364 protein-coding genes, 5 tRNA genes, 2 other RNA genes and 3 pseudogenes (1 of these 374 only partly in view) are annotated in these 461373 nt (G+C 65.2%); 216 read left to right on the plus strand and 158 right to left on the minus strand.

Annotation, left to right across the window (positions count from 1 at the left end):
• The first annotated feature begins 310 nt into the window (after positions 1–310).
• Positions 311–676 (plus strand): hypothetical protein, encoded by a 366-nt coding sequence (locus tag HD883_RS24540; RefSeq protein ID WP_179590754.1) that lies wholly within the window; start codon positions 311–313, stop codon positions 674–676.
• Positions 677–783: 107 nt separating this feature from the next.
• Here HD883_RS24540 and HD883_RS24545 read toward each other — a convergent pair whose 3' ends face one another.
• Positions 784–1869 (minus strand): YeiH family protein, encoded by a 1086-nt coding sequence (locus HD883_RS24545; RefSeq protein WP_179590752.1) that lies wholly within the window; start codon positions 1867–1869, stop codon positions 784–786.
• Positions 1870–2011: 142 nt separating this feature from the next.
• Between HD883_RS24545 and HD883_RS24550 the strand changes: the two genes are divergently transcribed.
• The 10 genes from HD883_RS24550 to HD883_RS24595 all read left to right on the plus strand — a co-directional run bounded on the left by HD883_RS24550 (position 2012) and on the right by HD883_RS24595 (position 12003).
• Positions 2012–3025 carry a LysR substrate-binding domain-containing protein gene (locus HD883_RS24550; RefSeq protein ID WP_179590750.1) on the plus strand — a complete coding sequence of 338 codons (1014 nt, stop codon included), beginning with the start codon at positions 2012–2014 and terminating at the stop codon, positions 3023–3025.
• Between the two features lie 219 nt (positions 3026–3244).
• Positions 3245–4093 carry an enoyl-CoA hydratase/isomerase family protein gene (locus tag HD883_RS24555; protein ID WP_179590748.1) on the plus strand — a complete coding sequence of 283 codons (849 nt, stop codon included), beginning with the start codon at positions 3245–3247 and terminating at the stop codon, positions 4091–4093.
• Positions 4090–5721: an AMP-binding protein gene (locus tag HD883_RS24560; protein WP_179590746.1), complete on the plus strand. Its 1632-nt coding sequence runs from the start codon at positions 4090–4092 to the stop codon at positions 5719–5721. Before HD883_RS24555 ends, HD883_RS24560 begins: the two co-directional genes overlap by 4 nt.
• The gene (locus HD883_RS24565; protein WP_179590744.1) at positions 5718–6662 is read left to right on the plus strand and encodes a hydroxymethylglutaryl-CoA lyase; all 945 of its coding nucleotides are present in this window, start codon (positions 5718–5720) and stop codon (positions 6660–6662) included. The genes HD883_RS24560 and HD883_RS24565 overlap by 4 nt, the downstream gene beginning before the upstream one ends.
• A gap of 32 nt (positions 6663–6694) precedes the next feature.
• Positions 6695–7180, plus strand: coding sequence for a PaaI family thioesterase (locus HD883_RS24570; RefSeq protein WP_179590742.1), 486 nt, complete (start codon positions 6695–6697; stop codon positions 7178–7180).
• A gap of 36 nt (positions 7181–7216) precedes the next feature.
• Entirely contained in the window at positions 7217–7714 is a 498-nt protein-coding gene (locus HD883_RS24575; protein ID WP_179590740.1) for a MarR family winged helix-turn-helix transcriptional regulator, read from the plus strand.
• 198 nt (positions 7715–7912) lie between these two features.
• A complete protein-coding gene (locus HD883_RS24580) occupies positions 7913–8647 on the plus strand; it encodes an enoyl-CoA hydratase/isomerase family protein (protein WP_179590738.1) in 735 nt (244 codons plus the stop codon).
• Positions 8647–9843, plus strand: coding sequence for a CaiB/BaiF CoA transferase family protein (locus tag HD883_RS24585; RefSeq protein ID WP_179590736.1), 1197 nt, complete (start codon positions 8647–8649; stop codon positions 9841–9843). Before HD883_RS24580 ends, HD883_RS24585 begins: the two co-directional genes overlap by 1 nt.
• A 43-nt stretch (positions 9844–9886) precedes the next feature.
• Positions 9887–10864, plus strand: a complete 978-nt coding sequence (locus tag HD883_RS24590) for a Bug family tripartite tricarboxylate transporter substrate binding protein (protein WP_179590734.1) — start codon at positions 9887–9889, stop codon at positions 10862–10864.
• Between the two features lie 2 nt (positions 10865–10866).
• Entirely contained in the window at positions 10867–12003 is a 1137-nt protein-coding gene (locus tag HD883_RS24595; RefSeq protein WP_179590732.1) for a mandelate racemase/muconate lactonizing enzyme family protein, read from the plus strand.
• A 176-nt stretch (positions 12004–12179) separates the two neighbouring features.
• On the opposite strand, the gene HD883_RS24600 is transcribed toward HD883_RS24595, so the two are convergent.
• The 4 genes from HD883_RS24600 to HD883_RS24615 all read right to left on the minus strand — a co-directional run bounded on the left by HD883_RS24600 (position 12180) and on the right by HD883_RS24615 (position 15421).
• Entirely contained in the window at positions 12180–13136 is a 957-nt protein-coding gene (locus HD883_RS24600) for an NAD(P)H-dependent flavin oxidoreductase (protein ID WP_179590730.1), read from the minus strand.
• 51 nt (positions 13137–13187) lie between these two features.
• Complete coding sequence (locus HD883_RS24605; protein WP_179590723.1) at positions 13188–13913, minus strand: enoyl-CoA hydratase/isomerase family protein; 726 nt, start codon at positions 13911–13913, stop codon at positions 13188–13190.
• A gap of 90 nt (positions 13914–14003) precedes the next feature.
• The gene (locus HD883_RS24610) at positions 14004–14891 is read right to left on the minus strand and encodes an alpha/beta hydrolase (RefSeq protein WP_179590721.1); all 888 of its coding nucleotides are present in this window, start codon (positions 14889–14891) and stop codon (positions 14004–14006) included.
• 104 nt (positions 14892–14995) lie between these two features.
• Positions 14996–15421, minus strand: a complete 426-nt coding sequence (locus HD883_RS24615) for a YchJ family protein (RefSeq protein WP_179590719.1) — start codon at positions 15419–15421, stop codon at positions 14996–14998.
• Positions 15422–15436: 15 nt separating this feature from the next.
• Between HD883_RS24615 and yaaA the strand changes: the two genes are divergently transcribed.
• The gene (yaaA, locus tag HD883_RS24620) at positions 15437–16216 is read left to right on the plus strand and encodes a peroxide stress protein YaaA (protein ID WP_179590717.1); all 780 of its coding nucleotides are present in this window, start codon (positions 15437–15439) and stop codon (positions 16214–16216) included.
• 37 nt (positions 16217–16253) lie between these two features.
• Here the strand turns inward: yaaA and HD883_RS24625 are convergent, their stop codons facing one another.
• Positions 16254–18797 (minus strand): heavy metal translocating P-type ATPase, encoded by a 2544-nt coding sequence (locus tag HD883_RS24625; protein ID WP_257022679.1) that lies wholly within the window; start codon positions 18795–18797, stop codon positions 16254–16256.
• A gap of 137 nt (positions 18798–18934) precedes the next feature.
• On the opposite strand from HD883_RS24625, the gene cadR reads away from it, so the two are divergent.
• Positions 18935–19390: a Cd(II)/Pb(II)-responsive transcriptional regulator gene (gene cadR / locus HD883_RS24630; protein ID WP_179590715.1), complete on the plus strand. Its 456-nt coding sequence runs from the start codon at positions 18935–18937 to the stop codon at positions 19388–19390.
• 19 nt (positions 19391–19409) lie between these two features.
• Here the strand turns inward: cadR and HD883_RS24635 are convergent, their stop codons facing one another.
• From HD883_RS24635 to HD883_RS24650, 4 genes are all read right to left on the minus strand, one after another.
• Entirely contained in the window at positions 19410–21626 is a 2217-nt protein-coding gene (locus HD883_RS24635; RefSeq protein ID WP_179590713.1) for an FUSC family protein, read from the minus strand.
• A 34-nt stretch (positions 21627–21660) separates the two neighbouring features.
• Positions 21661–23154, minus strand: coding sequence for a virulence factor family protein (locus HD883_RS24640; RefSeq protein ID WP_179590711.1), 1494 nt, complete (start codon positions 23152–23154; stop codon positions 21661–21663).
• Positions 23151–25763 (minus strand): bifunctional lysylphosphatidylglycerol flippase/synthetase MprF, encoded by a 2613-nt coding sequence (gene mprF / locus HD883_RS24645; RefSeq protein WP_179590708.1) that lies wholly within the window; start codon positions 25761–25763, stop codon positions 23151–23153. Before mprF ends, HD883_RS24640 begins: the two co-directional genes overlap by 4 nt.
• 144 nt (positions 25764–25907) lie before the next feature.
• On the minus strand, positions 25908–27515 hold the full coding sequence (locus tag HD883_RS24650; protein WP_179590706.1) for a glucan biosynthesis protein: 1608 nt from the start codon (positions 27513–27515) through the stop codon (positions 25908–25910).
• A gap of 327 nt (positions 27516–27842) precedes the next feature.
• On the opposite strand from HD883_RS24650, the gene HD883_RS24655 reads away from it, so the two are divergent.
• Positions 27843–28823 carry a magnesium and cobalt transport protein CorA gene (locus HD883_RS24655; protein WP_257022680.1) on the plus strand — a complete coding sequence of 327 codons (981 nt, stop codon included), beginning with the start codon at positions 27843–27845 and terminating at the stop codon, positions 28821–28823.
• A gap of 14 nt (positions 28824–28837) precedes the next feature.
• Here the strand turns inward: HD883_RS24655 and HD883_RS24660 are convergent, their stop codons facing one another.
• Both HD883_RS24660 and HD883_RS24665 read right to left on the minus strand, forming a co-directional pair.
• Positions 28838–30019: an MFS transporter gene (locus HD883_RS24660; protein ID WP_179590705.1), complete on the minus strand. Its 1182-nt coding sequence runs from the start codon at positions 30017–30019 to the stop codon at positions 28838–28840.
• A gap of 155 nt (positions 30020–30174) precedes the next feature.
• Positions 30175–30250, minus strand: a tRNA-Ala gene (locus HD883_RS24665).
• Between the two features lie 223 nt (positions 30251–30473).
• Here HD883_RS24665 and HD883_RS24670 point away from each other — a divergent pair.
• A complete protein-coding gene (locus HD883_RS24670) occupies positions 30474–31250 on the plus strand; it encodes a ferredoxin--NADP reductase (protein WP_179590703.1) in 777 nt (258 codons plus the stop codon).
• 118 nt (positions 31251–31368) lie between these two features.
• Here HD883_RS24670 and HD883_RS24675 read toward each other — a convergent pair whose 3' ends face one another.
• Entirely contained in the window at positions 31369–31833 is a 465-nt protein-coding gene (locus tag HD883_RS24675; RefSeq protein ID WP_373563474.1) for an AtaL-like protein, read from the minus strand.
• A gap of 223 nt (positions 31834–32056) precedes the next feature.
• On the opposite strand from HD883_RS24675, the gene HD883_RS28055 reads away from it, so the two are divergent.
• The 4 genes from HD883_RS28055 (at position 32057) to HD883_RS24695 (ending at position 35593) form a co-directional block, all read left to right on the plus strand.
• A complete protein-coding gene (locus HD883_RS28055; RefSeq protein WP_179590699.1) occupies positions 32057–33190 on the plus strand; it encodes a glycosyltransferase family 4 protein in 1134 nt (377 codons plus the stop codon).
• Positions 33191–33313: 123 nt separating this feature from the next.
• Positions 33314–33889, plus strand: coding sequence for a DUF6932 family protein (locus HD883_RS24685; RefSeq protein WP_179590697.1), 576 nt, complete (start codon positions 33314–33316; stop codon positions 33887–33889).
• The gene (locus tag HD883_RS24690; protein WP_179590695.1) at positions 33886–34779 is read left to right on the plus strand and encodes a hypothetical protein; all 894 of its coding nucleotides are present in this window, start codon (positions 33886–33888) and stop codon (positions 34777–34779) included. The genes HD883_RS24685 and HD883_RS24690 overlap by 4 nt, the downstream gene beginning before the upstream one ends.
• 70 nt (positions 34780–34849) lie before the next feature.
• Positions 34850–35593 carry a polysaccharide deacetylase family protein gene (locus tag HD883_RS24695; RefSeq protein WP_179590693.1) on the plus strand — a complete coding sequence of 248 codons (744 nt, stop codon included), beginning with the start codon at positions 34850–34852 and terminating at the stop codon, positions 35591–35593.
• A gap of 2 nt (positions 35594–35595) precedes the next feature.
• Here HD883_RS24695 and HD883_RS24700 read toward each other — a convergent pair whose 3' ends face one another.
• The 3 genes from HD883_RS24700 to HD883_RS24710 all read right to left on the minus strand — a co-directional run bounded on the left by HD883_RS24700 (position 35596) and on the right by HD883_RS24710 (position 38477).
• Positions 35596–36579: a Bug family tripartite tricarboxylate transporter substrate binding protein gene (locus tag HD883_RS24700; protein ID WP_179590691.1), complete on the minus strand. Its 984-nt coding sequence runs from the start codon at positions 36577–36579 to the stop codon at positions 35596–35598.
• 78 nt (positions 36580–36657) lie between these two features.
• Positions 36658–37116: an AtuA-related protein gene (locus HD883_RS24705; protein ID WP_257022681.1), complete on the minus strand. Its 459-nt coding sequence runs from the start codon at positions 37114–37116 to the stop codon at positions 36658–36660.
• On the minus strand, positions 37113–38477 hold the full coding sequence (locus HD883_RS24710; protein ID WP_179590689.1) for an acyclic terpene utilization AtuA family protein: 1365 nt from the start codon (positions 38475–38477) through the stop codon (positions 37113–37115). Before HD883_RS24710 ends, HD883_RS24705 begins: the two co-directional genes overlap by 4 nt.
• A 203-nt stretch (positions 38478–38680) precedes the next feature.
• Between HD883_RS24710 and HD883_RS24715 the strand changes: the two genes are divergently transcribed.
• Positions 38681–39673, plus strand: a complete 993-nt coding sequence (locus HD883_RS24715) for a LysR family transcriptional regulator (protein ID WP_179590687.1) — start codon at positions 38681–38683, stop codon at positions 39671–39673.
• Between the two features lie 164 nt (positions 39674–39837).
• Here the strand turns inward: HD883_RS24715 and HD883_RS24720 are convergent, their stop codons facing one another.
• Positions 39838–41808 carry an APC family permease gene (locus tag HD883_RS24720; protein WP_179590685.1) on the minus strand — a complete coding sequence of 657 codons (1971 nt, stop codon included), beginning with the start codon at positions 41806–41808 and terminating at the stop codon, positions 39838–39840.
• A 200-nt stretch (positions 41809–42008) separates the two neighbouring features.
• On the opposite strand from HD883_RS24720, the gene HD883_RS24725 reads away from it, so the two are divergent.
• The 11 genes from HD883_RS24725 to edd all read left to right on the plus strand — a co-directional run bounded on the left by HD883_RS24725 (position 42009) and on the right by edd (position 54372).
• On the plus strand, positions 42009–42398 hold the full coding sequence (locus HD883_RS24725) for a Rid family detoxifying hydrolase (protein WP_179590683.1): 390 nt from the start codon (positions 42009–42011) through the stop codon (positions 42396–42398).
• Complete coding sequence (recG, locus tag HD883_RS24730; protein ID WP_257022682.1) at positions 42399–44477, plus strand: ATP-dependent DNA helicase RecG; 2079 nt, start codon at positions 42399–42401, stop codon at positions 44475–44477.
• Positions 44478–44492: 15 nt separating this feature from the next.
• Positions 44493–45437: a LysR substrate-binding domain-containing protein gene (locus tag HD883_RS24735; protein WP_179590681.1), complete on the plus strand. Its 945-nt coding sequence runs from the start codon at positions 44493–44495 to the stop codon at positions 45435–45437.
• 140 nt (positions 45438–45577) lie between these two features.
• Positions 45578–46069 carry a Dps family protein gene (locus HD883_RS24740; protein ID WP_179590679.1) on the plus strand — a complete coding sequence of 164 codons (492 nt, stop codon included), beginning with the start codon at positions 45578–45580 and terminating at the stop codon, positions 46067–46069.
• Between the two features lie 222 nt (positions 46070–46291).
• Complete coding sequence (locus HD883_RS24745) at positions 46292–47941, plus strand: AMP-binding protein (RefSeq protein ID WP_179590677.1); 1650 nt, start codon at positions 46292–46294, stop codon at positions 47939–47941.
• 119 nt (positions 47942–48060) lie between these two features.
• Positions 48061–48948 (plus strand): 4-hydroxybenzoate octaprenyltransferase, encoded by an 888-nt coding sequence (gene ubiA / locus HD883_RS24750; protein ID WP_179590675.1) that lies wholly within the window; start codon positions 48061–48063, stop codon positions 48946–48948.
• Between the two features lie 106 nt (positions 48949–49054).
• Positions 49055–49750, plus strand: a complete 696-nt coding sequence (locus HD883_RS24755) for a YggS family pyridoxal phosphate-dependent enzyme (protein ID WP_179590673.1) — start codon at positions 49055–49057, stop codon at positions 49748–49750.
• Positions 49751–49835: 85 nt separating this feature from the next.
• On the plus strand, positions 49836–50654 hold the full coding sequence (gene proC / locus HD883_RS24760; protein ID WP_179590671.1) for a pyrroline-5-carboxylate reductase: 819 nt from the start codon (positions 49836–49838) through the stop codon (positions 50652–50654).
• On the plus strand, positions 50638–51939 hold the full coding sequence (locus HD883_RS24765; RefSeq protein ID WP_179590669.1) for an MFS transporter: 1302 nt from the start codon (positions 50638–50640) through the stop codon (positions 51937–51939). The genes proC and HD883_RS24765 overlap by 17 nt, the downstream gene beginning before the upstream one ends.
• Positions 51939–52472, plus strand: a complete 534-nt coding sequence (locus HD883_RS24770) for a queuosine precursor transporter (RefSeq protein WP_179590667.1) — start codon at positions 51939–51941, stop codon at positions 52470–52472. Before HD883_RS24765 ends, HD883_RS24770 begins: the two co-directional genes overlap by 1 nt.
• A 40-nt stretch (positions 52473–52512) precedes the next feature.
• Positions 52513–54372 (plus strand): phosphogluconate dehydratase, encoded by a 1860-nt coding sequence (gene edd / locus HD883_RS24775; RefSeq protein WP_179590665.1) that lies wholly within the window; start codon positions 52513–52515, stop codon positions 54370–54372.
• A 160-nt stretch (positions 54373–54532) separates the two neighbouring features.
• Here edd and HD883_RS24780 read toward each other — a convergent pair whose 3' ends face one another.
• Both HD883_RS24780 and HD883_RS24785 read right to left on the minus strand, forming a co-directional pair.
• Entirely contained in the window at positions 54533–55822 is a 1290-nt protein-coding gene (locus HD883_RS24780) for an NCS2 family permease (RefSeq protein WP_179590663.1), read from the minus strand.
• Positions 55823–56230: 408 nt separating this feature from the next.
• On the minus strand, positions 56231–56578 hold the full coding sequence (locus tag HD883_RS24785) for a BON domain-containing protein (RefSeq protein ID WP_179590661.1): 348 nt from the start codon (positions 56576–56578) through the stop codon (positions 56231–56233).
• A 138-nt stretch (positions 56579–56716) separates the two neighbouring features.
• Between HD883_RS24785 and HD883_RS24790 the strand changes: the two genes are divergently transcribed.
• On the plus strand, positions 56717–57574 hold the full coding sequence (locus tag HD883_RS24790; RefSeq protein WP_179590659.1) for a 23S rRNA (adenine(2030)-N(6))-methyltransferase RlmJ: 858 nt from the start codon (positions 56717–56719) through the stop codon (positions 57572–57574).
• A gap of 80 nt (positions 57575–57654) precedes the next feature.
• Here HD883_RS24790 and HD883_RS24795 read toward each other — a convergent pair whose 3' ends face one another.
• Positions 57655–58656: a Bug family tripartite tricarboxylate transporter substrate binding protein gene (locus tag HD883_RS24795; RefSeq protein WP_179590657.1), complete on the minus strand. Its 1002-nt coding sequence runs from the start codon at positions 58654–58656 to the stop codon at positions 57655–57657.
• A 102-nt stretch (positions 58657–58758) separates the two neighbouring features.
• Complete coding sequence (locus HD883_RS24800) at positions 58759–59208, minus strand: carboxymuconolactone decarboxylase family protein (protein ID WP_179590655.1); 450 nt, start codon at positions 59206–59208, stop codon at positions 58759–58761.
• Positions 59209–59330: 122 nt separating this feature from the next.
• Here HD883_RS24800 and HD883_RS24805 point away from each other — a divergent pair, with 122 nt between their 5' ends.
• Entirely contained in the window at positions 59331–59999 is a 669-nt protein-coding gene (locus HD883_RS24805; protein ID WP_179590653.1) for a GntR family transcriptional regulator, read from the plus strand.
• A 31-nt stretch (positions 60000–60030) separates the two neighbouring features.
• Here HD883_RS24805 and HD883_RS24810 read toward each other — a convergent pair whose 3' ends face one another.
• The 11 genes from HD883_RS24810 to HD883_RS24860 all read right to left on the minus strand — a co-directional run bounded on the left by HD883_RS24810 (position 60031) and on the right by HD883_RS24860 (position 70360).
• Positions 60031–61959 carry a hybrid sensor histidine kinase/response regulator gene (locus tag HD883_RS24810; RefSeq protein WP_179590651.1) on the minus strand — a complete coding sequence of 643 codons (1929 nt, stop codon included), beginning with the start codon at positions 61957–61959 and terminating at the stop codon, positions 60031–60033.
• Entirely contained in the window at positions 61956–63743 is a 1788-nt protein-coding gene (locus HD883_RS24815; protein WP_179590649.1) for an ATP-binding response regulator, read from the minus strand. Before HD883_RS24815 ends, HD883_RS24810 begins: the two co-directional genes overlap by 4 nt.
• 23 nt (positions 63744–63766) lie before the next feature.
• Positions 63767–64771 (minus strand): ATP-binding protein, encoded by a 1005-nt coding sequence (locus tag HD883_RS24820; protein WP_179590647.1) that lies wholly within the window; start codon positions 64769–64771, stop codon positions 63767–63769.
• Between the two features lie 13 nt (positions 64772–64784).
• On the minus strand, positions 64785–65198 hold the full coding sequence (locus HD883_RS24825; protein WP_179590645.1) for an anti-sigma regulatory factor: 414 nt from the start codon (positions 65196–65198) through the stop codon (positions 64785–64787).
• Positions 65198–65566 (minus strand): STAS domain-containing protein, encoded by a 369-nt coding sequence (locus tag HD883_RS24830; protein ID WP_179590643.1) that lies wholly within the window; start codon positions 65564–65566, stop codon positions 65198–65200. Before HD883_RS24830 ends, HD883_RS24825 begins: the two co-directional genes overlap by 1 nt.
• Before the next feature lie 3 nt (positions 65567–65569).
• Positions 65570–66424 (minus strand): STAS domain-containing protein, encoded by an 855-nt coding sequence (locus HD883_RS24835; protein ID WP_179590641.1) that lies wholly within the window; start codon positions 66422–66424, stop codon positions 65570–65572.
• A 163-nt stretch (positions 66425–66587) separates the two neighbouring features.
• Positions 66588–67265 (minus strand): glycosyltransferase, encoded by a 678-nt coding sequence (locus HD883_RS24840; protein WP_179590639.1) that lies wholly within the window; start codon positions 67263–67265, stop codon positions 66588–66590.
• Positions 67262–67861, minus strand: coding sequence for a class I SAM-dependent methyltransferase (locus HD883_RS24845; protein WP_179590637.1), 600 nt, complete (start codon positions 67859–67861; stop codon positions 67262–67264). The genes HD883_RS24840 and HD883_RS24845 overlap by 4 nt, the downstream gene beginning before the upstream one ends.
• A gap of 10 nt (positions 67862–67871) precedes the next feature.
• Complete coding sequence (locus HD883_RS24850; RefSeq protein ID WP_179590635.1) at positions 67872–68633, minus strand: PIG-L deacetylase family protein; 762 nt, start codon at positions 68631–68633, stop codon at positions 67872–67874.
• The gene (locus tag HD883_RS24855; protein WP_373563475.1) at positions 68621–69661 is read right to left on the minus strand and encodes an acyl-CoA dehydrogenase family protein; all 1041 of its coding nucleotides are present in this window, start codon (positions 69659–69661) and stop codon (positions 68621–68623) included. The genes HD883_RS24850 and HD883_RS24855 overlap by 13 nt, the downstream gene beginning before the upstream one ends.
• A 519-nt stretch (positions 69662–70180) precedes the next feature.
• Positions 70181–70360 (minus strand): CsbD family protein, encoded by a 180-nt coding sequence (locus HD883_RS24860; protein WP_179590633.1) that lies wholly within the window; start codon positions 70358–70360, stop codon positions 70181–70183.
• Between the two features lie 232 nt (positions 70361–70592).
• Between HD883_RS24860 and HD883_RS24865 the strand changes: the two genes are divergently transcribed.
• On the plus strand, positions 70593–72620 hold the full coding sequence (locus HD883_RS24865; protein WP_373563476.1) for a putative bifunctional diguanylate cyclase/phosphodiesterase: 2028 nt from the start codon (positions 70593–70595) through the stop codon (positions 72618–72620).
• A 182-nt stretch (positions 72621–72802) separates the two neighbouring features.
• Positions 72803–73822: a GTP cyclohydrolase FolE2 gene (gene folE2, locus HD883_RS24870; protein ID WP_179590629.1), complete on the plus strand. Its 1020-nt coding sequence runs from the start codon at positions 72803–72805 to the stop codon at positions 73820–73822.
• A gap of 88 nt (positions 73823–73910) precedes the next feature.
• Here folE2 and HD883_RS24875 read toward each other — a convergent pair whose 3' ends face one another.
• Both HD883_RS24875 and HD883_RS24880 read right to left on the minus strand, forming a co-directional pair.
• Positions 73911–74942 (minus strand): Lnb N-terminal periplasmic domain-containing protein, encoded by a 1032-nt coding sequence (locus tag HD883_RS24875; protein WP_179590627.1) that lies wholly within the window; start codon positions 74940–74942, stop codon positions 73911–73913.
• Positions 74943–75086: 144 nt separating this feature from the next.
• The gene (locus HD883_RS24880) at positions 75087–76052 is read right to left on the minus strand and encodes a TraB/GumN family protein (RefSeq protein ID WP_179590625.1); all 966 of its coding nucleotides are present in this window, start codon (positions 76050–76052) and stop codon (positions 75087–75089) included.
• A gap of 261 nt (positions 76053–76313) precedes the next feature.
• Here HD883_RS24880 and HD883_RS24885 point away from each other — a divergent pair, with 261 nt between their 5' ends.
• The 7 genes from HD883_RS24885 (at position 76314) to HD883_RS24915 (ending at position 85925) form a co-directional block, all read left to right on the plus strand.
• On the plus strand, positions 76314–77204 hold the full coding sequence (locus tag HD883_RS24885) for a LysR family transcriptional regulator (protein WP_179590623.1): 891 nt from the start codon (positions 76314–76316) through the stop codon (positions 77202–77204).
• Positions 77205–77495: 291 nt separating this feature from the next.
• Positions 77496–78650, plus strand: a complete 1155-nt coding sequence (locus HD883_RS24890) for a mandelate racemase/muconate lactonizing enzyme family protein (protein WP_179590622.1) — start codon at positions 77496–77498, stop codon at positions 78648–78650.
• A gap of 242 nt (positions 78651–78892) precedes the next feature.
• A complete protein-coding gene (locus HD883_RS24895; protein ID WP_179590620.1) occupies positions 78893–79921 on the plus strand; it encodes a tripartite tricarboxylate transporter substrate-binding protein in 1029 nt (342 codons plus the stop codon).
• A 328-nt stretch (positions 79922–80249) separates the two neighbouring features.
• Positions 80250–80519 (plus strand): alpha-hydroxy-acid oxidizing protein, encoded by a 270-nt coding sequence (locus tag HD883_RS28060; protein WP_218863688.1) that lies wholly within the window; start codon positions 80250–80252, stop codon positions 80517–80519.
• A gap of 720 nt (positions 80520–81239) precedes the next feature.
• Positions 81240–81992 (plus strand): hypothetical protein, encoded by a 753-nt coding sequence (locus HD883_RS24905; protein WP_179590618.1) that lies wholly within the window; start codon positions 81240–81242, stop codon positions 81990–81992.
• Between the two features lie 70 nt (positions 81993–82062).
• On the plus strand, positions 82063–82815 hold the full coding sequence (locus tag HD883_RS24910) for an N-acyl amino acid synthase FeeM domain-containing protein (protein WP_179590616.1): 753 nt from the start codon (positions 82063–82065) through the stop codon (positions 82813–82815).
• 161 nt (positions 82816–82976) lie between these two features.
• Positions 82977–85925, plus strand: coding sequence for a putative bifunctional diguanylate cyclase/phosphodiesterase (locus HD883_RS24915; RefSeq protein ID WP_179590614.1), 2949 nt, complete (start codon positions 82977–82979; stop codon positions 85923–85925).
• A 273-nt stretch (positions 85926–86198) separates the two neighbouring features.
• On the opposite strand, the gene ssrA is transcribed toward HD883_RS24915, so the two are convergent.
• The 5 genes from ssrA to HD883_RS24940 all read right to left on the minus strand — a co-directional run bounded on the left by ssrA (position 86199) and on the right by HD883_RS24940 (position 90276).
• Positions 86199–86619, minus strand: a transfer-messenger RNA (tmRNA) gene (ssrA, locus tag HD883_RS24920).
• A gap of 27 nt (positions 86620–86646) precedes the next feature.
• The gene (locus tag HD883_RS24925) at positions 86647–87312 is read right to left on the minus strand and encodes an HAD-IA family hydrolase (RefSeq protein WP_179590612.1); all 666 of its coding nucleotides are present in this window, start codon (positions 87310–87312) and stop codon (positions 86647–86649) included.
• Positions 87309–88040: a bifunctional 2-polyprenyl-6-hydroxyphenol methylase/3-demethylubiquinol 3-O-methyltransferase UbiG gene (ubiG, locus tag HD883_RS24930; RefSeq protein ID WP_179590610.1), complete on the minus strand. Its 732-nt coding sequence runs from the start codon at positions 88038–88040 to the stop codon at positions 87309–87311. Before ubiG ends, HD883_RS24925 begins: the two co-directional genes overlap by 4 nt.
• Before the next feature lie 132 nt (positions 88041–88172).
• Positions 88173–88820 carry an outer membrane protein OmpA gene (ompA, locus tag HD883_RS24935; RefSeq protein WP_179590608.1) on the minus strand — a complete coding sequence of 216 codons (648 nt, stop codon included), beginning with the start codon at positions 88818–88820 and terminating at the stop codon, positions 88173–88175.
• Between the two features lie 97 nt (positions 88821–88917).
• Positions 88918–90276, minus strand: a complete 1359-nt coding sequence (locus HD883_RS24940) for a TRZ/ATZ family hydrolase (RefSeq protein ID WP_179590606.1) — start codon at positions 90274–90276, stop codon at positions 88918–88920.
• 128 nt (positions 90277–90404) lie between these two features.
• Between HD883_RS24940 and gyrA the strand changes: the two genes are divergently transcribed.
• The 5 genes from gyrA (at position 90405) to aroA (ending at position 97970) form a co-directional block, all read left to right on the plus strand.
• A complete protein-coding gene (gene gyrA / locus HD883_RS24945) occupies positions 90405–93125 on the plus strand; it encodes a DNA gyrase subunit A (protein WP_179590604.1) in 2721 nt (906 codons plus the stop codon).
• A 57-nt stretch (positions 93126–93182) separates the two neighbouring features.
• The gene (gene serC, locus HD883_RS24950) at positions 93183–94313 is read left to right on the plus strand and encodes a 3-phosphoserine/phosphohydroxythreonine transaminase (RefSeq protein WP_179590602.1); all 1131 of its coding nucleotides are present in this window, start codon (positions 93183–93185) and stop codon (positions 94311–94313) included.
• Positions 94306–95388, plus strand: coding sequence for a prephenate dehydratase (pheA, locus tag HD883_RS24955; protein ID WP_179590600.1), 1083 nt, complete (start codon positions 94306–94308; stop codon positions 95386–95388). The genes serC and pheA overlap by 8 nt, the downstream gene beginning before the upstream one ends.
• Positions 95389–95611: 223 nt before the next feature.
• On the plus strand, positions 95612–96598 hold the full coding sequence (locus HD883_RS24960) for a prephenate dehydrogenase (RefSeq protein WP_179590598.1): 987 nt from the start codon (positions 95612–95614) through the stop codon (positions 96596–96598).
• A 43-nt stretch (positions 96599–96641) separates the two neighbouring features.
• A complete protein-coding gene (gene aroA, locus HD883_RS24965) occupies positions 96642–97970 on the plus strand; it encodes a 3-phosphoshikimate 1-carboxyvinyltransferase (protein ID WP_179590596.1) in 1329 nt (442 codons plus the stop codon).
• On the opposite strand, the gene HD883_RS24970 is transcribed toward aroA, so the two are convergent.
• On the minus strand, positions 97946–98218 hold the full coding sequence (locus HD883_RS24970) for a DUF2061 domain-containing protein (RefSeq protein WP_179590594.1): 273 nt from the start codon (positions 98216–98218) through the stop codon (positions 97946–97948). The two genes, aroA and HD883_RS24970, sit on opposite strands and share 25 nt — an antisense overlap.
• Positions 98219–98324: 106 nt before the next feature.
• On the opposite strand from HD883_RS24970, the gene cmk reads away from it, so the two are divergent.
• The 3 genes from cmk (at position 98325) to HD883_RS24985 (ending at position 101334) form a co-directional block, all read left to right on the plus strand.
• The gene (cmk, locus tag HD883_RS24975; protein ID WP_179590592.1) at positions 98325–98999 is read left to right on the plus strand and encodes a (d)CMP kinase; all 675 of its coding nucleotides are present in this window, start codon (positions 98325–98327) and stop codon (positions 98997–98999) included.
• A 275-nt stretch (positions 99000–99274) separates the two neighbouring features.
• Positions 99275–100984 (plus strand): 30S ribosomal protein S1, encoded by a 1710-nt coding sequence (gene rpsA / locus HD883_RS24980; RefSeq protein WP_179590590.1) that lies wholly within the window; start codon positions 99275–99277, stop codon positions 100982–100984.
• A 47-nt stretch (positions 100985–101031) separates the two neighbouring features.
• Entirely contained in the window at positions 101032–101334 is a 303-nt protein-coding gene (locus tag HD883_RS24985; protein WP_179590588.1) for an integration host factor subunit beta, read from the plus strand.
• Between the two features lie 102 nt (positions 101335–101436).
• Here the strand turns inward: HD883_RS24985 and HD883_RS24990 are convergent, their stop codons facing one another.
• The 3 genes from HD883_RS24990 to HD883_RS25000 form a co-directional block, all read right to left on the minus strand.
• A complete protein-coding gene (locus tag HD883_RS24990) occupies positions 101437–102273 on the minus strand; it encodes an alpha/beta fold hydrolase (RefSeq protein WP_179590586.1) in 837 nt (278 codons plus the stop codon).
• A gap of 132 nt (positions 102274–102405) precedes the next feature.
• Entirely contained in the window at positions 102406–103053 is a 648-nt protein-coding gene (locus HD883_RS24995; protein WP_179590584.1) for an NADPH-dependent F420 reductase, read from the minus strand.
• A gap of 48 nt (positions 103054–103101) precedes the next feature.
• Positions 103102–103860, minus strand: coding sequence for an SDR family NAD(P)-dependent oxidoreductase (locus tag HD883_RS25000; protein ID WP_179590582.1), 759 nt, complete (start codon positions 103858–103860; stop codon positions 103102–103104).
• A 112-nt stretch (positions 103861–103972) separates the two neighbouring features.
• On the opposite strand from HD883_RS25000, the gene HD883_RS25005 reads away from it, so the two are divergent.
• From HD883_RS25005 to cysM, 7 genes are all read left to right on the plus strand, one after another.
• Positions 103973–104929, plus strand: a complete 957-nt coding sequence (locus HD883_RS25005) for a LysR family transcriptional regulator (RefSeq protein ID WP_179590580.1) — start codon at positions 103973–103975, stop codon at positions 104927–104929.
• A 58-nt stretch (positions 104930–104987) separates the two neighbouring features.
• Positions 104988–105314, plus strand: a complete 327-nt coding sequence (locus tag HD883_RS25010) for a LapA family protein (RefSeq protein ID WP_179590578.1) — start codon at positions 104988–104990, stop codon at positions 105312–105314.
• Between the two features lie 9 nt (positions 105315–105323).
• Positions 105324–106565 (plus strand): lipopolysaccharide assembly protein LapB, encoded by a 1242-nt coding sequence (gene lapB, locus HD883_RS25015; RefSeq protein WP_179590576.1) that lies wholly within the window; start codon positions 105324–105326, stop codon positions 106563–106565.
• Positions 106558–107529, plus strand: coding sequence for a D-glycero-beta-D-manno-heptose-7-phosphate kinase (rfaE1, locus tag HD883_RS25020; protein ID WP_179590574.1), 972 nt, complete (start codon positions 106558–106560; stop codon positions 107527–107529). Before lapB ends, rfaE1 begins: the two co-directional genes overlap by 8 nt.
• A 97-nt stretch (positions 107530–107626) precedes the next feature.
• Complete coding sequence (rfaD, locus tag HD883_RS25025) at positions 107627–108616, plus strand: ADP-glyceromanno-heptose 6-epimerase (protein ID WP_179590572.1); 990 nt, start codon at positions 107627–107629, stop codon at positions 108614–108616.
• Between the two features lie 159 nt (positions 108617–108775).
• Positions 108776–109384 (plus strand): ComEA family DNA-binding protein, encoded by a 609-nt coding sequence (locus tag HD883_RS25030; protein ID WP_179590570.1) that lies wholly within the window; start codon positions 108776–108778, stop codon positions 109382–109384.
• Positions 109385–109413: 29 nt separating this feature from the next.
• Positions 109414–110319 carry a cysteine synthase CysM gene (gene cysM / locus HD883_RS25035; RefSeq protein ID WP_179590568.1) on the plus strand — a complete coding sequence of 302 codons (906 nt, stop codon included), beginning with the start codon at positions 109414–109416 and terminating at the stop codon, positions 110317–110319.
• A gap of 70 nt (positions 110320–110389) precedes the next feature.
• Here cysM and mltB read toward each other — a convergent pair whose 3' ends face one another.
• Positions 110390–111787: a lytic murein transglycosylase B gene (gene mltB, locus HD883_RS25040; RefSeq protein ID WP_373563477.1), complete on the minus strand. Its 1398-nt coding sequence runs from the start codon at positions 111785–111787 to the stop codon at positions 110390–110392.
• Between the two features lie 87 nt (positions 111788–111874).
• Here mltB and HD883_RS25045 point away from each other — a divergent pair, with 87 nt between their 5' ends.
• The 6 genes from HD883_RS25045 (at position 111875) to HD883_RS25070 (ending at position 118911) form a co-directional block, all read left to right on the plus strand.
• On the plus strand, positions 111875–112798 hold the full coding sequence (locus tag HD883_RS25045) for a histone deacetylase family protein (RefSeq protein ID WP_179590566.1): 924 nt from the start codon (positions 111875–111877) through the stop codon (positions 112796–112798).
• 164 nt (positions 112799–112962) lie between these two features.
• The gene (locus HD883_RS25050) at positions 112963–113712 is read left to right on the plus strand and encodes an electron transfer flavoprotein subunit beta/FixA family protein (protein ID WP_179590564.1); all 750 of its coding nucleotides are present in this window, start codon (positions 112963–112965) and stop codon (positions 113710–113712) included.
• A 5-nt stretch (positions 113713–113717) separates the two neighbouring features.
• On the plus strand, positions 113718–114653 hold the full coding sequence (locus HD883_RS25055) for an electron transfer flavoprotein subunit alpha/FixB family protein (protein WP_179590562.1): 936 nt from the start codon (positions 113718–113720) through the stop codon (positions 114651–114653).
• Positions 114654–114779: 126 nt separating this feature from the next.
• On the plus strand, positions 114780–116606 hold the full coding sequence (locus HD883_RS25060) for an acyl-CoA dehydrogenase (RefSeq protein ID WP_179590560.1): 1827 nt from the start codon (positions 114780–114782) through the stop codon (positions 116604–116606).
• A 2-nt stretch (positions 116607–116608) separates the two neighbouring features.
• Positions 116609–117001: an arsenate reductase (glutaredoxin) gene (arsC, locus tag HD883_RS25065; protein WP_179590558.1), complete on the plus strand. Its 393-nt coding sequence runs from the start codon at positions 116609–116611 to the stop codon at positions 116999–117001.
• Positions 117002–117084: 83 nt separating this feature from the next.
• The gene (locus tag HD883_RS25070; RefSeq protein WP_257022687.1) at positions 117085–118911 is read left to right on the plus strand and encodes an alkaline phosphatase D family protein; all 1827 of its coding nucleotides are present in this window, start codon (positions 117085–117087) and stop codon (positions 118909–118911) included.
• Positions 118912–118924: 13 nt separating this feature from the next.
• Here the strand turns inward: HD883_RS25070 and cysW (HD883_RS25075) are convergent, their stop codons facing one another.
• Genes cysW (HD883_RS25075) through HD883_RS25090 form a run of 4 tightly spaced genes read right to left on the minus strand, consistent with a single transcriptional unit; the run spans position 118925 to position 122319 of the window.
• Positions 118925–119770: a sulfate ABC transporter permease subunit CysW gene (gene cysW, locus HD883_RS25075; protein WP_179590554.1), complete on the minus strand. Its 846-nt coding sequence runs from the start codon at positions 119768–119770 to the stop codon at positions 118925–118927.
• 2 nt (positions 119771–119772) lie between these two features.
• On the minus strand, positions 119773–120618 hold the full coding sequence (gene cysT / locus HD883_RS25080; RefSeq protein WP_179590552.1) for a sulfate ABC transporter permease subunit CysT: 846 nt from the start codon (positions 120616–120618) through the stop codon (positions 119773–119775).
• Positions 120619–120657: 39 nt separating this feature from the next.
• On the minus strand, positions 120658–121665 hold the full coding sequence (gene cysP / locus HD883_RS25085; RefSeq protein WP_179590550.1) for a thiosulfate ABC transporter substrate-binding protein CysP: 1008 nt from the start codon (positions 121663–121665) through the stop codon (positions 120658–120660).
• Between the two features lie 45 nt (positions 121666–121710).
• Positions 121711–122319, minus strand: coding sequence for an RBBP9/YdeN family alpha/beta hydrolase (locus tag HD883_RS25090; protein ID WP_179590548.1), 609 nt, complete (start codon positions 122317–122319; stop codon positions 121711–121713).
• A gap of 243 nt (positions 122320–122562) precedes the next feature.
• Here HD883_RS25090 and HD883_RS25095 point away from each other — a divergent pair, with 243 nt between their 5' ends.
• Both HD883_RS25095 and HD883_RS25100 read left to right on the plus strand, forming a co-directional pair.
• Positions 122563–123204: a peroxiredoxin gene (locus HD883_RS25095; protein ID WP_179590546.1), complete on the plus strand. Its 642-nt coding sequence runs from the start codon at positions 122563–122565 to the stop codon at positions 123202–123204.
• Between the two features lie 97 nt (positions 123205–123301).
• Positions 123302–123706 (plus strand): DoxX family protein, encoded by a 405-nt coding sequence (locus HD883_RS25100; protein ID WP_179590544.1) that lies wholly within the window; start codon positions 123302–123304, stop codon positions 123704–123706.
• 132 nt (positions 123707–123838) lie between these two features.
• Here HD883_RS25100 and HD883_RS25105 read toward each other — a convergent pair whose 3' ends face one another.
• Positions 123839–124834 carry a CysB family HTH-type transcriptional regulator gene (locus HD883_RS25105; protein WP_179590542.1) on the minus strand — a complete coding sequence of 332 codons (996 nt, stop codon included), beginning with the start codon at positions 124832–124834 and terminating at the stop codon, positions 123839–123841.
• A gap of 238 nt (positions 124835–125072) precedes the next feature.
• Between HD883_RS25105 and HD883_RS25110 the strand changes: the two genes are divergently transcribed.
• From HD883_RS25110 to HD883_RS25145, 8 genes are all read left to right on the plus strand, one after another.
• Positions 125073–126095, plus strand: a complete 1023-nt coding sequence (locus HD883_RS25110) for a sulfate ABC transporter substrate-binding protein (protein ID WP_179590540.1) — start codon at positions 125073–125075, stop codon at positions 126093–126095.
• A 76-nt stretch (positions 126096–126171) separates the two neighbouring features.
• On the plus strand, positions 126172–127065 hold the full coding sequence (gene cysT, locus HD883_RS25115; protein ID WP_179590538.1) for a sulfate ABC transporter permease subunit CysT: 894 nt from the start codon (positions 126172–126174) through the stop codon (positions 127063–127065).
• Positions 127065–127994, plus strand: a complete 930-nt coding sequence (gene cysW, locus HD883_RS25120) for a sulfate ABC transporter permease subunit CysW (RefSeq protein WP_179590535.1) — start codon at positions 127065–127067, stop codon at positions 127992–127994. Before cysT (HD883_RS25115) ends, cysW (HD883_RS25120) begins: the two co-directional genes overlap by 1 nt.
• Positions 127995–128012: 18 nt before the next feature.
• Positions 128013–129071: a sulfate/molybdate ABC transporter ATP-binding protein gene (locus HD883_RS25125; RefSeq protein WP_179590533.1), complete on the plus strand. Its 1059-nt coding sequence runs from the start codon at positions 128013–128015 to the stop codon at positions 129069–129071.
• Entirely contained in the window at positions 129068–129859 is a 792-nt protein-coding gene (locus HD883_RS25130; protein WP_179617616.1) for a phosphoadenylyl-sulfate reductase, read from the plus strand. Before HD883_RS25125 ends, HD883_RS25130 begins: the two co-directional genes overlap by 4 nt.
• A 3-nt stretch (positions 129860–129862) precedes the next feature.
• Entirely contained in the window at positions 129863–130777 is a 915-nt protein-coding gene (gene cysD / locus HD883_RS25135) for a sulfate adenylyltransferase subunit CysD (protein ID WP_179617617.1), read from the plus strand.
• Entirely contained in the window at positions 130777–132093 is a 1317-nt protein-coding gene (locus HD883_RS25140; protein ID WP_179590531.1) for a sulfate adenylyltransferase subunit 1, read from the plus strand. Before cysD ends, HD883_RS25140 begins: the two co-directional genes overlap by 1 nt.
• A gap of 112 nt (positions 132094–132205) precedes the next feature.
• Complete coding sequence (locus HD883_RS25145; protein ID WP_179590529.1) at positions 132206–132544, plus strand: hypothetical protein; 339 nt, start codon at positions 132206–132208, stop codon at positions 132542–132544.
• Here the strand turns inward: HD883_RS25145 and HD883_RS25150 are convergent.
• From HD883_RS25150 to HD883_RS25160, 3 genes are read right to left on the minus strand one after another with little or no spacing between them, the layout of a single operon-like run.
• Positions 132513–132935, minus strand: coding sequence for a YbaN family protein (locus HD883_RS25150; protein WP_179590527.1), 423 nt, complete (start codon positions 132933–132935; stop codon positions 132513–132515). The genes HD883_RS25145 and HD883_RS25150 overlap by 32 nt on opposite strands.
• A 30-nt stretch (positions 132936–132965) precedes the next feature.
• Complete coding sequence (locus tag HD883_RS25155) at positions 132966–135245, minus strand: ATP-dependent helicase (protein WP_179590525.1); 2280 nt, start codon at positions 135243–135245, stop codon at positions 132966–132968.
• A 51-nt stretch (positions 135246–135296) separates the two neighbouring features.
• Complete coding sequence (locus HD883_RS25160) at positions 135297–135767, minus strand: Lrp/AsnC family transcriptional regulator (RefSeq protein WP_179590523.1); 471 nt, start codon at positions 135765–135767, stop codon at positions 135297–135299.
• Positions 135768–135962: 195 nt separating this feature from the next.
• Here HD883_RS25160 and HD883_RS25165 point away from each other — a divergent pair, with 195 nt between their 5' ends.
• The 4 genes from HD883_RS25165 to HD883_RS25180 all read left to right on the plus strand — a co-directional run bounded on the left by HD883_RS25165 (position 135963) and on the right by HD883_RS25180 (position 140973).
• On the plus strand, positions 135963–136946 hold the full coding sequence (locus tag HD883_RS25165; RefSeq protein WP_179590521.1) for a tripartite tricarboxylate transporter substrate-binding protein: 984 nt from the start codon (positions 135963–135965) through the stop codon (positions 136944–136946).
• Between the two features lie 8 nt (positions 136947–136954).
• Positions 136955–137845 (plus strand): alpha/beta hydrolase, encoded by an 891-nt coding sequence (locus HD883_RS25170; protein WP_179590519.1) that lies wholly within the window; start codon positions 136955–136957, stop codon positions 137843–137845.
• Between the two features lie 75 nt (positions 137846–137920).
• On the plus strand, positions 137921–139300 hold the full coding sequence (locus HD883_RS25175; RefSeq protein WP_179590517.1) for an FAD-binding oxidoreductase: 1380 nt from the start codon (positions 137921–137923) through the stop codon (positions 139298–139300).
• 245 nt (positions 139301–139545) lie between these two features.
• Complete coding sequence (locus tag HD883_RS25180) at positions 139546–140973, plus strand: PA0069 family radical SAM protein (protein WP_373563488.1); 1428 nt, start codon at positions 139546–139548, stop codon at positions 140971–140973.
• A 236-nt stretch (positions 140974–141209) separates the two neighbouring features.
• Here HD883_RS25180 and HD883_RS25185 read toward each other — a convergent pair whose 3' ends face one another.
• Positions 141210–141827, minus strand: a complete 618-nt coding sequence (locus HD883_RS25185) for a hypothetical protein (RefSeq protein WP_218863666.1) — start codon at positions 141825–141827, stop codon at positions 141210–141212.
• Between the two features lie 116 nt (positions 141828–141943).
• On the opposite strand from HD883_RS25185, the gene rpsP reads away from it, so the two are divergent.
• The 7 genes from rpsP to HD883_RS25220 all read left to right on the plus strand — a co-directional run bounded on the left by rpsP (position 141944) and on the right by HD883_RS25220 (position 147788).
• A complete protein-coding gene (gene rpsP / locus HD883_RS25190) occupies positions 141944–142204 on the plus strand; it encodes a 30S ribosomal protein S16 (protein ID WP_179590513.1) in 261 nt (86 codons plus the stop codon).
• 160 nt (positions 142205–142364) lie between these two features.
• Positions 142365–143015: a ribosome maturation factor RimM gene (rimM, locus tag HD883_RS25195; RefSeq protein WP_179590511.1), complete on the plus strand. Its 651-nt coding sequence runs from the start codon at positions 142365–142367 to the stop codon at positions 143013–143015.
• An 85-nt stretch (positions 143016–143100) separates the two neighbouring features.
• Positions 143101–143862, plus strand: a complete 762-nt coding sequence (trmD, locus tag HD883_RS25200; RefSeq protein ID WP_179590809.1) for a tRNA (guanosine(37)-N1)-methyltransferase TrmD — start codon at positions 143101–143103, stop codon at positions 143860–143862.
• A 145-nt stretch (positions 143863–144007) separates the two neighbouring features.
• Positions 144008–144424 (plus strand): 50S ribosomal protein L19, encoded by a 417-nt coding sequence (rplS, locus tag HD883_RS25205; RefSeq protein ID WP_179590509.1) that lies wholly within the window; start codon positions 144008–144010, stop codon positions 144422–144424.
• A 442-nt stretch (positions 144425–144866) separates the two neighbouring features.
• Positions 144867–145541: a CoA pyrophosphatase gene (locus HD883_RS25210; protein ID WP_373563489.1), complete on the plus strand. Its 675-nt coding sequence runs from the start codon at positions 144867–144869 to the stop codon at positions 145539–145541.
• Positions 145542–145620: 79 nt separating this feature from the next.
• A complete protein-coding gene (locus HD883_RS25215; RefSeq protein ID WP_179590505.1) occupies positions 145621–146796 on the plus strand; it encodes a CobD/CbiB family protein in 1176 nt (391 codons plus the stop codon).
• A 425-nt stretch (positions 146797–147221) separates the two neighbouring features.
• Complete coding sequence (locus tag HD883_RS25220) at positions 147222–147788, plus strand: ferritin-like domain-containing protein (protein ID WP_179590806.1); 567 nt, start codon at positions 147222–147224, stop codon at positions 147786–147788.
• A 44-nt stretch (positions 147789–147832) separates the two neighbouring features.
• Here HD883_RS25220 and HD883_RS25225 read toward each other — a convergent pair whose 3' ends face one another.
• The 3 genes from HD883_RS25225 to HD883_RS25235 form a co-directional block, all read right to left on the minus strand.
• On the minus strand, positions 147833–148717 hold the full coding sequence (locus HD883_RS25225; protein ID WP_179590503.1) for an EAL domain-containing protein: 885 nt from the start codon (positions 148715–148717) through the stop codon (positions 147833–147835).
• A 117-nt stretch (positions 148718–148834) separates the two neighbouring features.
• Positions 148835–149782, minus strand: coding sequence for a ribosome small subunit-dependent GTPase A (gene rsgA, locus HD883_RS25230; RefSeq protein ID WP_373563478.1), 948 nt, complete (start codon positions 149780–149782; stop codon positions 148835–148837).
• Between the two features lie 61 nt (positions 149783–149843).
• Positions 149844–151139, minus strand: a complete 1296-nt coding sequence (locus HD883_RS25235; RefSeq protein WP_179590499.1) for a M48 family metallopeptidase — start codon at positions 151137–151139, stop codon at positions 149844–149846.
• A gap of 169 nt (positions 151140–151308) precedes the next feature.
• Here HD883_RS25235 and orn point away from each other — a divergent pair, with 169 nt between their 5' ends.
• Together orn and HD883_RS25245 are read left to right on the plus strand one after the other, a co-directional pair.
• A complete protein-coding gene (orn, locus tag HD883_RS25240; RefSeq protein WP_179590497.1) occupies positions 151309–151854 on the plus strand; it encodes an oligoribonuclease in 546 nt (181 codons plus the stop codon).
• 6 nt (positions 151855–151860) lie between these two features.
• Positions 151861–152748 carry an AEC family transporter gene (locus HD883_RS25245; RefSeq protein ID WP_373563479.1) on the plus strand — a complete coding sequence of 296 codons (888 nt, stop codon included), beginning with the start codon at positions 151861–151863 and terminating at the stop codon, positions 152746–152748.
• A gap of 10 nt (positions 152749–152758) precedes the next feature.
• Here HD883_RS25245 and HD883_RS25250 read toward each other — a convergent pair whose 3' ends face one another.
• From HD883_RS25250 to HD883_RS25285, 8 genes are all read right to left on the minus strand, one after another.
• Positions 152759–154306: an MATE family efflux transporter gene (locus tag HD883_RS25250; protein WP_179590494.1), complete on the minus strand. Its 1548-nt coding sequence runs from the start codon at positions 154304–154306 to the stop codon at positions 152759–152761.
• Positions 154303–156147 (minus strand): ArnT family glycosyltransferase, encoded by a 1845-nt coding sequence (locus tag HD883_RS25255; protein WP_179590492.1) that lies wholly within the window; start codon positions 156145–156147, stop codon positions 154303–154305. The genes HD883_RS25250 and HD883_RS25255 overlap by 4 nt, the downstream gene beginning before the upstream one ends.
• Before the next feature lie 261 nt (positions 156148–156408).
• Complete coding sequence (locus tag HD883_RS25260; RefSeq protein ID WP_179590490.1) at positions 156409–156702, minus strand: type B 50S ribosomal protein L31; 294 nt, start codon at positions 156700–156702, stop codon at positions 156409–156411.
• 265 nt (positions 156703–156967) lie between these two features.
• A complete protein-coding gene (locus HD883_RS25265) occupies positions 156968–157828 on the minus strand; it encodes a FecR family protein (protein ID WP_179590488.1) in 861 nt (286 codons plus the stop codon).
• Positions 157829–157966: 138 nt separating this feature from the next.
• Positions 157967–158938: a Bug family tripartite tricarboxylate transporter substrate binding protein gene (locus tag HD883_RS25270; RefSeq protein ID WP_179590486.1), complete on the minus strand. Its 972-nt coding sequence runs from the start codon at positions 158936–158938 to the stop codon at positions 157967–157969.
• A 70-nt stretch (positions 158939–159008) separates the two neighbouring features.
• Positions 159009–159875: an amidohydrolase family protein gene (locus HD883_RS25275; protein ID WP_179590484.1), complete on the minus strand. Its 867-nt coding sequence runs from the start codon at positions 159873–159875 to the stop codon at positions 159009–159011.
• A 9-nt stretch (positions 159876–159884) separates the two neighbouring features.
• A complete protein-coding gene (dmpH, locus tag HD883_RS25280) occupies positions 159885–160676 on the minus strand; it encodes a 2-oxo-3-hexenedioate decarboxylase (RefSeq protein WP_179590482.1) in 792 nt (263 codons plus the stop codon).
• An 8-nt stretch (positions 160677–160684) separates the two neighbouring features.
• On the minus strand, positions 160685–161143 hold the full coding sequence (locus HD883_RS25285) for a carboxymuconolactone decarboxylase family protein (RefSeq protein ID WP_179590480.1): 459 nt from the start codon (positions 161141–161143) through the stop codon (positions 160685–160687).
• A 428-nt stretch (positions 161144–161571) separates the two neighbouring features.
• Here HD883_RS25285 and HD883_RS25290 point away from each other — a divergent pair, with 428 nt between their 5' ends.
• Positions 161572–162252, plus strand: a complete 681-nt coding sequence (locus HD883_RS25290; protein ID WP_179590478.1) for a GntR family transcriptional regulator — start codon at positions 161572–161574, stop codon at positions 162250–162252.
• 23 nt (positions 162253–162275) lie between these two features.
• Here HD883_RS25290 and garD read toward each other — a convergent pair whose 3' ends face one another.
• The 3 genes from garD to HD883_RS25305 form a co-directional block, all read right to left on the minus strand.
• Complete coding sequence (gene garD, locus HD883_RS25295; RefSeq protein ID WP_373563480.1) at positions 162276–163907, minus strand: galactarate dehydratase; 1632 nt, start codon at positions 163905–163907, stop codon at positions 162276–162278.
• Between the two features lie 169 nt (positions 163908–164076).
• Positions 164077–165237: an L-talarate/galactarate dehydratase gene (locus tag HD883_RS25300; protein WP_179590476.1), complete on the minus strand. Its 1161-nt coding sequence runs from the start codon at positions 165235–165237 to the stop codon at positions 164077–164079.
• A 124-nt stretch (positions 165238–165361) separates the two neighbouring features.
• Positions 165362–166357, minus strand: coding sequence for a Bug family tripartite tricarboxylate transporter substrate binding protein (locus HD883_RS25305; RefSeq protein ID WP_179590474.1), 996 nt, complete (start codon positions 166355–166357; stop codon positions 165362–165364).
• A 282-nt stretch (positions 166358–166639) separates the two neighbouring features.
• On the opposite strand from HD883_RS25305, the gene HD883_RS25310 reads away from it, so the two are divergent.
• Positions 166640–167632: a LacI family DNA-binding transcriptional regulator gene (locus HD883_RS25310; RefSeq protein ID WP_179590472.1), complete on the plus strand. Its 993-nt coding sequence runs from the start codon at positions 166640–166642 to the stop codon at positions 167630–167632.
• Positions 167633–167707: 75 nt separating this feature from the next.
• Here HD883_RS25310 and rho read toward each other — a convergent pair whose 3' ends face one another.
• Both rho and trxA read right to left on the minus strand, forming a co-directional pair.
• A complete protein-coding gene (gene rho, locus HD883_RS25315; protein WP_179590470.1) occupies positions 167708–168970 on the minus strand; it encodes a transcription termination factor Rho in 1263 nt (420 codons plus the stop codon).
• A 263-nt stretch (positions 168971–169233) separates the two neighbouring features.
• The gene (trxA, locus tag HD883_RS25320) at positions 169234–169560 is read right to left on the minus strand and encodes a thioredoxin TrxA (protein ID WP_179590468.1); all 327 of its coding nucleotides are present in this window, start codon (positions 169558–169560) and stop codon (positions 169234–169236) included.
• Positions 169561–169998: 438 nt separating this feature from the next.
• On the opposite strand from trxA, the gene ffs reads away from it, so the two are divergent.
• The 5 genes from ffs to HD883_RS25345 all read left to right on the plus strand — a co-directional run bounded on the left by ffs (position 169999) and on the right by HD883_RS25345 (position 174625).
• Positions 169999–170096, plus strand: an RNA gene (gene ffs / locus HD883_RS25325) — signal recognition particle sRNA small type.
• 353 nt (positions 170097–170449) lie between these two features.
• Entirely contained in the window at positions 170450–173218 is a 2769-nt protein-coding gene (gene dnaX, locus HD883_RS25330; RefSeq protein ID WP_179590466.1) for a DNA polymerase III subunit gamma/tau, read from the plus strand.
• On the plus strand, positions 173215–173541 hold the full coding sequence (locus tag HD883_RS25335; protein ID WP_179590464.1) for a YbaB/EbfC family nucleoid-associated protein: 327 nt from the start codon (positions 173215–173217) through the stop codon (positions 173539–173541). The genes dnaX and HD883_RS25335 overlap by 4 nt, the downstream gene beginning before the upstream one ends.
• Positions 173542–173557: 16 nt before the next feature.
• The gene (recR, locus tag HD883_RS25340) at positions 173558–174169 is read left to right on the plus strand and encodes a recombination mediator RecR (protein ID WP_179590463.1); all 612 of its coding nucleotides are present in this window, start codon (positions 173558–173560) and stop codon (positions 174167–174169) included.
• A gap of 78 nt (positions 174170–174247) precedes the next feature.
• Complete coding sequence (locus tag HD883_RS25345) at positions 174248–174625, plus strand: MAPEG family protein (RefSeq protein ID WP_179590461.1); 378 nt, start codon at positions 174248–174250, stop codon at positions 174623–174625.
• A 163-nt stretch (positions 174626–174788) separates the two neighbouring features.
• Here the strand turns inward: HD883_RS25345 and tal are convergent, their stop codons facing one another.
• Positions 174789–175745 carry a transaldolase gene (gene tal / locus HD883_RS25350; protein ID WP_179590458.1) on the minus strand — a complete coding sequence of 319 codons (957 nt, stop codon included), beginning with the start codon at positions 175743–175745 and terminating at the stop codon, positions 174789–174791.
• A gap of 162 nt (positions 175746–175907) precedes the next feature.
• Between tal and carA the strand changes: the two genes are divergently transcribed.
• From carA to HD883_RS25400, 10 genes are all read left to right on the plus strand, one after another.
• A complete protein-coding gene (gene carA / locus HD883_RS25355; protein ID WP_179590455.1) occupies positions 175908–177059 on the plus strand; it encodes a glutamine-hydrolyzing carbamoyl-phosphate synthase small subunit in 1152 nt (383 codons plus the stop codon).
• Positions 177060–177067: 8 nt separating this feature from the next.
• Positions 177068–180310 carry a carbamoyl-phosphate synthase large subunit gene (gene carB, locus HD883_RS25360; RefSeq protein WP_179590448.1) on the plus strand — a complete coding sequence of 1081 codons (3243 nt, stop codon included), beginning with the start codon at positions 177068–177070 and terminating at the stop codon, positions 180308–180310.
• 758 nt (positions 180311–181068) lie between these two features.
• Entirely contained in the window at positions 181069–181779 is a 711-nt protein-coding gene (locus HD883_RS25365) for a SapC family protein (protein ID WP_179590439.1), read from the plus strand.
• A 104-nt stretch (positions 181780–181883) separates the two neighbouring features.
• Complete coding sequence (locus tag HD883_RS25370; RefSeq protein ID WP_179590437.1) at positions 181884–183422, plus strand: TolC family protein; 1539 nt, start codon at positions 181884–181886, stop codon at positions 183420–183422.
• A 1-nt stretch (position 183423) separates the two neighbouring features.
• Positions 183424–184269, plus strand: a complete 846-nt coding sequence (locus HD883_RS25375; protein ID WP_179590435.1) for an efflux RND transporter periplasmic adaptor subunit — start codon at positions 183424–183426, stop codon at positions 184267–184269.
• Positions 184266–186308, plus strand: coding sequence for an efflux RND transporter periplasmic adaptor subunit (locus tag HD883_RS25380; RefSeq protein ID WP_179590433.1), 2043 nt, complete (start codon positions 184266–184268; stop codon positions 186306–186308). The genes HD883_RS25375 and HD883_RS25380 overlap by 4 nt, the downstream gene beginning before the upstream one ends.
• Positions 186309–186317: 9 nt before the next feature.
• On the plus strand, positions 186318–188471 hold the full coding sequence (locus HD883_RS25385) for a biotin/lipoyl-binding protein (RefSeq protein ID WP_179590431.1): 2154 nt from the start codon (positions 186318–186320) through the stop codon (positions 188469–188471).
• Positions 188468–190492 (plus strand): hypothetical protein, encoded by a 2025-nt coding sequence (locus HD883_RS25390; RefSeq protein WP_179590429.1) that lies wholly within the window; start codon positions 188468–188470, stop codon positions 190490–190492. The genes HD883_RS25385 and HD883_RS25390 overlap by 4 nt, the downstream gene beginning before the upstream one ends.
• Positions 190473–192068, plus strand: a complete 1596-nt coding sequence (locus HD883_RS25395; protein ID WP_179590427.1) for an Lcl C-terminal domain-containing protein — start codon at positions 190473–190475, stop codon at positions 192066–192068. The genes HD883_RS25390 and HD883_RS25395 overlap by 20 nt, the downstream gene beginning before the upstream one ends.
• A 169-nt stretch (positions 192069–192237) precedes the next feature.
• Positions 192238–250470, plus strand: coding sequence for an LEPR-XLL domain-containing protein (locus HD883_RS25400; RefSeq protein ID WP_179590425.1), 58233 nt, complete (start codon positions 192238–192240; stop codon positions 250468–250470).
• Between the two features lie 160 nt (positions 250471–250630).
• Here HD883_RS25400 and HD883_RS25405 read toward each other — a convergent pair whose 3' ends face one another.
• Together HD883_RS25405 and HD883_RS25410 are read right to left on the minus strand one after the other, a co-directional pair.
• Positions 250631–251422 carry a competence protein CoiA gene (locus HD883_RS25405; RefSeq protein WP_179590416.1) on the minus strand — a complete coding sequence of 264 codons (792 nt, stop codon included), beginning with the start codon at positions 251420–251422 and terminating at the stop codon, positions 250631–250633.
• A gap of 201 nt (positions 251423–251623) precedes the next feature.
• On the minus strand, positions 251624–252616 hold the full coding sequence (locus HD883_RS25410; protein WP_179590414.1) for an alpha/beta hydrolase: 993 nt from the start codon (positions 252614–252616) through the stop codon (positions 251624–251626).
• Positions 252617–252961: 345 nt separating this feature from the next.
• On the opposite strand from HD883_RS25410, the gene greA reads away from it, so the two are divergent.
• Positions 252962–253438 (plus strand): transcription elongation factor GreA, encoded by a 477-nt coding sequence (gene greA, locus HD883_RS25415; RefSeq protein WP_179590413.1) that lies wholly within the window; start codon positions 252962–252964, stop codon positions 253436–253438.
• A 252-nt stretch (positions 253439–253690) separates the two neighbouring features.
• On the opposite strand, the gene HD883_RS25420 is transcribed toward greA, so the two are convergent.
• Positions 253691–254398: a YhbY family RNA-binding protein gene (locus tag HD883_RS25420; RefSeq protein ID WP_179590411.1), complete on the minus strand. Its 708-nt coding sequence runs from the start codon at positions 254396–254398 to the stop codon at positions 253691–253693.
• Positions 254399–254534: 136 nt separating this feature from the next.
• Between HD883_RS25420 and HD883_RS25425 the strand changes: the two genes are divergently transcribed.
• The 6 genes from HD883_RS25425 (at position 254535) to HD883_RS25450 (ending at position 261148) form a co-directional block, all read left to right on the plus strand.
• A complete protein-coding gene (locus HD883_RS25425; RefSeq protein ID WP_179590409.1) occupies positions 254535–255191 on the plus strand; it encodes an RlmE family RNA methyltransferase in 657 nt (218 codons plus the stop codon).
• Positions 255192–255267: 76 nt separating this feature from the next.
• Positions 255268–257148, plus strand: coding sequence for an ATP-dependent zinc metalloprotease FtsH (gene ftsH, locus HD883_RS25430; RefSeq protein WP_179590407.1), 1881 nt, complete (start codon positions 255268–255270; stop codon positions 257146–257148).
• A 192-nt stretch (positions 257149–257340) separates the two neighbouring features.
• Entirely contained in the window at positions 257341–258198 is an 858-nt protein-coding gene (gene folP / locus HD883_RS25435) for a dihydropteroate synthase (protein ID WP_179590405.1), read from the plus strand.
• Between the two features lie 61 nt (positions 258199–258259).
• The gene (gene glmM / locus HD883_RS25440; protein WP_179590403.1) at positions 258260–259600 is read left to right on the plus strand and encodes a phosphoglucosamine mutase; all 1341 of its coding nucleotides are present in this window, start codon (positions 258260–258262) and stop codon (positions 259598–259600) included.
• 128 nt (positions 259601–259728) lie between these two features.
• A complete protein-coding gene (locus HD883_RS25445; protein WP_179590401.1) occupies positions 259729–260181 on the plus strand; it encodes a SixA phosphatase family protein in 453 nt (150 codons plus the stop codon).
• Positions 260182–260302: 121 nt separating this feature from the next.
• Positions 260303–261148, plus strand: coding sequence for a GNAT family N-acetyltransferase (locus HD883_RS25450; RefSeq protein WP_179590399.1), 846 nt, complete (start codon positions 260303–260305; stop codon positions 261146–261148).
• A 131-nt stretch (positions 261149–261279) separates the two neighbouring features.
• Here HD883_RS25450 and ppx read toward each other — a convergent pair whose 3' ends face one another.
• A complete protein-coding gene (ppx, locus tag HD883_RS25455) occupies positions 261280–262770 on the minus strand; it encodes an exopolyphosphatase (protein ID WP_179590397.1) in 1491 nt (496 codons plus the stop codon).
• Between the two features lie 169 nt (positions 262771–262939).
• Here ppx and ppk1 point away from each other — a divergent pair, with 169 nt between their 5' ends.
• The 8 genes from ppk1 to HD883_RS25495 all read left to right on the plus strand — a co-directional run bounded on the left by ppk1 (position 262940) and on the right by HD883_RS25495 (position 273013).
• A complete protein-coding gene (gene ppk1 / locus HD883_RS25460; RefSeq protein ID WP_179590395.1) occupies positions 262940–265033 on the plus strand; it encodes a polyphosphate kinase 1 in 2094 nt (697 codons plus the stop codon).
• Between the two features lie 109 nt (positions 265034–265142).
• Complete coding sequence (gene pstS / locus HD883_RS25465; protein WP_179590393.1) at positions 265143–266183, plus strand: phosphate ABC transporter substrate-binding protein PstS; 1041 nt, start codon at positions 265143–265145, stop codon at positions 266181–266183.
• Positions 266184–266347: 164 nt separating this feature from the next.
• The gene (gene pstC / locus HD883_RS25470; RefSeq protein WP_179590391.1) at positions 266348–267367 is read left to right on the plus strand and encodes a phosphate ABC transporter permease subunit PstC; all 1020 of its coding nucleotides are present in this window, start codon (positions 266348–266350) and stop codon (positions 267365–267367) included.
• A 6-nt stretch (positions 267368–267373) separates the two neighbouring features.
• Entirely contained in the window at positions 267374–268237 is an 864-nt protein-coding gene (gene pstA / locus HD883_RS25475; protein ID WP_179590389.1) for a phosphate ABC transporter permease PstA, read from the plus strand.
• 61 nt (positions 268238–268298) lie between these two features.
• Positions 268299–269069 carry a phosphate ABC transporter ATP-binding protein PstB gene (gene pstB, locus HD883_RS25480; RefSeq protein ID WP_257022689.1) on the plus strand — a complete coding sequence of 257 codons (771 nt, stop codon included), beginning with the start codon at positions 268299–268301 and terminating at the stop codon, positions 269067–269069.
• Between the two features lie 159 nt (positions 269070–269228).
• Positions 269229–269305: transfer RNA gene (locus tag HD883_RS25485), tRNA-Pro, on the plus strand.
• 312 nt (positions 269306–269617) lie between these two features.
• Positions 269618–271840 (plus strand): hypothetical protein, encoded by a 2223-nt coding sequence (locus HD883_RS25490; protein ID WP_179590386.1) that lies wholly within the window; start codon positions 269618–269620, stop codon positions 271838–271840.
• A 72-nt stretch (positions 271841–271912) separates the two neighbouring features.
• Complete coding sequence (locus tag HD883_RS25495) at positions 271913–273013, plus strand: acyltransferase family protein (protein ID WP_257022690.1); 1101 nt, start codon at positions 271913–271915, stop codon at positions 273011–273013.
• A gap of 64 nt (positions 273014–273077) precedes the next feature.
• On the opposite strand, the gene HD883_RS25500 is transcribed toward HD883_RS25495, so the two are convergent.
• A complete protein-coding gene (locus tag HD883_RS25500; RefSeq protein WP_179590385.1) occupies positions 273078–274226 on the minus strand; it encodes a hypothetical protein in 1149 nt (382 codons plus the stop codon).
• A gap of 178 nt (positions 274227–274404) precedes the next feature.
• Here HD883_RS25500 and HD883_RS25505 point away from each other — a divergent pair, with 178 nt between their 5' ends.
• From HD883_RS25505 to HD883_RS25555, 11 genes are all read left to right on the plus strand, one after another.
• The gene (locus tag HD883_RS25505) at positions 274405–275382 is read left to right on the plus strand and encodes a LysR family transcriptional regulator (RefSeq protein ID WP_179590384.1); all 978 of its coding nucleotides are present in this window, start codon (positions 274405–274407) and stop codon (positions 275380–275382) included.
• Positions 275383–275528: 146 nt separating this feature from the next.
• On the plus strand, positions 275529–276500 hold the full coding sequence (locus HD883_RS25510; protein ID WP_179590382.1) for an ABC transporter substrate-binding protein: 972 nt from the start codon (positions 275529–275531) through the stop codon (positions 276498–276500).
• Positions 276501–276513: 13 nt separating this feature from the next.
• A complete protein-coding gene (locus HD883_RS25515; RefSeq protein WP_179590380.1) occupies positions 276514–277536 on the plus strand; it encodes an aromatic ring-hydroxylating dioxygenase subunit alpha in 1023 nt (340 codons plus the stop codon).
• Positions 277533–278471, plus strand: a complete 939-nt coding sequence (locus HD883_RS25520; RefSeq protein ID WP_179590378.1) for an ABC transporter permease — start codon at positions 277533–277535, stop codon at positions 278469–278471. Before HD883_RS25515 ends, HD883_RS25520 begins: the two co-directional genes overlap by 4 nt.
• 2 nt (positions 278472–278473) lie before the next feature.
• A complete protein-coding gene (locus HD883_RS25525; protein WP_179590376.1) occupies positions 278474–279292 on the plus strand; it encodes a creatininase family protein in 819 nt (272 codons plus the stop codon).
• A complete protein-coding gene (locus tag HD883_RS25530; protein WP_179590373.1) occupies positions 279289–280170 on the plus strand; it encodes an ABC transporter ATP-binding protein in 882 nt (293 codons plus the stop codon). Before HD883_RS25525 ends, HD883_RS25530 begins: the two co-directional genes overlap by 4 nt.
• A complete protein-coding gene (locus tag HD883_RS25535) occupies positions 280163–280933 on the plus strand; it encodes a cysteine hydrolase family protein (protein ID WP_179590368.1) in 771 nt (256 codons plus the stop codon). The genes HD883_RS25530 and HD883_RS25535 overlap by 8 nt, the downstream gene beginning before the upstream one ends.
• Positions 280930–281361 carry a cupin domain-containing protein gene (locus tag HD883_RS25540; RefSeq protein WP_179590364.1) on the plus strand — a complete coding sequence of 144 codons (432 nt, stop codon included), beginning with the start codon at positions 280930–280932 and terminating at the stop codon, positions 281359–281361. Before HD883_RS25535 ends, HD883_RS25540 begins: the two co-directional genes overlap by 4 nt.
• A 118-nt stretch (positions 281362–281479) precedes the next feature.
• A complete protein-coding gene (locus HD883_RS25545; protein WP_179590359.1) occupies positions 281480–282553 on the plus strand; it encodes a DNA topoisomerase IB in 1074 nt (357 codons plus the stop codon).
• A gap of 79 nt (positions 282554–282632) precedes the next feature.
• Complete coding sequence (locus tag HD883_RS25550; RefSeq protein ID WP_179590354.1) at positions 282633–283208, plus strand: type 1 glutamine amidotransferase domain-containing protein; 576 nt, start codon at positions 282633–282635, stop codon at positions 283206–283208.
• A gap of 48 nt (positions 283209–283256) precedes the next feature.
• A tRNA-Arg gene (locus HD883_RS25555) sits at positions 283257–283333 on the plus strand.
• A gap of 5 nt (positions 283334–283338) precedes the next feature.
• On the opposite strand, the gene HD883_RS25560 is transcribed toward HD883_RS25555, so the two are convergent.
• Positions 283339–284613 carry an extracellular catalytic domain type 1 short-chain-length polyhydroxyalkanoate depolymerase gene (locus tag HD883_RS25560; protein WP_179590350.1) on the minus strand — a complete coding sequence of 425 codons (1275 nt, stop codon included), beginning with the start codon at positions 284611–284613 and terminating at the stop codon, positions 283339–283341.
• Between the two features lie 293 nt (positions 284614–284906).
• Between HD883_RS25560 and HD883_RS25565 the strand changes: the two genes are divergently transcribed.
• The gene (locus tag HD883_RS25565; protein WP_179590348.1) at positions 284907–285173 is read left to right on the plus strand and encodes a hypothetical protein; all 267 of its coding nucleotides are present in this window, start codon (positions 284907–284909) and stop codon (positions 285171–285173) included.
• A 111-nt stretch (positions 285174–285284) separates the two neighbouring features.
• Here the strand turns inward: HD883_RS25565 and HD883_RS25570 are convergent, their stop codons facing one another.
• Complete coding sequence (locus HD883_RS25570) at positions 285285–285569, minus strand: hypothetical protein (RefSeq protein WP_179590346.1); 285 nt, start codon at positions 285567–285569, stop codon at positions 285285–285287.
• A 544-nt stretch (positions 285570–286113) separates the two neighbouring features.
• On the opposite strand from HD883_RS25570, the gene HD883_RS25575 reads away from it, so the two are divergent.
• The 3 genes from HD883_RS25575 (at position 286114) to HD883_RS28065 (ending at position 287574) form a co-directional block, all read left to right on the plus strand.
• Positions 286114–286317 carry a cold-shock protein gene (locus HD883_RS25575; RefSeq protein ID WP_179590344.1) on the plus strand — a complete coding sequence of 68 codons (204 nt, stop codon included), beginning with the start codon at positions 286114–286116 and terminating at the stop codon, positions 286315–286317.
• Between the two features lie 349 nt (positions 286318–286666).
• Positions 286667–286742 (plus strand) — tRNA-His (locus HD883_RS25580).
• A 112-nt stretch (positions 286743–286854) separates the two neighbouring features.
• Complete coding sequence (locus tag HD883_RS28065) at positions 286855–287574, plus strand: response regulator (RefSeq protein ID WP_179590342.1); 720 nt, start codon at positions 286855–286857, stop codon at positions 287572–287574.
• 44 nt (positions 287575–287618) lie between these two features.
• Here the strand turns inward: HD883_RS28065 and HD883_RS25590 are convergent, their stop codons facing one another.
• Positions 287619–288029, minus strand: a complete 411-nt coding sequence (locus tag HD883_RS25590; protein ID WP_257022691.1) for a hypothetical protein — start codon at positions 288027–288029, stop codon at positions 287619–287621.
• A gap of 109 nt (positions 288030–288138) precedes the next feature.
• Between HD883_RS25590 and HD883_RS25595 the strand changes: the two genes are divergently transcribed.
• The 3 genes from HD883_RS25595 to HD883_RS25605 all read left to right on the plus strand — a co-directional run bounded on the left by HD883_RS25595 (position 288139) and on the right by HD883_RS25605 (position 290671).
• Positions 288139–289134, plus strand: a complete 996-nt coding sequence (locus tag HD883_RS25595) for a GGDEF domain-containing protein (RefSeq protein ID WP_179590340.1) — start codon at positions 288139–288141, stop codon at positions 289132–289134.
• 209 nt (positions 289135–289343) lie between these two features.
• Complete coding sequence (locus HD883_RS25600) at positions 289344–289898, plus strand: PIN domain-containing protein (RefSeq protein ID WP_179590796.1); 555 nt, start codon at positions 289344–289346, stop codon at positions 289896–289898.
• On the plus strand, positions 289895–290671 hold the full coding sequence (locus tag HD883_RS25605; RefSeq protein WP_179590338.1) for a ZIP family metal transporter: 777 nt from the start codon (positions 289895–289897) through the stop codon (positions 290669–290671). The genes HD883_RS25600 and HD883_RS25605 overlap by 4 nt, the downstream gene beginning before the upstream one ends.
• Before the next feature lie 148 nt (positions 290672–290819).
• Here HD883_RS25605 and HD883_RS25610 read toward each other — a convergent pair whose 3' ends face one another.
• The 5 genes from HD883_RS25610 to HD883_RS25630 all read right to left on the minus strand — a co-directional run bounded on the left by HD883_RS25610 (position 290820) and on the right by HD883_RS25630 (position 296371).
• Entirely contained in the window at positions 290820–292493 is a 1674-nt protein-coding gene (locus HD883_RS25610; protein ID WP_179590335.1) for a Na/Pi cotransporter family protein, read from the minus strand.
• Positions 292494–292569: 76 nt separating this feature from the next.
• Complete coding sequence (locus HD883_RS25615) at positions 292570–293352, minus strand: 3-hydroxybutyrate dehydrogenase (RefSeq protein ID WP_179590333.1); 783 nt, start codon at positions 293350–293352, stop codon at positions 292570–292572.
• A 51-nt stretch (positions 293353–293403) separates the two neighbouring features.
• Positions 293404–294405 carry an LLM class flavin-dependent oxidoreductase gene (locus HD883_RS25620; RefSeq protein ID WP_179590331.1) on the minus strand — a complete coding sequence of 334 codons (1002 nt, stop codon included), beginning with the start codon at positions 294403–294405 and terminating at the stop codon, positions 293404–293406.
• Positions 294406–294477: 72 nt separating this feature from the next.
• Positions 294478–295464: a sulfurtransferase gene (locus HD883_RS25625; protein WP_179590329.1), complete on the minus strand. Its 987-nt coding sequence runs from the start codon at positions 295462–295464 to the stop codon at positions 294478–294480.
• 67 nt (positions 295465–295531) lie between these two features.
• Positions 295532–296371 carry a DMT family transporter gene (locus HD883_RS25630; protein ID WP_257022692.1) on the minus strand — a complete coding sequence of 280 codons (840 nt, stop codon included), beginning with the start codon at positions 296369–296371 and terminating at the stop codon, positions 295532–295534.
• 220 nt (positions 296372–296591) lie between these two features.
• On the opposite strand from HD883_RS25630, the gene htpX reads away from it, so the two are divergent.
• The 3 genes from htpX to HD883_RS25645 all read left to right on the plus strand — a co-directional run bounded on the left by htpX (position 296592) and on the right by HD883_RS25645 (position 299686).
• Positions 296592–297476, plus strand: coding sequence for a protease HtpX (gene htpX / locus HD883_RS25635; protein ID WP_179590325.1), 885 nt, complete (start codon positions 296592–296594; stop codon positions 297474–297476).
• A 166-nt stretch (positions 297477–297642) separates the two neighbouring features.
• Positions 297643–298914 (plus strand): class I SAM-dependent methyltransferase, encoded by a 1272-nt coding sequence (locus HD883_RS25640; protein WP_179590323.1) that lies wholly within the window; start codon positions 297643–297645, stop codon positions 298912–298914.
• Positions 298915–298924: 10 nt separating this feature from the next.
• Entirely contained in the window at positions 298925–299686 is a 762-nt protein-coding gene (locus tag HD883_RS25645; RefSeq protein WP_179590321.1) for a dienelactone hydrolase family protein, read from the plus strand.
• Positions 299687–299806: 120 nt separating this feature from the next.
• Here the strand turns inward: HD883_RS25645 and HD883_RS25650 are convergent, their stop codons facing one another.
• From HD883_RS25650 to HD883_RS25660, 3 genes are all read right to left on the minus strand, one after another.
• Positions 299807–300121, minus strand: coding sequence for a BON domain-containing protein (locus HD883_RS25650; RefSeq protein ID WP_179590319.1), 315 nt, complete (start codon positions 300119–300121; stop codon positions 299807–299809).
• Positions 300122–300143: 22 nt separating this feature from the next.
• On the minus strand, positions 300144–300305 hold the full coding sequence (locus HD883_RS25655) for a DUF1328 domain-containing protein (RefSeq protein WP_179590317.1): 162 nt from the start codon (positions 300303–300305) through the stop codon (positions 300144–300146).
• A 387-nt stretch (positions 300306–300692) separates the two neighbouring features.
• A complete protein-coding gene (locus tag HD883_RS25660; protein WP_179590315.1) occupies positions 300693–301871 on the minus strand; it encodes an aromatic ring-hydroxylating oxygenase subunit alpha in 1179 nt (392 codons plus the stop codon).
• 356 nt (positions 301872–302227) lie between these two features.
• Between HD883_RS25660 and HD883_RS25665 the strand changes: the two genes are divergently transcribed.
• The 3 genes from HD883_RS25665 to dxs are packed head-to-tail and all read left to right on the plus strand — an operon-like array spanning position 302228 to position 305336.
• Positions 302228–302515: an exodeoxyribonuclease VII small subunit gene (locus HD883_RS25665; protein ID WP_373563490.1), complete on the plus strand. Its 288-nt coding sequence runs from the start codon at positions 302228–302230 to the stop codon at positions 302513–302515.
• A 5-nt stretch (positions 302516–302520) separates the two neighbouring features.
• Positions 302521–303414: a polyprenyl synthetase family protein gene (locus HD883_RS25670; RefSeq protein WP_179590313.1), complete on the plus strand. Its 894-nt coding sequence runs from the start codon at positions 302521–302523 to the stop codon at positions 303412–303414.
• Between the two features lie 17 nt (positions 303415–303431).
• Positions 303432–305336 carry a 1-deoxy-D-xylulose-5-phosphate synthase gene (gene dxs, locus HD883_RS25675; RefSeq protein WP_179590311.1) on the plus strand — a complete coding sequence of 635 codons (1905 nt, stop codon included), beginning with the start codon at positions 303432–303434 and terminating at the stop codon, positions 305334–305336.
• Between the two features lie 77 nt (positions 305337–305413).
• Here dxs and HD883_RS25680 read toward each other — a convergent pair whose 3' ends face one another.
• On the minus strand, positions 305414–305899 hold the full coding sequence (locus tag HD883_RS25680) for a YajQ family cyclic di-GMP-binding protein (protein WP_179590309.1): 486 nt from the start codon (positions 305897–305899) through the stop codon (positions 305414–305416).
• 119 nt (positions 305900–306018) lie between these two features.
• Here HD883_RS25680 and murB point away from each other — a divergent pair, with 119 nt between their 5' ends.
• On the plus strand, positions 306019–307056 hold the full coding sequence (murB, locus tag HD883_RS25685) for a UDP-N-acetylmuramate dehydrogenase (RefSeq protein WP_373563481.1): 1038 nt from the start codon (positions 306019–306021) through the stop codon (positions 307054–307056).
• On the opposite strand, the gene HD883_RS25690 is transcribed toward murB, so the two are convergent.
• Positions 307053–307961, minus strand: a complete 909-nt coding sequence (locus HD883_RS25690) for a LysR family transcriptional regulator (protein ID WP_179590307.1) — start codon at positions 307959–307961, stop codon at positions 307053–307055. The genes murB and HD883_RS25690 overlap by 4 nt on opposite strands.
• Positions 307962–308105: 144 nt before the next feature.
• On the opposite strand from HD883_RS25690, the gene HD883_RS25695 reads away from it, so the two are divergent.
• Genes HD883_RS25695 through HD883_RS25725 form a run of 7 tightly spaced genes read left to right on the plus strand, consistent with a single transcriptional unit; the run spans position 308106 to position 316262 of the window.
• Complete coding sequence (locus HD883_RS25695) at positions 308106–309089, plus strand: tripartite tricarboxylate transporter substrate binding protein (protein ID WP_179590305.1); 984 nt, start codon at positions 308106–308108, stop codon at positions 309087–309089.
• 43 nt (positions 309090–309132) lie between these two features.
• Positions 309133–311319: an acetate--CoA ligase family protein gene (locus HD883_RS25700; RefSeq protein ID WP_179590303.1), complete on the plus strand. Its 2187-nt coding sequence runs from the start codon at positions 309133–309135 to the stop codon at positions 311317–311319.
• Entirely contained in the window at positions 311316–312215 is a 900-nt protein-coding gene (locus tag HD883_RS25705) for a MaoC/PaaZ C-terminal domain-containing protein (RefSeq protein ID WP_179590301.1), read from the plus strand. The genes HD883_RS25700 and HD883_RS25705 overlap by 4 nt, the downstream gene beginning before the upstream one ends.
• Positions 312216–312248: 33 nt before the next feature.
• Positions 312249–312998 carry a 3-oxoacyl-ACP reductase FabG gene (gene fabG, locus HD883_RS25710; RefSeq protein WP_179590299.1) on the plus strand — a complete coding sequence of 250 codons (750 nt, stop codon included), beginning with the start codon at positions 312249–312251 and terminating at the stop codon, positions 312996–312998.
• Complete coding sequence (locus HD883_RS25715) at positions 312991–313815, plus strand: enoyl-CoA hydratase/isomerase family protein (protein ID WP_179590297.1); 825 nt, start codon at positions 312991–312993, stop codon at positions 313813–313815. Before fabG ends, HD883_RS25715 begins: the two co-directional genes overlap by 8 nt.
• Positions 313816–313818: 3 nt before the next feature.
• Complete coding sequence (locus HD883_RS25720; RefSeq protein WP_179590295.1) at positions 313819–315015, plus strand: acetyl-CoA C-acetyltransferase; 1197 nt, start codon at positions 313819–313821, stop codon at positions 315013–315015.
• Entirely contained in the window at positions 315012–316262 is a 1251-nt protein-coding gene (locus HD883_RS25725) for a CoA transferase (RefSeq protein ID WP_179590293.1), read from the plus strand. Before HD883_RS25720 ends, HD883_RS25725 begins: the two co-directional genes overlap by 4 nt.
• A gap of 27 nt (positions 316263–316289) precedes the next feature.
• Here HD883_RS25725 and phnX read toward each other — a convergent pair whose 3' ends face one another.
• The 5 genes from phnX to phnD form a co-directional block, all read right to left on the minus strand.
• On the minus strand, positions 316290–317147 hold the full coding sequence (phnX, locus tag HD883_RS25730; RefSeq protein WP_179590291.1) for a phosphonoacetaldehyde hydrolase: 858 nt from the start codon (positions 317145–317147) through the stop codon (positions 316290–316292).
• A gap of 10 nt (positions 317148–317157) precedes the next feature.
• Complete coding sequence (psrA, locus tag HD883_RS25735; protein ID WP_179590289.1) at positions 317158–318243, minus strand: iron-containing alcohol dehydrogenase PsrA; 1086 nt, start codon at positions 318241–318243, stop codon at positions 317158–317160.
• An 84-nt stretch (positions 318244–318327) separates the two neighbouring features.
• Positions 318328–319155: a phosphonate ABC transporter, permease protein PhnE gene (gene phnE / locus HD883_RS25740; protein ID WP_179590287.1), complete on the minus strand. Its 828-nt coding sequence runs from the start codon at positions 319153–319155 to the stop codon at positions 318328–318330.
• Entirely contained in the window at positions 319152–319952 is an 801-nt protein-coding gene (phnC, locus tag HD883_RS25745; protein WP_179590285.1) for a phosphonate ABC transporter ATP-binding protein, read from the minus strand. The genes phnE and phnC overlap by 4 nt, the downstream gene beginning before the upstream one ends.
• Positions 319949–320827, minus strand: coding sequence for a phosphonate ABC transporter substrate-binding protein (gene phnD / locus HD883_RS25750; RefSeq protein ID WP_179590283.1), 879 nt, complete (start codon positions 320825–320827; stop codon positions 319949–319951). Before phnD ends, phnC begins: the two co-directional genes overlap by 4 nt.
• Positions 320828–320938: 111 nt before the next feature.
• On the opposite strand from phnD, the gene HD883_RS25755 reads away from it, so the two are divergent.
• Complete coding sequence (locus HD883_RS25755) at positions 320939–321817, plus strand: LysR substrate-binding domain-containing protein (RefSeq protein ID WP_179590281.1); 879 nt, start codon at positions 320939–320941, stop codon at positions 321815–321817.
• Positions 321818–321839: 22 nt separating this feature from the next.
• On the opposite strand, the gene HD883_RS25760 is transcribed toward HD883_RS25755, so the two are convergent.
• From HD883_RS25760 to argF, 3 genes are all read right to left on the minus strand, one after another.
• Complete coding sequence (locus HD883_RS25760; protein WP_179590279.1) at positions 321840–322574, minus strand: glutamine amidotransferase; 735 nt, start codon at positions 322572–322574, stop codon at positions 321840–321842.
• 269 nt (positions 322575–322843) lie between these two features.
• A complete protein-coding gene (locus HD883_RS25765; RefSeq protein ID WP_179590277.1) occupies positions 322844–324070 on the minus strand; it encodes an argininosuccinate synthase in 1227 nt (408 codons plus the stop codon).
• Positions 324071–324326: 256 nt separating this feature from the next.
• On the minus strand, positions 324327–325346 hold the full coding sequence (argF, locus tag HD883_RS25770) for an ornithine carbamoyltransferase (RefSeq protein ID WP_179590275.1): 1020 nt from the start codon (positions 325344–325346) through the stop codon (positions 324327–324329).
• A gap of 268 nt (positions 325347–325614) precedes the next feature.
• Between argF and HD883_RS25775 the strand changes: the two genes are divergently transcribed.
• Complete coding sequence (locus HD883_RS25775) at positions 325615–325923, plus strand: DUF3579 domain-containing protein (protein ID WP_179590273.1); 309 nt, start codon at positions 325615–325617, stop codon at positions 325921–325923.
• Positions 325924–326176: 253 nt separating this feature from the next.
• Here the strand turns inward: HD883_RS25775 and rpsT are convergent, their stop codons facing one another.
• On the minus strand, positions 326177–326440 hold the full coding sequence (gene rpsT, locus HD883_RS25780) for a 30S ribosomal protein S20 (protein ID WP_179590271.1): 264 nt from the start codon (positions 326438–326440) through the stop codon (positions 326177–326179).
• 235 nt (positions 326441–326675) lie between these two features.
• Here rpsT and murJ point away from each other — a divergent pair, with 235 nt between their 5' ends.
• Positions 326676–328241, plus strand: a complete 1566-nt coding sequence (gene murJ, locus HD883_RS25785) for a murein biosynthesis integral membrane protein MurJ (RefSeq protein ID WP_179590269.1) — start codon at positions 326676–326678, stop codon at positions 328239–328241.
• Positions 328242–328396: 155 nt separating this feature from the next.
• On the opposite strand, the gene HD883_RS25790 is transcribed toward murJ, so the two are convergent.
• The 7 genes from HD883_RS25790 to HD883_RS25820 all read right to left on the minus strand — a co-directional run bounded on the left by HD883_RS25790 (position 328397) and on the right by HD883_RS25820 (position 334823).
• On the minus strand, positions 328397–330469 hold the full coding sequence (locus HD883_RS25790; protein WP_179590267.1) for a sodium-translocating pyrophosphatase: 2073 nt from the start codon (positions 330467–330469) through the stop codon (positions 328397–328399).
• Positions 330470–330637: 168 nt separating this feature from the next.
• The gene (gene adk / locus HD883_RS25795) at positions 330638–331291 is read right to left on the minus strand and encodes an adenylate kinase (protein ID WP_179590265.1); all 654 of its coding nucleotides are present in this window, start codon (positions 331289–331291) and stop codon (positions 330638–330640) included.
• Between the two features lie 321 nt (positions 331292–331612).
• Entirely contained in the window at positions 331613–332383 is a 771-nt protein-coding gene (gene kdsB / locus HD883_RS25800; protein WP_179590263.1) for a 3-deoxy-manno-octulosonate cytidylyltransferase, read from the minus strand.
• Between the two features lie 47 nt (positions 332384–332430).
• Complete coding sequence (locus tag HD883_RS25805; RefSeq protein ID WP_179590261.1) at positions 332431–332619, minus strand: Trm112 family protein; 189 nt, start codon at positions 332617–332619, stop codon at positions 332431–332433.
• On the minus strand, positions 332600–333694 hold the full coding sequence (gene lpxK, locus HD883_RS25810; protein WP_179590790.1) for a tetraacyldisaccharide 4'-kinase: 1095 nt from the start codon (positions 333692–333694) through the stop codon (positions 332600–332602). Before lpxK ends, HD883_RS25805 begins: the two co-directional genes overlap by 20 nt.
• A 67-nt stretch (positions 333695–333761) precedes the next feature.
• The gene (locus tag HD883_RS25815; protein WP_179590259.1) at positions 333762–334187 is read right to left on the minus strand and encodes an ExbD/TolR family protein; all 426 of its coding nucleotides are present in this window, start codon (positions 334185–334187) and stop codon (positions 333762–333764) included.
• Positions 334188–334223: 36 nt separating this feature from the next.
• Positions 334224–334823: a MotA/TolQ/ExbB proton channel family protein gene (locus HD883_RS25820; RefSeq protein WP_179590257.1), complete on the minus strand. Its 600-nt coding sequence runs from the start codon at positions 334821–334823 to the stop codon at positions 334224–334226.
• Positions 334824–335119: 296 nt separating this feature from the next.
• On the opposite strand from HD883_RS25820, the gene xseA reads away from it, so the two are divergent.
• The 9 genes from xseA (at position 335120) to pcaF (ending at position 350553) form a co-directional block, all read left to right on the plus strand.
• Positions 335120–336487 carry an exodeoxyribonuclease VII large subunit gene (xseA, locus tag HD883_RS25825; protein WP_179590255.1) on the plus strand — a complete coding sequence of 456 codons (1368 nt, stop codon included), beginning with the start codon at positions 335120–335122 and terminating at the stop codon, positions 336485–336487.
• 123 nt (positions 336488–336610) lie between these two features.
• A complete protein-coding gene (gene sodB, locus HD883_RS25830) occupies positions 336611–337189 on the plus strand; it encodes a superoxide dismutase [Fe] (RefSeq protein ID WP_179590253.1) in 579 nt (192 codons plus the stop codon).
• Positions 337190–337356: 167 nt separating this feature from the next.
• On the plus strand, positions 337357–338739 hold the full coding sequence (locus HD883_RS25835) for a chloride channel protein (protein WP_373563482.1): 1383 nt from the start codon (positions 337357–337359) through the stop codon (positions 338737–338739).
• A 96-nt stretch (positions 338740–338835) separates the two neighbouring features.
• Positions 338836–344013 (plus strand): alpha-2-macroglobulin family protein, encoded by a 5178-nt coding sequence (locus HD883_RS25840; RefSeq protein WP_179590251.1) that lies wholly within the window; start codon positions 338836–338838, stop codon positions 344011–344013.
• 170 nt (positions 344014–344183) lie between these two features.
• Positions 344184–346706, plus strand: coding sequence for a penicillin-binding protein 1C (locus HD883_RS25845; RefSeq protein ID WP_373563491.1), 2523 nt, complete (start codon positions 344184–344186; stop codon positions 346704–346706).
• A gap of 166 nt (positions 346707–346872) precedes the next feature.
• Positions 346873–347562, plus strand: a complete 690-nt coding sequence (locus tag HD883_RS25850) for a 3-oxoacid CoA-transferase subunit A (protein ID WP_179590247.1) — start codon at positions 346873–346875, stop codon at positions 347560–347562.
• A gap of 10 nt (positions 347563–347572) precedes the next feature.
• Positions 347573–348211: a 3-oxoacid CoA-transferase subunit B gene (locus HD883_RS25855; protein ID WP_179590245.1), complete on the plus strand. Its 639-nt coding sequence runs from the start codon at positions 347573–347575 to the stop codon at positions 348209–348211.
• Between the two features lie 2 nt (positions 348212–348213).
• A complete protein-coding gene (locus HD883_RS25860) occupies positions 348214–349278 on the plus strand; it encodes a maleylacetate reductase (protein ID WP_179590243.1) in 1065 nt (354 codons plus the stop codon).
• Positions 349279–349347: 69 nt separating this feature from the next.
• Entirely contained in the window at positions 349348–350553 is a 1206-nt protein-coding gene (gene pcaF / locus HD883_RS25865) for a 3-oxoadipyl-CoA thiolase (RefSeq protein ID WP_179590241.1), read from the plus strand.
• A gap of 146 nt (positions 350554–350699) precedes the next feature.
• On the opposite strand, the gene HD883_RS27875 is transcribed toward pcaF, so the two are convergent.
• Positions 350700–351728 carry a LysR family transcriptional regulator gene (locus HD883_RS27875; protein WP_257022693.1) on the minus strand — a complete coding sequence of 343 codons (1029 nt, stop codon included), beginning with the start codon at positions 351726–351728 and terminating at the stop codon, positions 350700–350702.
• Between the two features lie 105 nt (positions 351729–351833).
• On the opposite strand from HD883_RS27875, the gene HD883_RS25875 reads away from it, so the two are divergent.
• Positions 351834–352433: a malonic semialdehyde reductase gene (locus HD883_RS25875; protein ID WP_179590239.1), complete on the plus strand. Its 600-nt coding sequence runs from the start codon at positions 351834–351836 to the stop codon at positions 352431–352433.
• 244 nt (positions 352434–352677) lie between these two features.
• Here HD883_RS25875 and HD883_RS25880 read toward each other — a convergent pair whose 3' ends face one another.
• The 4 genes from HD883_RS25880 to HD883_RS25895 all read right to left on the minus strand — a co-directional run bounded on the left by HD883_RS25880 (position 352678) and on the right by HD883_RS25895 (position 356239).
• Positions 352678–353691 carry a Bug family tripartite tricarboxylate transporter substrate binding protein gene (locus HD883_RS25880; protein WP_179590237.1) on the minus strand — a complete coding sequence of 338 codons (1014 nt, stop codon included), beginning with the start codon at positions 353689–353691 and terminating at the stop codon, positions 352678–352680.
• Between the two features lie 421 nt (positions 353692–354112).
• Positions 354113–354709 (minus strand): nuclear transport factor 2 family protein, encoded by a 597-nt coding sequence (locus tag HD883_RS25885; RefSeq protein WP_179590235.1) that lies wholly within the window; start codon positions 354707–354709, stop codon positions 354113–354115.
• 53 nt (positions 354710–354762) lie between these two features.
• On the minus strand, positions 354763–355626 hold the full coding sequence (locus tag HD883_RS25890) for an intradiol ring-cleavage dioxygenase (protein ID WP_179590233.1): 864 nt from the start codon (positions 355624–355626) through the stop codon (positions 354763–354765).
• Between the two features lie 115 nt (positions 355627–355741).
• Entirely contained in the window at positions 355742–356239 is a 498-nt protein-coding gene (locus HD883_RS25895) for a DUF192 domain-containing protein (RefSeq protein ID WP_373563483.1), read from the minus strand.
• A gap of 507 nt (positions 356240–356746) precedes the next feature.
• Here HD883_RS25895 and clpS point away from each other — a divergent pair.
• The 8 genes from clpS (at position 356747) to HD883_RS25935 (ending at position 369517) form a co-directional block, all read left to right on the plus strand.
• Positions 356747–357067, plus strand: coding sequence for an ATP-dependent Clp protease adapter ClpS (gene clpS / locus HD883_RS25900; RefSeq protein ID WP_179590230.1), 321 nt, complete (start codon positions 356747–356749; stop codon positions 357065–357067).
• Positions 357064–359358, plus strand: a complete 2295-nt coding sequence (gene clpA / locus HD883_RS25905; protein ID WP_179590228.1) for an ATP-dependent Clp protease ATP-binding subunit ClpA — start codon at positions 357064–357066, stop codon at positions 359356–359358. Before clpS ends, clpA begins: the two co-directional genes overlap by 4 nt.
• 477 nt (positions 359359–359835) lie before the next feature.
• Positions 359836–361290 (plus strand): DEAD/DEAH box helicase, encoded by a 1455-nt coding sequence (locus HD883_RS25910; RefSeq protein ID WP_179590226.1) that lies wholly within the window; start codon positions 359836–359838, stop codon positions 361288–361290.
• Between the two features lie 172 nt (positions 361291–361462).
• Positions 361463–362143, plus strand: coding sequence for a response regulator transcription factor (locus HD883_RS25915; RefSeq protein ID WP_179590224.1), 681 nt, complete (start codon positions 361463–361465; stop codon positions 362141–362143).
• Positions 362140–363555 (plus strand): sensor histidine kinase, encoded by a 1416-nt coding sequence (locus tag HD883_RS25920; RefSeq protein ID WP_373563484.1) that lies wholly within the window; start codon positions 362140–362142, stop codon positions 363553–363555. The genes HD883_RS25915 and HD883_RS25920 overlap by 4 nt, the downstream gene beginning before the upstream one ends.
• A 123-nt stretch (positions 363556–363678) precedes the next feature.
• On the plus strand, positions 363679–364809 hold the full coding sequence (locus tag HD883_RS25925; protein WP_179590222.1) for an efflux RND transporter periplasmic adaptor subunit: 1131 nt from the start codon (positions 363679–363681) through the stop codon (positions 364807–364809).
• Positions 364810–364821: 12 nt separating this feature from the next.
• Positions 364822–367947, plus strand: coding sequence for an efflux RND transporter permease subunit (locus HD883_RS25930; RefSeq protein ID WP_179590220.1), 3126 nt, complete (start codon positions 364822–364824; stop codon positions 367945–367947).
• Positions 367940–369517, plus strand: coding sequence for a TolC family protein (locus HD883_RS25935; protein ID WP_179590218.1), 1578 nt, complete (start codon positions 367940–367942; stop codon positions 369515–369517). Before HD883_RS25930 ends, HD883_RS25935 begins: the two co-directional genes overlap by 8 nt.
• Positions 369518–369674: 157 nt before the next feature.
• Here the strand turns inward: HD883_RS25935 and HD883_RS25940 are convergent, their stop codons facing one another.
• From HD883_RS25940 to HD883_RS25975, 8 genes are all read right to left on the minus strand, one after another.
• Complete coding sequence (locus HD883_RS25940; RefSeq protein WP_179590216.1) at positions 369675–371255, minus strand: aldehyde dehydrogenase (NADP(+)); 1581 nt, start codon at positions 371253–371255, stop codon at positions 369675–369677.
• Between the two features lie 45 nt (positions 371256–371300).
• Complete coding sequence (locus HD883_RS25945; RefSeq protein ID WP_179590214.1) at positions 371301–372239, minus strand: 2-hydroxyacid dehydrogenase; 939 nt, start codon at positions 372237–372239, stop codon at positions 371301–371303.
• A gap of 114 nt (positions 372240–372353) precedes the next feature.
• Positions 372354–372803 (minus strand): dUTP diphosphatase, encoded by a 450-nt coding sequence (gene dut / locus HD883_RS25950; RefSeq protein WP_179590212.1) that lies wholly within the window; start codon positions 372801–372803, stop codon positions 372354–372356.
• 84 nt (positions 372804–372887) lie between these two features.
• A complete protein-coding gene (locus tag HD883_RS25955) occupies positions 372888–373475 on the minus strand; it encodes a hypothetical protein (protein WP_179590210.1) in 588 nt (195 codons plus the stop codon).
• A 17-nt stretch (positions 373476–373492) separates the two neighbouring features.
• Positions 373493–374770 (minus strand): bifunctional phosphopantothenoylcysteine decarboxylase/phosphopantothenate--cysteine ligase CoaBC, encoded by a 1278-nt coding sequence (gene coaBC / locus HD883_RS25960; protein ID WP_179590208.1) that lies wholly within the window; start codon positions 374768–374770, stop codon positions 373493–373495.
• 9 nt (positions 374771–374779) lie between these two features.
• Positions 374780–375343, minus strand: a complete 564-nt coding sequence (gene lspA, locus HD883_RS25965; protein ID WP_179590206.1) for a signal peptidase II — start codon at positions 375341–375343, stop codon at positions 374780–374782.
• Complete coding sequence (gene ileS / locus HD883_RS25970; RefSeq protein ID WP_179590204.1) at positions 375343–378255, minus strand: isoleucine--tRNA ligase; 2913 nt, start codon at positions 378253–378255, stop codon at positions 375343–375345. Before ileS ends, lspA begins: the two co-directional genes overlap by 1 nt.
• 97 nt (positions 378256–378352) lie before the next feature.
• Positions 378353–379342 carry a bifunctional riboflavin kinase/FAD synthetase gene (locus HD883_RS25975; protein ID WP_179590785.1) on the minus strand — a complete coding sequence of 330 codons (990 nt, stop codon included), beginning with the start codon at positions 379340–379342 and terminating at the stop codon, positions 378353–378355.
• A gap of 240 nt (positions 379343–379582) precedes the next feature.
• Between HD883_RS25975 and purN the strand changes: the two are divergent.
• From purN to HD883_RS26000, 5 genes and pseudogenes are all read left to right on the plus strand, one after another.
• Positions 379583–380233: pseudogene (gene purN / locus HD883_RS25980) on the plus strand (phosphoribosylglycinamide formyltransferase); the annotation flags it as partial.
• A 623-nt stretch (positions 380234–380856) separates the two neighbouring features.
• Positions 380857–382266 (plus strand): RsmB/NOP family class I SAM-dependent RNA methyltransferase, encoded by a 1410-nt coding sequence (locus HD883_RS25985; RefSeq protein ID WP_257022724.1) that lies wholly within the window; start codon positions 380857–380859, stop codon positions 382264–382266.
• 393 nt (positions 382267–382659) lie between these two features.
• Positions 382660–383862 (plus strand): DesA family fatty acid desaturase, encoded by a 1203-nt coding sequence (locus HD883_RS25990; protein ID WP_179590200.1) that lies wholly within the window; start codon positions 382660–382662, stop codon positions 383860–383862.
• Positions 383863–384156: 294 nt separating this feature from the next.
• Positions 384157–384393, plus strand: coding sequence for a hypothetical protein (locus tag HD883_RS25995; protein WP_179590198.1), 237 nt, complete (start codon positions 384157–384159; stop codon positions 384391–384393).
• 149 nt (positions 384394–384542) lie between these two features.
• Positions 384543–384851: a hypothetical protein gene (locus HD883_RS26000; protein WP_179590196.1), complete on the plus strand. Its 309-nt coding sequence runs from the start codon at positions 384543–384545 to the stop codon at positions 384849–384851.
• A 220-nt stretch (positions 384852–385071) separates the two neighbouring features.
• Here HD883_RS26000 and rpmG read toward each other — a convergent pair whose 3' ends face one another.
• From rpmG to radC, 3 genes are all read right to left on the minus strand, one after another.
• On the minus strand, positions 385072–385239 hold the full coding sequence (gene rpmG, locus HD883_RS26005; RefSeq protein ID WP_179590194.1) for a 50S ribosomal protein L33: 168 nt from the start codon (positions 385237–385239) through the stop codon (positions 385072–385074).
• Between the two features lie 38 nt (positions 385240–385277).
• Positions 385278–385514, minus strand: coding sequence for a 50S ribosomal protein L28 (rpmB, locus tag HD883_RS26010; protein WP_179590781.1), 237 nt, complete (start codon positions 385512–385514; stop codon positions 385278–385280).
• 238 nt (positions 385515–385752) lie between these two features.
• Complete coding sequence (gene radC / locus HD883_RS26015; protein ID WP_179590192.1) at positions 385753–386442, minus strand: RadC family protein; 690 nt, start codon at positions 386440–386442, stop codon at positions 385753–385755.
• Positions 386443–386600: 158 nt separating this feature from the next.
• Between radC and HD883_RS26020 the strand changes: the two genes are divergently transcribed.
• The 3 genes from HD883_RS26020 (at position 386601) to HD883_RS26030 (ending at position 388335) form a co-directional block, all read left to right on the plus strand.
• Complete coding sequence (locus HD883_RS26020) at positions 386601–387074, plus strand: FKBP-type peptidyl-prolyl cis-trans isomerase (protein WP_179590190.1); 474 nt, start codon at positions 386601–386603, stop codon at positions 387072–387074.
• Positions 387075–388097: a 4-hydroxy-3-methylbut-2-enyl diphosphate reductase gene (gene ispH / locus HD883_RS26025; RefSeq protein WP_179590188.1), complete on the plus strand. Its 1023-nt coding sequence runs from the start codon at positions 387075–387077 to the stop codon at positions 388095–388097.
• Between the two features lie 162 nt (positions 388098–388259).
• Positions 388260–388335: transfer RNA gene (locus tag HD883_RS26030), tRNA-Thr, on the plus strand.
• A gap of 165 nt (positions 388336–388500) precedes the next feature.
• Here HD883_RS26030 and HD883_RS26035 read toward each other — a convergent pair.
• From HD883_RS26035 to HD883_RS26045, 3 genes are all read right to left on the minus strand, one after another.
• Positions 388501–389067 carry a DUF2585 family protein gene (locus HD883_RS26035; protein WP_179590186.1) on the minus strand — a complete coding sequence of 189 codons (567 nt, stop codon included), beginning with the start codon at positions 389065–389067 and terminating at the stop codon, positions 388501–388503.
• Between the two features lie 65 nt (positions 389068–389132).
• Entirely contained in the window at positions 389133–389300 is a 168-nt protein-coding gene (locus tag HD883_RS26040; protein ID WP_179590184.1) for a hypothetical protein, read from the minus strand.
• Positions 389301–389501: 201 nt separating this feature from the next.
• Positions 389502–389990 (minus strand): Lrp/AsnC family transcriptional regulator, encoded by a 489-nt coding sequence (locus HD883_RS26045; protein ID WP_179590182.1) that lies wholly within the window; start codon positions 389988–389990, stop codon positions 389502–389504.
• A gap of 159 nt (positions 389991–390149) precedes the next feature.
• On the opposite strand from HD883_RS26045, the gene kynA reads away from it, so the two are divergent.
• From kynA to HD883_RS26085, 8 genes are all read left to right on the plus strand, one after another.
• Positions 390150–391004: a tryptophan 2,3-dioxygenase gene (gene kynA / locus HD883_RS26050; protein ID WP_179590180.1), complete on the plus strand. Its 855-nt coding sequence runs from the start codon at positions 390150–390152 to the stop codon at positions 391002–391004.
• 90 nt (positions 391005–391094) lie between these two features.
• On the plus strand, positions 391095–392300 hold the full coding sequence (locus HD883_RS26055; RefSeq protein ID WP_179590178.1) for an amino acid aminotransferase: 1206 nt from the start codon (positions 391095–391097) through the stop codon (positions 392298–392300).
• 362 nt (positions 392301–392662) lie between these two features.
• On the plus strand, positions 392663–393844 hold the full coding sequence (locus HD883_RS26060; protein ID WP_179590176.1) for an MFS transporter: 1182 nt from the start codon (positions 392663–392665) through the stop codon (positions 393842–393844).
• 562 nt (positions 393845–394406) lie between these two features.
• On the plus strand, positions 394407–395216 hold the full coding sequence (locus tag HD883_RS26065; protein WP_179590174.1) for a GGDEF domain-containing protein: 810 nt from the start codon (positions 394407–394409) through the stop codon (positions 395214–395216).
• An 87-nt stretch (positions 395217–395303) separates the two neighbouring features.
• A complete protein-coding gene (locus HD883_RS26070; RefSeq protein ID WP_179590172.1) occupies positions 395304–396293 on the plus strand; it encodes a dioxygenase family protein in 990 nt (329 codons plus the stop codon).
• 87 nt (positions 396294–396380) lie between these two features.
• Positions 396381–396602 carry a hypothetical protein gene (locus HD883_RS26075; RefSeq protein WP_179590170.1) on the plus strand — a complete coding sequence of 74 codons (222 nt, stop codon included), beginning with the start codon at positions 396381–396383 and terminating at the stop codon, positions 396600–396602.
• Entirely contained in the window at positions 396599–396877 is a 279-nt protein-coding gene (locus tag HD883_RS26080) for a hypothetical protein (protein WP_179590168.1), read from the plus strand. The genes HD883_RS26075 and HD883_RS26080 overlap by 4 nt, the downstream gene beginning before the upstream one ends.
• A 90-nt stretch (positions 396878–396967) precedes the next feature.
• Positions 396968–397417, plus strand: a complete 450-nt coding sequence (locus HD883_RS26085) for a hypothetical protein (protein ID WP_179590166.1) — start codon at positions 396968–396970, stop codon at positions 397415–397417.
• Positions 397418–397495: 78 nt separating this feature from the next.
• Here the strand turns inward: HD883_RS26085 and HD883_RS26090 are convergent, their stop codons facing one another.
• Positions 397496–398419, minus strand: a complete 924-nt coding sequence (locus HD883_RS26090; RefSeq protein ID WP_179590164.1) for a glutaminase — start codon at positions 398417–398419, stop codon at positions 397496–397498.
• 130 nt (positions 398420–398549) lie between these two features.
• Here HD883_RS26090 and HD883_RS26095 point away from each other — a divergent pair, with 130 nt between their 5' ends.
• Complete coding sequence (locus HD883_RS26095) at positions 398550–398741, plus strand: hypothetical protein (RefSeq protein ID WP_179590162.1); 192 nt, start codon at positions 398550–398552, stop codon at positions 398739–398741.
• A 66-nt stretch (positions 398742–398807) separates the two neighbouring features.
• Here the strand turns inward: HD883_RS26095 and HD883_RS26100 are convergent, their stop codons facing one another.
• Genes HD883_RS26100 through HD883_RS26110 form a run of 3 tightly spaced genes read right to left on the minus strand, consistent with a single transcriptional unit; the run spans position 398808 to position 402504 of the window.
• A complete protein-coding gene (locus HD883_RS26100) occupies positions 398808–401042 on the minus strand; it encodes a xanthine dehydrogenase family protein molybdopterin-binding subunit (RefSeq protein WP_179590160.1) in 2235 nt (744 codons plus the stop codon).
• Positions 401043–401064: 22 nt separating this feature from the next.
• The gene (locus tag HD883_RS26105; protein WP_179590158.1) at positions 401065–402036 is read right to left on the minus strand and encodes an FAD binding domain-containing protein; all 972 of its coding nucleotides are present in this window, start codon (positions 402034–402036) and stop codon (positions 401065–401067) included.
• A gap of 9 nt (positions 402037–402045) precedes the next feature.
• A complete protein-coding gene (locus tag HD883_RS26110) occupies positions 402046–402504 on the minus strand; it encodes a (2Fe-2S)-binding protein (protein WP_373563492.1) in 459 nt (152 codons plus the stop codon).
• Positions 402505–402806: 302 nt separating this feature from the next.
• On the opposite strand from HD883_RS26110, the gene HD883_RS26115 reads away from it, so the two are divergent.
• The 3 genes from HD883_RS26115 to HD883_RS26125 all read left to right on the plus strand — a co-directional run bounded on the left by HD883_RS26115 (position 402807) and on the right by HD883_RS26125 (position 406509).
• A complete protein-coding gene (locus HD883_RS26115; protein ID WP_179590154.1) occupies positions 402807–403379 on the plus strand; it encodes a UbiX family flavin prenyltransferase in 573 nt (190 codons plus the stop codon).
• Positions 403380–403462: 83 nt separating this feature from the next.
• On the plus strand, positions 403463–405763 hold the full coding sequence (locus HD883_RS26120) for an ATP-dependent DNA helicase (protein WP_179590152.1): 2301 nt from the start codon (positions 403463–403465) through the stop codon (positions 405761–405763).
• Positions 405754–406509 carry an SDR family oxidoreductase gene (locus tag HD883_RS26125; protein WP_179590150.1) on the plus strand — a complete coding sequence of 252 codons (756 nt, stop codon included), beginning with the start codon at positions 405754–405756 and terminating at the stop codon, positions 406507–406509. The genes HD883_RS26120 and HD883_RS26125 overlap by 10 nt, the downstream gene beginning before the upstream one ends.
• Positions 406510–406532: 23 nt before the next feature.
• On the opposite strand, the gene HD883_RS26130 is transcribed toward HD883_RS26125, so the two are convergent.
• Entirely contained in the window at positions 406533–407438 is a 906-nt protein-coding gene (locus HD883_RS26130; RefSeq protein WP_179590148.1) for a LysR substrate-binding domain-containing protein, read from the minus strand.
• Between the two features lie 218 nt (positions 407439–407656).
• Here HD883_RS26130 and HD883_RS26135 point away from each other — a divergent pair, with 218 nt between their 5' ends.
• The 3 genes from HD883_RS26135 to HD883_RS26145 all read left to right on the plus strand — a co-directional run bounded on the left by HD883_RS26135 (position 407657) and on the right by HD883_RS26145 (position 412033).
• The gene (locus tag HD883_RS26135) at positions 407657–408868 is read left to right on the plus strand and encodes an MFS transporter (protein WP_179590146.1); all 1212 of its coding nucleotides are present in this window, start codon (positions 407657–407659) and stop codon (positions 408866–408868) included.
• A 191-nt stretch (positions 408869–409059) separates the two neighbouring features.
• The gene (locus tag HD883_RS26140) at positions 409060–411420 is read left to right on the plus strand and encodes a hypothetical protein (protein ID WP_257022694.1); all 2361 of its coding nucleotides are present in this window, start codon (positions 409060–409062) and stop codon (positions 411418–411420) included.
• 94 nt (positions 411421–411514) lie between these two features.
• Positions 411515–412033 (plus strand): hypothetical protein, encoded by a 519-nt coding sequence (locus HD883_RS26145; RefSeq protein WP_179590144.1) that lies wholly within the window; start codon positions 411515–411517, stop codon positions 412031–412033.
• A 25-nt stretch (positions 412034–412058) separates the two neighbouring features.
• On the opposite strand, the gene HD883_RS26150 is transcribed toward HD883_RS26145, so the two are convergent.
• From HD883_RS26150 to HD883_RS26160, 3 genes are all read right to left on the minus strand, one after another.
• The gene (locus HD883_RS26150) at positions 412059–414116 is read right to left on the minus strand and encodes an ATP-binding protein (RefSeq protein ID WP_179590142.1); all 2058 of its coding nucleotides are present in this window, start codon (positions 414114–414116) and stop codon (positions 412059–412061) included.
• Positions 414116–415645: an ATPase domain-containing protein gene (locus HD883_RS26155; RefSeq protein WP_179590140.1), complete on the minus strand. Its 1530-nt coding sequence runs from the start codon at positions 415643–415645 to the stop codon at positions 414116–414118. The genes HD883_RS26150 and HD883_RS26155 overlap by 1 nt, the downstream gene beginning before the upstream one ends.
• A gap of 192 nt (positions 415646–415837) precedes the next feature.
• Positions 415838–416749, minus strand: a complete 912-nt coding sequence (locus HD883_RS26160; protein ID WP_179590138.1) for a LysR family transcriptional regulator — start codon at positions 416747–416749, stop codon at positions 415838–415840.
• A gap of 176 nt (positions 416750–416925) precedes the next feature.
• Here HD883_RS26160 and HD883_RS26165 point away from each other — a divergent pair, with 176 nt between their 5' ends.
• A complete protein-coding gene (locus HD883_RS26165; RefSeq protein ID WP_179590136.1) occupies positions 416926–418092 on the plus strand; it encodes a mandelate racemase/muconate lactonizing enzyme family protein in 1167 nt (388 codons plus the stop codon).
• Positions 418093–418245: 153 nt separating this feature from the next.
• On the opposite strand, the gene HD883_RS26170 is transcribed toward HD883_RS26165, so the two are convergent.
• Complete coding sequence (locus tag HD883_RS26170) at positions 418246–419136, minus strand: dienelactone hydrolase family protein (protein WP_179590134.1); 891 nt, start codon at positions 419134–419136, stop codon at positions 418246–418248.
• 194 nt (positions 419137–419330) lie between these two features.
• Complete coding sequence (locus HD883_RS26175; RefSeq protein WP_179590132.1) at positions 419331–420203, minus strand: hypothetical protein; 873 nt, start codon at positions 420201–420203, stop codon at positions 419331–419333.
• Positions 420204–420289: 86 nt separating this feature from the next.
• Here HD883_RS26175 and HD883_RS26180 point away from each other — a divergent pair, with 86 nt between their 5' ends.
• Positions 420290–420874, plus strand: coding sequence for a CopD family protein (locus HD883_RS26180; RefSeq protein ID WP_373563485.1), 585 nt, complete (start codon positions 420290–420292; stop codon positions 420872–420874).
• Between the two features lie 149 nt (positions 420875–421023).
• Here the strand turns inward: HD883_RS26180 and HD883_RS26185 are convergent, their stop codons facing one another.
• Complete coding sequence (locus HD883_RS26185; protein WP_179590130.1) at positions 421024–421299, minus strand: metal/formaldehyde-sensitive transcriptional repressor; 276 nt, start codon at positions 421297–421299, stop codon at positions 421024–421026.
• Positions 421300–421607: 308 nt separating this feature from the next.
• On the opposite strand from HD883_RS26185, the gene dmeF reads away from it, so the two are divergent.
• Positions 421608–422561: a CDF family Co(II)/Ni(II) efflux transporter DmeF gene (gene dmeF, locus HD883_RS26190; protein ID WP_373563493.1), complete on the plus strand. Its 954-nt coding sequence runs from the start codon at positions 421608–421610 to the stop codon at positions 422559–422561.
• Positions 422562–422600: 39 nt separating this feature from the next.
• Here the strand turns inward: dmeF and HD883_RS26195 are convergent, their stop codons facing one another.
• A complete protein-coding gene (locus HD883_RS26195; RefSeq protein WP_179590121.1) occupies positions 422601–423719 on the minus strand; it encodes a tetratricopeptide repeat protein in 1119 nt (372 codons plus the stop codon).
• Between the two features lie 152 nt (positions 423720–423871).
• Here HD883_RS26195 and HD883_RS26200 point away from each other — a divergent pair, with 152 nt between their 5' ends.
• From HD883_RS26200 to HD883_RS26215, 4 genes are all read left to right on the plus strand, one after another.
• The gene (locus HD883_RS26200; protein ID WP_179590119.1) at positions 423872–424621 is read left to right on the plus strand and encodes a class I SAM-dependent methyltransferase; all 750 of its coding nucleotides are present in this window, start codon (positions 423872–423874) and stop codon (positions 424619–424621) included.
• A 30-nt stretch (positions 424622–424651) separates the two neighbouring features.
• Positions 424652–424984 carry a hypothetical protein gene (locus tag HD883_RS26205; RefSeq protein ID WP_179590117.1) on the plus strand — a complete coding sequence of 111 codons (333 nt, stop codon included), beginning with the start codon at positions 424652–424654 and terminating at the stop codon, positions 424982–424984.
• Between the two features lie 69 nt (positions 424985–425053).
• Complete coding sequence (locus tag HD883_RS26210; protein ID WP_179590115.1) at positions 425054–425659, plus strand: TetR/AcrR family transcriptional regulator; 606 nt, start codon at positions 425054–425056, stop codon at positions 425657–425659.
• A gap of 126 nt (positions 425660–425785) precedes the next feature.
• Positions 425786–426802: an LLM class flavin-dependent oxidoreductase gene (locus HD883_RS26215; RefSeq protein WP_179590113.1), complete on the plus strand. Its 1017-nt coding sequence runs from the start codon at positions 425786–425788 to the stop codon at positions 426800–426802.
• 6 nt (positions 426803–426808) lie between these two features.
• On the opposite strand, the gene HD883_RS26220 is transcribed toward HD883_RS26215, so the two are convergent.
• Positions 426809–427771 (minus strand): LysR family transcriptional regulator, encoded by a 963-nt coding sequence (locus HD883_RS26220; RefSeq protein WP_179590111.1) that lies wholly within the window; start codon positions 427769–427771, stop codon positions 426809–426811.
• 142 nt (positions 427772–427913) lie between these two features.
• Between HD883_RS26220 and HD883_RS26225 the strand changes: the two genes are divergently transcribed.
• The 9 genes and pseudogenes from HD883_RS26225 to HD883_RS26260 all read left to right on the plus strand — a co-directional run.
• Positions 427914–428795, plus strand: coding sequence for an amidohydrolase family protein (locus HD883_RS26225; RefSeq protein WP_179590109.1), 882 nt, complete (start codon positions 427914–427916; stop codon positions 428793–428795).
• Complete coding sequence (locus HD883_RS26230) at positions 428792–429730, plus strand: phosphate ABC transporter substrate-binding protein (RefSeq protein WP_218863658.1); 939 nt, start codon at positions 428792–428794, stop codon at positions 429728–429730. Before HD883_RS26225 ends, HD883_RS26230 begins: the two co-directional genes overlap by 4 nt.
• A 45-nt stretch (positions 429731–429775) precedes the next feature.
• The gene (locus HD883_RS26235) at positions 429776–430738 is read left to right on the plus strand and encodes a tripartite tricarboxylate transporter substrate binding protein (protein ID WP_179590107.1); all 963 of its coding nucleotides are present in this window, start codon (positions 429776–429778) and stop codon (positions 430736–430738) included.
• A 313-nt stretch (positions 430739–431051) separates the two neighbouring features.
• Positions 431052–431840, plus strand: a complete 789-nt coding sequence (locus HD883_RS26240; protein ID WP_179590105.1) for an energy transducer TonB — start codon at positions 431052–431054, stop codon at positions 431838–431840.
• The gene (locus HD883_RS26245; RefSeq protein WP_179590103.1) at positions 431743–432582 is read left to right on the plus strand and encodes a MotA/TolQ/ExbB proton channel family protein; all 840 of its coding nucleotides are present in this window, start codon (positions 431743–431745) and stop codon (positions 432580–432582) included. Before HD883_RS26240 ends, HD883_RS26245 begins: the two co-directional genes overlap by 98 nt.
• Positions 432583–432595: 13 nt before the next feature.
• On the plus strand, positions 432596–433027 hold the full coding sequence (locus HD883_RS26250; protein ID WP_179590101.1) for an ExbD/TolR family protein: 432 nt from the start codon (positions 432596–432598) through the stop codon (positions 433025–433027).
• A 236-nt stretch (positions 433028–433263) separates the two neighbouring features.
• Complete coding sequence (locus tag HD883_RS26255) at positions 433264–433941, plus strand: response regulator (protein WP_179590100.1); 678 nt, start codon at positions 433264–433266, stop codon at positions 433939–433941.
• A 94-nt stretch (positions 433942–434035) separates the two neighbouring features.
• A pseudogene (locus tag HD883_RS27880) lies at positions 434036–434485 on the plus strand (sensor histidine kinase N-terminal domain-containing protein); the annotation flags it as partial.
• Positions 434486–434488: 3 nt separating this feature from the next.
• Positions 434489–435439: pseudogene (locus tag HD883_RS26260) on the plus strand (sensor histidine kinase); the annotation flags it as partial.
• 194 nt (positions 435440–435633) lie between these two features.
• Here the strand turns inward: HD883_RS26260 and fliR are convergent.
• The 13 genes from fliR to fliF form a co-directional block, all read right to left on the minus strand.
• A complete protein-coding gene (gene fliR, locus HD883_RS26265) occupies positions 435634–436407 on the minus strand; it encodes a flagellar biosynthetic protein FliR (protein WP_179590098.1) in 774 nt (257 codons plus the stop codon).
• An 11-nt stretch (positions 436408–436418) separates the two neighbouring features.
• Entirely contained in the window at positions 436419–436691 is a 273-nt protein-coding gene (gene fliQ, locus HD883_RS26270; RefSeq protein WP_179590096.1) for a flagellar biosynthesis protein FliQ, read from the minus strand.
• 33 nt (positions 436692–436724) lie between these two features.
• The gene (gene fliP, locus HD883_RS26275) at positions 436725–437510 is read right to left on the minus strand and encodes a flagellar type III secretion system pore protein FliP (RefSeq protein ID WP_179590094.1); all 786 of its coding nucleotides are present in this window, start codon (positions 437508–437510) and stop codon (positions 436725–436727) included.
• On the minus strand, positions 437507–437869 hold the full coding sequence (fliO, locus tag HD883_RS26280) for a flagellar biosynthetic protein FliO (RefSeq protein WP_179590092.1): 363 nt from the start codon (positions 437867–437869) through the stop codon (positions 437507–437509). Before fliO ends, fliP begins: the two co-directional genes overlap by 4 nt.
• A gap of 2 nt (positions 437870–437871) precedes the next feature.
• Positions 437872–438309, minus strand: a complete 438-nt coding sequence (gene fliN, locus HD883_RS26285; RefSeq protein ID WP_179590090.1) for a flagellar motor switch protein FliN — start codon at positions 438307–438309, stop codon at positions 437872–437874.
• Positions 438299–439306: a flagellar motor switch protein FliM gene (gene fliM / locus HD883_RS26290; protein ID WP_179590087.1), complete on the minus strand. Its 1008-nt coding sequence runs from the start codon at positions 439304–439306 to the stop codon at positions 438299–438301. The genes fliN and fliM overlap by 11 nt, the downstream gene beginning before the upstream one ends.
• A gap of 63 nt (positions 439307–439369) precedes the next feature.
• Positions 439370–439888: a flagellar basal body-associated FliL family protein gene (locus tag HD883_RS26295; RefSeq protein WP_179590085.1), complete on the minus strand. Its 519-nt coding sequence runs from the start codon at positions 439886–439888 to the stop codon at positions 439370–439372.
• Between the two features lie 125 nt (positions 439889–440013).
• Entirely contained in the window at positions 440014–441462 is a 1449-nt protein-coding gene (locus HD883_RS26300; protein ID WP_179590083.1) for a flagellar hook-length control protein FliK, read from the minus strand.
• On the minus strand, positions 441459–441914 hold the full coding sequence (gene fliJ, locus HD883_RS26305) for a flagellar export protein FliJ (RefSeq protein WP_179590081.1): 456 nt from the start codon (positions 441912–441914) through the stop codon (positions 441459–441461). Before fliJ ends, HD883_RS26300 begins: the two co-directional genes overlap by 4 nt.
• A gap of 28 nt (positions 441915–441942) precedes the next feature.
• Positions 441943–443367 carry a flagellar protein export ATPase FliI gene (gene fliI, locus HD883_RS26310; RefSeq protein WP_179590079.1) on the minus strand — a complete coding sequence of 475 codons (1425 nt, stop codon included), beginning with the start codon at positions 443365–443367 and terminating at the stop codon, positions 441943–441945.
• Complete coding sequence (locus HD883_RS26315) at positions 443360–444160, minus strand: flagellar assembly protein FliH (protein WP_179590077.1); 801 nt, start codon at positions 444158–444160, stop codon at positions 443360–443362. The genes fliI and HD883_RS26315 overlap by 8 nt, the downstream gene beginning before the upstream one ends.
• The gene (gene fliG, locus HD883_RS26320; RefSeq protein ID WP_179590075.1) at positions 444153–445166 is read right to left on the minus strand and encodes a flagellar motor switch protein FliG; all 1014 of its coding nucleotides are present in this window, start codon (positions 445164–445166) and stop codon (positions 444153–444155) included. Before fliG ends, HD883_RS26315 begins: the two co-directional genes overlap by 8 nt.
• Positions 445167–445299: 133 nt before the next feature.
• Entirely contained in the window at positions 445300–446967 is a 1668-nt protein-coding gene (gene fliF, locus HD883_RS26325) for a flagellar basal-body MS-ring/collar protein FliF (protein ID WP_179590074.1), read from the minus strand.
• A 222-nt stretch (positions 446968–447189) separates the two neighbouring features.
• Between fliF and fliE the strand changes: the two genes are divergently transcribed.
• Positions 447190–447546, plus strand: coding sequence for a flagellar hook-basal body complex protein FliE (gene fliE, locus HD883_RS26330; protein WP_257022695.1), 357 nt, complete (start codon positions 447190–447192; stop codon positions 447544–447546).
• A gap of 81 nt (positions 447547–447627) precedes the next feature.
• Positions 447628–448290 carry a glutathione S-transferase family protein gene (locus HD883_RS26335; protein WP_179590072.1) on the plus strand — a complete coding sequence of 221 codons (663 nt, stop codon included), beginning with the start codon at positions 447628–447630 and terminating at the stop codon, positions 448288–448290.
• Here the strand turns inward: HD883_RS26335 and HD883_RS26340 are convergent, their stop codons facing one another.
• The 9 genes from HD883_RS26340 to HD883_RS26380 form a co-directional block, all read right to left on the minus strand.
• Positions 448291–448776 carry an EscU/YscU/HrcU family type III secretion system export apparatus switch protein gene (locus tag HD883_RS26340; RefSeq protein WP_179590070.1) on the minus strand — a complete coding sequence of 162 codons (486 nt, stop codon included), beginning with the start codon at positions 448774–448776 and terminating at the stop codon, positions 448291–448293.
• Entirely contained in the window at positions 448773–450050 is a 1278-nt protein-coding gene (fliK, locus tag HD883_RS26345) for a flagellar hook-length control protein FliK (protein ID WP_179590068.1), read from the minus strand. Before fliK ends, HD883_RS26340 begins: the two co-directional genes overlap by 4 nt.
• Before the next feature lie 56 nt (positions 450051–450106).
• Positions 450107–450364 (minus strand): flagellar protein FliT, encoded by a 258-nt coding sequence (locus HD883_RS26350; RefSeq protein ID WP_179590066.1) that lies wholly within the window; start codon positions 450362–450364, stop codon positions 450107–450109.
• A gap of 346 nt (positions 450365–450710) precedes the next feature.
• The gene (gene fliS / locus HD883_RS26355; RefSeq protein ID WP_179590064.1) at positions 450711–451118 is read right to left on the minus strand and encodes a flagellar export chaperone FliS; all 408 of its coding nucleotides are present in this window, start codon (positions 451116–451118) and stop codon (positions 450711–450713) included.
• Positions 451119–451264: 146 nt separating this feature from the next.
• Positions 451265–452740: a flagellar filament capping protein FliD gene (fliD, locus tag HD883_RS26360; protein ID WP_179590062.1), complete on the minus strand. Its 1476-nt coding sequence runs from the start codon at positions 452738–452740 to the stop codon at positions 451265–451267.
• A gap of 37 nt (positions 452741–452777) precedes the next feature.
• Positions 452778–453140: a flagellar protein FlaG gene (locus HD883_RS27885; protein ID WP_179590060.1), complete on the minus strand. Its 363-nt coding sequence runs from the start codon at positions 453138–453140 to the stop codon at positions 452778–452780.
• Positions 453141–453390: 250 nt separating this feature from the next.
• On the minus strand, positions 453391–455016 hold the full coding sequence (locus HD883_RS26370; protein ID WP_179590770.1) for a flagellin N-terminal helical domain-containing protein: 1626 nt from the start codon (positions 455014–455016) through the stop codon (positions 453391–453393).
• Between the two features lie 363 nt (positions 455017–455379).
• Positions 455380–456930: a flagellin N-terminal helical domain-containing protein gene (locus HD883_RS26375; protein WP_179590058.1), complete on the minus strand. Its 1551-nt coding sequence runs from the start codon at positions 456928–456930 to the stop codon at positions 455380–455382.
• A gap of 343 nt (positions 456931–457273) precedes the next feature.
• Complete coding sequence (locus tag HD883_RS26380) at positions 457274–458371, minus strand: sensor histidine kinase (protein ID WP_179590056.1); 1098 nt, start codon at positions 458369–458371, stop codon at positions 457274–457276.
• Positions 458372–458724: 353 nt separating this feature from the next.
• On the opposite strand from HD883_RS26380, the gene flhD reads away from it, so the two are divergent.
• The 4 genes from flhD to motB form a co-directional block, all read left to right on the plus strand.
• Entirely contained in the window at positions 458725–459033 is a 309-nt protein-coding gene (flhD, locus tag HD883_RS26385; protein WP_179590768.1) for a flagellar transcriptional regulator FlhD, read from the plus strand.
• A 64-nt stretch (positions 459034–459097) separates the two neighbouring features.
• Positions 459098–459655 (plus strand): flagellar transcriptional regulator FlhC, encoded by a 558-nt coding sequence (gene flhC, locus HD883_RS26390; protein WP_179590054.1) that lies wholly within the window; start codon positions 459098–459100, stop codon positions 459653–459655.
• Between the two features lie 115 nt (positions 459656–459770).
• Positions 459771–460631, plus strand: coding sequence for a flagellar motor stator protein MotA (gene motA, locus HD883_RS26395; protein WP_179590052.1), 861 nt, complete (start codon positions 459771–459773; stop codon positions 460629–460631).
• A 30-nt stretch (positions 460632–460661) separates the two neighbouring features.
• Positions 460662–461373 carry the 5' portion of a flagellar motor protein MotB gene (gene motB / locus HD883_RS26400; RefSeq protein WP_179590050.1) on the plus strand. The gene runs 203 nt beyond the window's last position, so 712 of the gene's 915 nt are visible here — the first part of the coding sequence; its start codon is at positions 460662–460664; its stop codon lies off the right edge, out of view.

Genomic DNA, 461373 nt, shown 5'->3' on the forward strand with positions numbered 1-461373 from the left:
TGATAGTGGACGGACGTCTGTGAAAGTAGGTCATTGTCAGGCTAGTTATACCCAGAACCCCTCGTAGCGAACGCTGCGGGGGGTTTTGCTTTTGGCGAATGTCTTCGGGAGCACGTCTTTCGGTGCACATTCTCCGGTGCACCTTCTCTGGTGACCGCGCTCGTCGCACCTTCTTCGCTGATAGAACGCTGACATCGCCGGTCAGCGTCCATTGTCAGTGCGTTGATATTCTGCGTCTCATCCGATCCCCCATTGCTGTGCTTGGCAAGCCGCCCGATCCGGCGTCTTCGTTGCACACCAGGAGCTGTCCATGAGAACCCAGATCCACACTTCGCCATCTACCCGTCTGTTCAACCCCTGCGCGATTGACGCCGCCGCGACGCTTGCCCGGCACGCCGAACGCCGCCTGGTTGCGGCTCGCCGTATCGGGGACGCACCTGATGTGCTGGCCGCGATTGAAGCCGCCTTTGGGCGCGTGGTCACCCAGCGCGAAGCCTGGTTGGGAGAGGATGCGTATGCCGCAACGCTGTCGGCGTTCAAGCGGGACTTTGGCATGTCCGTCTTGGATTCGTGGGACACGTTGTGCCACTGGCCGCTGAGCCGCGCGACGCAAGTGCTGCATTACCTGAACGGGCGGTATGCCGAAGCCTTGGGTCGTACGCCTGACGCTTGCTGACACGGTGCGAGGGAGCAGACTCCTTCAGCCGTCCGGCCGCTCCTGCCCGGACTCAATAAAAAAACGCCGCGATATCCATCGCGGCGTTTTGTCCTTACAGCGTGTACTTAGCGAATCGGGACACCCGTCAGCTGCATCACACCCAGGTTGATCAGCAAGCCGCCAACCAGCAGGAATACAAAGAGGGTAGCGGCAAGCACCAGCGGCTTGGCGCCGGCCTGACGGATCGCGCCGATGTGCGTGCGCATGCCGAGTGCGGCCATGGCGGTGGCGAGCAGAAGGATGTCCAGCTTGAGCAGGACGCTGACGACTTCGCGGGGAATGATCTGCAGCGAGTTGATGCCGCTTGCGACGATGAACCACACCGCGAACCACGGGATGCACAGCTTGCTGCGTTGCTGACCCGACCCGCCGGCCAGGCCGGACTCTGCACGCTGCGGATCGTTGCGCTTGAAGCCGGACAGCAGAAGAAGAAACGGCGCCAGCATCATCACGCGGATCATCTTTTCGATGACTGCCATATTGGCGGCTTCCTGGCCGACGGCGTTGCCTGCGGCGACGACCTGCGCAACTTCATGAATGGTCGACCCGGCAAAGATGCCGAAGGCTTCCTGGTTCATGCCCAGCAAGGGGTACAGGAAGGGGTAGAGGAACATGGATAGCGTGCCGAACACCACCACCGTGGCGATGGCGACGGACACCTTGTTGGCCTGCCCCTTGACGACCGGCTCGCAGGCCATGACCGCGGCTGCGCCGCAGATTGCGCTGCCGGCGCCGATCAACATGGACGTTTCGCGATCCAGCTTGAAGACCCGGGTGCCGAGCTGCACGGCCAGGGTGAAGGTAAGGCCGACGATCAATGCGGCGATGAGGATGCCGGCCAATCCGACCTGGGCGATCTGCTGAAAGCTGATCTGGAATCCGTACAGGATGATCCCGGCGCGCAGCAGGGTGGACTTGGCAAAGTCGACGCCGGGGTTGGCCTGGACGGCGATGCGCGGGTAAACGGTGTTGCCCAACACGATGCCGATGACGATGGCCAGCGTGAGCGCGCTCAATCCGAGGCCGGCCACGGAAGGCAGCGTCGACAGTCCCAATGCGATCGCACCGACCACGCCGGCCAGCAGGATGCCAGGCACGCGGCCCTTGAACAGGGGCGGGCGAAGGACAAGACTGTCGGGCGTGGCGGACATGGTCGACTTCCTTAGACATAAACGTTATGACGTTATGACTGATACTAGGGGTCGAGCAGGGCATGAGTACAGTTCATTTAAATTAACTTTGTATGAGCTGCGGTTATATTCTTGGCCTCTTCCCTTCAAAAAGTCGCTCGCCATGCAACTCAATCTGCATCTGCTGCGCATTTTCCATCGCGTCGCCCTGCGTCAAAGCTTTTCGCGCGCGTCCGAGGATCTCTTCATCAGCCAGCCTGCGGTATCCAAGGCCGTGCGCGAACTCGAGCATCTGCTTGAACTGCCGCTGATCGAACGGGGCGCCGGCGGGCCGCGGGGCAGCAAGGGGGTGCGGCTCACGGAAAGCGGGGCCGCGCTGTTCGACCATGCGCGCGGCATTTTCGCGCTGGAGCGGGCGGCCGTGGAAGACATTGATCTGCGTATCAAGCTGCGGCGGGGTACCTTGACGCTCGGTGCGAGCACGACTATTGCAAGCTACTGGCTGCCGCCCACACTTGGTCGCTTTGCGGAGTCCTATCCGCTGGCGTCGCCGCGCGTGGTGGTCGGCAACACGCATGAAGTGGTCGAGCAGTTGCTGGACTGCCGCGTCGATCTGGCGCTGGTGGAAGGGCATGTCGATGACCCGCGTATCGATGTGGCGCACTGGCGCGATGACGAGATGGTGATCGTGGTGCCGATGGACTTTGCGGCTCGGTGCGACCTTCCCGCCGAGGAGGGCGCGCACGGCGACACTGGCCGTAGGAAGAACGCGCACGGCGACACTGGCCCTAGGGATGCCAGCGCGACCGCGGACCTGAGCTCTGCCGAACCCTTCGCCGCCCCGATCGAACCCTTGCGCCATGCACGGTGGATTGTCCGCGAAGAAGGATCGGGAACGGGGGAGGCGAGCGCGGCGCAGCTTGCGGCGCTTGACATCGTGCCGCAGGAACGTCTGGAGGTGGGCAGCAACGAGGCGATCGCCCGGATGGTGGCGGCAGGGATGGGCGTTGCCATATTGCCGCGCGTGGCGATCGAAGATCTGGTGGCCCTGAAGCGTCTGGCCATCCTGTCGGTCACGCCGGGCAGGCCCTTGCTGCGGCCCCTGTATCGGCTGACGCTGCGCGACCGGCCGAAGAGTCCGGTGGCCGCAAGCTTCGAGGCCTTGCTCGACGCGTAGCCGTGCGGCCCGGCAATCGGCGTCCATGACCCGCCATCGCCCGTGACGTTCAGCAGACCACCGCGCCACCCCCCCCCCGCGCCAACGCGTTGCGCCACCGCCTTGCGCCACCCCCTTGCGCCACCTGCGCGCCCCGAAGCGTTCCGCCCATATAGTTGTGATCGTCAACAAAGTAGTGTATAAAATCAACTATAAGCAAGCACCCGGAGGCAGTGCCACATGGCATACGATTTCACCACGATCACGCTAGACGTCAGCAACCATGTCGCGACGTTGACGCTGAACCGGCCCGAGAGCCGCAACGCCCTGAATTCCCGCATGTGCGTGGAACTGGTGCAGGCGGCGGAGCGGCTGGCTGCCGATCCGGATGCGCATGTGGTCCTGATCCGCGGGGCGGGCCCGGTGTTCTGCGCGGGGGCCGATCTGAAAGAACGCAAGGACATGTCCACCGAAGAAATCACGGCGCGGCGCGTGCGGGGCTTTACTGCCTACGCCGCGATCGAACGTTTGCCCCAGCCGGTGATTGCGGTGGTGCATGGCGCGGCCTTCGGCTCGGGGTGCGAAATCGCCGGGGCCAGTGACTTCATCCTGGCATCGACCGAAGCGCGCTTCAAATATCCGGAAGTGGGCTGGGGAACGATAGGCGCGACGCAGCGCCTGCCGCGCATCGTGGGTGTCCGCATGGCCAAGGAATTGCTGTTTACCGGCCGCGTCGTGGACGCGCAGGAAGCGTTGACGCTGGGCATGGTCAACCATGTGTACAGCGTGGAAGAACTGCCTGTACGCGCGGCCGAGATGGCGGCGCAGATCGCGGCGGCCGCGCCCCTGACGGTACGGCTGACCAAACGCTGTGTGGACCAGGGCGTGGAGACCACCCGCGAAGGCGCCATGGCGGTCGAGATGCTGGCGATCGAAGAAAACCTGCGCCATACCGACTGGAAGAAAGCGATTTCATCGTTCGGCAGCAGCGGCGCAAACACGAGCCGCGACGCAGCCACAAGCCCTGCGGCAAATCCAGGCAGCGACGGGGCCAGGTCCACCGATCGCCCTGCCGGAGCGCAATCATGATCGGCGCGCCCGTCACGTTGTACCAGGCGCTGCGCACCACGGAAAAGGCCTATGGCGCCCATGAAGCTTTTGTCTGCCAGGACGAGCGGCTGACGTGGTCGCAGACCCTGGCCGGCACGCGGCGCATTGCTGCCGCCTTGCATGCGCGCGGGATCCGCAAGGGTGACCACGTCGGCATCATGATGGGCAACGGCGCGACGTGGTTGCAGGTGTTCTTTGCCTGCGCGGCCATTGGCGCGGTGACGGTGCCGGTCAACACCCGGTTCAAGACGGACGAGCTGGCGTTCTGCCTCAAGCAGGCCGATGTGAAGCTGCTGGTGTTTGTCGACAGTTTCCTGGGCATCGACTTCGTGGATCTGCTCAAGGCCGTGGAGCCTGCGTTTGACGCGCAGCTGCCGGGCCAGGCCTTGCCCGAGCTGACCCAGGCCGTCATGGCGGGGGACGGCAGGGCGCCGGCCGCGGCACAGCGCTATGCGGACTTCCTGGCTGCCGGTGACGCGGCGCAAGTGGATGTGGATGCCTTGGCCGAGCACGTGACGCCCGACGACATTCTGCTGATGCAGTTCACGTCGGGTACGACGTCGTTCCCCAAGGGCGTGATGCTGACGCACGCAAATATGGTGACGAACGCGTGGGCGGCCGGGCAGCGGATCGGGGTGCGCGCGGATGACCGCTACTTCAGCATCCGGCCATTCTTCCACGTGTCGGGCACGACGCTGTCGGTGCTGGTGAGCCTGGTATATGGCTGCTGCCTGCTGACCCTGCCCAAGTTCGATGTGGCCGAGACGCTGCGTATCCTGGATGAGGAACGCTGCACCCTGACGTCGGGCAACGACACGATCTTTCTGATGATGATGGGGCACCCCGACTTCGACCGGAACAAGCTGCATCTGCGCGGCGGCTGGGCGGCAGCCGGGCCGGAAGTCATGCAGCAGATCCAGGATGTGATGGGCGTGCCGAACGTGTGCAATGCCTATGGGCAATCCGAGGCGTCGCCGAACGTGGTGCTGTCGGATCGCAACGATGCGTTCGAGCTGCGGGCCGCGGGCTGGGGTTTGCCGCACAAGGGCACGCAGGTGCGGATTGCCGACGCCGAGACGGGTGTCGAGCCCCCGCGCGGTGAGCGGGGCGAGATCCAGGTGAAGGGCTGGCATGTGATGCGCGGCTATTACAAGATGCCTGACGCTACCGCCAAGGCCTTCACGCCCGATGGCTGGCTGAAGACCGGGGACCTGGGCGAGATGTCGGAAGACGGCCGCATCCGGATGGTGGGCCGCCTGAAGGACATGTACCGGGTGGGCGGCGAGAACGTGGCGCCTGCCGAAGTGGAAGAGACGTTGCATGCCCATCCGGCCGTGCAGCAGGCCCAGGTGATCGGCGTTCCCGATGCGCGGCTGGGTGAAGTCACGGCGGCGTTTGTGCTGCTCAAGGCGGGCAAGACAGCCAGCTCGCAGGAACTGATCGATTGGTGCAAGGGGCGCTGCGCGAACTTCAAGGTGCCGCGCTACCTGGAAGTGGTCGACACCTTCGAGAACATCGGCATGACGGGCAGTTCCAAGGTGCAGAAGAACAAGCTGCGAGACCATGCGATCGTGTTGTTCGGCTTGGGATCCGGAGGGAAACCATGACAGACGTCACCCTGTGCGAGTGCTTTGCCCGCGATGGGCTGCAGCACGAAGTCGATTTCATTTCGACCGAAACCAAAGTGGCCTTGGTCAAACAGTTTGCCGACATCGGCTTCAAACGGGTCGAGGCCACGTCGTATTCGAATCCCAAGGTGGTGCCGCAGTTTGCCGATGCCAGCGAACTGCTCAAGGCCTTGCCCCGCCGTGACGGCGTCTTCTACAAGGCCACCTGCGCGAATGTGCGGGCGGTCGAGCGCGCCGTGGCTGATCTGAACGCGGGCTTTGGCGCCAATGAAATCAGCTTGCTGGTGTCGGCCACGGAAAGCCACTCCATGAAGAATCTGCGGCGCAGCCGGGATGACCAGTGGCACAACGTGGCGGACATGGTGCAGGCAGCCAACGGCCAGTTCCGGATGATAGGCACCGTGTCGGTGGCCATGGGTTGCCCGTTCGAGGGCGAGGTGGATCCGGCGGGCGTGATCGAAGACGTGCGCCGGTTTGCCGCGCTGGGCGTGTTGCACGTGGCGATCGGCGACACGACGGGCATGGCCACGCCCCGGTCGGTCAAGGCGCTGTTCAGCCAGCTGCATGCGGACGTGCCCGAGGTGCATACGGTGGCGCATTTCCACGATACCCGTGGCACGGCGCTGGTGAACTACGTGGCTGCGCTGGATGCGGGTTGCCGCTATTTCGACTGTGCGTTTGGCGGCGTGGGCGGGCATCCGGCCAAGGTCAAATATGGCGGGGGACACACCGGCAACGTGTCGACCGAAGACCTGGTCAGCCTGTTTGAATCGATGGGCGTGTCGACCGGCATCGATCTGGAAGGACTGCTGGAAGCGTCCGCGCAATGCGAAGCGGCGCTTGGCCGCAGCCTGCACAGCCGGGTCGCAATGAGCGGGCTGCATCCACTGCTGCGGTCAGGCGAGACGTCCGCGGCATGAAGGACGGACCCGACACCCAGGAGGCACCCGACATGAAGGACGCACCCGGCATGAAAGACGAACCCGACACGCCGTCCCTGGCGTCCTTGTCGGAAGGCTACGTGCCCAAGACGGTCGCGACCGGCCCGTTGGCCGGATCGCCCATTGCGCGCTTTTCCGCCTGGCTGGGGATCGAGGTGCTGGAGGCCGATGCCGGGCGGTCCGTGCTGCACCTGCCGCTCAAGCCTGAGCTGGCCAATCGACGCAACACCATTCACGGCGGGGCCATTGCCACCCTGGTCGATTCGGCCATGGCGCTGGCCACCCGGTCCGCGGAAGCGGGCCTGGAGACGCGTGGCACGGTCGACCTGAACATTCATTTTGTCTCACCCGGGCAGGGCAGCCTGACCGCGACCGCGCAGGTCACGCATGCCGGCGGATCGATCGCATTCTGTCAATGCGAAGTCAGGGATACAACGCAAAAGCTGGTCGCAACGGCAATGAGCAGCTTCAAACTGCGACGCGCGAAGGCACTCTAAGGTAAATTGCAGGGGTTCCCTTAAAGAGATAGAAGAATGACCCGTCCTGTTCCCGCGAATCTGAAGGAGCTGTTCTCCTACCGCCTGAACCGTCTGGCCCATGTGTCGAGCCGCATGGCGGCCCGTGCCAATGAAAGCCAGTACGATCTCGGTTCCCGGGACTGGCGCATCATTGGCCTGCTCGGCGCCTTTGCTCCGATGTCGCTCAATGCCCTGGCGCACGAGGCCAACATCGACAAGAGCCAGGCCAGCCGCAGTGTGGGCGAACTGATCGACCGTGGCTATATCAAGCGCGGCGCCGATGAGTCCGATGGACGCGGCGTGCGTCTCGACCTGACCACCCAAGGCCGTGCGCTGTACCGCAAGGTGTTCCCGAAAGCGGTGGACCGCAACGAACGGATCCTTGAAATCCTGAGCCCGGAAGAGCGCGACGTGCTGGAACGCGCGATCGACAAACTGACCGACCACACGCTGGGCCTGCTCGACGAACTCAAGAACAAGCCTGCCCGCAGCAAGACCGCCGTCAAACGCTGAACTTCCTGCAGTCTTCAGCGCACTGGCCAGCGCAGAAAAAAAGCCCCGCACGGGACACCGTGGCGGGGCTTTTTCATGGCTGGCGACCGGGGGCCTTCCGGGCAGATAGTTGATAAAGTCAATTAAATGGTATATAAAATCAACTAGTTGTCGACCCTGCAGGAATCACTTTATCCACCCCGGGTCGCGAGGACCGATATGAATGAACTGCTGGTAGAAGACCGCGGCGCTGTCCGTATCCTGACGATGAATCGTCCGGAAAAACACAACGCGCTGAACACCGCGTTGACGCAATCGCTGGTTGACGCGCTGCGTGACGCCGACACCGCCACTGACGTGCATGCCGTGGTGCTGACCGGTGCCGGCAAGTCTTTTTGCGCGGGCGCCGATACCACCGAGTTCAGCGCCCTGGTGCCCGAAGCGCCGCATGCCGTGGGCGAGCGCGCGCAGCTGACCGCCAACCTGCATCTGGCGTTTTCCAGAATGGCCAAGCCGGTGATTGCCGCGGTGCGGGGCAATGCCCTGGGCGGTGGCGCCGGGCTGGCGATTGCCTGCGACATGGCGGTGATGTCGGCAACGGTGCGCTTTGGCTATCCGGAGCTCAAGCACGGCATCGTGGCGGCAGTGGTCATGTCGAACCTGGTCCGGCAGATGGGCCGCAAGCATGCGTTCGAATTGCTGGCCATGGCCGAGCCCATCGACGGCGCGCGCGCGCTGGCCCTGGGGATCGCCAACCGGGTGGAACCCGATGACAAGGTGGTGGACGCCGCCGTGGAGATGGCCACCCGCGTGGCCAGCTGGAGTCCGATTGCCGTGGCGACGACCAAACGCCTGTTCCATCGGGTGGCCGACCTGACGCTGGCCGAAGGCCTGGATGCCGGCCGCGATACGAACATCCTGATGCGTGGGTTTCGCGCCAAGGCGGCGCAATAATGCGGCCGCTCGATGGCGTGACCATCCTGGACTTGTCGCGGGTGCTGGCCTGCCCGTTTGCGTCGATGATCCTGGCCGAACTCGGCGCCACGGTCATCAAGGTGGAACAGCCGGGTGATGGCGATGAAACCCGCAGCTTCGAACCCAAGGTGCAAGGCGAGGGCGGCAGCGAGTCGGCCTATTACATGGCCTTCAATCGCAGCAAGCAGTCCGTGACCGTGAACCTGCGTTCGCCGGAAGGGCAGGACGTGATCCGGCAACTGGCGTCCACCGCCGACGTGGTGCTGGAGAACTTTCCGGTCGGCACGCTCAAGCGTTACGGGCTGGATTACGACCGGCTGCGCGCCTTCAATGACTCGCTGATCTACGTGTCGTGCACGGGCTTCGGCATGACCGGGCCGTATGCCCCGCGCAAGGGGTACGACACCGTCTTTCAAGCCATGGGCGGCATCATGAGCCTGACAGGCGAGAAGGGGGGCGGGCCCGTCAAGCCGGGACTGCCCGTGGCGGACCTGACGTCGGGGCTGTGGGTGGCGATCGGCATTCTGTCGTCGCTGGTGGGGCGGGGCACGCATGGGCAGGGATGCCATATCGATTTTTCGATGATGGACGGGCAGGTCGGCCTGCTGTCGCTCGCGGCGGCGCGGTTCTTTGCGCTGGGCGAAGTGCCGGCGCGGATGGGCACGGAGCATCCCGGGCGCGTGCCATCGGCCGCGTTCCGGTGCCGCGATGACAAATGGGTGCAGGTGACCGGCAGCGATCAGCATTGGAAGCCGCTGTGCGACTTGCTGGGCCTGACCGAGTGGGCCGACGATCCGGAACTGGGCAGGAACCGCGCGCGGGTGGATCGCCGCCTTGAGGTGATGGCGGGCTTGCAGGAAGCGATCGGCAAGATCGACCGCGACGCCTTCTGCCGCCTGTGCGACGACGCCAAGGTGCCGGCGGGGCCGATCCTGAGCGTGGACGAAGTGCTGACCAATGAGCACGTGCTGGCGCGCGAGATGGTGGCGAGCTTTGCGCATCCCACCATCGGCACGTTCAACGCGGTGCCGGTGCCGTTCAAGTTCACCGGCTACGACAACCCCAGCCTGGCGCGCCCGCCGCTGCTGGGCGAACACACCGAACAGATTCTGATGCAACAGCTGGGCATGAGCCGCGAGGCCGTGCAGGCGCTGCGGGACAAGAACGCGATCTGAACCCCCGGACGCGCCAAAAAAGACATCCACCAAGGAGAGAGACATGCATCACACGACATTACGGGCACTGAGCGTTGTTGCAGGACTGATCGCCAGCCTGGCAGCCAACGGCGTTTCGGCGCAGGCCTTTCCGACCAAGCCCATCGTGCTGGTCAATCCCTATGCTGCCGGCGGCCCGGCCGACCTGATCGCCCGCGCGCTGGCCAAGGATCTGGCGACCGAGCTTGGGCAGAGCGTCGTGGTCGAGAACAAACCCGGCGCCGGGGCATCGATCGGCGCTGGCTTCGTGGCCCGGGCTGAACCCGATGGCTACACCTTGCTGCTGGGCACCGCGGCCGCGCACGTCGTGACGCCGCTGATCCAGAAGGTGCCGTATGACGGCATCCAGGACTTTGCATTCGTGGCGCTGGCGCCGACGCAGCCAAACCTGCTGGTAGTCCATCCTGACGTCAAGGCCACCAACGTGAAGGAATTGATTGCGCTGGCCAAGGCCAGTCCGGGCAAGCTCAACTATGGGTCGTCGGGCGCCGGCACGTCGCCACACCTGGGGGGCGAGATGCTCAAGCTGACCGCCAAGATCGACTTGGTCCACATCCCTTATGGCGGCGCCGCGCCCGCACTGACCGATCTGGTGGCCGGCCGCCTGCAGGCTGCCGTGATGAACCTGTCGGGCGAGTTGCCCTACGTGAAGGCAGGCAAGCTGCGCGCGCTGGCCTATGCGTCGACCAAACGATCGCCGCTGTTGCCTGACGTGCCGACGTTTGCCGAGGTGGGGCTGGGCGGCGCCGAGTCGTCGTCCTGGTACACCGTGGCGGCGCCCAAGGGCACGCCTGCGCCTGTCGTTGATAAAATCAACAAGGCAATCGCCACCGTGTATCAGCACGCCGAGTTTCGCAAGCTGATGGACGCGCAGGGCGCCGAAGTGACGGCCATGTCGCCCGAAGAGACGACGCGTTTCGTGAAAGACGATGCCAAGCGCACGGTGGACCTGATCAAGAGCGCCAATCTGAAATTGGAGTGATCATGGGCGAAATGGATGCACAAGAGGGCGGGCCGGTCGGCCACTGCATGATCGATCGGGTCGAGATCACGCCGTGCCGCCAGCGGCAGGACGACCCGACCTGGCGATTCGCGCGTGGCACGATCACGCATGTGGATGGCTGGATCGTTGCGCTGACCTCGCGCGCGGGTGACGTGGGCTACGGGCACGTGCTGGGCACGCCCATCCACGCGCCCGATGTGGCGCGTATCGAACCGGTGCTGCACGCGCTGGCGGGCGTGGTGCAGGGCAAGAATGCCTTCGAGATCGAGACGCTGCATGCCCTGCTTGCGCCCGTGGCCGAAGACGAGGCCTGCGCCTTGTCGGGCTTCGTCAACGCGCTGTATGACCTGGTCGCCCGCACCCTGCGCATTCCGCTGCATACCCTGCTGGGCGGCAAGGTGCGCGACCGGATCGAGGCGTCGCGCCTGATTCCGCTCAAGTCGCCCGCCGCCATGGCCGACCATTGCGCGCGCCTGGTAAATGAAGGCTACCGCTGCCTGAAGATCAAGCTGAGCGGCGAGTCCGGTCTGGATGTGTCACGCGTGTCCACCGTGCGCACGCGAGTGGGCAAGGCGATCACGCTGACCGTCGATGCCAACCAGGCCTACGATGCCGACGGTGCGATCGACGTCTGCCGCGCGCTGCAACCGTATGGCATCGCGATGATGGAGCAGCCTGTTCCGGCAGATGACGTGGACGGGTTGATACGGGTGCGTGCAAGTGGCTTGCTGCCGATCGAAGCGGACGAATCCATCAAGACATTGCGTGGCCTGGTGACGCTGATCGGCCTGGGCGCCGCGGATTCGTACAACCTGAAGCTGCATTACCTGGGCGGCATCCGCAACACGCTGATCGCCGTACGGATCTGCGAGGCAGCGGGGGTGGGTTACCGCTTTGGTGCGATCTTCGGGCCGCGGCTGTTGGCGGCGCAAGGCGTGGCCGTGGCGGCGGTGGCCGGGAACATCCATGCCGGTGCGGAGCTGTCGGAATTCGAGCATCTGCTGGACGATCCCTTCAGCGGGCTGACGACCGAGAACGGGGTGTTGACGGTGCCGGATGGGGTCGGGTCGGGGGTGACGCTGGGCGAGTCGGGCGGGGCGGCTGAGGCTGGCGGGTGACCTGCTGTGACCGGGCACGGAAAAGGCTCGGGTCAGGCTCGGACCAGGCTCGGACCAGGCTCGGACCAGGCTCGGGTCAGGCTCAGATCAGGCTTAGATCAGGCTTAGATCAGGCTTAGATCAGGCCGATCGCGCCGCCTGATGCATGCCCTGCGCCGCGTTCCCCTGCGCCGCGTTCAATTGATCGCGTCGCGCAACTCGGCAATGGCCGCTTCAGTCTCGCGCATGAGCCGCGCCACCAGTTGCCCGGCCGGCTCCAGGGTATCGATCAATCCGGCGCTTTGGCCCGCTTCGATCTTGCCCTGGTCGACGTTGCCATCCAGGGCGGCCAGCTTGAGCGAGCTGCCCGCGAACAAGGCATCCAGTGCCTCGTTGTCCGCGCCGGCAGTTTCGGCCGCGGCGTAGGCGGCCGAAAACGCATTCTTGACCATACGGATCGGTGAACGGCCCTTGCCCACCACGGCCGTGTCATTCACGCGCGCCTGCAGTACGGCGTCTTTATAGGCCTGATGCAGACCGGATTCGGGTGTCAGCAGAAAACGCGTGCCCAGCAAGGCTGCACTGGCGCCCAGCGCCAGCATCGACGCAATGCCTGCGCCGTCTGCAATGCCGCCGCCGCCAATCACCGGGATCGACACGGCCTTGACCGTGGAACGCACCAGCACCACCGTGCCGACTTCTTCCGGACCCGGATGGCCGCCCGCTTCATAGCCCACGGCGATGACGGCATCGACACCGGCCTCTTCCGCTTTTTTGGCATGCAGGGGATTGGCCGTGACCTGGATCCACGTCACGCCTGCGGCCTTGAACCGCGCGATGTGGGCCTTTGGTCCGCCCTGCGACGCGATGATGATAGGGACGCGTTCTTCAAGCACGATGTCCAGGAATTCGGCGGCCCGCTTGTTGTACAGCGGGACATTGACGGCGAACGGATGCGCCGTGCCTTCGCGCACGTCACGAATGGCGGCGCGCAGCGCGTCGGGATACATCGGCCCGGCCGCAATCACGCCCAGCCCGCCCGCCTGCGATACGGCCAGGGCCAGCGCTGCATTGGACGAGGCCCAGCTCATGCCACCCTGGATGATGGGATGTTCGATATCAAGCAGGCGGGTGATGCGGGTGGTCAGGGTCATCGTGGTTCCAGGAAAGGCGGCGTCCGGGGGGCGTGATCGTGTTCAGGGCGGTTAGTGCCCGGGGGCCTGCTGGCGCAACGCGGTATTGACGTCGCGATTGGCGATGACCGCGTCGGCCTGCGTCATGTCGAAGGCGGCGTAGAACAGCCGTTTGGAGGCCTGCATGGCCGCGGGCGGGAAGGCTGCGAGTTTGGCGGCCAAAGCAAAAGCGGCGGGCAACAGGTCCTCAGCCGGCACCAGCTGGTTGACGAGGTTCAGGGCCAGCGCGCGGTCGGCACCGATCGGCTCGCCCGTGCCGATCAATTCGAAAGCGATCTTGGGACCGACCTGCCGGATCAGATTGGGAATGAGCAGCGCGGCCGTGATGCCATGTTTGACCTCGGGATAACCGAAGCGCGCGGCCGGCGATGCGACCACCATGTCGCAGCCCAGGGCCAGGCCCGCGCCGCCCCCGATCGCGCCGCCATTGACGGCAGCAATGACCGGTGTGGTCATGCGTTGAGGGGCAAGCAGCAGGTCGACCAGCAAGGCATTGCGTTCCGCCAGGACGGCAGCGGGATCAGCTGCGCTGCGGGATTCTTCAAGGTCGGCGCCGGCGCAGAAGGCGGAGCCGTTGCCGGTAATGACGACGCAGCGGATGGCATCGTCGTTGTCCGCTGCCGACAGTTCGTCGATCAGTGCCCGGATCAGGCCATTCGTCAACGCATTGCGCTTGGCATGCCGGTCCAGCGTAAGGAGTCGGGTCTGGTCCTGCGTGCTGACGAGAAGGTCGGCCATGGTGATCCTGAAGGTGCACTGATAGTTGACAATGATAACTAGATAGTTAACTTTGTCAACTTGTTGGGCGGGGTGGTGCAGGGCCTTGTGTCAGTCCTGCAGCAAGTCCAACGCGGCGTTCAGCAACGCGGATCCGGGCTCGGCAAAGCCATCGCAGGCCGTCATGTGATTGAGGCCGGGCAGGGGTAAGTCGCGCATCAGATTGTCGGGCCAGCGTTCGCCGATCAGTGCGGTCTGGCGTTTGAACTCGCCGCTTTCGTCACCCCCGACTGCGGTGATCAGGCGCGCGTGCGACCCGGGTGACATCCAGGCGGGCGACAGCTTTTCCACACGTTCCGGCGTCAGTGCAAGGGACGCCAGGAATGGCGCTTTCGACACCGGGTCCAGGTCATACAAACCGCTGATGGCGAGACCGCCGTGGATCAGATCGCGGGGCAGGTCTTCGCCCCATTGTGGCCAGCGCGCGGCGATCATCATGGCGGTCAGGTGGCCTCCGGCCGAATGACCGCTGGTGACGATGCGATCGCGATCGATGCGCAGATCGTCTGCGTGCCGATAGAGCCATGCGTGCGCTGCCAGCATCTGCCGGACGATGCCTTCGATCGGATTGGCGGGCGCCAGCGCGTAGTCCACCACGGCCACCGAGACGCCTTGCTTGACCAGTTCGGGTGCGACCCACGAAAAGTCGGACTTGTTCAGGGCGCGCCAGTAGCCGCCATGCATGAAGACGAACAGCGGCGCGTCGGCCGATTCGGCGGGAAAGAAGTCCAGGGTCTCGCCAGGCTGGTTGCCATAGGCCAGCGTGCGCATGCGCGGCTGGCGGTGGCGCGCTTCCACGCTGGCCTGCGCCCAGTGTGCCTGGATGGCGTGGAATTCGGGCACGCGCAGGCTGGTGTTGTAGTGCGCTTCGAAATACTCGGGCGTGCCGGGCTTGGGGGTGGCCGCAGCAGCAGTAGAGGAACGTCGGGTGGTAGCCATGGATCCGTCGATGAAAAACGCCGGCAGCACTGCACCGGCAACAGGTCAGCCGATCAGGATACCGCAGCCCGCCAAGGAACCCGCCGCCCGCTGCCGGCGCCCGGCTAGCGCGCTGCCCGCCTGGCTTCCTTTGGAAAGGCGCCGTCAACGTACTGCCAGATGCCGGCTTCGCGCGTGAAGCGGCTGACTTCGTGCATGCGCTGCGCCCGGCCCGCGAACTTGCTGCGCGCAACGAACTCGACCGTGGCCTGGTCGTCGCCCGCGTCCGCATGACCGCGCAATTCGAGACCCAGCCATTGCATGCCAGGGGGATTGGGGTCGAGCGTGATGGGGCGCGTGCTGGGATGCCAGGTATCCAGCAGGTAATCGAGGTCGTCCAGCACGAAGGCGCTATACCGCGAGCGCATCAACGAGGGCGCATCGGGCGCCTTGAGGCGGTCCGGTCCGGTGTGCCAGCGGCCGCAGCACGCCACGTAGGGCAGGCGGACGCCACAGGGGCACATTTGGTCTACAGTATCGCCTCGCTTCATTTGTCGGTACCCACCATGCTGTTTTTGCTTTCGCCCGCCAAGAAACTCGACTTCGAATCGCCGGCCCACGTGGCCAAGCATACGCAACCCTTGTTCCTGGATCAGGCCACGGCCCTGATCGAGGTGCTGCGGCGCAAGTCGCCGCGCGAGATCGCGAAGCTGATGGACCTGAGCGAGAACCTGTCCACCCTCAACTCCGAGCGCTACCACGACTGGACTCCCGAGTTTACGACCGAAAACGCGAAGCAGGCGGTGCTGGCCTTCAATGGCGACGTGTACGAGGGCCTGGATGCGCCGCACCTGTCGGCCAAGCAGCTGGACTGGGCGCAGCAGCATCTGGTGATCCTGAGCGGCCTGTACGGCGCGCTGCGGCCGCTGGACCTGATGCAACCGTACCGGCTGGAGATGGGCACGAAGCTGGAAACCCGAACGGGCAAGAACCTGTACCAGTTCTGGGGCGGCGAGATCGCCGGCTATCTGAACAAGCGGCTGAAGGGCAAGGACGAGCGCGTCATCATCAACCTGGCGTCGGAAGAGTATTTCAAGTCGGTGGATCGCGAGGTGCTGGACGCGCGCGTGGTGCAGTGCGTGTTCGAAGACAAGAAGGGTGACGGCTACAAAGTGATCAGCTTCTACGCCAAACGCGCGCGGGGGCTGATGGTGCGGTATGCCATCGAGCATCAGGCGGCCACGCCCAAGGACCTGCTGGGCTTTGACAAGGCGGGCTACACGTACGCCAAGGCGGCGTCGACGGCGGACCGGCTGGTGTTCCGCCGGGATGTGGCGGCGGACTGAGTGAAGGTGGCCACTGCTGCATGGCAGTGGCCGGTTGTTACGCGGTGGCCGGCTTGCCCACGGGCGGGGTGATCTTCCTGGCCTCACGCGGGGCGCGCAGCAGCCGCAGCCCGTTGAATACCACTAGCAAGCTGCCGCCTGCGTCGGCAAACACGGCCATCCACAGCGTGGCGTGGCCCGTGAACGTCAAGCCGAAGAACACGATCTTAAGCAGCAGCGCGAAGGCAATGTTCTGCATCAGGACCGCCGCCGTCCGCCGCGACAGGCGGATGAATTCCGGGATCTTGCGCAGGTCATCCTGCATCAGCGCGACGTCGGCGGTTTCGATCGCCGTGTCGGTGCCGGCCGCGCCCATCGCAAAGCCGATGTCGGCCCGGGCCAGTGCGGGCGCATCGTTCACGCCGTCGCCGACCATGCCAATGCGGCCAGTGTCCGCCAATTCATTGACGATGCGCAGCTTGTCTTCGGGCAACAGGTTGCCGCGCGCATCGGCAATCCCCAGCGACGTGCCGACCGCGGCCACGGTGGCGGCGTTGTCGCCCGACAGCATGACGGTGCGCACCCCCAGCGCGTTCAATTCGGCAATGGCCTGCCGGCTGGTATCGCGGACCGTGTCGGCCACCGCGAGCAGCGCCAGCGCCTGCCCTTTCCTGGCCAGCACCACGGCTGTCTTGCCCTGGCGTTCCAGGGCGTCCATGGCGCTGGCCACGGCAGGCGTGTCGGCGCCGATTTCCTGCATCAGGCGCGGATTGCCCACGTAGTACATGACGCTATCGATCGCGCCCTGTACGCCCCGGCCGGGCAGGGACTGGAAGTCCGCGACGTCGGCCAGGTCAGCCGCTGCGACGCCGGTGGCAATGGCAACAGCCACCGGGTGCGGGGACAGCACGTCGATGCTGGCGGCCAGGCGGTGGGCGTCGTCGCGAGACAGCACCGTAGTCGAGTCAGGCGCAGAGCTTGGGATCATGTCCGACCCTGCGGCAGGCATCACGCCTGAACTGGATTCCGCCCCCAGCACCACAATATCCGTCAACGTCGGCTTGCCTTCGGTCAGCGTGCCGGTCTTGTCGAGCGCCAGCGCCGTCAGGCGGCGGCCTTGCTCCAGATACAGCCCGCCCTTGACCAGGATGCCGCGCCGCGCCGCGGCCGTCAGCCCACTGACGATCGTGACCGGCGTGGAGATGACCAGCGCGCACGGGCACGCGATCACCAGCAGCACCAGCGCGCGATAGATCCACGGCTGCCACGGCGCGCCAAACGCAAGCGGCGCGACCACGGCGACGGCGATGGCCGCCAGGAACACGATGGGCGTGTAGACGCGTGCAAAGCGGTCGATGAAGCGCTGCGTGGGCGCGCGTTGAGCCTGCGCGTCCTGCACGGAACGGGCGATGCGGTCCAGCATCGTGTCGCCCTTGCGGGTGGTGACTTCAATTTCCAGCACGCCGTCCTGGTTGATGGTGCCGGCAAAGACGCGGTCACCCGCCTGTTTGTCGACCGGCATGCTTTCGCCGGTGATGGGCGCCTGATCGATGCTCGACACCCCGCGCAGCACGACGCCATCCAGCACGACGCGTTCCCCCGGCCGCACGCGCACGACCTGGCCGATGGCCAGTGTGTCGACGGACTGTTCCTGCCATGCGCCGTCGGGTTGCCGTACCAGCGCGCGATCGGGCGCGAGCGCGGTCAGGCTGCGGATCGCGTTGCGGGCGCGTTCCAGGCTCAGCGCCTCGATCATCTCGGCAATGCCGAACAGCCAGATCACCACGGCGGCTTCCGGCCACTGGCCGATCAGCACCGCGCCGATCACGGCGACCGTCATCAGCAGATTGATGTTCAGCGTCAGGTTCTTGAGCGCGATCCACCCCTTGCGCAGGGTGGGCAGGCCGCCAATCAGGATGGCCGCCAGCGCCAGCACGGCGATGGGCCAGGACGTTTCGTCGCCGGTGCTGTAGGCGACCACTTCCGAGCCGATCGCCAGCACGCCGGCAACGCCCATGCGCCATGCCATCGCGCGCGACACGGCAGGGGCGGGGGGCGTGGGCGCGGCGCCTTCCTGGCCCGGTGCGTTCAGCAGCACGGGCTTCATGTCCAGCCCGCGGATCGTCGCCATGAGCGGTTCCGGATCGGGCAGGTCATGATGGACGCGCAGCGTGCGCTCGATCAGATTGAACGCGAGCTGATGCACGCCGGGCAGCGGCTCCAGCGCCTTGCGCAGCAGCCGTTCTTCGGTCGGGCAGTCCATCTGGTCGATGCGGAACAGCGAGAATGGCGTGCCGTCGGGCGCGGGCTGGGCGGCGGCGGACGCCGCCAGGGTCGCGGGGTCGGCGGCGCAGCAGGCGTCTTCGGTATGGGCGTGGCTGTGCGCAGCGGCGTGTGCGTGGTCGTGGTCATCGTGCCCGGCATGGTCGTGCTCTGCCTGCAAAGAGGTCGCGGCCGCCGGTGTGCAGCAGCTGGTGGCCGCAGCTGGCGCGCAGCAGCCGCCTTCCGCGGGCATTGCGGGCGGTTTCCGGGACACGGCGCGTGCGTTCAAGTCATCGGCGGGAGCGGGGGCGCTGCCGCAGCAGCCCTTCGAGTCGGACATGGGTCCTCCAATCATCAGCCCCTATTGAAAACCCTATAGCAAGTACAGAGTCAAGTTTTCTGCCGATAGTGCGCTATGCTTCTGTAACAACGAGTCGGGAGCAACCAGCTCCCCAAAGAATCGGTTCGAGGTGCGACATGAAAATCGGCGAACTGGCCGCACGTACCAACACACCGGTGGAGACCATTCGCTACTACGAGCGTGAGGCGCTGTTGCCGCCTCCCGCACGCACGGCGGGTAACTATCGGATTTACGGTGAAAGCCACGTGGAACGTCTGCAGATGATCCGGCACTGCCGGTCGCTGGACATGACGTTGGGCGAAATCCGCCGATTGCTGGAATTCCGCGATGCGCCGAATGCCAGCTGTGGCGAGATCAATGCGCTGCTGGACGAGCACATCGGCCACGTGGCGACGCGGATCACCGAACTGCGCGCGCTGCAGAAGCAGCTGAAAAGCCTGCGGGAACAGTGCCTGCAAGCCAAGGCCGCGAAGGACTGTGGGATCTTGCAGACCCTGTCCGAGGCGGTCGACCCGCCGCCGCGACACGACACGACGCACAAACACGGACTGCTCGGGCCGACCCACGGTTGATGCGGGTGCAAGTTCCGCCTCAGGCGGGCAGCCTCGCGAACGCCGCGCTGCGGCGGATCGACAGGCTCGTCTTGACCATCTGTTTCAGCTGGAACACCAGCTGACGCAGCGTGTTGACGGTGTCGCCGTCAACCGACCCGGCGGTTTCCGCTTCCGACACGGCGCCATCCAGTTCGCGGGCCAGTTCACGCAAGACTTCCGTGTCGTCCCGCGTGTCGGGCGTGCCCTTGACCGCGTCATCCAGAATACCTTCGATACGGCGCGTCACGCCCGCCAGCGGCGCCGGCATGGCGGGCAGGGTGGCCAGCAGCGGGGCAGCTGCGCCGATCTGCGCGGCCAGTTCGTGGTTCTGGATCACCAGGTTGTTCAGTTCGGCCACGGAACGTTGCTTGGAGCGCGGCTCCAGCATCATCCGGTAGAACGAATTGGCAAAGTTGCCGAACGCAATGTGGACGTTCTTGCGGGCCAGCCGGTACTCGAAGTCGTCGGCGGGCTGGGCAATGCCGGTGGCAACCAGTTGCTGGCTGGCCGACAGATAGTTGCGGTTGGCCGCGATCGCCCGCTGCACGGTCGGCTTGATCAGCCGGTATTCCCAATACGGCAGGAAGTAGCTGCAGCCCAACGCGATGATCGACCCCACCAGCGTGTCGAGCGCCCGTTCACCAATGACCGACAAGGACCCTGGCGCAATGAAGTGGAAGGCCAGCAGCACGAAGGTGGTGTTGAAGGTGGCGCTGGCCAGGTAGTAGAGCTGCACCAGGCTGTTGCCCATCACGGCCGCCAGCATCATGGCGGCGAACAGGATGAAGGTGTTGTCGACGAACGAAAGCAGCGCCAGCACCAGCCCGCAGCCGATCAGCGTGCCGGTCAGCCGGTGGATATTGCGCTGCTTGGACAGCGAAAAGCCCGGTTTCATGATGACGACGATGGTCAGCACGATCCAGTAGCTGTGCATGATGTGGTGCGGGATCAGCCACTCGCTCGACAAGGTCATGCCGATCGCCACCGCCAGCGTCACCCGCAGCGCATGGCGAAAGTTCGGTGACGACAGTTTGAGGTTGCTGGTGATGCGCGCGGGGCTGAAGTCCTGTTTGGACAGGAAGCGGCGCAGCGACGCATCCATTTTGAGCGATGATGCTTCGCCGTCGCTGGCGGGATCGGTGTCGCGATGCAGGCGGTCCAGGATCTTGGCCGCGTTGCGGGCGCGGCGGAAGGTCCAGATCAGCGCGGTGTAGGCCTCGGGTTCCAGTTTGGGAAAGTCGGCTTTTTTCAGTTGGTCGATCTCGTATTCGATCGCGCGCAGTTCGGCCTTGACGTTGATGTGGCGGTGCGTGATCTGGTCTTGCGTGATGGCCAGGCCAACCGCTTCGGTATCCAGCGCCAGCTTGTGCAGCAGGTCGTGGAAGAACACCAGCAGGTCGGACCCCGCAAACACGCGGCGCAGCAGCTCGTAGTCGGTATGCACGGCCACCACGGTTTCATGCAGGTCGACGATGTCGATGAACATCTTGAACATGCGGCCACGGCGCGCGTCCATGCCCTCGCTGGCGGCGCGGGGCAGCTCGCGCAGCACCACGTCGCGGGCGGCTTCCTGTTGCTCGGCCACCGCGGCCTGACGCACGATCAGCTGCTGATAGTTGTCGTCCAGCTTGGTGTCCGGATCGTAGAAACGCGCCTTGACCTCCAGGTATTCGGCCGACGCAAAGATGCACGCCGCGATCGCCTGCTGTTCCTGGCGATACCACTGCAGACGCGTCACGACCAGGCTGAAACCCGTGTACCAGAGTCCGCCCGCGATCGTGACCAAGGTATGCAGCAGCGCCTGCGCCGGCGTGAAGGTGCTGTGCATGGTCAGCGTCATCAGCAGCATGCAGGCAAAGCCGATCAGCCCGCCCTTGCGGCCGAATACGCTGAGCAGCGACAGGAAAAAGCACAGCCCGATGACCGTGAACCACAGGCCCCAGGCATAGGGCGTGGCCAACGCGGTAATACCGGCCGTCGCGGCCCCCAGCACCGCGCACCCCAGCATCTCGTTCTTGCGATGCCGCACCGGCCCCGGCTGGTCGACGATGGACACGCACATCGCCCCGAACGTGGCAGCCAGCCCGAGCACCGGCAGGTCGAACAACCCCAGCAACACCATCGCCGGCACCAGCGCCCCAAGCGCCTGCCGCACGCCACCGTAGAAGTAGTGGCTGTACACGAATTTCTTTATGTTCTTAGTGGAGTAATCCACAGATAGGTCCCCCCGGTCAGGCTGACGCTGCGGGCTACTTCTTTGTTATGGCTGGCGGCGCGCCGCCAAGGATGATGCGGGCGAGTTTGTCGTAATCGCCGTCGAAATGGTGGCCGCCGGGCAAGCTGACGACCTTGATCTTTGCCGGATCGACCGTCGGGCAGCCGGAGTCCTTGGCTTCATCCAGCCCATAGATGCACGTCGTGGTGCCTGCCGCCAGCTTTTCGGTTTCGGGCGCGATGGGCAGGCCGCTGGACGGGGCGGAGATCCAGTTGGTCACCTGGAATTCAAAGGCCGCTTTCTTGCCCAGCCCCATCAGCACCGTCTGCGGAATGTGCTTGCGGGTGGCGACGGGCATGCGGTTCATGACGAAGGGCAGCACGTCGGCGCCTTGCGAATAGCCCACCAGGATCACCTTGCTCTTGTTCCACCGCGTCAGGTAGAAGCGGATCAGGCGGTCCATGTCGGCGGTGACGGACGCCGGGGTGCGTTTGCTCCAGAAGTAGCGCAGCGAATCCAGGCCCACGGTCGGCACGTTCATCTTGAGCAGGGACGCGGCCACATCGCGGTCCAGGCCGGCCCAGCCGCCGTCGCCGCTCAGCAGGATCACGAAGGTGTCGCCGGGCGCCTTGCTCGGGATTTCGACCACGGGCAGGTCGGCAATCGTGGCGGGTGGCACGGGGGGTGCGGCGGGGCGCTCGGCATTGAGCTTGTTGAAGGCGGTGGTGTAAGTGCCAACCCAAGGGGCGGCCGCATCGTCGCGGCGGGCGGGCAGGGTGACGGCCTGCACTTCGACGCCCGGGACGGCGGCGGTGAAGGCTTGCGCGGCGCCCGGGGCGCAGGCGGCATACGCCGCGGCAGATGCGCTTGACGTCGGCGCTGCCGTCCCTGCCGCTGGCACTGGCGCAACCGCCGCCGTGCTTGCAACCGGCTTGGCGTCCTGCAGCGCAATCCACGGGTGGTCCAGCTTCTTGGCCGGCAGCAGCTTGGCGCCCGCAGCCGACGTGGCCTTCTCGAAATGCACGCCTTCGCCGTTGCACAGAGGCTTCTGCATCGGCAGCACGGGGCAGAAGTCGACGGTCAGCATGCCACCGAAGCGAGTCACTGGCGCCTGGGCGTACATCGCGTAGGCCATCGATGCGCCCGCGCCTTGTCCCACCAGGATCGGCGGAAAGTACGTGGGCAGATGTTCGAACGCCTGGATGAAGCGGCTCAGGTTTTCCATATCGCCGTCGGGCATGACGCATTTGCCCTTGTCCGCTTCCAGGTTGGCCAGCAACTTGGCGGTGTCGATCCCGGCGACCATCGTGCCCTGTCGGACCAGGGCTTCGGCCTGGACCTTGGCGGCGGCATCCCAGCCCGCCGCGCCCGACAGCAGCAGCGCAAAGCCCTTGACCGGGCCCGCGGGCTTGTAGACCGGCAGGTCATTGAACCGGCCATGCGAGATCGTTTCCGGGGACGCCGCCTGGGCGCCCGATCCGGCCAGCAGCAGGGCGGCGCCCAGCGCGGCAAGCACGCGGTGTTTCATTTGGCGATGACTCCCTTGAGTCCGCCGCCGATCAGGGCGGCCGTGTCAGTAAGCGCAAACAGCGGGTTGATGCCGCCCTGGGCGACCAGGTAGCGGGCTTCCCAGACCGGATCGAACTTGTCCTTGAAGCTGCGCAGGCCGCGAAAGTTGTAGAACCGCTCGCCGTACTGGAACATGAGGCGGCCAAACCGGTGCCAGCGCGGCGCAAGCTGGTGGTCCACCATGCCGGACATGGGCGCCATGCCCAGGCTGAACCGCTGGTATCCCAGCGACTGGAAGTGCAGCATCAGCTTGGCAAACAGGAAGTCCATGGTGCCGGCGGGCGAATCGGGCCGCTGGCGCATCAGGTCGACACTGACTTCCACACGCAGCACTTCGGGGGACATCAGCGTGGCGAAGGCCACGATGCGGCCCTTGGCCCGCACCACCGCAACCGGCTGGCGCTGTACGTAGTCATCATCGAATGCGCCCAGCGAAAAGCCTTTTTCCTGCGCGTTGTGCTGGGCCAGCCACAGGTCCGAGATCTCGCGGATCTCGTCCAGGATGGTGTGCACGTCGGGCGGCGACACGATCTCGAAGCTGGAGCCTTCGCGTTCGGCGCGGCTCACGCCATGACGCACGTTGGCGCGGCGCGATCCCTGCAGGCTGAAGTCGTGCAACGTGACGTACGCTTCTTCCCCCAGCTTGAAGGCGCGCAGGCCGGCATCCAGGTACAGCGGCAGCGTTTGCGGACGGGCCTTGTAGAAGGCCGCGCGTCCACCGTTGCCATGCGCCATCTCGATGAAGCGCCAGACCAGTTCCGGCCATTCCTTGGCAACCCCCACCGGATCGCCCAGCGCGATCCACGAGCGGCCCTGCTTGCCGTACATGATGAAGGACTTGCCCGACGGCGAGAACAACAGGCTTTTGTCGCCCATCAGCGCCAGGCAGGCATCGGCGGCGGCCTGGGCGCGCACCACGGTGTCGGCCTTGGCAAGATCGTCGGTGCTGGGCGGCGCCGAGGTGCCGGCGGGTTGGCGGAACAGCTGCCACAGTCCGAACACCAGCGCGATGATCGCCACCGCCATCATCGCCCGCATGGACCGCGACGCGCTGCTGTCCATGGCGAATTCCCACCACATGCGGTCGGCGTAATCGACGTCGCGATAGGCAAAGAACAGGATCCACGTCAACGCGGCCAGCACGCAGGCCACGGCAATCAGCCAGCCTTTTTCAAAGGTCTGCGTGAACAGGGATGACCGGCGGTAGAACTGCTTTCGCGACGTGATCAGCAGCAGCGCCAGCAGGCCCATCACCGCCAGTTCCGACACCGCAATGCCCTTGGGCAGAGCCAGCACACCAGCCACGATGGCTGCGCCCAGGGCCGCCCACCAGGCCGCGTCCAGCCGGTGCAGCAGCCCGCGCGACACGAACAGCAGCACCAGGCCCATCACGCTGCCGATCAGGTGGGCGGCTTCGACCACGAACAGCGGCACGTTCAATTCCAGCAATTCGGCGACGGCGTCGCTGGTGGTGGGCGTGACCCCCGATACCAGCAGCATGATCCCGGCGATACATGCCAGGCCCGCCAGCAATCCGGGCGTCAGTTTCATGGCGGCCCGGCCTACCTTGGCCACCGCCGTGCTGCGCAGCTCGAACGTGGCCAGCAGGATGGCGGCGACGATCAGCGGCAGGATGAAATAGATGCCGCGATACAGGATCAGCGCGCCGGCGATCTGTTCAGTGGGTGCGCGGCCGCCGCAGGCCAGCAGGATCACGGCTTCAAAGACGCCCAGTCCGCCCGGCACATGGCTGATCACGCCCAGCGCCATGGCCACGGCGTAGAACGCGACGAAGGTGGGCAGGTCGACCACGTTGTCGGGCAGCAGGAACCAGAGCGCGGCCGCGGCGGCGCTCAGGTCGGCGGCCGAGATCACCAGCTGGCGGATGGCCAGGCCGGCATTGGGCAGGGGCACCTTCCAGCGCCCCGCGATCGGCAGGGTCGTAAAACGCGCGCACAGCAGCACGAAGCCGGCAATGCCTACCAGCACGAGACCTGACAGTCCTTGCAGCGCCCAGGCAGGCATCTTGAGCAGGTCGGCCACCTGCGGCGCGCCCCACAACAGGCCGGCGGCGCCAAAGGCCGTCATGCCCAGGCCGAAGGCGCCGGCATTGAACGCGATCGCCTGCGCCACCTTGCTGGCTTCGACCCCCGCCGCGGCGTACAGCCGCATCCGTACGGTGCCGCCCGTCAGCACGCCAAGGCCGACGGTATTGCCAAGGGCATAGGCGACAAAGGAGGTGAGCAGGATTGTCGGCCGGGGTACTTTGGCGCCGACGTACGCCAGACTGGAAAAGTCGTAGCCGGTCAGGATCAGGTAGCTGAGCGCGGTGGCCAGCACCGCGAAGATCATGTCCAGATGGGGCGTGGCCGCCGCGGCCGCAATCACGTCCAGGTAGTGGACCTGGCTGAGCAGCACTTGCAGGGCGTCGATCAGCAGGACGGCCAGCACCAGCACGATGGCGGGTACGACCCAGGGGCGCAGGGTGGCCCACCGGGAGCGGCGCGCCGGTTCGGGCGCCTCGGCGGGCGCCGCCGTAGGAGGAGCGAGCGAGGGTGAAGGCTTCATGTCGCTAGATCTTAGTCCAATGCCAAATTCGTCCAGGCCCGCGTTCTGTGCGCGTGTCCTTTCCGGGAGTGACCGTTGTCTTCCTCACACGAAGGCGGCGCGAGTTTAGCATCGGCGCCCAGCGAAACGCCGCTTTCCGCCCTGCTAGCGGGTCAGGTTCGGTGTCGGGTGGTATTGGTACAACCAACTCTCGGACAGGACCGTGCCGGCATGCTTGAGCGCCAGGCGCAATTCCACCGGGTCGGCGCCGTCCACGGTCAGGTCGAACTGCGCGCGCCAGTGGCCCGCCACGCCATTCGGCACGGGCTCGGCAAAGATATACGAGAACGATCCGCGCGACGTCCACAGGTCCAGTTCCGGCTTTTCGCCGAACGGCATGCTGGCCAGCCCGCCGCCCAGGAATTCGACCATGAACTTGCGCACGCCCTGCGGCCGCGCGTTGCCCGGTTGGCCGCCGTTGCCCAGCCGCGTGGCCACGCAGCGCGCCAGGGCAGGCGGGAAGGGTTCGTTCGCCGACCAGTACAGCTTGTAGCCCAGGCGATAGCTGGACCCCTTGGTGGCCGGCGCCTTGGGCACCCACATGGCGACGATGTTGTCGTGGATTTCGTCGTCGGTCGGGATCTCGATCAGCTGGATCGCGCCTTCGCCCCAGTCATTGGTGGGCTCGACCCACAATGACGGCCGGCGGTCGTAATAGACGCCATCCAGGTAATGGTCGAAGTTACGGTCGCGCTGCAGGAGGCCGAAGCCACGCGGATTCGCGTCGCTGAACGACGACGCCATGGTGCGCGGCGGGTTGTTCAGCGGACGCCACAGGTATTCGCCCTTGCGGTTCCACATGGCCAGGCCGTCGGAGTCATGCACTTCGGGGCGCCAGTCCACCGCCGTTGTCTTTTGCGCTTCGGAATACCAGTACATCGATGTCAGGGGCGCGATGCCGAACCGGGCGATGTCCTTGCGCACGAACAGCGCGGCGTCGATCGTCATCGTCACATCGGCCTTGCGCGTCATGTCGAAACGGAAAGCGCCCGAAATGCTGGGGCCGTCCATCAGGGCGTAGACCGTGACGGTATCCGCCCCGTCTTTGGGAGTCTCGAACCAGAACTGGGTGAAGTTCGGGAATTCTTCGGGGTGCTCGGGTTCGGCCACGTCGATCGCCACGCCACGGGCCGACAGACCGTATTGATAAAGCTCGCCGATCGCGCGGAAGTAGGAGGCGCCCAGGAAGGCGACCCAATCGTTCTTTTTCCAGTCCAGCTTGCCCTGGTCGGCCGTGCGGCTTTCCTGGAAACGGAAGCCCGCAAAGCCGCTGCCCGCGGGCAATTGATGCGCGGGATTGTCGGCCGGCATGTTGAAGTAGTCGTCCTGGTACACGATCTCGCGCGCCGTCAGGCCGTTCCGGTCGCGGGTCAGCACGTGCATCTGTACCGGCGACAGGAAATACCGACCCAGGTGGAAAAAGGTGACCGGGAACTGGCCGGGGCCGTCGGCGAACACGGCGTATTCAGGCTTGAACTGGATCTGGCCGTGCGCTGCGTAGTCGATCTTGTCCAGAATGTCCTGGGGCGGGCGCTTGGGCGGCTGGTAGGCCTTGCCGGCCATGTCCTTGGCGCGCGCCACCAGGGCATCGAAGGAAAACGGCGTGCGTTTGCCAAAACTGATCTGGGCGGCGGAAGCCGTTGGCAGGTAGCCCATGGCGGCCAGAGTGGCGGTACTGGCCGCGGTGGCGAGAAACGTACGGCGATCGATCATGTGCTGCGCAGGTCCTTGTTCTAGTTGGGGTTTTCTTTGAAGGGCATGTTAGCTGCCCGGTCTGGCCAGACCCGGGGCAGGGTGGATCAACTCATCCATGTGCCCATTGTTTGGGCAGCGCGCGCAAGCTTTTGTTCCGCAACGGCTTTTTGACTTTCCACAGGCACTGTCCCCACGGTTGTCCACACGACGCTGGGACAACTTGCGATGGCTCATCCTTTGCAACGCTTTGCAAACTCCGTGCGCAAGTGTGTAGCGGCGGGGCAGCCGCGCCAGGCGGCGTATGATGCGGCCACCCGCGGCCCTCTGCCCGGTCAGGAAAGCTCCATGCAACAGACATCGATGGTCATCAATTCGGTCGCCTACCGCGACGGCGGCAAGGTCGGCGACGTGCCGATGGCCGATATCAGCGAGGTGCTGAAAGAGCCCGGCACGTTTGTGTGGCTAGGGCTATACGAGCCCGACGACACCCTGCTGCGCGACGTGCAGTCAGAGTTCGGCCTGCACGAACTGGCGGTGGAAGATGCTCTGCACGCGCACCAGCGGCCCAAGATCGAAACCTATGGCGACACGGTGTTCGTGGTGCTGAACACGGCGCAACTGGTGGACGAACACATTGTTTTCGGCGAGACGCACTTGTTTGTCGGCAGCAACTTCATTGTGTCCGTTCGCCACGGCGCGTCGACAACCTATGCCTCGTTGCGGGAAAAATGCGAACGGACGCCGCAGCAGTTGGGGCGCGGACCCGGCTACGTGCTGTATGCGGTACTCGATTTTGTCGTCGACCATTACCAGCCGATCGCCAACCAGCTTGAAGACGTCTTCCAGGAGCTGGAAAAGGAGATCTTCAACGACCGCTTCGACCGCGCCGCGATTGGCCGCCTGTACCAACTGAAAAGCCAGTTGCTGCGCCTGCGGTCTGCGGTCCTGCCGGTGCAGGAAATCTGCTCGCAGCTGATCCGCTTTCATGACAACCTGGTGCCGAAAGATCTGCGGGCGTACTTTCGCGACGTGGAAGACCACGTGAACCGGATCGTGGCCCTGCTCGACGCCATCAGCGAAATGTTGACGACGGCGATCCAGGTCAACCTGGCGATCGTGACGGTAGGCCAGGGCGAGGTGGTCAAACGCCTGGCGGGATGGGGCGCTATCCTGGCCATTCCGACCGTGGTCTTCAGCCTGTACGGCATGAACTTCGAGTTCATGCCCGAGCTGAAGTGGCATTACGCCTATCCGACCGTGGTCGCGACGACGGTGGCCGGATGCTGTGTGCTGTACCGGCGGCTGCGGCGGGCCGAATGGATCTGATGCAGGCCTGACGCCTAGCGCGCCGGCGTGGGCGCCACCTGCAACTGGCGGTTGCGCAGCAGGGTATAGATCCCGCCTGCCATCACGACGGCGCTGAAGATGCCCACCGCGGCGAACAGTCCGAAGGCATCGGCCAGCACACCCACCGCCAGGGCAGGCAAGGCATTGCCGCCCACATACCCCGCCACATAGAACCACGACACCACCGTGACCCGCGACGCGGACGGCGCAATGTAGTTGGTCAGGCCCGCCGCGCCCACGAACGCCGCGCCATACCCCAGGCCCGCGAACGCCGTGGCGATCAGAAAGCCCACCGGGCTGTGCGCCCACGCGGACAGGAAGAAGCCCACCTGCGCCAGTGCAACCACCAGCACCCCCCATGTGATCGAGGTCTGGAATCGCACGGTCCGGAAGGCGAGCTGGCTGACGCTGCCCATGGCCTGGAACAGGAACACCAGCAAGCCAGTCAGCGCAGGGTTCAGGATGCCGACCAGGTGCGTCGCGATCGTCGAACTGGCTGCCATGAAGACGGACCCGACCGACCACGACATCATCAGCGCCGCCATCGCGATCAGGAACGGAAACCCCAACGACGCGAACAGCGTGCGCGCCGATATGGGCGGCGCGCCGGTGCGCTGGCTGGGCGGCACAAAGGGCCGGTGCACCCAGGGCGATGCCAGGATGCCAACAAACGCACACACCGCGGTCACCAGGATCGCCAGGAAGGGCAGCACCGTTGGCCACAGATTCCACTGCAACGCCAGCCCACTCAGCACCGGCCCCAAGGCGCCCCCCGCCGTGAACGCCATCGTGCCGATCACCGCCGCCCGCTGCTGGTCGTCGCGCGGGTCCAGCTCTACCAGGGCCGCATTGGCCGCGCCCACCATCGCGCCCGTGCCGGCGCCCGCGAACAGGCGCCCGACCAGCAACCAGGCCGGCGTCGTGGCAAACGCAAAGATCACCGACCCAAGGCCGATCACGCCCAGCCCCGACAGCACGATGACGCGCCGGTCACGAATGCGGTCCGCGATCCGGCCCAGCAGCGTCAATGACATCAGCACGCCGATGGCGTAGGTGGCGAACACCGCCGACACGAAGCTGGAGCTCAGGTGCCAGATTTCCTGGTAGTGCGGATAGAGCGGCGACGGCACGCTGCTGCCGAGCAGTGCCGAGGCGATGGCCAGCGCGACGAACACGCGAGTGCGAACGGTGGAGGGGAGCGGAGCGGAAGGCGTGGCGGATCGGGGGGCGGAAGGCGGGGTAGACACGACGGCAAGACCTTGCGTGCGGGGACGTCAAAAGCAAAACAGCGCACCCACATGACGTGTAGTGCGCTGCAGAAAGAAAGTCGTGGTGGAGAGGAGGAGGATCGAACTCCCGACCTCGTCATTGCGAACGACGCGCTCTCCCAGCTGAGCTACCCCCCCACGTGCAGAAACTATATCAGTGAGTGTGCGGACTCGCAATGCAGCAGGCCCTTTCATGACTTGCGGCAATGAGGTCAGAACCTGCGCTTATGACGCGTGGCGGGATGGCGTCGGAAAGTGCACGGATATGGTCTAAATCCCCGTAGATCGAGGGGAGAACGCCTGGAAATGGCCGGGGGTTTGGTAAACTCATCTCAATTACCTCGACGGAATGTGACTGGCCATGGCCGCTTTCAATACCGAGCGCGTTACCAGCGTTCACCACTGGAACGATACGCTTTTCAGTTTCAAGACCACGCGCGATCCTGCCCTGCGCTTTCACAACGGGCACTTCGTGATGATCGGGCTGGAAGTCAACGGCAAGCCGCTCATGCGCGCCTACAGTATCGCCAGCGCCAATTACGAAGAACACCTCGAGTTCCTGAGCATCAAGGTCCAGGACGGCCCGCTCACGTCGCGGCTGCAGCATTTGAAAGAAGGCGATCCGATCCTGGTCAGCCGCAAGCCGGTCGGTACCCTGGTGGTGGATGACCTGCTGCCAGGCAAGAACCTGTACCTGTTCGCCACGGGCACGGGCCTGGCGCCCTTCATGAGCATCATCAAGGACCCGGATGTGTACGAGCGCTTCGAAAAGGTCGTACTTGTGCACGGCGTGCGTTTCGTCAGCGAACTGGCCTACGCCAACTACATTGGCGAAGAACTGCCCAACAACGAATACTTTGGCGAGATGGTCCGCGACAAGCTGATCTACTATCCGACGGTCACACGCGAGCCGTTCCGCAACATGGGCCGGATCACCGACATCATCGACAACGGCAAGCTGGCGTCGGGCGTCGGCCTGCCGCCGCTGGACCCGGCGCACGACCGCGCCATGCTGTGCGGCAGCCCGCACATGCTGACCGACATCAGCGCCATGCTGGACCAGCGTGGCTTCAAGGTGTCGCCGCACACCGGCGAGCCGGGCGACTACGTGGTCGAACGCGCGTTTGCCGAAAAGTGATCGGCAGGCAGGCGCGGCCGATCCAGCGTCTGCCAGCCCGTCATGACAAAAGGCGCCCTTGGGCGCCTTTGTTGTTTGTGCAGCAGCGGTGTGGTGCAGCGATGTGGTGCCGCAGCGACTAGTGGGCTTTACGGATGGCGGCGATCTCGCGAATGCGCTTCACCGTATCCAGATCCGCCGCCACGTAAGCCTGCTTGCGGATTTCGACGGTGGTTTCATCCATGTCGTCGCTGTCGTCCGCCAGGTCCAGCTCGTAGGTAAAGCGCAGGAAAATGGCGCCTTCTTCGGGCTCTTCCACCGTGACGGTGGCTTCGCTGCGGGGCCACCGGTCGGTTGCCGGCGCAAGCACACGGACTTCATGCATCGGCGTCAAGGTCACGCGGTCGTGAACCTGGAACGGGCCGAAGTCCAACACCCGCGTCAATAAAGTTTGCCCACTTTGCTCTTCCTGTGTTTCGATGACGCAGCTTTCTAATCCCATGATGAATTCGGTTGGATGATGGGCGCGCAGCACCAGCCCATGCCAGATGTCCATGCGGGTAAGCGGTTGGATCAGTGGAACCCGCGGGTCGTTGATCTGCACAAGGTGTTCGAAAGTCAGCATAGTGTCGGTCTAGAAATCGGGAGTGGTCATGCTGCGGGTCCTGGGTCAGGGCGCCGCCAATATTGCCCGCCGAGTGCGGCGGGCGGGAAGGCGGTCAGCCAGCGCAGCGTTGGAACCGCCCCGCGGGGTCGTCGTGCCGGGTACAGGCGGCGACCGGAACGCGGGCAAGCAAGTGCGGTAGATATTCACGAATCATCATAACGTGCCTACAAAGCTCAGAATTGCGATTGTCACGCGCCGTTTCGGCGCGCGTTTCGGTGGCGCCGAAGCCTACGCTGAAAACCTGACCCGAGTACTGATCCAGACCCACGACGTTCGCGTCATCTGCCAGGAGTTCGACAGCCCTGTGCAGGCACCGTTCACCCGCGTTCCCTGCAACTCGCTGCTGCCGCGCTGGCTCAACCAGCTGTGGTTCAACCTGTGCTGCCACCTGCTGGTGCGCCAGGGCTATGACATCGTCCATTCCCACGAAAACAGCTGGGTCGGCAACGTGCAGGTCGTGCATGTGATGCCGGTGCGCTACAGCCTGTTCATGCACAACCGGTCGCTGGTCAAGCGGATCGGCGCGCTGCTCAGCCCCCGTCTGATCAGCTACCTGCTGCTGGAACGCCTGCGCTTTCGCGTGCAACCCAATCGCGTGCTGGTGGCGCCGGCGCACCAGACCATCGACCAGTTGCAGGCCGCCTACAAACGCCTGCCGCCCATGGTCACCATCCACCCCGGCGTGACCCTGCCTGATGACGTGCAGACGCGCAACGACGCACTGGAAAGCCTGGGCCTGGATCCGTCCGCCATCTACTGCCTGCTGGTCGCGAACGACCCGCTGCGCAAGGGCTTCATGACGATCCTGTCGGCCCTGGAATCGCTGGATGCGCAGTACCACCTGATCGTGCTGGGCGGTCCGGCCGACGGCCAGGACAAGCTGCGCGAAGTGATCCCGCCCGCCTTGGCCCATCGCGTTCACGCGTTTGCAGCGCGACCCGACGTGTGCCGCTTCTATTCCTGCAGCGACGTGTACGTGCACCCCACGCTGCAGGATTCGTTCGGCATGGCGCCGCTGGAAGCCATGTCGTTCGGCCTGCCGGTGATCCTGAGCTCCAAGGAATACTGCGGCTTTACCGCCTGCGTGGAAGCGGAACATGACGCCCTGGTGGTGGCCGATCCGCGCGATGCCTGCGAACTGGCCGCCGCCATCCAGCGCATCACGCAAGACGCGGTGCTGCGCGGCAAGCTGCGCACCAATGGCCTGGCCCTGGCCGCGCGCTTCGACTGGCGGCAGGTGGAGCAGGCGTTCGTGAAGACGTATGCCAAGGTGCTGGACAAGTCGCCGGCGTGATGGGAGTTGGGCGGCTGCGCGAGTCGCTCGGCTGATCGCGGTAGAAGCACTGATAGTCCTACCGCGACTGGGATAGCCTTTGCCTTGTTCGTAAAATTTGCTTCTAGATCGTTAGGAGCGTGCATGATCCCCGCTTGGAATACTGAAGGCGTCCTTCCGCCTGTTCGCCCTGGTGTAGCGGGCCACCATCCCGATCGCTCTCCCTACAAAGCTTCGTTGGATGCATTCGTCGACGCCATGGGCACGAGCGAAACTCGCTTGCATATCATCAAGGGCTTGCTGGCGTTTCGGCGCGCCATTCATGAAACGGGAATTCAAACGGGATTTCAATGGCTTGACGGCAGCTTTACCGAAAACGTCGAGACGCTTGAAAGTCGCGACCCGCGTGATGTCGACGTCGTGACTTTCTTTCACGTTCCGGAAGGCGAGACGCAGGCTTCGCTCGTTGCAAAGTGCCCTCGGCTTTTCGACCACGCTTACGTGAAGCACACTTACAAGGTGGATTCCTACTGGGACGTTTTGGGACTGCCAATCCGGGAGCAGTCCGTTCGGCAGATATGTTATTGGTACAGCATGTGGTCACATAGAAGGACAGGCACCTGGAAAGGCTTTGTACAAGTCGATCTAGACGCCAGCCAGGACCCGTTCGCCACGCAACAGTTGATTCAGGCCCAAGCGAATTTCGGAGTCACGCCATGATTCAACGTATCGATATGCTGAAGTCCGAGATCAACGAGTTGCAGCAGATGTTGAACGACCTGGATGACAGCGCTGTCATCCAGCGGCTGTCATTGCAAGGACGGCTGAATGCGGCACAAGGGGAACTTGAGCGAGTCGAGGCCACTCCCGAGCCGCTGCGCGCGCGCCTGACCTTTCGTGGCCGTCCCGTGTTCGGCAGCCACGGCATTGCTGCCGATTTTGGCGGCAAAGCGTCCAACGCGTTTGCCGACGCCTTCGCGGCGGTGGTTGCCGGGCTCAACGAAAACCTGCAGTTCATGGGGCCCATCCCCGACCGGGTCAAGAATCAGCTACTCATTACGGGTACCGCCCAGGGGTCATTTGGCTTTGTGTTCGAATTGCCGCCTGCGGCGGGCTTGTTTCCTGAACACGAAAGAACCGGCGACGCTTTGGCGACGATCCAGTCCTTGTTCGAGGCTTCCGCTCAAGGAAGCGACGACGAGGTGGCAGAACTCGTCGAGGCGATTCATCCGCGCGCCGTGAAGAAGGTGTTCGAATTCTTGTGTCTGCTCTCGCAATACCACGCCTTGTGCGGATTGGAGTTCAAAGACAAGACGTTCCGGTTTGAGGGCACAGAACAGCTCGAGCGCTCCGCCGGGCGGCTTGCCGAAGGCAACATCCAAGAGAAAAAGGAAACACACCGCGGCATGTTTCTTGGCGTGCTGCCGAACAGTCGGTCGTTCGAGTTTCAGACCGCCAATGGGGTCATCAAGGGCAAGATCGGCACAGCAATTGAAGATCCCGACATCATCAACCGCGAATGGCTCAGGCAGGAATCGTGCATCACACTCGGTGTGATTCAAGTCGGGCAGGGGCGCCCGCGGTACACATTGATAGGACTGCCTGAATGACAAGGCCGGATTGCCGTATTTGCAACGCGGTCAACCGACAAGGCGGCGCTGCCTGATATACAGTGGATTCATGACGACGACCCGCAACTCTCGCCCCATTCCTATCCTGATGTACCACCAGTGCGCGACGCCGCCGGCGAAGGGCACGCCGTTTCGCAGCCTGACGGTGGACCCGGCCGTGTTCGCGCGGCATATGCGCTGGTTGAAGGCGATGGGGTATCGAGGCTTGTCGATGCGCGATCTGCAGCCTTACCTGCGTGGCGAAAAGCAGGGCAAGGTATTCGGACTGACGTTCGATGATGGCTTCGTGAACGTGGCCGAGAACGCGGTGCCGATCATGGCGGACCTGGGGTTTACGGCAACGAATTACTTCGTGGCGGCCCAGGTGGGCGGCACGAATGCGTGGGATGCCGAGAAGGGCGTGCCGACGGCGCAACTGATGGACGGGGCGCAGATTCGCGCGTGGGCCAAGGCGGGGCACGAAGTGGGTTCGCACACGATCGCGCATGCCAACCTGAAGGAATGTTCGGCAGACCAGGCGCGGGAGCAGATTGGCGGGTCGCGCAAGATGCTGCAGGACGTGAGCGGCGAATCGGTCGACGCCTTCTGTTATCCCTATGGCTACTACCTGCCCGAGCAGTGCGCGCTGGTGGCCGAGAGTGGCTACACCAACGCAACCACGACGCGGCGCGGGCGGGTGCAGCCGGGCCAGGACATGATGGAGCTGTCCCGGGTGCACGTGCTGCGGTCCACCCACTTTGCGTCGATGATGATCAAGCTGTTCACGCCGCGCGAGGAACTGCGCGGGCGATAGTTTTATTCCGGTTCGATGCCGGCGGCCTTGATGATCTTGCCCCACTTCTGCGATTCGGCTTTCTGGAAGCTGGCCAGTTCGCCGGGGGTGGAGGTGTAGGGCTCGGTGCCGGTCGACTCGTAGAACGTCTTGGCGGCGGTCGAGGTGGATGCCTTGATCAGCAGTTCATTGAGCCGCGTCACGACCGCGCTGGGCGTGCCGGCAGGCACGTAGGCCGCGAACCAATACCCCATTTCATACCCTGGCACGCCCGCTTCGGCGATGGTCGGGACGTCGGGCGCCAGGGGCGAGCGCTTCAGGCTGGTCACGCCCAGGGCGCGCAGCTTGCCGCTCTTGACCTGGGGCAGGCCGGTGGCGGTGTCGGTGATCATCATGCTGATCTGGCCGCCCAGCAGGTCGGTGACGGCCAGCGGGTTGCTTTTGTAGGGCACGTGCAGGATCTTGGCGCCGGTCATTTGCTGGAGCAGTTCGCCGGCAATACGGCTGGACGAGCTGCCGCTGCCGAAGCTCAGCTTGCTGGGTTCTTTCTTGGCCAGGGCAAGCAGTTCCTGCACGCTCTTGACCGGCAGGTTGGGGTTCACGACCATGATCTGGCCACCCTTGCCCAAGGCCGTGACCGGGGCAAAGTCCTTGACCGGATCGTAGGGCAGCGACTTGTACAGGTGTTCGTTGGCGGCGTGCGTCGTGTTGGTGGTGATCAGCACCGTGTAGCCGTCGGCCTGCGCGCGGGCGGCCGATTGCGCGCCGATGATGGCGCTGGCGCCCGGCTTGTTTTCGATGACGACGGTCTGGCCGCTGGCTTCGGTCATGCCCTGGCCGATGGCGCGGGCGATCTGGTCCGTGGCGCTGCCGGCCGCGAACGGCACGACGAAGGTCACGGGGCGGGCCGGATAGGTTTGCGCCGATGCCGTGAGTGGCGCGGCGGCCAGCGGCAGGGTGGCGGCGATGAGGCCGGCGAGCACAAGGCGGCGGGGTTGCGAGGTCATGGTGATGGGTCTCCGAAATTCTTGTTGTGGGTTAAGCAGAAATGCGGTCAGCAGGAAGGCGCTGAGTCAGGCGCCGTGTCAGTCAACGGTCTGTTCGATGATGCCGTCGCCATTGGCGTCGAAGCCGGGTGGCGGCGCTACGGGCATGTCCAGCAGCCAGAACGACAGGCCCTTGCCGTGCGCGTCCAGGTTGAGCGATCCGTTCACGCCGCCGTCCAGAACCTCATCCAGCACGAAGTTCATGGCGCACAGGGTGGGCAGCAGATAACGCTCGACGTGGGCCGGTTGGCGGTAGCCGAACCATCGGGCCACCGCGTCGGCAGTGATGTGCTCGACCAGGTGGTCGTAGTACGCCGGGTCGTGGGCGATCAGGCTCAGGTTGGACCGGTTGCCCTTGTCGCCTGCGCGGCTGTGCGCGAGCCGATAGAGGGGCACGGCGAGCGATGTCGACGCAACGCTGTTGGTTGCCGATGTCAACGTTGCAGCAGTCAACGATGCCGAACTCGTTGCGGCGGAAGTCGTGGTGGGCGATGTCATGCCGTGCTCCCCGGGGTCAGCATGTTCCAGCCGCTGCGGACCGCTTCACGCGGAACGAAGCAGGAAATGAGGTTGAGCCGCGGCTTGAGCGTAGTGCGCACGCCGCCGCCGCCGGCCGGGCCATTGGTATACAGCGCGGTGACTTCGCGCACGATGCGCTGGGCCTGGCGTTTGTCGTGCTGCGAGCAGGCAACACGCAGCCGCACGTCGCGGGCGCTGCCGTGGGGGGCGCCGCGCAGCATGTCGCCGCGGTCGTCACCGAGGATGCTGACGGCCCCGATCAGGTCGATGCGCACGGGCAGGTCGGGCCCCAGGCGTTGGATGATGACGTCGGCGGCAAGACGCGCACGCGCTTCGGCGCGCGGGCCGGCATAGGAAATTTCGGCTTCGGCCAGCCAGCCGCCGCGATAGCAGACGTTGACCTTGAGGCGGTCGGGACGGGCATGGCCGGTCACGCCGCCGAGCGCGACACGATCGTTGCCAAGATCCACGACCCGCGCCTGGCTGATGTCGGCCACGACGTCGGGCGTGAGGTAGCGCGCCGGGTCATGCACTTCATACAGCAGCTGTTCCTTGACCGTGCGGGGATCGACGCAGCCGCCGGTAAAGTCGGCTTTGCCAATCACGCAACTGCCGTCGGCATTGATCTCGGCGATCGGAAAGCCGACCGCGTGCAGGTCGGGCACGTCCTTGAAACCGGGATCGGCAAAGTAGCCGCCCGTGACCTGGGTGCCGCATTCGAGCAGATGGCCTGCCATCGTGGCGCGGCCCAGGCGTTCCCAGTCGTCCGCGGCCCAGCCGAAGTGGGCCATGGCCGGGCCGACCGCCAGGGACGGGTCCGCCACTCGGCCTGCAACAACGATCTGCGCGCCGCCGCGCAAGGCGTCGGCGATGGCTTCGGCGCCCAGGTAGGCGTTGGCGCTGACCACATCAAGGTCATCAAATTGGGGGCCGATGCATTCGCGCAGCAGGTCGCGATAGGCGGGCCCGGACAGGTCGTCGCCATGCACGATGGCGATGCGCGCATCGGGGATGCCTTGCGCGCTGGCCAGGTCGTGCAGGCGCTGCGCAGCGCCGGGCGGGTTGGCCGCGCCGAAGTTGCCGATGATGGCGATGTCGTGGCGCAGGCAGCGTTCGATGACCGGACCGACAAGGTCGTCCAGCTGCGGATCGAAACCGCCTTGCGGATGGTGTTCGCGTTCGAGTTGCGCCAGCGCCAGGGTGCGCTCGGCAAGCGTCTCGTACATCAACGCTGCCGGACCGCCGCGGGCGATCAGGGTGTCTACCACCGGGCCCGCCGCGTCCGTCCTGTCTCCAGAGAAACCCGAGGCCGACCCGATCAGAAAGGGAGCTGTTGGCATGGGATTGTCTTTTGTGCTTTTATGAAAGCCCACTATAGGGGCGGAAAAATCATCCGTAAAATAGAAAAAAAAGATCGATTGATCCAAAAAACGGATGAGTTGATAACGGATATCGAGGGGGAGCAACAGATGGTGGGCAAGACCGGGTTGAGGAAAGACGGGGTGAAGGCGAGTGGCGCCAAGGAACCCGGGGGGAGCACGCCATGAACCTGGCCAATATGTCGACGCGGCAATTGCGCGCGTTCATTGCATTGGTTGAGGAACGCAACTTTACGCGCGCGGCCGACAAGACTTTTCTGTCGCAGCCCGCGTTCAGCGCCCTGATCCGGTCGATCGAAACGGTGGCGGGTGTGCGGCTGTTTGACCGGTCCACGCGGCATGTGGAACTGACGCCCGAAGGCGTGCTGTTCGAAGGGTCGGCGCGGCGTCTGCTGGGTGACTTCGAGCTGGCGATGGAAGAGCTGAGCGACCACGTGGCCAAACGCAAGGGCAGGGCGTCGGTGGCGGCCCTGCCGTCGTTGGCATCGGGCTGGTTGCCGGGTGTGCTGGGGGAATTTCGCGCCGAGTTTCCGGGCGTGGCGCTGGAACTGCACGACGCCTTGCTCGAGCCCTGCCTGAGTCTGGTGCGCCTGGGCCGGGTGGACTTTGCCCTGGCCGCGAACGGCGCCGACATGAGCGATTTCACGACCGAGTTGCTGTGCGTGGACAGCTTCTATCTGGTCTGCCGCAAGGACCATCCGCTGGCGCAACTGGCGACGGTGCGGCTGCGCGACGTGGCCGATTACCCGTTCATTCAGTTGGCGCGGTCAAGCAGCGTGCGGCAGCATCTGGACGCGGCCTTGCACCCGGTGCAGATGCAGACGGCGTTCGAGGTCGAGCACCTGGCGACGGTGACGGGACTGGTGGTGGCGGGGCTGGGCGTGAGCCTGGTGCCCGAGATGACGCTGTCGCAGTTTTCGCATCCGGACGTGGCGGTGATTCCGCTGTCGGTGCGCGGGCCGACCCGGTCCCTGTATCTGGTGCGCCGGCGAGACCGGTCCATGTCGGCGGCGGCCGAGGCGCTGTACACGCTGATCAAGGCGCGGCGGCCGTCGTTCCCGGCGGGGAAGGGCAGTGGGAGGGCTGGCGCGAAGCCGGCGAAGACGGGTGGCAAGGCGGCGAAGAAGCCCATCGCAACGAAGGCAACTGCTGCCTGACCGGACAACCGGACAACCGGACAACCGGACAACCGGACGATCGGACAACCAAACATCCGCACAACCGATCAATCGATCAACCAGACGATCGGACAACCGATCAACCAGATAACCGATCAACCGATCAACCGATCAACCGAACATTCGGTTTACCCATCAACCCATCAATCGATCAGCATCGGCAGCACCATCATCTGCTGCCCATTGATATGCATGCGCCGCTGCAGCGCGTTCACAGCCTGGTTATGCAGCAGGCGCGTGAACAGGTTGTCGCGCTTGAACACCAGCTTGCTCGCAAAGAACAGCGTGTTGGGATAGGTTTCCAGCGTTTCATTGCACAGCTTTTCCAGCGTCTGGACCGCATCGGTCCCATACCCCAGCCGGCTGGTGGCGGCCATGCCGTAGCTGTTGCAGAAGCGTTCGAAAAACTTCAATGACGTGTTCGCCTGCATCCGCAGGGTTTCCAGCGCTTCCGGCCCGCCATACACCCGCGCGTCCACCGTGCGGGCGTTGATGAACACAAAGTTTTTGAAGTGGTCCGGGAACATGCGCTGCACCCACAGCAGCGCATGCAGGCCACCGCCGCGGCTGGACCCCACCAGGAAGGCCGCGGTAGGTGCCTGCGGGTCGAGCGCGGGCGGATTGCATTCGGAACCGAACGATTGATTGGCAAAGATCTCGTCGACCAGGGCGATACGGCGGCGGGTGTCGCGGTAGTGGGCGCGGATGCCGAAGCAGGCCAGGATCAGCGCCGACGTGATCAGCAAGGTGGCCCAGCCCCCTTCGTAGAACTTTTCGACCACGGTCACCACCAGGATCGCGCTGGTGATGGCCAGGGCGATCAGGGACAGGGCCAGCCGGCGTTTCCAGTGGCGGCGGTGCGCCGGGTTGCGACGGTTCACGATCCAGTAGCGCGACAGGCCGGCCAGCGACAGCGTGAAGGTCAGGAACACATTGATCGAATAAAGCACCACCAGTAGCGAGACCTTGCCGCCGGTCAGGATCAGGATGGCGAGGGCCGCGATGCCCATCAGCAGAATGCCGTTTTCCGTCACCAGCCGGTTCGACAGATAGCGGAAACGATGCGGCACCCACGAGTCGGCCGCCATGTTGGACAGCACCGACGGCCCGCCCAGAAAGCCGGTGTTGGCCGCGACGAACAGCAGGCCGGCTTCAAATATCAGCACCAGGGTCAGGGCGATCACCAGGCCGCTGCCGGTCAGGCCCATCTCGCCCAGGATGTCCTGGAAGACGACGGCGTTCAGCGTCTGCCCTTCGACCGGCGCGGCGGCCCACAGCAGGTACAGCAGGATGATGCCGCCCGCGGTGAACGCGAGGCTGATGGCCATGAGCATCATCGTCATCTTGCCGGTGCGGACGACGGGTTCGGCCAGGCGGTCCACGTTGTTGGAGACGGCTTCGATCCCGGTGTAGGTGCCGCCGCCCAGCGAATACGCTTTCATGAACACGGCCAGCACGAACAGCCAGCCGGCTTCCTGGGTGAAGCTGTCCAGCTCGGCAAAGGTATCGGGTATCAGGGCGGGCAGGCCCTCGGCATGCGCAAAGATGCCCCAGCCGATCAGGATGACGTGGGTGATCACGAAGCCGATAAAGATCGGCAGCAGAAAACGGATGCTTTCCTTGGCGCCGCGCAGATTGAGCCATAACAGCAGCAGCACCATGGCGCAGGCGGTCCAGTTCTTGAACGGCTGCCAGGTGGCGGGCAGCAAGGAGAACAGGGCGTCGGTGCCGCTGGCGACCGAGATGGCAATGGTCAGGATGTAGTCGACGATCAGCGCCGACCCGGACACCAGCCCGGCCGTCGGCCCGAGCAGCGCGGTCGATACCCGGTAGCCGCCTCCGCCGGTGGGGAAGAGTTCGATCACCTGGTTGTAGGCCAGCGCCACGACGAACACGGTGATGGCGGTGGCCACGGCAAGAAATAGCGCCAGGTGCGTATGGGCGCCCAGCGCGCGGAAGGCTTCTTCGGGACCATAGGCCGACGAAGACAGGCCGTCGGCGCCCAGGCCGACCCAGGCCAGGAAGGCCGCCAGCGCGATCGAATGGCGCGTGTCGGCCGACAAAGGGTCGCGGGCCTTGCCCAGCAGGCGTTCCCGCCACGACGTTGCTTTCATACCGGTCGTTCCAAAATTGCGGCAAGTGACGACGACTTGCCGGCGTCCTTTTAGGGCCGCTTGCGAATGTTAACGGGGATATTGTTACCTGGTCGTTCAAACGGGTGCTATTGGACTTGGATTTCTGATAGCTTTGTACATGGCGCGCTGAATTCGTTGGATCATCGCTGGCCCCCCTCACGCTTTACAGGACTTCCCCCATGACGAAAGAGATTCTGCACACCGACCAGGCACCCGCCGCCGTCGGTCCGTATTCGCAAGCCGTCGCCGTGCCGGCCGGCGGCAAGGTGGTGTATCTGTCGGGTCAGATCGGCCTGGAGCCATCCACCGGCGTCATGGTCAACGACACCTTCGAAGCGGAAGTGCGCCGCGCCTTCGCCAACATGACGGCAGTGGTGACCGCGGCCGGCGGCACCTTGGCGCAAGTCGTGAAGCTGACGCTGTTCCTGACCGACCTGTCCAAATTCGGCCAGGTCAACGACATCATGGCCGAACTGATTCCCCAGCCATTCCCGGCGCGCTCGACCGTGGGCGTGAAGGAATTGCCCAAGGGCGCGACCTTCGAAGTCGAAGCGATCCTGGTGATCTGATTGCCTGTTGCCGCGTCGCCTGCCAAGGCTTCCGCCAGGGACCTGTCCGCCCAGCAACGCAAGATGGCGAAGCTGGGCCTGCATGGTCCTGAAGATCTGATTCTTCATCTGCCGATCCGGTATGAAGACGAGACGGCCATTACGCCGATCGCTCGCCTGATCCCCGGCATGTGGGCTCAGGTCGAAGGCGAAGTCACGAGTTGCGAAGTGACCTACCGGCCGCGCAAGCAGCTGAAGGCGTCGATTCGCGATGAGTCGGGTGAACTCGGCCTGCGTTACCTGAATTTCTATCCCAGCCAGCAGAAACAGCTGGCGGTGGGCCGGCGCATTCGCGCGCGGGGCGAGGCGCGCGGCGGCTTCTTCGGCATGGAGATGGTGCACCCGCGCACGACGGTGGCGACCGATGTGTCCCGCCTGCCGACCTCGTTGACGCCGGTGTATCCGACCACCGAAGGCCTGCCCCAGGGCGTGCTGCGCAAGGCGATTGCCGAAGCGCTGCAAGACGCCGATCTGTCGGATACGCTGCCGGAATCCTTGCGCCAGCAATACGACCTGATGGGGTTTGCGCAGGCGGTACGTCTGCTGCATTACCCGCCGGCCGACGTGGATCCGGAAGGCCTGACGGCGCGGGCCCATCCCGCCTGGCTGCGCGTCAAGTTTGATGAACTGCTGGCCCAGCAGCTGTCCCTGGCCAAGGCGCGCGCCGCGCGGCTCGACAAACGCGCCGTACGCCTGCCCTTGCGCAAGGGGGACGACACGGTGGTGTCCCGGCTGCTGGCCACGCTGCCGTTCGGCCTGACCGGCGCACAGCAACGCGTGCTGAAGGAAATCGCGGCGGACCTGGCCAAGCCCAACCCCATGCACCGCCTGCTGCAAGGCGACGTGGGCAGCGGCAAGACCGTGGTGGCGGCACTGGCCGCCGCGCAGGCCATCGACAATGGCTACCAGGCGGCCCTGATGGCGCCTACCGAAATCCTGGCCGAGCAGCATTACCGCAAGCTGGTCGACTGGTTCGCGCCGCTGGGTATCAAGGTGATGTGGCTGACCGGCAGCCTGAGCGCCAAGGTGCGGCGCGAGGCCGTGGCCGCGATCGAAAGTGGCGAGGCGCATCTTGCCGTGGGCACGCAGGCCTTGATCCAGGATCAGGTCACGTTTTCGAAACTGGGCCTGGCGATCGTGGACGAGCAGCACCGCTTTGGCGTGGGCCAGCGGCTGGCCTTGCGCGGCAAGGGCGGCGGCAAGGACGGCGCGGATCTCTACCCGCATCAGTTGATGATGACGGCGACGCCGATTCCGCGCACGCTGGCCATGACGTTCTTTGCCGACCTGGACGTGTCGGTCATTGACGAGCTGCCGCCGGGGCGCACCCCCGTCGTGACCAAACTGCTGTCGGACGCGCGGCGGGATGAAGTGGTGGCGCGCATCCACGAAGCGGCGCGGATCGGCCGGCAGGTGTACTGGGTCTGTCCGCTGGTCGAAGAAAGCGAGACCCTGGAATTGCAGACCGCCGTCGACACGCATCTGGCCTTGACGCAGGCCCTGCCAGGGTTGAACGTGGGACTGGTGCATGGCCGCCTGCCCACGGCCGAGAAGGCCGCCGTGATGCAGGCCTTCAAGGCGGGCGAGATCCACTTGCTGGTCGCCACCACGGTGATCGAAGTGGGCGTGGACGTGCCCAATGCATCGCTGATGGTAATCGAGCACGCGGAGCGGTTTGGCCTGGCCCAGCTGCATCAGTTGCGCGGCCGGGTCGGGCGGGGCGCGGCCGAGTCGGTGTGCGTGCTGCTGTTCCAGACGCCGCTGTCGATGATCGCCAAGGCCCGCCTGCGCACCATGCACGAGACCACCGACGGGTTCGAAATCGCGCGGCGCGATCTGGAGCTGCGCGGTCCGGGCGAGTTTTTGGGCGTGCGCCAGTCGGGTCTGGCATTGATGCGGTTTGCCGACCTGGAAACCGATATCGAGATCGCCGAACAGGCGCACGAGGCCGCAGCCCTGCTGCAGGCCAGCCAGCCGGACGTCGTGGCGCGCCACCTGGCGCGCTGGATGCGCGGCCGCGAAGATTTTCTCAAGGCATAAGCCGGAGGCAAGGCAATGACGCTGACCGAGTTGAAGTACATCGTGGCCGTGGCGCGAGAACGCCATTTCGGCCGCGCGGCCGAGGCCTGTTTCGTCAGCCAGCCGACGCTGTCGGTGGCGATCCGCAAGCTCGAAGATGAGCTGGGCGTGACGATTTTCGAGCGGGGCGGATCCGAAGTCGGTGTGACGCCGATCGGGCAGCGGGTGGTCGCGCAGGCGCAAAAAGTGCTGGAAGAAGGCGCAAACCTGAAAGAGATCGCCAAGCAGGGGCATGACCCGCTGTCGGGCGCGTTGCGGGTGGGGGTGATCTACACCATCAGCCCGTATCTGCTGCCCCAGCTGATCCCGCGACTGATCGCTCGCACGCCGCAAATGCCGCTGCTGCTGCAGGAATACTTTACGGTCCGGCTGCTGGAATTGCTGCGGCAGGGCGAGATCGATTGCGCCATCATGGCCCTGCCGTTGCCCGATGCGGGCCTGGTCATCCAGCCGCTGTATGACGAGCCTTTCGTGGTCGCGGTGCCAAAGAACCATCCGTGGGCCAGCCGCAAAAGCGTGGCGTCGGAAGAGCTGAAAAACGAGACGATGCTGCTGCTGGGGAGCGGGCATTGTTTTCGCGACCAGGTGCTGGAAGTCTGCCCCGAGCTGGCGCGGTTTTCGGCATCGAACGATGGCATCCAGCGGACATTTGAAGGATCGTCGTTGGAGACGATCCGGCATATGGTGGCGTCGGGGATCGGCATTACCGTGGTGCCGAAAACGTCGGTGCCGGCCCATCCCGATGAGCGCGAAATGCTGGCCTACATTCCGTTCGAGGACCCGGCGCCCGATCGGCGGGTGGTGCTGGCATGGCGCAAGAGCTTTCCGCGCACCCAGGCCATCGAGGCCCTGGTGGCGGCTGTCCAGGACTGTGACCTGAACGGCGTGACAATGATTTCCGAGGCGGCGCAAGAAGTCTGAGCGTTGTCTTGTAATGCGGCGAATGATCGCCATCTGGTAATTTGTTCATAGGTCTCGAACAACAACGAGGGGAGTAAACGATGGTCAAGAAAGTCAGCACGAAAGTCCCGGAACCCGTGAAGGTTTCCGCCGGCAAGAACATGAGCCAAACCGCCGTGGTCGCACCGCGCATCGATATCGGCATTTCGGATGCCGACCGCACCGCCGTCGCGGGCGGGCTGTCGAAGCTCCTGGCCGACACCTACACGCTGTATCAGATGACCCATAACTTCCACTGGAACGTGACGGGTCCGATGTTCAACACGCTGCACACGATGTTCATGACGCAGTACACCGAACTGTGGAATTCGATCGACGACGTGGCCGAACGTATCCGCGCCCTCGGTCACTTTGCGCCGGGTACCTACCGCGACTTCAACCAGCTCTCGTCGATCGAAGAGCCGGTGAATGTGCCGGAAGCGCTCGATATGGTCCGCCTGCTGGTGGCCGGTCACGAAGCCGTGGCACGCACCGCTCGCGAAACCTTCGCGATGGCCGATGCCGCCAATGACCAGCCGACGGCCGACCTGATGACCCAGCGCCTGGACATCCACGAAAAGACCGCCTGGATGCTGCGCAGCATCCTGCAGTAATCGACAGGAATGTCGCGGGACCTGCGTTCGGGTCCCGACACGAACCGTGGCAAGGTGCCGCGGTTTTTTTTCGCCCGCGAAACGGCCTGCCATCCCCTCCAAAAAATTAGTTGAAACCTAAAGGTTTTCGGCTACAGTTATCGGCAGAGACCCCGCGCACAGACGCGGACCCGGATTCCCCGCGCGCAGACGCGGGACCACAAACCGCCGTTGGAGGCCAGCATGGAGCGTTCGGCGCACATCGATAGCTTTTCGCGGGATCATTTGCCCGACCCCGGGCTGTGGCCCGACTTTTTGCTCGACAGCCCTGACGTGGCCTACCCGGCCCGTATCAACTGCGCGGCCGAGCTGGTCGACGGCGCGGTGGCGCGCGGGCAGGGTGACCGCCCGGCATTGCACTGGCTGGGCGATAGTGGTCGGGCGTCCATGACGTACCGCGACCTGCAGCGCGCCGTGAACCGTGTGGCGCACGTGCTGACCGGCGACATGGGCCTGGTGCCCGGCAACCGGCTGCTGCTGCGCGGCCCCAACAATGCGGGCATGGCCATCGCATGGCTGGCAGCGGTCAAGGCGGGCCTGGTGGTCGTGCCGACCATGCCGCTACTGCGCGCCACCGAACTCAAGCAGATCATCGACAAGGCCGACGTGACGGCCGCGCTGTGCGATGTCAGGCTCAAGGACGAGCTGGTGGCCTGCACGGACGACGGACATACCCACTTTTGCGGATCGCTGAAACGCGTCGTGCTGTTCAATGCGACTGGCTCCAACGATGCCAGCGCGCAGGAACTGGAAGCGCTGGCCGCCGGCAAGTCCGATCAGTTCGATGCGTGCGATACCGCGGTGGACGACGTGTGCCTGATCGCGTTCACCAGCGGCACGACCGGGTCGCCCAAGGGGTGCATGCACTTCCATCGCGACGTGCTGGCCATGTGCGACCTGTTTCCCCGCCATCTGCTGAAGGCCACGCAGGACGACGTGTTTTGCGGCACGCCGCCGCTGGCGTTTACGTTCGGCCTGGGCGGCATGCTGTGCTTTCCGCTGCGGGTGGGCGCGTCCGTGGTGCTGGCCGAGCGCCTGACGCCCGACAGCCTGCTGCAGACCATCCAGGATTTCCGCGCGACCGTCGTGTTCACCGCGCCGACCTTCTACCGGCAGATGGCGGCGCTGGCCAGCGGCTTTGATCTGTCGTCCTTGCGCGCCAGCGTGTCGGCGGGCGAAGCCTTGCCCGATGCGACGCGGCAGGTATGGAAGCAGGCGACCGGGCTGGAAATGACGGATGGCATCGGCAGTACCGAGATGATCCACATCTTCATTTCAAGCACGGGCAGCGACGTTCGCAAGGGCGCCATCGGCAAGCCCGTGCCGGGGTACGAGGCGTGCATTGTGGACGAGCAGATGCGGCCGGTGCCACCGGGTACGCCGGGGCGGCTGGCGGTGCGCGGGCCGACGGGATGCAAGTACCTGGCCGATGCGCGCCAGGCCACGGCGGTGCAGAACGGCTGGAACCTGACGGGCGACAGCTTCCTGATGGATGCCGACGGCTACCTGTTCTACCAGGCGCGCGCCGACGACATGATCATTTCGGCCGGCTACAACATTGCCGGGCCGGAAGTGGAAAGCGCCTTGCTGCTGCATGAGGCCGTGGCCGAGTGCGGCGTGGTCGGCGCGCCGGATGCGGAGCGGGGGCAGGTGGTCAAGGCCTTCGTGGTGCTGAAGCCGGGCTTTGCGGCGGATGACGGCATGGTCAAGACCCTGCAGGATTATGTGAAGGCGACGATCGCGCCATACAAATATCCGCGCACCATCCAGTTCGTGGACGGACTGCCGCGTACCGAAACCGGCAAGCTGAAGCGGTACGCCTTGCGGGCATAGGACCGCGGTCCGTGGCCGGGGCTCGACGCCCCGGGCCGAGGGCGGGGCGTAAGCTCGCGATCCTTGGTCGAGGCGTGCCAGTCTGGCCCTCCGCCCCCCGGGCTTGTTACGATGGCGGGATGACTACCGCCTCCCTTTCCCTGGCCCAGCGCGTCGGCCTGTACGCGCGGCTTGTGCGCATCGACAAGCCCATCGGCATCCTGCTGCTGCTGTGGCCCACGCTGTGGGCGCTCTGGATTGCCAGCGATGGCGCGCCGACGCCGTATCTGGTGTTTGCCTTCGTGCTCGGGACCGCGCTGATGCGGTCGGCCGGCTGCGCCATCAACGATTATTTTGACCGGGACGTCGACCTGCACGTCGCGCGCACCAAGGATCGGGTGCTGACGTCCGGGCTGATCTCGCCCAAGGAAGCCTTGCTGGTCGCGGCGGGCCTGGCGCTGGTGTCCTTGCTGCTGGTGCTGCCCATGAACCACCTGGTGTGGGCGCTGGCCGTCGTGGCGGCCTTCCTGGCCGTCAGCTATCCCAAGTTCAAGCGCTTTTTTGCGATTCCCCAGGCCTATCTGGGGATCGCATTCGGCTTTGGCATTCCGATGGCGTTCGCGGCCGTGCTGGGCACCGTGCCGGCGATTGGCTGGCTGATGCTGCTGGCCAATATCGTCTGGGCCATTGCCTACGATACCGAATACGCGATGGTGGACCGGCCCGATGACCTGAAGCTGGGCCTGCACACCTCGGCCATCACCTTTGGCCGCCATGACGTGCTGATGGTCGGCATCTGCTACGTCGTCACGTTGGCCATGCTGGGGGCGATAGGGTTCATGCTGGGCTACGGCTGGGCGTTTTACCTGGGCCTGGTGGCCGCGGCGGCGATTGCCGTGCGGCATCTGGTCTGGATCCGGCATCGCGAGCCGGGCCCCTGCTTTCGCGCGTTCCTGAACAACACGTGGTTCGGCTTTGCCGTGTTTGCCGGCATTGTTGTGCAGACTTCGGTGCTGTCCCGCGCCTGATCGGGACTGTTCGCCGGCGGCCTGATCGGGCTGTCCGCCGGCGGCCTGCATTCAAGGCCGGGCGGTTTCCCGCACGCTTATAATCGATCCTTTTGCGCCCACCGCCATGTCGCCGATTGCCGACCATCTCCAGGCCGTGAGGCAGCGTATTGATCGTGCCGCGCAGGCCTGCGGGCGCGAACCGGCGGCCATCACGCTGATGGCCGTGTCCAAGACCTTTGATGCCGACGCGGTCCAGGCCGCCATCGATGCCGGCCACACCGTGTTCGGCGAAAGCTACGTGCAGGAAGCGATCGCCAAGATCGCCCTGCTGCGGGTTGCGCCTGGGCAACTGGCCTGGCATTTCATCGGCCCCCTCCAAAGCAACAAGGCGCGCCAGGTGGCCGAACACATGGACTGGGTGCATAGCATCGACCGCCTGAAGATCGCGCAGCGCCTGTCCGATCTGCGGCCCGACAGCCTGGGTCCCTTGCAGGTCTGCCTGCAGGTCAACATCGACAATGAACCCACCAAAAGCGGCGTGGCCCCGGCAGACGTGCTGACCCTGGCGCAGGCGGTGCACGGGCTGCCCCGGCTGCAGCTGCGTGGCCTGATGGCGATCCCGGCGCCGTCCGACGACCCGGCCGTGCAGCGCGCCGCGTTCGCCCGGCTGGCCGCGCTGCAACAGCAATTGCAGGACGCGGGCCTGCCGGTCGACACGCTGTCGATGGGCATGTCGGACGACCTGGAGGCCGCCGTGGCCGAAGGCGCCACCATCGTGCGGGTCGGCACGGCGATCTTCGGCACCCGGGCCTATGCCTGACCGGCCGCCTTCGGCGTCCTCGTATTCCTTCTTGCCGACGGGTGTCCCGCCTGTCGCCTTCGACTCTTTCTGACGGTTCCTGCTCATGCGCTCTGAAGACCTTTCCATTGCATTCATCGGCGGCGGCAATATGGCGTCCGCCCTGGTCAGCGGCCTGGCGGGCAAGCTGTGCCCGATCGGCAATATCCACGTGGTCGAGGTCAATGACGACCTGCGGGAAGCCTGGCGCGCCCGCGGCGCATCGGTCTCGGCCGAGCCCGACGAAGCCCTGGCCAATTGCCAGGTGTGGGTCTACGCCGTCAAGCCGCAGGTGATGAAGGCCGTGGCGATCGCCACCGAACCTTTCCTGCGCGACAGCCTGGTGATCAGCATTGCCGCCGGCATTCGCGCGGCCGACCTGGCCCGCTGGCTGTCGGCGACGCGACTGGTGCGCTGCATGCCCAATACGCCGTCATTGATCGGCGCCGGGATTTCCGGCCTGGCCGCGCTGCCCGGCACGCCGGATGCCGACCGCGAGCTTGCAGGACAGATTCTTGCGTCGGTGGGCGAAGTGGTGTGGGTCCAGGAAGAGTCGCAGCTCGATGGTGTCACGGCGCTGTCCGGCAGCGGCCCGGCCTATGTGTTCCTGATGATCGAAGCGCTGATCGAAGGTGGCCTGGCCGTGGGGCTGGATGCGGCGCAGTCCCGCGCGCTGGCGCTGGCGACGATGTCGGGCGCGACCCGCCTGGCGGCCGAGTCGAACGAGCTGCCGTCGCTGCTGCGCGAACGCGTGACGTCCAAGGGCGGCACCACCGCGGCCGCGCTGGCGGTCATGGAACAGGATGGCTTCAAGGCCACGGTCGTGCGCGCCATGCAGGCGGCGGCGGACCGGGCACACGAGATGGGCGATGAATTCGGCAACTGAACCTCCTGCATCGGATCGTCCGGCCACTGCCGCGGCAGCCACCCCGGCAGCCGTGGCGACCGACCCGGCAGCGGCCGACCTGCCGTCGTCGGTCGCGCGCCACCGGCCCTTTGTGCTGTTCTGGTTTGGCCGCGTGCTGTCGACGCTGTCGTTCCAGATGCTGTCGGTGGCGGTGGGCTGGCAGGTCTATAACCTGACCGGCCGCGCGCTGGACCTGGGCCTGGTCGGGCTCGCGCAGTTCTTGCCGATGGTGGTGCTGACCTTCGTGGTCGGGCATGTGGCCGATCGGTATGACCGGCGGACCATTGCCAGCATCTGCATGGCCGTGGAGGCGCTGGCGGCCGGAGTGCTGGCCTTTGGCACCTATGAAGGCTGGCTGACGCGCGACGCGATCCTGGTGATCGTGGCGATCGGCGGCGCGGCGCGGGCGTTCGAATCGCCCACCATGGCGGCGTTGGTGCAGGGGGTCGTGCCGCGTGCCATGCTGCCGCAGGCGGCGGCCTGGTCGACATCGGCCACGCAGACCGCGCAGATCCTGGGCCCAGCCTTGGGCGGGCTGCTGTTCGGCTTCGGGTCCACCGTGGCCTACGTGGTGGCCTGTGTGTTCTTTGCCCTGGGCGCCTTGGTGGTGTCGTTGATCCGGATCGAACGGGCGATTCCTTCCAAGGAACCGGTCACGTTCAAGTCCGTGTTTTCGGGTATCAGCTTCATTCGCAGCCGGCCAGTCATTCTGGGCACGCTGTCGCTGGACCTGTTTGCCGTGCTGCTGGGTGGCGCGACGGCGCTGCTGCCCATCTACGCCAAGGACATCCTGCATGCCGGGCCATGGGGGCTGGGCCTGCTGCGGACGTCGCCCGCCCTGGGCGCCCTGGCCATGTCGGTGTTTCTGGCGCACTACCCGATCAAGAAGAACGTGGGGCCGATGCTGTTTGCGTCGCTGGGCGTGTTCGGTCTCGCCACGATCCTGTTCGGGCTGTCGACCAACATTCTGCTGTCGATGTTGGCCCTGGTGCTGCTCGGTGCAGCCGACGTGGTCAGCGTGGTGATCCGCTTCACGCTGGTTCAGCTGCAAACGCCCAACGAGATGCTGGGCCGGGTCAGCGCGGTCAATTCGCTGTTCGTGGGTACGTCCAACCAGCTGGGCGAATTCGAGTCGGGGGTGACGGCGGCCCTGTTTGGCGTCGTGCCGGCCGTGCTGATCGGCGGCGTGGGCACCATTGCCATTGCCGGCCTGTGGATGTTCCTGTTTCCGGCGCTGCGGCGCCTTCGGACGCTGGAGGGGTGATGACCTTCGAGCCCATGTCGCGGTGGCAATATGTGCGCGCCATCCTCGCCATGGGCGCGATCGTGCTCAGCTCCAACCTGCTTGTCCAGTTTCCGATCAATGACTGGCTGACCTGGGGCGCTTTCACCTACCCGGTGGCCTATCTGGCCATTGATCTGGTCAACCGCCGGCATGGCCCGCGGCGGGCGCGGCGGGTGGCCTGGGTGGGCTTTGCGGTGGCCGTCGTGGCCTCGTTGATCCTGGCGCCGCCGCGTATCGCGATTGCGTCCGGCACCGCCTATATCGCGTCGCAATTGCTGGACATCCAGGTGTTCGACCGCCTGCGCCAGGGGAACTGGTGGCGTGCGCCGCTGGTCTCCACCCTCTTGTCCGCCACGCTCGACACCGCGCTGTTCTGGAGCATTGCGTTTTCAGGGCAGGGCCTGCCGTGGACCTCGTGGGCGGCCGGCGACCTGGCGGTCAAGCTGGCGATCGGCATGACCATGCTGCTGCCGTTCCGAATTCTGATCCGGCGTACCCCCTCCGGTCGCTGACATTACATGCGCCGCCTGGCGGCGCTGGAGGAAAAACCGAATGGCCCATCACCCCGTCCTTGACGCCGTTACCGAGCGCATCATCAAGCGCAGCGGCACCCGCCGGGACGACTGGCTGGCCGAGACGCGCGCGCGCGCCGGTGCGCGAGTCGCCCGCAGCCAGATCTCGTGTACCAATCTTGCCCACGGTTTTGCGGCCATGCCGCACGACGCCAAGTTCCGCATCCGCGAACAGCAGCGGCCCAACCTGGCCATTGTGTCCGCCTACAACGACATGCTGTCGGCGCACCAGCCGCTGGAAGCCTACCCGGCCTGGATCAAGGAAGCCGCGCTCCAGGCCGGCGCCACCGCGCAATTCGCGGGCGGCGTGCCGGCCATGTGCGATGGGGTCACCCAGGGCCAGGAAGGCATGGAGCTGTCCTTGTTCTCGCGCGACGTGATCGCCATGTCGACCGCGATCGCGCTGTCCCACCAGATGTTCGACGCCGGCCTGTACCTGGGCGTGTGCGACAAGATCGTGCCGGGGCTGGTCATGGGCGCCTTGTCGTTCGGCCATCTGCCCGCCATTTTCGTGCCGGCCGGACCGATGACGACCGGCTTGAGCAACGACGAAAAAGCCCGCACGCGGCAGCTCTACACCGAAGGCAAGGTCAGCCGGGAAACGCTGCTGGAAGCCGAAGCGCAGTCCTACCATGGACCCGGCACCTGTACCTTCTATGGCACGGCCAACTCCAACCAGATGCTGATGGAGTTCATGGGCCTGCACCTGCCGGGCAGTGCCTTCGTCAACCCCGGCACGCCGCTGCGCGAAGCCCTGACGCGCGGCGCGGCGCAGCGGGCGGTGCAGCTGTGCCACGGGTCGGACGCCTATACGCCGATCTGCGACGTGCTGGACGTGCGGGCGTTCGTGAACGGCATCGTCGGCCTGATGGCGACGGGCGGGTCGACCAACCACACGCTGCACCTGGTGGCCATGGCGCGCGCCGCCCGCATCGTGCTCAATTGGGATGACTTTTCGCATCTGTCGGACGTGGTGCCGCTGCTGGCGCGGGTGTATCCGAACGGCAAGGCCGACGTGAACGAATTCCATGCAGCGGGCGGGCTGGGCTATGTGATGGCGCAGCTGCTGGACGCCGGACTGCTGCACGACGACGTGACCACCGTGGCGGGCCGCGGCCTGTCGGCCTACACGCAGGAACCCTGGCTGGACGACGGCCGGCTGGCATGGCGCGCGGGCACTTCTGAGCCGCTGAACCGCGACATCGTCCGGCCGTTTGCCGAGCCGTTCTCGTTGGACGGCGGGCTCAAGCTGCTGAAGGGCAATGTGGGCCGCGCGGTGATCAAGGTATCGGCCGTCAAGCCGCCGCATCGTATCGTTGAAGCGCCGGCCATCGTGTTCCAGGAACAGGACGACGTGCTGGCCGCCTTTGACCGGGGCGAACTGGAACGTGACTTTGTGGCGGTGGTGACGTGGCAAGGTCCGGCGGCCAATGGCATGCCCGAACTGCACAAATTGACGCCGACCCTGAGCATCCTGCAGGAACGCGGTTTCAAGGTGGCCCTGGTGACGGACGGGCGCATGTCGGGCGCGTCGGGCAAGGTGCCCGCCGCCATCCACGTCACGCCCGAGGCCTTGTCGGGCGGGGCGATCGGACGGATCCAGACGGGCGACCTGGTGCGCCTGGATGCGGAAGCGGGCACGCTGGACGTGCTGGGTCCGGTGGACTGGCTGCACCGCGCGCCGTTCGAGCATGACCTGTCGGCGCACGTGAATGGCATCGGCCGGGATCTGTTCGGCAATCTGCGCAAGACGGTGAGCGCGGCCGAACGAGGCGCGTGCACGCTGTTCGAGACGGACGAGGCGGTCAATCCGGAAGGAACGGCGGAAGCAGACGACTGAGGTGGAAGACCGAGTGGACGACTAAAGTGGACCACTGAGGTGGACGTCTGAGGTGGACCACTGAGGAGCAGCCTGCTGGAATGAACAACGGCGCATCAGATCGATGCGCCGTTGTTTTATGGCCGGGTGGCGGCGTGTTGGACGCCGCCGTCCTGTCAGGTCATTCGCTGAAGAATGCGAAGCGAATCAGGAACAGGATGGCCACGACCCAGGTTGCCGGGTGGATCTGGCGGATGCGGCCGGTAAAGGCCTTGAGCACCACATAGCTGATGAAGCCGAAGGCCAGGCCGGTGGCGATCGAATACGTGAAGGGCATGGCCAGGGTCGTCAGTGCGGCCGGCACGGCCTCGGTCACGTCTTCCCAGTCCACATCGATCAGTTCGCGCATCATCAGGCCGGCCACGTACAGCAGCGCAGGCGCGGTAGCGTAGGCGGGGATCGACCCGGCCAGCGGCGCGATGAACAGCGCGGCCAGGAACAGGATGCCGACCACCAGCGCGGTCAGGCCCGTGCGGCCACCGGCCTGCACGCCCGATGCGCTTTCCACAAAGGCCGTGGTGCTGCTGGTGCCCAGCAAGGAACCGGCGGTAATCGCGGTGCTGTCGGCAAACAGGGCGCGGCCCAGGCGGTTCTTGGGGCCATCAAGCAGACCGGCGCGTTTGGCCACGCCCATCAGCGTGCCCGTGGCGTCGAACACTTCGACCAGCACGAACACCAGGATCACCTGCAGGAAACCGGCGTGCAGGGCACCCAGGATGTCCAGCTGCAGGAAGGTGGGCGCCAGGCTGGGCGGCGTCGACAGAATGCCCTTGAAGGTGTTGATGCCCAGCAGCATGCTGGCCACGGTGACGACCAGGATGCCGATCAGGATGGCGCCGCGAACCTTGAGCGCATCCAGCACGGCGATCACGAAGAACCCCAGCACGGCCAGCAGGGCTTGCGGCGAATGCAGGTCGCCCAGGCCGATCATGGTGGCCGGATTCTTGACGATGATGCCCGAGCTGCTCAGGGCGATGATGGCCAGGAAGAGGCCGATACCGGCTGCGATCGCGCTGCGCAAGGAGGGCGCGATGCCCGCAATGAGCCAGCTGCGTATCCCCGTGACCGTGAGCAGCAGGAAGATGCAGCCCGAAATGAACACGGCGCCCAGCGCCTGCTGCCAAGTGTAGCCCAGCGCCGCGACCACCGTGAAGGCAAAGAAGGCGTTCAGGCCCATGCCCGGCGCCATGCCGATCGGGTAGTTGGCCACCAGCGCCATGACGATCGACCCGATGGCCGCGGCCAGGCAGGTCGCGACAAAGATCGCGTCGCGGTCCATGCCCGTGGTGGACAGGATCTGCGGGTTGACGAAGATGATGTACGACATCGTGAGGAAGGTCGTGATCCCCGCGATGACTTCCGTTTTGACGGAGGTGCCGTGCTCACTTAACTTGAATAAGCGCTCGAACATGGTGGGTGTCCTGGTCGGTGATGGATGGGCCCCCCCTGGGCGCTGCGCGCCTCCCCCAGGGGCGACACCTGCGGACTGGCGAAGCCAGATCCGCGGTGTCCTGGCTGGTGGGTTCCTTAATGATAGGTGTGCGAGCGCGAACTGAAAACAAAAGCGCCCCGGGATGGCGGGGCGCTGTGGTGTGTATGTGCTGTGTTCGTCGTAACTGTGGCGCACAAACGCGTTGCGTGCTAATGCCCAACAATCGCGCAAAGCGGCCTTCCCGCACCGCCACGGCCCGATCCAGGACACCGCGGATCTGGCTCCGCCAGTCCGCTGGAGTCGCCCCTGGCGGAGGCGCGCAGCGCCTAGGGGGGGACCAATTCCCGGTGTCGCCCCTGGGGGAGGCGCGAAGCGCCCAGGGGGGGACTACTTCCGCAGCTGGAGGTTGTTCTTGACGTCAACCACGCCCTTGATGCCTCGGACCGTCCGAAGCGCCGAATCGATTTGCTCGGTGCTCTGGGCGGCGCCGGTCAGGTTCACCACACCGTCCAACGTCTTCACGCTGATCGACAGCGACTTGGTCAGTTGTTCGCGGAGCAGGGCGCCCTTCACCTGCGTCGTGATCAGGCTGTCATCCACCACGTCACCCAAAGTGCGGCGATTGTCATTCCCCATGGGCGCAGGCGTTTGCGCCTGGGCTTGCGTCAGGGTCAGCGGGGAAAAGACGGCGGCGGTGCTCACCAGGGCGGCAAGGATCAGAGAGTGACGTTTCATTCGGGGGCTCCATGTCAGGGTGCAGGGGCGGCCGATGCCGGGCCCTGCTCAGACCGCCAAGGTAGTGCGGCGGCAGGGTCTCGTCAAAGCCCTGCGTGTAACCCCTAGTACACTGCAAGGTCATCGAACCGGGTCCTTATGTTCAGCTACCGTCACGCCTTTCACGCCGGCAACCACGCCGACGTCCTCAAACATGCCATCGTGGTCTACCTGCTGCGCCATCTTGCGCAAAAGGACGCGCCCTATTGGGTGATCGACACGCACGCCGGGGCCGGCGCCTACGCGTTGGAAGACGAGTGGGCGGAAAAGAATGCCGAGTATGAAACCGGCATCGCCAAGATCTGGGAACGTGAAGACCTGCCCGAGATGATCGCGGATTACCTGGAACAGGTGGACGCTTTCAACGAAGACGGCACGCTGCGCTACTACCCGGGATCGCCCTTCATCGCCGCGCAGTTGCTGCGCGATCGAGACCGCCTGCGGCTGTTCGAACTGCACCCGACCGAGATCGATGTGCTGCGCAAGAACGTGCAGTCGCAGGGCAGGGACATTGCCCGCCGCACCATGATCTATGCGGCCGATGGCTTCGAAGGCATCAAGGCGCTGCTGCCGCCGCCGACCCGCCGCGGGCTGGTGCTGCTCGATCCGTCGTACGAGGACAAGCGTGATTACGCGCGCGTGGTCCAGAGCGTGAAGGATGGCCTGGAGCGTTTCGCCACGGGCTGCTACGCCGTCTGGTATCCGCAGGTGGCGCGCAACGAGGCCATCCAGCTGCCCGAGCGTCTGGCCAAGCTGCCGGTGAAAAGCTGGGTGCATGCCGCGCTGACGGTGCAGTCGCCGTCGGGGGACGGGCTGGGGCTCAATGGCAGCGGCATGTTCATCCTGAACCCGCCTTGGACGCTGGCCGCCGCCTTGAAGGACACCTTGCCCTGGCTGACCGAGGCGCTGGGACAGGACGACGGGGCCAAGTACACGCTGGAATTCAAGGAAGGCTGAACGCAAAAGAAGCGGGCAGACACGGAAGCCGCCCGCCGCCCGCCGCGCTCCGTGTTGCCTCGCGGCGCTTCAGGCCACTTTCAATCCGCCCGGATGTTCCCCTTCTTCACGATCCCGCCCCACAGCGCGATTTCACTTCGCACGTAATCGCCAAATGCCGGGCTGTCCATGAAGTTGACCTGCACGCCGGTGTTGGTCATCACCTCCATCACGGCCGGATCGGCCAGCGCCTTGCGATTGGCGGCGGTCAGCGCGGCCACCACGGCGGGGGGCGTGGCGGCGGGCACGAACATGCCGGCCCACGTCGCACACACCACGCTGGGGTAGCCCAGCTCGGCAAAGGTCGGCACATCGGGCAGGGCCGGATGCCGCTGCGCCGCCGCGACGGCCAGCGCCCGGGTCTTGCCGGCCTTCAGGTTGGGCAGGGACACCGTGACGGTGTCGAACATCATGGCGATATTCCCGCCCAGCAGATCCACCGCCGCTGGCGCGCCGCCCTTGTAGGGCACATGGGTCATGTCCACGTTGGCCGCCTGCTTGAACAATTCGCCTGCCAGGTGCAGCGACGTGCCGTTGCCGGCGGACCCGAAGGTCAGCTTGCCGGGCTCGCGCTGCGCCTGGGCGATCAGGTCGGGCACGCTGCGGACGTCGCTGCTGGCGCGCACCACCAGCACATTGGGCACCGACCCCCAATGCGCGACCGGCGTGAAGTCGCGCACGGCATCGAAGGGCAGGCGGGGGAACAGCGCCGGGTTCACGCCATGCGTGGCCGACGTCCCGACCAGCACGGCGTAGCCGGTCGGCGCGGCCTTGGCGATCTGTTCCGCACCGATATTGCCGCCGGCGCCCGGCTTGTTTTCCACCACCACCTGCTGGCCCAGTTCGCGGCTGAGCGACGCGCCCATGGCCCGCGCCATCTGGTCGATCGCGCCGCCTGCGGCAAAGGGCACGACCATCTGGATCGGCCGGACAGGAAAGGTTTGGGGAGCGGTGGCCTGGGCACGCGCGGGGGCGGGCGCCAGCAGGACCGTCAAGGCGGCTGTCAGTGCGATACCCGCAACGGTCGCTGTGTTCGTAGTCATGTTTGTCTCCTGATGATCGGAGCAGCCGTGACGTGCTGATGCACGTCCGCCCCGGGGTACCGCTGGCCCGTGATCGGGCTCTGTGGCGGTTGGGGGACGGCGTTATGCCGGATCGGCCTGCTTGCTTTCGTGCTCGGCGATCGTCGCCAGCAGTTCCGCGCCGCGGTTGGCCGCCGACAGGCCGCGGAACAGGAAGCACAGGCTGACCACGGCCTGCATTTCTTCCCAGCTTGCGCCGGCGCGGCGTGCCGCAATGCCGTGCAGCACGACGGCGTCATTCATGTCCATCAGCAGCATGCCGAACAGCATCAGCTGCGCCGTCTTCACGTCGAAGCACTTGGGGTACATGGCCTGCTCGCGCATCTGTTCCTGCAGGTCCAGCAGCTTGGGGTCCAGGGCGCCAGTCACGGCCAGGCGGGCCTCGATGCGGGGCGGAATGAAGCCGATCAGGTCCTTGTAGATGTCGCCGCGGGCGTCTTGCGAGGCAACGGTATCGGCATAGGCGCCAATGCGCGATTCCACCAACTGGCGATCGATTCGTTTGGGCAGCATGACAGTCTCCATAGGGGTTCGATGAGGGGTATCCGCAACGTTCTGCCGCCCATGGTCACGGAAATCGATTTTCACGTCAATATCGATTTTACCCGCGCCTGTTTACGATATCATCGCAAGCCATGAGCGCCTCTCTCACCTCCCGACTGACCCAAACGCTGCGCGACGAGCTGCTGAACGGCGCGTTCAAGCCCGGCCAACCGCTGCGGCTGAACCAGTTGTGCGAGCAATTCGACGTCAGTCTCAGCCCCTTGCGTGAAGCCATGTCACGGCTGGCGGCCGAAGGGCTGGTGATCGCGCAGGATCAGCGCGGCTATCAGGTGGCGCCGGTGTCGCTCAAGAATCATGAAGAGATCACCGCGTTGCGGGTGATGCTCGAACCCTGTGCCCTGCGTGCCGCGATGGCGCAGGGGGGCGAGGAATGGGAAGTGGACCTGGTGGCGGCGCACCACCGCCTGCAGATGATCGAAAAGCGCACAGCCGTGGCGGGCGAAGCGCCGGCCGACTGGGAACAGCGGCACCGCGAATTCCACCTGACGCTGATCGGCGCCGGACAGATGCCGGTGCTGACGCAGTTCTGCGAAAAGCTGCTGGACTTTTCCGACCGCTACCGCCGCATCTTCTTGCGCACGCGTCCGCTGGACCGGAACATTCCCGATGAACACGACGCGATCCTGAAGGCGGCGCTGGCACGGGACGCCGAGACGGCCTGCGCGCTGCTGACGCAGCACATCGAACGCACGGCCGCCAACATCTCGAAAATGTTGAAGACGGATCTGCCGTCAGCCTGAACGCAAAGGCGGGCAGGCGGCCCCAGCCTGCCTAGACCGCCTGCTCCGGCAGGTTGTCGATCACCGCTTCCAGGCTGGCCAGGTCAACGGGCTTGACCAGATGGAAGTCGATTCCCGCCGACCGCGACTTGAGCTTGTCGGCCGCCTGGCCATAGCCCGACAACGCCACCAGCACCGCCCGCGAGGTGGCGGGTGACGCGCGCAGTTCCCGCGCCAGCTGATAGCCATCCAGCAGCGGCAGGCCGATGTCCAGAATGATCACGTCGGGCTGCAGTTGCCGCGCGGCTTCCAGGCCGCTGACGCCATCGAGCGCGACGTTCACGATGTGCCCGCGTTCGCCCAGCAGCAAGGCCATGCCTTCGGCCGCATCGGCGTTGTCTTCCACGACCAGAATGCGCCGCGACGTGGACTGCCCCGCGATGGCCGCGGGGTCGGTCGATGCGCGCGGGCCGGGGGCGCCCAGCGGCAGGTCCAGCGTGAACACCGACCCCTTGCCGGCGCCGCCGCTTTCAGCCGTGATGCGGCCATCGTGCATGTGCGCCAGCGTCTGCGCCAGCGACAGGCCCAGTCCCAGGCCGCCTTGCGAGCGGTCCAGCGACGGGTCGGCCTGCATGAACAGATCGAACACATGGGGCAGGGTATCGGCCGCGATGCCGATGCCGTTGTCCCGCACGCTCAGGTGCAGGCGGTTGCCCTGCTGTTCGGCGGTCAGCGTGATTTCGCCGCCCATGGGCGTGTATTTGGCGGCGTTGTTCAAGAGGTTGCCCAGCACTTGCGCCAGGCGGACGGGGTCGGCCGACAGCCACAGTTCGTGCATGGGCATGACGGCGTTGAACACGTGATTGCGCTGGTCCATCAGCGGCCGCACGGCCTCCGACGCGGCGCGCACCACGGTCGATAGCGCCACCGGTTCGCGCACCAGCGAAATCTTGCCGTGCGTGATGCGTGACACGTCGAGCAGTTCGTCCACCAGCCGGCTCAGGTGATCCACCTGGCGCGAAATGATCTCGCGCGCCTTCAGCTGGACGCCCGTGGCGCTGGGCTCGATCAGGCGCATCAGTTCGACGGCATTGCGAATGGGGGCCAGCGGATTGCGCAGTTCGTGCGCCAGCATCGCCAGGAATTCGTCTTTGCGGCGGTCCGCGTCGACCAGCGCCTGCGCGGCGGTCTTGCGGTCCGTGATGTCGTGGGCGACCCCGGTCAGCCGCGTGATGGCGCCGTCGGCGCCGCGTATCGGAAAGCCCCGGTCGTGGATCCACGCAATGCGGCCGTCGGCATGTTGCAGACGGTATTCCTCGTCATAGCTGCCGGTGCTGCGCGCCACATGCAACGACGACTTCACGCGTTCGCGATCGTCCGGATGGACCGGCGCCCACCACAGGTCGGGGTTCGCCAGCACGGCCGCATCGCTCACGCCCCATACGCTGCCGATCGCCTTGCTCACATACACATGCTCGCCCAGCGCCGGTTCGTACACCCAGAACACGTCGCCGATTGCCTCGGCCATCTGCCGGAACCGTTCTTCACTTTCGCGCAGGGCGGATTCGGCCGTGCGGTGCGCGTCTTCGGCTGCCTTGAGGCGGAGCAGGGCGCGCACGTTGGCGATCAATTCTTCGGGTTCGATCGGCTCGATCAGATAGCTGTCGGCGCCGCCATCGAACGCCTTGACGCGATCGCGGCTCTGCACCGCCGACGCCGACGTCTGCAGCACGATGATGGACCCGGTGATGGGGTCGTCCTTGATCCGCCGGCACACTTCCATGCCGTTGATGTCGGGCAGCATGACGTCGAGCAGCATCAGGCTAGGCTGCTCGCGCGCGGCGGCGTCCAGCGCTTCCTGCCCGGTCGCCGCCTCAATCACGCGGTAGCCGGCCAGCTTGAGCAGGCGCGACTTGGCGTAGCGGCCGCCTTCGTTGTCGTCGACGTTCAGGATCAGATCGTTGCGAGGCGGCGTCGTCATGCCACAGAATCTCCGGAAGCGGATGAAGGCGACACCGAACCGGGCGTATCAAGCCGCGCCAGCAACGCCAGCACATCATGCCGTTCCGCCGGTTTGGCCAGATAGGCGTCGGCGCCCAGGGCCAGGCCCTTGCTCTTGTCCAGGTTGTCGGTCGCGATGATCAACAGGGGATCGGTATCGCCATGCTTGATCTCGGTCAGCAGGCGCCAGGCCTCTTCCTCGGGCGGTACGATTTCCAGCAGCACGGCGGCCACGGGAATCATGGCCAGCATCTTGCGGGCATCATGCACGGTCGCCACCGACACGGGCTGGTAGCGGGTGCCGCGCACGTAATCCTCATACAACAGGCGCGTGGCCGGATCGTCTTCGACGATCAGCACGGTAGGGCGATCGGGGTCGAGCGCCAGCGCGCGGTCGGTGGACGAAATTTCGTGCAGCGGATCTTCTTCGGCATACCGCAGCGGCAGCGTGGCAATGAACACCGAACCCACGCCCGGCGCGCTTTCGGCTTTCAGATCCCCGCCCATCAGCTCGGCCAGCTTGCGGCACAGCGGCAGGCCCAGGCCCGTGCCTTTCACGCCGCGCTGCAGGCGGTTTTCGATCTGCGTGAATTCTTCGAAGATCAGCGGCAGGTGTTCGGTGGCAATGCCCAGTCCGGTATCGCGCACGCGAAATTCCATCGATCGGCCGTCGGCCGTCACTTGCGCCGATACCTCGACTTCGCCGCGTTCGGTAAATTTGAGCGCGTTCGAAATCAGGTTGCGCAGGATCTGCGCGATCTTGCCTTCGTCGCTGAACATGGTCGGCAGGGCGTCATCGTGCACGAACAGCAGATCGACCTTGCTCGAGAGCAGGGGCCGCATCATGCCGCGCAGCGCGCTGAACACATTGGCCACGTCCACCGGCGCGGCGCGCACGTCGGTCTTGCCGGCTTCGATCTTGGCCAGGTCGAGCAGGTCGTTCACCAGTTCCGACAGGTCTTCGGCACCGCGCAGGATCAGGCTCACCTGCTTTTCCTGCTCGGGCTGCAGATCGCCATCCACCCGCGCCAGCAGCAGGCGCGACAGCGCCCGGATCGAGCTGAGCGGCGTGCGGAATTCATGGCTCATGTTGGACAGGAAGCGCGACTTCATGTGGTCGGCGCGGCGCAGGTCTTCGGCCTTTTCATCCAGCTCGGCATACAGCGCGACCACGCCGCGGTTCGTGTCTTCGAGCTCGGCGGTCAGCTGGATCAGTTCTTCCTGACGCGCGCGCACGTCTTCCAGCGCCTGCAGCAGTTCCTGGTTGTGGCGTTGCACTTCGTCAAAGCTGGTCGCCAGCGGCCCCTTGGCCAGTTGCGCGCCCAGGTCGCCGATCTGCGGGCCTGACAGGGCCGGCATGCCGGGGGGCAGCAGCTTCTTCAAGGTAATGAGGGTGCCGCGTTCCCCGGTGTCGACCGAACTCTGGTCCATCAGGCGCATCGCGCCGGTCAGGCCCACGCCCATGCCGGTGCTGGACACATAGCGGCCGTTCAAGACCTGCTGCAGCTGGCCGATGCCCGGGCCGTTGTCCGAGATCTTCACGATCAATACCTGCGGCGGCGTTTCGCCTTCCAGCAGATAGTCGATGCGCCCGCCGCCCGCATAGCTGAAGGCGTTGCGCGCGACTTCCGAAATGGCGGTCGCCAGCCGTGTCTGGTCCTGCACGCTGAAGCCCAGCAACTCGGCGATCTGCCGGGTGCGCTGGCGCGCCAGCACCACGTCCTGCTCCAGGGAAATGCTCAGGCTCAATATCCGATGACTCATGTCCGTCCCACCCCGATCCGTACTCAGTTGCGCCGCGCGACGAGGACGGTAACGTCGTCGCGCTTGCGCCAATGGGCCTTGCACACCGTGGCGGCGATCACCGCCGGATGACGTGCATCGAGTCCCGGGAAGTCGTTGAGGTTCCATTGCGTCGACAGGCCATCGCTGTGCATCAGCAGCCAGCTGTCATGCGGCCAGTCCACGTCCATGGATCCCACCTTGCGCATGTTGTGGCCAACGATGCCATTGTGCGTGACCAGCTGCTTGCGCGCGCCATGGCCGCCAATGAAGGCGGCCACGTTGCCCACGCCGGCAAACTGCGCCTGGCCGGTCGACAGGTTCAACGACAGCACCGACACCGCGGCGCCGCGGGTGGCGCGCAAGGCGCCGTGCGCTTCGTGGATCAGGTCGGCGGCCGGCCAGTTTTCGCGTTTGGGCAGGACCTCGGTCGCCGCCATCGATGCACGATAGGCTTCCAGTCCGTGGCCCAGGCCATCGGCCACCATGATCGCGCAGCGTTCACCGTGTTGCTCGACCCGCCAGTCATCGCCGGACAGGGTCTCGCCAGGCAAGGGCAGGCAGACGGCGCCAATGTCCAGCAACTGGTCGGGCACCACGCGGCCGGGCCACAGGGCCATCCAGAAAATCGACCCGTTGGCGCTGTCGCTGAACCAGTCGAACTGGTCCGACAGCCGCGCCAGCGCGCCCAGTCCGGTGCCCGCCGTGCCGGCCGTTGAATGTCCGTCGGCAAAGCTCAGCGCCGCATCGGGCAGGCCGGGGCCGTTGTCCAGCGCGATCACTTCAATGCCGTCGCCCGCCTCGTCGGAATGGGGATGGGCCAGCGGGCGGATCAGCAGCACGCCGCTGCCGGCATGCTTCAGGATATTGGTGGCAGCTTCGGTGACCACGATCGCCACGCGGCCGCGGTCAGTCTCGTTCAGGCCAATGCTGCGGGCGATCTCGGTGGCCTGGCGGCGCGCGTCGGCCACCTGGCTCACGTCATCGATCGGAAGGGCGATCTGTCGCATTACGCGTTCGCCATCACATGCGTTTCCACTTGATGACCGACACCCGCGTGCCCCGGCCCACTTCGGAATCGATCGAAAATTCGTCGCAGAGCCGCTTGGAGCCGCCCAGGCCCATGCCCAGTCCGCCGCCACTCGTAAAGCCGTCTTTCAAGGCCAGGTCCAGGTCGGGAATGCCGGGCCCATGATCGATGAACGACAGCTGGATGCCGCGGCGTCCAGGCTGTTCGGGCAACGACACATGGGCTTCGCCGCCCCCGCCATACTTGAGCGTGTTGCGCGCCAGTTCGCTGGCGGCGGTCACGACCTTGGTCTGGTCAGCCAATCCGAACCCGAGCGCCACGACCCGCTCGCGCACGTATTTGCGCATGCGGACCACGTCCTCGTCCGTCTGCAAGGGCAGCACGGCAAGCACCTCGGTGTCGTTCATCATTCGATCAGACGATCGAAGTCGCGCGTGAGCAGCGCCATGCCTCGTTCCACATTGAGGGCGGTCTTGACGCCATCGAGCGTCAGGCCCAGTTCAACCAAGGTGATCGCCACCGCCGGCCGCATGCCGACCAGCACGGTATCGGCATCCAGCACCCGGGCCATGGCCGCAGTGTTGCTGATCATGCGGCCAATGAAGGAATCAACGACATCCAGCGCCGAAATGTCGATCAGCACGCCTGATGCGCGGTCCCGGACGATCCGGTTCGTCAGGTCGTCCTGCAGGGTCATGGCAAGCCGGTCGTGCATATCCACCTGGATGGTCACGAGCAGAAACTTGCCCATTTTCAGAATGGGGATGCGTTCCATGGATCAGCGCGCCGTGTTGGGGAGGTTGGTCGCGCCGGTGCGCTTCAGGGCAATCACGAAGGCGTCGGCCAGCGTGGCCTTGGTCGTCACGTCGGTCAGATCCACGCCCAGATGCACGATGGTCTGCGCGATCTGCGGACGGATGCCGCTGATGATGCAGTCCGCGCCCATCAGGCGGGCGGCGGCCACGGTCTTGAGCAGGTGCTGCGCGACCAGGGTGTCCACCGTCGGCACGCCGGTAATGTCGATGATGGCGATCGATGCGCCCGTCTCGACGATCTTTTCCAGCAGGCTTTCCATCACGACCTGCGTGCGGCCGCTATCGAGCGTGCCGATCAGGGGCAGGGCCAGGATGTTGTCCCACAGCTGGACCACGGGGGTCGACAGTTCCATCAGTTCCTGCTGCTGGCGCACGATCACTTCTTCGCGGCTCTTCTGGAACACTTCGGTGGTGTACAGGCCGAGCTGGTCGAGCATGGTGTCGATGGCGCGGTTCTGGTCGGCCAGCACGTCGGGCGTGGCGCTCAGCGCCTGGCTGAACACGGCAAAGATCGGATTCTTCAACGAGAAGATGAACATGGCGGTTTCAGACGGGCTGAAGCCGCTGCGCGCACGCGTGTTCGAAATTTCGGTCAGCAGGCCCCGCACTTCATCCCAGTCCCGGCCGGAAATATCGGCGGCGGTGCTGCGGCCCAGGGCAGCGATCAACGCGCCCAGGAACTGCCGGCACTGATCGCGCAATTGCGGTTCGGCCTGGCGTTTCTGACGCGCAGATTGCAGCAGACTGGCCACCCAGTTATCGAGAAGCTCGTTGTAATGGACTTCGAGAAGCTTGGCGGAGGCGTCTTGCAGGGGCATGGGGGTCCTTGTTGCTGCGTCAATGAGAGAGTAGGTTCGGGATTCTACGTAACAAACGTCATCCGGGGAGCGAATGTAGTAAGCATTTGCGCACGGCCAACAGGAAGCGGCGGTGTGGCAACCGCGGCTTCCTGTTCTCCCTTCTGTCGATGCGCCGTTTCTGTTAGCCCACGGCCTCCGGTTTCCACGCTGGCGCTGCCAGCGATCGCAGGTAGTCGCCAAATCCGCCGGCCGCGCGCGGATCGGTGCGGGCGCTGGTGGCCACGCGGGGCAAGGCGCTCCATGCGATGCGTGCGCCGGTGGACTCCAGCGCTTCGACCAGGGCAACGTCTTCACTGACGGCCAACGCGCTGAACCCGCCGGCGCGCAGGTAGGCTTGCGTCGATACGCCAAAGTTGGCGCCGTGGATGTGCCGATGATCGTCGCGATCCTGGTACAGGCGTTCATAACGTTCGCGCACGGCGGCGGTGTGCGCGGACCAGTCGTCCACGCTGACCACGCCGCAGACGGCGTCCGCACCCAGCCCGACCTGCGCGGCCAGCCAGTCGCGGGCGACCATCGTGTCGGCATCGGTAAACGCCAGCCAGCGCGCGCCACTGGCAATCAGCTGGGACGCGCCGGTGGCGCGGGCCAGACCCACGTTGCGGGCCTGCACCCGCAAGATGCCCACGCCATGGGCCAGCGCCACGTTTTCGGAATCGTCGGTGCAGCTATCGAGCACCACGACGACATAAACGGATTCGCCGCGCAGGTCCGGGTGCGCGGCGGCGCAGGCCACCGCCGCCAGGCAGGCCGCCAGGTTCTCGCCCTCGTTATGGGCCGGTATCACCACACCTATCATGTCAGTCCCTCCGCGCGGCCGACGGACTGCCCTTGGCGGGTCCAGACATCCAGCACAAAATCGTCTTCCTGGTGATGCACGATGCGCGGCAGGCCGGTTTCGGCCGCCAGGATCTCGTGCACCGCATCGCCGCCATACGCGCACCCGTCGATCAGCGGGCGCCAGTGGCAGGCCAGCAGCGTCCCGGTATCGGTCAACGAGCCCAGGCAGGCACGCGCCAGCGTGGCCAGATCGGCGGGGGGCAGGTAGTAGCCCAGCTCGCTGATCACGATCAGGTCGAACTGTTCGGCGGGCCAGTCGGCCGGCATGGTCATGGTTTCGACGCGGGCATGCGGCACGTCCCTGAGCCGTTGCCGGGCCAGGCGCACGGCCGGCGCGCTGGCGTCGCAGGCCAGCAGGCGATGGCATCGTGGCGCCAGGTCGGCTGCCAGTTCACCGTTCGCGCAGCCCGGCTCGAAGATGCTGTCGTAGAAGCTCGCGGGCAGGCAGGCGAGCGTGAGGGCGCGTTTGCGCTGTTCATACCAGCGCGTGCGGAATCCCCAGGGGTCGTCCGAAGCGGCGAACAGGCTGTCGAAATACGGCGGCGAAAGAGGCATGACGCTCCGGTCAGACAAAAACGAATTCGTGGTCACGCATCAGGCGCGCCAGCGCCCACGGTGGCAGGATGGCATGACCCGGCAACGTGGGATCGGCTTCGACCTGCGTGCGGTGCGCGGCAATCGCGCGGCGCTTGGCGGCGCGTAGCGCCGGGTCCAGGCGCACCCGGGCCAGACGGTGCCACGGCACGCGCGGGTCATCCGGTTCCGCCCAATGCCACATCCAGACCGGCAATTCCACCAATGGCAGACCGGCCTCGGCGCAGCAGGCGGCGGCCGCGCGCCCGGTGGCTTCATGGTCGGGGTGGCCGTCCAGGCGCCAGGTGGCGAACACCACGTCGCCCGGTTGCAGCATCGGTTTCAGTGCGCAGTGCAGCGCGGCCTCGGTGCCGGTCACGCCGCCATCGGGCAACTGCAGGCCGATCACCGGCACTGTCGCCAGACCCATTTCGTGCAGCGCGGCCAGGCGTTCGGCGCGCCGCGCGGCTTCCAGCGTGACGGGGGTCCAGCGGCGGGATCCGGTGTGGCTTCCGCCGCCATCGGTCACCGCCACGACCACCACGTCGCGGCCGGCATCGGTCCATTGGCGCATCAGCCCGCCGCAAGCCAGCAATTCATCGTCGGGGTGGGGCGCGATCACCACCGCGCGGCCGCGTTTCGGGACCAGGTCCGCCGCGTCAAGCACGGGCGGGCTGTGCAGCCCGGCCCAGGCATCCCAGACCGCTTCGGGCGTGCCTTCAGCGCGGATTTCGCGGTCGCCTACAAGTCCCATGTGGCCTCCGACGCATCAAGCCGCGTGCGTGCCAGGGCCGCCAGATCCTGCTCGGCGTGGCTTTGGCGAATGAACACGGGAAGGTCTGCCGCCATGCGGGCATATCGGGGATCACGGCAATACGGCGTGGCGCCCAGCGCGCGGCCGGCGTGATCAAGCACCCGGGTGGCGGCCGCTTCGGCGCTGGCCCGCACCCGCAGGGCGATGGCCATGGCGTCCTGCGTCGGGTGCGCGTCGATCCAGATGGCGGCTTCGCGCAGCAGCGCGGCGGTCTGGCCCAGGGCGACGTCTATCGCCCCCAGGTGAGCCAGGCGGAACGACAGCGCGGGGGAAACGGCTGCCGTGGGGCGGCCATCCTGACGACGAACCGCATCGGCGCACGCCTGGCGCACCGCATCGGCAATGGCGCACGCGCCGCCGTACCAGCACGCGGCAATGCCGGCGCCGCCCTGCCAGAAGCCGGGCCGGCCGACATATTGGCCAGGTTGGCCGACCCACTGCGCGCGGGCCTGTGCAAACTCTACGTCGACACTTCGGGTGGCTTCCATGCCGATGGCATGCCAGCCGCGGTCGGTCACCGTCACCCCGGGTTGATCCATGGCCACGGCCACCAGCACCGGTTCGCCATCGGCATTCCAGGCGCTGACGACCGCATGCGTCACGGCCGCCGCCCCCGAACACCAGGCCTTGGTGCCAGTCAGCAGCACGCTGCCGTCAGTGCCCGTTCGCGCTTCCACGCGTGCCGTGGGCGGCTCCGATGCCCAGGTGGCCCACAAGCTGCCCGGGGGCGGCGTCGGGCTGTCCAGGCTCGGGTCGTTCAGAGGGTCGTTCAGTTCGGCCAGGATCGCGATGGCGTCGGTATGGCCTTCCACCAGTTTGATGGCCGCCAGATCGACCTCGGCCACGGCAGCAAACACTCTCCACCGTGCCAGCGTATTGCCGTGTCCGGGCAATGCCAGCGTGTTCAAGCCTGCCGACACCAGGTCACGCAGCAAGTCGCCCGGGTCGATCGCGGATGCCGACGTCACCGATTCCAGAACGGTGTGCAGCCTGGTTTCAGCCTGACTCGGCGCCTGACCTGGACTCGTGGCCTCGTGATGACGCTCGGCTTGCGGTTCCTCGCCGATAGCCGAACCCCTGCCGCCAGCGGGCTGGAGCAGGGGAGCAGACGACGCATCGGATCGGACAGAACGCAGCAAGATCGGCCTTCAGACGTGAAAATGTCGGGGAGAACTTCGGGGGAAGCTTCAGCGGAAAACCCGGCCGACAGACGCACGACGCCGTGGGATCGCGTCATAGCGCGATCCCGGCACCGGCAATGCCGACTGGCTTCAGCTGTAAACGCCAACCCTGACGGGTCAGCGGGAATGAGGCGTGGACCCAAGGGTCCACGAAGTGACGCGTCCGGTGCGGCAGGCCATCCCGTCGTCTAGATCGGGGTCATCGCGCGGGCTTGAGTGCCGCCGCGCCGGACTTGGGCTTGCTCCGTGCCGGTTGCGCATTGCCGACTGGCGGCAACCGCAAACCGTGGGCAAGCGGTACTGCCTTTAGATCTTGCTGTCTTTGACGGCTTCTTTCACGTCGCCAACATTCTTCTGAACCTTGCCTTCGGCTTGGTTGGCCAGGCCCTTGGCCTGCGTGCTTGGGCTGTCAGTGGCTTTGCCCACGGCTTCCTGCACCTTGCCGCCGATTTCCTTGGCCGTACCCTTGATTTGGTCTTTGTTCATGGCTTTTCCTTTATCGCGGGAGAGTCCGCACAGACTCAACAGCAAGCGGCGTTCCCGGCTCTTCCCTATCGCGCCAAAAACAACGCCAAAGCGCGCGGCAGCGCCGATTGCCGCTATAGTGCTGCCAGCCGCCGAACCGGCGCGGCACCCGCGGAAACGCCCCCCAACGACAACGATGCTCGAATCTACCTATAGCTACCCGCTCGTGCTGTTGTCGTTTCTGATAGCGACCGTGGCAGCTTTTACCTCCCTGGACCTGACCGGACGCATCGCCAGCCTTCCGCGCGCGTCCAACCGGACATTCTGGCTGGCCGGGGGCGCGGTGGCGCTGGGCCTGGGCATCTGGTCGATGCACTTCATCGGCATGCTGGCGTTTTCGCTGCCGATCCCGCTGGGCTACGACCTGGGCACCACCCTGTACAGCCTCGCCGTCGTCATCGGCGTGTCCTATCTCGCCTTGCACCAGGTCACCCAGCGCACGTTGACCCGTCCCCGGCTAGCCGCGGGCGCGGTCGTGGTCGGCTTGGGCATCTCGGGCATGCACTATATGGGCATGGCGGCGATGCAGATGTCGCCCGGCATCGATTACAGCCTGCCGCGCGTGCTGCTGTCGGTCGTGGTCGCGATCGTCGCGTCGTTCGTGGCGCTGCGCCTGGCCTTTGCCCTGCGCGCCGCCGACCCCCGCCGGCGCCTGCGCCAGCGTCTGGCCGCCGCCATGGTCATGGGCGCGGCGATCTGCAGCATGCACTACACCGGCATGTGGGCCGCCGAATTTCCGATCGGCGTGGTCTGCCTGGCCGCGGGCCAGATCGACATCCACTGGCTGGCCGCCACCATTCTTGCCGGCACCCTGGGCGTGCTGGGCGTCGCGCTGGTGTTGTCCGTGCTCGATTCCCGCCTGCAGGACCGCACCCTGCGCTTCAACGACACCCTGCGCAGCGCCAATGAAATGCTGCTGTATCAGGCCACGCACGACGAACTGACCGGCCTGCCCAATCGCGGCTTCCTGGCGGAACGGCTGGAACAGGCCATCCTGTTCGCCCGCAGCAACGACAAGCGGTTTGCGGTGTATTTCATCGACATCGATGGCTTCAAGGCCATCAACGATTCGCTTGGCCACAACGTGGGCGACGCGGTGCTGCGCGAACTGGCGGCCCGCCTGCGCCTCAAGCTGCGCCGCGAAGACGTGGTGGCGCGATTTGGCGGCGACGAATTCGTGGTCGTCGTGGAAAACCTGTCCACCGCCGCCATCGCCGGCGACCTGGCCGAAAAGCTGCTGGACTGCTTTCAGGAAGAATTCGACCTGATCGACACCCACATGACCGTGTCGCCTAGCATCGGCATCAGCGTGTTTCCGGAAGACGGCCAGACCAGCGACGTGCTGCTCAAGAACGCCGACGCCGCCATGTACGAAGTCAAGAACGCCGGCCGCAACGGCTACCGTTTCTTTGAAGCGGCCATGAACACCAGCACGCAGCGCGCCATGAACCTGCAGCGCAGCCTGCGGGGCGCCGTGGCCGGCAACCAGCTGCATATCCATTACCAGCCCAAATTCGACTGTGCGAGCGGCAAGCTGCTGGGCGCCGAAGCGCTGCTGCGCTGGACGCATCCGGAACTCGGCCCGATCGAACCCAGCGAATTCATTCCGATTGCCGAACGCTCAGGCAACATCACGCGCATCGGCCAATGGGTGATCAAGGCGGTCTGCCAGCAGATCCAGTTGTGGGACAGCGCCGGCCTGGCGCCGGTCAAGATCGCCATCAACCTGTCGCCGATCCAGCTGCGCTCGTCCACCCTGATCCGCGACGTGATCGACCTGACCCGCGAATACGGTGTGACGCCATCCCGCCTCATGTTCGAGATCACCGAATCGGTGGCCATGCAGAATGCCGAAGAAACCATGAAGGCCGTGCAGCGGCTGCAATTGGCTGGCTTTGAAATGGCGATCGACGATTTCGGTACCGGCTATTCCAGCCTGAGCTACCTGCAGCAGTTTGCCGTCCGCCAATTGAAGGTGGATCGCCTGTTCGTCAATGAACTGGATGTGAAGGGCTCCAAGAGCCGATCCATCGTGTCGGCCATCATTGGTCTGGCGCATGCGCTGGACATGGAAGTGGTGGCGGAAGGCGTGGAGACGGCCAGCCAGCTGGCGCTGTTGGCAGAGATGAAGTGCGACCAGGCGCAGGGTTTTCTGCTGGCGCGGCCCTTGGGCGTGGGGGACTTTTCGCGCCTGATGGGGATGGAGCCGGCGTTGGCGTGAGCGGTGGGCTTCGGGGCCAGGTATTGGAGCGAGGATGCGGGCGGCGGCCCGCATTTTTTATGGGCGGTGGGCGCGCGGAAGGTGCCGACGTGGCGCTCGTCGTTACCGGTATAATGCAACTCTATTGCATTAGCGCGCGTGCCGGTGAAGGCTGTTGGCCGCGCGATCCCAGGAAGCCAGCCATGCCCGACTCCGCCGTTAGCGGCCCGATTCCCGATCTGCGGTCCCGTTCCGCCATCCCTGGCACGAATTCTGATCCGCTGCCCGATACCTATTCCGATCCGCTCCCCGACGTCGCCCGTAACGATTTCCCGACACGGCTGACCCCGCTTTCCTGGGTCGGCATGGAAGGCATCGCGGTTCCCCTTCGTCTCGACGATCCGGCCTTTCCGGGAGCATTACTCGGCCACGTCGACGCCGCCGTGGATCTGCCCGACCCCCGCGTCAAGGGCATCCACATGTCGCGCCTGCATCGGCTGGTCACCGCCGCGTGCGAAGCGGGCGCGCTCACGTCCACCGTGCTGACGACGCTGCTGGCCGACATGGTCGACAGTCACCAGGATTGCGGGTCGACCGCGGCGCGCGTCACGTTCCGGTGCCGGGTGCTGCGCGCCCGGCCTGCGCTGGTCACCCCTGGCCTGAGCGGCTGGCAGGACTACCCCGTCACCCTGATCGCCGAACGTCAGGACGGCGTCACCACGCTCAGCCTGCGGACAGAAGTCGTGTATTCGTCCACCTGCCCGTGCTCGGCCGCCCTCGCGCGCCAGGCGGTGCGCGACGCGTTCGTGCAGCATTTCGACGGCGCTTCCCTGACGCTGGACACCGCCGCGGATTGGCTGTCCGCCAACGCCACGCTCGCCACGCCGCACAGCCAGCGCAGTGTGGCCGACGTGACGGTGGAGCGGCGCTGCGACGGGGCAGGGCAGTCAGGCCAGACCGGCCTGGCAATCAACGACTGGCTGGACCGCATCGAAGCCGCACTGGGCACCCCCGTGCAAACGGCCGTCAAACGCGCCGACGAACAAGCCTTTGCGCGCCTGAACGGCAGTCACCTGATGTACGTGGAAGATGCGGCCCGGGCAGTCGAAGCCGCCTGCCGGGACTATCCCGATGTGGTCAGCGCCCACGTGTCGGTGCGCCACCTGGAAAGCCTGCATCCGCACGATGCGGTGGCCACGGCAAGCTACCGCGCCGCGGCCTGATGACGTAGACGGCGGCATCCACTGCGTAGCTCGGCGCGGTCCATCAAGGCGCCCGGGGTGCACCAGTCCGGGCGCGCTATTCCCAGCCTCAGTTCCGAGGCTCCACCGCCGGATCCGCCCCCGGGATCCCCCTGCGGATCGCGATCGAAAAATCCGGATCCGCATCGGCCGCGCGCGCCCGGTCGGTAATGCGTCCGCGCTCCCGCAGCGTCTCCAGCGGATAGCCCTGCGTCAGGGCTCCCGCGTCATACACATAGCCATCCAGCATGCTGGACAGCAGCAGCCGGTAATCCATGGGCAAGCCGCCCACGATGCGCGCCATCATGTGATAGACGATGGTCGTGCAGTTGGCCGTGACCGTGTGATAGAAACGCGGCGTGTGCACCAGGGAATTGGCCTCGGCCACGTAAGCCAGGAACAGCGACCGCATCGTGTCCTTGGACACCTGCACCCGGAACAGGTGATCGTCTTCCTGCCTGACGTTGGTGCGCACCCGGATGATGTCGCGTTCATCCGCGGCCACCACGCTCATCTCGAACTCTTTGAAAAAGCCGCCGATGGCCGAAAAGCTTTCGTTCTTTTCCTTGCGGATCTCGACCGAGAACGTCAGGTAGCGGCCATCATCGAACCCGAATGACACCAGCGTGTGCGCAATGCCCGGCAAGCCCCACGACGACAGGATCATGTCCACCGACGCCAGCCGGTCCAGGTCGTAGTCGCGCCGTTCCCAGCGGGGGGTGTAATCGGTCTCGGTGCGCCAGTCGAAGTTGCGCACGTTCTGCAAGGTGACCAGGTTGCCGTTGATAGTGCCCGACGTCATGGACGCCACGTCGTCCGCCCATTGCCGATTGTTCGATGGCGTCAGGGTGTTCCACCAGATCGACAGCAGCACGAAAGCGACGGCGTAGGCGGCAAACCCCAGCCAGCTGCGTTCGCGCCACGCCAGCCCCAGCGCGGTCAACGCGATCAGCACCCAGGCAGCCACCAGCGCCGCCTTGACCGCGGGCGGGAAGGGCACCTGATACCAGAGCGCCATCGCGCCCCAGGCGGCCGACAGAAAGGTCGTGACTGACGCAAGCGCCAGCAGGCAGGTGGTCAGGAAAGTGCGGAGTCGGGACATGGGGAGCAATGAAGGGCGGCGTCGTCAGCAGTATAGGAGGCGGGGGCGGAATGCGGTCAGACCCCCGGGCAGTGCGACGTGGCGGATAGCTGGCTGCGCGATGACAGTCAGTCCCCGCATTCAGGCTCAGGCCGGTCTGCAGACTTATCGCACCGGCCGCAGCGGCACCCGCTCCACCAGGAAACCTTGTGCAGCCAGCAGCCGCAGCAGGCTGGCATCGCCCGTCATGTGCAAGGCGCCCACGGCGGCGAATACGCTGCGCCCCTTGCCGTGCAGGCCGGCAATGCCCTGGGCAAGCGCCGGGTTCCTGTCATCCAGCACGCGACGCATCATCGCGCGTTCCTCGGGCGTGTTCAGGCAGTCACACCACTGGGCGTAGCTGGCAAGGCCGGCCTGGTCGCCGCGGTCCCAGGCCGCGATCAGCCGTTCCAGCGTCGCGGTGTCTTTCCCTTCTTCCAGGCCATCCAGCGTCGCGGTCACTTCCTGCAGGTCGATGGTGCCGGGGTCACCGAACAAGGCGCGGATCTGCAGTTCCGGCGTTTCCAGCGACACCACCGGCGTGCCCGCCGTCCGCGCCAGCCGAGCCAACGTCAGGTCCACCCCATATTCCGCAAACAGACCCGCGCGCCGTGCCACCGTCAGTTGCGCGATCGTCGTCACCGCAAGCGGGTGCAGCGCCTGGATCAGCGCCGCGGGCAGGCAGCTGTCCTCCAACTGACGCGCGAGCCGGTTCGTCACGGCCGTCGGCAACGCGACACCTTTCGGCGCGGCCATCAGGGCGGCAACCCGCGCCTGCAGGTCGGGCGCCAGCGGGTCCATTTCCAGGGCAAGCACGGTGCTGCCCTTCAGGGCTTGCGCCACGATCGGCCCCGGCGTGGCCCACGCGGGCCGGCCGGCATGCACGGTGCCATACAGCCACGACGTGCTGCCATCGCGCGTCAGCTTCCACAACAGCCCACGATCCTTGCCGTCGGACCGCGCCGCCGCGGCAGTCACCTCGGCCGCCGTCAGCGGCGGAGGCGGGCACGGCGCCGCCATGGCCGACGTCGCGACAGCAAGGGCCAGCGTGGCCGCCAGGGCAAGGCACGCCGCCGGGCTGGCGCGGGACACGGCGTTGCTTAGGGCACCACGCAGCGCACCACGCACTGCACTGCGGATCACGGAACCAACGCTGGGGATGACGGGTTGCGGCACGAAAGATTTCCGACGGAATGAAGGCGTTGCCAGTCTACCCACCCGAACGTTCCGGGCAAACCCCGACCACCCCGACCACCCCCATCACCGTCTTTGCCGGACCCGCAAGAGCCCTCGCCCTGCTGCGCGCCGCGCTCCCCTGCTACAGTCGGAACAGACGCTTTTGCGGTGGACGCCATGACCGATTCGATCGACCTGACAACCTTGCGTGTGATCGCGGCCGCGGCCGACCTTGGCTCCATCAGCGCGGCCAGTGACCGCCTGAACCTGGCCGTGGCTGCGGCCAGCGTGCGTATCTCGGCGCTGGAAGACCACCTGGGCTTCCGGGTGTTCGAACGATCCTCGCGCGGCGTCCAACTGACCCCGGGCGGCCACTTGCTGGTGCAGCGCAGCCGGGAACTGCTGGCCGACGCCGACCGGCTGGCGCTCGACCTGCGCGACTACAGCCAGGGCTTTCAGGGCTACGTGCGCATCCTGGCCAACTCGTCGGCCATTCTTGAAGCCCTGCCGGGCAAGCTCGAACACGTCATGCGCAGCCATCCGCTGATCCGGGTCGATGTCGAAGAGCGCAGCAGCCCCGACATCCCCATGGCGGTGCTGGACGGCCGTGCCGACCTGGGGATTGTCGACATCGGCAACCCGCCGCAGGGGCTGGTGCTGCAAGACCTGTTCACCGACACGCTGGTGCTGGTCGTGCCGTCCGCGCACCCTCTGGCCGACCGCGATCGTATTGCCCTGATCGACGCCATGGACCAGGACTTCATTGCGCTGACCGATGGCACGGCCTTGTCGAACCGGGTCATGCTGGCCGCCCGGCAGGCCGGCCGCACCGTCCGCATCCGCATGCAGATGCGCGGCTTCGATGCCGTCTGCCGCATGGTGGCGGCCGGGCTGGGGGTGGGCGTGCTGCCGCTGGAGGCCGTCGGGCCGCAACTGGCCTGTCTGCCCATTACCGCCGTGCCGCTGTCCGACCCCTGGGCCATCCGCACGCATCGGCTGATCACCCGCAGCGCGCCGCCGCCGTCACCCGCGGCCCGGACCGTCATCACGACGCTGATGGCGGACTGACCACACGGCGGACCACCCACCCCTCTGCGGGCCTCCGACCCACCTGCGTGACAGCAATCCACCCCGCGGCCTACCGACCCACCCGCGGGTCTTCAACCGCTCTCCGCGCTACCAACCCATCCGCGCCCGCTTCACCTGCTTCACCTGCTTTCAAAGCAGACACGCTCCCGCCAACCCGCCACGCTTTCGCCGTTCGCGAAAGCCGCATTCTTCCCACGTGCTTGCCGCCCCGGCGCGCGGCTTCCTACACTGTTTCGATCGATGCCCGTCAGAGGCACCCCTGGAGACAGCATGAAGATTTCCCGCGTCAGCGCCACGCCGTTGAACCTGCCCGTATCGGTCACGATATCCGGCCGCACCAAGACCACGTCCCTGTCCGTCTGCCTGGTCGACATCGAGACTGACACGGGCCTGATCGGCACCGGCATGACCGCCATCACCGAAGAAGAAGTGATCGGTTCCATCGTCAACGACATTGCCGCCCATGCCCTGATCGGGGCCGACCCGCTGCGCCACGAGCGGCTATGGGAACGCCTGTACTGGCTGCTGACGCCGCGCGGCCAGTCCGGCTATGCCAGCCACGCCATCGCCGCCATCGACCTGGCCTTGTGGGACCTGAAAGGCAAGGCCCTGGGCCAACCCTGCTGGCGGCTGATGGGCGGCGCCCGTGCCGAGGTGCCGGTGTACGCCACCTTCGGCTTCGCCTTCTTTGATCGCGACGAACTGGCCGCGGCGGCGCGCAGCTGGGTGGACCGTGGCTTCACGCGGCTGAAGATGACGGTGGGTCATCATGGCCTGCAACGCCGCGACGAACCGCGCCCCCTAGACACCCTGATCACCGAAGACGTCGCCCGCATTCGCGCCGTGCGGGAAGCGGTGGGGCCTGATGTGCAACTCTATATCGACGCCAACTGCAGCCTGGACTACTTCCATGCGCATGCGCTGGCCAAGCGTGTCGAACCGTACGGCATCACTTTCTTTGAAGAACCCGTCTCGCAAAACGACATCCCGAACCTGGTGAAGCTGCGCCAGGCCACGTCGATTCCGCTGGCCGGCGGGCAGAACGAAGGGCTGGCCAGCCGCTTCCGCGACCTGCTGGTGGCGCAGGCCGTGGACGTCGTGCAGCCCAACGCCTGCATCAGTGGCGGCTATACGCAGTGCCTGCGCATCGCGGGCATGGCCGCCGCGTTCAACACGCGCTTTGCGAATGGCGGCGCCTGGCCGCATCACAACATGCACCTGCATGCGGGGCTGGCGAATGGGTCGCTGGTCGAATACCACTCGGTTGCGGTGGAATGCTGCAAACAGGTGTTCGATGATCTGCCCGAGCCCACGGCCGGCATGCTGACCTTGCCCGAGACCCCCGGGCTGGGCTTCACCCCGAACCGCGACCGGGTGAAGGAACTGGCGCGCCGTCCGGGCTCGCGCGGCGTGGGCAAGGCCTGATCGCCAGGACGGCCGGAATGCGTTCGCCCATGCCGGCCGTCCATGCTGGTCCGCCCATGCCGGCCGCCCATGCTGGCCCACCCATGCCGGCCAACCCATGCCGGCCCACCCACGCCGGCCAACCCACGCCGGCCAACCCACGCCGGCCCGCCCATGCCGGCAACGTACCCGCATGACATGTCATGTCATGACAAGAACAACACAACAAGAACAACACAACAAGACCAGGACAGGAGACACCCATGACCCTCAAGACGCGTCCCGCTCGCCGGGGCTTTCTTGCGCTCGCCGCCTGCTGCGCCGCGCTGGCTGCCACCGCGGCTGTCGCGCAGCCCCAAGCCGCCTCCGCCCCGGCCGGCAAATCGTCCGGCGCCGCGACGAGCTATCCCGAGCGCCCCATCCGCCTGTTGGTCGGCTATTCGGCAGGTGGCGGCCTGGACGCCATGGCCCGCCTGCTCGCGCCGCGCCTGTCGACGCAGCTTGGCCAGCAGGTCGTCGTTGAAAACCGCGCCGGCGCCGCCGGGGTGATTGCCGGCGATGCGACCGCCCGCGCCGCGCCCGACGGCTACACCATCATGCTCGGCGACAGCTCCCTGCTCATCGCGCAGTACCTGCAGCCGCACCTGACCTTCGACCCGGTCAAAAGCTTTACGCCGATCGCATCGGTGTTCACGTTGCCGCTGGTCATCGTCACGGGCAACCGCTTCCCGGCCAGGACGCCCGCCGAATTCGTGAGCGCGCTCAAAGCGGCGCCGGGCAAGTATTCGTTCGCCACGTCGGGGGTGGGCACCGTGCACCACCTGGCCTTTGAAATGCTCAAGGGCCAGACCGACACCGAGGTCACGCACATTCCGTATCGCGGCGCGGCCCAGATCGTGCCCGATGTCATCAGCGGCCAGGTGCCGATCGGCGTGGTCAGCGTGGCTGCTGCCATCAGCCAGGCCAAGGCAGGAAGCCTGCGCGCGGTGGCCATCATGAGTCCGGTCGCCATCGCGGGCGCCGACATCGCGCCGTTGGCCGATGCGCTGCCGGGCTTTGATGCCGCCCCGCGGCTGTTCCTGATCGCCCCCGCCGGCACGCCCGCCACGATCGTGGATCGCCTGAGCGAAGCCACCGGCACCGTCATGGCCGCGCCAGAGCTGGCCCAGGCTGCCGCGGTGCAAGGCGCCGTGCCGGCCTACCTGCCGGCGTCCGCCATGGTGAACGAGATCCCGCGCGAATCGGCCATGTGGGGCAAGGTCATCCGCGACCGCAAGATCTCGGCGGAGTAGGGCGCAGCATGCCTGTCATGACAAGTGTCCGGAGATGACGCCGCGGCAACCCATAACCTTTCGTTCTGGATCGCACTCTGCATGATGCATGGCTGCGCATTTATCAATTGATCAATGCGGCGCGGCCGCAACGTTGCGCCGGCAGGGGGCACCCGCCGCGCCGCAACGTCGGCACCATCATGGTCCACGCAAAAAGGATCGAGACCCTGTACACGCTGGCGGCCTGGACCGCCGAACCCTGCGACCCGCCGCGCCCCCTCCCGACTCCGCCTGACCCGGACTCAGGACGACGTCACGTGGAGCCGCAGCAAGCGGGCGGCAGCCGATCCTGAAAGCCATCGAGCCCATCAAGGACGCCCGGCTTGCGCCCGATCGGGGTGCAGACGCGCTGATCCTGTCGGATCACGGCGGCCGCCGGCGCCATAGCGCAGCGTCATCCATCGATGCATTGCCTGCGCTTATCGACGCTGCAGGTTCCTACATCAAAGCGGCCATGGACGCTGGCAGTCGCTCTGGCAAGGACGTACTAAACGCGGTGCAATCGGATGCGAAAGACGCCTACACACGTAAGAGCATGCTTTACGGCGTAGGGCGATAAGACAACGCGACCTGGTCCATCCACGGCACCTCTCCCAGCGCGAATCCGACCTGACCGCGGCCCGTTGCGGCTGCATCGGTATCACGCAAGCAGACCGTTCCATCGCCAGGCCGGTCCATCAGTATGAGGAGATCAACTGATGTTCTGACCCTGTCTGCATCCTTCATCTCATGACCCTATGCAGCGGTTTGCATGGGTCTGTCACTCGCGCTTTTTTGTAGGCGCAAACACCACAAACGTCTGGTCAAAACGCGACATGCGTGGTCGTCCAGTTGGATGATCGCCCGTATGGACGTCGCATCCATCCCCCGCCTCATCCCACGTACTCCCTCTCTCCTCCTCGTCATGCGAGTGCCTGCGCGTTGCATCGATCCGACGCATCACGCGTCATGGGATCACGCGCGTGTCGTCATCGTTGCTCGTCGCCCGGGAAGCACGTGATGCCGTCATCTGCGGGCAGCGATGCCTTGTGCGCGATGCACTTTCACGAAGCATGAAGACGCATCAAGTCGAAGGCCGCATGGAAGCCATGCGAAGGATTACACCCAGCCGCTCGTTTGTGTGAGTGCACTGAACTTCCATAACCGCGAGTGATGCATTGCGCGTCGCGACACTTTGCGCAGGAAAGGGACGGTGAATCTTCTACGTACTTATGCGACTCTGCCGTATCCGTTGCCAAACACGACGACGGCATCCCATCTCATCTCTGGAGTTCACACCATGAACCGCACACTCACCCTCTCGACGACCGCCCGCAACGACAGCGACGCCTTCCTGCCGCAGACTGAAGAACGACTCCCATTCACTATTCGTGTCGTCAAGGACGAAGGCGCTCTGGCCAAGGCCGTCCGCATCCGCCAGGCCGCCTATGGCCGTTACGTGCCCGAGCTTGCCAAGACCCTGGGCGCCCCCGAAAGCTATGACGCCGAACCGGGAGCAGTGGTCCTGCTGGCCGAATCCAAGATGGACGGCGAAGCCATTGGCACGATGCGTATCCAGACCAATGCCGTGAGCCGTCTTGGCGTTGAACGTTCGGTGCTGTTGCCTGACTGGTTGCAGCAGCAACGATTGTCAGAAGCAACGCGCCTTGGCGTGTCAGAAGGACGTGTCGGCCACGTTGCGAAGATCGCCTTGTTCAAGGCCTATTACCAGTACTGCCTCGAGACCGGCGTCGAGTGGATGATCACCGCCGCACGCTCGCCGCTGGACCGCCAGTACGAAGCACTGATGTTCCAGGACGTGTTCCCGGGCCAGGGCTTCATCCCCATGCTCCACATCGGCAACATCCCCCATCGCGTGATGGCCTTCGACGTCGCATCGGCACGCAAGCGTTGGGAGCAGGGCGGTCATCGCCTGTTCGATTTCATGGTCCGCACGCACCACCCCGACATCGACATCCGCGATCACGGCGGCCGCCTTGCCGACGACCAGGTCACGACGCGCGAAGCCCGTCCGGTGCACATCGCCGCGTGATCGCCGCAAGTCTCGCAACATCCCTTTCGCAATCCATTACCTCCATCACTTCATTCCAAGGAATTCCATCATGACGACCACTTTCATCGCCGCTACCACTGCCCGCAACGACGCCGCTGCTTTCCTGCCGCAGACTGAAGAACGACTCCCGTTCACTATTCGTGTGGTCAAGGACGAAGGCGCTTTGGCCAAGGCCGTCCGCATCCGCCAGGCCGCTTATGGCCGTCACGTGCCCGAGCTCGCCAAGACCCTGGGCGAACCGGAATCCTATGATCGCGAACCTGGCGCGGTCGTGCTGCTGGCCGAATCCAAGCTCGATGGCGAGGCCGTCGGCACCATGCGCATCCAGACCAACCTGCGCGCCCGCCTGGGTGTCGAACGTTCGGTGCTGCTGCCTGATTGGTTGCAACAGCAACGACTTGCCGAAGCCACGCGCCTGGGTGTCTCCGAACGCAAGATTGGCCACGTCGCCAAGATCGCCCTGTTCAAGGCCTACTACCAGTATTGCGTCGAGACCAATGTGGATTGGATGATCACGGCCGCCCGTTCGCCATTGGATCGCGGCTATGAAGCGCTTATGTTCCAGGACGTGTTCCCGGGCCAGGGCTTCATCCCCATGCTGCACATTGGCAACATTGCGCACCGTGTCATGGCGTTCGACGTTGCCGCCGCGCGCACCCGTTGGGAACAGAGCGGTCACCGTCTGTTCGACTACATGATCCGCACGCACCACCCCGACATCGACATCCGCGGCTACGAGTTCGACCGCGCCGATCAGGAAGTGGTGGCATTGGATGAGCGTGCTGTGCATATCGCGGCGTAATCGCCGCGTTTCTTACCACGCCTTCCGATCAAGTTGTAACCATCGACCCGTGTGGAACACGGGCCGATGGCTTTTGTCGCCCTCCACCTTCTGCCCGTCGTATCATGCGTTGGCACTAACACGTAGACCTAGCGTCGGGTCAACCCATGGGGGCGAGTGGTATGGAATGGATCAGGCAGGCTTGCCGGAGCGTCGACAAGTTGTTTCGCAACTTCTCGTACTATCTGCTGCCCGTTGCGATTGCCCTGTTCTCGGTCTATTTCCTGGTTTTCCTGCCCAGCATTTACGACACCCGTGGCGAGACATCGCTGCCTTTCCGGGTGGTCGAAGCCACGTCCGGCGACTACACCCCCGCCAGCGCGCGCGCCGCGTTGCAAGGTCAGGCCGATGTGCTGACCGCCACCACCCAGCTTTCCGAGCATCCGTTCTGGCTCGCCGTGCGGCTGCCGCAGGCCTCCCGAACCAAAGACACCTTCCTGGACTTTCCGTCGCGCCATACGCAGGCGCTGTCCTGCTGGAATGCCGACACCCTGGCGCCGCTTGGCCAGACCGACCGCCAGTCCGTCAGCGGCGCGATCCAGCCCGTCCGGGCCGGCTACGCCTTTTCGATCGACCGCATTCCCGACGTACGCGAGATGCTGTGCCGCGTCGTCAGTTCCGGCCCGGCGCGCCTGTCATTCTCGATCTGGCCGCGCGACCAGTTGGCCAATTCGTCGCGCGCCTTTGCGCATGGCATCGGCCTGCTCGAAGGCGGTCTGCTGACGCTGGCCATCTTCACGATCGTCACTGCGCTGATCAACCGCGAGTCCCGCTATGTGCTGTTCGCCGTCTGGCTGATCGGCAATCTGCGGCTGGGCGCGCTGTCCATGGGGTGGGACACGCAGTGGCTGAGCCGCGTCATCGACAACGACTGGATGCCCGTCATCCGGATGCTGACGATGGCGTTCTATTACGTCGTCACCTATACGCTTTTCACGCAGTTCTTCGAACGCGAATTGCGGGTGATCGGCTACCGCTGGCTGATGCGCGCTGTCCAGATGCTGGGCATCGTGCTGCTCGTGCTGGCTGTGACCTTGCCTTATTCGATGTTCCTGCCGGCCCTGTGGGCGGTGACCGGTTTCGGCGCGGCGTCACTTGTATTCTTCCTGGCCCGCATCCTGGTCATTACCCGGTCCCGGATCGCCTGGTGGTATAGCGCCACCCTGGTCTTCACGCTGTTCGCGACCTTTTCGGAAGTCATCGCCGCCGCGTTCGATTTCAAGGCGCTGCTCGAGTCCTTCAATAGCGTCACCGCCGCCCTGGGCGCCAGCCTGATGGCGGGCTTCGCGTTCGCGGAACAGATGCGCGAAGAAAAACACGAGCGGATGCAGGCCCAGGCCGAGCTGGACCGCACCTACCAGGTCACGCCGGTCGGCCTGTTCACGCTGGACCCCGACGGGTCCTTCGTCCGGGTCAACCCGGCGCTGCGGCAACAATTGGGACTGGAACAGGATTCGCTGCCCGCCAAGCCGTGGGCGGACTACTTTGCCCCCGGGGCGTGGGACGCCCTGCAGGGCCTGGCCGCCCACCCCAAGGGAGGCGAACTGGAAGTCTCCGGCGTGGCCGCCACCGGAGCCGACGACACGGGAGCCGACCCCCGCTGGTACCTGGTGCGCGCGGCGCATGCCGGCGACCGCATCGAAGGGTCGCTGCAGGACATTACCGAGCGCGTGAAGTACACCGAACGCCTGCAATTTCTCGCCAACAACGATTCACTGACCGGCGTGCTCAACCGCCGGGGTGTCGAAGAGATCCTGAACAGCGCGATCATCAATTTTTCTGACGATCATGCGCTGTCGATCGCCTACCTGGACCTGGACCGGTTCAAGCTGATCAACGATCTGTACGGCCACCAGGCGGGCGATGAAGTCCTCAAGCAGGTCTGCGCCCGCGTCGACAACGTGCTGGAAGCCGGCCACTTCCTGGGGCGTGTTGGCGGTGATGAATTCATCGTGATCTTCCATGACACCGACACCGCGCGCGCCCACGAACTGTGCCTGCGCGTCGTCAAAGACATTTCCACGCGGCCCTACCAGCTGCGCAACCGCGCCTTCCAGGTCAAGATTTCCATCGGCCTGGTCGAAGCCACCGCCGGCATGGACGCCAAGGACCTGATCTCGGCCGCCGACCGCGCCTGCCGCGAAGCCAAACGCGGCGCGCACGGCCACGTCGTCGTCTACAAGAAGTACGCCCGCGAATTCCTGGACCGCGCCGAAGAACTGCGCCTGATCGAAGAACTGGGCAGCACCTTTTCGCCGGTCGGCTTCTTTCTGGAAATGCAGCCGATCATGGCGCTCAAGGATCCGGGCAACTCGCTGAACTTCGAAGTGCTGCTGCGCATGCTGGATTCCCACGGCGAGCGCCTGCCGCCGACCAAGATCGTAGCGGCTGCCGAGGCCAACGGCAACATTGCGGAACTGGACAAGTGGGTGCTCAGCACGACGCTGCAGTGGCTGCGCACCAACGTGACGCGGCTGCTGCGGACCAAGTTCGTGTGCGTGAACGTCAGCGGCGCGTCGCTCAATGACGAGGCCTTCATTGAAGACGTCTTTGCCCTGCTCGAGCGCTACCAGGACGTCGCGCCCATGCTCTGCATCGAAATCACCGAAAGCGTCGCGCTGCACGACCTGGAAAATTCCCGCCGCTTTATCGAGCGTCTGCGGCAGTGGGGCGTGCGGATTGCGCTGGACGACTTCGGCGCCGGCTACACGTCCTTCTCGTACCTGAAGGACCTGTCGGCCGACGCCCTGAAGATCGACGGGTCGTTCGTGCGCGGCATGCACCGCCACCCGGCCAACCTGGCCATCGTGGAGGCGATTGTCGAACTCGCCCACAACCTGGGCATGCGCAGCATCGCCGAATGGGCCGAAGACTTCGAGACGGTCGAAGCCCTGGCCGAAATGGGGGTCGACTACGTGCAGGGCTTTATCGTTGCCGAACCCCAGTCACCCGCCGCCTTGCTCGACGCCGAATCCTGCCTGAGCTTCGTCACGGACTACCGCCTGTTGCGGTTCTTCCAGGAACGGGAGCGGGGAGGGGAGATGACCACCAGCATGAGCGACTACCACTGAAGCGACTGCCCCGGGGCATCATCGCCCAGCGGCAGCGATCTCGGAGACGGGCCATCAACCGACCCATTTCTCCACTTCGATCGCCGGCACGCGCGAGAATTCGGACACGTTGTTCGTCACCAGTACCATGCCTTCGCTGCGGGCTGGCTGCCGCGTTCGCTCATGAAATCGTCGCTGACCATGGGCCCGCCCTGGAAAAAACTGTCCCAGGCCAAGCCGCCCCAGCATCGCGCAGGCAAAAAAAATCCCAGCGCGAGGCTGGGATTCGGAGACTGGTGGAGCCGGGGGGAATTGAACCCCCGTCCGCAAGCCCTCAACAGGCAGTTCTACATGTGTAGTCGATTAATTTTTGTTTAACCTCACACTTAGCCAACCGACAGGCCGGAGTGAGGCGATTCACGTAGTTTAAATCTGGACCGTGTGACCCCAGTACAGACCGATTCCTTGTGAATGTCACTGCTGCGGTTCAAAGATGACCCTTCAGGGGTTAGCCGTCCAAATCATCCTTTAGGAAAGTTTTACCCTCCCTCCGCCTGACCCAAGGACAGATCAGTGCAGCGGCTCACCGCTTAAGCGGCGAGAGCGAAACGCTCGTCGTTGGCGTTTATTTGCGTTCCAGTGGTTTTACGAAGCGTACTGGTGCTCGACATGCCCTACTCTGCGTCGCGACCCACGTCGAATCCGGATCGGCCCCAGGAGTCTTATATTGTACGCGATCCCGTCATTTCAAGTGCAGGCGGTCGATCGCGGGCAACAAATCTTCGGGAGTGTGGGCGATTTCGTCCGCTCCCCATGCCGCCACGGGGTCGCTATCGCCGTTGTAGCCGTAGCCGACCGCAATGGTCTTCGTGCCGGCCGCCTTGCCCGCCACGATGTCGCGCAGGTCATCGCCCACGTAGATGCAGTCTTCCGGCGCATGACCGGCTTCCCGTGCAGCGTGCAGCAGCGGTTCGGGATGCGGCTTGAAGTACGCCGTGGTGTCGCCGCACACGGTAATGACACTGGCCTCGTGCAGGTCCAGGTGCTTGACCAGCGGCAACGCCAGCCGGGTCACCTTGTTGGTGACGATGCCCCACGGCGTGCCGCGGCGGTGCAGCTCGGCCAGCAGCGCTTCAACGCCCGGAAACAGCACGGTGTGCACGGCAATGTTTCGTTCGTAGTCCGCAAGAAATGCCTGTTTGGCCGCTTCGTAATCCGGGTCCTCGGGCTTGAGGCCTAGCGCCACACCCAGCAGACCCCGCGCCCCGTGCGACGCCATGTGGCGCAGGTCGGTCAGCGGCAGGGGAGGGAGTCCCTTGGCGGTGCGCTGCGCATTGGCCGCCGCGGCCAGATCCGGCGCGGTGTCGGCCAGCGTGCCGTCAAAATCGAACAGGATCAGCGGCTTCATGTGCGCACCATCGCGACCATGTAGTTCACGCTGGTGTCGGACGTCAGGGAATAACGTTTGCCGATCGGCTGGTACTGCAGGCCGCGGATCTCGGTCGCTTCCAGGCCAGCGCGGCGCGCATCACCAATCAGTTCGCTGGGGCGGATGAAGCTTTCGTAGCTGTGCGTGCCCTGCGGCACCAGGCGCAGCAGGTATTCGGCGCCCAGGATCATGTAGCCGAAGGCCTTCAGATTCCGGTTGATGGTCGAAAACATGACGTGGCCGCCCGGTTTCACCAGCGCGGCGCACGCGCGGATGATCGAACCGGGGTCCGGCACGTGTTCGAGCATTTCCATGCACGTGACGACGTCGTACTGGCCGGGTTCGTCGGCCGCGATCTGTTCGGCCGAGATATTGCGGTATTCGACCTTGATACCGGTTTCCAGGCTATGCAGTCGCGCGACTTTCAGTGATTTTTCCGCCAGGTCGATTCCAGTCACGATGGCGCCGCGTGCCGCCATGCTTTCGGCGAGAATCCCGCCGCCGCATCCGACATCCAGCACCTTTTTATTGCCCAGACCGCGTGCATTCTGGCTGATCCAGTCCAGGCGCAGCGGGTTAATGGCGTGCAGCGGCTTGAATTCACTTTCCGGGTCCCACCAGCGCGAGGCCAGCGCGCTGAACTTTGCCAGTTCGGCGGCATCCGCATTCACGTGCGGGGTATTGGGGGCAGAAACGGTGGCATTCATTTAATCCACTCCAAAATAAAAAACCCCGCAGTCAAAGATCTGCGGGGTTTTAATTCTAACGGCACCAAACAGGCTGCCGTCAGGATTCAGTCAAACAGCAACCGAATTTACCAGCGTTAGCTAGCGTAGGCCTTAACGGTTACGCGTACCAACCACTTCAACTTCAACGCGACGGTTCTTGGCGCGACCGGCGGCAGTCTTGTTGTCAGCGATAGGCTGCTTTTCGCCCTTGCCTTCCGTGTAAACACGGTTGGCTTCGATGCCCTTGCTGACCAGGTAGGCCTTGACAGCTTCGGCACGACGGACGGACAGGCGCTGGTTGTACGCATCGGTACCGACAGAGTCAGTGTGACCCACGGCGATGACGACTTCCAGGTTGATGTTGCGAACTTGTGCGACCAGTTCGTCAAGCTTGGCGCGAGCTTCTGGCTTCACGACAGACTTGTCGAAGTCGAACAGGGCGTCGGACGAGTAGGTAACCTTCTCGCTGACAGGCACCGGTGCCGGCACGACGGCTGGCGGTGGTGCAGGACGAGGTTGCTGAACAGGAACCACAGCTGGAGCTGGCGGCTTCAGCGCGCCATCGCAGGATGGGTCAGCAGTCGCAGGGGTCCAGAACCCGTTGCGCCAGCAGAGGCCATCATTGCTCTTCAGAAGCGGGCCACCAGCGGTTTGCCAGTTATCGTTTGTTGTCGTGGTCTGAGCTGTGGCCACGCCTGAGGCCGTTACGGCAGCGAAGGCGAGCGCCAGAGAGATTCCAACTTTGGAGCGTTTGTTCATGTTTCTCCTCTTAGCTTGAAATAAAACTCGCAGCGAACCCCCGCCGCAACATGAATTACGAGGTAAGTATAGCATTCGGACTGTTTTCTCATAGATGTCACTCCTTGGACACGTAAGGTTTTGTGCCAGAAAGGACACCCACTGCGAGCGTGTGCCACTGCGGGATTCTGGACAATATCCTTTCGAGTTCCATCCGTGCCGATATCTTGGTGAGTTGTAGTTTTTTAGCAACTGACTCGCCAGCGACCCAAACCTGGTCCACGTCCTCCCGTCCGGCCGTGTAAACGACGTGCGATGCGGGGTCGAAAACCGGCAGCTGATGCGCCGCGTCCAGCCGTATCGCCACCATGTCTGCCTGCTTGCCGGCCACCAGAGACCCGATCCGGTCCTGCCAGCCCAAGGCGCACGCCCCCCCAAGGGTCGCCGCATGAAGCGCCTGATGCGCCGACAAAGCCGCCGCGTCGCCGCTCGCGCCTTTGGCCAGAAGCGCCGCCAGACGGAGTTCGGACAGCATGTCGAGGCGGTTATTGCTGGCCGCGCCATCGGTCCCGACGCCAAAGTTCAATCCATCTCGTAACAATTGCGCTACCGGTGCAATGCCGCTGGCGAGCTTCAGATTGGACGCCGGGCAATGCGCCAGGTGTGCACCCCGCGCAACAAGCATGGCAATGTCACTGGCATCCAGATGCACCCCGTGAACGGCAATCAGACGCGGCGACAGCAAACCGAGCCGCGCGAGCCGGGCGGTTGGCCGCAGGCCGGTCTGGGCCAGGGCGTCGCTGACTTCCTGCGCGGTTTCCTGCAGATGGATGGCGATCGGCACGTCCAGTTCTTCGGCCAGCATGTCGATCCGGCGCAAGGTGTCGTCGCCCACCGTATAAGGCGCATGCGGCGCAAACATGAAGCCGAGCGACGCTTCGCCCCGAAAGTCGGACTGCGCGGCCAGGCCTTGCTGGATATAGGCGTCGGCGTTCGCGGCATAGGGCGTCGGAAAGTCGATGACCGTCATGCCCACCACGCAGCGCAGGCCGATCGCCAGTGCCGCGCGGGCGACGGCGTCCGGGTGGAAGTACATGTCGGCGCAACAGGTCGTGCCGCCCGCCAGCATCTCGGCAAAGGCCAGCACGCTGCCGTCATGAACGAAATCGGGCGACACCAGCCGGCTTTCCAGGGGCCAGATGCGGTCGTTCAGCCAGGTCATCAGGGGGAGGTCGTCGCCCGCGCCGCGCAACAGGCTCATGGCGGCATGGGTGTGCAGGTTGACGAACCCCGGCAGCAGGACCCGGCCCGGCAGATGCCTGATATCGGCATCCGGATGGCGCTGGCGCAGGTCGTCGTGGGGGGCGATGGCCAGGATGCGGCCGTCCCGGATCGCGATGCCATGGCCTGCCAGCACCGTGCCGGCGGGTTCGACAGGAATGATCCAGTCTGGGAGGAGGAGGGTGGTCAGGGCCATGGCACACACCGCAGGGAAGGATGGCGGCTATTACATCATGGGCGCGGCGGGTGGCCGGATGGTAAACTCCAAAGCTTCGCCCTGCCAGTTGCCCGGGGGCGCGATAACTCACTTTATGCAGCTTGCCCATGGATTCCTTCGCCAAGGAAACAATACCGATCTCTCTTGAAGAAGAGATGCGTCGCAGTTATCTCGATTACGCCATGAGCGTGATCGTCGGGCGCGCGCTGCCCGATGTGCGCGATGGCCTGAAACCGGTGCACCGCCGGGTCCTGTTCGCCATGCACGAGCTGAACAACGACTGGAACCGCGCCTATAAGAAGTCGGCGCGTATCGTCGGGGATGTGATCGGTAAGTACCACCCTCACGGCGATCAGTCCGTGTACGACACCATCGTTCGCATGGCGCAGCCGTTTTCGCTGCGCTACATGCTGGTGGACGGCCAGGGCAACTTCGGTTCGGTCGACGGCGACAGCGCCGCGGCCATGCGATACACCGAAATCCGCCTGTCCAAGATCGCGCACGAACTGCTGGCCGACATCGACCAGGAAACCGTCGATTTCGGGCCGAACTACGACGGCAGCGAAAAAGAACCGCTGCTGCTGCCTTCGCGCCTGCCCAACCTGCTGGTCAACGGCAGCTCGGGGATCGCGGTTGGCATGGCCACCAACATTCCGCCGCACAACCTGTCGGAAGTGGTCGACGGCTGCCTGTTCTGCCTGCGCAATCCGGAATGCACGGTAGACGAACTGATCGAAGTGATTCCTGCGCCCGACTTCCCGACCGGGGCGACCATCTACGGCATGTCCGGCGTGCGCGAAGGCTATCGCACCGGCCGTGGCCGTGTGGTCATGCGCGCCAAGACCCACTTCGAAGACGTGGATCGTGCCGGCGGACGCCAGGCCATCATCGTCGACGAAATTCCGTACCAGGTGAACAAGCGCACGCTGCTCGAGCGGATCGCCGAGCTCGTCACCGAAAAGAAGGTCGAAGGCATTTCCGACATCCGCGACGAGTCCGACAAGGACGGCATGCGGGTCGTGATCGAGCTCAAGCGCGGTGAAGTGCCCGAAGTCGTCTTGAACAACCTATACAAGAACACGCAGCTGCAGGACACGTTCGGCATGAACCTGGTGTCGCTGGTCGACGGCCAGCCGCGCCTGCTGAACCTGAAGCAGATGATCGAATACTTCCTGGCGCACCGCCGGGAAGTGGTCACGCGCCGCACCGTGTTCCAGCTGCGCAAGGCCCGCGAACGCGGCCACGTGCTGGAAGGCCTGGCGGTGGCGCTGGCGAACATCGACGATTTCATCGCGATCATCAAGGCGGCGCCGACGCCGCCGGTGGCCCGTCAGGACCTGATGGCCCGGTCGTGGGATTCGTCGCTGGTCCGGGACATGCTGGCCCGCGCCGAAAATGAAACCGACGGCGGCCTGCAGGCCTATCGTCCGGAAAGCCTGCCCGCCGGCTTTGGCATGCAGGAAGACGGCCTGTACCGTCTGAGCGATACGCAGGCTCAGGAAATCCTGAACATGCGTCTGCAGCGCCTGACCGGCCTGGAGCAGGACAAGATCGTTGCCGAGTACAAGGAAGTGATGGCCACCATCGCCGACCTGCTCGACATCCTGGCCAAGCCGCCGCGCGTCACGGCCATCATCACCGACGAACTGTCGGCGATCAAGGCCGAGTTCGGCACCGACGCCAAGGACAGCCGCCGCTCGCACATCGAACTGAACGCGTCCCAGCTCGACACCGAAGACCTGATCACGCCGACCGACATGGTCGTGACCCTGTCGCACACCGGCTATATCAAGAGCCAGCCGCTGTCCGAATACCGTGCGCAGAAGCGCGGCGGGCGCGGCAAGTCGGCCACCGCGATGAAGGAAGACGACTGGATCGACCAGCTGTTCATCGCGAACACGCACGATTACATCCTGTGCTTCAGCGACCGCGGCCGTGTGTATTGGCTCAAGGTCTGGGAAGTGCCGCAGGGCACGCGCACGTCGCGTGGCAAGCCGATCGTGAACATGTTCCCGCTGTCCGATGGCGAGAAGGTCACGGTGGTGCTGCCGATCAAGGCGTTCGACGAAGACCACTTCGTGTTCATGGCCACGGCCAAGGGCACGGTCAAGAAGACGCCGCTGTCCGACTTCTCGAATCCGCGCAAGGCCGGGATCATCGCCGTCGATCTGGACGAGGGTGACTACCTGATCGGCGCGTCGGTCACCGACGGCAAGCACGACGTCATGTTGTTCTCGGACGCCGGCAAGGCCGTCCGTTTCGACGAAAACGACGTGCGCCCGATGGGTCGTACCGCGCGCGGTGTGCGCGGCATGATGCTGGACGAAGCGCACAACGTGATCGCACTGTTGGTGGCCGAAAACGAAACGCAAAGCGTGCTGACCGCGACCGAAAACGGTTACGGCAAACGCACGCCGATCGCCGAATACACGCGTCATGGCCGTGGCACGAAGGGCATGATCGCGATCCAGACGTCCGAGCGTAACGGCAAGGTCGTGGGCGCGGTGCTGGTGACGCCAACCGACGAGATCATGCTGATCACGACGGGTGGTGTGCTGGTCCGCACCCGGGTCAGCGAGATTCGCGAGATGGGCCGCGCCACGCAAGGCGTGACCCTGATCAACGTCGACGAAGGCACGCATCTGTCGGGCGTGCAGCGTGTGGTCGAAACCGACCACGAAGAAGCCGAAGCGATCATTGCAGGCGAAGGCGCGCTCTCAGGCGAACTGTCGCCAGGCGAGTTGTCGGCCGGTAACGACGGTGCGGCGGGGGATGTGTCCGATGACGCGTCCGACGCCGATGCCGACGACACCGCACCCGACGCCTGACGTGACCCCTTAACCTCGACCGACCCGCCCGCCGATCAACAGCCAGTGCAGACCGCGATGAAACGTCCTTATAACTTCTCTGCCGGTCCGGCCGCATTGCCGGAAACCGTGTTGCAGCGCGCCGCTGCCGAAATGCTCGATTGGCAGGGCAGCGGCATGTCGGTGATGGAAATGAGTCATCGCGGCAAGCACTTCAGCCAGATCTGCGACGAGGCCGAAGCCGACCTGCGGGAACTGCTGGCGATTCCCGACGACTACGCGGCGCTGTTCATGCAGGGCGGCGGGCTGGCCGAAAACGCGATCGTTCCGATGAACCTGATCGGACTGCGCGAAGCGCAGGCAGCCGACTTCGTGCTGAGCGGGTCGTGGGCGGTCAAGTCGTACAAGGAAGCGCGCCGCTACGGCAACGTGGCGGTGGCGGCCACGGCCGAACAGGCGACCGAGATCAACGGCGTGCAGCAGGCGCCGTGGACGTACATGCCCGATCCGTCCACCTGGAAGGTGCGGCCGGAATCGAGCTATCTGCATATCTGCAGCAATGAAACGATCGGTGGCGTCGAATTTCCGGACTGGCCTGACCTGGCCAGCCTGGGCGCCCCCGATACGGTACTGAGCATCGACGCGTCGTCGCACATCCTGTCGCGACCCATGGACGTGACCCGTGCAGGCGTCGTGTTCGCCGGCGCGCAAAAGAATATCGGCCCGGCCGGCCTGACGATCGTCATCGTCCGGAAAGACCTGCTGGGCAAGGCGCTGCCGATCTGCCCGTCCGCGTTCGACTACGCCATCGTGGCCGAGAACGACTCGCGCTACAACACGCCGCCGACCTACGCGATCTATATCGCCGGGCTAGTCTTCAAGTGGTTGAAAGAGCAGGGCGGCCTGGCCGGGATGGAAGCGCTCAATACCGCCAAGGCCCGCGCGCTGTATGACTACATCGACTCGTCGTCTTTCTATCGCAACCCGGTGGAACCGTCGGTGCGTTCACGCATGAACGTGCCGTTCATCCTGCACGACGACGCACTGAATGCGGCGTTCCTGAAGGAAGCGGACGCGGCCGGACTGCTGCAGCTGAAGGGTCATAAAAGCGTGGGCGGCATGCGTGCGTCGATCTACAACGCCATGCCGATGGAAGGGATCCAGGCCCTGATCGCGTTCATGAAGTCGTTCGAGCAAAGCCATGGATGACGTGCTTGCGCAGAAGCTCGCGCCGTTGCGCGCGCGTATCGACGCGATCGACGCCGAAGTCTTTGCGCTGCTGACCGAGCGCGCCCGGACCGCGCTGGCCGTGGGCGAGGTCAAGCAGCACGTCAGCGGGCCCGTTTTGCGGCCGGAACGTGAAGCCCAGGTGATCCGCCGGCTGCAGGACATGAACACCGGACCCTTGCCGGGAACGGCGATCGCCGCGATCTGGGGCGAGATCATGTCGGCCTGCCGCGCACTGGAAGAGCCGGCCAAGGTGGCCTTTCTGGGCCCGCAAGGCACCTACACCGAAGTGGCCGCGCTGGCGCATTTTGGCCATGCGGTCGACACCGTGCCGTGCATCAATTTCGACGAAGTGTTCCGCGCGGTCGAAGCGGGGCGTGCCGACTTTGGCATGGTCGCACTTGAAAATTCCAACGAGGGCGCGGTCAATCGCGTGCTCGACCTGCTGCTGACCACGTCGGCCAAGGTGTTGGGCGAACGGTCGGTGCCGGTCCATCATTGCCTGATGACCCGCAGCGGCACGCTGGACGGCGTGGTGCGGGTTCGCGCCCATCCGCAGGCCCTGGCGCAGTGCCAGTCCTGGCTGTCGGAACACCGTCCGGACCTGATCCGCGAGTCGGCGTCCAGCAATGCCGAAGCCGCCCGCATGGCGGCGGAAGATCCCACGGTAGCCGCCATTGCCAGCGAGCAGGCGGCCGGTCTGTGGGACCTGCGCATCGTCGCACCGCATATCCAGGACGACCCGCACAACCGCACCCGTTTCCTGGCGATCGGCCACATCGAACCGGCGCCGTCAGGCAAGGACAAGACCAGCCTGATCCTGGCCGTGCCGAACGAAGCGGGCGCCGTCTACGAAATGCTGAAGCCGCTGGCCGACAACGGCGTGTCCATGACGCGTTTCGAGTCGCGCCCGGCCCGTACGGGCCAGTGGGAGTACTACTTCTACGTCGACATCGAAGGCCATCAGCAGGACGCCAAGGTGGCGACGGCATTGGCGGTACTCAAGTCGCGCGCGGCCTTTTTCAAGGTGCTGGGCTCGTATCCGGTGGCGCCCTGATCGCAGCGGCGGGCGGCCAATTCAGTCCTGATCCGCCTGGGCTGCTTCGGATGGGGGCCTTGATGTCGAGATCTGTTGCGCCCAGCACCGCGTTCCGGCATGCCTTGTTTGCCCCCGGTCATTGCTCTCCGGGTTTCGGCTCCGTCATCTTCGAGTCCTCTGTCGTTGAGCCCTCTGTCTTTAAGTTCTCCGTCTTTGGCCCCCATTTCTTTCCTGTAGCTGCATGACCCTTCCTACTCCTTCGACCGCGCCCGGCGCGCCGCTTGTTCCCGTGCTGGTCGTGGTGGGTGTCGGCCTGATCGGCGGGTCGTTCGCGGCCGCGTTGCGGCAGGTGGGCCAGGTCGGCAAGGTCATTGGCGTGGGCCGCCAGGTGGCGAGCCTGGAGCGCGCACGGGACCTGGGCCTGATCGACGACTTCCTGCCGCTTGAACACGCCGTTGCCCATGCCGATCTGGTACTGCTGTCGGTGCCGGTGGGTGCGACCGAAGCGACCCTGGCCGCGCTGCTGCCGCATCTGCCTGAACACGCGGTCGTGACCGATGTCGGCAGCACCAAACGGGACGTGATCGCCGCTGCGCGAGCCGCGATGGGCGATCGCATCAACCAGTTCGTACCGGGCCATCCGATTGCCGGCAGTGAACAGAGCGGCCCCGATGCGGCGCAGGCCGGCCTGTACCAGGGTCGCGACGTCATCCTGACGCCGCTGCTGCAGAACACCCGCGCCGACGTCGAATTCGTGCAACTGGCCTGGGAGCTATGCGGCGCCGACGTCCGGCTGATGACGCCCGAGTTGCATGACCGGGCGCTGGCCTCGGTCAGTCATGTGCCCCATCTGCTGGCCTTTGCCTACATGGGGCAGGTGATCGGCGCGCCCGACACGGCATTGCGGCTGGATCTGGCCGGCAGCGGTTTCCGGGATTTCACGCGCATCGCGGGCGGATCGCCCGACATGTGGCGCGATATCTTCCTGGCCAATTCCGACGTGCTGCTGGACGAGGTCGCGCAGGTGCGCGGTATGCTCGATATGTTCGAACGGGCGATCCGCCATGGCGACACCGAACAACTGACGATGCTGCTGCAGGCGATTTCATCGGTCCGCCGCAACTGGGGCGAGGCGCATGCCGCCGACGCTTCGGCGGTCGATGCGCCCTCCGCGGGCGGCGTGCAGTCTGCCGGCGATGCGCCGCCTGCATCGTCGCCCGAAGTCTGACCTGCCCGATTCTTGAGCCTGACCTTTTTTCCTGAGCCCCGCCATGTCCGACGCGCCGCATCTGTCCCATCTTGATCTGTCGCCGGTGCGCACCGCCCGGGGCACCGTGGCGTTGCCGGGCTCGAAAAGCATTTCCAATCGCGTGCTGCTGCTCGCGGCGCTGGCTGAAGGCACGACCCGGGTCACCGGGCTGCTGGATTCCGACGACACGCGCGTCATGCTGGCGGCTTTGCGGGCGCTGGGCGTACCGGTGGCCCAGGGCAGCGATAGCAGCGAAGTGTCCGTGACCGGGGCCGCGCGCTTTCCAGGCTCGCACGCCACGCTGTTCATGGGCAATGCCGGCACGGCCATTCGCCCGCTGACGGCGGCGCTGGCCATGATGGGCGGGCATTATCTGTTGAGCGGCGTGCCGCGCATGCATGAGCGGCCGATCGGTGACCTGGTCGACGCCTTGCGCATGCTGGGCGCGCGGGTCGCGTACCAGGGCAAGGAAGGCTACCCGCCGCTGTCGATCGGCGTGGGCGACCTGACGCTGAAGGGCCCGGTGCGTGTGAACGGATCGGTGTCCAGCCAGTTCCTGACCGCATTGCTGCTGGCGGCGCCCCTGGCCACGGCCGCGACGGGCCGCGACTTCGTCATCGAGGTGGACGGCGAACTGATCTCCAAGCCCTATGTCGAGATCACGCTGAACCTGATGGCGCGGTTCGGCGTCACCGCCCATCGAGATGGCTGGACGCGCTTTACCGTGCCAGCAAGCGCTCGCTATACATCGCCCGGACAGATCCTGGTGGAAGGCGATGCGTCGTCGGCATCGTATTTCCTGGCCCTGGGCGCCATTGGCGGTGGCCCCGTCCGCGTGACGGGCGTGGGTGAGGGCAGCATCCAGGGCGATGTGGCCTTTGCCAACACGCTGGCCGCCATGGGCGCGACGGTCCACACCGGGCCGGACTGGATCGAGACGACCGGCGTGCGGGTGGCGCAAGGCGAACGTTTGCGTGCCTTCGATAGCGACTTCAACCTGATTCCCGACGCGGCCATGACGGCGGCGGTCCTGGCGCTGTACGCCGACGGCCCGTGCACGCTGCGCAATATCGCCAGCTGGCGCGTGAAGGAAACCGATCGCATCCACGCCATGGAAACCGAGTTGCGCAAGCTGGGCGCAACCGTGACGGCCACGCACGACAGCCTGACCGTCACGCCGCCGGCGCACTGGACGCCTGCCGAGATCGGGACCTGGGACGACCACCGCATGGCCATGTGCTTTTCGTTGGCCGCGTTTGGCGGGCAGCCGGTCCGCATCCTGGACCCGAATTGCGTGAGCAAGACCTTCCCGACCTATTTCGACGTTTACGCCGGGCTGGTCGCGGGTTGACCGGCAGATTGACCCGCCAGCTGTCCGGCAGCTTGACCGTATCCGCCCGCTGCGCGACCCTGGTCGCGAAGCGCCTTGGCGCGCTGCCGTTTTTCCCAGGCGCGGTCAAAAAAGTAGTGCACCACGGTGTTGACGATGGGTTCAATGAAGGTGACGGCACCGCTCATCGCGACACTGCCGGTGATCAGGTAAGTCACGCTGAACGCGGTGACGACGTGCACGCCGCCGAAGGCAAGGGTCTTGGCCATGGAAACTCCGTAAGCGTTAATGCCAATTGAGAATTGATCTCATTATTGGGTTTCGGGCGCCGGGCTTCAAGACAATAGATTTCATCGCATTGATAGGAAAAGACAAATGAGTGGCGCGCACGTGCAGGTAATCGCTATCGATGGGCCGACTGCCTCGGGCAAGGGCACCATTGCCCACCGGGTCGCGCAGCAGCTTGGCTGGCATGTGCTGGACAGCGGCGCCTTGTACCGGCTGACGGCGCTGGCGTGCATGCAGCGCAATATCCCGCTTGATGCCGTGGATCAGGTCGCCGACATCGCGAGCCAGCTGGATGTGCGGTTCCATGAACTGGGGGTCTATCTGGACGGCCAGGACGTGGGCGAGGCCATCCGCCAGGAAGCGGTCGGCAACGGCGCGTCGCAGGTCGCGGCCCTGGGGCCGGTGCGGGCGGCGCTGCTGGAGCGGCAGCGCGCATTTCGTCAACCGCAGGGGCTGGTGGCGGATGGCCGGGACATGGGCACGGTGGTGTTCCCCGATGCCATCCTGAAGGTGTTCCTGGTGGCCAGCGCCCAGGCGCGGGCCGAACGGCGGTATAACCAGTTGATCGAAAAGGGTTTTTCGGCTAATCTCTTAACCCTTTTGCATGATTTGGAAGCGCGCGATGCGCGCGACATGCAGCGGGTCAATGCCCCGCTTTTTCCGGCGGACGACGCCCTGGTGCTCGATTCGTCCGATCTGTCGATCGACCAGACAGTCGCTCAGGTCATGGCCTGGTATAAGGGAAAACTACCCAGAGGGTAGGAGGGAAACTACCCAAAGGGTAGTAAGGAAACTCCTTTAACGGAGTTGAAGGGAAACTCCTTCAAGGGAGTTGAGGTCAGACTCCCCCGTCCGTGAGCCGGGACACCGGCCACGATGCTCCACAGACTTTTTCGCAGGACAGCGCACAGGCTTTGGTTCGAGTGCGCTGATTGGCCCTCAGCAATGAGGTTGTTTGACTCCACCGATTGGTACGGTTCCAGGACGAATCCTCGTCTGCCCCCAATGAAGGTGTGTAACCCCGGTACAACACAACAATGTCTTCGGTTTCCGAAATTCCAGCAGGCGAAGAAAGTTTCGCCGCACTGTTTGAAGAAAGCATCAAGAAACAAGAGATGAAGTCTGGCGAGGTCATCACTGCTGAAGTGGTGCGCATCGACCATAACTTCGTGGTGGTCAACGCTGGCCTGAAGTCCGAGGCTCTGATCCCGCTCGAAGAATTCCTGAACGACAAGGGCGAACTCGAAGTGTCGGAAGGCGACTTCGTCTCCGTCGCGATCGACGCGCTGGAAAACGGCTACGGCGACACGGTTCTGTCGCGTGACCGCGCCAAGCGCCTGGCTGCCTGGCTGCAACTCGAGCAGGCGCTCGAGTCGGGCGACCTGGTCACCGGCACCATCACTGGCAAGGTCAAGGGCGGCCTGACCGTCATGACCAACGCAATCCGCGCCTTCCTGCCGGGTTCGCTGGTCGACCTGCGTCCTGTCAAGGACACCACGCCGTACGAAGGCAAGACCCTCGAATTCCGCGTCATCAAGCTCGATCGCAAGCGCAACAACGTCGTGCTGTCGCGCCGTGCCGTGCTCGAAGCCAACATGGGCGAAGAGCGTCAGAAGCTGCTCGAGACGCTGCACGAAGGTGCGATCGTCAACGGCGTGGTCAAGAACATCACCGACTACGGCGCATTCGTGGACCTGGGCGGTATCGACGGCCTGCTGCACATCACCGATCTGGCATGGCGTCGTGTGCGTCACCCGTCGGAAGTGCTGACCGTTGGCCAGGAAATCCAGGCCAAGGTCCTCAAGTTCGACCAGGAAAAGAACCGCGTCTCGCTGGGCGTCAAGCAGCTGGGCGAAGATCCCTGGGTGGGCCTCGCACGTCGCTACCCGCAAGGCACGCGTCTGTTCGGTAAGGTCACGAACCTCACGGACTACGGCGCATTCGTCGAAGTCGAAGCCGGCATCGAAGGCCTGGTCCACGTGTCCGAAATGGACTGGACCAACAAGAACGTCGATCCCAAGAAGGTTGTCACCCTGGGCGACGAAGTCGAAGTCATGGTTCTGGAAATCGACGAAGACCGCCGCCGTATCTCGCTGGGCATGAAGCAGTGCCGCGCGAATCCGTGGGAAGAATTCTCGATCAACCACAAGCGTGGCGACAAGGTCCGCGGCGCCATCAAGTCGATTACCGACTTCGGCGTGTTCGTCGGTCTGCCTGGCGGCATCGACGGCCTGGTGCACCTGTCCGACCTGTCCTGGAGCGAAACCGGCGAAGAAGCCGTGCGCAACTTCAAGAAGGGCGACGAAGTCGAAGCCGTGGTTCTGGGCATCGACACCGACAAGGAACGCATCTCGCTGGGCATCAAGCAGCTGGAAGGCGATCCGTTCACCAACTTCGTTGGCACGTACGACAAGGGCGCCGTGGTTCCTGGCACCGTCAAGTCCGTCGAACCCAAGGGTGCTGTCGTGACCCTGTCGGTGGACGTCGAAGGCTACCTGCGCGCTTCCGAGATGTCGTCGGGCCGCGTGGAAGATGCATCGACCATCGTCAAGGTGGGCGACAACATCGACGCCATGATCCTGAACATCGACCGCAAGACGCGTTCGATCCAGCTCTCGATCAAGGCGAAGGACAGCGCAGAGACGGCTGACGCCATCCAGCGCATGTCGGATGCCAGCGCATCGTCGGGCACGACCAACCTGGGCGCACTGCTCAAGGCCAAGCTCAACGAACGCGAAAACGGTTGATGGCCTCCTGACAGACGATGCTTTCGGCTCGCCCAGGCATGGACTCCATGACGAAATCCGAGTTGATCGCGCGTTTGGCGGCCCGCTATCCCCAGCTGGTCGCCAAGGATGCCGATTACGCGGTGAAAACGATCCTCGACGCGATGGCCCAGTCGTTATCTGAAGGCCACCGTATCGAGATTCGGGGCTTCGGCAGCTTTTCGCTGTCGAAGCGTCCACCGCGTATAGGCCGTAATCCGAAGTCTGGCGAGCGGGTGCTGGTGCCTGAAAAACGGGTGCCGCACTTCAAGGCCGGCAAGGAATTGCGGGAACGTGTCGACGTTGCCGCCGCTGAACCGCCTCCCGTGTAAACGGCAGGCGCGCCAGCAAAAGAAAACCCCGACAGCTGCAAGGCTGCCGGGGTTTTTTATTGCCTGGGCCCGGCGTGACGCCGGATCAGCGGGCGCTGGCGATCAGCCCTTGATGAACGCGAGCAGATCCGCGTTCAGCACGTCGGCGTTGACGGTCAGCATGCCATGCGGGTATCCCGGATAGGTCTTGAGGGTGGCATTGGGCAACAGCTTGACGCCCTTGATTGCGGCATCGGCAATCGGCACGATCTTGTCGTCTTCGCCATGCATCCACAAGGTCGGCACCGTGATTGCCTTCAGGTCCTCGGTCTGGTCGGTTTCCGAAAACGCCTTGATGCCTTCGTAGTGGGCCTTGGCGCTGCCCATCATGCCCTGGCGCCACCAGTTCTGGATCACGCCGGGGTACACCTTGGCGCCGTCACGATTGAAGCCGTAGAACGGGCCGGTCGGCAGGTCGGTAAAGAACTGCGCACGGTTGGCGGCCAGTGCTGCGCGCAGGCCGTCGAACACCTCCATCGGCAGGCCTTCGGGATTGGCGTCGGTCTTGAGCATCAGTGGCGGCACGGCCGACACCAGAATGGCCTTGGCCACGCGTCCGGCAGGCTGCCCGTGCTTGGCCACATAGCGGGCGACTTCACCGCCGCCGGTCGAGTGGCCGATGTGAATGGCGTTCTTCAGGTCCAGCGCTTCGACCACGGCAAAGGCATCGGCGGCATAGTGATCCATGTCATGGCCTTCCGATACCTGGTCCGACCGGCCATGGCCACGGCGGTCATGCGCCACGACGCGGTAGCCGTGCTGCACGAAGAACAGCATCTGCGTGTCCCAATCGTCGGACGACAGCGGCCACCCGTGATGGAACATGATGGGCTGGGCGGTCTTGGGGCCCCAGTCCTTGTAGAAGATGTTGACGTTATCAGAGGTGGTGATGAAGGGCATGGCGAAGCTCCGGTAGGGACGGTGACGTGCGACACAGGGTGGCGCAACGGACAAGGGCTTGCGGTGAAGATGAGGTTGCGCAAGGCACGAGGGCTTGCGCAACGGACAGGCGCTTGCAACGGTGACAGGGTGTCAGCCGAATTTGACAAGATTGAGAGCAGGCAGCGGGCCGCCCGGAAATTGGGCGAGGCGGGCCCCGATCGCGAGGGCACCCAGGTCGATGCCGAAGAAGCCCAGACGGTCGATCAAAGCAGCCACGTCGGCCTTTGCCTGTGCGTCATCCCCGGAATAGAACAGTACGCGTCGTCCGCCTTCACGTCGAGGGTCATCAGCCACCTGGGCGGCCAGCAGATGGTTGAAGGCTTTGACCAGGCGCGCGCCGGGCACCAGGTCGGCGACCACCTCGGACGACAGGCGGCCCTGCAGATCGGCGGGCTTGAACAGAGGCGCTTCGATCGGATTGTTGGCATCGACCACGATGCGTTGGCCAAAATCCGGCAGGCCGGCCAGGGCGGCGGGCAGTTTCGACCAGTTAACGGCAACGAACACGATGTCCTTGGCGGCGGCGTCTTCGCGGGTGCCGGCGTGGATCGTCGGCCCGATGGCCGCGACGGTGTCGGCCAGGCTGTCGGGCCCGCGGCTGTTGGACAGGGTGGCGGTCAGGCCGGCATGGGCAAGCGCGGACGCAATCGCGCGGCCGATATTGCCGGCGCCGATGATGCCGATGCTGGGATCGCGCCCGGGGACGGCGGAAGCGGGGGTATGGGTAGAGGTGGTCATGGTGAAAGGTCCTTGTGTCGTGGAATCAGGGAATGAATGGGGGTGGGATCAGGCGAGCTGGCCGCCGTCGACATTGAGCGTGGCGCCGGTGATATACGCCGCATCGGGGCCGGCCAGGAAGGCCACGGCTGCGGCGATCTCTTCCGGGCGGCCGTAGCGGCCAAGCGGGGTCAGCGCCTTCAGCGTCTGGGCGAAAGGGCCGTCTTGCGGGTTCATGTCGGTGTCGATGGCGCCGGGTTGGACGACGTTGACGGTGATGTTCCGGGCGCCCAGGTCACGCGACCAGCCCCGGGTGTAGGCGGCGACCGCAGCCTTGCTGGCGATGTAATCGGCGGCGCCGGCAAAGGGCACGTGCACAGCGCCGGTGGTGCCAATGGACACGATGCGGCCGCCATCGGACATGAGCGGAACCGCGGCACGCACGGCGGCGGCCACTCCTTTGACGTTGACGTCGAACTGCCGGTCGAACGCCGCCAGGTCGGCCTGGGCGTCATCGACGGTGCCGGTCACGAACACACCGGCCGAGTTCACCAGGATGTCGAGGCGTCCCAGCCGGGCGTGGGCTTCCTTCACCAGCGCCGCGACCTGTTCGGTGCTGGCCTGATCGGCACGAATGGCCACGGCACGCCGGCCGCTGGCTTCGATTTCCTTGACGAGGGCCCGCGCCCGGTCTTCGGACGCGGCATAACTGAACGCGACATCCGCGCCGTCGCGGGCCAGGCGGCGGACGATTGCAGCGCCGATGCCCCGGGCGCCGCCAGTCACGAGGGCGACTTTGCCGGAAAGAGGAAGGTGGTGGGTAGTCATGATGGGGTGCTCCGTGTGGAAGATCGATGGAGTGATTCTGATGGCGGCACTCCCTTCTGATAAGCCGTGAATCGCTGGATTGATCTTCAACGTTTGCTTTAAGATCGCAAGGATGGAAACCTTGGCCAACCTTGAATCATTCGTGCGCAGCGCCGAAGCGGGCAGCTTTTCGGAAGCGGCCAGGCGCCTGTCCCTGACGCCTGCTGCCGTCAGCCGCAACGTCGCCATGCTGGAGCGCAATCTGGGTGTCCGGCTGTTCCACCGGTCCACGCGCAGCCTTACGCTGACGGAAGCGGGCGAGGCCTTTCGCCTGGGCGTCGCCGATCACCTGACCGGCCTGCAGGCCGCCATCGCCGCGGCGGCCACCGATGGTGGCGAACCCGCGGGCGTCCTCAAGGTCAGCCTGCCGCCACTGCTGGGCACGACCCACATCCTGCCGCTGTTGCCCGGCTTTCTGGCCCGCTACCCCCGCATCCGCCCCGACTGGCATTTTGAAACGCGCCCGGTGGACCTGATTGCCGAGGGCTACGACGCGGCCATTGGCGGCGGGTTCGACCTGACGCCCGGGATCATTGCCCGCACGCTGGCCCCCGCGCACATCGTTGCCGTCGCATCGCCGGCTTATCTGGCAGGGCGACCGTTGCCCGCCGATCCCGGCGGCCTGGCCAGCCTGGACGGGATCGTGATGCGTGCGCGGCGCACGGGCCGGGTCCGCCAGTGGACGATGCGCGATGTGGCGGGCAATGAGATGGCCGCGCCGCTGCGCGACACCCTGGTCCTGAACGAGCCCGCAGCCATGCGGGACGCGGCGGTGCTGGGCCTGGGCGTGGCCATGCTCGCCGTGCCCGATGTGCTGCCCGAACTGGAAGCGGGCCGCCTGGTCCGGCTCCTGCCGCGCTGGTATGCCGATGCGGGCGCGATCTCGCTGTACTACGCGTCACGGGCGCTGCTGCCGGCCAAGACCCGTGTGTTCATCGAATGGGTGATGGAGGCGTTTGCGGCCCAACATCTGGCCGAACGCCTGGCCGGCAGCCTGGGCGAGTCCTCGCGCAAGGCGTCGCCGCGGTAACCGGCGCAACGCTGCCCGGCTTACAATCGCTCCCTACTTCTTTCCTGGAGCATCGACAATGCGATATCTCGTCTGGGCGTTGCGCTTGCTGATCTTTGTCGTGGTGCTGCTCTTTGCGTTGAAAAACACGGATCGCGTCACGGTGTATTTCTTTGCCGATCGCCTGATCAGCGAGGTGCCGCTCATCGTCGTGATGCTGGGTTGCTTCGTTGCTGGAACCGTTTTCGGACTGCTGTTGACCGTGCCGGCCGTCTTGCGCCGCCGCCGCGAAATGGCCACGCTGCGCCGCGAGCTGGAACGCACGCGCGCGCTGGTGCCCGCGACCGCCATGCAGCCGGAAGGCCCGCCGTCGCCGGACGTCTACATTCCCCTGTCTCCGTTGTAAGGCGCGCCTGTGGATTTCGAACCCTGGTGGTTGATTGCCGTTCCCTTGCTATTCGGACTGGGCTGGATCGCGGCGCGGGTTGACGTGCGGCAGATGCTGTCCGAAAACCGCAATCTGCCCGACTCCTACTTTCGCGGGCTGAACTTCCTGCTGAACGAGCAGCACGACCGGGCCATCGACGCCTTCGTCGAAGTGGCCAAGCTCGATCCCGAAACGACCGACCTGCACTTTGCGCTGGGCAGCCTGTTCCGGCGCCGGGGCGAGATCGAGCGGGCGATCCGTGTGCATCAGAGCCTGCTGCAGCGGCCCGACCTGCCGGTCAGCCAGCGTGAGCAGGCCATGAACGAACTGGCGCAGGACTACTTGCGCGCCGGCATGCTGGACCGGGCTGAAGCCGCCTTCGATCAGCTGAAGCCGACCCGGTTTGCGCCTGATGCCTTGCGGGCCCTGATCCGCATTCACGAGACCGAGCGCGACTGGCCGGCCGCGATCCAGGCCGTGCATGCGCTGCAGGGCCTGGTCGACGAACCCGTGCCACAGGCCGTGCATTTCCATTGCGAAGAGGCGGCCGCCGCACTGGCCTTGCCGGTGCCCGATATCGACGCCGCCACCCACGCGCTGGACGCCGCTACGCACGCGTCGGAACTGGCGCAGCGCAGCGCCGAAGCGCCCCCGCACGTACGGATTGCCATCATGCGGGCCGACCTGGCCTTGCGGGAAGGGGACCTGCGCGCGCAGCGCCTGCAGCTCAAGTCCATTCTGGCGTCCCATCCGGATTATGTCGGCCTGATCGCCGAGGCCTTCCTGACCAACTACCGCGCCACGCAGCGCGAAAACGACGGGCTGGAACAGCTGGAAGCGCACTACGCGCGGCATCCGTCGCTCGACCTGTTCAACACGATTTTCCTGGCACGCGGCCGCCTGCACGGCGCGGCCGACGCGTGGGCCTTTGCGCGCGCCGCCCTGCAGCGCAATCCGTCGCTGCTGGGCCTGGACCGCATGCTGGAAGCGCAACTGGCGCGCGGCGCCGAAACGCCGCCGGCGATCGACACCGTGGCCGGCGCGTGCACGGCGCTATCGGTGGAAGACGTCGCGCTCATGCGCAGTCTGATCCACAAGCACACGCAGCGGCTGGACCGGTACGCCTGCCGCGCCTGCGGCTTCAAGGCAAAGCGTTTTCATTGGCAATGCCCGGGCTGCAATGCCTGGGAGACCTACTCGCCCAAACGTTTGGAAGAACTGGATGTCTGACACCAAGGCCGCGCCTGGCCAGCCCTTTCCTTCGGACGCCGTGCGCCAGTCGGCGCGGGTCCTTGTCATTGGCGACGTGATGCTGGACCGCTACTGGTTCGGCGAAGTCGACCGGATTTCGCCGGAAGCCCCGGTGCCCGTGGTGCGGGTGTCGCGCAGCGAAGATCGCCTGGGCGGCGCGGCCAACGTGGCCCGCAACGTGGCGGTGCTGGGTGCGCGGGTGACGCTGGTCGGGATCGTCGGCAATGACGATTCGGGCGTGGCCATATCCCGCCTGTGCGCCGAAGCAGGCGTGACGGCCGAACTGGTCACCGATGCCACCATTCCCACCACCATGAAAATGCGCGTGCTGGGCCGCCAGCAGCAGTTGCTGCGGGTGGACTTCGAGCAGAGTCCCGGCCCCGACACCCTGGTGGCTTTGGCCGAACGGGTGGCCAGCCTGATGAGCGACCACGATGTCGTGGTGCTGTCGGACTATGCCAAGGGCGTGCTGGAACATGTCGAGCCGCTGATCGCCCTGGCGCGGCGGCATGACTGCATCATCCTGGTCGACCCCAAGGGCGACGACTACAGCCGGTATCGCGGTGCGACCCTGGTCACGCCCAACCAGTCCGAAATGCGCGATGCCGTGGGCCGCTGGCGCGACGACGACGAACTGGCCGAACGCGCCCAGCGCCTGCGCGAAGCGCTGGACCTGAAGGCGCTGCTGGTGACCCGGTCGGAACTGGGCATGACTTTGTACACGGCAGAGGGCCGCGACCACGTCGGCGCCCAGGCGCGCGAAGTGTTCGACGTGTCGGGCGCGGGCGATACCGTCATCGCCACGCTGGCCGTCATGCAGGCGGCCGGGCTGGATCTGCACGACGCCATGCGCTGGGCGAACCTTGCCGGCGGTATTGTGGTCGGAAAGCTGGGGACGTCCATCGTCACGCCGGCCGAACTGAGCGCGGCGCAAGCGGGCTGACGCCGCCACGGGGGCCACCGGCCCCGTCTCATTACAACCGGTGGACCGCGCGCGTGAGTGGGCCGCGCGTCGTTCGCCACAGCACAGGAACCACATCATGATCATCGTCACCGGCGCCGCAGGATTCATTGGCAGCAACATCGTCCAGGGCCTGAACGCCCAGGGCCATCGCGACATCCTGGCGGTGGACGATCTGCTTGAAGGCGACAAGTTCGTCAACCTGGTCGACGGCCAGATCGCCGACTACATGGACAAGAACGAATTCCGCAAGCGCGTCATGGACCGCAGCCTGCCCCCCATCGATGCGATCCTTCACCAGGGCGCGTGCTCGGACACCACCGAACGCAACGGCGCCTACATGATGGACAACAATTACCGGGTCACGCACGAGCTGTTCGACTACTCGCAGCAGCAGCGCATTCCGCTCATCTACGCGTCGTCGGCCGCGGTCTATGGCGCCGGCCCGGATTACGTGGAAGACCTGAAGTACGAAAAGCCGCTGAACGTGTATGGCTATTCCAAATTCCTGTTCGACCAGGTGCTGCGTCGGTACCTGGGCAAGTTGACGGCGCCGGTAATCGGCCTGCGCTACTTCAACGTGTACGGCCCGCGTGAACAGCACAAGGGGCGCATGGCCTCGGTGGCGTTCCACAACATGAATCAGTTCCTGTCCGAAGGGCATGTGCGGCTGTTCGGCGGCTGGGATGGCTATCCGGATGGCGGCCAGCAACGCGATTTCATTTCGGTGCATGACGCCGTTGCCGTGAACCTGCACTTTCTGGAAAACCACGATCAGCCGGGCGTCTACAACTGCGGCACTGGCCGCGCCCAGCCCTTCAATGATGTGGCGATGGCCGTGGTGAACACGCTGCGGGAAGAGCAGGGCGAAGCGGCCTTGCCGCTCGAGGAACTGGTGGCCAAGGGACTGATCCGGTACATCCCGTTCCCCGATGACCTGAAGGGCCGTTATCAGAGCTACACCCAGGCCGACACGACGCAGCTGCGCGAAGCCGGCTACACCGCGCCGATGCGGGATGTGCAGACGGGCGTGTCGGAGTACGTGCGGGCGCTGCGCGCGGGGAAGTGATCGGCGGCGTGCTACCTACGTAGCGTTGCGCTTGGACATTGCGTTGCGCCGCTGCGCCGTTTGACGGCCGATCGGCGCACGATGGCTCCATCACCTGCCGTTGCGCAGCCGTGCCAGTCGGCCGGGACGCAAGGGCGGGATCGTGTCTGGAGCCGCCTCATGAATCCCTTCCTTGAATCTGCCTGCGCCGGGCCGTCGGCTGATCAGTCCGCCGCGACGCCGACAACGCGTGCGGGCACGGTCGACTACGCCGTGCGTGAGTCGGCATCCCCTGAAACGTCATCGCCAGAGCCGGCGCCGGCGCAGGCCATTGCGCCGCGGCGCACACGCGCCGTCCTGCGCCGAACGCGTCACTTCGTGTTCCTTGCCGCGCTGACCGCGGGCGGACTGTCGCTGGGATCGCCTGGCGCCGCCTACGGCCTGGACGTCAATACCGCCACCGAAACGCAGCCGGAAGGCATCCGCGGCATCGGGCCCAAGACGGCGTCGCTCATCGTCAAGGAACGCCAGCAGCGCGGACAGTTCTTGTCGTTCGAAGACTTTACGCGCCGGGTCCGCGGCATCGGTCCCAAACGGGCCGAGCGGCTGGCGGCGCAGGGGCTGACGGTGGGCGCCGCGGCGCGGGTGATGCCAACCGTGTCTGCCGCCGGCACGCGTCCGCGCAGCGTGGCGGCCAGCCACCCTCGCGCCATGGCGCCAGATCCTTCCAGGATGCCGCCCGCGCTCATCGTGAATACGCCTGATGCCAGTAAGGGCAAGGGCCCGTAAACGGCCCCGCGCGGAGTTATCATCGACCTATGAAATCCTATCCCACCATTGAAGACACCATCGGCAAGACGCCGTTGGTTCGCCTGCAGCGGATTCCCGGTGCGGGCAACGCGGCGCGCGGCAACATCATTCTTGGCAAGCTCGAGGGCAACAACCCCGCCGGCTCCGTGAAGGATCGTCCGGCGCTTTCCATGATCAAACGCGCGGAAGAGCGCGGCGAGATCAAGCCAGGCGACACGCTTATCGAGGCGACCAGCGGCAACACCGGCATTGCGCTGGCGCTGGTGGCGGCGATCCGCGGGTACAAGATGGTGTTGATCATGCCGGACAATCTGTCGATCGAACGCCGCGCGGCCATGACGGCCTACGGCGCCGAGCTGATCCTGACCCCGGCGGCCAGCGGCGGCATGGAATACGCGCGTGACCTGGCCCTGTCGATGCAGACGGAAGGCAAGGGCAAGGTGCTGGACCAGTTCGCCAATCCCGACAATCCGCTGGCTCACGTCGAGACGACCGGCCCGGAAATCTGGGACGACACCGACGGCGCCGTGACGCATTTCGTCAGCGCGATGGGTACGACCGGCACGATCATGGGCGTGTCCACCTATCTGAAATCGCGCAATCCCGAGATCCAGATCGTGGGCGCGCAGCCCACCGAAGGCTCGTCGATTCCTGGCATCCGCAAGTGGCCGGAAGCGTACCTGCCGTCGATCTACGACGGCAGCCGTGTCGACCGCGTCGAATACGTCACGCAGGCCGACGCCGAACAGATGGCGCGCCGCCTGGCCTCCGAAGAAGGCATCTTTGCCGGCATTTCTGCAGCAGGTGCCTTGGTCACGGCGCTGCGTGTGGCCGAAGAAGTCAGCAACGCAACCATCGTGTTCATCGTCTGTGATCGCGGTGACCGCTACCTGTCGACTGGCGTCTTCAACTAGTCGTCGGGGTCAGGAAGGCATCGTTAACGGACCGCCTGGCGTACGAGTACGGCGGCGGTCCCGGACGAGCTTACGGCTTCTTCTTTTCCAGTTCGGCCGCCAGATCCGCCACCGACGTGGCGTAGAAATAGCTGCGGTTGTACTGGGTGATAGCAAAGAAGTTGGGCGCGGCCACGCGGTATTCAGTGGTGTCGGTCGGGCCGTCGTACAGGTCGATCACGCCCATCTTCCAGTCCGTCCAGGCGCCGCTCCAGGTGCCGTCGGTATTGATGATGCGGGCGCCAGCGGCGTTGAGTTGTGGCCAGGTCAGCGTGGGGACCAGGCCGCCGTCCACGAGCGGTTTCGGGTCGGCTGGCAGGCGCACCGGCAAAAACACGGGCTGCCCCGGCTTCCAGCCGTGTTCGATCAGGAAGTTGGCCACCGATGCGATTGCGTCGTCGGGGCTGGCCAGCAGGTTGATCTTGCCGTCGCCGTCGCCATCGACCGCAAAGCGGCGCTGGCTGCCCGGCATGAATTGCGGCAGGCCGATCGCGCCGGCATAGGATCCTTGCAACGACAGCGGATCCAGGCCCGATTCCTTGCATAGCACCAGGAACTGCGCGAGCTGTTCCCGGAAGAAGGGGCTGCGGTCGGTGGGGGCTTGCGGCGGGTAGTCGAAGGCGAGGGTCGACAAGGCATCCAGCACGCGGAAGTTGCCGGTGACGCGTCCGTAGAAGGTTTCAACGCCAATGATGGACACGATGATAGAGGCCGGCACGCCGTATTTGGCTTCGGTGCGCGCCAGCATCGGACCATGCTTGGCCCAGAAGTCGACGCCTTCCTTGATGCGGCGCGGCTCGACGAAGCGGGTGCGATAGCGCGGCCAGCTGCGTACCGACGGCGTGGCGGCGGGCAGCACGAGCTTGGCCACGGTGGCCGAAAAGCGGGCCTGCTTCAGGATCGCGGCTACGTCGGCCGGATCCAGCCCGCGCTGCGCCATGTCGGCGGCGAACGCGGCCTTGGCATTGCCTTCGTTGGGCGATGGCGCAACCTCGACGGCTGGCGCCGGGGGGGTAGACGCCGACGGGGCCGACGGGGCCGACGGGGCCGATGAGGCGGATGGCGTGACTGCGACCGGCAGCGAGGTCGCGCCGCCCGACGTTGCCGTGCCCGCAGTGCCGACACCGTCAGCGGAACCATAAGCCGTCGAACCCGCCGCAGTGCCGCCCGAGGCAGTGCTGCCTGCTGCAGTGCCGCCCGAAATCGCCGCACCGTTGCCAGCCGTGCCGGGCCCCGGCGATCCCGTCGCCGTGCCCGGCGCGCCGCCCGCGGCGACTACCGTGCCCCCGCCCGCAGGCGTCGACATCATGTCGCCCGCGGCCGGCTCGGTGGACGCGCAGCCCGCCAGCACGCCGGCGGTCAGGCAAAGGACCCAGGCGGTTCGGGACGGGAGAAGGGCAGGGCGGTAGAGTCGATCGGAGAAAGGCACGCGTAATTACCCGGTTGGCTGAAGCAAGGAAAACGAGGATGCTGCACGGTGTCAGCCACGGTTGCAAGTCGGAGACCCTTTTCACGCATGGCCACGCTGTTTTTTACCCACCCCGAATGCCGCTTGCACGAAATGGGCGAATGGCACCCCGAAACGCCGCTACGCCTGGACGCCATCACGGATCAGCTGCTTGCGTCCGGCGTGCTGCCCTATCTGGACGAACGCGAAGCACCCGCCGCGCCCCAAGAGGCGTTGTTGCGTGTGCACACACCTGCTTACCTGGCCGAACTCGCCCGCCGCTCGCCGGCCGAAGGCTATGCCGAGATCGATCCCGATACCTCATTGAACCCGCACACCCACGCCGCGGCGCTGCATGCGGCCGGCGCGGGCATTGCCGCGGTCGATGCGGTCATGGCGGGCGAATCGGATACTGCCTTCTGCTCGGTGCGTCCGCCGGGGCACCATGCGTGTCCGGACCGGGCCATGGGCTTTTGTTTCCTGAGCAATATCGCCGTGGCCGCCCGCCATGCGCTGGACCATCATGGTCTGGAGCGGGTGGCCGTGATCGACTTTGACGTGCACCACGGCAACGGGACCGAGGCCGCGCTGAGCAACGATCCGCGCATCCTGATGTGTGGCTTCTTCCAGCATCCCTTCTATCCGCATAGCGGGGCCGACCATCCGGCGCCGAACATGCTGAACCAGCCCGTCCCGGCCTACACGACCGGCGGGGCGATCCGCGACCTGGTGGAAACCGTCTGGCTGCCGCGCCTGCATGCCTTCAAGCCGCAACTGATCCTGATTTCCGCCGGGTTCGATGCGCACCGCGAAGACGATCTGGGCCAGATGGGCCTGGTGGAAGCGGACTTTGCGTGGATGACGACGCAGATGGTGGCCGTGGCGCAGGCGCACGCCCAGGGCCGCGTCGTCAGCAGCCTGGAAGGCGGCTACAACCTGTCGGCGCTAGGCCGCAGTGTGACCGCGCACATCAAGGCGCTGGCGGGCATCTGATCCGTTCGGCGGACCCGCGCGGCCAGGATGCCGACCCTTCTGCCGGGCCGTATCCCCCCTTCAGGATCGTCCTGGCAAATGGCGGCATAATAAAGGGCTGATAAAGATTCCTTTGGTAATCCCCCGGGCAGTTGCAGCCGGGGCCCAACTCGAGAGGCCGCTTCATGAAGGTGCTGGTGCCAGTCAAGCGTGTGGTTGACTACAACGTCAAGGTACGCGTCAAGTCCGATCAATCGGGCGTGGACATCGCGAACGTCAAGATGTCGATGAACCCGTTCGACGAGATCGCCGTCGAAGAGGCCACGCGCCTCAAGGAAAAAGGCGTGGCGACCGAAGTCGTGGCCGTGTCTTGCGGCGTGACGCAAAGCCAGGAAACGCTGCGGACGGCGATGGCCATCGGCGCCGACCGCGCGATCCTGGTCGAATCCACCGTCGAACTGCAGCCGCTGGCCGTGGCCAAGCTGCTCAAGGCGCTGGTCGACAAGGAACAGCCGCAGCTGGTGATCCTGGGCAAGCAGGCGATCGACGACGATTCGAACCAGACCGGCCAGATGCTGGCCGCGCTGCTGGGCTGGCCGCAAGCCACGTTCGCCAGCAAGGTCGAAGTCGCCGACGGCAAGGCCACGGTCACCCGCGAAGTCGACGGCGGCCTGGAAACCTTGTCATTGACGCTGCCGGCCGTGGTCACGACCGACCTGCGCCTGAATGAGCCGCGTTATGTCACGCTGCCCAACATCATGAAGGCCAAGAAGAAGCCGCTGGAAACCGTCAAGCCGGAAGACCTGGGCGTGGACGTGGCGCCGCGCCTGAAGACACTCAAGGTGTCCGAGCCGCCTGCGCGCCAGGCCGGTGTCAAGGTGGCCGACGTCGCGACGTTGGTCGACAAGCTCAAGAACGAAGCCAAGGTGGTATGACAATCATGACAACGCTCGTCATTGCAGAACACGATAACGCCAGCCTCAAGCCCGCCACGCTGAACGCCGTCACGGCCGCCGCGAAGATTGGCGGCGACATCCATGTGCTGATTGCCGGTTCCGGCGCGCAAGCCGCGGCCGACGCCGCTGCGCAAGTGGCCGGTGTGACCAAGGTCCTGCTGGCTGACGCCCCCGCGTTTGCCGAAGGCCTGGCCGAAAACGTGGCCGAGCAGGTGCTGGCCGTGGCCGGTGGCAACCAGTACAGCCACCTGCTGTTCACCGCCACGGCCTACGGCAAGAACATTGCCCCGCGCGTGGCGGCCAAGCTGGATGTGGCCCAGGTGTCCGACATCATTGCCGTCGAATCGCCTGATACCTTCCAGCGACCGATCTACGCCGGCAACGCGATCGCCACGGTGCAGTCGGCCGACCCGGTCAAGGTCATTACCGTCCGGACCACCGCGTTCGACGGCGCTGCCGCCACGGGCGGGTCGGGCACGGTCGAAACCCTGTCGGCCGTGGGCGATGCCGGCAAGGCCGCCTTTGTCGGCCGCGAAGTCGCAAAAAGCGATCGTCCGGAACTGACCGCCGCCAAGGCCGTGGTCTCGGGTGGCCGCGGCATGGGCAACGCCGACAACTTCAAGCTGCTCGAGCCGCTGGCCGACAAGCTGGGCGCCGCCATGGGCGCATCGCGCGCCGCGGTGGACGCAGGCTACGCGCCGAACGACTGGCAGGTCGGCCAGACCGGCAAGATCGTTGCGCCGCAGCTGTATGTTGCCATCGGCATTTCGGGCGCCATCCAGCACCTGGCCGGCATGAAGGATTCCAAGGTGATCGTGGCGATCAACAAGGATGCCGAAGCGCCGATCTTTGGCGTGGCCGACTACGGTCTGGTGGCTGACCTGTTCACGGCGGTGCCGGAACTGGTCCAGGCGCTGTAATCGTCGCAGGGCAATCCGGGCAACCGGACTGCCAGCACCCCGCAGTCCCCGCCGCCGGCCCCCTTCATGGGCCGGCGTGTTTGTTTTCAGCGCGCTGTTTCACCCCCTGCCGGGCGGAGGATACCCATGGCTTTTGTCGCACCCCTACGAGACATCCGCTTTGTTCTCAATGAGCTTGCGGGGCTGGACAAGGTACGGCAGCTGCCCGGCGGCGACGATATCGCGCCCGAGATCGTCGATGCCGTCCTTGAAGAAAACGCGCGGCTGCTGCAGGACGCGGTCGCGCCGCTGAATCATGCCGCCGACCGCCAGCCCGCCACGCTGGCCGATGGCGTGGTCACCACATCCCCCGGTTTCAAGGCCGCCTTTCGCGAGTTCGTGACCGGCGGCTGGCAGGGGCTGTCCCATCCCACGGAATTCGGCGGGCAGGGCCTGCCCAAGCTGCTGGCGACCCCCTGCGTCGAAAACCTGAACGCGGCCAGCCTGTCGTTCGGCCTGTGCCCGCTGCTGACCGATGGCGCGATCGAAGTGCTGCTGACGGCGGGTACGCCCGCACAGCGCGCCCTGTACGTGCCCAAGCTGGTGGACGGCACGTGGACCGGCACCATGAACCTGACGGAGCCGCAGGCCGGATCCGATCTGTCGCAGGTGCGCACGCGGGCCGTGCCCCAGGGCGACGGCACCTATCGCCTGTTCGGGCAAAAAATCTACATCACGTATGGCGAGCATGACCTGGCCGAGAACATCGTGCACATGGTCCTGGCGCGCCTGCCGGACGCGCCGGAAGGCGTAAAGGGCATCTCGCTGTTCATGGTGCCCAAGTTCCTGGTCAATGACGACGGTTCGCTGGGCGCGCGCAACGACGTGTGGTGCGCATCGCTCGAACACAAGCTGGGCATCAAGGCCAGCCCGACGGCCGTGCTGCTGTACGGTGACAACCAGGGCGACGTGGGCGCCGGCGCCCTTGGCACCCTGATCGGGACGGAACATCGCGGCCTGGAAACCATGTTCATCATGATGAACGCGGCGCGATTTGCGGTAGGCGTGCAGGGCGTGGCGATTGCCGAGCGCGCCATGCAGCAGGCCGTGGCCTACGCACGCGACCGGGTGCAAAGCCGCGCAGTGGAAGGGTCCGCCGGCCCGGTCGCGATCGTGCATCACCCCGACGTGCGCCGCAACCTGATGACGATGCGGGCGCTGACGCAGGCGTCGCGCGCCGTGGCCTATGTGGCCGCGGGCGCATTCGATTTTGCGCATCGTCATCCGGATGCCGACGTGCGCCAGAAGAACCAGGCCTTTCACGAGTACATGGTGCCGATCGTGAAGGGCTTTGCCACCGAGATGGCCAACGAGGTCACGTCGGTGGGCGTGCAGGTGCACGGCGGCATGGGTTTCATCGAAGAGACGGGCGCCGCGCAGCACTATCGAGACGCCCGCATCCTGGCGATCTATGAAGGCACCACCGCCATCCAGGCCAATGACCTGGTCGGCCGCAAGACGGCGCGCGACCAGGGCGCGGTGGCCCGCGGGGTGATCGCCGCCATGCGCGAGACCCATGACGCCTTGCTGTCGACGCCGGCCACCTCGGTCGCCGGCGCCGGCCTGGCCGACCTGAGCGATATCGCCCACTTCCTTGCCACCGGCATTGCCGATCTGGAAGCCTGCGTGGACTACGTGGTCGCGCAGACCAAGGCGCAGCCGCGCGAAGTGCATGCCGGCAGCGTGCCCTACCTGATGCTGTCCGGCTATGTGCATGGCGGCTGGCAGATGGCGCGTGCCGCCGCGGTCTGCCGCGACCGCATGGCCGCCGGGGATCTGGAACCCTTCCTTACCGGCAAGCTGGCGACGGCCCGCTTCTATTGCTCTAACATCCTGCCTCGCGCCAGTGCTCTTCGCACGGCGATTCTTGACGGCAGCGCCGATGTGCTCGCCCTCGACCCGGACCAATTCTGATCATGCAACCCACCATCTATCACAACCCGGCTTGCGGCACGTCGCGGGCCACGCTCGCGCTGCTGGAATCGTTGGGCTACGAGCCGACTGTTATCGAGTACCTGAAGACGCCGCCGTCGCGCGACACCCTGGCCGGGCTGGCTCGACAGGCCGGTGTGGACGTCCGTGACCTGGTCCGCCAGAAAGAGTCGTTGTATGTCGAAATGGGCCTGAATGATCCGGCGGTGACCGACGAACAGTTGCTGGATGCCATGGTGGACAATCCCATCCTGATCAATCGCCCGATCGTATCGACCAAGCTGGGCGTGCGCCTGTGCCGCCCGTCCGAACTCGTGCGCGAGATCCTGCCCCCGCCGGAAGAGACGCCCGTCAACACGATCCACACGGAAGGCTGACCGCCCGCCTTCGCACCGCCCGCCTTCATCCTGCTGTCACGCAGCGCGCCCACACTCCCGAGACTTCATTTTCGGGAATGGCCATGGCCGACTCCACTGCTTTGTCACGCCGTCGTTTCTTCCGGCGTGTGGCCGCTGGCACCGCCTCGGTGTCGGCCACGCTCGGTCTGGCTGCCTGTGGGGGCGGCGACGACGCCGATCCCGCCGTCGGCTTCACGCATGGGGTGGCCAGCGGCGACCCGCTGTCCAGCCGCCTGGTGATCTGGACCCGCGCCGTGCCCGAAGGCAATGGCGACGGCGACGTGACGGTCGACTGGCAGGTTGCGACCGATGACGCCTTTGCCACTGTCGTCAAGTCCGGATCGGCCACCACCAACGCATCGCGTGACTTTACCGTCAAGGTCGATGTGGATGGCCTGTCGCCTGCCACCGTCTACCGCTACCGCTTCCGCAAGGGCAACCGTACGTCGCCAACCGGCAAGGGCAAGACGCTGCCCGTAGGCAAGGTCGATGCCGTCCGCCTGGCCGTGCTGTCGTGTTCCAACTACCCGGCCGGTTACTTCCATGTGTATGCCGAAGTCGCCAAACGCACGGACCTGGACGCGGCCATCCACCTGGGCGACTACATCTACGAATACGCCAGCACGGGTTATGCTTCGGAAAAGGCCGCCGCCCTGGGCCGCGTATCGGACCCGGCCAACGAGATCGTGGCGCTGGCCGACTACCGCCGTCGCTATGCGCAATACCGCAGCGATCCGGACCTGCAGAAAGCCCATGCCGCCATGGCCTTCATCACCGTGTGGGATGATCACGAAATCGCCAACGACACGTGGACCGACGGCGCCGAAAACCACCAGCCTGCCACGGAAGGCGACTTCGCACTGCGCAAGGCTGCGGCCATGCGGGCGTACCACGAGTGGCTGCCCACCCGCGAACAAAGCCCGCTCAACAAGATCTACCGCAGCTTCGACTTTGGCGAGCTGTTGTCCTTGCACATGCTGGACACCCGCGTGATCGCCCGGAACAAGCAGCTCGACTACAGCACCTACTTTCCGGCCTTGCTGGGCAATCCCGATCCCGTGGCGGGCGTGCAGGCTTTTCTGGCGCAGTTTGCCGGTGATGTGTCCAAGTCCGATCGCCAGTTGCTGGGCACGGAGCAGACCACGTGGCTGCAGCAGCGCATGGCGGCGTCCAAAGCCACCTGGCAGGTGCTCGGCCAGCAGGTGCTGATGGGCGCGGTGCAGATTCCGTTGCCGGTGTTGCTGGGGCTGCTGCAAGGCGCCGGGCAACTCGGCAACGTGCAGATCCCGGCTGCCATCAAGCTGGACCCCGCCGCCTATCTGACCCTGCTGGGCCGGCAGGCCGCCGGCGATCCGACCCTGACCGCCGCGCAAAAGGCCTTGCTGTCTTTGCCGTCGATTCCGTACAACCTGGATTCGTGGGACGGCTACTGGGCCGCGCGCGAAACGGTGTACGAGATCGCGCGTGCGCTGGACAAGAACCTGGTGGTGCTGGCGGGCGACACGCACAACGCGTGGTCCAGCGACTTGCGCGTGGGCGCGGGCAGCTTTGCCGGAACGGCGGTGGGGGTGGAGTTTGCCACGTCATCTGTCACGTCGCCGGGCTTCGAGGAATACCTGGGCGCCGGCTTTCCGGCTGACCAGCTGGCCTTTGCGTTGACGTCGTTGGCCAACCTGAACACCCTGGGCGCAGGCGCCCGGCTGGCCGGGTCGCTCAAGTACGCCGAAACCGCGAAGCGCGGCTATCTGGTCATGACAGTAACCGCCACCGAAGCGCGATCCGACTGGTACGTGGTGGACACGGTGCAGGTCAAGACCTACCAGGCGTCCTTGAACAAAAGCCTGCGCGCCTTGCCCGGAGCGGCGAACCGCAAGCTGGTCGCGGTCTAGCGCATACCGCGGTTCAATGCCGCACACCCAACCGTGCGGCGGGACCTTGCTCCCGCCGGCTTTGCGACCACTCCATGACCGTCTTCAGCACCAGGGTCAGCAGCGCCATGCACGCCAGCAACCCTGCCGCCGTAAACGCACCCACCGTCTTGTAGTCATCGTTCAGTTGTTCCACCAGCAGCGGCAGATTCACCGTCTGCCCGCGGATCGCACCGGACACCACCGACACCGCGCCAAATTCCCCCACCGCGCGCGCGTTGGTGATCACGACGCCATACAGCAGCGCCCATTTGATATTGGGCAGCGTCACGCGGCGGAAGATCTGCCAGCCGCCCGCACCCAAGGTCAGCGCGGCCTGTTCTTCGTCGCTGCCTTGCGCCTGCATCAGCGGGATCAGGATGCGGGCAACGAATGGCGAGGTCACAAAGATCGTGACCATCACGATGCCGGGCCACGCAAACATGAGCTGGATATCGTGCGCCGAGAACCACGCGCCCAATGCGCTTTCACTGCCATAGATCACCAGATAGCACAGGCCGGCGACCACGGGCGACGTGGCATACGGAATGTCGATTAGCGTGACCAGCAGCTTGCGTCCCCGAAATTCATAGTGCGTCACGCACCAGGCCAGCAGGATGCCGAACACCAGATTGACCGGAACGGTAATGGCCGCGGTGAACAGGGTGAGCTGGATGGCGTGAACCATGTCGGGGTCCGCCAGGTTCGTCGCCACCGCCGCCCACCCGGCGCTGAACGCCTTGGCAAAGATGATGACGAGCGGAAGGATCAGCAGCACCACGACGCAGACCAGGCCTGCCGCCACCAATGACCATTGTTGCCAACCACGAGGTTTCTGCATGGCTAGCCCCTGCGTTGCCAGGAAAGGAAACGGCCTTGCAGCAGCTGCAGCGTGAACAGCAGCACCAGCGAGGCCAAGAGCACCACCGACGCGATCGCAGCTGCCGACGGGTAATTGAATTCGGCCAGCCGCACGAAGATCATGAGTGACGTGACTTCGGTTTCGAACGGCATGTTGCCCGCGATCAGGATCACCGCGCCGAATTCACCCAGGCTGCGGATGAAGGCTTGCGACGCACCCGTCACCAGGGCCGGCACCAGCGACGGCAGAATCACGCGCCAGAAGGTCTGCGCGCGGGTCGCCCCCAGCGTATGCGCGGCCTCTTCGTATTCGGGGCCGACGTCCTGCAGCACGGGCTGCACGGCGCGCACCACGAAGGGCAGGCTGGTAAAGATCATGGCGATCACGATGCCCGGAAAGGCATACGCGATCTTGATGTCGAACATCGCAAAGTATTGGCCGATCCACCCATTGGCGGCGAACAGCGCGGCCATGGTCAGGCCGGCCACGGCGGTCGGCAACGCGAAGGGCAGGTCGACCAATGTATCGACCAGCTTGCGTCCCGGAAAGTCATAGCGGGTGATGATCCAGGCCAGCAGCAGCCCGACCCCGGTCACGACGATCGTCGAGTACATAGCGGCCAACGCGGTCACCTTGTAGCTGGCGACCACGCGGGGGTCGGATATCGCGCCCCAGAATTCCTGCCACGACATGCCGCTGGTATAGATGAACAGCGCCGACAGCGGCAGCAAAATGACCAGGCTCAAAAACAACACGCTCAGACCGAAGCTGAGCGTGAATCCCGGCAGCGTGGGATGCCGGGTAAAAAACAGGGTTGATCGGGGCACCAGGTGTCCTATTACTCGTCGGGCGTCGAAGTCCCGAGGTTATCGTCCCTGAGCGAGCAACTGGTCGAGAATGCCGTTCGAACCGAAGTGGGTCTTGGTGATGTTGTCCCACGAACCGAACAGCTCTTCTGCGCGAAGCAGCTTGACGGCGGGGAACTGGCTTGCCGTCGCCTTCACGACCTCAGGGTTGTGGACACGATAATAAAACGTCGTGAGCTGCGTTTGGGCTTCCTTGGTGTAAAGATAGTTCAGGTAGGCCGTTGCTTCCTTGCGGGTGCCCTTGGCGTCGACCACCTTGTCGACCACGGCCACCGGGAATTCGGCCAGGATGCTGACCGGCGGCACGACCACTTCGTAGCCCGCGCTCTTGAACTCGTTCTTGATGTTGTTCACTTCCGATTCGAAGCTCAACAGCACGTCTCCTTGCGCGCGTTCGGCAAAGCTGACCGTGGCGCCGCGGCCACCGGTATCGAACACGGCCACGTTCTTGAGCAGCTTGCCCACGAAGGCCTTGGTCTTGGCGTCGTCACCCTTGGTCTGCTGGTTGGCGTAGAGCCAGGCCGCCAGATAGGTGTAGCGCGCGTTGCCCGACGTTTTGGGATTCGGGAAGACCAGCTTCACGTCGTCGCGCACCAGGTCGTCCCACGACTTGATGTTCTTGGGATTGCCCTTGCGCACCAAAAACGCGATGGTGCTGTAGAAGGGCGAGCTGTTGTTGGCGAACTTCTTTTGCCAATCCTTGGCCAGCAGATTGCGGTCGGCCAAAAAGTCGACATCGGTCACCTGGTTGAAGGTGACCACGTCGGCCTTCAGACCCTGGACGATGGCCTGCGCCTGACGCGACGAGCCGCCATGCGACTGATTGATGACCAGGGTCTCGCCCGACTCGGCCTTGTAGGCCGCGATGAACTTGGGATTGACGGCTTCGAACAATTCGCGCGCCACATCATAGGAACTGTTGAGCAGGGTTTTGTCCTGGGCATGCGCCGCGCCGCCGGCAAAGGCGGCCACGGTAACGGCGCTCAACGCGATGAATTTCTTGAACATGAACTCGGGTTCCTTGATGGACTGCGAAAAAAATGAAGAGAGAGATCAGTGCGAGCCCAGCGGCGGCACATGGCCGGCCAGCGGGGGCGTGCGACAGACCGCCACGGGCACGCGCCAGCGCGCGCGCCGGCGCAAGGCTGCCAGCAATTTCAGGCCTTGGGGCCAGTCGCCATAGCCTGACGCCACGTTGATGTGCCCGGCGTCTTCCAGCACTTCAAGCCGGCTGCCCCACGCATCGGCAAAGCGGCGCGCGCGGTCCAGCGAGCAATACGGGTCGTTGGTGCTGGCCACCACTACGCTTGGGTAGGGCAGGGTGTGCAGGGGCACCGGGCGGAAGCTGTGCAGCGTGTCGGGCGCATTGGGTCGTTCCACGTCGGCTGGGGCCACCAGCAGCGCACCCGCCACCTTGTCGCGGATGCCCAGCGGCAGATGCGCCACCGTCATGCAGCCCAGGCTGTGGGCAATCAGCAGCGGCGGGCGGTTCGACGCTTCGATCGCCGCCGACAGTTCCGCCACCCAGTCGGCCAGCCGCGGCGTTTCCCAGTCGGCCTGTACCACGCGGCTGGCGCGCGGCAAGCAGGCTTCCCAGGCGCTTTGCCAGTGCTCGGGGCCGGAATTGCGCCAGCCAGGGACGATCAGGGGTTGTAGACGCATGGGGTGCATCATCCCTGCAGTCTTCATTACTTGGAACGAAGATTTAATGTTTTGTTAATTACTATAAGTTCTATAGGGCGATGCCCCTTGCAGGCCGCCAAATCGCACCGGCCGGCCTTTGCCTGGCATATCGATATGTGCAAGTATTGGTTCGCCGGCGCGCGTCCAGCCTCCAGAATGGTCGGCTGCGACTGCCCCGCTGCAACGGCATTACCGATACAAAACCATTACGTGGAGAACACCATGTCGACATTACGCCTAGGCGACACCGCCCCCGACTTCGAGCAGGACTCATCCAAGGGCCGCATCAAGTTCCATGAGTACCTTGGCGACAGCTGGGGTGTGCTGTTTTCGCACCCGGCCGACTTCACCCCCGTCTGCACGACTGAACTGGGCTACACGTCCAAGCTGGCGCAGGAATTTGCCAAGCGCAATGTGAAGGTGCTGGCCCTGTCCGTGGACGAAGCCGCGTCGCACCAGAAGTGGATCGGCGACATCAACGAAACCCAGAACACCACCGTGGACTTCCCGATCCTGGCCGACGCCGATCGCAAGGTCGCCACGCTGTACGACATGATCCATCCGAACGCCAGCGCCACCGCCACGGTACGCTCGGTCTTCGTGATCGACCCGGCCAAGAAGGTCCGCCTGACCATCACCTACCCGGCCAGCACCGGCCGCAACTTTGACGAAATCCTGCGGGTGATCGATTCGCTGCAGCTGACCGATCAGTACAGCGTGGCCACACCGGTCAACTGGAAAGATGGCGAAGACGTGATCATCCTGCCCTCGATCCAGGACCCGGAAGTCATCAAGTCCAAGTTCCCCAAGGGCCATACGGTCGTCAAGCCTTACCTGCGCACGACGCCGCAACCCAACAAGTAAGGCCCCAACCGGGTCCATGGCAGAGCAACTCTCGACGGCTGGGCATTGTCCTGATAGGGTCACGGTCTCGTCCAACTCGATCACTAGGGATCTGCTGATGAACAACACCGACGACCTCGGCAAACTGATTTTGCGCCTGACGCTGGGCATCCTGATTCTGCTGCACGGAATCAACAAGGTATTCAACGGCGTCGGTGGCGCCGAGGGCATGCTGGCGTCACATGGCCTGCCGGCCTTCGTGGCGTACGGCGCGTATGTGGGCGAGGTGCTTGCGCCGATCCTGCTGATCCTGGGCATCTACGCCCGTGTTGGGGGCGTGCTGGTCGTCATCAACATGTTGTTCGCACTTTTCCTGGCGCACATGGGCCAGTTCGGCACGATCACCAAGACCGGCGGCTGGGCCCTGGAACTGCAGGCCTTCTTCCTGTTCACGGGTCTGGCCATCGCCTTCCTGGGTGCAGGCCGCTACAGCATCGGTGGCAAGACGGGCAAGTTCAACTAAGGCCGCATCGAAGCGGCAGGGTTGAAGTCATGGATGGACGGCCTGGCCGTCTGCCCGGGTAAAACAAAAGCCGGCGTTCGCAAGAACGCCGGCTTTGTCATTGGCGCCGCCTGATGGAGTCGATGGGCCCGCTCACGCCTGGGCAGACGCGGCGATCGATCGGAGCGGGCCGGCCGGGGTAAAGGTGGCGTCGTGGGATTCGAGCGGGTCGCCGCCGCCGGTCCCGAGCAGCGACTGCCGGCTCAGGTGGGGCGCGAACATCTCGATGAACGACAGCGCAAAGTTGCGCAGGTAGGCACCCTTGCGAATCGCAACCCGGGTCATGTTGGACGCGAACAAGTGTTCGGCCGACACCGCCACCAGCTTGCGGTCTTCTTCCGGATCGTAGGCCACCGATGCAATGATCCCGACGCCCAGGCCCGCGGCCACGTAGGTCTTGATCACGTCGGCGTCCATCGCGGTCAGCACGATGTCAGGCGTCAGGTCGGCGTGCGCAAAGGCCTCGTCAATACGCGACCGGCCGGTCAGGCCAGTGTCATAGGTAATGACGGGATGGTCGGTCAACTCATCCAGGGTCAGGCGCGCGACACTTGCCAGCGGATGGCCATGGGGCACGACCACGACGTGGCTCCAGCGGTAGCCTGCGAACGAGCGCAGCCGGGTGTCGTTGGCCAGGCTTTCGGTGGCGATGCCGATGTCGGCCTCGCCCGCGGCGACCCATTCGGCAATGTGCGTGGGCGATCCTTGCTGCAGGTTGAGCCGCACGTGTGGAAAGCGCTGCCGGAATGCCTGCACCACGACCGGCAAGGCATAACGTGCCTGGGTGTGGGTTGTCGCCAGCGTGAGCCGGCCCAGGTCGCGTGACGAGAATTCCTGTGCGGCGCGCTTCAGGTTTTCCTGTTCGATCAGCAGCCTTTCGATGATCTTGATCACTTCCTTGCCGGGTTCCGTCAGGCCGGTCAGGCGTTTGCCGGCACGGTCGAACAGGGTAATGCCCAGTTCATCTTCCAGTTCCCGTATCTGCCGGCTGACACCGGGCTGGGACGTGAACAAGGTATTGGCCACCTCGGTCAGATTGAAGTCACGGCGCAAGGCCTCCCGTACCGAACGCAGTTGCTGGAAATTCACGCTGATGCTCCTTGGGCGGGACGCAATCTCCCGTAAACCGCACATGGTGCCGTTTACGTAAGCCATATCCAACGACCGTCTTTGCATGACCTCATCTGCTCAGCGCATAAAGACACGAATGTTCTAACGTACCCCTTCCATATGGCTTTATGGAATAAACAATAAGCAAAGAGTTCGTTCCCTTGTTGCGCCGCGTCATGGATTATGGCGGCTCGACAATGAAGCAGGGGAAGCGGGCATGACACGTTGGAAGACTCTGGGTGTGGCGGTGGCCTTGGCATCGATGATCGCCGCGGCGCCTGCCGTGCATGCGCAGACCAAGCAGACCTTGCTGAACGTGTCGTACGACCCGACTCGCGAGCTGTACAAGGACATCGACAAGGCGTTTGCCGCCAAGTACCTGAAGGAAGCCAACGTTGCCGTGACCGTGCGCCAGTCGCATGGCGGCTCGGGCACCCAGGCGCGTTCGGTCATCGACGGCCTGGATGCCGACGTGGTCACGCTGGCGCTGGCCTATGACATTGACGCCATTGCCGAAAACGCCAAGGCCTTGCCTGCCGACTGGCAAAAACGCCTGCCGCAGAACAGCTCGCCTTACACGTCCACCATCGTCTTCCTGGTGCGCAAGGGCAATCCCAAAGGCATCAAGGATTGGGGCGACCTGATCAAGCCGGGCGTGTCGGTCATTACGCCCAACCCCAAGACCTCGGGCGGCGCCCGCTGGAACTACCTGGCCGCCTGGGCCTATGCCTTGGCGCAGCCGGGCGGCAACGAAGCCAGTGCGCGTGCCTATATCGGTGAATTGTTCAAACACGTGCCCGTTCTGGATAGCGGCGCCCGCGGCGCCACGACCTCGTTCGTGGAACGCGGTCTGGGCGACGTGCTGCTGGCGTGGGAAAACGAAGCGTTGCTGTCCCTGAAAGACCTCGGTCCGGACAAGTTCGAAATCGTGGCGCCCTCGCTCAGCATCCTGACCGAACCGCCGGTGGCCGTTGTCGACAGGAACGTCGACAAGAAGGGCACTCGCGCCACGGCCGAGGCGTATCTCAAGTTCCTCTACACGCCGGAAGCCCAGGAAATCATCGCCAAGAACTATTACCGCCCGCGGGATCCGGCAGTGGCCGCCAAGTACGCGTCCGCCTATCCCAAGGTCAAGCTCATCACCATCGACGATGTCTTCGGTGGATGGCAGAAGGCGCAAAAGACCCACTTCGCCGACGGCGGGACGTTCGATCAGCTTTATCAACCAGGCAAAAAATGATTCTTGGCGTAGCTTCAAGCTGCGGTAAACGGAGCGCGCCACGGGCGCGCCGTTTGCGTTCCGGACGGGGTGCTGCATGAGCGCCCACGCACCGGCATCGCTGCCGCCCGTTGTGTCCCGACCGTCCCGGCCTCTTCGCGCACGGCGCGTTGGCGTGCTACCGGGCTTCGGCCTGAGCATGGGCTTTACCGTGCTCTATACCAGTCTGATCGTGCTGATACCGCTGTCCGCGCTGTTCTTCAAAAGTGCGACGGTGGACTGGGCCACGTTCTGGGCCACCGTCACGGCGCCGCGCGTGGTCGCGTCCTATCAGCTGACCTTCGGGGCCGCCTTCATTGCGGCCCTGGTGAATCTGGTGTTCGGGTCCATCGTGGCGTGGTGCCTGGTGCGCTACACCTTTCCCGGCAAGAAGATCGTCGACGCCCTGGTCGACCTGCCGTTTGCGCTGCCCACCGCGGTGGCAGGCATTGCACTGACCGCGCTGTACGCACAGAACGGCTGGCTGGGTCGCTATCTGGAACCGCTGGGCATCAAGGTCGCGTACTCGCCGCTGGGTGTGGTGGTGGCGCTGATCTTCATCGGCCTGCCGTTCGTGGTGCGTACCGTGCAACCCGTGCTGGAAGACGCCGAACGCGAACTGGAAGAAGCTGCGGCCAGCCTGGGGGCCGGGCGGGTGCAGACCTTTGTGCGCGTGTTGCTGCCCACCTTGCTGCCAGCCCTGCTGACCGGATTCGCGCTGTCGTTTGCCCGCGCGGTGGGGGAATACGGGTCCGTGGTCTTCATTTCTGGAAACATGCCCATGGTGTCCGAAATCACGCCGCTGCTGATCATCAGCAAGCTTGAACAATACGACTACGCTGGCGCGGCGGCGATCGCCACCGTCATGCTGGTGTTCTCGTTCGTGCTGCTGCTCGCCATCAATGCCTTGCAATGGTGGCAAGCCAGGCGCGGCGTCGGGAGGGCGATCTGATGTCCGCCTCCCGTCCCGATCATCTGACCGAACCGGTCGCCGTACGCGTCCTGCTGCTGGGCATCGCCTTTGCGTTTCTTGCGTTGTTCCTGGTGCTGCCGCTGGTGGCCGTGTTTGTCGAGGCCTTCAAGAAGGGCTGGGTGCTGTATCTGGAAGCCCTGGTGGAACCCGATGCCTGGTCGGCCATCAAATTGACCTTGCTGGTCGCGCTGATCGCGGTGCCGCTCAACGTGCTGCTGGGTATCTCGGCCGCGTGGTCGATTACCAAGTTCCAGTTCCGCGGCAAGCAGGCGCTGATCACCCTGATCGACCTGCCGTTCTCGGTGTCGCCGGTGGTGGCGGGCCTGGTCTATGTGCTGCTGTTCGGCAGCCGGGGCTGGTTCGGGGAATGGCTGCAGGCGCATGACCTGAAGATCGTCTACGCGGTGCCGGGGGTGGTGCTGGCCACCACCTTTGTCACCTTCCCGTTCGTGGCGCGTGAACTGATCCCGCTGATGCAGGCGCAGGGCAGCGAAGAAGAGCAGGCCGCGCTGACCCTGGGCGCGTCGGGCTGGCAGATCTTTCGCCGTGTCACGCTGCCCAACATCAAGTGGGGCCTGCTGTACGGCGTGATCCTGTGCAACGCGCGCGCCATGGGAGAATTCGGGGCGGTGTCGGTCGTCTCCGGACGGATCCGGGGCGAGACCAACACCATCCCGTTGCACGTCGAAATTCTGTACAACGAATATGCCTACCAGGCGTCGTTTGCGGTGGCCTCCATGCTGGCGGTGCTGGCGCTGGTGACCCTGGTGTTGAAATCATTGGTCGAGTGGCGATCGTCGCGGCAGGGCGCCGAAGCCGGCCTGCCCGCCGAGTACCCCGGTCCGGCCGCAAGCGCGGCGCCGGGGCCGGGCCAACCCCCGGTTCGACCACAGACCCTTGCCGCATGATCGGCACAAGGATTCCCCATGAGTATTGAAGTCCGCAATCTGTCCAAGGCCTTCGGGTCCTTCAAGGCGCTCGACAACATTTCGCTGCATATCGAATCGGGCGAACTGGTTGCGCTGCTGGGCCCGTCGGGCTGTGGCAAGACCACGCTGCTGCGCATCATCGCGGGACTGGAAACGGCTGACCAGGGCAGCGTGCTGTTTTCGGGCGAAGACGCGACCGACGTGCACGTGCGTGAACGCCAGGTCGGCTTCGTGTTCCAGCACTACGCGTTGTTCCGGCACATGACCGTGTTCGAGAACGTGGCGTTCGGCTTGCGCGTCAAACCCCGCAGCATTCGCCCGAGCGATGCCGAGATTCGCGAGAAGGTCCACCGCCTGCTGAACCTGGTGCAGCTGGATTGGCTGTCGGACCGCTACCCGTCGCAACTGTCGGGCGGACAGCGTCAACGTATCGCGCTGGCGCGGGCGCTGGCCGTGGAACCGCGCGTGCTGCTGCTGGACGAGCCCTTCGGCGCCCTGGATGCCAAGGTCCGCAAGGAACTGCGCCGCTGGCTGCGCCGCCTGCATGATGAACTGCATGTGGCCAGCGTGTTCGTGACGCACGACCAGGAAGAAGCCCTGGAAGTGGCCGACCGCGTGGTGCTGATGAACCAGGGCAGGATCGAACAGGTGGGCACGCCGCGCGAAGTGTGGGAACGCCCCGCAACGCCATTCGTGTACGGCTTCCTGGGGGACGTGAACCAGTTCCAGGGCCGGGCGCACGGCGGCGTGGTCGATGTGGAAGGCTATGCGCTGCAGACGCCTGAACACGCATCGGCGCAAGACGCCAAGGCGACCGCCTATGTGCGCCCGCACGAGTTCGACGTGCGACGCGGCGCGGCCGGCGATGAAGGCATCGTCACCACGTTTTCGCGTGCGTACCTGTCGGGCCCCAGCGCCTATCTGGAACTGGTGCGCGAAGGGCGCGAGAACCCGATCGAAGTGGAGATTCCGGTCTCCGAATTCCAGCAACTCAATCCGCAGAACGGCGAAACGCTGGTCATCCGGCCGCGCAACGCCCAGGTATTCTTGACATGAGCACGACATTGCATGAAAGCGCGGCGGCAACGCCACCCACGGCCGCGCCGCGTTCACCCGCCGCGGCGGATGCGCGTTACGACACCCTGGTGGCCACGCTGCGCGACATCGCCGCCGAGCACCCCGACGTCGTCCTGGCGTCGTCGCTCGCCGCCGAAGACATGGTGCTGACGCACGCCATCTTCGCAAACGATATTCCGATCGAAATCTTTACGCTGGATACCGGCAGGCTCAATCCCGAAACACTGGGCATGATCGACACGATCACCGCGCACTATGGCAAGGCGATCCGCGTGGTCCGCCCCGATCCCGCCGCGGTGGAGCAGTACGTGACCGAGCACGGCCCCAACGCCTTCTACGAAAGCGTGCCGCTGCGCAAGGCCTGCTGCGAAATCCGCAAGGTGGTCCCGCTGCGCGGCGCACTGGCCGGCCACAGCGCGTGGATCACCGGGCAGCGGCGCGAGCAGGCCGTAACGCGCGGCGAGTTGCCCGACCGCGAACACGACCCGGTGTTCGGTCTGGAAAAGTACAACCCCCTGGTGCTGTGGACGCAAGACGATGTGTGGCAGACGCTGCGCCGGCTTGGCGTTCCGACCAACCCCCTGCATGACCGGGGCTATCCGTCCATCGGGTGCGAACCCTGTACCCGCGCCATCCGCCCCGGCGAAGACCTGCGTGCCGGCCGCTGGTGGTGGGAGTCGTCCGACTCCAAGGAATGCGGGCTGCATGCGGGCAATGTGTCCGCCACTCCCGTCTCTGTTGTTGAATTTTCGAAGCGTTCAGGCTGAATCATGTCCACTACTCTGACCCCCACGCGCAGCCATCTCGACTGGCTGGAAGCGCAGGCCATCTTCATCATGCGTGAAGTCGCGGCCGAATGCGCCAAACCCGTGCTGCTGTTTTCGGGCGGCAAGGATTCCTGCGTGCTGCTGCGGCTGGCTGAAAAAGCCTTCCGCCCGGGTGCGTTTCCGTTCCCGATGATGCACATCGATACCGGCCACAACTTCGAAGAAGTGATCACCTTTCGCGACGCCCGCGCCGCCGAACTGAACGAGACCCTGATTGTGCGCAGCGTGGAAGATTCCATGAAGCGCGGGTCGGTCGTGCTGCGCAAGGAAACCGATTCGCGCAATGCCGCGCAGGCCGTCACGCTGCTCGAAGCCATCGAAGAATTTGGCTTTGACGCATGCATCGGCGGCGCGCGCCGCGATGAAGAAAAGGCGCGCGCCAAGGAACGCATCTTTTCGTTCCGCGACGAGTTCGGCCAATGGAATCCGAAGGCCCAGCGCCCCGAGCTCTGGAACCTGTACAACACGCGCGTCCACAAGGGCGAGAACATGCGCGTGTTCCCGATCTCGAACTGGACCGAGCTGGACGTGTGGCAATACATCGCCCGCGAAAACCTGGCGCTGCCATCGATCTATTACGCGCATCAACGCGACGTGATCCGCCGCAAGGGCCTGCTGGTGCCGGTCACGCCGATCACTCCGCCCGCCGATGGCGAAACGATCGAGAACGTGACGGTGCGCTTCCGCACGGTGGGCGACATTTCGTGCACCTGCCCGGTGGCGTCCGACGCCGCCGACCCGTACGCGATCATTGCTGAAACCGCCGTGACCGACATTACCGAACGCGGCGCGACCCGCATGGACGACCAGACCTCCGAGGCCTCGATGGAGCGCCGCAAAAAAGAAGGCTATTTCTGATGAACGCGATGACTGATCCCGCATTCTTTTCCACCGAAGATACCGGCGTGCTGCGCCTGATCACGGCGGGTTCCGTGGACGATGGCAAGTCGACCCTGATCGGCCGCCTGCTGTATGACAGCAAGGGCATCTTTGCCGACCAGCTCGACGCGATTTCGCGCGCCAAGTACAAGCGCACCGTGGGTGACACGATTGACCTGTCCCTGCTGACCGACGGCCTGGAAGCCGAGCGCGAGCAGGGCATCACCATCGATGTCGCCTACCGCTATTTCTCGACACCCAAACGCAAGTTCATCATTGCCGACGCGCCGGGGCACGAGCAGTACACCCGCAACATGGTGACCGGCGCATCGACGTCCGATGTGGCCATCATCCTGATCGATGCGACCCGTGTGGTCGACGGCCAGTTGCTGGCGCAAACGCGCCGCCACAGCATGCTGGTCAAGCTGCTTGGCCTGCAGCATGTCGTTGTCGCCGTCAACAAGATGGACCTGGTGGGCTGGGACGCCGCCGTGTTCGACCGCATCCGCGAAGCGTATTCGGTATTGGCGGCCCAGCTGGGCATCGCGCATTTTCATGTGCTGCCGCTGTCGGCGCTGACCGGCGACAACGTCGTGACCCGTTCGCCCAACACGCCGTGGTTCGATGGCGAGCCGTTGCTGGCGCTGCTCGAATCGCTGGAAGTGCGCGAAGGCACCGATCACCACGCGCTGCGTTTCCCCATCCAGATGGTGGCGCGGCACGGGGGCGACCGGGCCGATGATTTTCGCGGGTATATGGGGCAGGTAGCCAGCGGCACCTTGCGCCGCGGCGATCGTATCGTCGTGCAGCCGGCCGGCACCGAAGCGACCGTCAAGGACCTTGTGACCTTCGATGGTTCGGTGGATGTGGCCATTGCCGGTGATGCCGTGACCGTGGTGTTGAACGAAGATGTGGATGCGTCACGGGGCGACGTGCTGTCCCATGTCGAGACCGCCGGCACGGTCACGCGTCAGTTCGATGCCGAGATCTGCTGGCTCGATACCCAGGCGCTGAACCCGGCGCGCAAGTATTTGCTCAAGCAGGGCACGCGGCTGACGTCGGCCAAGATCAAGTCCGTGGTCTCGCGCCGTGACATTCACGAACTGCTCGACGTGCAGGATGGCAATGTGCAGCTGGCGATGAATGACATTGGCCGCGTCGTGATCGCCACGCGCGATCCGTTGGTGGTGGATCTGTACGACGAGATCGCCACGACGGGGGCCTTCATCCTGATCGATGAAGCGACCCACCAGACGGCCGCGGCGGGCATGGTGCGCAAGGCTGTTGCCGACTGAGGCAGGCTGAGCCCCGTCCAGGGCTGCATGGTAAAAAAAGGGCTGGCGTGCACGACCTGATCGACAGGTTGTGTGCGCCGGCCCTTTTTCCTTGTCTGTGGAGCGTTCTATCGTGGCTTTGCCCGTGGGAGAAATCCTGAGTCTTGCCAATGTGCTCGTCGATGTGTCGGGCCGGTTGATGAAGAGCTACAAGAACCGCAAGCGTATCGCCGCGCCCGACCCCAACGCCGATCCGAAGGACCAGGTCCACAGCCTGGTCGAGCAACTGCATCAGCTCGAAGCCGTGCAGGAAAAGCAGGCCGAGCTGATCCTTCAATTGACCGAACAGATGCAGAGCGTTACCCAGGCGCTGGCCGTGCAGGATCAGCGCACGCGGCGTGCGAACTGGGCGCTTGCGGCCGCACTGATCGCGTTGGGCGTCAGCGTGGTGGTGGGGTGGGTGACGAGGTAGCGGGGGCGACGCCGCCTGGCGGCTCGGGCCGCAACCACAGCCACGTGGCCACGATGACCATCACGGCCGACCCCAGCGCAGCATATTCCCAATGATTGGCCGTCACGAACAGCAGCACGGCGCATAGCGTCATCATGATGGTCGCGCTCCACTTTGCGCGGCGGCTGACCGAACGGTGGGCGCGCCAATCCCGGATCATCGGCCCGAACAGGCGATGCCCTTCCAGCCACGCGGCCAGGCGAGGCGACCCGCGCGATGCCAGAGCCGCCGCCATCAGAATGAATACCGTCGTCGGCAGGCCCGGCACGAAAATGCCGATCACGCCCAGGGCCAGGCAAAGCAGCGCACCCACCAGCAACAGGAAACGCACGACGGCATTCGGATGCGTCATCTGGGCCACCGTACGTGCGCAGCGTCAGGCTCAGGCATCGCGCCCGGTCTCCGGCCGCAGCCATTTCTGGAAGAGCCGCGTCGGCATGGCGGGCGTGATCCACCATTTGCGCTGGATGTTGTCCCACTGCGCACCCAGCTGTTTGGCGGCGTCTTTTTCGTCATAAGGCACGTCCAGGTAGACGCGCCCGGCCAGTTGCGGTGACACCGTGGGCGCGCGGGGCGCGGCCTGCACGGGCACGGCATGGGTGGGCAAGGTATGGGCGGTTAAGGCATGGGCCGGCGCCGCTCTGGCTGCGCGCACGGCCGCGGCGGGCCGCGCCGCCAGGCGCATTGCCTGGACATACGGATGTCCTTCGCCCGCGGGCGTGAACAGCGTCAGCGTATCGCTGGCCCGGGTGATCGCCACATAGAACAGCCGCCGTTCTTCGCCAGGTTCAGCGCGCGCATCGGGAAATTCGCCACGCGCCAGCCAGGGCAGCAGCACATGCTTCCATTCCTTGCCCTTGGCGTCGCGCACGGTCGACAGGGTCAGCCGCTGCGCATGCTTCTTCAATGCCCCGGATCGAGCCTGGGCTTTGTCCAATGCCGCCAGGAACTGGCCGGCATCCAGCCCGGTGCGCGCCGCGTAGGCAATGAAGCCGGCGATCGACCGGCTGACGGCGTCGGCCTGGTGCTGATGCACGAACAGGCGGCGGGTGGTGTCCGCAATGTTCAGGTGGGTGGCGGCATGCTGCAGCAGACGGCCCGCATTCCACTGGTTGCGTTCCGCAATCAGTGCATCACATACCGCGGCGAACCGTTCGCGCCATCGCCGCGTGACGGGATCGGGCGCACGTTCGCCCTCGTCGCTGCGGGTCAGCTGGCCGCGATGAAAGTCGCGCAAGGTATCGGGCTGGCGGGCGATGGTGCGCTCGGCGTCGGTCCACTCGGCTTCCGAATAGCGCAGCCCGGCAAACATGCCCAGCGCCCGCAACACGCCCCGCACTTCGGCCGGCGTGGTCACCGGCGCGATGGTTCCCTGCACGATGTGCAGGATGCCGCGCAGCATCAGCACTTCGACCCGGTGAAAGTAGCTGGAAAAGCATTCGGTCTGATACGGCACGCCGTGCTCGATCAACGTGTTTTCCAGTTCGATGCTTTGGTGATGGTCGCGCAGCAGCACCGCGCAATCATTCCAGCGGGCATCGGCCGACGCCTGGTTCAACTGCATCAGCGCGTCCAGCACCTTCAGGGCGCAATCGCCGGTGCCCGGGCGGGCGCCGTTGCCCGTGCCGCTGCTGTTGCCATCGCCGCCGCTGCCGTTGTCACCGCCTTGCGACGCATATGTCGTCACCTGGACGTCAGTGTCCGTGGTGCGCGATGACGTAAAGGGCTGGCCGGTCAGCGCCGCTGCGCCCGCGCTCAGCGTCGCGCCGCAGCGGAATGACGCCGTCAGCGGCAGCCGCTCGGTACCCGGGAAACGCGCCAAAAATGCCTCGCCCATATAGCGGGGATCGGCGCCGTTCCAGGTATGAATGACCTGTTCGCGGTCGCCCGCGGCAATGATGCGAGTACCCGGGGTCGTCAGGTGGGCCAGCAGGTCGACATGGCCCGCGTTGGCGTCATGCCATTCGTCGGCCACGATCAGCGCGTGGCGTGGCAGCTCGGGCCCGCCGGTTTCCACCGACAGAATGCCCAGCGCGTCGTACACCAGGTCCTGTTCACTCTGGAAGGCATAGCTGCCATAGTCCAGGCAGCGCATGCGTTCGTATTGCCGGCAGATCGCGACCAGGCCGCGCGGCAGGTCCAGGCTTTCGGCAAGCTCGTCGTCGGGTTCGTCATCGAAGCGGCGCATGGCCAGCGTGCCCTTCAGGCGCGACATCTGATTGAGTAGGATCTCGGCGTGCAGATTGCTCAGGTCGTAGCTGTAATCGGGGTCGGCATCCTGTGCTTCGGACGCCAGTTCGATCGCCTCGAACAGATAGGGGCGGACGGCTTCGGCCGATTCCAGATAGACCGCGGCGCCGTCGATCACGCCCGATTCCTGCCAATGATCCAGCAGGCTCTTGGCGTACGCGGGGTAGGTGGCCACCTGAACGTGCCGCGATGCGCTGGCCTGGGCGAGCCGCTGGCGGAACACCTGCTCGGCCGCGGGCGTGAACACCAGCACCAGAATGTCGCGCGCCGGCATGCCCTGGCGTTCACGGTGGGCCACGCAGTGGGCAAGGGTGGTGGTCTTGCCCGACCCCGCCACGGCGCCGATCAGCAGGGCGCGTCCGGGGTGGCCGATGATCTGGCGTTGTTCGGGTGTCAGCAAAAGAGAAGCCATGGGCAGAAGTGTAATTCAGCCCCGCCGCGGGCGGCCCGGTGGCGCGGCTGCCTAGTCCGGCATCGGCAGGTCGTTGAAGTGCTTGAATTCCTGTAGCGAAAACGACGTCTGGACCTGCTTGACGCTGGGCAGTCCGTGCAGTTTCTGCTGGAGCAATTCAGAATAGGCATCCAGGTCTTTGGCCACGACCATCAGCAGGAAATCGGACGGGCCCGATACCCCATGAAACATCACGACTTCCGGGATTGCCTGCACGGCCTCCACGAATTGGGCCGAACAGGCATCGTTCTGGAAGTCAATGCTGATGCTGACGAAGGCCACGACGCCATAGCCGAGGGCCCGGCGATTGAGCCGCGCGTGGTAACCGGCGATCAGGCCGGACGTTTCCATCTGGCGGATGCGCCGCCAGCACGGCGACTGCGAGAGGCCGGTCATCTGCGCCAGTTCGCCCGAGGTCAGCCGCGCATTCTGCTGCAGGGCCACCAGCAATTGGCGGTCGACGTCGTCGGTGGGTACTCGCATAGTCATCTCCGTGCTTGCGCGCCGTTTGAATAGATTATTCAACGAAGTGTAGCTTGCGGGTGTATTAGCGCAAAATAAGTGGATTCATTGAATAGTACGGATGGGTCATGCTACGATCCAGCGACGCCCGGCCAGGCCGTTTGCCTGCCGCTTTCTCCTGGCGCCGCCCCCCTTTCCAGGAACGACGAGGTCACCATGAAGTTGAAGAATGCTGTCAAGACATTGACCTGTGGCGCCGCGGCGCTGGCGCTGCTGACAGCGGCGTCCGCCGCCTTTGCGCAGTCGGCGCCCATCCGGATCCTCGTCGGCTTTCCTCCAGGGGGCAGCACCGACGTGATCGCGCGTCATCTGGCCGTCGGCCTGCAGCATGAATTGAATCGCACCGTCGTCGTCGAAAACCGGGCCGGCGCAGGTGGCCAGATCGCGGCGCAGGCGCTGAAGGGCTCGCGGCCCGACGGCCTCACGCTGTTCCTGTCGAACAGCCACACCGTGTCGATGATCCCGCTGACCCTGATCAATCCCGGCTTCGAGATCAAGGATTTCACGCCCGTCGGCCTGGTTGCCGTCAACCCCGATGTCTTCGCCATCAACCCCGCCGTGGTGGGTGCGCCCACCGCCGGTCTGCGTGACTTCGCGAACTGGGCCAAGGCCAATCCGGGCAAGGGCAACGTGGGTGTGCCGGCGCCGGCCAGCGCGCCCGACTTTGCGGTTGGCGTCATTTCCAATGCGCTGGGTACCGACCTGAAGTCGGTGCCGTATCGCGGCGACGGCCCGGTCGCGCAAGACCTGGTTGCCGGCCAGATCGCCGCCGGTATCGGCTCGGTTGGCGCCATGCTGCAATTTGCCAAGGCCGGCAAGGTGCACATCGCCGCCGTGAACGGCACGCAGCGCCTGGCCTTGCTGCCGGACGTACCGACCTACGCCGAGCAGGGCGTGACGGGCTATGAAGAAGTCATCTTCACCGCCATGTTCGCGCCGGCGGGCACCCCGACCGACCTGGTCCAGACCTATAGCGCCGCCATCAGCAAGATCGTGAAGTCGCCCGACTTCATCGAAAAGCTGAGCGCGCTGGGCATCTCGGCCCAGAGCAGCACGCCGGCCGAACTGGGTGACCGCGTCGCCAAGACCAACCGTGCGTGGACCACCATGGTCAAGAACGCCGGCTACAAGCCGATGTGATTGGCCGGATGACTGTTCAGTTCACGGACGCCGATCGCGAACGCGAGTACTCACCCAGTTCGTGCATCGGCGGCAATTACGCACCTTTCCTGCAGGCGTACGCCGACCTGAGCGCCCACGCGCTCGACCGGCATGCGGTGCGGCGCGATCTGTCCTATGGCGTCGAACCGCGCCAGAAGCTGGACCTGTTCCTGCCCGCGCCCGATGACGGCGCGGTGGCCGTGGCGGGCACGCCCCGTCCGGCCTTGCTGGTGTTCATCCATGGCGGCTACTGGCAGGAACTGTCGAAAGACCAGTCCCTGTTCGCCGCGCCGGGTGCGCTGGCGGAAGGCGCGGCGTTTGCCGCGGTGGACTACACGCTGGCGCCCCATGCCACCGTGCACGACATGGCCCTGGAATGCCGCACGGCCCTGCGCTGGCTGCACGCGCACGCCGACGAATTCGGCTATGACCCGTCCCGCATTGTCGTGTCGGGCAGTTCGGCGGGCGCGCATCTGGCGGCCATGGCCGGCCTGCGGTCCTGGGCCGATGACGCCGATCTGCCTGCAGGCCTGCCTGCGGCGTCGGTGCTGGTGTCGGGCGTCTACGATCTGTTGCCGTTGATCGGCACGTCGATCAACGACGCGCTGTCGCTCACGTCGGCCGACGTGACGGCGATCAGCCCCCTGCGTATGTCCGCCCTGGGCGCGCCGCCATCGGTCGTGTGCTGGGGCGAGATCGAAACCGGCGAATTCAAGCGCCAAAGCCAGGCGTATGCTGACGTGCTGGCGGCCGCGGGCGCACTGACCGACCGCTTCGAGATTCCTGCGCGCAATCATTTCGATGTCATCATCGACCTGACCACGCCCGGCACCCTGCTTGGGGATGCCTGCCTTGCCTGGCTGCGCGCGCCGCGCTGACGGCGCCGCGCCCACGCGGGCACTGCCCAGCGCCGTCCCCTGGCGGCGCTTTCCTTTTTGCCTGACGGATTTGCCATGAAAGAACAGTTGATACAAGACCTGCGCGCCCTGTTGGGCGACGAGGCCGTGCTGACCGGAGACGCGGTGACAGGCCGCAGCGCAGGCGCCTTTCGGCCCGATTCGCTGTCCGCCTACGCGCTGGTGCGCCCCCGGACCACCGCCGACGTCGCCGAAGTCATGAAGCGATGTGCGGCCATGGGCCAGCCGGTCGTGACGCACGGTGGCCTGACCGGACTCGTGCGCGGCGCCGATGCGTCGCCTGACGAGCTGATCCTGTCCATGGAACGCATGACGCGGATCGAAGGCATTGACGTGGCCGGCCGCACCATGACGGTCGAAGCCGGCGTGACGCTGCAGCAGATCCAGGAAGCCGCCGCCGCCGTGGACCTGTACTACGGAGTGGACTACGGCGCGCGCGGCACGGCCACCATTGGCGGCGGCATTGCCACCAACGCCGGCGGCAACCGGGTGATCCGGTTTGGCATGACGCGCGCGTCGGTGCTGGGCCTGGAAGCCGTGCTGGCTGACGGCCGCGTGATCTCGTCCATGAACACCATGATGAAGAACAATTCGGGCTACGACCTGAAGCAGTTGTTCATAGGCAGCGAAGGCACGCTGGGCGTCGTGACGCGTGCGGTGATCCGTCTGCACGAAATGCCCGCCAGCCAGTGCACGGCGCTGGTCGCGGCCACCGATTTCGACGCCGTGGTGCGCTTGCTCAAGCACATGGACCGCAAGCTGGGCGGGCAACTGGCCGCCTTCGAATTGATGTGGCAGGCCTATTTCGACCTGGTGTCCACCCCGCCGGCGCAGGGCCGTTCGCCCTTTGCCGAACGCTATCCGTTCTACGTGCTGCTTGAATCGCTGGGCGCCGACCAGGAAGCCGACAGCGTGCGGTTCATGCAGGCGCTGGAAGAGGCCATGGCCGACGAGCTGATCGTGGATGCCACGGTGGCCCAGTCGCTGGACCAGCGCGATGCGCTCTGGCGCATGCGCGACAGCGTCGAAGAAATGTTCAAGTTCGGGAAGTCCTTCAACTACGACGTGTCCTTGCCCGTGTCCGAAATGCGGGCCTACGCCGACGGCGTGTCGGCCGCCGCCAAGGCCAACTGGCCGCAAGGCCGCTGCTGGATCTTCGGCCACATGGGCGACGGCAATCTGCATGTGTCGTTTTCGGTGGGCGACGGGTCGGACGAGACCAAGCACCGTATCGACGAGATCGTGTACGGCCCGCTGGCCGCGTTCCGCGGCGCCGTGTCGGCCGAACACGGGATCGGCCTGGACAAGCGGGCCTGGCTGGGCGTGTCGCGGACCGAAGAAGAATTGGCGCTGATGCGGCAATTGAAGGATTTCCTGGATCCGCAGGGGCTGCTGAATCCGGGCAAGGTGGTGTAAGAGGCGGGGGCTGAGGAAAGGCGCTGAGGAAAGGCTCTGAGTAAAGGCGCCGAGGAAAGGGCTGAGGAAAGGCGCTGAGGGCAGGCCTTGGTGCGGAGGCTCAGTTGTGGAAGCTGGATGTTTTCGCCCAATGCTGACTTGCCACGGATACTGTATGGATATACAGTTATTCCATGGACCACGCGCACCTTTCTTCTTCCGACCCCTTTCCGCCCGATGTCGAGGCGGAACCTGCCTGGCAGCCGCTGCGGCCGCTTCCTTTCAAGGGGCGGGGCGCGGTCAGGAACGTCGCCCACCGCTTCGAAAACGACGCCCGGCAGGCGGCCGACGACGGCTGGAACGGCGGGTGGGCCGGGCCGGATGGTGAAAACACGGGGCGGGCCGACGGGGCAGGGGAAGCCCGGGCCGGGAATGCTCGGGCCGGGAACGCTGAGTCCAGGAACGCTGAGACTGGGCACGCTGAGGCTGGGAATGCTGAGGCCGGGAAGGCCCAGGTTGGGAACGCCCAGGCTGGGAACGCTCAAGTCGGCAATGGTCAGGCCGGGAATGCTTACGCCAGGAAGGGTTACGCCAGGAATGCTCAGGTAGAGGCCGCTCCGCCCGCCGACCCGCCGTGCGACGAGGCATTGCCGCCGCTGCGCACCACCGTCACGGTAGAACGTGCCCGGCAGATCCTGTCGCGCAACGAATCGCCCGACATACCTTTCGACCGCGCCATCAATCCTTACCGGGGATGTGAACACGGCTGCGTCTACTGCTTTGCGCGGCCCACGCACGCCTACCTTGGCTGGTCGCCGGGACTGGATTTCGAGACCCGGCTCATTGCCAAGGAAAACGCGGTCGACGCGCTGCGGCGCGAACTGTCACGGCCGGGTTATCAGGTGGAGCCCATCAATATTGGCGCGGCCACTGACGCCTACCAGCCGATCGAAAAGCAGTGGAAGCTGACGCGCGGCCTGCTCGAACTGCTGCTGGAAACGCGGCACCCCGTAACGATCGTGACCAAGGGCGCCCTGTTGACGCGGGACGTCGACCTGTTGGCTAAGCTGGCTGAACGCAACTTGGTGGCGGTGTACGTCTCCGTGCCCACGCTGGACCCGGACGTGGCCCGCAAGCTGGAACCGCGCGCGGCTGCGCCGCACCGGCGGATTGAAGCCGTTCGAACCTTGAGCTCGGTAGGCGTACCGGTTGGCGTGTCGCTGGCGCCCGTGATTCCCTTCATTACCGACGACCAGATGGAACACGTGCTGGCCGCCGCACAGGATGCCGGCGCGCGCACGGCGTTCTATACGATGCTGCGGCTGCCGTGGGAGGTCAAAACCATCTTCAGCGACTGGCTGGACGCGCACTTTCCTGATCGGGCGGCCCGGGTGCTGCACCGGATCGAAGATCTGCGCGGCGGCAAGCAGAATGACCCGCGCTTTGGCACCCGCATGCGGGGTGAGGGGATCTGGGCGGAACTGTATGCCCAGCGTTTCGCCGCCGGGTTGCGCAAGGCTGGCATGGTGCGCGAACGGGTGGAACTGGACCGGACGGCGTTCGTTGCACCTGCCCGGCCAGCCAGTGGGCGTGGGGCGCGCGCGTCAGGTGCGTCACGTCCATCGGGTGCAACGAGTGGGGCAGGGCAGGCAGGCGTGGCAAGTCCGGCCCCGCAATTGTCTCTGTTCGCCTGAAGCAGGAGGGCGGTGGGTGGCGCCCCATGGTGCGCACTGGGCGAAAGCGCTTCGCCGAACGGGCGTCCGTGCATTGAACTCCGCGCGATGCCAACCTTGCCTGATGCGATTGCGCACCCGGCGCTTCGGGCTTGGTGCGCCGGCGTCCTTGGCTTGACGCCCCCGGTACCAGCGCCCCTGGGACCAGCGCCCCTGGAACCAGCGGCCCTGGAACCAGCGCTTTGGAACCCGCGCCCCTAGAACCAGCGGCCTTCGAACACCGCCTGGAAGAACAGCGCCAGGCCGGTCACCAGGATGCTGCTGCCAACGGCCAGGGTGGCGATGGCAACCAGCACCGGGAGCCAGCCGGTGCGGCTGCGGCGTGGGTGTCCGGCGTTATAGCGCGCGTCGAATTTTTCGTCGGGCGTCAGGCACAGCACCAGGGCGTGGATAAAGCCGCCCACGACCGGAATCAGGAACAGGAAGAACGCGGGCGAGAAATACCAGGGATCGGCCCGCAGCGCCGTGCCCACGGTCAGGAGCGAGAACGCCAGGACCAGCCAGGCACGCGGCAGGCCCAGGTACCACAGCTGGGCGCCAGTGCAGCCGAGCACGGCCGCCAACAGGCCTGCCACGGCCTTGTGGCGAAAGTGGCGGGCCGGCTGCACGGAAGCGTCGCCCGGGTTGGCAGGTACAGGATTGGCGCCCGGGTTGCCCGGTGCAGTGGCGGCGCCCGGGCTGTCCGGTGCAGTGGCGGCACCCGGGTTGCCCGGTGCTGCGGCAGCGCGCGCGTCGGCATGTGTAACGGTGGCTCCTGCGTTGCCCGCTGCCGTCGAATTTGGGGTAATTCCGGTCGAAATGTGGTGGGAATCCATCGATGAACACCTTGATTTACAAGGACTTTACCTGATGGCGGCTTGCAGGTGGGGTCAGAGCACGCTATACTTTTTGGCTGTTTGCAAGTCAACCCTCTTTTTTAGGATTACCTACCATGGTGGTGATTCGTATGTCGCGCGGCGGTTCCAAGAAGCGCCCATTTTACAATCTGGTCGCTACGGATTCGCGCAACCGCCGTGACGGCCGTTTCATCGAACGCGTGGGTTTCTACAACCCGGTCGCTTCGGAAGGCGAAGAAAGCCTGCGTATCGCACTGGACCGCGTCGAATACTGGAAGCAGAACGGCGCCCAGCTGTCGCCAGTCGTTGCTCGTCTGGTCAAGGGTTACGGCGAGAAGGTTGCTCCGGCAGCCTGAGCTTGACTCTGTGTGTGAACGCCATTGACCGGCTGATTGCTTCAGCTGGTTGATTATCCGGGCCGGTTGATCGTCGCCGACAGCGTGTGTCTCCGCTGCGCCGCGTCACCGGCCCGGGTCTGTGTTTGATCTGTGATCCATTCCCCGCTCAAGGTTCGCCATGTCCGATGATCGCGACGCCGGCGCACCGACGCCAGACGCCACCGCACCCACCGACCTGATCGAGGTCGGCCATATTGTGGAAGCGCTGGGGGTGCGAGGTGGGCTGAAGGTCCAACCGTACTCGTCGCAACCCGACACCCTGCTTGCTGCAAAGGTGTGGTGGCTGCGCAAGACGCCGAAGGGCGCTCAGCCGGTGGCTGGAGCGCAGGTTCTGAAAGTTTCGGTACTGAACGCGAAGCGGCATGGTGCAACCGTGTCGGCAACGTGGGCAGGTGTGAATGATCGCGATCAGGCGCAAGCCTGGCGCGGCTGGTCGGTCCTGGTGCCGCGCAGCCAGTTTCCGGCGCCTGCCGAGGGCGAGTTCTACTGGGTCGATCTGATCGGCTGTCAGTTGCTCGGTCTGGGCGAAGACGACCCGAAAACCGGCGAAGCGCCCAAGATCGTGCTGGGCAATGTGGTGGACGTGACCGATAACGGCGCGCATTCGATCCTCCGGGTCGAGCGGGTGTCGCCCGATGACGCCACGCAACCGCTGCTCGATGCGAAAGGCAAGGTCCAGGAAATCCTGGTGCCGTTCGTCGATGCGTTCATCCGCAACGTCGATCTGTCCGGCCGCGTGATCGACAGCGACTGGCCGGCAGATTTCTGACGTGAACGAGGGTGTGACCCGCGACGTGAATGCCGGTGTCGCCGCCAGCGGAACGCCAGACGTCGCGCAGCCATCGTCTGCCGGTTTGCGGTTTGATGTCGTCACGCTGTTCGGCCCGATGTTTTCCGCGGTGACCGAGCAGGGCGTGACAGGAAGGGCGCACACGCAGGACCGGTGGCGCCTCACGACGTGGAATCCCCGTGATTTCACGACCGACGTGCATCGCACTGTCGACGATCGCCCTTACGGTGGCGGTCCGGGCATGGTGATGCGGGTCGACCCGCTCGAAAAGGCGGTGGCGGCGATCCAGGCGGATCGCGCTTCCGCAGCACCCGTGATCCTGATGTCGCCGCAAGGCCGGCGTTTCGATCAGGCCCGTGCCCAGGCACTGGCCGACAGTCCAGGCGCAATCCTGGTGTGCGGGCGGTACGAAGGCATCGACCAGCGATTCATCGACCGGTGGGTGACCGAAGAAATCTCGCTGGGCGACTTCGTGTTGTCGGGCGGGGAAATCGCCGCATTGGCGGTCGTGGATGCCACCGTGCGCTTGTTGCCGGGTGTGCTGAACGACGGCGAATCGGCAGTACAGGATTCGTTCAACGAACACCTGTCCGGCCTGCTGGATTGTCCGCATTACACCCGGCCGGAAGTGTTCGATGGTGTGCCGGTACCCGACGTGCTGATGTCGGGTCACCACGCCAATATCGTCGTCTGGCGACGGCGCCAGTCGCTGGAAGCCACGGCGCGCAAGCGGCCCGATCTGATCGTGGCGGCGCGCGAGCGGGGCTGGTTGAGCCGCGACGATGAAAAATTTCTGTCCAGCCTGGTACGGCGGGGCGGGAAATAAGATGGCTGGTGTCCGCTACGGTGGACAGCAGCCGGACGCAGATCTGCCGGGCATGGGCCTGGCGGGGTTTAACCCCATCCTCTGGAAGCGGTGGCATCGCCATAACACTTGGCCGCTTTGAATGATGGTTGACGGAGTAGTAAAGATGAATCTGATCCAGATCCTGGAACAAGAAGAAGTCGCCCGCTTGATGGAAAACAAGACCATCCCCGCATTCGCTCCTGGCGATACGGTTGTGGTCAACGTCAATGTGGTTGAAGGTACGCGCAAGCGCGTTCAGGCATACGAAGGCGTGGTTATCGCCCGTCGTAACCGTGGCCTGAATTCGTCGTTCATCGTTCGCAAGATTTCGTCTGGCGAAGGTGTCGAGCGTACGTTCCAGTTGTACGCACCTACCATTGCCTCGATCGAAGTCAAGCGTCGTGGCGATGTGCGTCGTGCCAAGCTGTACTACCTGCGCTTCCGCTCGGGCAAGTCGGCACGGATCAAGGAAAAGCTGGTTCGCAACAGCTCGGCGGCGCAAGCTGCTGCAGCTGCAGCAGCCAAGGCGTCGGCGCAGTAAGCGCAACGTCCTCCTTGGACGCAGTGGTGATAAAAACGGCCTCCGGTTTCGGAGGCCGTTTTTTTGTCCCCTCCTTGGCGCTTCGCGCCTCCCCCAGAGGCGGCACTGGCGGACTGGCGGAGCCAGATCCGCGGTGCCCTGGATTTTGGCCCCCCCTTGGCGCTCTGCGCCTCCCCCAGGGGCGGCACTGGCGGACTGGCGGAGCCAGATCCGCTGTGCCCTGATTTTGGGCCTCCGTTGAATCTGCTAGTCTCACCAATCCTGTCATATCTGCTTACTTGCGGCGCCGTGTTGCAGTCGTTTTGCGATAAGACTGCCGTATCCTTCTGACATGTCCCGTTCCGACGCTTCCGACTCCTCCCTGTTCCCGCCGCCAGGCGGTGATGCCGGCACGGCGCCGGCTGCTGATCGCACGGTGACCTTGCCGGCCCGGCGCAAGCCGTTGGGCCCCGGCTTCGATCCTGCTTCCCAGCCTTGGGAGGCGAACCCCACCGGTTTGCATGCCGTGCCGCCCGATCGTCTGACGGCGAGGGCCTTGCGCGCCCGTTTCGCGCGGCCGCCTGCGTGGACGCCCGAGTCTGCCGAGACGTGGTCTACCCGTTTTCCGGGGCCGGAGACCGGCCTCAGGCTGGCGTCGGTGCTGGTGCCCTTGGTAATGCGTGCATCGGGTTTGCAGGTCATGCTGACCCAGCGCACGGCGCATCTGCACGACCATGCGGGGCAGGTGAGCTTTCCGGGGGGCCGGGTCGAAAAGACGGATGCGTCGGTGATCGCGGCCGCGCTGCGCGAGGCGCAGGAAGAAACTGGCTTGCCGCCCGAGAAGGTGGAGGTGATCGGCCAGTTGCCCGATTACGTGACCAGCACCGGCTACAACATCGTGCCGCTGGTGGGACTGGTGCAACCGGATTTCGACCCGGTGCCCAACCCGTTCGAGGTGGCCGAGGTGTTCGAGGTGCCGCTGACTTTCCTGATGGACCCGGCCAATCACCGGGTGCACCGCGTGGCCTTGCCGCACAACGGCAGCCATACGTACTTTTCCATGCCCTATGGGAAGTACTTTGTGTGGGGCGCGACGGCGGGCATGCTGCACAATCTCTATCGTTTCCTCGACGCCTGATCTCTGTGCGCAACGTGGCTGGCGTGATGTGCGCGCAGGCCATCTCCCCGATCGACCCGATGCCCGCTAGAATCCGCCTATGAGCTTCTTTGCCCTTTTACTCGCCTTTCTCGCCGAGCAGATCCGCCCCTTGCCGCGTCACAACGCCGTGCACGAGGCCGCTCGAAGTCTGATCCGCTGGGCCGGCCACGCCCTGGATGCCGGCAGCGCCAGTTACGCCGCGTTTGCGTGGGCGCTGGCGGTCGTAGTGCCGACGCTATTCGTGTTGGCCCTGGGCTCGCTGATGTGGGCCATCCACCCGATCTTCTCGCTGTTGTTCCACGTGCTGGTGCTGTGGTTCACGCTGGGCTTCCGGCAGTTCAGCCATTACTTTACCGAGCTGCAGCTGGCGCTGGCGCGGGGCGACCTGCCGCTGGCCCGGCGGCACCTGCATGACTGGATGCGCAGCACCGACGAAACCTGGACCAGCGATACGCTGACGCTGCCCGAGATCTGCCGCACGGCGATCGAAGAAGGCGTGGTGGCCTCGCACCGCAATGTCTATGGCGTGCTGTTCTGGTACGCGGTGCTGCCCGGGCCGGCAGGCGCCGCGTTGTACCGCCTGGCAGGGATGGCCCGGCATGAATGGGCTGCTCGGCCCGACGCCTTTGGCAACATCGCGCGCCGCGCCTTTGCCGTGCTCGACTGGATTCCCGCGCGCATGACTGCGATCGGCTTTGCCATCGTGGGCAACTTTGAAGAGGCGCTGTATGGCTGGCGTCAGCGCGCGGCCCTGTGGCCCGATCCGCAGCGCGGCATCGTGGTGGAAAGCGCGGCAGGCGCGCTTGGCGTGCGGCTGACGCCTTTGCCACCCAAGCCGCTGCTGCTGACGGCGACGGCGGCGACAGCCGCAGCGGCTGCGAGGGTTCTAACGGCACCCTTTGGCGCGTCGGCGCCGGGTTCGCTGCCCCCGGGCTCGTTCCCTTCGGCCGAGGTGGCACCAGGCGATGTCCCCCCAGTCGGTGTCCCCCCAGGCAGTGTCCCCCCAGGTAGTGTCCCCCCAGGCACGGTGCCGCCGCTGGAGGGCGTCACGCCGGAAATGGCGTCCGCCGCTGCGGCCAGCGACGCCGGCGCCGCGAATGAGCCTCCCGACGATGCGGAGCGCCGCCTGCCCGATCCGCCGGCACTGCATGCCGCAGTGGGATTGCTCTGGCGGTCGGTGGTGTTGTGGATGTTCCTGCTCTTGCTGCTCTCGCTGGCAGGCTGGGCGACGTGAATGACTGCCTCGCGAAAGCTCGAATAATCCGGCACGCATGCATGAACATCCCGCTCGTCGGCGGGTAAATGAGAGTCAGCCTTGATCGTTTCGGCCCGTTACGCAACGGAGTGCGCAGCAGGTCTCCATATGTAATCGCAGGCGGCCCAGTGCCGCCTTCGTAGTTTTTACCGAGCCAGGTCCGCGACACGGTAGAGCAGGGTATCCATCCGTAACTGGCGGCGATAACTTGCCAGCAAGGGAACGCGGCGACCAGACGGCAGGGACATCCCCCACCGTGTAAGGCCTTGCATGGTCCCCCGCCTGAATGCGTGTGATTTGCAAGACGGGCCGGGCGAGTCGGAAGAGTTCGTTACATCGCTCCTTGAGACGCAGGACTATCCTTGATCGGGTCAATTCCTCATCCCTTGGAGCACCTCATGGATATGCCAGTCAAGAACGACGCGACCCAACAGAACGGCTCGCAGGACAAGTTTCAGTTCGACCTCGAAGCGGTCCGTGCAAAGGCACGTCAGAACCTCGAGTCCGGCGCAGTGACGCAGGCCTATGCCGGCAACCGCGAAGAAATCATCAAGATGCTGAACGAAGCACTCGCGACCGAGCTGGTCTGTGTGCTGCGCTACAAGCGCCACTATTTCATGGCCAAGGGTATCCATTCGGAAGCCGTTGCCGCTGAATTTGCCGAGCACGCTGGCCAGGAGCAGGAACACGCTGATTCGATCGCCGAGCGTATCGTCCAGCTGGGCGGCGAGCCCGACTTCAACCCTGCCACGCTGCTGGATCGCAGCCATGCGCAATATGTTCCAGGCAAGTCGCTGCAGGACATGATTCGTGAAGATCTGGTGGCCGAACGTATCGCCATCGACAGCTACAAGGCCATGGTCGACTACATCGGCGCAGATGACCCGACCACCCGCCGTATGCTGGAACAGATCCTGGCCGTGGAAGAAGAGCACGCCGACGACATGTCGGACCTGCTGGAACTGAACTAAGGCAGTACGAGGGGCTACCCGCTTGGCGGGTCGTGCCCCAAGGATCAGGCTCTGACAGCCGCGTCCGCCAGCATGGCGGCCGGCAGATCAAAGAAGTAGCCCTGGCCGAAGGCTGCGCCAAGGGCTGCCAGGGTCTGCGCGATCCGTGGATTGTCGATGCGGGTAAAGACAAGCTGGGTCGCACCGTGCTCTGCGGCACGAAGCAGTTCGGGCACTTGCTGTTCGGGCTGGTTCAACGTGCGCACGTCGACCTTCATCACGTCAGGACCGAAAGCCTTGATACGCGCCATGGCAAGGGCTGCGCCCGACGCCTGTAGCGCGATCCCGAAACCGTAGCGGCGGTAGCTGCCGATCAGCTGTGCGGCCAGATCGGCATCGTAGGTTGCCGTCTCCGGAAGCTGCAGGACGATGCCGTGCGTGTCAGCGGCGGAATTCTCCGGTGACTTCCCCCGCGACACCCCCCGTGCTACCCCCAGCGGCACGCCCATCGCGTCCAGCATGTCACGGAAGGTATGGCCGTGGTCCTGAGCGATCGCCGCCAGCAGGCGTCCGTGCACGCGTAGGTGCAGCGGGACATTACTGCCCCCCTGCGACACATAATTGACGGTATGCACCACACGGCACAGGCGGTCCAGCCAGACCACCGTGGCGTCTTCGGCTGCGCGCGAAAACAATCCCCATGGGCTGATGGTGTCGCCGGCTTGTCCGCTGGAACGGGCATAGGCGTCGTAGGCGACAACGGTGGGTGCGGCATGCGGGTCGGCGGCGATTGGCGCGCCCAGGCGCACGATCCGCTGAAAGCCGCTGGCCAGATCGAATTCGTAGAAACGGCCCACGACCGTGCCGTCTGCCGTCACCCGCAGCGCCTTGCGCAGATCCGGGTACTCGCGCAGGGCGTTGATCAGGGTAGAGGGAGAAGGTCGTGTCATCGATCGGGTCCGCGCGCCAGGGTGGCCAGTAGTGAAGGGCGACAGGCTACGCGAAGCGGGCCGTGCAGCGAACGATCGATTTGGTCGAAGGTTATAACCGCCAGGCCCGTCGATCAATCAATACCGGACAGCGCTTTCGTTTTCCGCCAGCACACGCATGTACAGCGCGTGGCGGTATTCGCTGATCTCGCCGCGCTTCAGCGCGTCCAGCACGCCGCAGCCCGGTTCGTGCCGGTGCGTGCAGTTATAGAAGCGGCACTGCTCGGTAAATGGCTTGAATTCCGGAAACCCGTTGACGATGTCTTCGGGCGTCAGGTGCTGCAGTCCAAAGGCCTGGAAGCCCGGGGAATCGATCAGGTCGCCGCCAGGAGCCAGGGCATCGGGCAGGTGGTAGAGCCGTGTGCTGGTCGTGGTGTGCCGGCCGGCGCCCAGGGCGATCGAATGTTCCTGCGTTGGCGCGGCGGCTTCGGGAATCAGGGCATTGAGCAGCGTGGATTTGCCCATGCCGCTTTGCCCCAGCAACAGCGTGGTGACGCCGGCCAGCCGCGGCGCCAGGGTGGCCCGGGTGGCGTCGATATCGTGCGCGCTCAATTCGATCACCGGCACGCCCAGGGCAGCAATGCGGGCGAGCCGCTGGCGGGCGGCCGGCAGCCGGGTCACCTTGTCGACCTTGTTCAGGATCACGCAGGGCGAAATGTTGGCGCTCCACGCGCCGACCAGGGCGCGGCCGACCAGGTCGTCCGCAAAGTCGGGTTCGGTGGCCACCACGATCAGCAATTGATCGACGTTGGCGGCGAATTGCTTGGTGCGGAAGTCGTCGGACCGGTACAGCAGATTGCGGCGCGGCACGATCGTGTTGATCGCGCCTTCGGCCTTGCCTTCGATGGCAATGTCGACCACGTCGCCCACGGCGGCCGCGCCGCGCTTGCCGCGCGGGTAGCACTGCCGGCGGGACCCGTCCGGGAATTCCACCGTGTAATGCCGGCCGAAGGCTTCGACCACGCGGCCGCGGACAATGGTGGCGTCGGTAGGCTTGGCCGGGGCGGCGGCTTTGGGTCGGCTCACCGGACGGGGCTCGTGGCGCAGCGTGCGCGCGCTACGGAAAGTGCGGTCAAAGGCAAACCTGTCATGCGGACTCCGGGGTGGGGATGGCGCCATGCGCCGAAGGCGAGGTCGCCCCTTGATCGATCAGCCGCCGGATCCGCACGCTGGCGGGCGGGTGGCTGTCGTAGAACGCCGAGTGCACCGGATCCGGCGTCAGGGTCGCGGCGTTGTCGTCATACAGCTTGACCAGCGCCGACACCAGATCGTCGGCGTTGGCGTGTTCGGTGGCGTAGCGGTCGGCTTCGAATTCGTGCTTGCGCGAATACCAGCTGCCCAGCGGCGTGAACGGAAAGCTGAATACCGGCGCTACCAGAAAGAACAGGATCAGCGCCAGCGCGCTGTTGCTGCCGGTCAGGGAAGGCTCGACGCCCAGGCCGGTATAGAACCAGACCTTGCCCGAGAGCCAGCCCAGCAGCGCAAAGCCGGCCAGGGTCAGCGCAAAACTGAAGATCAGCCGCTTGAGGATGTGCCGATGCGTGAAGTGGCCCAGTTCGTGCGCCAGCACGGCTTCGATTTCCTGGGGCAGCAGGCGCGCGAGCAGGGTGTCGAAGAACACGATGCGTTTGCCTTTGCCAAAGCCCGTGAAATAGGCGTTGCCGTGCGCCGACCGCTTGGACCCGTCCATGACGAACAGGCCATTGAGCGAGAAGCCGCAACGCGTGGCCAGCCGGTCGATCCGGTCTACCAGAGTCTCGTCGGCCAGCGGCGTGAACGAGTTGAACAGGGGCGCGATCACGGTCGGGAACAACAGCAACAGGGTGACGTTGAACACCATCCACACGCCCCAGGCCCACAACCACCAGAGCGGCCCGGCGCTGTCCATCAACCACAGGATGGCGGCCACGAGCGGCAGGCCCAGCACCACCGACAGCACCAGCCCCTTGACGGCATCGGCCACGAACAGCCGCCACGTCATGCGATTGAACCCGAAGCGCGCTTCGATGCGGAACTGACGCCACAGCGTGAACGGCAGGCCCAGCACGCCCAGCACCCCAGTCACCAGCGCGATCAGCACCAATTGGCGGGCAAAGTCGCCATCGACCAGGCGTGAAGCCAGCACGTCGAGCGCCTGCAGGCCGCCCAGCAGGGTCAGCGCGAGCAGCAGCACGGCATCGAACACGATCGCGAACATGTCGAACCGCACGCGCGCCACCGTGTAGTCGGCGGCGCGGGTGTGGCTGTGCAGACCGATGCGGCCGGCAAATTCGGCGGGCACGTCGCCGCGGTGGCGCACCACATGACGGGTCTGCCGCGTGGACAGCCACAGCCTCAGCGCAACGCCCAGCAGGAGCAGGAAGACGAACAGCAGGGTGAACACAGGCTTTGCTCGATCAAAAGTTGGGCACGCACGGCCAGGCAGGGGCGCGGACAGACTGTATGTCGGGGCACAGGGCGCGAAAAGCCAGGGGCATCGCGCATTTGCTGCAGGCGTTGGCGGCGGCGTGTGAGAAAATCGCGGATAACCTATCGCCCGGAGTACCGATTATATGGCCTTGAACGAAAACCACCTGGTCTGGCTGGACATGGAAATGACCGGCCTGGACCCGGCAAAAGAACGCATCATCGAGGTGGCCGTGGTCGTGACCGACGCGCAGCTCGAGGTCGTGGCCGAAGGTCCGGTGCTGGCCATCCATCAATCCGACGAACTGCTCGATGCGATGGACGCCTGGAACAAGGGCACGCACGGCCGCAGCGGCCTGATCGAACGCGTCAAGGCGTCGACCGTGACCGAAGCCGATGCCGAAACGCAGCTGCTCGATTTCCTGTCGCAGTACGTGCCGCCGGGCAAGTCGCCGCTGTGCGGCAACACGATCAGCCAGGACCGCCGCTTCATGTTCAGCTACATGCCGCGCTTCGAGGCCTTTTTCCACTATCGCAACCTGGACGTCAGCACCCTGAAAGAGCTGTGCCGCCGCTGGAAGCCCGAGATCTACAAGGGGTTCCAGAAAAAGAGCAAGCACGAAGCCTTGGCCGACATCTACGAGTCGATCGACGAGCTGAAGTACTACCGCGAGCACTTCCTGAAGGCCTGACGCCGGGTGGATCTTTTTCTGCGGATCGCCGGCATCATCACGCCGGTGTTCCTGATCGTGCTGGCGGGATGGTGGTACGGACGCGCGCGGCATCCGGACATGGCGACCTTCAACCGGATCTGCCTGGAAGTGCTGACACCGGCGCTGGTGTTTTCGGCGCTGGCGGCCAAGGACTTCGACATTCGCGGGCAATGGCCGCTCATGCTTGCCGCGGTGGGAATGGTGGCCGGCTCGGGGCTGCTGTCGTGGCCGTTTGCGCGGGTCATGGGCGTCAAGCCGCGCGCGTTGCTGCCGCCCATGATGTTCATCAATTCCGGGAACATGGGGCTGCCGCTGGCCTTGCTGGCGCTCGGGCCGACGGGCATGGCGCCCGCCGTGGCCTTCTTCATTGTCACCAATACGCTGCACTTCTCGCTGGGGGTCAAGATCCTGAGCCGGGAAGCGTCCGTGCGGGTGCTGTTACTGTCGCCGTTGATGATCGCCACCGCGCTGGGGCTGGTGTTTGCGTTCCTGTGCATCCCGGTGTCGCCCTGGGTGATGACGGGCCTCAAGATGCTCGGCGACGCGACGATTCCGATGCTGCTGTTTTCGCTGGGCGTGCGGCTGACGCACATGTCGATGCGCGGCTGGCGGATCGGCATGGCCAGCGCGGTGCTGCGGCCGGTGGTCGGCATCGCGCTGGCGTTTCCGCTGATGTGGCTGCTGCCGCTGGACAGCGTGCAGCGCACCTTGCTGTTCCTGTACGCTGCGCTGCCGCCGGCGGTGATCAACTATCTGTTCGCGGAGCAGTACAACGCCGAGCCGGACAAGGTGGCGTCCATGGTCATGATCGGCAATGCGATGGCCGTGGTGTTCGTGCCGATCGGACTGTGGCTGGGGCTGCGGGCGGGGTAGGGAAGGACGGCTACGCCGCCGTCTGCACCGCCAGCTTGCGCACGATGCGCTGGTACCAGACCTGCAACAGCGAACCCGAAATCAGCATGCTGAACGCCGCCATCAGCCACATGCTGCCGGCACCGGGCGTGGCGCCCGGCATGAAGCGGTCGACAATGCCTGCCAGCGATCCGGCGCCCGGACCGAACGCCAGATACCAGCCGCCGGTCAGGCCGATGCCCCACAGCGCGCCCGCCTGGATGCACATCGGGATCACGGCGACCTTGTAGGCGCGCAGCAGGTAGGCGGTCATGCATTGCAGCGCGTCGGCCAGGTGGAACAGCGTCAACAGGTTCAGCAGCCCCAACGCCACCATGGCCACCTTCGGGTCGTTGGTATAAGCGCCGACAATCGCCTGCCGGCCAACCAGCATCACCAATACCGTCAACACCGCGCCGGTCATGGCGAGCCGCAGGCCGGTCGCGCCGATGCGCCGCGCGCGCGGGTAGTCACCGGCGCCGATCGCCTGCGCGGTCAGGGCGCCCGTGGCCACGCCCAGCGCCATCGGCATCATGAAGCAGACTGCGGCCAGGTTGGACATGATCTGGTGCCCGCCGGTCGCGAACACACCTTCGCGCGCCACCAGCAGCGCCATGAACGTAAACGACGTGACTTCGATCAGGTAGGACGCGCCCATCGGCACGCCCAGGTGCAGCAGTTCACCTAGCGCCTTCCAGTCGGGGCGGCCAATACGCATGGAAAAGCGGCGATAGAACGGGTCGCGCACCAGGATCACGGCGCTGATGCCCAGGCTGATCCAGTACACCAGGGCCGTCGACAGGCCCGCGCCGACCGCGCCCATGTCCGGCGCGCCCAGGTTGCCGTAAATGAAGATCCAGTTGAAGATGAATTTCAGGCCCACGCCCAGCAGGTTGATCATCATCACGACCTTCGGGCGCGACACAGCCGTGTTCAGGGCGTAGACGGTCCGGAATACCAGGCCCGCCGGCAGCGCGATGGCCAGCATCATCAGGTAGCCGCTGACCTGGTCCCGGACTTCGGGCGACACGTCGCCCGACATGGACAGCCAGACGTCGGGGAACATCATGGCCGTGGCGCCCAGCGCGGACAGCCCCAGCGCCAGCCACACGCCCTGGCCCCAGGTGTGGCCGATCCGGTCGAGGCGGCCAGCGCCGAAATGCTGCGCGATGATGGGGATCAGCGCGTGCAGCACGCCCATCAGGCCGACGAATACAGTGATGTAGATGGAGACGGCCAGCGCCATGGCGGCCAGGGCGGTGGGCGAGGCGTGCCCCGTCATGGCTGTGTCCAGCACGCCGAACGCCATGCCGGCCCACTGGCCGACCAGCACCGGCCAGCCTTGTTGCAGTATCAGGCGGGCGGTGCGGCGGAAGGTGGCCGGGCCGGTCACGCCGGGTGCCTTGGGGGCGGTCGGGGATGGCGCAGGGGCGGCCGCCGATGCGGCAGCGGCGTCGGCCGGTGCGCCGGCAGGGGCTTCGCCGAACGGGGTGCGGCCGTGCGCGCCGGACCCGGATGGCGGCGTGGTCGAGGCGTTCATTTGCGTCCGCCGGTGCCCGGCGCCGTTCTCAACAACATGAAGTACTCACGTTCGTTGGCGCTCCGTCGTGAGTCGGACGCGCGGCCGCCTTCCCAGATCACTTGGGCGCCGGCGTAATCGCCCTGGCCCACGGCGTGCCACAAGGTGCTGGCGTTGCCCTGCAGCAGCACCAGGGGGCAGTCCGCCGACCGTTCGAACACCAGGCCGTCGAACACCGCAAAAGACGCGCGCTGCGGCAAGCCCAGGCCCGCGCTGCGCACACATTCGCCGCCGCGTACGGCGGTGCCGCGCGTGGCAGCTGGACGCGATGCGCCCGCGCCTGCCTTGTTGGTTGGCACTTCGGCCAGGGCCGCGGCCAGGCTGCCCGACACTTCGCGGTAGCTCTTGCTGTAGTTGATCGACGGCAGCCACAGCGTCATTAGCAGCAGCCAGTTCACCACCACGCCGCCCGCGGCTAGCACCGTGCCGCGCCACAGGCCGGTGGGCCGCTCGCGCAGGCGCCACACCACCAGGGCGATCCACGCCAGGGTGCTCACGACGGCGATCGCCAGGGCAAGCAGCGACAGTTCCGCTTCGTACCCGGGGGTCTGGCGCGCGATGTTGCGGGCGATCTTGGGCGGCACGCCGGTCATGATGGCGATCCAGCCTAGCCAGATCACCGCCAGCGCGAACGAAAACACCATCACCGCGAACCAGTCCAGCGCGTTGATCAGGCCGCGCCGCAGGGTGGGCAGGGCCAGGGCCGCCAATACGGCGCTTGGAATCACAAAGGCCAGGAATTCGGCGTCCAGCGGCGTGCGCGTGACCAGCAGCATCAGCGCGGCGCCGATCAGCATTGCCAACGGGATCTGGATATGCGGCGCGCCCACAAAACCGCGCCAGCGCCAGATCGTCAGCAGTACCAGGGGCCACGTCGGCCACAGGAACCACAACAGATTGCGGAACGCCGCGCTGGCGCCGGGGCCGGTCAGGACGCCCAGCACGCTGGCGTTCCAGCTCCACCAGCCGCGCATCCAGTAGGGATTGAGTTCGGATGCCGGGATCCACCACGCCAGGGAAATCGCCAGGGCGATCGGCAGGCTGAGCAGGGCCATCCACTTGACCGCTGGCCGCAGGGCCGCGCAGCGCCAGCCGGCCAGCAGCACGCCAATCACCAGCGGCGCTAGCGCCGGAAAACCGCGCGACAGGAAGGCGCCGCCCAGCGCGATGCCCAGCGTGACCGCGCCCCATCGGGGGTGGTCCAGCATGCGGGTCAGCGAATAGAAGGCGAAAGCGCCAAAAGCCAGCGCCGCCGGTTCGGCCGACGTTTCATGGCTGCGCCACAGCACGCCCAGCGTCCCCACCAGCAGCAACAGCGACGCATCGGCCAGCATGCGGCCGTAATCCCGCGCGCCGGGCTGGCCGCCAAAGGGCAGGGCCAGCGGCTGCGCTTCGGCCCGGCGAGCGAGCAGGTAGGCGCCATACCAGAGGCTGGACGAGGTGATGCCGAACCAGATCAGATTGGGAATGCGGCTGGCGACGATCGCGCCTGCCAGCGGCTGCAGCAGCATCATGGACAGCGCGCCCAGCCAGGTGGGCAACGGCCCTTCCTGGGTGACGGCAATGCCGGCCACTTCCGGGGTGAGCCACTGGCGCCAGTCGCCATTCACGGCGGACCACATTTGCGCGTAGCCGATGACGTCTTCGGACTTCCAGGGCTCGCGGGTGATCAGGCCGGCCAGGATGTAGATCAGGCACAGACCCAGCAAGCCCCAACGCGGCAGCTTGGTCGTCGCCGTGGCGGTGAGCCGGGCGGGATTGGGCTGGTGAGGATCGGCGTAGCGCGCTGGGGAAGTGGACATAAAACCTGACCGATAAAGCATGTCGACGTGCGACGCACGCCGATTGTCCGGTCAACGCGCGCGGTCTTGCTCAGGTGCGCGATGACGGGTGGCGGGGAAACCCGCCGGTTGGGGGCAGAACGACAGCAGGGTACGGATATAGCGGGGGTACAGCGGGGTACAGCGATTCAAGGGCCGGGCGGAGCAAAAAAGGCAGCCGCGAGGCTGCCTTTTTCATGGAAACGCAGCACGGGGCCGCTGTTTCGTCGCCGTCCTGCAGCCTTACTCGGCAGCAGGCTTGGTTTCGGCAACCACTGCTGCCGGCTTGACGGCCGACGTGGTTGCGAAACGTGCGCGGAACTTTTCAACGCGGCCCGTTTCAACGATACGCGTTTGCGCGCCGGTGTAGAACGGATGCGATTCGGAGGTCACGTCGCACTTGAAGAGCGGGTAGGTCTTGCCTTCGAATTCGATCGACTCACGCGAGTTCAGGGTCGAACGGGTAATGAACTTGGCACCGGTTTGCAGGTCCTGGAACAGGACTTCGCGGTATTCGGGGTGAACGCCTGCTTTCATGGCATTTTCCTTGGGTTGTGCGGGTCGCCAGCCGGAAGGAGGTTGCCGCGGACCGCCTGCAAGATGACTTGCAAGGATTCACTTGGGTTGGCCGCAGACCGAATCGCTGGCGATCCGTGCAGTGCCCACCCGGCAAACGTTCCAACAACGTGCCCAGTTTCGATAAGTAAGCCTTAGATTATCGCGGGAAAACGCGGCGGCTGCAACTGCGCGGGGCGAAATGTTGTAGCACAGGGAAGTGAGCCTGTCGATGCAGGTCCACGGCTCAGCGCCCGACGATCTCGATCACGTCGCCTTGCTGCTGCAGCCGTACCGGCAGCATCCCGGGCAGCGCGTCCGCAAATTCCCGGAATTGCCTGACCCCGTACGTGCCGTCCACCGTCAGCGCGCCCACTGCCGGCTGGCGCACGACCAGCCCGGTGCGCCCGTAGCGCTCGAACTCGGCTACCGCCCGTGCCAGCGGCGTGTTCTTCAACACGATCCGGCCCTGGCGCCATGCCGTGATCTCGCTGTCGGACAATTCCACGATCGTTCCCAGCCGGCCTTTGTCATCGGCGGTCAGCCGCTGGCCGGCGCCCAGTTCGCGCGGCGCGTAGTCCTGGCCGGCGTCCTGGGAACTGGACGCCATCATTTCCGGCGACGCCGTGCTCGTGACCTTGACCGTGCCCGCTTCGACCGAAATGACGGTCCGGCCCGCCTCGATGCCGGTCTTGGCCTGGCCGACCGAGTACACCGCCCCGGTGCCTTCGACCTGCGCGGCGCCGGCCAGGACGTAAAAAGGCTGTTCGCGATTGGGCTTGATGTCGAACGACGCGCGGCCTTCTTCCACCAGCATGACGCGCCGGTTGCTGTAGAGGCGCGCGTTCACACTGGTGGCCGTGTCCAGTTGCAGCACGGTTTTGTCGGCGTCGGAATCGGCGTCGGGGAGGGTGATCGTGACGGTCTGGCCGCGGTCGGCAACGTAGTTCTGTGTGTAGCCCGGCGAGCTGCGCCAGGTCTGCCACCCTATCCAGCCGCCGCCCAGCATGCCGGCCACGACGGCAACCGCCGCCGCGCCGATGGCCACGCGGGCCAGGGGGGAATTGGGACGATCGCTGTCGTCGCGGGAAGGGTCGGGTACTGTCATGAGGCAATCTGCAATGGGTGAAGCAAGCCCACCATCGTAGCGGAATCGGCCGGCCGGCCGCTTCGACGCCCGAACCCGGCCAGGAAGCCGCCTCGCATGGGCCCCCGGATGCTGGCCGCACCCGCCCCCCCCCCCCAATCAGTCCAGCTTGATGCCCGACGCCTTGACGATCTCGCCCCACTTGGCCGTTTCGGCATCGCGGAACGTGGCGAATTCGGCTGCCGTGCCGCCCAGCGGTTCGCCGCCCGACGCCGCCAGTTCTTCCCGGAAGGCCGGGTTCGCCAGCACGTCGTTCAGCGTTTTATTCAGCTTGGCGGACACGTCTGCCGGCAAGCCCGGCGGCGCCACCAGGCCGAACCATGCCGTCGACGAAAAGCCGGGCACCGTTTCGGCAATGGCCGGAATGTCATTCAGCCCCTTGACCCGCCTGGGCGACGCCACGCCCAGCGCGCGCATGCGGTCCGACTTGACGTAAGGCAACGTGCTGGGAGAGTTGTCGAACATGACCAGGATCGTGCCGCCCATCAGGTCGGTCGCGGCTGGCGCGCTGCCGCGATACGGGATGTGCATCAGGTTGACGCCCGCCTTGGTCTTGAGCAGTTCCATCGTCAGGTGGCTGGTGGTGCCGTTGCCCTGCGAGCCGTACGACACCTTGCCCGGATTGGCCTTGGTATAGGCGATCAGTTCGGTCACGGTCTTGAAGGGGGCCGACGGATTGGCCACCAGCATGATCGGCACCGCGCACACCAGCGCGATCGGCGTAAAGCCGGTCACGGGGTTGTAGCCCGGGTCCTTGTACAGATGCTGGTTGATGCTGAGCGGGCCGGCGGTCGACAGCAGCAGGGTGTAGCCATCCGGCTGCGCGCGCGACACCGCCTGGGCCCCGATGTTGCCGCCCGCGCCCGGGCGGTTTTCGACCACGATGGTCTGCTTCAGCTCGGTGCCCATCCGCGCAGCCAGCTGGCGTGCGATCAGGTCGGTGGTGCCGCCTGCGGGGAACGGGACGACCATCGTCACGGGCTTGTCGGGGAAGGCGGCGTGGGCGGTATTCAGCATGCCGGCAAGCGCCAGTCCGGCGGCAAGGGCGCCAAGGCGGTGGGTAAGGGTCAAGGGAGTCTCCTGGTGATGTTTTTTGTCGTTATGTGATGCCGGGCAGCGAACGGGGCCGCCCGTCGCGGCGCTAGAAATCGAACCCGTACAGCCTCGACGGGTTCGCGACCAGCATGCGGTGCTGCATGGCCGGATCGGGCGCCCACAGCGGGATCAGGTCCACGATGTCGCCATCGTTCGGCATCGGTCCGACGTGAATCGGATGTGGCCAGTTGGTGCCCCAGATCATCCGGTCGGGCCGCGCGGCCATCACCGCGTGGATCAGGGGCAGCATGTCGCGGTGCGGGTAAGGCTCGCTGGACAGGCGGTACAGGCTGGCCAGCTTGACCCAGCAGCGGCCGGTGGCAAGCAGGTCCAGCACCGTCTTGAAGGCCGGCGAATCCACGCCTTCATCAGCCCGGATGCGAGCCAGGTGGTCCAGCACGTAATCGCAGGGCAGGGCGCGCAGGCGGTCGGCCACGTCCACCAGTTCGGACGACGCATGAAAATGCAGCAGCAGATGCCAGCCCAGTTGCTTGGCCTCGTCGGCCAGGGCTTCCAGTGCATCGAAGCCGACGCCGCCCGAGACCACGGTCGACATGCGGTAACCGCGTACGCCGCGGTCATGCAAGGCCTGGCGTTCCGCCAGCGGCATGCCGGGCGGTGTGACAAGAATGGCGCGGATCCGGCCGCCCAGCCGGTCCAGCGCATCCAGCGTGGCGGCGTTATCGGTGCCGTGCGCGCCGCCATGCACGATCACGCCGCGATCGATGCCCAGGGTGTCCAGCAATTCCACATACTGTTCCAGCGTGCAGTCTTCGGGCGTGTAGCTGCGTTCGGGCGAAAACGGAAAGCGCGCCGCCGGCCCGAACACGTGGGCATGCGTGTCCACCGCGTTGCGTGGCATCACGTAGGCGGGCTTGCGGGTGGCCCGGTCAGGTCCCTGGCAGGGTTTCATCGTGTGCCCTCAGTCGGTAAAGCGCATGGTGACCGCGCCCAGCTCGCTGTAGCGCGCCTCGATATGGTCGCCGGGCGCCACCGCAATCGCTTCGGTGATCGCGCCGGCCAGGATGAAGGTGCCGGCCTTGAGCGGAATGCCCCGCACGCCCAGCAGGTTGGCGAGCATGGCGACGCTTTCGGCGGAATTGCCCAGCACGGCATCGCCGGTGCCCGACGCCACGACTTCGCCGTTCTTGACGATCTCGACCGTGACGGCCGCCAGGTCCAGGCCTTCGACCGGTCGGGTTGTCGTCCCGGCCACGAAACGCGCCGCGGACGTGTTGTCGGCCACGACGCTTTTCAGGTCGAAGCGGAAGTTTTCATACCGCGAGTCGATGATTTCCACCGCGGGCAATACGTGGTCGGTCGCGGCCAGCACGTCTTCCATGCGCACGCCCGGGCCGATCAGGTCCTGTTTGAGCACGAAGGCGATTTCGGCTTCGACCTTGGGGTGGATCAGGCGCGCGCACGACATGTCGCCGCCCTCCTGCACCCGGCCGTAGTCCGTCAGGAAGCCGTAGACGGGATCTTCGACACCCATCTGCTTCATCTTGGCGTACGACGTCAGGCCCATCTTCAGGCCGGCGATGGTGACGCCGGCAGCTTCCTTGCGCGCACGCAGGGCGTCCTGGACGGCGTAGGCGTCGTGCCAGTCCATTTCCGGGTAGTCGTCGGTGATCTTGGCGATCGGGGCCGCGTTCAATTCGGCGGTGTCGAGCCGCAGGGCGAGTTCGTCGACGATGTCGTTTTCAAGGGCCATGGCGATGCTCAGTTCGGGGTAGGCGTGGCGGCGGCCGCGCGTTCGCGGTCGATGATCTTGGCAATGAATTCGGCGCCCCGGTTGGCGGCTGACACCCCACGGAACACGTAGGCCAGATTCACGACGGACTGCAGTTCGGCCCAGGTCGCGCCGGCCTTGCGCGCGGCCACGCCATGCATGAAGGCGGCGTCGCTCAGTTCAACCACCAACATGCCGAACAGCATCAGCTGGGTCTGCTTGGGGTCGAAGGCGGAGTTTTCGATGGCATGCGCACGCACCTTTTCCTGCATGTCCAGGATGGTGGGGTCGAGCGCGCCAGTCAGGTGCAGGCGCGCTTCCACGCGCGGGGGCAGGAAGCCGATCATGTCCCGATAGCCCGCGGCGCGGTCCTCGAGGGTGGCGACGGTGTCGGCGTAAGGACCGACGGCATCGATGATGGGGGTGGGGTCAAGGCGGGCAGCGGCCATGGGAAGCTCCGGAAGGCGGCGCGCGGGGCGCGGCGCGGAAAATGTAGGTGGGTCAGCGGGGGGCTGTCGGCGGCGCAGATCGGCCGGGCGGGCGAGCCGGGCGCTTCGGCCGGGTCAGTCCGCCAGTTCGATCAGCCAGTTCAGTCAGCCGGGTCGATCAGCCAGTTCAGTCAGCCGGTTCGATCAGCCAGTTCGATCAGCCAGTTCGATCAGCCAGTTCGATCAGCCAGTTCGGTCAGCCGGTTCGATCCGCCGGGTCGGTCAGTTCTCCCGCTTTCGATTGTATCGATGGAATCAGTTTAATCGATTCTTTTTGATTTCATCGAATAATTCGGCCGGATTGCGGGGAAACGCTAGAATGCGGGGACAGTCAGCCGCCCGCTTGGCATCGCCGACTGTCTGATGCCTGATACGTACCGCCTGATTCCATGACCGCTTCTTTACCCACATCGCCCGCCACGCTCAGCACCACGCTGGCCGAGGCCCTGCGCGCGTCGATCCTTGACGGCGTGCTACTGCCCGACACCAAGTTGCGCCTGGACGACCTGCGCGAGCAATACGCCGTCAGCCTCAGCCCCCTGCGGGAAGCGCTGGCGCGGCTGGGCGCGGAAGGGCTGGTGGTGCCGACCGACAAGAAGGGCTACCGGGTCGCGCCGGTGTCGGCCGCCGACCTGGAAGAAGTGACCGCCTTGCGCGTGAATCTGGAAGTGTGGGCACTGGGCGAATCGATCCGCAAAGGGGATGACCGCTGGGAAGATGCGCTGGTCGCCACCCACCATCGGCTGACGCGCCTGGAAGGCGGCGACCGCACGGGGGACCGTCTGATCGCCTGGGAAAAGGCGCATCGCGCCTATCACATCACCCTGTTTTCGGCCTGCGGGATGCCCGTGCTGCTGCGGTTCTGCAATACGCTGCACGACCTCAGCGATCGCTACCGTCGTCTGTTCCTGGCCCGCAAGGCGCCGGACCGCGACGTGCCCGGCGAGCATGCCGCGATCTACCAGGCCGCGCTGGCCCGCGACGCCGCGGGCGCGACCGACATCTTGCGGCAGCATCTGCAGCGGACCGGAACCAATCTGCTGCGCGAATTGACCGGGCGCGAAGGCTAGGGCAGGGCGCGTTGCCGACCGGATCAGGTCACCGGGGCCGGGTTGAACAGCACCAGTGCGTTATGCAATTTCCAGTGTTCCGCCCAGGTCTTCTTGCGGCCGCTGGCCACGTCCAGCATCAACTGGAACATTTCCCATCCCACGTCGGCGATCGTCTTCTCACCCGTCGCGATCGTCCCGGCATTGATGTCCATCAGGTCATGCCAGCGCTTGGCCAGGTCGGCCCGCGTCGCCACCTTGATCACCGGTACCTGCGCCAGGCCATAGGGCGTGCCGCGGCCGGTGGTGAACACATGCAGGTTCATGCCGGCGGCCAGCTGCAGCGTGCCGCAGATGAAATCGCTGGCGGGCGTGGCGGCGTAGATCAGGCCCTTCTGCTTCAGCTTTTCTCCCGGCCCGATCACGCCCGATATGGGGGAGGTCCCGCTCTTGACGATGGACCCCATCGCCTTTTCCACGATGTTCGACAGGCCGCCTTTCTTGTTGCCCGGCGTCGTGTTGGCGCTGCGGTCCACGCGGCCCTGGCTCAGGTACGCGTCGTACCAGGCCATCTCGCGGATCATGGCGTCGGCCACTTCGGGCGTGCTGGCGCGGGCCGTCAGCTGGTCGATGCCGTCGCGCACTTCCGTCACTTCCGAAAACATGACGGTGGCGCCCGCGCGCACCAGCAGGTCGGTGCAATAGCCGACAGCCGGATTGGCCGTCACACCCGAAAACGCGTCGCTGCCGCCGCACTGCACGCCCACCACCAGTTCGCTGGCCGGCACGGTGACGCGGCGGCGTGCGTTCAGGCGGGTCAGGTGCACCTCGGCCTGCCGCAAGATCGAATCGACCATCGACATGAAGCCCACATGCGCGTCGTCCTGCAGACAGACCACGTCCAGCGGCGCGTCGGCGGCGTGCGGGTTCGCCTCGTCGCCCGCCTGGCCGCCAGTCCCCTTCAGCCGCGATTGCTCCACCACCGTGATCGACCCCGGGGGCAGCAGGCGTTCGGGCTGCAGCTTTTCACAGCCCAGGCTCACCACCATCACTTCGCCGCCAAAGTTCGGATTCAGGCTGATGTTGCGCAGCGTGCGGATCGGGATGATGGCGTCGGGCGCATCGATCGCCACGCCGCAGCCATAACCATGTTCCAGCGCGACCACATCGTCGACATTGGGAAAGCGCGGCAGCAGCTCGGCCTTGATGCGCTGGACCGCAAAATCGGTCACGCCGGCCACGCACTGCACCGTCTGCGTGATCGCCAGAATGTTGCGCGTGCCGACCGAGCCGTCCGCATTGCGATAGCCTTCGAACGTATAGCCTTCCAGTGGCGGCGCGGGGTCGGGCTTGACCGTGGCGATCGGCAGGCCGGTCAGCTCGCGCGCGGCCGGCATCGCCAGCAGGCGTTCGTGCACCCACATGCCGGCTTTCAGGTCCTTGAGCGCGTAGCCGATCACCACGTTATACCGGCGCACCTCGCCGCCTTCCGGGATGTCGACCAGCGCAACCTTGTGCGCCTGCGGCACCTTGTCGACCAGCGTCAGTCCTGACGGAAACACGGTGCCGGGCGGCAAGCCGCCATCATTCACCACGATCGCCACGTTGTCGCGCGGGTCCATGGTGATGCACAAAGGCACGGTGCCCAGGGTCGCTTGGGTGGAAAGATCAGCCATGATGGGGTGTCCGAAAGCGTGAATCAGATAAGGAAGACTGCGGCGAAGATGGGCGTGCAGACAGGGGCAGGGACTGCGTGGGCCGGGCGTCTCGGGTCCAAGGCACCGGGCAACGTGGCCCGGGCAAGGACCCCTTGGCCCGCTGGTCGGATGCGTGGGTCGACCGAAGTCACGGCCGCGTCCCGGTCTCTGCCACTTCGCGGGTCCACTGCCGCGCCTGCTCGCTCAGGCTCAAGCCCAGGCCAGGCCGGGTCGGCACCATCATGCGGCCACCCTGGATCTCCAGCCGTTCATTGAACAGCGGTTCCAGCCAGTCGAAATGTTCCACCCAGGGTTCGGTCGGGTACACCGCGCCCAGGTGCACGTGCAGTTCCATCGCAAAGTGCGGGCCCAGGCTCAGGCCCGCCTGTTCGGCCTGCGCCGCCACCTTCAGGAAGGGGGTGATGCCACCCACGCGTGGCGCGTCGGGCATCAGGTAATCAGCGGCGCGATGGCGGATCAGTTCGCCATGCTCGGCGGCGCTCGTCAGCATTTCGCCGGTGGCGATCGGCGTGTCGAATGCGGCTGCCAGCGCCGCATGGCCTTCAAAGTCATACGCATCCAGCGGCTCTTCGATCCAGATCAGATTGAACTGTTCAAAGATGCGGCACATGCGCTGGGCGGTTGGGCGATCCCACTGCTGGTTGGCGTCGACCATCAGCGGCACGTGGTCACCCAGATGCTTGCGCACCGTCTCGACCCGCTTGATATCGGCCGCCAGATCCGGCTGCCCGACCTTGAGCTTGATGCCGCCAATGCCCCGTTCGATCGATGCCTGCGCGTTCACCACCAGCTGGTCGATCGGCGTGTGAAGAAAGCCGCCTGACGTGTTGTAGCACTGCACCGAATTGCGCTGCGACCCCAGCAGTTTTGACAGGGGCAACCCGGCCCGCCGCGCCTTCAGGTCATACAGGGCCACGTCGAATGCACCAATGGCCTGCACGCCCATGCCGCTGCGGCCCACCGACGCGCCTGCCCAGCACAGCTTGGTCCAGAGCCGGGCGATGTCGCTCGGGTCTTCGCCAATCAGGGCCGGCGCGATTTCCTTGGCATGCGCGAACTGCCCCGGGCCGCCCGCCCGCTTGGCGTAGCTCAAGCCCAGGCCACGATGGCCGTCCCGCGTTTCGATCTCGGCAAACAGCATCGCGATCTCGGTCATCGGCTTCTGGCGGCCAGTCAGCACCTTGGCGTCGCTGATCGGGTTGGCCAGCGGCAGATAACACGACGACACCCGCACCCAGGCAATGCGGTCGTCGTAGGCGGGGGAGTCCGAAGTCAGGGGCGAAGTCATGCGGGGTCTTCCGGGAAGCAAGGTGGGCAACGACAGACAGGGCGCGTCGTGGAACGTCGCGTGGCGAACCGTCGCCGACAGCGTGCACGGGTCACGACGCCGACATTCCTTGTACGCATGGGCATCATTCGATCGAGATCTTTCCGGTCTCGATCACCTGCTTCCACCGCGTGTATTCCTTGCGCTGGAACTCGGCAAACTGCGCCGGCGTGTTGGTGACCATCTCGAAGCCGATCGACGTGAACTGCTCCTTCACCTTCGGATCATTCAGCGCTTCGACGAATGCGGCGTGCGCCTTGTCCCGCACGGCGGGCGACAGGCCCTTGGGCGCGACGATGGCTTGCCACGACGTCACGTCCACGTTCTGGATGCCGGCTTCTGACAGGGTCGGCACGTCAGGCAACACCGCCGAACGCGTCGGACTGGCAATTGCCAGGGCCCGCATCTTGCCGCCCTTGATGTAGCCGACGACCGAATTGATGTTCTGGAACGAGGCATCCACCTGGCTGCCCATCAAGGCCAGGTGAGCCGGCGCGCCGCCCTTGTAGGGAATGTGCGAGCCCGACGTGCCGGTCTGTTGCCAGAACAGTTCGGTGGTCAGGTGATCGCTGGTGCCATTGCCGGCCGACGCAAACGTCATCTTGCCGGGATTGGCCTTTTCGAACGCGATGATGTCCGCCACGCTCTTGTGCGGTGAATTGGTCGGCACCACCAGAATGTTCGGCGACTGCACCGCCACCGTGATCAGGTCGAAATCCTTCATCGGGTCGTACTGCATGCCCTTGATCAGGTGCGGCGTGATCACCAGCGGCCCCAGCGACGTCACCAGGAAGGTATGACCATCCGGCGCCGCGCGCTTGACGATGGCCGCGCCAATGGTGCCCGTGGCGCCCGCCTTGTTGTCCACCACGAAGGTCTGCTTGAACTTTTCCGTCAGGATCGGGCTGATCGCGCGCGCCACCTGGTCGGTCGATCCGCCCGGTGGGAAGGGCACGACCAGCGTGATCGGGGTGTCGGGCCAGGTGCTGGCCTGAGTTGCGGCGTTGGTCTGCGCATGGACCGGTGCTTGGGCGGTCAAGGCAGTCAGGCCGATGGCCAGGGCGCTCATCAGAAATTTCATAACGTGTCTCCGGGTGACGCTGCGGGCGTCGTTGACTTGGTCTTGTAGGTGGGGCAACCGCGGGCAAAGCTTGCGATATGACAACGTTGTCATTTGCGCGAATGATATCGTTGTCATTTTGTTGGGTCAAGGAATGGCGACTAGGGGTTTTCGGCAGTCGAAGGCCCAGAAATCCAGTTCTGGTATGGTTCGCGGTTGCTTGCCGTCTTGTCGTCTTGCCGTCTTGCTGGCCAGGCTTGATCTTGAACGCGTTGACTCCGTCCCTTGATACCCGCAACCCTCGTGACCCCACCCAAAGCCGCCACCCTGCATGATGTTGCCCGCGAGGCCGGGGTATCGTTGATCACCGCGTCGCGCGCGCTCAGCAATCCCGGCGTTGTCTCGGCCAAGACCATCGCCAAGGTCCAGGCGGCAGTGGACGCCACCGGCTACATTCCCAATTTGCTCGCCGGCGGCCTCAAGTCCAAACGCAGCCTGATGGTCGCGGGCGTCGTGCCCGCCCTGGCCGTCTCGCAATTCCTGCCCACCGTGCAATCGCTGACGAACGAACTGAGCGCCGCCGGCTACCAGTTGCTGCTGGGGCAGACCAACTACGACCCGGATGTCGAAGCGTCGGTCCTGAACACCATGATCGGCCGCCAGCCCGACGGCATTGTCATCACCGGCCTGGTCCAGTCCGAAGCGGCTCGCGACAAATTGCGCCGGTCCCGCATCCCCGTGGTCGAAACCTGGGACCTGTCCGATCAACCCATCGACAAGCTGGTGGGCTTTTCGCACCAGAAGGTGGGCAACGCGCTGGGCGAATATTTCCTGAAGAAAGGCTGGACCCACATCGGTATCGCCAGCGGCAGCGACCACCGCGCCCGCATGCGCCGCGACGGCTTCATCGCCGCGCTGGGCCGCGAGGTGCCCACCGCCTTTGTCTCGCCGCCCAGCAACCTGGAACGCGGCCGCCGCGCCCTGGCCGACCTGCTCGCGCTCGAACCCCGCCTTGACGCTGTCTGCTGCAGCTCCGACCAGCTCGCCCACGGCGTCATGGTCGAAGCCCAGGCCCGCGGCCTGCGCATCCCGCAAGACCTGGCCATCTGCGGCTTCGGCAATGCCGACTTCAGCGCCCACATGGTCCCATCGATCACCACCGTCCACGTCGACGGCCCCGACATCGGCCGCCTCGCCGCCCGCCTCATCATCGACCAATGCCGCGGCGCCCCGATCGCCGAGTCGATCATCGATGTGGGGTTCAGGATCGTTGAGCGGGAATCGACGGCGGGGTAGGGGGGCGGGGCAAAAATCAATCGTGCGAACGCCCAAAAAAAAGCGCCCCGTAGGGCGCTTTTTTCATTCCGGCAATTACTTGCCTTGCTTCATCAGATCGAAGAACTCGGAGTTGTTCTTGGTCGAGCGCATCTTGTCGAGGATGAATTCCATCGACTGCACTTCGTCCATGTCGAAGATGAACTTGCGCAGGACCCAGACCTTGGCCAGGACGTCCGGCTTGATCAGCAGTTCTTCGCGGCGGGTGCCCGACTTGTTCAGGTTCATGGCCGGGTAGACGCGCTTTTCGGCCAGGCGGCGTTCAAGGTGGACTTCGGAGTTGCCCGTACCCTTGAATTCTTCGTAGATCACGTCGTCCATGCGGCTGCCGGTTTCGATCAGCGCGGTGCCGATGATGGTCAGCGAACCGCCTTCTTCGATGTTGCGCGCGGCGCCGAAGAAGCGCTTGGGGCGCTGCAGGGCGTTGGCGTCGACACCGCCGGTCAGGACCTTGCCCGACGCGGGCACGACCGTGTTGTAGGCGCGGGCCAGGCGGGTGATCGAGTCCAGCAGGATCACGACGTCTTTCTTGAGTTCGACCAGGCGCTTGGCCTTTTCGATGACCATTTCGGCGACCTGCACGTGACGCGTGGCGGGTTCGTCGAACGTCGAGGCGACCACTTCGCCGCGCACCGAGCGCTGCATTTCGGTCACTTCTTCAGGACGCTCGTCGATCATCAGCACGATCATGGTGATGTCGGGGTGGTTGGACGTGATGGCGTGCGCGATGTGCTGCATCATCACCGTCTTGCCGGACTTGGGACTTGCCACCAGCAGGCCGCGCTGGCCTTTGCCGATTGGCGAGAAGATGTCCATGATCCGGCCGGTCAGGTTTTCTTCGCTCTTGATGTCGCGTTCCAGGCGCAGCGGCTTGTTCGGGTGCAGCGGCGTCAGGTTTTCGAACATGATGCGGTGCTTCATGCTCTCGGGGGCCTGGCCGTTCACCTTGTCGACCTTGACCAGGGCAAAGTAGCGCTCGCCATCCTTGGGCGTGCGGACTTCGCCTTCGATCGAGTCGCCAGTGTGCAGGTTGAAGCGGCGGATCTGCGACGGCGAGATATAGATGTCGTCGGTACTGGCAAGGTAGGAAGTGTCGGGCGACCGCAGGAAGCCGAAGCCGTCGGGCAGCACTTCGAGTACGCCGTCGCCGAAAATCGGCTCACCTTGCTTCGCCCGGCGCTTCATGATGGCGAACATCAGTTCTTGCTTGCGCAGACGGCTCGCGTTCTCGATTTCGAGTGTGGCGGCCAGTTCAAGCAGCTGCGAAACGTGCTGCGCCTTGAGTTCGTTGAGATGCATCTCGGGTAAAGCTCCGGGAGGAGTTCTGGTAATGGTTCGCCCTGGGAGGGCATAGCGCGTCGCCTGCGCCACGGTGACCGGATCGGCGTGTCGCCGTTCCCCGGCAGCCCGTGGGCGGGTGCGGATGTTTTCTTGGACTGGGTAGTCTGCCGGGAGTGATCCCCCGGCGGGAGGCTCCGGGCGCAATAGCCGCGGAGCTTCCTGGGGTCGTACTAAGGTGCCGCAATGTGCCGCGCCCGGGTAGGGCGCTCAAGTCCGTCGCGTCAGATGGCGCTGTCGATGAAGGCCGTCAGTTGGGACTTGGAAAGGGCGCCGACCTTGGTCGCAACGACCTGGCCGTCCTTGAACAGCATCAGCGTCGGAATACCGCGGATGCCGTACTTGGCGGCCGTGGCATTGTTGTCGTCGACGTTCAGCTTGGCAATGGTGATCTTGCCCTGATAGGTGCCCGCGGCTTCTTCAAGAATCGGGGCAATCATCTTGCAGGGACCACACCATTCAGCCCAGTAGTCTACAAGGACCGGACCCGATGCCTGGATTACGTCGGCATCGAAGCTGGAGTCGCTCACGTGCTTGATCGCGTCGCTCATGGTTTTCCTTCTGGGGGTGTGCGTGATGCGCCGGGGGTGGTTGCTGTCACGCGGTAAGAATGGATGGAGAGGGTTGCTTGGGTCGTGAACTCAGGTTGCCGCCGCTTCTACCTCGGCGCTAGCTGCCTGAACTCGGGTTCCAGGTCATTGCGGGTGCGAACGAGCGCGGGCCTGACGGGATAACCCCGGGAGCACGCGGTGACTGCAGGTGCAAGACTGGGGAAGGGGCAGGTGGGCGCCGGAATCGGTCGCGGCGAAGACCCCGAGATGCCTTAATGGTAACCGTAAAAAAGCGGATTTTCAAAGCGACGGCGGCAACGCCCGACAAATTGTCGTCTTTGGCAGGCAAGGGTGGGGAAAATGCGCGGGGGTGGCGTTGGGAATCCGCCACGGGGCAGGGCAAAAATGCCGGTTCGCCGACCTGCTACAATTGACCCCGGCGGGCCCCTTCGCATGGCGGAGCGGTGAACCTGGTCAGGTCGGGAACGAAGCAGCCACAGCTGTATCCCGTCAGTGCCGAAGTCAGGCTCGCCACCCCATTCCACGGATCGCTGCGGTATCGCAGCGGTCCGTTTTCATTTGCGCAGCAGTTCGTTCCCGTCCCGCAGCAGTTCGTTCCCGTCCCGCAGCAGTTCGTTCCCTTTGCGCAGCAGTTCGTTCCCTTTGCGCAGCAGTTCGTTCCCTTTGCGCAGCAGTTCGTTACTTTGCGCCGCGATCTTTTCGTAGTTGCGGGCGGGACGGCATTCCGCAAGGGGCGGGCGACGCTTGGTTTTTGCCGTTTCCGCCTCATCTTGAGGGTAGGGTCCAGCCTGGCTGCGCCGTCGCGCACGCTGGCCTCCTGCTCCCGCTCACTCCCCATCACTTCTTTCCCCGCGGCTACAATCCCTGCATGACTTATCTGGTGCTGGCTCGCAAATGGCGGCCGCGTTCGTTTGAAACGCTGGTCGGACAAGAACACGTAGTACGTGCGCTTTCGCACGCGCTCACCACGCAGCGGCTGCATCACGCCTGGCTGTTCACCGGGACGCGGGGTGTGGGCAAGACGACGCTGTCGCGGATCCTGGCCAAGTCGCTCAATTGCGAGACGGGCATCACCCCGACGCCGTGTGGTGTCTGCCGGGCCTGCACCGAGATCGATGCGGGGCGATTCGTCGATTACCTTGAGCTCGACGCGGCGTCCAACCGCGGCGTTGACGAAATGACTCAGTTGCTGGAACAGGCGGTGTATTCGCCGACCTCGGGCCGCTTCAAGGTCTACATGATCGACGAAGTCCACATGCTGACCGGGCACGCGTTTAACGCCATGCTCAAGACGCTGGAAGAGCCGCCGCCGCACGTCAAATTCATTCTGGCCACCACGGATCCGCAAAAGATTCCCGTGACCGTGCTGAGCCGTTGCCTGCAGTTCAATCTGAAGCAGATGCCGCCGGAATCCATCGTCGGCCATCTGGATCATGTGTTGCAGGCTGAGCAGATGCCGTTTGAAACCGGCGCGCTGCGGCTGATCGGCCAGGCGGCGCGCGGGTCGATGCGCGATGCGCTGTCGCTGACGGACCAGGCGATTGCCTATAGCGCGGGCAATTTGTCGGAAGAGGCCGTGCGCGGCATGCTGGGCACGATCGATCAGCGGCACCTGGTGCGCCTGCTGGACGCCGTGGCGTCGGCTGACGGCCCCGGCGTGGTGGCGGTGGCCGACGAATTGTCGCTGCGCAGCCTGTCGTACGCAGGTGCGCTGGCCGACCTGGCCGTGCTGCTGTCGCGCGTGGCGCTGGCGCAGCGGGTGTCGGGCACGGTGCCCGACGAGGATCCGCTGGCGGCGGATATTGCGCGTCTGGCGACGAGCTTGTCGCCCGATCACGTACAGCTGTTCTATTCCGTGGCGGTGCATAGCCGGGCCGAGTTGCCGCTGGCGCCGGATGAATACGCGGGCTTCGTGATGGCGTGCCTGCGGATGCTGGCGTTTACGGCCGAGCCGGGGGATACCCCGCCGCCCATGGCCACGCCATCCAAGCCGGCTGCGACGCGAGCAGCGCCGCTGCGCTCGCCGTCGCCGGTGGCGGCGACGAGTGCGCCGGTGACGCCGCGGAGTGGGGCGGGGGTGGCGGCACCCGTGGTGGGTTCGGCTGCTACGGTTGCGCCAGCCGGTGAAGCACCTGCGGATAGCGCTTCTGCGGTGCCCGCGGCGACCGCTTCGGCACCCGCTGCCGCCCCTGCCAAGCTTTCGCCCAGCGCGATGGCGCTGCAGGCGGCCAACGCGGCGTTGCAGCGGTCCGCCGGGCCGGGCGGCGCGCGCGGTGCGTCGTCGCGGGCGACCGCTGCGGCGGCCAAGCCGGCTGCACCGGCTGTCGCGCCGATGGCTGCCGCTACGCCGTCAGCTGCTTCAAGGCCGGCTGAACCCACTGCTGCTGCGCCTGCCTCTGTGGCACCTGCCGCGACGGCGGGGGAGTCCGCGCCGGTTGCGAAGGATCCAGGCGCTGCGCCGGCTGCAGCGTCGCCTGCCGCTGCCGTAGAGCCTGCCGCTGCCGCGGAGCCTGTCGCTGCCGCAGAGCCTGCCGCTGCCGCAGAGCCTGCCGCTGCCGCAGAGCCTGTCGCTACACCACAAGCTGCCGCACCAATCAAAGCGGCGATGCCTGCCGCATCGCTGGAAGCGGCTACACCAGTCGAATCGGCCGAAGCATCTACACCCGTTGAATGGATCAAGTCGGCAGCGCCAGTCGCGCCGAGCAATGCCGCAGCGCCGGTCGCGGCCGCCGCACCAACCGCACCAACCGCACCAACCGCGCCCGCTGAAGCCGTCAAGCCGGCCGCCCCGATGTCTGACATGGACGCCTTCGAAGCCTATGCCTCGCAGGGTCCCGACGACGATTTCGATGGGTATTCCGGCGCGCCGCCAGAGGACGCCTACGACGATTACCCGACGACGGGCAAGACCACGGCGACTCGGCCGGCGGGCGGCCGAGGCGCCCCAGCGCGTGGCGCGGCGCCCGCAGCGCCGTCCGCGCCCGGTCGGACGGCAACGGCAGGGCGATCGCCCGCCGCGCGTAGCGCATCTCCTTTGGCTGCCCCAGTGCGCGAGGCCACACCGTTGCCGCGTGCCGCCACGGCGTTGAACGACGCCGGCAGCGCAAGGCAGGCGGCCGACCGCAACATGCCAGCCGCGGCGACGCGAGCCGATGCTGCTCAAGCTGACGTCCATCGTCCCGGCGCCGAGGCACCCGGCGCCGATCCATCGAACGCCCCCGCCGGCGCCATCACCCTGACCGAATCCTGGGCCACGCTCGCTGCCCGCCTGCCGCTGCGCGGGCTGGCGGCGCAGCTGGCGCAGCAGAGCGAATGGGTCGGCGTGGACGGAGCGACCATCGTGCTGCGCGTCGCCACGCGGACGCTGTCGGAAGGCGCGGGCGTCGAACGCCTGCGGGTTGTGCTCGAGGCGCATTTCGGCACGGCCGTCAGGCTGCGCTTCGAGATCGGCAAAACCGGCGACAATACGGCCTATGCCGCCGCGGTGTCCGAGCGTCAGGCACGGCAGGAAGCGGCGGAACAGACCATTATGGCGGACCCCTTCGTACGGGATCTGCTCGACCAATTCGGTGGAAAAATCGTCCCGGACTCGATCCGTCCGGTGACCCCCGACACTCAACAAGGAACTCCATCATGATGAAAGGACAACTCGCCGGCCTGATGCGTCAAGCGCAGCAGATGCAGGAGAACATGAAGAAGGCCCAGGAAGCACTGGCCGACATCCAGGTCGAAGGCGCCGCGGGCGGTGGCCTGGTCAAGGTCGTCGTGACCTGCCGCAATGACGTCAAGCGCGTCAGCATCGACCCGAGCCTGCTGTCGGAAGACAAGGAAATGCTGGAAGACCTGATCGCCGCCGCGTTCAACGATGCGCTGCGCAAGGCCGAGGCCACCAGCCAGGAAAAGATGGCGTCGGTCACGCAGGGCATGCCGCTGCCACCGGGCATGAAGCTGCCATTCTGATTCCCGGACGCCATTGATGGCTACTGACAGAACCTCGGGCCCGGCGCCGCTGGCCATGCTGGTGGATGCGCTCAAGCGTCTGCCGGGCGTGGGCGTGAAGTCGGCCCAGCGCATGGCCTACCACCTGCTGCAGCACGACCCGCACGGGGCGCGCCAGCTGGGCCAGGCGTTGACCGACGCGGTGCAGCGCCTGCGTCACTGCGCGCGCTGCAATACGTTTACCGAGTCGGAAATCTGCGAGACCTGTCAGAGCCCACGCCGCGACCCGGCGCTGCTGTGCATTGTCGAAACGCCGGCGGACCAGAACATGATCGAAGCCAGCCACAGTTATCAGGGGCTGTACTTCGTGTTGATGGGGCGGCTGTCGCCGCTGGAAGGTATCGGACCGCGGGAAATCAGCTTTGACCGGCTGCTTGAACGCGCCGCCGACGGCATCGTGAAAGAGGTCATCCTGGCCACCAATTTCACAACCGAAGGCGAAACGACGGCGCATTACCTGGCCGAACTGCTGCGGGCGCGCGGCCTGACCGTCACGCGCCTGGCGCGGGGCGTGCCGGCCGGCAGCGAACTCGAATACGTGGACGCGGGCACGATCGCGTGGGCCCTGATGGACCGGCGCGCGTCCTGACCGCAGGCCGGTCATCCCGTTCCCCGCTCCCCGTTCCCCGTTCCCTTTACCCTAGGCCTCCGGCCAAGGAAGACTGCAATGACGACGGTGCTGTGGCTGGTCCTGATCGCGGCGATGCTGCCGGTGCTGTGCGCCGGCATCGCCAAGTACGGCAGCAAGGAATTCGACAATCACAATCCGCGCGAGTGGATGGGGAAGCTGGAAGGCTGGCGCGCTCGCGCCAATGCCGCGCAGTCCAACACGTTCGAAGCCCTGCCGTTCTTTTTCATCGCGGTGGCGCTGGCCGTGTACACCAATGCGCCGCTCGACAAGCTGCACATGTTGATGATCGCGTGGCTGCTGGCGCGGCTGGCGTACGTCTGGTTTTACATTCGCGACAAGTCGACGCTGCGGTCCGCCGTGTGGGCGCTGTCGTTGGGTATCAGCATCGCGATCCTGTTCTCGGGCCGGATCTGACCTCACGCTTCTGACAGGGCGGGCCACGATCCAACTGTCGCCAACAAAGCTTGAACCCCCGCGCAATAAAAAAAGGCCGGAAGACGTTTCACCACGTCATCCGGCCTTTTCTACAAGCGGCGGGCAGCAAGCGCCGCCCGCCGCCCGCTCAAGAACGACAGCGTCACGCCGTGGCCGCAGCTCCCAGCAACACATCCAGCTTGCGTGCATCGGCTGCAAACGCGCGGATGCCTTCCGACAGCTTTTCAGTCGCCATCGCGTCTTCATTCAGCAGCGTGCGGAAGGTGATCTCGTCCGCCGTGATGCGTTCCGGCTTGGCCTGGGCGGCGCGTTCCGGCGTCAGGCGCAGCGGCACGTCGCCGTCGGCCTGTTCCAGTTCGGCCAGCAGTTCCGGGCTGATGGTCAGCAGGTCGGATCCGGCCAGCGCCGTGATCTGGCCCACATTACGGAAACTCGCGCCCATGATTTCGGTCGAAATGCCGTAGGTCTTGTAGTACTCATAGATCCGGCTGACCGACTTGACGCCCGGATCGTCGACACCGGCATTGGCCGCCTCGTCCCAGTCCTTGCCGGCGCTTTTCTTGTACCAGTCGTAGATCCGGCCCACGAAAGGCGAGATCAGCTGCGCGCCCGCATCGGCGCACGCCACGGCCTGCACCAGCGAAAACAGCAGCGTCATGTTGCAGCGGATGCCTTCGGCCTGGAGCACGCGGGCGGCCTGGATGCCTTCCCAGGTGGACGCGATCTTGATCAGCACGCGTTCGCGTGGAATGCCGGCGGCTTCGTACCAGGAAATGATGGTGCGGCCGCGCTCGACGGTGCCGCGGGTATCAAACGACAGGCGGGCGTCGACTTCGGTCGATACGCGGCCCGGAACGATCTTCAGGATTTCGGTGCCGAACGACACCAGCAGGCGGTCCATGACGTGCGTCAGCGATTCATTGCGATAGTCGCGCACGGCACGGTCGAGCAGGGGGCGATAGGCCTCTTTCTGCACGGCCTTAAGGATCAGCGACGGGTTGGTCGTGGCGTCGGTCGGACGGAAGGCGCGCATGGCCTCGAAGTCACCCGTGTCGGCGACGACGACGGTGTGTTGGCGCAGGGATTCAAGCTGATTCAACGCATTTGCTCCATTTTACGAGTGTCCGATGGGGTATACTTGTAAGGTTTAACGTAATCATTTCACGCCTCCCCCCCTAGCGCGCACCGATACGCTGCAGATCAACTTGGCCCCTCCTGGTGGAGGACCCCATGGGGGAGGATTCGACTCGGAGATCTTCTCTTGTTGCCGTCTCTCTTTCCCGAGACTACCCCCGCAATTCTGGCGCTTGCCGATGGCACGATATTTCGTGGCATCTCGATTGGCGCGCCTGGACATACCGTGGGCGAAGTCGTCTTCAATACTGCGATTACCGGCTACCAGGAGATTGTTACCGATCCAAGCTACAGCCGGCAGATCGTGACGCTCACCTATCCCCACATCGGCAATACCGGCGTGACGTCGGAAGACGATGAAGCCAGCAGAATACATGCGGCTGGACTGGTGGTGCGCGACTATTCATTGATGGTTTCGAATTTCCGTTCGGAACGCTCGCTGGGCGATTACCTGAAGGACCAGAACGTGGTCGGCATCGCCGGGATCGACACCCGCAAGCTGACCCGCATCCTGCGCGAGAAGGGCGCCCAGTCCGGCTGCATTCTGGTTGGCGACGACGCCGACGAAGCGCTGCGACTGGCCCGCGAATTCCCCGGGATGGCAGGCATGGACCTGGCCAAGGTCGTGACGGTCAAGGACAGCTACACCTGGTCCGACAGCGTCTGGAAGCTGGGCGAAGGCCACGGCACGCCTGAGCCGGGCAAGTTCCACGTGGTCGCGATGGACTTTGGCGTCAAGCGCAACATTCTGCGCCTGCTGGTGGAACATGGCTGCCGCGTGACGGTGGTGCCGGCGCAGACGTCCGCCGCCGACGTGCTGGCGCTGAACCCCGATGGCCTGTTCCTTGCGAACGGCCCCGGCGATCCGGAACCCTGCGACTACGCCGTGGCGGTCACCAAGGAATTCCTGGAACGCCAGAAGCCCGTGTTCGGCATCTGCCTGGGTCATCAGATCCTGGGCCTGGCCGTGGGCGCCAACACGCTCAAGATGAAGTTCGGCCACCACGGTGCAAACCATCCGGTGCACGACGTCATTTCGGGCCGCGTCTTCATTACCAGCCAGAACCACGGGTTCGCGGTCGATCCGGCCACCTTGCCGCCCAACGTCCGTGTCACGCATGTGTCGCTCTTTGACGGGTCGCTGCAGGGGTTCGAGCTGACCGACCGGCCGGCGTTCTGCTTCCAGGGTCACCCGGAAGCCAGCCCCGGACCGCATGACATCGTCATGCTGTTCGAGCGCTTCGCCCAAATGATGCAACACAGCAAGCAACAAGGTTAAGGCGAGTTATGCCCAAGCGGACAGACATAAAAAGTATTCTCATCATCGGCGCCGGCCCGATCGTCATCGGTCAGGCCTGCGAATTCGATTACTCCGGTGCTCAGGCCTGCAAGGCGCTGAAGGCCGAGGGCTACAAGGTCATCCTGGTCAACAGCAATCCGGCCACGATCATGACGGACCCGGAAACGGCCGACGTCACCTATATCGAGCCGATCACCTGGCAAGTCGTTGAAAAGATCATCGAGAAGGAACGCCCTGACGCGGTCCTGCCCACGATGGGCGGCCAGACCGCGCTCAACTGCGCACTGGATCTCGACAAGCATGGCGTGCTGGCCAAGTACAAAGTCGAACTGATCGGCGCCAACGCGCACGCGATCGAAAAGGCCGAAGACCGCCAGAAGTTCAAGGAAGCGATGAACAGCATCGGCCTGGAATCGGCACGCTCGGGCGTGGCGCATTCCATGGAAGAAGCCTGGTCCATGCAGCGCAAGATTGCCGTCGAAGGCAACACGCTGGGCTTTCCGGTCGTGATCCGCCCCAGCTTCACGCTGGGCGGCACGGGCGGCGGCATTGCCTACAACGCCGAAGAATTCGAGCGCATCTGCCGCGGCGGCCTGGAAGCGTCCCCGACCAGCGAACTGCTGATCGAAGAGTCGCTGCTGGGCTGGAAGGAATTCGAGATGGAAGTCGTGCGCGACAGCGCCGACAACTGCATCATCGTCTGCTCGATCGAAAACCTGGATCCCATGGGGATCCACACGGGCGACTCGATCACGGTGGCGCCGGCGCAGACCCTGACCGACAAAGAATATCAACTGATGCGCAACGCCTCGATCGCGGTGCTGCGCGAGATCGGCGTCGATACCGGCGGGTCCAACGTGCAGTTCGCGGTCAACCCGGCCAACGGCCGCATGATCGTGATCGAGATGAACCCGCGCGTGTCGCGGTCGTCGGCACTGGCGTCCAAGGCCACCGGCTTCCCGATCGCCAAGATTGCGGCCAAGCTGGCCGTGGGCTACACGCTTGACGAACTGCGCAACGAGATCACCGGCGGCGCGACCCCGGCCTCGTTCGAACCGACCATCGATTACGTCGTCACCAAGGTGCCGCGTTTTGCGTTCGAAAAATTCCCGCAAAGCGATTCGCACCTGACCACGCAAATGAAGTCGGTGGGGGAAGTGATGGCCATCGGCCGGACCTTCCAGGAATCGTTCCAGAAGGCCATGCGCGGCCTGGAAGTGGGCGTGGACGGCCTGAACCAGAAGACGACCGACCGCGAGCGGATCGAAGTCGAACTGGGCGAGCCGGGTCCGGAACGCATCTGGTTCGTGGGCGACGCATTCGCCCAGGGCTTCTCGCTGGAAGAAGTGCAGACCCTGACGCACATCGACAACTGGTTCCTGTCGCAGATCAAGGAAATCGTCGACATCGAGCTCGCGCTCGAAAAGAAGACGCTGGCCGATCTGGACCGCAACACCATCTGGCAATTGAAGCGCAAGGGTTTCTCGGACCGCCGCCTGGCCTATCTGCTGGACACCACCGAAACCGAAGTGCGCAAGCTGCGTCACCAGTACGACGTGCGCCCGGTGTACAAGCGCGTCGACACCTGCGCCGCCGAATTCGCCACCAACACCGCCTACATGTATTCGACCTACGAGGAAGAGTGCGAGGCGAACCCGACCGACAAGAAGAAGATCATCGTGCTGGGTGGCGGTCCGAACCGGATCGGCCAGGGCATCGAGTTCGACTACTGCTGCGTCCATGCGGCGATGGCCCTGCGCGATGCGGGCTATGAAACCATCATGGTCAACTGCAATCCGGAAACCGTGTCGACCGACTACGACACGTCGGACCGTCTGTATTTCGAGCCGCTGACCCTGGAAGACGTGCTGGAAATCGTCGACAAGGAAAAGCCGGTCGGCATGATCGTCCAGTACGGCGGCCAGACGCCGCTCAAGCTGGCCAAGGCGCTGGAAGCCAACGGCGTGCCGATCATCGGCACCAGCCCGGAATCGATCGACATTGCCGAAGACCGCGAACGTTTCCAGAAGCTGCTGAACAAGCTGGCTCTGCTGCAACCGCCAAACCGTACCGCCCGCACCGAATCCGAAGCCCTGGCGCATGCCCAGGACATCGGCTATCCGCTGGTGGTGCGCCCGAGCTACGTGCTGGGTGGCCGCGCGATGGAAATCGTGCACGAGCAGAAGGACCTGGAGCGCTACATGCGCGAAGCGGTCAAGGTGAGCAATGACTCGCCCGTGCTGCTCGATCGCTTCCTGAACGACGCGATCGAAGTGGACGTGGACTGCCTGTCGGATGGCAAGCGTGTCTTTATCGGCGGCGTGATGCAGCACATCGAACAGGCAGGCGTCCACTCGGGCGACTCGGCTTGCTCGCTGCCGCCGTACTCGCTGTCGAACGAACTGATCGAAGAGATCAAGCGCCAGACCGCGGTCATGGCCCGCGCGCTGAACGTGATCGGCCTGATGAACGTGCAGTTCGCGGTCCAGGGCGGCACTGTCTACGTGCTGGAAGTGAACCCGCGCGCGTCGCGTACGGTGCCTTTCGTGTCCAAGGCGACGTCGTTGCAACTGGCCAAGATCGGTGCGCTGGCCATGGCCGGCCAGAGCCTGGACGAGCAGGGCATCGGCGCAGAAGTGGTGCCGCCGTACTTCTCGGTCAAGGAAGCCGTGTTCCCGTTCGTGAAATTCCCGGGCGTCGACACCATTCTGGGCCCCGAGATGAAGTCGACCGGCGAAGTCATGGGCGTGGGCACCACCTTTGGTGAAGCCTTCGTCAAGTCGCAACTGGCCGCCAGCGTGCGCCTGCCCGAAAGCGGCACGGCGTTCATCAGCGTCAAGAACGAAGACAAGGTCAAGGCCGTGCACGTGGCGCAGGGCCTGCACAAGCTGGGCTTCTCGTTGGTGGCCACGCGCGGTACGGCAGCAGCCATTGAAGCGGCTGGCGTGCCGGTACGCATCGTCAACAAGGTGACCGAAGGTCGCCCGAACATCGTCGACATGGTCAAGAATGGGGATATCTCGCTGGTGATCAACACCGTCGAAGAACGCCGCAATGCCATCGCCGATTCGCGGGCGATCCGCGTGGCGGCGCTGGCTTCGCGCGTGACCTACTACACCACGATCGCGGGCGCCTGGGCGGCTGTTGAAGGGATGCAGTACATGCGTGAAGGCGGTGGCTTGCAGGTGTACTCGCTGCAGGAGCTGCACGCCGGACTCGACATCAAGTAATTGTCGGTCAAGCGCCAGGACAAAGGCCCCGCAAGGGGCTTTTGTCATTTTTGGGGTCGTCATGGCCCCTGCAGTTGAAAACAAGGCACCTTCGGGTGCCTTTTTTCGTGGTCGAGCCGGATTTACAAACTCACCTTTTAGTAATACTCGGATACATGTGTGACTACTGCGACCGTATACGGTGCGATACGTAAGGGAACGCTACCTGTACTATCGGCGAGGAGATGGCTACCGGATTAATCCCTACAATTTTCCAGATGAGCATAAGTGCCTGTTTCCATTGGAAAAAGTAGTGAAGGGGCAGAGGTGCGGTGCAGATGGACCAAACCGCCCTGCGGGTCCTTCGTAGTCAAAAAGACCAGAAACATGCAGCTGCCAGTTGTGAGACTTGATCAAAAATTGGAAGTGCCTTGTAGTCACTTTTTGAATGCAACCTAATCAAAAGGTTGAGTCTTGATTTCTGAACAACATCGGCGAAAAACGGCGCTGCGAAAAGGATTGCCCGAAGGGTGGACGGGCAGTCAGAATGGCTCCGCTCATAAGTACTACATCCAAGTATCTAGATACAAAGAAGTAGTGCTTTGACGCAGTCCAGACCTTCTCTGTCATACCTGTTACGAAACGTAGCGATTGTGCGCAAGATGCGGAAGGCTGCAGGTCTGCAATACCGAATGAGCTTCCCGGATCGCGCCGATGCGCAATCCCCAAGATGACCTTGGCCGGTGTGGCGCGGGTCATTTCTTACCCTGGAGATTTACGTGTTCGAAAAAGTCGTACCCGTCAACAAAGAGCGTCACGCCACCAAGCGCATCAAGGAAATCACCGGATTTTCTTTCGCATCGCGCTTCCACATCGCCTACGTCACGATGCACGAGTTCGCCCGCGCCGCGGCGATCTACCCGATCGTGTTCCTGGAAGACAAGGAAAAGGACGAATTCCGTCCGGTCGCTCTGCTGGGCCTCGACGCTGGCAGCAACCTGTTCGTCGGTGAAGACGGCAAGTGGGATGCGTCCTACGTGCCCGCGATCATTCGCCGCTACCCGTTCGCCCTGGCCGGTACCTCGACCGAAGGCCAGTTCACGATCTGCATCGACGAAGCCAGCGAACTCGTGAGCGACACCGAAGGCAGCCCGCTGTTTGAAAACGGCGAGCCGACCCAGGTCATCGAAAACGTGAAGCGCTACCTGTCGGAACTGCAGCAGATGGACGTGCTGACGCGCGACTTCGCCAAGTTCCTGGCCGAAAACAACATGCTGACCCCGTTGAACATGCGCGTCCGTGAAAGCGACCGCGTCAAGAACATCGCCGGCTGCTACGTGATCAACGAAGAACGCCTGAACAACCTGTCGGACGAGCGCTTCCTGGAAATCCGTGCCAAGCGTTTCCTGCCCGCCATCTACGCCCAGCTGATTTCGCTGGCGCAGATCGAGCGTCTGGTCGCCCTGAACGACAAGCGCGCCGCCAAGTAATCCGGGCATCGCGTTACGAGGGCATTTGACTGGGTGGTTGAGGAGTTCGGCGCGTGGCAGTTTCGTGGAGGAAGAGGGTGATGCTTCTGGCAGCACTCGGAGTCATGGCACTGCCCCCCGCGTCGCGGGCCGCACCCACCCAGGCGAACACGATGTTCGCCAATGCGCCTGTGCCCGGCGCCGCGACGGCGGCGGGCCCGGCACTGGGCGATACCGTTCTGGATCCCCGCCGTTTCATGCAGCTGGTGGTGGCTCGCAATGCCGAGATCGCCTACGCCCAGTTGCAAGCCGACATCGCAGCCCGCGGGCTGGATGCCGAATCCACCGTCTATCAGATCACGTCGTACGGTGGCATCCGCCACGAACAACGCGTCAGGCAGCGGACCGTCGAAGAGCAGCTTTCGACCCTGCTGGCCCGGGTGTCCGTCCTGGACGAAAACGTCAACACGCTGGAAAGCGGCGTGAAATGGCGAACCCCGAGTGGCGCCGACATGAGTCTGTCGGTGCGTCACGTTGACCGGCGCAACAACCTGATTGCGCAAACCAACAACCGCACGCTGGAAAGCAATGCGTCGATGGTCATGACCATCCGCCAGCCGCTGCTCAAGGGCGCGGGACGTGATGCGGTCGAGACCGACCTGCGTATTGCCGAACTTGAATTCGACATCGGCCGCTGGCAGTACCGCCAGCAGCTGACGAAGATGGGCGGCGACGCGCTGGGCGCGTATTGGCAGCTGCAGCGCGCCTACATGGCGCATCCGCTGCGCCTGAAATTGCTCGACAACGCGCGCGATGGGCTGCGCGACGTGCGCGAGCGCGAAGCGTCGGGCCGCCTGGCGCCGACCGCCGAATCCGATGCGATGGTGATCGTGTCGGCCCGCGAAAGCGATGTGTTCAAGAGTTTGCAGACCATTGCCGAGGCTGAAGCCCGGGTGCGTGTGCTGCTCGATCTGCCCCCCACCGATGGCAAGTGGGCGCTGTACGACGACTGGTCGTCGGTGCGCGGCATCGATACCCGCAGCAGCGCCGACGTCCGCCTGGTGCAGGCGCTGGATGTGTGGCCCGCCTATCGCGTGGCGCGGCTGCGCGTGGAGCAGGGCGAGTACCGCATGCGCTTTGCCAAGAATCAGAAACTGCCGCAGCTGGATGTGCAGGCCAGCTATGGCACCAACGGCCTGGCCTATGGCCAGCGCGATGCGATCGACATTGCGCGGCGCGATCGGTATCCGGACTGGTATGTGGGCATCGGCTTTGAAGTGCCGATCGGATCGATCACGCGCGCCAGTGCCCAGTACGAAGGCCAGGCGCTCAAGCTGCGCCAGGCCGAACTGGAATCGCAGAACGTGCGCAACGCGCTCATGAATGACTTGTTCAGCCGCGCCGAGGCCTACCGGCTGACCGTGCAGGACGTGGAGCAGCTGAACGCGGATCTGACGTCGCGCACCGACTTGCTGACCGCCGATCGCAACGCCTTTCGCGACAACCTGGCGCCCCGTGCACGGCTGCTGCGGCGCGAAGCCGACGTGCTGGAAAGCCGCCTGCGCCTGCTGGAAGGCGAAGCGCGCCTGCACACCGCCCGCACGCTGCTGGCCATCTCGGAAGGCTCGCTGCTGAGCGATTATGGAATTGAGGTGTTCCCCTGATATGACGTCGTCTTCTTTCTTTTTGCGGCGCCATGCGGCGGCAGCGTTGTGCGCTGCCGCCGTACTGCTGTTGTCGCCGGCCGTGCACGCGCAGGAATACACGGGCCTGGTGCACGCGCGCCATGACCTGATCCTGAGCGTGAGTGCGCCGGGCGTGGTGGCGCGGGTGCCGGCCGTGGTGGGACAGCAGGTCGAGGCGCGCGCGCCGCTGCTGATCCTGGACGACCGCATCCAGGTGACCGAAGTGCAGCGCCGCAAGGTCCTGCTCGACGACATGTCCGAAGTGCGGTCGCTGGACGAACGTGTCCGCATCCTGGCGCCGCTGTACGAAGACACCCGCAAGCTGCTGAATGCACGCGGCGCGGTCAGCCGTGACGAAGTGGCGCGGCTCGAACTGGAACTGCTGACGGCGCGGGCGCGCCAGTCGCAACTGCTGGCCCAGAAGCAGCGCGAACGCGTCGAGCTGACCGCCGCCGAACAGGAGCGCGACACGCGCCGCCTGGTGGCGCCGGTGGCCGGGGTGGTCACGCGGGTCGATACCGATATCGGTGAATGGGCCCGGCCGGGCGACGCGCTGATCCAGATCGTTGACGCATCGGTGTGCTTCCTGCGCCTGAACGTGCCGGTGGCGGCCGTGACCGGGCTGAAGGTGGGCGCCGACGTGCCGGTGCGTTTCGAAGCGACCGCCAACGTTGCGCCCATCACGGGCAAGGTGACCTACCTGGCGCCGGTGATCGATGCGGCCAGCGGCCTGGTCGAAGTGCGCATCAGCTTTCCGAATCCCAAGAACATGGTGCCGCCGGGCATCAAGGGCATTGCCCAACTGGCAGGCAAGGCGGCCAGATGAACGCGCCTGGCGCCTCGCCGCAATTCGCGCCCGACGCGGTGTCGGTGATCAAGGCCCTGCAGGCCTTGCGCCAGGGCTCGCCCACACAGCCCGGCTATTGGGAGCAGGTGGCGAGCAGCCTGCGGTTCCTGTGCCGCGCAACGTCGGTGTGGGTCGTGCGGCAGGCCGGCACCGATGGCGCCGTGGGCCGGCTGCATGGCGACTGGCTGCTGATCGGGCAGTCGTCGGACAGCACGTCCGCCGAATTCGACGTGCGCTGGCTGGAAGAGTTGACGACGCTGGTGCCGCGGGCCGAGGGCAAGGGATTTGCTGTCGGGCCAGGCACGACGGCGGCGGGCCTGTCGGTGTATCGGGTCGTGGTCCGGCTGGAACACACGGCCGCGTCGTATGCCTTGCTGGACATTCCCCAGCGGGAACGCGCGAACCTGAATGAACTGGTGCTGCGCGCGCAGCTGGTGGCGGACCTGCCGGGCGATCTGTCGCCGGTGCCGCCGCGGCCGGGGGTTACGCCCGCGCCCGCGCCGGCGTCCTACGCGCCCGTGCCGGCGCCTGTGGCTGCTGCGGCGGGGCAGGGCGGTGGCGCGGTTCCCCCGCAGGTCCCCGCGATCGTGGGCGGCGCGGCCGACGGCGCGATGCCGCCCTCGGCGGCTGCTGCGCTGCCCGGCACCCAGACCATTCACGTCCCCCTGGCCGACTTGCTTGACCTGGCCTCGCAGGCCATGCGCCAGCAGCATTCGGGCGGCGCGCAGCTGACGATCGTCAACGGCCTGGCCGCGTTCACCGGCGCGGCGCAGGTGGCATTCGGCTGGTCCGATCACGGCTATGTGCGTGCATCGACCATCAGCCACCTGGACCGCTTCGAGCACCACAGCGAACTGGTCGAGTACACCGAATCGGCCCTGGACGAGAGCCTGGAATACGAATTCGCGCTGCGCAGTCCGGCCTTGCCGGGCGAGCCGGTGTTTGCCGCGCAGGACCGCCTGCGCGACGAGCAGGGCTTTCGCCACGTGTGCGCGATGTCGCTGCGCCGTGGCCTGGAACCCGCGCCGGGCGCCGTGCTGATCGCGCACGCCGACGATCGCACGGTGGACGACGCCACGCTCGCCAACATCCGCATGATGTTCGACCTGACCGTGCCCTGGCTGCTGGACCTGCGCGATCGGGAAAAGTGGTGGGGCAAACGCCTGCGCGACTGGACCGCCGTGCGCCTGGGTGCATTGGTGGGGCCGCAGCATGTGTGGCTCAAGGCGCTGGGCGTGGCCTTCGGCTTGTTTGCGCTGTATGCCACCTTTGCGACGTGGGACTACCGGGTCAATGGCGGCGGCCAGCTCACCACGGACAGCACCCGCCTGATCAGCGCGAGCTTTGAAGGCCGCGTCGACACGGCCAACGTCACGTCGGGCGACCTGGTGCGCGAAGGTGACGTCTTGAGCATGCTCGACACGCGCGAGCTGCGGCAGCAGGAATCGGATGCGCGCGCGGAAATCCGCCGCTACGCCGCCGAAGCCGACAAGGCCCGCGCCAGTGCCGCCTGGGCCGAAGTCGAAATCGCCACGGCGCGCCAGCAGCAAGCCGATGCGCGCCTGGCGCGGGTGCTGGACATGATCGAGCAGTCGACCAGCCGCGCGCCCTTCGATGGCGTGGTGGTCGAAGGCGAGCGCAAGGACCTGCTTGGCGCGCCAGTCCGCAAGGGCGACAAGATGTTCAAGCTGGCGCGCATCGAAGGCCTGTATGTGGTCGTGACCGTGCCCGAACGCGACATGCCGTTGATCACGCCGGCTGCCACCGGCGAACTGGTGCTGGTCAGCCGGCCCGACGTCAAGATTCCGCTGCGCGTGATCGCCGTGATTCCGGTCGCGCAGACCAAGGGGCAGGACGGCAACCAGTTCATGGTCCGCGCCGAAGTGCAGCAGGCGCCGGAAGCATGGTGGCGGCCGGGCATGAGCGGCGCGGTGCGCATCGATGCAGGCGAAAAAAACGTGGCCTGGATCCTGACGCACCGCCTGGTCGACAAGCTGCGCCTGATGTTGTGGTGGTAGGAGAGATCGATGCCGGGCGCAACCTTCAGTGACGCGTGGTACCGGATTGCCGACGCGCGCGTGGCGCTGCTGCCGGCGGTCAAGGTGCAATCGCATCGCTATCGCGGCCGGCTCTGGTTCGTGCTTGAAGACCCGTATTCGCAGAAGTTCTTCCGCATCACGCCCGAGGCCTATGACTTCGTGCGCGCGCTGGATGGCGAACGCACCATCGACGAGGTCTGGCGCGACTATGCCGAGACCCGCGGCGCGGCCGCCCCGGGGCAGGACGAAGTGGTGCGGCTGCTGTCGCAACTGCACATGTCCAACATGCTGTTCTTTCGCGGCAAGGCGCACAGCGACGCGATCTTCGAGCGCACGCGCGCCCAGAAGCAGCGCGAACTGTACGGCAAGCTGCTGTCCTTCCTGTATGTGCGGGTACGGCTGTTCGATCCCAACAAGCTGCTGGACCGCATCCGTCCCTTGATCCTGTGGTGCACGGGCCGCACCGCGCTGGTGGTGTGGCTGGCGGTGATCGTGGCCGGCGGCATCAACGTCATCCAGCATGCGGACGAATTGCACCAGCACACCCAGGGGCTGCTGGCGCTGGACAACCTGGGCTGGCTGTACGTGGCCATGACGCTGCTCAAGGTCTTCCACGAAACCGCGCATGCCTTTGTCTGCAAACGGTATGGCGGACAGGTCCATACCTTTGGCGTGATGTTCCTGATCTTCACGCCCTTGCCCTATGTGGACGCGACGTCCGCCTGGGGGTTCGCCAGCAAGTGGCGGCGCGCCTATGTGGGCCTGGCTGGCGTGGTGACGGAACTGTTCTTTGCGGCGATCGGCGCCATCGTCTGGGCGCACACGTCCGACGGTGTGATCAACAGCCTGGCCTTCAATGTGATGTTCATCGGGTCGGTATCCGCGCTGCTGTTCAACGGCAATCCGCTGCTGCGGTTCGATGCGTATTACGTGCTGGCCGACCTGATCGAAATCCCGAACCTGTACCAGAAGGGGCAGGCGCAGGTGGTGCATCTGTGCGACCGCTACCTGCTTGGCAACAAGGCCAATGTGTCGCCCGCGACGGATCACACCGAACGCGTGTGGTTCACGTCATACGGCTGGGGCAGCCTGGTGTACCGGCTGATCCTGAGCGTGACGATCCTGATGACGGTGCTCGATCACTGGTTCGCGATCGGCATGGCCCTGATGGTGACGACGCTGATCACGCTGATCGTGATGCCGGGCCGCAAGCTGGTCACCTATCTGATGAGTCCGGCGCTGGCGAACCGCCGGTCGCGGGCGGTGGGCGCCCTGGCGGCGCTGGTGTTTGCGGTCTACGCCTTCGTGGTGTGGGTGCCGCTGCCGCATGCGGTGCGGCTGCCCGGCGTGCTGGAAGCACGGCAACGCGCGGTCATGTATGTGGAGACGGCCGGCGCATTGACCCAATTGCGGGTGCAGCATGGCCAGACCTTGCGCAAGGGCGATGTGATCGCGGTGCTGCGCAACGACGATCTGGAACTGAACCTGGCGCTGACCCGGCTGCAGATCACCGAATACGACACGCTGCTGCGGCAGGCGCTGCAGAAAACGCCGGCCGATGTCGCGCCGCTGGAGCGCCGCGCACAGGCCCTGGCGGAACGCCTGGCCGAGTTCGAAGCCATGAAGTCGCGGCTGGTGGTGCGCGCGCCGCAGAACGGCGAGTGGGTCGCGCCGGTGCTGCATGAACGCATGCACAGCTGGATCGAACGCGGCCAGCCGCTGGGCGAAGTGGTGGACCTGTCCAGCTTCCGTTTTTCCGCCGTGCTGGCGCAGGATGAAGCCGCGGAACTGTTTCCCGCGGCGGACGGCAGTGGCGAATTGCGCCTGGTGGGGCAGGCCAGCGAAAGCATTCCCATCGCCCGCTTCGACCTGATCCCCTACCAGCGCGACCGGCTGGCGTCCCCGGCGCTGGGCTTTCTGGGCGGCGGCGACGTGGCCGTCCGGCCGGACGACACCAGCGGCACGCTGGCCACCGAATCCTTTTTTGAAGTGCGCGCCGGCGTGCCCACGCCGTCGCTGGCGGCCATCACGGCCTATCAGGGCATGTCGGGCGTGCTGCGCCTGACGCTGGACGATCAGCCCCTGTACGAGCGCGCGCGCAAGTCCTTCCTGCAACTGCTGCAACGCAGGTACGCCCTATGATTTTTCCCAATCCCGATGCCGGCGCACGCAGCCAGGGGCCGGTCGAAGTCAAGACGCCCTGGGGCTCGCGCAATGCCTTGCGTGGCTGGTGGCGCGTGCTGTCCCTGCCGCGCCGCCGCAAGCTCAATCGCGACCTGGCTTTCGTGCAGGCGTCCCAGGCGCGTCTGGCCGCGCTGCCCGACGCGCAGATCGACGCCTTGCTGATCGAGACCCGGCGCGCCGTGCGCACGGCGGTGGCGCGCAGCGGGCAGCGGGGCGCCGTGGGCTTTCGTCCGCAAGCCCTGGCGCTGCTGGCCGAAGTCGCCTGGCGGCAACTGACCTTGCGGCCCGAAGCCAATCAATTGCTGGCCGCGCTGGCGATGGCCGACGGGCAGGTGGTGGAACTGGGCGCCTGCGGTGGCAAGACCCTGGCGATTGCGCTGGCCGCGGTGCTGGGCGCCTGGTCGGGCCGCGTCTGCCACGTGCTGACCGCCAGCGAATTGCTGGCCGCGCGGGACGTGGCCGACATGACGCCCCTGTTTGCCCGCTGCGGCCTGGGGGTATCGGCGTTGACGTCGATGACGCCGGCCGACGCGGTGGGAGCGGCCTATCAGGCCGACGTGCTGTACACCACGTCGCGCCGGGTGCTGCTCGACAGCGTGCGCGAACGCAAGCAGGCGGGCGCCCCCGGGCCGGCCCGGCGGGGCGGCGCCGTGGCGATGGATCACGAGGGCCTGCAGATGGCGCTGGTCGATGACGCCGACCGGGTGCTGATCGACGAAGCCAGCACGCCCTTCATGGTGTCCGAGCCGGGCGACAACCCCGTCCTGCTGAACGCGGTGTCGCTGGCGCGGGTGCTGTCCGACCGCTTCGAGTCCGGCACCCATTACCGCTTCGAAACGCAGCGGCGCCTGCGCTTCACGCGGGCCGGCCACGCGCTGCTCGAAGCCGTGGCGCAGGAACTGCCCGCCTTGTGGCGCGCGCCGCGCCGCCGCGACGAACTGATGATGCAGGCCCTGCTGGTGCGCGACCGCCTGGTGCGCGGCCAGCATTATCTGGTGCAGAAGGATCCGCAAGGGCAGGGCGCGCGCATCGCGTTCGGCGAGACGTCCGTGACCGACCTGCTGCCCGAACGCACCATGCATGTCGGCCTGATGCAGGCCATCGAAGCACGCGAAGGCCTGCCGCTGACGCATCCGCCGCGGACGTCGGATCGCCTCAGCTACCAGGCGTTCTTTGGCCGCTACCACCGGCTGGCCGGCGCGGCGTCCAGCCTGCGCGGGCTGGAAGATGAAATGTGGCGCATCTACGGCCTGGTGACGCAGCGCCTGCGCGACCCGATCGACACGCGCGCCGCGGTCCAGCACCGGGTCGTCAGCGATCCGTCCATGCGGGTCGACATGGCGGTCGACGCCGTGGTGGCCTGGGTGTCGTCGGACCACGCGGTGCTGATCGGCCTGCAGAAGGTCGAGTCCTTCCGTCCCATCATCGAGGCGCTGCAACGCCGCGGCATCCAGCCCCGGGTGTTGGGCGCGGCGCCGCCGGTCGCGGCCGACTGGGTGATCTCGCCCTGCGAAGTGCTGATTGCCCCCGAACCCCTGCTGTCGGGCGCCGATGTCCGCCTGAACCGGCCGCGTACGCCGCTGGCCCTGATGCTGCCCGAACAGCTCGAGTCGGCGCGTGCCGAGCGGGCCTTCTGGGCGCGCGGCGCGCGGCTGGGCTCCACCCGCGTCGGCCTGCGCCTGATCGATCTTGGCCATCGGGACGTGCCCGGATGGCTGCGCCGGGCCCACACGCTGATGGGGCGGCAGGCGCAGGTCGCGCCGCTGGCCAAATCGTCGCTCGGCATGCGATTGCTGCTACGCCGGGCCGTTTTCCAGGCGCGCCGCCGTGCCGCCAAGGGCGCGCGCACGCAGCGCCACCAACTCTTTCTTCACGAACAACAACTGCGGATGCAATTGGCGTTTGCGGCGGCCCGACCGGCCGCGCCCACCCCCGCTTCTCCCCCTACAGGTGATCCCCATGCGACTTTCAAGCCCTGACCTGACGATGCTGTCGCCTTCCCGCGCGCGTGCCGCGCGGGTCCTGCCCGCGAGCCTGCTTGCCCTGGCGACGCTGGGCACCCTAGCCGCGTGCGGCGGCGGGGGCGGCGAGTCGGAACCCGCGCCACCGGTCGTTACCGTGTCGTCGGCGCCCGTGCTGGAAGCCGATGGCCGCATCGTGTTCTCGGTCCGCCTGAACGAGCCGTCGCCCAAGGGCGTGACCCTGACCTACGCAACGGCCGACCTGGCCACGACGCTGGCGGCCAAGGCGATTGCCGGCTATGCGCGCGGCGGCGCGGCGTGCGGCGCCGGCATCGACTACGTGACCAGCACCGGAGCGGTGGGCTTTGCGCCGGGCGCATCGACCGGATCGATCACGATCACCACCTGCAATGACTCCGCCTTCCAGGCCAACAAACGCTTCAACCTGACCGTGAGCGGCGGCGCGGCGCCCGTGGTGGCGGTGGCGACGCTCGTGAACGACGATACCGGCGGCCTGAACGACACCGGCATCACCGCGTGCGTGGATGCCGCGGGCGCTGCCACCGCGTGCCCCGCGGCCGGACTGCTCGGACAGGATGCGCAGACAGGCCGCGACGCCATCGCCGTCACGAACGCCGCCGCCGATGGCCTGGCGGGTTTTTCGTACGCCAAGATTGGCGCGGCGGGCGAGCCGCTGGCCGCCACGGCCACGGCCTGGTCCTGCGTGCGTGACGCCGTCACCGGCATGCTGTGGCAGGTGGAACAGTCGGCGCCGGTTGCCATTCCCTTCTCCGGCGTGCAGGCGCGGGTCGACGCGGCCAACGCGGCGCGTCTGTGCGGCGTGGCCACCTGGCGCGTGCCGGACGTGGCGGAATTGTCGTCGCTGGTGAACAGCGGCAAGACGACCGGCGTGGCCATCGATTCGAGCTGGTTCGCGGATACCGCGGCCTTCGGCAACCAGGCCGCCTCGCTGTACTGGAGCGCGACCACCTTCCCGAGCGATGCCCAGACGGCATGGGTCGTGGACTTTTCGATCGGTACGATCGGTGTCAAGAACAAAGCCGCGGGCAGCGGCAACAACCTGGCGCTGCGCCTGGTCAGTGGTGCGGCCACAACGGCCTCGTCGGCCACGCCCTGCACCCCGGGCAGTGCCACCAACGCCGCGACGGACAGGTTTACCGACAACGGCGATGGCACGATTACCGACAAGACGACGCAGCTGATGTGGATGCAATGCAGCCTGGGCCAGTCCGGCGCAGCCTGCGCGACCGGGGCGTCGACTGCGGTTTCCTGGGCATCTGCCCTGGGAACGGCTGCAACCGTCAATGCCAACCCCTCGGGCCTGGGTAAGGGCTATTCCGACTGGCGCCTGCCGAACCGCAATGAACTGGGGTCGATCGTCGATCGCGCCTGCAGTGCGCCGGCCATCAACCGTGCCTATTTTCCAGGCACTGGCAACGCCAGCTACTGGTCCAGCTCGCCGTCCCAAATCCTCACCAAAGCCGCGTGGCAGCTGAATTTTGTCGACGGCGATGCGGCGCCGGGAGATACTTCGGGGTCGAGATTAGTACGTATGGTTAGGGCCGGTAATTAATCCCTACGCCCTAGGCTTTCGGATTTGAAGATAGCGCCCCTCACCGGGCGCTATTTCGCGTTCAGCGGTAATCGCCCGGCAGTGCTGCCGGCGCGTGCAAAGACACAGAAAAATCATTTCGCGCCAACGACCTGATCGGGTCTGGCGCTACCCAAAAGGTTGCAAGACGATGAGAGCGCAGAACAAAAAGGTTGCCAATCTGGTTCGCGACGCATGGCGTGTGGAGGCTCTCGAGCCCCGTGTGCTGCTGTCGGCGGATCCGGTGGTCGGCGCCGTTGTGCAGGCTGTCGTCGTCGACGATCGGGATCATGACCAGCAGATCCATGCTGCGTATGACTTCGATCATCCGGGCACGCCCGAACCTTTGCTGACGCGGGCCGAGGCGCACTACGCGCTGGTCGAGCAGCCAAAGCTGATGGCGCCCATTACCTTTTCGGTCGACCACAACGTCTTCGACCTGGGCGTGATCGCGCGCCAGGGCTACTTCGACAGCACGCTGACGGTGGCGGCCAATGACGAACTGAAGGGCAGCGGCACGTTGAACGTGTCCTTGCTCAACACCGGCCTGGTCAGCCCGGGGTACTCGCCCGGCGTCCAGAACGTCCAGAGCTATCTCCAGGCGTCCGGCGCGACGCTGGAAATCGAGCTGGGCGGCAAGACCGCCGGCACGGGCACCGGCCACTACGACCAGATCAACGTCACGGACACGGCCACGCTGGACGGCCTGCTGTCGGTCAAGCTGATCGACGGCTTCAAGCCGGTCGATGGCGAGGTCTTCACGTTCATGACGTTCGGCGCGATCAGCGGCAGCTTTGCCGGTGGCAGCGGACTGCTGGCCGCCGATGAAGGCCTGTACTTCGAACTGAAGCAGAGCGACAACGCGCTGCAACTGATTGCCCATCATCTGGAAGACACCACCGCGTTCATGGTGGACACCCTGGGCACTTCGCTGCCTGGCGGCCTGGACGACCGGATCGGCGAGTGGCTGAACTACGACTATTTCAAGAACAACCAGACGATCTCGTTCACCGGCGGCGTGGAGCTCGGCAACGGGCTGAGCCTGAACGGCGATTTTTCGCTGGGCTACACGGCCGACGTTGCGCTGGATCACGATGGCGTGACGGGCTTCTATGACGTCTGGCGCCTGGGCCTGATGGATGGCAACGGCTACCTCGGCCTGAACGCCAGCGACCTCAGCGCCCCGGGCTTGAAGTTCAGCGACGCCGACATCGGCGCGCTGTTCATCAGCGCCACCGACGGCAGCGACCTGGGCTGGGTGCTGGCCACCGGCCAGGCCAGCGGCTTCTCGTTGAACGGCATGCCGGGCATGACGCTCAGCGCCCAGCAGTTCACGCTGGACTTTGCCGTGGGCATGGGCCATGGCGCCAATGGCAGCACGAATGACGGCGGGCTGGACCTGTCGGCGCATCCGCTGTCCGTGACCAATTCCAGTGGCGCGACGCTGTTCACGTTTGACGATGCCGCGTCCACGACCGATCACGTCGCCCTGAGCGGCTCGGCCACCCTGGTGGTGATGGACAACATCACGATCACGGGTGACATCGGCATCTCGGCTTCGAGCACGCTGCTGTACGCCGCGGGCCAGCACGTCAGCGCCAACCTCGACGCCGGTGGCATGTCGGTCGGTATCGGCGACGGCTCCTTCGGCCTGGTGGTCGGCTCGACCGGCCTGATTACCCTGGAAGCCCAGGGCTCGGCCTATCTGACGGGTGGCGACTTTGCCAACGTGACGGCGCAATCCGCGCTGCTCAAGTTCAACCAGTCCACCACCGTGTACACGGGCACCGTGCTGGCCTTCGGCAGCTTCGACTACACGTTCGGCGACATGCCGGCGTCGTCGTCCGCCACGGTCAACATCACCGGCCTGAACGCCACCGTTGCGAACAACTTCGTGGTCAGCGGCAACTTTGCGTTCGGGCGTGACGCCACGACCGGCGCCATGGAAGTCATCGCGTCCAACGCCTATGTGGCGCTGCGCTCGGGCAGCTTCGACGTGGGCGTCAGCAACGCGTCGGTTGGCCTGGTGGTGCAGAACACCGGGATCCATGCCGGCACCCTTCTGGAAGCCAGCGGCGGCATCAACGTCAGCCTGGGCGGCCAGGTCGAACTGGCCGGCACCGTGGCCAGCGTGCGCTGGAACAGCACGGCGGACGATGCCAGCGGCCAGACCGTGGACGTGGCGGGCGCGATCCACACCTTTGGCAATGGCCTGACGGCCGGCCTGCAGGAAGTCGGCGTGACCGGCGGCCTGCTGGAAGTCGCAGGCTTCTTCAGCGCGACCGGCGACTTCGCCCTGCACAAAAGTGCGGGGTCCGTCTTTTTGGCCGACAACCTGGCCACTCCCACCGATGAATCGGCCAATGCCATTTCGGTGGACCTGCTGACCCTGGGCGCACGCAATATCGACGCCACGGCGGGCATGGCCGGCACGGCGCTCGGCCTGCAATTGACCGGTGTCGAATTCGCGCTGGCGCTCATGAGCGCGCGCAACGACGCCACCCGCAGCTGGACCAGCCTGCAAGCCAACGCCGGCACCGTCAACCTGAGCGGCGTGGACAACGTCACCGCCACCGGCACCCAGCTGGGCGTCACCATCAACCGCGCCAACAAGGCGGGTGACACGGTCGTCGACCTGGCGCGCGCGCCGGTCCAGGTGGCCACGGGCGCCTTGACGCACGTTGACCTGGACATGGCAGGCAGCGCGGGCGAACTGGTGCATGCCGAAGGCACGCTGAACCTGGACCTGTTCGGCTTCGTGCAGGCCACCGGATCGTTCGCCATCGACAAACGCACCGATACCGTGACCTTGGCCGGCAGCGCCGAGGTCGTGACGGTGGATGCGCTGACCTTCGGCGTCACCCAGGCATCGGCTTTCGCGGGCATCAACGGCGGCAAGACCGGCGCCGTCGGTGTCACGCTGACGGGCGTCGATCTGGGTCTGGCGATCCTGGCCGACCAGGCCGACGCCAGCCGCACCTGGACCAGCCTTCAAGCCAAGGCGCAAGGCGTGACCTTCGCCGGCATCACCGGCATCACCCTGGCCGCCAGCGGTCTCGATGTCGCGATCAACCAGGCCGGCAAGACCGGCGATGCGGTCGTCGACTACCTGGCGCACGGCCTGTCGATCGATACCGGCCCCGGCGCCGTCACCTTCGACATGGCCGGTTCGAAAGGCGCGCTGCTGCAAGCCAGCGGCGCCCTGGAAGTCGATGTGTTTGGCTTCTTCCATGTCGATGGCGCCTTCGCCATCCAGAAAAGTTCGCAAGTCGTCACGCTGGCCGACGCCAGCAACGTCACGGTCGACCTGCTGACCCTCGGCGCCAGCAACGTCAACGCCTTTGCCGGCATGAACGGCGGCACCACCAGCGCCGTCGGCCTGAGCCTGACCGGCGTCGAGTTCGGCCTGGCCCTGGCCAGCCAGCAGATGGCCACCGGCAGCACCACCCCGGCCCGCACCTGGACCACCCTGCAAGCCTCCGCCCAGGGCGCCACGTTTGCCGGCATCACCGACCTGACCCTGAGCGCCGGCGCGCTGAACGTCGCAATCAACCTGGCCTCCGCCGCCAACGACGACGTCATCGACTATTCGCAGGGCAAGACCGCGCTGTCGGTCGTGACCGGCACGGGCTCGACGCTGGACCTGTCGCTGGACGGCGGCAAGGGTGAACTGATCCAGGCCAGCGGCAATCTGCAGCTGGACGTGTTTGGCTTCTTCAAGGTCGATGGCGCGTTCGCCATTGAAAAGAGCAGCAAGACGGTCACGCTGTCGGACAACACGACCGTTGACGTCAACCTGCTTGCCATTGGTGCGAGCAACGTCTCGGCCTTTGCTGGTTTGAACGGCGGCACAAGCAGCGCCATGGGCCTGAACCTGACGGGTGTCGAGTTCGGTCTGGCGTTGATGAGCCAGAAGATGGCGGTAGGTTCGACGACGCCTGCGCGTACGTGGACGTCGCTGCAAGCGGCAGCGACCGGTGTGACGGCGGTGGGTTTGAGTGACCTGAGTCTGTCGGCCGATACGCTGACGGTGTCGGTGAACCAGGCGAGTGCGGCGAATGATGCCGTGGTGGATTACGCGGCGGGCAAGACGTCGCTGGCGATCGCGACCGGTCCTGCCGTGACCGACACCTTGGCGCTGTCGATGGAAGGCGTGAAGGGTGAGTTGATTCAAGCTGCAGGCAATCTGCACCTGGATGTGTTTGGATTCTTCAAGGTCGATGGCGGGTTTGCCATCGAGAAGAGCAGCAAGACGGTCACGTTGAGCGACAACACGACCGTTGACGTCAACCTGTTGACCATTGGTGCGAGCAACGTCTCCGCTTTCGCCGGCCTGAACGGTGGTACGACCAGCGCCTTGGGCGTGAACCTGACGGGTGTTGAATTCGGCTTGGCTCTGATGAGCCAGAAGATGGCCACTGGCTCGACGACGCCTGCGCGTACGTGGACCTCGCTCCAGGCGCATGCAGACAGCGCAGCGTTTATTGGTGTTGATGATCTGACGATCTCCGCCGACTCGCTGGATGTCACGATTAACCAGGCTTCGAAGTTGAACGACGCCGTTGTCGACTATTCGGTTGGCAAGACCGACCTGACTGTCACGACCGGCCCGTTGAATACCCTTGCATTGTCGATGGAAGGCAGCAAGGGCGAGTTGATTCAAGCTGCAGGCAATCTGCACCTGGATGTGTTTGGATTCTTCAAGGTCGATGGCGGTTTCGCCATCGAGAAGAGCAGCAAGACGGTCACGTTGAGCGACAACAGCTCCGTTGAAGTCAACCTGCTCACCATTGGTGCCAGCAACGTCTCCGCCTTTGCCGGACTGAACGGCGGCACCAGCGACGCAATGGGTTTGAACCTGACCGGCGTCGAATTCGGCCTGGCCCTGATGAGCCAGAAAATGGCCGTCGGCAGCACGACGCCCGCACGCACGTGGACCTCGCTGCAAGCGGCAGCGGCCGGTGTTACCGCGGTGGGCACGGGCGATCTGAACCTGTCGGCCGACACGCTGACCGTGTCGGTCAACCAGGCCGGTACCTTGAATGATGCGGTGGTGGATTACGCCGCGGGCAAGACCGAACTGGTGATCGCCACCGGTCCGGCCGTGACGGACACCCTGGCGTTGTCGATGGAAGGCAACAAGGGCGAGTTGATTCAAGCTGCAGGCAACCTGCACCTGGATGTGTTTGGTTTCTTCAAGGTCGATGGTGGATTTGCCATCGAGAAGAGCAGCAAGACGGTCACGTTGAGCGACAACAGCTCCGTTGAAGTCAACCTGCTGACCATCGGCGCGAGCAACGTCTCGGCCTTTGCGGGTCTGAACGGCGGCACCACCAGCGCCTTGGGCGTGAACCTGACTGGCGTTGAATTCGGCCTGGCTTTGATGAGCCAGAAGATGGCCACCGGCTCGACGACACCTGCTCGTACCTGGACCTCGCTGCAAGCGCATGCAGACAGCGCGGCGTTTATTGGTGTTGATGATCTGACGATCTCCGCTGATTCGCTCGACGTCACGATCAACCAGGCTTCGAAAGTCAACGACGCCGTTGTCGACTACTCGGTCGGCAAGACCACGCTGGCCATCGCAACCGGTCCGGCCCAGACCGACACCCTCGCGCTTTCGATGGAAGGCGCAAAGGGTGAGTTGATTCAAGCTGCAGGCAACCTGCACCTGGATGTATTTGGATTCTTTAAAGTCGATGGCGGGTTTGCCATCGAGAAGAGCACGAAGACTGTCGCGTTGAGCGACAACAGCTCCGTCGAAGTCAACCTGCTCACGATTGGTGCAAGCAACGTCTCGGCCTTCGCTGGTCTGAACGGCGGCACCACCAGCGCCCTGGGCGTGAACCTGACTGGCGTTGAATTCGGCCTGGCTCTGATGAGCCAAAAGATGGCCGCCGGCAGCACCACGCCTGCTCGAACCTGGACCTCGCTGCAAGCGCATGCAGACAGCGCAGCGTTTATTGGTGTTGATGATCTGACGATCTCCGCTGATTCGCTCGACGTCACGATCAACCAGGCTTCGAAGTTGAACGACGCGGTCGTTGATTATTCAGTCGGCAAGACCACGCTGGCCATCGCAACCGGTCCGGCCCAGACCGACACCCTCGCGCTTTCGATGGAAGGCGCAAAGGGTGAGTTGATTCAAGCTGCAGGCAACCTGCACCTGGATGTATTTGGATTCTTTAAAGTCGATGGCGGGTTTGCCATCGAGAAGAGCACGAAGACTGTCACTTTGAGCGATGCCAGCTCCGTTGAAGTCAACCTGCTCACCATCGGCGCCAGCAATGTCAGCGCCTTCGCCGGCCTGAACGGCGGCACTCCCAGCGCCTTGGGCGTGAACCTGACCGGCGTTGAATTTGGCCTGGCTCTGATGAGCCAGAAGATGGCCACCGGCTCGACGACACCTGCCCGCAATTGGACCTCGCTGCAAGCGCATGCAGACAGCGCAAGCTTCATCGGCGTCGATGATCTGACGATCTCCGCTGACTCGCTTGACGTCACGATCAACCAAGCCAGCAAACTGAACGACGCGGTCGTTGATTATTCAGTCGGCAAGACCACGCTGGCTATCGCAACAGGTCCGGCCCAGACCGACACCCTCGCACTGTCGATGGAAGGCGCAAAGGGCGAACTGATCCAAGCCGCAGGCAACCTGCACCTCGACGTGTTTGGTTTCTTCAAGGTCGATGGCGGCTTCGCCATCGAGAAGAGCAGCAAGACGGTCACGTTGAGCGACAACAGCTCCGTTGAAGTCAATCTGCTGACCATCGGCGCGAGCAACGTCTCGGCCTTTGCTGGCCTTAACGGCGGCACGACCAACGCTCTTGGCGTGAACCTGACCGGTGTGGAATTTGGCCTGGCTCTGATGAGCCAGAAGATGGCCACCGGCTCGACGACGCCCGCCCGCACTTGGACTTCGCTGCAAGCCCACGCAGACAGCGCAAGCTTTATCGGCGTTGATGATCTGACGATCTCCGCCGACTCGCTTGACGTCACGATCAACCAAGCCAGCAAACTGAACGACGCGGTCGTTGATTATTCAGTCGGCAAGACCACCCTGTCTATCGCAACAGGTCCGGCCCAGACCGACACCCTCGCTCTGTCGATGGACGGCGCAAAGGGTGAACTGATCCAAGCCGCAGGCAACCTGCACCTCGACGTATTTGGATTCTTCAAAGTCGATGGCGGGTTTGCCATTGAGAAGAGCAGCAAGACTGTCACGTTGAGCGACAACAGCTCCGTTGAAGTCAACCTGCTCACGATTGGTGCAAGCAATGTCTCGGCCTTTGCTGGCCTGAACGGCGGCACGACCAGCGCCTTGGGCGTGAACCTGACTGGCGTTGAATTCGGCTTGGCTCTGATGAGCCAAAAGATGGCCACTGGCAGCACGACTCCCGCCCGCACCTGGACATCACTGCAAGCCCACGCAGACAGCGCAGCGTTTATCGGCGTTGATGATCTGACGATCTCCGCTGATTCGCTCGACGTCACGATTAACCAGGCCAGCAAACTGAACGACGCTGTCGTCGACTATTCCGTCGGCAAGACCGACCTCGTCGTCACGACCGGTCCGTCCAACACCCTGGCCCTGTCCATGAACGGCGCAAAGGGCGAACTGATCCAGGCCGCCGGCAACCTGCACCTCGACGTGTTTGGTTTCTTCAAAGTCGATGGCGGTTTCGCCATCGAGAAGAGCAGCAAGACGGTCACGCTGTCGGACAGCACCACCGTCGACGTCAACCTGCTCACCATCGGCGCAAGCAACGTCTCGGCCTTTGCCGGCCTGAACGGCGGCACGACCGACGCGATCGGCCTGAACCTGACGGGCGTCGAATTCGGCCTGGCCTTGATGAGCCAGAAAATGGCCGTCGGCAGCACCACCCCCGCACGTACCTGGACCACCCTCGAAGCCTCCGCCGCGGGCGTGACGGCCGTGGGTACGGGCGACCTGAGCCTGTCGGCCGACACGCTGACCGTCTCGGTCAACCAGGCCAGCAAGCTGAATGACGCCGTGGTCGACTATGCGGCAGGCAAGACCCAACTGGTCATCGCGACCGGTCCTGCCGTTACCGATACGCTGGCGCTCAGCATCGACGGCATCAAGGGTGAATTGATCCAGGCGTCGGGCAACCTGCACCTGGACGTCTTCGGCTTCTTCAAGGTCGATGGCGGCTTCGCCATCGAGAAGAGCAGCAAGACCGTCACGCTGTCGGACAGCACCACCGTCGACGTCAACCTGCTGACCATCGGCGCGAGCAACGTCAGCGCCTTCGCCGGCCTGAACGGCGGCACCACCAGCGCCCTGGGCGTGAATCTGACCGGTGTGGAGTTCGGCCTGGCGATGATGAGCCAGAAGATGGCCACCGGCAGCACCACACCTGCCCGCACCTGGACATCACTGCAAGCCCACGCAGACAGCGCAAGCTTCATCGGCGTCGATGATCTGACAATCGCCGCCGACTCGCTCGACGTGTCGATCAACCAGGCCAGCAAACTGAACGACGCTGTCGTCGACTATTCCGTCGGCAAGACCGACCTGGTCGTCACGACCGGTCCGTCCAACACCCTGGCCCTGTCCATGAACGGCGCCAAGGGCGAACTGATCCAGGCCGCAGGCAACCTGCACCTGGACGTCTTCGGCTTCTTTAAGGTCGATGGCGGCTTCGCGATCGAGAAGAGCAGCAAGACGGTCACCCTGTCGGACAGCACCACCGTCGACGTCAACCTGCTCACCATCGGCGCGAGCAACGTCAGCGCCTTTGCCGGCCTGAACGCCGGCAAGACTGACGCCATGGGTCTGCAACTGACCGGCGTGGAATTCGGCCTGGCCATGATGAGCCAGAAGATGGCCACGGGCAGCACGACGCCCGCGCGCAGCTGGACGTCGCTGCAGGCGGCGGCAAGCAGCGTCACCGTGGTGGGCCTGGGTGAACTGGAACTGACCGCCGATACCCTGACGGTGTCGGTCAACCAGGCAAGCACGCTGAACGATGCCGTGGTCGATTATTCGGCCGGCAAGACCAACCTGGTCGTGACGACCGGAACGGCAGACACGCTGGCTATGACCCTGGACGGCGCCAAGGGCGAGATGATCCAGGCGGCCGGCCACCTGACGATGGACGTCTACGGCTTCTTCCAGGTCGACGGCAACTTCGCGATCGAAAAGAGCAGCTCGGCAGTCACGCTGGCCGACAAGACGGTTGTCGACGTCAACATGTTGACGATTGGCGCCAATGACGTGTCGGCCTTCGCCGGCCTCAATGGCGGCACGGCCGGCGCGATCGGCCTGCAACTGACCGACGTGGATTTCGGTCTGGCCCTGATGACCCAGAAGTCGGCCACCGCAACGCCCACGGGCCGCAGCTGGACCACGCTGCAGGCCACTGCAGGCGATGTGCGTTTCGTCGGCCTGGGCAGTGACCTGACCGTCAGCGCCGACACCTTGTCGGTGGTGGTGAACCAGGCAGGCAAGATTGGCGACACGGTCGTCGATTACTCGGCAGGCGCCACGTCTCTGAACGTCGTGACCGGCCCGACCTCGGAAATCGCGCTGGCCGCCAACGGCGCTAAGGGCGAACTGATCCAGGCCACCGGCAACCTGGACCTGGACGTGTATGGCTTCTTCCAGGTGGCGGGTGAATTCGCCATCGAATCCAGCACCAGGACAGTCACGCTGTCGGACAAGAGCACGGTCAACGTCGACCTGCTGACGATCGGCGCGAGCCACGTGGACGCCTTTGCCGGCCTGAACGGCGGCACCGCCAACCGCATGGGCGTGGCACTGGGCGACGTCGAATTCGGCCTGGCGCTGATGAGCGAGCAGCTTCCGCTGAACAGCCCGGCCGCCGCGCGCAACTGGACCAGCCTGCAAGCCACGGCCGGCAGCGCCGCGATCGTGGGAGCCGGTGACCTGGTCATGCGCGCGTCCGACATCTCGGTGTCGATCAACCAGACCAGCGTGCTCAATGGCGCGGTGGTCGATTACGCCGCGGGCGCGACCGACCTGGAAATCGCGACCGGCATTACCGACACCCTCCAGCTGGACATGCTGGGCACGTCGGGCAAGCAGCTGCAGGCCGCCGCCCATGTGGTGGTCGATCTGTACGGTTTTGTGAGCGTGGAAGGCGACTTCGCCATCCAGACACGCACCGCCAATGTGACCCTGGCCGATCTGGCCTCGACCCCCAACGTGAACGAGGCCGCCAACCCGGTGGCCGTGGACCTGCTGACGCTGGGCGCCAGCAACGTGCATGCCTTCGCCGGCCTGAACGGCGGCACGGCTGACGCCCTTGGCCTGGAATTGAGTGGCGCCAATTTTGCGATCGCCCTGATGACGAGCCAGGCTGACGCGACGCAGAAGTGGACGTCGGTCAAGGCCGATGCCGCGGGCGTCGAATTCGTCGGGATCAGCGCCATCACGATGGCTGCGACCGATATCGATGTCGTGATGAACCGCGCCGGCGTGGCCGGTCAGCCGGTCGTCGACTTTGCCGCTTCCAACCTCGAAGTCACCGTCGGCACGAACGGCGAAAAGGTGATCTTCGATATCGACGGCGCGCGTGGCCAGACCACCGCCGTCAAGATCGGGCGCGCGACGCTCGCCATTTCCGATTACGTATACGTCAGCGGCGGCTTCTACTTCGAACAGACCGCCAATGTCCTGGTCGATGTCGTGACCGGCCTGTCCAGCAACGACGCCTTGCTGCCGGCTTCGGTGCGCACGGGCCTGGCGCGCGTGGACGGAGTCAGCGCCGACAACAGCCGCATTGACGACCTGGCCGTCTCGGCCCTGGTGCTGAGCGCCACCGACGTGGAAATCTTTGCCGGGCTGGGCCCGTACTTTGTCGATGCCAACGGCAACGGCATCCGCGACGTGGGCGAAGTCAAGAACGCCGATGCGTTCGGTGTGCTGCTCGAAGACATCGACCTGGGTCTGGTCATGTTCGATTCGACGCTGGCCGCCGATCCGCTGTCCATCATCCCGAAATTCTTCGCCTTGCAGGTCAAGTGGGCGCACCCCGTCGACATCGACCTTGGCGGCATCTTCAAATTCGACGTCAATGGCCTGACCATCGACGTCAACCAGGGCAGCAGCTGGGGCGGCCTGGCCGCCAACGGTTCGCCCTTTGTCGACTTTGCCAGCAGCTTCGCGGGCGGCTATGCGGTTCCGACTGGCAACGGCGGCAGCATCCTGCTGGACTACGACCGCTCCAAGATCGCGGTCAGCCTGGAACATGCGCTGCTTAACGTGGGCGACTTCTTCCAGATCGAAGGCAGCTTTGCCTTCGAACGCAGCACGATGCAGGTCGATGTGGACACGGGCCTGGGCAGCACCCTGCCGCTGGGCGCCGCCGCACTGGCGACTGACCTGGCCCGCTTCAAGACGCTCGGCATCCTGAGCAACGACAACGCGCACTTCAATGACCTGAAGGTCGACACGCTCACCATCGGCGCCAGCAACGTCACGATCACGGTGGGCGATCCGTCGTCGCCGCTGTTCGCGATCCGCGATATCGACGTCGCGTTTGCCACGATGCGCGCCAGCAAGACCATCGACACCAACGGCGTCATTCCGTTGATGTACGCGATGAAGGCCTACTGGCCCGCGCCGCTGGACCTGGACTGGGGCTTCATGAAGCTCCAGGTGCAGGACCTGGAACTGCAACTGAACAAGGGCTCGCAATGGCGTGGCCTGACCGTGGCCCCGACCGTCGACTTCGTGTCGAGCTTCGGCGCCGACGGCCTGCAGGTGGCCACGGGCGGCACGCCGATTTCGCTCAACTACGAGCATTCCACGTTTGGCGTGGAAGTTGGCCGCGCGCTGATCAGCATCGGCGACTTCTTCTATGTCGAAGGCGGTTTCTCGATCGCCAAGGGCACCAGTGTCGCGGTCGACATCAAGACCGGTTTTGGCAATACGGACCTGGCTGCCGTCAGTGCACTGAGCAAGTTCAACAAACTGCCAGGCACCTACGCCACGATCAACGACTATTCGATGAGCATGATCACGCTCGGCCTGTCCGACGTGAAGCTGTTCGTGGGCGCAGGCCCGTATTTCGTTGACGCCAACAACGATGGCGTGATCGACGCCGAACGCAACCCCGACGCCGTCGGCCTGGTGGTCGAAAACCTCGACCTGGGTCTGGCGATGTTTACCGATCCGACCAACAAGATCGGCCGCATGTGGGCCCTGTCGGCCACCGCTGACCAGATCGCCTTTACCGGCCTGGACTTCCTGACGCTGGAGGCACTGGGCGCCAAGGTGCAAGCCAACCAGGGCACGGTCTGGGCCGGCACCACGGTCCGTCCGTATGTGGACTTCGTCTCCACCTTCGGCGCCGGCGGCCTGTCGGTCGCCACCGGCAATGATCCGGTCACGCTGGCGTACACCGCCAGCTACATCGGTGTGGACGTGGCTCGCGCCACGATTTCCATCGAAAAGTTTGTCCACATCCAGGGCGCCTTCAGCTTCGAGAAGGGCCGCCGCGAAAAATTCGATATCGACACCGGCCTGTCGATCGGCAACCTGGAAATGGCGCCGACGCTGGCGCAGCTGGCCGCCACGGGCAAGCTGTCGTCGGACGGCACGCGGATGGATGACGTCGAACTCGAGCTGATGACCATCGGCATGAACGATGTCGACGTGTTCGTCGGCTACGGCACGCCTGACTTCAATTCCAGCACCCCGATCCGCGACCAGGACGGCGTGTTCGGCCTGGCGATCAGCGACATCGACCTGGCCCTGGCGATCATGACGCCGACCGGCTCGCTCGCCAAGGTGCTGCCCAAGTTCATGGCCATGAAGGGATCGGCTTCCGAATTCCTGGTGGCCGGCGGCGCCGACATCTTCGAACTGTCCAGCGGCACCATCGACGTGCAGATGAACTGGAGCGCCGGCTGGAAGGGCGCGCCGACCCTGCATGCATCGGTCGACTTCGCGACCAGCATGCCGGGTGGCCTGCAGATCACCACCGGTGGCACGACCACGGCGCTCGACTTCGGTCCGGGCGCGTTCGTGCAGGCCGAAGTGCATGACGTGCTGCTGTCGGTGTCGGAGTTCGTCCACTTTTCGGGCGACTTCGCCTTCCGCATGGGCACCGAGACCAACCTGACGGTCAAGGGTCCGCTGGGCACCAGCTTTACCGGCGTGCGCGCCAACGCCATCGAGTTCGGCGCCAACAACGTGCAGGCCTTCGTGGGCATCAACGGTCCGTACCGCGAAGATACCAACGGCGACGGCGCGATCGACGCGCTCGACCCGATCAATGATGAAGCCATGGGGCTGGTGATTGACGACTTCGATCTCGGGATGACCATCCTGACGACGCAGTTCGACGCCCTCCATCCGCTGATCCCGGCCAACACCAAGTTCGTCGGCCTGAAGGGCCATGGCGAGCAGGTCGGCTTCGTGGGGTTCGGCACCGATTTCATCCAGTTCTCGCTGCAGGACGTCAACGTCGGCATCAACTCCAGCAGCCGCGCCGGCCTGATCGCCGACTTCACCAATGGCGGCACCACCGCCGGCTACACCATCGCCACGGGCGGCGACCCGATCGTTCTGGGCTTCGACAACGCGGTCATGGAAGCGTCGGTGGCCAAGGCGACCGCATCGGTGGCCGGCATCCTGTCGCTGCAGGGCGGCTTTACCTTCCAGAAACGCACGATCGACAACGTGACGTTCGAACTGCCGGGCGCGTCGATCAAGACGTCGGCCGAGGCGCTGATCGTGGCGGGCAAGGACATCTACGCCTTTGCCGGCATCAACGGCCCGTACCGCGAAGACACCAACGGCGACGGCAAGATCGATCTGAACGACACCGCCAACGATGACGCCATCGGCCTGGCGATCGACGACCTTGACTTCGCCCTGGCCATGATGGCCCCGTCGGTGGCCCCGGGCACCACCTTGCCCGGCAAATTCTTCGGCCTGACCGCCTCGGCGGCAATGGCCGGCCTGGTCGGCACCGACCCGTTCCTGACGCTCAATGCCACCGACCTGAAGTTCGACTTCAACGGCGCGATCCTCGGCAATCTGCCGATCCCGGGCGCCTATGTCGACTTCAGCAAGATGGACGGCGGCGGTCTGGACATCCCGATTGGCAGCGCGGGCGATGCCATGCGCATCGACTTCGATTCGAATTCGCTGCGTATCGGCATGGATGCGCACCTGGGCATCTTCGACCTGATCGAGATCGATGCCGCCTTCGATTTCTCGTTCGAACTGCCCGCCGTGGGCGGCCTGTTCCCGTCGATCAGCCTGTCGGGCATCGGCGACATGCTGCCGACGCTGTCCCCCGACTTCTCGTTCCTGAAGGGCGCGCTCGACTTCGTCAAGAACCTGGACCTGTCGATCGGCTTCGATCCCAACCTGGGCCTGACCCTGTTCGGATCGCTGGACCTGCCTGACCTCTCGCTCAATCTGGGCGATTTCGTGCATCTGCGCGGCGACTTCCAGCTGAACATCGGCGAAAGCTTTACCGGGTCGATGTACACCGGCCTGCCAAAAGAAATTTCGCTGCTGACGTCGCTGCTGGGCGACCAGACGTCGACCATCCTGGACATGCTGACCAAGGTCGGCGGCCTGTCGTCCGATTACTCGCATCTGAGCGGCGTCAGCTTCAAGGGCCTGAGCTTCGGCGCCAAGGATGTGTACGCCTTCGTGGGCGTGGGCACGCCCGACTACGAACCGATTACCGGCCAGCCCGGCAAACTCAATATCGTCAATGCCGACGAGCTGTTCGGCTTTGGCGTGGAAGGGGTCGATGTCGGCCTGTCGATGTTCAAGGCGCAACTGCCGGACTTCTTCAAGGCCAAGGACTTCTTCTCGTTCTACGCGCATGCCGATGCGGTCCGCACCTACGGCATGGGCGACGTGCTCAAGATCCAGGCCACCGATGTCACCATCGAGCTGAACAGCGGCGGTGAACTGTTCGGCGGCCTGATGCGGTCGACGGCCGACTTCTCGGAAAGCTTCAAGGCCGACCCGGCCACCGGCCGTCCGGCCGGCTTCGAGGTCAAGACAGGCGGGACGCCGGTCTACCTCGACATGAAAGGCACCAACCTGATGGGCGTGGATATCGGCCATGCCGAAATCCAGGTCTCGGAATTCCTGTACCTGAGCGGCTCGCTGGCCTTCCGCAAGGGCGACCGCGTCAATGTCGACGTGAACCTGGGCGGCCTGCAGACGCTGTTCGACCAGACCGCGGGCGTGGGCTCGCGCCTGAACCTTGAAGTCGAAATGCTGACGCTGGGCGGCGCGAACCTGACCGGCTTTGCCGGCGTGGGCGGCCCGTACCGCTACGGCGCCGATGCCAACGGCGACGGCCTGGGCGACCTGATCAACGAAGGCGCGATCGGCCTGGTGATCGACGACGTGGACTTCGGCATGGCGATCGCCACGCCGGGCCTGCTGGCGATCCCGCAACTGGCGTCGGTGGCGCCCAAGTTCCTGGCGGTCAAGGCCCATGTGGGCACGGCGGGCCTGGTGGGTGTGGACGAGTCCGTCATGGCGGTCGAAGCCCACAACATCGACGTCAACATCAATACCTTCTACCTGCCGTCGGGCGGCGCGCTGAATGCGGCCCTGCAGCTGTTCGGCCCGCCGTCCATCGACTGGGCAAGCAGCTTTCCGACCTCGCCGGAAGACATCAACAACAACAAGGTGCTGGATGCGGGCGAAGACCGCGACCTGAACGGCGTCCTGGCCACCAAGGGTTACGCGCTTCCGGCCGGCGGCAACAATGCCGTCATCATCGATTTCGCCGAAGAGATCGTGCAGGCCAAGGTGGGCTATGCCGAAATCAACATCGGCGGCTTCGTGCAGCTGTCCGCCTCGATGGCCTTCACCAAGAAGGGCGCCGAACAGGTCACGCTGAGCAACGGCCAGCAGACGACGGTCACCTCGCTTGCGGTCGGCATCAACGACGCCTACGGCTTCATCGGCGTGGGTGGCTACTGGCGCGATTCCAACGGCGACAACCGCATCGACGAAAAGGACACGCCTGACACCAGCGCGGTCGGCCTGGCGGTCGAGAACCTGGACCTGGGCCTGGTGCTTGCCAAGGAACTCGTCATCGGCACGACCGGCGTCGACATCGGCGTGTATGTCGCCGGCATGGCCAGCATCGACAGCATCGGCCTGGTTGGCGTCGACGGCGCTGAAGTCAATGCGCAGAATCTGAAGATCGAAATCAACACCGGTGCACGCGTCACGCTGCACGCGGGCCAGACCACGCACGACGCCGACACCGGCGCCGTCTCGATCGCCAGCGGCGTGAATGTCACGTTCGCCCTGACCACGATCGATTTCAGCCAGTCCACCCACACCAACGCCGCGGGCGCGACGGTGGGGGGCTACGCCATCGAAACCGGCAATGCCGCCGAACCCGTGGTGCTGACCTACAACGAACAATTGCTGCGCGTGTTCGGCGAAGCCCAGGTCAAGCTGTTCGGCCTGGTATCGATGACCGGCGTGCTGGACTTCCGCGTCAGCGAAAGCGAAGGCCTGACCGCCTTTGCCGACGTGACCGTCAAGATCGGCCCGGACGCATTGAACCTGAGCCGTCACGCGACCGGCCTGCTGGTCATCCGCGGCGGCGCGGATCCCGGCGTCGCCATGCGCCTGGCCATGGACGCGAACCTGTCCATCGGCAGCGTCGTCCGCCTGGAAGCGGACCTCGACCTGAGCCTGAATACCTTCGGCAAGGACATCGTCTACACGGTGCCCGAGCAATTCCTGGACAAGGTTGACTTCACCCAGTTCACGATCGGCGCCGCGCCTCCGGGCAAGCCCGGCTGGGTCGGCCCGTATGCGGCTGTGGTCGGCAACGGCAACCTGTCCTTGCTTGACGGCGCCCTGAACCTGAAGGGTGACTTCAGCATCATCGTGTCCGAATCGAACGGTGTCGTGCGCGCCGAGCTCGGCGCGACCGCCGTCCTCGACCTGCCGCTGTTCGAGCCCCTGTCGGTCACCGGCACCCTGGGCATCGTGGCCGATGGCAGCTCGAGCGGCGTCTATGGCGCCTTCGAGGTGGGCGGTTCGGGTACGCAATCGACCATCATCGATGGCGGCGCCTTCAGCGTCGCCGGCAGCTTTCTGCTGCAACTGAACACCACGTCGGCCAAGCAGGAAGTGCGCACGCTGGCGCTGAATGCAGCGGGGCAGCCGGTGGGCACCGTGCAGCTCGACCCGCAGATGTTGCGCATGTCGGGCAACGCGACCATTGCGGTCGGCCCGGTGGAAATGAAGGGCGCGGTCGACCTGCTGATCAACAAGGAAGGCGTGCAGGCCGCGATGGACCTGTCGCTGGAACTGGGCGGCTTCGGTGAAGTCCAGGTCGGCGGCGCCGCGGCGTTCCTGATGAGCGAAAGCGAAGGCCCGATCTTCGCGCTGCGCGTGGCGACCCACGTCGGCCTGAGCGCCGGCGTGCTGGGTATCGGCGCGGACGCGGTCATCGAGATCAACACCGGATCGAGCGACTACACGACCCTGCACGGCGACGTGATCAAGGGCAACACGATGTTCAACATGCAGCTGGATGGCACCATCCAGCTTCTGTCGTTCAAGGTCGACTTCGATGGCGGCATCAGCGTCGTCAACGATGTCTTCAAGCTCGAATTCAACGGACACCTGAACTTCTTCAATGCGCTGACGGTGGACGTCGGCGGATACGCGGATTCGGAAGGCAACTTCGAAATCCGCGGCAAGGCCGAGATCGACATCCATCTCGGACCGCTGCACCTGAACGCGGGCATGTCGCTCACGCTCAGCAGCCAGCCGCGTTTTGCCGCGGCGGCGTGGGGTTCGCTCGACTTCGAAATCGACCTCGGTCTGTTCTCCATCGACTTCACCCTGGCCGGCTTCCGCGCCGAAATCGACATCAACGCCGGCAGCGCCTACATGGCCGCGCGCGTGACCGTCATGGGCATTACGGTGGGCGGCAGCTTCAAGTGGTCGTGGGCCGATCCTCCACAGATCGCCTACCAGGTGGGCGACACGCTCTACCTGAACATGGGCGACAACGCGGGCCGCTATGGCGACTCGGTCTACAACGACATCGTTCATGAGTCCTACTCCATCGAACAGGAGAAGGACAGCAACGTCGTCAGCGTCAGCTCGCTGGGCGAGAACGCCACATTCACGGGCGTGAAGCACATCGTCGGCCGCGGCGGCTCGGGCAACGATTCGGTCTATGTCGGCCGCTACGTGACCGCGCAACTGGACCTGGAAGGCGGCGACGGCAACGACAGCTTTGTCATCCTCGGCGGCGGCGCAGGCAGCGTCATTCGCGGTGGCGCCGGCAAGGACGAGTTCCTGAGCGGCGACACCAGTGGCATCCGCTTTGAAGGTGGCGCGGGCGACGACCGCTTTGCGGGCGGCGATGGCGCCGACATCATCGACATGGGCGAGGGCGTCAACACCATCAAGAGCGGCGGCGGCAACGACGTCATCTATGTGGGCGCGGGCAACAACACGATCGAATCGGGCAACGGCGACGACCTGATCTACGTGTCGGGTGCCGGCACCCTGAACCTGAAGGGCGGCTTCGGCAACGACCGCCTGGTGCTGGCCGCATTCGCCAGCACGTCGCCGCTCCTGATGGGCGACCACCAGCTGCGCACGACGGTCAATGGCGCCGAACGCATCATCAACTTCGATGACACGCTGGACCGCCTGGAAGTCACCGATACGTCGGCGACCCGCACCATTCTCAAGATGGGTTCCGGCGCCAGCTGGGGCCTGACCGATTTCAGCCTGTACAGCAGCGGCATCGTCGACGTCACGCAGGCCACGCTGATCAACGCGCCGGGCGCGCTCCTGAGCATCAACGCGGCGGGGATCGACGGCACGCTGACGACCAACGTGGCCCAGCTGAACGTGGTCAACCGCGGTACGGCAGGCAGTGCGTACAGCAATATCGTGGTCCGTGAAACCGACAGCCTGGCCATCGTCACCGACGGCTACGCAGCCGGCGGGCTGACCACGCCGAACGGACTGATCGATGTCCAGCTGGCCACGCGCGAGGCCATCCTCTCGCTGGACCAGGGCGCGATCACGACCGGTACGGGCGGCGGCAACATCACGATCGTCGCCGACGACGTGGACTTCCGGTCGGGCTACGACCAGGTCAGCGGCACGGGTCAACTGACCCTGCGCGCCTGGTCGGCCGACCAGAGCTACCGCGTCGGCGCGGCGGCCCAGGGTCTGTATGGCGGCGATTACTCGCCAGGCCTGGACTCCGGCTATTTCGAATTCAGCATGAGCGACCTGTCGGCGCTCAAGGACGGCTTTGCCGCCATCCGCCTGGGTCACATCGCGGCGGGCGTGCAGATGTACGTCGGCGATGTCGAAGACGCCCGCGTGGGCGAGTTCAACTACTCGGCCTTGCTGCGCGACAACGCAACGCTGCTGTCCGATCGCATCAACATCGTGGGCGATGTGCAGTCCACCGAGGTCCTGACCTTCCAGGGCCGCCTGATGGAAATCCAGCGCCAGAACGTGCGCACGCCCATGGGCGCGCCCGACTCCGGCATCCATGCGCGTCAGACCGTCCTGCGCCTGACCGAACAGCTGGTCGTGACCGGCTGGCTGCGCGGCGATGACCTGGTCGACGTGACGGTCATCGGCACCACGGGCGCCGACGCCATCGTCGGCTACGGCGCCGATGCGAACAGCATTACCGGCGACAAGGGCGCCGCGATTGAAACCCTGAAGGCCGGCGGCAAGGTCATGATGACCGGTTCCAAGTCCGTCATCCTGGCCGCCGGGGTCTATGCCGAAGGCGCCGACGCGCAGATCGCCATTGGCGCGGGCACGTCGTTCAAGCTGCTGGAAGGCGGCATGGTGTCGGCCGAGGGCGACCGGTCGCTGATCACCCTGGCATCCAACGGCTCGCTGGGCCTGCTGTCGGGCAGCGCGGTGCTGTCGGGCGCGAAGTTCGTGACCGGCCAGCAGACGCCGGTCCTGACCGGCATGGGCGCAGGCGTGGTGATCCAGACCACGGGCGAACTGATGCTGGCGGGCTCGTTGACCGCCGCCGGTTCCATGCGTATCGACGCGGGCGCCGTCAGCGATCCGCATGCCGACTACTTCGACAACCTGCCGGGCAAGCAGCTGGCCGTCACGACGCAAGGCGCCAGCTTCGCGTCCATCATTTCCGCACTGAACCAGAGCCAGATCCACGTCGATCTGCGCGCGCTGTTCGGCGCCGACAACACGCCGCTGGCCGATCTGGCCTCCGTCACGTCGCTGGCCAACTACACGCCGTTCGAATCGCTGACCGATGCCGCCAAGGACATCCTGGTCGCGTCGCTGGGCTACACAACCCATGCCGACGGCGGGTATTACAACGCCGTCACGCACACCTTCGGCACCACGCTGACCGAAGGCGAACTGGTGGCGTATCGCAACGCCGATATCGTCTGGGGCGCCGCGGGCACGCCTGCCGCCAACGCCACGTTCGAACAACTGAGCAAGGCGCAGCAACAGGCCGTGGCCAGTTCGCTGGGCTACACGATGTTCGACGGCCTGGTGTTCACGCACACGACCGCCGCCGGCACCATGACGGTGGCGACCGCATTCACCCAAGGTCCGTCCTACGACTACGACAACGCTCGCATCGATTGGGCAGGCGCGGGCGTCACGACGCCGGCCGCCGGCACGGCGTTCGCCGCGCTGTCGGGCGCACAGAAAATGGTCGTGGCCGAAGCACTGGGCTACACCTTCGATTACTACTCGATGCCAGGTGACCTGTGGTTCGGCACCGGGGTGGATGCCACCCCGATCGCCACCATTCCGGGCGCCGATGCCGCATGGAGCCAGCTGACAGCCGAACAGCGCGCGATCGTTGCCGAATTCATCGATCACGGCGAAGGCTACAAGAACTTCTTCAACTACAACGCCGCGCCAGGCAAGAAGTCGGTCGCCGACTTCACGCAAGGCCCGTCGTCGGACTACACCAACGCCGGCATCTACTGGGGCACGGCAGGCACGCCTGCCGCGAATGCCTCGTTTGGCGAGCTGACCGCCGCGCAGCAGAAGGTCGTGGCGCGCAGCCTCGGCTATGAAGTGCTGGAAGGCGTCAACTTCATCAAGGCCGACGCGGCCGCGCCGCTGCGCGTGGTCGACGGCTTTGCCGAAGGCAAGGCAGGTGACTACAACCTGGACGCCATCAACTGGGGCGGTGTGCATGCACCGGCCGCTGGCGCGACCTTTGAAGACCTGAACCCGTCGCAGCGCGCCGTGGTGCTGGAATCGCTGGGCTACGCCGAAGTCGATCGCCAGGTTTTCTACAATGCCACCACCGGCAAGGCCTTCGGCACGCTGGTCGAAGGCGCAGGCCGCGACTACACGATTGCAGGCATCAACTGGGGCACGCTGACCCGTCCGGCCGACGGCACCCCCTTCGACAACCTGGGCACGGCCCAGCAGGACGCGGTCCTGTCGCAGCTTGGCTATCAGCGCTGGGATGGCGCGGTCTATTACAACGCGCTGGCGGCAAGCGGCGCGCAATACAAGGTCACGTTCGCCGCCGGTACGGATTTCCGCGCCGACACCCTGCGCTGGAGCGATGTGGACCGGCCGGCCGAAGGCACCGCGTTCGACGCGATGACGCTGGACCAGCAGTTCCGTGTCTACGACCAGAGCGGCTTTACCAAGTACGGCCAGACCGTCTACTACAACGCGAATGCTGCCGACGGCAAGCACCTGATGACGACGTTCACCCAGGGCATCGACTACACCAATGGTGTGGATGCCGCCGGGGAGACGAATCGCTGGCTGGTGAGCGACGGCACGCATGAATACGTGGTCGAAGCCTATGACGCGGAAAACGATGGCGTCGTCGATTCGATCCGTGTCCTGGAACCGCATCCCCTGACCGGACAGCGCGGCTTCGGCTTCCTGCTGACCGGCACCATCTACACTTTGCAGGACAACGCCGATTTCATCGTGTCGACCGCCGATGACGTGATCGTGCGCGGCAACATCAACCTGCTGGGCCAAGGTTCCGACCTGGTCCTGCAGTCGGACCAGTGGCTGTATTGGGAAGGCCAGGCCAACGTCAACGGCAACATCACGTTGCTGGGTGGCGTCGAGATCGACGGCACCGACCGCGGCGGCGCGAATGCCGATGGCACGAGCGTGTACGTCAATGCCTCGTCGGTCCTGAACACGACCCGCGCGGGCAGCCAGATCACCATCGCGGGCAGCCAGGATGTCGAGTTGCACGGTGCGATCGTTGCCGGCGGCACGCTGGGTGCGACCGGGGTGACCTGGTCGGGCGCCGATTCGAGCATCGTCGTCATGGCAGGCCAGCAGGTGTCGATCGACACCGGCCTGCAGGCCGCGAAGTCGGTCAGCGTGATCACGACCGGCCTGACAGGCGCCGATGACGGCGGCTGGGGTGTCGTGATCGGCAGCGCAGGCGGCCTTAACGCCGCGGGCATCACGTCCAATCAGTCGGGCGGCTCGGTGTCCATCAACGCCTACGGCGGCGTGACCATTGCGGGCAGCATCGTTTCGGGCGGCACGATTCGCCAGGTATTCGACGCCCAGGGCGCACTGCAATCCGAAACCATCGAGTGGTCGCCTGAAGCGTCCACCATCAACGTCAAATCAGCCGGTCAGTTGTACCTGGGCGGCCAGGCGCCCACCGAAACCGGCGGCACCGTGGAAGTCGGCGCGACCCTGCGCGCCAGCCAGCGCATCGACCTGGCGGGCGGCTACAGCGCGGACGGCATCGGCGTGAAGATGCCGGGCGGCGCGCGCGTCGCCACGCACAATGCCGATGGCGTGATCACGATTTCCGCGTCGCAGGATGCCGAGATCAACGGTCTGGTCGTCGCCGGTGGCGAGATCATCGATCACTACGACCCGGCAGGCATGTCGCTGGGCAGCAGCACCCGCACCTTTGGCGGGGATTCGGTCATCACGATCACGGCCGACCAGCAGATCCGGCTGGGCCGCGATCTGATGGCAGGCAAGAGCATCGACGTGCGCGGCGGGATCGGGCAGGGCGTGCCGACGGCCGCCAATCCTTGGGCAGACCAAGGCATCGTGGTGGGCGGCAACGTCCACCTCAAGACGTGGCAGGAAGACAGCACGCTGTCGCTGTCGGCCTCGGGTGACGTGTCGGTGCTGACGCCGGCATGGACCCAGGAACTGACCGCGGCGGGCTTCGCGCAATATGCCGACGGTCATCTGACGCAAGATGTGTCGTTCACCCTCCTCGTGCAAGACGGCAGCGTCGTGCGCAGCGGCGTCGTGACCCTGGCGGCAGCCAGCACGTCGGGCAATACGGGCCTGGCCTCGCTGGTCTCCGACCTGCAGGCAGCCATCGATGCCGTGCCGTCGCTGACGCCATACGGCCTGAAGGTGCGCCTGAACGACGGCCACCTGATGATCACCGGCGACATCGCCTTCTCGCTTGCCTCGGCAAGCAGCCAGGCCGGTCTGCTGGGCTTCACGCAAGCCGAAGGCGGGATGGCAGCATCCGATCGCGGCTGGGCGCTGGACGCCAGCCAACGCGGCTCCGTCGTCAGCCTGGGCCGCGCCAACGCCCCGAGCGGCGACATCACCATTTCCGGTTCGATCCGCGCGTACGCCGGCATCAACCTGTATGCCGGCACCAATGCGCTGGGCAACCAGAGCGTCGAGCTGACCGAAACCGGCCTGATGGAAACGCTCAGCGGCGGCATGCACCTGAGCCCCGCCGGCAACGCGATCATCAAGGGCGACCTGGTGGCGCGCGGCACCAATGCCGACATCGTGATCGATGCCCGCAACACGCTGGAACTGCGCGGCGACCTGACCGCGCAGCGCGACATCATCATCAATGCCGGCAGTGCGGTGCACGCGGGCGAAGTCAGCCTGAAGACGACTGCGTCGGCCAACTTCAATGTGCTGGACGCCGGTGGCCGGATCATCATGACCGGCATGAACGACGTGTCGATCGACAGTGCGATCGGCCGCGCCAACCCGACGCTGGGCATGGTCAAGCTGGTCTCCACCAGCGGCACGCTCACGCTGGAACACAATGCGGGCTGGGTCGAAACCGGGTCGCAGATCGTGCTGTCGGGCAAGAACGTCGACCTGGCTGGCGTGATCCGCAGCAATGGCGCGACGGCAGCCTCGTACGACTACGAAGTCGACATCAGCGCGAAGCAGGACGTGCTGCTGCATGCCGACATCGTGCTGGCAGGCTCGCTGCGGGTGGTGGCCGGGGGCAACCTGTCCGTGTACGCATCGCCCATCAGCGCCGACCAGGCAGGCCAGAGCCTCGTGCTCTCGGCGGGCGGTGACGTCTACCTGGGTTCGACCGGCAACCATGCCGGCGGCACCGTGCTCGAAGCCAGCCGCCTGCTGGACATCAAGGCCGGCGGCGTGCTGCGCATGGCGTCCGACAGCCAGCTCTACAGCATTGCCGATGGCAGCCTGATCCGCCTGGATGGCGGCCGTCTCGACCTGCAAGGCAGCGTGCGCGCGGGCGCCGACTACAACCGAGTGACCAGCGGCTGGGCCTCGTCGGGTACCGACACCTCGATCAGCCTGCGCAGTGCGCAGGACACGGTCATCGGCACGCAACTCATGGCTGGCGCAAAGATCCAGATCATTGCGGGCTCGGATGCCGAAGGCAACAGCATTCTCATGACCACCGGCAGCGGCGTGACCGTGACCGGTGCGGCAGGGCAGGTGACCATGCTGGCCGATGGCGATCTGGTCATGCAGCGCAACACCTCGATCAGCGCGACTGGCCTGGGCGCCGATGTCGAACTGCAGGCCCGCTCGCAAGTGGTCGTGTCCGGCCGCGTGCTGGCCGATGACCAGGTGCGCGTGCTCGGCGGCTCCGATGCCGCGACGCGCATCGGCGTGCTCATCGACACCCTGGTGCTCGACGGCAATGGCGGCTATGTGTCGGGCGGTATCCTCGACACGCATGAAGGCGGTTCGGTCACCATCCGCGCGCAGGACGGCATCACCATCGCGGCCATCATTGGCCAGCAGGTGGCGCAAGCCACGCCGACGCGCGCCACGGTCCACCATGTCACCATCGAATCGACGTCCGGTGACGTCAACCTGCTGCGCAACATCGAAGTGCAGGAGTCGGTCTCCCTGATCGGCGGCAACATCAACCTGACGGCCGGCAGCCACATCTTCGCCTTTGGCGCCGATGCGTCGATCTACATGCATGCCCGCGTCAAGCTGACGCTGTCGAGCGCCAGTACCGGCGCCAACGACTCGCCGATCGTCATGGCAGGGTCGCAGGTCCATCTGTCGGCGCCGACGGTCCTGATCAACGGCAACATCCAGGTCGACAAGGACAGCACGGACGGCCTGCTGCTGGTGAACGCAGGCAGCACGCTGACCCTCGGCGGCTTCCTGGGCTCGGCGCACAACATCACGCTGAACGCGGGCGTGGACATGAACTGGACACAGGGCCGCATGGAGCAGCCCATCCTGCGTGCGCAGCTGTCGGGCGGCAACATCACCGTGCAGAACCAGGGCCTGATCCAGGCTGTGGGCACGCTGAAGGTCCAGGCCGGCGGCAACGTCGTGCTCGACGCCGCGCAGCAGGTCGCTGCCGCGCGCCCGGTCGAAGTCACCAGCTACCAGACCAAGGAAGAAAAGGTCGACGTGGTGACCGGCTACACCCAGGTGGCCGATGGCTTCATCCTAATGCCGACGGTCAGCTACGTCACGACGTCCATCACCGAGCAGATCGGCACGGAACGCGTGAAGGTCGGCAGCACGTATCACACGCTGGACGTCACGCTGTCGCAGACGGGCTACTACAACCCGAAGGCGGCCATCGGCGCGCAATACCGCGAATTCCTGATCGAAGGGATCGATTACTACAACGACGCCAGCCAGCGGCCAGCCGGCAGCACGATTCCGGTTGTGAACTGGGCCAATGCGGGCGACGAACAGAACCCGACGCGCTCGGCGCAGGCCCCCAGCGGCGACTACAAGAACGCTGCCTACCGCACCTTCTCGCAACTGAATGATGCGCAGCGCTGGGCCGTGCTGAACGCCACCGGCTTCATGCCGCTGTATGACTTCGGTTATGACGCCGCGACGGCAAGCACGGTCAAGACGCTGAACGGCGGAACCTCGACGACGGCGTGGGCGCCTGACTGGGCCGGCAACGCCAAGCAGGTCTTCTACATCAACGTGGCCGGCTGGCGGGACAAGTACGTGCTGATGCAGGTCGGCGCGCAGGAAGACATCCTGCGCCTGGTCAGCGACGGCACACCGGCCTACCTGAACGGCGACACCGTTGCCGACGGCGTGGGCAGCGGCACCTGGGTGGCGGCCAACCAGCCGCACAGCGGCGAACTGGTCGGCACCTACACCGATCGGGCCAAGGTCTTCTACGACCAGGTCAGCTCGGTCTATACCAGCAACACCTACCAGACCAACTTCAACTGGTCGCAGAACGCCTGGGACTACGACAACAAAGCCGGCAGCTGGCAAGTGTCGTACATGAACGGCACGGGCACCCGCACCTTCGGCACCATGGCCGACGGTCATACGGGCACGCTGTCGTATGCCCCGCAATGGTCGTGGCTCGATCTGAGCGACGCCAACAAGGCGGACTTCGTCCAGAACTACGGCATTTCGGGCAGCTCGCCCGCTACCGCCAACATTCGCGCGATCGCGGCGTACCAGTCCACGCTCAACAGCGGCACGGCGTCGCTGGTCAACATCGGCACCTATTTCGACGGCGTGCGCGAAGTCGGCGTGGCCCCTGGCATCCAGGCTGGCTACGGCGGACCGACCCTGTGGTGGTGGGCCAACTTCGTTGGCGCCGCGCTCGAATTGCGCGGCAACGACAGCTGGCTCGGCAGTCACTACAACAGCAGCCGCAGCGACGACTGGAACGACGATGCGCAGGCATTGCGGTTCAGCGACGCGACCTATGCCGTGCGCCTGTACCAGCACATCAACTACGGGGGCTGGAACGCCGACTATCGCGGCACCAGCGCCAACCTGGGCGGTGTGAACGACGAGTCGAGCTCGGCCCTGGTGTGGGGCAAGCGCTACGAACAGTACAAGGACTACGCGTATCAGTGGACGTCCACGACGTCCAACATCTTTGATCAGCGCGTGCAGCTGAAGTACGACCTTGCGACCATCGCCAAGGACGACTTCGACTATCGCCCGGTCTACCAGACCAGCACGAAGGACGTGATGGTCACGACGAATGAAAGCGTCACGGTCTGGAAGACCGTGCCGATCATTCAGCAAGTCACGCAGATCACGACGGAAGCCCATACCACCACCGTCAACAGCACCTACGGTTCGTTCAACGAATCGGCCTCGCTGAACGGCGCCAACATCGTGATCGACGCGGGTGGCTCGGTGCGCCTGAGCGGCGTGATCGCGGCCACCGACCGGCTCGACATCGACAGCGGCTCGCTGCTGGAGGTCAAGGGCAATATCGTCGACGGCAAGGCCGTGGGCACCAAGCTGATTGCCGACACGTTCGACCTGTCGGCCGGCAGCAATCTGCAGATCGACGATTCGGCCGTCCTGGCCGCGACCGGTACCGCCGGCGCGATCCAGCTGACTGCCAAGCTCGACATTACCCTTGGCGGCGAACTGCGCGCCGAGACGCACACCGGCACGGGCCCCGCCAACGTGCTGCTGACCGTGACCGCCGATGCAGGCCGCGACCTGCACCTGAGCGGCATCGTTACCGCCGGCAGCATCGACGCCGAGTCCGGTTCGGCCAGCGCCAACACCATCCGCGACGGCGGCATTACCGGCGATTCCGGCACGGTGCTGACCGCGACGACCGGCAACATCGGCCTGAAGGCGGGCCACTTCGGCGGCAACATCGTGCTGTCGCACGTGACGCTGGACGCCAGCGCATCCGCCACCGGGACGGTCCGTCTGGACGCCTCGGCCGGATTCGTCGAACAGGTGCGTGAACTCATCCAGCCGTCGGGCACGACCGACCCCGCAGCCCAGGTCTGGGTCGCGGCGGGCAATCTGGTGGCCCATCGCCTTGAAGCCGTGGGCGAAACGGGCCTGATGCTGACGTCGCGCGTGGTCGAGGCCGACGTGCGCCTGCTGGGCGCGGGCAACATCGACCTGACCAACACGGGCGCGATGACGCTGACGGCCAATGCGGCTAACGGCGGCATCACGGTGCTGAACACCGGCAACCTGGCCGCCCACACCGTGGTGACCGAAGGTACCAGCGACCGCAATGACATCAGCCTGACGGCGGTGGCGACCGGCGCGGGCGGCGTGGCGAACATGGTGCTCGGCGACGTGCGCAATGCCGCACGCGGCGACGTGACCGTGAACGCACAAGGCACGGTCCTGCATGAAATCGCCAAGCAGGTGGTCGCCGACGAGCTGTCGATCACCAGCATGGGCAAAGTCGACATCGCGACCAACGTCAACAGCCTGACGATCGACGTGCGATCGGCGGCCGACGTGGTCGTGGCGCAAGACGTCCGCAAGCTGCTGCTGCAGCAGGTGTCGGTAGCCGATGGCAGCTTCACCGCCACGGGCCAGGGCGTCATCGACGTGGTCAACGTCACGCTCAAGACCAACAAGGACAACAACGACATTTCCATCACGGCCCGCCAGGACCTGCTCGTGCGTCATGCATCGGCCGGCATCTACCTGGGCGCGGCCGATGCGCTGCCGACCATCGGCGGCGTGCAGGTCAACGCCGTCAGCTCGTCGGGCAATATCACCCTGGTGTCGACACTGGGCGCGATCACCGAAGGCTATAGCGACATCTCCGTCGACGTGGTGGCGAACCGCCTGACGCTGCGTGCGGCGACCGGCATCACCGGTCTGGAAACCGCAGTCAACGAACTGGACGCCACGACGGCCACCGGCGACATCGAGCTGGTCGATACCGACGGCAACCACGAAAAGTTCGCGGGCCTGCAAGTCATCCAGGCCAAGACCACCGTGACGCCGGCCACCGGCAGCTCGATGGTGAGCCTGACCGCCGAAGGCACCGTGCTGGTCGATGCCACCGGCCGCGTGTCGGCCGACACGATCAAGCTCGTCAGCACCGATGGCAGCATCGTCGTGCGCCAGCCCACAAGCGGCGATTCCCTGTCGTATACGCGGGGGGTGGTGTTCGATGCCGGCAAGACCATCGAACTCTATCGATTCTTCAACGCGCCGGAGTGGATGGAATATCGCGCCGGGGACTACTTCATCTTTGGCACGACGCAGTCGAACGGCACGCCGGTCACCAAGCTGTTGCCCACCACCCTGACCAGCGACACGCTGATTCTGGAAACCGGCGAAGGGCTGAGCCTAATCGGCAGCACCATTACCGTCAACCGCCACCTCGAGCTGATCGCGGGGCAGGACGTGGTGGTCAAGGGCACCATCAACGTCAAAGCCACGCACTATGACGGCACGGCCGCCGGGTCGGCCATCGACGATGTGATCGTCAAGGCGCTTGGCACCAGCCAGGCGAAACAACTGGTCGACGTCAACCAGAGCAATGCCCAGTCGAACGCCAGCACCGTTGCCAGCGACACGGGTTTCATCAACCTGCAGATCAATCAGCTGCCGGCGTCGCGTTTCGACTTGCGCGCCAAGAACGACATTTTTGTCGATGTCGAGAGCAGTCTTGTCCTGAGCGGTTTCGTGGGCGGCCTGACCGGGTTCGACTCGGCCCGCAACGTCACGATCGATGTGGCCGGCACCCTGGCGGTGCAGAGCGGCATCGTGGCCGCGGCCACGGCCGGCGGCAAGCTGAACCTGATCGCCACCAACGTCACGACTGACGGCGCATCGGTCTACATTTCCGACCGCCTGGACGTGCTCGCCACCAATGCGATCCAGCTCAACACGCTGGTCGACACGGTCTCGGTGCGTTCGACCCAGAACGGCGCCATCAGCATCAATGAAGCCACCGGCCTGACGGTCGAGCTGGCCAGCGCCCGCAACGGCGCCATCGACATTGCGGCAGGTGGCAACCTGTTCGTGCGCGAAGTGCGCAACTTTGCAGGCGGCAGCGACATCTCGCTGCGTGCCGGCGGCACGATGTACGTCGACCTGGTCGAAACCGCGTCGTCGTTGGGCGCGGCCAAGACATCGGGCAACATCACCGCCGATGCGCTGGGCGGCGTGCGCGAATGGCAGGCGGCGTCGGTCACCACGCTGGATGCCCAGGGCCGTGAAACGGTCGTGCTCAACGCCTACGATGACCAGACCGCCGACCTGTACGGCTATCGCGTCACCATCAACGGCACGGCGACCACGACCCTGTTGTCGGATCCGACCAAGCACGGCAACGGCAGCGATGTCGAAGTCCGTGTCGTGGCGGGCAATGGCTTTACCTACAATCCGCTCAGCACCGTAACGGAACAGTCGCTGCTGGAAGCGGGCGGCGCCATCGTCAACGTCGACCCGGTCACCTTGACCGCGGCTGGCCGCGTGGTACCGCAGATCAGCGCCGTCGTCTTCGGCGCAACCCCGGCAGCGGGCGAAACCTATTCGGTCACCGTCAACACCCATCAGTACAGCGTGACCGCGGTCGCCAACGACACGGCAGCCACACTGCTCGGGTCGCTGAAGACCCTGATCGAAGCTGGCGAAACCGACCTGACCGTGTCAGTCGATGCCGACGGCCTGAAACTGCTGCTGAGCGCCGACACGGGCAACACGCCGTTCACGATCAACGGTGCCTCCCTGACCACGCCGGCCACGACCCTCGTGACGGGCGGCGTCGCCAAGGACGGCGCAACCATCGTCACCGGCGCCGGCGACGTGTTCGCGGGCTTCGACCAGTCGCAGCACACCAACGTCATGTTCGACAGCGCCAGCGCCCTGCAGACCGGCAAGGTCTACGGCGTCACGCTGAACGGGCACGAGTATGTCGTGCACCAGGGCGATAACCAGTTCGTTGACATCACCGGGGCAGGCGCAAGCACCATCACGGTCGACGTCAAGTCACTGCAGACCGACAGCGCCTACGGCACGGGCACCGTCACCAATGTGACCGACGGCGCGCGCACCATCAACTTCGGTTCGCTGGCCGCGCCGTCCAACGGCACGGTGCTGACGGTCACGATCGCCGGTACGACGTTCTCGACGACCGCCACGGCTTCGTCGGACCGCGACAGCGTCGGCACGGCGCTGGCTTCGCTCATCGACGCCAGCTCCAGCTATGTCGCCACCTACAACGCCACCACCGATGTCCTGACGATTTCGAGTGGCGCCGGCACGGCTGCCATTACCGACAGCTTCTCGGCGCCTGTCAGCGCCAAGCTAGGCCCGACGATCAATCTGTCGGGCATGACGATTTCGACCGGTACCCACTACACGGTGACGGTCGCGACCGGCAAGACGTTCGACACGGTCGCCACCGCCGGCCAGAGCGCCGGCGACATCGCCAGTGCGCTGACCACCCTGATCAACGCCGACGCCACGCTCAAGGCTACCGTCAGCGGCAGCGTCATCACCGTGCAGGATGGCGGTGTGGCGGCGCAGATGAGCATGGTCGCGCGCACCGCGCAGACCGTCGTATCCGGCCAGGCCGGCGTCACGCAGATCGACACGGCGCAGGCCGGCAAGCACCTGGACCTGACGTCGTTGACGATCACGGCGGGCAACCAGTACATCATCAAGGTCGGCGCAACCGAATTCACCTACACCGCGGTCGCCGGCAATACGCTGACCCAGGTCGTCGCCGGCATGGCGGCGCAGGTGGATGCGCATGCAACCTACGCCGCGGCGGCCAGCCAATTCACCGTAACCGACTGGGCAAGCCTGCGCGGCGCGCTGGTGTCGGTGGTCGAGGCGGGCGAAGCCATCGACGGCACCTCGTACGACGGCCGCACGTTCGATCTGTCGGCCCTGACCGTCACCACGGGCACGGTCTACACGGTCACCGTCAATGGCACGGCCTACAGCTACGCGGCGGTCGCGGGCGATACCGCCCAGATCGTTACCTCGCTGCTGTCTTCAAAGATCCAGGACGGCGGCTTCAAGCTCATTGAAAGCTACAACCAGAGCGCGGCGGCCGGCACCGGCGGCGTGCTGACCGTGCTGAGCACCAGCGCCTTCACCGGCGCCACGTCCAGCTTTGGCGTGACGGCGCAAGCCAAGACCGTGATCGGTCTGGAAGCCGAGACCAAGAACCTCGAGTTCAGCGCCGCGGCGCCAGCAGGCGCCAATGCCATCGCACCGGTCATCACGACCGATCGCGAAGCCGGCGAACTGGCCTCGCAGAAGTCGTCGCTGAGCTTTGCCGATCCGGCCACCGCGGGCTACAGCCTGCAGTCCGGCTACGCGTTCTCGGTGGCCGTCAATGGCCACAGCTATAGCGTGACCGTCGGTACCGATGGCGTGACTGCCAGCTGGACTTCGGTCCTGAACACCCTGGCCAGCCGCATCGTGCAGGGCGAGGGCAGCACCAAGATGAGCGTCGCCATCGACGCCGCCACGCGCACGCTGGTCCTGACCGCGCTGGTCGCGAACGACGGCTTCACGGTCGAGCAGGCATCGGTGGTGCACCACTACCAAGCCGATGTGGCCAACGGCGTGGTCGACACCGGTTCGGTGGTTCAGGCCGCGGGCACCAATGCCTCGCAGGTCAGCAAGCTGGCTTTTGCCGGCACGGTCAAGGCCGGGGTGGACTACACGGTCCAGCTCGGACTGAATACCTACACCGTCAAGGTGGGCGATGTCGTCCACGGTGCGACGGTTGCCGCCAACTGGGCCTCGGTCCTCTCGGCGCTCGAATACAAGATCGAGCTGGGCGGCGAAGTCCGCGTCGATGTCTCGGGCGCGTCCCGCGAACTGACGCTGACGGCCTTGCAAGCCAACACGCCATTCGATCTGCGCGCGACCAGTCGCGATGCGGGTGCGGTGCAGGCCCTGACCAAGATCGGCGATTACATCGTGATCGTGCCGGACCGCAGCGCGGGCGACGCAAGCATGAACGTCACGGGCAACCTGACGATCGTCAACATGCCCACGCACAACGGCGAGTCCATCACGCTGGGCGCGGGCAAGGACCTGGTGGTGGTGTCCGACATCAACGTCGGCGACACCGGCAGCGTCAACCTCAGCGCGACCTTCGCACTGACCCTGGGCGGCAAGGTGACCGCGGGCTCGCTGACCGTCAAGGCCGGCGAGGACCTGACGATCACGTCCGACGTCGGCACGCTGCAGGTCACGCTGACCGGCGCGGGCAACCTGACGGTCATCCAGACCGGCGACCTGTCGATCACCGGCATCGACATGCACGGCGGCGATATCACGATCCTCGGATCGGGCGACATCCGCATCGGCGCCATTACCGGCACCGCGGGCGCCGTCAACATCACCAGCACCCAGGGCAGCATCGTCATCGACAGCATGACTGCCGCAGGCGCGGTCACCCTGACGGCCACCGGTGCGATCTCGGCCGGCAAGCTGGTCAACGGCACGGTCGTCAGCACCATCGAAGCCGATACGCTCACGATCACCGCGGGCGCGGCCATCACGGTGTTCGAAGCCGACGGCATGGTCGTCACCCAGGCGCTCAGCACCTCGCATGCCGCAGTCCGTCTGCAGTCGGGCGGCACCATGACGCTGGACGGCGCGATCAGCGTGGTCGGCAACGCCACCATCAACCTCGTGACGACCGGCGGCGCGCTGATCGTCAATGAAGCGCTGGTCAGCGATACGGGCAGTGTCACGGTGCGCGGCGGGGCCGGGCTGACCATGTCGGCCCAGGGCGATGTCACGACCAACGCCGGCGATGTCCTGCTGGCAGCCGGCACGGGCGGCATGGACATGACTGGCGAAACCGTGGTGAGCGCCGGTACCGGCACGATCACCATGACCGCCGGCGGCGCCATCCTGCTGGGCAAGCTGCGCACGTCCAACGAAGGCGTTCTCAGCATCACCAGCGGCGGCGTGCTCGACGTCGCGGAAGGCACGACCGACATCATCGCGTCGAACGCGACGCTGATGATCCGTGCCGAAGGCGGCATCGGCGAAAACGGCAACCCGATCGAAACCCAGGTCCGGGTGCTGGACTTCATCAACAAGGGCTTCGGCGCGGTCTTTATCGAGGACGTGGATGACCTGATCCTGACGCGTGTCGATCAGCAGGCGGCCGGACAGGTCTCGATCATTGCGCGCCAGGGCAGCATCCTGGTCACCGATAACGGCGTGCGCGCCACCAGCGCGCTTGTCTCGCTGTATGCGGGCGACGCACTGACGGTAAATGCATCGGTGAACACCACCGGCGGCAGTGTCATCCTGACGGCCGAAGATGGCGACATCACGCTGGGCGCCGGCGTCCACGTGGTCGGCAGCGGCGACGTGACGGTGCGCGCCATGAAGGGCGCGCTGGTCAACGACGCCAGCAAGGTAGGCTGGCTGATGCGCAACGGCGGCTTCGATCCCGAGCTGGCCTGGGTGTTGAGCCAGGGCAAGTTCACCATGAACGAGCTGACCGGCGAGATCATCACGTCCGGCATTGCGGCGCACGAAATCCCGGGCCATCTGGCCAACGGGATCACGCTGCGTACCGCCGGCGGTCCGATGCTCCAGACCACGGGCGGCAACCTGACCATCGCGGTGCGCGACGCCGTGGGCCAGAACGTGAGCGGCTTCACGTTCAGCCCGCTGTCGATCATCGTCGACGCGAACACGCTGACGGTGTCGAGCAGCGACCGCGAAGACGTCGTGGTGCTGGCGACCGGCTCGATCCAGGTGTTCTCCGATGCGGCCGCCAGCGGTTCGCGCGGTGGCGAGACGGATGTGTCGTCGCTCAACGGCGAACAGCAGATCGTCAACGCCATGGATGCGAGCGGCAAGGACATCACGATCCGCTCGAACCAGGTGTCGATCGCCGCGGACGTCCGCAGCGCGGGCGCCACGCTGACCTTCATGCCAACCAGCCCGACGGCTGCGATCGTGCTGGGCGACGTCAAGACGTCCGGTTCGCAGCTGGACCCGAACAACTTCCACTTGAGCAATACGTCGCTCTCGCATCTGCAGGATGGCTTCTCGCAGATCGTGATCGGCAGCGACACCAGCAGCAACAAGGTGTACCTGGGTGAATCCGGCGTGGGGGGCAGCATCAACCTGACCGACACGCTGGTCATCAAGACGCCGATCATCGGCGGTCACGTGTTCATCAACCAGGACATCGTCCTGACCGGCAATTCGTCGTTCGTGATCGAAGGCTCCGGCCATACGACCGACTACGCGGCCAACGTGACGTCGGATGCCGACGTGTCGGTGCTCGACTCGACCACCTTCGCGGGCAACCGGACGATCACCGCAGGCACCGACGGCACCGGTTCGATCCAGCTGGGCGGCAACACGGCCCACTTCGTGTCGGGCAACGGTGACGGCACGCCAGACACGCTGACGCTGCTGGCCCCGGACAACATCATCATCTCGGGCCCGGTGGGCGGCGCCGATCCGCTGGAAGGCCTGACGATCAACGGCGTGACGGTCGCCGGCTCGGTGAACCTGCCGAACGACGTCACGTTCAACGGGTCGGTGATCCTGAACGGCAGCATGACGATTACCGCCAGCGGTATCGTCACGTTCAACAGCACGGTCGAACTGACCAGCGGCAACCTGATCATCACCGGCGCAAGCCAGGTGATCTTCAAGGGTGGCCTGCTCGTGACGGGCGGCGGCACCATCCAGATCGATGCCAACGAAATCGACTTCCTGGGCGGCACCGAAACCATCCGCGGCACGGGCGAACTCATCCTGCGTCCGAGCACCACGAACCTGAACATCGAACTCGGCTCGCCGGGCAACTCGATCTCGACCAACACGCTCAACCTGGACAACACCGACCTGCGCGCGCTGGCGGACGGGTTCACCAACATCATCATCGGCCACGGCGCGAGCGCGCACGCCTTGTCCAACACCGGCGCCGTGCGTATCGGCGGCACTGCGTCGCCCGATCCGACGCTGCGCGACAACGTGGTGATCTACGGCAGTTCGATCACCGTCGAAGACCTGACCACGGCCAGCGCCAGCTTCCTGGTGCAGGGCACGATCACGCTCGACGCGGTCAATGACATCAAGGTCAACAACCAGGTCGAAGCCCGCCTGAATTCGGGCGTGGTGCAGAACATCACCCTGTACTCGGCCAACGGCTCGGTCACGCAGACCAGCCCGCAGAACGTCGATTTCATCGACAACGAGCCGATTCGCGCCGGCATCCTGACGGTGCACGCCGCCAACGGCATCACGCTGGGCGCCACCGAGGTCATCTCGATCTCGGCGGTGAACACGGGCGCCCTGGGCGACATCGTCATCGGCGAAACCGCAGCCGGGGGCAACCTCAGCATCCTGTCGATCCAGCAAACCAATGCGGCCAACCCGGGTAACATTTCCGTCAGTACGCTGAACGGCGCCATCACGGTCGACGCGGCCGGGACCGGCATCAGCACGGTCGGTGACGGCAACATCACCCTGACCGCGTCGGCCACCACGGTCGCCAACGGTCAGATCAACGTCTATCAGGCACTGCGCTCGACCAACGGCAGCATCACGCTGACCGCGACGGGCGCGGCCACCCTCATCGACGACGCCACCCGTTTCGGCACGCTCACCACGGCGGGCGGCGCGGTCTCGGTCACCTCGTCGACCGGCGCGGTCACGATCGGCGGCAACATCGTCAGTGCAGGCGGCGTGGTCACGGTCAACGCAGGCACGGCCATCTCGATGGCCGACGGCAAGCGCGTCAGCGCGCTCAATGCGGGCAACAGCGGCGCCGTGCTGATGACGGCGGGCACGTCGATCGCCCTGAGCCTGATCGAAGCGGGCGGCAACGTCACATTGACGGCCACCGCGGGCAGCATCACCGACAACCTGACGGGCGACACCCCGAACGTGGACGGCGATACCGCCGTGCTGCGCCTGTCGGCCGCAACGGGCGTGGGCACCGGCCTGGCCGCGCTGCAGACACGCGTTGCGCAACTGAGCGCCAGCAACACCACCAGCGGCGGTGTCTTCGTCAAGGAAGCCACGGGCCTGCGCCTGACCACCTCGGGCAGCCAGTCCGTGGACGTGGCGGGCACGGGTGGCCTGATCTCCATCGAGACGCTGAACGGCGCGCTTGTGGTCGAAGGCTCGGTCCGCAGCACGGGCACGGTGGGCAACATCCGCCTGCGCAGCGGCGAGACCGTCGAAGGCACGGCGGCCACGCTGGACCTGCGGTCGGACGTCACGTCCGCGGCGGGCAACATCTCGCTGTCGTCGGCTGACGGCATCGTCGCCACCAGCGGCGGCAAGGTGCAAACCACCCTGGCCGGCGCCACGATCGAACTTGCGGCCGACGACGGCATCGCGCTCGACGCGGCATCGCGCATCCTGACCAACGCCGGCAACATCCGCCTGGATGCCGCCGGCGGCGGCATCATTCTGGGCTCGGTCACCACCGGCAGCGTGTCGGCCGGCGCGGTCAGCCTGAAAGCAACCGGCTCCATTACCGACGCCGACCTCGACAGCGGCACGCAGTCGGTCAACATCACGGCAGGCAGCCTGCGCGTGTCAGCGGGTGCGGCATTCGGCACCTCGACCAACATCATCGAAACGTCGATCAGCGTGTTCAGCGCGACCGCGGGCAACGGCGGCATCTACCTGTCGGAAGGCAACGGCCTGGAGATCGGCAGCAATGCGGCCGTCGCGATCAATCGCGTCGACGCCACAGGTGCGTTCGCCACGTTCAACGGCGGCGACACTGCGCAAGCGGGCGTCACGACCACGGGCGGCAACGGCAATATCGTCATCACCAACGGCAATACCCACGCAGGCAACCTGCTGGTCAGCCAGGCGGTGTCGGCCAACGGCAGCGGCAACGTGCTGCTGAGCGCCAACTGGGCCACCGTGCCGGGCACGATCACGCTGAATGCAGGCGTGGCCAGCGGCACGGGTTCGCTGAGCGTGATCGCCCTGGGCGCCATCACGCAGTCGGCAGCGGGCACCCTGGTCACCGGCGGCACAGGCTCGATCGATGTCCAGTCGGGCGCTGCGATCACCATGGCCGACGGCGCCCTGATGCAGACGTCGGGCGGCAACATCCGCCTGGCGGCGGCTGGCGCCGTCACCGTCGGCGTGCTGGATGCCCGTTCGGCAGCCGATCGCGCCGGCTCGACCCTGACGACCCAGGCCACGTGGGGCGCCGTCAGTCTGACGGGCTCGACGCTGATCGACAATGCAACCGAAGCCACCGCCAACGCGGTCGACATCTATGCAGGCGCGCTGCGCCTGAACGCCACGGCAGGCATCGCCGCCAGCACCAACGCCCTTGAAACTGAAGTGCTGCTGTTGAGCGCGAATGCAGGCACGGGCGCGCTGTTCCTGACGGAAGCGACGGCGATCGAGATCGGCCAGACGGCCGCGATTGCGGCCAACCGCGTGCTGGTATCGGGCGCGACGACCACGACGGACGCGACTGACAGCCTGCAATCCGACCTGATCTCGGGCGGTACCGCGGTCGTGACCACCACCGCCGGTTCGATCACCGTGCATGAAGGCGATGTCGATGCCGGCACGCTCGGTCTGAGCGCCGTCGGCAACATCCTGCTGCAGGCAGGCGGCGCGGCAGCGGACATCGTCCTCGAAGCGCGCATCCTGGCCACCGCAGGCAGCATCAGCCTGGTCGCCGGCCGCGACATCGTGCAGGGCGGCGACGTCTCTGCCACGCTGGCGAGCGCGACGATCGAACAGATCGCCGGCCGCGACATCCTGCAATCGCAGGGCATTGCCAGCAGCACCGCCAACGGCAATATCGCGTTGACCGCCGCAGGCAGCGTCGTGATCGAAACGATCAATGCCGGTACGGGCAGCGTCAGCATCGTCGCCACCTCGGGTTCGATCACCGATGGCGACACCGCGGGCGATACCGAGTCCGACATCACCGCAACCGCCGTCAAGCTGACGGCCGGCACGGGTATCGGCGCATCGGGCAACCTGCTTGAAACGACCGTAACGACCTTGTCCGCACGGGCAGGCGCGGGCGGCATCTTCTTGAACGAAACGGATGGCGTGACGATCGGCAGCGTGTCGGTCGGCGTCAACCATGTGGACGCGGCAGCCGTCGCCACGCCGGTCGCCGCCACGGTCCAGGAAGACCTGGCCACGCTGGCCAACGGCAGCATCGTGATGGTCAGCACCACGGGTGACCTGGTGGTGCAGGCAGGTACGGCAGGCACGCTGGGCGTGAGTGTCAACGGCACGGGCAACCTGCTGTTGCAGGCCACGGCCGGCAACGTGACCCTGAATGCGACGGCGCAGTCCGATGCCGGCAACCTGAGTGTCATCGCCGGTACGGCGATCACGCAGGCCGCCGGGGTCAACCTCGTCACCGCCGGCACGGGCACCATCGACGTGCAGGCAGGCGGCGCCATTTCCATGGCTGATGCCACCGTCCTGCAGACCGCGGGCGGCAACATCCGCGTCAACGGCGGGGGACTCGTCACGATAGGCGTAGTCGATGCACGCACGGCCTCGGACCGGCTTGGCAGCACGATCGCGGGTCAGGCATCGTGGGGCGCGGTCAGCCTCACGGGCCTGGGTATCGCCGATAACGACACCGAAAGCGTGGCCAATTCGGTCGACGTCTTCGCCAGCTCGCTGCGCATCAACGCAACGGCGGGCGCAGGCACGAGCATCAATGCGCTCGAAACCGAAGTCGTGCTGATCAGCGCCAATACGGGCACCGGCTCCTTCTTTGTCACGGAATCGACGGCTATCGACATCGGCGAAACCGCTGCGATCGTTGCGAACCGTGTCTTGCAGTCGGGCGTCACATCCACCAGTTCGACCACCGACAGCATCCAATCCGACGTCGTGTCGGGCAGCCTGCTGGTGCTGACGACCCTGGCCGGTTCGATCACGGTCCACGAAGGCGACACCGATGTCGGCACGCTGGGGGCCCGCGCCGCGGGCAACCTGTTGCTGCAGGCCGGCGGCGCAACCTCGGACCTCGTCATCGAAGCACGCATCGTGTCGAACGCTGGCAGCATCAGCCTGCTGGCCGGACGCGATATCCTGCAAGGCGCCAATGTGGTCGCCAGCTCGGCGGGCACCACGATCGAGCAGATCGCGGGCCAGGACATCCTCCAGGCCCAAGGCGTTGCCACGACCAACAGTGGTGGCAACATTGCCCTGACGGCCGCGCGCAACGTCGTCATCGAAACCGTCGCGGCAGGCACGGGCAACGTCAGCATCATCGCCACGTCCGGCTCGATCACGGATGGCGATAGCGCAGGCGATACCGAAGTCGACATCACCGCAGCGGGCGTGAAGCTCACGTCGGCGGGCGGCATCGGCGCGGCAAACAATCGACTCGAAACAACGGTCACGACCCTGTCTGCGCGGGCTGGCGCGGGCGGCATCTTCTTGAATGAGACGGACGGCGTCACGGTTGACAGCGTGTCGGTCATCGTCAACCGCGTGACTGCGGCAGGCGGCGCCACGGCGCAGGCCGCTTCCGTCCAGGAAGACCTGGTCACCACGGCCAATGGCAACATCGTGCTGGTCAGCAACACCGGCGCGGTCACGGTCCAGGCGGGCACGGCTGGCACCACCGGCGTCGTCGCCAACGGCAGCGGCAACCTGCTGCTCCAGGCAACGGCAGGCGCCCTGACGCTCAACGCGTCGGCGCAAAGCGGCAACGGCAACGTCTCGCTGTCCTCGTCGGCAGCGCTGACGCTGAATGCGAATGTGATCGTCAGCACGGGCGGCGCGGGCACGCTGGACGTGATCGCCTACGCCGGGTCCGTGGTGCAGGCTGCCACGTCGCAGTTTGTTGCGGCCACCGGCGACATCCGGATCGCTGCCGCAGCCAGCATTACCCTGGGTCTGGCTTCGACCGCCGGCAACGTCAGCCTGATCGCCAGCGCGGGCAGCATCCTGGATGCCGATGCCGCTGGCGACACCAGTGTCGACGTCATCGCCGCGGGACTGCGACTGTTTGCAGGCGCGTCCATCGGCGTCGCACTGAACAATGGCGCGCTGGAAACGCAGGTAGGCACCCTGAGTGCGCGCGCCGGCTCGGGCGGCATGTTCCTGGCCGAAACCGATGCCGTCACCATTGGCGACGTCAGTGTCACCGTCCAGCGCGTCGACACCGCCGCCGCACTGTCGGCTGTGGTGGATGCCACGCAATCCGACCTGCGCAGCACGGCCGCCCTGACACCGATCGTTCTGGTGGCAGGTGGCACGATCACGTTGACCGAGGGCAGCGATGCCGACGGCGTTGCCGTCCAGGCATTCGGCACCAGCACGGCCCTGCTGAAGTCCGGTGGCGACATCATCGCCAACGCCAACGCGGACATCGTGGCAAGCACGGGCCGGATCAGCGCGATCGCCGCTGGGTCGCAGACCTACGCGGCAGGCGCGGACATCATTTCGACCAACGCCACCATCGACGTGGAAGCCACCGCCGGCAGCATCACGCAGTCCAACACCAGCCGCTTCGTGAGCCAGCAGTCCATCCGCGTGTTCGCCAACGTGGATGTGACGGTAGGCTTCATCCAGGCAACCGCCAACGTGGGCATCACCGCCACGACCGGTTCCATCATCGACGCCGATGACCTTGTCAGCGGTCTGGACGACGGCACGGTCGACATTGCTTCCACGGGCTTGCGCCTGTTTGCAGGTATCGGTATCGGCGCCTCGGGCAACCGTATCGAAACCACGTCCTCCACGATGTCCGGACGCGCCACGTCGGGCGGCATCTATGTGAGCGAATCGGACAACCTGGCGATCGGCAACGTCATCGTTGCCGTGGGTCGCATCGGCACCGATGGTCTGTTCACGACCGTCCTGGATGCCGGTCAGGCCGATCTGCGCACGACCGCCGGCAACGGCAACATCGTCATCACCGCCGGCGCCAGCTCGGGAGCGGCAGTCCTGACGCTGTCGGAAGGGTCGGACGGCGACAACACGTCGGTGTCGGCCCACGGCAGCGGCAACGTGCTGCTGTCGACCACCGGCAGCATGACCCTGCAGGCCGACGCGCTGTCGGGCTCGGGCAACATCACGGTGCAGGCAGGTGCAATCATCCTGCAGCCGACGGCCGACCTGCGCACGGGCGGCACGGGCACGATCGATGTCACCGCCGTCACAGGCGCGATCACCATGAGCGCCACGTCCGCCTTCGCGGCGGGCAGCGGCGACATCCGCGTGCTGTCCAATATCAATACCGTCGTAGGCGACATCACCACCACGGGCAATGTCTCGATCACGTCGACGACCGGGTCCATCCTGGATGCCAGCCCGCTCGTCAGCAGCGCCAACGATGCCAACGTCGACATCGTCGCCTCGGGCCTGCGCCTGAACGCCGCATTGGCGATCGGTGATTCCATCAACCATCTGGAAACCACCGTCGGCACGTTGACGGTCCAGGCGGGCACGACGGTGTTCCTGCTGGAAACCGATGGCCTGACCGTCGGCAACGTTGGCGTCAGCGTCAATCGGGTGCTGACCACCGGCGCGACCACGGTCGTGACCGACGCGGCGCAATCCGATGTCCGGTCCACCGGCAACATCGTGCTGCGCACCAACACCGGCGACCTGGTGCTGAATGACGGCACCGCGACGGCAGACGATGCCGCCGTGGTCGCCGCAAGCGGTAACGTGCTGCTGCAGGCCCTGTCGGCCACTGGCACGATCACCGCCAACGCCGACGTGATCTCCGGTTCGGGCAACGTGTCGGTGCTGTCCGGCGGCTCGGTGACCTTTGCCGCCACCGCCGACATCACCACCACCGGCACGGTCAACGTCGAAGCCGGCACGGGCAGCATCACGCAGTCCACCACCAGCATCTTCGGCAGCAGCAGCGACATCCGCCTGCTGGCTGCACTGAACGTGACCGTAGGCCGCATCACCACGACGTCCAATGTATCGATCACTGCCACGGCGGGCTCGGTCCTGGATGCCGACGCCCTGGTAGCGGGTGCCGACGACAGCGATCTCGACATCGTCGCGGCCGGCTTGCGCATGAACGCCGGTCTGGGTATCGGTGACGCTGCCAACCATCTGGAAACGACCGTCGGCACGCTGACGGCACGCGCCACCAGTGGCGGCATCTACCTGACGGAAACCGATGGCGTGACCATCGGCGACGTCAGCGCGACCATCCAGCGCGTCAGCATGAGCGGCGCCGTATCGGCCGTGCTCGACGCGCTGCAGTCGGACCTGATCACGACTGCCGGCAACGGCAACATCGTGCTGGTCAGCGGCGCAGCCGGCATCGTGCTGAATGACGGCGCGACGCTGGTCAACGATGGCGCAGTGTCGGCCAACGGTTCGGGCCGCATCCTGCTGATGGCGCTGGGCGCCGACGGCAGCATTACGGCCAACGCCGATGTCGTCTCGGGCACCGGTCATATCTCCATCCTGGCCGCCAACGCCGCGGTGTTCACAGGCACGGCCGATCTGCGCACCGCAGGCGCCGGTACCCTGAACGTCGAAGCGGGCATCGGCAGCATTACCCAGTCGACCGGCAGCGTGTTCAGCGCCGCGGGCGACATCCGCTTGCTGGCGGCACAAGACGTCACGGTGGGCCTGGTCACCACGACCGCCAACGTGGCGGTCACGGCCCTGGCCGGTTCCATCGTCGATGCCGACGCCCTGGTGGGCGGCGCCAACGACAGCAGCCTGGATATCGTTGCCTTGGGCCTGCGCCTGAATGCGGGCACCGGTATCGGCGGCGCGATCAACGTGCTCGACACGCAAGTCGGCACGCTGTCGGCACGCGCCACGTCGGGCGGCATCCATCTGCGTGAAGCCGATGGCCTGATCGTCGGCGATGTGGGCGTCACCATCCAGCGCGTCGGACGTGACGCAGGCCTGACCGTAACCACCGACGCGGTGCAATCCGACGTCGTGACCACGGCCGGCAACGGCAACATCGCGCTGGTGACGGCGGCGGGCGACATCGTGCTGAATGACGGCACGGCATTGGCCGACGACATCGCCATCGCGGCGCACGGCACCGGCACGGTCTTCGTGCAGGCGCAAGGCGCGGGCACCAGCATTACCGCCAACGCCGACATCCTGTCGGCCACGGGTCACCTCACGGTGATCGGTGCAAGCAGCGTGGTCTTCCTGGGTACGGCAGACCTGCGCACCAGCGGCACTGGCACGATCAACGTCGAAGCCGGCACCGGCAGCATCACGCAGTCGGCGGGCAGCATCTTCAGCGCCACCAGCGACATCCGCCTGCTGGCTGCGCAGGACGTCACGGTCGGCCTGGTGAGCACCACGGGCAATGTGTCGCTCACGGCCACCGCCGGCTCCCTCCTGGATGCCGACGCACTGGTTGCGGGCAACAACGACAGCAACATCGATGTGATCGCGTCGGGCCTGCGCCTGAACGCGGGTCTTGGTATCGGTGCTGCCGTCAACCATCTGGAAACGACGGTCGGCACGCTGACCGCGCGCGGCACCAGCGGTGGTGTCTATGTGACCGAGTCCGACGCACTGATCATCGGTGACGTCAGCGCCACCATCCAGCGCGTGGCTGCCGATGGGTCGCTGACCGCGACCACCGACGCCGCGCAGTCCGATGTCCGCACGACCGCCGGCAACGGCAACATCGTGCTGATGACGCTGGCGGGCAGCATCGTGCTGACCGACGGCATCACCACCGCCGACGACATCGCCGTGTCGGCCAACGGTTCGGGCAATGTCCTGGTCCAGGCCGCGGGTGCGGGCACGAGCGTGACGGCCAACGCCGACATCGTCTCGGGCACGGGCCACCTGACGGTGCAGGGCGCGGATTCCGTGTCCTTCACGGGCACGGCCGACCTGCGCACCGCGGGTGCGGGCACGCTCGACGTCGAAGCCGGCACGGGCAGCATCACCCAATCCACCACCAGCGTGTTCCTGGCTGCCGGCGACATCCGCCTGCTGGCCGCGATCAACGCGACGGTGGGCCTGATCACCACGACGTCGAATGTGTCGATCACTGCAACCGCCGGCGCCATCCTGGATGCCGACGCGCTGGTGGGCGGCGCCAACGACATCAACATCGACCTCATTGCCTCGGGACTGCGCCTGGTTGCGGGCCTGGGTATCGGTGACAGCATCAACCATCTGGACACGACGGTCGGAACCCTGACCGCGCGTGCCACCTCGGGCGGCGTGTACGTGTCTGAAACCGATGATCTGGTCATCGGTGATGTGGGCGTGACCGTGCAGCGCGTCGGCAGCGATGCCGCCGTGACCGGCACGACGGACGCCGTCCAGTCCGACGTCATCACGACCGCCGGCAACGGCAACATCGTGCTGATGACGGCCGCGGGCAGCATCGTGCTGACCGACGGCACGTCAGCCGCCAACGACATCGCCGTCTCGGCGCAGGGCTCGGGCAATGTCCTGATCCAGGCGCTGGGTGCGGGCACGAACGTGACGGCCAACGCCGACATCGTGTCGGGCACCGGCAACCTGAGCCTGCTGGCCGCCGCGTCGGTGACCTTCACCGGCACGGCCGACCTGCGGACAGCGGGTGCGGGCAGCATCGACGTGCTGGCAGGTACGGGCAGCATCACGCAGTCCATCGACAGCCTGTTCACCGCAGCATCGGGCGACATCCGCCTGCTGGCCGCGCTGGACGTGACGGTCGGCACGATCCTGACCAACGCCAATGTGGCGATCACCGCCACGGCCGGCTCGGTCATCGATGCGGATCCGTTGGTTGCGGGTAGCAACGGTGTGGTTAGCAACGACACGCGCGTCGACATCACCGCCGCGGGTCTGCGTGTGAATGCCGGCGTCGGTATCGGTGCCAATGTCAACCATCTGGAAACGACGGTCGGAACCTTGACCGCGCGTGCCACGTCGGGCGGTGTGTATGTGTCCGAGACCGACGGCCTCATCGTCGGCGACGTGAGCGTGACCATCCAGCGCGTTGGCAGCGATGCTGGCGTGACGGCCACCACCGATGCGATCCAGTCGGATGTCATCACGACCGCCGGCAACGGCAACATCGTGCTGGCAACCGGCGCGGGCAGCATCGTGCTGAACGACGGCACGGCGTCCGCGGATGACATCGCGATCTCCGCTAACGGCTCGGGCAACATCCTGGTCCTGGCGCTGGGCGCAGGCACGGACGTGACGGCCACTGCGGACATCCTGTCCGGCACCGGCCACATCACGGTCCTGGCCGCAGGGTCGGTCCGCTTCACCAACACGGCCGACGTTCGCACCACGGGTGCGGGCACGGTCGATGTTGAAGCCGGCACCGGCAGCATCACGCAGTCCACCACCAGCGTCATTGGCGCTGCGGGCGACATCCGCCTGCTGGCCGGCCAGAACGTCACGATCGGCCTGGTCACCACGACCACCAACGTGTCTATCACGGCAACTGCCGGATCGATCAACGATGCGGATGCTCTGATCAATGGGGCCAACGACGGCAATCTCGACGTTGTCGCCTCCGGCCTGCGTCTGATCGCCGGTCTCGGGATCGGTGCCACCGTCAACCATCTGGACACGACGGTCGGAACATTGACTGCCCGTGCCACCAGCGGTGGCGTCTACCTGTCCGAAACCGACGGCCTGATCGTCGGCGACGTCAGCGTGACCATCCAGCGCGTCGGCAGCGATGCCGGCGTGACGGCCACGGTCGACGCGACGCAGTCGGATATCCGCACGACCGCCGGCAACGGCAACATCGTGCTGGTGACGGCCGCCGGCAACATCGTGCTGAACGACGGCACGGCGACCGCCGACGACATCGCCATCGCGGCCAACGGGTCTGGCAACATCCTGATCCTGGCCAACGGCGCGGGCACGGACGTGACGGCCAATGCCGATCTCGTCTCGGGCACGGGTCACATCACCGTGCTGGCTGCCAACGCGGTCATCTTCACCGGCACGGCCGACATCCGGACCTCGGGTGCGGGCACGCTGGACATCGAAGCGGGCACGGGATCGATCACGCAATCCACGACCGGTGTCTTCGAGGCCGCCAGCGACATCCGCCTGCTGGCCGCGACGGACATCACCTTGGGCCTCGTCAGCAGCGCTGCCTCGGTATCGATCACGGCCACCGCCGGCTCGATCCTGGACGCGGACGCCCTGGTCAATGACGCGAATGACGGTAACGCCGACATCATCGCGGCCGGTCTGCGCATGCAGGCGGGCCTGGGCATCGGCGGCGCGATCAACCACCTCGACACCACGGTCGGCACCCTGACCGCGCGTGCCACAGGGTTTGCAAACACCGGTGGCATCTACGTCAAGGAAAGTGACGGACTGATCATTGGTGACGTCAGCGCCACCATCCAGCGCGTCGGCAGCGATGCCGGTGTCACGGCCACCACCGATGCGACCCAGTCCGACGTCATCACGACAGCGGGCAACGGCAACATCGTGCTGGTGACCGCGGCCGGCAACGTGGTGCTGAACGACGGCACCGCCGCAGCCGACGATGTGTCGGTCTCGGCCAACGGTTCGGGCAACGTGCTGATCCTGGCACTGGGCGCGGGCACGAGCGTGACGGCCAACGCCGACATCGTCTCGGCCACCGGCCACCTGACCGTTCTCGCCGCCCAATCCGTCGCCTTCAACGGCACGGCGGACCTGCGCACGGCCGCGACCGGCACGGTCAACGTCGAAGCGGGCACAGGCAGCATCACCCAGTCCACCACCAGCCTGTTCACGACGAGTGCCGGCGACATCCGCCTGCTGGCCGCGACCGACGTGACGGTGGGCCGTATCGCCACCGGCGCGAATGTGTCGATCACGGCCACGGCCGGCTCGATCATCGACGCCGACGCACGGGTTGCAGGCAGCAACGACAGCGCCATCAACATCAACGCCACCGGTCTGCGCCTGAACGCCGGGCTGGGTATCGGTGCTTCCGTCAACGCTCTGGAAACGACGGTGGGTACCCTGACCGCACGTGCCACCGGGTTGTCAAACGCAGGCGGCGTGTACGTCTCCGAATCCGACGGCCTGATCGTCGGCGACGTGGGCGTGACCATCCAGCGCGTCAATAGCGATGCTGGCGTGACGACCACGACTGACGCGGTCCAGTCCGATGTCATTACCACTGCCGGTAACGGCAACGTAGTGCTTATGGCCGGCGGCAGCGTCACGCTGAACGACGGAACGGCCGCTGCCAACGACCTCGCGGTCGCGGCAGACGGCTCGGGCAACATCCTGATCCTGTCGCTGAACGGCGACATCACGGCGAACGCCGATGTGGCGTCGCTGGCGGGTCACGTCACGATGCTGGCCCTGGGCGCGGTCAGCTTCACGGGTACCGCCGATGTCCGCAGCTCGGGCGCAGGCACGATCAACATCGAAGCCTCGACTGGCAGCATCACGCAGTCGACGACCAGCGTCTTCAGCACCAACAGCGACATCCGCCTGCTGGCGGCTGCCAACGTCACGGTCGGCAACATCGTCAGCGGCAGCAATGTGTCGATCACCGCGGTCAACGGTTCCGTCCTGGATGCCGATGCCCTGGTGACCGACGTCAACGGCACTGCTGTCAATGACACCAACCTCGAAATCACCGCGGCAGGCTTGCGTCTGGTAGCGGGCGTGGGTATCGGCGCCGCGGTCAACCATCTGGACACGGCGGTCGGAACACTGACTGCACGTGCGACCTCGGGTGGCGTGTATGTGTCCGAAACCGATGGCCTGGTCATCGGCGACGTGGGCGTGACCATCCAGCGCGTCGGCAGCGATGCCGGCGTAACGGCCACGGTCGACGCGCTGCAATCCGATGTCCGCACGACCGCCGGCAACGGCAACATCGTGCTGGCGACGGGCGCGGGCAGCATCGTGCTGAACGACGGCACGGCAACGGCCGACGACGTGTCGGTCGCGGCCAACGGCTCGGGCAACGTCCTGATCCTGGCCCTGGGCGCCGGTACTGACGTGACGGCCAACGCCGACATCGTTTCGGGCACCGGCCACCTGACGGTGCTGGCCGCCCAATCCGTTGCCTTGACCGGCACGGCGGATCTGCGCACCGCGGGTGCCGGCACGATCGACATCGAAGCCGGCACGGGCAGCATCACGCAGTCCACCACCAGCCTGTTCACGGCCGCGTCCGACATTCGCCTGCTGGCCGCGATCGACGTCACGGTCGGCAACATCATCACCGCCGCCAACGTATCGATCACCGCCCGCAACGGCAGCATCAACGATGCCGACGCGCTGGTCAACGGTTCGAACGACGACAACGGCGACATCACCGCCAACGGCCTGCGCCTGAACGCCGGCGTGGGGATCGGTGCCAACGTCAACCACCTGGAAACGACGGTCGGAACGCTGACCGCACGTGCCACCAGCGGCGGCGTGTTCATCTCCGAATCCGACAGCCTGATCGTCGGCGACGTGAGCGTGACCATCCAGCGCGTCGGCAGCGATGCCGGCGTGACGACCACCAACGATGCGCTGCAGTCCGACGTAATCACGACCGCCGGCAACGGCAACATCGTGCTGAACGTGGCTGGCAGCATCGTGCTGAACGACGGCACGGCATCGGCGGACGACATCTCGGTGTCGGCCAACGGTTCGGGCAACATCCTGGTCGTGACTCTGGGCCCGCTGACGGACGTGACGGCCAATGCCGACATCGTCTCCGGCACGGGTCACGTCACAGTCCTGGCGTCCAACGCGGTCGTCTTCACCGGCACGGCGGATATCCGCACGGCAGGGGCGGGCACGATCAACGTCGAAGCCGGCACGGGCAACATCACCCAGTCCACCACCAGCGCGTTTGCGGCTGCCAGCGACATCCGACTGCTGGCCGCGCATGACGTGACAGTGGGCTTGATCACCACGCTGGCCAACGTGTCCATCACGGCAGGCACGGGCCTGATCATCGACGCCGATGCGCTGCTGGCCGATGCCAACGGCAACGTTGTGAACGACAACACTCTCGACATCGTCGCATCGGGCCTGCGCCTGGCCGCCGGTGTCGGTATCGGTGCCAACGTCAACCATCTGGACACGTCGGTCGGGACCCTGACCGCCCGTGCCACCTCGGGCGGCATCTACGTGTCCGAGACCGATGGCCTGGTCATCGGCGACGTCAGCGTCACCATCCAGCGCGTCGGCAGCAATGCCGGTGTCACGGCGACCACCGATGCCCTGCAGTCGGATGTCGTCACGACCGCCGGCAACGGCAACATCGTGCTGGCAACCGGCGCGGGCAGCATCGTGCTGAACGACGGCACGGCGGCGGCCGACGACATCGCCGTGTCGGCCAACGGGTCGGGCAACGTCCTGATCCTGGCTGCCGGTGCAGGCACCGACATCGTGGTCAACGCCGATCTGGTCTCGGGCACCGGTCACATCACGGTCCTGGGCGCCAACGCCGTCGCCTTCACGGGCACGGCAGACCTGCGCACGGCAGGGGCGGGCAGTCTCGACGTCGAAGCCGGCACGGGCAGCATCACCCAATCGGCCACCAGCCTGTTCACCTCGGCCGCCGGCGACGTCCGCCTGCTGGCTGCGGTCGACGTGACGGTGGGCAACATCGCGACCCTGGCCAACGTGTCGATCACCGCGCGCAACGGCGGCATCAACGATGCGGATGCACTGGTCAATGGCGTGAATGACGGCAACATCGACGTCACCGCCAACGGCCTGCGCCTGAACGCCGCCGTCGGTGTCGGTGCCAGCGTCAACCATCTGGAAACGATGGTCAGCACACTGACTGCTCGCGCTACCGCAGGCGGTGTGTTCGTGTCCGAGGCCGACGCCCTGATCGTCGGCGACGTCAGCGTGACCATCCAGCGCGTCGGCAGCGATGCCGGCACCACCGCCACGGTGGATGCGCTGCAGTCGGATGTCATGACGACCGCGGGCAATGGCAACATCGTGCTGAGCGCCGGTGGCAGCATCGTGCTGAACGATGGCACGGCCTCTGCCGACGACATCGCGGTGTCGGCCAACGGTTCGGGCAATGTCCTGATCCTGACGCTGGGTCCGGTTGCGGATGTGACTGCCAATGCCGACATCCTGTCGGGCACGGGCCACGTCACGATGGTGGCCTCGCAGTCCGTGCTCTTCAACGGCACGGCCGACATCCGCACTGCGGGTGCGGGCACGGTCGATGTCGAAGCCGGCACGGGCAACATCACCCAGTCCACCACCAGCGTGTTCAGCGCCGCCAGCGACATCCGTCTGCTGGCCGCGCACGACGTGACGGTGGGCCTGGTGACGACCCTGGCCAATGTGTCCATCACCGCGGGCACCGGCCTGATCATCGACGCCGATGGTCTGGTCAACAATGCCAACGACAGCAACCTCGATATCGTTGCCTCCGGCCTGCGCCTGAACGCCGGCGTGGATATCGGTGCCAGCATCAACCATCTGGAGACGACGGTCGGAATATTGACCGCACGTGCTACCGGGTCTGCAAACGCGGGCGGCATCTATGTTTCCGAGACCGATGGCCTGGTCATCGGCGACGTCAGCGTCACCATCCAGCGCGTCGGCGGCAATGCCGGACTGACCGTGACGGTCGATGCCACCCAATCCGACGTACGCACGACCGCCGGCAACGGCAACATCGTGCTGACGGCCGGTGGCAGCGTCGTGCTGAACGATGGCACCGCCGCCACCGACGACGTCTCGGTCTCGGCCAACGGCTCGGGCAATGTCCTGATCCGCGCGCTGGGTGGCGATGTCGTCGCCAACGCCGACATCCTGTCCGGCTCCGGTCACCTGACGGTGCTGGCCGCCAACGCCGTCCTGTTCACCGGTACGGCCGACCTGGCCAGCACCGGCACGCTCGACGTGGAAGCGGGCATGGGCAGCATCACCCAGTCCACCACCAGCGTGTTCAGCTCGGCCAGCGACATCCGTCTGCTGGCGGCGCAGGACGTGACGATCGGCCTGGTCACGACGCTGGCGAATGTGTCGATCACGGCAATCGCCGGTTCGATTATCGATGCGGACGCCTTGGTCAACAATGCCAACGACACCAACCTCGACATCGTTGCGACGGGCTTACGCGCCAACGCCGGTGTCGGTATCGGTGCCAACATCAACCATCTGGACACGACAGTTGGAACCCTGACCGCACGTGCAACAGGGGTGGCAACCACCGGTGGCATCTACGTGAAGGAAACCGACGGCCTGATCGTCGGCGACGTGAGCGTGACCATCCAGCGTGTGGGCAGCGATGCCGCCACCACCAGCACGACCGACGCGGTCCAGTCGGATGTCCGCACGGTCGCCGGCAATGGCAACATCGTGCTGACCGCCGGCGGCAGCATCGTGCTGAACGACGGCACGGCCACGGCCGATGACGTCGCCATCGACGCCAACGGTTCGGGCAACGTGCTGGTCCTGGCGCTGGGCGGCGATCTGATCGCCAACGCCGATATCGTGTCCGGCAACGGCGCGGTGTCGGTCCTGGCCGCGGGCGCCCTCAGCCTGACCGGCAGCGCCGACCTGCGTACCGCGGGCAGCATCGACATCGAAGCCGCTGCGATCGCGCAGTCGGTTGCCAGCGTCATCTTCTCGACCAGCGACGTTCGCCTGCTGGCCGCGACGACCGTGACGGTCGGCGCCATCAGCACCACCGGCAACGTGTCGATCACGGCGCTGACCGGCTCCATCCTGGACGCCGACAGCCTGGTGAATGGCGCGAACGACGGCGCCAGCGACATCGTCGCCAACGGCCTGCGCCTGAACGCCGGCACCGGGATCGGTGACAGCGTCAACCATCTGGACACGACGGTCGCCACCCTGACCGCACGTGCCACGGCAGGCGGCATCTACGTCTTTGAGACCGACAGCCTGATCGTCGGCGACGTGGGCGTGACCGTGCAGCGTGTCGGCAGCAACGCCGCCATGACGGCAACGGTCGATGCCCTGCAGTCCGATGTCATCACGACCGCCGGCAACGGCAACATCGTGCTGGCCGCCGGCGGCAGCATCGTGCTGAACGACGGCACGGCCAACACGAACGACGCGGCAGTCCTGGCCAACGGATCGGGCAACATCCTGGTCCTGGCCCTGGGCGGCAACGTGATCGCCAACGCCGATGTGGCAGCCCTGACCGGTCACCTGACCGTCCTGGCGCTTGGTTCGGTTGCCTTCACGGGCACGGCTGACCTGAGCACCTCGGGCGCGGGCACCATCAATGTCGAAGCCTCGACCGGCAGCATCACGCAGTCGACCGCCAGCGTCTTCAGCACCAACAGCGACATCCGTCTGCTCGCGGCGCAAGACGTCACGGTGGGTCTCATCACCACGACCGGCAACGTCGGTATCACCGCGGTCAACGGTTCGATCCTGGACGGCGACGCCCTCATCGGCAACGCCAACGACACCGCGATCGACATCTACGCCGTCGGCCTGCGCCTGAACGCCGGCAACGGTATAGGTGACAGCGTCAACCACCTGGACACGGCAGTCGGAACCCTGACCGCACGTGCCAATGCGGGTGGCGTGTACGTCAAGGAAGCCGACGGCCTGGTCATCGGCGACGTCAGCGTGACCATCCAGCGGGTCGGCGGCAACGCCGCCACGACCGCCACGGTCGACGCGCTGCAATCCGATGTCCGCACGATCGCCGGCAACGGCAACATCGTGTTGACCACCGGCGGCAGCTTGGTGTTGAACGACGGCACGGCCACGGCGGATGACATCTCGGTCGCAGCCAACGGGTCGGGCAATGTCCTGGTCCTGGCGCTGGGCGGCGACGTCGTCGCCAACGCCGACATCGTGTCGGGTGCGGGCGCCATGACGGTGCAAGCCGCCGGCGCAGTGGCGTTCACGGGTACGGCCGATCTGCGCACCACCGGCAGCATCGACGTCGAAGCCGCCGCCATCACGCAGTCGGCCACCAGCCTGTTCACCTCGATCAGCGACATCCGCCTGATGGCCGCGACCAACGTCACGGTGGGCAACATCGCCACCGCGGGCAACGTGTCGATCACGGCCATCAACGGGTCGATCATTGATGCCGATGGCCTGGTGAATGGTGCGAACGGCATGGGCGGAAACAACAGCAATATCGACATCACCGCCAACGGCCTGCGTCTGAACGCCGGCAACGGGATCGGTGACACCGTCAACCATCTGGATGTCACGATCAACACCCTGACCGCACGCGCCACGAGCGGCGGCATCTACCTGAAGGAAAGCGACAACCTCGTCATCGCCGACGTGGGCGTGACCGTGCAGCGTGTCGGCAGCACTGCCACCACGACGGCCACGACCGACGCGGTGCAGTCGGATGTGCGCACGACGGCCGGCAACGGCAACATCGTGATCACGACCGGCGGCAGCATCGTCCTGACCGACGGCGTGGCAACTGGGGATGACACAGCACTGTCGGCCAACGGATCGGGCAACATCCTGGTCCTGGCGCTGGGCGGCGACGTTATCGCCAACGCCGACATCGCGTCCGCCACCGGTCACCTGACGGTGCTGGCCGCGAACACGGTGGCCTTCAACGGCACGGCGGATCTGCGCAGCGCCGGCACGCTTGACGTCGAAGCCGCCGCAGGCAACCTCGCGCAAGCCACGGGCAGCCAGTTCGTGTCGACCGGCGACATCCGCCTGTCGGCCGCGCAGTCTGTTACGGTGGGCACGATCGCCACCGCCGGCAGCGTGTCGATCACGGCCATCAACGGCGCGATCATCGATGGCGACGCACTGACCAACAGCCTCAACGACACCGTTGTCGACATCACCGCGAACGGGCTGCGCCTGAACGCCGGTGCCGGCATCGGCGCCGCCGTCAACCACCTGGAAACCATGGTCAACGTGCTGAGTGCACGGGCCAATAGCGGTATCTACCTGAATGAAACCGACGGTCTGACTGTTGGCGACGTGGCCACGACCGTGCAGCGTGTCGGCAGCAACGCCGCCACGACCGCGATCGCAGGCGGCCTGCAATCCGACCTCATCACGACGTCCGGCAACGGCAACATCGTGCTGACGACGACCGCGGGCAACCTGGTGCTGCAGGACGGTGCCACCCCCGCGAATGACGGCGCCATTGCCGCGAACGGCGCAGGCAACATCCTGCTGTCGGCCACGGCAGGCAGCGTGATCGCCAACGCCGACATCGTCTCGGGCACGGGCAACATCTCGGTGCTGGCGGCCAACGCCATCACCCTGGCCGGCACCGCCGACGTCCGCACCACGGGCGCCGGTACGGTCGACCTGAACGCGGCCACCGGCAGCATCACGCAGTCGGCAGGCAGCCTGATTTCCGCCACCAGCGACATCCAGCTGGCGGCCGCCGGCAACATCACGATCGGTGGTGTGGCCACGGCCGGCAGCGTGTCGGTGACGGCAGGCGGCTCGATCATCGACGGCGGCGATCGCTACACCAACGTCGTGGCAGCGGGTCTGCGCCTGACCGCCGGCAATGCCGTCGGCAACGCGTCCGACACGCTCGACACCACGGTCGGCACCCTCAGCGCCCGTGCAGGCAACGGCGGCGTCTTCGTCCAGGACAGCGATGGCCTGGCGATCGGCAACGTGGGCAGCGCCATCAACCGCGTCAACCAGGCCGGCACCACCAGCCTGGTGATCGACAGCGCGGTGTCCGATGTCCGCACCACGGCCAACGGCAACATCGTGCTGGGCACCACCACCGGCGACCTCGTGCTGAACGACGGCACGGCGCCTGCCGATGGTCTGGCCGTCAACGCGAACGGCAGCGGCAGCATCCTGGTGCAAGCCACCGTGGGCAACGTGGTCGCCAACGGCGGCATCACCTCCGGCACCGGCAACGTGTCGGTGCTTGGCGGCGGTTCGGTCCTGTTCAACGCCAGCGCCGGTATCACCACCGCAGGCGCGGGCACGGTCGACGTCGAAGCCCTCACCGGCAACGTCACGCAGGCCGCAAGCAGCCTGTTCAGCGCAGTCGGCGACATCCGCGTCTCGGCAGCTGGCAACGTGACGGTGGGTGGCATCACCACCGCCGGCAACGTCGGTCTGACCGCCACGGCGGGTTCGATCATCGACGGCGGCGACACCTACGTGAACGTCACGGCATCGGGCCTACGCCTGGTGGCGGGCGTCGGCGTCGGTAGTGCGTCGGACCTGTTCGACACCCGCGTCGATACCGTCGCAGCACGCGGCACGTCGGGCGGCATCTTCCTGAACGAACTCGACGGCGTGACGGTCGGCGACGTGGCCGTGACGGTGCAGAAGGCAGGCGCTGCTTCGGTCACCACCGACCCGGCCATCGGCGACCTGCGCACCACGGCAGGCAACGGCGGCATCGTGCTGAAGGCTGGCGGCGATGTGCTGCTGACCGCCGGCGCGGGCGCCGCCGATGGCGCCATCTCGGCCAACGGCAGCGGCGGTGTCCGGATCGAAACGACCGGCACCGGCAAGATCACCGCGGCCGCTGGCGCCGACATCGCGTCCGGCACGGGCAACATCGTGCTGAACGGCGCGGGCGACGTGCTCGCAGGCAAGGTGGCCACGCAAGGCCAGGCCAACGTGTCCTCGCAATTGGGCACGGCCTTCATCACCCAGCCGGTCGACGCGCAAGGCAAGGACGTCGAACTGGTGGGCAACGTCATCGACATCGGCGCACCGATCGCCAGCGCCGGCGGCACGCTCACGATCCGCCCCGCCGATCCGGCACGCGACATCGTGGTCGGCGACGCCTCACTGGCCACGGCCTACCCGGACGCGCTGTACGTCGGCAACGGTGCGATCGGCGCACTGGTTCCCGGCTTCCAGGCCATCACGATCGGCAGCGGCGCAGCGGACGAAATCATCCGCATCAGCGGCGTGACCAACCCGGTCAAGTTCGCCGATCCGCTGGTGCTGAACGCCACCGGCGCCGGCAGCCAGGTGGTCCTGCAAGGCACGGTCTCGGCGGGCGCCCTGACGGTGCTCGGTTCCGGCGCCGGCACGACGGCCTCGGCCGCCACCCTGCAAGTGCAGGGCGCGGTCGACGTCAACGACCGCTTCCTGGTCGATGGCGCAGTCCAGGTCGCAGCCGGCCTGGGCGGCAAGTCCGGCGACATCACCTTCCGCGGCGCAGTCGATGCCGTGGCGGGTGGCGCAGCCGACTCGCTGGTGCTGTCGGGCCAGGGCGGTTCGGTGACTTTCGGCGGCACGATCGGCGCCGGCACCGCACTGAACACCCTGCAGGTGTCCGATGCCGTCAACGTGGTCTTCGACAAGTCGGTGCACGTGACTGGCGACGTCGTGATCCAGGCGTCCGGCACGGTGCAGTTCAACGACCTGCTGACGCTCGATGGCGGCACGCTGCGCATCGTCGGCGCCTCGTCGGTCATGCTGGGCACGGTCCAACTGGGCAACGGCGGCGACTTGGTGATCTCGGCGAACATGCTGAGTCTGCTGGGCAACGTCACCAGCTCGGGCGACGCCAACCTGACCCTGTTCGCAGCCACGCCGAACGGCAACATCGTGATCGGTGGCAGCGGCGCGGCCGGCTCGCTGGTGATCACCGGCGATACCCTGGCGCATCTGCAGGGCTTCTCGACGGTGGACATCGGCAGCGCGGTCAACGGCCAGGCCACCCCGGCCTCCGGTTCCGCCACGGTCGATCTGTCCGCACTGGCCAAGCTGTCGGCCGGCCAAGTCAATGTCCACGGCAGCCAGGTTGCGCTGCAAGGCGTCGGCCAGCTGACCGGCGTCACGGGCGGCATCAGCATCGACTCGGCAGGTGTGTTGAGCATGGGCGGCACTACGTCGCTCACGACCAACGGCGCGTCGATCACGATGCACGCGCAGGACAACCTGACCCTGGGCAGCCTGAACACCGGCGCCACGGGCACGGTGGTGCTGGTCAGCAACAGCGGCATCATCAGCGACGTCGGCAACGGCACCGCGCCCAACGTCACCACCGGTACCCTGGTGATGCGTGGCTACGGTCCGGTCTGGCAGAACGGCCAGTCGGCGGTGGCGGCGATCGAAGTGGCAGCCAGCCGCATCGACGTCGACGCCCCGGGTGGACTGGTCCTGCGCGACAGCGGCGCCAATGGCGAAACGGTGTTCAACCTGTACCAGGGCACGCAAGTGCACCGTCAGCTGGTGGCACTGGGCACGCCGGAACGCGTGACCTCGCCCCTGCAACCCGACCTGGGTGGCATGAACGGCGTCACCGCCAGCATCGCGGCTGACGGCCTGTCGTCCGCTGTGTCGGCCCGCAGCTTCGCGGCCTTCTCCTCGCCCAGCCTGTCGGCGCTGTTGCCGACCAGCGAAGCGACCCGCGCCTACCTGAGCCAGTTGTACGGCTCGACGGTGCAGGTGGATCTGGCCGATATGGACGCCGAAGACGAACTGGGCCTGCTGGGTCCGGTGGCCGCCGAGCAACTGGAGCAGGCCTACCTGCTCGGGTCGCTCTCCAGCCAGCCGACCGCGGCCGGTGTCGGTTCCGTCGGGACCGACCAGTTCGAGTACTGGGACGAAACGCTGGTGCTGTAAGCCGTAAAAGGCGGGGCCTGCGGGAAGCTGCCGCAGGCCTGTTGGAAAAACGACAAAGGCGCCGCGAGGCGCCTTTGTTTTTTGGCCGACAGTGATGACGTTTCCGCGGCGGGATCGCACGTAGGGCAGAGGCGGGCACACGGTCGCCTGCGGCGTTGCATCACACGGTGGCAGCCGCCGTCCACCATGCCGGATGACGATCGATGTACAGCGAGCACGCGGGCACGGCCATCGTCTTCGTCCTGCGGGCCGGGCAGCGGCGCGCCTGGAAGTGGGAACTGATCACGGCAGGACGACCTTGCAGCGGCGTCCGCCAGCGGCTGGACCGCCTTTCGTAGCCGCCACCGTAGCGCAGGTCGCCGCGGTCGAACCAATGGCGCGGCTCGACATACAAGGTGTGTTCATCGAAGTGATACGGGACAACGACTTGCCCGTGGGACCAGTAGTAAACGCGGCCATAGCAGGCAAAGTGCAGCCACTTTTCCCAAGTGCGCGGGCTGTAACGATCACCGGCCAATCCGGGGCAGGCAAGGGCGACCCACAACACATGGACACCCAGCGCGTGACAGTTCGCCGTTCGCCGCGCCACCTGTTCCGCCGTCAGGTCGCTGCGCTGCACCTCAATCGCTACCCACTGTCCCCGGATCCGGGCAAGGACGTCCGCCACGGCAACATCGCCCACCGGCGCTTCCAGCCGGACTTCGGTGACGGCCGGGTCGGCACGCAGCGCATCATGGATCGCCATCTTGGCCTCAAGGTGCTCGGCAGATTCACCCAGTCCCCAGGCGCAGGTCAGGGGTGGCCGGTGCGCAAAATGATGGGTGACCACGCGTCCCTTCTTGAGCGTCAACCCCTCGCCGCAGCCCGGGCATCGATACGGCCCGCCGTCTTTTTGCGCCTGCCGCGCTTCGACCTTGATTTGGTCAGTGCTGCGAATGGCGGTCAGACTCATGGCAGGTCACCAAGGATGAAAGGTCGGGCTTTCAGATTGGAGCAGACCTGGCGAGGCGGCGCGTGCGACTTTCCGGGAACCCTGCCTGAACTGACAGGCGCGGTATGCGCCTGCCTGAACTGACAGGCGCGGTATTCCACCTGACCAGACGCAGGTCATTGATGCCCGGCCCCTTGCGCTATCAACGCCTGGCCATGCGCGTTATTCCGCCGATCCAGGCGCGCCGTGTTCCGCCGCCATCCACCGCACCGCATGCGCCAGCCCGATCGGCAGCATCTCGCCATGGGTCTTTCCGGGCTGATGTGCGTAGCTGGCCCGGACCCCTGCGCCTGCCCCACCCGCCGCATTGACCATCCGGGCAATCGCTTCAGGACTGTCTTCGGCCATGACCCCGTCCAGCTCCTTGCCGCCGGCCAGCACGAACAGGCGGGCAGGGCGGCCGGACGCCGGGGCGCCCACCGCAACATTCCGCGCCTCCTTCACGATCGCCCGATCGTTCCACCACGTCGACGGACTGGCCGCCACATACGTCTGGTACCGGGCCGGATCCGTGAACAGCGCGTGCAGGACCAGCAGCGCCCCGAACGAATGCCCATAGATGCCCTGGCGATCGGCCGCCACCGGATACCGCTGCGCGATCAGCGGCCGCAAGGTGCCGTCCATCCACGCCAGCATGCGGTCCGCGCCGCCGCCCGGTTGCGCGCGCCCCGGCGCCGTCGGATTGCCCGGCACGCCAAGCGGCTTGTCAGCCCCCGGTGATGGCGGCGTGTAGTCCATGGACCGGGCCTGCACGTCGTAACGATCGTCCACGTCGTAGCCCACGCCCACCAGGATGACCGGCGCCCCGCGCGCCCGACCCAATTCCGCACGCGCCTGCCGCAGGCTGTCGAAGGCCGCGTTGCCATCCAGCAGGTACAGCACCGGATAGCCCCCTGCAGGCGGAGGCGCCAGCGGCCGCCACACCTGGATACGGAACCCGGTGACGCGCCAGGGCGACGGCAGCACGAACGTGTCGACCCGGTGGGCATCGATTGCCACGGCGATATCCGCCGGCTGGCTCGCCATCGGCCGGTCAGGCCGCGGCTGCGCCTGTACCTGCCACGGAAGCAGGGCGCCCAGCGTCATCAACAACGCCGCCGCTCCATCGGACGCAAAACCCAACCCGCGGACACTGATCTTCGACATGGTGTACATGATTCTCATTTGCATCAAAGAACCGCAAGTGTCGCATGTCCCGCAGCCCCGGCCACCCCGCCCGTCCGAAACCTGCCGCTACGGCTGAGCGCAAGGCACGACACGTCCTGTCAGGGATCGGGAACAATCCCGTATTCTTGGCCGGAAGGCTTGCGTCATCCGCCAAGTTTCAGGACAATCTCTGTTGATCGCCCCGGTTCTGATCGAGCCGGGGTTTTGTTTTTCCGTCCGCCGCCCGGCCGCCTGTGCGTGGTCCGGTGGGGTTGAACGGGCCAGGCATCTACCGGCCGACCCGTCATCCCGCCCAGCCGGCGGACATCCACCAGAATGTGAAGGAAGTAGAACATGGCTGCCATTCCGCTGACCGTGCGCGGTGCCGAGCGCCTGAAGCAGGAACTGCATCGTCTGAAGACGGTGGAGCGTCCCGCGGTGATCAACGCCATCTCCGAAGCGCGTGCCCAGGGCGATCTGTCCGAAAACGCCGAGTACGATGCCGCGAAAGAAAAGCAGGGCTTTATCGAAGGGCGCATCCAGGAACTGGAAAGCAAGCTGTCGAACGCACAACTGATCGACCCGACCGAACTCGACGCCGACGGCCGTATCGTCTTTGGCGCGACGGTGGACCTGGAAGACCTGGAATCGAACGAAAAAGTGACCTACCAGGTGGTGGGCGACGACGAGGCCGATATCCGCGTCAACATGATCTCGATCTCCAGCCCGATCGCGCGCGCGCTGATCGGCAAGTCGGAGGGCGACGTGGCCGAAGTGCAGGCGCCGTCGGGCGTCCGCGAGTACGAGATCCTGAACGTCCGCTATATCTGAATTGCTTCTGAAGTGCTTCTGAAGTGCTTCTGAAGTGCTTCTGAAATGCGCCTGAAGCGCGTCTGACCCGCTGGCTGACGCGTTTCCGGCGCGCCCCGCCAGGCACACCCGGCCTGCACTGAACGGCAGGCCTGCGCGAACGCCGTCCTGCCCAGGCAGGGCATCGGGTCGCAATAAAGACAGGATCAGGGAAGGAAATCCGCCCGCCCCGCGCCACGGCATGCCGTGTGGGGGAGGGCGGTCACGGCGCGCTTACTTGTCGCCGCGGGTCTTGCGGGGCGCGCCGCTGCGGGCGCCGGCGCGCAACGAGAGCGCGCTGCGGGCCGAACCGGGCTTGGTGAACGACGTGGCCTTCTTGCGGGCAGCGCCCAGCGTTGAAGTCAGGCCGCCGTCGGTGCGACGCGGTGCGCTTTTGCGCGCGGCGCCGCGGGCCGAACCGGCCTCGTCATGCAAGGACGGGCGGGTCTTTTTCTCGGCTGCGCCCAGATACCGTTCACGGGCGGTGATCGGGCCGGTCGCGCGCTCGATCTTTTCGCCGCGCTTGCGCTCGGGGGCGGGCTTGCCGACCTGGGCCTGGCGCTTCGGCACGTGGGGCTCGCTGGCCTTGCGGTGCGTGTTCAAGCCGAGGGTCGACACGTCGAAACCGCTCTTCTTGTCCAGGAAGGCCTTGCCTTCCGGATCGGCTTCGGTCGGGCGATACAGAATCAGGATCTTGCCCAGGTGGTGAACCGGGGCGCAGGCGAGCTGGTCGCAAATCTGGTGCAGGATGTCTTCGCGGGCGGCGCGGTCTTCACCGCCGGCGCGCACCTTGATCAGGCCATGGGCCGACAGGTTGCGGTCGATTTCCTGCAATACCGATGCCGACAGACCCTTGTCGCCCAGCAGGACGACGGGTTTGAGGGGATGGGCGGCGGCGCGCAGGGCGCTGCGTGTTTGGGAAGTAATGTCAAGGACGGGCATGCCGCGATTGTACGGGACGGCGCGTCAGGACGCAGGATTCTTTGTCCGCAGTATGCTTGCGGGTGGGCGATTTCGCCAAATCAGTGGGTTAACGCACGGCGGACGCCAGCAAGGCGCCGCGTCGGCATAAAGAAAGATGGCAAAAAAGAACAAGTTTTCAACCGCCTGGCTGCACCAGCACATCAACGATCCGTATGTGAAGCAGGCCCAGCAGAAGGGATACCGCGCGCGGGCGGCCTTCAAGCTGACCGAGATCCTCGATACCGAAAAGCTGATGCGTCCTGGCGACGTCGTGGTCGACCTGGGCGCGGCGCCCGGCAGCTGGTCGCAGGTGGCGCGCGAGCGCCTGGTGGGACCGCAGGGCGTCTTGCGCGGCCGCATCCTGGCACTGGACATCCTCCCTATGGAGCCTATCGCCGATGTCGAGTTTCTGCAGGGGGACTTCCGCGAAGATGCCGTTATGCAACAACTCGAAATGTTGCTGGGTAATCAGGTGGTAGACCTTGTAATTTCAGATATGGCCCCCAACCTTTCGGGAGTAGGAGTGGCGGACGCCGCCCGGATGGAACATGTGTGCGATCTCGCCCGCGAGTTCGCCATTGCCCATCTGAAACCCGACGGTGCGTTGGTGGTAAAGGCCTTTCACGGGAGCGGGTTTTCCCAGATCGTGAAGAGCTTCAAGGATACTTTTCATCGGGTGGTCGAACGCAAGCCGAAAGCCTCGCGGTCGAACTCCTCCGAAACGTTTCTGGTTGGCCGTGGCTTGAAGGTCAACCGGATGCGGGCAGAGTAGAATCAGGCAATCAGTTTCGACCGCTCGGTATCTTCCGGGCGGTTGGCCGGTCGGCAATACGAGTAGGAGATCGACCTTGAACAATATGTTCTCCAAAGTCGCGGTCTGGATGGTGATCGCGTTTGTTTTGTTCACGGTCTTCAAGCAATTTGAAGGCCGTGCTCGCCCGCAGGATACGGTGTCGTACTCCCAGTTCATGGAAGAGGCGAAGGCAGGTCGTATCCAGAAGGTGGACGTCCAGGGCGATATCCTGAACGTCACGCCGGCTGACGGCCGTCCGTACTCCATCACGTCCCCTGGCGATCTGTGGCTGGTTGGCGACCTGATGAAATACGGCGTGCAGGTGTCCGGCAAGCCCAAGGAAGAGCCGTCTCTGCTGATGAGCCTGTTCGTGTCGTGGTTCCCGATGCTGCTGCTGATCGGCGTGTGGATATTCTTCATGCGGCAGATGCAGGGCGGGGGGCGCGGTGGTGCCTTCAATTTCGGCAAGTCGCGTGCGCGGATGCTGGATGAGAACACCAACACTGTCACCTTTGCCGACGTGGCAGGCTGTGACGAAGCCAAGGAAGACGTGCAGGAACTGGTCGACTTCTTGCGGGACCCCACCAAGTTCCAGAAGCTGGGTGGCCGCATTCCCCGTGGCGTGCTGATGGTGGGTTCGCCAGGTACCGGCAAGACGCTGCTGGCTCGCGCCATCGCCGGCGAAGCCAAGGTCCCGTTCTTTAGCATTTCCGGTTCGGACTTCGTTGAAATGTTCGTTGGCGTGGGCGCTGCGCGCGTGCGCGACATGTTCGAAAACGCCAAGAAGCAGTCGCCTTGCATCATCTTCATCGACGAAATCGATGCAGTCGGTCGCCAGCGCGGCGCCGGCCTGGGTGGCGGCAACGACGAACGCGAACAGACGCTGAACCAGATGCTGGTCGAGATGGACGGCTTTGAAACGAGCACGGGCATCATCGTGATCGCCGCCACCAACCGTCCGGACGTGCTGGACCCCGCGCTGCTGCGTCCGGGCCGTTTCGACCGCCAGGTCGTGGTGCCGCTGCCGGATATCCGTGGCCGCGACCAGATCCTGAAGGTCCACATGCGCAAGGTGCCGGTCAATACGGACGTCGACGCATCGGTCCTGGCTCGCGGTACCCCGGGTTTCTCGGGCGCCGACCTCGCCAACCTGGTGAACGAAGCCGCGCTGTTCGCAGCCCGCCGCAACGGCCGTACGGTCGAAATGTCGGACTTCGAAAAGGCGAAGGACAAGATCATCATGGGCGCGGAACGCCGCTCGCTGGTCATGCCTGAAGAAGAACGCCGCAACACGGCGTATCACGAGTCGGGTCACGCCATCGTCGCCCGCATGCTGCCCAAGACCGACCCGGTCCACAAGGTCACGATCATTCCTCGTGGCCGTGCCCTGGGTGTGACCATGCAGCTGCCGGAAATCGACCGATACAGCATGGACAAAGAACGCATGCTGAACACCATTTCGGTGCTGTTCGGTGGCCGGATTGCCGAAGAAGTCTTCATGCACCAGATGACGACGGGCGCATCCAACGACTTCGAACGTGCCACGGCGATTGCCCGTGACATGGTGACGCGCTACGGCATGACCGACACGCTCGGCACCATGGTGTACGCCGAAAACGAAGGCGAAGTGTTCCTGGGTCGCAGCATCACCAAGACGACGCAGATGTCGGAATCGACCATGCAGAAGGTCGACAACGAGATCCGCCGGATCATCGACGAGCAGTACGGCGTCGCGCGCAAGATCCTGGAAGACAACCGCGACAAGGTGGAAGTCATGACCAAGGCCCTGCTCGAATGGGAAACCATCGACATGGACCAGATCAACGACATCATCGACGGCCGGCCCCCGCGTCCGCCGAAGCTGCCCGAGTCGAACAACACCCCCACGCCGCCCACCACGCCCGGGGTCACCCCGAACGCGCACGCGCCGGCCTGACGGTGTCCTGCCTCGCGCATAGGTCTGGTGCTGCTCCTTAAACGGCGAGCCAGACCGATGCCGGGGCAACCAGCATGCTCCACTGCGGCCTATTGCGGATCTTTCGCAATAGGCCGCAGTCGTTTCAGGGTGCAGCCGTGGGTTCACCCGACGTTTCCCTGACCTTTCCGCTGTCTTTTTCCCCTTGATGGAATGACCGATATTCCCGCTCCACCCCAAACCCTGCGCTGTGGCCGCTACCTTCTGGACCTGTCGCGTCCGCGCGTGATGGGCATCGTCAACCTGACGCCCGACTCGTTTTCGGACGGCGGCAAACACGACTCCGTTGACGCGGGCGTGGCCCACGCTCGGCAATTGCTGGCCGACGGCGCCGACCTGCTGGACCTGGGCGGTGAATCCACGCGCCCCGGGGCGGCGGACGTATCCGTAGCCGACGAGCTGGCTCGCGTGCTGCCGGTGATCGAAGCATTGCGCGATTGCGGCGTGCCGCTGTCGGTGGATACGGCCAAGCCCGCCGTGATGCGAGCCGCCCTGGCGGCGGGCGCCGACATGATCAATGACATCTGGGGATTCCGGCAGCCCGGCGCCCTGGAGGCGGTGGCCGGCAGTGACTGCGGCCTCTGCGCCATGCACATGCAGGGCGAGCCGCGCACGATGCAGGCCGCGCCCGAGTACGATGACGTCGTTGCTGACGTGCTGCGCTTCCTGCAAGACCAGGTCGCGCGGCTGGAAGCCGCGGGCGTGGCGCCGGGCCGGATCAGCCTGGATCCGGGTTTCGGGTTCGGCAAGACCGTGCCGCAGAACTACCAGCTGCTGCGCGAGCTGGACCGCGTCGCGGCGCTGGGCTACCCCGTGTTGATCGGCGTCTCACGCAAAAGCATGATTGGCGCGATCACCGGGAAGGCGGTGGGGGACCGAATGGCTGGGAGCGTGGCCGCGGCCCTGTCAGCCGTGCAGCGGGGTGCCCGAATCGTACGTGTGCACGATGTTGCCGCGACCGTGGATGCGCTAAAAATCTGGGGAACAGTGGAAACTGTCGCCACACCATAATTTCTGACCGCCTGGCGCGCAGAACAGACGTTGCAGACGCTGCAAAGAATAAGGACAGCACATGGCGACGAGTCGCAAATATTTTGGTACCGACGGCATCCGTGGGGAAGTCGGCGGTCCGGTCATCAATGCCGAGTTCGCACTCCGGCTGGGTTATGCCGCCGGCCGTGTGCTGGCGCAGCGCGGGGTCAACGGCAAGCGGCCGGAAGTCTTGATTGGCAAGGACACGCGCATTTCGGGTTACATGCTGGAATCGGCGCTGGAAGCCGGCCTGTCGGCCGCGGGCGTCGACGTCATGCTGGCGGGGCCAATGCCCACGCCTGCCGTCGCCTACCTGACGCGCGCGCTGCGCCTGTCGGCGGGCATTGTCATCAGCGCCTCGCACAATCCGTATTACGACAACGGCATCAAGTTCTTTTCGGACCGCGGCATGAAGCTCGCCGACGACGTGGAACTGCGGATCGAAGAAGCGCTGGAGCAGCCCGTGGGCTGTGAACCTTCCGAGACGCTGGGCAAGGCCCGCCGCCTGTCGGACGCCAACGGCCGTTACATCGAATTCTGCAAGGGCAGCTTTCCGTCCGACCTGAGCCTGAATGGCTTGCGGATTGTGGTCGACGGCGCGCACGGCGCGGCCTACCAGATCGCGCCCAGCGTGTTCGAAGAACTGGGCGCTACCGTGATTGCGGTGGGATGCAAGCCCGATGGGATGAACATCAATGCAGGCGTGGGCGCTACCCATGTCGAGGCGCTGGTACGCGAGGTCAAGGCCCACAAGGCCCATCTTGGCATTGCGCTGGATGGCGACGCCGACCGGCTGCAGATGGTCGATGCCGAAGGCCGGTCCTTCAATGGCGATGAACTGCTGTACGTGATCGTGCGCGAGCGGCTGTCGGCGGGTCCGGTGGCGGGCGTTGTTGGCACCCTGATGACCAACTACGCGTTCGAAAAGCAGATGGCCGCCCTGGACGTAGGCTTTGCCCGCGCCGCCGTGGGTGACCGCTACGTCATGGAACTGATGCAGGAACGCGGCTGGCTGTACGGCGGCGAAGCGTCCGGCCATGTGATCTGCCTGGACCGCCACACCACGGGCGACGGGATCGTGGCCGCCCTGCAGGTGCTGGCCGCCATGCAGCGCGCCGGCAAGTCGCTGTCCGAATTGCTGGAGCCGCTGCGCCTGTTCCCGCAAAAGCTGGTGAACGTCCCGCTGGCCGACGGGGTGGACTGGGAGGCGCATGCCGGCCTGACCGCCGCCACCCGCGAAGCCGAATCCCGCGTGGCCGGCCGGGGCCGGGTGCTGATCCGTGCCTCGGGCACCGAGCCCAAGCTGCGCCTGATGGTCGAAGCCGAAGACGAAGCCCTGGTCGATGATTGCCTGGCGCTGCTCGAGGGCAGCCTCAAGTGACCCGCAAGGAAGATGCGCCATCCGCCAACGCCGCGCAGGTCATCCCTAAGGGCGACCCCGCCTGTCAAAGTCCGGTCATTCAACCGTCGCAGAATAAGGACCCTTTGTCCTTGATCGAAACGGATTCCATGAACTTGCTCCTGTGGCGCCATGCCGAGGCCGAAGATGGCCACGACGACATGCAGCGTGCCCTGACCAAACGCGGCCGCAAGCAGGCGGAGCTGGGGGCAGCCTGGCTGCGCCAGCACGCGCCTGCCGACCTCAAGGTGCTGGTCAGCCCGGCCGTGCGCACCCGGCAGACCGCCGATGCGCTCAAGCTCGACTACACCGTGATGCCCGACTTGGCGCCCGATGCCGAGCCTGCCAACGTGCTGGCTGCATCGGGCTGGCCGTTCGCATCGACGTCCGTCCTGATCATCGGGCATCAGCCGACCCTGGGCCGGGTCGCCAGCACGCTGCTGGCGGGCGAAGACCTGCCCTGGACGCTCAAGAAAGGCGGCATCTGGTGGCTGGCCCGCCGTCAGCGTGACGAAGACTTCCAGGTCGTCGTGCGTGCCGTGGTGAATCCCGAACTGCTGTAAACGCCGCTTTTCGCGCAGTCCCCACCGGCCGTGGCGTTTTCACGGCCGCGTCACATCCCGGTCAAGGAACTGCAACGCAAACCCCCGACACTAGCTCAACTAGCCCAAGGGGAGTGCGTACATGCTCGAGTTCAGCCGCATTGAAGCCCGTCGTCCGATTCCGGATGTCGCCCATCAGCGTTTTGCCGAACCCGCCCAGACCACGGGTTTCGCCGTGGGTCTGGCGCGGTCGTGGAGCGAGGTCGAGGCCGCGCAGCGCCTGCGTTACGACGTGTTCACCGAAGACATGGGCGCCATCTTCCCGAACGCCGTGAACGGCATCGATGAAGACCGGTTCGACACCTGGTGCGAACACCTGATCGTGCGCGAACTGACGACCGGCCGCGTCGTCGGCACCTACCGCATCCTGGGCCCCAAGCAGGCGCGCCAGGCCGGCAATTATTATTCCGAATCCGAGTTCGACCTGACGGGCCTGGCGTCCATCCGGTCCGAACTGGTCGAGTTCGGCCGTTCGTGCACCCACCGCGATTACCGCAGCGGCGCCGTCATCATGCTGTTGTGGTCGGGCCTGGCCGAATTCCTGCGCCGCGCCAATTACCGCTACGTGCTGGGTTGCGCCAGCGTCAGCCTGCGGGACGACGGCGCCACGGCGGCCGGGGTGTACCGCGCGGTGGCTGACCAGTTGGCCTCACCCGGACCCTTGCAGGTGTCGCCCCTGCATCGCCTGCCCGTGGAACGGCTGGATGCCGACCTGCCGACGCGCGTGCCGCCACTGATCAAGGGCTATCTGAAATTGGGCGCCAAGGTGTGCGGCGAGCCGGCCTGGGACCCGGACTTCAATACCGCGGACTTTCCGATGCTGCTGTCGGTGGATACGATGGATGATCGCTACCGCCGTCACTTCAACCTGGCCCCGGCGGCGTCGCGGCCGACCGGCACTGCGTCCCAGACCCTGGTGCGCGCATGACGACCTGGCGGCGGGTCTCGCCCCAGGCCAGGGCGCCCATCGGCCGGCGCGCGGCGCTACGCCGTCAACTGCGCCGCCAGTGGCGCCGCGCCGGACTGCGTTTCATGCGGCACACCACCGGCGGTCTGCGTTCAGAGCTCAAGCAGCTGGAACGTAAAGCCTACCTTGCTCCATTCTGACTCTTCGGCACGCAAGGTAAAGTCGGTCAGGGGGTGATCCTTCAGCCAGCCGGCGTCGACCTTGACCGTGATCGACCGGTCCCGCAAGGACACGGTCACGGGCAGGCTGTCCAGGTCTTCGCGGCGGCGGAACAGCACCGCAGCCAGCCGCAGGCAGAGGATCGCCACCCACTGCGCATCGGTCTTGACCAGCGCCTGCAGTTTGCCCAGCTTGCCCAGGTGGCCCAGCGTCAGCAGCGCCAGCTGGCGCTGGTCCTGGCGCGAGAACCCTGGCATGTCGGCGTTTTCCAGCACGTAGGCCGTGTGCTTGTGATACGTGTTGTGGGCGATCGACAGGCCCAGTTCGTGCAGGTCCGCCGCCCAGCCCAGGGCGCGTTCCAGTTCCTCGAACCCGGGGGTGTTGGCCGGCACGAGTCCGGCAAACATGTTCAGCGCTGCCGTCTTCACCCGCGTGGCCTGCGCCACGTCGATCTCGTAGCGCAGCATGAACTGGCGCACGGTGTCGTCGCGCTTGTCGGTTTCGGCGTCGCGCCCCAGCAGGTCGTACAGCACGCCCAGGCGCAGCGCGCCGTCGGCCGTATTCATGGAATCGATGCCCAGTTCGTCAAACACCGCGCTCATGATGGCCAAGCCGCCCGGCAGCACCGAATAGCGGTCCACCTTGGCGCCCAGCAACTGCGCCCGGTCCACCGTGCCTGCCTTGATCAGGCGTTCCTTCAATTTATCCAGGCCGCGGCGCGTGATGCCGTGGTCCGAAAAGCCGGATTCGACCAGGATCGTGCCCAGCGCCTTGCCGGTGCCCGACGACCCGAAGGCTTCTTTCCAGCCGGTGCGCCGGTACTGCTTGGCGATGACTTCCAGTTCGCGGCGGGCGGCCAGTTCGGCCTGCTTCATGCCGTGCGCATCGATCACGCCATCGGGAAAGTAGGCGCGGCTGTAGCTGACGCAGCCCATGTACAGCGATTCCATCAGTTCCGGTTCGAAGCCGTTGCCGATGATGAATTCGGTCGATCCGCCGCCAATGTCGACCACCAGGCGTTTTTCGGAAGAGGGCGGCAGCGAATGGGCCACCCCCGAAAAGATCAGGCGGGCTTCTTCGCGGCCGGCAATCACCTCGATCGGAAAGCCCAGGGCGGCTTCGGCGCGGGGCAGGAAGTCCGCCACGTTGCGCGCGACCCGGAAGGTATTGGTCGCCACCGCGCGCACGCGGTCCGGATGGAAGCTGCGCAGGCGCTCGCCAAAGCGTTCCAGCACCGAGATCGCCCGCTCGATGGCTTCCGGCCCGAGTGTCTTGTCGGCGCCCAGGCCCGCCGCCAGCCGCACGGTTTCTTTGAGCCGGTCGACCTGGTAGACCTGCGCCGTGTCGCCATCGCGCGCGATACGTCCGATCAGGAGCCTGAAGCTGTTGGAGCCGAGGTCGACGGCGGCGAGCATGGAGTTCATAGGGTGGGTAACCGGCAAGGTGACGTTCCCGGGGGATAGGGGCGGGAGCGCAAGATTAAGGGTTTGCTATGACAGGATCATGTCTTTGTCATAGGCTAGTCATCATTTTGACGCAAAATGGGCCGCTGCTTCGGGGTGTGCCCGCAGCCAGCCTCTATTCGGACCGTCTATGGCATCACGTTTGCCCGTCAACGAACTCTTCCTGAACCGTGAATTGGCCCTGCTCAAATTCAATGAGCGGGTGCTGGCGCTGGCCGAAGATGAACGCACGCCGCTGCTCGAGCGCCTGCGTTTCGTCTGTATCGTCAGCTCCAACCTGGACGAGTTCTTCGAGATCCGGGTGGCGGCGCTCAATGAGCAGCTTAGCCAGAATCCGAGGGTAAAGGGGCTGGATGGCCGTACCCCCGAAGAAGTGTTTCAGACGGTGTCGGCCAGTGCCCATGCGCTGATCGACCGCCAATACGCGCTGCTGAACCAGGTGATCCTGCCGCGCCTGCAGGGCGAGGGCGTGATGCTGCACATGGCCCACACCTGGACCGAGGCCCAGCGCGAATGGGCGCACGAAGTCTTCCAGATGGACGTGATGCCACTGCTCACGCCGATCGGCCTGGACCCGGCCCACCCGTTTCCCCGCGTCTTCAACAAGAGCCTGAACTTTGCGGTGCAACTGACCGGTCGGGACGCGTTTGGCCGCAATGCCGCGATCGCGATCGTGCAGGCGCCGCGCGCGCTGCCGCGCCTGACGCAGATGCCGCCCGAGCTGTCCGGCCATCCGCATGGCTACGTGATGCTCACGTCCTTCATGCAGGCCTTCGTGGGGGACCTGTTCCCCGGCATGAAGGTCAACGGCTGCTACCAGTGGCGCGTGACGCGCAACAGCGACCTGTTCGTCGACGACGAAGAAATCACCAATCTGCGCCATGCCCTGCAGGGCGAACTGACGCAGCGTCACTTCGGCAACGGCGTGCGCCTGGAGCTGGCGGATTCCACGCCGCCCGACCTGCAGCAGTTTTTGCTGAAAGAATTTTCCTTGCAGCCGCGCGATGCCTACCGGGTGGACGGCCCGGTCAACCTGTCCCGGCTGATGCAGCTGGTCGACCTGGTGGACCGCCCCGACCTGAAATTCGCCGAATTCCGCGCTGCCGTCCCGCCGCCGTTCGACGAACGGTCGCTGACGCCCGACGCCATGTTCCGCGCGATTGCCGAAAAGGATCGCCTGCTGCATCACCCGTACGAGTCCTTCCAGCCGGTGATCGATTTCCTGACGGCCGCCGCCGCCGATCCGTCGGTGGTCGCCATCAAGCAGACCATCTACCGCACGGGCGAAGACTCCGAGCTGATGCGCCTGCTGCTGGCCGCGGCCAAGTCGGGCAAGGAAGTGACGGTGGTGGTGGAACTGATGGCGCGCTTTGATGAGCAGACCAACATCAACTGGGCGTCGCGCCTGGAAGAAGTGGGCGCGCACGTGGTGTACGGCGTGGTGGGCCACAAGACCCACGCCAAGATGGCGCTGGTGCTGCGGCATGAAAAGGGCCGCATCCGCCGTTATGGCCACCTGGGCACGGGCAACTACCACCCGCGCACGGCGCGGCTGTATACCGATTTCGGCATGTTCACGGCCGATCCCCGCATTTGCGAGGACATGGACCAGATCTTTGCGCAACTGACCGGCCTGGGCGAGCAGCGCAAGCTGAAGGCGCTGCTGCAGGCGCCGTTCTCGTTGCATGAAACCATGGTGTCGATGATCCGGCGCGAGGTGCGCCACGCCAAGGCCGGCAAAAAAGCCAGGGTGATGGCCAAGATGAATTCGCTGCTGGAACCCACCATTATCGAAGAACTGTACAAGGCCAGCCAGGCCGGGGTGCAGGTCGATCTGGTGGTGCGCGGCGTGTGCACGCTGCGGGCTGGCGTGCCCGGCCTGTCCGACAACATTACCGTCCGGTCGCTGATCGGCCGCTTCCTGGAGCATTCCCGGGTCTTTTATTTCCTGAACGACGGCCAGGAAGCGGTGTACCTGGCGTCGGCCGACTGGATGGACCGCAACTTCTTCCGCCGGGTCGAAGTCGCGTTTCCGATTTTTGATGCGGACCTGAAGAAGCGGGTGGTCGACGAAGCCTTCAATTTCGCATTGCGGGATACGCAGCTGGCCTGGATCCAGCAGCCCGACGGCAATTACGCCCGCATCAAGAGCCGCCGCAAGCCCATGAACCTGCATACCCATCTGATGGCCCAGCTGGGCGGAGACGCGTCCACGTCCGAGTGACGTCGGGTTTTCGCCTACGCCGTTCATGACTGTCACGGTCATGTCATATTGGCTGGGTAATCTGCATGGGTACGCTGTTTTTCCCCCACCCAACGCAGAGGGTCCTGCAATGTTCAAGCACGTTTTCAAGCAAGTTTCGGTCGCTGTCGCTTTCGGTCTGGCATCTGTTGCCGTCCATGCAGCCGACATCACCGGGGCTGGCGCATCGTTCCCGTACCCCATCTACGCCAAGTGGGCGTCCGACTACAAGGCTGCCACGGGCAACACGGTCAACTATCAGTCGATCGGTTCGGGCGGCGGCCAGAAGCAGATCATCGCCAAGACGGTCGATTTCGGCGCCTCGGATGATCCGATGAGCGGTGCGGACCTCGACAAGAACGGCCTGCTGCAATTTCCCGCAGTGATCGGCGGCATCGTGCCCGTGGTCAACCTGCAAGGCATCACCCCGGGTCAACTGAAGTTCACCGGCGATCTGCTGGCCAACATCTACCTGGGCAAGATCAAGAAGTGGAATGACCCGGCCATCGCCCAGCTGAACCCTGGCGTGACGCTGCCTTCGACCGACATCATCGTCGTCTACCGTTCGGACGGCTCGGGCACCACCTTCGGCTGGACCAACTACCTGTCGAAAGTCTCCGCCGACTGGAAGTCGAGCGTCGGTGAAGGCAAGGCTGTGAAGTGGCCTGCCGGCCAGGGCGGCAAGGGCAACGAAGGCGTCGCCAACTACGTGAAGCAATTCGCCGGTTCGATCGGCTACGTCGAATACGCCTACGCCAAGCAGAACAAGCTGTCGCACGGCCAGGTGCAGAACAAGGACGGCAAGTTCGTCCAGCCGGAAGAAGAGGCCTTTGCTGCCGCTGCCGCCGGCGCCGACTGGAAAAGCGCGCCAGGCATGGGCGTGATCCTGAACAACGAACCGGGCGCCAAGGCCTGGCCCATCACCAGCGCGACCTTCATCCTGGTCCAGAAGACCCAGGACAAGCCCGCGCAGGCCGCCGAAGTCCTGAAGTTCTTCGACTGGGCGTTCAAGAACGGCAAGAAGTCGGCTTCGGACATGGATTACGTGGCCCTGCCTGACGCCGTGACCACCCAGATCCGTGGTCTGTGGAAGTCGGACATCAAGGACACGAGCGGCAAGGCCGTCTACTAAGTCCTGGATTGCAGCATGATCGGGAGCACTGTCCTTACGGGACGTGCTCCCGAGTCGTGTGTCCCGCCTGTACGTCGTTTACCCCCGCATTACCCCTGATTCGTCCCTATTCATCTCCTTTGGGTGGCCGTTCCGGCATCTCATACCCTTGACGGGAAGCACCGATGAGCGCGGTCCTTGATAACATGCCCGGCGTACGCCGAGGAAACTCGGTCCCAGTAACTACCGGGAACACGCCCCCGATGAAGAAAAGCAACAACGCGTTGATGGATGCGCTGTTCAAGAACGTCACCCGACTTGCGGCCTTCCTGGTCCTGAGTCTGCTGGCCGCCATCCTCATATCCCTCGTGTTTGGCAGCCAGATCACGCTGTCCAAATACGGCCTGAGCTTCCTGACCTCGTCCGAGTGGGACCCGGTCAACAACGAGTACGGCGCCCTGGTGCCCATCGTCGGCACGCTGCTGACCTCGTTCATTGCTCTGATCATTGCCGTGCCGGTGTCCTTCGGCATCGCCATGTTCCTGACCGAACTGTCGCCGACCTGGTTGCGCCGCCCCCTGGGCACCGCGATCGAAATGCTCGCCGCGATTCCGTCGATCATCTACGGCATGTGGGGCCTGTTCATCTTTGCCCCGCTGTTCCAGACCTACGTGCAGCCGACCCTGATCAACACGCTGGGCAACATCCCCGGCGCCGGCATCCTGTTCCAGGGTCCGGCTTTCGGTATCGGCGTGTTCACCGCCGGCATCATCCTGGCCGTCATGATCATCCCGTTCATTACCGCCGTGATGCGCGACGTGTTCGAACTGGTCCCGGCGCTGCTGAAGGAATCGGCCTACGGCCTGGGCGCAACGACCTGGGAAGTGGTGTCGCGCGTCGTGCTGCCCTTCACGAAAGTGGGTGTGGTCGGCGGCATCATGCTCGGCCTGGGCCGCGCCCTGGGCGAGACCATGGCCGTCACCTTCGTGATCGGCAACGCGTACCGGCTTTCGACCTCGGTGTTCGCACCGGGCAATTCGATCGCCTCGTCGCTCGCCAACGAGTTCGCCGAAGCGTCCGACGATGTCCACCTGTCGGCCCTGATCGAACTGGGTTTGATTCTGTTCCTCATCACGACCATCGTGCTGACCTTCTCCAGGCTGATGCTGCTGCGCCTGTCGAAGAGCGAAGGCATCAAGAGCTAAGCGACCATGATCCCGACCATTATCAACATGCAAAACCCGGTGTACCGCCGCCGGAGTGTCACCAACAAGGTCATGCTGGCGTTGTCGGCAGCGGCCCTGATGTTCGGCCTGTTCTGGCTGTTCTGGATCATCCTGACGCTGCTCACGAAGGGCGCCAGCGCGATGGCCTTTACGCTGTTCACCGAAATCACCCCGCCGCCGGGCCAGAACGGCGGTCTGATGAACGCGATCGTCGGCAGCGTCATGATGGCCGGCGTCGGGACCCTGATCGGCACGCCGGTCGGCATCCTGGCCGGTACCTACCTGGCCGAATTCGGCCAGCGCGGCTGGCTGGCGCCGGCCACGCGCTTCATCAACGACGTGCTGCTGTCGGCCCCGTCGATCGTGATCGGCCTGTTCATCTACACCGTGTATGTCGCCCAGGTCCGCCACTTTTCAGGCTGGGCCGGCGCGCTGGCCCTGGCCGTGATCGTGATCCCGGTCGTGGTCCGCACCACCGATGACATGCTCAAGCTCGTGCCGAACAGCCTGCGCGAAGCCTGCGCCGCACTGGGCTGCCCGCAGTGGAAGATGATCACCATGGTCTGCTACCGCGCGGCCCGCTCGGGCATCGTCACCGGCATCCTGCTGGCCGTGGCCCGCATTTCCGGTGAAACCGCGCCGCTGCTGTTCACCGCCCTGAACAACCAGTTCATGTCCCTGAACATGAATGGCCCGATGTCGAATCTGCCCGTCACGATCTTCCAGTTCGCGATGAGCCCGTTCGCCGACTGGCAACGCCTGGCCTGGGCCGGCGCGACGCTGATCACGCTCCTGGTGCTGGCCATCAACATCGCCGCCCGCATCATGTTCCGCAAACAAGCTGCCTGATCCCGCCATGCCTGCCTATCATTCGACCTCTTCGAACCAGACTCCCCGTAACGGAACCGCCATGGACCTCCACGCCTCGCCTGCCAAGCTCGAAGTCAAGAACCTGAACTTCTACTACGGCAAGTTCCACGCCCTGCGCAACGTGAACATGACCATTCCGGAAAAGAAGGTCACGGCATTCATCGGACCCTCGGGCTGCGGCAAGTCGACCCTGCTGCGCACGTTCAACCGCATGTTCGAGCTCTATCCCGAACAGCGGGCCGAAGGCGAGATCAACATGGACGGCGAAAACCTGCTGACGTCCAAGATGGACATCTCGCTGATCCGCGCCAAGGTCGGCATGGTGTTCCAGAAGCCGACGCCGTTCCCGATGAGCATCTACGAAAACATCGCCTTCGGAGTGCGCCTGTTCGAAAACCTCAGCAAAGGTGAGATGGACGAGCGCGTCGAATGGGCGCTGACCAAGGCTGCGCTGTGGGAAGAGGCCAAGAACAAGCTGAACCAGAGCGGCCACAGCCTGTCGGGCGGCCAGCAGCAACGTCTGTGTATCGCCCGCGGCATCGCCATCAAGCCGCAGGTCCTGCTGCTGGATGAGCCATGTTCGGCGCTGGACCCGATCTCGACCGCCAAGATCGAAGAGCTGATTGCCGAACTGAAAGACGACTACACCGTCGTCATCGTGACGCACAACATGCAGCAGGCAGCCCGCTGCTCGGACTACACGGCCTATATGTACCTGGGCGAGCTGATCGAATTCGGCGTGACTGACCAGGTGTTCATCAAGCCGACCAAAAAGGCGACCGAAGACTACATTACCGGCCGCTTCGGCTGATCGGTGATTCGGCAAGCGCACGCGATGCATGTTGCGCCGCGTGCAACTTGCTTTTGCAGGCATGCCAGTGCTATACTTTTTTTCTGCCTGAAAGGGCAGTGAAAAAAGTACTGCCACTAAGCGACCCGCCGAGCTCAATACGGCGGACGCAAAGTACTTCGGAGTGTAGCGCAGCCCGGTAGCGCATCTGCTTTGGGAGCAGAGGGTCCAAGGTTCGAATCCTTGTACTCCGACCAATTTGAAAGCCCGTCCACCGCAAGGTTGACGGGCTTTCGTTCGTCTGGCGATCCTCAACTCCACCACCCGCTACCGGCTGTACTTTGCAATGGATCCTCGCTAACGAACGAATGATTCTCCCTGCAAGGAATCGCCGTGGTAAAAGCATTTCGGGGAGTAGTTCGGATTAAACCGGCGGAGATAATGCCATGCGTAAATGGTTTGGGGTGGTGCTTGTAAGTGCATGCTGCGCGCTTAGTGCGTGCGGTGGGGGAGACTCCGGAGACGGCGGATCGACTGCTCCAGGCACGCCTCAGGATCCCTCTGTCCCTGTGACACCTGTCGATCCCCCGCAGCCGACATTCACGCAGCGTGATCTCGACAGCGCCGCCAACGCAAAAGTGTCATCGACACTGAACCTTGCGGACAACAGCGTCAAGCTCGAATGGACGGACTCCTTTGCTGCCGGCACCGACTTCGTCGTGGACATTGCCGGGGCGGATGGGAAATTCGCGCGGGCCGCCACGGTACCTGGCTTGAATGGTGCCGGCGGCCGTATCGCCTGGTCATGGCCGAATGCGCAGACGCAAACTTATCGCGTGAGCGCGGTGGTACCTGCAGGCGCGCTTCCTTTGACGGCGTCTGCGGGTGGCACCTCCATCGTCGTGGCAGTGCCGCAGGCGGCTGTCACCATCATCACCGACAAGACCGAACCGCTGACAGGCGCAGTAACCCTCTCACTCAGTGGGGGGGCCACCTACCGGTCGGTGAAGTGGTATTCCGATCTGCGTTTGCTCGGTGCGGGCGCCCAGACACCGGGCGCGCCGCTGGTCTGGGACAGCAAGTCGGACCCGGTCGGCAACCACTTGATTCTTGCCCTTGTGGAGGTGAGCGATGGTGTGTTCGTCGAATACCGGCGTGCCGTGGCTGTTGCAAACCCCGACATCGCAGCCAGCGTGGCCCGCAATGTCAGGATGTCAGCAGCATTTGACGAGGTGTACGACGTCACGGCGACCTCCGCCAACGGCATTGCCAAGGTTGCCGCCGTGCTTGACGGTGCGCCGTTTGGCGAATTGCTTCAGCCTAACGGGTGCCCGATCGAGCCTTGCGGTGTCTACCCCCAATCGGTGTACCGGTTCGTGCTTAACGAACGGGCCGTTGGCTCAGGTACCCACGCATTGAAAATTTTCGTCACGGACAAAACGGGTGCCTTCCTGGAGTTGAGCGACACCGTTCGTATTTCGAACGCTCCAGCGGTCACGTTGGAATCGGGACTGGATGGCAGTTTCATTTCGGGCAATGTCGTTCTGCGTGGCAAGGCCGTGACGGATAAGGCCTCGCCGCTGACCACGACCGTGAAGATCGGCAGCCTGACCGTTCTCACCACAACGCAGCTCGATTTTTCCGCGCCGTTCGAAGCGTCCGGTCTCGGCGCAGGACGATACGTGGTCACTGCGACGACGACCGACAACACCAACATGTCTGCATCGTCCACCGCTACGGTCTACGTTCAATCGCCGTCTGCGGCCAAGCCGGAAAAAATCACGGTCCTCCAGGCGGAGGGCGAATTGCTTGCAGCGGCCGGCGACTCGATTCTGTATCGGGCGGCGGACCGCTCGATTCATTGGCTCAACACCGTGACCGGGCTGAACCGACCCATTTCTGGCAGCATCGACCTGGCCTGGATCAATACGACTTGGCTGCTAGGCGACGGTTTCGTGGTCGCCGCCGGTCGCGGCTCGGATTGCCAGGACCAATGCGTCTATTTTTGGGGCAGCGACCTTGTTGTCAAAAACCTCACGAACATCGATCCGCAGCGATCGGTGACGGGGTTCGAAGGCGGCAGCAGAATGCCGCAGATTGTCGGCCGATATGTCGTATGGAAAAGCGAAGCGGTGTCCTTCGCCGGATTCCGGATCTTTGAAACAGACACGGCAACGTTGCGGTCTATCCTGCTTCCTGCCGGCACCAATAGCGACCTGGGATTTGGTTATATGCGGGGAGGTGTACTCAACGTCCTGTACACGATCAATCCCAGCCTGGGGGTAGCCGCAATTACGAACTGGAATGCGCAGACTGGCGCGTCCGAAAACCTGAATATCAATGGCAATTCGCCCAGGTCCGACGGTGAACGTGTGATCTGGACACGGCCCGGCACGGATCCTCTCTATCCAGGGCTTTCCGTGCCTCGCATCCTTCTCGGAAGGCCTCTTGCAGGCGGCCCGGAGTTGACCTACACAAGCACGTTGCGAGGATACTCGGTGTCTGACGGGCTGGTCAGATGGGGCGAGGACAGCACGGGCGCGAATTCCCTTTATTCGATCAACGGTAGCGACAAGTTCGCGGTGGATCTGACCACCAACCGGCAGCCGCTCCCCGGTTCGCCCATAGAGATCGATTTCCAGGCGAATCAGGCGGTATATACCTGGAAAGCCGCGTCCGGCAAGAGTCAACGTTTGCTTGATATCCTGCCCGTCAAAACGCTCCAGTCGGGAAACAAGCGTTACTTCACGCTCGGCAACAACAAGACGGTTTACAGGGTCGTCACTGACTGACGGTGCGCTGCAAGCGGCGTTCGAGGGCTGAAGGGCGTATCGTCCTGGTCATCGAATGCCCAGGATTCCATGATGACGTCTTCGCCATCCCGCCTGCCCCTGATGGACGCCATCAAGGCGGCTGGCTGCCTGGCGATCGTGGCGCATCACCTGGCTTTTTACGGGCCGATGTCGGACGTGGCGTATCCGCTCTCGCACCCCTTGTTCGACGGGCTGTATGCCTACGGGCGGATGGCGGTGCAGGCCTTCCTGGTCGTGGCGGGCTTCCTGTGCGCGATGCAGCTGGGGCCGCATGATGGAACCCGTACAGCCGCCAGCCCCTGGCGCGCGATTGCCAAGCGCTATCTGCGCCTGGTGGTGCCACTCGCCGCCGCCCTGACTCTTGCGATCCTTTGCAACGCCCTTGCCCGGCGATGGATGACGCATGAATCCATCTCGGCGGTACCCAATCCCTGGCAGCTGTTCGCGCACGTGTTCTTTTTGCAGGACCTCGTCGACCAGGAGGCCTTGTCCGCAGGCGTCTGGTATCTGGCGGTCGACTTCCAGCTGTTCACGATGATGGCGCTGATCCTGGCGATCACGGCGCGGGCCGGCATGCCCAGGATGGGGATCGTGGCGATCGCGGGGCTGACGTGGGCGTCATTGATCGCGTTCAACCGCGACGATCTGTGGGACGAAACCGGCGTGTACTACCTGGCCTATTACGGGCTGGGCGCGCTGGTGTTCTGGGCGACGGAACCGTCGGTCAGGCGGCCGCGGGTCTGGCTCGGTCTGCTGGTGGCCTGTGTCGGGGCGGCCTTGCTGGCGGATTTCCGATCAAGGATTGTCGTGGCCGCCGCCGTGGCCGGCCTGCTGGCGTGCGCGCGCCTGTCGGGCGGGCTGGCGCACTGGCAGATGCCTGACATCGTGTCCTGGCTGGGCCGCATCTCGTTTTCGATCTTCCTGGTCCACTTTCCGGTGTGCCTGGTGGTCAACGCGGCCGTCGCGCGCTTCCTGCCTGCCACGCCCGTGGTCAACGCCCTGGGCCTCGTCGCCGCGTTCTTCTTCAGCATTGCAGCGGGCGCCGTGTTCTACCGGATGGTCGAAGGGCGGCGCTTCAGCGCGGCGGGGCAGGGCGGGGTGGTCGCCCTGTTCTTTGCGGTGGGTCTGGCGGCTTGGAAACTCGGCTGGTAGACCGGCGCCAGGCCGGACCCGCGCTTTAGCGGGCAGGCGACGACGCTGCCCCGCGGTTCCCCCGTTACCGCCCCGGCAAGGTGATTTCGCTGACATCGGGATGCACCCAGCGCAGGCATTCCCGGGTGGCGTCGATGCAGCCGCCGTCCTGGTAGACGCCCTGCGGCTCGCGCAGCTTCAGCATCATCGAATAGATACGTTCCACGGCTTGCGGGTCGGCCAGGGTGGCGCGCACGCGTTCGTCGACGATGTCGTCATTTACCGCCAGGGATCCATCCGGCTTGCGATAGGTGGCGTCCCGCCAGTGATAGATCTCCAGGCATTTGCGCTGGAGCGAGAACACCTTGGTCGGCGTCCAGAAATTGTTGAACAGGCCGTTGCCCAGATAGAAAATCCAGGACCCTTCATAGCCTTCCACGTCCGACGAATGCGGATCGGGATTGCGGAACCACAGCCGGTCGCCGGGCACGTAGAACTTCAGCGGCAGCGGGGCGTCCATGCTGCCGTATTCGCGCAGGAACACTTCGTGGAATTCGCCGGACACGATCGCGCGCGTTTCCCATTGCCGTTGCAGGTCGTCGGCCAGCGCCGGGTTGCAGATGGCCAGTTCGCGCGCCAGTCCCATCAGCGTGACGTATTCGGTGGCCCGGTAACAGGAAAACGACCACTTGCGCTCGCCATGGTCCGGTTGGGTCGCCTTTTGCAAGGCGTCGCGCAGCGGCTTGCCTGGCTTGACGGTAAAGCCGCGTTCGTCGCTGTAGTCCCACCAATCCATGGGCCGTTCGGCATCAACCGTATCGAAGGCCAGCACCGCCTGCCGTGCCGCTTCCACGATGTAGCGGCGAATGCGGATGGACGACAGCAGTTCGGGCACGTGCGGGAACACGAAGGCGATGGGGGACGCCAGCATGGCCACGACCACCTCGGTTTCCAGGTCTTGCGGGCGGGCCACCGTGTCCAGCCCCAATTCGTCATGCAGCCGGGTGGTGTCGTAGCCGGGGGTCCAGGCTTCGAACAGGTCGGGCCGCAACGTCAGGCGCAAACCGGCTTGGTCGCCCTCCGTTTCGGACCGCAGGTCGGCCACTTCCTCCAGCCCGTGCAAACGCAACCAGTCCATCACATCGCGCTCGGCTGCGGCGCGCGCGTCGCCCGTGGCGGCCAGCACCAGGATGCCGCCGTCGACCTGGACCGAACCGCCCTTGATATCCGTCATGCCCTGCTCCCCGCCGCTTGGCGATCGCTGTGGATAGGTTGTAGTCAAGTTGCGCGCGATTTGCCAGCACACAAATCTCACCGAGTAGTGATTACTCTTGCGCGAAAGGCAAAAGCGGGAGCGGTGGCGCACTGCCGATACAATGCCTTTCCACCGCCACGCTCACCTAGGGGCAGCCATGCGCGCCGATCTACAGTCACTGGACATCCATCACCTGACGGTGTTGAGTCTGCTCCTGCAGCACTGCAGCGTGACCAAGGTCGCCGAAAAAACCGGCCAGGCGCAGCCCGCCATCAGCCGGATGCTGGTGCGCCTGCGCAAGGTCACGGGCGACCCCCTGCTGGTGCGCAGCGGCATCCGCATGGTGCTGACCGAACGCGCGGTCGCCATGCGTGAACCGCTGCAGGAAATCCTGGCGCAGGTGGCGCGGATCGAGGTTGGCACCAATTTCGCGCCCGACCTGTCCGACAAGGAATTCCGGATCGCCTGCGCCGACTGCATCCCCACCTTGCTGCTGCCGCAGATCATCGCGCGGCTGACCAGCGCCGGACGCCGGATCCGCGCCAAGCTGCGGCTGATCGATCCTGCCTTTGACGTGGCGCGCGCGCTGGAAGAGGGCGAGCTGGACCTGGTGATCAACAACAGCCCCAATCCGCGCGAAGACCTGCGTATCGGCCGCCTGTACACCGACGAAGTGGTCTGCATGATGCGGTCCGGGCACCCCCTGGCGGGGGAAGCGCGCCTGTCATTGGCGCGCTACCTGAACATGCAGCATCTCGCGCCGCAGCCCAGCTCGCTGCGCGAGATGGGGCCGGTCGACGGTGAACTGGCCAAGGTCGGCTATCGCCGTGTGATTTCCGCCACCGTGCCGGAATTCAATCTGGCGCCCTATGTGTTGCTGTCCACCGACCTGGTGTTCACCACGGGCCGCGTGTTTGCCGAGCACTACGCCAAGCTGCTGCCGGTCACCATCGTGCCGGCGCCCCGCGAATTCCCGCCGATGCGGTTCTACCAGCTCTGGCATGAACGCAACCACGCCAGCGATTCCAACCGCTGGCTGCGCCAGCAAGTCAGCGACGCCGTACGTGAACTGGTCGTCGATCCTCACCATGGCGATCGCGGCATGCTGACCCCGGTAGTGGCCGCCGAGGCCTGACTCATACCACTTGCGTTATGTACTGTATGGTGGCCGCGAGGCTGCCGCCTTCCCCTGATGCCGCATAGACTGCCTCATCGGCCTCTTGAGCCGGTTTGACATCAGGAAGCGCACCACGTCGGTGTGCACCACTTTGGGGAAAGGCAATGTCTATACGTCGTTGGTGGCCCGTGGCAGTAGCCACGCTGTTGACTGCAGCAAACGCGCACGCCGCAGAAAAGCTCACCTTCCTCACCAGCTGGAAGGCACAGGCCGAACACGGCGGCTACTACCAGGCGCTGGCCAAGGGCTATTACCAGGCCTGTGGCATTGACCTGAACATTCGCCAGGGCGGTCCCGCCATCGACGGCAAGCAGCTGTTCGTTGCGGGCGCCGTCGACATGATGATGGCCTCGTTCAGCGACACCGCCTTCCAGGTCAATGAAGCCGGCTTTGCGGCCAAGGCCGTGATGTCGTCGTTCCAGAAAAGCCCGCAGATCCTCATGACGCATGCCGGCAACGGCATCGAGAAGATGGAAGAGATGCGCGGCAAGCCCGTCATGGTGTCGGCCTCGTCGCGCACCAGCTTCTGGCCCTTCCTGCGCAACAAATTCGGTTTTACGGATGCCCAGCTGCGCGCCTACACCGGCCAGCTCGCCCCGTGGCTGCTCGACCCCACTGGCATCCAGCAAGGCCTGCTGACCAACGAGCCGTATCGCGTGCAGACCGAAACCGGCAAGTCGCCCAAGACCTTCCTGCTGGCCGACTATGGCTACGAGGCCTATAGCTCGGTCGTGATCGCCAGCAAGAAGATGATCGACGAAAAGCCGCAGCTCGTGCAGTGCTTCGTGTCCGCCACGCGCAAGGGCTGGGAAGAGTTCTTTGTCGATCCCAAGCCGGCCGTGGCCCTGATCAAGCAGAACAACCCCGAGAACACCGACGACCTGATCGCCTATGCCATCCGCACGATGAAGTCGGCCGGCATCGTCGAATCCGCCGACACCGCCAAGGGCGGCATCGGCACCATGACCGACGCGCGCTGGAAATCGCACTTCGACATGCTGGCGTCGGCCGGCCTGATCTCGAAGACGCTGGACTACAAGAGCGCGTACACGCTGCAGTTCGTGAACGCGAAGTAAGAGGGAGCCTGCCATGATCGTGACGAAACAAGCCGTGCTGCGCCGCTTCTGGTATGCGGTGATGCCCGTGTCCTTGCTGGATGAAGGACAACAGGGATTCACGCTGCTGGGCGAAAAGATCGTGCTGTGGAAGACCGCCGAAGGCAAGATCGCCTGCCTGCAGGACCGGTGCTGCCACCGCACGGCCAAGCTGTCCCTGGGTTTCGTCGAGAACGACAACATCGTCTGCGGCTATCACGGCTGGACGTTCGACACGGCAGGCGCCTGCGTTCGCATGCCCCAGCGGCCCGATGAACCCATCTCTGCAAAACATTGCGTGAAGGCGTTCCGGGCCGAAGAAAAGTATGGCTATGTGTGGGTCGCGCTGGACGACCCGCTGACCGGCATTCCCGAGATTCCCGAAGCCGCGCTGCCGGGCTTTCGCCAGGTGCCGGAGTTCTATGAGCCCTGGAAAATCGGCGCGCTGCGGCTGATGGAAAATTCCTTTGATTCGGCGCACGTGGCCTATGTGCATCGCGAAACCTTTGGCGATGTGGCCCAGCCCGAAGTCGGCGCGCGTGAAGTCGAAGTCAGCGATTTCGGTTTCGATTCGGCCTACGACTCGCCGGTGGTCGTGCGCGGCGACACGGCGCAGAAAGCCGTCGTCACCGCCGATGGCCGCACGGTGCGCCACACCCATTCGACGTGGTACATGCCCTTCGCGCGCCGCACGGCCATCCGCTACCCGCATGGCCTGCAACACGTGCTGATCACCTGTGCGACGCCCATGGACAATGGCAACACCATGGTCGTGCAGTGGGTGTACCGCAATGACACCGAAGCCGATGTGGCGTCGGCCGACGTGGTGGCCTTTGACCGCGCCGTCACGCTTGAAGACCAGCTGATCCTTGAAAGCTGCGAACCCGATGTGCCGCTGTCCACCCAGGACGGCGAAGAACTGCACATGCCATCCGACCGTCCCGGCCTGATCATGCGCCGCATGCTGTCGCAGTTGCTGCGCGAGCACGGCGAAACCGAACAGCGAGCCTTTGCATGAGCACACCTGCCAACAGCCTGCCCGGCGCCGCCGTGCGCGGCGTCGCGCCTCCCGCCTCGGTGGCTGCCGGCGCCGCCGCGGCCACGTCGCCGTCGACTGCCTTGCCAGCCGCGCCCACGGGCACGGCCATCAAGGCGCCGTCCAAGTGGCGCACCCGCGCGCCCAACATCCTGCTGCCGCTGATCACGGGCGTGGCTTTCCTGCTGCTGTGGGAATGGCTCGTCACGATCAACAACATTCCGAAGTTCGTCCTGCCTTCGCCGTCGCTCATTTTCCAGACCTTGATCGCCGACCACGTGACGCTGTTTCGCGCCTTGCGTTTCACGGCCGCGATCACGCTCAGCGCCTTCTTCCTGGCCTTGATCAGCGGCCTGGCGGTGGGCGTGCTGCTGACCCAGAGCCGTTCGCTGGAACTGGCGTTCTGGCCCTATGCGGTGGTGTTGCAGGTCACGCCATCGATCGCCATCGCGCCGCTGATCATCATCTGGGTGGGACTGGACCGCTTGTGGCTAGCGCTGCTGTTGCTGGCGTGGATCGTGGCCTTCTTTCCTATCCTGTCGAACACGGCCATCGGCCTGAAGTCGGTCGATCACGGCCTGCGCAATGTATTCGAGCTGTATGGCGCGTCGCGCTGGAAGCGCTTCCGCTATCTGCAGCTGCCTTCGGCCTTGCCCTACATCCTGGCAGGCGTGCGCATCTCGGCGGGGCTGTCGGTGATCGGCGCGGTGGTGGCCGAATTCATGGCCGGCAGCGGCACCGCGACCGGCCTGGCGTGGACGATTGTCGAAAGCGGAAATCTGCTGAATATCCCGCGTATGTTCGCCGCCTTGCTGATGCTGTCGGTGTTCGGCATCGGCATCTGGTATGCGACGGCCTTCATCCAGTGGGTGCTGCTGCATCGCTGGCATGAAAGCGAAACCAAACAGGAGAATTGATCATGTCCGCTGTTATCAAGTCCGGCTTTCCCCGCCGCCAGTGGGTCGACATGACGACCGAGGAATTCGCGGCGCTGACCCCCGACACGGTGGCGGTGCTGCCCGTGGCCGCGATCGAACAGCATGGCCCGCATCTGCCTGTATTTGTCGATGCCTGCATCAATGCCGGCGTGGTCGACCGCACGCTCAAGCTCCTGCCCGATGATTTGCCCGTCACGTTCCTGCCGGCCCAGACCATCGGCAAGTCGAACGAACACCAGGCCTTTCCCGGCACGCTGACCCTGCGCGCCGAGACCCTGATCCAGCTCTGGACCGACATTGCCGAAAGCGTGTATCGCGCCGGCATCCGCAAACTGGTGCTCTTCAACTCGCATGGCGGCCAGCCGCAGGTGATGGACATCGTGGCGCGCGACCTGCGCGTGCGGCTCGACATGTTCGTGGTGACGGCGGCGACCTGGAGCTTTGGTTCGGTACCCGACCAGTACCCGCCCGACGAAAAGACGTATGGCATTCATGGCGGGTCCAGCGAGACCTCGATGATGCTGGCGCTGCGGCCCGACCTGGTGCAACTGGACAAGGCGCAGAACTTCACGCCGCTCGGTATCGAGCTGGCCCAGGAATATCGCTACCTGAACGCCGAAGGCCGGGTGGGCTTCGGCTGGCAGACCCAAGACCTGCATCCGGCCGGCGCCTGCGGCAACGCGCTCGACGCCGATCCGGAACGCGGCAACCAGAGCCTGGATCATGCGGCGCGCGGTTTCGCGACGCTGCTCCAGGAAGTCCATCGTTATCCCCTGGATCGCATGAGGTCGCGCGCATGATTTCCGTCGTCCCCAACGTGGCCGCCGTCAGCACGGCGGCGCCGCATGCCCCCCATGCCCCGGTATCCACCAAGCCCCTGGTGCGCCTGCGCGGCGTCGACAAGGTCTACGCCAACGGCACGCTGGCCGTGCAGAACCTGAACCTGGATATCCGGGCCAACGAATTCATCAGCCTGCTGGGCCCGTCGGGCTGTGGCAAGTCCACGGCACTGCGGATGATCGCGGGCCTGGGCGAACACAGCCGCGGCGAAATCGACTGGCCGACCGCCCGCTACGATGCGCGCGGCAGGCCCATCCGCGAGATCGGCTTTGTGTTCCAGGAGCCCACGCTGATGCCTTGGGCCACGGTGTTCGACAACGTCTATCTGCCGCTGATGCTCAAGGACATTCCACGCGCCGAAGTGGTGGATCGTGTCAACAATACGCTGGACATGGTGGGCCTGCTGGCGTTCGCCAATTCGCATCCGCGAGAGCTGTCGGGCGGCATGAAGATGCGTGTGTCGATCGCGCGCGCACTGGTGACCCAGCCCAAGCTGCTGTTGATGGACGAGCCGTTCGCGGCACTGGATGAGATCACCCGCTCAAAATTGAACAACGATCTGCTCGACATCTGGCAGCGCGCGCAGTGCACCGTGGTGTTCGTCACGCACAGCATCTACGAAAGCGTCTACCTGTCGAACCGCATCGTCGTGCTGGCCGCGCGTCCGGGCCGCATGATCGGTGAACTGGCCGTGGATACGCCGTACCCGCGCACCAACGATTTCCGGCTTACGCCCGAATACATCGCGCATTGCCGCGCTGTATCCGACATGCTGGACCTGGCCATGCATGGCGCCGCGCCTGCGTCGACGCTTGCTTCGGAACATTCGCATGGCTAAGTCTTTTCCTTTGGGTTCGTCGCCGCGCAATCAGTGGCAGGTGTCGCGGGAGTCAGCCAACCTGGTGCGCACGCCCGCCGCGCCGCAGCCGGTCAGTTTCACGGCGACGCCGCAACACCTGACGATCGACCTGCGCCGCACGGCGATCGTGGTCATCGACATGCAGAACGACTTTTGCCATCCGGACGGCTGGCTGGCGTCGATTGGCGTGGACGTGTCGCCGGCGCGCACGCCGATCGCGCCGCTGGCCAGGCTGTTGCCCGCCTTGCGCCAGGCTGACGTGCCGGTCGTGTGGGTGAACTGGGGCAATCGCCCCGACCAGCTGAACCTGAGCCCGTCGCTGCTTCACGTCTACAAGCCGGCGGGCGAGGGCGTCGGCCTGGGCGACCCCCTGCCATCCAATGGCGCGGCGGTGCTGGAGGCCGGATCATGGGCCGCGGCCGTGGTCGACGAGATCGCGCCACACCCGGGCGATATCGAGGTCGCCAAGTACCGCATGAGCGGCTTCTGGGATACGCCGCTGGATTCGATCCTGCGCAATCTGGGCGTGACGACCTTGCTGTTTGCCGGCGTCAACGTCGACCAGTGCGTGCTGTGCACGCTGCAGGACGCCAACTTCCTGGGCTACGACTGCGTGCTGCTCGACGACTGCTCGGCCACCACGTCGCCGGCCTTCTGTGCCGATGCCACCCGCTACAACGTCAATCAATGTTTCGGCTTCGTTGCCGAGTCCACCGCCTTGCTGCAAGGGATGTCAGCATGAACGTGCCAGCAGCCATCAAGAAGTCCATGGGGGCCTGCCCGGCCTTCCGCATCTCGAGCGGGGACACCAATTATTTTGCCCTGGTCTTTGACCGCGAAGGCGAAGACTGCGACCTGGTTGCCGTAGTCGAGATTTTCGAGCCTGGCGGCCGCACGCCGCCCAACGGCCACCTGCGTGCGCACGAAATGTTTTTCGTGCTGGAAGGGGAGGGCGATGCCTATGCCAACGGCGAGTGCACCCGCATTGCCAAGGGCGACGCCCTGATGATCAAGCCCGGCACCGCGCATGCGATCGAAAACGTGGGCGCCGGCAAGCTGTATTGCCTGACGGTCATGGTGCCCGATGAAGACTTTGCGGCGTTGATCCGATCTGGCACTCCGGTCAAGCTGCAGGAAGACGATCTGCGCGTCTTGGGCGGGTTGCGCTAAGCGCGATCTTGCGCAGTTTTTGCCGGGGCCGGGCAGTTTTTTCACGTCCATGACAGCAGCCGCCCGCCTGTGCAGCAGGCGGCACTCGCTTGGCATGAAGCGTGCATAGGGGGTTGTCATGGATGACCTGCACCCGACCCCGAGTCAGCACGAGATTGCTGAGATCCCCGCCGACGCGGCCCTGCATTGCCAGGTTGGCGGGCTGACGTATGTCGATGACCGGCTGCCGGGCATTTCGCGCAAGATCATCCGCAAGCACTTCCAGTACTTCGACCCTAGCGGTCAACGCATTACCGACCAGGCCGAGATCAAGCGCATCAATGCGCTGGTGATCCCGCCGGCCTATACCAACGTGTGGATCTGCCCCGATCCCGATGGCCATATCCAGGCCACCGGGCGGGATGCCCGCGGCCGCAAGCAGTACCGGTACCACCCGCGCTGGCACGAGGTGCGCGACGCCAACAAGTATGAACAGCTGTCGGAATTCGGGCATGCCCTGCCGCGCGTTCGCAAGCACGTGGACGCCAACCTGGCGGCCAGCGGCCTGTCGCAGGAAAAAGTCATGGCCGTGGTGGTGCGGCTGCTGGAGACGACGCTGATCCGCATCGGCACCAGCCGCTATGCCAAGGTGAACCGTTCGTATGGGCTGACCACCATGCGCCGTCAGCACGCGTCCGTGCAGGGCGGGCGCATCCGCTTCAAGTTTCGCGGCAAGAGTGGCGTCGAGCACGACGTGACGCTGACCGATCGCCGTATCGCCAACATCGTCAAGCGCTGCATGGAAATTCCGGGTCACGACCTGTTCCATTACCGTGACGACGACGGCACCATTCGCCATATCGATTCCGGCACGGTCAACGCCTACCTGCGCGAAGTCGGCAAGGGCGAGTTCACGGCCAAGCATTTCCGCACCTGGGGTGGCTCCGTCATCGCGCTTGCAGCTTTGCAGCGCATTCCGTTCACCAGCGCCGACGACGCCCGCAAGGTGGTTGTCGCGGTCATCAAGGACGTGGCCAAACGCCTGGGCAACACGCCCGCCGTGTGCCGGTCCTGCTATATCCACCCCGCCATCATCGACGCCTACCTGCGGGGCGATCTGCCCCCGCCGCCCAAACTTTCCAGCCCGCGCGGCCTGAGCCTGGATGAGCGCCGGCTTTTGCATTTCCTGGAAAGCAGCAACGCCCAGAGTTGACTCTGCCGTCGGGTACAAAAGTTGCGATTGGTGAGTCGAGTCACTCATCAATAGCATGGACTACGGCAAGGAGAGCCACATGGGATCATCCCTGGAAGGTATTAGCGTCGCCGTTCTGGTCATGGACAATTTTGAGCAGGTCGAGATGACCAGCCCGCGCCAGGCACTCGAAGCCGCCGGCGCCAAAGTCGTTGTGGTATCGAAGAAGGCCGGGCAGGTCACCGGCATGAATCATGACGTCAAGGCCGACAGTTTTCCGGTCGACATGACATTCGAGGATGCCGACCCCGATCAGTTTGCAGCCGTCGTGCTGCCGGGCGGCGTGTTCAATTCGGACACCATCCGCAGCGAAGTCGGCGCGCAGCGCTTCGTGCAGAATATTCACGAGCAGGGCAAGCCGATTGCCGTGATCTGCCACGGCGCCTGGCTGCTGGTGTCCGCCGGACTGGTCGATGGCAAGAACATGACCAGCTGGCCGTCCCTGCAGGACGACATCCGCAACGCGGGCGGGGATTGGATGGATGAAGAGGTGGTCCTTGACGGCAATCTGATCAGCAGCCGCAAGCCGGACGACCTGCCCGCCTTCAACGCCAAGCTGATCGAAGCGCTGGGCGCCAGCCAGGCGCAGATTCCCGCAGCGGGCATGCCCACCTGATCGGTCGCCTGCCCGGGGGATACGATACAATCCCGGCCTTCCGCAGATCTGCCCTTAGCTCAGTCGGATAGAGCAACAGCCTTCTAAGCTGTGGGTCGGGGGTTCGATTCCCTCAGGGCAGGCCACCGTCTTATTCCGCCGTCGCGCCTTCGCGGCGGTGCGACCTGAAAAACCGCCACAGCAACGCCGACGCATCCGGACCCCGCCTCGCATGAAAGCGATGCGCCGGGTCTCCGCCTGCCCAGGCGTGATCCAGCTGCGCGATCTCGCACACCCGCACCACCGTCTTGCTGCCCCGCCGATAGTCCAGGCGGCGATAGGCGTCAGGCGTCGCCACGGCCAGCTCGGCCGTCACGGGCGTTTCGCCGTCCATGCCATTCACGTGCAGGAATTGTTTCGTCAGCTGTTCTGCATTGCGCGGCGCCACCACGGGATCCCGCATGCCTTGCAGGATCAGCGCGGGCAGGGCGGCATCGTCTTCCAGGCGCCCCGGCCGGGTATTGGCCCCCAGCACGCCAGCCAGCAAGGACAGGGGGTCGCGCAGCGTGCCGCGCCGCATGGTGCTCAAGCCCGCCGACGTGCTGCTTGCCGCGCCCACCACCGCGCCGGAATGCATGCCGACGGCGGCAAATCGATGCGCATGGCGCAGGGCCACCAGGGCCGCCATTCCGGCGCCCGCCGACATGCCGGCCACGTAACGTCGTTCAGGATCCAGTCGGTATTGCTGAGTTACGCTGTCCGCAAGGTTGGCGATGGCATCGGCCTCCGCCGCACCGACGCCCGCTTCGGGCTGGAACCAGCGCCAGCACCGATGGGATTGGGCCCCGCGCGATTGCTGGGGGTACAGCACGGCAAACCCCTCGCGCTCGGCAAGCCGGTTCATGCGGGTTCCCGCCGCAAGGTCGCTCGCACTCTGGCTGCAGCCATGGAGCATGACGATCAGCGGCAGGCCGACGGCAGGCCGGCTGGAAGGCAGATAGACGAAATAGTCCAGACGGCCGATCAGCTCGCCTTGCATGGGCGGCGTGGAGAAGACGCCCGCCACCCAGGTGCCTGTGGCCGCCGCCGCAACCGGCGCGGCAGGCACCGGACGCCGGACGCTCCGTTGCAGGGGCGAGCGGGCCAGGGTGCCCTGGCTCAGCGTGCCACTGCCCAGGGCGGCGGCGCCCGCACCCGCCGCACCGCGTTTGCGCGGGCTGGCAGGCGGCGTCAACGCACTGGTCTTTCCGGTGCCGGTCTTGGTGGTGGTGGGTCTGGGCGTGCTGGCTTTCAGCGCCTTGGCGTTGGCAGCCGCCGTCTTGGTCGCCGTGCTCGTGGCGAGCTTCATGGCACGACGCTGCAGCCGCGCAATGCCGGTGGCGGCGTCGAGCATCAGTCGTGTCAGTGAGCGGCTTTTTCTGGCCATGGAAGATCCCGGGAGTCGGCGCAAGGTAGCGTGACCTCCATTGTCAGTCATCTGCTGACAAATGGTGCACTGCGGTGACCAACGGACACCATGGCGCATCAACGCCACGCCGCCGGGAAAGTCGTAAGGATTTGTCTTGATGGGCGGCGCGCGATCGACATGTCACGATCGGGCCGTTCCCGTCATCCGGGGGCATTGTTCCCAAGGCGTTGAGTCATCACCGCCCACGGCATGGGATTCTGGCGGGCCACTCCGGGCCGCCAATCGCATGCTGCGTTTGAAAGGAGTGAACCATGTCGCATGGCGCAGGCGAAACCTATAAAGGGTATTTCATCAAGACCGTGGCCCGGGCAGTCAATCCCCATAGTGTGGTCTCGGTGCTGTTCGAAGGTTCGGCCAGCGTGTCGCAAGACCCCGCTGCCGCCTACGAAGACATCGTGCCGGAATCGCATATTGGCGAAGACCAGGTGTTTGGCACCGAATTCGAAGCGCATCGGCACGCCGAGCGTGCGGCGCGCAAATTTATCGACGGTCTGAAGCACGAAGCAAAAACCGCCTGACGGCGCTGTGGGGTGAGCTGTCTCCGCCCGCGTCGTGGTGGCGGGTGGACGTGAAAAGGGCGGGCCGGTGTTTCACCGGCCCGCCCTTATACCTTCAGTCAAACGAAAGGACTATCGTTCGTTAGGTTGGCGTGCGCCACCTTGCTGGTTATTGCCGGCCTGCTGGGACCGCTGATTCTGCTGGTCCTGCTGGTCGTTGCGACGCGAGGGGTCCTGATTCGCCTGGTTGCCCTGGTTGCCTTGCTTGGCTTGGTCGCCCTGGCGCGCGCCGCCGGATTGCTGGCCGTGCTGCGAGGCATTGTTGCCTTGCTGTTGTGGCTGCTTCTGATTCGATTGGTCGGCGGTGTTCTGGGCGTTTTGGCCTGAGTTGCCTTGCTGGTCAGTGGTCTGCTTCATTTTGTCGTCTCCAAATGCTAGGAATTTCCCTAGGGTTTGTATTGGAAAGCCCGAAGGGACGTGGCATTTGCCACGATTTTCAACCAGCAATTGATGTGCCGGACCTGCTCACCCAGTGCATTATCTGCAGCGTCGCGCAAGTTTTGGCGTGCTTGATCGGTAAATTGCGCCAGCTTTGGGTAAATTCTGCGCGCGTAAATGCCACGGCTAGGGAAAACACGCAGGTTTTGGTGCCATCCGCGGGATAAGTCCTGCAAAATCAATCACTTGGATTCATCTCAAATACCACTCGTGGCGACTACTTAAAAAAAGCGAAAAGGCCTTGCTGTTTTTCTCGGACATTGTTGTACAGTAGCGGTACGCAAACGCAAACCTGTTGACGGAAAAGGCTCCTAGCCCCATAGTCAATTGGCAAGATTTTCAAGTGACGCGGTTTTGTTCAGTGTGGTTGCCTTTAACGGTACTTCAGTTGGCCTATTGCCCTTCCTTGATTTCTTCTTGCGGTTCCGAGCATTTGCTCACCTAAACTCCAAGGAAGTACAGCATGGCCACAGGCATCGTTAAATGGTTCAACGACGACAAAGGTTTCGGGTTCATCATGCCCGATGACGGCGGCAAAGACCTTTTCGCCCACTTTTCGGAAATTCAAGCAGAAGGTCGCAAGACTCTGCTGGAAAACCAAAAGGTGAGCTTCGAGGCTACCCAAGGTCCTAAGGGCCCACAAGCCTCCAAGATCCGCCCGCTGTAAGCTTTTAGCTGTCAGCCCTGCGCTGTCGGCACTGGTCCGCAAGGTCCAGTCGCTCTACAAGTCGTCGGTCCAAAAAGCTCCTCCGGGAGCTTTTTGTCATTGTGGGCTTGCGAAGTGCAGGGCTCCGGTAGCGGGCCCAGCGGCGGGCAGCAGGGCGGTTAGCCCGCTCGGTAATGACTGCGAAAATGCGGTCTGTCAGCCGCGTAATGATGTCCGCTTTGCCAAGCGAACGAAAGTTAGCTAGAATGCTGTTCTTCGCTGCTGCAGCCCGTTCGGGAAGCACGTGAAGGCAGGTGAAACGCAGTTGGTTGATCCTGGCAGCGTTGTCATGCAGTTTGTCTTTTCGGTGGTGACTGTAGCTCAGTCGGTAGAGTCCCGGATTGTGATTCCGGTTGTCGTGGGTTCGAGCCCCATCAGTCACCCCACCCTCCCCCTAGTTCAAAATACCCGCCGCAGATCCTGCTGGATCCGTCCTGGCCATGAATCCCCCATCTTGATCATTGCAGTTGGCCACGCCACGTAGGCGGCAGCTTGCCCGTGTCCTCGCGTATCCACGTCATAATTTCCGGCAGCGGTAATTCGCGCCGCCATGCATGGCTGCTGGGGCCCTGGCGTCAGTCCTTGCGCCACCGCCGTGTTGCGGTTGTGTCCGATGGTTGCCGCAACTGCAATATGGCGCTGGAGCGCCTGCACGCAGCTATCGAAGTGGTTAAGATGGCGCCTGCGTTGACGGGCTGTCCGTCAACGGCTCGCGCTGACGATTCCATTCCGGGTTCGGGGGCGCGAATGCGCTGCACTGCAGCGCTCCAACGCGGTGCGACAGGTATGGATCTTGCATTTTCCTTGCGCGCGCCCGCCGCGGCGTGTCATTCGAGGAGATGGGATTTGAATCAGGCTTTACCCCGCCGTGTGCTGATCGTCGACAATTATGTCAGCGCCGCGGAAGCGCTCGCGGAAGCGTGCAGCGATCATCATGATGTCCGTTTCGTTGGTGGCGGGTCGGCCGCAATGGAAATGGCGCTGTCGTGGCGTCCCCGTGTGATGGTCCTGGATATCGACATGCCGGCGCCGAATGGGCTGGATGTCGCGACCATGATCCGCGAGACGTCTCACCTGGATCCCATCATGCTGATCGCCGTGACCGGCCGTGATGCCGCGTTCGACCGCGAAGAAGCTCTGGCGCACGGGTTTGACAGTTACCTGACCAAACCGGTGGATGTCGACAGGTTGCTGACGCTGATCGCCAGCGCGGAGTAAGGGCTGGGGCGGCTAGGCCGCCGTAGCAGGAAGGCCGCAGCGGCTTACAGCGCGGCAGCCTTGGCAGGCAGCTTGTTGGCCGCGGGCGCGGCCGCCGGAGCAGGGGCGTCGAGCCTGGCCCGGCCATTGGGCAGTACCGGAGCGACTTCGGGCCGGATGACGGTCAGGTTGTTCTGCATCATGTAGTCGTTCATTTCACGCCAGCCCAGAAAGATTGCGGCCTTGGGCATGTTGGGATTGAACGTATAACAATCTTCAAGTGCGCGACCGGCCTGGCGGCAGGCGCCACCGATGGCCTTGCCTTCGGCTTCCTTGCGGGCTTCGAGTTTCGATACGGGCTGCAGCCCGACATAGTCGCAACCCGCCAGGCTGCCCAGGGCGGTCAGGACGGCCAGCAGTGCAGCGCGCTGGCGCAGCGGGCGTACGATTGAACGCAGGATGGAAGTCTGGGACATGGCTAAGGCGGGTATCGATGTCGTCATAGGGGCTTTATCGGACGCCATAGCGTGGAACTGTAGGGCCGCCTTCTCTAAACTTGTGCCAACCCTTGCCGATAAGTGAGTGATGCACCGTCATATCCCTCCTCACCTGCCCGCCGACGGCGCGCCAGGCAGCCTGACTCTCGAAGACTGGGACGCGCTTGCGCGTTCCGGCCTGTTTGCCGGTACCACCGCCGAACAACGGCTGCTGGTCGAACCGTTCGCATGCACGCGGCACCTTGCCCACGGGGCGTTCCTGCTGCAGCCGGGCGAGGCCAACAGCAATATCTACGTGCTGGTCGAAGGTCAGCTCGGCGCCTATCGCGATGCGGCCACCCAGCGCATGCTGGCGCGGTTCGTTCCGGGCGACGCCGTGGGTGAACACGCCCTGATCGGCCAGGAAGGCGGCACCGTCTATGTGGCGGCGCAGTGGCCGTCGCGGCTGGTCGTGCTGAACGCGGCTGCGCTGCGCGCGGTGATCGACGCCGTGCCGCGTATCGCCATCAATGTGCTGGACATGCTCAGTGAACGCTTGCGGGCCATGAACCTGCGGCTGGAACCCGACGAGCAGGCCGAATCCATGGATTTCATGGCGACCCACGACGCCGTCACCGGGCTGCACAACCGCCGCTGGATGTCGGACGCGTTCCAGTCCGAAATCGCGCAGTCGCAGCAGGCGGGGCAGCTGCTGCACCTGATGCTGATGGACATCGACCACTTCGACCGCTTCAACCAGGCGCTGGGCCGCAATGCGGGTGATGCCATCCTGCGGCAGCTGGCCGACCTGATCCGGCAGGTGTTGCCGGGGATCGAGACACTGGTGCGCGTATCGGGCGACCGTTTCGCGGCGCTGCTGTCCGACGTCACCCTGAATGAAGCGGTGGCGGCGTGCGACCGGCTGCGCAATCACATTGCCGGCCGGCAGTTCGCGCTGCGCGGGCACATCGCCACGCAGATCACCGTGTCGATCGGCATCACGCCGGCCGGCACCGACCTGGATACGGCGCTGGGCAACGCGGCCATTGCCCTGGCGCGGGCCAAGGAACGCGGCCGCAACCTGGTCGAGTCCCTCCCTTCCTAGCCACGGCGCGGCTCGACAGCCGCTGCCGGTGTATCCTTCGGGTCGGCTTCCAGCGGGGGGAGCAGGGCGCTGCCGCGCCCTCTTGCCGCACCAATCTCTACAGGGTCACCGTGGTATCAGATTCCTCATCGACCGGGGCGCCGGTCCCGGCCGCGCTCGCGGCGGCGCGTCGCGCACCGCACTACCTGGTGCTCGACGCCTGCGTGCTCATGTCGTCCATCTTGCGGCCCTTGTTGCTCGACGTGGCCGACGCCGGTTTCTTCCGCCCGATCTGGAGCGCCCGCATCGGCCAGGAATGGCGGCGCAACGCGGCGCGCATCTGGGCCGTCGCACCCGAACAGCTCGATGCGCAGTGGGCGGACATGACCGCCCGGTTTCCGGATGCCGATCCGGGTGACCTGAGCGCCTACGAGGCGGGCCTGCGCTACAGCGATGAAAAGGACTGGCACGTGATCGCCGCCGGGCTGGCCAGCCGCGCGCGCAGCACCAGTCAGATGACACCTGAAGTCCGGGTGCTGACCTGGAACCTGAAGGACTTCAACAAGGGCGAACTGAAACGCCAGGGGCTGACGGCGTGGGATCCGGACCGTCAGCTGTCGGCCTGGCTCGAGCAGTCGCCCGAACCAATGCTGCCCTTGCTGATGACCGTGCGCACGCACGCGCTGGCGCGGGGGCGCGACGAACCTGTTGCCCAGACCCTGAAACGGGAACGGCTGTTCCGCTGCGGCCGCCTGCTGGCCACGATGGAAGGAGTCGCGGCATGACCCTAGTCTATATCGTACTGGCGACCCTGGTCAGTGGCGTGGTGTCGGCCCTGGTGGCCGGCTGGCTGGGCTTTCGCTACTTTTCGCGCTACCTGCACGAAATGGTCAGTTTTTCGGTGGGCGTCCTGTTGTCGGTGGCGCTGCTGCATACCTTGCCCGAAGCGTTCGAGTCCGAAGCCGATACGCGCACCCTGTTTGCCCTGTTGCTGGGCGGACTGCTGATCTTTTTCATGCTGGAAAAGGTGGCGCTGCTGCGGCACAACCACCATCACGAGCATGACGGGCATCACCACCCGGCCGGGCATGATGCCCACGAAGCCGGCCGCGGTGGCATGGCCGTGCTGGTGGGGGACGGCCTGCACAACTTCTGCGACGGCATCCTGGTCGCCGCGGCCTTTCTGGCCGACCCGAAGCTGGGCGTGCTGACAGCCCTGTCGATCGCCGCGCATGAAGTGCCGCAGGAACTGGGCGATTTCATCATCCTGGTGAACGCCGGGCTGACGCGCAAACGCGCGCTGCTGTTCAACGTGCTGTCCAGCATGATGGCGATCCTGGGTGGCGTGCTGGGCTACTTCCTGCTGGAAGGCTCGCAAGCGCTGCTGCCTTATGTGCTGGTGGTGGCCGCCAGCAGCTTCATCTACATTGCCGTGGCCGACCTGATGCCGCAGATGCAGAAGCGGACTAGCCTGCGCGACAGCCTGCCGCAGTTCGTGCTGGTCGGGGCGGGCGTGGCCATTGTGTATACCCTGACGGTAGTGTTTCACGCGCATTGAGCGGGACAGGGCGCGGCCGCAGCGTCTTTGGCGGCCGGCGGTTCATGCGGCCGCTGCGGCCTCGCTGGCTGCCGGCGCTCGCCAGTCGCCGGCGCTCACCAGTCGCCGGCGCTCGCCAGTCGCCAGCGCTCGCCCGTCGCCGCCTCTTTCAAGCCGCCGGCGCTTCCTCTTCCGGCCGCACCCGCGTCGTCAACAGTTCGCCATGATGTTCCAGCACCGGGTAGGCCGCCGCGGCTACCAGGTGCGTGTTGACCCGGCGCAAGTCCCGCAGCACATCCAGGTGCATGCCGCTGGTTTCGGAACTGTCGATCCGCCCGGCGCGCAGCCGGACGAAGTGGGCGCGCGTCGCCTCGGTCTCCATCTGACGAAACACGTCCTTTTCCGCCGCGAGCATGCGGGCGGCGCGGGCGTCATCCGTCATGAACAGGGACGCGGCCAACTGCAGGTTGGTCGACAGGCGATCCAGCATGGCCGTCATTTCCGCCTGCCCCTCGGGCGAAAAGCGCAGGCCGCGCTTGAGCCGTTTGGTGGCCTGCGCCAGCAGATTCTTTTCGATCACATCGCCAGCGTGTTCCATGTTGGTGATAAAGGCGATGATCTCGCCCGCGCGCCGCCGATCGTCGGTCGTCATCTCGTCCGGGTCCAGGGCCGACACGTAGGTCTTGATGGCGGTGTTGAGCCGGTCCAGCACGTCGTCCTGGCGTTTGCCTTCGGCGATCCGGTTGCGGTCCCCCTTGGTGAACGCATCGCGGGTGAAGGCCAGCATGCTTTGCAAGGTGTCCGCCATCCGCAGGGCTTCGCGGGCCGCATGGCCCAGCGCCACGATGGGGACTTCACGCGCCGCACTGTCCAGATAGCGCGGCCGCCCGGGGTCGGACAGGTCCTCATTCGCCGGCAGCCAGCGCCGCAGCAGCTTGGCGTAGGGCGTGAGCAGCGGCAGGCACAGCACCGCCAGGCCGACGTTGAACAGGGTGTGGAAATTGGCGACCGCACGCGCGTGGCTGCCGCCCAGCGCGCTGACCCAGGGCTGGATCACGCCCAGCAGCGACAGGACAATGACGGCGCCCACGCCGCGCACCACAAAATTGCCCAGCGGCAGGCGGCGCGCGACCGGATCGTCTTTGGCCGACCCTTCCAGCAACGGGTTGATGGCGGTGCCCAGGTTGGCGCCCAGCACCAGCGCGAACGCCGTGTCGGGCGGCACGATGCCTTGGGTTGCCAGTGACATCACCAGGACCACCACCGCCACGCTGGAATGCGCGGCCCAGGCCAGGATGGCCGCGATCACCATTGCCAGACCGGTCTGCGACGCCAGGGCACGCAGGCCGGTGCGCAATGCAGGCAGGTCACGATAGGGTTCGAGCAGGCCGACCAGCAGGTGCAGCGACATCAGCAGCAGGCCCAGCCCGATCATCACGCGGCCCAGGTCGCGCGTCATGCTGGCATTGCTGCGGCGGAACATGACCACGCCGATCAACACCAGGATTGGCGCGATCGGCGAAATATCGAAAGACAGCAGCTGCACGATCAGCGTCGTGCCCACATTGGCACCAAGCATGGCGCCCAGCGCCGGCACCAGACCGACCAGCCCGCTCGCCGCAAAGCCCGCCACCATCAAGCCCGTGGCGGTGCTGCTCTGCAGGATGGCCGTGACGCCCATGCCCGCGAAAAATCCGTAGAAACGATTGGCCAGCGCAATGCCGAGCGCCGTGCGCAGGCTTGGCCCGAAGGCGCGCTGGATGCCGGTCTGCACCATGTGGACGCCCCACAGCAGCAGCGCGACATAGCCGGCCAGGTCAAGCAAGGTAATCAGAATAGTCATTGAACCGTCAATCGGCGCGCGCCGGGCGCGCCGTCATCACTCCTTGAAAATCGTTGCGACAGGCGGGGCCCGCGCATCAATGCATGTACCAGCCGTGGCTGACGACGAACGATTGCCCGGTAAACGCAGCGGACGGGAAGGTGGCCAGGAACAGCACCGTGTCCGTCACGTCCTGCAGGGTCGTGAATTCGCCGTCGACCGTGTTGCCCAGCATGACCTTGCTGATCACTTCGGCTTCGCTGATGCCCAGGCTGGCCGCCTGTTCGGGAATCTGTTTGTCCACCAATGGCGTACGCACGAAACCCGGACACACCACGTGGGAACGCACGTTGTGCGGGGCGCCTTCCTTGGCCAGCACGCGGTTCAGGCCCAGCAGGCCATGCTTGGCGGTCACGTAGGCCGACTTGAGCGGCGAGGCCAGGTGCGAATGGACCGAGCCGGTGTAGATCACGATGCCGCCCCGGTCGTCTTTGTACATGTGCTTGAGGGCGGCCTTGGTTGTCAGGAACGCGCCGTCGACATGGATGGCCATGACTTTTTTCCAGTCCGCGTAGGCGAATTCGTGGATGGGAGCCACCACCTGGATCCCGGCATTCGAGATCAGGATGTCGATGCTGCCATAGGCGTCGACCACCTGCTGCGTGCCGGCTTCCACCGCCGCTTCATCCGTCACGTCAATGGCGACGCCCATGGCCTTGCCGCCCGCGGCTTCCAGTTCCGCTGCCACGGCCTGCGCCGCCGCAAGATTGATGTCGGCGATGGCGACCGCCGCGCCTGCCTTGCTCAGGCCGATCGCGATGTCTTTGCCGATACCGCTGGCGCCGCCGGTCACGATGGCGACTTTTCCCTGGAGCTGCATGGTGGTGTTCCTTGGTGAGAGATTAAGGGCGGTGCTGCCGAGCCGGGACGATCAGTCGGCCAGCGCTTCGGCAACGAGGGCATAACTGCGCACCCGGGCCGCGTGGTCATGGATGGTGGACGTGATGACCAGTTCTTCGGCATGGGTGGCGGCCGCGAGCGCGCCCAGCGATTCCCGCAGCTGGTCGGGCGATCCGATGTGGATGCGGCTGCGGTTGTACTGGCGCAGGCTTTCTTCCTGCGGGCTGTAGCGGTAGGCGAGGGCTTCTTCCACGCTGGGCACCGGTTCGCCGCGGCGGCCGCTGCGTGTGCGCATCATGGTCAGGTCGGCCGTGGCCGCCAGACGCGTGGCTTCTTCTGGTGTCTCGGCGCAGATGACCGACACGCCCAGCATGGCCTTGGGATACTGCCCCAGGGCCGAGGCGCGGAAGCGGTCGCGATACAGATGCATGGCTTCTTGTGCGTGTTCCGACACGATGTGGTGGGCGTACACGAAGCCCAGGCCATTGGCCGCGGCCACCTGGGCGCCGTAGGTGCTTGACCCCAGGATCCAGATCGGCGGGCAGGCCACCCCCATCGGCGCGGCGCGCACGCGGGCGTGCGGGTGGCCTTCGGGCATCACGTCTTTCAAATAGCCGACCAGATCGGCCAGTTGCTGCGGAAAGTTGTCGCTGTCTTCGGCATTGCGCCGCAAGGCGCTCGCGGTAATCGGGTCCGTGCCCGGCGCACGGCCCAGGCCCAGATCGATCCGGGTGGGGAACATGGCTTCCAGCATGCGGAACAGTTCGGCCACCTTGAGCGGGCTGTGATTGGGCAGCATGATGCCGCCCGAGCCCACCCGCAGCGTTGACGTGGCGGCGGCCACACGGGCAATCAGCAGTTCGGGGGCCGAGCAGGCCAGCATGGCCGTGTTGTGATGTTCGGCGAACCAGTAGCGGTGGTACCCGAAGGTTTCGACCGCCTGGGCCAGCGCAATGCTGTTGGCGATGGCATCGGATGGCGTGAAACCCGACGGTACCGGGCACAGATCAAGGACGGAAAGCTTGAGCGACATGGGGCAGAGCCATTCGACAGGGATGCAGAGAGTGTGAACCCGCTGTGGTTTTCCCGCAACCCGAGAGCCGTGTCAGGGCGTTGCGCCGATCGCCACCGGGCGGCCCGGGTCGGCGCACCACTCGCTCCACGAGCCCGGGTAGAGCGCCGAGCCGTTCAGCCCGGCGTGTTCCATGGCCAGGATGTTGTGGCAGGCTGATACGCCCGACCCGCATTGATGGATCACTTGGTCGGCCGGGACCTGGCCGAGCAGGGCGGCAAATTCCTGTTTCAGGACAGCGGCCGGCTTGAAGGTGCCGTCGGGCTGCAGGTTTTCCTGGAAGGGGCGGTTGAGCGCGCCCGGAATGTGGCCCGCCACCGGGTCCAGCGGTTCGGTCTCGCCGCGATAGCGAGCGCCCGCACGTGCGTCGACGACCTTGGCGGCGCGCGTGTTCAGGTTGGCCAGCATGTCCTGCGTGGTCACGGTAGGCGCCAGGCGCGGCCGTGCAGCGCCCGCCGACAGGAAGGATTGCGCGCCTGCCTGGGGGGCCGCTGCATCGCCGGCGCCCGGCATGGGTCCGCCTGACGTGGGTTCCCCCAAGACGCTGCCCGCCATCTGCTGTTGCTCCTGGGTGGCCAGGTCGCCCTGGGTAACGGCGTCGCTTTCGACCGGACTGCTGTCTACCGGAAAGCCGCCCGCCTCCCATCCCTTGAAGCCGCCATCCAGCACTGCCACCCCTGCGTGGCCGAGCCAGCGCAGCATCCACCAGAAGCGGCCCGCCGACTGGCCGGTGTGGTCGTCGTGCACGATGACCTGCGTGTCGGGGCCGATGCCCAACTGCGCCACGAGTTTGCGAAAGATATCCGGATCGGGCAGGGGGTGCCGTCCGTTCTGGCCGGTATGGCGGCCCGCCAACTGGGTGTCCAGGTCGACGAAGCGGGCGCCGGGAATGCGCGAGCGGGCATGCGAGTCCCGCCCGTGGGCCGGATTCATGAGGTCGTGCCGGCTGTCGATGACAAGCCAGTTCGGCTGGCCCAGATGGGCGGCCAGTTCCTTTGCGGAAATCAGGGTGGTGAACATGACGCTTCCTTGGCGGGAGGAGGTGAGCGCCAGGCGCGCCGACAGGTGCGAAACGCTCGACAGCGACCTATCGGGACGCGGCTGGCACCGCCATCGTACGCCAGGTCGACACCAGCCCGGCGGCGGCGATCAGGACAATGCCGAACCACGCGAAGCCGTCGGGTGAGTCGTTCCAGAACAGGAAGCCCAGCAAGACCGAAAACGGGATGGTCGCGTATTGCAGCACGGCCGACAGCGCGGCCGAGCCCTGGCTGAACGCCCGGGTCATGGCGAACTGTCCGAGCAGGCCGCTCAGGCCCACGCCCAGCAGCAGCGCCCAGCCGCTCCAGGACGGCGCCACCCAGCCGGTGGCCGCCGTGGCCGCGCCGCCGGTCAGCACCGTGCTGAGCGAAAAGAACAGCACGATGCGCCATTCGGCTTCGCCCGCGCGGCCCAGGCTGCGCACCTGCATGACGGCCAGCGCCGTGGCGCCGCCGGCCAAAAGGCCCAGCAGCGACGCCAGCCACTGCGCGTTGTCGACATCGGGCCGCAGGATCGCGATCACGCCCACGAAGCCCAGCGCCACCGCGAACAGGCGCAGGCGGTCTTCCCGCAGGCTGCCCTGGAACATCATCCAGGCCGCGATGAACAAGGGCGACGTGTAGTTGAGGGTGATGGCCGTGGCCAGCGGCAGCCGCGACATGGCGTAGAACGACAGACAGATCGACGCCACGCCCGCGATATTGCGCATGACATGGGACCGCCAGGTGGTCGGGATGATGGGCTTGCCGGCCCACAAGGCCCAGCCAAGGATGCCGATGGCGGTCGGGACGCCGCGGAAAAGAATGATCTGGGACAGCGGAACTTCGGTCGACACCAGTTTGACGAACATGGACATGATCGCGAACATCAGGGAGGCGAACAACATCCAGAGTGCTTGCATTGGCGTGAGGCAGAAAAAGTCGTGGAGCGAAGGGGTCGGACGATTGTAGCCCCGTACAAGGGTATCTACGGGGGAACCCTTGGATGCTTCTGTCCAGGGTGCGGCTCTTGAACCCTGCGCGACCGTTACCATATACGTCTGTGACGGGCGGGCGCTGCGGGGCGCCGGTCCGATTGATCGAAGGTTCTCGGAGAATTTACCCCTCATGAAACGCATTGTGCTTTTCATCATGACCAACATCGCCGTCATGCTCGTGCTGACGGCGACCCTGAGTATTCTCGGTGTCGGCCGCTTCATGGACGCCAACGGATTGAATATTCAGTCTCTGGCCATTTTTTCGCTGGTCGTGGGTTTCACGGGCGCCATCATTTCGCTGCTGTTGAGCAAGAAGATGGCGCTGTGGAGCACGGGCGCCCGCGTGCTGGATCCGAACGCGCCGGTGAATCGCGAAGAGATCTGGCTGCTGGATACCGTCAACCAGCTGGCTGACCGCGCCGGTATCGGCCGCCCGACTGTCGCCATCTACGAAGGCGAACCCAATGCCTTTGCCACGGGCGCCTTCAAGAATGAAGCCCTGGTGGCGGTATCCACCGGCCTGTTGCGCGGCATGACCGAAGAAGAAGTGTCGGCCGTGCTGGCGCACGAAGTCGCGCACATCGCCAACGGCGACATGGTCACGCTGACCCTGATCCAGGGCGTCGTGAACACCTTCGTGGTCTTTCTGGCGCGGGTGGTCGGCTACTTCGTGGACCGTGTGCTGCTCAAGAACGAACGCGGCGGTGGCATCGGCTACTTCGCGACCGTGATCGTCTGTGAACTGGCTTTCGGGATCGTCGCGTCGATCATCGTGGCGTGGTTCTCGCGTCAGCGCGAGTTCCGGGCCGATGCCGGCTCCGCCCACCTGCTGGGCTCGCGTGAACCGATGATCCGGGCCCTGGCCCGCCTTGGCAACATGGCCCCTGGGGAATTGCCCAAGAACTTCCAGGCCTCGGGCATTTCCAGCGGCGGCGCGATCTCGGCTATATTCGCGTCGCATCCGCCGATCGAGGATCGCATCCGCGCCCTGATGGCAGCCGGCCAGCGCCGCTGATCGGTTCCATCGCCCCGGGCAGTCACGCCGGGGCGCCGCACTGCCAGGCCCCGCGTGTCGGGGCCTGATCGTTTCCGGGACAAGGTTCCGGATCGTGCCTACCGGGCGGCGGTCAGTGCACGCGCGTGCCGTTTCCGCTTTACCGTTCCCCTCCAGGTTGACCAGCATGACCGCACCTTCTTCCCCCCACATCCCCTCTGACCACGACGATCCCAATCGCCAGCCCGTGGATGACTTCCTGGCGCTCGCCCGGCAGGCGCTGGCCGACGGCACCGTGGTGACGCTGGTGCTGGCGGGGTATCGCGGGGAAGGGGACCTGAAGCGGGTGCAGGCGCGCGCGGTCGTGTTGAAAGACGCGCCCATGCTGTCGCTGCTGTACCGGCATGCGACCAAGGACATCACCAAGAATTTCCCGGTCGACGAAGGCCTGCAGACGCTGCGGACCCTGCTGGGCAGTGAGTTTCGCAACGCGCAGCTGACCACGCGCACCCAGGACATCCAGTTGGCGTTCAGCAAGAAGGGCAAGGCCACGGTGCGGGTAGGGAAGGCGGCGCAGGCAGGCGGCGGGTCGGCAGACGCAGGGTCCGCAGGCGACGGCGCGTCAGCCGCCACTACCGGCCACAACCGCGAAAAACATCGGTACCTGGACCTCGGTCGGCCCTTTCTGGTCGAGCTGGGCGTGACGGATCGCGACCACAAGCTGGTGCCGGCCATGTCGCGCAAGTGGAAGCAGATCAACAAGTTCATCGAGGTATTCGCGGCCGCCTTGTCGGCGTCGCCGCTGGGATCGGCAGCCACCCCGATCCGGGTGGCGGACTTCGGGTCGGGCAAGGGCTACCTGACCTTTGCCATCCACGATTATCTTCAAGGCGTGCTAGCCCGGCCGACCCAGGTGACCGGCGTCGAATTGCGCCAGGAACTGGTCGACCTGTGCAATGGCGCCATTGAACGGCTGGGTCTGCAGGGACTGACTTTTGATGCCGGCGACGTGCGCAGCTATGCGCCGCAGCCGCTTGACGTAATGATCGCCCTGCATGCGTGCGACATCGCGACCGATTACGCGATTCACATGGGCATTCGCGCGGGCGCGTCGGTCATCATGTGTTCGCCGTGTTGCCACAAGGAAGTGCGCCCGCAGCTGCTCAGCCCGCATCCGCTGCGGCCTATCCTGCAGCACGGCGTGCATCTTGGGCAGGAAGCCGAGATGCTGACGGACGGCATCCGCGCGTTGCTGCTGGACGCGGCAGGCTACGATACCCAGGTGTTCGAGTTCATCTCGCTGGAACATACCAACAAGAACAAGATGATCCTGGCCGTGAAACGTGCAACGCCCAAGGCGCCCGAGCCGGTGCTGGCGCAGATCGACGAGATCAAGCGCTTCTACGGCATCAAGGCGCAGTGCCTGGAAACCCTGTTGAAAGCCGACGCCCTGGTCTGAGGAGACCGTCATGCCCGCCGAACGTATCGTGTTGAACGCGCCCGACGGGGAGTGCCCGGCGTATGTAGTGACTCCGGGGCCCAAGTCGGCTTCCGATTCCCGCGATGGCCCGTGGCCTGCCGTGATGCTTTACGGCGACGCCGGCGGGCTTCGGCCAGCCATGGTCGACATGGCGGAAACCGTTGCGGCAGCCGGCTACCTGGTGCTGGTGCCCGACGTCTACTACCGCGTCGGCCCCTACACGCCGTTGGTGCCCAAAGAGGTCTTTGCCGGGGATGTCGGGGCCATTCTTGGCCCGCTGATGAGCACAACCGGCAACGACAAGGCCGCCAGCGACACGGCAGCCTTCCTGGCTTGGCTGGACGCGCGCCCCGATGCCCGCAAGGGCAAGGTCGGCGCGGTCGGGTTCTGCATGGGCGGCGGCATGGCCTTGTCGGCGGCGGCCGCCTGGCCGGACCGGATCGCCGCGGTGGCGAGCTTTCATGGCGGCAATCTGGCCAGCGATGACGCGTCCAGTCCGCATTGGCGGGTCGGCGCGATTCAAGCCGAGGTGTATATCGCCAGCGCGGAACACGATGGCATGTATCCGCCCGCCATGGCCGCGCGATTGGAAGCGGCACTGGATCAGGCTGGCGTGAATTATGTTGCCGAGGAATATGCGGGCGCAGCCCACGGCTGGATGGTGCCGGACTTTCCGGTCCATGACGCAGCATCCGCAAGGCGCGGCTGGCAGGCGTTGGTGGCGCTATTTGATCGGACGCTGAAGCAGTAACGCATAAAACCGGATCACAGATAATAAAAAACGGCCCCGTCGATAATCGACGGGGCCGTTCTGCATTTCTGCCGAGCGCCGGCAGCGGCACCAGGTGCCACCGCCAGAGTCAGGAACCGATTAACGGCTCTTGACGCGCAGGTCGTTCTTGACGCTTTCCACGCCTTCCACCGAGCGGGTGACCGCAACGGCACGAGCGATCTGCTCGCTGGAGTCAACGAAGCCCGACAGTTGGACCGTCTTGCGGAACGTCTCGACGTTGATGTCAACGGAGCGGATGTCCTTCGTTTCCAGCAGCTTGGCCTTCACTTTTGCGGTGATGGCGGCGTCAGCCGAGTATTCGCCAGCGGATTGCTGCGTGCGCGTCTGGGCGCAACCGGCCATCACAGTCGAAGTACCGATAATGCCAGCGATCAAAAGGGTACGGAAGTTCATGGTTGATTCTCCTTGGTAATGCTTATTTTCGAAATACGCCGCCGAGCAGCGACAATACTGCGAGGACGATGAATATAAAGAACAGGATCTTGGCGATGGAGGCGGCACCCGCAGCAATACCGCCAAAGCCGAGTACTGCCGCGATTATCGCGATAATAAAAAATACGACAGCATAATGCAGCATGTTCCCTCCCACCTTACTCATACCGGATCAGGCGGCATATTGAATCTGCCTGGTTCCGATACTCCCTCAACCACATGGCTGCGCCAAGGTTTTCGTACAGAACAACCCGCCTGGAAGCCCGAATGATCAATAGCCATGCGGCTTTTGAAAAATTATCAAACCTCGAAGCGATGTGTAAAAGTTACGCTGCGGACCGGGATTTGGCAAGGCGGCTGTGTGTGGATTTGTAATGGCCGCGGGCCCGATCCGGTTTAAATGGTCGCAAAAGCCGCGCCCGGGCGACGTTACGACCTGACACCGGTTTGATATGCCTGAGTAAACCAAGAAAAAAGGCGTCCGTTGTTTCGGACGCCTTTGCGACGGACAGTCAGGAAAGTTACTGATCTGCTAAAGATTTTCCGGCTCATTCATGGCAGAGCGGTACCACTCGTGGAAGTGCTGCATGCCATCTTCCATGGGCGACTGGTACGGCCCGACCTCGTTGGTGCCGCGCTCCAGCAGGATGCGACGGCCCGCATCCATGCGTTCGGCGATCTCGTCGTCTTCCACCGCCGTCTCCATATAGGCAGCCTGCTGCGCTTCGACGAATTCCCGTTCGAAGTGCACGATGTCTTCCGGATAATAGAACTCGACCATATTCACCGTTTCCTGGGGGCCCTTGGGGTACAGGGTCGACAGGACAAGCGTGTGCGGGTAGAGCTCGATCATGTGGGTCGGGAAATGCGTGACCCAGATAGCGCCAAAATCGGGCGGCTCGCCATTGCGGTAGTCGAGCACCTTGTCGTGCCAGCGCTGGTAGACCGATGAGCCCGGATGTTCGAGGTCCTGGTGGACGCCGACTTTCTGCAGGCTGTAGAAGTCGTTGAATTCCCAGCTGAGGTCATCGCACGTGACGAAGCGGCCGAGTCCCGGATGGAACGGGCCGACGTGGTAGTCCTCGAGGTAGACCTCGATGAAGGTCTTCCAGTTGTAGTGGCAGACATGCGTTTCGACCCGGTCAAGCACATAGTCGGACAGGTCGAATTCCGGACGGCCGAGCAGGGCGGACAGTTCGCGGCCGGCGTGCCGGTCACCCAGGCGCGGCGCTTCGAACAGCGACCCATTCCATTCCTGCAGCGGGAATCGTTCAAGGTCCAGGCACGGGTTTTCGCCGAACAGCGGCGCGCCGATCAGCTTGCCCTGGCCGTTGTAGGTCCAGCGGTGCAACGGGCAGACGATGTTGCCGGTGACCCCCAGGTTCCCGGTCGTTGGCGCGTCGGCATAGCGCCGCGCCCCGTCGCTGCCCACGGATCCCTTGCCCAGCATGACGGCCTGCCGGTGACGGCAGACGTTGGACACGAGTTCGACACCGTGCTGGTTGCGCACCAGCACGCGGCCATCGTTTTCCTGAGCGAGGGTCCGGTAATCACCGACTTCCGGGAGATTGTTCCGGTGCCCGACGTAATTGGGCGACCGGCTGAAAATGGACTGCATTTCGCGCTTGAAGCGCGCGTCATCGAAATAGGCACTGACAGGGAGCTGCGCTCGGCTCGCTGCCACGTGTTCCACGCGACCGATATCGGTCATGACTTCCCTCCGCGTGAGTGGTAGAGCCGGCCTCAACAAGGGATCCCCCCCTTACGCAACCTGGGGAGGCATGGTGGTATTCCCGTGTGTGTTGTACCGGCGCGAAGAAAATGATCTGGCCGATCAAGCTTGGTATTGTACCCAGTCCTTGTCTATAAGTCCGGCGGCCGGCTTTTTCAAGGGCGGATGTGGACGCATCTGCTCACACGCCTGAGCGGACCCGATCAATTACAATTGCGGGTTCGACTCTCCATGAGTTTGCAGGAGGCTTAATGGCCGAAAGTTTGGACCCCCTTTCAGGGGACGCCGTGCCGATGGAAACGACTCCCGCGACGGACGCTGGCGCGCCGCAAAGTGTGACGTCCGCGACGGACGCTGCCGCGCCGCGCAGGGCCGGTGCACGCAAGTCGGCTGCCGCCGCTGCGCCTGCGCTGCCGCAGGATTTCGAAACCGCGCTGGCCGAGCTCGAAGGGCTGGTCGCGCGGATGGAAGACGGCTCGCTGCCGCTCGAAGCCTCGCTGCTGTCGTACAAGCGCGGCGTGGACCTGGTGCGCGTCTGCCAGGAACGCCTGGCGCGTGCCGAAAACCAGGTCAAGGTCCTGGAGGGCGAACTGCTTCGTCCGATCGAAGACAGCGAGGATTGAGCACGATGAAGGCGGATTTCCAGACGTGGATGGGTGCATGCGGCGACCGGATCGAGACGGCCCTGGCGCGGCTGCTCCCCCCGGCCGAACTGGCCCCGACCCGTTTGCATGAAGCGATGCGCTACGCGGCCCTGGGCGGCGGCAAGCGCGTGCGCCCGATGCTGGTGTATGCGGCTGGCGAAGCCTGCGGTGCGACGCCCGCGGCCGACATGGCGCTCGATGGCGCGGCGGCGGCGGTCGAATTCATCCACGTGTATTCCCTGGTCCACGACGACATGCCCTGCATGGACGACGACGCGCTGCGGCGCGGCCGTCCGACAGTGCACGTCCAGTACGACGAGGCCTGCGCGCTGCTGGTGGGCGATGCCCTGCAGACCCTGGCCTTCGACGTGCTGTCGCAGTTGCCGCTTGCCCCGGCCCTGACGGTGCAGGCCATGCAGGTCCTGTCGCAGGCGTCGGGCAGCGCGGGCATGGCGGGCGGCCAGGCGATCGACCTCATGAACGTTGGCCAGCGGCTGTCGCTGGCCGAACTCGAAGGCATGCACCGCCTGAAAACCGGTGCGCTGCTGCGTGCAAGCGCCGCGCTGGGCGGCATCGTCACGGCCGCCACGTCCGAACAGCGCCGGGCGCTCGACGCCTACACGCACGCCGTCGGCCTGGCCTTCCAGGTGGTGGATGACATCCTGGATGTGACCGCCGATTCAGGCCAGCTTGGCAAGACGGCCGGCAAGGATGCCGCCGCCGACAAGCCTACTTACGTGTCGCACCTTGGGCTGGACGAAGCCCGCAGCCTGGCCGAAAGCCTTCGGCAGCAGGCGCACGCCGCCCTGGCACCCTTCAATGGAGCGGCCCGGCGCCTCGCGGAGCTGGCTGACTTCATCGTGCTGCGCGACCGATAACGGAGACATCGTCAACCATGTCCACAGATCTGCTCAACCGCATCCAGTCGCCCGCCGACCTTCGCGCGCTCGACCGCCGTGACCTGAACCAGGTGGCCGAAGAGCTGCGCGCCTTCGTGCTCGAGTCGGTGTCCCGCACGGGTGGTCACCTGTCGTCCAATCTGGGCACCGTCGAACTGACGATTGCCCTGCATTACGTGTTCGACACGCCGCACGATCGCATCGTGTGGGACGTGGGCCACCAGACCTATCCGCACAAGATCCTGACGGGCCGCCGCGACAGCATGGCCACGCTGCGGCAGGCAGGTGGCATTTCGGGTTTTCCGAAGCGGACCGAATCCGAGTACGACGCGTTTGGCACGGCCCATTCATCGACGTCGATCTCGGCGGCGCTGGGCATGGCGGTCGCGTCGCGCAATGCGGGCATGGACCGGCAGCACATCGCCGTCATCGGCGACGGATCCATGTCGGCCGGCATGGCCTTCGAAGCGCTGAACAATGGCGGCGTCACGTCGGACATCAACCTGCTGGTGATCCTGAACGACAACGACATGTCGATCTCGCCACCGGTGGGCGCGCTGAACCGCTACCTGGCGCGCCTGATGTCGGGGCGCTTCTATGCGGCCGCCAAGAACGTGAGCAAGGCCGTGCTGGCGCACGTGCCCCCAGTGCTGGAACTGGCCCGCCGGCTGGAAGAGCATGCCAAGGGCATGGTCACACCGGCTACCCTGTTTGAAGAACTGGGCTTCAACTACGTAGGCCCGATTGACGGTCACGATCTGGAATCGCTGGTGCCGACGCTGCAGAACATGCGCAAGCTGACCGGCCCGCGTTTCCTGCATGTGGTCACGCGCAAGGGGCAGGGCTACAAGCTGGCCGAGGCCGACCCGGTGCTGTACCACGGCCCGGGCAAGTTCGATCCTGCCGTGGGCATCCGCAAGCCGGGCACGCCGCCCAAGCAGACCTTCACGCAAGTGTTCGGCGACTGGCTGTGCGACACCGCAGCGGCCGATACCCGCCTGGTCGGCATCACGCCGGCCATGCGCGAAGGCAGCGGCATGGTCGAATTTGAACAGCGCTTTCCGAACCGGTATTTCGACGTCGGCATCGCCGAACAGCACGCCGTGACCTTCGCGGCCGGGATTGCCTGCGAAGGGCAGAAGCCCGTCGTGGCGATCTACTCGACCTTCCTGCAGCGCGGCTACGACCAGCTGGTGCACGACGTGGCCTTGCAGAACCTGGACGTCACGTTCGCGCTGGACCGTGCCGGCCTCGTGGGCGCCGACGGCGCAACGCATGCGGGCAATTACGACATCGCCTTCCTGCGCTGCATCCCGAACATGGTGATCGCAACGCCGTCCGACGAAGCCGAGTGCCGCCTGCTGCTGTCCACCTGTTACGAGCATGTGGGCCCGTCGTCGGTCCGCTATCCGCGCGGCGCCGGCCGGGGCGCCATTCCCGCCAGGACGCTGGACACGGTGCCGGTAGGCAAGGGCATCGTGCGACGCGAGTCGTCATCGGCCTCTGCCGATCGCGGCGTCGTCATCCTGGCCTTTGGCACGATGCTGGTGCCCGCCACCGCGGCGGCCGAGTCGCTTGACGCGACCGTGGTCGACATGCGTTTCGTCAAGCCGCTGGACCGCGAACTGGTGCTGGAACTGGCCGCGCGGCATGCGGCCATCGTGACGATCGAAGAAGGCTGCCTGATGGGCGGCGCCGGCAGTGCCGTGACCGAGGCGCTGAACGCCGCCGGGGTGACGATGCCGGTGCTGCAACTGGGTCTGCCCGATCAGTTCATCGACCACGGTGACCAGGCGACCCTGCTGGCCGGCCTGGGGCTCGACGCGAAGGGAATCGAAGCGTCGATCCGTGGGCGCTTCGCCAAGGTGCTCGGGACAGGCGCCAAGGCCGCCGCAGCCTGAGTCCGAGCGATCGCGATGGATGTGAAAAAGGGACTGGCGATTGCCAGTCCCTTTTTTGTGCGGTCGCTGCGTGAACGTCAGTCGCGGAAGTTTTCGTAGCCCAGCGGCAGATCGGTCACTTCCTTTTTCAGCAAGGCGATCGCGGTCTGCAGATCATCCCGCTTGGCACCCTGAATCCGCACCGTGTCGCCCTGGATGCTGGCCTGCACCTTGATCTTGCTGGCCTTGATCTGGGCCACGATCTTCTTGGCGGCGTCTTGCGGCACGCCGTCCCGGATCGTCAGCACCTGCTTGACCTTGTCACCGCCGATCTTTTCGACTTTGCCGTGATCCAGGAAACGCACGTCCACATTGCGTTTGGTCATCTTGCCCAGCAACACGTCCAGCACCTGGCCGAGCTGGAAATCGCTGTCGGCGGTCAGGGTCACTTCCTTGTCCGCATGTTCGACCTTGGCGGCCGAGCCCTTGAAATCGAAGCGCGTGCCGATTTCCTTCATGCTCTGGTCAACCGCATTTTTCAGTTCGACCTGGTTGGGTTTGCAAACGACATCGAATGTAGGCATTTTTTTGGCTCCCTTGGCGTGTTCTGGGCGGCGTGGTGCGAATCGGCATTCGCCGCGATACCCGCAATTGTAGTCAAGTAACATGGACAGCTTCGATAGCGTCCTTCAACACCGGCCCTGTGACCTCGTCCTTTCCCCCGCCCGCGCCGCAGAACCTGTCGGCATTCAACACCTTTGGTCTTGTCAGTCACGCCGATGCGTTCGTCCGCATCGACGATGCGGCGCAATTGCCTGCGCTGGCGTCACTGGCCGCCACCTACCCATCGCTGTTCGTCCTGGGCGGCGGCAGCAACGTCGTCCTGCCTGCCCGGGTGGCCGGGCTGGTGGCGCACCTGGCCACGCGCGGCATCCGACGCCTGCAGGACAAGGAGGGCTGCCGCATCGTCGAGGCCGCCGCCGGCGAAAACTGGCATGACTTCGTCGCCTTCTGCACTGGCCAGGGCTGGGACGGGCTGGAAAACCTGGCGCTGATCCCCGGGACCGTGGGCGCGTCGCCCGTGCAGAACATCGGCGCCTATGGCGTCGAACTCATGGACCGGTTCGACGGCCTGACCGCGTACGACCTGCAGGCCCGGCAGTGGGTCGAGATGGACGCCGCCGCCTGCCGCTTCGCTTATCGCGACAGCCGCTTCAAGGCCGAGCCGGGCCGCTGGATCGTTGCCTCGGTGCGCTTCCGGCTGCCGCTCGCATGGCAGCCGGTCATCGACTACCCCGACCTGCAGCGCCACCCCCGCCTGGCCGCGTCAACGCCCACCGCTCGCGCCATCTTCGACGCCGTCTGCGAAATCCGCCGCAACAAGCTGCCCGACCCCGCCGTGATCGGCAACGCCGGCAGCTTCTTCAAGAATCCGGTGGTGCCGGCCCGCCAGTACGACGAGCTCAAGGCGCTGTTCCCCGGCCTGGTCGCCTATCCCCAGCCCGACGGGTCATGGAAGCTTGCCGCCGGCTGGCTGATCGACCAATGCGGCTGGAAAGGCCGCGACCTGGGCCGCGCCGGCGTGCATGCGCGGCAGGCGCTGGTGCTGGTCAATCGGTGCGGCGCCGACGCGGCCGACATCCTGGCGCTGGCCGACGCGATCCGGAAGGACGTGGCGCTTCGGTATGGCGTGCAGCTGGAAGCCGAGCCGATCGTGGTGGGCGGCTTCCGCAGCGCCTAGCGGCGGCGGGATTCCAGTTGCAGGGTGTCCTGGATGTTCCTGACAAAACGCGGCAACACGGGATTTGCGTTCTGTTCGTGGTAGGCGAGCGCGATGCCGATACGCGACGACGCGGGAAGGTCGGCAATCGGCCGGAAGACCACGTCATTCGGCATGAATTCCGCGTTGATTGACGGCACCAGTGCAATACCCAGTCCGCTGCGCACCAGGCCGACCACGGTCTGCACCTGCACGGCTTCCTGCGCCACCTTGACCGACAGATTGGCGTCGTGCAGCAAGTGCATGACGGCTGCGTGCAAGCCGCCGACCCGCGACGGCGTGTAGCCGATGAAGTCCTGATCGCGCAGGTCCTTCAGCCTGACCTTGCGCTGCCGCGCCAGGGGATGATGGGCAGGCATCGCCACGCAGAACACGTCGTCGGCCACGGTCATGAAGGTCAGGTGCGCCGGATGGGTGGTCGGCTCGCGAACGAACGCCACGTCGTGCGCTTTGCTCTCGATCATGCCCAGCAAGCCTTCGTTGGTGGATTCGCTGAGTTCGAGCCGCACCTGCGGATGGTCGCCCCGAAAGTGCTGGATCAGCGTCGGCAGCAGGCTGAACGTCAGGGATCCGATGAAGCCGACACGCAGCGTGCCGGTCTCGCCATTGGCCGCTGCCTGCGCGGCAATGGCCACGTCCCTGGCGCTGGCAAGACAGCGCACGGCGGCGCCCAGCGCGGCCTGTCCGGCCGCCGTAAGCATCACGCCGCGAGGGCCCCGATCGAACAGCGCGACGCCCACCTCATCTTCCAGTTTGCGAATGGCGACCGACAAGGGCGGCTGCGCCATGAACAGCCGTTCCGCCGCGCGGCTGAAACTGCGGGTGTCGGCCACGGCGACGAATTGTTCGAGTTGACGCAAATCCATGACCGGGGGCGTTCCTATACATGCGGTGTATATCGGGGTACATCCAAAGTATTGGATTGAATATACAGGAATGCCTAGCATTCGGGACATACCAAACGCCCGGCTGATTCATCAGTCGACGGCCATAACTTCCCGGAGACTCGCATGCCCGCATTCCGCCTTGCTTCGCTCGGTGCGCTCTGCACCGCCCTGGCCCTGGTTCCTTCCCTGTCGGCAGCTGCTGCGCCGGATGCGTTTCCAGAACGCGCCATCCGCATCGTCGTTCCCTATGCGCCCGGCGGCACCAACGATGTCGTTGCCCGTCTGGTCAGCCAGAAACTGAGCGACCAGCTCAAGCAGCCGGTGGTCGTCGAAAACAAGCCGGGCGCCTCGGGCAATATCGGCGCCGAACAGGTTTCCCGCGCGCCTGCCGATGGCTACACGCTGGTCCTGGTGACCACGGGCCACACGATCCATCCGTCCATCTACACCAACCTGCGCTACGACATCACCAAGGATCTGGTTCCAGTGGCGCGCCTGTCGAGCGGGCCGATGCTGGTCATGGTCAATCCCAAACTGCCCGTCAACACCGTGGGGGATCTGGTTGCCCTGGCCAAGTCCAAGCCGAACGCCCTGAATTTCGCCAGTGCCGGCAATGGGTCGTCCACCCACCTTGCCATGGAGCTGCTGAGCAATCAGGCGGGTATCCGCATGAACCACATCCCCTACGGCGGCAGCGCGCCTGCCATGGCCGACGTCATGGCAGGCAACGCCGACCTGGTCATGGACCTGATGTTCTCGGCCCTGCCGCAAGTGCAGAGCGGACGCCTGCGAGCGATCGGCATCACCAGCGCCAAGCGTTCGGCCCTGCTGCCCGATCTGCCGACGGTGTCCGAATCGGGTGTGGAAGGCTTTGACGCCGAAGCGTGGAACGGCCTGATGGCGCCGGCCAAGACGCCGCAAAGCGTCATCGACCGGCTCAGTGCCGAGATCCGGAAGGCGCTGGCCGACCCCGAGCTGAAAGCGCGCCTGGATGCCCAGGGCTTTTCGGGCAACTGGGCATCGCCCGCCGACTTCGGCGCCGTGATCGGCAAGGAAACGACCCGATGGGCCGGGGTCGTCAAGCGCGCCGGCATCAAGCTGGACTGAACTGCCTCTGTGTTCCCTTTTTCAAACTGAGCTGGCCTGCCCCATGAACGCTGATCCCGCTGTGTCGTCATTTCCTTCTTCCCTGGACGGGCTTCTGAACCCGAGGACCGTCGCCGTGATCGGCGCGTCGGACGATCCGCTGCGTATTGGCGGGCGTCCGCTGGCCTACATGCGGTCGCAAGGATTTACCGGCGCCCTCTATCCGGTGAATCCCAACCGGGCCAGTGTGCAGGGCCTGGCCGCATTCCCGTCCATCGCGGCCTTGCCCGAGACGCCAGACGTCGCCATCGTGGCGGTCAGCGCGCATCTGGCGCCCCAGGCGGTGGCCGACCTGGGCGCGCGAGGAACGCGGGCCGCTATCGTGTTTTCGGCCGGCTTTGCCGAAATGGGGGACGAGGGCGTTTTGCTGGAGCGGCAACTGGTCAGCGCCGCGCGCCGCGGCGGGGTCCGGCTGCTGGGCCCCAATTCGCTGGGCGTGCTGAATCCCCGCATCGGCTTCTACGGCAGCTTTACGTCGGTGGTCGAGATGGGGTTTCCGGCCGCCGGACGGGTGGCGATCGCCAGCCAGTCGGGCGCCTACGGCAGCCACATCCTGGGCATCGCCAGGCGCAACGGTATTGGCATCTCGGCCTGCGTGATGACGGGCAACGAGTGCGACATCACCTTGGGCGACGTGATCCAGTCCTTCGTGGATGACGATGCCACGGACGTGATTGCCGTTTACTCGGAAGGCATCCGGGATGGCGCGGGCCTGCTATGCGCACTCGACGCTGCGCGGCAGGCACGCAAGCCCGTTGTCATGATGAAAGTCGGGACCAGCACATTGGGAAGCGCCGCGGCCCAGTCGCACACCGCGTCGATTGCCGGCAACGATGCGGTCACCGATGCGGTTCTGGCCGACCATGGCGTGGTGCGAGCCACGTCCACCGAACACATGCTGGACGTGGCTCGCCTTGCCACGCGCCGGATCTTTCCGGTGAACAACGCTTTGGGTGTCATCACGGTCAGTGGCGGCGCGGGGGTGATCGTGTCCGACGCAGCCGACAAGGTCGGCCTGCCCATGCCTGCAATGCCCCATGCGGCCCAGCAACGCCTGAAGGCGCTGATCCCGTTCGCATCGCCGCGCAATCCCGTCGACTGCACCGCACAGTTCATGAACGACCTGACCGTGGCAGGGCAGTTCACCCGGGCAGTCGTCGAGGATGGCAACTATCCGTCCATCCTCGGCTTTTTCACGTACACGGTGGGGGCGGACTCGATTGCCGAAGGCCTGCGTGTGCAGCTGAAAGCCGTGCGCGACGCGCATCCGGACCGGCTGCTGGTGTTGAGCATTCTTGCGTCACCCGAACGGGTCGCGCAATACGAAGCCGATGGCTTTCCGGTCTTCGAAGACCCGGCGCGCGCCGTTCGCGCCATCGACGCGATGGGGCGATTCGGCGCGGCGTTTGCACGGGTGCCGGGGCGTCCGGCACCGCGCGTGCCGCCGCTGCTGCTACCGGCGCGCACCCCGAGCGAAGTCGAGGCCAAGGCCCTGCTGTCGACGATAGGCGTGGCCGTCGTGCCCGAGCACCTGTGCACGACGCCCGCCGCCGCCGTGGACGCCGCGCAGTCCTTGTCGTTTCCGGTGGTCATGAAGATCGTGTCGCCCGATATCTTGCACAAGTCGGAGATGGGCGGTGTGTTGCTCGGGGTGTCATCGGCGGACGCTGTGCGGGAAGGCTTTGCGCTGCTGATGGAACGCGCTTCAAGCGCGGCGCCTGATGCGCGCATTGATGGGGTGCTGGTCGCACGGCAAGTCAGCGACGGCGTCGAATGCATTCTGGGCATCCAGAACGACCCGGTATTTGGCCCGGTCGCCATGTTCGGGCTGGGCGGCATCTTTGTCGAAGTCATGCAAGACGTCGTGCTGAAAAAGTGTCCGTTCGGCGAAGACGTGGCCGAGCAGATGATCCGGTCGATACGCGGTGCGCCCCTGCTGTTGGGTGCCCGGGGCAAGCCTCCGGTCGACGTCCGGGCGCTGGCGGTCATGCTGTCGCGGCTGTCGGTGTTCGCGCACCAGGCCGGTCCGCGCTTGCGGGCAGTGGACCTGAATCCGGTCTTTGCAATGCCTGAGGGCCAGGGCGCCTATGCGGCGGACGCGGTCATCGATGTCGACGGGCACGTTGGCGGCGAGGACGCCGCCGACGGCCTTGCCGGCCGCGCCGCTGCCCAACCGGCGCCACGGTCATGAACGCGATCAGGTCCGCCTCGCTTGCCCCGCATGCCTTGCTTGCTCGTCCTTTCGCGCCGATCGTGCAGGACTATTCGATCCGCGACACCTTGCTCTATGCACTGGCCATCGGCATGGGGGCCGAGCCTGCCGACACGGGCGCCTTGAGCTACGTCTACGAAGGCGCGCCGGGTGGTTTATTGGCCGTGCCGACGATGGTCAACGTGCTTGGCTATACCGGATTCTGGGCCGACCAGCCCGGCACTGGCATTACCTGGCGGCAGCTTGTGCATGTCGAACAGGCCATTACGCTGCACCGCGAGCTACCCGCGGCAGGACGGGTGGTGGGCCACAACCGCGTGGTCGGCTTGCATGACCGCGGCAACGGCAAGGGCGCACTGATGCTGCAGGAACGGCGCGTGTGTGATGCCGAAAGCGGGGCGCTTTGGGCCACCGTCATGCAGACGACACTGCTGCGCGCCGATGGCGGATTTGGCATCGAGCATGGCGCATCGCATGGCGTCATGCCAGCCGCTCGGCACGCGGTGCCAACCCGGCCTGGCGATGCGTGCTGCGACTTGCCGACCCTGCCGCAGGCTGCCTTGCTGTATCGCCTGAACGGCGACTTCAACCCCTTGCATGCCGACCCCGACGTCGCGCGGTCGGCGGGCTTCGCACGTCCGATCCTGCACGGCCTGGCCACGATGGGCGGCGCGATGCACGCCGCCTTGAAAACCCTGCTGGCCTATGACGTGTCGGCGGTGCGTGGGATGCGGGTGCGTTTTACCGCCCCGGTATGGCCGGGCGACACCTTGCGCACCGAACTGTGGCGTGACGGCGATGCACTGTCATTCCGCACCACTGCCGTCGAGCGCGGCATGGTGGTGCTCGATGCTGGCCGCATCGACCTGGCTTGATCTTTCTTTTATTGATACACGGAGCGCCATCTCATGGATTTGCAGATCAACGACAAAGTCGCCATCGTCACCGGTTCCGCACGGGGCCTGGGGGCCGCCACGGCACGCCGTCTGGCAGAAGAAGGCGCGAGCGTGGTTATCACCGACATCCTGCGTGAACAGGCCGAAGCCACGGCAGCCGCCCTGCGTGCTCACGGACTGAAGGCAGTTTGCATCGTCGCCGACATCACCAAAAGCGCAGAGGTGCAACGCCTGGTCGACGAGACCATCGCCCACTTTGGCGGCGTCCACATCCTGGTGAACAACGCCGGTTTTCCGCGCGACCGCTATCTGGTCAAGATGACCGAAGACGATTGGGATCTGGTCATGGAGGTCATGTTGAAGGGCGCCTTCCTGGCCTGCAAGGCAGTCATGCCGCACTTCATCGACCAGGGCTGGGGCAGGGTGATCAACATCAGTTCCCGCGCCCATTTCGGCAACCCGACGCAGGCCAATTATTCGGCTGCCAAGGCAGGCCTGATCGGAATGGCCAAGGCGCTGGCGATCGAAGAAGGGCGCTATGGCATCACCGTCAATTGCATCGCGCCGGGCTTCATCGAAACCGAAATGGTGCAGGCCCTGCCCACCTACGAAACCATTCGCGACCGCGCGGTTGCCATGCAGCCGATCAAACGCGGCGGCCGGCCCGACGACATTGCCGACGCCGTGGCATTCCTTGCGTCGCAACGCGCCGGCTTCATCACCGGCGAAGTGCTGCACGTGACGGGCGGCCGGTATGGCTGACCCCGTCTTGCTGCAAGCGGACGGGCCGGTGCGCTGTACGTTCGATGCCGGCGTCGCGCAAATCACGCTCGATAACCCGCCGCTGAATGTGGTCAACCGCAGGTTGACTGAAGCCTTGGGGCGCACGCTGGAGGCCCTGGCGGCAGAGGATGCCGTCCGCGCGGTGGTCGTTACCGGCGCAGGCTCGCGCGCCTTCTGTGCAGGGTCGGACATTGCCGAATTCCAGCCCTGGATGCAGCCCGGCCGCATCGGGCCGGAAAAGCTGTCGCTGCAACACGCCGTGTTCGCGCGGCTCGATGATTTTCCCAAGCCGACGATTGCCGCCATACACGGCGTGGCGTTCGGCGGTGGACTGGAAATCGCCGTGTGCTGCGACCTGATCGTGGCCGATGCGCAGGCCCGATTCGCCTTGCCCGAAATCAGGCTCGGATTGTTCCCGAGCAGCGGTGGCCCCGTTCGTGTGGCCCGCCGCATTGGTGAAGGCCGGGCCAAGGAAATGATGTTTTTTGGCGAGCCGATCGATGCGCCGACCGCGTTGGCGTGGGGACTGGCCAATCGTGTCGCGCCATCCGGCCTGGCGCTGGACACGGCCCTGTCGTTGGCCCGTGATCTGGCGCGCGGGCCGGCCCTGGCGCTGGCCTTGTGCAAGCAGGCAATAGGACTGGCGTTCGACGGCGCCAAAGCCTCGGCCATCGCTGCCGCACTGCCCCTGTCGGAACGCGTGTTCACGTCGGCGGAGTCGCAAGAAGGCGTGCGGGCCTTCTTTGCCCGGACACCGCCGGTTTTCCCCAACGCAATGCTCCACAGCAAGGAATAGATCATGAAACGCGCGGCCATCGTATCGCCCCTTCGCACCCCCATCGGAGCGTTTGGCGGCAGCCTGAGCAAGGTCCCGGTCGAAGAGCTTGGCGCCGTCGTGGCGCGGGCCATTGTGGCGCGGACCGGGCTCGATCCTGCGCACATCGACGATGTCGTCTTCGGGCATTCCTATGCCAACGGCGAAGTGCCCTGCACCGGCAGGTGGATCGCGCTGCAAGCCGGCTTCCCGATCGAGGTGGCCGGCATGCAGCTCGACCGCCGCTGCGGCACCGGACTGCAGGCTATCGCCACGGCCGCCATGATGGTCCAGACCGGCGCAGCCGACGTGGTGATGGCCGGGGGCGTCGAGAGCATGAGCAATGTCGAGTACTACACCACCGACATGCGCTGGGGGAAACGGGCAGGCACTGTCCGCTTCCATGACCGCCTTGAGCGCGGCCGCGAACGTGCGCAACCCGAGGCCCGCTTCGGACCCATCAGCGGCATGATAGAAACGGCCGAGACGCTGGCCCGTGAATACGACATTGCTCGCGAGGAAGCCGACGCGTTCGCGCTGCGCAGTCACCAGCGGGCCGCGGCAGCATGGTCCAGCGGCGCGTTTGCAGAAGAGGTCGTTCCGGTCCACGTGGCGCAGCGCAAGGGCGACCCCATTGTGGTCGATCGGGACGAAGGCATCCGCTCGGACCTGACGCTGGCGCAGTTGGCCCGGCTTAAACCCTTGATGCGCGACGGCATCGTGACCGCCGGCAACGCATGTCAGCAGAACGATGCCGCCGCGGCCTGCCTGATCGTCGCCGAAGACCGCCTGGAAGCGTTGGGACTGACGCCGATCGGCTATCTGCACAGCTGGGCCGCGGCCGGTTGTGACCCTTCACGGATGGGTATCGGCCCCGTTCCCGCGGTGGAAAAACTGTTCCGCCGCACCGGACTGTCGTTCGACGACATGGGCCTGGTCGAGCTGAACGAAGCCTTTGCGTGCCAGGCGCTGGCCGTTGCGAAAGGCTGGGGCTGGAATGATCCGGACCGCTTCAACGTCAACGGGTCTGGCATATCGCTTGGCCATCCGGTCGGCGCCACGGGCGTGCGCATCATGACGTCGCTGTTGCACGAGATGCAGCGGCGCGGCGCGCGGTACGGGCTCGAAACCATGTGTATTGGCGGGGGGCAGGGCATGGCTGCCGTGTTCGAACGCGCATGACCTATCCCTTGCTGAACCGCCTGCGTGTGATTGAAAGTTCTGCCTTCATTGCTGCGCCGCTTGCCGGGTTGACCCTGGCGCAATTTGGCGCCGACGTGATTCGCGTCGACATGATCGGCGGCGGTATCGATTACGCGCGCATGCCCCGCATGCCCCATCCGGCCGGAAAAGGCCGCAGCCTGTACTGGACCGCGCTCAACAAGGGCAAAAGATCGATCGCGATCGATCTGCGGCAGGCCGAAGGCCGGGAAATCGTGCAGGCCCTGGCCACCGCGCCGGGACCGGAAGCCGGCATTTTCCTGACCAATGTCGGCACGCCCTGGCTGGCGCATGACGTATTGGCGGACCGGCGTGCCGATGTCGTCACCTGCACCATTCAGGGCAATGGCGACGGCAGCACCGCCGTCGACTACACCGTGAACTGCGCTACGGGCTACCCGTCCATTACGGGGGGCGGGTCCGCACAGAATCCGGTCAATCATGTGCTGCCTGCGTGGGATATCGCATGCGCCTACCAGGCCGCGTTTGCCGTGGTCGCTGCCGTCGATCGGCGGCGCCGCACCGGCGAAGGGGCGCAGCTTCAACTCGCGCTGTCGGACGTCGCCTTCACGACCCTGTCGCATCTGGGTGTCCTGACCGAAGCCGAGGTATTGCAGCAAGAACGGCCATCGTTGGGTAATCACCTGTATGGCGCCTTTGGACGCGACTTTGCCACGGCCGACGGCGGCCGCGTCATGGTCGCAGCCATTTCGGCCGGCCAGTGGAAGGCGCTGGTGACGTGTTGCGGCGTGTCCGATGACATCCGCGGGATCGAGCGCCGGCTGGGCCTGGACTTCACGGATGAAGCGCAACGCTTCGAAGGTCGGGACGCCATTGCCAGGCTCATCGAGCCGTGGTTTGCCGCCAGGACACAAGCGGCGGCCGAAGCCGAACTGGAACGGCATCGGGTGTGCTGGGGTCGGTACAGCAGCGTGCGCGAACTGCTGCAGAACGATGGGCGGGTGGGCGCCGACAATCCGGTGTTTGAACGGATGACCACACCGGGCGTGGGTCGCCATTTGGCCGCAGGGACACCCATCAGGGTGGCCGCCCTGACGCGGGAAGCCACCGAGCCCGCCGCGCTGCTCGGCACCCACACCGACGAAGTATTGCATGGCGTGCTGGGCCTGGATGGCGCGGCTATCGGCCGGCTGCATGACGCCGGCATTGTGGCAGGTCCGGAAAGGGATCCAAGCGTCGCGGCTTAGCGTCCTTCGTTGCGGCGCGCAGTCACGTCACGCCGCCCGCTGCCCGTGCCCGGCAGGCATCGGCGTGTCGAGCGCGGCCAGGCACATCACTGCGCGGGGCAGGTCCGCGATCGAATCGACCACCATGTGCGCACCCGCGGCATAAAGCCTGGCCGCGGCCTTGTCGCGCACGGCGCTCAGTGCGTCGGGCGAGAGCGCAGCCAGTTCGTCCAGCGTCAGGCCCGCTTCGTTGCCCGACAGGGCCAGGCCCACGCACCACATGCCGGCGTTGCGGCCTTCTTCGATGCCTGGCGCGGTGTCGTCGACCTTGATGCATTTGCGGACGTCGCCGATGCCCAGCGCGAGCACATTGGCCAGGGCCATGAAGGGGCCGGGCCGCCCGCCGGCGGGCAGGTCGTCGCCGGCCACGGCGTGGTCCGGGGCGATGCCCTGGGCGGCGGCCAGGGGCAGCAGCACGTCCAGCACCTGTCGCGGATAGCCCGAGCACGAGCCGATCTTGAGGCCCTGTTCGCGCAGCCACGCCAGGGTCGCCACGGCGCCCGGGATGGGGGCGGAATAGTCGCCGACCTTGTCGATCTGCATGGGCATGAAGCGGTGGTAGATCGCATCGATGTCGGCGGCGGTGGCGGCCTGGCCGGATCGTGCCAGCCATTGCGTGGCGATGGCGGGTGTCTGCAGCAGCGTGCGGATGTGGTCGCGTTTGGACAGCCCCATGGGGCCGCGCGACTGGTCGAGCGTGACCGTGATGCCGAACGCGGCAAAGGCTTCGACAAAGATTTGCGTGGGGGCGAGCGATCCGACATCGACCAGGGTGCCGGCCCAGTCGAAGATGACGGCGTCGAAGCGGCCGGGGGGAAGCGGGGGAAGCAGGGCGGAAGTAGGCATGTGTGGGGACTTATGAAAAGGTGATGAAGTTGCGGCCGCGCGGGCCTTGCAACGCATCTTGGATACGGTGGCGCCAGTCGCTGGCGCTGATGCCGTAGTGCTGCGGATCGGTGCTGACGCCGACGCTTTGCAGGAAGGACGTCAGCGCCGCGATGGCGGTCGCGCCGTCATGCGTGTGGAAGATGGCGCACAGGTGCTGGTCCACCTCGTCGTCATGACCGAGCGCCATTTCCATGATCCGGGGCAGGCTGAAGGAACACGCAATGCCGTGGGCCACGCCGTGTTCCAGGGTGATGTCGTACGACAAGGAATGGGCAAGGGCCGTGCGGGTGTTCGAGAAGGCCAGGCCGGCCTGCAGCGCGGCGGTGGCCAGGTGGTCGCGCAGGTCGATGCGATCCAGCGACGTCAGCAGGTCGGGCAGCACCTGCACGATGCGCCGCGCCGCGGTCACGGCCAATGCCATCGATACCGGATTGCGGTTGACGTTCCAGATCGACTCCAGCGCATGGGACAGGGCGTCCAGCCCGCTGGCCACGGTGGCGGCGCGCGGCAGCGTGGTCATCAGGGTGGCGTCGATCACCGCGGCTTGCGGCCAGGTCCAGGGCAGATGCAGCGACAGCTTGCGGCCATGAGCGTGATCCCATACGGTCGCCCACGGTGTGACTTCGCTGCCCGTTCCGGCAGTGGTCGGTATCGCAATCAACCGGCGGTGGCCGTGTCCGGCGGGAACCGTTCCGCCTTGCATGGCCGCCAGCAGCGTGTCGAAGCGGTCGCCCTCGGTGCGGGTCAGCATGACCTTGGCGCAATCGATCGCACTGCCACCGCCCAGCGCAATCACGCACTCGGCCTCGGGATGATCACGCCACAGGCGCTCGTACATCGGGGCCAGCCAGGACACATCCGGGTTCGGCTGGATATCGGTTTCGACGGCCACCAGCCGGTCTTGCAGCAGGGTGCGCAGGCGGCCGACCAGGCCCAGCGCATCGGCCTCGGGAAAGGCGATCAGGATGGCGCGGCGGTTGCCGAGCAGGCCCGGCAGGGCCTGCAGTGCGCCTTCGCCGGCATGCACATCAACAGGATTATGGAAAGACCACATGGATAGGGCTCGCAAGGATCCGCTGCGGGGTTCGATGGAACCCGCAGGCAGCGGCAAACAAAGGGAAAGGTCAGGGCGCCCGGTCTACCCGTGCCGGCCGTTGTGCTGGATCCGGTGACGCAGCCGATTCGAGATCGCGTCGGCCGCGATCACCATGACCGTGATCACGATGATGCAGGTGGCGGTTTCCTGATACCGGAACAGCTTCAGGCTGCTGACCAGTTCGAAACCCAGCCCGCCCGCGCCGACCATGCCCAGCACCGTGGCCGACCGCAGGTTGACCTCGAAGCGATACAGCACCACCGCGATCCACGCCGTGATCACCTGCGGCAGCACCGCAAAGACGATCACCTGCAGCGGCCGGGCGCCCGTGGCCCGCAGCGCCTCGACCGGACCCTGATCGATCTCTTCAATCGCCTCGGCAAAGAACTTGCCGAGCATGCCGGCGCCATGCAGCGCCAGGGCCAGGACGCCCGGGAAGGGGCCCAGTCCCACCGCCGACACGAACACCAGCGCCAGGATCAGTTCGTTGATGCTGCGCACGACATTCATGCCCTGGCGCGTGATGCGGTACGCCCACCGGTTGCTCTGCAGATTGCGCGCCGCCAGGAACGACAGCGGAACGGCCGGCACCACGGCCAGCAGCGTGCCCCAGATGGCGATCTGGATCGTCTCGATCGCGGGGGCCCACAGGCGGCCCAGAATGCTCCAGTCGGGCGGCATGGTGCGACCGGCAAAATCCAGGATCTGCGGCAGGCCCGAGGCGAGTTCACCCCAGCTCAGCTGCGCGCCGCCGGCGCTCCATTGCAGCGCCCAGACGGCAGCCGCAACAGCGATGCCCAGGGTCAGCCAGGACTGGGTCGAACGGGGGCTGGGCCCGGTCCAGGTATAGGACGTGACGTGGCTTCTCATGATCCCTCCGCCAGTGCAGTCATGAAGGGCACGGCATGCGGGCTGCGTGCCGGTTCCGCGGCGGCCTGCGGCGCGGATTGATAGATGCGGGCGATGTCGGCATCGCCCAGCGTGTCCGGCGCACCGTTGAACACCACGCGGCCATGCGCCAGGCCGACGATCCGGTCCGCAAATTCACGTGCGTAATCGACCTGATGCAGATTGCAGACCACCGTGATGCCCAGGTCGCGGGAGGCATCGCGCAGGTACTGCAGCACCCGCCGCGCCGAGTTCGGATCCAGGCTTGCCACCGGTTCGTCGGCCAGGATCACCTGCGGCCGCTGCGCCAGCGCCCGGGCAATGCCGACCCGTTGCATCTGCCCGCCCGACAAGGAATCGGTGCGCGCATGCGCCTTCTGTTCCAGGCCGACCCGCGCCAGGCATTCGTGGGCCAGGGCAATGTCGCTGCGGCGGAACAGGTGCAGGATCGACGCCAGGGTGGACACCGAGCCCAGCCGGCCCGTCAGCACGTTTTTGAGGGCGGTCAGCCGCGGCACCACGTGGTGGTGCTGGAAGATCATGGCGACCTGGCGGCGCAGGGCGGCCGGATCCGGACAGCACACGGCATCCAGATCGCCCATGCGCAGTTCGCCCGAGTCGGCCACCGTCAGCCGGTTCATGCAGCGGAGCAGGGTGGATTTGCCCGCGCCCGATTCGCCCAGCACGACCAGGAATTCGCCGGCTGCCGCGTCCAGGTCCACGCCGCGCAGCACGGCGTTGTCGCCATAGTGTTTGGTCAGCGCGCGGATGCGGATCACTTCATGCTCCTCAGGTCCAGCTTCAGCACCTTGGCCGTGTCGCGCACCACGTCGTAGGCGGCGTCGTTGGTCGGCTGGAAACCGTTCAGCACGCCCTGGTCGCCCCACGGCAAGTCCTTGACGTTGGCCAAGGCCTGCTGCAGCTTGGCCTTGCGCGCCGGATCCAGGTCCTTGCGCCACACCATCGGCGATTCCGGAATGGGGTCCGACGACCACACGACCTGGATGTCTTCGCTCTTGACCTGGCCCTTGGCGATGGCGCTGGCCAGGATGCGATCCGCCACGGCGGCGGCATCGACCTTCTTGTTGGCGACCGCCAGAATGCTGGCGTCGTGCGATCCCGAAAAAATCACGCGGCCAAAGAAGGTGTCAGGGTCGATGCCCGTGCGCATCAGTCCGGCCTTGGGGAACAGATGGCCCGACGCGGACGTGGGATCCACGAACGCAAAGTTGCGGCCCTTCAGGTCGGCTGGCTTCGTGATGCCGCTGTCCTTGCGGGCGATGATGACGCTCTTGTAGGCGCTCTGGCCGGTCTTCTTGGTGACCGCGACCGCGAAGGCTTCGACGTTGGCCATCGAACTGGCCAGCACATACGAGAACGGTCCCAGGTAGGCCACATCCAGTTTCTTGGCACGCAGGGCTTCGATCACCCCGTTGTAGTCAGTGGCCACGAAAGGTTTGACCGGCATGCCCATCTGGTCGCGCAACTGATCGAGCACCTGGCGGCTGCTCTCGATCATGGCCTGGGAATCCTCGGCGGGAATCAGGCCGATGGACAGCGCGTCGGCGGCCAGGGCCGGGGCTGGCGCGGCGGCAACCAGGGTCAGCATCAGGGCAGCGGCAAGGCTGCGAGTCAGTGGAAGCAGGCGTGTCATCGGGATCTCGTCGGTGTCTGTTGGCGTGTCGACAAGGCTACGGACCGCGTGTGACAAGGCGATATCAAGACAATCACGAATTTGTCATCGAACCATTGATAGGATCTATGGATGACGACCGCTCGCATCCGTGCCTTTCTTGCCGTTGCCCAGCATGGCAGCTTCAGTGCGGCCGCCCGCGCCGTCGGGCTGAGCCAGCCGACCTTGACCACCCAGGTGCAGGCGCTGGAACGCCTGCATGATGTCCAGTTGTTCCATCGCAAGGGGCATCAGGTCCACATGACCAGTGTCGGGCAGCGCCTGTTGCCGATTGCCCGGCAGCTGGCCAGCCTGGAAGCCGACGCCTACAACCTGCTGCATGACAGCGGCGAACTCAACGCCGGCGACCTGAAGCTGGGCGCGGTCGGCCCCTTTCATGTCATCGAAATGGTGTCGGCTTATCGACAGCGCTACCCGCGCGTCGAGGTGTCGATCCGGATGGGCAACTCGTCAGCCGTGTTCAACGACCTGCAGACCTACGCGGTGGATATCGGTGTGCTGGCGCGCTTTCACGATGCCGAGGGCTACAGCGCGACGCCGTATGCGCGTCATGCCCTGATCCTGTTCGTGCATCGCGATCATCCCTGGGCCGGGCGCACGTCGGTGCCGCTCGACGCGCTGCATGGCCAGCCGCTGCTGCAGCGGGAAGAGGGATCGAGCACCCGTCGCGCACTGGACGACGCCATGGCCGCCGCGGGCGTGGTGCCGCGGATCGTCATGGAAATCGGGAGCCGCGAAGCGCTGCGCGAAGCCGCCGCGCGAGGGATAGGTATCGGGGCGGTGTCGGAAGCGGAATTCATTCCCGACGAACGGCTGGTGCCGCTGCGGATCGATGGCGATCCGGCGGTGACCGAAACTTATCTGTATTGCCTGGAAGAGCGCAGGCAGACCCGCATCCTGCGCTCGTTCTTTGACGTGGTCGGACCGCTGCATCGCAAGGGCGCGATGTAGGCGGCGGGCAAGGGCAGGCGCGTTACGCCGCCATCGCGTACCGCTGCACGAACCCCTGCAGCATCTGCTGCGCGTGCGGCGTGGGCTGCAGCTCGGCCCGCAGGGTCGGCACGTCGAACCCTTCCGCGCCCAGCTTGGGCTCGTAGTGGTTCAGATAGGTGGTCATCACCCCGGTGCAGAATTCCGGGTGGTATTGCGTGGAGAGCACGTGGTCGGCATAGCGCACGATCTGATGCGGATCATGCGACGAGCGTGCGAGCACTTGCGCGCCGGGCGGCAGTTGCAGGACGCTTTGCTGGTGGATGAGGTGGGCAAAGAAGGTGGGCGGCAGGTGGCCCACGATCGGGTCGTTCTGCGCCGCGGCCAACAGTTCCACGGGCTGGGTGCCGACTTCGCGGCCCAGGGGGTGGTAGCCCACCGTGCCGCCCAGTGCGTGGGCGATCAATTGGTGGCCGTAGCAGATGCCGAGAATGGGAAGCTTGGCGTCCACCGCGTCGCGGATCCAGGCTGCCGTCCGTTCGCTCCAGTCGGCGCCGTCGGTGACCATGGCGGGTGAGCCTGTGATTAACGCGGCACAGTACTGGCCGGGGGCTTCCAGGGTTTCGCCTTCGTGCACGGCGACAACGCGCACTTCGGCATCGGACAGGCCGGCGGCGTCCCGAATCATCTGGGCAAATCCGCCGTGGCGCGTTTGGATGGCATCGGGCGGCAGCCCGGTCTGGATGATGACGATGGGACGGCGTGTTGCCTGGGACATCTCGACCACCTGTTGGCACATGGAAATTCGGGTAAGTACGGACAATTTGTGTCCATACACCATCAAACCTGAAGATTCGTTACAGCGAAAGAGGAACCGCAAACGCTGTCTTCACCACGCCACATTTACAACGTCGGCCATCCAACGCCACATACGCCGCGCCACGTACCTGACACCACATTGCGCCGATCTGACAAACGCAATCGGCGGCCCCGCAGGGCCGCCGATTGACGTTGCCCTGTCGGGCGGTAATGCGGAACAGCGGACGATCAGCCCCGCTGGCGGCGGGCGTTTTCGGCAATGCGCATGCGCAGCGCGTTCAACTTGATGAAGCCGCCGGCGTCGGCCTGGTTGTAGGCGCCGCCGTCATCGTCAAAGGTGGCGATGGTCTGATCGAACAGCGTGTTCTTCGAGTCGCGCGCGACTGTGTACACGTTGCCCTTGTACAGCTTGACCCGCACCCAGCCATTCACGGCCGCTTGCGTGTGGTCGATCAGGATCTGCAGCGCCTTGCGCTCGGGGCTCCACCAGTAGCCGTTGTAAATCAGGCTGGCGTAGCGGGGCATCAGGTCGTCTTTCAGGTGGGCGACTTCGCGGTCCAGCGTGATCGATTCGATGGCACGGTGGGCGCGGAGCATGATGGTGCCCCCGGGAGTTTCGTAGCAGCCACGCGACTTCATGCCGACGTAGCGGTTTTCGACCAGGTCCAGACGGCCGATGCCGTGCTTGCCGCCGATCTCGTTCAGCGCGGTCAGCACTTCGGCAGGCGTCATGCGCTTGCCGTTCAGGCCGACGATGTCGCCGCCTTCATATTCGATATCCAGGTATTCGGCTTCGTCGGGCGCCTCTTCAGGCGACACCGTCCAGCGCCACATGGCCGCTTCGGCTTCTGCCTTGGGGTCTTCCAGGTGACGGCCTTCGTAGCTGATGTGCAGCAGGTTGGCGTCCATGGAGTAGGGCGCGCCGCCTTGCTTGTGCTTCATGTCGATCGCGATGCCGGCCGCTTCGGCGTACGCCAGCAGCTTTTCACGCGACAGCAGGTCCCATTCGCGCCAGGGGGCGATCACCTTGATGCCCGGTTCCAGCGCGTAGTAGCCCAGTTCGAAACGCACCTGGTCGTTGCCCTTGCCGGTCGCGCCGTGCGAGACCGTATCGGCGCCGACCTGGCGGGCGATTTCGATCTGGCGCTTCGCGATCAGCGGCCGAGCGATCGACGTACCCAGCAGGTACTCGCCTTCGTAGACGGTATTGGCGCGGAACATGGGGTACACGAAGTCGCGCACGAACTCTTCACGCAGGTCGTCGATGAAGATGTTCTCGGGCTTGATGCCGAATTTGATGGCTTTGGCGCGTGCAGGCTCGACTTCTTCACCCTGGCCGATGTCGGCGGTGAAGGTGACGATTTCGCAGTTGTAGGTATCCTGCAGCCACTTGAGGATGACAGAGGTGTCGAGGCCGCCAGAATAGGCGAGGACGACCTTATTTACTTCGCTCATTGATATTCCCAGACATGGACGTGAGCGCCGCGCAGGGGAGGGGCGCGGTGCGGCTAAGCGGCCGGTCGAGGTCACCGAGGTGCATGCGGCTGCGGTCAGCCTGGCATACGCCCGGGATCGAACAATCGCCCCCCGGCGTGAACAGGGCGATCGTTGATTGTACTCAAGCGATCGGGGTGCGGGGCCGGATCGCAGTCTTAATTGTGCAATGAACAACAATTCGGGCTTGCCCGGGGGTGGGCAGGCCTGGCAGGGATCAGTCGAGGCGGCCCAGCAGCAGGAATTCCATCAGCGCCTTCTGGACGTGGAGGCGGTTTTCGGCCTCGTCCCAGACGACGCTTTGCGGGCCGTCGATCACTTCGGCAGTGACTTCTTCGCCGCGATGCGCCGGCAGGCAATGCATGAAAATGGCGTCGGGATCGGCCACATTCATCATGTCGGTATCGACGCACCAGTCGGCGAAGGCTTCGCGCCGTTCTTCATTTTCGGCTTCGAACCCCATGCTGGTCCAGACGTCAGTCGTGACCAGGTGTGCACCCTTGCAGGCGTCCATGGGATCGGTGAATTGCTTGAGCCGTTCGGTCGTGATCAAGCCGGCGCGTTCGGGTTCGACTTCGTAGCCCGGCGGGGTGGACACGTTCAGGTTGAAGTCGAGCAGTTCGGCGGCCTGCAGCCACGTATTGCACATATTGTTCGAATCGCCGATCCACGCGACCGTCTTGCCCTGGATCGGGCCGGAATGCTCGATGTAGGTGAAGATGTCGGCCAGGATCTGGCACGGATGGAATTCGTTGGTCAGGCCATTGATGACCGGCACGCGCGAAAACTCGGCAAACCGTTCGATCTTGGTTTGCTCATAGGTGCGGATCATGACGATGTCGACCATGCGCGAGATGACCTGCGCCGAGTCTTCGACCGGTTCGGAGCGGCCCAGCTGCGAATCGCCGGTGGTCAGGTGGATGACCGAGCCGCCAAGCTGGTACATGCCGGCTTCGAACGACACCCGGGTACGCGTGCTGGCCTTTTCGAACACCATGGCCAGGGTGCGGTCGTGCAGGGTCAGGTGTGGTTCGTAGTTCTTGAACTTGCGCTTGATGAGCGCGGCGCGAGCGAACAGATAGTCGATGTCGCTGCGATCGAAGTCGGTAAATTCAAGGAAGTGACGGATGGGCGCGGTGTTCTTGCCCTGGGCAGTCAGGCCGATGTTGGCCGGTACTGCGGAAGTTGCGGATGCTTTCAGTGCTGCGGAACTGGACTGCTGGGTAGGTACGGTCATGCGACGCCTCCGACGGAACTGCCGAATCAGCGGGCAAGGGCACAGGTGTGCCGCGCGGGCTATCGACTCATCGGCTTCGTTTTCACGGGAAGCCGACATGATACCCGACGGCGCATGGCAAACCCATGATGGGCGTGGGTGTTTTCGTCCACCTTTACCTTGGCAACGCCCCTTCGGCAAAGCCGCAGGCGGGTTTCGGGCTGGCGATACGGTACAATCCCTGACTGCCTCGTTCGAGGTCGTTCCCCTCATTTCCCTTTGTTGATCAATGGCTGAAAGCGTTAGGCGTTTCATTATCCAAGGCAAGACTTCCAGCGGCAGCACGTTCCGTCCAAGCGACTGGGCCGAGCGTCTGGCGGGCGTCATGTCGGCATTCCGGCCGCCTGGCAGCGTCGCCAATCACCTGACGTACTCCCCGTACGTTGTGCCGACGCACATCGAAGGCGTGAAATGCGTGGTGGTCGATCCGCGCCTGCGTGACTTGGAACCGCTGGCCTGGCAGTTCGTGATCGACTTTGCGCGCGACAACGACCTGACGACCGTGGAAGCCTGCGTGGACAAGCCGCAGGTGAAGTGAACGGGCGGTATGGGATAGCCGGTGGCCTGGGCTGCCGGAAATGAAAAAGCTACGCCGCGGCGTAGCTTTTTTTTGGCCTTCATTGCCACGTCAGCACGGCTGGGCAAATACAAAAACGCCCAGCGGGCAACCGCATGACTGCTGGTTGCCCGCTGGGCGTGTACACATAAGCTCATTGCAAACGCGTTACCGCAAAAGCTTTACCACGAACTTCCAGCTTGCCGGCTGACGTATCAGGCCGGCAGGCAGAACTTCAGGCCATTGCCTTGACGGCGGAGGCCAGGCGGCTCTTGTGGCGCGATGCCTTGTTCTTGTGAATGATTTGCTTGTCCGCGATGCGGTCGATCACGCTGGTCGTCTTCTGGAAGACTTCGGTGGCCGCAGCCTTGTCACCGGCTTCGATAGCCTGGCGAACGCGTTTGATCGACGTGCGCAGCATCGAGCGCAGGCTGGAGTTGTGCTTGTTGCGAACGACAGCTTGACGTGCGCGCTTGCGTGCTTGGGCGGTATTTGCCATGAGAATTCCGTATCGAGTAAGGCGAAGACATGTCTTGCAGCAAACGGTCTGGCGGGCTTGGTACTCAGAAAGTACCCAAACTACCCTTAATACACACTTAAGGGCACGGCACCGACAGCAAGGCACCGGACAGGAGCTTCGCGAAGCCAAAGACTATAGCGGGAAATGCCCGTAAAATCAAGCCGACGCATCCCCACCACAACTGCCGCGCCTGTTCGCGGATCGAAAGGCTTTTATGAATCTGCTACGCGCGGCGGCGACCGTCAGTAGTTATACCTTGTTGTCCCGCGTGACCGGCTTGATCCGCGATGTGTTGATTGCCCGGGCCTTTGGCGCCGGAAGCATCACCGACGCATTCTGGGTGGCCTTCCGGATCCCCAACCTGCTGCGGCGGCTGTTTGCCGAAGGCGCGTTTGCCCAGGCCTTCGTTCCCATTCTTGGCGAGACCAAGTCCACCCGGACCACGGAAGAGGCGCGGGTGCTGCTTGACCGCGTGGCCTCGTTGCTGACCTTCGTGCTGATCGGCGTGACCCTGGTCGGGATCATTGCCGCGCCGCTCGTGGTCAGCGCCATGGGCAGCGGCCTGCGGGGCGCCGACCGTGCGTCGGACTTCGACGCCGCGGTGTGGATGACCCGGGTCATGTTCCCGTACATCACATGCATGTCGCTGGTGGCATTTGCGTCGGGCGTGCTCAACACCTGGCGGCACTTTGCCGTGCCGGCAATTACGCCGGTGCTCCTGAACCTGTCGATGATCGCGGCCAGCATTTTCCTGGCGCCCAGGCTGGAAACGCCGATCTACGCGCTGGCCATCGGCGTGGTGATCGGTGGCGTGGCGCAACTGGCGGTGCAGTTTGCGGCGCTGGCCAGGTTGGGCCTGAAGCCGCGCATCTCGTTCCGCCTCAAGACCGCGTGGGCCGATCCTACCGTCAAGCGCATCATGCGGCAGATGCTGCCGGCGACCGTGGGCGTGTCGGTCGCGCAGCTGTCCTTGCTGATCAACACCAATATCGCCACCTGGCTTGCCCCCGGCAGTGTGACCTGGCTGTCGTTTGCGGACCGGCTGATGGAATTTCCGACTGCCTTGCTGGGTGCGGCGCTGAGCACCGTGCTGCTGCCCAGCCTGTCTCAGGCCCACGCGGCCGGGCGCAAGGAAGACTACAGCGCGCTACTGGACTGGGGCCTGCGGCTCACGTTGCTGCTGGGCCTGCCGGCGGGGCTGGGGCTGGCGCTGATGTCCGAAGGGCTGGTGAGCACGCTGTTCCATTACGGCGCATTCAACGCCGCCGACGTGGCGCAGACACGCATGGCGGTTATTGCGTACGCCGTAGGACTGCTGGGCCTGCTGGCCGTCAAGATCCTGGCGCCGGGCTTCTATGCGCGGCAGGACATCCGCACGCCCGTCAAGATTGCGCTGGCCGTGCTGGTCGCGACGCAGTGCCTGAACCTGATTTTCGTGCCCTACCTGCATCACGCCGGACTGGCTTTGTCGATCGGCCTGGGCGCCTGCATCAACGCCCTGGCCCTGCTGACCGGCCTGCGCCGCCGCGGCGTCTACGTCCCGTCCAAGGGTTGGGGCACTTTCTTCATGAAGCTGCTCGTTGCCCTGGCCGTCATGGGCACCGCCCTGGCCGGCGCCAACACCTTCATCGACTGGCTGGCCATGCAACAGCACGCCTGGCTGCGTGTGGGACTGCTGCTGGCCATGGTCTCAGGCGCCGGCGTCGTCTACTTCGGCGTGTTGTTCACGCTGGGCTTCCGCCCCAACCAGTTCAAGAAGGGCGGAACGCCGTTGGTCTGACAAACAGTCAAAGCAAGCATGTCGCCCCAATCGGGCGCAGCGGACCCGGTCCGCCCGTGTCGCCCCTGGGGGAGGCGCGCAGCCCCCAGGGGGGCTCATCCACCCAGTCCGCCAGCGTCGCCCCTGGGGGAGGCGCGCAGCGCCTAGGGGGGGGCTCACAACACCCCTACCAGCAGCAGCGCCACGATGTTGATGATCTTGATCAGCGGGTTGATCGCGGGGCCGGCGGTGTCCTTGTAGGGATCGCCCACCGTGTCCCCGGTCACCGCGGCCTTGTGCGCCTCGGACCCCTTGCCGCCGTGGTGGCCTTCTTCGATGTATTTCTTGGCGTTGTCCCATGCGCCGCCGCCGGTGCACATCGACACGGCCAGGAAGAAGCCGGTCACGATCGCGCCCATCAGCATCCCGCCCACCGCCATCCGTGCGGCCTCGGGGCCCATCAGCACCCGGATCACGATCGCCAGCAAAATCGGCGCAAAGATCGGCAGCGCCGACGGGATCATCATTTCCTTGATCGCCGCCTTGGTCAGCATGTCGACCGCGCGGCCGTATTCGGGCTTGGCGGTGCCGGCCATGATGCCCGGGATCTCGCGGAACTGGCGGCGCACTTCGACCACGACGGCGCCAGCGGATCGGCCCACGGCTTCCATCGCCATGGCCGCGAACAGGAAGGGCAGCAGGCCGCCGATCAGCAGGCCGATGATCACCGCCGGTTCGGCCAGTGAAAACTCCACCGCCTTGCCTGCCGCTTCCAGGCCATGCGTAAAGTCGGCAAACAGCACCAGTGCCGCCAGGCCGGCGGACCCGATTGCATAGCCCTTGGTGACGGCCTTGGTGGTGTTGCCGACGGCGTCCAGCGGGTCCGTGACGGCGCGGACCGACTCGGGCAACTGGGCCATTTCGGCAATGCCGCCCGCGTTGTCGGTGATCGGCCCGTAGGCATCCAGCGCGACAATAATGCCGGCCATCGACAGCATGGACGTGGCCGCGATGGCGATGCCGTACAAGCCCGCCAGCGCGTACGACGCAATGATCGCCAGGCACACCAGGATGACGGGGGCCGCGGTCGACTTCATCGACACGGCCAGCCCGGCAATCACGTTGGTGCCATGGCCGGTGGTGGACGCCTGCGCCACCGCGCGCACGGGGCCATATTCGGTGCCGGTGTAGTACTCGGTCACCCACACCAGCAGGCCGGTCAGGACCAGGCCGACGACGGTGCTGCCGAACAGGCGCAGCAGGCTTTCGGTGTCACCCAGCGCGCTGCCCTTGAAGACCAGGGCGGTAATCGGGTAGAAGGCCACCAACGCCAGCACGCCCGCGACGATCAGCCCGCGGTACAGCGCCGACATGATGCGTTTGCCCGGCCGCATCTTGACTGCCGCGCAGCCGACGATGGACGCGATGATCGAAAAGCCGCCCAGCGCCAGCGGGTACAGCACGGCTTCGAGCGGTGCCTCGGAAATGACCAGTGACCCCAGCAGCATGGTCGCAATGATCGTCACGGCGTAGGTTTCGAACAGATCGGCGGCCATGCCGGCGCAATCGCCGACGTTGTCGCCCACATTGTCGGCAATCACGGCGGGATTGCGCGGGTCGTCTTCCGGAATGCCGGCTTCGACCTTGCCCACCAGGTCGGCGCCCACGTCCGCGCCCTTGGTAAAGATGCCGCCCCCCAGCCGCGCAAAGATCGAAATCAGCGATGCGCCAAAGGCCAGGCCGATCAGCGGCCGCAGGGCGTCATGCAGGCTGGTGATCTCGGGGGATACGGGCCGGGTCAGCAGCCACCACAGGCTGGCCGAGATGCCGATGATGCCCAGGCCCACGACCAGCATGCCCGTCACGGCGCCGCCGCGGAATGCGATGGCCAGGGCAGGGTCCAGCCCGCCGGTGGCCGCCTGCGCCGTCCGCACGTTGGTGCGTACCGAGATATTCATGCCGATGAAGCCGGCGGCGCCCGACAGGACGGCGCCGACCAGGAAGCCGGCCGCGCAGGCCCAGCCCAGTCCCGGCACCAGGCCGATGATCAGGAACAGGACGACGCCGACGATGGCGATGGTGGTGTATTGACGATTGAGGTAGGCCTGCGCGCCTTGCTGGATGGCGGCGGCGATTTCCTGCATCCGCGGGTTGCCGGGGTCTTGCCTGAGAATCCAGCGGATGGAATAGGCGCCGTACAGGACGGCAAGAATGCCGCAAAGCAGCGGAAACGCGAGACCCCAGGCCATATGACTCCTCCTTGTTGTTGTCACTGCCTATCCGCGGAAGACCGCGGAGCACTTCAAACCAACAATCATCGAGGGCCAGCGTGGGGCCGGGCGGGCGCGGCGCGCCAGCCTGAATCAAGAAGGGCAGCGCTTTCGCGCTGCCCTGAAGTCACTGCATGAGGTTCCGGCTTATTTCACCGCCTCGAACAGTTTGCTCTTGATGTCGTCCACGCTTCCCACGCCAGCAATCTTGCGATACTGCGGTGCGCCGGGCTCGCCGGAGTCGGCCCATTGCGAGTAGTAGTCGATCAGGGGCCGGGTCTGGTCGCGATAGACCGCCAGGCGTTTGCGTACGGTGTCTTCCTTGTCGTCGTCGCGCTGGACGAGCGGCTCGCCGGTCACGTCGTCGACGTTGTCGACCTTGGGCGGGTTGAACCGGGTGTGATACGTCCGGCCGCTGGACAGGTGCACGCGGCGGCCGCTCATGCGTTCGATGATCTCTTCTTCGGGCACGTCGACTTCAACCACGTAGTCGATCGCCACGCCGGCCTGCTTCATGGCGTCGGCCTGTGGGATCGTGCGTGGGAAACCGTCGAACAGATAGCCCTTGGCGCAGTCGGCCTCGAGCAGACGGTCTTTGACGAGGCCGATGATGATGTCGTCCGACACCAGGCCACCCGCGTCCATGACTTTCTTGGCCTCGATTCCCAAAGGCGTGCCGGCCTTGACGGCGGCCCGCAGCATGTCGCCGGTAGAGATCTGGGGAATGCCGAATCGTTCCTTGAGAAACGCGGCCTGAGTGCCTTTGCCGGCGCCGGGCGCTCCGAGCAAGATTAGACGCATTGATGCTTCCTGGTGGTGTTTGAATAATGGCTGACCGGATCACTGCGATCGGGCGAGGCCCTTGTTACAAGGGCAATGCTCGTCATTTTAGTTCGAATGGACGCAGTGAAACAGCATTGTGCGAATGGTGCAGAGAAGTGATGGTCAAAAGCTGCAATCGATGCATGTCGGTTGCCCCCCAGCCTGGACGCTCTCGTGCCCAAAAATCCTGTCCAAAACTTACCTTACGCTGAAGGGCCGGTCAAATCCCTGGACTACGGACAGACCCGTATAGCGGCAACGTGAATAGCTTGCCGGCTGTGCGGGGTCCGGCGTCCGGCGTCAGCCCTGGCCGGGCGTTGCCACGAGGCCGCGCACCTGATCCAGGTCGGCCTGCGTGTCGACACCCGGCGCCGGAGCGTGCGCGGTCAGGTGCACCTGGATCGAGAACCCATGTTCCATGGCGCGCAGCTGTTCCAGGGATTCCCAGCGTTCCAGCGTGCCCTGCGACAGGCTCGGGAAGCGGCGCAGGAAACCGGCGCGATACGCGTAGAGGCCGATGTGGCGAAGCGCGGGCAGCCCGGGCGCCAGGACCGGGTCGCCGCCGGCCAGGGCGTCGCGGGCCCACGGAATCGGGGCACGCGAAAAGTACATGGCGCGGCCATGGGTGTCGCACACCACCTTGACCATGTTCGGGTTGAACAGCTCGTCGGCGGATTGCAGCGGGTGGGCCGCGGTGGCGATGGCGGCTGACGGATGACGGTCGAGCGCCTGGGCCACGTCGGCGACCAGGGTGGGGGAAATCAGCGGTTCGTCGCCCTGGATGTTGACGACGATGTGATCGTCGGACAGTCCCAGCTGCACACAGACTTCAGCCAGGCGGTCGGTGCCGGTAGGGTGATCGTCGCGCGTCATGAGGGCGCGAAAGCCATGCGCCTGCACGGCTTTGGCGATCTCGGCGTCGTCGGTCGCGACGACAACGTCGGCGGCGCCACTGGCGCGCGCCTTTTCAGCCACCCAGACGACCATGGGCTTGCCGCCGATGTCGGCGAGCATCTTGCCCGGCAGCCGCGTGGAGCGCGCGCGGGCCGGAATCACTGCGAGAAAATTCATGACGGAAGCATCAGGCTGAAAAGGGACGGGGGAAGTCGGGACGCGGCTCAGGGCAGCGCGGCGACGTCGGCTTCGTTGAGCACGCGCGCTTCGGATTCCAGCATGACGGGAATGCCGTCGCGGATCGGGAAAGCCAGGCGCTGGGCCTTGCTTACCAGTTCCTGGCGGGTGCGGTCGTAGTGCAGCGGCCCCTTGCTGAGCGGGCAGACAAGGATGTCAAGCAGGCGTGTGTCCATGGAGTCGGGTATCCAGCCAGTCGAAAAATGTGGGATCGGACAGGTGCGCCGATACGGCAACCGCCCAGATGCGCGGATCGTTCAGATGCCCGCATTTTACGGCGTCCTTGTCGGTCACGAGCAGCACATCGACCGCCATATCCGAAAAAGGCGAGGTTGCGTAGTCGAAATGGTCGGGCAGCGCGCGTGTGATGACCGGGTCGATGCCCGCCTGGCGCAGGGTGGCAAAGAAGCGGTCGGGGTGGCCGATGCCGGCGGCGGCGCCGATGCGCAGGGGGGCGAGGGCGTCACGGTCCTCACCCGCGTCACCCGCCGTCAGCCAGGTCAGCGGGCGGATGTCGCCATCGGTGACACGGCGCAGGTGCCTGGCGACCAGGCGCATGGTGAGCTGGCGCGGGAGTCGGGATGCGTTGACGGAAGGCGCCGCATCGCCGGTTCCCGTCAAATTGGTCACGACAACATCCACCGTGTTCCGCCGCGACGCCGGCTCCCGCAGCGGGCCGGCGGGCAGCAGCCGGCCGTTGCCTACACCGCGGGCGTCCTGCACGATCACTTCCACGTCCCGCGCCAGCGCCAGATGCTGCAAACCGTCGTCGGACACGATCACGTCAACCGAAGGAAAATCGCGCCGCAGTGCCTGCGCCGCCAGCGCGCGGCGGGGATGCACCGCCACCGGCACGTCGGCTTCACACGCGATCAGGGCGGGTTCATCGCCGAACAGGGCGGCATCCAGCACGCCCTGGCCGGTGCGGGGGGTATCGGATGTGTCTTTGTCGAAGGGCCGGGCGCCGTATCCCCGGCTGATCACCCCGGGTGTCCAGCCGCGCGCGCGCAGGCCTTCCAGGGTCGCCAGCAGAAACGGCGTCTTGCCCGTGCCGCCAACATACAGATTGCCGATCACGATCACCGGCACGTCGATCCGCGCCGCGTGCTTCCAGCCGCGCCGGTAAGCCGTGCGTTTGCCTGCCACCACCGCGCCGGTCAGCCAGGACAGGGGCGTCAGCAGCGCCGACAACCAGCCGCCGGTCTGCCACTGGCGCTGCAGCAGCGCTTTCATTGGGCGGTCAGGGTCGATACAAAGGCCGACGCTGGCGCAGGCGAGGCCTGGCCGCGACCGGCAGCCCGGGCGCCCGGCCCCGCCATCAGCGCTTGGCGCCCGGGTTCGTGCGCGTCGTGAACCCGACGCGTGCAATGCCCGCCAGGCGGGCCGCTTCCATGGCGTTGACCACCGACTGGTGCGTCGCGCCGGCGTCGGCGTCGATCACCAGCGACGGTTCGGTGCGCCCCTGTACCGCGGCCCGCAAGGCCTGCGACAGGGTTTCCGCGTCGCGGTACTGCAGCGCGCGGCCGTTCAGGGCGTAGCGCCCGTCGGCGGCAACCGTCACCGTCACCTGCGGCGGCGCGGCGCGTGTGTCGTTGCTGGCCGTGGGCAGCGTGATCGACAGCTGGCTGAACTTCGAAAACGAGGTCGAGGCCGCCAGGAAAATCATGATCACCAGCAGCACGTCGATCAGCGGGATCAGGTTGATCTCCGGATCTTCGATGTGGCGTCTTCTGCGAAAATTCATGCTGTGTCGCCTTGCGCCGCCAGGCCTGGAAGCCGGTTACTCGTCATGCAGGGTGTCCACCAGGCGGATCGCCGCCTGCTCCAGGTCGTGCAGGTAATCTTCGATGCGGGTACGCAGGTAGCGGTAGAACACCATGGCCGGGATGGCGATGAAGATGCCGAAGCCCGTGTTGTACAGTGCCACCGAGATGCCCTTGGCCAGGGTCGACGGATCATTGCCCACCGGCGAATACGCGCCAAAGATCTCGATCATGCCGACCACGGTGCCGAACAGCCCCATCAGCGGGGCGACGGCGGCGATGGTGCCGATGGCGCCCACGTGGCGGCCCAGGTCGTGGGCGACCGAATGACCGGTGGCTTCCAGCGCTTCCTGCGTCGCCGACCGGGTGCGGTGGCGATGGCGCAGGCCGGTCGCCAGGACGCGGCCCAGGGGCGAACTGGCGTCCAGCTTGTCGATGATGTCGGGCGTGATGCGCTTTTTCTGCACTAGGCCCAGCACGTCATCCAGCACGGCGGGCGGCAGGACACGCGTGCGCCGCAGCGCAAGCAGGCGTTCGACAATCAGGGTCAGGGCGAGGAAAGACGTGGCGATGAGCGGCCAGATCGGCCAGCCCGCGTCGCGGATGATGGCGAGCAAAGATGCTCTCCTTATGCAGTGAAGGCGAGAATGTACGGCGCGGCGGGGCCCCAGGGCAAGCTGACCATCGTCTGAAAGTATCCACAGATTCTGTGGATAATGGTGTGCACAAGTCGGCCCCCGGCCTGAAACCATGCGGCTCCAGCTAGGGTGCCTGCGTTGTGGTCACCGGGCGCCATGCATAAATTTTCAATGAAATCAAAAGCTTATTCGGTAAGAACAAGGCGTATGACAGAGAAATTACTTGACAACCACGACTGGCGCGCCTGTGGACAGGTTCTCGCCCGGAAAGCCTCATGAGCGCTACGTTTGCGGGCGCACATGACGGAATGTCGCGGGAAATTCTCACAATCTCTCAGCTCAACCGCGCCGTGGCGAGTTTGCTGGAGCGCAGCATCCCGCTGATGTGGGTGCGCGGCGAGGTCAGCAATTTCACGGCGGCGGCGTCAGGCCACTGGTATTTCACGCTGAAGGACGGCACGGCCGCGGCCCGGGGCGTCATGTTCCGGGGCCGGGCCAGCCTGGTCGGCTTCACGCCCCGCAATGGCGACCAGATCGAAGTCCGCTGCAAGGTGTCGCTGTACGAGCCTCGCGGCGACTACCAGCTGCAGGTGGAAGCCATGCGACGGGCCGGGCAGGGCGATCTGTTCGAAGCCTTTGTGCGCCTGAAGGAAAAGCTGACGGCCGAAGGGCTGTTCGATGCCGACCGCAAACGCGCGCCGGTGGCGTTGCCCAAGGCGATCGGCGTCATTACGTCGTTGCAGGCCGCGGCCCTGCGCGATGTGCTGACCGCGCTGGCGCGGCGCGCGCCCCATGTGCCGGTGATCGTGTACCCGGCCCCGGTGCAGGGCGAAGAGGCCGCCGGCCGGCTGGTGCAGGCGATAGTGACGGCCAACCGCCGCAAGGAAGTCGACACCCTGCTGCTGGTGCGGGGCGGCGGCAGCATCGAAGACCTCTGGAGTTTCAACAACGAAGCGCTGGCGCGGGCGATTCACGACAGCGCCATCACGATCATTTGCGGCGTGGGGCACGAAACCGACTTTACGATCGCCGATTTCGTGGCCGACCTGCGCGCGCCGACGCCCACGGCGGCGGCCGAACTGGCCTGCCTGCCGCAATCGCAGTGGCTGGCTCGGGTGGCGCAGGCCGCCTCGACGCTGACGCGCCTGCAGCAGCGCCGGCTGGAACGCATGGCGCAGCGGGTGGACCGGCTGGCCGGCCAGCTGGTTTCGCCCCGGCAGCGGCTGGAGCGCCAGCGCGAACGGCTGACGACCCTGTCGCGCGATCTGTCGGGCGCCTGGCGCCACCTGCAGCGGGATCGCGCCGGTCACGTGGCGCTGCTGCGCCAGCGGCTGACCACCGAATTGCCGGATCCGGGCGCCTGCCAGGTGCAGGTGCGGGAACTGGGCCGCCGCCTGCGCCTGGCCGAAGCGGCCTACCTGGCGCGGCTGGCGGCGCGGGTGGACGGCCGGCTGGATCAATTGCGCGCCCTGGGCCCGCAGCAGACGCTGGCGCGGGGCTATGCGATTGCCCGCGACGGCCGCGGCCGCATCGTGCGGGAAGCCGCCGCCCTGAAGGTCGGCGAGACGGTCGATCTGCACTTTTCCGAAGGAACGGCCAAGGCGACGGTGGCGCAGATAGCCCCCGATCTGCCGCTGGCCTAGGCCCTTTTTGCCCGACCTTAACCATTCGTCACGCGGGGACATGACCCCTTTACGCGACAGTTGCCGATAAAATGCGGCGCTGTACCCCTAGCAGTACCCCAAACACCACACAGGAGCTCTCAGATGGAACATACCCTTCCGCCGTTGCCATATCCCATGGATGCTCTGGCGCCGCACATCTCCAAGGAAACCCTGGAGTTCCACTACGGCAAGCACCACCAGACCTACGTCACGAACCTGAACAACCTGATCAAGGGCACCGAATTCGAAAGCGCGTCGCTCGAAGACATCATCAAGAAGTCGTCGGGTGGCGTGTTCAACAACGCAGCCCAGGTCTGGAACCACACGTTCTACTGGAACAGCCTGTCGCCCAACGGCGGCGGTGACGCATCGGGCGCACTGGCCGACGCCATCAAGGCAAAGTGGGGCGATCTGGCCGCATTCAAGGAAGCCTTCAACAAGTCCGCCGCCGGCAACTTCGGTTCGGGCTGGACCTGGCTGGTGAAGAAGGCCGACGGTTCGGTCGACATCGTCAACACCAGCAACGCCGCCACGCCGCTGACCACGTCCGACGTGCCGCTGCTGACCTGTGATGTGTGGGAACACGCCTATTACATCGACTACCGCAATGCCCGTCCCAAGTACCTGGAAAACTTCTGGGCGCTGGTGAACTGGGACTTCGCTGCCAAGAACCTGGGCTGATTCCAGGATCGACGCCTGCGTGACGCCGGACCGGGAAAGCCTCCGTCCGGCGCACGAAGCGACGCGCGGTGCACGGACCTTGCCCCTGGCAGTGTCCTGGCACCGCGTTTTTTTTATCCCCTTTCTTCCGTACCCGTTTCCATCCCCCTAGCAGGCAGGACCTTGCCGTGACGCCACGCCGATTCGACCCGCTGCGCAGCCGTGCGCGGGGCACCCTTCGCCGCAAGCATCGTCAGATGCGGCGCGCTTCGCACAAAACCTTCCGGTACGCGCTGGTGCTGTGCGGCGCGGCGCTGGTGGCGCTGCTGTCGCTGGCCTTTGCGTGGATGGCGGAAATCGCGCTGGCGTGGAACACGCGGTGGACCACCGCGGCGCCGTCGGCGGCGTTTATCATCCTGCCTTGCGCGCTGGCGGCGATCCGCTGGCTGACGCTGCGGCTGGCGCCCTTCGCGCGCGGCAGCGGTATCCCGCAAGTGATCGCGTCCACCACCTTGCCGGTGGACATCGGGCAGGGCGGGCTGGTCTCGCTGCGGCAGGCCTTATGGAAAATTCCGCTGACCGCCGCCGCCTTGCTGGCCGGGGCGTCGGTGGGCCGCGAAGGGCCGTCGGTGCAGGTCGGCGCCGCGGCCATGCTGGCCTGGGGACGCTACTGGCAGTCGCGCATTGGCGTGCGGCTGCGCTTTCGCGCGCATGAACTGGTGGCGGCGGGCGCAGCCGGCGGACTGGCCGCGGCATTCAATACGCCGCTGGCGGGTGTCGTGTTCGCGATCGAAGAACTCGGCCGCGGCGCGGGCGTCCGCTGGGACCGGCTGGCCCTGTCGGGTGTGCTGTGCGCAGGGTTCATTGCACTGGCCATTGCCGGCAACAATCCGTACTTCCACATCAACGACCCCATGCAGTGGGCGGGTGCGGCCTGGGGCTGGACCCTGGCGTGCGCGTTGGTGAATGGAGTGCTGGGCGGCATCTTTGCGGCCACCCTGATCCGGGGCGCGGCTGGCGTGGTGCCGGCCGCCTGGCGCGCCTGGGTGGTGGCGCACCCCGTGCGTCTGGCGTTCGTGTGCGGCATCGTGGTGGCGGTGCTGGGACTGCTCACGCATGGCGAAACCTACGGCACAGGTTATGAGGCGTCGGCGGCTCTGCTCAATGGCCATCCGATCGAATCGTCAGGCTTCGGGATCGCCAAATGGGTGGCCACGGTGGCCTCGTACTTTGCGGGCATTCCAGGCGGCATCTTCACGCCGGCGCTGGCGATCGGCGCGGGCATTGGCGAACACCTGGTGCAACTGGCCGGACCGGTGGCCGACCCCCGTACCCTGGCCTTGCTCTCGATGGCGGCCTTTCTGGCGGCCGCCACGCAGGCGCCCATCACGGCCAGCGTGATCGTGATGGAGATGACGCGCAGCCAGGACCTGATGTTCCACCTGCTGGTCGCCACGCTGCTGGCGTCGCTGGTCTCGCGCCAGTTCTGCCCCCGGCCCTTCTACCACGCCGTGGCGCTGCGTTTCCGCAAGGAAGCCCTTGCCGATGCGCCGCGAACGGCAAGCCCATAACTGTAAGTTATTGCCGTGGGCACTTTCCAAACGGCCGGCTTTGCGCCCTAATACGCCTGGGGAAATCGGGCACATCGGTGCCGACCGGGGAGACGTATGGGCTGGAAAGCAGGCAGGACGGCGGCCGTGGCCGTCGTATGCGGAGTGGTCGTGGCCGCGGCGGGGGCCGCGTGGTGGTGGAACGGGTCGCGTTCGGGGGATGACGGCACTGCCGTCACCGTCGTCGACGGCGGATCCGGCAGCGACACCTTCGTGGCCCTGGATTGCAAGGCCCGCCTGTTCGACGAGTCGCCGGCGCTTGCCGTGACCTTCTCCCAGCCGGTCGACCGCCGCCAGCGCTTCGACAACTACCTGCAGGTGTCCGACCTGGGTGCGTTCAACGCCGCCGATGCCGACGCGTCGGCCGTGTCCGGCAAGCCGGTCGCCACCGACGAAGTGGCCGCCGGCAATGTGGCCAAGGGCAGCTGGGTGGTGGGCGACAATCCCCGCGTCGTGTACTTCCCGGCGATCCAGCCCCAGCGCAAATACAAGATCGGCATCAGCAGCGGGCTGAAGAACGCGTCGGGCCAGACCCTGGACAGCCTGAGCACCTGCGAAGTCGCCAGCGAGGCCATGCCGCCGTCCTTCTATTTCGCCAGCAAGGGCGTGGTGCTGCCCGCCGGCCAGAACGGCGGACTGCCGGTCGTGACCGTCAACACACCCGAAGTGGACGTGCAGTTCCTGCGCGTCGATGCCGCCAATCTGCCGACGTTCTATGAAAGCGCGCTGGGCGTGCGGGGCCCGGCCAAGGCAGCTGAGGCCGATGCCAGCGCCGATGCCGACCCGGATGCCGGATCGGACTATGACAATGACTACGGCGGCAACACCGGTTTGAAAGGCACGGTCAGCCTGTGGGACCTGGACCGCCTCAAGTCCATGTCGCGCAGCGTGTACCAGGGCCGCTTCCTGGCCGACGCCTCCGCCAACCGGCGCCATGTCACCTTCCTGCCGGTCGAAACGATCAAGGAGTTGAAAGAGCCCGGCATCTACGTAGCGGTCATGACGCAGCCCGGACGCTTTCGCGACGAATACCAGGTCACGTATTTCTATGTGACCGATGTTGGCCTGCATGCCCGGCGGTATCCGAATCAGCTGGACGCGTTTGCCACCTCGTTGAAAAGCGGCAAGGCTGTCGGCGATGTGGAATTCGAACTGCTGGATGACAAGGCCAAGTCGCTCGGCAAGGCCAAGGCCGATGGCCAGGGCCACGCGGTATTCACGGGCGACGTGGATGCGGCGCGGGTGCTGCTGGGCCGGCGTGGCAATGAGATGTCGGTGGTGGCCTTGCAGGAACCGGCGCTGGACCTGTCGGAATTCGATGTGGGCGGCTACCCGTCGCGCAACAACAAGCTGTTCGTGTATGCCGGCCGTGATCTGTACCGGCCGGGCGAACGTTTCGACGTGTCGGTGCTGGCCCGCAATCCCGATGGCGCGCCGGTTGCCGCCATGCCATTGACGGCCACCCTGAAGCGTCCCGATGGTCGCGTGATGCAGACCGCCGTGTGGCGTCCGCAGGCCAATCTGCCCGGGTATGTGCAGCAGCCCATCGTGCTGCCCGCCGACGCGCAGACCGGCAGCTGGCTGCTGGAAGTGCGGCTGGATCCGGCGGCGCGCAGTGCCGATGCATCGTGGAAATTCCAGGTCGAAGAATTCCTCCCGGAACGCATGAAGCTGGACCTGCAGTCGCGGCAGCAGATCCTGTCGCCGGGCGACGAATTGAAGGTGCAGGTGCGCGGCGATTATCTGTACGGATCGCCTGCCGCGGGCAATCGTGTGCTGGGCGTGGTGTCGGTGCAGCGCGACCGCCTGGCCTTGCCGACGCAACTGCCCGGCTTCATTTTTGGCGACTTTGCCGACGACAGCCGCAAGCAGCGCAAGGATCTGGAAGAAACCGAACTGGACGAACGCGGCGCCGTGACCTTGACGGTGCCACTGGATGTCGACGGCACGCATTCGCCCATGAAAGTGAAGACGAGTGTCAGCCTGCTGGAATCGGGCGGGCGGCCCGTGGTGCGGTCGATTGACCGCGCCGTGTGGCCGGCCAAGGCGCTGATTGCCGTGCGCCCCCTGTTCGACCGTGACGTGGCGCGCGAAGGCGCGCTGGCCGAATTCGAAGCCGTGCGGGTGGATGCGGCCGGCAAGTTCGTGCCGCTGGAAAGCGCGCAGCTGCGCCTGTACCGCGAAGAACGCCAGTACTACTGGCGCTTCGATGATCAGCGCGGCTGGAACAGCGGCTTTACCGAAAACGAAGACCTGATCGATTCGCGCACCATCGCGCTGCGCGAACGGATCAAGCTGGGCCTGCCAGTCACCTACGGCCGTTACCGCCTGGAGATCAGCGACCCCGACACCGGCGAGACGATGCGCTATCGCTTCTACGCCGGCTGGGGCGCGCAAGATGCCGAAGACATGGGCAACCGCCCCGATCGCGTGCAACTGAAGCTGGACAAGGCGCCGGTGCGGGAAGGCGACGACGTGACCCTGACGATCACACCGCCGCACGATGGCGAAGCCCTGATCGCCGTGGAAGGCGACAAGGTGTTGTGGTCGCAGCGCACGTCCGTCAAAGCGTCGGGCAGCACCATCACCATTCCGGTCGGCAAGGACTGGAAGCGGCACGATCTGTACGTGTCGGTGGCCGTGTTCCGGCCCGGCAGCGAAGGCGATCGCGTCACGCCCGCCCGGGCGCTGGGCCTGATCCATCTGCCGCTGGCGCGGGACGATCGCAAGCTGTCGGTCGCGTTGACGGCCCCGGCCAAGGTGCTGCCCGAAAAGCGCACCACCGTGAAGGTGAAGGTGGGCAACCTGGACAAACGGTCGTCCGAGGCGGCCGATCAGTCGGCGTACGTCACGGTGTCCGCCGTGGACCTGGGCATCCTCAACATCACGCGCTATGCATCCCCGGACCCCTTCGACTTCTTTTTCGGCAAGCATCGCTACGCGCCCGAATTGCTGGACCTGTACGGCAAGCTGATCGAAAAGATGGACGGCACGCAGGGCAAGCTGAAGTGGGGCGGTGACGCGGCGTCGCGCGATACGCGCAGCCTGCCAACCAAGGTGCGGCTGGTGGATCTGTTCAGCGGCCCGGTCAAGCTGGATGCCAGCGGCGAAGCCACCGTGCCGCTCGACCTGCCGGACTTCAACGGCACCTTGCGCATCATGGCCACGGCCTTCACGCAAGACCGTTACGGCAGCGCGCAGGCCGAGATGGTGGTGGCTGCGCCGGTGGTGGCCGAACTGTCCACGCCGCGCTTCATCAGCCCGGGCGACGAGGTGACGTTGGCGCTGGACGTGACCAACCTGAGCGGCGCGCCGCAGAACCTGTCGATCCGTCTGGAAGGGCTGGACCCGGTGCGCATCCGCGAGGGATCACGCACGGTCACGCTGGCCGACAAGCAACGCACCACCCTGCGTTTTGGCGCTGAAGCCACGGGCGCGTATGGACTCGGACGCCTGCGCCTGGTGGTGGATGGCGCACCCGCCGCGGGGTCGACGGAACCGCTGCATATCGTGCGGGAATCGCTGTTGCAGGTGCAGCCTGCCGTGCCGGCCGAGCGGGAAGTCAAACGCGCCCGCGTCGAACCGGGCAGCAGCTTCCGGCTCGAACCGACCTGGACGTCGCGCTTCTATAACGAGTCCGTGACGGTGGGCATGTCGATCTCGAACCGGCCGCCGTTCAACATCGGCCGGCTGGTGCAAGGGCTGCTGGACTACCCGTACGGGTGCCTGGAGCAGACCGCCAGCGCCGCCTATCCGCACGTCTTTATCGACGAGGTGCAGGCCAAGGCCTATGGCCTGACGCCGCGCACCCGCGCCGAACGGGAACGCATGCTGGAAGGCGCCATCGCCCGGATCGCCGGCCAGCAGAAGGCATCGGGCGGCTTTACCTTGTGGGGCGATGGCGCGCAGGAAATCTGGCTGAGCGCCTACGTGACCGGCTTCCTGCAGGATGCGCGGACCAATGGCTTCAACGTGCCCGACACGATGGCGCGGCGCAGCCAGGAATGGTTGCTGACGCAACTGCAGCAGGGCGTGGCCAACATTCCCGCCCTGCCTGCCAATCTGCAGAAGGACCTGGCCGTGGGCACGCGCCTGCGTGACACGGACTACGACGCGCTGCGCAACGGGCATCGCCGGTTTGCCGAACTGGCCAATGCAGCCTATGTGCTGGCCCGTGACCAGAAGGCGCCGCTGTCCACCCTGCGCGTGCTGCATGACAGCTTCCGCAACCGCGCGCGGTCGCCGCTGCCCTTGGTGCACCTGGCGGTGGCGCTCAAGCTGATGGGTGATGAAGCGCGTTCCAAGGTGGCCCTGGACGATGCCATGGCGCGGCCTTACGGCATCGATGCCGGACGAGGCGGCGGCTATGGCGAATGGCTGGGCGACTATGGTTCGCCCGTGCGTGACATGGCCATGAGTTACGCGCTGATGGCGCAGAACAACCTGACCCACCCGCGCCGCGAAGTCATGCTGAATGACCTGGCCGGGCGTCTGGCAGGACGGCCTTACCTGTCCACGCAGGAACAGCTGGCCTTGTTCCTGGCGGCACGCGCGGCCGGTGGCCAGAACGATGCGGCGTGGACCGCGGTGCTGCGTAACGGGGCGAAGGACGAGACCCTGACGTCGCGCACCAGCGAATCGCGCACGGTGGCGGGCGATCAGCTGCAGCAGGGGGTCGAGGTGATCAACCAGGGCACCGATGTGCTGTTTGTCGAAGCCGACATCCAGGGCTATCCGACGGCGCCAGCCGAACCCAAATCCAACGGTGTGCGTATCGTGCGGACCTGGTATGAGGCCGATGGCAAGACGTGGACCGGACGCAGCCTGAAGACCGGCGACACGCTGATCGTGAAGCTGGACGCGACGGCGGACCGGCGGATCGAAGACGGCCTGATCGTTGATCGGGTGCCGGCCGGGTTCGAGGTCGAAAACCTGAACCTGACCCAGGGTGCGGGGCTGGAAAACTGGTCCATCGGTGGCAAGGATGTGGCTGAAGCCCTGAACGATCCGGCCATCAAGCACCGCGAATACCGCGACGACCGCTACGTGGCCGCCGTGCGTATCCAGGGCACCGTGACGGTGTTCTACAAGGTGCGCGTGGTGACCCCTGGACGCTTCGTGGTCCCGGCGCCAGTGGTCGAAGACATGTACCGGCCCGACGTGCGCGGCGTAGGCACGCAAAGCGCCGGCCTGGTGATCCAGGACCCACGCGGGGCAGCAGGTAGCGCGCGCTAAGGCGAAGGGGGATGCGGCGTCGAAAGGAGCAGGATCGGGCCGCGGCGGACGCGGCGCCGGAGGCGGGCGCTGCCGGGGAGGAGGCCGCCAGGAGCGAGGCCGCCGGTGAGCGCGGCGCGCAGGGCAGCGCCTCCGGCCAGGGGTCGCCTCGGGCCAGGCGGCGCGTCGCTCTGAGGCGCCCGGCCCGCGTCCTGCTGGCCACCGGGCTGGTATCAGTGATTACGCTGCTCGCCTTGGACCTGGCTTTCCCGCTGCCCCGCGCCGCGCTGGCCCGGCCCGACGGCGGGCTGGTCGTGACAGCCGAAGACGGAACACCGCTGCGCACCTACCCGAGCGCCGACGGCGTCTGGCGTTATCCCGTGGCCGCCGATCAGGTATCGCCGCTGTATTACGACGCCTTGCTCACCTTCGAAGACCGCTGGTTTTATTGGCACCCCGGCGTGAACCCGGTCGCCATGGCGCGCGCCGCATGGCAGTGGGCGCGCAGTGGCCGGGTCGTGTCCGGCGGATCGACCTTGACCATGCAGGTGGCGCGCATGGTCGATCCGCGTCTGCATTATGGTGACCGTAGCCTGCGCGGCAAGCTGCGGCAGGTGCTGCGCGCGCTGCAGCTGGAATGGCATCTGTCCAAGGCCCAGATCCTGGCGCTATACCTGAACCATGCGCCCATGGGCGGCATCGTCGAAGGCGTAGAAATGGCCAGCCGCGCCTACCTGGGCAAGCCCTCATCCCAACTGAGTCATGCCGAGGCGGCGCTGCTGACCGCGCTGCCCCAGGCGCCGTCGCGCTTGCGGCCCGACCGTGCTCCCGCCGCCGCGCAGGCCGCGCGCGACAAGGTGCTGGACCGCCTGCGCGACCTGGGCACGTGGGACGCCGCCACGGTGGCCGACGCGCGCATCGAACAGGTGATCGTCCAGCCGCTGCGGGCGCGCTGGCTTGCGCCGCTGGCGGCGGAACGGCTGCGGCAGGGCACGCGGGTATTGGCGCGGGAGTCGTCAGCCAAAACGGGGTCCAGGCCGCCCGGTGGTTCGGGCACTGGGCAGGGCCCGAACCCAGCGGCAGACATTGCATCGGGTGCTTCGCGCGGATCCGCGTCTGCGCCATCCGCCGCCGTTCCGCCCGGCCTGCCACTGCGGGCTGCATCGCTGCCCACCACGGCTCGCACGGTCGTCCGGTCCACCCTGGACATCGAACTGCAATCCGCCGTCGAAACCATGCTGCTGGACCGCGTCGACGCCTTGCCGCCCAAGGTATCCATGGCCGTGCTGGTCATGGACAACGACACCCTGGCGACCAAGGTCTACGCGGGATCCGCCGACTTTTCCGACCGGCGCCGCGCGAATCACGTCGACATGGTGCGCGGCGTGCGGTCGCCCGGGTCCACCCTCAAACCGTTCCTGTATGCCATGGCGCTGGACGACGGGCTGATCCATTCCGAAAGTCTGCTGGTGGATGCGCCGCAATCCTTTGGTGGCTACCGCCCCGGCAACTTCCAGGCGGCGTTTTCGGGCCCGGTCAGCGTGTCGGACGCCCTGCAGCGATCCCTGAATGTGCCGGCCGTCGACCTGCTGGACCGGGTCGGTCCGGCGCGTTTTGCGTCCAATTTGCGCGCCGCCGGGCTGCGGCTGCGCATGGGGACCGGGATTTCGCCCAACCTGAGTCTGATCCTGGGCGGCGGCGGCACCACGCTGGAAGAGCTGGTCGCGGCCTACCGGGCGCTGGCGCGCGGTGGCATGGCCGGACAGCCCCGGCTGGAACCTGACGCGCCGCGGGTCGAGGCGCGCATCATGAGTCCGGGCGCCGCGTTTATCGTGCGCGAGATCCTGGAAAACGGCGGCCACCCGGATCGCCCGTTCTACGACGGTCCGCGCGGGCTGGCGTGGAAGACCGGTACGAGTTTCGGCTTTCGCGACGCCTGGGCGGTCGGGGTGACCGACGGCTTCACGATCGGCGTGTGGGTGGGCCGGCCCGACGGCACGCCGAACCCGGGATTCTTCGGCGCCAACGTGGCCGCGCCGCTGCTGCAGGACATCGTGGCCGCCTTGCCCGCGCCACCGCCTGCGCCGCGCAAGCCGCCTGCCGAAGTCACCCAGGTGTCGATCTGTTGGCCCCTGGGGCTGGCCGCATCGGTCACGTCACCTGCCTTATGTCAGATCCGCCGCCAGGCCTGGGCGCTGGATGGCGCCGTGCCGCCCACGCTGCCAGACCGCGTCGCACCTGCCGGACCGATCGAAACGCTGTGGATTTCCCCAATCACCGGCCACCGCACCCGGCCCACCTGCAGCGTGCCGGGCGAACCGGTGCAGGTGGCGCGCTGGCCCACCTATCTGCAACCCTGGCTGGAATCGGGCCTGCTGGCCGCCTACGCCCCGCCGCCCTGGGACCCGGCCTGCCGCGCGGCCGGTGCCCGGTCGGGCCTGCGGATCGAAGGCGTGGACACCGGTGCGCAGTTGCTGCCCGTGCCGGGCGGCCGCGACATTACGGTCGGGGTGCGTGCGTTGGGCGGCAGTGGCACCGTGTGGTGGCTGCTGGACGGCCAGCCGCAGCAGCAATCGCCCGGGACGGCCGCCGTCACCCTGAAACTCAGGGAAAACGGCAAGCACGCCGTGACCGCCATGGACGAAGCGGGGCGCTACGATAGCGTGTCATTCACCGTGCGCGGCCTGCCCGGCACCGCCGCGTCCGGCAAGTAACCCGCCGGCTGCGGGCTTGCGATGACTTGTGGCGCTGCCCGATAAGCAGGATAATGTTTATTGTCCGAACAAAAGTTCGTGTAAAGAACATTTGGATCGACTTCTGACGTAACCAGGCGCGTCCGCCAGACCCGATCTCAGGTCCAGGCCCCGCGCGGAGACATTCATGATCAACAAAATCGTTGCTTCGGTCGCCGAAGCCTTGGCAGACGTCAAAGACGGCTCCACCATCCTGATCGGCGGCTTCGGCACGGCTGGCCTGCCCAATGCCCTGATCGACGGGCTGATCGAGCAGGGCGCCAAAGACCTCGTCGTCGTGAACAACAACGCCGGCAACGGCTACACCGGCCTGGCCGCGCTGCTCAAGACCGAACGCGTCCGCAAGGTCATCTGCTCCTTCCCGCGCCAGTCCGACTCGTGGGTGTTCGACGAGCTGTACCGCGCCGGCAAGCTGGAACTGGAACTGGTGCCCCAGGGCAACCTGGCCGAGCGCATCCGCGCGGCGGGCGCCGGTATTGGCGGTTTCTTCACGCCTACCGGCGCCGGCACGCTGCTGGCCGAAGGCAAGGAAACGCGCGTCATCAATGGCCGTGAATACGTGCTGGAAAGCCCGATCTTCGGCGACGTCGCCCTGATCTCGGCAGACCGCGGCGACCGCTGGGGCAACCTGACCTACAACAAGACGGCCCGCAATTTCGGCCCGATCATGGCGACGGCGTCCAAGCTGGCCATCGCGCAGGTGCGCGAAGTCGTCGAACTGGGCGAACTGGATCCCGAAGCGGTGGTCACCCCCGGCATCTTCGTCAAACGTGTGGTGCAGGTCGCCGCGCAAGCCCCTCAACCCGTCGCCGCATAAGGTAGCCGCCATGAACAAGATGAATCGAGACCAGATCGCTGCGCGGGTGGCCCGCGACATTCCGGAAGGCGCGTATGTGAACCTGGGCATCGGCTTGCCGACCCTGGTGGCGAACCACCTGCCGGCCGACCGCGAAGTGCTGCTGCACACCGAAAACGGCCTGCTAGGCATGGGCCCCGCGCCTGCCAAGGGCAAAGAAGACTGGGACCTGATCAATGCCGGCAAGCAGCCTGTCACCACGCTGCCCGGCGCGGCCTTCTTCCATCACGCCGATTCGTTCGGCATGATGCGCGGCGGCCACCTGGACATCTGCGTCCTGGGCGCCTTCCAGGTGTCGGTCAAGGGTGACCTGGCCAACTGGCACACCGGCGCGCCCGACGCGATTCCCGCCGTGGGCGGCGCCATGGACCTGGCCATTGGCGCCAAGGACGTGTTCGTGATGATGGACCTGCTGACCAAAACCGGCGAAAGCAAGCTGGTGGCGGCCTGCACCTATCCATTGACCGGCGTTGCCTGCGTCAGCCGCGTGTATTCCGACCTGGCGGTGTTCGACATCACGTCGGACGGCGTGCGGGTGATCGATCGGGTGGACGGCCTGTCGTTCGACGAACTGCAGCGTCTCTGCAACGTGCCGCTCCTGAAGGACTGATCGTGGACGCCTTCGTCTACACCGGCATTGCGTCCCGCGTCGTGTTCGGCGCGGGGTCCCTGCAGCACCTCGAACGCGAAATCGAGCTGCTGGGCGCCCGCCGGGCGCTGGTCCTGTGCACGCCGGGCCAGCGCGATCAGGCGGAGCGCGTCGCCGCGATCATCGGCGATCGCGCGGCAGGCATCTTCGACCAGGCCGTGATGCATGTCCCCATCGAGTCGGCGCGGGAAGCGCGCGCCGAAGCGCAGCGGATGGGCGCGGACTGCGCCATTGCGATCGGCGGCGGGTCCACCACGGGCCTGGGCAAGGCGATCGCACTGGACTCGGGCCTGCCCATCCTGGCGATCCCGACCACCTATGCCGGATCGGAAATGACCCCGATCTACGGCATTACCGAAGCGGGTCTGAAAAAGACCGGCAAAGACCTGCGCGTGCTGCCGCGCACCGTGATCTACGATCCGGAACTGACGATCGGCCTGCCCGTCGGCCTGTCGATCACCAGCGGCCTGAACGCCATGGCGCACGCGGCCGAAGGGCTGTACGCGCAAGACACCAATCCCATCATGGGTCTGCTGGCCGAAGAAGGCCTGCGTGCCATGTCGCGTGCCTTGCCGGCGCTCAAGGCCGATCCCGCCGACCTGTCGGCACGCAGCGACGCGTTGTACGGCGCGTGGCTGTGCGGCACCGTGCTGGGCAACGTCGGCATGGCCCTGCACCACAAGCTGTGCCACACGCTGGGCGGCAGTTTCAACCTGCCGCACGCCGAAGTGCACACCGTGGTGCTGCCGCACGCCATGGCCTACAACACCCGCGCCGTGCCGGACGTCATGGCGCGGATCGGCCGGGCGATCGGTTCGCCCGATGACGCGGCAGGCGGATTGTTTGACTTGGCGCAGTCGCAAGGGGCACCGGTCGCGCTGCGCGATATCGGCATGCAGGAAGCCGACCTGGACCGCGCCGCCGACATCGCCGTCGGCAACCCGTATTGGAATCCGCGGCCCATCGAACGGACCGCGCTTCGCCAGTTATTGCAGGACGCGTGGGAAGGCAAGCGGCCCAAGGGCTAAGCTGATATGCACGCGACGATCGCCTTCCTAGTTGAAAATAGCCACTAGTCAAAACATCAGGGACACATCATGAGTTCACACGCTTTCATTTGCGATGCCATCCGTACTCCCTTCGGTCGTTACGGCGGCGCGCTGTCGTCGGTCCGCGCCGACGACCTCGGTGCGATCCCGATCAAGGCCTTGATGGAACGCAACCCCGGCCTGGACTGGGCGGCGATCACCGACGTGATCTACGGCTGCGCGAACCAGGCCGGCGAAGACAACCGCAACGTGGCCCGCATGTCGGCGCTGCTGGCCGGCCTGCCGATCGAAGTGCCCGGATCGACCGTGAACCGCCTGTGCGGCTCCGGCCTGGACGCCCTGGGCACCGCCGCCCGCGCCATTCGTGCGGGCGACGCCGGCCTGATGATCGCCGGTGGCGTGGAAAGCATGAGCCGCGCGCCGTTCGTGATGGGCAAGGCGGAAACGGCTTTTTCGCGCAACGCCGCCATCTATGACACCACCATCGGCTGGCGTTTCGTCAACAAGGCGATGAAAGAGATGTACGGCGTCGACGCCATGCCGGAAACGGGCGAGAACGTCGCCACCGACTACAAGATCGAACGCGAAGCGCAAGACCGCATGGCCTTCGCCAGCCAGAGCAAGGCGGCCGCCGCGCAACGCGCGGGATTCTTCGATGCCGAGATCACGCCCGTGACCATCAAGCAGAAGAAGGGTGATCCGATCATCGTATCGAAAGACGAGCACCCACGCGAAACCAGCATGGAAGCGCTGGCCAAGCTCAAGGGCGTCGTGCGTCCGGATGGCACGGTCACGGCAGGCAATGCGTCGGGCGTGAACGACGGCGCGTGCGCCTTGCTGCTGGCGTCCGAAACCGAAGCCGCGCGTCAGAACCTGACGCCCAAGGCCCGTGTCGTGGGGATGGCGACGGCCGGCGTGCCGCCGCGCGTGATGGGCATCGGCCCGGCCCCGGCCACGCAAAAAGTGCTGGCCCTGACCGGCCTGACGCTGGACCAGATGGACGTGATCGAACTGAACGAAGCGTTCGCCTCGCAAGGCCTGGCCGTGCTGCGCATGCTGGGTCTGGCCGATGACGACGCGCGGGTGAATCCGAATGGCGGCGCGATCGCCCTGGGCCATCCGCTCGGCGCCAGCGGCGCACGTCTGGCCACCACCGCGGTCAACCAGCTGCACCGCACCGGCGGCCGCTACGCACTGTGCACGATGTGCATTGGCGTGGGCCAGGGTATCGCGGTCATTCTGGAACGCGTGTAAAGCGGGCAGGGCACGGCGCCCTGTTCAGGATATGCCCAGGGGCGGTTGACCTGGGCATTTTTTCGTCTGCGATGGGGTGATCGTTCAGATGGTGCGGTGACCCAGGGCCGCACGGCCTGCGTGGGACACCTTATGTCGACCGCCGTTCAGGTCGACCACTTCCGTCCGAACTCCATCGCATCGAAATGCGCGGCCAGGAAGTCGATGAAACATCGCGTCTTGGCGGGCAGATACTGACGATTGGGATAGGCCAGGTTGATGCTCAGTCGCGGCAGGTCCCAGTCATCCAGCACCGGCACCAGCCGCCCGGCCACGATCTCGTCGTAGATGATGTATTTGGGCTGAACCAGGATGCCCAGGCCATCCAGCGCGGCGGCGACCAGTACCTGGCCTTCATTGGATTCAAGCAGTCCCTTGACCGTGATCGACTCGGTGATCGAAGCGACGGTGGACGCAGCATCCGACGTGGCCGAGGATGCCGGCGCCGATGCGAGTGCCGAAGCTGCCGCCGCGGCAGTCCTTGCATTGGCAGGCGTTGATCCAACGGTGTTCCCCCGCCGCGTGAACCGCAATTCGTCATACCGGTTCGCGTACGTGTACAGCAGCAATCGATGGCGGGACAGGTCCTGCACCGTCTGCGGCGTGCCGTACTGATCCAGGTAGCGGGGCGACGCAGCCAGCACGCGCCGCGTCTCGGCCAGGCGGCGTATCGTCAAGGTCGAATCCGATTCCACTTCGCGCGTACGGATCGCCAGGTCAATGCCGTTTTCGATCAGGTCGTAATACCGGTTCGATGTCATCAGGTGCACGTTGACCTGCGGATAGCGCTGCGTGAACGCCGGCAGGATAGGCGCAATGTGCCGCATCGCAAACGACACCGACGCCGTGATGCGCAGGTCGCCGGTCGGGTTCACGGCCGTGGCATTGGCCATCGACTCGGCATCCTGCATGTCGGCCAGAATGCTCTTGCAGCGCTGATAGAACGCTTCGCCCACTTCCGTCAGGTACAGGCGGCGGGTATTGCGTTCGACCAGCCGGGCGGCCACGCGCTGTTCCAGCGTGCTCAGGTGCCGGCTGGCAGCAGCGTTCGACAGCCCGACGGCCTCGGCCGCGCGCGTCAGGCTGCCTTGTTCCGCGATCTGCACGAACAACTCCATTTCCCGCCAACGATCCATACCCGGTCTGCTGCCTTTTATTGTGTGGGGTGATGCCGCGGGTTGTCAGGGCGGCTTATAATTTTCGGCTACGACTTCATTCGTATGCCCAACCAGGAATTTGTCATGCCCGTCAACGCTCCCCGCATTTCGCAAGATGCTCTCGACCAGCTGTTCATGTCGGCCCGCACGCACAACGGCTGGCTCGACACGCCGGTGTCCGACGACAAACTGAAGGAAGTCTACGACATCGCGAAAATGGGAGCGACGTCGATGAACACCCAGCCGATGCGTCTGGTGTTCGTGCGTACGCCGGAAGCGCGTGAGCGTCTGTCCACCATGGTCAGCCCGGGCAACGTCGACAAGGTGCGTCAGGCGCCTGTGATCGTGATCTTTGCGAACGACAGCAAGTTCTACGAATACATGCCCAAGATCTGGTTCCGCGAAGGCGCCAAGGAAATGTTCGAAGGCAACCCGGCCATGGCCGCCGCCACCGCCACACGCAACGCCACGCTGCAGGCCGCCTACTTCATGATCGCCGCCCGCGCCGTTGGCCTGGACTGCGGCCCCATGAGCGGCTTCGACATTCCGAAGGTCAACGCCGAATACTTTGCTGACGGCCGCTACCAGGCCAATTTCATTTGCGCGCTGGGCTTTGGCGACGAAAGCAAACTGTTCGAACGCCAGCCCCGCCTGGCCTTCGAAGAAGTGTCGACGCTGCTGTAAGCGGCGATCGCAACGGCGACCACCGCAACTGCGACCACCGCGACCACCGCGATCGCGGCAACCGCGACCGCCGCGATCGCGGCAACCGCGACCGCCGCCAGCAAGCAGAAGGGACGCCGCGGCGTCCCTTTTTTAAGCGCAGCTGGCTTTCCGCGCGGTCGTTTTCCGCGAGCTTATTGCCGCCCGCCGATCCATCGTCGAATCGTTGATACCCGCAACGATTCGACAACCGGCCTGCGCTCTGTCACTCCTTCGCGATTCCGGCCTTGTTCCGCACGTCGTCCCACCGGTTGATTTCCGCAACCAGATGCTGATTCAGCGCCTGCGGGGTCGATGCTTGCGCCAGGCACGCCGACGACAGCATCTGCTGCTTCACGGCATCGGATGACAGCACCGTGGTCAGCGCGCGATTCATCTTGTCGACCACCGGTTGAGGCGTGCCGGCCGGGAAGGCCAGTGCGTACCAGGTCGTCACGTCAAAGCCCCGCACGCCCGACTCGACCGCTGTTGGCGTATCTGGCAAACCGCCGAACCGCGTCGGCGACGTCACGGCCAGCGCCTTCAATTCACCGCTGCGGATATGGCCCAGCAGCGGCGATGCGACTTCCACCAGCATGTCCACCTCACCCCCCAGTACAGCGGCCACTGCGTTGGGCGTGCCCTTGTACGGAATGTGCTGGATGTCGGCGCCACTGATCTGCCGCAGCAGTTCGGCCGCAAAATGCTGCGTGCTGCCGACGCCCACGCTGGCATAGTTCAGCTTGCCCGGCGACGCCTTGGCCATCGCCAGGAACGCCGGCAGATCCTTGGCCGTGTTCTTCTTGCCCACGGCCACCACCAGCGGCTGCGCGCACAGCGTCGACACCGGCGCGAAGTCCTTGACCGCATCGAAGGGCAGCTGCTTGTACATGGCGGCCGACACCGCATGGCCGTTGTTCATGACGAACACGGTGTGCCCGTCCGGCGCCGCGCGCGCCACGGTGTTGGCCGCCAGCGTGCCGCCCGCACCCGGCTTGTTCTCGATCACGACGGCCTGGCCCAATTGCTCGGCCAGCGGCTGCGCCACCATCCGCGCAATGATGTCGGTGCCGCCGCCCGGCCCGAAGCCGACCAGCATGCGGATCGGCCGCGTTGGCCAATCCTGGGCTTGGGACTGCGCCTGGGCCTGCGCCGCAGGGGCAAGGGAAACGAGAGCGGGAAGCGCCAAGGCGAGCGCGGACCGCAGCGCGCCGCGCGGGCGCCGGATAGCAGGGTGCATGGTTGTCTCCGTAGCCCCGGTCTGTGCGGGGCTTGTGTTGGAAGTGCACAAGGTGAAAGAACGTGGGACATACAAGGAAGGTGCAACCAGCACCGAACACGATGGTGATCGCATCCCGCAAAAACGGTAGGGCAACGGGCAAGCCTTCAGGGAAAATCCCATCAGGGTAATCAGTAAGACAGCCTGACTATCTCGGCAAAAAAGGGGGCGGCTGGTTGCCGCCACCTGTTCACCGATTCAAGGAGTCTGCCCCACCTCGCCCGGGTCCTGCACAATCATTTACCGCGACACGATCGCGAAGCAGTGACTCCGCCTCGACGTCGCAACATCGACGTCGCAGCATCAACATCACCGCATCAACATCACCGCATCGACATCGAAGCATCAACGTCGAAGCATCAACATCGCGCCGCATCAACCCTCAAGGCCGCGCCGATCCCTCCAGCCAGGCCTTGCCGCGTTGATACAGCGCCTCGACTTCCGGCCCTTTCAAGCCCGGCATCGTCGTCTTCACATCCATGCCGATGCCCACCTGCAGATACGCCAGGTGGCGATAGCCTTCGGCAAAGCGCGACAGCAGTTCCGGGTCCAGCTTGAGCGTCGCGGACGGGTCCACGGCGTCCATCCGATCCTTTTCATAGATCGGCTGGCGCTCCACCACGCCCCACTTGCCGGCGCGTTTTTCCACGAAGTCGTAGAACCTGCCCGTGCACACCACGTCGACCAGCACATCGTGCACCTTGGCCCGCTGCGAGATCGTCATCTTGGTCTGCACGACCGCCCGGTCGCCCGCGCGGTCGATCGTCGATCCGCCCAGAAAATGCAGGATGTTGACGCCGCGGTCCATGCCTTCACGGCTCTGCTTGATGAACTCCGTGGCCGACGCCTGGCACCACGTGGCGTTCATGCGTCCGTCGTCATGCCACACCGTGGCAAAACGTTCCCAGTCGCCGGCGTCGCGCCACAGCGCCCAGTTTTCGATCAGTTCGCGTATCGCGAGTTTTTCCTCGTCGTACATGATGTCTCCTTGTTATGAAGTGGGGCAGGGGGGTTGCAGCAAGGCAAAAAAACTTAGTTCTTGGGGTTCAGCACGAAGTCGAAGTCCAGCGTGTAGAACGGCGTCGCGCTGTCGGTGCCGGCGGGCGTGGCGCCCGGCTCGTGGCGCACCCACTGCGCGATCAACGATGAGCGTACCCCGAACACGGCATCCGAATCGAGATACTGATCGCCATCGCGGAACACATGGGTGACCAGCGTCTCGTAGCCTTCAGCCTGGATCATGAAGTGCAGATGCGCCGGGCGCCAGGGGTGGCGATTGAGCGCGGTCAACATGCGGCCCACCGGGCCATCGTGTGGAATGGGATAGGCCTCGGCCAGGATGGACGTGAAGTGAAAGCCGCCGTCGTCCTGGGTGTACAGCGTGCCGCGCGCGCGGTGACCGTGATCGCCCTTGTACTGCACGTCGTAGTTCCCGTCGGCATCGGCCTGCCAGACTTCCAGCTTGGCGTGGGGGATCGCCTCACCCTTCGTGCCTCTGACCGTGCCGCGCACGAAACAGGGTTCACCCTGAGCGCCGTTGGCAATGTCGTCGCCGTTTTGGTAGTCGGGCGACCCTTCCACAAAGAAGGGCCCGAACACGGTGGCTTCGGTGCACGACGGCGGCTTGCGATGGTTCATCGCGGTCACCAGGGTGGACAAGCCCAGCGTGTCGGACAGCAGGATGAATTCCTGGCGCTTGTCGTCGGTAATGTGGCCAACCTGGGTCAGGAACTCGATGCCCTGCACCCATTCCGCCTCGGTCAGCTTCACCTCGCGCGCAAAGCTGTGCAGGTGCTGCACGAGGCTGGTCATGATTTCTTTCAGGCGTGGACTGGGGGCGTCCACATGGCGGGCCAGCACGGCCTGGGTGATGGTGTCTTCATTGAGGTTGCGCAAGTCGGTCTCCGTCGTCTGTGGCGTGGCCTACTGTAGACGCGCATCCGGACCGAAGAAACCGATAAAGCGGAAAAGACTTTTGCGCCCGATGGAAGGCCGGGCGCCATATGCCAGATTACCGAACGCCGGGAATGCCTTCGATCTTGGTGCCCGCCTTGATGCCGCGGCGCGCAAACCAGCCCTTGTCCATTTCCAGCGCGTACAGCACCGGCTTGACGGCGCAGTGGCTGTCTTCGGTTTTGGGCGCCATGTCTTCGATATTGGCGACGGTGCCGTCCGCGGCAATAAAGGCCACCGACAGCGGGATCAGCGTATTGCGCATCCACATGCATTGCGTGGCGGGCGCATCGAATATGAACAGCATGCCGGCGTTGGGCGCCAGCTGCTCGCGGAACATCAGGCCCCGTTCACGGGTAGCGGGGGCAGCGGCCACTTCTGCCTGGATCAGGTGCATGCCCGCGCGCAATTGCTGCACCGGCATCCCCTGCGCCCAGGTCAGCGCCGGCAGCAGCGCGCCGGCCACGGCCAGGCCCGCGGCTGCGCCCAGGCGCGTGGCAAGCCGGCGGAAGGAAAAGGGAAGGGCGGAAGGCGTGCGGGTAACGGTCGAGGTCATGATCGGCATTACAAAGGCAGTGTTGGACGGACGGGATGCGCAGGGCAGAAACCACGCGGCCGGCCCCGTGATCGGGTGATCGCAGCGTAGCATGGCGTATCCCCGCGGAGCCTGACGGCAAGCTGTCTGCCGGTGGGCAGAAAAATGTTGCGGATCACCGCAATAACCCTGTTGCGCACGGGGCCAAAAAAATTGCTGCGCGGCATCACCCGACACCGCCACATCCGTGCGACGGGAGTAATATGAATGAAACTCCCTACCGAAATGTGCAGCCCGCTGGCGTCGTTTCCCTGCTGACACAGGCGCTGCACGTGGGGTCCGGCAGGATGTAAGAACGCTGGATGACCGGGGCCGTAATCCGTTATTAATAGCGTGAGGGGTTGATATGGCAATGATCAACACCACATGACTTTCAAGCTGGCACCGCGGCCTCGAACCGTTTGCACTAGCCCGGAATGAGGCGGCAAGGTGACTGGCAGGGTACTTTCGAGTGGATAGAATAGGCGCATGAGCACCGGGTTCGATTCTCATCCGAATCAGACAACGCTGCTCGAGCGGGAAACTTCCAAGACAAAACCACCTCCAATGTTTACGGTGGTACTGTTGAACGACGATTTCACGCCGATGGAGTTCGTTGTGCTGGTACTGGAGAAGTTTTTTAGCAAAGGGCGCGAGCAAGCCACGCAAATCATGCTCAAGGTACACCTCGAGGGCCGGGGCGTGTGCGGAGTTTATGCGCGCGATATCGCCAAGACCAAAATCGATCAGGTGAGCAGGTTTGCGCGGCAGAACCAGCATCCGCTTCAGTGCATCATGGAGGAAGCGTGATTTCTCAAGAATTGGAAGTTAGTCTTCACATGGCATTTGTCGAGGCCCGTCAGGCTCGGCATGAGTTCATCACGGTGGAGCATCTGTTGCTTTCCCTGCTCGACAACCCGTCGGCAGCGGAAGTGTTGCGGGCCTGCGCCGCCAACGTCGACGACCTCAGGCGCAATCTGCGTAACTTCGTCAACGACAACACGCCCGTCATTCCGGGCACCGAAGACGCCGACACCCAGCCGACGCTCGGCTTCCAGCGCGTGATTCAACGCGCCATCATGCATGTCCAGAGTACGGGCAATGGCAAGAAGGAAGTGTCCGGGTCGAACGTGCTGGTCGCGATCTTCGGCGAAAAAGACTCGCATGCCGTGTACTACCTGCACCAGCAGGGAATCACGCGCCTGGACGTGGTCAATTTCATGTCCCACGGCATTACCAAGCAGCCCCAGCTCGAAGCGGCCAATACGCCCAAAGAGCCGGAAGCTGAAGCGGAAGCCGAGGCCAAGCAGTCGCCGCTCGACCAGTACACCCAGAACCTCAACGTGGCCGCCAAGGCCGGCAAGATCGATCCGCTCATCGGGCGCGACAACGAGCTTGAACGTGTGATCCAGGTGCTGTGCCGCCGGCGCAAGAACAACCCGCTGCTGGTGGGCGAAGCCGGGGTCGGCAAGACCGCGATCGCCGAGGGCCTGGCATGGCGCATCACCGAAGGCACCGTGCCGGAAGTGCTGGCCGACGCCTGCGTGTACTCGCTCGACATGGGTGCACTGCTTGCGGGTACCAAGTATCGCGGCGACTTCGAACAACGCCTGAAGGCGGTGCTCAAGCAGCTCAAGGAAAGCCCCCGGTCCATCCTGTTCATCGACGAGATCCATACCCTCATCGGTGCGGGCGCGGCGTCGGGTGGGACTCTGGACGCCTCCAATCTGCTCAAGCCGGCGCTGTCGTCGGGCCAGCTGAAGTGCCTGGGCGCGACCACGTATACCGAGTATCGCGGCATCTTCGAAAAGGACCACGCGCTGTCGCGCCGTTTCCAGAAGGTGGACGTGAACGAACCGACGGTCGAGCAGACCGTGCAGATCCTGCGTGGCCTGAAGCAGAAGTTCGAAGACCACCACGGCGTCAAGTACTCCGCAGCCGCGCTGTCGGCCGCGGCGGAACTGTCGTCCAAGTTCATCAACGACCGTCACCTGCCTGACAAGGCCATCGACGTGATCGACGAAGCGGGCGCTGCCCAGCGCATCCTGCCCAAGTCGCGTCAGAAGAAGGTGATCGGCAAGACCGAGATCGAAGACATCGTGTCCAAGATCGCCCGGATCCCGCCGCAATCGGTATCGAGCGACGATCGCAGCAAGCTGGCGACCCTCGAGCGCGACCTGAAGGCCGTGGTGTTCGGTCAGGATGCCGCCATCGATGCGCTGTCGGCATCGATCAAGATGGCGCGTTCGGGCCTGGGCAAGCCGGAAAAGCCGATCGGTTCGTTCCTGTTCTCGGGTCCGACCGGGGTGGGCAAGACCGAAGTCGCGCGTCAGCTGGCGTTCATCCTGGGTATCGAACTGTTGCGGTTCGATATGTCGGAATACATGGAACGCCACGCGGTATCGCGCCTGATCGGTGCGCCGCCAGGGTATGTCGGGTTCGACCAGGGCGGTTTGCTGACCGAGGCCGTCGCCAAGAAGCCGCATTGCGTGCTGCTGCTCGACGAAATCGAGAAGGCGCACCCCGAAGTGTTCAACATCCTGCTGCAGGTGATGGACCACGGGACGCTGACCGACAACAACGGCCGCAAGGCGGACTTCCGCAACGTCATCATCATCATGACGACGAACGCGGGCGCCGAAGCGCTGCAGAAGAACGTGATCGGCTTTACCAATTCGCGTCAGCTCGGCGACGAAATGGCGGATATCAAGCGCATGTTCACGCCTGAATTCCGCAACCGTCTGGACGCAACGATCTCGTTCACTGCGCTGAACCAGGACATCATCCTGCGCGTGGTTGACAAGTTCCTGATGGAGCTTGAAGAGCAATTGCACGAGAAGCGTGTCGAGGTCATCTTTACCGATGCCCTGCGTGCGCACCTTGGCAAGAAGGGCTTCGATCCCCTGATGGGCGCCCGGCCCATGCAGCGTCTGATCCAGGACGCGATCCGTCGCGCGCTGGCCGACGAACTGCTGTTCGGCCGGCTCGTCAACGGTGGCAAGGTGACCGTGGACGTGGACGACAAGGACACGGTCCAGCTGACCTTTGGCGAGGAATCGCCCAAGGCCAAGCCGCAGCCGGCGGTTGAACTGACTGACTGATCACGCTGTGACACGGTGATGAAAGGGGCGCCCGGCTTCGGTCCGGCGCCCCTTTTTGCGTCCCGGCGGTCTCAGTCTGTGCGACCAGAGCAACAGGTGCCGAGACTTTTGTCCGGAAATGGGTTACTATCGTTGCACTGCATCAATTGCGTCACCGCCCTGTTCACAAATACGGGCACCGACGTGACCTCCATGCAGCCGATCGGGGGCGACACCCGCCACCCGAAAACTGCATCGTCTCTGACCCCGTCTTTCCCTTCGCTTAGCGCGCACGGTGATATCGGTCGGCGCCGATGATCCGTCCGAAGCGGTAACTGATATCCGCCTTCGGCAGCGTAGCGCCAGCTTTCCAGGCTTGCTCGTTCGAACGCTTCAGCACAACGGCTGAAGCGCATATGTGTGTGCGTTTTGCACGGCACATCCGGACCGGCTTGTGTGTCGAGTTGCGCAGCGTTTATCGCAACGAAAGGAAATTGAATGTCTTTTGAATCATTGGGTTTGGCTCCTGCTCTGGTCAGCGCGTGCGCTGAGGCTGGTTTTACCGAACCCACGACCGTGCAGGCCCAGGCAATTCCCCTGGCCCTGGCAGGTCACGATCTCATGGTGTCGTCGCAAACGGGTAGCGGCAAGACCGCAGCCTTCATGCTGCCGGCCCTGCATCGCCAACTGGCTGGCTCGCCGCTGCGCGCCGCCGGTGTCCGTATTCTGGTGTTGACGCCTACCCGCGAACTGGCACAGCAAGTGTCGGACGCTACCCGTGTTTTCGGCAAGGCCCTGGGCTGGCTCAAGACGACGACCGTCGTCGGCGGCATGCCTTATGGCGCGCAATTGAAAGCCCTGTCGCGTCGTGTCGACGTGCTGGTGGCCACCCCCGGCCGTCTGCTCGACCACGTGCAATCGGGTCGTGTGAACCTGGCCGAAGTGGAAACGCTGGTGCTGGACGAAGCCGACCGCATGCTGGACATGGGCTTCATCGACGATATCGAAGCCATCGTGGCCAAGACCCCGGCTTCCCGCCAGACGCTGCTGTTCTCGGCAACGCTGGACGGCACGATCGCCAAGCTGGCCTCGCGCATGATGCGTGACCCGCAGCGTATCGAAGTCGCTGGCCAGAAGGAAAAGCACGCCAACATCACGCAAACGCTGCTGTATGCGGATGACATGAGCCACAAGACGCGTCTGCTGGACCACCTGCTGCGCGACACCAGCCTGCAACAGGCCATCGTGTTCACGTCGACCAAGCGTGCCGCCGATGATCTGGCCAATGACCTGGCCGACCAGGGTTTCTCGGCTGCCGCCCTTCATGGCGACATGAATCAGCGCCAGCGTACCCGTACGCTGGGCATGATGCAGCGCGGTCAGGTGCAAGTGCTGGTGGCGACCGACGTCGCTGCCCGCGGCATCGACGTGCAAGGCATCAGCCACGTAATCAACTTCGACCTGCCGATGCAGGCTGAAGACTACGTTCACCGCATCGGCCGTACCGGCCGTGCTGGCCGCGACGGTGTTGCCTTTACCCTGGCCACCCACGCCGAGCGTCACAAGGTCCGTACGATCGAACGCTACACCGAGCAATCGGTGCCAGTCAGCACGATCGCCGGCCTCGAGCCGCAACGCGCTCCGCGTCCAGGCAGCGACCGTCCTTCGGGCCCGCGTCGCAGCGGTCCTGGCGGCAAGCCGGGCTGGAAGCCAGGCTTCTCGCGTGACCGTGGTGCATCGGCTGGCGCCGGTTTCCGCAACGAGCCGCCCCGTCCGCAAGGCGAGCGTTCGTTCTCGGCAGACCGTCCTGCCCGCACCTGGGCCGACCGTCCAGTGACCGCTGGCCAGACCGACCGTCCGCGTTCGCCGCGTCCGGAAGGCGAACGCCGCGAGTTCCGTACGGACGGTGCTGCTGCACCCCGCCGTTTCGACTCGCGCCGCAAGGCTGCGTAAGGAATCCAGGCTGCGCGTCTTCGGACGCGTGATCCCGGACTGAAAAATCCCCCACCGTTCGCGGTGGGGGATTTTTTTTGCGCCGGGCCGTTCAGGTGCCTGCGGACAGCAGAGAGGTAGACTATGGAGCCGGGGGTGCCGCCCCCGGTGTCTTCAAGGAGTTCTCTGCCCCATGCGTTGTCTGGTCATCGAAGACGAAATCGATACCTCGCGGTATATCTGCAACGGCCTGCACGAAAGCGGCCACACGGCGGTCGCGTGCCGGGATGGCGCCGACGGGCTGCAGAAGGCCCTGCACGAAACCTGGGACGTGATCGTCCTGGACCGGATGCTGCCCGACGACGTCGATGGCCTGTCGATCCTCACGACACTGCGCGGCATCGGCAACACCACGCCCGTGCTGATCCTGAGCGCACTGGCCGGCCTGGACGACCGGGTCCGCGGGCTGCGGGGCGGCTGCGACGACTACCTGACCAAGCCCTTTGCGTTCTCGGAACTGGCCGCGCGGCTGGAAGCGCTGTACCGCCGGTCGCGATCGCGCGACGACATTCGAGAACTGAAGATTGCCGACCTGAAGGTGGACCTGACCCGGCGTACGGTGGAACGCGACGGCAAACCGATTGCCTTGCAGCCGCGCGAATTCCGCTTGCTGGTCTATCTGCTGCTGAACCAGGGAGAGGTCGTCACGCGCACCATGCTGCTTGAAGCCGTGTGGGATTACCGTTTCGATCCGCAGACCAATGTGATCGACGTGCAGATCAGCCGGCTGCGCAACAAGATCGACAACGGCTTTACCACGCCGCTGATCCATACCGTGCGCGGCGTGGGCTACACGATTTCGGCCGACCGGTGAACGTCACGCGTTCCAGATCGCGGGCCGCCACGCCCGGCCCCCTGACATGGCTGCGGCAGCTGTGGGCGTCGGTCGCCTTCCGCCTGGCGCTGGGCTACGGCGTGTCGGTGATGCTGTTCATGCTGGTGATCCTGTCGGTGCTGTATGTGCAGACGATCGGGGTGCTGCAGAACCGGATCGATCGCCAGCTGCGATCGACGTCGACCCGGCTGATCACGCATTTCGAGGCGGATGGCCGCGAGAAGATCCTGGCCGAGATTGCCGATGCGCTGACCGACGGACAGAACACCGACACCGAAGCCTTCCTGCTGACCGATGCGCGTGGCCGCCGGATCGCGGGCAACATCGCGGCGTCGCCAGACCTGCTCAAGCCGACCAGCGGCGTGATCGACAAGGTATTCGTGCGGGATGGGCGCGCGGCCTATGGGCGCGTGCTGTCCATGCCCCTGCCCGATGGCGGGCGGCTGGTGGTCGGGCGCGACATGCAGGATCAGAAGGACCTGGAACAACTGGTGGGCAACGCCTTGCTGGGCGCCAGCCTGGTCGCGGTGCTGCTGGCCATTGTGGGCGCCATCGTGTTTCGCGACCAGCTGGAGTCCCGGGTCGGCGCCATTCGGCGCACCGCGGCGCAGATCGAAGCCGGGGACCTGACGCGGCGCATTCCGCTGTCGGGCAAGGAAGATGAATTTGCGCGGCTGGGCAATGACATCAACCTGATGCTGGATCGGATCGAGATCCTGATGGAAGGGGTGCGGCATGTGTCCAATACCATCGCGCACAATCTGCGCACACCCTTGTCCCGCATCCGCTCCAAGCTGGATGTGGCGAACCGGCCTGGCGCAACCGTCGACCAGGTGCAGAACGCCGCCACGTTCGCGATCCGCGAGATCGAAGAACTGACGGTGGTCTTCGACAAGCTGCTGCAGATTGCCGAGGCCGAGTCCGGCGCGCGGCGGCAGATCTTCCAGCCGGTGTCACTGAGCGACATCGTGGCCGACGTGGTCGAACTGTACGAACCGGTTGCCGAAGAAAAGGACGTGCGCTTTTCGACCGAGCTTGCCGACAGCGCCGTGGCCGATGGCGATCGCGATCTGCTGGCCAGCGCCATTGCCAATCTGATCGACAACGCGATCAAGTACGCCGGCAGCCCGGCCGAGGTGTCGGTGCGGACGGTGCAGACGTCCGATTCGGTCTGCGTGGTGGTGCAGGACAACGGGCCCGGCATTGCCGCGGCCGAACGCGCCAAGATCGGCACCCGCTTCTTTCGGCTTAATGCTGCAGTGCCCGGTTATGGCCTTGGATTGGCCAGTGTGATGGCGATTGCCCACCTGCATCACGCTACATTCAAGCTGGACGATGCAGGCCCGGGATTGGTAGCTACCCTGACCTTCAAGCGCGACGCAACAACATGACCAAACGGTAATAGTCTTTCCCCTTGCCTGTGGATAACATCGCGTGTGCCATGCAGAGTGGCGTCCGAGCGCGTGGCGAATGCCCGCATCGAATCGATAATCGTTATCCGCAAGAGGGTTTTCATGTCGGCGCCATTTTTCGTTCCAACGATCGTTCTTGCGGCAGCCTTGTCCGGGTTGATGGCGGGCTGTTCCGAGAAGCCGGCGCCCCCGCCGGCGGTCCAGGCCGAGCCCGCGCAACCCCCTCTGAAACCGGGTCAGGTTCGGGTCAAGGCCGCGTCGCTCAAGTACATGGATATCCAGGATCTGTCGCAGGCCGGTGCGGGCCGGGTGGTGTATGCCCCCGCGCGCATGGTATTCCGCGACGAGATGGTCTCCGAAGTCGCTTCGCCTGTCGCAGGCCGCCTGGTGGACGTGTCGGCCAAGGTGGGCGACACCGTCAAGGTCGGCACGCCGCTCGCCTCCATTTCCAGCCCTGAAGCGTCACGCATCCGCGGCGACTACCAGACCGCGGTCGTTGAACTGCGCGTGGCCGAGGCCGAGGCGCGCCGCCAGCAGATGATGACGGACAAGGGCATCGGCATTGCCTCCGAATTGTTCGTGGCCCAGGCCAAGCTGCAGGAAGCGCGCCATGCGGTGGATACCGCGTCGCGTGCGTCGGCCTATCTGGGCAACGGCGGCAGCGACGTCATCCAGCTGCGTTCGCCGCGCGCGGGTGTCGTCATCAACCGGACCGCGGTGCCGGGTTCGTCGGTCACGTCCGACACCGGCTCGTTGTTCACGGTGGGCGATCCGACCGCGCTGTGGATCACGGCCGACGTGTTTGAAAACGATCTGCGCGGCGTGCGCGAAGGCGCCCCGGTTCGCATCGAAATGCCGTCGCTGGACCAGCCCGTGACGGGCAAGGTGCAGCGCGTCGGTTCCGCGCTCAATGCGCAGACGCGCCGCGCCACGGTGTTCGTGTCGCTCGATCAGCCCAATCCCAATCTGCGCGCGGGCATGCTCGCCCGCGTCGGCATCACCACGACGGCGCCCGCCGGCATGTCGGTGCCGATCAATGCGGTGCTGATCAAGGACGGCCAGCGGTCGATCGTGTTCGTGCAAGTGGCCGAGACCACGTTCGAGGCACGCACGGTCATGCTGGGCCAGCCTTCCAATGGCTTCATCCCGGTCCTGGGTGGACTCAATCCCGGTGAAAAAGTGGTCGTGAAGGGCGGTCTGCTGCTCGACGGCTCGGCCAATCAACTGCTGTAACGGGATCTCTTCATGCGTTCTCTCATTGCGCTGGTCGTCCACCGCCGTCTTGCCGCGGTGGCCGCCACTCTGGTGCTGGCCGCCTATGGCGTCTTTGCCTACCTGAACACTGCCATCGAAGCCTACCCGGACGTGACCAACGTCCAGGTCGGCATCATCTCGCTCGCGCCCGGTCTGGCGCCGGAAGAAGTCGAGCGCCAGGTCACCTTTCCGCTCGAACGTGAACTGAACGGCACACCGGGCCTGATCTCGCTGCGGTCCGAAAGTTACTTCGGCCTGTCGATGATCACCATGGTGTTCAACGACACCACGCGCAGCTTCGATGCCCGCGTGCAGGTCACGCAGCGGCTGCCATCGGCCAATCTGCCCGATGGCGTCACGCCGGAAATGTCGCCCGACAACACGCCGCTGGGCAAGATCTACTACTACCGCCTGTACAGCGATCGGCACACGCTGGCGCAGCTGCGTTCCGAACAGGAATGGACGGTGGCGCGCGTGCTCAAGCAGATCCAGGGCGTGGCCGACGTCGTCAGCGTGGGCGGCTTCGTCAAGGAATTCCACGTGGAAGTGGATCCGGCCAAGCTGATCGCGCATGGCCTGACGCTGGATGAAGTCGTCGACGCCATCGGCAAGTCCAACCAGAACGTGGGCGGCGGCTTGCTGCGCCGGGGCGAACAATCGCTGATCATTCGCGGGATCGGTCTGCTCAAGACGCCGCGCGATATCGAAACCGTCGTGCTTTCCACCCACAACAACACGCCGGTGCGCGTGGCCGATGTGGCGCAGGTGGTGCAGTCCTATACGCCGCGCCAGGGCTCGGTCGGCATGGATGAGGAAGACGACATCGTCCAGGGCATCGTGCTGCTCAAGCGCGATGAAAACCCGACCAAGGTGCTGGACCAGGTCCACCTGAAAGTCGAGCAGATCAACAAGTCCATGCTGCCCGCCGGCATGGTGATCCAGCCGAGCTATGACCGGTCCAACCTGGTGGGTCACACGCTCAACACCGTCTATCACAACCTGTTCTTTGGCGCGACGCTGATCATCGGCGTGCTGTGGCTGTTCCTGCGCAGCCTGCGCGGATCGCTGATCGTCGCCATCGTGATTCCGCTGTCGCTGCTGGTTGCCTTTATCGGCCTGTACCTGATGAAGCTGCCCGCCAACCTGATCTCGATGGGGGCGATCGACTTCGGGATCATCGTGGACGGCGCGGTGGTGCTGACCGAAGCCATCATCCACAAGGCGCGATTACGCAAACCGACCACCCAGCGCGACATGTATGCGCTGATCATCGACGCCGCGGTGTCGGTGGCGCGGCCCACGCTGTTCGCCATGGCCATCGTGATCGCGGCGCTGATTCCGGTGTTCTCGCTGGAAAGCATCGAAGGCCGGATCTTCCGTCCCTTGGCGCTGACCTATACCTTTGCGCTGATCGGCGCGCTGATCTTTGCGCTGACCCTGGTGCCGGCCCTGTGCGCGATTTTCCTGCGTCCCAAGGATGTGGCGGCGCCCGAGCCCAAGGTGTTCCTGCGCATGCATCACGGTTTTTCCGGATGGATGTCGCGCATCCTGGGCAGCCGCGGCGCCAAACAGAAGGTCATGGGTATCGCCGTGATCATGCTGGTGGTCGCAGGCTATTCGGCGATCCACCTGGGCACCGAATTCCTGCCTGAGCTGGATGAAGGCGACGCCTACGTGCTGGTGCAGATGCCGCCGTCGATTTCCCTGCAGAAGGGCCAGGAACTGCTGCGCACGATCCGCATGCGCCTCAAGGCGCCGCCGGAAGTGATCGCGGTGACAAGCGAGCAGGGCCGTCCGGAAGACGGCACCGACAACGAAACCATCAACGTCGCCAAGGTGCTGGTTCGCCTGAAGCCGCGCGATCAATGGCGCAAGGGGCTGGACAAGGAAACGCTGGTGGGCGAGATGCGTGAATCACTGTCCGACCTGCCGGGCGTGCAGTTCAACTTTGCGCAGCCGATCCGCGACAGCGTCGAAGAGTCGACATCGGGCGCGCGTGGCCAGGTGGTGCTCAAGCTGTTCGGCCAGGACATCGACACCATGCGCGGGATCCTGCAGCAGACCAAGGCCTCGGTTGCCAAGATCCCGGGCGTTGTCGACCTCGACCTGTATCGCGATGCCCCGGCGCCGCAGCTGCATATCGAGTTCAACCGCGAAGCCCTGGCCCGCTATGGCATTGCCATGACGGTGGCCGACACGGCAGTCGAAACCGCGCTGGCCGGCAAGGTCGTGACGGCGGTGTGGGAAGGCGAACGCAGCGTGCCGGTGCGCGTGCGCCTGCCCTTCCCGAACCGCATGGACGAGGCGCGGATCCGTGAAATCCAGGTGGCCACACCTGACGGCAACTACGTGCCCCTGGGCGCCATTGCCACGGTCGGCTTCAAGGTGGGCAACGCGTCCATCTTCCGCGAAGGCAATTCGCGCTACATGGCGCTGAAGTTCAACGTGGAAGGCCGCGACATCGGGTCGGTCGTGAAAGACACCTTTGAAGCATTCGATCGCGACATCAAGCTGCCCGAAGGCTATATCGCGCAGTGGGGCGGCCAGTGGGAAAACCAGCAGCGCGCCGCGGCGCGTCTCAAGGTGGTGATCCCGCTGTCGTTGCTGGTGGTGTTCGTGCTGCTGTTCAGCGCGCTGGGCAGCGCCCGCAGTGCGGTGCTGATCCTGTTGACCGCGCCGTTTGCGATGGTCGGGGGCGTGATCGCCTTGCACCTGACCGGCATCGACCTGTCGATCAGCGCGGCGATCGGCTTCATTGCGCTGCTGGGGCAGGTGGCGCTGGCCGGCCTGCTGGTGCTGAGCGCGGTCGAAGACTTGCGGCGTGACGGCGTAGCGATGATCCCGGCGTTGATCGAAGGCACGGCGGAACGCATGCGGTCGATCCTGATGGTGACCTGCCTGGGTCTGCTGGGTCTGCTGCCGATGGCGCTGTCCACCGGCGTGGGCAGCGAAACCCAGCGCCCGTTCGCGTCGGTGGTGGTCGGCGGCATGGCCGTGCTGCCGCTGATCTCGCTGTTCGTCCTGCCGGTGCTGTATGCCTGGTTCGGACCCAAACGTATGTTGACCGCCGAGCAGCAGGATGAGCTCGACGAGAATGAGGAAGCCCGCCATGCATAAGTCCCTGCCCACGCTGATGATGGCGTTGGCACTGCCGCTGTCGCTGCCCGCAGCGATCGCCCAGACCCTGTCCACGCCTCGCGCGGCCACGTCGCCTTCGATGCCATCGTCCTCCATGCCGTCGTCATCGGTGCCATCGTCGTCGAACTCGGCCTCGCCGGCTGCGCCGACGATGTCGCCCGGCCTGCCGGGTTCGGCGGGTCCGGTTGTGCCGGGTGCGGTCTCGCCCGGTGCGCCGGGGTCGATGCCGTCGGCCATGCCGCCTGCGATGCCTGGCGCGATGTCGCCCGGCGTGACCGGATCGCCGTCGCCCGCCATGCCGAATGTGCCGGCGCCGCAATACGCGCCGCCGCCCACCATGTCGCAGTCGTCCTATGGCACCACGTCGCTGGGCTATGTCGGCCCGTCAGCCCGGTCGGCCCCGTTGACGGCGGACGTCACGCTGCAGCAGCTGCTGGACCTGGTCAAGACCTTCAGCCCATCGCTGGCAGCCGAGCGCAGCACGGTCGCCATGGCCGAAGCCGACCTGATGGCGGCGCAGACGTATACCAATCCCGGCGTCAGCTTCACGACCAAACGGGGCGAGCAGGAAACCACGCTGTTCCAGGACGTGCCGATCTTTGGCCAGCGCGGCAAGCGGATCGAAGCGGCGCAGAGCGGCATCGAAGCTGCCCGCGCCAATCTGCGGCTGGTGTACGCCAACGCCTTGCAGGACGCGGCGCGCGATTTCATGTCGCTGCTGGTGGCGCAAGAACGTGAAAAGCGCTGGGTCGATGCGCGGCAGGATCTGGAATCGGCGGCGCGTATCGTGTCGGGCCAGGTTGAAGCCGGATCCCGCAGCCAGTACGACCTGACGCGCCTGGACATCGAACGCGCCCAGCTCGACGCCCAGCTGGCGCAGGCGCAGGGGCAGACCTATGAAGCCTCGGCCCGGGTCGCGGCCGATGTGGGCGAGCCTGCCTGGCGTCCGCGTGCCGCCGGCGCCATCGTGCCGCGTTGGGCCTCCATGAATTTCGACGCGATGTGGCCGCAGGCCCAGACCCGCCTGCCGTCCGTGCGCGCGGCCCTGGCGCAGCAGACCTTTGCCGAAAAGATCCTGGAATCGGAACGCCGTGAAGCGTATCCGGTGCCGACCTTGTCGGTAGGCCGGGTCAACAACCGGCAGGAAGGCAACAGCAACACCTTCGGCATTTCGATGGGCATCCCGCTGTTCGACCGCAACCAGGGTCCCATCGCGCGTGCCGTGGCCGAAGCGCAGGGCCAGCAGCTGCGCGCCCGTGCCGTCATCCTGGCGGCCGAAGGCGAACTGCGCCGCGCCACCGACCAGCTCAATCGCCGCCAGCAACTGACGGAACGGTTCGAAAAGGAAGGCCTGGCCATGACCCCGCGGCTGCGTCAGATGGCGCAGGATTCGTACACCCTGGGCCGGGGCGGCATCCTGGAACTGGTGGATGCAATCCAGGCGATTGCGGAAAAGAAGAACACCTACCTGGATCTGATCGAAGCCGCCTTGCAGGCGGAAGTGGACGTGCGGGTCGCGTCGGGCGAGCTGGGCGCCGATCTGGAGTAGGGACTGTCCCGGCACGGCAAAAAAAAGCCTCGCGGTGATCAGCCGCGAGGCTTTTTTCATGGGGACATCGCCGCGTTCGTCACGGCCCGTCGAGCCGCGATGCGGTCAGCGCTGCCCGACGGGCGATCGCGCGGTTGGCGCCATCGCCCCTGACCGCTTACGCGCGGCCCAGCTCGCCATCCACCAGGCGCCAGAGGCCCAGCGGATTGCCGTCTTTCAACGACGCATCCAGCAGTTCCTGCGGCAGGTTCTGGTAGCACACCGGACGCAGGTAACGTTCGATGGCGGAGGCGCCCACCGACGTTGTCCGGCTGTCGGACGTGGCCGGGAAGGGGCCGCCGTGCACCATGGCATACGACACTTCGACCCCGGTCGGGAAACCGTTGACCAGCACGCGGCCGGCCTTGCGTTCCAGCACGCGGAGCAGGGCGCCGGCCGCGGCGTAATCGGCCGGGTCGATCTGCAGGGTGGCGGTCAGCTGACCCGACACGTGTTCGGCCACGGCGCGCATTTCGGCGTCGTCGGCGCAGACCACCAGCAACGAGGCCGGACCGAACACTTCTTCCTGCAGCTGGGGGCTTTTCAGGAACGTGGCGGCGGTGGTTTCAAACACGGCAGCCTGCGCATCATGCGGGCCGTTGGCGGCAACGCCCATGCCGATCTGCGAGACGCCACTGGCCGCGGCCAGTTCGTTCACGCCGTGGCGGTAGGCCTGGTGGATGCCGGGGGTCAGCATCGTGCCGGCGGCCTTGGCCGTCACGGCTTCGGTCACGGCCGTCTTGAACTGGGCCAGCGCCGGGCTGTCGACGGCAATGACCAGGCCGGGGTTGGTGCAGAACTGGCCCACGCCCATCGTCAGCGAATCAATGAAGCCGCGGGCGATGTCGCCGCCGCGTGCCGTCAGCGCGGCAGGCATCAGGAACATCGGGTTGATGCTGCTCATTTCGGCATACACCGGAATCGGTTCCGGACGGGCCGCCGCGGTGCGGCACAGGGCCAGCCCACCGGCTCGCGAGCCGGTAAAGCCCACGGCCTTGATGGCAGGGTGATTGACCAGTGCCTGGCCGATCTCGATGCCCGCGCCGACCACCAGCGAGAACACGCCTTCGGGCATGTCGCACGCAATGGCGGCTTTCTGGATGGCGCGGCCTACCAGTTCGGACGTACCGAGGTGGCCCGGGTGGGCCTTGGCCACGACCGGGCAGCCGGCCGCCAGGGCCGACGCCGTGTCGCCACCGGCGACCGAGAAGGCCAGCGGGAAGTTGCTGGCGCCGAACACGGCGACTGGGCCGACCGCGATCTTGCGCATGCGCATGTCGGGCCGTGGGGGCGCGCGGTCGGGCAGGGCGGTGTCCAGGGTCGCGTTGACCCAGCGGCCGTCGCGCACCAGCTTTGCGAACAGGCGGAGTTGACCGGTCGTGCGGCCGCGCTCGCCTTGCAGGCGGGCGGTGGGCAGGCCCGACTCGAGCGCCGCGCGTTCAATCAGGGTGTCGCCAATCGCCTCGATTTCGGTTGCGATGGCTTCAAGGAAAGCGGCACGCGCTTCCGGCGTGGTTTCGCGATAGGTGTCGAAGGCCTGGGCAGCCAGGTCGCAGGCCTGCTGGACTTCGGTTTCGCCGCCCCCGCCGAACGGAGGATCGATCTCTTCGCCCGTCGCGGCCTGGATGGCGCGCAGGGTGGCGGTCGATCCGCGAACGGTAGTGCGGCCGATGAGCATGTCGCCGGTAATGGTGGTCATGGGGGTCTCCTGGAGTCGGAAGGGGGCAGGTGAGATGGGGGAGCGTCAGGCGATCGGTGTCTGCAGCTGGCCGTCGGCAAAGTAGTGCTTCAGGTTGCTGATCACCAGGTCGCCCATCGCCTTGCGGGTCTCAAAAGTGCCGCTGGCGATATGCGGCAGCAGCACCACGTTGTCGAGCGTCATCAGGGCTTGCGGCACGCGGGGTTCGAATTCGAATACGTCGAGTCCGGCGCCACCCAGGCGCTTGTCAGTCAGTGCGGTGACCAGGGCGGCTTCATCCACCACGGTGCCCCGCGCAATGTTGATCAGGAAGCCTTTGGGGCCCAGGGCGGCCAGCACGTCGGCCGACACCAGGTGGCGGGTGGACGGGCCGCCGGCCACGGCCACCACCAGGAAGTCGCACCACTCGGCCAAGGCTGTCAGCGAAGGCTCGTGCTGCCAGGGCACGTCCTGAACCGGGTTGCGGCTATGGTAGCGCACGTCCATTTCAAAGCCGGACGACCGGCGGGCAATGGCCTGGCCGATCCGGCCCAGACCCAGGATCCCCAGGCGTTTGCGCGCGACCTGTGTCTGCAGCGGAAACGCGCCATTGAGCCAATCGCCCCGGCGCACGAACCGGTCGGCTGCCGACATGCCGCGCGCGGCGTCGATCACCAGGCCAAAGGCCACGTCGGCGACACAATCGTTCAGCACGTCGGGCGTATTGCTGGCCACGATGCCGCGGCGCTTCAGGGCGTCCACATCCAGCAGTTCATAGCCCACGCCAAAGCTGGACACGACTTTCAGATTGGGCAGGGCGTCGATCAGGGTGGCGTCCATGCCGACCCGCGCCGACGTGACGGCGCCGTTGAAGGTGCTGCCGTGCCGTTCCAGAAAAGCCGGTACGTCCGCTTCCTTGGCCAGCAAGTGAACGGGGAACGTGGCGGCCAGTTCCGCCTCAAGTTCCGGGGCAAGACGGCCGATCTGCAGAAGGGAAGGTGTCATGGGGGGATGCGATCCAGGAAGTACCGAAGGGGAAGCGGGAAATAGGAAGCAGCTAGATGTACGATGTCTGTCAAGTGTAGGCGAAACCGGGCCTGTCTGCAGGCCCGTGATGGCTTAACCCTTGCCCGTGCTGCCGAAGCCGCCCGTTCCGCGGTCGGTGGCCTCGAATTCGTCGACTTCTTCAAACTGCACATGCAGCACCGGGACGATGACCATCTGCGCCAGGCGGTCCAGCGGTTCCAGCACAAAGGGCGTTTCGCTGCGGTTCCATGCCGACACCATCAGCGGGCCTTGGTAGTCGGAATCGATCAGACCCACCAGATTGCCCAGCACGATGCCGTGCTTGTGGCCCAGGCCCGAGCGCGGCAGGATCATGGCGGCATAGCCGGGGTCCTGGATGTGGATGGCAAGGCCGGTCGGCACCAGCACGGTCTGGCCCGGCGCGATCGTCAACGGCCCATCGATGCTGGCGCGCAGGTCTACGCCGGCCGACCCGGGGGTGGCGTGGGCAGGCAGGCAGTCACGCATGCGGGGATCGAGAATCTTGACGGAAATGGTCTTCATGGTCGGGGCATCACGCCAAAGGCGCGAAGAAAAAGGGAGGGATAGATAGGGGGGACAAACAAGGGGGCGACTGCCCCGCCGGGCTCAGGCCCGCGTACGGCGCGATCCGGGCGGTGTCGGCACGGCCCCGCCGTTGTCTTCCGCGTCGCGGCTCACGGCCAGCGGCGGGAAGGTCTGCAGCGGCAGCTGGCCGCTCGTTCGCATCCGTTCCACGCCGCGCTTGATCAGGAACCTCGCGATCAGCGCCGGCACCAGGATCTGCACCACGTGATAGGGCTGCACGCCCTGGTCGCTGAACATCGACGTGATCAGACTGATGGCCGCCCAGAGGCCAAACGCGCCGCCCAATATGGTCTGCACCAGCCCCTGGCCGACGTTCGTGCGCTGCGCGGCCAAGGTCGTGGTGGACGCGGGCTTGCTGATGCCCGCAGGCAGGGTGTCCGCCGTCGGCGCCGGCGCGACCAAAGCCGACGGCATGCCGGTCCCGGTCGAACGCTGCTCGCCAGGGCCCAAGGTGCCCTTTTGCAGGCCGGGAATGCCCATGCGGGCGCGCACGCCGCCACTGCCGCTTTTCAGCAGCCGCTGTTCGCCGGGCGTGCCGGTGCCACGGTTGATCACGCGGTCGATATAGCCTGCGTAGTCGCCGTTGGGCGGTTCGCCGTCGAAAGGCATGGTCGTACTCCGGAGCGTTAGGGCAGGGAAAGGGGCGAGGGCGGGGCAGAAGGCACGGCCGACGGCGACCCGGGAGCCGGACGCGCAGCCAGCGTTGGCACGCGCCCCGCGGGCAGCCGCCGGGCCACCTGCGCGATCAGTTCCCGCGCCGCGGCCAGCTTGGACTGCCGGGGCAGCGGATGGCGGCCCTGGTCGTCATAGAGTATCAAAGTCGTATCGTCGGCGCCCAAAGCGTCCTGCGCAAGGTTGCCGACCAGCAGCGGTATTCCCTTGCGCTGGCGCTTCTCGGTCGCATGCTGGTCCAGGTGTTCGGTTTCGGCCGCAAAGCCGACGCAATACGGACCGCCGGGCAGGGCGGCGACCGTGGCCAGGATGTCGGGGTTCTGCACAAAACTGAGCGTGGGCGGCTCGCCGGCGGTTTTCTTGATCTTCTGCGCGCTGGCCTCGGCCACGCGCCAGTCGGCCACGGCGGCCACGGCAATGAACACGTCGGCACGCGGCGTTTCCCCCATCACGGCCGACATCATGTCGCGCGCGCTGTGCGCATCGATGCGCAGCACGCCGCGGGGAGTGGCCAGCGCAGTCGGACCCGATACCAGGGTCACGTCGGCGCCAGCTTCGCGGGCTGCACGGGCAATCGCATAGCCCATCTTGCCCGACGACACATTGGTCAGCACCCGCACGGGGTCGATCGGTTCGGCGGTCGGCCCCGCGGTGATCAGCACCCGCACGCCCTGCAAGGGCTTGGGCTGGAAGAACGCGATCAGTTCCTGCAGGACGTCATGCGGTTCCATCATCCGGCCCGAGCCGACTTCACCGCAGGCCTGGTCGCCATCGACCGGACCCAGCAGCACGATGCCATCGGCCCGCAGTTGCGCCGCGTTGCGCTGCGTGGCCGGGTTGCCCCACATCTCGCGGTTCATGGCCGGCACCATCAGCAAGGGACAGGCACGCGCCACGCACAGGGTGGCCAGCAGATCATCGGCGAACCCATGCGCCACGCGAGCCATGAAGTTGGTGCTGGCTGGCACGACCAGAATGGCGTCGGCGCCGCGGCTCAGGTCGATATGCGCCATATTGTTCGGCACGCGCGGATCCCAAGGATCCACGAACACCGGCCGGCCGGACAGCGCCTGCATCGTGACGGGCGTGATGAACTTCGTGGCGGCTTCGGTCATGACAACGTCGACCGTCGCGCCCTCGTCCATCATGCGGCGGACCAGCTCGGCCGTCTTGTAGGCCGCCACGCCGCCGGTCATTCCTACAACGATGCGTTTGCCGGTCAGGTCTGCCATCACGATTCCTTAGCGCGCCTTGCGCACGCGCAACAGCTCGTCGAGCACCAGCAGCACGGCGCCCACGGTAATGGCCGCATCGGCCACGTTGAAAGCCGGGAAGAAACTCTGATTCCAGTACACCAGGAAGAAGTCGATCACGTGCCCGTGGATCATGCGGTCGATCACGTTGCCAAGCGCGCCACCCAGAATCAGGGCCAGCGCCCACGCAAACATCTTCTGGTGGCCGTGCCGCACCAGCATGAAGACGATCACGCAGGCGACCACCAGGCCGAGCACCGTGAAGAACCACCGCTGCCAGCCCGCCGCGCCCGCCAGGAAGCTGAACGCCGCCCCCTTGTTGTACAGCAGGGTCAGGTCGAACATGGGCACGACCGCCAGGCGTTCACCGTACGTAAAGGACCGGTTGATCAAGGTCTTGGTCAGCTGGTCGATCACGATGATCAGGCCCGCGATCAGCAGCCAGATGGTCGGGTTGTTGCGAGCCGGCGCGCCGGCCTTGCGCGCGCCCGCCGCGCTGCCGGATCTGGCCGACTTGGCCGGCGCCGCCTTTACCGCCTTGACAGTCGCCATTACGCAGCCACCCGCGGCTCGCCCGGGCCTTCCAGGTTAGACACGCAGCGGCCGCAGATCTCGGGCAGCTGGGGGTCCGACCCGACGTCGTCACGCCAGTGCCAGCACCGTTCGCACTTGGTGGCCGACGACGGTGTGACGTCCACGCGCAGGTCGCTGTTGGCATTGCCATCGGTGTCGGCGTGCACGGTGGCGCGCGACACGATCAGCACGAAGCGCAGGTCATCGCCCAGGCTGCTCAGGATCGCGTGGTCATCGGGGTTGGCGTACAGGTCGATCTCGGCCTGCAAGGACGACCCGATGCCCCCCGCGGTACGGACTTCTTCGAGCTTGCGGGTCACATCGGCACGCAATTGGCGGATACGCTGCCACTTTGCCGTCAGCGCGTCGCTGTCGGCCTGCGCCGGCACGACGTGATAGGTCTCGGTAAAGATGGTGACCGCTTCCGGCTTGACCAGCGCCCAGGCTTCTTCGGCCGTAAACGACAGGATCGGCGCCATCAGTTTGAGCAGCGTCTGCGTGATGTGCCACAACGCCGTCTGCGCCGACCGGCGCGCCGTGCTGTCCACACCCGTCGTGTACAGACGGTCTTTCAGGATGTCCAGGTAGAACGAGCCCAGGTCTTCCGAGCAGAAGGCCAGCAGCCGCGCGGTGGCCGGATGGAATTCGTAGCGGCCGTACAGCGCGTCCACTTCTTTTTGCATCGACGCCGTCAAGGCCAGCGCATAGCGGTCGATTTCGAACAGATCGGCGTTGGCCACGGCCTGCGTCGTCACGTCGAAATCGCTGACGTTGGCCAGCAGGAAGCGCAGCGTGTTGCGGATGCGGCGATAGCTTTCCACCACGCGCTTCAGGATTTCGTCCGAGATCGACAGTTCACCCGAATAGTCGGTGGTGGCCACCCACAGGCGCAGGATTTCGGCGCCCAGCGAGCCCGACACCTTCTGCGGCACGACCGTATTGCCGATCGACTTGCTCATCTTGCGGCCCTGGCCGTCCACCACGAAGCCGTGCGTCAGCAGGGCCTTGTACGGCGGCGTGCCATTGAGCATGCAGCTGGTCAGCAGCGACGAATGGAACCAGCCGCGGTGCTGGTCCGACCCTTCCAGATACAGGTCGGCCGGGAAGGCCAGCTGGTCGGCATGCGAGCCGCGCAGCACGGTCTGGTGCGTGGTGCCCGAGTCGAACCACACGTCCAGCGTGTCGCGGTTCTTTTCGTAGCTGTCGGCCTCGTCACCCAGCAGGTCGCGAATGTCCAGGGACTGCCAGGCTTCGATGCCGCTGGCGTCGATCAGCTTGGCCACGGCCTCGATCAGTTCAGGCGTGCGGGGGTGCAGCGCGCCGGTTTCCTTGTGCACGAAAAAGGCCATCGGCACGCCCCACTGGCGCTGCCGCGACAGGGTCCAGTCGGGCCGGTTCGCGATCATCGCGTGCAGGCGCGCCTTGCCCCAGGCCGGGAAGAACTGGGTGTGCTCGATGCCAGCCAGCGCGCGTTCACGCAGCGTGCCGCGTGTGGACAGCGCCGAGGGTGCGTCGGGCGCATCGGCAACGGCCGCGTTCCGGACGGCCGCAGCGTCGTCAACGTTCGTTTCGTGCGGCTGCACGTCCATCCCGGCGAACCACTGGCTGGTCGCGCGGAAGATGATCGGCGTCTTGTGGCGCCAGCAGTGCATGTAGCTGTGCTTGTACTTTTCAACCTTCATCAGCGTGCCGGCCGCCTCAAGGGCTTCGACGATGCGCGGATTGGCGTCCCAGATCTTCTGGCCGCCGAACAGCGGCAACGAGGCCGCATACACACCGTCGGCCAGGACCGGACTGATGATGTCGCTGTCCTTGATGCCGTTGGCCTTGCAGATGATGAAGTCGTCCACGCCATAGGCGGGCGCGGCATGCACGATGCCCGTGCCGGTATCCAGCGTGACGTAGTCGGCCAGGTAGACGGTCGACACGCGCTCGTAGCCCTTGGCCGCCTTGGCCAGCGGATGGTGGAAGGTCATGTGGTCCAGCGCGGCGCCCTTGCAGGTCGCGACCACGTCGCCTTCGATGTCCCACGCCTTCAGGCAGGATTCGACGCGTTCTTCGGCCAGGATCAGCATCGTGCCGTAGGGGCCGGCCAGGCGGGTCCGGACCAGCGCGTAGCTGAATTCCGGATGCAGGTTCAGGGCCTGGTTGGACGGCAGGGTCCAGGGCGTCGTCGTCCAGATGACGATGGCGCCATCGTCGATGTCATCGGCGCCGGCCAGGCCAAAGGCCTTGGCCAGCCCGGCCTTGTCGGCGAACGGGAAGGCCACGTCCACGGCCGGATCGACCTTGTCCGCGTATTCGACTTCGGCTTCCGCCAGGGCCGAGCCGCAATCGAAACACCAGTTCACGGGCTTGAGCCCGCGGAACACGAACCCTTTTTCCAGGATCGTGCCCAGGGCGCGCAGCTCGTCGGCCTCGTTCCGGTAGTTCATGGTCAGATAGGGGTTGTCCCAATCGCCCAGCACACCCAGGCGCTTGAAGTCTTCCTTCTGGCGGGCGACCTGCTCGGTGGCGTAGGCACGGGCCTTGGCCTGCACCTCGGCCACGGGCAGGCCCTTGCCGAACTGCTTTTCGATCTGGATTTCGATCGGCATGCCATGGCAATCCCAGCCCGGCACGTAAGGCGCATCAAAGCCCGCCAGCGTGCGGCTCTTGACGATGATGTCTTTCAGGATCTTGTTGACGGCATGACCGATGTGGATGTCGCCGTTGGCATACGGCGGGCCGTCATGCAGCACGAAACGGGGGCGCCCGGCGCAGGCTGCGCGGATCGCCTGATACACACGTTTTTCTTCCCAGGCCTTGACCCATTGCGGCTCGCGTTTGGCAAGGTCGCCGCGCATCGGGAAGGGGGTATCGGGAAGGTTGAGGCTTTTCTTGTAGTCCATGGAAACACACAAAATCGCACATCAGCCCCGTACGCGGGGCGGGCACTATCGACTGGGCGGGAGGATGAACGCGGCAGTGTTACGCCGCGCCACCGGTTCAAATTCGATCGGTGGCGGCGTTCGCCGGATTGATCTGGCCGAGGAAGTCTGCGTCGAAGAACGCACGGGCCTGGCGCGCGTCGTTCTCGATCGCTGCCGTCAGGGTCGGCAGATCGACGTATTTTTCTTCATCGCGCAGTTTTTTCAGGAATTCCACCTGGACGAGTTTACCGTAAGCGTTTCCACTGAAATCGAAGACATGGACTTCGAGCAGCACGCGTCCGCTGTCATCGACCGTCGGGCGCACGCCCAGGCTGGCCACCGCAGGCAGCGGTGACGGACCCAGTCCATGCACCTGCACCACGAAGATGCCCGACAGCGCCGGGCAATTGTGGGAAATGCGCAGGTTCAGCGTGGGAAAGCCCAGGGTGCGGCCCAGCTTCTGGCCGTGGATCACGTGACCGCTGACGCTGTACGGATGGCCGAGCAGGGTGGTTGCGCGGTCCAGGTCGCCCACGGCCAGCGCCGTGCGGATGGCCGAGCTCGAGATGCGCTGGCCCGCTTCCATCACGGACCCGATCGACTCGACATCAAAGCCGTGACGCGCGGCGTTTTCGCGCAGCAGGGCCAGGTCGCCGCTGCGATGCGCGCCAAAGCGGAAGTCGTCCCCGATCAACAGCCATTTCACCTGCAGGCCATCAAGCAGCAGATGATCGATGAAGGTCTGCGCCGGCATGGAGGCCAGGTGCGCATTGAAGCGCTGCACCACCACGCGCTGCATGCCGGCGCGGCCCAGCGCACAGAGCTGGTCGCGCAGCCCGGCGATGCGGGTGGGCGCCAGTTCGGGGCGGCGATGGAAGTTGGCGAAGTATTCGCGCGGATGCGGCTCGAACGTCATGACGGTGGGGACCAGTCCCCGCGCGTCGGCCGCGGCCTTGACCTTGGCCAGCATGGCCTGATGGCCCCGGTGGACGCCGTCGAAGTTCCCGATCGTGAGCGCGCACGGCTGCCGCAGCGACGGCGGCGGCAGGCCCCGGAAGATGCGCAGGGTGGGCTGGGTGGCCGCGGGCCCGGCGGTTGGCAGGGCGGCGGCAGTCGGGACTGGGTTCAAACCGGATTCACGAATGGACTGGACAAGGCAAGAATTCGATTCTACGACGGCCAGCGCCGCGACTCCATGCAAACGTGGCGCGGACACGTCGGTACAACCCGGACAAAAACGTCCTAAAACGTTGAATTATAGGAGTTTTTTGCTTGGGAGGAGGGGCCCCGATGCTATAATCCGCCGATGCAAGCACCCTTATTTTCTTCGTCACGGCCGTGTCGGTTCGTGATCCTGATTTCCGGGCGTGGCAGCAACCTGCAAGCCATTGCCGACGCCTGCCATGTCCGCGAACTGCCTGCCCAGGTGGTCGGCGTGATCGCCAACCGCGCTTCGGCGTCGGGCCTGGAGTGGGCCGCCTCCCGCGGCATTCCCACCCGGGTCGTGTCCCACCAGGGCCATGCCGACCGCGCATCGTTCGACGCGGCGCTGGCGCAGGAAATCGATGCCCTGGCGCCCGACTACGTGCTGCTGGCCGGCTTCATGCGCATCCTGACCGACGGATTCGTCAACCACTACGCGGGCCGGCTGATCAACATCCACCCGTCGTTGCTGCCGCTGTTCCCGGGCCTGGCCACGCACCAGCAGGCGCTGGATGCCGGCGTTCAGGTGCATGGCTGCACGGTGCACGTGGTCACGCCGGAACTCGATCACGGTCCGATCATTGCCCAGGGCATCGTGCCGGTCCAGGCTGGCGATACCCCCGATAGCCTGTCGGCCCGGGTGCTGCAGGTCGAACACCAGGTCTACCCGGCGGTGGCCCAGTGGCTGGCCGAAGGCCGCGTGCAGATTCACGGCGATCAGGTCAGCGTCACGGGCGTGAGCCGGCGGCTGTTCGAAGGCGGCGTGGCGACGCCGACTGCGTCCGCGCCAGCACCGGCCGCTCCCCTGACGGCGGCTGCCCTGGCCTGCACGGCCGCTCCTGCGGCACTTCCCGGCCACGTGGTCGCCAGTTCCGCCGACATTCCCCATTTACCGGTTGCCACTTCGGCAACCTTGCGAGAAACAGTATGAAGCCAGCGCGGCCCTCCGCCCCCCGTCCCCCCTCCAAATCGCGTCCGGCCTCGCCGCTGCGCTGGCCCAAGGCCGCCGCGCCGCAGGGCCGCGGGGACGCCGACGCTCCGCGCCATGAAGGCGCCGCACCGGGCGGCCGCGGCATCGACCGCCGTTCCGAGCGCCGCGACACCAACCGGGGCACGCCCTCGGCCGACACGCGTGGTCCGCGTCTGGATCGGCCCGGTGCGCCTGGCGCAGACCAGGGCAGCCGGGATGCCTGGCCGCCTGCACCGCGTGGCGACCGTCCGTCGGCGCGTGCCGAAGGCGATCGCGGCCCACGTGGGGACGGTGAACGCGCCCCGCGCCACGACGGCGACCGCGCTCCCCGCCCGGAAGGCGATCGCGCCCCCCGGGCCGACAGCACCCGTACCCCGCGCGACCGCATGGCTGGCGCCGAAGGCACGATGCGTCCGCGCACGCCGTCGCATCCGATCAATGTGCGCATCGAGCAGGTCCGTGAAGCGCTGGGCGAAATCCTGCAGTGGGCCGGCCCGGCCGACCTGACCCTGTCGCGCTACTTCCGCAACAACCCCAAGCTGGGCATGCGTGATCGCGGCACCGTGGCCGAAGCCATCTACGACGTGCTGCGCCATCTGCGCCGCTATCGTCAGGTGGCCGAAGGCGGCCGGGGCGCCGCCACCCGCCGCCTGGCCATCCTCGGCCTGGCGTCGGTGCTCGGCCCGGAACAGGTCCGCCCGGTCCTGGGTGAAGAAGAATCCGACTGGCTGGGGCGCGTGCTCCGCATTTCGCCGGCCTCCTTGCCGCGTGAAGTGCGCCTGAGCGTGCCGGACTGGCTGTCCGAAGCGCTGGAAATCGAACCCGACAGCGAGCGCCTGCTGATGGCGCTGAATCGCGCCGCGCCGCTCGATATCCGCATCAATCCCATGAAGATCGACCGCGACACCATCCTGGCCGAATTGCGCGCCGGGGTCGAAGACGCCGAAGTCGAGCCGACGCCGTATTCGCCGTTCGGCATCCGCTTGCAGGGCCGCCCGGCGCTCAATCGTTGGTCGCGTTTCGAAGACGGCAGCATCGAAGTGCAGGATGAAGGCAGTCAGTTGCTGGGCTTGCTGGTCGCGCCCCGCCGCGGCGAAATGGTCATCGACTTCTGCGCCGGCGCCGGGGGCAAAACCCTGTTGCTGGGCGCTCTGATGCGGTCGACCGGCCGGCTGTACGCGCTGGATGTGTCGCAGGCCCGCCTGACCCGCTTCAAGCCCCGCATGGCGCGCAGCGGTCTGTCGAACGTGGTGCCTATCGTCATCGCCAATGAAAACGACGCCCGGGTCAAACGCCTGGCGCGCAAGGCGCACCGCGTGCTGGTCGACGCGCCCTGCAGCGGTACCGGCACGTTGCGCCGCAATCCCGACCTGAAATGGCGCCAGACGCCCGAATCGGTGTCCGAACTGTGCGTCATGCAGCGAAGCATCCTGTCGGCGGCATCGCGCTGCGTGGCCCCGGGCGGCCGCCTGGTGTATGCCACCTGCAGCATCCTGCGGGTCGAAAACGAAGGCCAGGTCGACGCCTTCCTGGCGGCGCATCCCGACTTTGAAGTCCTGTCGGCGTCCGAGGTCCTGGGCGATCGTGTCACCGGCCTGGATCTGACCGGCCCGTACCTGAAGCTGCGCACCGACATCCATGGCACCGACGGCTTTTTCGCGGCGGTGTTCCAGCGCAAGACCACGGCAACGCCGCCCAAGGCCGATGCCGAAGCGGCTGCGGTTCCCGAAACGACCGAAGAACTGGCCATCGACCCGGCCGATGATGCATTGCCGCCACAGGTTGCGCTGGACGGTACGGAAGAGCAGCCCGCGTAGGTTCCGGGCAGGCTGCCCGGGCGTCAGCGTGCCTGCCTGGATATCGGGGTCGCGGCGGATGCCGTCCGACCCCAAAAAACAGGGTGTGGCGCTGCCCAAGTCACGGTATCTTTGACGCCGCAGCCGCCGCGAAGTATTTCAGGGCTGTGTCAGAAAAGGGGGCGCGCAGGGGAACCCTTTAAGGGAAAATCCCGTCCAACCAGATGGCTTTTCCAGTGACTGATTCCCTTGGGGGTCAGCTACATTGATTGAGCGTTCCGCTACGAGCCCGGAGCGCGGGAAGTGCGAGTGAGGCTTGTTGTTCAGCGAAGGCGTCTATCCGATGCCCGGCTGGCGGGGCATACCTTGCCCCTTGTGCCGACGGTGATGCTTCCGCCTGGCCTGTGAGGTTTTATGGATTGGTTGCTTTCGTTTCTGTCCAACGGCTTGCTTGACGCCGCGTGGTGGCAGATTCTGGTTTTTGCTCTGGTTGTCACCCACGTGACGATCCTTAGCGTCACGATTTACCTGCATCGCTGCCAGGCGCACCGGGGGCTGGACCTGCACCCTGCGGTCGCGCACTTTTTCCGGTTCTGGCTCTGGCTGACCACCGGCATGGTCACCAAGGAATGGGTGGCCATCCACCGCAAGCACCATGCGCGCTGCGAGCGCGACGGCGATCCCCATTCGCCCATGGTGTTCGGCATCGGCAAGGTCTTCTTTGAAGGCGCCGAGCTGTATCGCGCCGAATCCAAGGTTGACGAAACCATGGCCAAGTTCGGCCACGGCACGCCCAACGACTGGGTCGAGCGCAATCTGTACTCGCGTTTCCAGTGGCAGGGCGCCGGACTGATGATGATCATCGACGTGCTGCTGTTCGGCGCGATCGGCCTGACCGTCTGGGCCGTGCAGATGATCTGGATCCCTTTCTGGGCAGCCGGCGTGGTGAATGGTATCGGTCACTTCTGGGGCTATCGCAACTACGCCAGTCCCGATGCCAGCCGCAATGTGTCCCCGTGGGGCTTCATCATCGGCGGCGAAGAATTGCATAACAACCACCACGCGTATGCGTCGTCGGCAAAGTTTTCCAGCAAGTGGTACGAAATCGACGTGGGCTGGGGCTGGATCCGTGCGTTCGAGATCCTGGGTCTGGCCAAGGTCAAGAAGGTGGCGCCCAAGCTGCGCCTGAACGAAACCAAGCCGGCCATCGACCAGGAAACGCTGCAAGCCGTCATCACGCACCGCTATGAAATCATGGCCCGGTATGCCGATCTGCTGAAGCACGCCGCGCACGACGAGATCCAGCGCCTGAAGTCGTCCAAGGCGGCAACGGCGGCTTGGCATCCCCTGAAACGGACGCGCAGCTTCCTCCATCTGGCCGATGACGAATCGCTGCCGCCGGCGCATCGTACGGAAGTCGCGTCGGTGCTGGCGGAACATCATTCGCTCGCCACGCTGGTCCAGATGCGTCGTGAACTGTCGTCGATCTGGGAACGTTCGACCGCATCCAGCGAGCAATTGTTGAAAGACCTGCAGGATTGGTGCAATCGCGCGCAGCAAAGTGGCATCGCGCGGCTGGAAGAGTTCTCGGCCCGGCTTCGGAGTTACGCAGCCTGACCAGGACGGTTTTTCATAAGTAGTCCTAGCGCATTAAGGGGAGCCGTCAGGCTCCCTTTTTTTATGCCTGACGCTAGGGAAAAGGGTGCTGAGGCTGCTCTACACCCTATCGTCGGCGGACCTATTCTGATCAGGGGCGCGCCGCAAGCTCGCAGGGTTTCACACCCGCCGAATAGGGCGCTGCATCAGCCCGCGGGGGTGTTTTGACGGGATCGGGTACGTCACTTGCTAGTCCTTCATCAATAGCGGTAATCGCATTCATCCCAATGCCGTTAAACATGCAAGAGGTTGACCATGAGATCCAATGTCGTGCCGATTCCCGTCAAGGACTTCAGTGAGCAATTTGTCGCAACGCGGCAGATGGCTATCGATGCCTATGTGCACTGGCGCAGCCAGGGTCCAGAAAAACACGATATGACCGCCCATACGCTGGCGGCCGGTTTGCTGGAGTCCATGAAGGGTGCTCCGGAAGCTGAAAAGGAAGAACTGCTGGCTTTTGTGCTGAGCGAGCTCTTCGAAACGATCGAGTAAGTGCAGTGACGCGATGATGCGCAAGGCCAAAGCCTTGGGCGTCGCATCGCGCACAGTAGGCGGCCCAGGACGCAAGGGCGCGGCAACGCGCGCGTCGGGCCGTATTTCGGGCGCTGCAGGACAGGCGCCGCATCACCAGGAGAACAATGATGACCAAGACACTCAAACTGATGTACGCAACCGCTGCCGTGGCGGCCAGCCTGGCCGCAGGTGGCGTGTTTGCGCAAACCACGCCGCCAGCGGGCGCCGATTCCAAGGGTCGTACGCCACCGGTCGTGTCGCCCCAGCGTACCGAAACCGGCGGGGTGCGTGACCCGGCAGCGGCCAACACCAATCGCAACACGGCGACCCCCAGCGGCAACGTGGCCGGTGTAGGCCAGGGCGCGACCGGTCAGCGTGGCACCACGCAGCTGGACACGCGCAAGGGTCAGGAAAAAGTGACCCGCGACGCCAAGTAATGTTGCTGCCTTGCAAGAACCGCTTGCAAGAACCGCTTGCAAGACCCGCTTGCAAGACCCGCTTGCAAGACCCGCAGCGCAAGAACGAAAAAAATGCCCCTAGGGGCATTTTTTTTGGCCAGGGCAGTGACGCCATGACCAGAAACCGCTGCGCAACCGCCTGTACCTGCAAAACGCGACCGGAAGGTGGCGATCCGCAAGCACAACTGCTGCGACTGGCTTACTTCAGCTTGGTTTCTTTGTAGTCCACGTGCTTGCGAGCGACCGGATCAAACTTCTTGATCAGCATCTTTTCAGGCGTCGTGCGCTTGTTCTTGGTGGTGGTGTAGAAATGCCCGGTTCCAGCGGTGGATTCGAGCTTGATCTTTTCGCGTGCGCCTTTGGCCATGATCTCTTCCTATGGGGCGTGAAATGTATTGGCGTGAATTAAGCGGCTTCGCCGCGTGCGCGCAGTTCAACCAGAACGGATTCGATACCGTTCTTGTCGATCGTGCGCAGTGCGTTCGTGCTGACGCGCAGGCGCACAAAGCGGTTTTCGCTCTCGACCCAGAAACGACGCGATTGCAGGTTAGGCAAAAAGCGACGCTTGGTCTTGTTGTTCGCGTGCGAAACGTTATTGCCCGACATCGGACGCTTACCGGTAACTTGACATACTCGTGCCATAGCGACACCTCTTCTATTTCGTGGAATTCGTGATACGGACAGGGCTGCGCCTAACGGGGCATCCGGCATGCCGAGCGGATAAGCACCCGCTCGACAGATCGAGCGGATAAGCATGCCGGGCTTGCACGGCTGACTTGCCGTTGGCTGCACTCAACACGCCGTAAAGCTCACGAGCATAGCATGGAAAAACCAATGCAATCAAGCGCTTGTGCCGGTGCATCAAGGGGAACGCCACAGTTTACATGGCGCCGCGCTCTGCCAGCGACGTCGTGACCGTGCCCGCCACGATGATGTGATCGAGCAGCCGGATGTCCACCAGCGCCAGGGCATTCTTGACATGGTGGGTCAGGCGTTCGTCGGCCGCACTGGGTTCCGGATTGCCCGACGGGTGGTTGTGCGTGAGGATGACCGACGCTGCGTGGACCCGCAATGCCTCGCGCACGATCTCGCGCGGGTAGACCGTGGTCTGGCCCAGGGTGCCTTCCGACAAGGTCGTCACCTGGATCAACCGGTTGCGCATATCCAGATAGAGGGCCAGGCAGCATTCGATCTGCCGGTGCGCCAGCGCCATCGAACAATATTGTTTGACGGCCGACGGGTGGGTCAGCACATCTTCGCGATGCAGGGTTTCAGCCACTTCGCGCCGCGCCAGTTCCAGGATGGCCTGGAGTTGGCCCACCTTGACCTCGCCCAGCCCGTCGATCTGCCGCAGGTCGTCGCGCGACGCGGCAAACAGTCCGCGCAGGCCATTGAAGCGCGTAAGCAGCAGGCGCCCCAGTTCGATGGCGTTGCAGCCTGCGGTGCCGGTGCGCAGCAGCACCGCCAGCAGTTCGGCATCGGTCAGGACCGACGGGCCGTGGCGCTGCAGACGTTCGCGCGGACGTTCTTCAACAGGGACGGTGTGTTGCAGCGAAGTGGTCGAGGCCATGATGGGTCCTGCCGGTAGCAATAAAGAGAGGATGGAGAATCGGGAAGACGAAGGGCGAGGCGCCAGCGCCACGCCGGCTGCCCTGCAAACCAAGGTAAAATCGGCGTTTCGCCGCATCGTTCCTGTGCGGCGCACTCGTATCGATACGGTGACATACCTTGAGTTCTGCCTCCTCCGATTCGTCCTTGCTCATCCGTGAGGACTCCTACGTAACCCTGCACTACCGCATCTCGCTGGCGTCGGGCGCGGGTGAAGGCGAAGTGTTCGCCGACACGTTCACGGGCCGTCCGGCCACGTTGCAATTGGGCGCGGGCCAGTGGGCCCCCGGCATGGAAGGCCCCCTGGTCGGTCACGCCGAAGGTGAACGTTTCAGCTACACCCTGGCCCCCGTGCACGCCTATGGCGACCGCAATCCCGAACTGATCCAGCGCGTGACGCTCGCCATGCTGCGCGAACACGCGGGGGACGAGAACTTCGAGCCAGGTGATCTGGTCGAATTCCAGGCCCCGAACGGCGCAAAATACTCCGGCATCTTCAAGGAGAAGGACGCGACGACGGCGGTATTCGATTTCAACCACCCGCTTGCCGGCCACGCGCTGCAGATCGACGTGGCCATCCTGGGAGTGATGTAGATGACTGTTGTTGAGACGACCGCGGCAGGCGCCCCGGCCAGCGCCGACGGACTGGTGGCGCGCGAAACGCGCCGCGCCGTGCCGGTTGACGTGGTGCTCGCGCAGCCGCGCGGGTTCTGCGCGGGCGTGGACCGGGCCATCGATATCGTCGAGCGCGCGCTGGAACTGTTCGGCGCCCCGATCTATGTCCGCCACGAGATCGTCCACAACCGGTATGTCGTCGAAGATCTGCGCAACAAGGGCGCCATCTTCATTGACGACCTGCAGGATGCGCCGCCGGGGTCCACCGTGGTGTTTTCGGCGCACGGCGTGCCCAAGGCGGTTCGCCGCGAAGCCGATGGCCGCGAACTCAAAGTCTTCGACGCCACCTGCCCGCTGGTGACCAAGGTGCACGTCGAAGTCGCCAAGATGCGCGCCGCCGGCAACGAGATCGTGATGATCGGGCACAAGGGCCATCCGGAAGTGGAAGGCACGCTGGGCCAGTCCGAAGGCGGCATGTACCTGGTCGAAACCGTGGAAGACGTGCTTGCGCTGCAGGTGGCCCATCCCACCCGGCTTGCCTACGTCACGCAGACCACGCTGTCGGTGGACGATGCCGCCGAAGTCGCCAATGCATTGAAGGCGCGTTTCCCGGGCATCGTCGAGCCCAAGCGCAGCGACATCTGTTATGCCACCCAGAACCGCCAGGACGCCGTCAAGATCATGGCGCCCGACTGTGATCTGGTGCTGGTGGTCGGCAGCGTCAACAGTTCCAATTCGAACCGGTTGCGGGAAGTGGCCGAGCGCAAGGGCGCCATGTCGTTCCTGATCGACGGTCCGCAAGACATCGATCCGTCGTGGCTGACCAACCGCAGCCGCGTGGGCGTGACGGCCGGTGCATCGGCCCCCGAACTGCTGGTGCAGCAGGTGATCGCACGGCTCAAGGAACTGGGCGCCGTGTCGGTCCGCACCATGGATGGCGCGGAAGAGGGCGTGTCCTTCCCCCTGCCCAAGGGCCTGTCGCGCAAGGTGGATTTGTCGTAATCGGCGCGGGGCCGGCCGTTTCGGCAGGCCCCTGACAAAGAAAATGTCCGCCTCTTGAATTCCAGCTGATTTCTTTGCTAGAATTGCGGGCTACGCTACAGAGCAGCAAAGCCGGGTCGGCACAACCGATACCTGCCATGCCTTTGTCAGCGGGTGGTACAAGCCGATGTAGCTCAGTTGGTAGAGCAGCGCATTCGTAATGCGAAGGTCGTCAGTTCGATTCCGATCATCGGCACCAATTTGAAAGACGAAGGTTGGGTTCGCTCTATGCGGTTCTCCGCATTTGGTTAGTCCAATCCGCGGATTTCTTGAAGCCCCGCAGTATCGACCCTGGTGTTCAAACCCGGGTCGGTGCTGCGGGGCTTTTTTCTTGATGCACCAGAGCCCCACCTGCACCACACCCCTACTGCACCAGGTTCCACACGATCCGCACGGTCGCCAGGACCAGCCCGTCGTGGATCATCCACGACACGATCAACTCCAGCGCCACCGCCAGCAGCACCGATGCCGCCAGGGGCAGCAGCCGCGCCGCCCAGAAGCCGACCATCACAAAGCCGGTGTCGGCCAGGGAATTCAGGATGCTGTCGCCGTCGTAGTCAGGCGCGGCGTTGGCCGCATTGTCCATCAGCTGGATCACCCAGGGGGTGTTCTCCATCACTTCCCACACCGTGCTGCTGAACACCGCCAGCAGGGCCAGGTCGGCCACCCGCCAGGTCGGGCGCAGCCGGCGAAAGCCGCGTGACAGGGCAATCCCGAAAATGATGTGCAAGAAAGAGTAGGGATCGGCAACCTGCTGGGAATTCTGGGCGGCGTCCGAGCCGGTCTGCCAGAGCGACACGACGCCGCAAGGACAGATCGCGCTGCGACCCATTAGCACCAGCCACAGAACGTGGATCACCAGCAGAAGCGGGATCAGGAATTTGCCGAACGGCTTGTCGGGGGTGAGGGCTTGGTCGGAAGGGTAGGCCACGCATCGGCTCTTGGACGGCTTCGATGGCTGAGCCTGCGCAAGCAGGGTGCCCAGACGCCCAACAGCTAGTTCTGCTCGGGCCGATAGTCCTGTTCGATCGTTTCTTGCCGGCCATGACGGAACCACCAGGCGGCGGTGGCCACGCCGGCCAGGTAGGCCAGGATGGCGAATGCCATCAGCATCAGCGGATTCAGAATGGAGGGGTGGAAGATCATCGGATCCAGGGCCGACATGGCAGCTCCTTCAAGACAGTTGGCACAGTGTCGCCAAATGTTGCTCCGCCGCACATCGGTGAAAGGGTCCAAGGGAGTAGCACAAGGCGCCCTAGTCCGGTTGTCGTAGCCGGCTCTAGGCCAGGGTCTGACTTTCCGGGCGACGTCTCATCCGGGTTAACCCGTGTCTCCGAGACGAATTCAATCATTCGCCCGGCACGGTCAGCTTCCGTTCTTGACGGAAAGCACGTCCAGCACCGAAGTCTGTTGCTTGATCGACCCGAGCACGATGTTGGACTGGATATCGCGCACGCCGGGCGCGCGGTACAGCCGGTTCACGATGAAGTCGGAGTAATGGCTTACGTCGCGTGTGCGTACCACCAGCATGTAATTGGCCCCGCCCGTCACGATCCGGGCCGACACCACTTCGGGCCAATCCTGCAGCGCCGACACGAAGGTCTCGTGCCAGTTCGGGACTTCATGGCGCATCGATACATGCACCACGGCTTCGACTTCCAGGCCCAGCTTGACCGGGTCCAGCACGCATTGGTAGCCGCTGATCACGCCGGCGTCTTCCAGCAGTTTGACGCGCCGCAGGCAGGCGGACGGGGACAGCGCGATACGCGCGGCCAGGTCCTGATTGCTGATGCGGCCTTCGGCTTGCAGGCACTCAAGGATGCGCAGATCGATCTTGTCGAGATTTAGTCGCATGAATTGACTCTTCGGGTGCGTCGCACGAAATATCCTGCGGTTATTGGATGATAAACGCCGCATGAACGCCAGCACATTCGAGACACCCTTCTATAAGATGGAGTCATGTTGCTGCACTGCAGTGGCATCCCCCCCGTCACCTCCGACACCGAGACCGCCATGTCCTGTCCCTACCAAGCGCCGGCCGCCGATACGCCTGCGTGGCACGATGCCCAGATGAAGTTCGACAAATCGATGAGCTACGGCGACTACCTGTCGCTGGACGCGCTGCTCAGCGCGCAGCATCCGATTTCGACCCATCACGACGAAATGCTGTTCATCGTGCAGCACCAGACCAGTGAACTCTGGATGAAACTGGCGCTGCATGAACTCATGGCGGCGCGGGACTACATCCGGACCGACCGGGTGGAACCGGCGCTCAAGGTGCTGGCGCGGGTGTCGCGGATCATGGAACAGCTGGTGCAGGCCTGGACGGTGCTGTCCACGCTCACGCCTTCGGAATATTCCGAATTCCGCGACGTGCTGGGCGCGTCGTCGGGCTTCCAGTCCTATCAATACCGGCAGATCGAATTCATCCTGGGCAACAAGAACCCGGCCATGACGCAGCCGCACGAACACCATGCCGAGCGCAATGCGCTGGTGGTGGACGCGCTGCACGCGCCGTCGCTCTATGACGAGATCATTGCGCTCATGGCGCGCCGTGGCCTGGCGATCGACGCCGGCCGGCTGGAACGCGACTGGACGCAGCCAACCACGTCCGACGTGTCGGTGGAACTGGCGTGGCTGACGGTGTATCGCGACACGCACGGCTGGTGGGACGTGTACGCGCTGGGCGAAAAGCTGATCGATCTGGAAGATGCATTCCGCCAGTGGCGCTTTCGCCATGTCACCACGGTGGAACGTGTGATCGGCTTCAAGCGCGGCACGGGCGGCACCGCGGGCGTGAGCTACCTGCGCAAGATGCTGGACGTCGTGCTGTTTCCCGAGCTGTGGCACGTACGGACCGCGCTGTAAGTCCGGCTTGCTGCAAGTCCCCCGACAAGACCGTGTTCCGACTCGGCCATATTGACTTAGACTACCCGGCAAACCGCCAAGGAAACTACCGTGTTCAAGCATATCCCCTCCTACCCGGGAGACCCCATCCTGTCCTTGATGCACACGTTCATGAAGGACGATCGCCCGCACAAGGCCAACCTCAGCATCGGGCTGTACTACGACGAAGCGGGCAAGATTCCCGTGCTGAAAAGCGTCGAGCTGGCGCAGCAGCGCATCGATGAATCGGTGCCGCACGTGTACCTGCCGATGGAAGGCGACAACACCTATCGCCGCCTGATCGCCGAAACGGTGTTCGGCGCCGACCACGTGGCCGTCAAGGAACAGCGGGTCGCCACCATCCATACCCTGGGTGGATCGGGTGCACTGAAGGTGGGCGCGGATTTCCTGAAGACCTACTTTCCCGACAGCGAACTGTGGATCAGCGATCCGACCTGGGAAAATCACTACAACATCCTGGGCGGCGCTGGCCTGGTGATGCACACCTTTCCGTATTACGACCCGGCCACCAACGGCATCCGTTTCGACGAGATGATGGCGGCGCTGGAACAGCTGCCGGCGCGCGCGATCGTGCTGCTGCAGCCGTGCTGCCACAACCCGACCGGGATCGATCCCACGCGTGAGCAGTGGACCGCGATTGCCGACGTGCTGCTGCGCCGGAATGTAATTCCGTTCTTCGACATGGCCTATCAAGGCTTTGGCGACGGCCTGGACGAAGACGCCTGGGTCGTGCGGCACATGGCGGCGCAGGGCGCGGCCATGCTGGTGGGCAATTCGTTCTCCAAGAACATGTCCCTGTACGGCGAGCGCGTGGGCGGCCTGTCGGTGGTGTGCAATACGTCGGCCGAAGCCGGCCAGGTGCTGGGCCAGTTGCAAGCCACGGTGCGCAAGAACTACTCGAGCCCGCCGCTGTTCGGCAGCCGTGTGGTCAGTGGTGTGCTGGGCGATCCGGAACTGCGCGCCATGTGGGCGGCCGAAGTCACGCAGATGCGCAAGCGTATCCACGAAATGCGCGCGGCGCTGCGCAGCGGCCTGAAAGCCCGCCTGCCGGACCTGGACGTCGAATATTTCGTGACCCAGCGCGGCATGTTCAGCTATACGGGCCTGGGCCAGGCGCAGGTCGACACGCTGCGTGATGAATATGGCGTGTACCTGATCAAGTCGGGCCGCATGTGCGTGGCCGGACTGAGCCACGGCAACCTGGAACTGGTGGCCGATTCGATGGCCAAGGTGATGCAGCCGGCGGCCACGCGCTGATCGGCGGACCGCGTTGGCGCCCGCCAACGCGCAGGTGCGCCAGCGTGACGTTCTCCTTGAACGCCACGCTGGCGCACCGCTACAATCCGGTCCAGCTAATGAACCGGTGCTTTCAGCAATCCGGTTCTTTACGTAAGCGTTAACGTCAGCCAACGCATCTCGTCAGGCCTTGCGCATGTCATGCACGCTGCATGGCGTTCGTCATTGCCCGTTTGGATGCGACTGCTCATGATGATGCTTGCCGCGCGGCGCCCCGCCGCGTTCCTTTGCCGGACCTGCCTTGGTCCGCATGCCGTCCTCGTTCCCGATTCTTTCCACCCCCACGACCCTGCCGGCCACGCCGCGCGCCAGGGTGACGCCCCATGACCCAGACTCCACCCCCTCGTTCCCCCGCGGCCGAGCTGACGCCGCTTGTGCTGATCGTTCTTGCCGGCTTTCTGTCCATCGGTATTCCGCTACCGGCCCTGGCCCTGTACGTGAATGGCACGCTGGGCTTCAACGCCGTCACGGTGGGCTGGGTGGTCGGTATCCAGGCCTTCGCGACCATCCTGACCCGCCAGGTCGCCGGCGCCTACTGCGACCGTCACGGACCTCGCAAGTCGGTGCGGCTGGGACTGCCGCTGGCCTCGGTCGCCGCGCTGTTTTACCTGGCGTCGCCGTTCATGCCCACACCGGTAGCCAGCCTGGCGGTGCTGATCGTCGGCCGTCTGATCATGGGCCCTGCCGAAAGTCTGTACCTGACCGGCACCATGACCTGGGGCATCGGCCGGGTCGGCCCGCAACGCACGGGCATGGTCATGGCGTGGCAGGGCATCGCCATGTTCGCTGCCCTGGGCGTGGGCGCCCCGATCGGTGTGGCGGTCCAGCAGCAGTGGGGCTTTGCCGGCATTGCCGCCATCACCTTTGCGCTGCCGCTGGTGGGCTGGGTGATCGCCACGCGGATGGTGCCGCTGGCGGCACGCGCGGCCAGCGCGGTCCGCCTGTCTTTCTTCAGCGTGATCGGACTGATCTGGCGATATGGCCTGGCGCTGGCGTTTGCAGCAATGCCCTTTGCCATCATCACCAGCTTTCTGGTCCTGATGTACAGCACGCGCAACTGGGCAGGTGCGGGCTTTGCCATTGCCGGCTTTGCTGCCGGCTACGTGGCCGTCCGCCTGTTCCTGGCGCATCTGCCCGACAAGATGGGCGGGATGACCGTGGGCGCGGTGTCGGTGGTGATCGAGATGGCCGGCCAGTTGCTGTTGTGGCAGGCCGATAGCGCCACGATGGCTTTTATGGGCACCGTCCTGACCGGCATCGGATTTTCGCTGGTGTTTCCGTCGATGGGGGTCGAAGCCATGGCCCGGGTGCCTGCGCACGCGCGCGGTGTCGCAGTGGGCAGCTTCCTGGCGTTTGTCGATGTGTCGTCCGGCCTGACCGGTCCGGTGGTGGGACTGGTGATCGGGCTGTACGGCTACCAGGCCAGCTTCATCGTTGGCGCGGTGGCGTGCGCCATCGCCGTCGCCTTGATGGTGTCCGGCCGCCGCCGGGTGCCTGTTTCTTGATCAACACCCCTAAAACCCTGCGCTGATGCGGGTTTGACGGGGTTGTCCTGCCACTTTCCCCACGCTTGTCCACACCGGCACTGGATAACTTTGTCCGGGTGCGGCGGAACGCTCAAGTTTCGGGCGCTTCCAGCCGTTATCCTTCGTGCATGGTTGAGAAAGTGGCGTGTTCCATCGCGCCCGGTTGCGCAGGTGGCCACGTTGCTGCGCGGCGGGGCACGGTGCCTTGAACCCGGGCAATCCTGTCATACGCCAGCAATGACGCGGTTCCGGGCGACTTGCTCGACCGCTGTCCCCAAGCTTGTCCACATAATTCGGGGATAACCCTGACCCCCGATCGGGAAAGTCGTGGCGGTCCGCCCGATCAAGGCCAACCGTGGGCAAAAGCGGGCATTTTCGTCTCGCCACGGCCCTTTGCCCGATTTGAGGCAGGGGCCCGAATCCCCAGGCGCCAGGCGGGTTTGACAGGCTTATCCGTCGTCTATCCCATGGCTTGTCCACATTCCGTGGGGATAAGTCGGCACGCACGGCGCGGCGCGGTTCAGTTTTACAGGATGGTCGGATGTTGCACGGACTGGAAGGCCAGGAAAATCAGGAACGATGGCGGGTTCGCGGCGAAGTGCGGACGCTGCGCCAGGTCAGGTTGCGCACTCTGCTGGGCACCCTGGGGATCGTGGTGATCGCCGACCTCGTTGACCTGATCGCCAATCTGATCTTCGCGCCATGGCAGATCGTCCGGTCCGCCATCCAGACCACGCTGATCTCCGGTCCGCTGGCGGGGTACGTGATCTATACGCACGCCCGCGCCAATCTGCGGCTGTACGAAATGAAGACCTACCTGGCGCTGTTGAGCACGACCGATCCGCTGACCGGCCTCCTCAACCGGCGCGCGTTCTTCGATCGCGCGCGCGCCGTGGCCGAGAGTCGGCAGCCCCACATGCTGGTGCTGGTGGATGTCGATCGCTTCAAGACGGTCAATGACCGCTTCGGGCATCCGGCTGGCGACGCCGTGATCCAGCGGGTCAGCCGGCTCATGCAGGCGCATTTTCACGCCAACGCGCCGCTGGCGCGCATCGGCGGCGAGGAATTTTCGGCGATGTTGCTGACCGGTACGCTGGACGAGGTCAGGGCCAGCGCCGATGCGTTCTGCACCGCCGTGGCCACCGAGCCGTTCGAAGCGGCCGGCGGAGTGTTCCAGGTGACCGTGAGCGTGGGCATGGCTCCGTTCGCCCCTGACCGGACGGCCGACGAGGTGTATGCCCTGGCCGACGTGCAGCTCTACCGGGCCAAGCAGGACGGCGGGAACCGGGTGGTGTGGGAAGGGCGCCAGGTGGCGCCGATACGCGTCGCATCGATCCAGCAGGCTTGCTAGGGATCATGATGATTGAGGCGGGGGTGTCGGCGCGCCTACGATACCGGGACGCGCCGGTTCAGGCGCCTTCCCACCGGAGACCGCGACATGATCATCAGGAACGAGCAGGACGTCACGCAGGCTGTGCTGGCCGAATTGGATCGCGCCACCGACCCCCGCTTCAAGGAGATCCTGCAGAGCGCGGTCAGGCATCTGCATGCGTTTGTCCGCGAAGCACGGCTGACCGAAGCAGAGTTCCAGCAAGTCTGTGCGGTGATCGCAAGGGTGGGGCAGGCGACGACCCCATCGCATAACGAAGTGGTGCTGGCGGCGGGGTCACTCGGCGTGTCGTCGCTGATCTGCCTGTTGAACAATGGCGGGCAGGGGGTCGCGGAAATCCCCGAGGATGGACCCACTGATCCTGCGCCCCAGGTTCCGCGCGGCACGACCGCCAACCTGCTTGGCCCCTTCTGGCGGATGGGGTCCCCGCCGACCGAGGCGGGTGCATCCATCGTGCGGTCACCGACGCCGGGGGACCCGATCTTTGTGGAGGCCTGGGTCAAGGACCAGGCAGGCCAGCCGGTGGCCGGGGCCGAGGTGGATGTCTGGCACAGCTCGAACGAAGGCTTCTACGAAAACCAGGATCCGGCGCAGGCCGACATGAACCTGCGTGGCAAATTCGTGACCGACACCGATGGGCGCATCGCCTTTCGCAGCGTCAAGCCGGCGGGATATCCGATCCCGGTCACGGGCCCGGTGGGTGACCTGCTGCGTGCCCAGGGCCGCCACAACATGCGGCCGGCCCATGTGCATTTCCTGATTTTCAAGGAAGGCTACAAGACGCAGTTTTCCCAGATCTATTCCAGCGACGATCCCAATCTGGATACCGATGTGCAATTCGGGGTGACCGAAGCGCTTGTCGGGCACTATGAACGCCATCCGGCAGGGACTGCGCCGGCCGCCGATGTGACCGGACCGTGGTATTCGCTCAAGCAGACTTTCGTGATCGAGCCGGGGGTGGCCAGGCTGCCGCGCCCGCCCATCAGCGCCAAGGCGGACGGGCCGCGTCCCACGTTGACGGTGCTGGAGCGGACCTAGGACGTTCCTGCGCGGCACGGATCCGGATGAGTCGCCCCGGGAACGGTCTTTGCAACGTGCTCTTCCATCACGTCACGGAGCACGCCCATGAATTCCGCAGCATCCGCCAAACCTGGCACTAAAGATGACGGCGTCCGCGACGTCGTGACGCAGGGCGACGAATACCTGCGTCCGCGGCAGGAACAGGCCAAGGATCGCGCGCTGGATCCGGCCGAAACGGCAGGCGCCGCCACGGCGCCAGACGAAGCGCAACTTCCTGCGCTGACGCCGACCTCCGATTCTTCCACCCCGTCCAAGGAGACACCATGACCGATAACGCATCGCAAGGCACGACCCCCCGCAACGACGTCAAGGATAGCGCCGACGACACGCTGGCCCGCTCGGGCTCGCAAGGCCAGGGTGTCCATCCGCCGAAAGACGGCGAACAGATCGTGAGCCGCAGCGCCGATCCTGGCCAGAGCAGCTACGGCGGGTTTTCGGGCGAAGACACCACGAAACAGACGCAGGAAGTCGAGGCGGACGCCGACGGGTCAACGTCGGCAGATGGCGATACAGCGCGCTCGGCGGCAGGCAAGAAGGGCTGATTACTCCCGAGGATGGCACCTGCGGCACGCAACTTGCTGAGAGTCTTTGGCGAGGGTCCACCCATGAGCCACCCTCTGGAGAGAACTGCCATGCAAGACACCATTGATACCCCGGTCCAGAAGATCGAGCAGTACTACCTGAAAGCCCGTGTTCACGAGTTGCCCGAGGCACGGTATCGCGGCGTGGTTGAAGCGGGCGCCCGTTCGGCGCGCGGTATCGACAGCCGCCTGCACTATTGCCCGCTGGTGCGCGCGACGTGGTCCGACGCCATTCGTGACGCCGAGACCCTGGCCGCCACGTTGAAAGCGACGGAATGCATGGACGCCGAGTGCAATATTTTCTCGGCGCGTGGCGCGACGGCGTTCGACACGTTCATGAACGTGCTGGCCGCGTCCAAGCCCGTGGAAGTGCCCAAGCTGGTCAGCAGCACGACGACCAAACGCACGCCCAAGCGCCAGACCGCGCCCAAGCTGGCGCCGGTGCCGACCCGCCCCGTGGAAGAAAAAGCTGCCGTGGTGCACTTGCGCCGTCACGCCTGATGGCGGCATCAGGAAAGTCGCGTCGCCAACGGGTTGCCCGACCTGGCGATCGCGACTTTTCCTTGTTGTCCGGAATGTCTAGAAAATGGACAGGCGGGTGCGCGCCACGAACATTTCAAGCGCCTTGCGCCCCAGGTGCGAATTGCCGCTTTCATCGATCGCCGGCGACCACACGCACAGGCTGAGCGTTTCGGGCACGACGGCCACGATGCCGCCCCCCACGCCGCTTTTGCACGGCAACCCCACCAGAAACGCGAATTCCCCGGCCGAATCATAGGTGCCGCAGGTCAGCATCAGTGCGTTCAGCCGCCGGGCCTGCCGTTCGCTGACCACCGACTTGCCCCGGTAGGGATGCCCGCCATCACGGCAAAGGAAACCGGCCGCCCGCGCAAGCTGGACGCAAGACATCTGGATCGCGCATTGGTTGAAGTACACATCCAGCACCTGCGCAACATTGTTGTCGAACTTGTCGAAGCTCTTCATGAAGTTGGCGACTGCCACGTTGCGGTAGCCATTGGCGGCTTCGGACTGGGCCACTTCCTGGTCGATCATGACCTTGTCGCCGCACAGGCTGGAGATAAGTTCGACAATGTCGGTCTTGGCGTGCGACTTGGTGGCGGACACCAGACGGTCCGCTACCGCAATCGCGCCTGCGTTGATGAACGGGTTGCGCGGCACGCCTTCTTCGCGTTCCAGCTGCACCAGGGAATTGAAAGGGTTGCCCGACGGTTCGCGTCCGATGCGGTCCCACACCTGGTCGCCGACCCGTTGCAGGGCCAAGGTCAGGGAAAACAGCTTGGAAATACTCTGGATGGAGAAGGCTTCGTTGCTGTCGCCGCTGGCTGCCTCGAATCCATCGCAGGTGCGCAGCGCGATCCCGAAGCGGTCCGCCGGCACGCGGGCCAGGGCCGGAATGTAGTCCGCCACCTTGCCTTCCTGTCCCAGTTCGGGGCGGAGGGCGTCGTTGATCTCGTCGAGGATGGCTTGGTAGTCCAGGGGCATGGGTTGCTCTTGTAGGTAAGGTGGGGCATCGATCCGCTGCATCGATCAGCCGCGGCGGTCGTCATCGATCAGCACAGGCCGCATGCTAGATTGCCGGATCGATTGTAGGGGGTGCAGGATGAGGGAATGGTTGACCAGAGCAACTATCGGCATGGCCGGCGCGCTGTGCGTCGTGGCCGGCGCTGCCAGCTGTGTCGCGATAGACGAACGCACGTCGGTCACGCCCGCGCCGCGTTGTCCCATGGGCCACCAGGACAAACGCGACTGCATGCCGGACAGTGGCCGGGGCCTGTGCACCAAGGCCAAACGCAGCGACTGCTGAAGCCTGGCCGCCGGGGCCGCAGTAACGGTGCTGCGGTCCCGGCCAAGGCCGGTCATGGCCCCGGGATCACGTCGTGACGGTGGACGCCAGCAGGTCTTCGATCTTGACCGGCAGATCGCGCACCCGCACGCCGGTCGCGTGATACACCGCCGCCGTCACTGCGGCGGCGAAGCCCGCCAGACCGATTTCGCCGATGCCCCGCGCGCCGATCTCGTTCAAGGCCAGGTCCGGAAAGTCCAGGAATTCCACGTCGATGGTTGGCGCATCGGCATGCGTCGTCATCACGTAGTCGGCCAGATTGCTGTTGATGGGCGCGCCATTGCGGCGGTCGTAATGGGTCTGCTCGAACAGCGCCATGCCCACGCCCATGATCACCGCGCCTTCGATCTGGTTGCGGCCCGTGCGCGGGTTGATGATCTTGCCGGCATCGATCACGGTCAGCACCCGGTTCACGCGCAGACGCGCGATCTCGGGCTGCCAGGTCACTTCGACAAAATGTGCGCCGTAGGAATGGATGGACCGTTTGTCGTCGTCCTCGTCCTTGCTGCTCGGCTCTGAGCTGCCGTCACCCGACACAAAGGCCACGCTTTCCTTGGCCAGCAGGTCTTCAAAACGCAGGCCCTGGTCGGCGGGTTGGTCCTTGCGATGCACCCATCCGCCGGTAAATGCCAGTTCGTCTTTCTCGACGCCCGACAACGGCGAATGTTCGCCCTTGCTGGCCAGGCCCAGCAGATTGTCGATGGCGGCCTTGGCGCTTTTCGACACCGACGGCACCAGCGAACCGGTGGCCATGGATCCGCCCGACATCGGGCCGGCAGGCAGGGCGCTGTCGCCGATCTGCACGTGAATGGCGGCGATGTCCATGCCTGTCATGTCGGCCACCATCTGCGCCAGCACGGTGTAGGTGCCCGTGCCGATGTCCTGGGTGCCGCAGGCGATGCGCACGCGGCCATCGCCCAGGAAGGACACGGTGCTTTCGGCTGCCAGCCGCTTGGCCATCCACGATGCGCCCGCCACCCCCCAGCCGACGATCATGCCATCGCGACGCATCGAACCGACCTCGGGCGTGCGTTCATGCCAGCCAAATGTCTTTGCGCCGTGGTTCAGGCAGTCCGTGTAATGGCGGGTGGAGAAGGGAACGCCCAGGCTTTCGTCGATCTCGGGTTCGTTCATCAGTCGAAATTGAACGGGATCAAGATTGAGCTTGATCGCCAGTTCGTCCATGGCCGATTCCAGCGCATACAGGCCGGGCACCGCGCCCGGGCCGCGCATGGACGTGTTCGGTGCGATGTCGCGGCGCGCAAAGGCCGCGGTCGCGCGCAGGTTGGGCACGCTGTAAAAATAGCCGGTGGCCTCGCCGCAATTTTCCTTGCTCTTGTCCAGGCGCGAGACATGGAACACGTAGTCCTGCTGCAAAGAGGTCAGCTTGCCGTCTTTCGTGGCGGACAGGCGCATGCGCTGCTGCGTGTTCGTCCGATGGCCCACGGTCTGGAACATCATCTTGCGGGTGATCTCGATCTTGACCGGGCGGCGCAACTGGCGCGCCGCGGCGGCGGCCAGCACCGAGTGGGTCCAGGGCCACAGCTTGCCGCCAAAGCCCGAGCCCAGGTATTCGGTCACGACGCGCACGTTTTCCGGCTTCACGCCGAGCATCTGCACCATCACCGCCTGGTGATTCATGATGGCCTGCGAGGTTTCATACAGCGTGTAGCGGGTGCCATCGAACACGGCAACCGACGCGTGCAGTTCGATCGGGTTGTGGGTCTCGGGCGGCGTCGTATAGACCGCGTCCAGCGTCACGTCCCCCTTGGCGAACGCAGCTTCCGGATCACCGCGTTCGGTGTCCACGCTGGGTTCGTCATCGGGCGTGAGTTCCAGGCTGACGTCGGGTTGCGCCTCGTCGTAGCTCACCTTGACGGCACGCGCGGCGGCCGTGGCGTTTTCGAACGTGTCGGCCACGACCAGGGCCACGTATTGCCCGTAATAGGTAACCTTGTCGTCGCTCAGCGGCGGCCGGTATTCGTCGATCGACGCGCCGCTGGCGGGCGACACGCGATACAGCGCACCGATGTTCTCGGTCGTGAAGATGGTGTGCACGCCGGGCATGGCCTGCGCGACGCTGCTGTCGATCTGGCGGACCCGGCCGGTGGCGATGGTGGCCGTGACCGGCACGCCGACAAGCATGCCGTCGAAGTGATGATCGGATGTGTACTGCGCAACGCCGCTGACTTTCAGCGGGCCTTCGACGCGGCTCGTCGCGGCGCCGATCAGGGGAGTGCGGGTGGAAGTGTCAGTGGTCATGGAAGGTCCTTGCTCGCGCCGTTCAGGCAGGCTGCGTCGCGGTAATAAGTGCGTTAATCAGGCAGCGTTTGCCCAGTTCGACCTTGAAGCCGTTCTCGCTTTGCGGGCGTGCGTCTTCCATGGCCAGCGCGGCGGCCTGCGTGAAGCTGGCCAGCGTCGCGGGCTTGCCGGCCAGGAAGTCTTCGACTTCGGGCAGCCGCCACGGAATGGCGCCGACGCCGCCCATGGCGATCCGGATGTCCTTGATCGCGCCCTGGTCGGTGCTGACCACGATGGCGGTCGACGCCAACGCAAATTCGTACGACGCGCGATCCCGCAGCTTCAGGTAGAGCGATCGCGCGCCCGCCACGGGCTTGGGCAAGGTCACGTGCGTGATCAGTTCGCCCGGCTGCAGCACATGTTCGATGTGCGGCGTGTCCCCCGGCAACACAAAAAAGTCATCCAGCGGCACATCGCGTTCCCCGCCCTGGCCTTGAATATGGACGACGGCGTCGAGCGCCATCAGGGCCACGTTCATGTCGGACGGGTTGGACGCGATGCAGTGGTTGCTGGTACCCAGGATCGCCAGGTTGCGGTTATAGCCGTCGATGGCCGAACAGCCTGAGCCGGGCTCGCGCTTGTTGCAGGCCATGACCGGATCGCGGAAGTACACGCAACGCGTGCGCTGCAGCAGGTTGCCCGCGGTCGTGGCCTTGTTGCGCAGTTGCGCGGACGCGCCGGCAAGCAGGGCTTCGGACAGCACGGCGTAGTCGCGCTTGATGCGTTCGTCATGCGCCAGGTCGCTATTGCGTACGGTGGCGCCGATCTGCAGACCGCCTTCGGCGGTTTCGACGATCGTTGCCAGTGGCAACCGGTTGATGTCGATCAATTGCGATGGCGTTTCGACGTCGAGCTTCATCAGGTCGACCAGCGTGGTGCCGCCTGCCAGGTAACGGGCGCCCGACGCAATCGCCTGGTCGACGGAAGTTGCACGGCTGAGTTGGAAGGGATGCATGACGGCTCCTCAGGCTTTGCGGACGTGCTGGATGGCCGCCACGATATTGGTGTAGGCGCCGCAGCGGCAGATGTTGCCGCTCATGGCTTCCTTGACGTCGGCATCGGCCGCGCCGCAGGGCTCTTTCATCAGCGCCACGCCAGACATGATCTGGCCCGACGTGCAGTAGCCACACTGGTAGCCGTCGTGGTCGACGAAAGCCTGCTGCATGGGATGCAGCGCGTCGGGCGTGCCGAGCCCTTCGATGGTCGTGATGGTGTCGCCGTCATGCACGGCGGCCAGGCTCAGGCAGCTGTTGATCCGGCGGCCTTCCACATGCACCGTACAGGCGCCGCACTGGCCGTGGTCGCAACCCTTCTTGGTCCCGGTCAGGAACAGGTGATCGCGCAGCGCTTCGAGCAGCGTAGTGCGCGGATCCAGATTCAATTCGCAGGCCGTGCCGTTGACCGTGAAGGCCACGGGCATCATCGATACGGCGGCATCCTGGTGTTGGCCGGCCGGGGTGTCCGGCTGCGCGCCGCCAGCGGGATCGTGGGCGAAGGCAACGGCGTCGTCCGCGCGGTGGTCGAGGGTCATGGGGGAGTCCTTGAAATAGGGGCGATCCTTGGTGGATCGTGAGGGGAACGCGTGCGCGGGGCGACACACCGGCGCACAGAGTGCCCATGGTTCAGCAAGAAGCGCGCCCGATGAGCCGACGCAGAAGCATCGCGTGACGCGTCACATTGTGGTCAACTCCGGGGGTTGACCTGTCAGCCTGCCCGGAGCTTTGGATGAACCGCCTAATCGTGGGTATTACCGGCGCCTCTGGCGTGATCTACGGTATCCGCACACTCGAAATGCTCAAGTCGCTGGGCACGGTCGAGTCACACCTGATCATGTCGCCGTCGGCCGCCCGCACCATCGTCGAAGAAACCGACTACACGGCCGAATACGTGCGCAGCCTGGCGCATGAAGTCCACAGCTTCAAGGACATCGGCGCATCGGTCGCCAGCGGGTCGTTCAAGACCGAAGGCATGCTGGTCGCGCCATGTTCGATCAAGACGCTCAGCGGCATTGCCAACTGCTATGCCGACGAACTGATCGTGCGCGCGGCGGACGTCTGTCTGAAAGAGCGCCGGCGCGTTGTCCTTATGCTGCGCGAAACCCCGCTGCATGCCGGCCACATCGCCCTCATGGACCAGGCCACCCGCAGCGGCGCCATCATCATGCCGCCGGTGCCTGCGTTCTACCACCGGCCCAAGACGCTGGACGACATGGTCACCCAGACCGTGGGCCGCGCGCTCGATCTGTTCGGCATCGAGACCCACCGCGTCAAGCGCTGGAAAGAGTCCGACGAGGACTGACGGGTACCTGTTCATCCATCCAGTACAATCGGCGCTGCCGCGCGGCGCTGTTGCCGCGCGCGCTTCTGTATCGAGGGTCGGTTTTGGATTATGTCGTTGCCGTGCGCGCACTGTGCGAATTCACCGCCAAGGCGGGGGATCTGGACGTACGCTTCACGCCCTCGCCATCCGCACAGGAAGGCGTGGCTGGGCACACCCTGGTGGCTTCCCGGCGACCAGACCACTATGAATCCGAGATCACGCTGACCGGCAGCTACCAGCATCTGCGCGTGCGTGGCCGCGCCGACGGCTACGATCCGGTGACCAATCAGCTGGAAGAGGTCAAGACCTTTCGGGGGCACCTGGACCGCATGCCGGCCAATCACCGCGCGTTGCACTGGGCGCAAGCCAAGGTGTACGGCTGGCTGCTGTGCCAGGACCGCGGGCTGGATGCCATCGACGTCGCGCTGGTGTACTTCGACATCGGCACGCAGGAAGAAACCGTGCTGGTGGAGACGCACAGCGCGGACGACCTGAAGGCGTTTTTCGAACTGCAATGCGAACGTTTCATTGGCTGGTCGGAACAGGAAGTGATGCACCGGGAGGCCCGCGATGCGGCCTGCGGCGCGCTGGGCTTTCCGTATGGCGACTTCCGGCCGGGCCAGCGCCAGTTGGCCGAGGCTGTGTACCGGTCGGCCAGCCAGGGGTGCGCCGTCATGGCGCAGGCGCCGACCGGCATCGGCAAGACCGTCGGCACCTTGTTCCCGCTGCTCAAGGCCTGCCCGTCGCAAGGCATCGACAAGGTGTTCTTCCTGACCGCCAAGACGTCCGGCCGCAGCATGGCGCTGGACGCACTGGACCTGATTGCGCGCAGCGACGATGCGCCGCCCTTGCGCGTGCTGGAACTGGTTGCGCGCAAAAAGGCGTGCGAGCACCCGGACAAGGCCTGCCATGGCGAAGCCTGTCCGCTGGCCAAGGGCTTCTATGACCGGGTGGCCGATGCCCGCGCCGACGCGGTGTCGATCGCGCGGCTGGATCGGGAATCCTTGCGCGACATCGCCTTGCAGCACGAGGTCTGTCCCTACTACCTGAGCCAGGACCTGGCGCGCTGGGCCGACGTGATCATTGGCGATTACAACTACTACTACGACAGCAACGCCATGCTGTTCGGCCTGACCCTGGCCAATCAATGGAAGGTCAGTGTGCTGGTCGATGAAGCGCACAACCTGGTCGATCGCGGCCGCAAGATGTATTCGGCGGAACTGTCGCAGGCGGGCCTGAAAGACATCCGTCTGTATGCGCCCCCCACGCTCAAGAAGCCGCTGGAAAAGCTGAACCGCATCTGGAACGAGGTCAACCGCGAACAGACCGAGACCTACACCGCGTACGAAGCGGTGCCCGCCAAGTGGCTGATCGCCCTGCAGCAGGCCGTGACCGCGGTGGGCGAAGAATTGACCGAACGGCCCGCGGGGGTGGACGAAGCCCTGCAGCAGTTCTATTTCGATGCGCTGCGCTTTCAGCGGATCGCCGACAGTTTCGGCGCGCATTCGCTGTTCGACATCACGCTGATCGAACCGGCGTCGGCCCGGCCCAAGGCGCCCACGTCGGTCATGAATTTGCGCAATGTGGTGCCGGCCAGTTTTCTTGCGCCGCGATTTGCGGCGGCGCGATCGACCGCGCTTTTTTCGGCCACGCTCAGCCCGCATCATTTCTACCAGGAAACGCTGGGCCTGCCCAAGGCCACGCCGTGGATCGACGTCGCGTCGCCCTTCGTGGCCGAGCAGCTGTCGGTGCAGGTGGTGGGCAACATCTCGACCCGCTATCAGCACCGGGACCGGTCGCTTGATCCCATCGTGACCCTGATGGCGCGGCAGTATCGCGAACGCCCGGGCAACTACCTGGCCTTCTTCAGCAGCTTCGATTACCTGCAGAAGGTGCTGGCGCTGTTCCAGTCGCGTCACCCCGATATCGAGGTGTGGGCGCAATCGCGCGGCATGGACGAAGCGGCGCAGAGCGGCTTTCTGGCGCGCTTTGCGCCCGACTCGCGCGGCATCGGTTTCGCGGTGCTGGGCGGCTCGTTTTCCGAAGGCGTGGACCTGCCCGGCAGCCGCCTGATCGGCGCCTTCATTGCCACGCTGGGCCTGCCGCAGATCAACGACGTGAACCAGCAGATGCGGGCGCGGGTGGACGCACTGGGCAAGTCGGGCTATGACACCATCTACCTGTATCCGGGCATGCAGAAAGTCGTGCAGGCGGCGGGCCGGGTGATACGCACCCAGACCGACACCGGCGTGGTCTATCTGATCGACGATCGATTTGCCCGGCCCGAAGTGCGCGGCCTGCTGCCCGCGTGGTGGCAGGTGCAGACGCAGGATCATTCCCCCAAGGAGAAGACATGGACGTAGGCATGGCCGGAAAGACGGCGTTGGTCACGGGCGCGAGCCAGGGTATCGGGCGCGCGATTGCATTGGGACTGGGTGCCCAAGGTGCGCGGGTGGCGCTGGTCGCGCGCCGGCGGCCGCTGCTGGACGAGGTGGCTGCCGCCATCGTGGCGTCGGGCGGGCCGGCGCCGCACATCATCGAAGCCGATCTGTATGCCGAGGACGCGGCCGATCGCATTCATGCGGATGCGCGCGCCGCGCTCGGGCCGATCGACATCCTGATGAACGCCGGAGGCGGCAGCCGTCCCATCGATTTCGACGCCACGCGCGAGCAGTGGATGGAAGGCATGACGCTCAACTTCTTTCGCCTGCGCGAGCTGACGCATGCCGTGGTGCCCGAGATGCGCGAACGCAAGTACGGCCGCATCATCAACATTACGGGAACGTCCGAACCGCGTGGCCTGAACGCGGCGTTCAGCGCGAAGGCCGCCGTGCATATCTGGGCCAAGGGCCTGTCGCGGCTGGTGGCGGCGGATGGCGTCACGGTCAATTGCATTCAGCCGGGCCGGATCCGCAGCGAGCAGATCAAGAAGCGCTACCCGACCCTGGAAGACGAACTGGCGTTCGCGCAGGAAGAGATTCCGGCCGGCCGCTTTGGCGAGCCTGAAGAGCTGGCGAATCTGGCGATCTTTCTGGGATCGCCGCTGGCCAGCTATGTGAACGGCACCGTGATCCCGGTTGATGGCGGGATGTATCGCCACGCGTTCTGAGTTTGGGCCGCAGGCCGGCGCGGTCACTTCCCGCGTCGTCCGACCCCGGCGATGTCGTGGAACGCCTTTTCCTGCATCGACACGTCCTTGCCGGTGCGCGAGATCAGCCACATGGCCGACTTGGCTTCCGGCTCGCGCAGGGGCCGGAACGTCACCCCGCTGGCTTCGATGCTGCGGAAAGATTCGGGGACCAGTGCAATGCCCAGCCCCGACGCCACCAGCCCGACAATCGTCGCGGCGGTGCGGGCTTCCTGCACCACGCGCGGCGCAAAGCCGGCCCGCTGGCATAGCGCCATGATCTGCAGATAGACGCCAGTGCCGCCGTCGCTGGGATACATCACGAAGGCCTCATCGCTCAGTGCACTGACGGAAAACGGCCGCAGGCTGTCGGCGCGCGGATGCTGCGGGGGCAGGGCGGCCACCAGCGCATCCTGGAACAGACGTGTCGCCTGCAGAAAGTCCGGCAGGTCGGGCGCTTCCGTGCCGCGGATGAAGGCGATGTCCAGCCGGCGTTCCAGCATGGCGGTCAGCTGTTCCTGCGTGGTCAGTTCTTCAATCCGCAGGTGGACGCCGGGCAGCTTTTGCCGGTAGGCCAGGATCAGTTGCGGAATGACCTGGGTCAGCGCCGCGCCGCTGGTAAAGCCGACGCGCAGTTCACCGATTTCACCCCGCTGCACGCGGGCCACGATGCTGGCCGCGCGGTCGGCCTGCGCCAGCAGCGCGCGGGCTTCGGGCAACAAGGCCTGGCCGGCGGGCGTCAGGTCCACATGGCGGTTGCTGCGCTCGAACAGGCGCGCGCCCAGTTCGTCTTCCAGCACGCGGATCTGGTGGCTGAGTGGCGGCTGCGACATGTTCAGCCGCACGGCGGCGCGGCCGAAGTGCAAGGTCTCGGCCAGGACAACAAAATAGCGAACGCGGCGCAGATCCATCATACCTATCGTGTATCAATCTTGAACGAAACGATATTAGACGTAGATGGCGCGCAAGCGCACGATATCGATCTCGATCACGTATGCCGGCAGAACCGGACGGGCCAGAAATGCACGCGCAACAGGTGGGAAACGGGGCAGCCATGATGAGTGGACCCGCAGGCGGGGCAAGTCCGGGCACGACTGCCGCAGGACCCGCATCGCCCGGCACCGCCACGATGGATTCCCGGGCTGCGGCCGACCAGGCCGCCTCCAGAATCGAACACGGCACGGCCGCCTTCGTCCGCACCAACTGCGCCATCTTCGCTTCGGGACTTGCCACGTTTGCGCTGCTGTATTGCGTGCAGCCGCTGATGCCGGTGCTGTCCGATACGTTTCATGTCGGCGCCACGGGGGCCAGCCTGTCGTTGTCACTGACAACGGCTTTCCTGGCTGTCTCCATCCTGATCGCGGGCGCGCTGTCCGAGACCTGGGGCCGCAAGCCCATGATGGTCGGATCCCTGTTGCTGTCGTCGATGCTGACCCTGGTCAGCGCGTCCCTGCATCATTGGGAATCCTTCCTGGTGGCGCGCGCGCTGATGGGCATCGCGCTCAGTGGCCTGCCGGCGGTCGCCATGGCCTATGTGGCCGAAGAAATGCATCCGCGTTCGCTGGGCCTGGCCATGGGCTTGTATGTGGCGGGGTCGGGCCTGGGCGGCATGGCCGGGCGGTTGTTGGTCGGCGTGATTACCGATCTGTCGGACTGGCGCATGGCGCTGGTGTCCATGGGGCTGATGGGCCTGGCATGCGCCGCGATCCTGTGGCGCTGTCTGCCGGCGTCGCGCCATTTCGTGGCGCGGCCCCTGCGGTTCAAGCCCCTGTTCCAGACCTATGCCGGCCACCTGCGCAGCGCCACCTTGCGCTGGCTGTTCGTGATCAGCTTCCTGCTGATGGGCAGCTTCGTGACGCTGTACAACTATGTGGGCTACAAGCTGGCGGCGCCGCCGTTTTCGCTGACGCACACGCAAATCGGCCTGGTGTTCAGTGTGTACCTGTGCGGCGTGGTCAGCTCGGCCTGCATGGGGTCCGTGTCGCAGCGAATCGGCCGTCCGCGCATGCTGCCCATCACCTTCGCCGTCATGCTGGTCGGCGCCTTGCTGACGTGCGCGGGGTCGGTGTGGGCGGTGGTGCTGGGGATCGCGCTGATCACGATCGGCTTTTTCGGCACGCACGCGGTGGCCAGCGCCTGGGTCAGCGCGCAGGCCCCGGTCGGCCGGGCGCAGGCCGCGTCCTTGTACCTGTTCACCTATTACCTGGGGTCGAGCGTGGTGGGATCGCTCGGAGGGGTGTTCTGGACCTGGAGTGGCTGGCCGGGCGTGGTCGCCATGATCGTCGTGTTGCTGCTGGCGGGCATGGCGGTGGCGTGGCGGCTGAAGGGGCAGGCAACCTGAGCGTTTGCCAGCGCAGGCCGGGCCTTTCCAGCCCCTGGCTTGCGACGCCCTGACGCACTCGGCAACGTCTTCGGGGGCGGTTTCGGTTTACAGTGGAAGGCTCGCGGAACACCCGCGGCGATCACGATGCAGGATCAAGGGTTGCGCACACCACGCAGCCCTTTTTCTTTGGTGGAGGAAACCCAGAACGCATGAAACATACGTGGCAATTTTTCCGGGCGGGCGGCGTGGATCAGGTGCTGATCCGGTCGGGCGCCGATATCGCGCATCTTGAAGAACTGGACCAGAAACTGTGGGTGGCGCTGGCCTGCCCGACCCGCGGCATCGAATTCGATTCGCGCACGCTGGACCTGATCGATACCGACAAGGATGGCCGCATCCGCCCGCCGGAAATCCTGGCGGCGTGCAAGTGGGCCGTGGCCCAGGTCAAGGATCCCGAGATCCTGGCCGAAGGCGGCGACAGCCTGCCGATCGACGCGCTGGCGAACGATGGCACCAACGGGCCGCAACTGGCCGAAGAAGCGCATCGTATCGCCGACCTGCTGGGCCGGGCCGACGGCGAGCGCATCACCCTGGGCGATGTGACCGACCGCAGCAAGCTGCTGGCCGCCATGCGGTTCAATGGCGATGGGGTCGTCACGGTCAAGACGTCGGACGATCCGGACGTGCAGAAGACCATCCAGCAGATCCTGGACACACAGGGCGGGGTCAAGGACTACAGCGATGTGATCGGTGTCGACAAGGCCATGGCCGACGCGTTTTTTGCGCAGGTCGACAAGCTGCGGGCCTGGCACGGCACGGTCAGTGGCGATGGCACCATCATGCCGCTGGGCGATGCCACCAAGGCCGCGGCCGATGCGGTCGCTGCGGTGCGCGCCAAGATCGATGATTACTTCACACGCTGCCGCCTGGCCACCTACGATGCCCGCGCCGTGCAGGCGTTGAACCCGTCGATCGAAACCTATCAGCACCTGGGCGCGCAGGCGCTGTCGCTGTCGTCGCAAGAAGTGGCGGACCTGCCGCTGGCGCCCGTGCATCCGGGCCGGCCGCTGCCGCTGTCGAACGAGATCAATCCTGCCTGGGCGTCAAAATTGAGCGCGCTCAAGTCCAAGGCGGTCGGGCCCATTCTTGGCGAGACGGTGGACGCCCTGACCGAGACCGCCTGGCGCACGCTGGTCGATCGGCTGGAACCCTATGTGACCTGGACCGCGACCCGGCCCGAAACACGGCTGGATGCCCTTAGCCTGGCCGACATCATGCGGATCGATGCGGAGGCCCAGGCGGCAGTGCTGGCCTTGATCGACGAAGACGCGCGGATGGGACCCCACAATGCGCGCATCGCCGACCTGGAAAAGCTGCTGCGCTTCAAGCGCGACCTGCTGCATCTGCTGAACAACTTTGTGTCGTTCAGCGAGTTCTATCGCCGCAAGGGCGCGATCTTTCAGGCAGGAACCCTGTACCTGGATGCGCGCAGCTGCGAGCTGACGGTGGACGTGGCCGATGCCGCCAAACATGCGCAGCTGGCGGGGCTGGCCAAGGCCTGCCTGGCCTATTGCACGTGCACCCGGCAGGGGCAGAAGAAGACCATCGTGGCCGCGTTTACGGCAGGCGATGTGGACTTTCTGTTCGTGGGCCGCAACGGCATTTTCTATGACCGCGATGGCAAGGATTGGGACGCCACGATCACCAAGCTGATCGAGAATCCCACCAGCATTGGCCAGGCCATCTTTTCGCCGTACAAGAAATTCCTGCGGATGATCGAAGAGCAGGTGGCCAAACGCGCCGCGGCCAGTGACGCGGCGGCGCAGAAGCACCTGGGGGCACTGGCCGCCGACGTGGCGACGGTCGACAAGACCAAGCCCGCGGCCACGCCGGCGACGCCGCCCGCGCCGCTGGGGTTCGGCACCAAGGTGGATGTCGGCACGGTGGCCGCGCTGGGGGTGGCGCTGGGCAGCATCAGCGCGGTGGCCGTCGGCATCTTTGGCAAGTTCGTCGACCTGGGGGGATGGATCCCCGTTGCCGTCATCGGCATTCTGGTGGCGATCTCGGGCCCCAGTGTGCTGATCGCGTGGCTCAAGCTGCGCCAGCGCAGCCTGGGTCCCATCCTGGATGCCAGTGGCTGGGCGATCAACGGGCGCATGCGCATCAACGTGAAGCTGGGCGGGTCCTTGTCGCAGACGGCGCACGTGCCGCGCAACGCCGCGCACCGGTTCAACGATCCGTTTGCCGACAAGCACGGCAAGGCGTACACGATCGCGGCCGTGCTGCTGCTGATCGTGGCGCTGGGCCTGGCATGGCGGCTGGACTTCCTGAACGGCGTGCTGCCGGCATCGATGCGGCACCAGGGCGAGCCCGAACCGGTGCCGGTGGTGGTGAGGCCGGCGGCGCGGGGGGCGACCCCCGGGACCGTCGTGCCGTCGACGGCGGCACCGGCAGCGGCGGCACCCGCAGCGGCCGCACCGGCAGCGGCCGCATCGGCACCCGCTACGCCGGTGACCCCTGCGGCGCCCGCGGCGCCGGCCACTCCGGCCACTCCCGCCACCGCCTCCTGACCCCCCAGACAAAGCTGTCCTGCCCGCGCCCGCCTTCCCTGGCGGGCGCACTTACAATGCGGGCTGCGAGAATCAACGACGAAGTGAGCAGTTCATGACCGATATTCCCGAATCGCCCGATCTGGACGAGGACGATGGCGCTGGCGGCGAAGAGCCCATCCATGAAGCGCGCCTGTGGCGCGACGTGGGCTGGACGGCGCGCGTCATCAAGAACGAAGACGATGATGGCTGGGCGGTCGAGATGACCAAGTCCGGCGAAGTCGAACCGGCGCTGGTCGGCCCCTGGACCATGGGCCGCGACAAGAAGAACCCCAAGCCGCTGGACACGTCGGCCTTCAACACGCTGGTCAAGACCGCGGCCGAAGTGCTGCGCCGTCATGAACAGCAGCTGCACGCGCAGATGCACAAGCAGATCACCGTCAACACCGACACCGGCCGCGTAACCGTGATGCTGGACATCGTGCCCGACGAATACGACCCCTATGCGACGCTGGCGGCCGTGGACGAATACGGCGAAACGCTGGCCAGCGTCCGCACGTCGCCCACCTTCAAGCTGAACATGACCAGCGCGACAGCCTGGATCGCGAACGGCTACCGCAAGCCGGGCCAGTAAGCGCCACGGCCACTGCCCGGGCGGCCTACGACGCCGGTGGCGCCATCAGGCTGTCCGCCACGATCGCGCCCAGTTGCTGCAGGCTGAACGGCTTCTGCAACACCCGGTGGGCGCCGATCGCCCCCGACGGCATGGGCAGTTCGGCATAGCCGGTCGCCATCACCACGGGCAGGGCGGGGTAATCCTTGCGGGCTTCCACGATCACCTCGGCGCCATTCATGCCGGGCATGGCAAAGTCCACCATCAGCAGATCGGGGACTTCGGCCCGCAACATGTCCAGGCCGATCTGCCCGCAGTCGGCTTGCAGCACGTCGTAGCCCAGCACCTGCAGTGATTCCACGATCAACGCGCGCACGTCGGCGTCGTCATCGATCACCAGCACCTTGGCGGCGGGGGCCGAGCCCGTCGTGTTGGCGCGGTTGTCGCCTGTCGTTGCCACATCGGCGGCCGCATCGGGCAGCCAGATTTCGACCGACGTGCCCTTGTTGCGCTCGCTCAGAATCCGGGCGATGCCCCCGGATTGTCGGGCGATGCCATAGACCTGGCTCAGGCCCAGCCCCGTGCCCTTGCCAACCGGCTTGGTCGTAAAGAAGGGATCGAACACCTTGGTGATCAGTTCGGGCGGGATGCCGGTGCCGGAGTCGCGCACGGTGATCACCACATAGCGGCCGGGCGCCAGATCGCCGCTTTCGGCAAGCCGCGCTTCGGCGCGCAGTTCGAGCGATCCGCCCTGCGGCATGGCGTCCCGGGCATTGATCACCAGGTTCAGGATGGCCAGTTCCAGCTGGTTCTGGTCGGCCTTGGCCAGGGGCAGGTTCGGGTCGAACTGCGTGCGCATCGGAATGCGCGAGCCCAATGCCGTGGTCATCAGATCGCTCATGCCTTCGATCAGGGCCGGCACATCGGTGGGCCGCAGGTCCAGGTTCTGCCCGCGTGCAAACGCCAGCAACTGCGCGGTCAGCTTGGCGCCGCGCGCCACGGCCCGTTTGGCGTTTTCGGCGTAGCGCAGCACCTGCTCGTCTTTCGCCTTGATGCGGATCAGGTCGACGTTGCCAACGATCGAATTGAGCAGGTTGTTGAAGTCATGGGCGATCCCGCCCGTCAGCTGGCCGACCGCTTCCATCTTCTGCAGCTGCACGAGCGTGGACTGGCTGCGTTCGCGCTCCGCCACTTCGGTCGTCAGGCGGTCGTTGGCGCGCGCCAGTTCATGCGTGCGCTCCAGGATCCGCCGCTCCAGCGACTCGTTCAGGTCATGCAGTTCGCCGCGGCTGGTCTGCAGGGCCTGCTCGGCCAGCCGGCGTTCGGTCACGTCCTGCGTTACGCCGGCAATGCTTTCGACTTGGCCCTGTTCATCCAGCACCGCGCGGCCGCGCATCTCGATCCAGTGTGCTGATCCGTCAGGCCAGGAAATCAGGCAGGCGCAGTCAAAATCGGTGCTTTCGCCACGGGCCTGTTCCACCGCCGTTTCCAGGGACGCGCGGGCCTGGTCATGCACCGCGGCAATCAGCTCGTCGTACGAAAACGCGTCATGGGGCTGGCGGCCGAAGTCGGCCTTGCAATCGTCGGACGCAAACAGCGCCATGTCGGAAATCCGGATCCGCCATGCGCCAAGTCGGCCGGCCTTGAGCGCCAGCCGCAGGTTGCGTTCCGCTTCCTGCCGTTCGACCAGCTGGGCGCGCGCCACATACTGGCGGCGCCGGCCGCGCAGGCTGGACAGCACCGCGTGGCACAGGGTTTCGGCATGCAGGGGCCGTTCAAGGATCAGCAGGTTGCCCAGCGGGTCCAGCGCGCCAGCGGTATTGCGGCGGGCGCGCGCGGTGTCGGCGGACGACAGGATGATGAACGGAAAGTCCGACCAGGCCGGCTGCTGCGACAGCCATCCGGACACCACCGCGATGCCTTCCGGCGTCAGCGCTTCTTCGGCGATCAGGGCGCAACCCGCGCCGGCCGACAATTCGCGCATCAGCTCGGCCAGGTCGACACAGATCCTGGTGCCGACGTGCACCTTTTCCACGACCTGCGCAACAACGGCCGCATCGCGGCCGCGTGGCGCCAGGATCAGCGCGAGTTCTTCTTGGTGCATCAATTGTTGTCAGAGATGTCGGGATCGAGCAGGGCGACCGAGCCCCGGTAGGTCGGCACACCCGACAGCACGCCTTCAAAATCGGTCAGCGCTTCGCCGATGCGGATGCCGGTGCCCGGCGTGACCCGGAACTCACGGATCATGCGGCCATGGGCGCTGGTGCGGCTCTTGAGCGCCGAGATCGCTGTCAGGATTTCGCCCTGCGCTTCAAAGAACCGGAACAGCAGCACGGCGTCGCTCAGGTAGCTCAGGTCGATGTCGGACCGGATCTCGCCAATGAACCCATGCTGGCCCAGGATCAGGATCGTCGTCACGCCGCGCTGGTTCAGATACGCCAGCAGTTCATGCATGTGCAGCATCAGGAAGCGTTCACCCGGCATGGCCTGGATGTAGGCGTTCAGGCTATCGATGACCAGCATTCTGGCGCCATCGGATTCGACCGCATGACGCACGGCCGACGAGAACTCCCCCGGCGACAATTCGGCCGGATCGACCTGCCGTATCTCGAGCGCGCCGCTATCAAGATAGGGCTGCAGATCCATACCCAGCAACTTCGACCGCGTCAGCAAGGTGCCGACGCCTTCATCGAACAGGTAATACACCACGCGTTCGCCGCGCTGCAACGCGGTCATCACGCAGCGGATGGCCGTCGTGGTCTTGCCGGCCCCCGACGGGCCGCTCAACAGCGTATTGGTGCCAGGGACGAGGCCGCCGCCGATCAGTTCGTCAAGCGCGGGCACGCCCGTAGAGAGCGGGTCGGATACGAAGTTGTTGTGATGCTGTGCCGCGACCAGGCGGGGGTACACGATCATGCCACCCCGTTCCAGCCGGATGTCGTGATAGCCCCCGTCGAACTGGATGCCCCGCATCTTGATGACGCGCACCCGCCGGCGTTCCGGTCCGAATTCCTGCACGTACTGGTCCAGGCTAATTACGCCGTGCGCAATGCTGTGCAACTGCAGGTCGCCGGGTTCGGAGGTCTTGTCGTCCAGCAACAGGACCGTGCACTCCCGGTTCGCAAAAAAATGCTTGAGCGCCAGGATCTGCCGGCGATAGCGCAGCGGACTCTGCGCCAGCAGCCGCATCTCCGACAGGCTGTCGAACACGATCAGGGCAGGGCCCAGTTCTTCGACGCGCGCCATGACGTTGCGCGTCGTCTCGTTCAGTTCCATATCAGCCGGATGCAGAACGGATTGCCCCGAATCCAGATCCAGTCCTGCCTCGTTCACCAGCTCGTACACATCAATGCCGTCCAGCGACCAATCGTGGGTCGCGGCCGCTGCCACCAGTTCCTGCTGCGTTTCAGACAACGTGATGTAAAGGCAGCGGTCGCCGCGCGCTACGCCGGCCCGCAGAAACTGCAGCGCCACCGTGGTCTTGCCGGTGCCTGGCGTGCCTTCCAGCAGGTACAAGCGGTTAGGCGTCAGCCCGCCCCGCAGCACGGTATCAAGTCCGGCGATGCCGGTCGACAGCCGCGGCGTCGAAGCGGGTTGTGGATCGTTGTTGTGAAACGAGTATTTCGTGGGCATACGTGACAGCCGCCAATAGGCAATGGAGAGCGGCCGCTCTCCTGCACGCATTGTGCCAGAGCGGTTTTGCTGTCATGAATAGATACACGCCGTGTTGCGTTATGTCACGTCGCCTTACGGTTGGGTTGACCTGGCCAGGGGACGTGGCTTACCCAAAAACGCCGATTTGCCCAGCAAAGGCGGGGTGTCCGTCTACCGCGATGCGCTGCGCGCCACGACCGCGCGCCAGAAGGCTTCGGCCGATGCGGCCCCAGCGGCACGATGCCGGAACAGGCGGATGGCGATGGGCAGATGCCAGTCGGGGCCGCCCGCGTCCACCAGGCGGCCTGACGCCAGTTCTTCTTGCATCAGGCTTTGCGGCAGCCATGCAATCCCGCGTCCATCCAGCGCCATCGACTTGAGCACGGTGGCCAGATGCGCGGTAAACACAGGATCGGCCCCGGCCGCGTCGAGCGCGGACTGCCGTTGATCGCGCACGATGCGGCCCAGGCCGGATTCCGGCGTGTAGGCCAGCAGCGGCACGCGAGCGCGGCTGCGGCGCGACAGGGTATGGCGGGGCTTGCCCTGGTTGGTTGCGGCCACGACCGGGATCAGCACGTCGGTGCCGACCTCGCAGCTGGTGAAATCGGTATCGGGCAGCCGGACCGGTAAGTGCGGGTGGGCATGGCACAGCATGAACTGGGCGCGGCCCTGCAGCATGAGCGCCTCGCACTGCGGCATGACATCGGACACCAGCTGGATCGGGCCGACGGGCGCCTGCGATTCCAGCCCGCGCAGCCAGGTCGGCAGGAAGGTCAGGGACAGCGCGTGCGTTGCAACAAAACGCAGCGTGGACGAACTGGCGTCGGCCACCGCGCGCGCTTCATCGGGCACCCGGGCGACACGGGCGGTGATTTCTTCGGCCACGCCGCGAAACCATTCGCCGGCATCGGTCAGCGTGACCGGATGGGTGCTGCGGTCGAACAGGTCGACGCCCAGCCAGGTTTCCAGGGCGCGGATGCGGCGGCTGAACGCGGGCTGCGTCATGTGGCAATCGCGCGCGGCCCGCGAGAAATTGCCGCTGGCCGCCAGCGTCAGGAAATCGTTCAACCACGTGAAATTCATCATCGATGCTTTGACGGCATAAAGGCAGAGAAAACGGGCATTGGACGCATCGCATGGGGCGCGCGAAGATGCGTCCACTGCTTCTGACGGTGTCGATGCGACCCGGCGCAGTACTTATACACCGAGCGCCGCCGCGCGATCTGCCTGCGGCGCGCTCTTTCCAGCAGGACGCCAGAATGAAAATCGTCGATATCCGCGAAGCCACCAAGCCGATCAAATCGGACATCCGGAACGCCTACATCAACTTCTCGAAGATGACCCTGAGCCTGGTCGCCGTGGTCACCGATGTGATCCGCGATGGCAAGCCCGTGATCGGCTACGGCTTCAATTCCAACGGCCGCTACGGCCAGGGTTCGCTGATGCGCGAACGTTTCCTGCCGCGCATCCTGGAAGCCGACCCGGCCAGCCTGCTGGACGACGAACGCGACAACCTGGACCCGCACAAGATCTGGGCCACCATGATGACCGACGAAAAGCCGGGCGGCCATGGTGAACGGTCGGTTGCCGTGGGCACGATCGACATGGCCATTTGGGACGCGGTCGCCAAGATCGAAGGCAAGCCGCTGTACCAGCTGCTGGCCGAACGCTACGGCAACGGCGAAGCCAACCGCAAGGTGTTCGTGTACGCCGCCGGCGGCTACTACTGGCCCGGCCAGGGGATCGAAGGCCTGGAGCGCGAAATGCGCAGCTATCTGGACCGCGGCTATTCGGTGGTCAAGAAAAAGATCGGCGGCGCGTCGCTGTCCGAAGACCGCAAGCGCATCGAAGCCGTGCTGCGTCTGCTGGGCCCTGGCCAGAAGCTGGCGGTGGACGCCAACGGCCGTTTCGACCTGAAGACCGCCGTGGAATACGCCAAGGCGCTGTCCGACTACGACCTGTTCTGGTACGAAGAAGCGGGCGATCCGCTGGACTACGCGCTGCAGGCCGAACTGGCGCCGCACTATGCCGGATCGATGGCGACGGGGGAAAACCTGTTTTCGATGCAGGATGCCCGCAACCTGATCCGCTACGGCGGCATGCGTCCGGACCGCGACTACCTGCAGTTCGATTGCGCCCTGAGCTATGGCCTGGTCGAATACCTCCGCACCCTGGATATGTTGAAGGAACATGGCTGGTCGCCGTCGCGCTGCGTGCCGCACGGCGGGCACCAGATGTCGCTGGCGATTGCCGCCGGCCTGGGCCTGGGCGGCAACGAGTCCTACCCGGACCTGTTCCAGCCGTATGGCGGCTTCCCCGATGGCGTGAAGGTGGTGGACAGCTATGTCACGCTGCCGGAACTGCCGGGCATCGGCTTCGAAGGCAAGGCCGATCTGTATGCGGAAATGAAGGCCCTGGCCAGCTGATGAAGTGAAGGCAGGCCTGGGTGAAAGCAGGCCAAGGCAAAGGCAGGCCTTGGTAAAGGCAGGCCAAAGAAAAGCGCCAGTCCCGATGTTGCGGACTGGCGCTTTTGTGTTTCCCGACGTCCTGCCTTGGCCCGTCGGGTTAGCCCTGCACCTTCAGCCCTTCAGATTCGCGTCGAAGAACGCAACCGTGCGTGACCAGGCCAGCTTGGCGGCGTCAGCATCGAAACGCGGCGTCGTGTCGTTGTTGAAGCCGTGCTGCGTGCCCGGATACTGGAACGCGGTGTACTTCACACCCGCCGCATCCAGCGCGGCCGCATAGGTCGGCCACGACGCATTGATCCGTTCGTCGACCGCGGCAAAATGCATCAGTAGCGGCGCTTTGACCTTGGCGGCGTTTTCCGCAGCCGGCACGTTGCCGTAGAACGGCACCGCGGCATTCAGGTCCGGCAGGCGCGTGGCCAGCGTCTGCACCATCCCACCGCCGTAGCAGAAGCCGACCGCGCCGACCTTGCCGTTGGTGTTCTGGTAGCTGCGCAGGAAGTTGGCCGCCGCCACGAAGTCTTCGGTGGCCTTGGTCTGGTCCAGCTTGGCGAACAGTTCGCGCGCCTTGTCTTCGTCGCCCGGATAGCCACCCAGGGTGGTCAGGGCATCGGGCGCGAACGCCAGGTAGCCATCCAGCGCCAGGCGGCGCGCGATGTCTTCGATATGGGGATTCAGGCCGCGGTTCTCATGGATCACCAGCACGGCGGGCAAGGGGCCGCTGGCTTGCGCCGGCCAGGCCACATAGGCCTTGACGGTGCCCGTGCCATTGGGCGACGGGTAGTCCACTTTTTGCGTGCGGATGCGATTGTCGTCCGGACGGATCTGCTGGGCCTCGGCAAACTTGGGGCTCAGGGCCGTCAGCAGCATGCCGGCCGTCATGCCGCCCACCGCAAACTTCTGCGCCTTGCTGAGAAATCCGCGGCGGTCGATGGCGCCGTGCACATAGGCATCAAACAGGATGAGCAGTTCCTGATCGAAATCCTTGGCTGTCTTGAGTTCCATGGTGCGTTCCTGAAAAGGCAGAGTGCCTGCGGTTGACGTCATCGGGTGACCGGCATTGCAACGCGCAGCTGGCAATCGCGGCCCACCCGTTCCGCCGCCGACGATAGACCGAAAGACGCATTCCCTCTACCGCTTTCTCAAAGCGTTTCAAATGGATGAGCGTGCCGCCAAGCTGCCTGGGGCGGCGCAGCACATCACAGCGCTGCGCAAGGGGGGCAGGGCGGGTTCGCGTCCGACAAGGGGCTGCCTTCGCCCGCGTCGGCTTCGCCGGTGCCGGCCAGGTCAGGACTGGCGGGCGTCGCGTCGGGAAACGGTTCCACCGGCTGCGGGTCCACCGTCTCGTCCAATGGCGCAAGCAGTCCTTGAACGCCTTCGTCCAGCCCGCGCACCGGCGTGGCCTTGGCCAGCGACATCCACACCCCAAAGGGCAGGGCGGTCCGTTTCGGCTTGGGCGCCCGGCGCGCCACGATGGGCTGCTCGCCCTGCATCAGGATCACGCCGCACTCGGGCGGCACCTCCGACGGATCGCCGATCGGCCGGCCCTTGGCGTCATTGCCCAGCACATACCAGCACTCGCCCAGATCACAATAGGCGCCCCGCTTGGCCGGAATCTTCAGGTCGCCCAGAAGGTCGGCACGGCGCACCTTGATCTCGTGCACCACCGGTTCGACATAGGTTTCGACCGTCGTGTTGCGGATCGAAAAGACATCCGGTTTGGCAATACACCAGACCGGCGGCGCGTCGGGCGTCGCGCCCGGCACCTGGGCGCGCAGGCTGATGCCGCGCCAGGCAATCCGGCCCGCGCGCAACATGTCGCGCGCGATCAGTTCGACCAGGGCTTCATGGGACGACATGGCGCTGCGATTGCGCACGGCCTGCGCGGCGATCATGGCGATGCCGGCATCGGTGACGCGAACCGTTTCGGCGGCATCGCGGCTCACGACCCGTTCGAGCAGGCCGGCGGCCAGCAATTCGATTTCGACGATGTCCTGGCAGGGCCAGCCCGCCGAGCGGTACATCTCGCGCAGGCGGCGCGCGTGGGATTTCCCCAGGGTGACTTCAGGCATGCAGACAGCGCGGCGCCGGGCAGGCGCAATCAGGAAAGAAGCAGGAATTGTAGACCCGTGGTGGGGAAGGCCCCCCATGCTAGAGTGTGCCCACTTCTGACGAAGCGTCTCCCCGCCCGGCCTGCCGGCTGTCGGGGTACCCGGATCGCCGCGCACCGCGCCTGGCTGCCGGCGGGCGCGGGCCGCAGACCGGTGCGTCCATGCTCTACAACCTGCTCACCTTGATCCATGTTGCGTCCATCATCGTGTGGGTGGGCGGCATGGCCTTCGCGCACCTGGCCTTGCGCCCGGCCGTGGCCACGCTGGAACCCGCCGTCCGCCTGCGGCTGATGGAAGACGTGCTGCGGCGCTTCTTTCTGCTGGCGGGTATCGCGGTGCTGCTGGCCGTGGCATCGGGTCTGGGCATGGTGGGACTGGCGGCCGCGCAAGTGGCCGAAACCGGCGGGCGTTTCCGCATGCCGCTGGCGTGGAACCTGATGGGCACCTTCGGCATCATCATGGCGCTGATCTTCGGCCACATCCGCTTCGCTCTGTTCGGCCGCCTGCGCCGCGCCGTGGAAGCGTCCGACTGGAAGGCCGGCGGCGTGGCCATGGCATCGATCCGCAAATGGGTCGGCATCAATCTGCTGATCGGCGCCTGTGTGGTCGTGATTGCGTTCCTGGGGCGGTAACGCGGCAGGACTGCGTCCTCCACGGCATCGGCAGCCTGAAGTACAGGCTGCGCTTGCAGCAGGCGCGCCTGCCAGTTCACAGCGGAAGGCGCGCCTGCTACTTCATAGTCGCAGGCCCTCCTGCTGCTACATAGTGGCAGCCGCGCCTGCTACTTCAGATAGGAACGCAGTGCACTGACGACCTCTTCCAGGTCGGACTGCCGCTGCGCCGGCGACACGTCGTCCGCGCCCAGATGTTCGCGCAGGTGTCCCTCCAGCACTTCCGCCATCAGACCACTGACCGCCCCGCGCACCGCCGCGATCTGCTGCAGCACCGCGGCACATTCCTTCTCGTCTTCCAGCGCGGCTTCGAGCGACTGCACCTGCCCCTTGATGCGGCGCACGCGGGCGAGCAGTTTCTTCTTGTCGTGAATGGTGTGCGGCATGGCGGGCTCGTCAGGGGCAGGGCAGCGCGGGGCGAAAATAAATAGACGGTAGACGTCGGCAGTTGCTGGTGCCGCATCCAACGCCATGACGAACGAAACCGCGATCCGGCCGCCCATCTGTCTGCGTACTATACTGGGGTACAGTATATTGCGAGCCGTGTGTATCGCGCGCCGCGCGTCGACCGGACCCTGCCATGACCCATCCCACTTCGTCTGACCCTCACGCTGCCGACCCCGCTCCGGGCAGGCCAGCGGGACACACGGCTTGCGCAGGCCCTGCATCAGCGCCTGCTTCCACTGCCTCCGACATCACCTCTGACACCGCCTCGTACAGCCACAGCCATGTCTTCGACGAAGGCAACCCGTTGGCTGAATCGCGCACCGCCTGGGCCGCCGGCATTACCGCGGTCATGATGGTGATCGAGATCACCGCCGGCTGGCTCTACCAATCCATGGCGCTGCTGGCCGACGGCTGGCACATGAGCTCGCATGCGTTGGCGCTGGGCCTGTCGGTGGCGGTGTACGCCTATGCCCGCAAGCACGCGCAGGACCGCCGCTTTACCTTCGGCACGTGGAAGGTGGAAGTGTTGGGCGGCTACACCAGCGCCGTCCTGCTGATGGGCGTGGCCTTCTACATGGCGTGGCAGTCGGTGGAGCGCCTGCTGTCCCCGGTGGACATCGATTACGACCGCGCGATCGCGGTGGGGGCAGTGGGCCTGGTGGTGAACCTGGTGTGCGCCTGGCTGCTGAAGGATGCGCACGGGCACGATCATGGGCATGGGCATGGCCACGGCCACAGCCACGGCCACGACCACGGCCACGCGCACACCGACCTGAACCTTCGGGCCGCCTACCTCCACGTCGTCGCCGACGCGGCCACCTCCGTCCTGGCCATCGTCGCGCTGTTCGGCGGCAAGTGGTGGGGCGCGGTCTGGCTCGATCCGCTCATGGGCATCGCCGGCGCGGTGCTGGTCGCGGTGTGGGCATGGGGCCTGTTGCGGCAGTCGGGCAGCGTGCTGCTCGACGCCAACGGCGACGCACCGGTAGCCGAAGAAATCCGGGAAGCCGTGGCCACGTTGCCGGTGCCCGCCGACATCACGGACCTGCATGTCTGGCAAGTCGGCAAGGGCAAATTCGCGTGCATCGTCGCGGTCGTGACCGATCAGCCGCTGGCGCCCGACGTCATACGCCGCGCTATCGGCATCCATGAAGAACTCGTGCACATCACCGTAGAAGTAAACCGGCGCGGCGCCCCCGCCTGACACCCTCCGCCTGACACCCCCCGCCTGACACCCTCCGCCTTACCGCGCCGTCCCCTGCAGCGCCTGCGCCCGCTCCGCGGCCAGCTTGAGCCGGTCGCTCATCGGCATGCCGATATTGCCCAGAATGCGGTCGATCTCGGGATAGCGGCCGTTGCCCCGCACGGCATCTTCATCCAGGAAGCCGATGATGGTGATGTACGCCGCCACGTCCGCCTCGGCCACGATTCCCTGGTTCCCGGCGCGCGCCAGCCACGACGCCGTGCGGGCATAGCGCTGGCGCTCCCCCATCCCCGCATACAACTCCGGAAAGAAACGATCCACGTAGCCCACGAACTCCAGCACCTCCCGCCGGTTGCGCGCCGCGCGCGCCTCGGCGATCGGCATCAGCGTGGCCCGCAATTGCGTGGCCCGGGCCTGGGCCTGGGTGCGCTGGCGTGCGGTCAGGGCGCCGTCCACGGCCTGCTGCCGCACGCCGGCTTGCGGGTGGCCGTATTCGGTTGCGATCGCCAGCCAGGCCCAGGCGGTCACGGGATCGCGCCGCGTCTCGGCCTGGGTGCCCAGCATGTATTGCGCGGCCGCGTAGCCGTGCTGCGCCGACCGCACCATCCAGGTCTGGGCCTGACGGGTATTGCGGGACACCCCGGCGCCGGTAATGTAGGCATTGGCCAGCCCGAATTCGGCGCAGGCGTTGTCGGTCAGGGAGCCCTGGCGCAGATAGCGCACGGCCTTGACCGGATCCGGGTCGATGCCGCGCGGATCGCTGTGCAGTGCCGCCAGGTAGCACAAGGCCTGGTCGTCGCCCTTGCTGGCGGCCAGGGTGAAGCAGCGCGATGCCTTGGACAGGCTGGCCGGCATGCGTTCCTGGAAGAGTTCGTGGCCGCGGCCGAACAGCAGGTCGGCATCGACGCGCGCATCGCACTGCACGACATCCACATAAGGGGGAGGCGCCGCGGCCTGCGCCGGGGCGGCCACCACCACGGGGGCGGCGACCGGTTCGGCTTCGGGAGCCGGCAGGGCGGACGGCGGGGGCAGCGGCGCGCAGCCGGCAACGGTGAGCACGACAAGCACGCGGGCGGTCAGCGGGACGAGCACGCCGCCGGCATGGCGGCGCAAGGCGCGTCGCGGCAACGCCCGGCGCGCGCTGGGGGTAATTCGCATGGGCGGCTCCTGTCAGTGCAGACTAGCGCGGGAATGTACACCACGCGCCGCTGCGCGTGCGCCGGCCGTGTGCAAAAACGACTGACGCTACGGACATCACCCTGTAAGCTGGTCGGTCCTGATCACTCCCCCGGTTTTTCGGGAATGGCTGCATGACCTTCGGTCAGTCCGCGTCCCTGTTCAATGACACCCGTCAGGCCTATGCGGTGTCCGTCATCGCGCGGGTCGTGCAGATCGTCGGGCAGGAGCCGGATGCGCGCGTGCTGGACATCGGGTGCGGCACCGGTATCGCCACCCGGCAACTGGCCGAGCGCGGCATGCAGGTGATCGGGGCCGACAGCGATACCGACATGATCCGGCAGGCCCGTCTGGTGGCCGACGGTCAGCCGCCGGAATTCCTGCTGATGCGCGCCGACAGCCTGGCGTTCGACGATGGCAGCTTCGACGCGATCACCGCCTTTGGCGCGTTCCACTGGTTTGCCGACCCCGCCTCCATTGCCGAGTTGCGGCGGGTGCTGCGGCCTGGGGGCCACCTGGTTGTCGTCAACAAGCGCGATGCCGGATCCTTTGCCGATGACATCGTGCGGATCGTGGCGCGCCACGTGCCGCTGGCGGTCGCCAGCCCCAAGACCGGCTACGATCCGGCCGCCCTGATGGAAGCCCACCAGTTCATTGATGTGTCGTCCCACGCGGTGGTGTCGACCGAATCGCTGTCCGCCCCGCAGGCTGTTGCCCATGCGCGGTCGCTGCGCCTGTGGGAAGACGTCCCGCCGGCGCTGTACCGCACCATCGAAAACGACCTGAGCGATTACGTGTCGGCCCGGCTGGGCGCGGCCGGGCGGCTGGTACGCGACCTGACGACGGTGGTGGTTTCCGGACGCAAGCCGGCCGACATCGGTTAACCTCATCGCCCGCCATCCGGAGACGCACGTATGCCCAAACTGCCCCACTTCCCGACCACCCCGATTCCCGATGCCGTGATCGAAGCCGGCGATATCCGCGCCGACCGCTGGATCATCGGGGAAGGCACCGACAGCCAGTTCGAATACCTGGTGCACCTGGGCCAGCCGCGATTCGCGTGCAAGGTGGATGTGGACGACGATGCGAAGGTCAGCAAGCTCTTCAATATCGAACTGGAAGCGGGCGAGCGTCTGTACGACTTTGTGTGGCTGGACGGCCAGGCGCCCGATGCGGCCGAACTGAAGACGCTGGCCCATGCTGCGTCCGCCGCGCTGGAACGCAACGCCCGCAAGCTCGGCTATTGAACTCGCTGGATAGCCGGTCCATCAGGGCCGCTGGCTACAATGCCCGCTGTCAGTCTATGAGGTTACCGAATGGCTAAGCGAGGCCGCCCCTGCAGTTTCGATCGCGACGACGCCTTGCGCCGCGCGCTCGACGTGTTCTGGGACATGGGCTACGAAGGCGCGACCATGACCGCGCTCAAGGACGCCATGGGGGGCATCTGCGCGCCCAGCGTCTATGCGGCCTACGGCTCGAAAGAAGCCCTGTTCCGGTCGGCGCTTGCGCTGTACCACGCGCAGGAATCGGAAGCCTTGTGGCAGGGGCTGGAAACGTCGCCCGTGCGCGACGCCATGGCCGGCCTGCTGCGCACTGCCGCGCTGCGGTATTCGACCCCGGGCAAGCCGCCCGGCTGCCTGGTCGACCTGAGCACGCTCAATTTTTCGCCCGCCAACAAAGCCATCGAAACCACCTTGCACGACCTGCGGGTGGACGTGGCCCGCACCCTTGAAGCGCGGCTGTGCCGGGCCCGCGAAGACGGCGAACTGGGGACCCTGGCGGACCCGGTCGCGGTGGCCGCGTTCTATACGACGGTGCTGCAAGGCCTGTCGATCCAGGCGCGCGATGGCGCCAGCCGCGAGCGGCTGCTTGCCATCGTCGACAGCGCGATAACGGCGTGGGACTGCCTGGTCGGGAACTGACGCAGCACCGCTTCCTCCAACGGTATTGGACGATCGGCACAAGCTATCGACCCGCTGACGTTGATTTCTATAACGTATGGTATAAATACCTTCATCCCCGCGCCACAGGCGCCACCAGGAGCCAAGATGAAGACCCTTGCAGAAACCGCCTTTTCGGTGCTCGACCTTGCGCCGATCCGCGACGACGGCACGCCTGCCGACGCGCTGCACAACTCGCTCAGCCTGGCCCGGCACGTCGAAGCGCTGGACTTCACCCGCTTCTGGCTGGCCGAGCATCACAATATGGATGGCATTGCCAGCGCCGCGACGTCGGTCGTGATCGGTTATGTCGCCGGTGGCACGACCCGCATCCGGGTCGGCTCGGGCGGCGTGATGCTGCCCAATCATCCGCCGCTGGTGGTCGCCGAAAACTTCGGCACGCTGGCCACCCTGTATCCGGGCCGCATCGACCTGGGCCTGGGCCGCGCGCCCGGCGCTGACCAATACACGATGCGCGCACTGCGCCGCGACAGCGGCAGCAATGGCGAAGACTTTCCGGAACAAGTGGCCGAGCTGCAGGAATTGCTGGGTCCGCGCCACCCCGGGCAGCGGCTGCTGGCCATGCCGGGGTCCGGGACCAATGTGCCGATCTGGCTGCTGGGATCGAGCCTGTTCAGCGCGCAGCTGGCCGCGCGCGAAGGGCTGCCGTACGCCTTTGCGTCCCACTTTGCGCCGCGTTTCCTGCACGACGCGATCCGCCTGTATCGCGACAATTTCCGACCGTCCGCCGTGTTGGACAAGCCCTATGTCGCCATCGGCGTACCGCTGGTGGCCGCCGACACCGATGCCGAGGCGACCTTCCTCGCCACCACGGCCTATCAGCGCGTGCTGTCGTTGATGCGCGGCGAAAGCCTGCGGATGAAGCCGCCGGTCGCGAACATGGCGGGCCTGTGGCAGCCGCAGGAACAGCAGGCGGTCAAGAATTTCTTCGACATGGCGGTGGTGGGCGGCCCGGATACGGTGCGGGCCCGCCTGAACGCCATCCTGGAAAAGACCCAGGCCGACGAAATGATCTTTACCTGCGACATGTACGACCACGCCAAACGCCTGCATGCGTTTGACATCGCCGCGGCGGCGCGCGGCGAAGCACGGGCTGCGGCGTAGGCACGTTCAAGCCTGCAGCCCGGGCAACGCGCCCGGCGCTGCGGCGCTGACCGCCTCGATCGCCTGCATCATCTGGATCGTGGCCGGCGACAGCGCCGCGTCCCGCCGCCAGGTCAGGCCGATCGGCCGCAGCACATCGGGCAGCTCCAGCGGCAGCACGGCCAGCAGGCCCAGATCGCGATAGTGATCGGCCACCACCTTCGACAGGATCCCCAGCGCATCGCTTGACTGCAGGTAGGTCAGGATCACATGCGTCGACAGGGTCTCGATGGTGTTGCTCGGGATGGCCACGCCATGCTGCTGCAATGCGCTTTCCAGCGGTTCGCGTGGCAGGGACCCCACCGGCGGCAGCACCCACGGAAAGGCCGACAGGTCGCTCCACCGCAGTCGCTTGCGGCGCGCCAGTGGATGCGCGGCGCCTACCACGACGGTGCTCGACCCTTCAAACAGGGGTTTTTCACTCAGGTCGTCCGAACTTTGCCGATGGCTCAGCAGCCGTCCAACGATCAGGTCGATCGCGCCCCGGCGCAACTCCGGCAGCAGCGTTTCCATTGCCCCTTCGTGAACCAGCACGGTCGTGCCCGGCGTGCGTTGCTTGAGCAGCGCCAGCGCCTTCGGCACCACGGCCGGCGCCATGGCGGGCAGGGCGCCCAGCGTCGTCTTGCCCGACGCACCCGACAGCAGGGCCCGCAGCTCGTCGCGCGCCTGGGCCAGACTCCCCAGCACCACCCGCGCCTGACGGATCAGGCATTCACCATAGATGTTGGGATTGACGCCACGCGCCGTCCGGTCGAAGAGGCGGATGCCCAGGCCCTTTTCCAGTTCGCCCAAGGCCAGCGACACCGCTGGCTGGCTGATGTTCAGGCTGGCCGCCACCTTGCCCAGATTGCGCAGGTCGTCCAGCGCCACCAGCAGTTGCAGATGCCGGGGCTTCAGGTTGGCGCGGATATACCAGTCAAGTTGAGCCATGCGTCACCCAAGACGAGTCGATCACGCCGACATATTAGCGTTTGCTTATGACGCGCGCGTAAATACTCAATTGTCTGCTTATGGATCGCGGCGCACTATCCGGCCATCGCGTTGTTGCGCATCTTTTGCAGGCAGGTCTGTCATGGTGTCATCGTCTTCCCCCGCCCTCATCGACATTCACCCCCACGTCATCAGCGACGACGCGGCGCGGTATCCCCTGGCCCCGCTGACCGGCGAACAATCCGCCTGGTCACGCGACCGGCCCGTCACCTTCGAACGCATGCTGACCTGCATGGAGGAGGCTGGCGTGACGAAATCGGCACTGGTCCAAGCCTCTACCTGCTACGGACATGACAACAGTTATGTAGCGGCTGCCGTGGCGGCGCACCCGGACCGCTTTGCCGGTGTCTTTTCGATCGACCTGATGGCGGCCGATGGCGTTGCGGCCATCAGGCACTGGCGCGACCAGGGCCTGAGCGGCATGCGCGTCTTCATTGCCGGCCACACCACGGCCGCATCCGTCCGGCTGGATGATCCGCGCGGCTTCGACGCCTGGGCCTATGCCGAAGCGCACGACATTCCGGTGGCCGTGCAGTTGCGTGCCCCGGGCCTGCCGCAGCTGGAAGCGTTGCTGACGCGGTTTCCCAAGGTGCGGATCGTGCTGGACCACTTTGCCCGGCCGACCTTGAACGACGGCGCGCCCTATGCTGCCGCCGAGTCCCTGTTCGCCCTGGCGCGTTTCCCGAATCTGTACGTCAAATACACGACCCACAACGTGCGTGAGTCGGCCGAAGGCGCGTCCACGCCCCAGGCTTTCCTGCGCAAGGCAGTCGACACGTTCGGCGCATCGCGTATCGCGTGGGGCTCGAATTTCCCGGCATCGGCAGGCAGCCTGGCGGATCTGGTGGCCGAAGCCAAGGCCGCTGCCAGCGACTTGACGGCCGACGAACAGACCGCGATTTTTTCGGGCACGGCGATCCGCCTGTATCCGGAACTGGGCGATGCGGGGAGCAAGGCCGCATGAACACCGCATCCATGAACACCGCATCCATCAATACTCCATCCACGAGCAAGCTTTCGCTGCCCACTCTGCTGGGCAACTATGCCGGCACGCAGGGCATTCGCAGCGGCGCGATCACGTCCGACCTGATCGATCTGCAGATCGCCGACGTCAAGGTGTCGAACCGCGCCTTTCCGCGCGTCGTGCGCACCCGCGAATTCCAGGTCGCCGAACTGGCGTTGGTCACGTTCTTTCAGGCGCGTGCCTACGGCCGGCCGCTGGTGCTGATGCCCGCCGTGATCGGCGCCGGCCGCACGCAGCATCAATGCCTGGTCTACAACGCGGAACGCGGCCCGGTCACGCTGGACAAGCTGGCGGGCAAGCGGATCGGCATCCGCGCCCATTCGCAGACCACCGTGGCGTGGATCCGCGGCTTTCTGCAGAACGATTACGGCGTGGACCTGGATGCCATCCAGTGGGTGACCTTTGAAGGCGCCCATGTGGCCGAGTTCGACGACCCGTCGACCCTGGAACGTGCGGCCGAAGGCAAGGTGCTGGTCGACATGCTGTTCGCGGGCGAGCTGGACGCGGCCATTATTGGATCCGGCATGCCGGATGATGCGCGGCTGCAGCCCGTGGTTCCCGATCCGTATGGCGAAGCCCAGGCCTGGAGCGAGCGCACCGGCGCCATCCCGATCAATCACATGGTCGCCATCGATGCCGACCTGGCCGCGAGCCGGCCAGAAGTGGTGCGTGAAGTCTATCGCCTGCTGCGCGAGAGCAAACGCCTGGCTGACGACCAGCGGCCCGGCGGTCGGGACCTGACGCCCTTCGGCCTGGACGCCAATCGCAAGTCCTTGGACATGCTGCTCGAGTACAGCTTCCAGCAGCGCCTGATTCCCCGCCGCATGTCGGTGGAAGAACTGTTCGACGACACCACTCGCATTCTGGGCGCCTAGCCCGCGGCGACGGGCTGTTCCCCTTATTCAAAACCAGGAGACTTCATGAAACGTATTATCCGTACCGTGCTCGCGCTTGCCGCGACCTTGCTGGTGCTGCCCGCCAGCGCCCAGATCGGCGGCCAGGTGTCGCGCATCGTTGTGCCCTTCGCGGCCGGCGGCGCGCGCGAACTGCTGGCGCGCACCTTCTATACCGAACTGGGTGAGGCCTTGGGCCGCACCATGATCATCGAAAGCCGGCCCGGTGCGGGCGGCGCGATCGGCACGACCAACGTGGCCCGCGCAGAACCCGACGGCAAGACCCTGCTGATGGCGGCATCCAGCCACTTCGTGACCGCGTCGCTGGCGGCCAAGCCGTCGTATGACCCGGTCAAGGACTTTGTGCCCGTCGCCAATATCGGCACGCAAAACTATGTGTTGATGATCGGCGCCGGCGTTCCGGCCAAGAACGTGGCTGAATTCGTGGCCTATGCCAAGAAGAACCCCGGCAAGCTGAACTACGGGTCGGCCGGCATCGGCAGCTCGACCCACCTTGCCATGGCCTATTTCCTGAACGTGGCTGGCGCCGACATGCTGCATGTTCCCTACAAGTCGACCCAGGAAGCCGCCAACGAAGTCGCCGCCGGCCGCACGCAGGCCGTGATCGTGCCGAACGCCGGCATTGGCGCCTACGTGCAGGACGCCCGCCTGCGCATCATTGGCGTCACGTCCAAGAAGCGATCGGCCCTGTTGCCCGATGTGCCCACCGTGGCCGAAGGCGGCCTGCCGTCCTATGCCTTCGAATCGTGGTTCGGCCTGCTGGCCCCGGCTGGCACCCCCAAGGCCATCGTCGACCAGATCAATGCGGCTACCGCCAAGGTGCTGGCGTCCGACGTGATCAAGCAACGCCTGGCCAGCCAGGGCGTGACGCCGGACCCGATGGGGGCGGACGCTTTCAACAAGTTGTTCCTGGCGGATCGCACGTTGATGGCGAAAGTGGTGAAGGACTCGGGCCTGACGCCGGAGTAAGCGCAGCGCGCCAGTGACTACCGTCATGGGTACGAAACGGCCGGCGACGGCCGTTTTCTTTGGCGAGTCCGGATCGACGCATCACTGCATGACGCGGCGATGACTTGGCGATGACTTGGCATGCTTCGCACTTCCCCTTATGCGGACAGCAACTGCGAATCGTTCGCATTTGTGATATTCTTTTGGTCTTCCTGGCGAGGCCTGCGTGCCGGTTTGCGCTGCGCAGGCAATCCGGAGCAACCCTGGGCCACGCCCGGGAAAGCCACGTGCCGACCTACGGATAAGCCGATCCAAGAATGAGCCGACCCCACGAATGAGCGCCACATTGACCTGGAATTCGCCCGCCCCCGGGGGGCTTCGTGCCGGCGCTGGCCTGACTGTGCTTGCGCTGCACGCCGCTGTCATCGGGGCGCTGGCCATGAATAGTCCCGACCCGCTGCCGGTCAAGCCGACCGAAACGGTCGAAGTGCGTTTCGTCGAACTGGCGCCGGTCGTCCAGGCCGTCAAGGCGCCGCCCGCGCCCACGCCGCCGGCCCCCGTGCCGGAGGTCAAGCCCGAGCCGCCCAAGCCCAAGCCCGAACCGCCCAAGCCGAAACCGGTTCCCAAGCCGACGCCGAAGCCCGTGCCCAAGCCGCTGCCCAAGCCCGAGCCGCGTCCCGAACCGCCCCCCGTGTCGGAAAGCGCCATTTCGACGCCGCCCGCGCCGCCGGTCGAAGCCGCGCCGCCGGCACCGGCGCCCACGCCGCAAGCCGCACCCAGCGGCCGTCCCGATGCCGCCGAACGCGCCGCGTCGCCGTCCGCGCCCGTGTCCAACGAACCGCGGCTGATCGGCCAGATCGACTACGCGGGTGCGCCGCCCACGCCGGTCTATCCCCGTGTGTCACAGCGGATGCGCGAAGAGGGCATCGTGGTGGTGCGGGTGCTGATCAATCCGCGGGGCCGGGTCGACCGCGCCACCGTGCAGAAGTCCTCCGGTTTTTCACGGCTCGACGAAGCGGCTGTCGATGCCGCTCGCCAGGCCGCCTTCCGTCCGTATACCGAAAACGGCGTCGCGTTCGCGGCGCTGGCCGACATTCCGTTCAACTTCAAAGTCAAGGACTGACATGAACGACACCCCTAGCCTGGGCTTTGCGCACTTCATTTCCCAGACCGACGGTCTGGGGAAGGCCCTGTTCATCATCCTGGTGCTGATGTCCCTGGCAACCTGGTACCTGATCGTCGTCAAGGCGATTGCCGGCATGCGCACCCGCCGCGCCAGCGACAAATTCGTCCAGCACTTCTGGAACGCCACGTCGCTCGAAGCGGTTGATCGCGAGATCACCACGCACGGCGTGAACGATCCGTTCTCGCACCTCACCAGTCACGCCATTTACGCCCGCCGTCACCACGCGCAATACGGCGTGTCCAAGCTGGAAGAAGCCGGTAGCCAGACCGACTTCGTCACGCGCACCATGCGCAAGGTGATCGACGAAGAAACCGCCAAGCTGGAAAACGGCCTGTCGATCCTGGCCTCGGTCGGTTCGACCGCGCCGTTCGTCGGGCTGTTCGGCACGGTCTGGGGCGTGTACCACGCACTGGTCGCGATCGGGCAGGGCGGCGGCGCCACCATCGACCGCATCGCCGGCCCGGTGGGTGAAGCACTGATCATGACGGGCCTGGGCCTGGCCGTCGCGATCCCCGCCGTGCTTGCCTACAACTACTTCGTGCGCAGCAACCGCGTGCTGCTGGCTCGCCTCGACGCCTTCGCACATGATCTGTTCGCCTTCCTGACCACCGGCCAGCAGGTCGTCAACGACGGCAACATCCGTTCGTTGAAGACCCCGAAGCCGCCGGTCCAGAACTAAACCGGAGACATCCATGGCTTTTGGCAGCTTCAATGGCGGCGGCAACAACGGCGCGCCGATGTCCGAAATCAACATGGTGCCGTTGATCGACGTGATGCTGGTGCTGCTGGTGATCTTCATCATCACCGCGCCCCTGCTGTCGCACGCGGTCCGCATCGATGTCCCGCAGGCCACGTCGGCGCCGTCGCAGGTCGATCCGATCACGATCGACCTGGCCATCAACGCCGACGGCGAACTTTTCTGGAACGACGGCAAGATCGACATGGGCGTGCTGTCCGAGCGCTTTGAAGTCGCCGCCAGACAGGAACCGCAGCCGGAATTGCAGCTGCGCGCCGACAAGGCCACGCGTTATGAAGTGCTGGCGCAGGTCATGGCCGACGCTTCGCGCGCAGGCATGAAGCGGATCGGTTTCGTCAGCACGCCGGAACCCAAGCCGGTCAGGTGACGGCGGGCCAGGCACCGCAGCGGCGTTGCCGTGCATGCCTGGAAAGACACAACGGGATCGTGGGGCGCCAGCCTTGCGGTCCCGTTTTTTTTTTGCGGCTGGGCGCACCCCGGTGGTCGTGCCGGATCATTGCCATTTCGTAATACAGCCGGTCGGGCGCTGGCATTCGTCAGCGCATGGGTTTACCCTTTGCGTCTTTCCTCCATGGGACGCGCGGCCTCCCGGCGTCTAGCAACATGCGTGTATTGGTTATTGAAGACGACGTGACCCTGGGTGGGGCACTGAGCGAATTTCTGAGCGACCAGGGCTATGCCGTGGACCTGCTCACCAGTGGCGAACGGGCGTCCGGCGCACTCAGCAGCCAGACCTACGATCTGGTACTGCTCGACCTGAACCTGCCAGGCGAAGACGGCCTGACCGTGCTGCGGCGGCTACGCGCCAACGAAAATTCCGTGCCCGTGCTCATCCTGACGGCGCGTGACGCTCTGGAAGATCGCGTGGCCGGACTTGATGCCGGCGCCGACGACTACGTCACCAAACCGTTCGAGTTGCCCGAGCTGGCGGCCCGCGTCCGCGCGCTGATCCGCCGCCGTGCAGGGCAGGTCAGCCCGATCATGGAAGCCGGTTCGCTCAGCTTCGATACCGTCGGCCGCGAACTGCGTGTCAATGGCGAACGGGTGGCCTTGTCGGTGCGCGAACTGTCGGTGCTCGAAATGCTGATGACGCGCCTTGGCCGTGTCGTCACCAAACGCCAGATCGTCAATTCCCTGTCCGCCTGGGATGCCGACTTCAGCGAGAACGCGGTCGAAGTCTATGTGTACCGTCTGCGCAAGCGCCTGGAAGGCGCTGGCGTCAACATCCAGACGGTACGTGGCTTCGGCTATCTGCTGGAACTCGATGCCCCTGCTGCCTAAGTCGGCCGGCGCTCCGCGCGCCGCCGGCTTGCACCGCCGCTCGCTTGCCTGGCACTTGCTGGCGCGTCTGCTGCCCGCCGTGCTGCTGCTCGCGATGATGGATACGGTGGCCACCTACGTCATCACGCGCAAGCTCAGTTCGCAGTCCTACGACCGCGCGCTGGTCGACACGGCGCGCGCGCTGGCCCGGCAGGTCACCATGACGCCGCAAGGCCCGCAGCTCGACATCACCTGGAATTCGACCCGCTTCCTGGATGTCGACCCCGACGAACGCCTGTACTTCAAGGTGCTCGCGAATGGCGTGGTGCTGGGCGGGCGGCCGGAACTGGCGTCACCGCCCGACAGCGCAGCCCTGCGGCAGGAAGAGGAAATCGCCGTCAACGAGCCGGTCACGTCCGCGGTCGAAATGATCAACAACGCCCGGCCCACCGTCTACGACACGACCATCGACGGCCTGCCGGTGCGGGCCGCCACGTTGCGCTTCCAGCTCGACGGCGTGCCGATCGACGTGGTGATGGCCGAAACGCTGAACACGCGCAGCCGCTTCATCGAAGAAGTGCTGTCGGTGCTGGTGGCGGGGCAGTTGCTGCTGGTGGCCTTGCTCGGTTTTGTGATCGTCACCGGCGTGCGGTCCGGACTTGATTCCGTCAGCCGCCTTTCTGACGAAATCGAAACGCGCAGCATCGACGATCTGCAGCCCATCGCCGTGGACGACGTGCCGACCGAAATCACGCCACTGATCGCCAAGACCAATTCGCTGCTGGCCCGGCTGGACGAGGCCGTCGCGTCGCAACGCCGCTTCATTGGCCACGCGGCGCATCAACTGCGCACGCCCCTGGCCGGACTGAAACTGGAATCGGAACTGATGTTGTCGCGCACCTTGCCCGACGACATCCGCCAACGCGCCGAACGTATCAAGGGCGTGGCCGACCGAATGATCCGGGTGGGCGAACAGCTGCTGGTGCTGGCGCGTATTGACGCCAACGTGCGTCCGCAAGACAGCTTCAACCGCATCGACCTGGTCGAACTGGCGCAGGAATGCGGCGCCCGCTGGATCCCGGCCGCGCGGCAGGCGCAGGTCGAACTGGCCTTGGCCGCGCCCGACGAACCGATCTGGATCGATGGCGACGCCGTGCTGCTGGATCAGTTGTTGGGCAACCTGATCGACAACGCCATCCGCTATCGCCAGGGCCCCGGCAACATCGTGCTGCGCGTGCAGGACGCACCGCCCAGCCTGATCGTGGAAGACGACGGCCCGGGCATTGGCGCCAGCGAACGCGATCGCGTGTTCGATCCCTTCTATCGCGGACAGGGGTCGGTGGCGGGGGGATCCGGATTGGGATTGGCGATCGTGAAAGAAATTGCCCAGTCGCACGGTGCCCATTGGGATCTGCGCAGCCGTCCGGAGTTTGAAGGCACACGCGTCAGCCTGGTGTTTCCCGGCCCGCGGATCGGGACGCATCTGACCCGAATGGCAAGGAACGGGGCGGCGGTATGACGGCGGGGCTGAGTCGGTAGTTTGGGTTGGCAGCCTGGGGCCAGGTCGGCGGTGCGGTGGGTCGGCCCGTCGGCCGGTCTGCGGGGGCAGGGTGCTATGTGCGGCCTGCTATTCAAGGCTCGTCATGTGCGGCCCTCGACGTGCGGCGTGCTACGTGCAGCGTGGCACGTGCGGTGTGCAGGCTTTCCGCCTGATCAGGGCCGGATCGCGGTCTTGAAGTACGGGATCGGGATGCCTACGATGCGCTCGATCGGCCCGGCCATCAGGCCCAGCGCCAGCCACAGCAGCAACATGCCCGCCAGCAGCGTAATGGCAAAACCCAGCGCAAAAATGTTGAGCTGCGGCGCGCTGCGCGATACAAAGCCCAGCGCGATGTTCAAGGCCAGCACGGCCGCCAGCACCGGCAACGCAATCTGGACCCCGGCCGCAAACACGATCGTTCCCAACCCGGCCAGCTTCATCCAATCCAGGCCCGACAGGGGCGAGGGGGCGATGGGCAGCACGGTAAAGCTGTCGGCAAGCGTCATCAGCAAGGTCAGGTGGCCGTCGGTCGACAGGAAGACCAGCATCGCGCACATCATCAGGAAGGTCGAGAGCAGCGGCGACGGCGCGTTGCGCTGGGGGTCCAGGAACGACGCAAAACCCAGACCCATCTGCAGACCGATCAGGTCACCCGCCATTTCGAATGCGCCAAAAATCGCGCGCAGTCCAAAGCCCATCGACACACCCACAATGATCTGCTGGAACAGCAGCAGCAGGCCCGTTGCCGAAAACGCGTCCACCACCGGTGCCTGCGTCAGCGGCGCCACCAGGATCGTGATCAGTGCCGACAGGCCGATCTTGGCTCGTTGCGGCACGGCGCGGTGGCCGAAGATCGGGGCCGTCTGGATCAGCGCAAGGATACGGATGAAAGGCCACAGCAGCGACGCAATCGCTGCCTGCACCTCGGCATCGGTAAAGCTGATCACGTCGCGCCGCCTTAGCCCAGCATGAACGGAATGTTGCCGAACAGCCGCTTGATGTAGTCGGTCATCATCGTGATCATCCACGGTCCGGCAATGACGGCCGTCATGAAGATGGCGATCAGCTTGGGCACGAAGGCCAGCGTCATTTCATTGATCTGCGTCGCGGCCTGCAGCACGCTGATCACCAGCCCCACGACCAGCGCCGCCAGCAGCAGGGGCGCGGACAGATACAGGGCAACCATGATTGCGTCCTGGGCAAGGGTCAGGACGCCGGCGGAATTGTTCATGAGGGGGTTACTTGAAGGCGGGTAGGGCGGTCATTACGTGGCAAAGCTCGCCACCAGGCTGCCGATCAGCAGATTCCAGCCGTCGGCCAGCACGAACAGCATCAGCTTGAATGGCAAGGAAATCAGCACCGGCGACAGCATCATCATGCCCATGGACATCAGGACGCTCGACACCACCAGGTCGATCACCAGGAAGGGCAGGAACACCATGAAACCGATCTGGAAAGCAGTCTTCAATTCGCTGGTCACGAACGCGGGCACCACGACCCGCAGCGGAAGCTGCGCCGCCTCGGTCACGGGTTCGGTCTTGGACAAGCGGATGAACAGCGCCAGGTCGGACTCGCGCGTCTGCTTCAGCATGAAGTCCTTGAGCGGACCCTGCGCCTTGTCCAACGCTTCCGGAAATCCCAGTTCGCCGCGTTCGAACGGCTGATAGGCGTCGACATACACCTTGTCGAGCGTGGGCGTCATGATGAAAAAGGTCATGAACAGCGCCAGCCCGATTAGCACCTGGTTCGGCGGCGAGCCTTGCAGGCCCAGCGCACTGCGTAGCAGCGACAGCACGATGATGATGCGGGTAAAGCCCGTCATCATCAGCAGCACGGCCGGCAGGAAGGTCAGGGCCGACAGCACCAGCAGCGTCTGCAAGGACAGCGACCACTGCGTACCGCCGCCGGGCGCCGCGCTGCTGGTCAGCGCGGGGATGCCTGCCTGCTGGGCGAATGCGGCAGCAGCAGGCAGCAAGATCAGCGCAAGGCCCAGGCCCAGCGCCGGGGTGACGCCGGATCGTGCCCGCGTCACACGGCTTCGAACATTCATGATGACTTCTTGCGCATGCGATCAAGCAGCGCCGCAAAATTCGGCACGGCAGCGCCATTGCCTGCGCCAAACCCGGCGCCGGTCGCTGGCGGCGTGGCGATTTCGCCGCGCGGCATGACGGCCAGGGGCTGCACGCTGCCCGCGGCCACACCCGCGACGATCCACTGGTCGCCCACCTCGATCAGCACCACCCGTTCGCGCGGGCCGACCATCAACTGGCCACGCAACTGCATGGGCGCCTGAAATGCGCCCATCGGCCGCTGCAAGCGGCGGAAACACCAGGCGCAGGCCAGGATCAGCGCCAGCACCAGGGCCAGCGCCAACACCGTCTGCAGCAAAGAAGAAGGACCTGGCAGCATGATTACCGGTTCAGACGGCGCAGACGCTCGGACGGCGTCACGATGTCGGTCAGGCGAATGCCGAACTTGTCGTTCACCACCACGACTTCACCCTGGGCAATCAGGCAGCCGTTCACCATTACGTCCATCGGCTCGCCGGCCAGTCCGTCCAGTTCCACCACCGACCCTTGCGCCAGTTGCAGGATCTGCTTGATCGGAATGCGGGTGCGGCCCAGTTCCACGGTCAGGGTGACCGGGATGTCCATGATGATTTCGATGTCGTTGGGCGCGGGCGAACTGGCCGGCGCCGCAGAGGCGAACTCTTCGAACAATTCGTCGGCCAGGCGTGCAGGCTGGGCGGCGGCCGCAGCCTGCGACTGCTCGGCCATCGCGGCCGCCCAGTCCAGGTCGGCGGACGACTCGGCATCGGGCAATTCGCTGCCCGGTTCTTCAGTTGCCATGATCATCTCCAATGGTGTTGTCCGCTTGCAAGGTCGCCAGGACCTTGCCGATACGCACCGCGTACTGCCCATTGCTCACGCCGACTTTGCAGTCGAAAATGGGGACGCCGTCGACGTAGGCGGGAATGGTGGGAGCGATGTCGACAGGGATGACATCGCCAACTTTCATGGTCAGCAGGTCGCGCAGCAGCAGGTCCGTCTCGGTCAGGTTCACGACCATCTCGACATCCGCCAGCTGGATCTGCTTGGACAGCATGCGCAGCCAGCGCTTGTCGGGTTCCATCTGATCGCCCTGGACCGGGCTGTACAGCGCATCGCGGATCGGCTCGACCGACGCATACGGGAAGCAGATGTGCAGGTCGCCGCCCGACGATCCGAACTCGATCGAAAACGTCGCGCACACGACGATCTCGGATGGCGTGGCGATGTTGGCGAACTGCGTGTGCATTTCGGCACGCTGGTATTCGAACTGCATCGGGTGGACCGCTGCCCACGCCTTGGCGTACTCGTCGAGCACCACCCCCAGCATGCGCTGGATGATGCGCTGTTCGGTCAACGTGAAATCCCGGCCTTCGACACGAGTGTGATAGCGCCCATCGCCCCCGAACAGGTTGTCGATCACAGAGAACACCAGGCGCGGTTCGAACACGAACAGGGCATTGCCGCGCAAGGGCTTGAGCGACACGATGTTCAGGTTGGTCGGCACCACGATGTTGCGCAGGAACTCGCTGTACTTGACCAGCTTGACCGGGCCCACCGAGACCTCGGGGTTGCGGCGCATGAAGTTGAAGAGCCCCGTGCGCAGCAGGCGGCCAAAGCGGTCATGGATGATCTCGAGCGAGGGCATGCGCCCGCGAACGATCCTTTCCTGCTTGGCGAGGTTGTACGGACGTATCCCGTCTTCCGGGATTTCGTCTGTCGCCTTGTCTTCTTTTTCGCCGGTAACGCCGCGCAATAGCGCATCGACTTCGTCTTGTGAAAGAAATTCACCCGCCATGGCTGGGGCTCCGCGATGCCGAACGCAAGGAATGAGTCGAAGGGTGCACGCAAGCCGCCGGCGTTACTGGATCACGAAACTGGAGAAGTGCACGGCATACACCTCGCCCCGGAAATCCGAGGCGATGCGCGCGCGCGCGATATCCAGGATCTGCTGCGCAAGCTTGCGCTTGCCTTCCAGCGTCAACAGGTCTTCGGCGTTCTTGGCGGTGAGCATCAACAGGATGTCGCTGCGGATGGGCGGGACGACCGCTTTCAGCGCGGTTTCGGCCTTGGCGTCCTTGACCTCGATCATGACGGCGATCTGTGCAAAACGTTCGCGATCGCGGTCCGCCAGGTTGGCCGTGAACATTTCGAGCGCGGCAAACACATGCTTGGACGCGTCGATCTTTTCGGGGGCCTTCTTGGCTTGTGCGGCTTGCGCTTGCGCGTCGGTGTCGTCGCCAAAGCTGTAGGCTTCGAGCTGCTTGTTCCGGATCAGAAAGAATGCCGCGGCGGCCGCAATGGCGACCAGAAGCAGGACCAGGCCGATGACTAGCAGCAGGGTCTTGCGGCGTTTGGGGGGAACAGTGGCCTCGGCCATGGAACGTCTCGCTGGGTAGGAATGACGCACCGAAAGCAGGTGCGAGCTTGGATTATGGGATGGCCCCGGTGGGCCAATCCGTGGAACAGGGAACGAAACCCGCGGTTATCTCGTGGAACGACCGATCAGGCGTACACGTTCAACAGACCGTTGCCGCGCCGAGGTGCTGCCGGCGTGGTCGTATCGCCAGCAACGCCAGCTGCAGCGCCGCTAGCGAGTGCTGACACCGCTTCGGCTGGCGCCGCGTCGGCGCGGTTCTGGCGACGGTCACCGTTGCCGAAATCCGCCAGCATCTGGCGCTGTTGTTGTTCGCTTCCGACAGACGTGTCGCCCAAGGTCATGCCGCCTGCGGCCAACGCATCGCGCAAGCCGCCCAGGGACGCTTCAAGGGCCTGGCGGGTCTGCTCGTGCGCGGTGCCGAACATAACCGAAGCCGTGTCGCCATCCATGCGGACATGGATGGTGATCGGCCCCAGCGCATCCGGCGTCACGCGCAATTCGGCGTTCTGCAGACCGTTGCCGGTCATCCAGCGCAGGGCCTCGTCCAGACGGCCCTGCAGTGCCTGACCGTGAAGCGAGGCGGGCGCGCCCGGAATGGTCGGGGAGTCGGCTCGGCTGTTGGCAGGGGTTGCGTGCGCACCGACGCCATGCGCCGGCACGGGAGTTCCCGCCGCATCGACCGCTGCGGTGGTCACCGCTGCGCTGGCGTCCGGGGTGCCGGCTGCGCCGGGCAGGGCAGACGCGCCACCCGATGCGGCGTCGCCCCCCAATGCCGCGCTGGCCGCCGACACAGCCGATGCCGCCGCATTGGCCACGCTGGCAGCGGCCGTGGCGGCTGCCGCCACGGCGGCAAATCCTGGCACGATGTCGGCGCCGCGCAGCAGCGCGCCCGCCGCGCCCTTGACGAGACCCGTGGCCGCGTCGGTGGCGGCGTCGGCGACATTGCCCCAGCCGTCTTTGGACGATCCGGTCACGCCATCGGCGCGCCGTCCCGATCCCCCTGACACCATCGATGCCAGACGATCCAAAAATTCCGTGTCCGTGGGCGCCTGGCCATTCAGCCCCGCCAGCGACAGCACGCCGTCGGCGGCCGTGGCGGACGGATCCACCGGTTTGCCGTCCAGACCTGCCGTGGCCGTGCCGGCCCCTGTTGCGGCGAAACCCGGCTGGCCCGGCAGGGGCACGCTGGCGCTGCCGTTGCCGCTGCCGTTGACTCCTTCACCGGACGCTGCACCCGCCCCTGCCTGCGCCGGCAAGGTTCCCGGAAAGCCCGGGTGCGCATGTCCCATCATCGCGGCAAACTGCGCAAGCCACTGGGCATCGCCCGGGCCGGCGGGTGCATTGGCCATATCGGCCGGCGCGCCGTCCTGGGCTGCGGCCGCGCTGCTGTCCTTGGGTGCGTTGTCACGCGCGCGCGCCGCGGCACGGGATGCCGCAGCCTGCGATTCGGCTGCCCGGTTCATGGCCGCGTTGAAGCTGTCGTCCTTGGCAGGCTGGGCATGCCGGGGCGGCGGCGCGGCAAACAGCACGTTGCCGGCCGACACCGGCGCCGATGCGTTGGACGCGGCGCTCATAGCGAGAACCCGCTGGCCGTGCTGTAGGCCTTGCGGCTGGCAAACTCGTCGATCTGCTTCTGGATCTTCTTCGCTTCGGACGAGGTCTTGCGATCCGTCTCGCGCTTGGCCAGGATTTCGAACGACTTGACCTTGCGTTCTTCTTCGAAGAAAGCATTACGCGTCTGCTGCAACAGGCGGGCGCACCGGTCCACTTCCAGCCGCTGCTGCTCCACCGCTTCCGACAACTGCTGGATGAAGCGGGAGTAGTTGCTGACGCGCGTGCCGTCGATGCCCGTGCCGGCTTGCGTGCGCATCCGCAGCTCGTAGTCGGCGCGGTAGCTTTCGATCAGGACCTGCCGTTCGCACGCGTGCTTGTGCGCAGCGGCGCTTCGGGCAAATTCCTGGGCGGCCTTGTTCTTGCGCTCGACGGCGAGCTCGATCAACGTGTGCAGGGTGGCGCTGGAAGCCATGATGCATTCCTCTCTTGCGTGAGCCGGCTCAGGCCTGGCCGCCGAACTGGTCGGCGATCAGGGCGAGTTCCGCGCAGCTGTCGGGGTAGGGCGCTTGCGCCTGGATCCCTTGCTGCAAAAATTGACTGATGGTGCCGTGCGCGGCGATCGCACGGTCTAGCTCCGGGTCGCTGCCCGGGATGTAGGCGCCCACCTGGATCAGGTCGCGCGAACGCTGGTACCGCGAAAACAACTTCTTGATGGTGCGTGCGCCTTGTTGCTGGCGCGCGTCGACGATGTTGTGCATGGCCCGCGAAATCGACTGCTCGATATCGATGGCGGGGTAGTGGCCCGTGTCGGCCAGCGCGCGGTCCAGCACGATGTGGCCGTCCAGAATGGCGCGCGCCGAATCGGCGATCGGATCCTGCTGGTCATCGCCCTCGGTCAGCACCGTGTAGAACGCCGTGATCGATCCCTTGCCGTGGGTGCCGTTGCCGGCGCGTTCCACCAGCGCGGGCAGCTTGGCGAACACCGACGGCGGATAGCCCTTGGTGGCTGGCGGCTCGCCGATGGCCAGCGCGATCTCGCGCTGGGCCATTGCGTAGCGGGTCAGCGAATCCATGATCAGAAGGACATTCTTGCCTTCGTCGCGAAAGTGTTCGGCCAGCACCGTGGCGTAGGCGGCGCCCTGCAGGCGCATCAGCGGCGCGGCATCGGCCGGCGCGGCCACCACTACCGACCGCTTCAGGCCTTCCGCGCCAAGAATGTGGTCGATGAATTCCTTGACCTCGCGGCCCCGTTCGCCGATCAGGCCCACCACCGTCACGTCGGCTTCGGTAAACCGCGCCATCATGCCCAGCAGCACGCTCTTGCCGACACCGGACCCGGCAAACAGGCCCATCCGCTGGCCGCGGCCCACCGTCAGCATCGCGTTGATCGCGCGCACGCCCACATCCAGCGGCCGTTCGATCGGCTGACGCTCGATGGGGTTGATCGATCGGGCCGCCAGCGGCGCGCGATGCGACGACTGGATCGGGCCCAGCCGGTCCAGCGGACGCCCGGCGCCATCGACCACCCGGCCCAGCAGCGCTTCGCCCACGGGCAGGTGCTTGGTCCGTTCTTCGGGCATGTCGTCGTCGTTCGGAAACGGCTCGCCTTCCCCCGCGTACACCGGGGCGTGCCGCGCCACTTCCAATGGCATCACCAGGGCGCCTGCGGTCAGGCCGTGCACTTCGGTCGACGGCATCAAAAACACCCGCTCGCCGTTGAATCCCACCACTTCGGCCTCGGCCGCCAGCACGTCGTTCTGGTAAATCAGGCAGGTGCTGCCGACGGCCAGCTTCAGGCCGACGGCTTCCATCACCAGGCCGGCAACCCGCGTCAGCCGTCCATGCACGGCGAGCGGGCTCGCGCGTTCCACCCGCGTCTGGCAGGCGGACAGGAAACGGCCAAGGCGAATGGCGGCGTCAGGCATCGCCCGCATCCTCGTCGTCGTCTTTTCCGTCGGCGTCGGTCACCCAGCGCGCGCGGGATCCCAGCGTGGCGACCACACGCTTCCAGCGCGTTTCGACCGTGCCATCGACTGCCGATTGCTGGGTCGAAATACGGCAACCCCCTGGATCGATCCGGCTGTCTTCGACCAGCTTCCATTGACCCAACGTCAGTTCTTCGCCCAGGTGCGCGCGGACCAGCTGGATATCGTTGGGATTGAGCAGCAGCTGCTTGCCCGTTTCGCCGCCGGTCAGTTGCGCAAAGGCGTCGCGCACCACGGACAGCACCACGTTGCTGTCCGTGCTCAGTTCGCGTCGCACCACCTGCCGCGCCACTGCCATGGTCAGTTCCAGCAGGGCCGGGGCCAGCGTGTGCTCGAACGTTTCGAATACGGCGCCCGCGCTGTCCGCCAGGATGCGCAACCGCTCGGTTTCGTCGTGCGCGGCCGACGCGCCACTGTCGTAGCCCGCGGCGTAGCCTTCGTCGAACGCTTCTTTCCGGATCCGTTCGACTTCGGCTGGGTCGACCGCGGGTTTGGGCTTGGCGGCCGGCGCAGGCGCCGCGGCGACGGGCCGCAAGGGTTCGACCGGACGCGACCGCGCCGCCAGAGAGTTGGACGCCAATTGTTCGGCCGCGATCTTCTCGGCCAGGGTTTGCGGACGGCGTCGATACTGACCCTCCGAACCCGCCGGGAAGGCCTTCAATTTCCAGACGGGCAGGTCCTCGCCTTCGTCGGCCGACAGGATGCGCCCGCGATGCAGCAGCCGGTCAGACATACTGTTCCTCGCCTACGCCATCGATGACCAGGTCGCCGGACTCCGCCAGGCGGCGCGCCACCTTGAGGATTTCCTTCTGCTGCGCTTCGACTTCCGAAATGCGGGCAGGGCCGCGCGTTTCCAGGTCGTCCCGCAATTGCTGCGCGGCGCGCGTGGGCATGCAGCGGAAGATCTTGTCGCGCAGTTCGTTGCTGGCGCCCTTGAGCGCCATGACCAGCGCGTCCGGCGTGACTTCGCGCAGCAGCATCTGCATGCCGCGATCGTCGGCTTCGAGCAGATTGTCGAAGGTGAACATCTCGTCGATGATGCGCTGGGCAAGTTCGGTATCCACCGAGCGCACCGACGCAATGATCTGATTTTCGTTCGTCGTGCCGACGTAGTTCAGGATGTCAGCCGCGGTCTTGATGCCGCCAAGCTTGCGGCGCTTGATCTGTTCGTTGCCCGACAGCATCTTGAGCAGCACGTCGTTCAGCTCGCGCAGGGCCGCCGGCTGAATGCCGTCCAGCGTTGCAATCCGAAGCAGCACGTCCGACCGCACCCGTTCAGTGAGGTTGTTCAGCACCGCCGCCGACTGGTCAGGCTCCAGATGCACCAGGATCGACGCAATGATCTGCGGATGTTCGTGGCGGATCAGTTCGGCCACCCCGGTCGGGTCCATCCACTTCAGGCTTTCGATGCCCGACGTATCGCCGGTGTGCAGAATGCGATCCAGCAGGAAACCGGCCTTGTCCGTACCCAGCGCGCGTGTCAGCACGTTGCGCAGGTAGGCATCGGAATCCGTGCCGATGCCGGTGTGGTCGCTGATGTCTTCTTCAAAACGGGCCAGCACCGAATCCATGTCTTCGCGCGCAATGCCCTGCATGCCGGCCATGGCCGTGCCGAGCTTCTGCACCTCACGCGGCGCAAGGTACTTCAGCACGGCCGCGGCTTCCTCTTCGCCCAGCGAGAGCAGCAGGATGGCGCCGTCGGTCACACCTTGATCGACACTGGAGGAGGGGGTCAGCATGGCGATGATGGGGCTCGCATGGAAAGAATTCGACAAATCAGATCGGCCGGCGTGAGCACGGTGGCTGATGTCGTCGTGGCGGGTGCGGTTGTGACGGGTGACGTCATGGCGGATGTCATCGGGGCAGCTGGCATCAAGGTGCCGACTGCGGGTCGTTCACCCACTGGCGGATGACATTGGCGACCACTTGCGGGTTGTCGCGGGCAAAGCGCCGCACACGTTCAAGCGGATCTTCGGCTGCTTCGACTTCGCCCGCCACGCCGGCTTCCGGCGGCAGATTCAAACCGTAATTGGGAACGACGGGTTCGGGCGGCGGGGGCGGCGCGGTCATCTGGCGGACGGCCGGCCGGATCACACCCAGAATCAGGTACAGCACGGCGATCGCCACGATCAGCCCGATGGCAATCTCGCGCGCCAGGCCGATCACTTCGGACTGCTGCCAGAACGCCACTTCTTCCGGCTTTTCCAGCGCGTTCTCGTTGAACGGAATGTTGATGACCGACACCGAATCGCGCCGGTCAGGACTGAAGCCGACCGCGTCATTGACCAGCGCCTTGATCTGGGCGAGTTCTTCGGGCGTCAGGGCCGTGTTCACCACGGCGCCATTGACCGTGCTGCTACGGTGGTTGACCACGACGGCGGTCGAGATGCGACGCACGCGGCCAACCGGCTCCCGCACATAGCGCACGGTCTTGTCGACTTCGTAGTTGGTGGTGTCGGCGCGCTTGACGCTTTCCGGCACCGGCGCATTGGGACGTGCGGGCGTCGCGGTCGGGTTGGTGGCGGCGTTGCCCGTGATCGGCGCCGTGGCAACGCCTGGCGGCGTATTGGACAGCGAACCCGGTACACCGCCGTTCGCGACCGGCACCGGATCATGCGATTCGGAAGACTGCCGGCTGCGGATGGCTGCCTGCGTCGCATCGGTATTGGGCTTGTAGATTTCGTCGGTCTGTTCGGCACGGCTGAAGTCGAGGTCGATGGCGACCTGGGCGCGCACGTTCTGCCCGCCAACAATCGGCGTCAGCAGGTCGGCGATGCGGCGGGTGTATTGCTGCTCCATCGCACGCAGGTATTCCATCTGGCTGGAATCCAGGCCCGACCCCGTCATTTCGCCCGACGACAGCAGGGCGCCTGTCTGATCCACCACGCTGACGGCACTGGTCGCCATTTCCGGGACCGACGAGGCCACCAGGTGCACGATGCCGGCCACCTGGGCACGTTCGAGCAGGCGGCCCGGATACATCTGCACGAGCACGGACGCCGTCGGACGGTTCTGTTCACGGATGAAGATGCTGGGCTTCGGAATCGCCAGATGCACCCGCGCCGACTTGACCGATCCCAGGCTCTGGATCGATCGCGACAGCTCGCCTTCCAGCGCGCGCTGGTAGTTCACCTGTTCCTGGAACTGCGTCAGCCCCATCCGGCTGTTGTCCATCAATTCGAAACCGACGTTGCCGGCGCGCGGCAGTCCTTGCGACGCCAGGCCAAGACGAATTTCATGCACGCGTTCCGGCGGCACCATGATGGCGCTGCCGTTGTCGGTCATCTTGTACGGGATCTTCTGGGCCTGCAGCGCCGTCAGGATGGCGCCGCCGTCCTGGTCGGACAGACCGCTGAACAGCACGCGGTAGGCGGGTTCACGCGTCCACAGCAAAGTCGCGGCAACGATCGCGATCAGCAACGGGATCCCGATCAGCAGTGCCAGCCGGTTGCGATTCGACAGGCGGCCCAGAGCCTCCTGGAATGGGTTCGTCCGTGCCGGCGAAGGCGCGTTGAGAGAGGGATCGAGAGCGTCTGCCATGACTGATGCGGAAATGCCTGGGTACTCGTGCGGATGCGTGGAATGCCTGTGCCGGATGGCGCCAGGCACGGGCACTGACCCATTCCTGAATACATGCATTACATGATGCAAAATGTCACAAGCAAGTGTCGAATAGACGCAGGATTACCCCCCACTTCTCCTGCTCTTGCGCCAGGGGTGCCCTATATCATTGCCCCATCTTTTCATCGCCGGGCTTCCACCATGGACCGCATCCAGAACGTCTTGTCTTCCACGCTGGCCGCATCGGAAGGCGCGTCCACCGGCATGGCGCGGGCCGCGCAGATGCTCGGACGCCCCGAAGCACTGATTGGCGGCGGCGCAGCGGAAGGTCCCGCGCCCAGCTTCTCCAACATCCTGTCCAGTGCGATCCAGTCGGTGAATTCCGCACAGAACCAATCCAAAGTGTTGCAACGGGGCTACCAGATGGGCGACCCGGAAGTGGGCCTCGAGCAGACGATGATCGCCATGAACAAGGCGAGCCTGTCGTTCCAGATGCTGACCCAGGCTCGCAACAAGGTGGTGCAGGCGTATACCGACGTCATGAACATGCCGGTGTAAGCGTGGTCACGGCGCCACGGCAGGCTGGTGTTGCTGCCGTCTCACATCCTCGGGCTCTTCTCTCTGTGTATTCCTGCTGATATGACTTCCCTGGCAGCGACGGCTGTTGCTCCGTCCCCACACGACTGTGTGGGTGGCGTCACGCTGTACCGCTATCGGCTGTCCGGGCACTCGCACCGCGTCCAGTTATTCCTGTCGCTGCTGGATATTCCTTGTCGCTCCGTCGACATCGATCTGTTCAAACGCGAACATCGGCAGCCCGACTTCCTTGCCCTGAATCCCTTCGGGCAGGTGCCGGTACTGATTGACGACGGGGTGGTCCTGACCGACTCCAACGCGATCCTGGTGTACCTGGCCAGCCGTTATGTGCCGGGAACGCCGTGGTATCCGGGCGACGCCATCACCCGGAGCCGCATCCAGCGCTGGCTGTCCGTGGCAGCGGGTCCACTGGTGTCGGGGCCGGCACTCGCCAGGCGGATCCGGGTCTATAAGCTCGATCAGGACCCGACCGCCGCGATCGATGCCGCCCACGGATTGCTGGCGGTGCTGGAAACGCAATTAAGCGCGTGGCCGTATCTCGCAGGCGACAGCGTCAGCATCGCCGACATCGCGTTATATACCTACGTGGCCCATGCGCCCGAGGGCGGCGTGATGCTGGAGGGCTATCCCGCCGTTGTCGCGTGGCTGCGACAGATCGAGGCCTTGCCCGGGTTCGTGGCAATGGGACGCCTGGAACGGGAATAGTCAGCGGCGATTCGCCGATGCCCCCGTCGGGTTCACGCCTGGCGCACTGACTGCGCTGCCCGTGCCTGCGCTGCCCCTGCCGGGGCTGCCCGTGCCGGCCACCGGATTTCCCAGGCCGGCCACCGGACTCCCCACTGGCAGGTCACCCGCCACCCGCGCACCCGCCCGCTCATCCTGCCGATAGACCCACGCCAGGACTTCCGCCACCGCCACATACAAGGACGGAGGGATACGTGCGTCCAGATCCACTTTCATGAGCAGATCGATCAATTCGCGAGAGCTGTGCACGAATACGCCGGCATCGCGAGCCTGCTTCAGGATGGCATCGGCCACCAGCCCGCTGCCCTTGGCCACCACGACCGGCGTCTTGCGTTCGCGTTCATATCGCAGCGCGACCGCCAGGTGGCGTTTCGGATCGGCCGTGTTGTCGCCCTCAAGGGGCGGGCCGTTACCCAGGCCGTGCGAGGTTTCGTGGGGAACACTCATGACCGATCCGCCGTTGATCGTGTCGCCGGCGCCACACTCAGGCCGGTCATCTGCAAGCCGCGGGCGTCCAACGACGTTTGCAGTTCGGCCGACGTCGACGTCAATGCCGCCTGCAGATCCCGCAGTGCCTGGCCCTTGGTGGTCTTGCCATCGGGCCGGACGGTCACATTCGCCTGCGTGCCTGCCAGCGCCACGTCGAGCTCGAGCTTGCCCAGATTCGGCGCGTCGATCTGGATCTTGACCCGCCAGGACAGCGGGATGTCATCGGACCGCGGCCCATTGTCGTCGGGTTCGATTTCCAGGGAAAACGGTCGTCCTTCCCAGGAACCCAGCAGCCCCATGCGCCCGGTTTCGAGCAGCGCAATCTGATCCTGGACGATCGGCCGGACATCGGCGGGAATCGCGCCCAAGGCGGCCTGCAGGCCCTTGGCGGCGCTTTGTTCGGGCGTGGAGGGCAGGGGCGCCATGTCCGTTGTTTTTCCGGCGGCATCCGGCTTGGCGGGCACGCCCGGCGACAGCGCAGCCTGCGGTTCGGCCCGCAAGGCATCCAGCGACCGCCGGCCTTCCTGCCATTCCTGCAGATGGGATTCGTAGAACAGTCCGGAATGTTCGACGGCGTGCTGGATTTTTTGCGCAGACGCCGTGGTGTCCGTCTGCCCGTCGAGCGCCAGGGGCGCCAAGGGCACAAGGCGTTGCGGACTGTCGGGAGACGAGGCCAGGGCAGACAGCAAACGCGCCGATCCGCTCAACTGGACGTTGACCTCACTCGACGCCGTCTTCAGTTCGGCCAATGCCGGCAACGCCACGGGAGCGATACCTACCCGGCGAATACCGGTGACCGGATCGATATCGGGCGCGTCCGCGATATCGCCAGCAGCGCCGGTTGCGGCGGCATCCGCAGTCTGAGCGCCGGCACGCACCCGCGTCGTGGCCGGACCACCCTGGGCAAACTCACGGGAATCGAGCAGCCGCAAAATGACGTTTGCACCCTCGGCGAGCGCCTGGCGCGTATTGATCAGGTACGACTTGCCGCCGATATCGACCAGTGCTTCGGACTCGCTGTTGGCCTGTAGCACCGTCGCGCGCACCAACCCCGCTGGTTGAGAGGGCGGAGGTGTCCGGCCCGATGACACATCAACCGGGCTGCCTTTGCCGCCGGGGCCGCTGGCCAGCTTGGCCAGGATCGCCTCACGGGCGTCCTCGCGATACCGTTCCCACGATTGGACCGACGTGACAGGACTGACCGGCCGTGCATTGCGCGCGTCAGTTACCACGGGGTTCTCGCGATACGTCGCGCCATCGGCAGCCTGTCAACAAAAGGGAAAAGCGGTCAGCGGAAGGAATGCGTGCGCATCCGTCCAGGTGTCGGTCTGAGGATTCTATCCAGTTCTGCCAGACGCGGCTGCGCCAGTCCGCGAATGGCTGCGTCGTCCGCCAGCACCTTGCGCACCAGGCGCATGCATTCGAGCCGTTCGGCCTCGTCGATCGGGACCAGACTGGCGTGCTTGAGAAAGTCGATCAAGCGCCCGCACGACTGCTCGCCCGCCGTCACGGCGTCCCAGTCGCCGCGCTCGGCGGCGTCCAGCATGGCGGAACTGATTTCAGCAAATCCCTCGTAAACGGATTGGAGGGTCGTCTCGGAACCCCTTGACGGGGTGTTGGGCGCTGCGGCGTGCACTGCGAGATTGGGCGACATAAAGGACCTGGATAAGGACCAAGAGAGGCGGGCGAGTGCCGTAGTGGCTGAGCGCGAGCCGGGATAAAAGGGCAAGAAACGGGTAGTTCGAAAACAACGCCGGTACGACAGCACCGATTGGCTGCGGTCGGCAGTATGTCAACGACTACCCACGACCGCCATTACGAGAAAGAACGTACGTATATCCGCGTAAGGAGCGACGCGCGAACCGCTGCCGCGCCGTCCGCAAGTTGATGCCTTACGCTGCCGCGTGGGCGCCAGGTTCGATAGCCAGCCAGCTGCTGCGCAAGCCGTCGATCATTTCCGCAATTTCTTCCAGTGGAGCGGCATCGTTGTCGGTGCTGCCCTGCAGAATGCGTCGGCACATGTAGTCGTACAGGCGATCCAGTTGAAGGGCGATGTCGCCGCCAGACTTGTGGTCCAGGCTGGCGCGCAGGCCTTCATCGATGATGCGGGCCGCGCGCGAGACGGCCTTGGCGCGACCAATAGGATCGTTCGCCGTGATGCAACCAATCGCCAGACGCAGGGATTCAAGTGCCCCGTCGTAAAGCATCAGAATCAGTTCGTGTGGCGTGGATACCGATACCCCGGTTTCGACCCCGACGCTGGCGTACGCCCGCGCGCCAAAATTTGCGAATCCCGACAAAGTGATCTCCTGCGCGAGGATGCCCGTCGAGGTCGGAGGGGCCGACCCTTGCACCACATCGCGTTACAAGGGTATTAACGGCTGGACACAAATATCCTAAAGGTGGAAATGAGGGGATTAATCCTGTCGTTTCCGCGTTTGGGATGTCAGCCGTTGCGCATGGATGCAAGGGATTCCAGCTGCTGGGTCAGAAAGTTCTGCGTGCCCTGCATGCCCGTGACCAGTTTGTCCAGGGCGGCAAAACGGGTGCGATAGCCAGCTTCAATCTGCACCAGGCGATCCTCGAGTGATTTCTGTTGAGCCTGAAGGATCTTGGTCGTGGCCCCGAGACCGTCCACGCGTGTCTGAATGGATCCTGTCTTGTCGACCATCGTGTTGATGGCGTCAACGAACCGTTTTGACAGGCCGACGGACCCCGCTCCGTTGGGGGTATCGGCAAACAGGTTGGCCACGCCCGCAGGGTCGGCTGCCATGGCCTTGTCGAACATGGCGGCGTCGAGCTTGAGCGTGCCGTCTTTCTGGAATGCCACGCCAAGCGATCCGAACGATGTGTACGCACCGGTTGCCCCCGCGACAGGCGCAAAAAGCTGCTCGCGCAGCTTGGCTGTCACATCGCGCACGATGCTGTCGCCGGCCAGCGGGCCGTTGGATGATGAAGTCGTGCCCTTCGTGGGGCTGGGGTTGTTGACGGACAGTTGCTTGGAGGTGTTCAGAAAGGCGTTGTACGCCGTGACCAAGCCTTGCACCGATGTCTTGACGCTCGCCAGATCCTGCGACACCGTCACTTTGGTGGTGCCTGTCTTGGTCAACGTCAGGGTCAGTCCGTCGATCGCATCACTGACGATGTTGTCTGGCTTGGTGATGGCCAGACCGTCCAGAAGGATTTTGGCGTCGCCGGCAGGCTGCAGCCGCGCCATCCCGGTCGCGGCCGAACCCTGCGTATAGGTAGGCGCCGTGCTCGGGTTGTAGTCGAACATCGACAAGGACGCGTCCGCCGGGGTCGTTCCGTCTGGCAGACCCTGGATCTGGAAAGACTTTTCGGCGCCGGTGCGGCTGCTGCTGAATACCAGGCGGGAGCCATTCCCGTCGTTCACCAGACTGGCCGTGATGCCGATGCCTGCCTTGTTGACCGCATCGCGCACGCCTGACAGGGTATTGGTCTCGCTGGTGATGGTGACGGTCTGGGTGGGCAGGTCGGCATCGGCGGTGAACGCGCCGTTCGCGACCTTGCCGAACGTGAACGACAATTGGCCCGTCGTCACCTTGGCGTCAGCCGATGTCAGCGAGCCGCTGACCGCTTTTTCCTGTTGGGCCAGTTGCAGGACTTCGAGTGATACGGAACCCTTGGCGGCCTTGTTCGTGGCCGTGACGGTGGCGATGTCCTTTTCGGAAACGGTCGCCGTGCCGCTGTTGAAGTTGGTGTCGGTCAGCTTGAGCAAGGCTTCACGGACCGACGTCAGCGATCCACTGAGCTGTCCGAGCGCGGACACCTTGGAGGTGGTCGCCGCCTCTTTCGCCTGCAGCTTGGTGAGCGGAACGGCCTCCGCGTTCATCAGGTTGGTAACGAGAGTTTCGAGGGGCAGGCCAGAGCCGGTCCCCAAATTGACGCCTACGGTTGCCATGGTGAATTCCTTGCGGTTCGGTTGCCGTCGATTGCGTTCAAGCCTTGCCCTGGAGCAGCAGCCCCTTGAGCTTGTCGAGCGACCGGCTGAGTTCCAGTGCTTCGACCGACGGGATCTGACGGATCACGTCTTGTGTAGTGGTGTCCACGATCTTGACCACGACGGTGCCGTTGTCTTCGTCGATCGAAAACAACAGATTGTTCGCAGCCATCGGGATGTACTGATTGAAGGTATCTACCGCGTCTTGCAACTGCCCGACGTCAGGCACCTGCGATGTCACTGGCAGTCCCAGATCGGGCGCCGCGTTGGCCGCCTGGATGACAACCGGGTCCGCCGCGGCAGGCCGGCTGGTGCCGGCTATACGATTATCGACAGGGTATCCAACAGGATTGATGCTCATGTTTGCTCCGGTGCGTTGTCGTCGCGTCGGGCCTGTTCAAGATAGCCCCATCGTCGTCCATGACTGATTAACGGATCGCCATCGGAAATCTTGAGCGCCGCGTGCCGGCCGAAGACTTTTGACAAAAGTCCCTAGTTGTCCTGATACCTGCTGCAACGTAACCACAACGGCCCGCATGTCGCCATGTGGGCCGTTGTGCCAGCCTCGCAACGGACCGTCGAACGCCCGGTCCGGTCAGGTCAGTTCCGAATCAACCACGCAGCAGCGTCAACACGTTGTTCGGCAGCGAGTTGGCCTGGGCCAGCATCGCGGTACCCGCTTGCGACAGGATCTGCGCGCGGGTCAGCGACGCGGTTTCTGCAGCAAAGTCGGTGTCCTGGATCCGGCTGCGCGACGCAGACAGGTTCTCGGACGTCGTTTCCAGGCTCGAAACCACCGAGCTGAACCGGTTCTGGATGGCGCCCAGGTCAGCGCGGGCTTCGTTCACACTCTTGAGCGCGGCGTCCATGGCCTTGATGGCGTTATCCGCGCCGTCGACGGTCGAGATGTCCAGGTTGGCGAAGCCGGTTTGCTGCGCACCCTTGGCAAAAGCAGTGGCGCCGGCCAGGGTTTTGCTGGAGCCGATCGTGAGGCCGGTTTCGTTAGCCAGAGTCGAGTTCGTCGTGCCGTCGAGCAGTTTTGGCAGCGCAGCGGCGCCTGCTGTGATTTCGACGTCCTTCTTGTCCGAAGTCAGCTTCAGGCGACCATTGTCAACCGTCGCAGTGACAGTCGTTTCGGAGGTCTTGTTGTTGATGGCGTTTGCCAAGGCGGACAGGCGGGTTGACTCGCTGGTCGTCGCACCGATGGCTTCGATCGAGACGCCGTTCACCTTGAAGGTGTCTGCAGCGAGAGCCGCGAAGTTCTTCGAGGCGGGAGTCGCCGGCTTGGTGACGGTGGTGCCGGCGAAGGTCGAACCCGTCGTCATGAATTCCGTCTTGCCGGTGTTGGCGAAACTCAGACTCGCGATATCCGCTGGTGCGGTAGCCGCAGTGCCGTCGGCCTTCAACGCGCTAACGGTCAGACCTGGAATGCCGGCATCATTGACCGCCTTGGCGATGTTGGTGAGCAGGGTGCCCTTGGCCAACTGCGTTTCAGTTGCGGTAGGCGTAGCCGCTGCCTTTGCGGTACTGACAGCGGCGACGTCCAATTGCATGCCGTTGACCGTAACGGTGCCGGCAGCGTAGTTCAGTGTCGTCGCCGTTCCTGCCGTAGGCGCAGTGATATCACCAACCGAAATCACCGACTTGCCGCTGACCGCAGCGACTGATTGACCGGCTGCCGCTGTGCCTGCCACGATGGCCGACGTGTCCTTGCTGGTCCACGAACCCAGTGCGTTCACATTGGCGTTGGCGATACCGTTGATGCTGATGGTCTGGCCTTGGTTGGCGCCGACCTGGAAGGCCTTGCTGGTGAAGCTGCCGTCGATCAGGCTCGTGCCGTTGAACGACGTGTCCTTGGCTACGCGGCCGATTTCAGACGACAGCTGTGACACCTCTTTTTGCAGCGCTGCGCGGTCGTCTGCCGAGTTGGTCGCGTTGGCGGACTGGACCGACAACTCACGAATACGCTGCAGGTTCGTACCAATCTGCGCCAGGGCGCCTTCAGCGGTCTGTGCCAGCGAGATGCCATCGTTCGAATTACGCACGGCCTGGTTCAGACCTCGTATCTGCGTGGACATGCGCTCGGAGATGGCCAGGCCGGCAGCGTCGTCTTTCGCACTGTTGATACGCAGGCCAGTCGACAGGCGTTGCAGCGAAGTCGTAGTGGCCGATTGCGACGAATTCAGATTGCGCTGAGCGTTGAGCGAAGCGATGTTGGTATTGATGACTTGTGCCATGACGTATCTCCCTGGGGGTGAGTCACATTTCAGTTGCGGGACCGATATGCCCGTTTCGTTCACCAGGACTCATCGCTGCATGTCGCGGCGCGGCCTGGATAAAGGAATTAACGGGTGGCACTTTGAAAACTTGGACACGGCGCGAGGCCAGTGTTTGAAAATTTTTCACGGCGTCGCGGAGATCAACGTTTGGCGCGGACCTCCAGGACAGCGAATGCACGCTACGCAATTGGCGGAAAATTCGTCAGGAGCACCTTCAATTCGTACTTTGGCTTGAAAACGACAACGGCCCGCATGTTTCCATGCGGGCCGTTATCGTTTTCAGGAACGGTCGAATGCGCCGGTCCAGGAACGCTGTGTGACTTATCCGCGCAGGAGCGTCAGCACGTTGTTCGGCAGCGAGTTGGCCTGGGCCAGCATCGCGGTACCAGCCTGCGACAGGATCTGCGCGCGGGTCAGCGACGCGGTTTCTGCAGCAAAGTCGGTGTCCTGGATCCGGCTGCGCGAAGCAGACAAGTTCTCGGACGTCGTTTCCAGGCTCGAAACCACCGAGCTGAAGCGGTTCTGGATCGCGCCCAGGTCAGCGCGGGACTCGTTCACGCTCTTGAGCGCGGCGTCCATCGCCAGGATGGCGTTGTCGGCGCCGTCGACGGTCGAGATGTCGAGGTTGGCGAAGCCGACTTGTGCCGTGCCCTTGGCGAAGGAGGTCGAACCAGCGATGTTCGTGCCGCCGGCAGCAGACGTACCTGCAACCAGACCGGTTTCTTTGAGCATGTCCGCGGCAGTGGCGGTACCGCCCACAACCACGTCGCCCTTGGTGGACGTCAGCTTCAGGCGACCTGCGTCGACGGTTGCCGTCACGTTGGTGTCGGCCGACAGGTTGTTGATGGCGCTGGCAACGGTGCTCAGACGCGACGCTGCGTTGCTGGTGGCGCCGATCGGGCCGATGTTCTTGCCGTTGATGGTGATGCCGCCGCCAGCGATGGCTGCGAAATCGCTCTTGGCTGGCGTGGCTGCCTTGACGGTCAGCGTGCCGGCGAAGTTGTCACCGGTGATCGAGAACTCGCTCTTGCCCGAGTTGGAGAAGGTGATGACTTCAGCACCTGCGCCACCGGTCACGGCTGCGGTCAGGCCGGGGATACCGGCTGCACCCAGCTTGGTGTTGATTTCAGCGACCATCGCGGTACGTGCGGTGGTGTTGTCGGTGCCGGCAGTCACGGCGGCCAGGTCGATGGCGGTGCCGTTGACAGTGATCTTGCTGGCAGCGTAGTCGAACGTCGTGGCGTCGGGTGCGGTCAGTGCCGCTGCGCTCAGGGTTGCGGTGCCGCTGACAGCAGCGGTAGGCGTACCCACCGGTGCAACGCCGCCCACTGCAGCCGTCGTGTCCTTGCTGGTCCACGAACCCAGTGCGTTCACATTGGCGTTGGCGATACCGTTGATGCTGATGGTCTGGCCCTGGTTGGCGCCGACCTGGAAGGCCTTGCTGGTGAAGCTGCCGTCAATCAGGCTCGTGCCGTTGAACGACGTGTCCTTGGCCACGCGGCCGATTTCGGAGGACAGCTGGGCAACTTCCTTCTGCAGTGCGGCGCGGTCGTCTGCCGAGTTCGTCGCGTTGGCGGACTGAACCGACAGTTCACGAATACGTTGCAGGTTGGTGCCGATCTGCTGCAGGGCGCCTTCAGCGGTCTGGGCCAGCGAGATACCGTCGTTCGAGTTGCGAACGGCTTGATTCAGACCCTTGATCTGCGTGGACATACGCTCGGAGATGGCCAGGCCGGCTGCGTCGTCTTTCGCGCTGTTGATGCGCAGGCCGGTCGACAGGCGTTGCAGCGAAGTCGTGGTGGCCGATTGCGACGAGTTCAGATTGCGCTGAGCATTGAGCGAAGCGATGTTGGTATTGATGACTTGTGCCATGACGTATCTCCCTGGGGGTTAGTCATATTTCAGTTTCGGGCGTGTGTGCCCACTTTATGCATCCGTTGCGTGGAAGCACCCACTTAACGATTTGCCCTTTTGGCCAGCGGATCTGCGAAGTGTCGCGGCCTGGATGATGCAATTAACGGGGGGGCGATTTGAAACTTTAGGCGGCGAGCGAATTTAAACTGATAAAAAAGCCCTAAAGTTTTTTGAATTCGTGCAGATCACGGCCTGGCGCGGGTTTCAAGGCGATGAATACACACGCAAAAAAAGACGACCGTGTCGTCAGGCGCGCCACATTGCGTGGCGGCAGCGCGTCAATCAGGGGAAATGTCGCCGGTCAGTCGGGCGTATCGAGCGTGAAATAGAAGGTGGCGCCCAATCCAGGCGCGCTTTCAGCCCAGACCTGTCCGCCATGGCGTCCAATGACCCGTTTCACAGTCGCCAGGCCAATGCCCGTACCCGGAAATTCCGCTTCGCGATGGAAGCGCTGGAAGGCACCGAACATGCGGTCAGCGTGCTTCATGTCGAAACCCGCACCGTTGTCGCGGACGAAATACACCGGAAAGGTCCCGCGAACGAAACAGCCGAACTGGATTCTGGGATGGTCGACCCGACCCGTGAATTTCCAGGCGTTGCTGAGAAGATTCACCAGCGCCGCGCGCATCAGACCAGGATCGCAGTCCGCATAGGTCGGATTTGGCAAAACGATCTTGACCTGGCGGCCTGGGTCCTGCGCGGCAAGTCCGCTCAGTATTTCCTCGACCATTTGCGTCAGGTCCACCTGCGCCCGAAGCAGCCCGCCCTGGTTGACGCGAGCCAGTTGCAGCAGGTCGCCAATCAGGCCATTCATTCTTTCTGCGTTGGACGCGATCTGCTGCACATATTCACTTCCGGTCGGTCCCAGCTGGTCGGCGAAGTTTTCTTGCAGCAGGCCAAGAAACCCGCCGATATTGCTCAGGGGCGCTCGCAGGTCGTGGGACACCGAATAGGAAAAGGCTTCCAGTTCTTCATTCGTGACGCTTAATTGCTGCGTGCGCTGGGCGACACGCTTTTCCAGCCCTTCCTGAACGCGGCGCGCGGATTCCTGTTGCTCCATATGCTGCGTCACGTCTTGTGCGTAGCCGGCAACGCCCATGGGTTCGCCCGTCTCGTCAAGCAGGCAATTCATGTGGATTTCAAACCACCGTGGCTCGCCCCGCACTGGCCATATCTGTTCAAATCGTTTTGGCGCGCGATTTTCAAGCAACTGCTTATGTCGCAATGCATACAGTCGGGCGAGGGCAGGGGGCATCACCTCGTCGACTGACCGCCCGATACACTCGTCCGCAGTACGTCCCACCAGTTTGGCGTACGTGTCCGTGACGTAGCTGTAGCGACCTGACAGATCAACGATCCAGGTGGCTGCAGGCATCGATTTGAAGAGGGCTTCAAGCATGCCTTGCTTCATTTCCGGTGGGGCAGAGGATTCAGCCGCAAGCGGCCGGGCGAGTTCCCGCATTGAATTCGTATTCAAATGAAACAAGTGAAACTGATTGTGTCGGATTAATTCCTACACCACCAGACTAATTAGGTAGACGTAAGGAGTATCCCTCTTCTACTTCAGGGAATTGTGGTTCGAGCTGATAATTTGCTCTATGTCCACCGCTCCAGTTTGGATGGTAGCGCAGTGGCGTAAGCCGCAGTACTAGTTGTGATGGACATTTCCATCAAGGGAACACGATGAACGCCAGTTTTGAAATCGCCGATGCTGTCAGCCTCAACGCTGGCGCTGCGCCGGAGTCTTCCGCGATGTCGCGATTGAATGCCGAAATTCGTGATGCCAATCTGACATATCTGTTGCTTGCACAACAAATGCTGCGCATTGATCGGGCCGAAGCGCTGTTTCGTTTGGGCCTTTCGTCCGAAGTGGGCGACCTCGTCGAATCACTGACAACCGCCCAATTGATCAAAATCGCGTCGACCACCATGTTGCTCGCCCGATTCCGTTTTGACGACTCCCTGGTCTGGAATCTCCTGGCCACGCCAAAACGCGATGATGCCCCCTCGCGCATGCATGCCGCCATCCTGATGGCGAGCCGTACGGCAGCCGCGGCCTGATCCGCGTCGACTGCATGGCGCCATTTAACCGCGCCATCCCTCTTTTCGTAAGTCAGGATCTGCCATGACTCGCGCTAAAAGCGTCTTGTCCGAAGCTCGCCAGATCGAGATCGCGTGCGAGCTTATCCAGCTCGACGCGCGTCTTCAGGTGCTGGAGTCCGAAGTGACGCTGTCTCGAGAGCGTCTCCTCCGCCTTTATCGGGAGATCAAAGGCAAATCGCCTCCAAAGGGCATGCTGCCTTTTTCCACCGACTGGTTCATGACCTGGCAGCCAAACATCCATGCCTCGTTGTTCATGAACATCTACAAGCATCAGTGCGGTCTCCCCGAGCTGACGCCGGTGGAATCCCTGATCCGTGCCTATCGCCTATACCGCGAGCAAGTGGTGCAGCTCGGCATGCCGGAAGTCCTGTCGATCACTCGCGCCTGGCGCCTGACCCGCTTCTTTGACGCCGGAATGCTGGGCATGACGCGCTGCACCAGCTGCAGCGGTGAATTCGTCACGCATAGCTTCGAACTCGCGCACCAGTATGTGTGCGGCCTGTGCCATATGCCATCGCGTGCGGGGAAGACGCGGCAGGCGGGCACCTTGTCCGACGCCGACGTGTCGGTCGAAGCGTAGGGCGTCAATTACGCGAATTTGCGTGTAACGCACTCAAGATTCCTGTCAGCCTGCCGAAAACGGGACTAGGACTTCGCGCGGATTGTGGCGAAGGGATTTTTAGGAGTGCGAGCGCATGCTCGTCATTATTGGCTACATCATCGTTGCGGTGTCGGTACTGGGCGGCTACGCGCTGCACGGCGGCTCGTTGGGCGCGCTTTTCCAGCCCTTCGAACTTCTGATCATCGCGGGTGCAGCCCTTGGTGCCTTCGTATGCGGCAACTCCAGCAAGGTCGTCAAGGCCACGCTCGCGTCCCTGCCCACGACGCTCCATGGCTCCAAGTTCAGCAAGCAACGCTACCTGGACCTGCTCGCCCTGTTGTACGAAATCCTGAACCGCGTCAGGCGCGAAGGGCTGATGTCGATCGAAGCCGACGTCGAAGAACCCGCCAACAGCCCCCTGTTCCAGAAATACCCGACTCTGCTCGCCGATCACCATCTGATCGAGTTCGTGACCGATTACCTGCGCCTGATGGTCAGCGGCAACCTGAATCCGCTTGAACTCGAAGCCCTCATGGACCAGGAAATCGACACGCATCATCACGAAGCGTTGATTCCTGCCGGCGCCATCCAGCGTATCGCCGACGGCCTGCCGGCCTTCGGTATCGTCGCCGCCGTCATGGGCGTGGTGAACGTGATGGGCTCGGTCGGCGAACCGCCGGCCATCCTGGGTGGAAAGATCGGCGCGGCGCTGGTCGGCACCTTCGTCGGCATTCTTCTGGCCTACGGCGTCGTCGGACCGCTGGCGTCGGTCATCGAACAGAAAGCCAGCGAAAGCGGCAAGCAATTCGAATGCATCAAGGTGGCCTTGCTGGCCAGCCTGAATGGATATGCCCCCGCCCTTGCCGTCGAGTTCGGACGCAAGGTCCTGTTTTCCACCGAGCGCCCCACCTTCGCCGAACTGGAAGACACCGTCCGAGGAAAGTCGGCCGCCTGACGGCAGCCGACCGATCGACCAGAGATCACCATGGCAGCCAAAGAAGGCGTTGCGCCCATCATCATTCGACGCGCTCGCAAGCGTCCCCATGCCGCCCATCACGGCGGCATGTGGAAGATCGCGTACGCCGACTTCGTTACGGCAATGATGGCTTTTTTCCTTTTGATGTGGCTGCTCACCACCAGTGCGGAAGCCGACCTGAAGGGCATCGCTACCTACTTCCAGACCCCGATCAAACTGACGGTGTCATCTGGCAAGGTGGCGGGCGACCCGGCCACGATCATGAACGCCGGCGGCCGTGACCTGACCCGTCCTGTCGGTCACAACCGGACCGCCGACGCCGACCTCGAGCGGCGCGAACGGCGTCAGCTGGAATCCTTCAAGACCCAGCTTGAAAGCCTGGTTGCAGGGCAGGCGACCTTGAAGCAGTTCAAGGACCAGATCCTGATGGACATTACCGACGAAGGATTGCGGATCCAGATCGTCGACGAAAAGAATCGTCCCATGTTCGACACCGGCAAGACGGTGCTCAAGGACTACAGCAAGATCATTCTGGCGGAACTGGCCCGCGCGTTGAACGGCGTCCCCAACAAGCTATCGATTTCCGGTCACACCGACGCGACGGCCTATGCCGGCGGCGACGCAGGCTACAGCAACTGGGAACTGTCGGCTGACCGAGCCAATGCGGCGCGCCGCACCATGCTGTCGGCCGGCATGGATCCGACCAAGGCGTTGCGGGTCG

The organism is Pigmentiphaga litoralis (genome assembly GCF_013408655.1).
In the GTDB taxonomy this organism is placed as follows: Bacteria; Pseudomonadota; Gammaproteobacteria; order Burkholderiales; family Burkholderiaceae_B; genus Pigmentiphaga; species Pigmentiphaga litoralis_A.

Excerpts from the sequence above, each read along its gene's own strand:
- HD883_RS24540 (WP_179590754.1), top strand. The coding sequence starts at position 311 with ATGAGAACCCAGATCCACACTTCGCCATCTACCCGTCTGTTCAACCCC.
- HD883_RS24545 (WP_179590752.1), bottom strand. The coding sequence starts at position 1,869 with ATGTCCGCCACGCCCGACAGTCTTGTCCTTCGCCCGCCCCTGTTCAAG.
- HD883_RS24550 (WP_179590750.1), top strand. The coding sequence starts at position 2,012 with ATGCAACTCAATCTGCATCTGCTGCGCATTTTCCATCGCGTCGCCCTG.
- HD883_RS24555 (WP_179590748.1), top strand. The coding sequence starts at position 3,245 with ATGGCATACGATTTCACCACGATCACGCTAGACGTCAGCAACCATGTC.
- HD883_RS24560 (WP_179590746.1), top strand. The coding sequence starts at position 4,090 with ATGATCGGCGCGCCCGTCACGTTGTACCAGGCGCTGCGCACCACGGAA.
- HD883_RS24565 (WP_179590744.1), top strand. The coding sequence starts at position 5,718 with ATGACAGACGTCACCCTGTGCGAGTGCTTTGCCCGCGATGGGCTGCAG.
- HD883_RS24570 (WP_179590742.1), top strand. The coding sequence starts at position 6,695 with ATGAAGGACGCACCCGGCATGAAAGACGAACCCGACACGCCGTCCCTG.
- HD883_RS24575 (WP_179590740.1), top strand. The coding sequence starts at position 7,217 with ATGACCCGTCCTGTTCCCGCGAATCTGAAGGAGCTGTTCTCCTACCGC.
- HD883_RS24580 (WP_179590738.1), top strand. The coding sequence starts at position 7,913 with ATGAATGAACTGCTGGTAGAAGACCGCGGCGCTGTCCGTATCCTGACG.
- HD883_RS24585 (WP_179590736.1), top strand. The coding sequence starts at position 8,647 with ATGCGGCCGCTCGATGGCGTGACCATCCTGGACTTGTCGCGGGTGCTG.
- HD883_RS24590 (WP_179590734.1), top strand. The coding sequence starts at position 9,887 with ATGCATCACACGACATTACGGGCACTGAGCGTTGTTGCAGGACTGATC.
- HD883_RS24595 (WP_179590732.1), top strand. The coding sequence starts at position 10,867 with ATGGGCGAAATGGATGCACAAGAGGGCGGGCCGGTCGGCCACTGCATG.
- HD883_RS24600 (WP_179590730.1), bottom strand. The coding sequence starts at position 13,136 with ATGACCCTGACCACCCGCATCACCCGCCTGCTTGATATCGAACATCCC.
- HD883_RS24605 (WP_179590723.1), bottom strand. The coding sequence starts at position 13,913 with ATGGCCGACCTTCTCGTCAGCACGCAGGACCAGACCCGACTCCTTACG.
- HD883_RS24610 (WP_179590721.1), bottom strand. The coding sequence starts at position 14,891 with ATGGCTACCACCCGACGTTCCTCTACTGCTGCTGCGGCCACCCCCAAG.
- HD883_RS24615 (WP_179590719.1), bottom strand. The coding sequence starts at position 15,421 with ATGAAGCGAGGCGATACTGTAGACCAAATGTGCCCCTGTGGCGTCCGC.
- yaaA (WP_179590717.1), top strand. The coding sequence starts at position 15,437 with ATGCTGTTTTTGCTTTCGCCCGCCAAGAAACTCGACTTCGAATCGCCG.
- HD883_RS24625 (WP_257022679.1), bottom strand. The coding sequence starts at position 18,797 with ATGTCCGACTCGAAGGGCTGCTGCGGCAGCGCCCCCGCTCCCGCCGAT.
- cadR (WP_179590715.1), top strand. The coding sequence starts at position 18,935 with ATGAAAATCGGCGAACTGGCCGCACGTACCAACACACCGGTGGAGACC.
- HD883_RS24640 (WP_179590711.1), bottom strand. The coding sequence starts at position 23,154 with ATGAAACACCGCGTGCTTGCCGCGCTGGGCGCCGCCCTGCTGCTGGCC.
- mprF (WP_179590708.1), bottom strand. The coding sequence starts at position 25,763 with ATGAAGCCTTCACCCTCGCTCGCTCCTCCTACGGCGGCGCCCGCCGAG.
- HD883_RS24650 (WP_179590706.1), bottom strand. The coding sequence starts at position 27,515 with ATGATCGATCGCCGTACGTTTCTCGCCACCGCGGCCAGTACCGCCACT.
- HD883_RS24655 (WP_257022680.1), top strand. The coding sequence starts at position 27,843 with ATGCAACAGACATCGATGGTCATCAATTCGGTCGCCTACCGCGACGGC.
- HD883_RS24670 (WP_179590703.1), top strand. The coding sequence starts at position 30,474 with ATGGCCGCTTTCAATACCGAGCGCGTTACCAGCGTTCACCACTGGAAC.
- HD883_RS24685 (WP_179590697.1), top strand. The coding sequence starts at position 33,314 with ATGATCCCCGCTTGGAATACTGAAGGCGTCCTTCCGCCTGTTCGCCCT.
- HD883_RS24690 (WP_179590695.1), top strand. The coding sequence starts at position 33,886 with ATGATTCAACGTATCGATATGCTGAAGTCCGAGATCAACGAGTTGCAG.
- HD883_RS24695 (WP_179590693.1), top strand. The coding sequence starts at position 34,850 with ATGACGACGACCCGCAACTCTCGCCCCATTCCTATCCTGATGTACCAC.
- HD883_RS24700 (WP_179590691.1), bottom strand. The coding sequence starts at position 36,579 with ATGACCTCGCAACCCCGCCGCCTTGTGCTCGCCGGCCTCATCGCCGCC.
- HD883_RS24705 (WP_257022681.1), bottom strand. The coding sequence starts at position 37,116 with ATGACATCGCCCACCACGACTTCCGCCGCAACGAGTTCGGCATCGTTG.
- HD883_RS24710 (WP_179590689.1), bottom strand. The coding sequence starts at position 38,477 with ATGCCAACAGCTCCCTTTCTGATCGGGTCGGCCTCGGGTTTCTCTGGA.
- HD883_RS24715 (WP_179590687.1), top strand. The coding sequence starts at position 38,681 with ATGAACCTGGCCAATATGTCGACGCGGCAATTGCGCGCGTTCATTGCA.
- HD883_RS24720 (WP_179590685.1), bottom strand. The coding sequence starts at position 41,808 with ATGAAAGCAACGTCGTGGCGGGAACGCCTGCTGGGCAAGGCCCGCGAC.
- HD883_RS24725 (WP_179590683.1), top strand. The coding sequence starts at position 42,009 with ATGACGAAAGAGATTCTGCACACCGACCAGGCACCCGCCGCCGTCGGT.
- HD883_RS24735 (WP_179590681.1), top strand. The coding sequence starts at position 44,493 with ATGACGCTGACCGAGTTGAAGTACATCGTGGCCGTGGCGCGAGAACGC.
- HD883_RS24740 (WP_179590679.1), top strand. The coding sequence starts at position 45,578 with ATGAGCCAAACCGCCGTGGTCGCACCGCGCATCGATATCGGCATTTCG.
- HD883_RS24745 (WP_179590677.1), top strand. The coding sequence starts at position 46,292 with ATGGAGCGTTCGGCGCACATCGATAGCTTTTCGCGGGATCATTTGCCC.
- ubiA (WP_179590675.1), top strand. The coding sequence starts at position 48,061 with ATGACTACCGCCTCCCTTTCCCTGGCCCAGCGCGTCGGCCTGTACGCG.
- HD883_RS24755 (WP_179590673.1), top strand. The coding sequence starts at position 49,055 with ATGTCGCCGATTGCCGACCATCTCCAGGCCGTGAGGCAGCGTATTGAT.
- proC (WP_179590671.1), top strand. The coding sequence starts at position 49,836 with ATGCGCTCTGAAGACCTTTCCATTGCATTCATCGGCGGCGGCAATATG.
- HD883_RS24765 (WP_179590669.1), top strand. The coding sequence starts at position 50,638 with ATGAATTCGGCAACTGAACCTCCTGCATCGGATCGTCCGGCCACTGCC.
- HD883_RS24770 (WP_179590667.1), top strand. The coding sequence starts at position 51,939 with ATGACCTTCGAGCCCATGTCGCGGTGGCAATATGTGCGCGCCATCCTC.
- edd (WP_179590665.1), top strand. The coding sequence starts at position 52,513 with ATGGCCCATCACCCCGTCCTTGACGCCGTTACCGAGCGCATCATCAAG.
- HD883_RS24780 (WP_179590663.1), bottom strand. The coding sequence starts at position 55,822 with ATGTTCGAGCGCTTATTCAAGTTAAGTGAGCACGGCACCTCCGTCAAA.
- HD883_RS24785 (WP_179590661.1), bottom strand. The coding sequence starts at position 56,578 with ATGAAACGTCACTCTCTGATCCTTGCCGCCCTGGTGAGCACCGCCGCC.
- HD883_RS24790 (WP_179590659.1), top strand. The coding sequence starts at position 56,717 with ATGTTCAGCTACCGTCACGCCTTTCACGCCGGCAACCACGCCGACGTC.
- HD883_RS24795 (WP_179590657.1), bottom strand. The coding sequence starts at position 58,656 with ATGACTACGAACACAGCGACCGTTGCGGGTATCGCACTGACAGCCGCC.
- HD883_RS24800 (WP_179590655.1), bottom strand. The coding sequence starts at position 59,208 with ATGCTGCCCAAACGAATCGATCGCCAGTTGGTGGAATCGCGCATTGGC.
- HD883_RS24805 (WP_179590653.1), top strand. The coding sequence starts at position 59,331 with ATGAGCGCCTCTCTCACCTCCCGACTGACCCAAACGCTGCGCGACGAG.
- HD883_RS24810 (WP_179590651.1), bottom strand. The coding sequence starts at position 61,959 with ATGACGACGCCGCCTCGCAACGATCTGATCCTGAACGTCGACGACAAC.
- HD883_RS24815 (WP_179590649.1), bottom strand. The coding sequence starts at position 63,743 with ATGAGTCATCGGATATTGAGCCTGAGCATTTCCCTGGAGCAGGACGTG.
- HD883_RS24820 (WP_179590647.1), bottom strand. The coding sequence starts at position 64,771 with ATGCGACAGATCGCCCTTCCGATCGATGACGTGAGCCAGGTGGCCGAC.
- HD883_RS24825 (WP_179590645.1), bottom strand. The coding sequence starts at position 65,198 with ATGAACGACACCGAGGTGCTTGCCGTGCTGCCCTTGCAGACGGACGAG.
- HD883_RS24830 (WP_179590643.1), bottom strand. The coding sequence starts at position 65,566 with ATGGAACGCATCCCCATTCTGAAAATGGGCAAGTTTCTGCTCGTGACC.
- HD883_RS24835 (WP_179590641.1), bottom strand. The coding sequence starts at position 66,424 with ATGCCCCTGCAAGACGCCTCCGCCAAGCTTCTCGAAGTCCATTACAAC.
- HD883_RS24840 (WP_179590639.1), bottom strand. The coding sequence starts at position 67,265 with ATGATAGGTGTGGTGATACCGGCCCATAACGAGGGCGAGAACCTGGCG.
- HD883_RS24845 (WP_179590637.1), bottom strand. The coding sequence starts at position 67,861 with ATGCCTCTTTCGCCGCCGTATTTCGACAGCCTGTTCGCCGCTTCGGAC.
- HD883_RS24850 (WP_179590635.1), bottom strand. The coding sequence starts at position 68,633 with ATGGGACTTGTAGGCGACCGCGAAATCCGCGCTGAAGGCACGCCCGAA.
- HD883_RS24860 (WP_179590633.1), bottom strand. The coding sequence starts at position 70,360 with ATGAACAAAGACCAAATCAAGGGTACGGCCAAGGAAATCGGCGGCAAG.
- folE2 (WP_179590629.1), top strand. The coding sequence starts at position 72,803 with ATGCCCGACTCCGCCGTTAGCGGCCCGATTCCCGATCTGCGGTCCCGT.
- HD883_RS24875 (WP_179590627.1), bottom strand. The coding sequence starts at position 74,942 with ATGTCCCGACTCCGCACTTTCCTGACCACCTGCCTGCTGGCGCTTGCG.
- HD883_RS24885 (WP_179590623.1), top strand. The coding sequence starts at position 76,314 with ATGACCGATTCGATCGACCTGACAACCTTGCGTGTGATCGCGGCCGCG.
- HD883_RS24890 (WP_179590622.1), top strand. The coding sequence starts at position 77,496 with ATGAAGATTTCCCGCGTCAGCGCCACGCCGTTGAACCTGCCCGTATCG.
- HD883_RS24895 (WP_179590620.1), top strand. The coding sequence starts at position 78,893 with ATGACCCTCAAGACGCGTCCCGCTCGCCGGGGCTTTCTTGCGCTCGCC.
- HD883_RS24905 (WP_179590618.1), top strand. The coding sequence starts at position 81,240 with ATGAACCGCACACTCACCCTCTCGACGACCGCCCGCAACGACAGCGAC.
- HD883_RS24910 (WP_179590616.1), top strand. The coding sequence starts at position 82,063 with ATGACGACCACTTTCATCGCCGCTACCACTGCCCGCAACGACGCCGCT.
- HD883_RS24915 (WP_179590614.1), top strand. The coding sequence starts at position 82,977 with ATGGAATGGATCAGGCAGGCTTGCCGGAGCGTCGACAAGTTGTTTCGC.
- HD883_RS24925 (WP_179590612.1), bottom strand. The coding sequence starts at position 87,312 with ATGAAGCCGCTGATCCTGTTCGATTTTGACGGCACGCTGGCCGACACC.
- ubiG (WP_179590610.1), bottom strand. The coding sequence starts at position 88,040 with ATGAATGCCACCGTTTCTGCCCCCAATACCCCGCACGTGAATGCGGAT.
- ompA (WP_179590608.1), bottom strand. The coding sequence starts at position 88,820 with ATGAACAAACGCTCCAAAGTTGGAATCTCTCTGGCGCTCGCCTTCGCT.
- HD883_RS24940 (WP_179590606.1), bottom strand. The coding sequence starts at position 90,276 with ATGGCCCTGACCACCCTCCTCCTCCCAGACTGGATCATTCCTGTCGAA.
- gyrA (WP_179590604.1), top strand. The coding sequence starts at position 90,405 with ATGGATTCCTTCGCCAAGGAAACAATACCGATCTCTCTTGAAGAAGAG.
- serC (WP_179590602.1), top strand. The coding sequence starts at position 93,183 with ATGAAACGTCCTTATAACTTCTCTGCCGGTCCGGCCGCATTGCCGGAA.
- pheA (WP_179590600.1), top strand. The coding sequence starts at position 94,306 with ATGGATGACGTGCTTGCGCAGAAGCTCGCGCCGTTGCGCGCGCGTATC.
- HD883_RS24960 (WP_179590598.1), top strand. The coding sequence starts at position 95,612 with ATGACCCTTCCTACTCCTTCGACCGCGCCCGGCGCGCCGCTTGTTCCC.
- aroA (WP_179590596.1), top strand. The coding sequence starts at position 96,642 with ATGTCCGACGCGCCGCATCTGTCCCATCTTGATCTGTCGCCGGTGCGC.
- HD883_RS24970 (WP_179590594.1), bottom strand. The coding sequence starts at position 98,218 with ATGGCCAAGACCCTTGCCTTCGGCGGCGTGCACGTCGTCACCGCGTTC.
- cmk (WP_179590592.1), top strand. The coding sequence starts at position 98,325 with ATGAGTGGCGCGCACGTGCAGGTAATCGCTATCGATGGGCCGACTGCC.
- rpsA (WP_179590590.1), top strand. The coding sequence starts at position 99,275 with ATGTCTTCGGTTTCCGAAATTCCAGCAGGCGAAGAAAGTTTCGCCGCA.
- HD883_RS24985 (WP_179590588.1), top strand. The coding sequence starts at position 101,032 with ATGACGAAATCCGAGTTGATCGCGCGTTTGGCGGCCCGCTATCCCCAG.
- HD883_RS24990 (WP_179590586.1), bottom strand. The coding sequence starts at position 102,273 with ATGCCCTTCATCACCACCTCTGATAACGTCAACATCTTCTACAAGGAC.
- HD883_RS24995 (WP_179590584.1), bottom strand. The coding sequence starts at position 103,053 with ATGACCACCTCTACCCATACCCCCGCTTCCGCCGTCCCCGGGCGCGAT.
- HD883_RS25000 (WP_179590582.1), bottom strand. The coding sequence starts at position 103,860 with ATGACTACCCACCACCTTCCTCTTTCCGGCAAAGTCGCCCTCGTGACT.
- HD883_RS25005 (WP_179590580.1), top strand. The coding sequence starts at position 103,973 with ATGGAAACCTTGGCCAACCTTGAATCATTCGTGCGCAGCGCCGAAGCG.
- HD883_RS25010 (WP_179590578.1), top strand. The coding sequence starts at position 104,988 with ATGCGATATCTCGTCTGGGCGTTGCGCTTGCTGATCTTTGTCGTGGTG.
- rfaE1 (WP_179590574.1), top strand. The coding sequence starts at position 106,558 with ATGTCTGACACCAAGGCCGCGCCTGGCCAGCCCTTTCCTTCGGACGCC.
- rfaD (WP_179590572.1), top strand. The coding sequence starts at position 107,627 with ATGATCATCGTCACCGGCGCCGCAGGATTCATTGGCAGCAACATCGTC.
- HD883_RS25030 (WP_179590570.1), top strand. The coding sequence starts at position 108,776 with ATGAATCCCTTCCTTGAATCTGCCTGCGCCGGGCCGTCGGCTGATCAG.
- cysM (WP_179590568.1), top strand. The coding sequence starts at position 109,414 with ATGAAATCCTATCCCACCATTGAAGACACCATCGGCAAGACGCCGTTG.
- HD883_RS25045 (WP_179590566.1), top strand. The coding sequence starts at position 111,875 with ATGGCCACGCTGTTTTTTACCCACCCCGAATGCCGCTTGCACGAAATG.
- HD883_RS25050 (WP_179590564.1), top strand. The coding sequence starts at position 112,963 with ATGAAGGTGCTGGTGCCAGTCAAGCGTGTGGTTGACTACAACGTCAAG.
- HD883_RS25055 (WP_179590562.1), top strand. The coding sequence starts at position 113,718 with ATGACAACGCTCGTCATTGCAGAACACGATAACGCCAGCCTCAAGCCC.
- HD883_RS25060 (WP_179590560.1), top strand. The coding sequence starts at position 114,780 with ATGGCTTTTGTCGCACCCCTACGAGACATCCGCTTTGTTCTCAATGAG.
- arsC (WP_179590558.1), top strand. The coding sequence starts at position 116,609 with ATGCAACCCACCATCTATCACAACCCGGCTTGCGGCACGTCGCGGGCC.
- HD883_RS25070 (WP_257022687.1), top strand. The coding sequence starts at position 117,085 with ATGGCCGACTCCACTGCTTTGTCACGCCGTCGTTTCTTCCGGCGTGTG.
- cysW (WP_179590554.1), bottom strand. The coding sequence starts at position 119,770 with ATGCAGAAACCTCGTGGTTGGCAACAATGGTCATTGGTGGCGGCAGGC.
- cysP (WP_179590550.1), bottom strand. The coding sequence starts at position 121,665 with ATGTTCAAGAAATTCATCGCGTTGAGCGCCGTTACCGTGGCCGCCTTT.
- HD883_RS25090 (WP_179590548.1), bottom strand. The coding sequence starts at position 122,319 with ATGCGTCTACAACCCCTGATCGTCCCTGGCTGGCGCAATTCCGGCCCC.
- HD883_RS25095 (WP_179590546.1), top strand. The coding sequence starts at position 122,563 with ATGTCGACATTACGCCTAGGCGACACCGCCCCCGACTTCGAGCAGGAC.
- HD883_RS25100 (WP_179590544.1), top strand. The coding sequence starts at position 123,302 with ATGAACAACACCGACGACCTCGGCAAACTGATTTTGCGCCTGACGCTG.
- HD883_RS25110 (WP_179590540.1), top strand. The coding sequence starts at position 125,073 with ATGACACGTTGGAAGACTCTGGGTGTGGCGGTGGCCTTGGCATCGATG.
- cysT (WP_179590538.1), top strand. The coding sequence starts at position 126,172 with ATGAGCGCCCACGCACCGGCATCGCTGCCGCCCGTTGTGTCCCGACCG.
- cysW (WP_179590535.1), top strand. The coding sequence starts at position 127,065 with ATGTCCGCCTCCCGTCCCGATCATCTGACCGAACCGGTCGCCGTACGC.
- HD883_RS25125 (WP_179590533.1), top strand. The coding sequence starts at position 128,013 with ATGAGTATTGAAGTCCGCAATCTGTCCAAGGCCTTCGGGTCCTTCAAG.
- HD883_RS25130 (WP_179617616.1), top strand. The coding sequence starts at position 129,068 with ATGAGCACGACATTGCATGAAAGCGCGGCGGCAACGCCACCCACGGCC.
- cysD (WP_179617617.1), top strand. The coding sequence starts at position 129,863 with ATGTCCACTACTCTGACCCCCACGCGCAGCCATCTCGACTGGCTGGAA.
- HD883_RS25140 (WP_179590531.1), top strand. The coding sequence starts at position 130,777 with ATGAACGCGATGACTGATCCCGCATTCTTTTCCACCGAAGATACCGGC.
- HD883_RS25150 (WP_179590527.1), bottom strand. The coding sequence starts at position 132,935 with ATGACGCATCCGAATGCCGTCGTGCGTTTCCTGTTGCTGGTGGGTGCG.
- HD883_RS25155 (WP_179590525.1), bottom strand. The coding sequence starts at position 135,245 with ATGGCTTCTCTTTTGCTGACACCCGAACAACGCCAGATCATCGGCCAC.
- HD883_RS25160 (WP_179590523.1), bottom strand. The coding sequence starts at position 135,767 with ATGCGAGTACCCACCGACGACGTCGACCGCCAATTGCTGGTGGCCCTG.
- HD883_RS25165 (WP_179590521.1), top strand. The coding sequence starts at position 135,963 with ATGAAGTTGAAGAATGCTGTCAAGACATTGACCTGTGGCGCCGCGGCG.
- HD883_RS25170 (WP_179590519.1), top strand. The coding sequence starts at position 136,955 with ATGACTGTTCAGTTCACGGACGCCGATCGCGAACGCGAGTACTCACCC.
- HD883_RS25175 (WP_179590517.1), top strand. The coding sequence starts at position 137,921 with ATGAAAGAACAGTTGATACAAGACCTGCGCGCCCTGTTGGGCGACGAG.
- HD883_RS25185 (WP_218863666.1), bottom strand. The coding sequence starts at position 141,827 with ATGGATTCCCACCACATTTCGACCGGAATTACCCCAAATTCGACGGCA.
- rpsP (WP_179590513.1), top strand. The coding sequence starts at position 141,944 with ATGGTGGTGATTCGTATGTCGCGCGGCGGTTCCAAGAAGCGCCCATTT.
- rimM (WP_179590511.1), top strand. The coding sequence starts at position 142,365 with ATGTCCGATGATCGCGACGCCGGCGCACCGACGCCAGACGCCACCGCA.
- rplS (WP_179590509.1), top strand. The coding sequence starts at position 144,008 with ATGAATCTGATCCAGATCCTGGAACAAGAAGAAGTCGCCCGCTTGATG.
- HD883_RS25215 (WP_179590505.1), top strand. The coding sequence starts at position 145,621 with ATGAGCTTCTTTGCCCTTTTACTCGCCTTTCTCGCCGAGCAGATCCGC.
- HD883_RS25220 (WP_179590806.1), top strand. The coding sequence starts at position 147,222 with ATGCCAGTCAAGAACGACGCGACCCAACAGAACGGCTCGCAGGACAAG.
- HD883_RS25225 (WP_179590503.1), bottom strand. The coding sequence starts at position 148,717 with ATGACACGACCTTCTCCCTCTACCCTGATCAACGCCCTGCGCGAGTAC.
- orn (WP_179590497.1), top strand. The coding sequence starts at position 151,309 with ATGGCCTTGAACGAAAACCACCTGGTCTGGCTGGACATGGAAATGACC.
- HD883_RS25250 (WP_179590494.1), bottom strand. The coding sequence starts at position 154,306 with ATGAACGCCTCGACCACGCCGCCATCCGGGTCCGGCGCGCACGGCCGC.
- HD883_RS25255 (WP_179590492.1), bottom strand. The coding sequence starts at position 156,147 with ATGTCCACTTCCCCAGCGCGCTACGCCGATCCTCACCAGCCCAATCCC.
- HD883_RS25260 (WP_179590490.1), bottom strand. The coding sequence starts at position 156,702 with ATGAAAGCAGGCGTTCACCCCGAATACCGCGAAGTCCTGTTCCAGGAC.
- HD883_RS25265 (WP_179590488.1), bottom strand. The coding sequence starts at position 157,828 with ATGACAGTACCCGACCCTTCCCGCGACGACAGCGATCGTCCCAATTCC.
- HD883_RS25275 (WP_179590484.1), bottom strand. The coding sequence starts at position 159,875 with ATGAAACCCTGCCAGGGACCTGACCGGGCCACCCGCAAGCCCGCCTAC.
- dmpH (WP_179590482.1), bottom strand. The coding sequence starts at position 160,676 with ATGGCCCTTGAAAACGACATCGTCGACGAACTCGCCCTGCGGCTCGAC.
- HD883_RS25285 (WP_179590480.1), bottom strand. The coding sequence starts at position 161,143 with ATGGCCGCTGCCCGCCTTGACCCCACCCCCATCATCGATGCCGTCGGT.
- HD883_RS25290 (WP_179590478.1), top strand. The coding sequence starts at position 161,572 with ATGACCGCTTCTTTACCCACATCGCCCGCCACGCTCAGCACCACGCTG.
- garD (WP_373563480.1), bottom strand. The coding sequence starts at position 163,907 with ATGGCTGATCTTTCCACCCAAGCGACCCTGGGCACCGTGCCTTTGTGC.
- HD883_RS25300 (WP_179590476.1), bottom strand. The coding sequence starts at position 165,237 with ATGACTTCGCCCCTGACTTCGGACTCCCCCGCCTACGACGACCGCATT.
- HD883_RS25305 (WP_179590474.1), bottom strand. The coding sequence starts at position 166,357 with ATGAAATTTCTGATGAGCGCCCTGGCCATCGGCCTGACTGCCTTGACC.
- rho (WP_179590470.1), bottom strand. The coding sequence starts at position 168,970 with ATGCATCTCAACGAACTCAAGGCGCAGCACGTTTCGCAGCTGCTTGAA.
- trxA (WP_179590468.1), bottom strand. The coding sequence starts at position 169,560 with ATGAGCGACGCGATCAAGCACGTGAGCGACTCCAGCTTCGATGCCGAC.
- dnaX (WP_179590466.1), top strand. The coding sequence starts at position 170,450 with ATGACTTATCTGGTGCTGGCTCGCAAATGGCGGCCGCGTTCGTTTGAA.
- HD883_RS25335 (WP_179590464.1), top strand. The coding sequence starts at position 173,215 with ATGATGAAAGGACAACTCGCCGGCCTGATGCGTCAAGCGCAGCAGATG.
- recR (WP_179590463.1), top strand. The coding sequence starts at position 173,558 with ATGGCTACTGACAGAACCTCGGGCCCGGCGCCGCTGGCCATGCTGGTG.
- HD883_RS25345 (WP_179590461.1), top strand. The coding sequence starts at position 174,248 with ATGACGACGGTGCTGTGGCTGGTCCTGATCGCGGCGATGCTGCCGGTG.
- carB (WP_179590448.1), top strand. The coding sequence starts at position 177,068 with ATGCCCAAGCGGACAGACATAAAAAGTATTCTCATCATCGGCGCCGGC.
- HD883_RS25370 (WP_179590437.1), top strand. The coding sequence starts at position 181,884 with ATGGCACTGCCCCCCGCGTCGCGGGCCGCACCCACCCAGGCGAACACG.
- HD883_RS25375 (WP_179590435.1), top strand. The coding sequence starts at position 183,424 with ATGACGTCGTCTTCTTTCTTTTTGCGGCGCCATGCGGCGGCAGCGTTG.
- HD883_RS25380 (WP_179590433.1), top strand. The coding sequence starts at position 184,266 with ATGAACGCGCCTGGCGCCTCGCCGCAATTCGCGCCCGACGCGGTGTCG.
- HD883_RS25385 (WP_179590431.1), top strand. The coding sequence starts at position 186,318 with ATGCCGGGCGCAACCTTCAGTGACGCGTGGTACCGGATTGCCGACGCG.
- HD883_RS25390 (WP_179590429.1), top strand. The coding sequence starts at position 188,468 with ATGATTTTTCCCAATCCCGATGCCGGCGCACGCAGCCAGGGGCCGGTC.
- HD883_RS25395 (WP_179590427.1), top strand. The coding sequence starts at position 190,473 with ATGCGACTTTCAAGCCCTGACCTGACGATGCTGTCGCCTTCCCGCGCG.
- HD883_RS25400 (WP_179590425.1), top strand. The coding sequence starts at position 192,238 with ATGAGAGCGCAGAACAAAAAGGTTGCCAATCTGGTTCGCGACGCATGG.
- HD883_RS25405 (WP_179590416.1), bottom strand. The coding sequence starts at position 251,422 with ATGAGTCTGACCGCCATTCGCAGCACTGACCAAATCAAGGTCGAAGCG.
- HD883_RS25410 (WP_179590414.1), bottom strand. The coding sequence starts at position 252,616 with ATGTACACCATGTCGAAGATCAGTGTCCGCGGGTTGGGTTTTGCGTCC.
- greA (WP_179590413.1), top strand. The coding sequence starts at position 252,962 with ATGGCTGCCATTCCGCTGACCGTGCGCGGTGCCGAGCGCCTGAAGCAG.
- HD883_RS25420 (WP_179590411.1), bottom strand. The coding sequence starts at position 254,398 with ATGCCCGTCCTTGACATTACTTCCCAAACACGCAGCGCCCTGCGCGCC.
- HD883_RS25425 (WP_179590409.1), top strand. The coding sequence starts at position 254,535 with ATGGCAAAAAAGAACAAGTTTTCAACCGCCTGGCTGCACCAGCACATC.
- folP (WP_179590405.1), top strand. The coding sequence starts at position 257,341 with ATGACCGATATTCCCGCTCCACCCCAAACCCTGCGCTGTGGCCGCTAC.
- glmM (WP_179590403.1), top strand. The coding sequence starts at position 258,260 with ATGGCGACGAGTCGCAAATATTTTGGTACCGACGGCATCCGTGGGGAA.
- HD883_RS25445 (WP_179590401.1), top strand. The coding sequence starts at position 259,729 with ATGAACTTGCTCCTGTGGCGCCATGCCGAGGCCGAAGATGGCCACGAC.
- HD883_RS25450 (WP_179590399.1), top strand. The coding sequence starts at position 260,303 with ATGCTCGAGTTCAGCCGCATTGAAGCCCGTCGTCCGATTCCGGATGTC.
- ppx (WP_179590397.1), bottom strand. The coding sequence starts at position 262,770 with ATGAACTCCATGCTCGCCGCCGTCGACCTCGGCTCCAACAGCTTCAGG.
- ppk1 (WP_179590395.1), top strand. The coding sequence starts at position 262,940 with ATGGCATCACGTTTGCCCGTCAACGAACTCTTCCTGAACCGTGAATTG.
- pstS (WP_179590393.1), top strand. The coding sequence starts at position 265,143 with ATGTTCAAGCACGTTTTCAAGCAAGTTTCGGTCGCTGTCGCTTTCGGT.
- pstC (WP_179590391.1), top strand. The coding sequence starts at position 266,348 with ATGAGCGCGGTCCTTGATAACATGCCCGGCGTACGCCGAGGAAACTCG.
- pstA (WP_179590389.1), top strand. The coding sequence starts at position 267,374 with ATGATCCCGACCATTATCAACATGCAAAACCCGGTGTACCGCCGCCGG.
- pstB (WP_257022689.1), top strand. The coding sequence starts at position 268,299 with ATGGACCTCCACGCCTCGCCTGCCAAGCTCGAAGTCAAGAACCTGAAC.
- HD883_RS25495 (WP_257022690.1), top strand. The coding sequence starts at position 271,913 with ATGACGTCTTCGCCATCCCGCCTGCCCCTGATGGACGCCATCAAGGCG.
- HD883_RS25500 (WP_179590385.1), bottom strand. The coding sequence starts at position 274,226 with ATGACGGATATCAAGGGCGGTTCGGTCCAGGTCGACGGCGGCATCCTG.
- HD883_RS25505 (WP_179590384.1), top strand. The coding sequence starts at position 274,405 with ATGCGCGCCGATCTACAGTCACTGGACATCCATCACCTGACGGTGTTG.
- HD883_RS25510 (WP_179590382.1), top strand. The coding sequence starts at position 275,529 with ATGTCTATACGTCGTTGGTGGCCCGTGGCAGTAGCCACGCTGTTGACT.
- HD883_RS25515 (WP_179590380.1), top strand. The coding sequence starts at position 276,514 with ATGATCGTGACGAAACAAGCCGTGCTGCGCCGCTTCTGGTATGCGGTG.
- HD883_RS25520 (WP_179590378.1), top strand. The coding sequence starts at position 277,533 with ATGAGCACACCTGCCAACAGCCTGCCCGGCGCCGCCGTGCGCGGCGTC.
- HD883_RS25525 (WP_179590376.1), top strand. The coding sequence starts at position 278,474 with ATGTCCGCTGTTATCAAGTCCGGCTTTCCCCGCCGCCAGTGGGTCGAC.
- HD883_RS25530 (WP_179590373.1), top strand. The coding sequence starts at position 279,289 with ATGATTTCCGTCGTCCCCAACGTGGCCGCCGTCAGCACGGCGGCGCCG.
- HD883_RS25535 (WP_179590368.1), top strand. The coding sequence starts at position 280,163 with ATGGCTAAGTCTTTTCCTTTGGGTTCGTCGCCGCGCAATCAGTGGCAG.
- HD883_RS25540 (WP_179590364.1), top strand. The coding sequence starts at position 280,930 with ATGAACGTGCCAGCAGCCATCAAGAAGTCCATGGGGGCCTGCCCGGCC.
- HD883_RS25545 (WP_179590359.1), top strand. The coding sequence starts at position 281,480 with ATGGATGACCTGCACCCGACCCCGAGTCAGCACGAGATTGCTGAGATC.
- HD883_RS25550 (WP_179590354.1), top strand. The coding sequence starts at position 282,633 with ATGGGATCATCCCTGGAAGGTATTAGCGTCGCCGTTCTGGTCATGGAC.
- HD883_RS25560 (WP_179590350.1), bottom strand. The coding sequence starts at position 284,613 with ATGGCCAGAAAAAGCCGCTCACTGACACGACTGATGCTCGACGCCGCC.
- HD883_RS25565 (WP_179590348.1), top strand. The coding sequence starts at position 284,907 with ATGTCGCATGGCGCAGGCGAAACCTATAAAGGGTATTTCATCAAGACC.
- HD883_RS25570 (WP_179590346.1), bottom strand. The coding sequence starts at position 285,569 with ATGAAGCAGACCACTGACCAGCAAGGCAACTCAGGCCAAAACGCCCAG.
- HD883_RS25575 (WP_179590344.1), top strand. The coding sequence starts at position 286,114 with ATGGCCACAGGCATCGTTAAATGGTTCAACGACGACAAAGGTTTCGGG.
- HD883_RS25590 (WP_257022691.1), bottom strand. The coding sequence starts at position 288,029 with ATGTCCCAGACTTCCATCCTGCGTTCAATCGTACGCCCGCTGCGCCAG.
- HD883_RS25595 (WP_179590340.1), top strand. The coding sequence starts at position 288,139 with ATGCACCGTCATATCCCTCCTCACCTGCCCGCCGACGGCGCGCCAGGC.
- HD883_RS25600 (WP_179590796.1), top strand. The coding sequence starts at position 289,344 with ATGTCGTCCATCTTGCGGCCCTTGTTGCTCGACGTGGCCGACGCCGGT.
- HD883_RS25605 (WP_179590338.1), top strand. The coding sequence starts at position 289,895 with ATGACCCTAGTCTATATCGTACTGGCGACCCTGGTCAGTGGCGTGGTG.
- HD883_RS25610 (WP_179590335.1), bottom strand. The coding sequence starts at position 292,493 with ATGACTATTCTGATTACCTTGCTTGACCTGGCCGGCTATGTCGCGCTG.
- HD883_RS25615 (WP_179590333.1), bottom strand. The coding sequence starts at position 293,352 with ATGCAGCTCCAGGGAAAAGTCGCCATCGTGACCGGCGGCGCCAGCGGT.
- HD883_RS25620 (WP_179590331.1), bottom strand. The coding sequence starts at position 294,405 with ATGTCGCTCAAGCTTTCCGTCCTTGATCTGTGCCCGGTACCGTCGGGT.
- HD883_RS25625 (WP_179590329.1), bottom strand. The coding sequence starts at position 295,464 with ATGTTCACCACCCTGATTTCCGCAAAGGAACTGGCCGCCCATCTGGGC.
- HD883_RS25630 (WP_257022692.1), bottom strand. The coding sequence starts at position 296,371 with ATGTTGTTCGCCTCCCTGATGTTCGCGATCATGTCCATGTTCGTCAAA.
- htpX (WP_179590325.1), top strand. The coding sequence starts at position 296,592 with ATGAAACGCATTGTGCTTTTCATCATGACCAACATCGCCGTCATGCTC.
- HD883_RS25640 (WP_179590323.1), top strand. The coding sequence starts at position 297,643 with ATGACCGCACCTTCTTCCCCCCACATCCCCTCTGACCACGACGATCCC.
- HD883_RS25645 (WP_179590321.1), top strand. The coding sequence starts at position 298,925 with ATGCCCGCCGAACGTATCGTGTTGAACGCGCCCGACGGGGAGTGCCCG.
- HD883_RS25650 (WP_179590319.1), bottom strand. The coding sequence starts at position 300,121 with ATGAACTTCCGTACCCTTTTGATCGCTGGCATTATCGGTACTTCGACT.
- HD883_RS25655 (WP_179590317.1), bottom strand. The coding sequence starts at position 300,305 with ATGCTGCATTATGCTGTCGTATTTTTTATTATCGCGATAATCGCGGCA.
- HD883_RS25660 (WP_179590315.1), bottom strand. The coding sequence starts at position 301,871 with ATGACCGATATCGGTCGCGTGGAACACGTGGCAGCGAGCCGAGCGCAG.
- HD883_RS25670 (WP_179590313.1), top strand. The coding sequence starts at position 302,521 with ATGAAGGCGGATTTCCAGACGTGGATGGGTGCATGCGGCGACCGGATC.
- dxs (WP_179590311.1), top strand. The coding sequence starts at position 303,432 with ATGTCCACAGATCTGCTCAACCGCATCCAGTCGCCCGCCGACCTTCGC.
- HD883_RS25680 (WP_179590309.1), bottom strand. The coding sequence starts at position 305,899 with ATGCCTACATTCGATGTCGTTTGCAAACCCAACCAGGTCGAACTGAAA.
- HD883_RS25690 (WP_179590307.1), bottom strand. The coding sequence starts at position 307,961 with ATGGATTTGCGTCAACTCGAACAATTCGTCGCCGTGGCCGACACCCGC.
- HD883_RS25695 (WP_179590305.1), top strand. The coding sequence starts at position 308,106 with ATGCCCGCATTCCGCCTTGCTTCGCTCGGTGCGCTCTGCACCGCCCTG.
- HD883_RS25700 (WP_179590303.1), top strand. The coding sequence starts at position 309,133 with ATGAACGCTGATCCCGCTGTGTCGTCATTTCCTTCTTCCCTGGACGGG.
- HD883_RS25705 (WP_179590301.1), top strand. The coding sequence starts at position 311,316 with ATGAACGCGATCAGGTCCGCCTCGCTTGCCCCGCATGCCTTGCTTGCT.
- fabG (WP_179590299.1), top strand. The coding sequence starts at position 312,249 with ATGGATTTGCAGATCAACGACAAAGTCGCCATCGTCACCGGTTCCGCA.
- HD883_RS25715 (WP_179590297.1), top strand. The coding sequence starts at position 312,991 with ATGGCTGACCCCGTCTTGCTGCAAGCGGACGGGCCGGTGCGCTGTACG.
- HD883_RS25720 (WP_179590295.1), top strand. The coding sequence starts at position 313,819 with ATGAAACGCGCGGCCATCGTATCGCCCCTTCGCACCCCCATCGGAGCG.
- HD883_RS25725 (WP_179590293.1), top strand. The coding sequence starts at position 315,012 with ATGACCTATCCCTTGCTGAACCGCCTGCGTGTGATTGAAAGTTCTGCC.
- phnX (WP_179590291.1), bottom strand. The coding sequence starts at position 317,147 with ATGCCTACTTCCGCCCTGCTTCCCCCGCTTCCCCCCGGCCGCTTCGAC.
- psrA (WP_179590289.1), bottom strand. The coding sequence starts at position 318,243 with ATGTGGTCTTTCCATAATCCTGTTGATGTGCATGCCGGCGAAGGCGCA.
- phnE (WP_179590287.1), bottom strand. The coding sequence starts at position 319,155 with ATGAGAAGCCACGTCACGTCCTATACCTGGACCGGGCCCAGCCCCCGT.
- phnD (WP_179590283.1), bottom strand. The coding sequence starts at position 320,827 with ATGACACGCCTGCTTCCACTGACTCGCAGCCTTGCCGCTGCCCTGATG.
- HD883_RS25755 (WP_179590281.1), top strand. The coding sequence starts at position 320,939 with ATGACGACCGCTCGCATCCGTGCCTTTCTTGCCGTTGCCCAGCATGGC.
- HD883_RS25760 (WP_179590279.1), bottom strand. The coding sequence starts at position 322,574 with ATGTCCCAGGCAACACGCCGTCCCATCGTCATCATCCAGACCGGGCTG.
- HD883_RS25765 (WP_179590277.1), bottom strand. The coding sequence starts at position 324,070 with ATGAGCGAAGTAAATAAGGTCGTCCTCGCCTATTCTGGCGGCCTCGAC.
- argF (WP_179590275.1), bottom strand. The coding sequence starts at position 325,346 with ATGACCGTACCTACCCAGCAGTCCAGTTCCGCAGCACTGAAAGCATCC.
- HD883_RS25775 (WP_179590273.1), top strand. The coding sequence starts at position 325,615 with ATGGCTGAAAGCGTTAGGCGTTTCATTATCCAAGGCAAGACTTCCAGC.
- rpsT (WP_179590271.1), bottom strand. The coding sequence starts at position 326,440 with ATGGCAAATACCGCCCAAGCACGCAAGCGCGCACGTCAAGCTGTCGTT.
- murJ (WP_179590269.1), top strand. The coding sequence starts at position 326,676 with ATGAATCTGCTACGCGCGGCGGCGACCGTCAGTAGTTATACCTTGTTG.
- HD883_RS25790 (WP_179590267.1), bottom strand. The coding sequence starts at position 330,469 with ATGGCCTGGGGTCTCGCGTTTCCGCTGCTTTGCGGCATTCTTGCCGTC.
- adk (WP_179590265.1), bottom strand. The coding sequence starts at position 331,291 with ATGCGTCTAATCTTGCTCGGAGCGCCCGGCGCCGGCAAAGGCACTCAG.
- kdsB (WP_179590263.1), bottom strand. The coding sequence starts at position 332,383 with ATGAATTTTCTCGCAGTGATTCCGGCCCGCGCGCGCTCCACGCGGCTG.
- HD883_RS25805 (WP_179590261.1), bottom strand. The coding sequence starts at position 332,619 with ATGGACACACGCCTGCTTGACATCCTTGTCTGCCCGCTCAGCAAGGGG.
- HD883_RS25815 (WP_179590259.1), bottom strand. The coding sequence starts at position 334,187 with ATGAATTTTCGCAGAAGACGCCACATCGAAGATCCGGAGATCAACCTG.
- xseA (WP_179590255.1), top strand. The coding sequence starts at position 335,120 with ATGAGCGCTACGTTTGCGGGCGCACATGACGGAATGTCGCGGGAAATT.
- sodB (WP_179590253.1), top strand. The coding sequence starts at position 336,611 with ATGGAACATACCCTTCCGCCGTTGCCATATCCCATGGATGCTCTGGCG.
- HD883_RS25840 (WP_179590251.1), top strand. The coding sequence starts at position 338,836 with ATGGGCTGGAAAGCAGGCAGGACGGCGGCCGTGGCCGTCGTATGCGGA.
- HD883_RS25850 (WP_179590247.1), top strand. The coding sequence starts at position 346,873 with ATGATCAACAAAATCGTTGCTTCGGTCGCCGAAGCCTTGGCAGACGTC.
- HD883_RS25855 (WP_179590245.1), top strand. The coding sequence starts at position 347,573 with ATGAACAAGATGAATCGAGACCAGATCGCTGCGCGGGTGGCCCGCGAC.
- pcaF (WP_179590241.1), top strand. The coding sequence starts at position 349,348 with ATGAGTTCACACGCTTTCATTTGCGATGCCATCCGTACTCCCTTCGGT.
- HD883_RS27875 (WP_257022693.1), bottom strand. The coding sequence starts at position 351,728 with ATGGATCGTTGGCGGGAAATGGAGTTGTTCGTGCAGATCGCGGAACAA.
- HD883_RS25875 (WP_179590239.1), top strand. The coding sequence starts at position 351,834 with ATGCCCGTCAACGCTCCCCGCATTTCGCAAGATGCTCTCGACCAGCTG.
- HD883_RS25880 (WP_179590237.1), bottom strand. The coding sequence starts at position 353,691 with ATGCACCCTGCTATCCGGCGCCCGCGCGGCGCGCTGCGGTCCGCGCTC.
- HD883_RS25885 (WP_179590235.1), bottom strand. The coding sequence starts at position 354,709 with ATGTACGACGAGGAAAAACTCGCGATACGCGAACTGATCGAAAACTGG.
- HD883_RS25895 (WP_373563483.1), bottom strand. The coding sequence starts at position 356,239 with ATGACCTCGACCGTTACCCGCACGCCTTCCGCCCTTCCCTTTTCCTTC.
- clpS (WP_179590230.1), top strand. The coding sequence starts at position 356,747 with ATGAGCACCGGGTTCGATTCTCATCCGAATCAGACAACGCTGCTCGAG.
- HD883_RS25910 (WP_179590226.1), top strand. The coding sequence starts at position 359,836 with ATGTCTTTTGAATCATTGGGTTTGGCTCCTGCTCTGGTCAGCGCGTGC.
- HD883_RS25915 (WP_179590224.1), top strand. The coding sequence starts at position 361,463 with ATGCGTTGTCTGGTCATCGAAGACGAAATCGATACCTCGCGGTATATC.
- HD883_RS25925 (WP_179590222.1), top strand. The coding sequence starts at position 363,679 with ATGTCGGCGCCATTTTTCGTTCCAACGATCGTTCTTGCGGCAGCCTTG.
- HD883_RS25930 (WP_179590220.1), top strand. The coding sequence starts at position 364,822 with ATGCGTTCTCTCATTGCGCTGGTCGTCCACCGCCGTCTTGCCGCGGTG.
- HD883_RS25935 (WP_179590218.1), top strand. The coding sequence starts at position 367,940 with ATGCATAAGTCCCTGCCCACGCTGATGATGGCGTTGGCACTGCCGCTG.
- HD883_RS25940 (WP_179590216.1), bottom strand. The coding sequence starts at position 371,255 with ATGACCACCATTACCGGCGACATGCTCATCGGCCGCACTACCGTTCGC.
- HD883_RS25945 (WP_179590214.1), bottom strand. The coding sequence starts at position 372,239 with ATGACACCTTCCCTTCTGCAGATCGGCCGTCTTGCCCCGGAACTTGAG.
- dut (WP_179590212.1), bottom strand. The coding sequence starts at position 372,803 with ATGAAGACCATTTCCGTCAAGATTCTCGATCCCCGCATGCGTGACTGC.
- HD883_RS25955 (WP_179590210.1), bottom strand. The coding sequence starts at position 373,475 with ATGCCTTTCGACGGCGAACCGCCCAACGGCGACTACGCAGGCTATATC.
- coaBC (WP_179590208.1), bottom strand. The coding sequence starts at position 374,770 with ATGGCAGACCTGACCGGCAAACGCATCGTTGTAGGAATGACCGGCGGC.
- lspA (WP_179590206.1), bottom strand. The coding sequence starts at position 375,343 with ATGGCGACTGTCAAGGCGGTAAAGGCGGCGCCGGCCAAGTCGGCCAGA.
- ileS (WP_179590204.1), bottom strand. The coding sequence starts at position 378,255 with ATGGACTACAAGAAAAGCCTCAACCTTCCCGATACCCCCTTCCCGATG.
- HD883_RS25985 (WP_257022724.1), top strand. The coding sequence starts at position 380,857 with ATGCGTCCGCGCACGCCGTCGCATCCGATCAATGTGCGCATCGAGCAG.
- HD883_RS25990 (WP_179590200.1), top strand. The coding sequence starts at position 382,660 with ATGGATTGGTTGCTTTCGTTTCTGTCCAACGGCTTGCTTGACGCCGCG.
- HD883_RS25995 (WP_179590198.1), top strand. The coding sequence starts at position 384,157 with ATGAGATCCAATGTCGTGCCGATTCCCGTCAAGGACTTCAGTGAGCAA.
- HD883_RS26000 (WP_179590196.1), top strand. The coding sequence starts at position 384,543 with ATGACCAAGACACTCAAACTGATGTACGCAACCGCTGCCGTGGCGGCC.
- rpmG (WP_179590194.1), bottom strand. The coding sequence starts at position 385,239 with ATGGCCAAAGGCGCACGCGAAAAGATCAAGCTCGAATCCACCGCTGGA.
- rpmB (WP_179590781.1), bottom strand. The coding sequence starts at position 385,514 with ATGGCACGAGTATGTCAAGTTACCGGTAAGCGTCCGATGTCGGGCAAT.
- radC (WP_179590192.1), bottom strand. The coding sequence starts at position 386,442 with ATGGCCTCGACCACTTCGCTGCAACACACCGTCCCTGTTGAAGAACGT.
- ispH (WP_179590188.1), top strand. The coding sequence starts at position 387,075 with ATGACTGTTGTTGAGACGACCGCGGCAGGCGCCCCGGCCAGCGCCGAC.
- HD883_RS26040 (WP_179590184.1), bottom strand. The coding sequence starts at position 389,300 with ATGTCGGCCCTGGATCCGATGATCTTCCACCCCTCCATTCTGAATCCG.
- HD883_RS26045 (WP_179590182.1), bottom strand. The coding sequence starts at position 389,990 with ATGCGACTAAATCTCGACAAGATCGATCTGCGCATCCTTGAGTGCCTG.
- kynA (WP_179590180.1), top strand. The coding sequence starts at position 390,150 with ATGTCCTGTCCCTACCAAGCGCCGGCCGCCGATACGCCTGCGTGGCAC.
- HD883_RS26060 (WP_179590176.1), top strand. The coding sequence starts at position 392,663 with ATGACCCAGACTCCACCCCCTCGTTCCCCCGCGGCCGAGCTGACGCCG.
- HD883_RS26065 (WP_179590174.1), top strand. The coding sequence starts at position 394,407 with ATGTTGCACGGACTGGAAGGCCAGGAAAATCAGGAACGATGGCGGGTT.
- HD883_RS26070 (WP_179590172.1), top strand. The coding sequence starts at position 395,304 with ATGATCATCAGGAACGAGCAGGACGTCACGCAGGCTGTGCTGGCCGAA.
- HD883_RS26075 (WP_179590170.1), top strand. The coding sequence starts at position 396,381 with ATGAATTCCGCAGCATCCGCCAAACCTGGCACTAAAGATGACGGCGTC.
- HD883_RS26080 (WP_179590168.1), top strand. The coding sequence starts at position 396,599 with ATGACCGATAACGCATCGCAAGGCACGACCCCCCGCAACGACGTCAAG.
- HD883_RS26085 (WP_179590166.1), top strand. The coding sequence starts at position 396,968 with ATGCAAGACACCATTGATACCCCGGTCCAGAAGATCGAGCAGTACTAC.
- HD883_RS26090 (WP_179590164.1), bottom strand. The coding sequence starts at position 398,419 with ATGCCCCTGGACTACCAAGCCATCCTCGACGAGATCAACGACGCCCTC.
- HD883_RS26100 (WP_179590160.1), bottom strand. The coding sequence starts at position 401,042 with ATGACCACTGACACTTCCACCCGCACTCCCCTGATCGGCGCCGCGACG.
- HD883_RS26105 (WP_179590158.1), bottom strand. The coding sequence starts at position 402,036 with ATGCATCCCTTCCAACTCAGCCGTGCAACTTCCGTCGACCAGGCGATT.
- HD883_RS26110 (WP_373563492.1), bottom strand. The coding sequence starts at position 402,504 with ATGATGCCCGTGGCCTTCACGGTCAACGGCACGGCCTGCGAATTGAAT.
- HD883_RS26115 (WP_179590154.1), top strand. The coding sequence starts at position 402,807 with ATGAACCGCCTAATCGTGGGTATTACCGGCGCCTCTGGCGTGATCTAC.
- HD883_RS26125 (WP_179590150.1), top strand. The coding sequence starts at position 405,754 with ATGGACGTAGGCATGGCCGGAAAGACGGCGTTGGTCACGGGCGCGAGC.
- HD883_RS26130 (WP_179590148.1), bottom strand. The coding sequence starts at position 407,438 with ATGGATCTGCGCCGCGTTCGCTATTTTGTTGTCCTGGCCGAGACCTTG.
- HD883_RS26135 (WP_179590146.1), top strand. The coding sequence starts at position 407,657 with ATGGATTCCCGGGCTGCGGCCGACCAGGCCGCCTCCAGAATCGAACAC.
- HD883_RS26140 (WP_257022694.1), top strand. The coding sequence starts at position 409,060 with ATGAAACATACGTGGCAATTTTTCCGGGCGGGCGGCGTGGATCAGGTG.
- HD883_RS26145 (WP_179590144.1), top strand. The coding sequence starts at position 411,515 with ATGACCGATATTCCCGAATCGCCCGATCTGGACGAGGACGATGGCGCT.
- HD883_RS26150 (WP_179590142.1), bottom strand. The coding sequence starts at position 414,116 with ATGCACCAAGAAGAACTCGCGCTGATCCTGGCGCCACGCGGCCGCGAT.
- HD883_RS26155 (WP_179590140.1), bottom strand. The coding sequence starts at position 415,645 with ATGCCCACGAAATACTCGTTTCACAACAACGATCCACAACCCGCTTCG.
- HD883_RS26160 (WP_179590138.1), bottom strand. The coding sequence starts at position 416,749 with ATGAATTTCACGTGGTTGAACGATTTCCTGACGCTGGCGGCCAGCGGC.
- HD883_RS26165 (WP_179590136.1), top strand. The coding sequence starts at position 416,926 with ATGAAAATCGTCGATATCCGCGAAGCCACCAAGCCGATCAAATCGGAC.
- HD883_RS26170 (WP_179590134.1), bottom strand. The coding sequence starts at position 419,136 with ATGGAACTCAAGACAGCCAAGGATTTCGATCAGGAACTGCTCATCCTG.
- HD883_RS26175 (WP_179590132.1), bottom strand. The coding sequence starts at position 420,203 with ATGCCTGAAGTCACCCTGGGGAAATCCCACGCGCGCCGCCTGCGCGAG.
- HD883_RS26185 (WP_179590130.1), bottom strand. The coding sequence starts at position 421,299 with ATGCCGCACACCATTCACGACAAGAAGAAACTGCTCGCCCGCGTGCGC.
- HD883_RS26195 (WP_179590121.1), bottom strand. The coding sequence starts at position 423,719 with ATGCGAATTACCCCCAGCGCGCGCCGGGCGTTGCCGCGACGCGCCTTG.
- HD883_RS26200 (WP_179590119.1), top strand. The coding sequence starts at position 423,872 with ATGACCTTCGGTCAGTCCGCGTCCCTGTTCAATGACACCCGTCAGGCC.
- HD883_RS26205 (WP_179590117.1), top strand. The coding sequence starts at position 424,652 with ATGCCCAAACTGCCCCACTTCCCGACCACCCCGATTCCCGATGCCGTG.
- HD883_RS26210 (WP_179590115.1), top strand. The coding sequence starts at position 425,054 with ATGGCTAAGCGAGGCCGCCCCTGCAGTTTCGATCGCGACGACGCCTTG.
- HD883_RS26215 (WP_179590113.1), top strand. The coding sequence starts at position 425,786 with ATGAAGACCCTTGCAGAAACCGCCTTTTCGGTGCTCGACCTTGCGCCG.
- HD883_RS26220 (WP_179590111.1), bottom strand. The coding sequence starts at position 427,771 with ATGGCTCAACTTGACTGGTATATCCGCGCCAACCTGAAGCCCCGGCAT.
- HD883_RS26225 (WP_179590109.1), top strand. The coding sequence starts at position 427,914 with ATGGTGTCATCGTCTTCCCCCGCCCTCATCGACATTCACCCCCACGTC.
- HD883_RS26230 (WP_218863658.1), top strand. The coding sequence starts at position 428,792 with ATGAACACCGCATCCATGAACACCGCATCCATCAATACTCCATCCACG.
- HD883_RS26235 (WP_179590107.1), top strand. The coding sequence starts at position 429,776 with ATGAAACGTATTATCCGTACCGTGCTCGCGCTTGCCGCGACCTTGCTG.
- HD883_RS26240 (WP_179590105.1), top strand. The coding sequence starts at position 431,052 with ATGAGCGCCACATTGACCTGGAATTCGCCCGCCCCCGGGGGGCTTCGT.
- HD883_RS26245 (WP_179590103.1), top strand. The coding sequence starts at position 431,743 with ATGCCGCTCGCCAGGCCGCCTTCCGTCCGTATACCGAAAACGGCGTCG.
- HD883_RS26250 (WP_179590101.1), top strand. The coding sequence starts at position 432,596 with ATGGCTTTTGGCAGCTTCAATGGCGGCGGCAACAACGGCGCGCCGATG.
- HD883_RS26255 (WP_179590100.1), top strand. The coding sequence starts at position 433,264 with ATGCGTGTATTGGTTATTGAAGACGACGTGACCCTGGGTGGGGCACTG.
- fliQ (WP_179590096.1), bottom strand. The coding sequence starts at position 436,691 with ATGAACAATTCCGCCGGCGTCCTGACCCTTGCCCAGGACGCAATCATG.
- fliP (WP_179590094.1), bottom strand. The coding sequence starts at position 437,510 with ATGAATGTTCGAAGCCGTGTGACGCGGGCACGATCCGGCGTCACCCCG.
- fliO (WP_179590092.1), bottom strand. The coding sequence starts at position 437,869 with ATGCTGCCAGGTCCTTCTTCTTTGCTGCAGACGGTGTTGGCGCTGGCC.
- fliN (WP_179590090.1), bottom strand. The coding sequence starts at position 438,309 with ATGGCAACTGAAGAACCGGGCAGCGAATTGCCCGATGCCGAGTCGTCC.
- fliM (WP_179590087.1), bottom strand. The coding sequence starts at position 439,306 with ATGGCGGGTGAATTTCTTTCACAAGACGAAGTCGATGCGCTATTGCGC.
- HD883_RS26295 (WP_179590085.1), bottom strand. The coding sequence starts at position 439,888 with ATGGCCGAGGCCACTGTTCCCCCCAAACGCCGCAAGACCCTGCTGCTA.
- HD883_RS26300 (WP_179590083.1), bottom strand. The coding sequence starts at position 441,462 with ATGAGCGCCGCGTCCAACGCATCGGCGCCGGTGTCGGCCGGCAACGTG.
- fliJ (WP_179590081.1), bottom strand. The coding sequence starts at position 441,914 with ATGGCTTCCAGCGCCACCCTGCACACGTTGATCGAGCTCGCCGTCGAG.
- fliI (WP_179590079.1), bottom strand. The coding sequence starts at position 443,367 with ATGCCTGACGCCGCCATTCGCCTTGGCCGTTTCCTGTCCGCCTGCCAG.
- HD883_RS26315 (WP_179590077.1), bottom strand. The coding sequence starts at position 444,160 with ATGTCTGACCGGCTGCTGCATCGCGGGCGCATCCTGTCGGCCGACGAA.
- fliG (WP_179590075.1), bottom strand. The coding sequence starts at position 445,166 with ATGCTGACCCCCTCCTCCAGTGTCGATCAAGGTGTGACCGACGGCGCC.
- fliF (WP_179590074.1), bottom strand. The coding sequence starts at position 446,967 with ATGGCAGACGCTCTCGATCCCTCTCTCAACGCGCCTTCGCCGGCACGG.
- fliE (WP_257022695.1), top strand. The coding sequence starts at position 447,190 with ATGGACCGCATCCAGAACGTCTTGTCTTCCACGCTGGCCGCATCGGAA.
- HD883_RS26335 (WP_179590072.1), top strand. The coding sequence starts at position 447,628 with ATGACTTCCCTGGCAGCGACGGCTGTTGCTCCGTCCCCACACGACTGT.
- HD883_RS26340 (WP_179590070.1), bottom strand. The coding sequence starts at position 448,776 with ATGAGTGTTCCCCACGAAACCTCGCACGGCCTGGGTAACGGCCCGCCC.
- HD883_RS26350 (WP_179590066.1), bottom strand. The coding sequence starts at position 450,364 with ATGCTGGACGCCGCCGAGCGCGGCGACTGGGACGCCGTGACGGCGGGC.
- fliD (WP_179590062.1), bottom strand. The coding sequence starts at position 452,740 with ATGGCAACCGTAGGCGTCAATTTGGGGACCGGCTCTGGCCTGCCCCTC.
- HD883_RS27885 (WP_179590060.1), bottom strand. The coding sequence starts at position 453,140 with ATGAGCATCAATCCTGTTGGATACCCTGTCGATAATCGTATAGCCGGC.
- HD883_RS26370 (WP_179590770.1), bottom strand. The coding sequence starts at position 455,016 with ATGGCACAAGTCATCAATACCAACATCGCTTCGCTCAACGCTCAGCGC.
- HD883_RS26375 (WP_179590058.1), bottom strand. The coding sequence starts at position 456,930 with ATGGCACAAGTCATCAATACCAACATCGCTTCGCTCAATGCTCAGCGC.
- HD883_RS26380 (WP_179590056.1), bottom strand. The coding sequence starts at position 458,371 with ATGCTTGAAGCCCTCTTCAAATCGATGCCTGCAGCCACCTGGATCGTT.
- flhD (WP_179590768.1), top strand. The coding sequence starts at position 458,725 with ATGTCGCGATTGAATGCCGAAATTCGTGATGCCAATCTGACATATCTG.
- flhC (WP_179590054.1), top strand. The coding sequence starts at position 459,098 with ATGACTCGCGCTAAAAGCGTCTTGTCCGAAGCTCGCCAGATCGAGATC.
- motA (WP_179590052.1), top strand. The coding sequence starts at position 459,771 with ATGCTCGTCATTATTGGCTACATCATCGTTGCGGTGTCGGTACTGGGC.